Source organism: Dyadobacter sp. CY343 (assembly GCF_021390335.1).
In the GTDB taxonomy this organism is placed as follows: domain Bacteria; phylum Bacteroidota; class Bacteroidia; order Cytophagales; family Spirosomataceae; genus Dyadobacter.
Window position 1 is genome coordinate 692,057 of record NZ_JAJUXK010000001.1, and the last position, 461,373, is coordinate 1,153,429.

Annotated in this window: 401 protein-coding genes, 3 tRNA genes, 1 other RNA gene, 2 pseudogenes and 2 riboswitches (1 of these 409 running past the window's edge); of the genes and pseudogenes, 196 read left to right on the forward strand and 211 right to left on the reverse strand. The window is 46.0% G+C overall.

The window, feature by feature from the left end; genetic code table 11:
• A protein-coding gene (ppk1, locus tag LZG94_RS02770; protein WP_233790431.1) for a polyphosphate kinase 1 crosses the window boundary here: on the forward strand, nucleotides 1-1,740 show its 3' portion. The gene continues 570 nt to the left of window position 1, outside the view; 1,740 of the gene's 2,310 nt are visible here — the last part of the coding sequence; its start codon lies off the left edge, out of view; its stop codon occupies nucleotides 1,738-1,740.
• A gap of 1 nt (nucleotide 1,741) precedes the next feature.
• Here the strand turns inward: ppk1 and LZG94_RS02775 are convergent, their stop codons facing one another.
• The 3 genes from LZG94_RS02775 to LZG94_RS02785 are packed head-to-tail and all read right to left on the reverse strand — an operon-like array spanning nucleotide 1,742 to nucleotide 6,235.
• The gene (locus LZG94_RS02775) at nucleotides 1,742-4,216 is read right to left on the reverse strand and encodes a bifunctional UDP-N-acetylmuramoyl-tripeptide:D-alanyl-D-alanine ligase/alanine racemase (protein WP_233790432.1); all 2,475 of its coding nucleotides are present in this window, start codon (nucleotides 4,214-4,216) and stop codon (nucleotides 1,742-1,744) included.
• 36 nt (nucleotides 4,217-4,252) lie between these two features.
• Nucleotides 4,253-5,374, reverse strand: coding sequence for a magnesium/cobalt transporter CorA (gene corA / locus LZG94_RS02780; protein ID WP_233790433.1), 1,122 nt, complete (start codon nucleotides 5,372-5,374; stop codon nucleotides 4,253-4,255).
• A 6-nt stretch (nucleotides 5,375-5,380) separates the two neighbouring features.
• On the reverse strand, nucleotides 5,381-6,235 hold the full coding sequence (locus tag LZG94_RS02785; RefSeq protein WP_233790434.1) for a universal stress protein: 855 nt from the start codon (nucleotides 6,233-6,235) through the stop codon (nucleotides 5,381-5,383).
• Between the two features lie 432 nt (nucleotides 6,236-6,667).
• Here LZG94_RS02785 and LZG94_RS02790 point away from each other — a divergent pair, with 432 nt between their 5' ends.
• Nucleotides 6,668-8,068: a dicarboxylate/amino acid:cation symporter gene (locus LZG94_RS02790; protein ID WP_233790435.1), complete on the forward strand. Its 1,401-nt coding sequence runs from the start codon at nucleotides 6,668-6,670 to the stop codon at nucleotides 8,066-8,068.
• A gap of 30 nt (nucleotides 8,069-8,098) precedes the next feature.
• Entirely contained in the window at nucleotides 8,099-8,455 is a 357-nt protein-coding gene (locus tag LZG94_RS02795; protein ID WP_233790436.1) for a Spx/MgsR family RNA polymerase-binding regulatory protein, read from the forward strand.
• Here the strand turns inward: LZG94_RS02795 and LZG94_RS02800 are convergent.
• A complete protein-coding gene (locus tag LZG94_RS02800; RefSeq protein ID WP_233790437.1) occupies nucleotides 8,448-9,665 on the reverse strand; it encodes a THUMP-like domain-containing protein in 1,218 nt (405 codons plus the stop codon). The two genes, LZG94_RS02795 and LZG94_RS02800, sit on opposite strands and share 8 nt — an antisense overlap.
• Before the next feature lie 58 nt (nucleotides 9,666-9,723).
• Between LZG94_RS02800 and acs the strand changes: the two genes are divergently transcribed.
• Complete coding sequence (gene acs / locus LZG94_RS02805; RefSeq protein WP_233790438.1) at nucleotides 9,724-11,613, forward strand: acetate--CoA ligase; 1,890 nt, start codon at nucleotides 9,724-9,726, stop codon at nucleotides 11,611-11,613.
• Nucleotides 11,614-11,840: 227 nt separating this feature from the next.
• On the opposite strand, the gene LZG94_RS02810 is transcribed toward acs, so the two are convergent.
• The 7 genes from LZG94_RS02810 to LZG94_RS02840 form a co-directional block, all read right to left on the reverse strand.
• On the reverse strand, nucleotides 11,841-11,999 hold the full coding sequence (locus tag LZG94_RS02810; protein WP_233790439.1) for a FeoB-associated Cys-rich membrane protein: 159 nt from the start codon (nucleotides 11,997-11,999) through the stop codon (nucleotides 11,841-11,843).
• 17 nt (nucleotides 12,000-12,016) lie between these two features.
• Nucleotides 12,017-12,553 carry a YfiT family bacillithiol transferase gene (locus tag LZG94_RS02815; RefSeq protein ID WP_233790440.1) on the reverse strand — a complete coding sequence of 179 codons (537 nt, stop codon included), beginning with the start codon at nucleotides 12,551-12,553 and terminating at the stop codon, nucleotides 12,017-12,019.
• 205 nt (nucleotides 12,554-12,758) lie between these two features.
• Nucleotides 12,759-13,553, reverse strand: a complete 795-nt coding sequence (locus tag LZG94_RS02820) for an inositol monophosphatase family protein (protein WP_233790441.1) — start codon at nucleotides 13,551-13,553, stop codon at nucleotides 12,759-12,761.
• Nucleotides 13,519-14,757: a DUF4105 domain-containing protein gene (locus LZG94_RS02825; protein WP_233790442.1), complete on the reverse strand. Its 1,239-nt coding sequence runs from the start codon at nucleotides 14,755-14,757 to the stop codon at nucleotides 13,519-13,521. The genes LZG94_RS02820 and LZG94_RS02825 overlap by 35 nt, the downstream gene beginning before the upstream one ends.
• Complete coding sequence (gene rsmI, locus LZG94_RS02830) at nucleotides 14,747-15,448, reverse strand: 16S rRNA (cytidine(1402)-2'-O)-methyltransferase (RefSeq protein WP_233790443.1); 702 nt, start codon at nucleotides 15,446-15,448, stop codon at nucleotides 14,747-14,749. Before rsmI ends, LZG94_RS02825 begins: the two co-directional genes overlap by 11 nt.
• Nucleotides 15,445-15,735: a 4a-hydroxytetrahydrobiopterin dehydratase gene (locus LZG94_RS02835; RefSeq protein ID WP_233790444.1), complete on the reverse strand. Its 291-nt coding sequence runs from the start codon at nucleotides 15,733-15,735 to the stop codon at nucleotides 15,445-15,447. The genes rsmI and LZG94_RS02835 overlap by 4 nt, the downstream gene beginning before the upstream one ends.
• 21 nt (nucleotides 15,736-15,756) lie before the next feature.
• Nucleotides 15,757-16,185 (reverse strand): hypothetical protein, encoded by a 429-nt coding sequence (locus tag LZG94_RS02840; RefSeq protein WP_233790445.1) that lies wholly within the window; start codon nucleotides 16,183-16,185, stop codon nucleotides 15,757-15,759.
• Between the two features lie 119 nt (nucleotides 16,186-16,304).
• Here LZG94_RS02840 and LZG94_RS02845 point away from each other — a divergent pair, with 119 nt between their 5' ends.
• From LZG94_RS02845 to LZG94_RS02855, 3 genes are read left to right on the forward strand one after another with little or no spacing between them, the layout of a single operon-like run.
• Nucleotides 16,305-16,733 carry an OsmC family protein gene (locus LZG94_RS02845; protein ID WP_215233634.1) on the forward strand — a complete coding sequence of 143 codons (429 nt, stop codon included), beginning with the start codon at nucleotides 16,305-16,307 and terminating at the stop codon, nucleotides 16,731-16,733.
• A gap of 31 nt (nucleotides 16,734-16,764) precedes the next feature.
• The gene (locus LZG94_RS02850) at nucleotides 16,765-17,586 is read left to right on the forward strand and encodes a thymidylate synthase (RefSeq protein WP_233790446.1); all 822 of its coding nucleotides are present in this window, start codon (nucleotides 16,765-16,767) and stop codon (nucleotides 17,584-17,586) included.
• 10 nt (nucleotides 17,587-17,596) lie between these two features.
• Nucleotides 17,597-18,205 carry a trimeric intracellular cation channel family protein gene (locus LZG94_RS02855; protein WP_233790447.1) on the forward strand — a complete coding sequence of 203 codons (609 nt, stop codon included), beginning with the start codon at nucleotides 17,597-17,599 and terminating at the stop codon, nucleotides 18,203-18,205.
• 11 nt (nucleotides 18,206-18,216) lie between these two features.
• On the opposite strand, the gene LZG94_RS02860 is transcribed toward LZG94_RS02855, so the two are convergent.
• Nucleotides 18,217-19,122, reverse strand: a complete 906-nt coding sequence (locus LZG94_RS02860) for a DUF2911 domain-containing protein (protein ID WP_233790448.1) — start codon at nucleotides 19,120-19,122, stop codon at nucleotides 18,217-18,219.
• Nucleotides 19,123-19,194: 72 nt separating this feature from the next.
• On the opposite strand from LZG94_RS02860, the gene LZG94_RS02865 reads away from it, so the two are divergent.
• Nucleotides 19,195-19,734, forward strand: a complete 540-nt coding sequence (locus tag LZG94_RS02865; protein WP_233790449.1) for an NUDIX hydrolase — start codon at nucleotides 19,195-19,197, stop codon at nucleotides 19,732-19,734.
• Here the strand turns inward: LZG94_RS02865 and LZG94_RS02870 are convergent.
• The 6 genes from LZG94_RS02870 to LZG94_RS02895 all read right to left on the reverse strand — a co-directional run bounded on the left by LZG94_RS02870 (nucleotide 19,721) and on the right by LZG94_RS02895 (nucleotide 26,295).
• A complete protein-coding gene (locus tag LZG94_RS02870; RefSeq protein WP_233790450.1) occupies nucleotides 19,721-21,385 on the reverse strand; it encodes a S8 family peptidase in 1,665 nt (554 codons plus the stop codon). The genes LZG94_RS02865 and LZG94_RS02870 overlap by 14 nt on opposite strands.
• Nucleotides 21,382-22,056, reverse strand: a complete 675-nt coding sequence (locus tag LZG94_RS02875) for a hypothetical protein (RefSeq protein WP_233790451.1) — start codon at nucleotides 22,054-22,056, stop codon at nucleotides 21,382-21,384. Before LZG94_RS02875 ends, LZG94_RS02870 begins: the two co-directional genes overlap by 4 nt.
• A 17-nt stretch (nucleotides 22,057-22,073) precedes the next feature.
• Nucleotides 22,074-23,666: an FMN-binding glutamate synthase family protein gene (locus LZG94_RS02880; protein ID WP_215233627.1), complete on the reverse strand. Its 1,593-nt coding sequence runs from the start codon at nucleotides 23,664-23,666 to the stop codon at nucleotides 22,074-22,076.
• A 10-nt stretch (nucleotides 23,667-23,676) separates the two neighbouring features.
• Nucleotides 23,677-24,918 (reverse strand): 3-phosphoshikimate 1-carboxyvinyltransferase, encoded by a 1,242-nt coding sequence (locus LZG94_RS02885; protein WP_233790452.1) that lies wholly within the window; start codon nucleotides 24,916-24,918, stop codon nucleotides 23,677-23,679.
• A gap of 51 nt (nucleotides 24,919-24,969) precedes the next feature.
• Nucleotides 24,970-25,584, reverse strand: coding sequence for a hypothetical protein (locus LZG94_RS02890; RefSeq protein WP_215233625.1), 615 nt, complete (start codon nucleotides 25,582-25,584; stop codon nucleotides 24,970-24,972).
• Between the two features lie 87 nt (nucleotides 25,585-25,671).
• Complete coding sequence (locus tag LZG94_RS02895; protein WP_215233624.1) at nucleotides 25,672-26,295, reverse strand: DUF502 domain-containing protein; 624 nt, start codon at nucleotides 26,293-26,295, stop codon at nucleotides 25,672-25,674.
• Nucleotides 26,296-26,457: 162 nt separating this feature from the next.
• Between LZG94_RS02895 and LZG94_RS02900 the strand changes: the two genes are divergently transcribed.
• The 10 genes from LZG94_RS02900 (at nucleotide 26,458) to LZG94_RS02945 (ending at nucleotide 37,881) form a co-directional block, all read left to right on the forward strand.
• The gene (locus tag LZG94_RS02900) at nucleotides 26,458-27,537 is read left to right on the forward strand and encodes an Ldh family oxidoreductase (protein ID WP_233790453.1); all 1,080 of its coding nucleotides are present in this window, start codon (nucleotides 26,458-26,460) and stop codon (nucleotides 27,535-27,537) included.
• 65 nt (nucleotides 27,538-27,602) lie between these two features.
• Nucleotides 27,603-28,640: an endolytic transglycosylase MltG gene (gene mltG, locus LZG94_RS02905; protein ID WP_215233622.1), complete on the forward strand. Its 1,038-nt coding sequence runs from the start codon at nucleotides 27,603-27,605 to the stop codon at nucleotides 28,638-28,640.
• Between the two features lies 1 nt (nucleotide 28,641).
• Nucleotides 28,642-29,052 carry a thioesterase family protein gene (locus LZG94_RS02910; protein WP_233790454.1) on the forward strand — a complete coding sequence of 137 codons (411 nt, stop codon included), beginning with the start codon at nucleotides 28,642-28,644 and terminating at the stop codon, nucleotides 29,050-29,052.
• Nucleotides 29,053-29,058: 6 nt separating this feature from the next.
• Entirely contained in the window at nucleotides 29,059-30,006 is a 948-nt protein-coding gene (locus LZG94_RS02915) for a YihY/virulence factor BrkB family protein (protein WP_233790455.1), read from the forward strand.
• Nucleotides 30,007-30,112: 106 nt separating this feature from the next.
• Nucleotides 30,113-31,105, forward strand: a complete 993-nt coding sequence (locus LZG94_RS02920) for a glycosyltransferase (protein ID WP_233790456.1) — start codon at nucleotides 30,113-30,115, stop codon at nucleotides 31,103-31,105.
• Between the two features lie 32 nt (nucleotides 31,106-31,137).
• Nucleotides 31,138-31,764, forward strand: a complete 627-nt coding sequence (locus LZG94_RS02925; protein WP_233790457.1) for an L-threonylcarbamoyladenylate synthase — start codon at nucleotides 31,138-31,140, stop codon at nucleotides 31,762-31,764.
• Nucleotides 31,765-31,866: 102 nt separating this feature from the next.
• Nucleotides 31,867-32,526: a WbqC family protein gene (locus tag LZG94_RS02930; protein ID WP_233790458.1), complete on the forward strand. Its 660-nt coding sequence runs from the start codon at nucleotides 31,867-31,869 to the stop codon at nucleotides 32,524-32,526.
• A gap of 64 nt (nucleotides 32,527-32,590) precedes the next feature.
• Complete coding sequence (locus LZG94_RS02935) at nucleotides 32,591-35,128, forward strand: ATP-dependent Clp protease ATP-binding subunit (protein WP_215233618.1); 2,538 nt, start codon at nucleotides 32,591-32,593, stop codon at nucleotides 35,126-35,128.
• 163 nt (nucleotides 35,129-35,291) lie between these two features.
• Nucleotides 35,292-36,971, forward strand: a complete 1,680-nt coding sequence (locus tag LZG94_RS02940; RefSeq protein WP_233790459.1) for an alpha/beta hydrolase-fold protein — start codon at nucleotides 35,292-35,294, stop codon at nucleotides 36,969-36,971.
• A gap of 25 nt (nucleotides 36,972-36,996) precedes the next feature.
• Complete coding sequence (locus tag LZG94_RS02945; protein ID WP_233790460.1) at nucleotides 36,997-37,881, forward strand: sugar phosphate isomerase/epimerase; 885 nt, start codon at nucleotides 36,997-36,999, stop codon at nucleotides 37,879-37,881.
• Between the two features lie 60 nt (nucleotides 37,882-37,941).
• Here the strand turns inward: LZG94_RS02945 and atpH are convergent, their stop codons facing one another.
• The 5 genes from atpH to LZG94_RS02970 form a co-directional block, all read right to left on the reverse strand.
• The gene (gene atpH / locus LZG94_RS02950) at nucleotides 37,942-38,478 is read right to left on the reverse strand and encodes an ATP synthase F1 subunit delta (RefSeq protein ID WP_233790461.1); all 537 of its coding nucleotides are present in this window, start codon (nucleotides 38,476-38,478) and stop codon (nucleotides 37,942-37,944) included.
• Nucleotides 38,479-38,492: 14 nt separating this feature from the next.
• Nucleotides 38,493-38,987, reverse strand: coding sequence for a F0F1 ATP synthase subunit B (gene atpF / locus LZG94_RS02955; protein WP_229254626.1), 495 nt, complete (start codon nucleotides 38,985-38,987; stop codon nucleotides 38,493-38,495).
• 128 nt (nucleotides 38,988-39,115) lie between these two features.
• A complete protein-coding gene (gene atpE, locus LZG94_RS02960; RefSeq protein ID WP_031525687.1) occupies nucleotides 39,116-39,379 on the reverse strand; it encodes an ATP synthase F0 subunit C in 264 nt (87 codons plus the stop codon).
• A gap of 44 nt (nucleotides 39,380-39,423) precedes the next feature.
• Nucleotides 39,424-40,518 (reverse strand): F0F1 ATP synthase subunit A, encoded by a 1,095-nt coding sequence (atpB, locus tag LZG94_RS02965; protein WP_233790462.1) that lies wholly within the window; start codon nucleotides 40,516-40,518, stop codon nucleotides 39,424-39,426.
• A gap of 407 nt (nucleotides 40,519-40,925) precedes the next feature.
• Nucleotides 40,926-41,174 carry an AtpZ/AtpI family protein gene (locus LZG94_RS02970; protein ID WP_233790463.1) on the reverse strand — a complete coding sequence of 83 codons (249 nt, stop codon included), beginning with the start codon at nucleotides 41,172-41,174 and terminating at the stop codon, nucleotides 40,926-40,928.
• 135 nt (nucleotides 41,175-41,309) lie between these two features.
• Between LZG94_RS02970 and LZG94_RS02975 the strand changes: the two genes are divergently transcribed.
• From LZG94_RS02975 to uvrC, 4 genes are read left to right on the forward strand one after another with little or no spacing between them, the layout of a single operon-like run.
• Nucleotides 41,310-43,508, forward strand: a complete 2,199-nt coding sequence (locus LZG94_RS02975; RefSeq protein WP_233790464.1) for a tetratricopeptide repeat protein — start codon at nucleotides 41,310-41,312, stop codon at nucleotides 43,506-43,508.
• Between the two features lie 50 nt (nucleotides 43,509-43,558).
• Nucleotides 43,559-45,859 carry a transglycosylase domain-containing protein gene (locus LZG94_RS02980; protein ID WP_233790465.1) on the forward strand — a complete coding sequence of 767 codons (2,301 nt, stop codon included), beginning with the start codon at nucleotides 43,559-43,561 and terminating at the stop codon, nucleotides 45,857-45,859.
• A gap of 18 nt (nucleotides 45,860-45,877) precedes the next feature.
• A complete protein-coding gene (locus LZG94_RS02985; RefSeq protein WP_233790466.1) occupies nucleotides 45,878-47,026 on the forward strand; it encodes a glycerate kinase in 1,149 nt (382 codons plus the stop codon).
• Between the two features lie 15 nt (nucleotides 47,027-47,041).
• A complete protein-coding gene (gene uvrC / locus LZG94_RS02990; RefSeq protein ID WP_233790467.1) occupies nucleotides 47,042-48,850 on the forward strand; it encodes an excinuclease ABC subunit UvrC in 1,809 nt (602 codons plus the stop codon).
• Here uvrC and LZG94_RS02995 read toward each other — a convergent pair.
• Nucleotides 48,837-50,081 carry an NAD(P)/FAD-dependent oxidoreductase gene (locus tag LZG94_RS02995; RefSeq protein WP_233790468.1) on the reverse strand — a complete coding sequence of 415 codons (1,245 nt, stop codon included), beginning with the start codon at nucleotides 50,079-50,081 and terminating at the stop codon, nucleotides 48,837-48,839. The genes uvrC and LZG94_RS02995 overlap by 14 nt on opposite strands.
• 94 nt (nucleotides 50,082-50,175) lie before the next feature.
• Here LZG94_RS02995 and LZG94_RS03000 point away from each other — a divergent pair, with 94 nt between their 5' ends.
• The 6 genes from LZG94_RS03000 to LZG94_RS03025 are packed head-to-tail and all read left to right on the forward strand — an operon-like array spanning nucleotide 50,176 to nucleotide 55,612.
• A complete protein-coding gene (locus LZG94_RS03000; RefSeq protein WP_233790469.1) occupies nucleotides 50,176-51,228 on the forward strand; it encodes a saccharopine dehydrogenase family protein in 1,053 nt (350 codons plus the stop codon).
• Between the two features lie 12 nt (nucleotides 51,229-51,240).
• Nucleotides 51,241-52,779, forward strand: a complete 1,539-nt coding sequence (locus tag LZG94_RS03005) for an aldehyde dehydrogenase family protein (protein ID WP_233790470.1) — start codon at nucleotides 51,241-51,243, stop codon at nucleotides 52,777-52,779.
• 54 nt (nucleotides 52,780-52,833) lie between these two features.
• Nucleotides 52,834-53,100 carry a PqqD family protein gene (locus tag LZG94_RS03010; RefSeq protein ID WP_233790471.1) on the forward strand — a complete coding sequence of 89 codons (267 nt, stop codon included), beginning with the start codon at nucleotides 52,834-52,836 and terminating at the stop codon, nucleotides 53,098-53,100.
• A gap of 2 nt (nucleotides 53,101-53,102) precedes the next feature.
• Complete coding sequence (locus LZG94_RS03015; protein WP_233790472.1) at nucleotides 53,103-53,543, forward strand: lasso peptide biosynthesis B2 protein; 441 nt, start codon at nucleotides 53,103-53,105, stop codon at nucleotides 53,541-53,543.
• Nucleotides 53,544-53,561: 18 nt separating this feature from the next.
• On the forward strand, nucleotides 53,562-54,476 hold the full coding sequence (locus tag LZG94_RS03020) for a serine kinase (protein ID WP_233790473.1): 915 nt from the start codon (nucleotides 53,562-53,564) through the stop codon (nucleotides 54,474-54,476).
• Between the two features lie 14 nt (nucleotides 54,477-54,490).
• On the forward strand, nucleotides 54,491-55,612 hold the full coding sequence (locus LZG94_RS03025) for a nucleotidyltransferase family protein (protein ID WP_233790474.1): 1,122 nt from the start codon (nucleotides 54,491-54,493) through the stop codon (nucleotides 55,610-55,612).
• Here the strand turns inward: LZG94_RS03025 and LZG94_RS03030 are convergent.
• The 3 genes from LZG94_RS03030 to rsfS form a co-directional block, all read right to left on the reverse strand.
• Nucleotides 55,593-56,540, reverse strand: a complete 948-nt coding sequence (locus LZG94_RS03030) for an aldose 1-epimerase (RefSeq protein WP_215233601.1) — start codon at nucleotides 56,538-56,540, stop codon at nucleotides 55,593-55,595. The two genes, LZG94_RS03025 and LZG94_RS03030, sit on opposite strands and share 20 nt — an antisense overlap.
• An 89-nt stretch (nucleotides 56,541-56,629) precedes the next feature.
• Entirely contained in the window at nucleotides 56,630-58,699 is a 2,070-nt protein-coding gene (ftsH, locus tag LZG94_RS03035; RefSeq protein ID WP_233790475.1) for an ATP-dependent zinc metalloprotease FtsH, read from the reverse strand.
• Nucleotides 58,700-58,771: 72 nt separating this feature from the next.
• A complete protein-coding gene (rsfS, locus tag LZG94_RS03040; RefSeq protein ID WP_215233599.1) occupies nucleotides 58,772-59,155 on the reverse strand; it encodes a ribosome silencing factor in 384 nt (127 codons plus the stop codon).
• A gap of 85 nt (nucleotides 59,156-59,240) precedes the next feature.
• Between rsfS and LZG94_RS03045 the strand changes: the two genes are divergently transcribed.
• On the forward strand, nucleotides 59,241-59,966 hold the full coding sequence (locus LZG94_RS03045) for a biotin--[acetyl-CoA-carboxylase] ligase (RefSeq protein WP_233790476.1): 726 nt from the start codon (nucleotides 59,241-59,243) through the stop codon (nucleotides 59,964-59,966).
• On the opposite strand, the gene LZG94_RS03050 is transcribed toward LZG94_RS03045, so the two are convergent.
• Together LZG94_RS03050 and LZG94_RS03055 are read right to left on the reverse strand one after the other, a co-directional pair.
• The gene (locus tag LZG94_RS03050) at nucleotides 59,956-60,297 is read right to left on the reverse strand and encodes a transmembrane 220 family protein (RefSeq protein ID WP_233790477.1); all 342 of its coding nucleotides are present in this window, start codon (nucleotides 60,295-60,297) and stop codon (nucleotides 59,956-59,958) included. The genes LZG94_RS03045 and LZG94_RS03050 overlap by 11 nt on opposite strands.
• A 78-nt stretch (nucleotides 60,298-60,375) precedes the next feature.
• A complete protein-coding gene (locus LZG94_RS03055; RefSeq protein ID WP_233790478.1) occupies nucleotides 60,376-61,080 on the reverse strand; it encodes a tetratricopeptide repeat protein in 705 nt (234 codons plus the stop codon).
• Nucleotides 61,081-61,364: 284 nt separating this feature from the next.
• Here LZG94_RS03055 and fsa point away from each other — a divergent pair, with 284 nt between their 5' ends.
• Nucleotides 61,365-62,021, forward strand: a complete 657-nt coding sequence (gene fsa / locus LZG94_RS03060; protein ID WP_149638914.1) for a fructose-6-phosphate aldolase — start codon at nucleotides 61,365-61,367, stop codon at nucleotides 62,019-62,021.
• A 24-nt stretch (nucleotides 62,022-62,045) separates the two neighbouring features.
• Nucleotides 62,046-62,723 (forward strand): cell division ATP-binding protein FtsE, encoded by a 678-nt coding sequence (locus tag LZG94_RS03065; protein WP_215233595.1) that lies wholly within the window; start codon nucleotides 62,046-62,048, stop codon nucleotides 62,721-62,723.
• A 70-nt stretch (nucleotides 62,724-62,793) separates the two neighbouring features.
• Here LZG94_RS03065 and LZG94_RS03070 read toward each other — a convergent pair whose 3' ends face one another.
• Both LZG94_RS03070 and kdsB read right to left on the reverse strand, forming a co-directional pair.
• A complete protein-coding gene (locus LZG94_RS03070) occupies nucleotides 62,794-64,359 on the reverse strand; it encodes a bifunctional response regulator/alkaline phosphatase family protein (RefSeq protein ID WP_233790479.1) in 1,566 nt (521 codons plus the stop codon).
• A gap of 173 nt (nucleotides 64,360-64,532) precedes the next feature.
• Nucleotides 64,533-65,270, reverse strand: a complete 738-nt coding sequence (gene kdsB / locus LZG94_RS03075) for a 3-deoxy-manno-octulosonate cytidylyltransferase (RefSeq protein ID WP_233790480.1) — start codon at nucleotides 65,268-65,270, stop codon at nucleotides 64,533-64,535.
• Nucleotides 65,271-65,324: 54 nt separating this feature from the next.
• Between kdsB and LZG94_RS03080 the strand changes: the two genes are divergently transcribed.
• Genes LZG94_RS03080 through LZG94_RS03095 form a run of 4 tightly spaced genes read left to right on the forward strand, consistent with a single transcriptional unit; the run spans nucleotide 65,325 to nucleotide 68,143 of the window.
• Nucleotides 65,325-66,113 carry a DUF4905 domain-containing protein gene (locus LZG94_RS03080; RefSeq protein WP_233790481.1) on the forward strand — a complete coding sequence of 263 codons (789 nt, stop codon included), beginning with the start codon at nucleotides 65,325-65,327 and terminating at the stop codon, nucleotides 66,111-66,113.
• A gap of 3 nt (nucleotides 66,114-66,116) precedes the next feature.
• Entirely contained in the window at nucleotides 66,117-67,130 is a 1,014-nt protein-coding gene (locus LZG94_RS03085; RefSeq protein ID WP_233790482.1) for a LysM peptidoglycan-binding domain-containing protein, read from the forward strand.
• Between the two features lie 19 nt (nucleotides 67,131-67,149).
• Nucleotides 67,150-67,362 carry a hypothetical protein gene (locus LZG94_RS03090; RefSeq protein WP_215233590.1) on the forward strand — a complete coding sequence of 71 codons (213 nt, stop codon included), beginning with the start codon at nucleotides 67,150-67,152 and terminating at the stop codon, nucleotides 67,360-67,362.
• Entirely contained in the window at nucleotides 67,349-68,143 is a 795-nt protein-coding gene (locus LZG94_RS03095) for a TIGR02757 family protein (protein WP_233790483.1), read from the forward strand. The genes LZG94_RS03090 and LZG94_RS03095 overlap by 14 nt, the downstream gene beginning before the upstream one ends.
• Before the next feature lie 61 nt (nucleotides 68,144-68,204).
• On the opposite strand, the gene LZG94_RS03100 is transcribed toward LZG94_RS03095, so the two are convergent.
• From LZG94_RS03100 to LZG94_RS03120, 5 genes are all read right to left on the reverse strand, one after another.
• Entirely contained in the window at nucleotides 68,205-71,609 is a 3,405-nt protein-coding gene (locus tag LZG94_RS03100; RefSeq protein WP_233790484.1) for a ThuA domain-containing protein, read from the reverse strand.
• Between the two features lie 146 nt (nucleotides 71,610-71,755).
• Complete coding sequence (locus LZG94_RS03105) at nucleotides 71,756-72,808, reverse strand: sugar phosphate isomerase/epimerase (RefSeq protein ID WP_233790485.1); 1,053 nt, start codon at nucleotides 72,806-72,808, stop codon at nucleotides 71,756-71,758.
• An 80-nt stretch (nucleotides 72,809-72,888) separates the two neighbouring features.
• Complete coding sequence (locus LZG94_RS03110) at nucleotides 72,889-73,257, reverse strand: four helix bundle protein (protein WP_233790486.1); 369 nt, start codon at nucleotides 73,255-73,257, stop codon at nucleotides 72,889-72,891.
• 63 nt (nucleotides 73,258-73,320) lie between these two features.
• Nucleotides 73,321-74,466 (reverse strand): Gfo/Idh/MocA family protein, encoded by a 1,146-nt coding sequence (locus LZG94_RS03115; protein WP_233790487.1) that lies wholly within the window; start codon nucleotides 74,464-74,466, stop codon nucleotides 73,321-73,323.
• 69 nt (nucleotides 74,467-74,535) lie between these two features.
• Nucleotides 74,536-75,663 (reverse strand): Gfo/Idh/MocA family protein, encoded by a 1,128-nt coding sequence (locus LZG94_RS03120; RefSeq protein WP_233791113.1) that lies wholly within the window; start codon nucleotides 75,661-75,663, stop codon nucleotides 74,536-74,538.
• A gap of 246 nt (nucleotides 75,664-75,909) precedes the next feature.
• Here LZG94_RS03120 and LZG94_RS03125 point away from each other — a divergent pair, with 246 nt between their 5' ends.
• Complete coding sequence (locus LZG94_RS03125; protein ID WP_233790488.1) at nucleotides 75,910-77,160, forward strand: sugar MFS transporter; 1,251 nt, start codon at nucleotides 75,910-75,912, stop codon at nucleotides 77,158-77,160.
• A gap of 75 nt (nucleotides 77,161-77,235) precedes the next feature.
• Here LZG94_RS03125 and LZG94_RS03130 read toward each other — a convergent pair whose 3' ends face one another.
• Nucleotides 77,236-79,644 (reverse strand): endonuclease MutS2, encoded by a 2,409-nt coding sequence (locus tag LZG94_RS03130; protein WP_233790489.1) that lies wholly within the window; start codon nucleotides 79,642-79,644, stop codon nucleotides 77,236-77,238.
• Between the two features lie 10 nt (nucleotides 79,645-79,654).
• Complete coding sequence (locus tag LZG94_RS03135; protein WP_233790490.1) at nucleotides 79,655-80,173, reverse strand: hypothetical protein; 519 nt, start codon at nucleotides 80,171-80,173, stop codon at nucleotides 79,655-79,657.
• 134 nt (nucleotides 80,174-80,307) lie between these two features.
• Between LZG94_RS03135 and LZG94_RS03140 the strand changes: the two genes are divergently transcribed.
• Nucleotides 80,308-80,610, forward strand: coding sequence for an iron-sulfur cluster assembly accessory protein (locus tag LZG94_RS03140; protein ID WP_233790491.1), 303 nt, complete (start codon nucleotides 80,308-80,310; stop codon nucleotides 80,608-80,610).
• 9 nt (nucleotides 80,611-80,619) lie between these two features.
• On the opposite strand, the gene LZG94_RS03145 is transcribed toward LZG94_RS03140, so the two are convergent.
• The gene (locus LZG94_RS03145; RefSeq protein WP_233790492.1) at nucleotides 80,620-81,192 is read right to left on the reverse strand and encodes an NUMOD4 domain-containing protein; all 573 of its coding nucleotides are present in this window, start codon (nucleotides 81,190-81,192) and stop codon (nucleotides 80,620-80,622) included.
• Between the two features lie 119 nt (nucleotides 81,193-81,311).
• Here LZG94_RS03145 and LZG94_RS03150 point away from each other — a divergent pair, with 119 nt between their 5' ends.
• On the forward strand, nucleotides 81,312-81,671 hold the full coding sequence (locus tag LZG94_RS03150; RefSeq protein WP_233790493.1) for a CoA-binding protein: 360 nt from the start codon (nucleotides 81,312-81,314) through the stop codon (nucleotides 81,669-81,671).
• Between the two features lie 3 nt (nucleotides 81,672-81,674).
• Here LZG94_RS03150 and LZG94_RS03155 read toward each other — a convergent pair whose 3' ends face one another.
• From LZG94_RS03155 to LZG94_RS03175, 5 genes are all read right to left on the reverse strand, one after another.
• Nucleotides 81,675-82,676: a 3-oxoacyl-ACP synthase III family protein gene (locus LZG94_RS03155; RefSeq protein WP_233790494.1), complete on the reverse strand. Its 1,002-nt coding sequence runs from the start codon at nucleotides 82,674-82,676 to the stop codon at nucleotides 81,675-81,677.
• 33 nt (nucleotides 82,677-82,709) lie between these two features.
• Entirely contained in the window at nucleotides 82,710-83,417 is a 708-nt protein-coding gene (gene pssA, locus LZG94_RS03160; RefSeq protein ID WP_215233577.1) for a CDP-diacylglycerol--serine O-phosphatidyltransferase, read from the reverse strand.
• Between the two features lie 21 nt (nucleotides 83,418-83,438).
• Nucleotides 83,439-84,077 (reverse strand): MBL fold metallo-hydrolase, encoded by a 639-nt coding sequence (locus LZG94_RS03165; protein WP_233790495.1) that lies wholly within the window; start codon nucleotides 84,075-84,077, stop codon nucleotides 83,439-83,441.
• A 142-nt stretch (nucleotides 84,078-84,219) separates the two neighbouring features.
• Entirely contained in the window at nucleotides 84,220-84,930 is a 711-nt protein-coding gene (locus LZG94_RS03170) for a hypothetical protein (RefSeq protein WP_233790496.1), read from the reverse strand.
• 86 nt (nucleotides 84,931-85,016) lie between these two features.
• Nucleotides 85,017-85,694 (reverse strand): SAM-dependent methyltransferase, encoded by a 678-nt coding sequence (locus LZG94_RS03175; protein WP_233790497.1) that lies wholly within the window; start codon nucleotides 85,692-85,694, stop codon nucleotides 85,017-85,019.
• Between the two features lie 104 nt (nucleotides 85,695-85,798).
• Here LZG94_RS03175 and LZG94_RS03180 point away from each other — a divergent pair, with 104 nt between their 5' ends.
• Nucleotides 85,799-86,230 carry a hypothetical protein gene (locus tag LZG94_RS03180; RefSeq protein ID WP_215233573.1) on the forward strand — a complete coding sequence of 144 codons (432 nt, stop codon included), beginning with the start codon at nucleotides 85,799-85,801 and terminating at the stop codon, nucleotides 86,228-86,230.
• On the opposite strand, the gene LZG94_RS03185 is transcribed toward LZG94_RS03180, so the two are convergent.
• Nucleotides 86,223-86,999, reverse strand: a complete 777-nt coding sequence (locus LZG94_RS03185; RefSeq protein WP_233790498.1) for an alpha/beta fold hydrolase — start codon at nucleotides 86,997-86,999, stop codon at nucleotides 86,223-86,225. The genes LZG94_RS03180 and LZG94_RS03185 overlap by 8 nt on opposite strands.
• Before the next feature lie 471 nt (nucleotides 87,000-87,470).
• Between LZG94_RS03185 and LZG94_RS03190 the strand changes: the two genes are divergently transcribed.
• Nucleotides 87,471-90,875 carry a TonB-dependent receptor gene (locus LZG94_RS03190; RefSeq protein ID WP_233790499.1) on the forward strand — a complete coding sequence of 1,135 codons (3,405 nt, stop codon included), beginning with the start codon at nucleotides 87,471-87,473 and terminating at the stop codon, nucleotides 90,873-90,875.
• A gap of 81 nt (nucleotides 90,876-90,956) precedes the next feature.
• On the opposite strand, the gene LZG94_RS03195 is transcribed toward LZG94_RS03190, so the two are convergent.
• Nucleotides 90,957-91,865 carry a patatin-like phospholipase family protein gene (locus LZG94_RS03195; protein WP_233790500.1) on the reverse strand — a complete coding sequence of 303 codons (909 nt, stop codon included), beginning with the start codon at nucleotides 91,863-91,865 and terminating at the stop codon, nucleotides 90,957-90,959.
• Between the two features lie 240 nt (nucleotides 91,866-92,105).
• On the opposite strand from LZG94_RS03195, the gene LZG94_RS03200 reads away from it, so the two are divergent.
• Together LZG94_RS03200 and LZG94_RS03205 are read left to right on the forward strand one after the other, a co-directional pair.
• A complete protein-coding gene (locus tag LZG94_RS03200) occupies nucleotides 92,106-93,080 on the forward strand; it encodes a polyprenyl synthetase family protein (protein ID WP_215233569.1) in 975 nt (324 codons plus the stop codon).
• 138 nt (nucleotides 93,081-93,218) lie between these two features.
• Nucleotides 93,219-94,622, forward strand: a complete 1,404-nt coding sequence (locus LZG94_RS03205; protein ID WP_233790501.1) for a leucine-rich repeat domain-containing protein — start codon at nucleotides 93,219-93,221, stop codon at nucleotides 94,620-94,622.
• A 3-nt stretch (nucleotides 94,623-94,625) separates the two neighbouring features.
• On the opposite strand, the gene LZG94_RS03210 is transcribed toward LZG94_RS03205, so the two are convergent.
• The 7 genes from LZG94_RS03210 to LZG94_RS03240 all read right to left on the reverse strand — a co-directional run bounded on the left by LZG94_RS03210 (nucleotide 94,626) and on the right by LZG94_RS03240 (nucleotide 102,020).
• Nucleotides 94,626-96,803 carry a DUF5916 domain-containing protein gene (locus LZG94_RS03210; protein ID WP_233790502.1) on the reverse strand — a complete coding sequence of 726 codons (2,178 nt, stop codon included), beginning with the start codon at nucleotides 96,801-96,803 and terminating at the stop codon, nucleotides 94,626-94,628.
• A 36-nt stretch (nucleotides 96,804-96,839) separates the two neighbouring features.
• Nucleotides 96,840-97,139, reverse strand: coding sequence for a DUF3817 domain-containing protein (locus tag LZG94_RS03215; RefSeq protein ID WP_215233566.1), 300 nt, complete (start codon nucleotides 97,137-97,139; stop codon nucleotides 96,840-96,842).
• A 141-nt stretch (nucleotides 97,140-97,280) separates the two neighbouring features.
• Nucleotides 97,281-99,878: a cytochrome c biogenesis protein CcsA gene (gene ccsA / locus LZG94_RS03220; protein WP_233790503.1), complete on the reverse strand. Its 2,598-nt coding sequence runs from the start codon at nucleotides 99,876-99,878 to the stop codon at nucleotides 97,281-97,283.
• A complete protein-coding gene (locus tag LZG94_RS03225; RefSeq protein WP_215233564.1) occupies nucleotides 99,875-100,309 on the reverse strand; it encodes a cytochrome c maturation protein CcmE in 435 nt (144 codons plus the stop codon). Before LZG94_RS03225 ends, ccsA (LZG94_RS03220) begins: the two co-directional genes overlap by 4 nt.
• A gap of 8 nt (nucleotides 100,310-100,317) precedes the next feature.
• Nucleotides 100,318-100,542 carry a CcmD family protein gene (locus LZG94_RS03230; RefSeq protein WP_233790504.1) on the reverse strand — a complete coding sequence of 75 codons (225 nt, stop codon included), beginning with the start codon at nucleotides 100,540-100,542 and terminating at the stop codon, nucleotides 100,318-100,320.
• 71 nt (nucleotides 100,543-100,613) lie between these two features.
• The gene (ccsA, locus tag LZG94_RS03235) at nucleotides 100,614-101,303 is read right to left on the reverse strand and encodes a cytochrome c biogenesis protein CcsA (protein ID WP_233790505.1); all 690 of its coding nucleotides are present in this window, start codon (nucleotides 101,301-101,303) and stop codon (nucleotides 100,614-100,616) included.
• A gap of 45 nt (nucleotides 101,304-101,348) precedes the next feature.
• Nucleotides 101,349-102,020, reverse strand: a complete 672-nt coding sequence (locus LZG94_RS03240) for a heme exporter protein CcmB (RefSeq protein ID WP_406566165.1) — start codon at nucleotides 102,018-102,020, stop codon at nucleotides 101,349-101,351.
• 221 nt (nucleotides 102,021-102,241) lie between these two features.
• Here LZG94_RS03240 and LZG94_RS03245 point away from each other — a divergent pair, with 221 nt between their 5' ends.
• Both LZG94_RS03245 and feoB read left to right on the forward strand, forming a co-directional pair.
• Complete coding sequence (locus LZG94_RS03245) at nucleotides 102,242-102,469, forward strand: FeoA domain-containing protein (RefSeq protein ID WP_215233560.1); 228 nt, start codon at nucleotides 102,242-102,244, stop codon at nucleotides 102,467-102,469.
• Nucleotides 102,470-102,497: 28 nt separating this feature from the next.
• On the forward strand, nucleotides 102,498-104,633 hold the full coding sequence (gene feoB / locus LZG94_RS03250; protein ID WP_233790506.1) for a ferrous iron transport protein B: 2,136 nt from the start codon (nucleotides 102,498-102,500) through the stop codon (nucleotides 104,631-104,633).
• A gap of 6 nt (nucleotides 104,634-104,639) precedes the next feature.
• On the opposite strand, the gene LZG94_RS03255 is transcribed toward feoB, so the two are convergent.
• Genes LZG94_RS03255 through LZG94_RS03265 form a run of 3 tightly spaced genes read right to left on the reverse strand, consistent with a single transcriptional unit; the run spans nucleotide 104,640 to nucleotide 106,750 of the window.
• Nucleotides 104,640-104,996, reverse strand: coding sequence for a DUF5615 family PIN-like protein (locus LZG94_RS03255; protein ID WP_233790507.1), 357 nt, complete (start codon nucleotides 104,994-104,996; stop codon nucleotides 104,640-104,642).
• The gene (locus tag LZG94_RS03260; protein WP_233790508.1) at nucleotides 104,996-105,223 is read right to left on the reverse strand and encodes a DUF433 domain-containing protein; all 228 of its coding nucleotides are present in this window, start codon (nucleotides 105,221-105,223) and stop codon (nucleotides 104,996-104,998) included. The genes LZG94_RS03255 and LZG94_RS03260 overlap by 1 nt, the downstream gene beginning before the upstream one ends.
• Before the next feature lie 45 nt (nucleotides 105,224-105,268).
• Nucleotides 105,269-106,750: an NAD(P)H-hydrate dehydratase gene (locus LZG94_RS03265; protein WP_233790509.1), complete on the reverse strand. Its 1,482-nt coding sequence runs from the start codon at nucleotides 106,748-106,750 to the stop codon at nucleotides 105,269-105,271.
• 238 nt (nucleotides 106,751-106,988) lie between these two features.
• Here LZG94_RS03265 and rplS point away from each other — a divergent pair, with 238 nt between their 5' ends.
• Complete coding sequence (rplS, locus tag LZG94_RS03270; protein WP_215233555.1) at nucleotides 106,989-107,351, forward strand: 50S ribosomal protein L19; 363 nt, start codon at nucleotides 106,989-106,991, stop codon at nucleotides 107,349-107,351.
• A gap of 109 nt (nucleotides 107,352-107,460) precedes the next feature.
• A complete protein-coding gene (gene dapF / locus LZG94_RS03275) occupies nucleotides 107,461-108,246 on the forward strand; it encodes a diaminopimelate epimerase (protein WP_233790510.1) in 786 nt (261 codons plus the stop codon).
• An 11-nt stretch (nucleotides 108,247-108,257) separates the two neighbouring features.
• On the opposite strand, the gene LZG94_RS03280 is transcribed toward dapF, so the two are convergent.
• Together LZG94_RS03280 and LZG94_RS03285 are read right to left on the reverse strand one after the other, a co-directional pair.
• Nucleotides 108,258-108,557: a rhodanese-like domain-containing protein gene (locus LZG94_RS03280; RefSeq protein WP_233790511.1), complete on the reverse strand. Its 300-nt coding sequence runs from the start codon at nucleotides 108,555-108,557 to the stop codon at nucleotides 108,258-108,260.
• Nucleotides 108,558-108,566: 9 nt separating this feature from the next.
• Nucleotides 108,567-109,700, reverse strand: a pseudogene (locus LZG94_RS03285) (DEAD/DEAH box helicase); the annotation flags it as partial.
• A 165-nt stretch (nucleotides 109,701-109,865) separates the two neighbouring features.
• Between LZG94_RS03285 and LZG94_RS03290 the strand changes: the two are divergent.
• Nucleotides 109,866-110,708 carry a hypothetical protein gene (locus tag LZG94_RS03290; protein WP_233790512.1) on the forward strand — a complete coding sequence of 281 codons (843 nt, stop codon included), beginning with the start codon at nucleotides 109,866-109,868 and terminating at the stop codon, nucleotides 110,706-110,708.
• 6 nt (nucleotides 110,709-110,714) lie between these two features.
• Here LZG94_RS03290 and LZG94_RS03295 read toward each other — a convergent pair whose 3' ends face one another.
• Together LZG94_RS03295 and LZG94_RS03300 are read right to left on the reverse strand one after the other, a co-directional pair.
• On the reverse strand, nucleotides 110,715-112,445 hold the full coding sequence (locus tag LZG94_RS03295) for a M14 family metallopeptidase (RefSeq protein WP_233790513.1): 1,731 nt from the start codon (nucleotides 112,443-112,445) through the stop codon (nucleotides 110,715-110,717).
• A 14-nt stretch (nucleotides 112,446-112,459) separates the two neighbouring features.
• Nucleotides 112,460-113,617 (reverse strand): lipase family protein, encoded by a 1,158-nt coding sequence (locus LZG94_RS03300; RefSeq protein WP_233790514.1) that lies wholly within the window; start codon nucleotides 113,615-113,617, stop codon nucleotides 112,460-112,462.
• A gap of 216 nt (nucleotides 113,618-113,833) precedes the next feature.
• Here LZG94_RS03300 and LZG94_RS03305 point away from each other — a divergent pair, with 216 nt between their 5' ends.
• The gene (locus tag LZG94_RS03305) at nucleotides 113,834-115,099 is read left to right on the forward strand and encodes a sodium:proton antiporter (protein ID WP_215233548.1); all 1,266 of its coding nucleotides are present in this window, start codon (nucleotides 113,834-113,836) and stop codon (nucleotides 115,097-115,099) included.
• On the opposite strand, the gene LZG94_RS03310 is transcribed toward LZG94_RS03305, so the two are convergent.
• The 14 genes from LZG94_RS03310 to LZG94_RS03375 form a co-directional block, all read right to left on the reverse strand.
• Nucleotides 115,089-116,114 carry a hypothetical protein gene (locus LZG94_RS03310; RefSeq protein ID WP_233790515.1) on the reverse strand — a complete coding sequence of 342 codons (1,026 nt, stop codon included), beginning with the start codon at nucleotides 116,112-116,114 and terminating at the stop codon, nucleotides 115,089-115,091. The genes LZG94_RS03305 and LZG94_RS03310 overlap by 11 nt on opposite strands.
• Before the next feature lie 5 nt (nucleotides 116,115-116,119).
• Entirely contained in the window at nucleotides 116,120-118,804 is a 2,685-nt protein-coding gene (locus LZG94_RS03315) for a DUF3352 domain-containing protein (RefSeq protein ID WP_233790516.1), read from the reverse strand.
• Between the two features lie 11 nt (nucleotides 118,805-118,815).
• Nucleotides 118,816-119,559, reverse strand: coding sequence for a glycosyltransferase family 2 protein (locus tag LZG94_RS03320; protein ID WP_215233545.1), 744 nt, complete (start codon nucleotides 119,557-119,559; stop codon nucleotides 118,816-118,818).
• Nucleotides 119,560-119,632: 73 nt separating this feature from the next.
• Nucleotides 119,633-120,754: an acyltransferase gene (locus LZG94_RS03325; protein WP_233790517.1), complete on the reverse strand. Its 1,122-nt coding sequence runs from the start codon at nucleotides 120,752-120,754 to the stop codon at nucleotides 119,633-119,635.
• Nucleotides 120,755-120,756: 2 nt separating this feature from the next.
• On the reverse strand, nucleotides 120,757-122,454 hold the full coding sequence (locus LZG94_RS03330) for a hypothetical protein (protein WP_233790518.1): 1,698 nt from the start codon (nucleotides 122,452-122,454) through the stop codon (nucleotides 120,757-120,759).
• Complete coding sequence (locus LZG94_RS03335; protein WP_233790519.1) at nucleotides 122,451-123,371, reverse strand: transketolase family protein; 921 nt, start codon at nucleotides 123,369-123,371, stop codon at nucleotides 122,451-122,453. The genes LZG94_RS03330 and LZG94_RS03335 overlap by 4 nt, the downstream gene beginning before the upstream one ends.
• Nucleotides 123,372-123,392: 21 nt before the next feature.
• The gene (locus tag LZG94_RS03340) at nucleotides 123,393-123,581 is read right to left on the reverse strand and encodes a hypothetical protein (RefSeq protein ID WP_233790520.1); all 189 of its coding nucleotides are present in this window, start codon (nucleotides 123,579-123,581) and stop codon (nucleotides 123,393-123,395) included.
• Between the two features lie 16 nt (nucleotides 123,582-123,597).
• The gene (locus tag LZG94_RS03345; RefSeq protein WP_233790521.1) at nucleotides 123,598-125,592 is read right to left on the reverse strand and encodes an NAD-dependent epimerase/dehydratase family protein; all 1,995 of its coding nucleotides are present in this window, start codon (nucleotides 125,590-125,592) and stop codon (nucleotides 123,598-123,600) included.
• Nucleotides 125,585-126,412 carry a transketolase gene (locus LZG94_RS03350; RefSeq protein WP_233790522.1) on the reverse strand — a complete coding sequence of 276 codons (828 nt, stop codon included), beginning with the start codon at nucleotides 126,410-126,412 and terminating at the stop codon, nucleotides 125,585-125,587. The genes LZG94_RS03345 and LZG94_RS03350 overlap by 8 nt, the downstream gene beginning before the upstream one ends.
• Before the next feature lie 124 nt (nucleotides 126,413-126,536).
• A complete protein-coding gene (locus LZG94_RS03355; protein WP_233790523.1) occupies nucleotides 126,537-128,399 on the reverse strand; it encodes a glycosyltransferase family 39 protein in 1,863 nt (620 codons plus the stop codon).
• A 103-nt stretch (nucleotides 128,400-128,502) separates the two neighbouring features.
• Nucleotides 128,503-130,539 carry an OmpA family protein gene (locus LZG94_RS03360; RefSeq protein WP_233790524.1) on the reverse strand — a complete coding sequence of 679 codons (2,037 nt, stop codon included), beginning with the start codon at nucleotides 130,537-130,539 and terminating at the stop codon, nucleotides 128,503-128,505.
• 71 nt (nucleotides 130,540-130,610) lie between these two features.
• Nucleotides 130,611-131,921, reverse strand: a complete 1,311-nt coding sequence (locus LZG94_RS03365; RefSeq protein ID WP_233790525.1) for a DUF4038 domain-containing protein — start codon at nucleotides 131,919-131,921, stop codon at nucleotides 130,611-130,613.
• Between the two features lie 24 nt (nucleotides 131,922-131,945).
• Nucleotides 131,946-132,596: a ribulose-phosphate 3-epimerase gene (rpe, locus tag LZG94_RS03370; protein WP_233790526.1), complete on the reverse strand. Its 651-nt coding sequence runs from the start codon at nucleotides 132,594-132,596 to the stop codon at nucleotides 131,946-131,948.
• Nucleotides 132,597-132,650: 54 nt separating this feature from the next.
• Nucleotides 132,651-133,178 carry a Uma2 family endonuclease gene (locus tag LZG94_RS03375; RefSeq protein ID WP_233790527.1) on the reverse strand — a complete coding sequence of 176 codons (528 nt, stop codon included), beginning with the start codon at nucleotides 133,176-133,178 and terminating at the stop codon, nucleotides 132,651-132,653.
• Nucleotides 133,179-133,348: 170 nt separating this feature from the next.
• On the opposite strand from LZG94_RS03375, the gene ligA reads away from it, so the two are divergent.
• The 12 genes from ligA to LZG94_RS03435 all read left to right on the forward strand — a co-directional run bounded on the left by ligA (nucleotide 133,349) and on the right by LZG94_RS03435 (nucleotide 145,526).
• Nucleotides 133,349-135,439, forward strand: a complete 2,091-nt coding sequence (gene ligA / locus LZG94_RS03380) for an NAD-dependent DNA ligase LigA (RefSeq protein ID WP_233790528.1) — start codon at nucleotides 133,349-133,351, stop codon at nucleotides 135,437-135,439.
• Nucleotides 135,440-135,504: 65 nt separating this feature from the next.
• Nucleotides 135,505-136,395, forward strand: coding sequence for a 4-hydroxy-tetrahydrodipicolinate synthase (dapA, locus tag LZG94_RS03385; protein WP_233790529.1), 891 nt, complete (start codon nucleotides 135,505-135,507; stop codon nucleotides 136,393-136,395).
• Nucleotides 136,395-137,453: an aminotransferase class V-fold PLP-dependent enzyme gene (locus LZG94_RS03390; protein ID WP_233790530.1), complete on the forward strand. Its 1,059-nt coding sequence runs from the start codon at nucleotides 136,395-136,397 to the stop codon at nucleotides 137,451-137,453. Before dapA ends, LZG94_RS03390 begins: the two co-directional genes overlap by 1 nt.
• Before the next feature lie 70 nt (nucleotides 137,454-137,523).
• Nucleotides 137,524-138,237: an NrtR DNA-binding winged helix domain-containing protein gene (locus LZG94_RS03395; RefSeq protein ID WP_215233531.1), complete on the forward strand. Its 714-nt coding sequence runs from the start codon at nucleotides 137,524-137,526 to the stop codon at nucleotides 138,235-138,237.
• Nucleotides 138,238-138,284: 47 nt separating this feature from the next.
• Nucleotides 138,285-138,854 carry a MarC family protein gene (locus tag LZG94_RS03400; RefSeq protein WP_215233530.1) on the forward strand — a complete coding sequence of 190 codons (570 nt, stop codon included), beginning with the start codon at nucleotides 138,285-138,287 and terminating at the stop codon, nucleotides 138,852-138,854.
• 47 nt (nucleotides 138,855-138,901) lie between these two features.
• A complete protein-coding gene (locus LZG94_RS03405; RefSeq protein ID WP_233790531.1) occupies nucleotides 138,902-139,366 on the forward strand; it encodes a nucleoside triphosphate pyrophosphohydrolase family protein in 465 nt (154 codons plus the stop codon).
• Between the two features lie 18 nt (nucleotides 139,367-139,384).
• Nucleotides 139,385-140,623, forward strand: coding sequence for a peptidase T (gene pepT, locus LZG94_RS03410; RefSeq protein ID WP_233790532.1), 1,239 nt, complete (start codon nucleotides 139,385-139,387; stop codon nucleotides 140,621-140,623).
• A 113-nt stretch (nucleotides 140,624-140,736) separates the two neighbouring features.
• Nucleotides 140,737-141,369, forward strand: coding sequence for a viroplasmin family protein (locus tag LZG94_RS03415; protein ID WP_215233527.1), 633 nt, complete (start codon nucleotides 140,737-140,739; stop codon nucleotides 141,367-141,369).
• A 4-nt stretch (nucleotides 141,370-141,373) separates the two neighbouring features.
• Nucleotides 141,374-142,096, forward strand: a complete 723-nt coding sequence (locus LZG94_RS03420) for a tRNA1(Val) (adenine(37)-N6)-methyltransferase (protein WP_233790533.1) — start codon at nucleotides 141,374-141,376, stop codon at nucleotides 142,094-142,096.
• A 61-nt stretch (nucleotides 142,097-142,157) separates the two neighbouring features.
• Entirely contained in the window at nucleotides 142,158-143,129 is a 972-nt protein-coding gene (locus tag LZG94_RS03425; RefSeq protein WP_233790534.1) for a glycosyltransferase family 2 protein, read from the forward strand.
• A 51-nt stretch (nucleotides 143,130-143,180) separates the two neighbouring features.
• Complete coding sequence (locus LZG94_RS03430) at nucleotides 143,181-143,792, forward strand: inorganic pyrophosphatase (RefSeq protein WP_255700582.1); 612 nt, start codon at nucleotides 143,181-143,183, stop codon at nucleotides 143,790-143,792.
• A gap of 138 nt (nucleotides 143,793-143,930) precedes the next feature.
• A complete protein-coding gene (locus tag LZG94_RS03435) occupies nucleotides 143,931-145,526 on the forward strand; it encodes a peptide chain release factor 3 (protein WP_233790535.1) in 1,596 nt (531 codons plus the stop codon).
• 129 nt (nucleotides 145,527-145,655) lie between these two features.
• On the opposite strand, the gene LZG94_RS03440 is transcribed toward LZG94_RS03435, so the two are convergent.
• From LZG94_RS03440 to LZG94_RS03455, 4 genes are all read right to left on the reverse strand, one after another.
• A complete protein-coding gene (locus tag LZG94_RS03440; RefSeq protein WP_233790536.1) occupies nucleotides 145,656-146,021 on the reverse strand; it encodes a Spy/CpxP family protein refolding chaperone in 366 nt (121 codons plus the stop codon).
• A 69-nt stretch (nucleotides 146,022-146,090) separates the two neighbouring features.
• Nucleotides 146,091-146,834, reverse strand: coding sequence for a DUF3307 domain-containing protein (locus LZG94_RS03445; RefSeq protein ID WP_233790537.1), 744 nt, complete (start codon nucleotides 146,832-146,834; stop codon nucleotides 146,091-146,093).
• A gap of 6 nt (nucleotides 146,835-146,840) precedes the next feature.
• Entirely contained in the window at nucleotides 146,841-147,473 is a 633-nt protein-coding gene (locus LZG94_RS03450; protein WP_233790538.1) for a SatD family protein, read from the reverse strand.
• An 85-nt stretch (nucleotides 147,474-147,558) separates the two neighbouring features.
• Nucleotides 147,559-147,846, reverse strand: coding sequence for a hypothetical protein (locus tag LZG94_RS03455; protein ID WP_233790539.1), 288 nt, complete (start codon nucleotides 147,844-147,846; stop codon nucleotides 147,559-147,561).
• A gap of 172 nt (nucleotides 147,847-148,018) precedes the next feature.
• Here LZG94_RS03455 and LZG94_RS03460 point away from each other — a divergent pair, with 172 nt between their 5' ends.
• Both LZG94_RS03460 and LZG94_RS03465 read left to right on the forward strand, forming a co-directional pair.
• Complete coding sequence (locus LZG94_RS03460) at nucleotides 148,019-151,048, forward strand: amidohydrolase family protein (RefSeq protein WP_233790540.1); 3,030 nt, start codon at nucleotides 148,019-148,021, stop codon at nucleotides 151,046-151,048.
• A 23-nt stretch (nucleotides 151,049-151,071) separates the two neighbouring features.
• Complete coding sequence (locus tag LZG94_RS03465; protein WP_233790541.1) at nucleotides 151,072-152,385, forward strand: amidohydrolase family protein; 1,314 nt, start codon at nucleotides 151,072-151,074, stop codon at nucleotides 152,383-152,385.
• Between the two features lie 6 nt (nucleotides 152,386-152,391).
• Here LZG94_RS03465 and LZG94_RS03470 read toward each other — a convergent pair whose 3' ends face one another.
• The 9 genes from LZG94_RS03470 to LZG94_RS03510 all read right to left on the reverse strand — a co-directional run bounded on the left by LZG94_RS03470 (nucleotide 152,392) and on the right by LZG94_RS03510 (nucleotide 163,981).
• Complete coding sequence (locus tag LZG94_RS03470) at nucleotides 152,392-152,787, reverse strand: type II toxin-antitoxin system VapC family toxin (RefSeq protein WP_233790542.1); 396 nt, start codon at nucleotides 152,785-152,787, stop codon at nucleotides 152,392-152,394.
• Nucleotides 152,769-152,969 (reverse strand): hypothetical protein, encoded by a 201-nt coding sequence (locus tag LZG94_RS03475; protein ID WP_233790543.1) that lies wholly within the window; start codon nucleotides 152,967-152,969, stop codon nucleotides 152,769-152,771. The genes LZG94_RS03470 and LZG94_RS03475 overlap by 19 nt, the downstream gene beginning before the upstream one ends.
• A gap of 35 nt (nucleotides 152,970-153,004) precedes the next feature.
• Nucleotides 153,005-153,844: a S1 RNA-binding domain-containing protein gene (locus LZG94_RS03480; protein ID WP_233790544.1), complete on the reverse strand. Its 840-nt coding sequence runs from the start codon at nucleotides 153,842-153,844 to the stop codon at nucleotides 153,005-153,007.
• A 49-nt stretch (nucleotides 153,845-153,893) separates the two neighbouring features.
• A complete protein-coding gene (locus tag LZG94_RS03485; RefSeq protein WP_233790545.1) occupies nucleotides 153,894-156,299 on the reverse strand; it encodes an outer membrane beta-barrel family protein in 2,406 nt (801 codons plus the stop codon).
• Between the two features lie 211 nt (nucleotides 156,300-156,510).
• Nucleotides 156,511-157,842 (reverse strand): TolC family protein, encoded by a 1,332-nt coding sequence (locus LZG94_RS03490; protein ID WP_233790546.1) that lies wholly within the window; start codon nucleotides 157,840-157,842, stop codon nucleotides 156,511-156,513.
• Between the two features lie 48 nt (nucleotides 157,843-157,890).
• The gene (locus LZG94_RS03495) at nucleotides 157,891-160,980 is read right to left on the reverse strand and encodes an efflux RND transporter permease subunit (protein WP_233790547.1); all 3,090 of its coding nucleotides are present in this window, start codon (nucleotides 160,978-160,980) and stop codon (nucleotides 157,891-157,893) included.
• A 31-nt stretch (nucleotides 160,981-161,011) separates the two neighbouring features.
• Nucleotides 161,012-162,109: an efflux RND transporter periplasmic adaptor subunit gene (locus tag LZG94_RS03500; protein ID WP_233790548.1), complete on the reverse strand. Its 1,098-nt coding sequence runs from the start codon at nucleotides 162,107-162,109 to the stop codon at nucleotides 161,012-161,014.
• 143 nt (nucleotides 162,110-162,252) lie between these two features.
• Complete coding sequence (locus LZG94_RS03505; protein WP_233790549.1) at nucleotides 162,253-163,503, reverse strand: chorismate-binding protein; 1,251 nt, start codon at nucleotides 163,501-163,503, stop codon at nucleotides 162,253-162,255.
• A 52-nt stretch (nucleotides 163,504-163,555) separates the two neighbouring features.
• Nucleotides 163,556-163,981, reverse strand: coding sequence for a hotdog fold thioesterase (locus LZG94_RS03510; RefSeq protein WP_233790550.1), 426 nt, complete (start codon nucleotides 163,979-163,981; stop codon nucleotides 163,556-163,558).
• Nucleotides 163,982-164,066: 85 nt separating this feature from the next.
• Between LZG94_RS03510 and LZG94_RS03515 the strand changes: the two genes are divergently transcribed.
• From LZG94_RS03515 to LZG94_RS03530, 4 genes are all read left to right on the forward strand, one after another.
• Entirely contained in the window at nucleotides 164,067-164,711 is a 645-nt protein-coding gene (locus LZG94_RS03515) for a histidine phosphatase family protein (protein ID WP_233790552.1), read from the forward strand.
• Nucleotides 164,712-164,815: 104 nt separating this feature from the next.
• On the forward strand, nucleotides 164,816-165,883 hold the full coding sequence (locus LZG94_RS03520) for a sensor histidine kinase (RefSeq protein ID WP_233790554.1): 1,068 nt from the start codon (nucleotides 164,816-164,818) through the stop codon (nucleotides 165,881-165,883).
• A gap of 85 nt (nucleotides 165,884-165,968) precedes the next feature.
• The gene (locus tag LZG94_RS03525) at nucleotides 165,969-166,703 is read left to right on the forward strand and encodes a LytTR family DNA-binding domain-containing protein (protein WP_233790555.1); all 735 of its coding nucleotides are present in this window, start codon (nucleotides 165,969-165,971) and stop codon (nucleotides 166,701-166,703) included.
• A 17-nt stretch (nucleotides 166,704-166,720) separates the two neighbouring features.
• Nucleotides 166,721-167,539 (forward strand): DUF3298 and DUF4163 domain-containing protein, encoded by an 819-nt coding sequence (locus tag LZG94_RS03530; protein ID WP_233790556.1) that lies wholly within the window; start codon nucleotides 166,721-166,723, stop codon nucleotides 167,537-167,539.
• On the opposite strand, the gene radC is transcribed toward LZG94_RS03530, so the two are convergent.
• The 4 genes from radC to LZG94_RS03550 form a co-directional block, all read right to left on the reverse strand.
• Entirely contained in the window at nucleotides 167,540-168,247 is a 708-nt protein-coding gene (gene radC / locus LZG94_RS03535; protein ID WP_233790557.1) for a RadC family protein, read from the reverse strand.
• Nucleotides 168,248-168,305: 58 nt separating this feature from the next.
• Nucleotides 168,306-169,841: a hypothetical protein gene (locus LZG94_RS03540; RefSeq protein WP_233790558.1), complete on the reverse strand. Its 1,536-nt coding sequence runs from the start codon at nucleotides 169,839-169,841 to the stop codon at nucleotides 168,306-168,308.
• 60 nt (nucleotides 169,842-169,901) lie between these two features.
• Entirely contained in the window at nucleotides 169,902-170,648 is a 747-nt protein-coding gene (locus LZG94_RS03545; protein ID WP_215235613.1) for a zinc ribbon domain-containing protein, read from the reverse strand.
• A gap of 98 nt (nucleotides 170,649-170,746) precedes the next feature.
• A complete protein-coding gene (locus LZG94_RS03550; protein ID WP_233790559.1) occupies nucleotides 170,747-171,844 on the reverse strand; it encodes a Nif3-like dinuclear metal center hexameric protein in 1,098 nt (365 codons plus the stop codon).
• Between the two features lie 161 nt (nucleotides 171,845-172,005).
• On the opposite strand from LZG94_RS03550, the gene LZG94_RS03555 reads away from it, so the two are divergent.
• Nucleotides 172,006-172,079, forward strand: a tRNA-Asp gene (locus LZG94_RS03555).
• 108 nt (nucleotides 172,080-172,187) lie between these two features.
• Here the strand turns inward: LZG94_RS03555 and LZG94_RS03560 are convergent.
• Nucleotides 172,188-173,771 (reverse strand): RagB/SusD family nutrient uptake outer membrane protein, encoded by a 1,584-nt coding sequence (locus LZG94_RS03560; protein ID WP_233790560.1) that lies wholly within the window; start codon nucleotides 173,769-173,771, stop codon nucleotides 172,188-172,190.
• A 10-nt stretch (nucleotides 173,772-173,781) separates the two neighbouring features.
• Nucleotides 173,782-176,775 (reverse strand): TonB-dependent receptor, encoded by a 2,994-nt coding sequence (locus LZG94_RS03565; RefSeq protein WP_233790561.1) that lies wholly within the window; start codon nucleotides 176,773-176,775, stop codon nucleotides 173,782-173,784.
• 914 nt (nucleotides 176,776-177,689) lie between these two features.
• On the opposite strand from LZG94_RS03565, the gene LZG94_RS03570 reads away from it, so the two are divergent.
• The 9 genes from LZG94_RS03570 to LZG94_RS03610 all read left to right on the forward strand — a co-directional run bounded on the left by LZG94_RS03570 (nucleotide 177,690) and on the right by LZG94_RS03610 (nucleotide 186,258).
• Nucleotides 177,690-178,160 carry an Lrp/AsnC ligand binding domain-containing protein gene (locus tag LZG94_RS03570; RefSeq protein ID WP_215235617.1) on the forward strand — a complete coding sequence of 157 codons (471 nt, stop codon included), beginning with the start codon at nucleotides 177,690-177,692 and terminating at the stop codon, nucleotides 178,158-178,160.
• Between the two features lie 96 nt (nucleotides 178,161-178,256).
• Nucleotides 178,257-178,610: a PadR family transcriptional regulator gene (locus LZG94_RS03575; RefSeq protein ID WP_233790562.1), complete on the forward strand. Its 354-nt coding sequence runs from the start codon at nucleotides 178,257-178,259 to the stop codon at nucleotides 178,608-178,610.
• A 36-nt stretch (nucleotides 178,611-178,646) separates the two neighbouring features.
• A complete protein-coding gene (locus LZG94_RS03580; RefSeq protein ID WP_233790563.1) occupies nucleotides 178,647-179,669 on the forward strand; it encodes an energy transducer TonB in 1,023 nt (340 codons plus the stop codon).
• Between the two features lie 143 nt (nucleotides 179,670-179,812).
• The gene (locus tag LZG94_RS03585; RefSeq protein ID WP_233790564.1) at nucleotides 179,813-180,337 is read left to right on the forward strand and encodes a PolC-type DNA polymerase III; all 525 of its coding nucleotides are present in this window, start codon (nucleotides 179,813-179,815) and stop codon (nucleotides 180,335-180,337) included.
• Between the two features lie 72 nt (nucleotides 180,338-180,409).
• Nucleotides 180,410-180,586, forward strand: coding sequence for a hypothetical protein (locus tag LZG94_RS03590; protein WP_215235621.1), 177 nt, complete (start codon nucleotides 180,410-180,412; stop codon nucleotides 180,584-180,586).
• A gap of 102 nt (nucleotides 180,587-180,688) precedes the next feature.
• Nucleotides 180,689-180,762: transfer RNA gene (locus LZG94_RS03595), tRNA-Ala, on the forward strand.
• A 723-nt stretch (nucleotides 180,763-181,485) separates the two neighbouring features.
• Entirely contained in the window at nucleotides 181,486-184,671 is a 3,186-nt protein-coding gene (locus LZG94_RS03600; RefSeq protein WP_233790565.1) for a CheR family methyltransferase, read from the forward strand.
• 60 nt (nucleotides 184,672-184,731) lie between these two features.
• Nucleotides 184,732-185,751, forward strand: coding sequence for a chemotaxis protein CheB (locus LZG94_RS03605; RefSeq protein ID WP_233790566.1), 1,020 nt, complete (start codon nucleotides 184,732-184,734; stop codon nucleotides 185,749-185,751).
• A gap of 72 nt (nucleotides 185,752-185,823) precedes the next feature.
• The gene (locus tag LZG94_RS03610) at nucleotides 185,824-186,258 is read left to right on the forward strand and encodes a response regulator (protein WP_233790567.1); all 435 of its coding nucleotides are present in this window, start codon (nucleotides 185,824-185,826) and stop codon (nucleotides 186,256-186,258) included.
• Between the two features lie 405 nt (nucleotides 186,259-186,663).
• Here the strand turns inward: LZG94_RS03610 and LZG94_RS03615 are convergent, their stop codons facing one another.
• The 4 genes from LZG94_RS03615 to LZG94_RS03625 form a co-directional block, all read right to left on the reverse strand.
• Nucleotides 186,664-187,590 carry a methylenetetrahydrofolate reductase gene (locus LZG94_RS03615; protein WP_233790569.1) on the reverse strand — a complete coding sequence of 309 codons (927 nt, stop codon included), beginning with the start codon at nucleotides 187,588-187,590 and terminating at the stop codon, nucleotides 186,664-186,666.
• Nucleotides 187,591-187,775: 185 nt separating this feature from the next.
• Nucleotides 187,776-187,910 (reverse strand): hypothetical protein, encoded by a 135-nt coding sequence (locus tag LZG94_RS26335; RefSeq protein WP_255700583.1) that lies wholly within the window; start codon nucleotides 187,908-187,910, stop codon nucleotides 187,776-187,778.
• A 3-nt stretch (nucleotides 187,911-187,913) separates the two neighbouring features.
• The gene (locus LZG94_RS03620) at nucleotides 187,914-188,783 is read right to left on the reverse strand and encodes a manganese catalase family protein (protein WP_233790570.1); all 870 of its coding nucleotides are present in this window, start codon (nucleotides 188,781-188,783) and stop codon (nucleotides 187,914-187,916) included.
• A gap of 67 nt (nucleotides 188,784-188,850) precedes the next feature.
• Nucleotides 188,851-189,462: a DedA family protein gene (locus tag LZG94_RS03625; protein WP_233790571.1), complete on the reverse strand. Its 612-nt coding sequence runs from the start codon at nucleotides 189,460-189,462 to the stop codon at nucleotides 188,851-188,853.
• A 161-nt stretch (nucleotides 189,463-189,623) separates the two neighbouring features.
• Here LZG94_RS03625 and LZG94_RS03630 point away from each other — a divergent pair, with 161 nt between their 5' ends.
• Together LZG94_RS03630 and LZG94_RS03635 are read left to right on the forward strand one after the other, a co-directional pair.
• Nucleotides 189,624-190,214, forward strand: coding sequence for a hypothetical protein (locus tag LZG94_RS03630; protein WP_233790572.1), 591 nt, complete (start codon nucleotides 189,624-189,626; stop codon nucleotides 190,212-190,214).
• A complete protein-coding gene (locus LZG94_RS03635) occupies nucleotides 190,214-190,900 on the forward strand; it encodes a DUF2490 domain-containing protein (protein WP_233790574.1) in 687 nt (228 codons plus the stop codon). The genes LZG94_RS03630 and LZG94_RS03635 overlap by 1 nt, the downstream gene beginning before the upstream one ends.
• Before the next feature lie 122 nt (nucleotides 190,901-191,022).
• On the opposite strand, the gene LZG94_RS03640 is transcribed toward LZG94_RS03635, so the two are convergent.
• From LZG94_RS03640 to LZG94_RS03650, 3 genes are all read right to left on the reverse strand, one after another.
• Nucleotides 191,023-191,760 carry a hypothetical protein gene (locus LZG94_RS03640; RefSeq protein ID WP_233790576.1) on the reverse strand — a complete coding sequence of 246 codons (738 nt, stop codon included), beginning with the start codon at nucleotides 191,758-191,760 and terminating at the stop codon, nucleotides 191,023-191,025.
• 161 nt (nucleotides 191,761-191,921) lie between these two features.
• Entirely contained in the window at nucleotides 191,922-194,087 is a 2,166-nt protein-coding gene (locus tag LZG94_RS03645) for a TonB-dependent siderophore receptor (protein WP_233790578.1), read from the reverse strand.
• 2 nt (nucleotides 194,088-194,089) lie between these two features.
• On the reverse strand, nucleotides 194,090-194,716 hold the full coding sequence (locus tag LZG94_RS03650; protein ID WP_233790580.1) for a cytochrome c biogenesis protein CcdA: 627 nt from the start codon (nucleotides 194,714-194,716) through the stop codon (nucleotides 194,090-194,092).
• A 126-nt stretch (nucleotides 194,717-194,842) separates the two neighbouring features.
• Nucleotides 194,843-195,100, reverse strand: a riboswitch (cobalamin riboswitch).
• A gap of 68 nt (nucleotides 195,101-195,168) precedes the next feature.
• Nucleotides 195,169-195,433, forward strand: a riboswitch (cobalamin riboswitch).
• 179 nt (nucleotides 195,434-195,612) lie between these two features.
• Here LZG94_RS03650 and LZG94_RS03655 point away from each other — a divergent pair.
• The 18 genes from LZG94_RS03655 (at nucleotide 195,613) to LZG94_RS03740 (ending at nucleotide 216,649) form a co-directional block, all read left to right on the forward strand.
• Nucleotides 195,613-196,929 (forward strand): cobyrinate a,c-diamide synthase, encoded by a 1,317-nt coding sequence (locus LZG94_RS03655; protein WP_233790582.1) that lies wholly within the window; start codon nucleotides 195,613-195,615, stop codon nucleotides 196,927-196,929.
• Nucleotides 196,930-196,944: 15 nt separating this feature from the next.
• Nucleotides 196,945-201,228 (forward strand): cobaltochelatase subunit CobN, encoded by a 4,284-nt coding sequence (locus tag LZG94_RS03660; RefSeq protein ID WP_233790584.1) that lies wholly within the window; start codon nucleotides 196,945-196,947, stop codon nucleotides 201,226-201,228.
• On the forward strand, nucleotides 201,228-203,141 hold the full coding sequence (locus tag LZG94_RS03665) for a magnesium chelatase subunit D family protein (RefSeq protein WP_233790586.1): 1,914 nt from the start codon (nucleotides 201,228-201,230) through the stop codon (nucleotides 203,139-203,141). Before LZG94_RS03660 ends, LZG94_RS03665 begins: the two co-directional genes overlap by 1 nt.
• Nucleotides 203,138-204,652, forward strand: coding sequence for a cobyric acid synthase (locus LZG94_RS03670; RefSeq protein ID WP_233790588.1), 1,515 nt, complete (start codon nucleotides 203,138-203,140; stop codon nucleotides 204,650-204,652). Before LZG94_RS03665 ends, LZG94_RS03670 begins: the two co-directional genes overlap by 4 nt.
• Nucleotides 204,646-205,668 (forward strand): histidinol-phosphate transaminase, encoded by a 1,023-nt coding sequence (locus tag LZG94_RS03675; RefSeq protein ID WP_233790589.1) that lies wholly within the window; start codon nucleotides 204,646-204,648, stop codon nucleotides 205,666-205,668. Before LZG94_RS03670 ends, LZG94_RS03675 begins: the two co-directional genes overlap by 7 nt.
• Nucleotides 205,647-206,597 (forward strand): adenosylcobinamide-phosphate synthase CbiB, encoded by a 951-nt coding sequence (gene cbiB / locus LZG94_RS03680; RefSeq protein WP_233790590.1) that lies wholly within the window; start codon nucleotides 205,647-205,649, stop codon nucleotides 206,595-206,597. Before LZG94_RS03675 ends, cbiB begins: the two co-directional genes overlap by 22 nt.
• Nucleotides 206,597-207,127 carry an AAA family ATPase gene (locus tag LZG94_RS03685; RefSeq protein WP_233790591.1) on the forward strand — a complete coding sequence of 177 codons (531 nt, stop codon included), beginning with the start codon at nucleotides 206,597-206,599 and terminating at the stop codon, nucleotides 207,125-207,127. Before cbiB ends, LZG94_RS03685 begins: the two co-directional genes overlap by 1 nt.
• A complete protein-coding gene (locus tag LZG94_RS03690) occupies nucleotides 207,124-208,293 on the forward strand; it encodes an ABC transporter substrate-binding protein (RefSeq protein ID WP_233790592.1) in 1,170 nt (389 codons plus the stop codon). The genes LZG94_RS03685 and LZG94_RS03690 overlap by 4 nt, the downstream gene beginning before the upstream one ends.
• Nucleotides 208,290-208,868: a cob(I)yrinic acid a,c-diamide adenosyltransferase gene (locus LZG94_RS03695; protein WP_233790593.1), complete on the forward strand. Its 579-nt coding sequence runs from the start codon at nucleotides 208,290-208,292 to the stop codon at nucleotides 208,866-208,868. The genes LZG94_RS03690 and LZG94_RS03695 overlap by 4 nt, the downstream gene beginning before the upstream one ends.
• Nucleotides 208,869-209,372, forward strand: coding sequence for a bifunctional adenosylcobinamide kinase/adenosylcobinamide-phosphate guanylyltransferase (gene cobU, locus LZG94_RS03700; protein ID WP_233790594.1), 504 nt, complete (start codon nucleotides 208,869-208,871; stop codon nucleotides 209,370-209,372).
• Nucleotides 209,373-209,380: 8 nt separating this feature from the next.
• Nucleotides 209,381-210,406 carry a nicotinate-nucleotide--dimethylbenzimidazole phosphoribosyltransferase gene (cobT, locus tag LZG94_RS03705; protein WP_233790595.1) on the forward strand — a complete coding sequence of 342 codons (1,026 nt, stop codon included), beginning with the start codon at nucleotides 209,381-209,383 and terminating at the stop codon, nucleotides 210,404-210,406.
• Nucleotides 210,403-211,185, forward strand: a complete 783-nt coding sequence (locus LZG94_RS03710) for an adenosylcobinamide-GDP ribazoletransferase (protein WP_233790596.1) — start codon at nucleotides 210,403-210,405, stop codon at nucleotides 211,183-211,185. Before cobT ends, LZG94_RS03710 begins: the two co-directional genes overlap by 4 nt.
• Nucleotides 211,170-211,733 (forward strand): alpha-ribazole phosphatase, encoded by a 564-nt coding sequence (gene cobC / locus LZG94_RS03715; RefSeq protein WP_233790597.1) that lies wholly within the window; start codon nucleotides 211,170-211,172, stop codon nucleotides 211,731-211,733. The genes LZG94_RS03710 and cobC overlap by 16 nt, the downstream gene beginning before the upstream one ends.
• A 76-nt stretch (nucleotides 211,734-211,809) precedes the next feature.
• Nucleotides 211,810-213,222: an NADP-dependent phosphogluconate dehydrogenase gene (gene gndA / locus LZG94_RS03720; protein WP_233791114.1), complete on the forward strand. Its 1,413-nt coding sequence runs from the start codon at nucleotides 211,810-211,812 to the stop codon at nucleotides 213,220-213,222.
• Nucleotides 213,223-213,234: 12 nt separating this feature from the next.
• Nucleotides 213,235-214,743 (forward strand): glucose-6-phosphate dehydrogenase, encoded by a 1,509-nt coding sequence (zwf, locus tag LZG94_RS03725; RefSeq protein WP_233790598.1) that lies wholly within the window; start codon nucleotides 213,235-213,237, stop codon nucleotides 214,741-214,743.
• A gap of 3 nt (nucleotides 214,744-214,746) precedes the next feature.
• Entirely contained in the window at nucleotides 214,747-215,472 is a 726-nt protein-coding gene (gene pgl, locus LZG94_RS03730) for a 6-phosphogluconolactonase (RefSeq protein WP_233790599.1), read from the forward strand.
• 161 nt (nucleotides 215,473-215,633) lie between these two features.
• Entirely contained in the window at nucleotides 215,634-215,810 is a 177-nt protein-coding gene (locus tag LZG94_RS03735) for a hypothetical protein (protein WP_233790601.1), read from the forward strand.
• Nucleotides 215,811-215,815: 5 nt separating this feature from the next.
• The gene (locus LZG94_RS03740; RefSeq protein WP_233790602.1) at nucleotides 215,816-216,649 is read left to right on the forward strand and encodes an SPFH domain-containing protein; all 834 of its coding nucleotides are present in this window, start codon (nucleotides 215,816-215,818) and stop codon (nucleotides 216,647-216,649) included.
• Between the two features lie 58 nt (nucleotides 216,650-216,707).
• Here the strand turns inward: LZG94_RS03740 and LZG94_RS03745 are convergent, their stop codons facing one another.
• The 7 genes from LZG94_RS03745 to LZG94_RS03775 all read right to left on the reverse strand — a co-directional run bounded on the left by LZG94_RS03745 (nucleotide 216,708) and on the right by LZG94_RS03775 (nucleotide 222,526).
• Nucleotides 216,708-217,385 carry a hypothetical protein gene (locus tag LZG94_RS03745; RefSeq protein WP_233790603.1) on the reverse strand — a complete coding sequence of 226 codons (678 nt, stop codon included), beginning with the start codon at nucleotides 217,383-217,385 and terminating at the stop codon, nucleotides 216,708-216,710.
• Between the two features lie 9 nt (nucleotides 217,386-217,394).
• A complete protein-coding gene (locus LZG94_RS03750; protein ID WP_215235646.1) occupies nucleotides 217,395-217,775 on the reverse strand; it encodes a GntR family transcriptional regulator in 381 nt (126 codons plus the stop codon).
• 11 nt (nucleotides 217,776-217,786) lie between these two features.
• Complete coding sequence (locus tag LZG94_RS03755) at nucleotides 217,787-218,599, reverse strand: hypothetical protein (RefSeq protein WP_233790604.1); 813 nt, start codon at nucleotides 218,597-218,599, stop codon at nucleotides 217,787-217,789.
• 21 nt (nucleotides 218,600-218,620) lie between these two features.
• The gene (locus LZG94_RS03760; protein WP_233790605.1) at nucleotides 218,621-219,457 is read right to left on the reverse strand and encodes an ATP-binding cassette domain-containing protein; all 837 of its coding nucleotides are present in this window, start codon (nucleotides 219,455-219,457) and stop codon (nucleotides 218,621-218,623) included.
• 114 nt (nucleotides 219,458-219,571) lie between these two features.
• The gene (locus tag LZG94_RS03765) at nucleotides 219,572-220,174 is read right to left on the reverse strand and encodes an NTP transferase domain-containing protein (protein WP_233790606.1); all 603 of its coding nucleotides are present in this window, start codon (nucleotides 220,172-220,174) and stop codon (nucleotides 219,572-219,574) included.
• Nucleotides 220,174-221,376, reverse strand: coding sequence for an XdhC family protein (locus LZG94_RS03770; RefSeq protein WP_233790607.1), 1,203 nt, complete (start codon nucleotides 221,374-221,376; stop codon nucleotides 220,174-220,176). Before LZG94_RS03770 ends, LZG94_RS03765 begins: the two co-directional genes overlap by 1 nt.
• Nucleotides 221,360-222,526, reverse strand: a complete 1,167-nt coding sequence (locus LZG94_RS03775) for a cysteine desulfurase family protein (RefSeq protein WP_233790608.1) — start codon at nucleotides 222,524-222,526, stop codon at nucleotides 221,360-221,362. The genes LZG94_RS03770 and LZG94_RS03775 overlap by 17 nt, the downstream gene beginning before the upstream one ends.
• A 208-nt stretch (nucleotides 222,527-222,734) precedes the next feature.
• On the opposite strand from LZG94_RS03775, the gene LZG94_RS03780 reads away from it, so the two are divergent.
• Nucleotides 222,735-223,370, forward strand: a complete 636-nt coding sequence (locus LZG94_RS03780) for a peroxiredoxin (protein ID WP_233790609.1) — start codon at nucleotides 222,735-222,737, stop codon at nucleotides 223,368-223,370.
• Nucleotides 223,371-223,440: 70 nt separating this feature from the next.
• Here LZG94_RS03780 and LZG94_RS03785 read toward each other — a convergent pair whose 3' ends face one another.
• A complete protein-coding gene (locus LZG94_RS03785) occupies nucleotides 223,441-224,169 on the reverse strand; it encodes a DUF6962 family protein (RefSeq protein WP_233790610.1) in 729 nt (242 codons plus the stop codon).
• A 300-nt stretch (nucleotides 224,170-224,469) separates the two neighbouring features.
• Between LZG94_RS03785 and LZG94_RS03790 the strand changes: the two genes are divergently transcribed.
• Both LZG94_RS03790 and LZG94_RS03795 read left to right on the forward strand, forming a co-directional pair.
• Nucleotides 224,470-226,983 (forward strand): TonB-dependent receptor domain-containing protein, encoded by a 2,514-nt coding sequence (locus LZG94_RS03790; RefSeq protein ID WP_233790611.1) that lies wholly within the window; start codon nucleotides 224,470-224,472, stop codon nucleotides 226,981-226,983.
• Nucleotides 226,984-227,146: 163 nt separating this feature from the next.
• Nucleotides 227,147-227,845, forward strand: a complete 699-nt coding sequence (locus LZG94_RS03795) for an MCP four helix bundle domain-containing protein (RefSeq protein WP_233790612.1) — start codon at nucleotides 227,147-227,149, stop codon at nucleotides 227,843-227,845.
• 53 nt (nucleotides 227,846-227,898) lie between these two features.
• Here the strand turns inward: LZG94_RS03795 and LZG94_RS03800 are convergent, their stop codons facing one another.
• Nucleotides 227,899-228,450: a hypothetical protein gene (locus LZG94_RS03800; protein ID WP_233790613.1), complete on the reverse strand. Its 552-nt coding sequence runs from the start codon at nucleotides 228,448-228,450 to the stop codon at nucleotides 227,899-227,901.
• 238 nt (nucleotides 228,451-228,688) lie between these two features.
• On the opposite strand from LZG94_RS03800, the gene htpG reads away from it, so the two are divergent.
• Entirely contained in the window at nucleotides 228,689-230,527 is a 1,839-nt protein-coding gene (htpG, locus tag LZG94_RS03805) for a molecular chaperone HtpG (protein ID WP_233790614.1), read from the forward strand.
• A gap of 68 nt (nucleotides 230,528-230,595) precedes the next feature.
• Here htpG and LZG94_RS03810 read toward each other — a convergent pair whose 3' ends face one another.
• From LZG94_RS03810 to rho, 3 genes are all read right to left on the reverse strand, one after another.
• Complete coding sequence (locus LZG94_RS03810; RefSeq protein ID WP_233790615.1) at nucleotides 230,596-231,117, reverse strand: hypothetical protein; 522 nt, start codon at nucleotides 231,115-231,117, stop codon at nucleotides 230,596-230,598.
• Complete coding sequence (locus LZG94_RS03815; RefSeq protein ID WP_233790616.1) at nucleotides 231,114-231,458, reverse strand: hypothetical protein; 345 nt, start codon at nucleotides 231,456-231,458, stop codon at nucleotides 231,114-231,116. The genes LZG94_RS03810 and LZG94_RS03815 overlap by 4 nt, the downstream gene beginning before the upstream one ends.
• A 118-nt stretch (nucleotides 231,459-231,576) precedes the next feature.
• A complete protein-coding gene (gene rho / locus LZG94_RS03820; protein WP_233790617.1) occupies nucleotides 231,577-233,412 on the reverse strand; it encodes a transcription termination factor Rho in 1,836 nt (611 codons plus the stop codon).
• Nucleotides 233,413-233,906: 494 nt separating this feature from the next.
• Between rho and LZG94_RS03825 the strand changes: the two genes are divergently transcribed.
• The 3 genes from LZG94_RS03825 to lptC are packed head-to-tail and all read left to right on the forward strand — an operon-like array spanning nucleotide 233,907 to nucleotide 236,500.
• Complete coding sequence (locus tag LZG94_RS03825; RefSeq protein ID WP_233790618.1) at nucleotides 233,907-234,629, forward strand: type III pantothenate kinase; 723 nt, start codon at nucleotides 233,907-233,909, stop codon at nucleotides 234,627-234,629.
• Nucleotides 234,613-235,905, forward strand: a complete 1,293-nt coding sequence (locus LZG94_RS03830) for a hypothetical protein (RefSeq protein ID WP_233790619.1) — start codon at nucleotides 234,613-234,615, stop codon at nucleotides 235,903-235,905. The genes LZG94_RS03825 and LZG94_RS03830 overlap by 17 nt, the downstream gene beginning before the upstream one ends.
• A gap of 10 nt (nucleotides 235,906-235,915) precedes the next feature.
• Nucleotides 235,916-236,500, forward strand: a complete 585-nt coding sequence (lptC, locus tag LZG94_RS03835; protein ID WP_233790620.1) for an LPS export ABC transporter periplasmic protein LptC — start codon at nucleotides 235,916-235,918, stop codon at nucleotides 236,498-236,500.
• Here lptC and LZG94_RS03840 read toward each other — a convergent pair.
• The 11 genes from LZG94_RS03840 to LZG94_RS03890 all read right to left on the reverse strand — a co-directional run bounded on the left by LZG94_RS03840 (nucleotide 236,492) and on the right by LZG94_RS03890 (nucleotide 245,831).
• Nucleotides 236,492-236,911, reverse strand: coding sequence for a cytochrome c (locus LZG94_RS03840; RefSeq protein ID WP_233790621.1), 420 nt, complete (start codon nucleotides 236,909-236,911; stop codon nucleotides 236,492-236,494). The genes lptC and LZG94_RS03840 overlap by 9 nt on opposite strands.
• Entirely contained in the window at nucleotides 236,901-237,491 is a 591-nt protein-coding gene (locus LZG94_RS03845) for an SCO family protein (protein WP_233791115.1), read from the reverse strand. Before LZG94_RS03845 ends, LZG94_RS03840 begins: the two co-directional genes overlap by 11 nt.
• Nucleotides 237,492-237,551: 60 nt before the next feature.
• Complete coding sequence (locus LZG94_RS03850) at nucleotides 237,552-237,989, reverse strand: viral A-type inclusion protein (protein WP_233790622.1); 438 nt, start codon at nucleotides 237,987-237,989, stop codon at nucleotides 237,552-237,554.
• A 43-nt stretch (nucleotides 237,990-238,032) separates the two neighbouring features.
• A complete protein-coding gene (gene recN, locus LZG94_RS03855) occupies nucleotides 238,033-239,688 on the reverse strand; it encodes a DNA repair protein RecN (RefSeq protein ID WP_233790623.1) in 1,656 nt (551 codons plus the stop codon).
• 16 nt (nucleotides 239,689-239,704) lie between these two features.
• The gene (locus LZG94_RS03860; protein WP_233790624.1) at nucleotides 239,705-239,947 is read right to left on the reverse strand and encodes a hypothetical protein; all 243 of its coding nucleotides are present in this window, start codon (nucleotides 239,945-239,947) and stop codon (nucleotides 239,705-239,707) included.
• Nucleotides 239,947-240,873, reverse strand: a complete 927-nt coding sequence (locus LZG94_RS03865; protein ID WP_406566172.1) for a DUF4835 family protein — start codon at nucleotides 240,871-240,873, stop codon at nucleotides 239,947-239,949. The genes LZG94_RS03860 and LZG94_RS03865 overlap by 1 nt, the downstream gene beginning before the upstream one ends.
• Nucleotides 240,858-242,063, reverse strand: coding sequence for a bifunctional phosphopantothenoylcysteine decarboxylase/phosphopantothenate--cysteine ligase CoaBC (gene coaBC / locus LZG94_RS03870; RefSeq protein ID WP_233790625.1), 1,206 nt, complete (start codon nucleotides 242,061-242,063; stop codon nucleotides 240,858-240,860). The genes LZG94_RS03865 and coaBC overlap by 16 nt, the downstream gene beginning before the upstream one ends.
• A 134-nt stretch (nucleotides 242,064-242,197) precedes the next feature.
• On the reverse strand, nucleotides 242,198-242,512 hold the full coding sequence (locus tag LZG94_RS03875) for a DNA-directed RNA polymerase subunit omega (RefSeq protein ID WP_215235671.1): 315 nt from the start codon (nucleotides 242,510-242,512) through the stop codon (nucleotides 242,198-242,200).
• A gap of 46 nt (nucleotides 242,513-242,558) precedes the next feature.
• Nucleotides 242,559-243,485 carry an outer membrane protein assembly factor BamD gene (locus LZG94_RS03880; RefSeq protein WP_215235672.1) on the reverse strand — a complete coding sequence of 309 codons (927 nt, stop codon included), beginning with the start codon at nucleotides 243,483-243,485 and terminating at the stop codon, nucleotides 242,559-242,561.
• 75 nt (nucleotides 243,486-243,560) lie between these two features.
• Complete coding sequence (locus LZG94_RS03885; RefSeq protein ID WP_233790626.1) at nucleotides 243,561-244,181, reverse strand: T9SS type A sorting domain-containing protein; 621 nt, start codon at nucleotides 244,179-244,181, stop codon at nucleotides 243,561-243,563.
• A gap of 174 nt (nucleotides 244,182-244,355) precedes the next feature.
• Nucleotides 244,356-245,831: an OstA-like protein gene (locus LZG94_RS03890; RefSeq protein ID WP_233790627.1), complete on the reverse strand. Its 1,476-nt coding sequence runs from the start codon at nucleotides 245,829-245,831 to the stop codon at nucleotides 244,356-244,358.
• A gap of 278 nt (nucleotides 245,832-246,109) precedes the next feature.
• On the opposite strand from LZG94_RS03890, the gene tilS reads away from it, so the two are divergent.
• The 3 genes from tilS (at nucleotide 246,110) to LZG94_RS03905 (ending at nucleotide 248,782) form a co-directional block, all read left to right on the forward strand.
• The gene (gene tilS / locus LZG94_RS03895) at nucleotides 246,110-247,459 is read left to right on the forward strand and encodes a tRNA lysidine(34) synthetase TilS (RefSeq protein WP_233790628.1); all 1,350 of its coding nucleotides are present in this window, start codon (nucleotides 246,110-246,112) and stop codon (nucleotides 247,457-247,459) included.
• Nucleotides 247,460-247,563: 104 nt separating this feature from the next.
• Nucleotides 247,564-247,648: transfer RNA gene (locus LZG94_RS03900), tRNA-Ser, on the forward strand.
• Between the two features lie 162 nt (nucleotides 247,649-247,810).
• Nucleotides 247,811-248,782: a hypothetical protein gene (locus LZG94_RS03905; protein WP_233790629.1), complete on the forward strand. Its 972-nt coding sequence runs from the start codon at nucleotides 247,811-247,813 to the stop codon at nucleotides 248,780-248,782.
• Between the two features lie 191 nt (nucleotides 248,783-248,973).
• Here LZG94_RS03905 and LZG94_RS03910 read toward each other — a convergent pair whose 3' ends face one another.
• From LZG94_RS03910 to LZG94_RS03940, 7 genes are all read right to left on the reverse strand, one after another.
• Nucleotides 248,974-249,867, reverse strand: a complete 894-nt coding sequence (locus LZG94_RS03910) for a hypothetical protein (RefSeq protein ID WP_233790630.1) — start codon at nucleotides 249,865-249,867, stop codon at nucleotides 248,974-248,976.
• Entirely contained in the window at nucleotides 249,857-251,254 is a 1,398-nt protein-coding gene (locus LZG94_RS03915; protein ID WP_233790631.1) for an AAA family ATPase, read from the reverse strand. The genes LZG94_RS03910 and LZG94_RS03915 overlap by 11 nt, the downstream gene beginning before the upstream one ends.
• An 876-nt stretch (nucleotides 251,255-252,130) precedes the next feature.
• A complete protein-coding gene (locus LZG94_RS03920; RefSeq protein ID WP_233790632.1) occupies nucleotides 252,131-253,063 on the reverse strand; it encodes an abortive infection system antitoxin AbiGi family protein in 933 nt (310 codons plus the stop codon).
• Nucleotides 253,064-253,121: 58 nt separating this feature from the next.
• Nucleotides 253,122-254,537: a P-loop NTPase fold protein gene (locus LZG94_RS03925; RefSeq protein ID WP_233790633.1), complete on the reverse strand. Its 1,416-nt coding sequence runs from the start codon at nucleotides 254,535-254,537 to the stop codon at nucleotides 253,122-253,124.
• Between the two features lie 322 nt (nucleotides 254,538-254,859).
• On the reverse strand, nucleotides 254,860-255,714 hold the full coding sequence (locus LZG94_RS03930; protein ID WP_233790634.1) for a HEPN domain-containing protein: 855 nt from the start codon (nucleotides 255,712-255,714) through the stop codon (nucleotides 254,860-254,862).
• A 353-nt stretch (nucleotides 255,715-256,067) separates the two neighbouring features.
• A complete protein-coding gene (locus LZG94_RS03935) occupies nucleotides 256,068-256,979 on the reverse strand; it encodes an AraC family transcriptional regulator (protein WP_233790635.1) in 912 nt (303 codons plus the stop codon).
• A 52-nt stretch (nucleotides 256,980-257,031) separates the two neighbouring features.
• Nucleotides 257,032-257,844: an SDR family oxidoreductase gene (locus LZG94_RS03940; protein WP_233790636.1), complete on the reverse strand. Its 813-nt coding sequence runs from the start codon at nucleotides 257,842-257,844 to the stop codon at nucleotides 257,032-257,034.
• 343 nt (nucleotides 257,845-258,187) lie between these two features.
• Between LZG94_RS03940 and LZG94_RS03945 the strand changes: the two genes are divergently transcribed.
• From LZG94_RS03945 to LZG94_RS03955, 3 genes are all read left to right on the forward strand, one after another.
• Nucleotides 258,188-259,183: a hypothetical protein gene (locus LZG94_RS03945; protein WP_233790637.1), complete on the forward strand. Its 996-nt coding sequence runs from the start codon at nucleotides 258,188-258,190 to the stop codon at nucleotides 259,181-259,183.
• 318 nt (nucleotides 259,184-259,501) lie between these two features.
• Entirely contained in the window at nucleotides 259,502-259,972 is a 471-nt protein-coding gene (locus LZG94_RS03950; RefSeq protein ID WP_233790638.1) for a hypothetical protein, read from the forward strand.
• A 41-nt stretch (nucleotides 259,973-260,013) separates the two neighbouring features.
• Entirely contained in the window at nucleotides 260,014-260,421 is a 408-nt protein-coding gene (locus LZG94_RS03955) for a DUF5655 domain-containing protein (protein WP_233790639.1), read from the forward strand.
• 65 nt (nucleotides 260,422-260,486) lie between these two features.
• Here LZG94_RS03955 and LZG94_RS03960 read toward each other — a convergent pair whose 3' ends face one another.
• From LZG94_RS03960 to LZG94_RS26450, 7 genes are all read right to left on the reverse strand, one after another.
• A complete protein-coding gene (locus LZG94_RS03960; protein ID WP_233790640.1) occupies nucleotides 260,487-263,387 on the reverse strand; it encodes a tetratricopeptide repeat protein in 2,901 nt (966 codons plus the stop codon).
• A complete protein-coding gene (locus tag LZG94_RS03965) occupies nucleotides 263,384-264,592 on the reverse strand; it encodes a hypothetical protein (protein ID WP_233790641.1) in 1,209 nt (402 codons plus the stop codon). Before LZG94_RS03965 ends, LZG94_RS03960 begins: the two co-directional genes overlap by 4 nt.
• A gap of 84 nt (nucleotides 264,593-264,676) precedes the next feature.
• Nucleotides 264,677-265,960: an OmpA family protein gene (locus LZG94_RS03970; RefSeq protein ID WP_233790642.1), complete on the reverse strand. Its 1,284-nt coding sequence runs from the start codon at nucleotides 265,958-265,960 to the stop codon at nucleotides 264,677-264,679.
• Between the two features lie 46 nt (nucleotides 265,961-266,006).
• Nucleotides 266,007-267,191 carry a hypothetical protein gene (locus LZG94_RS03975; protein WP_233790643.1) on the reverse strand — a complete coding sequence of 395 codons (1,185 nt, stop codon included), beginning with the start codon at nucleotides 267,189-267,191 and terminating at the stop codon, nucleotides 266,007-266,009.
• 25 nt (nucleotides 267,192-267,216) lie between these two features.
• Entirely contained in the window at nucleotides 267,217-268,197 is a 981-nt protein-coding gene (locus LZG94_RS03980) for a hypothetical protein (protein ID WP_233790644.1), read from the reverse strand.
• Nucleotides 268,198-268,239: 42 nt separating this feature from the next.
• Entirely contained in the window at nucleotides 268,240-269,697 is a 1,458-nt protein-coding gene (locus tag LZG94_RS03985; protein ID WP_233790645.1) for a hypothetical protein, read from the reverse strand.
• A complete protein-coding gene (locus tag LZG94_RS26450) occupies nucleotides 269,697-272,126 on the reverse strand; it encodes a T9SS type A sorting domain-containing protein (RefSeq protein ID WP_233790646.1) in 2,430 nt (809 codons plus the stop codon). The genes LZG94_RS03985 and LZG94_RS26450 overlap by 1 nt, the downstream gene beginning before the upstream one ends.
• 822 nt (nucleotides 272,127-272,948) lie before the next feature.
• Between LZG94_RS26450 and LZG94_RS03995 the strand changes: the two genes are divergently transcribed.
• The 4 genes from LZG94_RS03995 to LZG94_RS04010 are packed head-to-tail and all read left to right on the forward strand — an operon-like array spanning nucleotide 272,949 to nucleotide 276,665.
• Complete coding sequence (locus tag LZG94_RS03995; RefSeq protein WP_233790647.1) at nucleotides 272,949-273,323, forward strand: hypothetical protein; 375 nt, start codon at nucleotides 272,949-272,951, stop codon at nucleotides 273,321-273,323.
• 2 nt (nucleotides 273,324-273,325) lie between these two features.
• Nucleotides 273,326-274,147, forward strand: coding sequence for a hypothetical protein (locus LZG94_RS04000; protein WP_233790648.1), 822 nt, complete (start codon nucleotides 273,326-273,328; stop codon nucleotides 274,145-274,147).
• A complete protein-coding gene (locus LZG94_RS04005; RefSeq protein WP_233790649.1) occupies nucleotides 274,144-275,643 on the forward strand; it encodes a serine/threonine-protein kinase in 1,500 nt (499 codons plus the stop codon). The genes LZG94_RS04000 and LZG94_RS04005 overlap by 4 nt, the downstream gene beginning before the upstream one ends.
• Before the next feature lie 2 nt (nucleotides 275,644-275,645).
• Complete coding sequence (locus LZG94_RS04010; RefSeq protein WP_233790650.1) at nucleotides 275,646-276,665, forward strand: WG repeat-containing protein; 1,020 nt, start codon at nucleotides 275,646-275,648, stop codon at nucleotides 276,663-276,665.
• A 17-nt stretch (nucleotides 276,666-276,682) separates the two neighbouring features.
• On the opposite strand, the gene LZG94_RS04015 is transcribed toward LZG94_RS04010, so the two are convergent.
• From LZG94_RS04015 to LZG94_RS04035, 5 genes are read right to left on the reverse strand one after another with little or no spacing between them, the layout of a single operon-like run.
• Entirely contained in the window at nucleotides 276,683-277,480 is a 798-nt protein-coding gene (locus tag LZG94_RS04015) for a caspase family protein (protein ID WP_233790651.1), read from the reverse strand.
• A gap of 16 nt (nucleotides 277,481-277,496) precedes the next feature.
• Nucleotides 277,497-279,089, reverse strand: a complete 1,593-nt coding sequence (locus LZG94_RS04020; protein WP_233790652.1) for a PP2C family serine/threonine-protein phosphatase — start codon at nucleotides 279,087-279,089, stop codon at nucleotides 277,497-277,499.
• 1 nt (nucleotide 279,090) lies between these two features.
• Nucleotides 279,091-279,801 (reverse strand): FHA domain-containing protein, encoded by a 711-nt coding sequence (locus tag LZG94_RS04025; protein WP_233790653.1) that lies wholly within the window; start codon nucleotides 279,799-279,801, stop codon nucleotides 279,091-279,093.
• A gap of 11 nt (nucleotides 279,802-279,812) precedes the next feature.
• Nucleotides 279,813-281,219: an MSCRAMM family adhesin SdrC gene (locus tag LZG94_RS04030; RefSeq protein WP_233790654.1), complete on the reverse strand. Its 1,407-nt coding sequence runs from the start codon at nucleotides 281,217-281,219 to the stop codon at nucleotides 279,813-279,815.
• 15 nt (nucleotides 281,220-281,234) lie between these two features.
• Entirely contained in the window at nucleotides 281,235-282,011 is a 777-nt protein-coding gene (locus LZG94_RS04035; RefSeq protein WP_233790655.1) for an FHA domain-containing protein, read from the reverse strand.
• A gap of 190 nt (nucleotides 282,012-282,201) precedes the next feature.
• Here LZG94_RS04035 and LZG94_RS04040 point away from each other — a divergent pair, with 190 nt between their 5' ends.
• The 15 genes from LZG94_RS04040 to LZG94_RS04110 all read left to right on the forward strand — a co-directional run bounded on the left by LZG94_RS04040 (nucleotide 282,202) and on the right by LZG94_RS04110 (nucleotide 297,503).
• Complete coding sequence (locus LZG94_RS04040) at nucleotides 282,202-282,897, forward strand: hypothetical protein (RefSeq protein ID WP_233790656.1); 696 nt, start codon at nucleotides 282,202-282,204, stop codon at nucleotides 282,895-282,897.
• Nucleotides 282,898-282,954: 57 nt separating this feature from the next.
• On the forward strand, nucleotides 282,955-285,447 hold the full coding sequence (locus tag LZG94_RS04045; protein ID WP_233790657.1) for an ATP-dependent Clp protease ATP-binding subunit: 2,493 nt from the start codon (nucleotides 282,955-282,957) through the stop codon (nucleotides 285,445-285,447).
• A gap of 13 nt (nucleotides 285,448-285,460) precedes the next feature.
• Nucleotides 285,461-286,492 (forward strand): phospholipase effector Tle1 domain-containing protein, encoded by a 1,032-nt coding sequence (locus LZG94_RS04050; protein ID WP_233790658.1) that lies wholly within the window; start codon nucleotides 285,461-285,463, stop codon nucleotides 286,490-286,492.
• Nucleotides 286,493-286,502: 10 nt separating this feature from the next.
• Nucleotides 286,503-286,958, forward strand: a complete 456-nt coding sequence (locus tag LZG94_RS04055) for a hypothetical protein (RefSeq protein WP_233790659.1) — start codon at nucleotides 286,503-286,505, stop codon at nucleotides 286,956-286,958.
• 30 nt (nucleotides 286,959-286,988) lie between these two features.
• Nucleotides 286,989-288,353, forward strand: coding sequence for a DUF5458 family protein (locus LZG94_RS04060; protein ID WP_233790660.1), 1,365 nt, complete (start codon nucleotides 286,989-286,991; stop codon nucleotides 288,351-288,353).
• A gap of 37 nt (nucleotides 288,354-288,390) precedes the next feature.
• On the forward strand, nucleotides 288,391-288,798 hold the full coding sequence (gene tssD / locus LZG94_RS04065; RefSeq protein ID WP_233790661.1) for a type VI secretion system tube protein TssD: 408 nt from the start codon (nucleotides 288,391-288,393) through the stop codon (nucleotides 288,796-288,798).
• Between the two features lie 132 nt (nucleotides 288,799-288,930).
• Nucleotides 288,931-290,751: a type VI secretion system Vgr family protein gene (locus LZG94_RS04070; protein ID WP_233790662.1), complete on the forward strand. Its 1,821-nt coding sequence runs from the start codon at nucleotides 288,931-288,933 to the stop codon at nucleotides 290,749-290,751.
• Nucleotides 290,752-290,763: 12 nt separating this feature from the next.
• Complete coding sequence (locus LZG94_RS04075; RefSeq protein ID WP_233790663.1) at nucleotides 290,764-291,387, forward strand: GPW/gp25 family protein; 624 nt, start codon at nucleotides 290,764-290,766, stop codon at nucleotides 291,385-291,387.
• Nucleotides 291,388-291,395: 8 nt separating this feature from the next.
• Nucleotides 291,396-293,210 carry a type VI secretion system baseplate subunit TssF gene (locus LZG94_RS04080; RefSeq protein ID WP_233790664.1) on the forward strand — a complete coding sequence of 605 codons (1,815 nt, stop codon included), beginning with the start codon at nucleotides 291,396-291,398 and terminating at the stop codon, nucleotides 293,208-293,210.
• A complete protein-coding gene (locus tag LZG94_RS04085) occupies nucleotides 293,211-294,188 on the forward strand; it encodes a hypothetical protein (RefSeq protein WP_233790665.1) in 978 nt (325 codons plus the stop codon).
• Nucleotides 294,189-294,236: 48 nt separating this feature from the next.
• Nucleotides 294,237-295,082, forward strand: coding sequence for a TssN family type VI secretion system protein (locus LZG94_RS04090; protein WP_233790666.1), 846 nt, complete (start codon nucleotides 294,237-294,239; stop codon nucleotides 295,080-295,082).
• Nucleotides 295,083-295,132: 50 nt separating this feature from the next.
• On the forward strand, nucleotides 295,133-296,200 hold the full coding sequence (locus LZG94_RS04095; RefSeq protein WP_233790667.1) for a hypothetical protein: 1,068 nt from the start codon (nucleotides 295,133-295,135) through the stop codon (nucleotides 296,198-296,200).
• A gap of 4 nt (nucleotides 296,201-296,204) precedes the next feature.
• The gene (locus LZG94_RS04100; protein ID WP_233790668.1) at nucleotides 296,205-296,507 is read left to right on the forward strand and encodes a PAAR domain-containing protein; all 303 of its coding nucleotides are present in this window, start codon (nucleotides 296,205-296,207) and stop codon (nucleotides 296,505-296,507) included.
• Nucleotides 296,508-296,528: 21 nt separating this feature from the next.
• On the forward strand, nucleotides 296,529-297,008 hold the full coding sequence (locus LZG94_RS04105) for a hypothetical protein (RefSeq protein WP_233790669.1): 480 nt from the start codon (nucleotides 296,529-296,531) through the stop codon (nucleotides 297,006-297,008).
• A gap of 12 nt (nucleotides 297,009-297,020) precedes the next feature.
• The gene (locus LZG94_RS04110) at nucleotides 297,021-297,503 is read left to right on the forward strand and encodes a hypothetical protein (protein ID WP_233790670.1); all 483 of its coding nucleotides are present in this window, start codon (nucleotides 297,021-297,023) and stop codon (nucleotides 297,501-297,503) included.
• A gap of 10 nt (nucleotides 297,504-297,513) precedes the next feature.
• Here the strand turns inward: LZG94_RS04110 and LZG94_RS04115 are convergent, their stop codons facing one another.
• Entirely contained in the window at nucleotides 297,514-298,299 is a 786-nt protein-coding gene (locus tag LZG94_RS04115; protein WP_233790671.1) for a LuxR C-terminal-related transcriptional regulator, read from the reverse strand.
• Nucleotides 298,300-298,588: 289 nt separating this feature from the next.
• Between LZG94_RS04115 and LZG94_RS04120 the strand changes: the two genes are divergently transcribed.
• Nucleotides 298,589-300,556, forward strand: a complete 1,968-nt coding sequence (locus LZG94_RS04120; protein ID WP_233791116.1) for a 7TM-DISM domain-containing protein — start codon at nucleotides 298,589-298,591, stop codon at nucleotides 300,554-300,556.
• 66 nt (nucleotides 300,557-300,622) lie between these two features.
• Nucleotides 300,623-301,246, forward strand: a complete 624-nt coding sequence (locus tag LZG94_RS04125; RefSeq protein ID WP_233790672.1) for a response regulator transcription factor — start codon at nucleotides 300,623-300,625, stop codon at nucleotides 301,244-301,246.
• Between the two features lie 113 nt (nucleotides 301,247-301,359).
• Here LZG94_RS04125 and LZG94_RS04130 read toward each other — a convergent pair whose 3' ends face one another.
• Both LZG94_RS04130 and LZG94_RS04135 read right to left on the reverse strand, forming a co-directional pair.
• On the reverse strand, nucleotides 301,360-301,914 hold the full coding sequence (locus tag LZG94_RS04130; protein ID WP_233790673.1) for a RagB/SusD family nutrient uptake outer membrane protein: 555 nt from the start codon (nucleotides 301,912-301,914) through the stop codon (nucleotides 301,360-301,362).
• A gap of 163 nt (nucleotides 301,915-302,077) precedes the next feature.
• A complete protein-coding gene (locus LZG94_RS04135) occupies nucleotides 302,078-302,296 on the reverse strand; it encodes a hypothetical protein (RefSeq protein ID WP_233790674.1) in 219 nt (72 codons plus the stop codon).
• A 206-nt stretch (nucleotides 302,297-302,502) separates the two neighbouring features.
• Between LZG94_RS04135 and LZG94_RS04140 the strand changes: the two genes are divergently transcribed.
• From LZG94_RS04140 to LZG94_RS04150, 3 genes are all read left to right on the forward strand, one after another.
• Nucleotides 302,503-303,354 (forward strand): LytTR family DNA-binding domain-containing protein, encoded by an 852-nt coding sequence (locus LZG94_RS04140; RefSeq protein WP_233790675.1) that lies wholly within the window; start codon nucleotides 302,503-302,505, stop codon nucleotides 303,352-303,354.
• Nucleotides 303,351-304,496, forward strand: coding sequence for a sensor histidine kinase (locus tag LZG94_RS04145; protein ID WP_233790676.1), 1,146 nt, complete (start codon nucleotides 303,351-303,353; stop codon nucleotides 304,494-304,496). Before LZG94_RS04140 ends, LZG94_RS04145 begins: the two co-directional genes overlap by 4 nt.
• Before the next feature lie 195 nt (nucleotides 304,497-304,691).
• A complete protein-coding gene (locus tag LZG94_RS04150; RefSeq protein ID WP_233790677.1) occupies nucleotides 304,692-307,079 on the forward strand; it encodes an outer membrane beta-barrel family protein in 2,388 nt (795 codons plus the stop codon).
• 135 nt (nucleotides 307,080-307,214) lie between these two features.
• Here the strand turns inward: LZG94_RS04150 and arsB are convergent, their stop codons facing one another.
• From arsB to LZG94_RS04185, 7 genes are all read right to left on the reverse strand, one after another.
• A complete protein-coding gene (gene arsB / locus LZG94_RS04155; protein WP_233790678.1) occupies nucleotides 307,215-308,264 on the reverse strand; it encodes an ACR3 family arsenite efflux transporter in 1,050 nt (349 codons plus the stop codon).
• Between the two features lie 13 nt (nucleotides 308,265-308,277).
• Nucleotides 308,278-308,775, reverse strand: coding sequence for a GNAT family N-acetyltransferase (locus LZG94_RS04160; RefSeq protein ID WP_233790679.1), 498 nt, complete (start codon nucleotides 308,773-308,775; stop codon nucleotides 308,278-308,280).
• On the reverse strand, nucleotides 308,775-309,188 hold the full coding sequence (locus LZG94_RS04165) for an arsenate reductase ArsC (protein ID WP_233790680.1): 414 nt from the start codon (nucleotides 309,186-309,188) through the stop codon (nucleotides 308,775-308,777). Before LZG94_RS04165 ends, LZG94_RS04160 begins: the two co-directional genes overlap by 1 nt.
• Before the next feature lie 19 nt (nucleotides 309,189-309,207).
• On the reverse strand, nucleotides 309,208-309,783 hold the full coding sequence (locus tag LZG94_RS04170; protein ID WP_233790681.1) for a DUF6428 family protein: 576 nt from the start codon (nucleotides 309,781-309,783) through the stop codon (nucleotides 309,208-309,210).
• A 53-nt stretch (nucleotides 309,784-309,836) separates the two neighbouring features.
• The gene (locus tag LZG94_RS04175) at nucleotides 309,837-310,166 is read right to left on the reverse strand and encodes a helix-turn-helix transcriptional regulator (protein ID WP_233790682.1); all 330 of its coding nucleotides are present in this window, start codon (nucleotides 310,164-310,166) and stop codon (nucleotides 309,837-309,839) included.
• Nucleotides 310,167-310,272: 106 nt separating this feature from the next.
• On the reverse strand, nucleotides 310,273-310,554 hold the full coding sequence (locus LZG94_RS04180) for a Txe/YoeB family addiction module toxin (RefSeq protein ID WP_233790683.1): 282 nt from the start codon (nucleotides 310,552-310,554) through the stop codon (nucleotides 310,273-310,275).
• Nucleotides 310,536-310,796 (reverse strand): type II toxin-antitoxin system Phd/YefM family antitoxin, encoded by a 261-nt coding sequence (locus LZG94_RS04185; RefSeq protein WP_233790684.1) that lies wholly within the window; start codon nucleotides 310,794-310,796, stop codon nucleotides 310,536-310,538. The genes LZG94_RS04180 and LZG94_RS04185 overlap by 19 nt, the downstream gene beginning before the upstream one ends.
• A gap of 306 nt (nucleotides 310,797-311,102) precedes the next feature.
• On the opposite strand from LZG94_RS04185, the gene LZG94_RS04190 reads away from it, so the two are divergent.
• Both LZG94_RS04190 and LZG94_RS04195 read left to right on the forward strand, forming a co-directional pair.
• Entirely contained in the window at nucleotides 311,103-311,369 is a 267-nt protein-coding gene (locus LZG94_RS04190) for a hypothetical protein (protein ID WP_233790685.1), read from the forward strand.
• A 90-nt stretch (nucleotides 311,370-311,459) separates the two neighbouring features.
• Nucleotides 311,460-312,044, forward strand: coding sequence for a DUF4142 domain-containing protein (locus LZG94_RS04195; RefSeq protein WP_233790686.1), 585 nt, complete (start codon nucleotides 311,460-311,462; stop codon nucleotides 312,042-312,044).
• Between the two features lie 58 nt (nucleotides 312,045-312,102).
• Here LZG94_RS04195 and LZG94_RS04200 read toward each other — a convergent pair whose 3' ends face one another.
• Together LZG94_RS04200 and LZG94_RS04205 are read right to left on the reverse strand one after the other, a co-directional pair.
• Nucleotides 312,103-312,942 (reverse strand): oxidoreductase, encoded by an 840-nt coding sequence (locus LZG94_RS04200; RefSeq protein ID WP_233790687.1) that lies wholly within the window; start codon nucleotides 312,940-312,942, stop codon nucleotides 312,103-312,105.
• A gap of 87 nt (nucleotides 312,943-313,029) precedes the next feature.
• The gene (locus tag LZG94_RS04205) at nucleotides 313,030-313,932 is read right to left on the reverse strand and encodes an AraC family transcriptional regulator (RefSeq protein ID WP_233790688.1); all 903 of its coding nucleotides are present in this window, start codon (nucleotides 313,930-313,932) and stop codon (nucleotides 313,030-313,032) included.
• Nucleotides 313,933-314,106: 174 nt separating this feature from the next.
• On the opposite strand from LZG94_RS04205, the gene LZG94_RS04210 reads away from it, so the two are divergent.
• The 3 genes from LZG94_RS04210 to LZG94_RS04220 all read left to right on the forward strand — a co-directional run bounded on the left by LZG94_RS04210 (nucleotide 314,107) and on the right by LZG94_RS04220 (nucleotide 320,108).
• Nucleotides 314,107-317,784: a DUF4347 domain-containing protein gene (locus LZG94_RS04210; RefSeq protein WP_233790689.1), complete on the forward strand. Its 3,678-nt coding sequence runs from the start codon at nucleotides 314,107-314,109 to the stop codon at nucleotides 317,782-317,784.
• A gap of 222 nt (nucleotides 317,785-318,006) precedes the next feature.
• The gene (locus tag LZG94_RS04215) at nucleotides 318,007-319,200 is read left to right on the forward strand and encodes a hypothetical protein (RefSeq protein WP_233790690.1); all 1,194 of its coding nucleotides are present in this window, start codon (nucleotides 318,007-318,009) and stop codon (nucleotides 319,198-319,200) included.
• Between the two features lie 122 nt (nucleotides 319,201-319,322).
• On the forward strand, nucleotides 319,323-320,108 hold the full coding sequence (locus LZG94_RS04220) for a hypothetical protein (RefSeq protein WP_233790691.1): 786 nt from the start codon (nucleotides 319,323-319,325) through the stop codon (nucleotides 320,106-320,108).
• Between the two features lie 3 nt (nucleotides 320,109-320,111).
• Here LZG94_RS04220 and map read toward each other — a convergent pair whose 3' ends face one another.
• Entirely contained in the window at nucleotides 320,112-320,876 is a 765-nt protein-coding gene (map, locus tag LZG94_RS04225; RefSeq protein WP_233790692.1) for a type I methionyl aminopeptidase, read from the reverse strand.
• A gap of 311 nt (nucleotides 320,877-321,187) precedes the next feature.
• Here map and LZG94_RS04230 point away from each other — a divergent pair, with 311 nt between their 5' ends.
• Entirely contained in the window at nucleotides 321,188-323,611 is a 2,424-nt protein-coding gene (locus tag LZG94_RS04230) for a TonB-dependent receptor (protein WP_233790693.1), read from the forward strand.
• 147 nt (nucleotides 323,612-323,758) lie between these two features.
• On the opposite strand, the gene LZG94_RS04235 is transcribed toward LZG94_RS04230, so the two are convergent.
• Nucleotides 323,759-325,846 (reverse strand): hypothetical protein, encoded by a 2,088-nt coding sequence (locus LZG94_RS04235; protein ID WP_233790694.1) that lies wholly within the window; start codon nucleotides 325,844-325,846, stop codon nucleotides 323,759-323,761.
• 277 nt (nucleotides 325,847-326,123) lie between these two features.
• Between LZG94_RS04235 and LZG94_RS04240 the strand changes: the two genes are divergently transcribed.
• Nucleotides 326,124-327,077: a lysophospholipid acyltransferase family protein gene (locus LZG94_RS04240; RefSeq protein ID WP_233790695.1), complete on the forward strand. Its 954-nt coding sequence runs from the start codon at nucleotides 326,124-326,126 to the stop codon at nucleotides 327,075-327,077.
• 89 nt (nucleotides 327,078-327,166) lie between these two features.
• Here the strand turns inward: LZG94_RS04240 and LZG94_RS04245 are convergent, their stop codons facing one another.
• Entirely contained in the window at nucleotides 327,167-328,135 is a 969-nt protein-coding gene (locus tag LZG94_RS04245) for a nucleoside hydrolase (protein WP_233790696.1), read from the reverse strand.
• A 118-nt stretch (nucleotides 328,136-328,253) separates the two neighbouring features.
• Here LZG94_RS04245 and LZG94_RS04250 point away from each other — a divergent pair, with 118 nt between their 5' ends.
• Nucleotides 328,254-328,415: a hypothetical protein gene (locus LZG94_RS04250; protein WP_233790697.1), complete on the forward strand. Its 162-nt coding sequence runs from the start codon at nucleotides 328,254-328,256 to the stop codon at nucleotides 328,413-328,415.
• Between the two features lie 32 nt (nucleotides 328,416-328,447).
• Nucleotides 328,448-328,714: a hypothetical protein gene (locus LZG94_RS04255; RefSeq protein ID WP_233790698.1), complete on the forward strand. Its 267-nt coding sequence runs from the start codon at nucleotides 328,448-328,450 to the stop codon at nucleotides 328,712-328,714.
• 79 nt (nucleotides 328,715-328,793) lie between these two features.
• Here LZG94_RS04255 and LZG94_RS04260 read toward each other — a convergent pair whose 3' ends face one another.
• On the reverse strand, nucleotides 328,794-329,393 hold the full coding sequence (locus LZG94_RS04260) for an SRPBCC domain-containing protein (protein WP_233790699.1): 600 nt from the start codon (nucleotides 329,391-329,393) through the stop codon (nucleotides 328,794-328,796).
• 261 nt (nucleotides 329,394-329,654) lie between these two features.
• Between LZG94_RS04260 and LZG94_RS04265 the strand changes: the two genes are divergently transcribed.
• Nucleotides 329,655-330,743 carry a Gfo/Idh/MocA family protein gene (locus tag LZG94_RS04265; protein WP_233790700.1) on the forward strand — a complete coding sequence of 363 codons (1,089 nt, stop codon included), beginning with the start codon at nucleotides 329,655-329,657 and terminating at the stop codon, nucleotides 330,741-330,743.
• A 37-nt stretch (nucleotides 330,744-330,780) separates the two neighbouring features.
• Here the strand turns inward: LZG94_RS04265 and LZG94_RS04270 are convergent, their stop codons facing one another.
• Entirely contained in the window at nucleotides 330,781-331,173 is a 393-nt protein-coding gene (locus LZG94_RS04270; protein ID WP_233790701.1) for a response regulator, read from the reverse strand.
• 93 nt (nucleotides 331,174-331,266) lie between these two features.
• A complete protein-coding gene (locus LZG94_RS04275) occupies nucleotides 331,267-331,530 on the reverse strand; it encodes a hypothetical protein (RefSeq protein WP_233790702.1) in 264 nt (87 codons plus the stop codon).
• A 189-nt stretch (nucleotides 331,531-331,719) separates the two neighbouring features.
• Between LZG94_RS04275 and LZG94_RS04280 the strand changes: the two genes are divergently transcribed.
• From LZG94_RS04280 to LZG94_RS26455, 3 genes are read left to right on the forward strand one after another with little or no spacing between them, the layout of a single operon-like run.
• Complete coding sequence (locus LZG94_RS04280; RefSeq protein ID WP_233790703.1) at nucleotides 331,720-332,073, forward strand: hypothetical protein; 354 nt, start codon at nucleotides 331,720-331,722, stop codon at nucleotides 332,071-332,073.
• Nucleotides 332,074-332,087: 14 nt separating this feature from the next.
• Nucleotides 332,088-333,365 carry a hypothetical protein gene (locus tag LZG94_RS04285; protein WP_233790704.1) on the forward strand — a complete coding sequence of 426 codons (1,278 nt, stop codon included), beginning with the start codon at nucleotides 332,088-332,090 and terminating at the stop codon, nucleotides 333,363-333,365.
• Nucleotides 333,366-333,420: 55 nt separating this feature from the next.
• Nucleotides 333,421-334,134 (forward strand): T9SS type A sorting domain-containing protein, encoded by a 714-nt coding sequence (locus LZG94_RS26455; protein ID WP_233790705.1) that lies wholly within the window; start codon nucleotides 333,421-333,423, stop codon nucleotides 334,132-334,134.
• Nucleotides 334,135-334,171: 37 nt separating this feature from the next.
• Here LZG94_RS26455 and LZG94_RS04295 read toward each other — a convergent pair whose 3' ends face one another.
• Nucleotides 334,172-335,701 (reverse strand): SulP family inorganic anion transporter, encoded by a 1,530-nt coding sequence (locus tag LZG94_RS04295; RefSeq protein WP_233790706.1) that lies wholly within the window; start codon nucleotides 335,699-335,701, stop codon nucleotides 334,172-334,174.
• Between the two features lie 89 nt (nucleotides 335,702-335,790).
• On the opposite strand from LZG94_RS04295, the gene LZG94_RS04300 reads away from it, so the two are divergent.
• The 3 genes from LZG94_RS04300 to LZG94_RS04310 all read left to right on the forward strand — a co-directional run bounded on the left by LZG94_RS04300 (nucleotide 335,791) and on the right by LZG94_RS04310 (nucleotide 339,556).
• On the forward strand, nucleotides 335,791-337,602 hold the full coding sequence (locus LZG94_RS04300) for a TrkH family potassium uptake protein (protein ID WP_233790707.1): 1,812 nt from the start codon (nucleotides 335,791-335,793) through the stop codon (nucleotides 337,600-337,602).
• Between the two features lie 11 nt (nucleotides 337,603-337,613).
• Entirely contained in the window at nucleotides 337,614-338,291 is a 678-nt protein-coding gene (locus tag LZG94_RS04305) for a TrkA family potassium uptake protein (RefSeq protein ID WP_215235799.1), read from the forward strand.
• 68 nt (nucleotides 338,292-338,359) lie between these two features.
• Entirely contained in the window at nucleotides 338,360-339,556 is a 1,197-nt protein-coding gene (locus tag LZG94_RS04310) for a cytochrome-c peroxidase (RefSeq protein WP_233790708.1), read from the forward strand.
• Between the two features lie 15 nt (nucleotides 339,557-339,571).
• Here LZG94_RS04310 and LZG94_RS04315 read toward each other — a convergent pair whose 3' ends face one another.
• The 5 genes from LZG94_RS04315 to LZG94_RS04335 form a co-directional block, all read right to left on the reverse strand.
• Nucleotides 339,572-340,738 carry a VCBS repeat-containing protein gene (locus LZG94_RS04315; RefSeq protein WP_233790709.1) on the reverse strand — a complete coding sequence of 389 codons (1,167 nt, stop codon included), beginning with the start codon at nucleotides 340,736-340,738 and terminating at the stop codon, nucleotides 339,572-339,574.
• Nucleotides 340,739-340,848: 110 nt separating this feature from the next.
• Complete coding sequence (locus LZG94_RS04320; protein WP_233790710.1) at nucleotides 340,849-342,342, reverse strand: RagB/SusD family nutrient uptake outer membrane protein; 1,494 nt, start codon at nucleotides 342,340-342,342, stop codon at nucleotides 340,849-340,851.
• 33 nt (nucleotides 342,343-342,375) lie between these two features.
• Nucleotides 342,376-345,660, reverse strand: a complete 3,285-nt coding sequence (locus tag LZG94_RS04325) for a TonB-dependent receptor (RefSeq protein WP_233790711.1) — start codon at nucleotides 345,658-345,660, stop codon at nucleotides 342,376-342,378.
• A gap of 244 nt (nucleotides 345,661-345,904) precedes the next feature.
• Nucleotides 345,905-346,942 (reverse strand): FecR family protein, encoded by a 1,038-nt coding sequence (locus LZG94_RS04330; RefSeq protein WP_233790712.1) that lies wholly within the window; start codon nucleotides 346,940-346,942, stop codon nucleotides 345,905-345,907.
• A gap of 114 nt (nucleotides 346,943-347,056) precedes the next feature.
• On the reverse strand, nucleotides 347,057-347,620 hold the full coding sequence (locus LZG94_RS04335; protein ID WP_233790713.1) for an RNA polymerase sigma-70 factor: 564 nt from the start codon (nucleotides 347,618-347,620) through the stop codon (nucleotides 347,057-347,059).
• 168 nt (nucleotides 347,621-347,788) lie between these two features.
• Here LZG94_RS04335 and LZG94_RS04340 point away from each other — a divergent pair, with 168 nt between their 5' ends.
• The 3 genes from LZG94_RS04340 to LZG94_RS04350 all read left to right on the forward strand — a co-directional run bounded on the left by LZG94_RS04340 (nucleotide 347,789) and on the right by LZG94_RS04350 (nucleotide 353,429).
• The gene (locus LZG94_RS04340; protein ID WP_233790714.1) at nucleotides 347,789-350,059 is read left to right on the forward strand and encodes a cation:proton antiporter; all 2,271 of its coding nucleotides are present in this window, start codon (nucleotides 347,789-347,791) and stop codon (nucleotides 350,057-350,059) included.
• A 119-nt stretch (nucleotides 350,060-350,178) separates the two neighbouring features.
• Complete coding sequence (locus LZG94_RS04345) at nucleotides 350,179-351,165, forward strand: carboxypeptidase-like regulatory domain-containing protein (protein WP_233790715.1); 987 nt, start codon at nucleotides 350,179-350,181, stop codon at nucleotides 351,163-351,165.
• A gap of 104 nt (nucleotides 351,166-351,269) precedes the next feature.
• Nucleotides 351,270-353,429 (forward strand): T9SS type A sorting domain-containing protein, encoded by a 2,160-nt coding sequence (locus LZG94_RS04350; RefSeq protein ID WP_233790716.1) that lies wholly within the window; start codon nucleotides 351,270-351,272, stop codon nucleotides 353,427-353,429.
• Between the two features lie 15 nt (nucleotides 353,430-353,444).
• Here the strand turns inward: LZG94_RS04350 and LZG94_RS04355 are convergent, their stop codons facing one another.
• Nucleotides 353,445-353,855 (reverse strand): hypothetical protein, encoded by a 411-nt coding sequence (locus LZG94_RS04355; RefSeq protein WP_233790717.1) that lies wholly within the window; start codon nucleotides 353,853-353,855, stop codon nucleotides 353,445-353,447.
• Between the two features lie 188 nt (nucleotides 353,856-354,043).
• On the opposite strand from LZG94_RS04355, the gene LZG94_RS04360 reads away from it, so the two are divergent.
• On the forward strand, nucleotides 354,044-354,667 hold the full coding sequence (locus LZG94_RS04360; RefSeq protein WP_233790718.1) for a hypothetical protein: 624 nt from the start codon (nucleotides 354,044-354,046) through the stop codon (nucleotides 354,665-354,667).
• A 124-nt stretch (nucleotides 354,668-354,791) separates the two neighbouring features.
• Entirely contained in the window at nucleotides 354,792-355,646 is an 855-nt protein-coding gene (locus tag LZG94_RS04365; RefSeq protein ID WP_233790719.1) for a glycosyltransferase family 2 protein, read from the forward strand.
• A gap of 31 nt (nucleotides 355,647-355,677) precedes the next feature.
• Here the strand turns inward: LZG94_RS04365 and LZG94_RS04370 are convergent, their stop codons facing one another.
• Entirely contained in the window at nucleotides 355,678-356,799 is a 1,122-nt protein-coding gene (locus LZG94_RS04370; protein WP_215235811.1) for an AI-2E family transporter, read from the reverse strand.
• Nucleotides 356,800-356,867: 68 nt separating this feature from the next.
• Between LZG94_RS04370 and LZG94_RS04375 the strand changes: the two genes are divergently transcribed.
• Nucleotides 356,868-357,860: an FAD:protein FMN transferase gene (locus LZG94_RS04375; RefSeq protein ID WP_233790720.1), complete on the forward strand. Its 993-nt coding sequence runs from the start codon at nucleotides 356,868-356,870 to the stop codon at nucleotides 357,858-357,860.
• On the opposite strand, the gene LZG94_RS04380 is transcribed toward LZG94_RS04375, so the two are convergent.
• From LZG94_RS04380 to LZG94_RS04390, 3 genes are read right to left on the reverse strand one after another with little or no spacing between them, the layout of a single operon-like run.
• Entirely contained in the window at nucleotides 357,854-360,049 is a 2,196-nt protein-coding gene (locus tag LZG94_RS04380) for a PepSY domain-containing protein (protein ID WP_233790721.1), read from the reverse strand. The genes LZG94_RS04375 and LZG94_RS04380 overlap by 7 nt on opposite strands.
• Before the next feature lie 15 nt (nucleotides 360,050-360,064).
• Nucleotides 360,065-360,553 carry a DUF2271 domain-containing protein gene (locus LZG94_RS04385; RefSeq protein ID WP_233790722.1) on the reverse strand — a complete coding sequence of 163 codons (489 nt, stop codon included), beginning with the start codon at nucleotides 360,551-360,553 and terminating at the stop codon, nucleotides 360,065-360,067.
• Nucleotides 360,554-360,559: 6 nt separating this feature from the next.
• Complete coding sequence (locus LZG94_RS04390; RefSeq protein ID WP_233790723.1) at nucleotides 360,560-362,029, reverse strand: ankyrin repeat domain-containing protein; 1,470 nt, start codon at nucleotides 362,027-362,029, stop codon at nucleotides 360,560-360,562.
• A gap of 290 nt (nucleotides 362,030-362,319) precedes the next feature.
• On the opposite strand from LZG94_RS04390, the gene LZG94_RS04395 reads away from it, so the two are divergent.
• Complete coding sequence (locus tag LZG94_RS04395; RefSeq protein WP_255700603.1) at nucleotides 362,320-363,981, forward strand: GH39 family glycosyl hydrolase; 1,662 nt, start codon at nucleotides 362,320-362,322, stop codon at nucleotides 363,979-363,981.
• Nucleotides 363,982-364,057: 76 nt separating this feature from the next.
• On the opposite strand, the gene LZG94_RS04400 is transcribed toward LZG94_RS04395, so the two are convergent.
• The 8 genes from LZG94_RS04400 to LZG94_RS04435 all read right to left on the reverse strand — a co-directional run bounded on the left by LZG94_RS04400 (nucleotide 364,058) and on the right by LZG94_RS04435 (nucleotide 374,984).
• Nucleotides 364,058-364,366, reverse strand: coding sequence for a hypothetical protein (locus LZG94_RS04400; protein ID WP_233790724.1), 309 nt, complete (start codon nucleotides 364,364-364,366; stop codon nucleotides 364,058-364,060).
• Nucleotides 364,367-364,490: 124 nt separating this feature from the next.
• Nucleotides 364,491-365,168 (reverse strand): hypothetical protein, encoded by a 678-nt coding sequence (locus tag LZG94_RS04405; protein ID WP_233790725.1) that lies wholly within the window; start codon nucleotides 365,166-365,168, stop codon nucleotides 364,491-364,493.
• 132 nt (nucleotides 365,169-365,300) lie between these two features.
• Entirely contained in the window at nucleotides 365,301-366,140 is an 840-nt protein-coding gene (locus LZG94_RS04410; RefSeq protein WP_233790726.1) for an endonuclease/exonuclease/phosphatase family protein, read from the reverse strand.
• Nucleotides 366,141-366,519: 379 nt separating this feature from the next.
• The gene (locus tag LZG94_RS04415; RefSeq protein WP_233790727.1) at nucleotides 366,520-367,752 is read right to left on the reverse strand and encodes a metallophosphoesterase family protein; all 1,233 of its coding nucleotides are present in this window, start codon (nucleotides 367,750-367,752) and stop codon (nucleotides 366,520-366,522) included.
• Between the two features lie 33 nt (nucleotides 367,753-367,785).
• Nucleotides 367,786-369,522, reverse strand: a complete 1,737-nt coding sequence (locus LZG94_RS04420) for a RagB/SusD family nutrient uptake outer membrane protein (RefSeq protein ID WP_233790728.1) — start codon at nucleotides 369,520-369,522, stop codon at nucleotides 367,786-367,788.
• A 32-nt stretch (nucleotides 369,523-369,554) separates the two neighbouring features.
• Nucleotides 369,555-373,154 (reverse strand): TonB-dependent receptor, encoded by a 3,600-nt coding sequence (locus LZG94_RS04425; RefSeq protein ID WP_233790729.1) that lies wholly within the window; start codon nucleotides 373,152-373,154, stop codon nucleotides 369,555-369,557.
• Between the two features lie 156 nt (nucleotides 373,155-373,310).
• On the reverse strand, nucleotides 373,311-374,327 hold the full coding sequence (locus LZG94_RS04430) for a FecR family protein (protein ID WP_233790730.1): 1,017 nt from the start codon (nucleotides 374,325-374,327) through the stop codon (nucleotides 373,311-373,313).
• Between the two features lie 72 nt (nucleotides 374,328-374,399).
• Nucleotides 374,400-374,984 (reverse strand): RNA polymerase sigma factor, encoded by a 585-nt coding sequence (locus LZG94_RS04435; protein ID WP_233790731.1) that lies wholly within the window; start codon nucleotides 374,982-374,984, stop codon nucleotides 374,400-374,402.
• Between the two features lie 141 nt (nucleotides 374,985-375,125).
• Between LZG94_RS04435 and LZG94_RS04440 the strand changes: the two genes are divergently transcribed.
• The 4 genes from LZG94_RS04440 (at nucleotide 375,126) to LZG94_RS04455 (ending at nucleotide 380,088) form a co-directional block, all read left to right on the forward strand.
• Entirely contained in the window at nucleotides 375,126-375,827 is a 702-nt protein-coding gene (locus tag LZG94_RS04440) for an NrtR DNA-binding winged helix domain-containing protein (protein WP_233790732.1), read from the forward strand.
• A gap of 354 nt (nucleotides 375,828-376,181) precedes the next feature.
• Nucleotides 376,182-377,867 carry a ribulokinase gene (locus tag LZG94_RS04445; protein WP_233790733.1) on the forward strand — a complete coding sequence of 562 codons (1,686 nt, stop codon included), beginning with the start codon at nucleotides 376,182-376,184 and terminating at the stop codon, nucleotides 377,865-377,867.
• Between the two features lie 22 nt (nucleotides 377,868-377,889).
• Nucleotides 377,890-379,380, forward strand: coding sequence for an L-arabinose isomerase (gene araA, locus LZG94_RS04450; protein WP_233790734.1), 1,491 nt, complete (start codon nucleotides 377,890-377,892; stop codon nucleotides 379,378-379,380).
• A 6-nt stretch (nucleotides 379,381-379,386) separates the two neighbouring features.
• A complete protein-coding gene (locus LZG94_RS04455) occupies nucleotides 379,387-380,088 on the forward strand; it encodes an L-ribulose-5-phosphate 4-epimerase (protein ID WP_233790735.1) in 702 nt (233 codons plus the stop codon).
• Here the strand turns inward: LZG94_RS04455 and LZG94_RS04460 are convergent, their stop codons facing one another.
• The 7 genes from LZG94_RS04460 to LZG94_RS04490 form a co-directional block, all read right to left on the reverse strand.
• Entirely contained in the window at nucleotides 380,089-380,235 is a 147-nt protein-coding gene (locus tag LZG94_RS04460; protein WP_233790736.1) for a hypothetical protein, read from the reverse strand.
• A 127-nt stretch (nucleotides 380,236-380,362) separates the two neighbouring features.
• Complete coding sequence (locus LZG94_RS04465) at nucleotides 380,363-380,551, reverse strand: hypothetical protein (protein ID WP_215235826.1); 189 nt, start codon at nucleotides 380,549-380,551, stop codon at nucleotides 380,363-380,365.
• Nucleotides 380,552-380,886: 335 nt separating this feature from the next.
• Nucleotides 380,887-381,276, reverse strand: a complete 390-nt coding sequence (locus LZG94_RS04470; protein WP_233790737.1) for a response regulator — start codon at nucleotides 381,274-381,276, stop codon at nucleotides 380,887-380,889.
• Between the two features lie 13 nt (nucleotides 381,277-381,289).
• Nucleotides 381,290-382,381: an ATP-binding protein gene (locus LZG94_RS04475; RefSeq protein WP_233790738.1), complete on the reverse strand. Its 1,092-nt coding sequence runs from the start codon at nucleotides 382,379-382,381 to the stop codon at nucleotides 381,290-381,292.
• Nucleotides 382,378-384,540, reverse strand: a complete 2,163-nt coding sequence (locus LZG94_RS04480) for a 7TM diverse intracellular signaling domain-containing protein (protein ID WP_233790739.1) — start codon at nucleotides 384,538-384,540, stop codon at nucleotides 382,378-382,380. Before LZG94_RS04480 ends, LZG94_RS04475 begins: the two co-directional genes overlap by 4 nt.
• Before the next feature lies 1 nt (nucleotide 384,541).
• Nucleotides 384,542-385,240, reverse strand: a complete 699-nt coding sequence (locus LZG94_RS04485; protein WP_233790740.1) for a hypothetical protein — start codon at nucleotides 385,238-385,240, stop codon at nucleotides 384,542-384,544.
• A complete protein-coding gene (locus tag LZG94_RS04490) occupies nucleotides 385,240-387,513 on the reverse strand; it encodes an Rv1355c family protein (RefSeq protein ID WP_233790741.1) in 2,274 nt (757 codons plus the stop codon). Before LZG94_RS04490 ends, LZG94_RS04485 begins: the two co-directional genes overlap by 1 nt.
• Before the next feature lie 390 nt (nucleotides 387,514-387,903).
• On the opposite strand from LZG94_RS04490, the gene LZG94_RS04495 reads away from it, so the two are divergent.
• Entirely contained in the window at nucleotides 387,904-388,371 is a 468-nt protein-coding gene (locus tag LZG94_RS04495; protein WP_215235832.1) for a response regulator, read from the forward strand.
• Here LZG94_RS04495 and LZG94_RS04500 read toward each other — a convergent pair.
• A complete protein-coding gene (locus tag LZG94_RS04500; protein ID WP_233790742.1) occupies nucleotides 388,336-388,557 on the reverse strand; it encodes a hypothetical protein in 222 nt (73 codons plus the stop codon). The two genes, LZG94_RS04495 and LZG94_RS04500, sit on opposite strands and share 36 nt — an antisense overlap.
• A gap of 181 nt (nucleotides 388,558-388,738) precedes the next feature.
• Between LZG94_RS04500 and LZG94_RS04505 the strand changes: the two genes are divergently transcribed.
• Both LZG94_RS04505 and LZG94_RS04510 read left to right on the forward strand, forming a co-directional pair.
• Nucleotides 388,739-388,900, forward strand: a complete 162-nt coding sequence (locus LZG94_RS04505) for a hypothetical protein (protein ID WP_233790743.1) — start codon at nucleotides 388,739-388,741, stop codon at nucleotides 388,898-388,900.
• Between the two features lie 54 nt (nucleotides 388,901-388,954).
• Nucleotides 388,955-390,088, forward strand: a complete 1,134-nt coding sequence (locus tag LZG94_RS04510; protein WP_233790744.1) for an alpha/beta hydrolase — start codon at nucleotides 388,955-388,957, stop codon at nucleotides 390,086-390,088.
• Here the strand turns inward: LZG94_RS04510 and LZG94_RS04515 are convergent, their stop codons facing one another.
• Nucleotides 390,089-391,243 (reverse strand): acyltransferase, encoded by a 1,155-nt coding sequence (locus tag LZG94_RS04515; protein ID WP_233790745.1) that lies wholly within the window; start codon nucleotides 391,241-391,243, stop codon nucleotides 390,089-390,091.
• A gap of 173 nt (nucleotides 391,244-391,416) precedes the next feature.
• Here LZG94_RS04515 and LZG94_RS04520 point away from each other — a divergent pair.
• The 4 genes and pseudogenes from LZG94_RS04520 to LZG94_RS04530 form a co-directional block, all read left to right on the forward strand.
• A pseudogene (locus tag LZG94_RS04520) lies at nucleotides 391,417-391,749 on the forward strand (SRPBCC family protein); the annotation flags it as partial.
• Between the two features lie 10 nt (nucleotides 391,750-391,759).
• Nucleotides 391,760-391,828, forward strand: coding sequence for a hypothetical protein (locus tag LZG94_RS26510; protein WP_409013240.1), 69 nt, complete (start codon nucleotides 391,760-391,762; stop codon nucleotides 391,826-391,828).
• A 61-nt stretch (nucleotides 391,829-391,889) separates the two neighbouring features.
• Nucleotides 391,890-392,201: a MerR family transcriptional regulator gene (locus LZG94_RS04525; RefSeq protein WP_233790747.1), complete on the forward strand. Its 312-nt coding sequence runs from the start codon at nucleotides 391,890-391,892 to the stop codon at nucleotides 392,199-392,201.
• Between the two features lie 30 nt (nucleotides 392,202-392,231).
• Complete coding sequence (locus LZG94_RS04530) at nucleotides 392,232-393,458, forward strand: M20/M25/M40 family metallo-hydrolase (protein ID WP_233790748.1); 1,227 nt, start codon at nucleotides 392,232-392,234, stop codon at nucleotides 393,456-393,458.
• Between the two features lie 5 nt (nucleotides 393,459-393,463).
• Here the strand turns inward: LZG94_RS04530 and LZG94_RS04535 are convergent, their stop codons facing one another.
• Nucleotides 393,464-393,973, reverse strand: a complete 510-nt coding sequence (locus LZG94_RS04535) for a metallophosphoesterase (protein ID WP_233790749.1) — start codon at nucleotides 393,971-393,973, stop codon at nucleotides 393,464-393,466.
• 273 nt (nucleotides 393,974-394,246) lie between these two features.
• Between LZG94_RS04535 and LZG94_RS04540 the strand changes: the two genes are divergently transcribed.
• From LZG94_RS04540 to LZG94_RS04560, 5 genes are all read left to right on the forward strand, one after another.
• A complete protein-coding gene (locus LZG94_RS04540) occupies nucleotides 394,247-397,087 on the forward strand; it encodes an outer membrane beta-barrel family protein (protein WP_233790750.1) in 2,841 nt (946 codons plus the stop codon).
• A gap of 23 nt (nucleotides 397,088-397,110) precedes the next feature.
• Entirely contained in the window at nucleotides 397,111-397,851 is a 741-nt protein-coding gene (locus LZG94_RS04545; protein ID WP_233790751.1) for a GLPGLI family protein, read from the forward strand.
• A 197-nt stretch (nucleotides 397,852-398,048) separates the two neighbouring features.
• Nucleotides 398,049-398,936 (forward strand): OmpA family protein, encoded by an 888-nt coding sequence (locus tag LZG94_RS04550; RefSeq protein ID WP_215235841.1) that lies wholly within the window; start codon nucleotides 398,049-398,051, stop codon nucleotides 398,934-398,936.
• Between the two features lie 76 nt (nucleotides 398,937-399,012).
• Nucleotides 399,013-399,966 carry a threonine/serine dehydratase gene (locus LZG94_RS04555; protein WP_233790752.1) on the forward strand — a complete coding sequence of 318 codons (954 nt, stop codon included), beginning with the start codon at nucleotides 399,013-399,015 and terminating at the stop codon, nucleotides 399,964-399,966.
• 135 nt (nucleotides 399,967-400,101) lie between these two features.
• Nucleotides 400,102-400,578, forward strand: coding sequence for a hypothetical protein (locus LZG94_RS04560; RefSeq protein ID WP_215235843.1), 477 nt, complete (start codon nucleotides 400,102-400,104; stop codon nucleotides 400,576-400,578).
• Between the two features lie 60 nt (nucleotides 400,579-400,638).
• Here the strand turns inward: LZG94_RS04560 and LZG94_RS04565 are convergent, their stop codons facing one another.
• Genes LZG94_RS04565 through lpxK form a run of 3 tightly spaced genes read right to left on the reverse strand, consistent with a single transcriptional unit; the run spans nucleotide 400,639 to nucleotide 406,625 of the window.
• Entirely contained in the window at nucleotides 400,639-403,545 is a 2,907-nt protein-coding gene (locus LZG94_RS04565; protein ID WP_233790753.1) for a PD-(D/E)XK nuclease family protein, read from the reverse strand.
• A 21-nt stretch (nucleotides 403,546-403,566) separates the two neighbouring features.
• Nucleotides 403,567-405,558, reverse strand: a complete 1,992-nt coding sequence (locus tag LZG94_RS04570; RefSeq protein WP_233790754.1) for a putative porin — start codon at nucleotides 405,556-405,558, stop codon at nucleotides 403,567-403,569.
• A gap of 8 nt (nucleotides 405,559-405,566) precedes the next feature.
• A complete protein-coding gene (lpxK, locus tag LZG94_RS04575) occupies nucleotides 405,567-406,625 on the reverse strand; it encodes a tetraacyldisaccharide 4'-kinase (protein ID WP_233790755.1) in 1,059 nt (352 codons plus the stop codon).
• A 69-nt stretch (nucleotides 406,626-406,694) separates the two neighbouring features.
• On the opposite strand from lpxK, the gene LZG94_RS04580 reads away from it, so the two are divergent.
• On the forward strand, nucleotides 406,695-407,777 hold the full coding sequence (locus LZG94_RS04580) for an o-succinylbenzoate synthase (RefSeq protein WP_233790756.1): 1,083 nt from the start codon (nucleotides 406,695-406,697) through the stop codon (nucleotides 407,775-407,777).
• A gap of 183 nt (nucleotides 407,778-407,960) precedes the next feature.
• Here the strand turns inward: LZG94_RS04580 and hemF are convergent, their stop codons facing one another.
• Nucleotides 407,961-408,875: an oxygen-dependent coproporphyrinogen oxidase gene (hemF, locus tag LZG94_RS04585; protein WP_233791118.1), complete on the reverse strand. Its 915-nt coding sequence runs from the start codon at nucleotides 408,873-408,875 to the stop codon at nucleotides 407,961-407,963.
• Between the two features lie 110 nt (nucleotides 408,876-408,985).
• Between hemF and LZG94_RS04590 the strand changes: the two genes are divergently transcribed.
• Both LZG94_RS04590 and LZG94_RS04595 read left to right on the forward strand, forming a co-directional pair.
• Nucleotides 408,986-409,264 carry a type II toxin-antitoxin system RelE/ParE family toxin gene (locus LZG94_RS04590; protein ID WP_233790757.1) on the forward strand — a complete coding sequence of 93 codons (279 nt, stop codon included), beginning with the start codon at nucleotides 408,986-408,988 and terminating at the stop codon, nucleotides 409,262-409,264.
• An 11-nt stretch (nucleotides 409,265-409,275) separates the two neighbouring features.
• Nucleotides 409,276-409,611 carry a HigA family addiction module antitoxin gene (locus tag LZG94_RS04595; RefSeq protein ID WP_215235850.1) on the forward strand — a complete coding sequence of 112 codons (336 nt, stop codon included), beginning with the start codon at nucleotides 409,276-409,278 and terminating at the stop codon, nucleotides 409,609-409,611.
• A gap of 76 nt (nucleotides 409,612-409,687) precedes the next feature.
• Here LZG94_RS04595 and LZG94_RS04600 read toward each other — a convergent pair whose 3' ends face one another.
• From LZG94_RS04600 to LZG94_RS04610, 3 genes are all read right to left on the reverse strand, one after another.
• A complete protein-coding gene (locus LZG94_RS04600) occupies nucleotides 409,688-410,122 on the reverse strand; it encodes a PepSY-like domain-containing protein (protein WP_233790758.1) in 435 nt (144 codons plus the stop codon).
• Between the two features lie 103 nt (nucleotides 410,123-410,225).
• Nucleotides 410,226-411,674 carry a TlpA disulfide reductase family protein gene (locus LZG94_RS04605; protein WP_233790759.1) on the reverse strand — a complete coding sequence of 483 codons (1,449 nt, stop codon included), beginning with the start codon at nucleotides 411,672-411,674 and terminating at the stop codon, nucleotides 410,226-410,228.
• A 35-nt stretch (nucleotides 411,675-411,709) separates the two neighbouring features.
• Complete coding sequence (locus LZG94_RS04610; protein WP_233790760.1) at nucleotides 411,710-412,084, reverse strand: BlaI/MecI/CopY family transcriptional regulator; 375 nt, start codon at nucleotides 412,082-412,084, stop codon at nucleotides 411,710-411,712.
• A gap of 173 nt (nucleotides 412,085-412,257) precedes the next feature.
• Here LZG94_RS04610 and LZG94_RS04615 point away from each other — a divergent pair, with 173 nt between their 5' ends.
• The 3 genes from LZG94_RS04615 (at nucleotide 412,258) to LZG94_RS04625 (ending at nucleotide 416,015) form a co-directional block, all read left to right on the forward strand.
• Nucleotides 412,258-414,570, forward strand: coding sequence for a TonB-dependent receptor (locus LZG94_RS04615; protein ID WP_233790761.1), 2,313 nt, complete (start codon nucleotides 412,258-412,260; stop codon nucleotides 414,568-414,570).
• A gap of 290 nt (nucleotides 414,571-414,860) precedes the next feature.
• Nucleotides 414,861-415,232: a transfer-messenger RNA gene (gene ssrA / locus LZG94_RS04620) on the forward strand.
• 279 nt (nucleotides 415,233-415,511) lie between these two features.
• Nucleotides 415,512-416,015, forward strand: a complete 504-nt coding sequence (locus LZG94_RS04625) for a phage integrase SAM-like domain-containing protein (RefSeq protein WP_233790762.1) — start codon at nucleotides 415,512-415,514, stop codon at nucleotides 416,013-416,015.
• 448 nt (nucleotides 416,016-416,463) lie between these two features.
• Here the strand turns inward: LZG94_RS04625 and LZG94_RS04630 are convergent, their stop codons facing one another.
• Nucleotides 416,464-417,636, reverse strand: coding sequence for an MFS transporter (locus tag LZG94_RS04630; protein ID WP_233790763.1), 1,173 nt, complete (start codon nucleotides 417,634-417,636; stop codon nucleotides 416,464-416,466).
• Nucleotides 417,637-417,806: 170 nt separating this feature from the next.
• On the opposite strand from LZG94_RS04630, the gene LZG94_RS04635 reads away from it, so the two are divergent.
• From LZG94_RS04635 to LZG94_RS04655, 5 genes are all read left to right on the forward strand, one after another.
• Nucleotides 417,807-418,388 carry a Crp/Fnr family transcriptional regulator gene (locus LZG94_RS04635; protein WP_233790764.1) on the forward strand — a complete coding sequence of 194 codons (582 nt, stop codon included), beginning with the start codon at nucleotides 417,807-417,809 and terminating at the stop codon, nucleotides 418,386-418,388.
• A gap of 118 nt (nucleotides 418,389-418,506) precedes the next feature.
• On the forward strand, nucleotides 418,507-418,989 hold the full coding sequence (locus tag LZG94_RS04640; protein ID WP_233790765.1) for an NADPH-dependent F420 reductase: 483 nt from the start codon (nucleotides 418,507-418,509) through the stop codon (nucleotides 418,987-418,989).
• Between the two features lie 136 nt (nucleotides 418,990-419,125).
• Nucleotides 419,126-419,959, forward strand: a complete 834-nt coding sequence (gene ygiD / locus LZG94_RS04645) for a 4,5-DOPA dioxygenase extradiol (RefSeq protein WP_233790766.1) — start codon at nucleotides 419,126-419,128, stop codon at nucleotides 419,957-419,959.
• Nucleotides 419,960-420,039: 80 nt separating this feature from the next.
• Nucleotides 420,040-420,624, forward strand: coding sequence for a carboxymuconolactone decarboxylase family protein (locus tag LZG94_RS04650; RefSeq protein WP_233790767.1), 585 nt, complete (start codon nucleotides 420,040-420,042; stop codon nucleotides 420,622-420,624).
• Complete coding sequence (locus LZG94_RS04655) at nucleotides 420,609-421,490, forward strand: NAD(P)-dependent oxidoreductase (protein ID WP_255700586.1); 882 nt, start codon at nucleotides 420,609-420,611, stop codon at nucleotides 421,488-421,490. The genes LZG94_RS04650 and LZG94_RS04655 overlap by 16 nt, the downstream gene beginning before the upstream one ends.
• 3 nt (nucleotides 421,491-421,493) lie before the next feature.
• On the opposite strand, the gene LZG94_RS04660 is transcribed toward LZG94_RS04655, so the two are convergent.
• Entirely contained in the window at nucleotides 421,494-422,240 is a 747-nt protein-coding gene (locus LZG94_RS04660; RefSeq protein ID WP_233790769.1) for a TerC family protein, read from the reverse strand.
• Nucleotides 422,241-422,533: 293 nt separating this feature from the next.
• Between LZG94_RS04660 and LZG94_RS04665 the strand changes: the two genes are divergently transcribed.
• The 6 genes from LZG94_RS04665 to LZG94_RS04690 all read left to right on the forward strand — a co-directional run bounded on the left by LZG94_RS04665 (nucleotide 422,534) and on the right by LZG94_RS04690 (nucleotide 429,511).
• Complete coding sequence (locus LZG94_RS04665; RefSeq protein WP_233790770.1) at nucleotides 422,534-423,697, forward strand: efflux RND transporter periplasmic adaptor subunit; 1,164 nt, start codon at nucleotides 422,534-422,536, stop codon at nucleotides 423,695-423,697.
• A 3-nt stretch (nucleotides 423,698-423,700) separates the two neighbouring features.
• Complete coding sequence (locus LZG94_RS04670; RefSeq protein ID WP_233790771.1) at nucleotides 423,701-426,850, forward strand: efflux RND transporter permease subunit; 3,150 nt, start codon at nucleotides 423,701-423,703, stop codon at nucleotides 426,848-426,850.
• A gap of 20 nt (nucleotides 426,851-426,870) precedes the next feature.
• Complete coding sequence (locus LZG94_RS04675; RefSeq protein WP_255700587.1) at nucleotides 426,871-428,268, forward strand: efflux transporter outer membrane subunit; 1,398 nt, start codon at nucleotides 426,871-426,873, stop codon at nucleotides 428,266-428,268.
• Nucleotides 428,269-428,309: 41 nt separating this feature from the next.
• Complete coding sequence (locus LZG94_RS04680; protein ID WP_233790773.1) at nucleotides 428,310-428,885, forward strand: DUF417 family protein; 576 nt, start codon at nucleotides 428,310-428,312, stop codon at nucleotides 428,883-428,885.
• Nucleotides 428,886-428,973: 88 nt separating this feature from the next.
• Nucleotides 428,974-429,198, forward strand: coding sequence for a hypothetical protein (locus tag LZG94_RS04685; RefSeq protein WP_233790774.1), 225 nt, complete (start codon nucleotides 428,974-428,976; stop codon nucleotides 429,196-429,198).
• Nucleotides 429,199-429,268: 70 nt separating this feature from the next.
• Nucleotides 429,269-429,511, forward strand: a complete 243-nt coding sequence (locus LZG94_RS04690) for a hypothetical protein (protein WP_233790775.1) — start codon at nucleotides 429,269-429,271, stop codon at nucleotides 429,509-429,511.
• Nucleotides 429,512-429,569: 58 nt separating this feature from the next.
• On the opposite strand, the gene LZG94_RS04695 is transcribed toward LZG94_RS04690, so the two are convergent.
• Nucleotides 429,570-429,812 carry a hypothetical protein gene (locus LZG94_RS04695; protein WP_233790776.1) on the reverse strand — a complete coding sequence of 81 codons (243 nt, stop codon included), beginning with the start codon at nucleotides 429,810-429,812 and terminating at the stop codon, nucleotides 429,570-429,572.
• Nucleotides 429,813-430,061: 249 nt separating this feature from the next.
• Here LZG94_RS04695 and LZG94_RS04700 point away from each other — a divergent pair, with 249 nt between their 5' ends.
• The 6 genes from LZG94_RS04700 (at nucleotide 430,062) to LZG94_RS04725 (ending at nucleotide 441,370) form a co-directional block, all read left to right on the forward strand.
• The gene (locus LZG94_RS04700; protein WP_233790777.1) at nucleotides 430,062-430,727 is read left to right on the forward strand and encodes an RNA polymerase sigma-70 factor; all 666 of its coding nucleotides are present in this window, start codon (nucleotides 430,062-430,064) and stop codon (nucleotides 430,725-430,727) included.
• A 38-nt stretch (nucleotides 430,728-430,765) separates the two neighbouring features.
• A complete protein-coding gene (locus tag LZG94_RS04705) occupies nucleotides 430,766-431,758 on the forward strand; it encodes a FecR family protein (RefSeq protein WP_233790778.1) in 993 nt (330 codons plus the stop codon).
• A 5-nt stretch (nucleotides 431,759-431,763) separates the two neighbouring features.
• Nucleotides 431,764-435,171: a TonB-dependent receptor gene (locus LZG94_RS04710; RefSeq protein ID WP_233790779.1), complete on the forward strand. Its 3,408-nt coding sequence runs from the start codon at nucleotides 431,764-431,766 to the stop codon at nucleotides 435,169-435,171.
• A gap of 28 nt (nucleotides 435,172-435,199) precedes the next feature.
• Nucleotides 435,200-436,780, forward strand: coding sequence for a RagB/SusD family nutrient uptake outer membrane protein (locus LZG94_RS04715; protein ID WP_233790780.1), 1,581 nt, complete (start codon nucleotides 435,200-435,202; stop codon nucleotides 436,778-436,780).
• A 41-nt stretch (nucleotides 436,781-436,821) separates the two neighbouring features.
• Entirely contained in the window at nucleotides 436,822-440,637 is a 3,816-nt protein-coding gene (locus tag LZG94_RS04720; RefSeq protein WP_233790781.1) for a PVC-type heme-binding CxxCH protein, read from the forward strand.
• Between the two features lie 520 nt (nucleotides 440,638-441,157).
• Nucleotides 441,158-441,370 carry a hypothetical protein gene (locus LZG94_RS04725; RefSeq protein ID WP_233790782.1) on the forward strand — a complete coding sequence of 71 codons (213 nt, stop codon included), beginning with the start codon at nucleotides 441,158-441,160 and terminating at the stop codon, nucleotides 441,368-441,370.
• Nucleotides 441,371-441,389: 19 nt separating this feature from the next.
• Here the strand turns inward: LZG94_RS04725 and LZG94_RS26515 are convergent, their stop codons facing one another.
• The 3 genes from LZG94_RS26515 to LZG94_RS04735 form a co-directional block, all read right to left on the reverse strand.
• A complete protein-coding gene (locus LZG94_RS26515) occupies nucleotides 441,390-441,827 on the reverse strand; it encodes a PleD family two-component system response regulator (RefSeq protein WP_409013236.1) in 438 nt (145 codons plus the stop codon).
• A gap of 537 nt (nucleotides 441,828-442,364) precedes the next feature.
• The gene (locus LZG94_RS04730) at nucleotides 442,365-443,507 is read right to left on the reverse strand and encodes a DUF4041 domain-containing protein (protein ID WP_233790783.1); all 1,143 of its coding nucleotides are present in this window, start codon (nucleotides 443,505-443,507) and stop codon (nucleotides 442,365-442,367) included.
• A gap of 262 nt (nucleotides 443,508-443,769) precedes the next feature.
• A complete protein-coding gene (locus LZG94_RS04735; protein WP_233791119.1) occupies nucleotides 443,770-444,126 on the reverse strand; it encodes an XRE family transcriptional regulator in 357 nt (118 codons plus the stop codon).
• Between the two features lie 73 nt (nucleotides 444,127-444,199).
• Between LZG94_RS04735 and LZG94_RS04740 the strand changes: the two genes are divergently transcribed.
• On the forward strand, nucleotides 444,200-444,349 hold the full coding sequence (locus LZG94_RS04740; protein WP_233790784.1) for a hypothetical protein: 150 nt from the start codon (nucleotides 444,200-444,202) through the stop codon (nucleotides 444,347-444,349).
• A 9-nt stretch (nucleotides 444,350-444,358) separates the two neighbouring features.
• Here the strand turns inward: LZG94_RS04740 and LZG94_RS04745 are convergent, their stop codons facing one another.
• The 9 genes from LZG94_RS04745 to LZG94_RS04785 all read right to left on the reverse strand — a co-directional run bounded on the left by LZG94_RS04745 (nucleotide 444,359) and on the right by LZG94_RS04785 (nucleotide 461,362).
• Nucleotides 444,359-444,697: a cupin domain-containing protein gene (locus LZG94_RS04745; RefSeq protein ID WP_233790785.1), complete on the reverse strand. Its 339-nt coding sequence runs from the start codon at nucleotides 444,695-444,697 to the stop codon at nucleotides 444,359-444,361.
• Between the two features lie 528 nt (nucleotides 444,698-445,225).
• Nucleotides 445,226-445,618 (reverse strand): hypothetical protein, encoded by a 393-nt coding sequence (locus LZG94_RS04750; RefSeq protein WP_233790786.1) that lies wholly within the window; start codon nucleotides 445,616-445,618, stop codon nucleotides 445,226-445,228.
• Between the two features lie 282 nt (nucleotides 445,619-445,900).
• Nucleotides 445,901-448,207, reverse strand: coding sequence for a hypothetical protein (locus LZG94_RS04755; RefSeq protein WP_233790787.1), 2,307 nt, complete (start codon nucleotides 448,205-448,207; stop codon nucleotides 445,901-445,903).
• 24 nt (nucleotides 448,208-448,231) lie between these two features.
• Complete coding sequence (locus tag LZG94_RS04760) at nucleotides 448,232-451,066, reverse strand: hypothetical protein (RefSeq protein WP_233790788.1); 2,835 nt, start codon at nucleotides 451,064-451,066, stop codon at nucleotides 448,232-448,234.
• A gap of 23 nt (nucleotides 451,067-451,089) precedes the next feature.
• Complete coding sequence (locus tag LZG94_RS04765; protein WP_233790789.1) at nucleotides 451,090-453,714, reverse strand: glycoside hydrolase domain-containing protein; 2,625 nt, start codon at nucleotides 453,712-453,714, stop codon at nucleotides 451,090-451,092.
• 281 nt (nucleotides 453,715-453,995) lie between these two features.
• Nucleotides 453,996-455,741: a RagB/SusD family nutrient uptake outer membrane protein gene (locus tag LZG94_RS04770; RefSeq protein ID WP_233790790.1), complete on the reverse strand. Its 1,746-nt coding sequence runs from the start codon at nucleotides 455,739-455,741 to the stop codon at nucleotides 453,996-453,998.
• A 32-nt stretch (nucleotides 455,742-455,773) separates the two neighbouring features.
• Nucleotides 455,774-459,232 carry a TonB-dependent receptor gene (locus tag LZG94_RS04775; protein ID WP_233790791.1) on the reverse strand — a complete coding sequence of 1,153 codons (3,459 nt, stop codon included), beginning with the start codon at nucleotides 459,230-459,232 and terminating at the stop codon, nucleotides 455,774-455,776.
• A 273-nt stretch (nucleotides 459,233-459,505) separates the two neighbouring features.
• On the reverse strand, nucleotides 459,506-460,699 hold the full coding sequence (locus LZG94_RS04780) for a FecR family protein (RefSeq protein ID WP_233790792.1): 1,194 nt from the start codon (nucleotides 460,697-460,699) through the stop codon (nucleotides 459,506-459,508).
• A gap of 81 nt (nucleotides 460,700-460,780) precedes the next feature.
• Complete coding sequence (locus LZG94_RS04785) at nucleotides 460,781-461,362, reverse strand: RNA polymerase sigma factor (protein ID WP_233790793.1); 582 nt, start codon at nucleotides 461,360-461,362, stop codon at nucleotides 460,781-460,783.
• Nucleotides 461,363-461,373 lie beyond the last annotated feature (11 nt).

Here is a 461,373-nt window from a genome sequence, read left to right on the forward strand (position 1 = left end):
GACTACACGCACGCTTTTCCGGTACTGCTCGCAAAAGTGCTCGTGCTGGGTGTAATCACGCAGGTGAAAGGTACCACCTCGGAGGAAGACAGGAAGCTGTCATTTGTGCAGCTGCCGCTTAACCTACCGCGTTTTTATGTGATCGAGCGCGAAGATGAGCTGCTGTTCCTGCCGATTGAGAATATTGTCAGAAAGTATATCAATAAGCTTTATAGAAATGTGGACATCGTTTCCACGAACCTTTTCCGCATCCTTCGAAACGGTGATTTTACATTGGAAGAAAGCGATGATATTGAAGCAGATTTTATTGATGAAATCAAACAAAAGATAAAAAGCAGGAGATTGGGCCGCGTCGTGCAGGTTTCAGTCGAGCCAGATATTAATCCTGATCTATTGAGCCTGATCAAAAAGCGCTGGGAGATAGATGATTACAACGTTTTTCCGACGCAGGGACTGATCGATTATACCGCATTCTGGAACATTATCAAACACCCGGAATTTAAAGACCAGATTCCGCCTATACACCCGCCGGTACCGCCGCTTGGACTGGACAGGGAGCGTATTCCGGACATTTTCGAAACAATGCGCGAGCGGGATATCCTCCTGCACCACCCGTACAACAACTTTGAGCCCGTTTTGCAATTGCTGGAACAGGCCGCAGAAGATCCCAAAGTTTTGTCGATCAAGCTGACCATTTACCGGCTAGCCAAAAACTCCCGCGTTACGGAAGCACTTTTGCACGCAGCAGAAAACGGAAAGCACGTGGCGGTTTTGTTCGAGGTGAAAGCCCGATTTGACGAAGAGAACAATATTCGCGAAGCACAGCGGCTGCAAAAAGCGGGCTGCTTTGTTATTTACGGAATAGGTTTGTTAAAAACACACACAAAACTGCTCCTGATCGTCCGTAATGAAGGAAACAGGGTATTGCGATACGCGCACCTTTCGAGCGGAAACTACAATGAAGATACGTCGAGACTTTACACGGATACCGGGCTGCTGACTTCCAATGAGGAGTATACCCATGATATCTCCGAGTTTTTCAATGTAATCACAGGACATTCAATTCCGACTGAATACCAAAACCTGATCACAGCGCCGCGTTATATGCGGGCCAAGCTTATTGAGTTGATCCAGCAGGAGGCCGACAATGCAAGAGCGGGACTGAAAAGTGGTATTTGTATTAAAATCAACTCGCTGGAAGACAAAGATACCATTTTAGAGCTCTACAAAGCTTCGGAAGCTGGTGTGCCTATTCGTCTGATCGTGAGGGGAATGTGCTGCCTGCGGCCGAAACGTCAAGGACTTAGCGAGAATATAACGGTGAGATCTCTGGTAGGGGACTTTCTGGAACATTCGCGGATATTTTACTTCCACCAGGACGGTAATCCGCTGGTGTACGGAGGTAGCGCCGACGCGATGGTGCGAAGTTTTGATAGACGCATTGAGTCACTTTTCAAGCTTGTCGACCCGCGTGTGCGCCAGGAGGCGATCCATATTCTGGCATACAGCCTCATGGACAATGTGAATTCTTACGAATTGCAGGAAGATGGTTCTTACATCAAATGCGAGATCGAGGACGGTGTGGAGCCGCTGAATGTGCACAAGGCATTTTACAATGTGACCCTGGACGAAGTACTGCGTACACATTTGTTTGAAACAGAAGACAAGCAGCTCGAAATCAAAGAAGTAGAAGCGGAATTGACTACGCCGGAAGTTCAGGAAGAAACAACCGGGCAGTAAGCTATTCTTTATAAAAAACGCGTTTTACCCGGTCGCCTATTCCCGTCAGGATCTCATAGGGAATAGTGCCGATCTTTTTGGCGAGGTCGATAATGGTTACTTCTTTGGCAAAAATGATCACCTCGTCTCCTTCCGCAGCATTTGCATTGGTCACATCCACCATGGTCATATCCATGCAGATATTACCGATTGTCGGGCAAAGGGTTCCATTTATGAACACCTGCCCGACACCATTTCCAAGCCGCCTGTCGTAGCCGTCGGCATAACCGATTGCAAGGGTTGCGATCGCGGAATCGTGGTCGATCTGGCCTTTCCTGCTATAACCGACGGTTTCGCCCGTGGTAAGGTATTTAATTTGAGATATAACTGTCTTTAATGTGCCCGCAGGCTGCAATGCATTCTGATCCTGTCCGGTCGCTTCTACGCCGTACAATCCAATTCCAAGCCGCACCATATCCAGCTTGAAGTCCTGGAAACGCACAATACCGGCAGAATTGAGGATATGCTTTATCGTTTTATAACCGAGTGCCTCTTCTATTTGCGCAGCACCGCCGGTAAATAAATCATACTGGTGTTTTGAAAACCCATTGTGAACACCATCGTCAGCTCCCACCAAATGCGAGAATATGCTGGCGACCTTGATCGACGAATTCTGCTTCAATTTTCCAATCAGCCAGGGAAGATCATCTGCTACAAATCCCAGCCGGTGCATTCCTGTATCCAGTTTCAGGTGAATGGAAGGAATATAAGTGCCTTTTTCTTTTTTATCAATATAAGAAATCCAGTCTTCCAGCACACGACGGCTATAAATCTCGGGTTCCAGTTTGTATTGTAAAAGCAGATCAAAAGTGGGCGTAGCCGGGCTCATTACCATGATTGGCAGCGTAATGCCATTTTGCCTCAAAACCACTCCTTCATCAGCATAAGCGACTCCCAGGTAGTCCACGCGGTGAAATTGCAGCAGGGAAGCCACCTCTGAACTCCCGCTTCCATACGCGAATGCTTTCACCATCGCCATTATTTTAGTCTCTTTTCCCACCCGCGAACGATAGTAGTTGAGGTTGTGTGAAAGTGCGTCGAGGTTGATTTCAAGCACGGTACCATGTGCCTTTTGCTGCAAGCGGTGCACGATTTTCTCAAACGAAAAAGGCCGCGCACCTTTCACCAGGATAAGACTATCTGATAGCGACTGGAAAGGAAATGTTTTTAGAAATGTATCTGTGTCAGGGAAAAATGCCTGATCTAGGAAGTCAAACAGCTGCGATTGTCCGCTGATATTCGGCCCAATTCCGATCAGTTGCTGAATACCTTTTTCTTTTAATAGTTTTGAAACCGAACCGTAAATCTCGGAAGGGGTTTGTCCGGTTTGTAAAACATCTGAAAGAATAACTGCCTTTTTCTGCCGCTGCTCCTGCTGGCCCAGAAAGTTGAGCGCCATCGAAAGTCCCTGAATATCATTATTATAGGCATCGTCAATCACATAATTATGATTGATACCCTCTTTCAGTTCCAGTCGCATTGAAACCGGCTTCAAATGCCTGATCCGATCCTGGATAATTGTCGCCGGAATGCCGAAATCGAGCATGAAAACGATGCAGTGTGTCAGGTTTTCAAGGGAAGCTTCGTCGCGGAAAGCAGTTTCAAATGTATGTGCGCCAGATTTTCCGTTGAGGGAAATCAGGGTTTTATCTTTCCGGTCCTCAAAAGTAACCCGTATATCTGCCCCCGAGCGTGGACTTCCCCAGCTCACAGTTTGTAAAAACGCATTGACCGGCTTTAATATAAGCCTGATCTCCTCGTCGATATCTGTGTAGTCTTTGCGGTAGAAGAGTTTTTTGACTTTGGTAAAAAGGCGGAGTTTCTCAGTAATCTTCTGCTTCCGGCTCCTGAAACCGTGATCATGGGCAGAGCCGATATTGGTAAAAATGCCGATAGTAGGCTGCATGACGGGTTGCAGATATTCCATTTCGTGTGCCTGCGAAATACCAGCTTCAAAAATACCCAGCGTATTTTCGGCCCCCAGGTTCCATACTGAAAGCGGGACGCCGATCTGCGAATTATAGCTTTTTGGACTCGCTGCAATGCGGTTTCCGGGAGAAAGTAACTGTACCAGCCACTCTTTCACAATCGTTTTCCCGTTACTCCCAGCAATACCAACAACTGGAATATCAAGCTGCCCGCGCTTCTCGGAAACAAGCTTTTGCAATGCCCGGATCGCCGACGGTACCGCCCATACTCTGGCATCTTTCCATGCCGCAATTACCTCTTTAATATGTTCAGGCAAATGCGCTTCTTCTACGACGAATTCGCGCACTCCCATTGCATACAGATCCGGGATGAACTGGTGACCGTCATGCCTTTCGCCTTTTATTGCGAAAAAAATGCTTTGTTCAGGAAACGAAACCTGGCGGCTGTCGGTGAGAATGTAAGCGGCGTTTGTGGAGATGGGTAGTGAAGTATTTCCGGTAAAGCTCATTCCAATGCGGTTTTTCAGGCCACAAAGGTATCAAACCTACATCCATTTTTTAGTCCTGAAATAAAATATCATCCCCACTGTAACCATCGCCATGATCGCCCATACATAATAGTAGCCGTAACGCATTTTCAGCTCGGGCATATATTCGAAGTTCATTCCGTATACACCAACGATGAAGGTAAGCGGCATGAATATCGCTGAAAAGATCGTGAGCGTTTTCATCACGGAGTTCATCCGGTTGCTGATCGTCGATAAATGTACATCCACGAGGCTGGCTACAAGTTCGCGGTAGGAATCTATCGTATCGAGCACCTGCATCACGTGGTCATAAAGGTCGCGGTAGTAGGGAACCACTTCTTTGGCGATCTGCGAATTTTCCTCCCGGATCAGCTGACTGAGCATATCTCGCAGCGGCCAGATCTGCCGCCTGGCTACGGAAAGCTCCCGTTTTAATGCGTACAATTCGTTAAGCGACAAATCATCGGAGCCTGCGATCACACGGTCTTCGGTAACATCCAGATTATCGCCCAGCTTTTCCAGAACCAGGAAATAATTATCGACCACAATATCAAGCAATGCAAAAAGCAGGTAATCCGGCCCATTCCGCCGCGTTTTTCCCACGGAAGCTTCCAACCGCGCGAGTACCGGCGTGAAAATGTCACTATTGCGTTCTTCCTGGAATGAGATCACGTAATTCGTCCCCAAAACAAAACTCACGTGTTCCGCCGATAGGCATACCGGATTTTCGGATTCTACGTGTAACATCTTCAATGTCAGGAACAAATGTCCTGAATCGTAGAATTCTAATTTTGGCTTGTGCTCGGTATTTACCACATCTTCCAGCAGCAGCGGGTGCAGCTGATACAGCTTTCCCAGCTTTTCGATTAGCCCTGTTTCGTGGATTCCGTCCACGTCCAGCCACGTGATTATCGGCTCGCCGGCGGGCGCGGGCGTGCATTCGTTCAGCGATTTCACCGCCTCGTCCCGGATCATTTGCTCGTTATACTGGATCCGCCTGACCTTGGTTTTCAAGGCAATTTCGGGACCGATATAGGTCAATGTACCGGGAGAAGTAAGCAGGTTTCGCCGTTTGTAGCGCTTTGTTTTTTGTATCAAAGGGCGCAGTTCCGGGCCGGGAGCACTTTCTTCTTTATCCAATGCTGATTAAGACTTTAGGTGGAAAACAAGCAGGGGCACGTGGGTATCGATGATCAGTTTCCTGGTCACGCTTGGGTTGATCAGAAATTCTTCAATAAACGAACGTTCGCGCGACGACATGATCAGCAGATCAGCGCCCACTTCGTCGCAATATTCTTCAATACCGTCCAGAACGTGGTTCGACTTCCGGAAAACGATCTGATCGTCGGTGATCGCGAAGTTTCCCTTGATTTCGGCGATATATTGGTTGTCAGACTGGATATTGGGTTGCGTGTCAGACTGTATTTTGAGTAAAGTGAGATTCCCGCCCAAGTGGTTCAGCAATACAAATACCTCTCTCAGAATATCGGTCTCATCATATTCAAACTGAGTTGCATATACCACTTTGCTGAATTTGCCGGGCGTACTTTGCGGCGGAATGACCAGCACCGGGCATTTGGAATGCAGCGCGATCTGGGTCGCAGAACTTCCGATCAGTTTATCCAGAAATCCGCCCGTACCTGTCCTGCCGATCACGATCAGATTAGGGTTGTATTCTTCAATCGCTTCTTCCACAGCCGAATGCACGCTTCCGAGAATCCACAGCGGCCGGACTTTGTACCCTTCTGCCCTCAGTTCGTCCGCATAATCTTCCAGCTTTTTATGAAATTCGTCTTCGAGCTCGGTCGTCATATTCAGAAAGTCCGACCCGCCGATACCCGGCAGAACGCCGCCCGGAGTGAGATTGACGTCTGCAATATACGGTTGGTAAGCGTGCAGTATCAGGAGCTCGGTAACCTCTTTTTCGGAAATTGTTTTTGCCGCCGAGAGTGCGCGTTTCGCATTTTCAGAAAAGTCGATAGGGATAAGTATACGGTTCATTTGGATAAGCGTTGAAGTTAGAAATGCTCGGTCCGAACATATTCATTTTAGACGCTGGATCAAAGGATTTAGCTCATGTTTTCAGAAATTCAGGACCTGAAATGCATATATCTAGCGGATTGTCTGCAAATTTGATGTACTGTTAAAGGGGCGCATTAAAAATTTAGTGCCAAATTGAGTAACGCGTTTGGCTTGCGCTCACCGGGCTTACCAGGACTTCTGTTTTGCATTTATCCCAGCCAATGAGTCAGTAGTAAAACAGTTTTATATTTTATTTTTATAACAAAAATTAATATAAAAAATATGCTAATGGAGGTTCAGGCGAGTTTTTATTCTGCGTTTGGCTACTTATTCCAATATGCATATAGTTGGTCTTAAATTGATTTTTTATAAGTTTACCATTACAAAAGATCTTCCATTTCGATTCTCCATATGAAGAGTAAAATTACAATCATCAACATTGCACTGATCACAATCGCGGCGCTCGCCTCAGTTTTAAGTGCTTATGATATTATTTCCCTCTCTGATAACATTCTGATCACACTGCGGTGGCTCGCGCTCGCCGGGCTGATCGTATTTGCGATAATCAAGAAAAACCTGACCACTTCTATCCTGATCTCCATGCTGGTCGGAACGGAGATCGGTTACGATTTTCCAAAAATGGGTACCGATCTGCATTTCCTGCGGCAGATATTTTTGCAGATGATCAAAACCGTCATCGCGCCACTGCTTTTTGCGACGCTCGTAACAGGTATTGCCGGGCATTCCGACCTGAAACAAGTAGGGAGAATGGGCTGGAAATCACTGCTTTATTTTGAGGTAGTTACCACTTTTGCATTGCTGATCGGCTTGTTTTTTGCCAACTGGTTCAAGCCTGGCGAGGGCATTATTCCACCCGAAAGTTTAAATGCAACCTTGCCGAAAGTAGCCGAGCAAAGCTGGCAGGATATCGTTTTGCATTCATTTCCTGAAAACGTAGCGAAGTCGATCTACCACGGAGAAGTATTGCAGATCGTTGTTTTTAGCGTTCTTTTCGGGATTAGTCTTGCATTGTTACCTGCTGCGAAAAAGGAAAAATTTGTACATGGCGTGGAGTTGCTGGCTGAGGTGATGTTCAAGTTTACCAAGATCATCATGTATTTCGCGCCGATCGGGGTAGGAGCTGCGATTGCGGAAACGGTCGGTCACATGGGGATCGACGTTTTGAGAAACCTTGCATTGCTGCTGGCTACCTTATATTGTGCATTGATCGTATTCATCCTGATCGTTTTTGTTCCGATCGCATTGTTTGCACGGATACCAATTATCAAGTTCGCAAAAACCATTTTCGAGCCCGTTTCCATCGCATTTGCAACTACAAGCTCAGAATCTGCATTGCCCAAAGCGATGGAGAAAATGGAGAAATTTGGTGTGCCGAGGCAGATCGTTTCGTTTGTAATGCCCACCGGGTACAGCTTTAACCTCGACGGTTCCACATTATATCTCGCACTCGCAACGGTTTTCGTAGCGCAGGCAACCGGTACCGAAATGTCGATCGGGCAGCAGCTTACGATGGTGTTGCTATTGATGCTAACCAGCAAAGGAGTAGCAGGTATTCCGCGTGCGACGCTCGTTATTTTACTTGGTGCAATCGCGAATTTCGGAATGCCTGAGTGGCCGGTTTTACTGATTATGGGCATTGATGAATTAATGGATATGGCGCGAACTTCGGTCAATGTTACCGGAAACTGTCTCGCTACTGCGGTTATCGCACGCTGGGAAGGGGAGCTGGACGACGAGAAAATGCATAACTCCGATTTGATACCAGACGAGCCGGCTGCAGCCCAGATTTGATCTATTTAGAATGAAAGAATTAGTAAAATAATGCTGACCCTGTACGGAATACCCAACTGCGATACCATCAAAAAAGCCCGTACGTGGCTGGAAAAGAACAATATAGCTTACACCTTTTACGACTACCGGAAAGAACCGATCAGTACCGACAAAGTCGAAAAGTGGTTTAAGGTTTTTCCCTGGGAAAAAGTGATTAACAAAGCCTCAACTACCTGGAAAGAGCTTTCCGCGGAAGAAAAACTGGCAGTAACAGACGAAAAATCGGCTGCAAAACTGGCGGTAGCCCACACAACGGTCATTAAAAGGCCGGTAGTCGAAGATGCCAGCGGGAAAGCGGTTACACTTGGCTTTTCAGAGAAAATTTACGAGGAGACTTTCCTTAAATAGTGGCTTTCGTCGTCACGATCACAACCTTTGCATTGTCCGAAAGCGTGGTAGCGAACAGGTAATGCTCGCCGCCTTCTTTCAATTTCCACTTTTTTCTTAATTCCTCTGTTTTTGCGGGGAAATTCCGAGTGGTCAAATTTGCTTTATCTCCACCAATATGTTTCGAAATTTCGCGCATATCGGGCTTGCAGATCGCAGTAATTTTAAACGAACGTCCCGGAAAATTTGCTGCCAGACTTTCAGAAGTATACAACTGGCTATTCACCGCGAGCTTGCTCACAGCATACCTTTCACAAATCGTTCTAAATGCGCCTGCCTTTAAAACGGCGGCGTGCGGCTCGTATAAATAATGAATTGGCGCGGAGTAAGTGACACGAGCATTCCTCTCGGTTTCCCGGTCAAAATCAAGCGATTTAAATGCAGCTCCCTGATCATCCAGAATGCGAACTTTAATTGTAAAACCTTCGGATTTGTGATTCTTATCCAATACAAAAAGCAGCTCTTTGCATTCCTGCTCATAACCGATTGTGTAAACTTCTTTCAGGTTTTTCAATTCACGCGAAGCGAGATCAATATCCAGTAACGGAGAGGTTTTTAACAGGATATTGGGCGTATTTTCAAACAGGATTTCCTGATTTGAAACAATATCCGGCGTGCAGTCAGAAAGCAAAACTACTTTTTCCCGCTGCTCATTTCGCCTCGCCGGATCTGCGTAAATCCAGTCGGCGGGGATATTTTCAGCCTTTAATGCAGCAAGAGAATTGGCTGCGTGAACGGTTATTGTTTCTGCTCCGAGTTGCCGAAAGTTATATTCCGCAGTAGCAGCGACGTTTTCCTGCATTTCAAAATAATGCGCAGCCTTGAAATTCCTGCTCATATAAAAGCAATCCACGCCCATTCCACCGGTAATATCTAAGAGCGTTTCGCCAGAAATGAGGCTCGCCTTAAAGCGCGCAGTGGCCTCGGACGAACATTGCTCCACGGAGAGGGCAGGAGGAAAGATCAATTTTTCATTCGCATACCAATCCGGCAACTTTTTGGCTGCTTTTTGCCGGGATATGATCTGCGCCGCTAGTTTCTTGATATCCAATCGCTTGAACTGAGCGGCTTTCAGTATGAGCTGACTTGCATTTTCGTGTTTGTGCTTATTGATAAATGCGATCTCCGAATCGGAGAGGCCGGTTTCTTCCATTTCAATTCTTTTATCCAAACCAAAATTATAACTTGTCGCCCAATATCCTATTTCCCTAAGTTAACCTTTATAAATCATGAGAATTAAGACCTTTGAAGAGTATCAGGTTGCCTACAAGCACAGTGTAGACGATCCCGAAGGTTTCTGGGCGGAAGTAGCCCAACAATTTCAATGGCGTAAACCCTGGAAAAAAGTCCTGAGCTGGGATTTTACACAGGCTAATGTGAAATGGTTTGAAGGTGGTGCCATGAACATCACCGAAAATGCGCTCGACAGACATTTAGAAACGCAAGGAGACCAGATTGCCATGATCTGGGAGCCGAATGATCCCGAAGATGCAGCCGTTTCTATCAGTTATTATGTGCTTTACGACCGCGTTTGCCGGTTTGCCAATGTGCTGAAAAAGCACGGAGTCAAAAAAGGCGACCGGGTTTGTATATATCTCCCGATGGTTCCCGAGCTGACTGTCGCCGTGCTGGCTTGCGCCCGGATCGGAGCGGTTCACTCTGTTGTATTCGGAGGTTTTTCTGCCAAATCTATCGCCGACAGGATCAATGATGCAGCGTGCACGATGGTCATTACATCCGACGGAGCATTGCGGGGGAATAAGGTAATTCCTATGAAAGCGACTGTCGATGAGGCGCTTGTTCAATGCAATACAGTTAAGAATGTAATTGTAATGACCCGCACCCGCACACCGGTTTCTATGCTCAAGGGGCGTGACCTGTGGTGGGAAGAAGAGGTAAAACACGTCGATTCTGTTTGTCCGGCCGAGCCGATGGACGCGGAGGATATGCTGTTTATCCTGTATACCTCGGGATCAACCGGCAAGCCGAAAGGCGTCGTGCATACCTGCGGCGGTTATATGGTGTTTGCTGCTTATACTTTTGCCAATGTATTTCAATATGAAAAAGGCGAGATACATTTCTGTACAGCAGATATTGGTTGGATCACCGGTCATAGCTATATCGTGTACGGCCCACTTTGCTGCGGGGCAACATCCGTCGTTTTTGAAGGAGTTCCCACTTTCCCCGATGCAAGCCGGTTGTGGCAGATTGTTGAAAAACATAGAGTTAATATCCTTTACACTGCGCCTACGGCAATCCGTTCGCTGATGAGCTTTGGCCTGGACTATGTAAACGGATATGATCTTTCTTCTCTTACAAAATTGGGTTCAGTAGGCGAGCCGATCAATGAAGAGGCCTGGCATTGGTATAAAACCAATATCGGCGGCGACCAATGTCCGCTGGTAGATACCTGGTGGCAGACCGAAACGGGAGGTATCATGATATCTCCACTTGCCGGAATTACGCCTGAAAAGCCGACTTATGCCACATTGCCGCTGCCCGGTATTCAGCCCGTGCTGGTCGACGAGTCGGGGAATGAGATTGAGGGAAATGGCGTGAGTGGAAATCTTTGTATCAAATTTCCGTGGCCAGGGATTGTCAGAACAACTTACGGCGACCATGAACGCGCGAGGCAAACTTACTTTTCCGCGTATCCCGGCATGTACTTCACCGGTGACGGTTGCCTGCGTGACGAAGATGGTTACTACCGCATTACGGGCCGCGTCGACGATGTATTGAACGTGTCAGGTCACCGGATCGGGACAGCGGAAGTGGAAAATGCGATCAATATGCATTTGGGTGTGGTAGAATCCGCGGTTGTGGGTTATGCTCATGATATTAAAGGGCAGGGAATTTATGCGTACGTCATCGCGGAAAATGAAGTTGACGATGAGGAAATGTTCCGCAAAGATATTGCCGCAACAGTTGCCCGTATTATCGGACCGATTGCGAAGCCCGATAAAGTGCAGTTTGTGACAGGTTTGCCGAAAACGCGTTCCGGGAAAATCATGAGAAGGATTTTAAGAAAAATATCAGAGGGTGATATGAATAATCTGGGCGATACGTCCACATTGCTCGATCCGGCTGTTGTGGAGGATATTAAAAAGGGTGCGTTGTAATTTTTATCGTGTTATAAAAAATGCATTGTAGTGTTTAAATGCATTATAATGTGTAACAGGAAGCCCCGCCGGGGCTTTTTGTCATTTTGGGCAACCACGTTTTCTAGAAACAGGGAATGCCTCTGGCATGAAGGCCCCAGCGGGGCCTCCTGTTTGTAGAATGAATTTCGGGAATACAAAAAGGCCCCAGCGGGGCCTCCTATTAAATATCAATTTTTGAAATCAATTTACCTTTTTACATTCACCGCCGCCTTGTCGGCCGCGCAGCCACAACCTTTCGCACAACCTCCGGTATTCTTGCTATCAAATGCCTTCCAGGCGCGCCAGGCAATATAGCCGGCGGCTGCAAGAAAGAGCAGTAATATGATGATCTCTTGTGTAAGCATAAATCAAAAACATTGACCTACCTCCAATTGTTCCTTACGGCAAGCTGAAATGCGTGCTGATAATGGTGTTCGCTGTGCCAGGCGTAATTGGCAATCACTTCATCGAGGCGGAAAACCCGGCCTGTTGCAGGATGCGTGTAAGTTCTGGCCAGGTCTTTTTCATCCATTGAATTTAGCAGCAAAACCCAGCGTAAATGCACGTAGCGCATCAATTGAATGGACAAATCGATCTGCGCCGTCTTCGCATCGGGCAGCTCAGCCCACAGTTGCTCTTCGTAAGGTTTGATCACCGGATTATCTTCTGTCAAAGCGAGTCTACAGCGCGTATATGCATTAATGTGACTATCCGCAACATGGTGCACCAACTGGCGAACTGTCCAGCCATCTGGCCGGTAAGGTGTATTCAGCCTATCGTCTTCCCAGCTTCCCAAAAGGTTAATAAACTTGGAAGGCAAAGCACTTATAATCTGAATATTCGACTTCACCTCAGCAGCAGAATAACTTTCCTGCGACTTAAACAAGCCAATAGGATAACGCAATTGATCAATGTCCATAGTGATTTTGTTACTTCGGCTGTCGGCTCTCGGCAGTCGATTTAATATTGTTATGAATTGTATAATTATTTTCAGATTTCCCATCAGCTAATTGCTAACGGCTAATAGCTAACAGCCAAAGGGCATCCTACACTTCCCTTCGACTGCGCTCAGGGTGACAAAAGGGTCTCATCCTCCTTCCTCCCCTTCCTCCCTTTCTCCCTTCCTAAAAATTCTCCTTAATCACCGCCACCAATTCATGGTGTGCGGGGCCGGCGGTAGCAATGATGTCGCCGCTGAAGAGGTAATTGTCCGAACCGTTGAAATCGGTAACCGTTCCGCCTGCTTCCTTGATCATCAAAACGCCGGCTGCCATATCCCAGGAATTGAGGTTGTATTCGTAAAAACCGTCAAATCTGCCTGCTGCTACGTACGCAAGGTCGACTGCGGCTGCGCCCATTCTCCGGATACCATGCGTTTTTTGCATGAGTAGTTCGAGAATGTACATATAGCGTTTTTGTTTTTCAAATTTATAATAGGGAAAGCCGGTCGCAATAAGACTATCCTGCAAAATCGGTACGCTCGACACTTTCATCGGCTTTCCATTGCACCAGGCACCTCCATCTTTCCACGCATAAAACATTTCATCCAGATTAGGCTCGTGGATAACGCCCAGCAGAAGCTCTTTACCTCTTGCTAACCCCACGCTGACGCAGTAGACAGGTATTCCATGAATGAAATTAGTAGTTCCGTCGAGTGGATCAATGATCCAGTTAAGTGCAGTCGGGTCCGGTTCAATGCCGGTTGTACCTTCTTCGGTAATATAGCTGGCTTCGGGTAAAAGGTTGCTTAATCCTGCCACAAGCAGCTTTTCGGCTTCCTTATCTACATAAGAAACCAGATTGTTCAAATCCTTATATTCAATTTTATCCCGTGAAAACAGCGCCGCTTCCTGTTGAATAAAGGTAGAAGCCTGCTTTACGATCTCAATCGTTTTTTGTGTTAGCAATTCCAGATTCATACTCCTTTTCCCCCGACGGGATTTTTGAAAGTGAATTATTAATGTAATATACCCTTACGATCAATATGAGCAGAATAGGGATAACTACATAGTTATGCTTGGTAGCATTACCTGTTGCGCAAAGTAAGAGAAATCCATAAAAAATCAAGAAAAACTGGAACCAGTAAGGTTTCTTCTTTTCAGAAAGCACAAATATCACCGGAAGCCAGAGTGGAAATGCCCAGAGGATATCGTAATTCCAGGTAGTAACGCCGTGGTTGGTCCCAAACCAAAGCACAAGCAATATCCAGCCCGCGAGCCCAACAATGGAGAACAGAATCTTATCCAAAAGAAAGTTGATCTTCTCCTTCCTGATCTGCCAGTAAGTGAATGCAAGTACCAGCACAGCGAGCGTCCAGAAACAAACTGCGGGCGTAAAAAATCCGGGCGGCGGTGTCGGCTGGGCAGTAAAAAGTGGTTGTGTGGTCAATACCAGCGGCTCGGTGCCTTTGGCGGTTTTTACCTTTGCATCCGCAAATGCTTTAGCCATATTATCCGGTAAAAAAGTCGCCTGATCGGCAGTTGCGATCTCGTCCGAAGGCGCGCCTATTGCCAGGTCCATTCCAAAGTCGGCCCAGGGTTTTTGCTTGTAAGCGTACCGATCTATCCACTGCCGGAAACTTAGCTTTTCTTTGGTATAACCATTATAAATCAAACTATCGCCGCAAGCCGCCTGCAATGCGCCCGACATGCGCGTGGAGCAATTGTCGTAAAAGAATTTGTATTGATACTCCCGGTTTTCAGGCAGATAATTGTTTTCCAGAAACTCAAAAAGCTTCTGTTTCTGGCTGTTTGAGAGGTTTAATACCTGCTCAGATATCGAGCGGTTCTCCATTTGCCAATGCGCAGCCTGCAACGAAAATTCTGATACAGAAAGTGAATAGGGAAGCGTGCCACGTAAAAATTTAATATAGAAGTTACCTTCCCCGAAACTGAACGTACCATAATTATAAGCGCGGTCAACGCCGGTAACAGGATCGTAAATCCACAGCACACTATGCCCGAAACCCGAATACAATTCCTGGCCGGGACCAACGGTAACCAGGCTTGCTTTCGCCTCGGGACTCAGCATCGGCAACTGCGCGTTGACGGATGATATTTTTAGCAAAAACACAAATAGGAATATAGCAATACTCCGGAAGCGGCGGGGGATGTTAATCCTCATATTTATCAGTTTTCTTTTTTTCTTCTGCTTTGCCGGCAAGTACGATCACAATCTCGCCTTTTACGGTTTTTGGGGTAAAATAGTCAATTACTTCTTGCAAAGTACCTTTTACATTTTCTTCAAAAATCTTGGTCAGTTCCCTGGAAACGCAAACCTGCCGGTCGGCGCCGAAGTATTCCACAAACTGCTGCAATGCTTTCAGTAACCTGTGCGGGGATTCGTAAAAGATCATCGTCCGCTCTTCACCGACCAAATTTTGCAGGCGTGTTTGTCGACCTTTTTTATGAGGTAAAAATCCTTCGAAAGTAAAACGGTCGCACGGTAAGCCCGAATTCACGAGCGCAGGCACGAATGCAGTGGGACCAGGCAGACATTCAACGTCAACTCCCTGTTTAATACATTCCCGTACCAGCAAAAAACCGGGATCTGAAATCGCAGGCGTTCCTGCGTCTGAAACGAGCGCCATTGTTTCGCCTTTAAGAATGCGATCGACGATCCGCGTTACGGTCTGGTGCTCATTATGAATGTGATAGCTATGCAAAGGTTTGGAAATTCCCAGATGTTTGAGCAGCGAGCCCGATGTGCGGGTGTCCTCGGCGAGCACTGCGTCAACGCTTTTTAAAACATTGATAGCACGTAAAGTGATATCTTCCAGGTTTCCGATGGGAGTGGGTACGATGTAGAGTTTCATTTAAAAATAGCCGGATAATCACTTGCGCAAAGCCGGCCGATCGGTTTATTTTCTTTTTCAAAGATCGTGTCAATAGCTGCTGCCAGTTTTTGGTCTTTTTCGGTGACAATATCCCCTTCGCTGTGCGTATTCAATTCGAAGCTCACTTTGTTGTAAGTGTTGGTCCAAAAAGGGTGGTGGTCCATTTCGTTGACTACCTCCGAAACCTCAGTCATAAATGCAAAAGCTTCCCGGAAATCCTTAAAAGTGAAACTCTTGTTCAGTTTGTTATCTTTCTCTATCCACATAATCCTGTTGGTTTGTTGATCTTAGTTTTTAGTAGCGTGATATTCCACGAACTTGTCGGGCGCATTTCCTTTGATACAGGTAATCGTTTCGATCACATACAGACTATTGCCTTTGAAGTTCCCGGTGCCTTTCATGGATATCCTCCCGCAGCCATCCTCGCCCGTGCCTCTGTCGAAACTGAACTCCATTCCGTTCATTTCCAGCTGCTTGGTGTGGTTAAAAGGCGTGACTTCTTCGAGATTATATTGCTTGTCCGTCACTTTACTTACCTTGATCGTGACAGCCAGCGAATCCTTTTTTGACTTGTTAAAAAACTTGTACCCCTGATAGGTCCCGCTCGGCTCCTTGTCCGCATTGAGCCTTTCAGTTGGCTGTGTATTGTCGTCAGCTTTCTTGCAATTGACGAGCAAAAACAGCGAAAGCAGCATTGCTATGCAGGTTTTTAACATTTCATGGCGCGGTTAATACTTAATCAAACGAATATACGAGGATTATCGTTGTTTTTAAATGATCGGGTTAAACACCCGAATCGCATTTGATAAGTATATTTGCAGCTTTTAAAATTGTTATGAAAATAGAACTAGTCCGCGTTGATGATGCCTTCCATTTCGAAGGTTCGGGTTCATCAGAAGTAAAAGTACATACCGACGGATCTCCCGAAATAGGAGGTAAAAACCAGGGTGTCAGGCCCATGGAACTGCTGCTTATGGGATTAGCCAGTTGCAGCGCGATCGATGTGGTAATGATCCTTAAAAAGCAGAGGCAGGATATTACCGATTTCCGCGTAACCGCCGATGGTGACCGGGAGCAGGAAGAAAATACCGAGCGCAAGCCTTTCCGCAAGATTCATTTGACTTTCAAATTTGCTGGTAATCAATTGGATGAGAAGAAAATAAACCGTGCGATCGGTCTTTCAATGGAAAAATATTGCTCTGCCACCGCACAGCTCGAAGCGCTTGCGACGATCACTTACGACGTGGAAATTGCAAATGTTTAACCCTCATTATTGACTTTAATATCACTGCCAGATGCAACAATACCAGGACCTACTCCGCCATATTCTTGACCACGGAGTCCGCAAGACAGACCGCACCGGAACCGGAACGATCAGCGTTTTCGGCTATCAGATGCGGTTCAATCTGAAAGACGGATTTCCTCTGGTAACCACCAAAAAGGTCCACACCAAGTCGATTATCTACGAGCTGTTGTGGTTCTTGAAAGGGGATACTAATATTAAATACCTGACCGATCACGGCGTTTCGATCTGGAATGAGTGGGCGGATGAAAATGGCGATCTGGGGCCGGTTTATGGAAAGCAATGGAGAAGCTGGGAAGGGGCAGACGGAAAGTCGGTTGACCAGTTGCAGGAGGTTTTGAAACAACTTAAAAATACGCCTGATTCGCGCCGGATCATGGTTTCTGCGTGGAATCCTTCGGAATTATCTAAGATGAAATTGCAGCCTTGTCACGCATTGTTCCAGTTCTACGTGGCGCCTCCGGATACTGAAAAAGGAGAAACGAAAGGTAAATTGTCCTGCCAGCTTTACCAGCGCAGTGCGGACGTTTTTCTGGGCGTACCCTTTAATATCGCGAGTTATGCGTTGCTCACGATGATGATCGCGCAGGAATGTGATCTCGATCTGGGCGATTTTGTGTGGACTGGCGGGGATACCCATATTTACCTCAACCACCTCGAACAAGTGGAGACGCAGTTAAGCCGCGAGCCGCGTGCATTGCCGACAATGGCGATTAATCCTGAGGTGAAAAGTGTACTGGATTTTGAATTTGAAGATTTTGAGCTCCGTGATTATAATCCGTGGCCAGGTATCAAGGCGCCGGTAGCAGTTTAGCATTTCAGAAATGAGTATTCAATACATTCTTGAAATCATCGGGACTTTTGCCTTTGCGATATCCGGCGCACTGGCTGTGAAGGACTTACAAAATCCAGATTGGTTTGCGGCCTTATTTACCGCATTCATTTCCTCGATCGGCGGCGGAACTTTGCGGGATATTCTGCTTGGAAGCTACCCACTTGTCTGGATCAGCGACATTACTATTATCTACGCGATACTGGCCGGTGTGCTCGCTACTTTTATATTCTTTAAATTTCTGCTGAGATTAAGAAAAACGCTATTCCTTTTCGACACTTTCGGGATTGCATTATTCACAATCGTAGGAACTGAGAAAGCGCTACATTTAGGTGTAAAACCTGAAATAGCGGTTATTATGGGCGTTTTCTCAGCTACTATGGGCGGCGTGATCCGGGATGTGATGACGAATGAAATTCCTATCATTTACAGAAAAGAAGTGTACGCAACCGCTTGTCTCGCAGGAGCTTGCAGTTATTTAATATTTAACGACCTGGGCATGGAGCGGAATACCGCATTTATCTCTGCCTCACTCGTGATCATCGTGATCAGGCTTCTCGCTGTAAAATTTGAATGGAGTATACCCCGGTTCTTTCGGTAAAAATCAGCAGGCTACTTCTTCTTCTTTTTGCCTTTTACGCTTGCTGTGGCTGTTTTTGGAGTCACTTTCGGTTGAATCGCCGCGATCGTTTTCTCAATTTCTCCTTTAAAGAAACCTGTAAAAGCCTGATCTGACGCAGTGCCGAGTGTCAATGCTTTCTGAGCTACCGGTAATGCCTCATTATATTTCCCCAGTTTGGCTAATATCGAAGCTTTCAGCCACATATTGTAATACGATTCTTTGAGTCCGATCGCCTTGTCGGCCCAGGAAAGTGCCAGTGGCAGATCTTTTCCTTTTGTAAGCAAATAGCCGGCTGCGCTTTCCAGTGCGGCTGTATCTTCCGGCTTTTCTGCAATTGTTTTATTGAGCGCATTCATAGTCAGTGTTTCTGTGCGAACTGATATCGGCACTGGCACTTTCACCGACGACCAGGACAGAATCATATAACCGGTGCTGTCGGTAACAGGCTCAACATCAATCTTAAAAGCTTCGTTGAACTCACCGGAAGTAGGGGCAACCTGAATGCGGGCTACATCTTCGGATTCCTGGTAAGCCTCCGTTCCCTGTTCATATTTTTTGTTCAAAATCAATGTCCACGCAGCGCCCGACGGAATGGAAAGCAATGCATATTTCCCGGCAGGTACCGTTCTGCCGCCGAAGCTGAATTCCGTACTGGCTTCGAAGGTAGTCGGGCTATTTGCACCTGTACGCCAAAGCTGGTTGTAAGGCGCCAGCGCAGAGCTGTCAGCGAAAACTTTCCGTTTTTTGAGTGTTGGCCGGGAGTATTTGACCGTAAAATCAGTCACACCGATCGTCTGCATAACCTGCGCGCCCTGGCTCGGAGCCGGCGTGCGCTGCCCGATTGCATAAGTAGTCAGCAAAACAGCAAGCGAAACAGTTAGTATATGCTTTTTCATCCGAGTAAGGTGGTTTTGACGTGATATGTTAAACTTGTGGTGAAATTAGAATTAAAAAATCAGATAGCCTAGATGAAACGACACAGCTTGCTTGCACTCCTCGACGCGTACGCACCCGAAAACGGAGAGGAGGAAAATATGTATTTGGACATGATTGAATTTATCAGAAAAAACCCGGATTGTTTCAAAAGAACCCTTTTAGAAGGACATATTACCGCATCTGGTTGGGTTTTATCGGCTGATAAAAAGTCGGTACTGTTGATGCATCACTTCAAACTGAACCGCTGGTTCCAGCCCGGCGGGCATTGTGACGGAGATCCTGACGTGAAAAGTGTTGCGCGTAAAGAAGTGTGGGAGGAAACGGGAGTCAAGGATCTGATTTTAGCCAAAGAAGGAATTTTCGATATTGATATTCATACAATACCTGCCCGGAAAGACATTCCAGAGCATTTACACTATGATGTAAGATTTGCATTTCTATCTGATAAGGATCAGCAGATTGCGGTCAATAGCGAATCTCTTGACGTAAAATGGATCCCGGTTTCGGAAGTAGCGAAGTACAATGATTCCGAATCTATTATGCGAATGGTTAGGAAGACTATTTCTTTATAAACTTTAAAGTACGCTCCTGATTATCAACTTGAATGCTGATGAGATACAAGCCTGCGGGAAGATCGCCGGCAAAGATCGTATGACTTTCGGTCAGTCGCTCATTTTTATCATAGCGGGAAATACCATTGATCCCGAGCAAATTCAGTCGCGCTTGCTTGCCGATTAATGCGGGAGGAATAGTGAGGGTAACATTGGAAGTGACCGGGTTGGGAGCCAATACAATTGCGCTAACGAGCTCTTTCTCAGTGCCGAGCGGAGTGAACTCATCGGCGATGATCTGCTCCGCTTTTACCGCGCTAGGCACGCCATAACCCAGCAAATTATCCGGCGCCGCTGCCTGGTGACCCGATTTTTTGAGCACGTAAATAATCTGCTGGGCTGTCAGGCTCGGGTGCGCCTGCCAGAGTATTGCGGCCAGTCCGGCGATTAATGGAGAAGAAAAGGAAGTACCGTTGCCGCTTGCCGCGGAGCCTGAAACGGTACCGACCACAGTTCCTAGACCAACGGCTGCTAAATCTGGCTTTTGCTGGCCTGCCGCATTGGGCCCGATCGAACTCAGGGCTGCATAGCTGCGGTCATAGTTGGAAGCGCCCACCGTAAGCACAGAATCCACGTCAGCCGGGGCAGTAATGTAGCGCCACGAATTATTGCCTTCGTTACCAGCCGAGTTCACGACGAGCATTCCGGTACGCGTCGCAAAACGGGCCGCACGGCTGATAATGGTCGTTTTTCCGTCCATATCCTCGTAAGTGTAGTTATAGGCGTCACTCGCGAAATCATCATCAAATGAATAGTAGCCCAGCGAAGTATTGATCACATCCGCACCAATACTATCCGCGCGCTCGGCTGCCAAAAGCCACGTAATCTCTTCGTAAGGCGACTCGCCAAAGTCATTTTCGGTGTGATACAATGCATACGAAGCCTTGAATGCCGCGCCGATCATAGTGCCCGGCTGGTAGGCAGCCATCGTGGAAAGCACATTAATTCCGTGAGAACCGGAATTGTAAACATTGGTTTCCCGGTTCAAAAAATCATAGGTATCCAAAATCCTGTTTTCAGTACGGACCTGGTTGAGAAAGCCCAAAGTATTTCCATTCACGAAACCATTGTCCATCACAGCGATCAGCATATTCTCACCCTGAAAGCCTTTTTTATGTAACTCGGGGACCTCCATTAATGCAAGCTGCGCATTCATATTTCCGTAGTTCAGGTCTTCTGCTGCTGCAAACTTTTCATTCGTTTTCGCAACGCGCTGAATACCCGGGGATTTTTCGGAGACGTTAGCAACCGGCAGATTCAGTTCAATACCTTTGTAAAAAGCAAGTTTTTTGATCGCGTCGAGTTGCGTGGCAGAAGCTTCAACCAAAACCCCATTGAACCAGCGGGACGGAAAAATGACCTGGGCGCCGGTTTGTTTTAATGCAGTGATATAGGCAGGATTGACGGGTAAGTCGGTGCTGGTAGCCGGAATATTTTGCCGCATTCTCCTTGCTACTGCTCTTTCAGAAAGGAAATCTGCGGGCTTGTCGACGGAATAGGGCGAGCCGGCTTTGTCTTTAAAAAGCACGAGATACCGGGGGTTGCTTTGCGCAAATGCTGCATTTGAAATAGCAGCTAATATGAAAATGACAGTGAATAAAGATTTGCTCATTGTTTTCCGAATTTTTCAAGAATAAAAACTTCCTTCCAGCCCGATTCAATTACGCCTTTTCCAATGCAGTCGCCTGAGTGACAGTACTGCAAGTTAAGCCGCTCGCGCATTACCAGTCCAACGTTTTCGGCATATATTTCAATATACTTATCTCGCGACAAAAGTGTTGAATCGTCCTGGCGGATAATCGTTACTGTTTTTGGATAGTATTTGCCATTGATCTCCAACGGTCGATCTACATCCCGGGCAGCGCTTTCGGAAACCTTTGAGCTGTTGTAAGTGCTGCAATCCCATTTTAAACCTTCTGTTAGTGGAAAATACATTTTGGCAATAGGTTTGCCATTTTCCTGTTCAAATGCCTGATTAATAGTTGTCCAGGCTGCATTTACAGAATCGGTTTTCCATTCATTTGCTGCATTTCTTGTACTGAAATGAATAGGATAAATGAGTTGACCGTCGGTATTCATGGCGTTGCCCAATAGTCGGTGAACTTGTGAATATGCTTTCTTAGTCGGCTGATTCTCAGAATAAACAGTTTTCTCAACCCTAAACTCAGAATATGCGCCCGCTTCCAATGGAAAGTAGCTCTTTCCGGGCGAATCCGGGCCGGGGGTATGTTGGCAGGAGATGAATAGTAAGAAGGAAAATAGTGTGGTAGTGGTTCTTAGCATGTGTATCTGGTTAAATATCAGGCGACTTTCTCTCCGGGAATATCGCGCCCGCCTAAATGCGGACATTCAAGCAAATCATGAATGCCGGAAAATGGGACGATGGTTTTGAGATATCCATAATTTTCGGCCAGCGTGATCGTCCGGTTGTGATCGCCCATTGAAATATCCACATCATTCATACCAAACTGGCACGGATGTTCATAACCCGACGCGTGTGTAATTTCAATGATCTCCTTGGCGAGCGTAGTCATATAATTCGCAAAACGGACGCTTTTCAATGCCGGATCAATACCCGATTCTAGCCATTTATTATTCGTCGTAATGCCGGTAGGGCAGCGATTAGTATGACAGATCTGCGCCTGAATGCAGCCGATAGACATCATCGCTTCTCTGGCCACATTGATCACATCCGCACCCATGGAAAACGCCATTACAGCCTGTGCAGGTAGTCCCAGCTTGCCGGAAGCGATGAATGTGAGCTTATCGTTCAGGTTTCTTTTCTGGAAAATTTTATAAACAGTACTAAAAGCAAATACCAGCGGAAGCGAAACGTGATCCGCAAATGAGGGCGGCGCCGCTCCGGTACCGCCTTCACCACCATCTATCGCGATAAAATCAGGGCCTTTTCCTGTTTCTACCATCAAGTCGGCCAGCTCCTCCCACATTTCCGTTTTTCCTACCGCGGATTTAATACCGACTGGCAAGCCGGTTGCGGCGGCCATTTCTTCTATAAAATCGATCATTCCACGCACATCCGAAAACGCACTGTGGTAAGGGGGCGAAACAACGTCCACGCCCATCGGTACCTGTCTGATCTCCGCAATCTCTGCACTGATTTTGCTCGCCGGAAGTACGCCGCCTTTACCAGGTTTGGCCCCCTGCGACAATTTCAGTTCGATCATTCTGACAAATGGATTCTGGCTCGTCATTTTCACCAGTTTTTCCATCACAAAATTACCTTCATGATCACGCACCCCGAAATAGGAAGTGCCCATATTGAATACCACGTCGGCGCCGTAACGGTGGTAAGGCGACAGCCCGCCTTCGCCTGTATTATGGTAATTACCGAAACGAAATGAGCCTTTGTTCAATGCTTCGACGGCCCTGGAAGATAGGGAACCGAAACTCATCGCACTCACATTAATGATTGAGCGGGGTCGATAAGGTCTTTTACGGTTATGATATTGCCCGATCACTTTCGCCGCGGGAATCGTATAATGGTGCGGATCGTTTCCGTTTTTGACGTGGTGATTGTGGGTGGAATCGAGTCTTTTGGGCAGCATTGAAGGTTTTACGAGCACATAGCCCGGCGCGTGCATGTCCTGATCAGTACCAAAACCCTGGTAGTTATTTTCTTTTTTGGCAGAAGCATAAATCCACGATCGCTGCCGGCGGTTGAATGGAAGTTCTTCACGGTTGTTGGCAACAATATACTGCCGCAGCTCGGGCCCGATCGTTTCGAGCATATAACGGAAATGCCCTACCAGCGGAAAGTTGTGCTGGATCGTATGTTTTCTCTGCAAAATATCCCTCAGCGCAATCAGGACGATCAATATCAATATATAAGCCCAGATAGGGATCGCGGCCAAAAACGAGAGGGTACTGTCCATGAAAGTGGTTTTAAATTTCTTTTTCTTCCCAGACAGTCACTTTGCTGAGGTCTTTCCAATAGCCCGGATAAGATTTTACAACTACACCCGGTTCTTCAATTCTGATCGGTGCTACCATTCCGGCCGGCGCAAATGCCATTGCCATTCTGTGGTCGTCGTAAGTGTGGATAGAAGGCAATTCAAGCGGTTGGAAATTGCTGATCCTGGAAACTTCGTACAAATGGTCTTTCTCAATCTCCGTCAATTCTGCGCCCAGCTTTTTCAATTCCTGCTGCAATGCGAATACGCGGTCTGTTTCCTTGATCTTTAAACTCTCTATGCCCGTCATGGACAGGCGGATATCTTTCACTGCGCAACAAACAGCTACTGTCTGGGCGAGATCGGGGCAATCGGTGAAATCCCAGCCAATGGATGCAGCTGCGGGTATTTTGGTTAGTAAAACTCCGCGGTCGGTAAATTCGCTCTCTACTCCCAAATGCCTCATAATCTTTACGATAGCACTATCTCCTTGTAAAGAGTTTTGTTTCAATCCCAGCAACTCCACTTCTGCATTTTCAGATAACGCCACGATGCTGTACCAATAGCTCGCGCCCGACCAATCGGACTCGACGGCGTAAGGTTTTGGCTGGTATTTTAATGGGGGAACAGTAATGGTATTGGCTTGCCAGTCGGCTTTGTAATCAATACCAAAATACGCCATCTGATTGAGCGTCATTTCAATATAGGGCCGCGAGCCAACTTCGCCTTCGAGTTGAATAGTCAACCCGCTGGGCAGCTCGGGCGCGATCATTAGCAAAGCTGAAATGTACTGACTGCTCACGTCACCACGCATCACGAGCTTGTGTTCACCTGAGTAGTTAAAACCGTTCAGTTTCAACGGTGGGTAACCTTCCTCTTTCTGATATTCAATATCTGCACCCAAAATCCGCAATGCATCCACCAATATCCCGATCGGCCGCTCGCACATGCGCGGCGTACCTGTCATGATCTTGGTTTGATTGGTCACCGAGTAATAGGCAGTCAAAAACCGCATAGTAGTACCTGCGTCGATCACGTCGGCAACTTCGTCCTTTGAATCCAGTAAACGCATCATGGTTTGTGAATCCCTGGCTTCGGATACATTGTAAAGTTCGCATTGAAATCCGGTCAGTGCATTGATGATCAGCGCGCGGTTGCACTCACTTTTAGATGCTACCAGTTTGATTTCGGCTTTTACAGGCTGTTTCGGTGGGTAAACGACAATCGATTTCACTTTGAAAAGGTCAGATTTTGAATAGGCAACGGGAATGTGCCGATTAATAACTTAATATGTTTCGAGTACTTTCAGCTTGTTACGACCATTGATTTTCAGAGAAGAAAATGTGAGCCTGTAACAGATATAGCCTGCGACGACCATGGAGCCGCCTACTACGAGCGAAGCAGTATCGGTGGTGAAACGTTTACCGTCTACGCCGCGGTTGAAAAAATCGGCACCCACAAAAAGCAGCCCTGCAAGCGGAAGGATAGGGGCCAGCTGAGATATAAAAGGAATGCGGCGCGACACTTTCATCAGGCGAATATCTTTCAATAAAATTTCCTGATAATCCATTCGTCCTACTGCTTCATTCAATATCCCGATCGTAAAGGAAGAGTCTGAAACACTGGCAATGGTTTCGTTGAAACGGATCGTTTCATTATGCATTCTGAACTTGATATTGTCGCCGGGAAAAAAGCGGTAGCGATGAAATCCGCCGATGGTCGGAGAGGCGTCGAGTACGAGGTATTTTTGTCCGGGGTTCGCGATAACCCTGTTCGAACCGCCTTGTTTGATAAACAATTCTTCACTGGAAAGGGCTTTCTGAGCTTCATAATGGTCCTGCGACCAAGCTGTAAGATTCCCAAAAATTAACACAAAAAAGATAAGCAGCAGCTGTCTCATAGCACAAAATGAATGTTTCAAATATAGGGAATCATTCTCTTAAACGGGCAGATCTGTTGCAATGTTGCTGATTTTAGCCAGGTCGGATCAGTCAGCTTCCGCCGTTTCTTCCTTGGGAACTTTAACCGAAACACCACCTGAAACGATCATTTTCATGACGTCGGTAGAAGGCGCATCGACTGGTACTACCAGGGCGGTAGGGACAATGAGGAGCTCGCCGGAAAGTGAATAGGAGAATGGCATATAAACTGCGACGTGATCTGAAATTTTGAGGTGGGTCAGGTCATTTTGTGTGATGAAACCGATCTTTTTAATCTCAGCATCTTTGTAAATGGTGACCAGTACGGGTTGGTTGAATTTCTTTTTGTCACCGACAAATGCAAGTATGAGGTCTTTAATGGAATAGTAGATCAGGCTTACGAGCGGAATGCGGCGCATCAGCTTTTCAGTAAACTTGAAAAAGGACTGCGGAATGATTGTGGAAAACAGAAACCCAAGTAATATGATCCCGGAAAGGATGATCAGCACACCCAGCCCGGGCAGGTAAATGGACTGCTGATCGGAGATCGGAATGTCGATCCGGATAATATTATCGAGATATTCCACGCCACTCCAGATAATCAGCCCGGTGGCGTAAAGCGGCGCAACGAGCACGAGCCCACGTATAAAATAGCTGATGATCCTTTTCAGGATCGAATTCTTAATTTCCATTTAGTTTGAAGCCTTTGCGGCGGAAAAGGTAGGTAGTATGCGGACAGATACGGCGAATGAAATATTGGACGATGCCGATTGAATTTTGATATTTGCACCCCGACAGCAACTTTTAGCTGTAATCTCCGTAAAAATAAAGAGAAGTTCACTCATTTGACGTATATGTATCAGGCCAGTTATTTGAAACATTTTACAGAAGAAGTTTTTCGCGCAATCGGCTGTCCGGCCGAGGAAGCGGAACTGGCTTCGACCGTATTGATCAGCGCAGATCTTCGCGGCGTCGATTCGCACGGAATTGCGCGTTTGGCGGGTTATGTGCGGTTATATGACAATGGAAGGCTGAATCCTACGCCGCAGGTGAAGGTAGTTTATGAAACGCCAAGTACGGCGGTGGTTGACGGAGATCGTGGGCTGGGACTGGTTGTGGCGCCTCAGGCGATGGAAATTGCGATGGAAAAAGCGGAGAAAGTGGGTTCGGGCTGGGTTTCAGTACGTAATTCCAATCACTTCGGTATAGCGGGATACCACGCAATGCTGGCGCTTCAAAGGGATATGATCGGTTGGACGATGACCAATGCGGCCCCGCTGGTCACGCCTACTTTTTCACTGGATAAATTACTGGGAACCAATCCAATAGCAGTGGCGGTACCGGCGAACGAGGAGCCTGCATTTGTAGCAGATTTTGCGTCGACCGCTGTCGCTTACGGGAAGTTTGAGATATTGCAACGCAAAAATTTGCCAGCTCCACTAGGCTGGGCCCAGGATTCGGAAGGAAATCCTACGACGGATTCTAATGCTGTAAAAAGCGGCGGCGGGTTATTGCCGCTGGGTTCGGACAGAGAACATGGAAGTCACAAGGGATATGGTTTGGGTGCTATTGTAGATATATTCTCGGGTGTGCTTTCGGGTGCAAATTTTGGCCCGTGGGTGCCGCCTTTCGCTACGGCAGGGTTTATGTCGGCGCAGGAAGGAGTGGGGTTGGGTACGGGGCATTTCCTCGGCGCAATGCGGGTGGATGGTTTCAGGCCGGCCGAAGACTTTAAGAAAGATATGGATAAATGGATCCGTGCATTCAGAGGCGCGCGGGCGGTGGAAGGAGAAAAAGTATTGATCCCGGGCGATCCTGAGCGGGAAATGGAGGCAGATCGAAGTGTGAATGGAATCCAATTGCTGGAACCTGTTGTTTTGTCGCTGGCCGAGCTGGCGAAAAGGTTCGGGATCCCATTTGAAGCAAATTTATAAACAAAAAGAAAACAGCAGAAGCCGGGCGCCGGGCGCCGACTGCCGAAGCTGACAGACTTATCACTATGTCGCGTAATTTCAAAGTAGGGTTATTCGTAACCATCGCCATTCTGGCCACCACATTTTCATTTTATTTCTGGCAGATATTCAAAACGCCGAATCTGCAAGTTGATAAGCAAACGAGTTTCGTATTGCTGATCCCGGAAGGCGGGACTTATCAATCTGTTTTGGATACGCTGAACAAGCACGATGTGATCAATGACCACATTTCATTCCGTTTCCTGGCAAAATTGCTGGACTATCCGGAGGAAGTGAAACCAGGCCGCTACGTGATCAAGCCCGGTAGCAGCAATTATACGGTAGTCAAAAAACTGAGCTCGGGAAACCAGGATGCGGTGAAGCTCACTTTCAATAATATCAGGCTGAAAGAAGATCTGATCAAACGCATTGGCAGCAGGTTTGAATTTGGAGAAGCCAATTTTCGCAAAGCATTGAACGATCCCGCAGTTTGTAACAAATACGGACTGGATACGCTCACGATCGTGTCTATGTTTTTACCCAATACCTATGAAATATTCTGGACAACGGGTACTGAGAAGTTTTTGGACAGAATGCATAGTGAATACAAGAAATTCTGGACGGATGAAAAGGTGGCGAAAGCAAAGGAAATCGGACTTACACCAGTTCAGGTTTCTATTTTAGCTTCCATTGTCGAAGAGGAGCAAGCCAGGAAAGTGGACGAGCGTCCGCGTGTGGCGGGTCTGTATCTCAACCGTTTAAAGGCTGAAATGCCGTTGCAGGCTGATCCTACTATCAAATTTGCATTGCAGGATTTTGCGATCAAACGGATATTGAATGGTCAGCTGATGATCCAGTCGCCTTACAATACCTATCTCAACACCGGCCTGCCTCCCGGCCCGATCCGCGTAGCCGATTTCAATTCGCTGGATGCAGTCCTGAATTACGATAAGCACGATTATATTTATATGTGTGCAAAAGCGGATTTGTCTGGTTACCACGCATTTGCGACCAATTATGATGACCATCTCAAAAACGCCCGTCTTTACCAGGCTGAATTGAACCGGCTTAAAATCCTGAAATAGCATGTTTGTTTATGAAGTAAAAGGCATTCGCGTCAGGTATGCTGACACGGATCAGATGGGGTATGTGTATTACGGAAATTATGCCCGGTACTACGAGATTGGTCGGGTGGAATCGCTGCGCAGCCTTGATTTTCATTACAAAGCAATGGAAGATGAAGGAGTTATGATGCCTGTTTACGAAAGTCACTTCCGCTATTTAAAACCGGCCCGTTACGACGATCTGCTGAATATCCGCGTTACGATTCAGGATATGCCGGGTGTTCGGGTTCGTTTTTTTTATGAAATTCGAAATCAGGACGATATTTTACTCAACACAGGAGACACGACGCTCGTTTTTCAAAGGCGCGATAACGGGAAGTTGTGTACAGCTCCGGAGAAGCTCAAAGCAAAGCTTCTTGCCTATTTTGAATAAGTAACTATGGAAAATATGCTTGAAAAACTGTTGCGAAACCGCCAAATCAAGCGACTTATTACGTGGTTACAGAAGTCGATGTTATGGAAAGGGACGGTATCACCTTACGAGATTATCCTGAACCTGGTACAGAGCAACCGAAAGTACGATATCGACCAGCGCGCTTCGGCTGTTGCTTATAGTCTCACACTCGCCGCATTTCCGGCCATTATCTTCCTTTTTACCCTAATACCCTACATTCCAATCGAAAATCTGGATCAGCAGATCATGGAACTGTTGCGTGAAAATATGCCGCGCGGAATCTATGAAGATGCTGACCAGACGATCATGGATATTATCAGCAGGCCTCGCAGCGGCGTACTTTCTTTCGGTTTTATTTTCGCGATGATTGCTTCTACCAACGGTATGATGTCGCTGATGCGGTCATTTGATATGGTGTATGAAGACGACGAGATCAGGGGTTTTTTGCTTACACGCGGCATTGCTATCCTGCTTACTTTGCTGCTGATCCTGGTTTTGTGCGTGTCTGTGATTTTGCTGATCGTCGGTGACGCCGTGATGCACCTGCTTTCTGAATGGAATATCGTAATGGACAGCCTGCTACTGACCATGCTGAATGTGACCCGATACCTGGTCAGTTTTGGTTCACTTATGCTCACGATCTCGATTATTTACCGGTTCGCGCCTTCTCACGGCCGTCAAACCGCTTTCTTGAATGTGGGGTCAATTATCGCTTCTGTTCTGATCCTCGCTTCGACTTACGGATTCTCGTTTTATCTCTCCAAATTTAGCTCGTATAACAAATTGTACGGCTCTATTGGTACGATGATCGCATTGATGATCTGGCTGTACCTGCTTGCATTTGTAATTATTTTGGGCTTCGAGATCAACGACAGCATCGCGACTGCGCGAAGGAGGAAAGGGTATTCAAGGCGTTCATCTGCCGTAAAATAACAAACTCCTTCGGTTGTTCGGATACTTACTAGTTTTGTCAGGAAAGGCGCAAATCATCAACAACTTCCGCGCCGTTGTGAGCTAGACAGCACATGTGCGTGTACAAATGAAACAATTGGAACTGCCACTGGTTACGGTAATCCTGACCGTATTTAATCAGGAAAAATATTTAGAGGAGACGCTCAATTCGGTATTCAGCCAGACTTATCCTTCCTTACAGCTTATCGTTATTGATAATGCGAGTTCAGACGATTCTCTCCGCATTATCGATCATTTTCAGGAAAAAGGTCCTGCATTTCAACTCATCAAAAACCATAGAAATGTCGGCTTGTGCCGCGCGTTTAACCAAGGTTTGCGCATTGCGGAAGGGAAATATGTGATTGACCTTTCTGGCGACGATATCATGCTTGCCGACCGTATTGCAAAGCAGGTAAGAGCTTTTGAGGCACTATCGGAGGAATATGCGGTTCTTTTTTCCAATGCTATTTATATTGATAAATCGGGCCACGAGCTGAATTACCATTACCCGGTTAACGAGTGGGGGAGAGCTTTAATGCAGGTACCTTCGGGCGATGTGTACAAAAAAGTGCTTGAAAATTATTTTATCTGCACGCCCACGATGATGATGCGCAGAGAGGCGCTGCATTTGCTTGGAGGTTATGATGAAGATCTGCTTTTTGAGGACTTCGATTTCTGGATCAGGTCGGCAGTTCGGTTTAAGTATCAGTATCAGGATGAAGTTTTAACCAAAAAAAGACTGCTGCCCGCTTCACTTTCCAGCCTGGTTTACCAAAAAAATAGCGGCTTGCTAAACTCCTATTATGCTGTCTGCAACAAAGCTTACGACCTGAACCGCGACCAGCAGGAATTTGATCTGCTGGCGGCACGTATTCGTACATTTATCCGCAAATGTCTGTACGCACAGGATGTTGAATTGGCAATGCGTTTTCGGCGTTTGCTGAATTACATCGAAAACCCGGGGTGGCAGACGGAGGTGATTATATTGTTGTGCAGATTACATCTTCCGGTCAATTTTGCGTACCGATTTTATATTAAAAACTTAAAAAAAGCATTTGGTCAGGAAGGATTTAGCTTTTAGCATTGTTAGTTAATAAAAAGTTACAAGTTCCTATGCCTGCTGAATTCATTAAAATATATCCCCAGAACCCCGACGAGCGTCGAATCAGACAAGTTGTTGATTGTTTGCGCGGGGGAGGATTGGTCATTTATCCAACTGACACGATCTATGGTCTCGGTTGTGATATCTACAATTCAAGAGCGGTTGAAAAGATCGCACGTATAAAAGGGATCAAGCCTCAGAAAAACGACTTTTCATTCATTTGCTATGATCTGAGCCACATTTCGGATTTTGCAAGAGTTGGCAATACAGCTTTCAAAATGATGAAGCGCGTGCTGCCTGGTCCCTATACTTTCATTCTGGAAGCCACCAGTAACGTACCCAAGCTTTTAAATACAAACAAAAAGACGGTCGGTATCCGGGTGCCGGACAATCTTATCCCAAGGCTGATCGTACGGGATCTTGGAAATCCGATTGTGACAACTTCCATCAAAGATGATGACGAAGTGATCGAGTATTCAACTGACCCTGAGCTGATTTACGAGAAATTTCAACATCAGGTCGATATCGTTGTCGACGGCGGTTATGGTGGCAATATCCCTTCGACCATTGTGAAAGCGGATGCAGAGGAGTTCGAGGTAATCCGGGAAGGGTTGGGCGATATCAGTATTTTTTCGTGACCTGAATTGTAAAGATCCAAGCCGGTATTGAAGATTGCCGACTACGGAAAATAATTATTATAAATTTTTTGATAATATCACGAGCCTTTAGCATATTTGATAGTGTCGGAAATATCAGTGAATAGTGCGAAAACAAGTGCAGCGAGGATAGAATTACAGTATTTGCCCTGCCTGGAATACTTTACCTGCATTCTTCAGTACGACCGGATTTTAATTGATATCGAGGAAAGATATGTGAAGCAGACGTTCCGGAACCGGTGCAGTGTGCTTACTGCCAACAAAATCGATGTACTGACGGTCCCGGTGAAAGGATTCGATGCAGTCGCCCCCACAAAAGATATATTGATCGATTATAACCAGGATTGGTTAAGACGCCACCTGGGCTGCCTGAAATCAGCATACGGAAAATCTCCGTTTTACGAGTTTTACATATCTGAATTTACCCACACTTACGAAAAAAAGCCGCGATTTCTGGCGGATTTGAATTATGAATTATTGACAATTTGTCTTAGATTGGTAGGGATCAAAAGGGAGATCAGGTACATTTTGTCAGGTGAACGGGAAGAAGAAAAGGGTGTCGATAACGTTATATCGCTCATAAACAACAAGAAAAGCCAAAATTCTTCGATTTACTATCAGCCACTACCTTATTATCAGACTTTTGGGAATGATTTTGTAGGTAATCTTAGCATAATTGATTTACTCTTTAACATGGGGCCGGAAGCAAAAAGTGTTTTGTTAAGATCCTGTAAATCTCGATAAAGCTATTTGAACAAAGAGAGCTCAAGTAGCGTTAATGACTTTAAACACTTTTTATTGCTACACGATGGAAGCAAAATTTTCGAATAGAGTGAAAGAAGTAATTTCTATGAGCCGGGAAGAAGCCCTCCGCCTTGGCCATGATTACATTGGAGCAGAACACTTATTACTAGGGATGATACGTGAGGGTGACGGTGTAGCGATTGGATTACTTAAAAAACTCGGCGTTTCGTTGGACGATGTACGTCAAACGATCGAGCAGGCAACCAAGGGTGCCGCAACAAACAATGTCAAGAATCTTCAAAATATACCTTTGACAAGGCAATCGGAAAAAGTACTTAAAATCACTTATCTGGAAGCTAAAATTTTCAAAAGTACGCTGATCGGAACTGAACATTTATTGTTGTCGATCCTGCGGGATGAAGATAATGTAGGGACGCAGATCTTACATAAATTTAATGTTAACTACGAAGTCATTAAGGAAATGTTAGAATATCAATCATCTGGATCCAGACCTCATATGGGGCCGGAGACCGAGGACGGAGACGACGAAGCAAGAGGCGGAATGTTTGGAGGCGGCGGATCTTCATCCGGAAAAGAATCAAAAGGTGCAGAGAAATCGCGCACGCCAGTATTGGATAATTTCGGAAGAGATTTGACCAAGATGGCGGAAGTCGGCAAACTAGACCCTATTGTAGGTCGTGAAAAGGAAATCGAGCGCGTTGCGCAAATCCTTAGCCGCCGTAAAAAGAATAACCCGATCCTGATCGGTGAGCCGGGTGTGGGTAAAACTGCTATTGCAGAAGGGCTTGCATTGCGGATCGTTCAGAAAAAAGTATCGCGTGTGCTTTTTGGCAAACGCGTTGTAACGCTTGATCTGGCTTCACTGGTAGCAGGTACAAAATACCGCGGTCAGTTTGAAGAAAGAATGAAAGCGGTGATGAATGAGTTGGAAAAGTCTCCTGACGTGATCCTGTTCATTGATGAGCTGCACACGATTGTCGGCGCAGGTGGCGCTTCCGGTTCGCTGGATGCCTCCAATATGTTCAAGCCGGCATTGTCACGCGGAGAAATCCAGTGTATCGGAGCTACGACATTAGATGAATATCGCCAGTATATTGAAAAAGACGGTGCATTGGCACGTCGTTTCCAAATGGTAATGGTGGATGCGACTTCGATCGAAGAAACGATCCAGATCCTTGAAAACATCAAAGATAAGTACGAAGATCACCACCACGTAAACTATACGCCGGAATCGATCAGTACTGCTGTGAAACTTTCGGAAAGATATATTACGGACCGGTTCCTGCCGGATAAAGCGATTGACGTATTGGATGAAGTGGGCGCAAGAGTTCACATCAGCAATATCACGGTTCCGGAAGATATTCTGGTTCTGGAAGAGCAGATCGAAAATATCAAGCAAGAGAAAAACCGGGTTGTTAAAAGCCAGAAATACGAGGAAGCAGCTCAGCTTAGAGATCGTGAGAAAAAATTGATCGATCAGCTTGACCGCGCGAAACTTGCCTGGGAAGAAGAAACCAAGCAAAAACGCTATACTGTAACTGAGCATAATGTAGCTGAGGTTGTAGCGATGATGACTGGTATTCCGGTCACCAACGTATCGATGGATGAAGGCAAGAAATTGCTGAATATGGCTGAGGAGCTGAAAAGCAAGGTTATCGGACAAGATCCGCCAATCGAAAAGCTTACCAAGGCGATCCAGCGTACTCGTGTGGGATTGAAAGATCCTAAGAAACCGATCGGTTCGTTCATCTTCCTTGGACCAACAGGTGTAGGTAAGACGGAGCTTGCGAAGGTATTGTCAACTTATCTGTTTGATAAAGACGATTCACTGGTTCGTATCGATATGAGCGAGTACATGGAGAAATTCAGCGTATCTCGTCTAGTCGGAGCGCCTCCGGGATATGTGGGTTATGAAGAAGGTGGCCAGCTGACTGAAAAAATCAGAAGAAAACCATATAGCGTCGTTCTTTTGGATGAGATAGAAAAAGCGCACCCGGACGTTTTCAATATCCTGTTACAGGTGTTGGACGATGGGATTCTGACGGACGGACTGGGAAGAAGGGTCGATTTCAGAAATACGATCATTATCATGACTTCCAATATCGGAGCGCGTGATTTGAAAGATTTCGGATCGGGTATCGGTTTCTCTACCAAAGCGAAATCTGAGAATCAGGATGAGATTATGAAAGGGACAATACAAAGCGCCCTTCGTAAGGCATTCTCTCCAGAGTTCCTGAACCGTTTGGATGATGTGATCGTGTTCAACTCGCTGCAACGTGAGGATCTGCACAGGATCATCGATATTTCTCTCGGCAAGTTGTTTAACCGTGTGAAAGGTTTGGGTTATGAAATCGAGTTGACTATCCCGGCGAAAGATTTTCTTTCTGAAAAAGGATACGATCCTCAGTATGGAGCCCGCCCGCTTAACCGCGCGATCCAAAAATACCTCGAAGATCCCGTTGCTGAGGAAATCCTGAAAGGTGATTTGCGTGAAGGTGACGTATTGGTTGCAAACCACGAAGAAAACAGTGAGCAACTCGTAATTACAGTAAGGAAAAAAGAAGAAGAATTGGCGAATTAATTAGCTGATTAGTAGTAAAATAATAGTAATGCAAAAAGGCAGGTCGAAAGATCTGCCTTTTTTGTTGACAAATATTAACACCGGCCTTTCAAAGCATTTGCCGGATTTCTGCGTTCACATGATGAATTCGTTTATATTTAACCAACAAATAATTAAATAGCAGATGAAGATTCATTTTACAAAGGCTGCATTTCTTCTCATTTTCGGGTTAGTAACGACAATCTCCAATCTAAGTGCTCAAAAATATGCAAGTGGGCCGCAGGTGCTATCTTTCTTTTCCGATGCAGACGATACGGATCAGCCTTACGGACTATATCTTCCACCGAATTACGACGAAAATAAAAAGTACCCGTTAGTTGTAATGCTGCACGGTGCGGGTTCTAATCATCGGCTTGCATTGAAGCGGGTTTTTGGCAAAACCAATGAAGAGGGTGAAACGGATGTGGAAGCTTCCCGGTATTTCCAAAAGTGGGATGATGTCGATTTCATCGTTGCATCGGTATATGCCCGCGGAACTGCCGGCTACCAGGGCATTCCCGAGCAGGATGTTTATGATATGCTGGATGATGTTAAAAGGCGCTTTAAGGTTGACGAGAATAAAATTTATCTGACCGGTCTTTCAATGGGTGGAGGCGGAACACTTTGGATCGGGCTGACCCGACCTGATATCTGGGCAGCGATTGCGCCCGTCTGTCCAGCGCCGCCAGCAGGTACTTTTGACCTGGCGACTAATGCTTTGAATTTTCCTATACACTTTTTTCACGGCGATGCAGATCCGGTTGTGCCTGTGGAAGGCACGCGCAAGTGGGTGAGTCATTTGCAGGATATTGGTGTGGAAGTGAGTTATAAAGAGTTTGTGGATGTGAAGCACGATAGCTGGGTAAGTGCGTACGATAATCAATTCATATTCGAATGGTTTGGGCACGCGGAGAGAAATCCCTATCCGGACCGGGTGAGGTTTGTGAGCAAGCTTTACAAGTATAATAAGTCATTTTGGGTGACTTTCGATAAAATCCAGCAGGGTACTTTGGCTGAGATCGATGCGAATCTTGCTAAACCCAATGCCCTGGAAATTACGACCAAAAATTTGGACGCATTCACATTGAACCTGAAAAACCATCCGAAGTTCAAACCAGGAACACTCACTGTGAAGCTCGACGGTGTCAATCTTTCAATAAAAACAGACAGTACAACTTCATTTTCAAAAAACGGCGGAGCTTGGGCAGTCGCGCCTAATGCGGTTGCAACTGCCTCTAGTAAAAGGAAAGGAGCGGAGGGACCTATTCTCGACGCATTTTCCACGCGTCACGTTTATGTATACGGAACTGCTGACAATCCTTCACCGGAGGAACTGACGAAACGGCTGGAAATTGCAAACACGGCAGCGAACTGGTCGCAATACCGCGGAGAGTTTTTGGGCAGGATCATGTTTTTCCCTCGTGTGCTGTCAGATAAGGAAGTCCGGCCCAGTGATCTGGAAAGCAGTAACCTAATACTTTTTGGTACAAAAGAAACGAATTCTTATATAGCCAAATTTGCGGACAAGCTTCCAATGCATTTAAATCCGGCTGACAAGACGCACGGTCTGTTTTACGTTTTTCCAATGAATAAGCATTATGTTGCAGTCAATTCGGGCTTGCCGTGGTGGATTGGGACAGAAGATCAGGGTTATCCGTTTGTGCCGGTGATGCACCGCAAGTTGTCTGAATATAAAGACTTTCTCTTATTTAAAGACAGCGCGAAAAACATTGTGACGGACGGTCACTTTACACCCGAATGGAAGCTTCCCGAAGATGTTAAGACCAAACTCTCAGCCTCAGGTGCTGTGAATTTTAACAAATAGAAACATTACTTTTTATAAATAACCGATGAACTACGACGAAAAGATTTCGAGGAAATCCTTCATGAAGGCCGGCGCAATGCTCCTGGCGACTCCGATGCTTTCCAAAATAAACTGGGAGCAAAAGGCGGCATCCAAAATTGGTTTGCAGCTTTATACGCTCCGCAACGAACTGTCCAAAGACCTGCTGGGAACACTGAAAAAAGTGTCTTCAATTGGTTATAAGGAAGTTGAGCTTTTTGGCTATAACGACGGTAAATTCTTTGGTAAAACGCCAAAGGAATTCAAGAAAATCCTGGGCGACCTTGGTCTGGATCCGGTGAGTGGGCATTATGGTGCCGGTGTTGAGAATACAAAAGCGATCGGTAGTCTGAGCAACAATTGGCAGCAAGCTGTTGACGATGCGGCTGAAATCGGTCAGAAGTATGCAGTATGTGCTTATTTGACGGAAGGTGAGCGCAAAACGATCGATCAATACAAAAGCTATGTAGACCTGTTCAATAAGTCGGGAGAAGTGGCTAAGAAAGCGGGTCTGCAATTCGGCTACCACAACCATGATTTTGAATTCAAGAAAATCGACGGACAGCTTCCTTACGATCTGATTGCTTCTACTGATTCGAACCTGGTGAAGCTGGAACTCGACCTTTACTGGATCGTGAAAGCGGGAATGGATCCTGTTGATCTTTTCAAGAAATACCCGGGCCGTTTCCCACTTTGGCACGTGAAAGACATGGATAAAGGTGACCAATCATTTGCAGAAGTTGGTACCGGCTCTATCGATTTCAAAAAGATATTTGCAGCAAGAAAAACAGCTGGCCTGACACATTTCTTTGTAGAGCAGGATGTAGCCAAGAGACCTCCGCTGGAGGCGATTGAGATCAGTTTTCAGAATGTGACCAAGATGAAAGTATAGGAATAAAAAAAGACCCGGCCGCATAGCAGCCGGGTCTTCCAAATTATGCAGATAAAAATTTCAGTTTGTTAACTGTAATTTAAGTTCATTCAACCTGCTCCTTAAAGATGCGTCAATCTGACGATCTTCAATAGTCAATACATATCCGCCGATAATGGCTGGATTGATCTTCTCGGCAAGTTGTACCGTTCTTCCTGTTGCGGATTTAACGATTTCTTTAAATTGCTGACGCAGTTCCTCAGTAAGCGGCGTAGTAGTCACTACGGTTGCTTTCTGGATTCCCTGGTTCAGGTTATATGCTTTTATAAATTCGTTTGCAATTTCATCCAGGATCGACTCACGGTTCTTTTTGGTGATGATCTTGAAGATCGCATAAGACACCGGGTTAACGCGCGCTTCGAACAGGGCTTTCAGAATACCTGATTTCTTCTCGTGACGAACAACAGGGCTTTTCAATGCAAGCATCAAACCTCTGTTTTTGTCGGCAGTGTCTTTGAACAAAATCATATCCTGGTAAACCGCTTCAAGCACATTCTGCTCTTTCGCGAGTTCAATCAGCGATTTTGCATATCTGGCAGCTACTATACTTACTGACATCGTAAATCAAATGTTTAATTAAGACGTGCAGAAGAAGCAAGTTCCGCGATCAAATTTTCCTGAGCTTCCTTATCTTTCAATTCACGCTGCAATACTTTTTCAGCGATTTCAAGAGAAAGTGTAGCTACTTCTTTTCTAATTTTTGATACTGCCAGCTGCTGTTCGTTACGGATCGCAGCTTGCGCATTTTCTATCATTTTCTGCGCTTCGACGGCCGCTTTATCTTTCGATTCAGCAATCGTACGGTCAGCCGCATCTTTTGCTTCGCGAAGGATCTGATCACGAACTGCATTCGCCTCAGCGATCAGTTTTTCGTTGTCAGATTTCAACTGGATCATTTCAGCTCTGGTTTTTTCAGCCAGGTCCAATGCGCCCTGAATTTCGTTTTCACGGTCTTTAAGTCCTTTGATGATTGGTTTCCAGGCGAATTTGGCAAGGATAAAAACCACCAATAAGAATACTACAAGCATCCAGAATATAAGACCTGGGTTTGGAGTAAGCAATGACATAGAATAATGAGTTTAAGTGTAAGTAGCTCTCTTTTTTCAAAAATCGTGGAAGCCTATTGCTTCCACGAAGAGTTTCATTTTACTTCTCGGCCTAATGCATTTGAAGTAAGGACTAAGTCCAGTGTCGATTAAAGCTTGAACGAGATCAGCAGACAGATAACCGCCGCAAACAACGCTACCGCTTCAATAAGAGCCGCGATGATAAGCATTGCAGTCTGGATAGCACCAGCAGCTTCTGGCTGACGAGCGATACCTTCAACAGCACTTCCACCGATTTTACCGATACCAAGACCAGCACCGATTGCAGCAAGACCAGCACCGATTGCAGCACCGAAAACAGCAAGACCAGCACCGCTCTGCTCAGCAGCTTGAAGCAAAATTTGAAGCAACATAATTGTGTTTGTTTAAAATATAATTGATAAAAAGAGATTCAGAATCAATGTCCGTGGTCAGCATGGCTATGTTCTTCAATAGCGCTGCCGATGTACATGGACGATAAAAGGGTAAAGATAAATGCCTGGATAAATGCGACCATGATCTCGATAAAGTTGAGGAACAAGGCGAAAAGCGAAATAACCGGCGCGATTACGAAACTTTGGAATATAAAGATCAGACCGAAAAGACTTAAAAGGATAATGTGGCCCGCAGTAATGTTGGCAAAAAGCCGCACCATTAATGAGAAAGGCTTCATAAATACACCTACGATCTCAACCGGGATCATAATCAGCAACAATGGAACTGGTACGCCGGTTGGTTTTACAAGGTGCTTATAGTAGTGTCCGTTTGCATTCAGGTGAACGATGATGAAGGTTAAAACCGCTAGCGTCATTGTTACTGCGATATTACCTGTCAGGTTAGCCGATCCCGGAAGCAAGCCCATGATATTGTTGATCAGAATAAAGAAGAACAATGTGAGCAGGTAAGGAAGGTATTTTTCGTATTTCGGACCCACGTTTGGTTTCACAACTTCGTCGCGGATAAAAAGGATGATAACCTCCATCGCGGACTGAAACCCTTTGGGAGCCTTATTCTTGTTGTTTTTATAAAAACTGGCAATGCTTGTGAAAACAAGTATCAGAATAACTGCGCTGATCAGCATTGACGCTACATTCTTGGTAATGGAGAAATCGTAGATCTTGCGGGATTCGTCAACGGGAACAATCTGCTCGGAATCACCGTGAACCAGGTGGTAACCGTTGTATTCGTGGTGCTCGTTGTGGAAGTTAGAAGAAGAAAAAACTTCAAGTCCCCGGTCTGCTGAATAAAGGATAACCGGAAGTGGTATTACTACACCGTGGGTGATTTCCCATTCGTGAGAGTCAGCAATATGGTGCATGATCATGCTGCCGATATCGAACTTCGCTTCTGACTCTTCAAGCTTATGTTCAATTTTATGCTCCTCCTCATTAATGCTTTCAGTCACCTTTTCGTGCTCATGCTGAGTAGGTTCGTCGGCACTTGCCGGAACGCTGAAAAGGCAGGTAGTAGCTACCAGGGCAACTGCAAAAAAACGTTTGATATAGATATACATAAATGCTTGAAATACTATGCTTTGTCAATCGCGGCGCAAGTTACGATACAAACCATATATTTCAAAACATGTATAAAATAAATAGAGTGCAAAAAAGTTGATAACAAATAGGAATGAATCAGTTTGCCCCTGATATAAAAATGCAGCGATGAATACCAAGCTGAGTATGATACGCGCAACGGTGAAGGAAAGGTAAAAAGTGACAAATTTCTCCCGGTTGTTTCGTAATCCTATTTCCATCAGCCGGTGACCTAAAAAAGACAATCCAACAAAGAAGATCAGAATGTACCATATATAGGAGTGAAGAATGGATCCCGGGTAAAAGTATTGAACAAGGAATAATACAATTCCCAAAAAGACTGTCGCTAAAATCGTACGTAACATTTGTAATAATAGGATAGACCGGTTTACGGTTTTGAAAAACTCCGGATCAGCATATAAAGCGAGCCGGCGATAGATGTGAGCGACAGTATAAGGGTCCAAACGGGCACCCCATTTTGCTGGTGATTGTCAAGCCAATACCCTCCATAAGTAAAGAGCAGAATTGTGCCGAGCATCTGAGTGGCCAGCCCGGAATATTTTAAAAACTTGGAAGACTGATTTTTAACCAACAGCTTCCCGTTTTCCTTTCCGTTCCCTGTGCTTTCGCTGTCCATGGTGAAGGTTGATAATATTAAGGTAAAATTGCTCCAAATTTCACAAATGCCATTATCTTCGATACGGTTTTATTTAAAATGCCGTTTTAGTTTTCTAGTAAGAAGAAGAAAAGCACCATCACTAATACCATCCTTGTGATCGAAAGTTTTGCCTCTCATATCAGAAGAATCACACTTTACCTTGCGCTTTCTATCTTGCTGACAGCTTGTTCGCAGTTCAGTACGAGGCCGGGAGCAGTGAATTTTCACAATATTTCTGCCAGATACAATGCGTATTTTATGGCTGAACAGGATATGCTCGAAGCTGAGTTCGCGATGAAAAAGGCATTTAAAGAAGATTATAACCAGCTTCTGCCCATATTGCTGCCGATGGATTCTATCCTGGCGCAACCTGTAAAGCCACAGCTGGATAATGCGATCAGAAAAGCTTCGATCGTCGCAGAAAAGCACCAGAACAGCAAGTGGCTGGATAACAGTTATATTGTTTTGGGCAAATCCAGACTTTATTTGGGACAGTGGGCGGATGGTTTGGAAGCATTGCGATATGTATATGCCAATGGTCGCGATGAGAATGATAAAAATGACGCATTGATCCTGTTAATGCGTGCCTACATTGTCAGGAAGGATTATTCCAATGCATTGGGTGTGGCTGAGCACCTTAGTCAGCAAGCTCTTGACAAGTCTTCCATCCGGGATTTTTATCTGACAAAAGCATATCTCCACCAGCAAAACGGTGAATACCTCACTTCCGTCGCGATTCTGGAAGAGACTTTTCCATTGTTGAAAAAATCCATTGAAACTGCCCGCATTCATTTTGCTGCTGCTCAGATGTATGACAGGCTGGGCCAATATGCATTAGCGAACAAGCATTACCGGAGCGTATCCAAAAACCGGCCTTCCTACGATCTCGGTTTCTATTCGGCTATGAATTCGCTGCAAAACGAAGTGGTGCTGAATCCAAATAAAGATCTGAACTCAATCGGGTTTGATAAAATGCTGCGCGACAGAAAAAACGACGATTTACGGGACAGGATCTATTTCACAATGGGTTTGCTGGCTGAACACAGAAAGCAAATTCCGGAGGCGGTAGGATATCTGCAAAAAGCCGCAGTCGCTTCAAAAGGGAATTTACAGCAAAAAGCATATACTTACCTGCAACTGGCCAGGATCAATTATGAGTCGCTGGAAAACTTCGAAGTCTCAAAAGCATATTACGACAGTGCATTGACAATACTTCCCCGTGAAGCACCGGAATATCTGCTTGTATCAGAAAGAAAACGTGCCCTGGATAGTTTTGTGGCTGAATATACCATTGTTACGACAGAAGACAGCCTGCAAAATCTTGCCAAAATGAACCCGGCCGCGCTGGATAATAAAATTGACGCCATTATTGAGGATCAGGAAAAGCGCAGGCTGGAAGCGGAGGCAAACGAGCGAAAAGCAGCATTGGTAGCGCAGAATGTAAATAATCAAGGTGTTCCAAATCCGCTCGCAAATGGAAACGAACGTCGCTGGGAATTGTATGATCCCGCATTGATCAATCAGGCAAAACTGGATTTCAAGAGAATATGGGGAAACCGACCGCTGGAAGATGACTGGCGCAGAAGCAGCCGGCCTTTGCAGGCCTCATCCGGCAATAATCCGGCAGGCACTGACAGTACAAGTGCGGTAAATACGCTGGTAGCTGACCAAGGTTTGAAAAAAGGTACGCCCGAGTGGAACCAGGCCCACGATCTGCTGAAAAAGAACGTCCCGCTGACAGATGCACAGCTTGCTGAGTCGCAACTGAAAAAGGAAACTGCATTGTACGGTCTGGGTAAAATTTACAGATTTGACCTCAAAGAGTCACAGCGCGCGATCGCGACTTTTAACAGAATGCTGAGCGAATATCCCCAAACGCAGTACAAGGACGAAATATATTATCTTTTGTACCTGAGCTACGAAGAGGAAAACCAGAACAAAGCTTCCTGGAAATCAAAGCTTCTGAGCGAATTCCCCAACTCAACTTATGCCCGGCTGGTCAGCAAATCCGCAGATGCTGCCGGTAACTCAGGCAACCCTATTAAAGAATATGAGGCGGCTTACATGCTTTATTCAAAAGGCGAATATGTGAAAGCGCTGGAAGATATCGAGCGGAATTTACCCGCTTACAAAGGTGGTTCAATGGAGGATAAATTTGCGTTGCTCCGGGTTTTTCTGATCGGTAAAGTAAGAGGCAAAGAGGCTTACGGTCAGGCGATAACGGAATTTATGCGGCTATATCCGGCCAGCGTATATCTGCCTCGGTTAAAGGAAATGCAGGAATTCAATTCCCTGTCTATGGGTAAAAGGTAATTTCCTTAAATCCTATCTTTGTTAAACTTCAATAAATAATCCACATCCTGATGATTGAATTGCAACCCGGAAAGTATCGTCGTACCATCATACGTCTATGGAAGTATGTGGGACTTGGACTCGGTCTGGTTATCCTATATATCGTTGCGGTTAGCTTTAATTTCTTTTGGCTATTCGGGGGAATGCCAGATCTTAAAATTCTTGAAAACCCCAAAAGCGAGCTAGCCTCCGAGCTGATCAGTGAAGACGGAAAATCGCTGGGCAAGTATTTCTTCGAAAACAGGACGCAAATCGATATTTCCCAAATATCCCCCAACCTGATCGATGCACTGGTGGCGACCGAAGACGCACGCTTTGTGAATCACTCGGGGATCGATGCGAGAAGTTTGCTCCGTGTTTTTAAGGGAGTTGTTTCAGGAAATTCAAGTTCGGGAGGTGGAAGTACGCTCACGCAGCAGGTGGCCAAAAACCTTTTTAATACCCGTTCGGAAGAATATGAAGGGTTATTGGGTAAAATACCGGTGGTTCGGATTGTAATAGCTAAAACAAAGGAGTGGGTGCTGGCGGTGATCCTGGAAAGGAAATACACCAAGCAGGAGATCATGCAAATGTACCTGAACACCGTATCCTTTGGTAATAACACTTACGGGATTAAAGTAGCGGCGAAAACGTATTTCGATAAAGAAGCGTGGGACCTGAATGTGACCGAAGCTGCATTACTGGTTGGTATGTTGCAAAACCCGACGCTGTTTAATCCTTTGCGTTTCCCTAATAACGCCACAAACCGCCGGAATACGGTACTGGCGCAAATGATGAAATACGATTACATTCCCGAGGAAGATTTTCTGGTATATAAGGAAAAGCCACTCGGAATGAACTTCACCGTCGATAGTCACAATACCGGTCTGGCGCCTTACTTCCGGGAATCCATGCGGAATTACCTCAAAAGCTGGGTGAAGATCTATAATGAAGAACACGACAAAGATTACGATCTCTATACCAGTGGCTTACGCATTTACACTACCATTGATTCCAGAATGCAGCGCTATCAGGAAGATGCTTTGAAGGAGCACATGAAAGAGCAGCAAAGGCTTTTTGACGCGCACTGGAAAGGCAGAAATCCCTGGACGTTTGACAATGGAAAAGAAATACCTGGATTCCTGACCGCTGCGGCTAAAAAGTCGCCCCATTTCATTTCACTAAAAAGAGACCTAGGAGAAGAAGCGGCGTGGAAAATCATGAAGAAACCTTACAAAATGAAGGTTTTTACGTGGGACGGAGAGAAAGAAATGATGATGAGCCCGATCGATTCGATCGCCTATTACAAACGTTTCCTGCGTGCCGGGATGATGTCCATGGATCCGAGAAACGGTCACGTAAAAGCGTGGGTGGGAGGTATTAATTTCAGATATTTCAAATACGATCACGTAAAACAGGGCTCACGCCAGCCGGGCTCCACATTCAAGCCGTTTGTATATGTGTCGGCATTGGATAAAAGCTTTCTTACTCCATGCGACCACGTAACGGATCAGCCGGTTTATTTTGGCCCGTCTGACGGCGTTCCCGGAGGCTGGTCGCCGAGTAACTCGAATAACAAATACTCTTATCAGTCACTATCCCTGCGACAAGCGCTTGGAAAATCTGTCAACACGGTCAGTGCTTACCTGATGAAAATGGTGCGGCCTAAAACGGTTGTTGAATATGCACACAAGCTTGGTATTACGAGCAATCTGCAAGCGGTACCTTCCCTTTGTCTGGGAATCAGTGACGTGTCGGTTTATGAAATGGTAGGCGCATATTGCGCATTTGCAAACGGAGGACACCGCACAGAACCTATGACCATTCTGCGCATCGAAGACCGTTATGGAAATGTATTGCAGGAGTTTTTCCAGAAGCAAAATCAGGAGATCAGCGCGAATATGGCGTATAATATGCTCTATCTGATGCGTGGTGCCGTGGAAGATCCGGGTGGCACGGCAGGAAGATTGAGACAGTGGGGCGTAACCGACGGCAATGAAATAGCTGCTAAAACCGGAACAACTTCCAATTATTCCGATGGCTGGTTTATGGGTATTACTCAAAATCTGGTTTCCGGAATATGGGTAGGCGGCGAAGATCGGGCTATTCACTTCCGTACTATTGCACTGGGCCAGGGTGGCCGCGTGGCAATGCCGGCCTGGGGGATGTTTATGCAAAAAGTATATGCGGACCAGACCTTGGTTCAATACCGTAAAGGCCCATTTAACAAGCCAGAAAACTACGTGAGGGAATGCGGCAATGTGCCTGCCGGCGACAGTACAGACACTTATGTACCGCCTTCGCGCTCCGACGATGAAGGTGTGTTGTTCTAATTTTTTCCAAATCGCCTTGTGAATATTCTCGTTGCACCCGACAAATTCCGCGGTTCGCTGGAAGCGGACGAAGTTTGTGATGCGATCAGGGAAGGGATTTTGCTTGCATTTCCTGAGGCGAATGTGACAACGGTACCGCTGGCCGATGGTGGCGAGGGTACTGCGCAGATTTTGACAAAACAGGCAGGTGGAGTCTCGATCACCACAAGAGCAACAGACCCGCTCGGCCGGGAAATGGAAGCATCCTACGGTTTGTCTGCGGATCGAAAAGTGGCATTTATAGAAATGGCTGCTGCTTCCGGTTTGAAACTGTTGAAAACATCAGAGCGAAATCCTACATTGACCACTACTTTCGGAACCGGCGAGCTGATTTTAGATGCGTTAGATAAAGGCGTGACAAAGATCATCCTGGGAATTGGCGGCAGCGCCACAACCGACGGAGGTATTGGCGTAGCGGCGGCGCTGGGTTACCGGTTTTTTGATAAAAATAATGCACAACTAGCGCCGATTGGCGAGTCGCTCAGTCTGATAACCCACATTGACACTACCAATGCGGATCCACGACTAAAAGATATTTCTATTGAAGTAGCTTGCGATGTTACCAATCCATTATTTGGTCAAAATGGCGCTGCTTATATTTATGGTCCGCAAAAGGGCGCAACGCCTGAAATGGTAGAAACGCTGGATAATGGACTGAGAAATCTTGCCAGAATGGCTACTGAAACTTTCCACGAAGATTATAGCGAGATTCCGGGCGCAGGTGCAGCTGGCGGGCTTGGGGCTGGTTGTATGTGGTTTTTGAATGCAACCTTAAAAGACGGTGTCAGTATCGTAGTCGAGCAAAGTAATATTACGGAATTGATCAAAAACGCTGATCTGGTCATTACCGGCGAAGGTAAAATCGACGAACAGACGCTAAGCGGAAAGGTCGTAAAAGGGCTTGCCAATCATTGTAAACAATATAATGTTCCGCTTGCGGCTGTCTGCGGAACACTGCAAATTACTTCTGAGCAAGGCAGAGAAGCGGGAATTACTTACGCAGTATCAGTTTTAAACCGGCCAATGGACCTGGAAACCGCGCAAACGGAGGCTTTCGGGTTAGTCCGTGACGCAACTTTTCAACTGGTACGCTTGTTTTTTCAACAGACCCGGTCTGATAATTCCTGAGCATATTTACATTAAATGTCTGAATTCAATTACAAGGAGGAGATTTCAAAAATTCCGATGGATCCCGGAGTTTATCGTTATTTCGACGAAACGGGAGAAGTAATATATGTGGGCAAAGCCAAAAGCCTGCGGAATCGCGTTTCGAGTTATTTCCTCAAAAACAATCAGCACGACAGAAAGACAAGAAGGCTGGTCAGTCAGATCAGGCGGATTGAATATACCATCGTTTTGAGCGAGTGGGACGCGCTTTTGCTGGAAAATCAGCTGATCAAACAATTGCAGCCCAAATTCAATATTCTACTTAAAGACGACAAAACATATCCCTTCATCTGCATTACCGACGAGCCTTTCCCAAGGGTATTTCCAACTCGTAATATGGATCGCGGCAAAGGTACTTTTTACGGCCCTTTCGCCAATCTGAGATCCATGCACACGTTGCTGGATATGTTCAAATCGCTGTATCAGATCAGATCCTGCCAGCTTCCGCTCACCAAGCAGAATATTGAAGCAAGAAAATTTAAAGTTTGTCTGGAATACCATATTGGCAATTGCAAAGGTCCGTGCGAGGGATTGCAAACGGAACCGGAATACAATGCAGAAATAGAGCAGGTACATAATATCCTGAAAGGGAACCTGTCTTCTCCCCAGCAATATTTCAAAGAAAAAATGCTGGCCGCGGCTGAGCAAATGGCCTTTGAAAAGGCGCATTCCTGGAAAACTAAGATTGAGCATCTTTCCAATTTTCAAAGTAAAGCAACAGTAATCAACCCAAGGATCGGCAATATTGATGTACTCACGATCGTGTCGGATGAAGAAGCGGCTTATCTCAATTTTATGAAAATAAAACAGGGATATATGGTCGCGACGCAGACGATTGAGGTGAAGAAAAAGCTAGACGAAACTGACCACGAAATTCTCGCGATGCTGATCATTGAAATGCGCGCTACTTATGGTTCAGAGGCGAAAGAGCTGATTTCCAATATCAAACCAGATCTTGAAATGCGGCTCGAAGTAACTGTTCCGCAAATTGGTGACAAGAAAAAACTGCTGGATATGTCCATGAAAAATGTAATGTATTTCAGAAGGGAAAAGGCGGAGCGCAGAGAAGTAGAAGCTTCCGCGACTTCTTCAAAAAAAGACCGGGTATTGATCAGGTTGAAGTCGGATTTGCAGCTGAAATCACTTCCAAGGCACATTGAATGCTTCGATAACTCCAATATCCAGGGTACCAACCCGGTGGCCGCGATGGTTTGCTTTAAAGAAGGAAAACCGTCGAAAAAGGATTACCGCCATTTTAATATCAAAACTGTGATCGGGCCCAATGACTTCGCCTCCATGAACGAAATTGTGGGCCGGCGATATCTCAGGGTGATCTCCGAGGAGCAGCCGCTACCCGACCTGATCGTGATCGACGGAGGAAAAGGGCAGCTCGGCGCTGCCTGTGATGCATTGAAAAGCCTGGGTATTTACGGACAGATCCCGATAATAGGTATTGCCAAAAGGTTGGAAGAAATCTATTTCCCCGAGGATTCGCTGCCGCTTTATATCGATAAAAAATCAGAATCACTGAAACTGATCCAGCAGATCAGAGATGAAGCCCACCGTTTTGCGATCACATTCCACCGCGATAAACGCAGCAAAGGAAGCCTGGTAAGTGAGCTGGAAGGAGTAGTGGGTGTGGGTAAAGTGACGGCCACCAAGTTGCTGAAACATTTTGGCTCGGTGCGGGGTATTCGTGAAAGTTCACTCGAAACGCTTACCGATCTGGTAGGGCTGGACCGTGCTAAGAAAGTGCGGGCTTACTTCGATGCTATGGCAGAGTAACGCCAATACTTTTACCCGCAATATAACCCGTGGTCCAGGCATTCTGGAAGTTGAACCCGCCTGTAATTCCGTCTACATCCATTACTTCGCCGGCAAAGTACAAACCGGGAACAGAGCGGCTTTGCAATGTATCAGGATCAATATCAGATAATGCAATGCCGCCGCAGGTGACAAACTCCTCCTTAAAAGTCGTTTTACCACTTACCTTAAACTGACTATTCGTAAGTACCTCGGCCAGTTTGTTCAATGCTTTATTGCTTGCATCAACCCATTTCAGGTTCTCAGGAATTTCGACAATATCTGTAAATGCCTTCCAAAGTCTCAGCGGCAGGCCAAATCGTGCATTAGAAGCGATTTGCTGTTTGGGCGTTTTGGTTCGCTCGCCTGTCAGAAATTCCCTCACCTGTTGCTCGTTTAAATCCGGCAGCCAGTTTACTTTGCAGATGAAATTGTAGTCATTTTCAGCCAATTCGCGCGCTCCCCAGGCGGAGAGTTTTAATACCGCCGGCCCGCTCAAACCCCAGTGCGTGATCAACAGCGGCCCGCGCCATTCATATTTGGTGCCCATTATTTTCACCACTGTATCCTGAACTGAAACACCGGCGAGCGGCAGCAGGTAGTTTTCAGGGGTATTAAATGTAAAAAGCGACGGGACCGGCGAAATGATCTGGTGCTGGTGTTTTTCGATCCAGTCGAAACTGCTTAGCCGGGGATAACCGCCGGTAGCGATCAGGAGCCGATCCGTTTCCAAGATTTCATTTTCTCCGATAGTTAATGTAAAACCTCCATTTTCCTTTGGAACAAAAGAGTCCACGGTGGTACTGGTTCGGATCTCGATGTTTAGCAGTTTAGCTGTCCGGAGCATACATTCAATCACAGTATGCGATGAATCGGAGATCGGAAACATTCTGCCGTCGGGCTCTGTTTTCAATTTTACGCCGCGTCTTTCAAACCAGGATACGGTCGCATTTGCGTCAAATCGGGGCAGCAGCTTCCGCATCAATTTTTCGCCCCGTGGGTAATTTTTAATGAAAAAACGCAGATCAGTAGGGTTATTGGTCACATTACAGCGCCCGCCGCCTGAAATGCGGACTTTATTCAAAACTGTCCTGTTTTTTTCCAGAACAACGATTCTGGCTCCTGGAAATGTCTCGGCGGCGGTAATGGCGGCCATAAAGCCGGAAGCGCCGCCTCCGATAATTGCGATGTGCATAGGTATTGATTTGTTCATGCAAAAATGAAATGTAAGTTTTAAAATCTGGTATTTCTTTTCATATCTTTCAAACCCCTTGAAAAAATTTAACTAAAACCAGCAAAAACTATACATGCAAAAAATCCTCGTTATCGGTTTAGGCAAAGTCGGCTCCCTCGTGGGAACGCTTTTAAGCAAAAGATTTACAGTTACGGGCCTGGATAAGGCATCGCCATCTTCCAAGCTACCATTTATAGTACATGCTGGTGATGTAAATGATCCGGCCACACTTGATCAGATGCTGGCTGGGCAAGATGCAGTCGTTTCGTGTATGCCCTATAATCTCAACCTTCCTATTGCCCAAAAAGCCTATCAACACAGCATTCACTATTTCGATCTTACCGAAGATGTAGGTACCACCGCGGCGATCCGCGAGCTTGCCAAGGATAGCAACAATGTATTTGCGCCGCAATGCGGACTTGCGCCGGGGTTTATAGGAATAGTAGGGATGGATCTGGCAAAGCGATTTACCAAACTTCGGGATATTGAGCTCCGGGTAGGCGCATTACCACGTTACCCGAACGGGTTAATGGGCTATTCGTTCACTTGGTCGCCGGCCGGTGTTGTGAATGAATATATTAATGATGCCGAGGTGATCCATAATGGCGTCCGCAAAATGGTTCCGTCGCTGGAAGGCATTGAAATGATCAATATCGAAGGCCAGGAATTTGAAGCATTTATTACTTCGGGCGGACTCGGAACAATGTGCGAGACGCTGGAAGGAAAGCTGGATACGCTCAATTACAAGACGATCCGCTACCCGGGACATTGCAGCCTGATGCGTTTTATGCTATATGAATTGTGTTTGAAAGACAAACGCGAGCTGGTGGAACAGATATTAACCGAGGCTAAACCGCCTGTGCAGCAGGATGTTGTGTACGTGTATGCGGTTGTGGAAGGCTGGAAGGAAAACCGGCTGGAACGCGAGGAGTTTTATAAAGCCTATCATCCTGTTGAGATCGACGGCCTGCATTGGCGCGCTATTTCCTGGACAACTGCTGCTTCTATTGCCTCAGTTGTGGAACTGGTGGCAGACGGGAAGTTGCAGCAAAAGGGTTTTATCAGACAAGAAGACATATTGCTGGCCGACTTCATGAGCACAGAGAATGGTCAGTTTTTTAAATAAAATCTTATTAAAATGACTGATATAAATATCGTATTAAGCAAGCTGGGCATCCAGGATCTTAATAATGGGATCAGTACCGGGCAGAAAAGCTGGATCGGCGACGGGGATGTGATCGAATCTTTTTCACCGGTGAACGGGCGAAAAATCGGTGGAGCTAATCAGGCAGAACGCAGTGACTACGACGCTGTGGTGAACAAAGCAGCCAGCGCATTCAAATCCTGGCGGGAGATACCGGCTCCAAAAAGAGGTGAAATTGTTCGGCAAATGGGCGAAGAGCTCCGGAAATTCAAGTCCGAGCTGGGTACGCTGGTAAGTTATGAAATGGGCAAAAGTTTGCAGGAAGGGCTGGGTGAGGTTCAGGAAATGATCGATATCGCCGATTTTGCAGTGGGGCTGTCGCGCCAGCTTTATGGACTAAGTATGCACAGCGAGCGTCCGCAGCACAGAATGTATGAGCAGTGGCACCCGCTGGGGATTGTCGGGATTATTTCCGCATTCAATTTTCCAGTCGCGGTATGGTCCTGGAATGCGATGCTTGCGTGGGTTTGCGGGGATGTTTGTATCTGGAAACCTTCGGAGAAAACGCCGCTTACCGCGCTGGCTTGTCAGAATATCATAAAGACAGTACTTCAAAATAACGAGATCCCGGAAGGTGTTTCGTGTGTAGTTACCGGCGGACGGGAGGCAGGTGAGTGGCTGGCAACTGACTCGCGCATTGCGCTGGTATCCGCAACAGGCAGCACCCGAATGGGCCGGGCGGTGGGAGAGGCAGTCGCGAAAAGATTGGGACGCAGCTTGCTGGAACTGGGTGGAAACAATGCAATTATCGTTTCTCAGCACGCAGACCTGGCAGTTGCGATTCCAGGTATTGTTTTCGGGGCAGTAGGCACAGCCGGTCAGCGCTGCACTTCTACGCGCAGGGTAATCTTGCACGAAAGTATTTTTGAAGAGGTGAAGGAGAAGTTGGTACGCGCCTATTCGCAGCTGAGAATAGGCAATCCGCTTGACCCGGAAATTCATGTGGGGCCTTTGATTGATATTGATGCTGTGAAGGAATACGAGAAAACCGTTCAAAAGGTGAAAGACGCCGGTGGAAAATTTCTGGTTGAGCCGCGGGTATTGGCGGGCGATGCGTTTTCGTCCGGCTGCTACGTCGCGCCTTGTATTGCTGAGGTTGAAAGTCAGTTTGAAATTGTACAGCACGAGACTTTCGCGCCGATTTTATATTTAATCAAATACAGCTCGCTTGAAGAAGCGATTGAAATCCAGAACAGTGTGCCGCAGGGGCTGTCTTCCGCAATCTTTACGCTGAATATCAGGGAGTCGGAACAATTTCTGTCACAGACTGGCTCCGATTGTGGCATTGCGAATGTTAATATAGGTACGTCGGGTGCGGAGATAGGAGGGGCTTTCGGCGGCGAGAAGGAAACGGGCGGAGGAAGGGAATCGGGTTCAGATGCGTGGAAAGCGTATATGAGAAGACAGACGAACACGATCAATTTCGGAAATACGCTGCCGCTGGCGCAGGGAATAAAGTTTGAGATTGACTGAGTAAAATTTTTAACTTTGTAGAAGCAGCCTATCAATCATTCCAAGCTTCTCTAAATGAAATACCAGTTAACCTCAGATCAGATTTCTTCGAAAGTAGCAGGTGAAACAGTTATTCTGAATCACAAAAAAGGAGCATATTATGGTCTCGATGAAGTAGGTGTAATGATCTGGGATTTGCTTGAAAAAGGCCCGCAGACACTTGAATCACTTTGTGAAGTTGTAGAAAGTGAATATGAAGTGGACGCCGAGACTTGCAAAAGTGACCTGGAAGTTTTGCTTAAAGATCTGATGGCAGAGAAATTGGTGGAAATAGTTAAATAGATGTGACGAACTTGCGCAGGTTTATCGGTAAATGGAGTGATTTGTCCGGCTCAGCTAAGTTGACTTTCATAAAAGCCGCGACCAGTTTGCTTTTAGTAAAGCTTGGGCTTGCATTGTTACCGTTTTCAACGTTTCGCAAGGTTTTTCACTGGTTTACTAGAACGGAATCTGTCGAAGAATTGCCGCAGGCTCAGATAGAGCAGACCGTGTGGGCAGTCGATACTGCTGCAAATTTGCTGCCTTTTGAGCTGCTATGCTTGCCCCGGGCGTTGGCGACGAAGTATTTGCTGAGAAAAGTACCTTCGATGACGCTTGAAATAGGGATTGAAGTGAACCCGGCCAAAACATTTGAAGCACACGCTTGGATAGAGAAGAATGGGAATATTATTATCGGCGATTGGCCCGACAGTGTTTCCTATAAGCGCCTCTGGGTTTGGGAATGATTTAATTGATTGATATACATGCATTATTATAAGGCCTTCGGGCTGAATATCCGATCTGAAATTCCCCTGCCCGAACTTATAACCGGCGACGCTAACGCCCCGGTTGATCTGCACATTAAAGTTGGCGGGATCACACTCCCCACGCTGACAAAAACTCAAATATACCGCCGGGCTACCCGCGCATCTTTCGGGCAAAGCGAAGATAATCTATATCTTTTTTGGGAGGATATTGCAGCTTTCCAGGCCAAAAACGGCAATATATTGATCGTAGATACATTCTCCGACGACGCTAATCTGCTGAGCCTTTTTACGATCAGTGAAGCATTGGGATTTATATTGTTCCAGAGAGGTTTGTTCCTGCTTCATTCCAGCTCGGTAATGGTAGGGGATGAAGCCTGGTGCTTTATGGGCGCTCCCGGGACAGGTAAATCGACAACTGCCGCTGCGTTTATCAAAGCAGGTTGTCAGCTTTTAAGTGATGATCTTACTGCAATTAAAATTGAAGAGAATGGGAAAGTCAACGTTATCCCCGCTTACCCGCAATTAAAAATCTGGAACAAGACTGTTGAAGGTCTTCACTACGAAATGGCGGATTTAAGTCCGGTCAGTGAAGGAGTAAATAAGTTTGCGTATCAGCCCAAATCCGCTTTCCCTGACCAGCCGGTCGCATTGGGTAAGCTTTTCTTTTTACACAAAGCAAAAAACAGGGCTGCCACTGAGCATTTAAGTATTACGGAATTGCCCGGCGAACTGATAAAGCACTTTCCGCTGCCCGTTGAATTGCTGACCGGCGATTATTTAAAGAGACATTTCATGCAGACGATCGTTTGCGCAAAGGTGGCGGAAACGTTAAAGAAACGACGCCCTGAGGGTTTTGGTAACTTGGAAAAATGGGTAGAAGAAAGGCTCGCATTAAGCACTGACGAAAAATGATTTTAACACCCGAGATGAGCTTACTGATAAAGGCATCTTTGGGTGATGCATGTACGCTGCCATTTCCGGTCGAACGAAGAGAATTTGATTGGGTCAAATTACAAAGGCAAGCCAGGTGGAACCAGGTTCGGCCACTACTTTTTGAAAATCTAACAGGGCCTGCTGCAGGCGATCGTGCTGATCGGGTAGTTGCTTATCTGAAAGATTTCAGCGTTGGTCAGGCGGTTACCAATATGGCCTTTTCCAGCATTTCAGTCGACTTATACCAACAACTTACAGATCGCGGTATCTCGGTATTTCTGATGAAAGGCGCATTGTGGGCCTGGATGCTTTATGAAAAACCGAGTTTGAGGGAGTTTGGAGATATTGATTTTTTTGTAGCCAAGCATGATATCAAGAACAGTCTTGCCGTTTTTTCCAAAAATGGCTTCGAACCTGACAGCTACCGGCAATATCTGCTCAATGAAAAGGATACTTCGGAGGAATACCTAAATACCGATTATCAGCTCCCGTTAACTCCCATTGAAGAAAATACATTACAATCGCTTGAAATTCAATGGAATTGCAGCTATCCGAGATATTTATTCAACTTTTCCTGGGACGAGCTAAGTCAGGATATGATGGAATATACCATCATGGGAAAGGCGGTGAAAATACCCAGAATTGAAAACCAGTTTCTTATGATGCTGGTACATCACGCGGGTGTTGAACAGTGGGATAAGTTGAAATATATGGCAGATTTCGTCCGGCTTCTGCAACGTTTCGCCCATTCGATGGACTGGCAATATGTTACCAAAGTCGCCCGCCGGAAAGGTTTCTATAATCTGATGATGGAGTCGCTAGGCGTTGCAGCCGCATTTACGGGGGGGAATTATACAAAGCTCAGTAATCCAGCCGACATTAAAAGCTTCCCTTCCAAAGCTTTCCTGACGGAAATTCTGCAACATTGGGAAGACGAAAGAGCATCCGTAAAAACAAAGTCTCTACGGATACTATCTTACAATATGCGTTATCGGGATGATTTAAAAACGAAGTCAGCCATTCTCGCCGCTCACGTGGGTTACGCCACACATTGGCGACTGATCTGGAATAAATGGGTATGGTACAACCGACAAACTAGTCAAGCTTCAAAGTGATCCTTCCCTCAATCGTGTGACCGGGAGCGAGAATATTCAGTCCGTCACCCGAATTGAAACTGTCTACATTCGCTGTAAGTGGCTCTATTGCAATGCAATCCCGCGCAGGTGGTGTATAAATCACCAGATAGTTGAATTTGCCTTCGCCCGTTTGCTGTGTGATTTTTAATGTAATGTGCTGATTTTCTGAAATCAATTCCGTTGTCGCAGCGGCACCGTCGCTGCTTACCACGAAAGCATTGTCAAATGCTTTTTTGTACAATAGGGTTGGCTTGTCAAGCGCCAGATTCGCTGTACCCGTTGGAATCTGATTATCGTCAAAAGTCACCACTGTATTGGATGGTATATTGATCTTCCAGGCATCTACATCTTCATTTCCAAGCACAAAATAGGGGTGCCAGCCAAACATGACCGGGCAGGGCTGAGTGCCCTGGTTCACGGCGTCGTAGTCGACAGTAAATCGTCCATCCGAATGCAATGCATATTGAACCTGGAATTTTACCTGAAAAGGATAACCGTCAGGCGAGTCGAGTTGGTAGGACAATTTCAGCAATGCATGATCTGAATGCACCGCTTGTTCTTCCAACTGAAAATGCTGCTTTCTAACTAATCCGTGAATCGCATTCTGGTTTCCGGTTTCGTTCTTCTCCAATTGATATTCCTTTCCGAGAAACCGGTATTTTCCTTGTGGAATGCGACTGGCGAACGGAAATAGTAACTCACTGGCGCTTTTGGAATCTTCCCTCAGCATTTCAGGAGTTGGAGGCGTTTTGAGGATGGAGAAAAGGGTTAATTCTTTGCGCAGGGAAAGCTGACGTACTATTGCTCCCAGCTCAGGAACAATCACACACCTGTTGCCCGTAGTGCTTTCCTGAATAACATATTCATCCAGATCACCGAATTGCTGCTTGAAAATTTCGAAAGACATATTATGAAGTTTATGTGTTGCCACGAGGTCAAAAAAATAGCCGGGCGATTTACTGCCCGGCTACTATTTTATATTATTTATTTCGATTTCTAGTCATTTGAAGCGCCTTTTTCAGCTTCTGCCAATTCTTCCTCCTTTTTCTGATCGTCTTTCTCTTTCTCCAAAGTGTGCTTCACAACTTCTTCATGAATAGCAGCTTCTTCATTAGAGCGACGATTGATGTAAGCCTGGTAGCTCGTTTCCTTTTCGTAAGGGCGTTTGCCGATCAGCTTTTCAAGGTCACTCTGGAACAGAATTTCTTTTTCAAGAAGCTCTTTTGCAAGTACTTCCAAAGCTTCCCGTTTCTCGCTCAAAAGGTTTTTAACAAACTGATAGGCTTTGTCAACCAACGTTCTTACCTCTTCATCGATCGCCTGTGAGGTGGCTTCTGAATATGGCTTTGTAAATGCATAATCAGACTGTTTTGAATCATAAAACGAAATATTTCCTATCCTTTCATTCATTCCGTACATCGTAACCATGCTGTAAGCCACTTTCGTAACTCTTTCCAGGTCACTCAATGCGCCGGTTGAAATTTTACCGAACACAACATCTTCGGCAGCTCTTCCGCCAAGTGTCATGCACATTTCGTCAAACAACTGCTCCGTACGATACAGATACTGTTCACGTGGGAGATATTGTGCATAACCTAACGCAGCTACACCTCGCGGAACGATCGACACCTTAACCAACGGATCAGCATGTTCCAGGAACCAGCCTGCTACTGCGTGGCCTGCTTCGTGATAAGCAACAATCTGCTTTTCTTCCGGTGAGATCAATTTATTCTTTTTCTCCAAACCACCGATCACACGGTCCATTGCATCCTGGAAATCCTGCATAGTAACTTCGTCGCGATTTCTACGAGCTGCGATCAATGCAGCCTCATTACAAACGTTCGCAATTTCAGCACCTGCAAAACCAGGGGTTTGGGAAGACAACTTCTGAATATTAACGTCAGTAGCTAGTTTCAAAGGTTTCAAATGCACTTTGAAAATGGCTTCACGACCAATTACATCTGGCTTGTCAACGGATATTTGTCTGTCAAAACGGCCTGGACGAAGCAATGCCGGATCCAGTACGTCGGGGCGGTTGGTTGCAGCTACGATAATGATACCAGAATCGGTAGCAAAACCGTCCATTTCGACCAACAGCGAGTTCAATGTATTCTCACGTTCGTCATTTGAACCTGGCATTGCGCCACGTCCGCGTGAACGACCTACTGCATCAATCTCATCAATAAAGATGATACAAGGCGCTTTTTCCTTTGCTTGTTTGAAAAGGTCACGAACACGCGCCGCACCCACACCAACGAACATTTCCACAAAGTCAGAACCTGACAGAGAGAAGAACGGAACACCAGCTTCACCGGCTACTGCCTTTGCAAGCAAAGTTTTACCAGTTCCCGGAGGTCCTACTAGCAATGCACCTTTTGGTATTTTCGCACCCAGTTTCTTAAACTTATCAGGGCTCTGCAGATATTCTACGATCTCTTTAATCTCTTCTTTTGCTTCATCAAGTCCGGCTACATCATTGAATGTGATCTTAACCTTATTCTCAGCATCAAAAAGTGTAGCGCGTGATCTTCCGATATTGAAAATCTGGCCGCCCGGGCCAACTCCTCCGGACATTCTGCCCAGGATGAAGTACATCACCAATATCATTACAATAAAAAAGCCCCAGGTTCCAAGGAAGCTGGTCCAATCATTACGGGTATCTACCACAAAAGGCACTTTGTCATCATCAGGTACTTTCTCCTGAATCCTGTCAAAATCCTTCTTGAACGTTTCTGCCGACGTTACCTGAAATTGGTAATGCGAAGCAGTTTCGCCGCCGAAGTAGTTATTTTCCTTTGCAACAACCTTGTATTTGTCAGATTTTAAAGCCTCGGGCTTCAAAGTAACCTCCACGGACTTATCGTTCACGATGGTCACCCTTTCAACCTCCTTATCCGCCATCATCTTTTCAAAACGCTTCTGAGTAGTCTCGCGTATGGTCGATGTTCGGTTCAGGTAGGTTATCCCGAGTATAGTGGCTATAAGAGCGGCTATGATCCAGCCCTGATATCCTTTCTGGGGACTTTTAGGACTGAGAGGCCCTCTTTTGTTATCGTTTTCGGACATTCTTTTGTTTCTAATTAAGAGGAAATTTATTAAACAACATTTGCGGCAGGTCGAATGTTCGCCTGCCGCCTTTTATACCACGGAATCTTCCAGGTATGTCACCTCTGCATCTCCCCAAAGTTCTTCCAGATCATAATGCTTACGGCGATCTTTGTTGAATATATGGGCTACAACGTCCACATAATCAATTAAAATCCACTCTCCGTTGGCCTTCCCCTCCTTTTGCCAGGGTTCTGTCTTAGACAGTTTGTAAACCTCGTCTTCGACCGAAGTGGCCAAAGCATCTATCTGTGTATCGGAGTTTCCCGAACAAATAACAAAAAAATCAGTTATTGAATTTTTAACTTTTCGGAGGTCGAGAATTGCAATATCCTGGCCTTTCTTTTCTGTCATTCCTCTTACAACCAGGTCGGAGAGATCTTTTGAAGATAGTTCTTTATTTTTGCGTTCTTTCATGCGTAATGGATTCCTTTCTAAACCCTAAAGTAAAGCAAAAAAATTGTACAACTCGTTACCGGATACCCTAATAATTGGTAAAAAAGTGATCTATCTGCCAACTTGTCATTCTACAAACGACATTGCGGCTGAAATAGTGCATGCCGGGTTATTCAGCGAAGGGACGATTGTCATAACTGACGATCAGCTGTCAGGAAGAGGCCAGAGAGGAACGAAATGGGTTGCCAATCCCGGTGAAAATCTGACGTTTTCTATTATCCTCGCCCCCCGGTTTCTCGAAATAGACGATCAGTTTCTGATCAGTCAGACTATCGCGCTGGGTATTCGATCTTACGTAGCAAGCTATTTAACGGAAACCCAGGTGAAGTGGCCGAATGACATTCAGGTTAACGGAAAAAAGATTTGTGGAATACTAATCGAGAATTCAATCCAGGGTGCAAACCTGAAAAGTTCGATTGTCGGTATTGGCTTGAATATTAATCAGTTAGCTTTCGAAAATAGTTTTGCTACTTCACTTTCAACAGAGATGCAAGAGGCATTTGTTCTTTCGGATGAATTTCAAAAATTGGCCAGACATATTGATGCATACTACCTGCGTCTGAGATCGCGAAAACAGGATAAAGAGCTGCGTAACGAATATTTGAACAATCTTTACGGGTATTCAAACGACGTTAAGTTCTCTTATCAGGACCAGATTTACTCCGGCAGAGTGAGCGCGGTATCAAAACAAGGAACGCTGTCTGTCAGATTATCAACCGGAGAAGAAATCGCGGATCTGGGACTGAAAGAAATAGTCTGGATCAAATCCTAGGAGTACCCCACTTGCCGATCACAACCATTACCACCGAGCAGATCAAAAGCCCAAGCGATTCTCTGGCAAGTTCGATATTCAGGCTCCGCATTTGCGCTTCTCCAAAAAATATACCTTCAAACTCCGGCGGCCATTGAAGTACCGCGCCGACAACATAGCCCGCAGCCAGCAGATAGAACACCCAGCTAGGCCATAGATTGCGGAGGCTCATAAAGCAAGCCAGCGCAGCAAAACTATAAATCCCAATCCAGACACCGGAATCCGGATCATCCAGCTGGAAATAGGCAAAAATGACAAAAATAATACCGAAAAATAAGGTGAAGAGTCTCATTAGATTTAATCGAAATACAAGATCAGAATTTCATTTATAAGCGCAGGTAAATGCATTATTTACCTACCGACAGCGATACTATTGCTGACAAAATTGGGCCAGTGCGGTAGCCGCATCATTATAGCCCAGATTGGAAGCCTGTTTCAGGTTCGTACATCCCAGCTCTTTCTCGCCGTCATACCATTGAGCAAGCCCAAGGCCATAAAAGGCTTTTCCATATTGACCGTCCAGTTTGACAGTCTGACGAAATGCCAATGTCGCTTTTTTGAAATCCTTCTGGCGATAATAGGTGTTGCCGAGATTATACCAGGCTTGTTTGTTATTAACATCCAGTTTCGTAGCCTTCTCAAAATCTGCAATCGCCTCAGCCGGTTTTTCCATAAGCACCAGCACCTGGCCGCGGTTTAAGAAAACATCAGCTGTATCCGGGGCGAGGGCGGCTGCTTTGTTGTAATCGGCAAATGCGGAGTCGAGCTTGTTTTCGTCGGTATATAGCAATGCACGGTTGAAATAGGGACGGTAGGATTGAGGCTCTAATTTGATAGCCTGCCCGAAGTCAAGCAATGCATTCGGGAATTCTTTCAATTCGTAATAGGCAACTGCCCGAAGATTAAAGGCTTCGGCACTGGATGTATTCTTTTCAATCGCAGTGTTGATAAACTCGATCGCCTCCCTGGTTTTACCTTCCTGCATTAATTCTTTCCCTTTTTTGAGGTAAGTATCGGAAGATTGAGAGCACGCGTAAAAGACAAATAAAAAAATTGAAGAAAATAAGCGGGGCATACTGGTTCATTTCTAGATGATTCGCACAAAAGTAGCCCGAAACGCGAAATGAATGTTTTCTTTTTGTCAATAAAATGTCTTTATCTTTGCACCCGGCAAATCGGAACTACCAGCTCCTTCCGAATCCCCCAGGTCCTGACGGAAGCAAGGGTAGGTGGTCGATGCGGTGAGATTCTCGGTTTGCCTTTTTTTATTTCCGCCCCCCTGGTGTTCCCCTTCTTTTTTTTTGCATTTGACCAGCGTTTTCTACTTTTGTGGAATATTCTAACCAATAAATTCCCGTTATGAAATTTTTTATTGACACTGCCAACCTGCATGAAATCCAGGAGGCACAGGCGCTTGGCGTTTTAGATGGCGTTACTACAAACCCATCGTTGATGGCAAAAGAAGGAATTACCGGTAAGGATAATATCATGCGTCACTATAAGGCTATCTGCGATATTGTAGATGGAGACGTAAGTGCAGAAGTAATCTCGATCGATTTGGAAGGAATGATTCGTGAAGGTGAGGAACTTGTTGAGATCGACGATAAGATTGTGGTTAAAATTCCAATGACCAAAGAGGGTGTAAAAGCTCTGAAATATTTTTCAGGAAAAGGTGTGCGTACCAACTGTACATTGATCTTCTCTGCCGGTCAGGCACTACTTGCAGCTAAGGCAGGTGCGACTTACGTTTCACCATTCATTGGCCGTCTGGACGATATCTCAACTGACGGTATTGGATTGATTGAGCAAATACTTACTATATATAGAAATTACGGGTTTGATACACAGGTACTTGCGGCATCCGTTCGTCACCCAATGCACATTATTCAGTGCGCAGAAGTTGGTGCTGATGTAATGACAGGGCCGTTAAGCGCAATGGAAGCATTGTTGAAACACCCGCTGACAGATATTGGTCTTGAGAAGTTTCTTGCTGATTACAAAAAAGGTAATTCTTAAGATTATTGCTACTAAATAGAATCTATGACTGAGTCGTCGGAGCCGATTATCGCACTGGAACAGGCGGATATTTATCAGGGTGACCGTCCTGTTTTAAATGATGTGAATTTCGAAATCAAAAAGGGTGAATTTGTCTACCTGATCGGGCGTACCGGCAGTGGAAAAAGTTCTCTGTTAAAAACGCTTTATGCAGATTTGTGGCTGCATACCGGCTCTGCAAAGGTGGCCGGCTACGAGCTCCATCATATCAAAAGAGCTGATATTCCCTTTCTCAGACGCAAGATTGGTATTGTGTTTCAGGATTTTCAGCTTCTCTCTGATCGTTCGGTTGAAGATAACCTCGCGTTTGTACTTCGTGCAACGGGCTGGGATCAGCAGGCGAAAATTTCGAAGAGAATTGCTGAGGTACTCATGCAGGTTGGGTTAGGAACCGCCCACAAACGGATGCCGCATCAGCTTTCCGGCGGAGAGCAGCAGCGCGTGGTAATAGCCCGTGCAATGCTGAACGAGCCGAAGATCCTCATAGCGGACGAACCTACGGGTAACCTCGACCCCGAAGTTGGCGACCAGATCATTAATGTGTTCCGGACGATCAACAATGCCGGAACAGCAATTTTAATGGCGACCCACAACCACGATTTCATCAAAAGGTTTCCCGCCCGCGTATTGAAATGCGAAAATGGCAGCGTAACGATCAGTTAATCGATTATTTATAAAACAGAAAAAGCGAGTGCAGTGATGCGCTCGCTTTTTCTGTTTTGAAGAACTTGACCTATTTCGAAGTCATATCAATCACAGGAATGATCATCTCTTCCAGCGAAACTCCTCCGTGCTGGAAGGTATCGCGGTAGAGGTTCACATATTGGTTATAGTTATTCGGATAGGCGAAGAAATAATCCTCCTTGGTGAATACGTAAGACGTCGAAACGTGCGGTTTTGGAAGGAAAATCCGCTCAGGCTTGCGGCACACCATCAAGTGGTTATCATCAAAACCCAGGTTTTTTCCATGCTTATAACGCAGATTCGTATTTGTCTCACGGTAGCCAATAATTTTCACAGGTTTTTGCACGCGGATCATACCGTGGTCGGTAGTCAATATCAGCCTGCATTTCTTTTCTGCTACCTTTTTTATAAAATCCAGAAGCGGCGAATGCTGGAACCAGGACTTGGTAATAGACCGGTACGCGGCTTCGTCCGGCGCAAGTTCTTTGATCATCTGAACATCGGTCCTTGCGTGTGAAAGCATATCCACGAAATTGTAGACCACTACATTCAGCTGGTTGTTCAGCATATTACTGAAATTATCGATCAGCGCTTTTCCCTGGTTTGTATTTAATATCTTGTGGTAAGAAAACTTGATATTGAAGTGGTTCATTTCCAGCTGTTTTTGCAGGAAATCCTGTTCGTGGTTGTTCAAACCTTCTTCACCATCCGGCGTGTTTTCATCGCTTACCCACCACTGCGGATGTTTCCGCTCCATTTCGCTAGGCATTAAGCCTGAGAATATCGCATTTCGCGCATAGCCAGTTGTAGTCGGAAGGATCGAGTAATAGGAAGACTCTTCTTCAATATTAAAATACTCCTGCAAGATCGGCTGGATCATTTTCCACTGATCATAACGGAAATTATCTATCAAAAGGAAGAACACCGGATCATCGGAGCCTTTCAGATGCGGGAACACTTTCTGTTTCATCAACTGATGCGACAGGATTGGCTTGTCTGACCTTGGGTCGTTCAACCAGTCTTCATATTCTTCTTCAATAAACTTGCAGAAATTGGCATTCGCCTCACTTTTCTGCATACTGAAAACTTCTGACATTCCCTGATCCTCAGAACTTTCCAGCTCCAATTCCCAGTAAATGAGTTTTTTGTAAATATCAGCCCATTCTTCGTGACCAATGCGGTCTTGGTACTGCATAGCCAGACTTCTGAATTCCTGCTGATAACTCAAAGTCGTTTTTTCAGTCACCAGCCTTTTATTGTCGAGTATCTTTTTAACAGACAATAGAATCTGGTTTGGATTCAAAGGTTTGATCAGGTAATCATCTATTTTAGAGCCAATTGCGTCTTCCATGATGTGCTCTTCCTCACTTTTGGTAATCATCACCACCGGAAGGTTGGGTTGCTGCTGCTTGATCTGCGCCAGCGTTTCCAGGCCCGTCATTCCGGGCATCATTTCATCCAGGAAAACAATGTCAAAACGATCATTTTCAATACGATCCAGTGCGTCGGCACCGCTGTTGACAGGAGTTACATTATAACCCTTGTTCGTAAGGAACATGATATGTGGTTTAAGAAGGTCTATTTCATCGTCGGCCCAGAGAATGTTATATTGCATAAGCTTGTTTTTTCATTGATGGTTAAATGGAAATGCCTGTAAGGGTAACGCGGCATTTTCGAAGTGTGGTATAAAAATACCTGTTTTAACACTTTTTAAGACAATCACACCTTACCCTATACGTTGCCTCAGAAAGCTAAAAAATGCATACCACTTATGTAGATTTGACTTGGCTACAAGAACTTTTTAGTCACCCGGTCAAGGTCGTCGGGGGTGTCCACACCATGTGAATCGTCGGAAGTTATTACTGCTTTAATTGCGTAACCGTTTTCAAGCCAGCGCAGTTGTTCAAGGGCTTCCGCCTTTTCCAATGCAGATACGGGCAGCTTTGTGATTTCCGCCAGAACGTCTGTCCGGTAAGCGTAAATTCCAATATGTTTGTAGAAAGTATGTGTATTAAGCCACTGCTCTTTTTCCGCATTTCTTAAATAAGGAATTGTCTGCCGGCTGAAATACATGACCTCGTTTTTTTTGTTTAAAACTGCTTTTGGCACATTGGGGTTAAAGAGAATATCTTCCTGATCAATGACTTTTACCAGCGTCGCCAACTCCGTTTTCTGATCAAGCACCTGAGCCAGGTGATCGATAGGTTCAGGACTGATAAAAGGTTCATCTCCCTGAATATTAATAACATAGTCGAAAGTTCCTTCTATTTTAAGCAAAGCTTCATAGCATCTGTCAGTGCCGCTCTGGTGGTCTGGAGATGTCATTACTACTAATCCTCCAAAACCTTTTACGTGCTCCTGTATCCGCTCGTCGTCGGTAGCTACCACCACCCGATCAAGTTTTGTAGCTTTCGATGATTGTTCGTAAACTCTCTGGATCATACTTTTACCCCCGATGTCCACAAGCGCCTTTGCCGGAAAACGGGTAGAAGCGTAGCGGGCAGGGATTATTCCTAATATTCGCACGAGGTCGTTGTTTGTTTGGTAACTTTCTATTTTGACCCAAAATAAAGCTAAAAATTGCAAAAACTCTTTTCATATACCTTTTCCCAGCACATCTGGCGAATTATCCCTGACGCAAATCCGGGTAGCGGCCAATGGGCTATTGAGCTGCGTGATACGGAGAAAAAAATTGCGTCAGTCGCTATTCTGGATCTATCAAAAGAAGGGGTGATCTGGCAGGGTATCCCGGAAGGAATGGACTGGTGGGCATCCATGACCGCATTTTCAAACGGTACATTCTTCCTGCATCATTACCGCTATCCCGACCTTCCCGAACCTACCGACTTGTCGGCTTTCTCGGCCCAAACGGGAGAGATCCTGTGGAGCTTGCCAAACTATTTAATGGTGAGAGTAATCGACGATCATACTATCGAAGTTGCTACCAAAACGGCTGTGCTGTTTACTTATAAGCATTGCGATGTCCGCTCGGGCTCAATTTCTGCACAGTCAGAAAGTCAGCCGCAGCAGGAAAATCAAATAATTTTGACGGAGCCTGTTCGTTACAAGAAAGGAAACAGCTTTTTTGATAAGCTGGCTTCTTTTATCAGCAAGGAAACCGGAGGGCACGAACCCATCAGTATTGATTATTTGGAGAAGAGACCCTATATTATCTTTTCTTATTATATTTACCATCAGGATAAAACAGCGCAATATCTTCTGATCGTGACGGATCGGGGGGAATCTGTTCTTCACGAAAAGCTATCTGAAGAACGCGCCGGCATAGGTCGTTCCACCATGCTATTAAAAGCTTCAACGCTGGTTTATCTGAGAAACAACAATGAGTTTTCGAGTTTAACGCTTTCATAATAAATGAAATACATTTTTTGCCTGACTTTGGTGGCAGGTATCTTATCTGGAATGGTCGGTGCCCGGGCAGCGGGATTTAATGCAGTGGATTCGGTGGGTATTGAGAGAGCGGGAGGGAAGATTTTTGTCATACATCAGGTCAATCCGGGGCAGACTATGTTTGCGGTGGTTCGCCAGTATGGTACTACAATCCAGGCGCTTCGTGAAGCCAACCCCGGGATGAGTGATCAGATCCAGTCCGGTCAGACGATTCGTGTTCCCTACACGAAAATGACAAAAAAGGAAGTTAAGAAAGAGGAGCGCGAAGCGAAGAGGGAGGAAAAGAAAGAAGCCCAGGCAGCTGAGGCGAAAGAAACGAAACCTGCCGATCCTGCGCCTGCTACAACCCCAACTCCTGCTACCACTTCCGCACCAACTGCCGGAGCTGCCGTTTCGGTGTCCACAAATGGAAAGCATATCGTTGCACCGGGAGAAACTTTGTACCGCGTCGCAGTCAAATATGGTGTTTTGATGGCCGATTTGCGTAAGTGGAATAATTTGGCAGATGATAATTTGAAGGATGGTCAGGAATTAATCGTAGGTGAAAAAGGTACAGAAAAGCCAGCTCCTGCGGTAACTGCGCCGGTTGCACCAAAAGTTACCACGACCACTGTTGTTAAAGACTCGGTAAAAGCCAAAGCTGTTGTACCTGAGAAAGTTGTGAAGCCCGTTGAAGAGGTAGTGGAAGCGCCGAAAGTTGTAAGAGGTAAGAAAAAATCGGAATCCGGCCTGGCAGAAGTGATCGAAACGGACGAAAGTACCAGCAAGTTTTTGGGGCTTCACCGCACTGCGCCGGTGGGAGCATTGGTAGAAGTTTTGAATGAATATAATCAGGAAAAAATTATCGTAAGAATCATTGGAAGGATTCCTGACACGAGTGTGAATGATGATATTGTGATCAAATTGTCTTCCCGCGCATTCGAAAAGGTTTCCCCCAATAGTAAGCGTTTCCGGGCGGTTGTGAGTTACCTGGAATAATTTTGTTAGTAAGATTGCTATGAAACATTCACCGGAATTTCGTTCTAAAAGAGAAGAAGAGAGAGCTGCACTGAAAAAAACAGCCGGCTACAAGGTTTGGAGTGTGATGTTCACGATACTGTATCCTTTCGTCGCTGTTTTTACCTTCGTATTCTCAGCAATTGTCATGTTTTTTTCGGGTATCTCAAGAGTTGTGGCTTACCTGTTTGGAGGTAGCCATGCCGAGCGCTGATTCTCCCGTTCCTTCCTATATTTTTGATCTGTTGGAGGAAAAAGTGGCGCAGTACAACAAGCCCGACTTCATTCCTTTCGACCCGATCAGCATTCCCCACCGATTTTCAATCAAGCAGGATATTGAGATAATGGGATTCTGGGCAGCTATTCTAGCCTGGGGCCAGCGCAAGACGATTATCAATAAGTGTATTGAACTCGCCTCGCTCATGGACAATGCACCTTATGATTTTGTGAAGAACCATACGGACAATGATTTAAAGCCCTTTCTCAATTTCAAGCACCGGACCTTCAATGCGACGGACACCCTCTATTTCCTGCATTTCTTCCAAAACTATTACAGAAGTCACGATTCGCTGGAATATGCATTCAGCAGCCATTTGTCAAATGATAGTGAGACAATTGAAAACGCATTAATAGGTTTTCATAACCTGTTTAGTGATTCAGAAAATTTCCCCACCCGAACCAAAAAACACATCGCGACGCCAGTCCGCAAATCCTCCTGCAAAAGGTTGAATATGTTCCTGCGCTGGATGGTGCGTAATGATGATAAAGGAGTAGATTTCGGAATCTGGAATAGCATTTCCCCAGCCCAGTTGGTATGTCCCTGCGACGTACATGTAGACCGTGTTTCCCGCCTGCTCGGCCTGATCAAACGCCCCGTCACCGACTGGCAAACCGCCCTCGAACTAACTGCCTCACTTAAATTACTGGATGGTTCAGACCCCGTCAAATACGATTTCGCGCTATTTGGATTAGGTATTGAAGGGTTTGCGAAGTAGCACAAAAAAAGTGCGGACCTCTATCAGAAGCCCGCACTTTGCTTTTTTTTATATTAACTCTTTACATTACCGCATTGTCAAACCGTACAGTTCCGATCGAGAAAAGCGGCTTTTGCCCGGCAGATGGATTTTTGAAGACAAAAAACAGTTTGTGCATTTTTCCGTCAGCAGCAGCTTTGACAGGAATGTTCAATGTTTCGGATTTTTCAACCTTACCCTCGCCGATCTTTGTACCGGCTGGTGAGTCAAGGCGGATTTCTAGCATACCTCCGGCTGTTTGTCCTTCGCGGCCACCCACAGCTACGGCCAGATTTGTGATCTCAGTCAGGTCGATATCGTGGAATGCGATGAAACTTCCGTCTTTCAATCCTAAAACAATCTCTCCGTTTTCTGTTTTGAAGCTGGCTGTACTTCTGGTACTGTCAGCCGTAGCAGCCAAAAGTGTTGCCGGACGCAGTGCGATCGTTTTTGAGCCTGTGAGCGGCCCCACCGTTCCGTTTCCTTTGTCGGTGTAGCTGGCCGTGAAAATATACGATCCGTCTTTCTTTTTGGCCTGCGTTACATAGCTGCTTTTCAGCGGCTTTTTGTCCACTGCCTTATCATTTGCAAGCGACAGAATGTATTTAACCATTTCATCGATTTCCTCCGTTTTGTGCTGAGGATGCCCTGGCATTGCCTGCTCGCCCCAAACGCCGCTGCCGCCTTTCAATACTTTGTCACTGAGCATTTTAAGTGAGTTGCGTTCGCTTGCATATTTCTTGGCTACTTCGCGGTAAGCCGGTCCGATGGATTTTTTATCTACCGAGTGACAAGCTTTGCAATCACTCAGCTCAATGAGCCGTTTTCCAGTTTCGAAACCTGTATTTGCCTGGTGACCCTGCGCAAGCATCGTTTTATCAAAACCTTCCAGGTAGTTGATCGTCAATGTAACTTCCTCTTCCGGTATCTTCTTGTCGTCGATACTTCCGTCTTCCTTATCCGAAACGGAAACTTCATAGTTCACCGGTTTTTCATTCCAGTAAAAAGTCTTGTTTCCTTTAATAGCCAGATCCACCTTCGGAATCGCATTACCAACTCTGACAATTACTTCCGAAGTATTGGAGTTACCTACTTTGTCGGTCACTTTCAGAACAGCAGTATATTCACCAGCTTTCGCGTAGGTGTAACTGGGATTTGGCAATGCGCTCTTTGGCAAACCTTTACCAAACGACCATTCATATTTAATTGCGTCTCCATCGTGATCCATTGATCCTTTTGATGAGAAATTCACTTTCAGAGGAGTGGCGCCTGTGGTATTGGTAGCCGAGGCAGCAGCCACCGGCACGCGGTTACCTGCATTGAATGTGATGTGGGACAAACTCGCCTCGTCATTTTGAGCAAACCAGTTCGGTCCGTATTCCAATGTATAAAGCGACCCGTCATTTGCAAATTGCATATCAATCGGGTGACTGAATTTAGTATTTGGCATAAACCGTTCAATACTCTTCAAATCGCCCTGCTCGTTCATGGTCACGATATTGATATAATCGCGGATCCAATCGTAGGCAAAGAACTTTCCACTATAATAATCCGGGAATTTTGCCTTGCTGGGTTGAAAATCAGCGGCATAATATACCGGCCCTGCCATCGCATTTCGCCCGCCTTTTCCCACAATCGCACCAAACTCAGGAGAATCGGCATAAGGGTAGAAAATAAATGCCGGATTAGCTGGCGGCAGTTCTTGTAAACCAGTGTTGTGCGGCGAGTTATTGATCGGTTTCGCAGCGTCAAATGGTTTTCCCGAAGTACTGTCCGCGAAGTTGAAGTCGATATAAGGTTTATTATCAGCAATAAATAGCGGATAACCGTAATAGCCTGCTTTTCTGGCCTGGTTTACTTCATCGTATCCCCGCGGCCCACGTTTAGGATCGTCAAGTGAAGCATCCGGACCTACATCTCCCCAATACAAATAACCTGTGCGCTGATCCACCGAAATACGGTAAGGATTGCGGGTTCCCATTACATAAATCTCTGGTCTGGCTTTGGGGTTTCCAGCAGCAAAAAGGTTGCCTTCCGGAATATCATATAAGTTTGTTCCGCCTGGCATATTCGCACGACGATCGCCGTAACGCGGCTTGATCCGCAGTACCTTACCTCTCAAAGAGTTCGTGTTGGATGAAGTATGCTGACCGTCAAAACCTTCCCGGCCCGGCCGTTCGTCAATCGGACCAAAACCGTTCGATTGAAAAGGATTCACATCATCGCCGGTCGATAAGTACAGATTTCCTTTCGCATCCCACGCGATTGAGCCGCCGGTGTGGCAGCAATCGGTTCTTTTAACAGGAACCGTCAATAATACTTCCTCGGTGTCCAACAGCAATGTGTCTTTAACGTCATCATATTTAAAGCGGGACAAATGCTGGGCAGTATCCGCAGCCGACGAAAGCGGCGAATAGTACATATAGATCAGTTTATTCGTCTTAAAGTTCGGGTCTATATTCAACCCCATTAATCCATATTCCTGCTTCGTGTATACAGGAACTTCACCAGCTACCTTGATCTTACCTGTTTTCGGATTGTATAGTTTTAATTTGCCTTTACGCTCAGCCAGTAAAACGCGGTGATCGTCCAGAACAACCAGCTCAGTCGGCTCGTCCAGCTTGGTAGCCAATACTTTTTTGCTGAACCTGTTTTCCTCCGGGCGTGCTTTGGAATAATCAAGCTTAGCAGCCATCGCCCATTTCAGGCCACCGATGAAGTGTTTTACAAAAACAGGATCCACATAAGTCGCGTCTTCGTGACCGAAGTTGGTGTAAAATGCCTTCCCGCCGTCATATTCATGGTACCACGACATCGGGTGGTCGTCGCCCATTTTTCCATCTTTATAGGTTTTTTCGTCGATCTTAACGAGCACTTTTACGTTCTTGTTAAAATCTTTGAAATCATAAAATTCATCCTTGATCTTCCATTTTTTTGGAAAGCCTTCCATAGAAGGATGCTGGTCGTTCACTACAAAAGCTTCGCCTTCCTGCACATTCGGATTTCCCGGGTGGCTTGCAAAGTAGGCTCCTGAAAGTTTGTTATACCATGGCCACTCATATTCAGTGTCCGTTGCCGCGTGAACGCCCACATAGCCGCCGCCAGCCTGAATATAACGCTCGAAAGCGTCTTGTTGCTTGTCATTCAGGATATTACCTGTTGTGTTCAGGAAAATGACCGCGCTGTATTTTTGAAGGTTTTTCTCAGAAAATGCCACTGCATTTTCGGTTGTGTCAACAGAAAATCCATTCTCTTTACCCAGCTTCATAATAGCAGCTTTACCGGCAGGAATGGAAGAATGCCGGAATCCGGCGGTTTTAGAAAAAACGAGCACCCGCTTTTCGGGCGTGACAGTTTGCGCGAATGAAGCGAAACCAAGGCAGATAAATGCGGCAATGCCGATTGATCTGATGTGATTTCCCAAGTTTGAATAGAGTTTATCAAGCATTACAGAACAGGTAAACGGTTAATTTTTGGTATTCGAAACAATTAAAAATGATACTTATTAAAACGAAGATCAACTGACTGACGGTATAAAAAAAACCTCCCTTCCATAAGGAAGACAGGTTTTTTTTATACTTGTACGTTCGACAATTACAACCCTAAAACTTTGCGGTTGAAAGCTTCATCAGCTCCCGTTCCTGCAAAGTCATCAAATGCTTTCGTAGTAACCTCTATAATATGGCTTTCGATGAATGGAGCACCTTCGGCCGCGCCTTGTACCGGCGACTTAATGCAACATTCCCATTCCAGAACTGCCCAGCTATCGTAGTTATACTGAGATAGTTTTGAGAAAATTCCTCCAAAATCAACCTGCCCGTCTCCAAGCGAACGGAAGCGACCAGCGCGGTCGGCCCAGCCCGCAAATCCGCTGTAAACGCCTTGCTTTCCGGTAGGATTGAACTCAGCATCTTTTACGTGAAATGCTTTGATACGATCGTGGTACAGATCTATAAATTGCAGATAATCAAGTTGCTGCAATACAAAATGGCTTGGATCGTAGTTGATATTCGCACGCGTGTGACCGTCGAGGTAATCCACGAACATTTCGAAAGTACTACCGTCAAAAACGTCTTCGCCCGGGTGCAGCTCGTAAGCTACATCCACGCCGTTTTCGTCATATACATCCAGAATTGGCTTCCAGCGGGCAGCCAGTTCTTTGAATGCAGTTTCAACCAGTCCTGCAGGGCGCTGCGGCCATGGATACAGGAAAGGCCACGCCAATGCTCCTGAAAAAGTAGCACTCGCTTTCAACCCCAATCTCTGACTTGCCTTGGCAACCAGTTTCAAATGCTCGGTAGCCCATTCAGCACGCGCTTTCGGGTTATTGCGTACTTCCGGAACAGCGAAACCGTCGTACATTTCATCATAAACAGGATGAGAAGCCACTAATTGGCCGATGATATGAGAAGCCAGCTCGGTAATTTCCAAGCCTTTATCTTTCAATTTACCTTTCAGTTCGTCTGCATAAGTCTGCGACTCAGCGCATTGCTTCACATCGATCACCCGCGGATCCCAGGTAGGAAGTTGAAGGCCTTTGTAGCCCAACCCCGCCATGTAATCTGCAATCGTATCCAAAGAGTTGAACGGAGCCTCGTCGCCAAGGAATTGCGCCAGGAAAATCCCGGGCCCTTTGATAGTTTTCATAGTTTCAATTTTGAATGATTGAATTATTGAATGAGCCGCCGTGGAACGGGGAATGAGTGAATGAGTGAATGAGTGAATTTTTAGTTTAATGATTTTCGTGCCTTCGACAAAATTTTTACAATCTCTTCGGCTTCTTGAATCAAAGCTTTAAGTTTTTCAATTGGAAGTAGCCCGGATTCAGATATTATTTCCAGCCAGAATAAAGTTTCATCGGCTTCTTCGATTGTCACACTTATCTTGGCGTAAAACTCTTTTTGACTTCTGGATCGGCAAACTGCACGATAATTTGCTCCAACAGATGAAGAAGACCTCAGGAATTGCCGACCTATTATCCGTGCCTGCTCGTTATGTGGCAAAGCCTCGAATAATTTAATGCTCCGCAAAACAAACTGCTTTGTTCTCTGTCGCATTAAAGACGCAAAATCTTCCTTTGTATTTACCTTTTCCAAGACCTGTGTGTGTGTTACTGAACTGAAAATTATTCACTCATTCACTCATTCACTAATTCAAAATTAAATCGCCACCCACGCCTGCGCGCGATTACTTTCAAGTATCTTCTCGCAAATAAGCAATTCGCGGTACCCATCTGCGAACGTTGGGAATGTTGGATTTTCTGGTTGTTTGCCTTCGGCAATGGCGGCGTACACTTCCTTGAACATTTGCTTCGAAGTGTCCGGGAAGCCTTCGTTGTGGCCGCCTGGAAAAGTGATCGTAGAGCGAACATCTTCATTAACCAGTGAAGGATCACGCAGCAATATTTCATTGCTCTTATCTCTGTTACCGATCCACATTTCATTTGGCGACTCTGAGCACCAGTTGAAAGTCTTTTTAGAACCGGCAATTTCCAGTGTCATGCGGTTTTTACGACCGGCAGAAACCTGGGAAACTGTGATCACCCCTTTATTTCCATTATCAAAACGCAGCAATACGTTCGCGTGATCTTCTGTGGTAATAGGTACATCCGCATAATCTTCCGGCTGCAACATTTTACCCGAATACGTTTCCACCGGTTTCAGCGTCTTTTTACGCGTTTTATGAATGGTATTGAAATCCGCCATGACAGCTACTGTTTTCAGCCCGGTAATGTATTCGAGGATATCCATTAAGTGCGAACCAATATCAGCGATCGCACGGGAATCTCCCGATTTGTCCGGCTCCAAACGCCAGTTATAATCCGTTTCGTAGAAAAGCCAGTCTTGCAGGTAAGAACCGATGAAAGAATAGATCTCACCCAACTCACCTTTTTCGCGCATCGATTTCATCTGGCGCGCCAGCGGATAGTAGCGAAGATTAAAGTGTACTGCATTCACCAGTCCGGTTTTTGCAGCCAGCTCCACCAGTTCTTCCGCTTCTGCCAGGTCTTTTGCTAAGGGTTTTTCGCAAATAACGTGCTTGCCAGCCAGCAAAGCAGCTTTCGACTGAGAGTAATGCAGGAAGTTTGGCGTACAAATGTGAATAGCCTGAATATCATCTTGTTGCAGCAGCTCATCGAAAGTATAAGAGCGGGCAATGCCAAGTGAATCAGCTTTACTTCTCGCTAATTCAGGAGTTACTTCGCAAAGTGCAGCTACTTCAACATTAGGAAGGCGTCTCAACGCTTCAATGTGCGCGGGGCCGATGAAACCTGTGCCGACAACGCCAACTTTAATTTTATTCATAAATGGGAATAGATATTAGGTGAAAAAGGCCGCCGGGGCGGGTTGAATTTGAATTGAGTAACTAGGAGGTCAGAAATTGGTCCACTTCGTGTCCGTCTTGTCCGAGGCAATCACGGCGTCGATGAACTTCATGCCTCTCAAACCGTCCTGAGCAGTAGGGAAATCGTAAACAGGATCTACTTTCCGGCCTTCCCAGGAGGCTCTTACATGAAGTGCGAAATTGCGGTAAAGATTGGCAAATGCCTCGAAGTAACCCTCAGGGTGCCCGGCTGGAATGCGGGTGTGCACCTGTGCAGCTTTTGAAAGATTACCAACTCCTGTACGGATAATGCGCGCTCCGTGGTTGGTCTTGTGAATCAGCGTATTTGGATCCAGCTGCTTCCATTGAAGTCCGCCAGTTTCTCCGTAAACGCGGATGTTCAGGTCGTTTTCTTCCCCGTTGGCAATCTGACTATTTTGAAGGATACCTTTCGCACCATTGTCAAAACGAAGCAAAATGTGCGCGTCATCATCTAACAGGCGACCTTCTACGAAAATCGTCAGATCGGCGCAGATTTGTGTGATTTTGAGGCCTGTAATGTATTCAGCAAGGTTTTCTGCGTGAGTACCAATGTCGCCCAGCCCGCCTGCCGCGCCGGAGCGCTTAGGGTCTGTGCGCCAGGCAGCCTGCTTGTTACCAGTCACTTCCACGAGCGTAGCAAGCCAGCCCTGCGGATATTCAACGATCACTTTGCGGACTTTGCCGATCGCTCCGGAAGCAATCAGTTCGCGCGCTTCTTTCACCATCGGGTAACCCGTGTAATTATGCGTAAGACAGAAAATCAACCCTGTTTTTTCAACCAGAGCCACTATTTCTTCTGCTTCTTCGGTATTTAAAGTGATTGGTTTATCGCAAACGACATGGAAACCGTTTTCAAGGGCAAGTTTGGTAGGAGCGTGGTGAACGTGGTTTGGGGTAACAATCGCTACAAAATCCATCCGCTCGCCTTCCCGCAACTGCTTCTCTTTCGCGATCATCTCCTCAAAGTCATTATAAACGCGGTGCTCCGGTAGGTATAATGCTTTTCCTGTCTCTTTTGACTTCGCCGGATCGGAGCTGAAAGCGCCGCAAACAAGTTCAATTTCTCCATCCATGATCGCTGCACGACGATGAACCCCGCCAATAAATGCGTCCAGGGAACCACCTACCATGCCCATTCTGATCTTTCTTGACATTCCAGTTGGTTTAAAGTTTTGAAAAGATTTTAAAAGTATAAAGAGTAGCATAGATGACTCTTACTTCTTACAAATATAATTTTAACACTTAAAATACACCCCTAAAACGCCATTAAAAGCAGTAGAATCGAATTGAATTTGTTTTTTCTGTGAAATTCCAAGGTTAAAACATTGTGCTGAATCACTTTCAAAATCATCTAATTTAAATAATTAAACCCTTTAAGTCTTATGACTCAAACAGTTAATGCCAACAGGCTTTTCAATGCCAGTTGTCTAGCGATCATTACGACGGCTTTTTCCTTCAGTATCAGGGCGGGTATTCTTCCTCAGCTGGGATCGGAGTTCAACCTTTCTGCCGAGCAGCTGGGTTTTATCAACTCCATGTTCTTCTTTGGTTTCCCTATTTCGATGGTTATAGGCGGGATCGTTTATCACTCGGTGGGTCCTAAAATCATCATGCAGGTAGCAGTTGTGGCGCACACACTCGGTATTCTGCTGACAATCTATGCCGGCGGATACATGGGTTTGCTGATCTCTACATTCTTTATCGGATTTGGTAACGGTTGCACTGAAGCAGCTTGTAACCCGATGATCGCGGATATGTACAGCAGCAACAAGCTGAACAAAATGCTCGGCCGCTTCCACATGTGGTTCCCAGGCGGTATTGTATTGGGAAGTTTGATCTCAAAATTCATGACCGACGGCGGGTTCTCATGGCAGACTCAGATCTGGGTATTGATGCTTCCTACGATCGTTTATGCATTCCTTTTCTTCGGACAGCCTTTCCCAAGACCAAAAGTGGAAGGTGTTACTTCGCTTGCTAAAAACTTCCAGGCGATGCTTACGCCGCTTTATATTTTCATATTCTGCTGCATGGCGCTTACTGCGATCACAGAATTCGGTCCTAACCAGTGGGTGAATGTGGTTTTGAGCAGCAGCGGAGCAGATCCGATGTTGGTATTGGCATTGACTTTCGGGGTAATGACAGTAGGAAGACTTTTCACTGGTCCGGTTGTGGATATGGTGGGTCAAACAGGTATTCTGCTTTTCGGAGCGGTTCTGGCAGCAATAGGTATTTATATGTTTAGCACTGTAACTGGCCCGATCGCTTATTTTGCGGCTGTTATTTTTGGTCTGGGTGTATGTTTCAACTGGCCAACGGTTATCGGTTTCGTAGCACAGCGGGTTCCGTTGAGTGGCGCTTTGGGAATGTCAATCATCGGTGGGGTAGGTATGTTATCCACTTCAATATTCCAGCCGATCATCGGTCGCTGGATCGATTCATCGCACGCTGAATACTCGGCGCAAGGTCTTACCGGCCCTGCATTGGAGCTGGCTTCTGGACAAGCTACACTGGCTACTATGCTCACTTTTCCGATCATTCTGATCGTTGCATTTGCAGTATTGTGGTTCTGGGCTGGAAATCCAAAGCCAGGTGCAGTGGAAGAAATAAAAGTCGCAGAGCAGCCTCAGCTGTAAGATTTTATATTAAAACAGAAAATGGGCAGGTGAGTCAATCACCTGCCCATTTTCTGTTTTAAGCTATTCAAAAATCTATTTCAATTTCACAATCGTCACGCCTGCGCCGCCGCGATCTGAATGTTCATCCTGCATGTCCCGAACCTGGGAATACCCTCTAAGGTGATTTCTGACCAGCGTTCTCAATATCCCGTCGCCTTTTCCGTGGACGATCCTGAGTTCATCATAACCCAGCATAATCGCATTGTCCATAAACTGATCTACCAGCCCCAGTGCTTCTTCGCCCCGCTTGCCGCGCATATCCAGGTTGAAGCTGAAATTGAGCATTCGCTCGTTCAGGTCCACACCTTTTGCAACGGTTTTTACTTTTTTCTCGCCGGTGGCAGCTCTGTAAGTTTTGTTGGAAACCTTTTCAAGGCGGTTCAGTTTCACGGTTGATTTCAGGTCGCCAATCCGTATCTCGATATCTTTTCCTCTTATCGCAAGTACCTCGCCAATAGCAGTTTGTCCCAAAATACGCACGTAGCTTCCCGGAACGATATCGCCGCCTTCCGGCTCATAGATTTCCTCGGCGGGTGCAGTTTCTACCACTTCCTCCAATGCCAAGTTTTTCTTGCCAAAAGTTTCGAGCGTAGTTCTTACGGTTTTCGTTTTTTCCTTTTCTGCCTTGTTCTCCTTGATCTCGCGTATTGTATTTTCAATCAACTGATTAGCATCAGAAATCAGGTTTTTAGCTTTCTGTTTTGCTTCGTTGACGATCTTCTTTTCGTTGTTCTCAAGATTCTCCTTTAATGCGGTATAATCAGAAAGCTGCTTGGCTAGCTTCCTTTCTTTAATACCCACTTCAATATTCTTCTCAGCAAAAACGCGCCGCTCAATATCGAGCTCTTTCAGTAATTTTTCGAAGTTAACCTGCTGCTTACCAAGCTTTTCCTTCGCCCGGTTGACCACCGCCTCAGGCAACCCGATCTTCGATGCAATCTCGAATGCAAACGAGCTGCCCGGCCGGCCGATTTCAAGCTGGTAAAGTGGTTCCAGGTGCTCCCCGTCAAACCGCATTGCGCCATTTACAAGCCCGTCCGTCTTGTCTGCAAGTACTTTCAGGTTCGTATAATGCGTATTGATCACACCATAAGCGCCCGATTTGACTAAATTCTCCAATATAGATTCCGCGATCGCCCCGCCCAGACCCGGCTCGGTTCCTGTCCCGAATTCGTCTATCAGAAACAATGTGCGCCGGTTCGATACCGTCAGAAAGTGGCGCATATTAGTCAGGTGGGAGCTGTACGTACTCAGGTCATTTTCAAGTGATTGCTCGTCGCCGATGTCAATAAAGATATTCTGGAAAAATCCCATGGAAGAACCTTCCTCTACCGGCACCAGCAGCCCGCATTGAAACATATACTGGATCAGCCCGACCGTTTTGAGCGAAACCGATTTACCACCCGCATTCGGCCCGGAAACGATCAGTATCCTTTGTTTTTCGTTCAGTTCGATATTCAGCGGTACAACTTTTTTTCCCTGTTTTTGAAAAGACAAATGCAGCAGCGGGTGCCGCGCATTGCGCCAGTCTATAAACTGACGGTTGGTAAATGGCGGGTTGATCGCATTCATTTCCGCAGCCAGTTTGGCTTTGGCGCGCAGAAAATCCATCAATCCCAAAAATCCATACGCTTTTTGCAGATCGGGTACATAAGGACGGAGCTGACTCGTCAGTTCAAGCAATATCCGGTTGATCTCGCGCCTTTCCTCATATTCCAGTTCACGGATTTCATTATTCGATTCAAAAACGTCAGTTGGTTCGATGAAAACCGTTTGCCCGGTAGCAGATTCATCGTGAATAAAACCTTTCACCTTGCGTTTGTGCTCGGCCGCGACCGGAATGACCATGCGACCATTTCTCACTGTGAGCGAAACGTCGTCGCCGATCCAGCCACTGCTCCGGGCCGATTTCAATATAGTATCCAGCTTTTTGCGAATGCCCGCCTGCTCGGAAATCAGCCGTTTTCTAATTCGCGACAATTCCGAAGAAGCCGAATCGCGAATCTGCCCGCGGTCGTCGATAATGCGTTCAATCGCGTCAGTGATAGCTTTGTCAACACGGATATTTCTGGAATATTCGCCTAGAATAGGGTAGGATTCAGGTTCCTGATTCTCGAAGAATCTGATACACAGCTTGATAGTCTGCAAGGAAGCTTTCAGGTCTGAGAATTCTGCCTGGGTCAGTAGCATTCCTTCAATAGCGGCCCTTTTCAGATAGGGCGTCGCATCAATATAGTTTTGTGAAGGGAAATTTTCACCGATTTCAAGGATCCGCTGCATTTCGGCGGTCTGGCTCACCAGCTTTTCAACCAGCGTAAAATTCTCCGAAAACTTAATTTTTTCAACAAAAGCCTGTCCCAGCGTGCTGATACAAGCTTCTTTTAATCGCTCCCTGAGTTTGTCAAAACCTAGTTTTTGTTCTAATGTATTTGGGTAGAGCATTTGTCTGTACTTAAAAAACCGTCCTGATCTCTTCTTTCAATACCTTCAAAGCATGAGCTGCGGGCTGGACTTCCTTTTCGATCACTTGCGAAAATATCTTTTTGGCCAGTTCAGCAGGGGCAGCTTCGCCAGGTACGTCGGTTGCCGCCTGGTTAATCGCCGCTACGGTTTCATTCATCGCATTCGTGATCTGTTCCCAGGCATTAGTGCTCATATAAAGCTGCTGGGCCACATTGTGATTGTATTCATCCCGAATTTCCTGCAAAAGGATCTGCTGCAATTCCAGTGCGCTCATAGCAGATGGTACCAACCTGAGTAACAAATTGCTGGGCGTAATGCGTTCCAGAAACAGGCACATGCGTTCATAAGCCTGTAACCGCAGCGGCAGTGTGATCTCGATATTCTTTCCCCTGATATCCCATTTCTGCTTTTCAAAAATCTTGTCTGCTACCGTGGTGATCGTCATGTATATTCCGAAGGTGACGATCGCTCCGAGGAGCAGCACGATCAGTATCATTTGGTATTCCATATAAAATTGAGTTTCATGCCAAAACGAAATGCAAAACTAGCGGATTGCCAGAATTAGCTATTATTTATTTGAAATAGCGAATGCAATAGGAGGGAAGTGTGTTAAGATATTTGTCTGAACAAGAATAGCAATTTATGGAAAGTCCTGTCCAACTTACGGAGAACGCCAAGCTGGAAATTATATCTACGCTGGAAGCAAACAAGATCCCGGATACTTATGGGCTGCGCGTCGGGCTCAAAGGCGGTGCGTGCAGCGGTACTTTCTTACTGGGTTTCGATACAGCAACCGATTTTGATCAGACTTATCTGGTCGAAGGGATCAAAGTGATCATAGATAAGCGTCACCTGATGTACGTGATCGGGGTATCTGTTGACTACGAAGAAGGTTTGAACGGCAGCGGTTATACGGTTTCCGCAGCTGATAAAAACGTAGAATAACTTCTGATTTTATTCTTCAATAGTTACATGTTTCCAGTTCTCTCCTGACCGGATCCTGTTCAGCTGCGTGTGTGTGATACCAAACTGTTTTGCGATCATTTTAAGGCGATTATTATCGTTTTTAAGCAACTTTTTAATAATCCGCACCTTACTTTCGGTAAGCTTGTAATTCTTGGTCCGCCTTGGGATTACCCGGTTTATAAAGGCTGGATTTTCACGGTTGTGTTCGATCATTTCAGCCTTTGTCACCCATTTCAGGTTTTCATAGTAATTGTTCTGCTTTTCGAAATCAACGTGAATCACAAAGTTATGGTCGGTATCCGGCCTGTCCAGAAAATATTCCGCTACCAGTTTGTGCACGTACCTGTTGATCGTTTTTCCACCTGCTACCCTGATATTCAGCGATCTATATCCCTGAATCACCGATCCTTTTATAACTACCCCTTCCTTTGGGTTGTTTTGAAAACTTTTTAGTCTGCCATAATTAGATACTTCGTAATGAGGAGCGTTCTCAATCTCGTCGAATTTAATTTTAGCCCACTTTTCGTTCCAGAAACTCCGACTTACATTTAACTCATTCATTTTTATAAAGATATTATTAGGTTAATAGGTTTTGAAACGAAATCAATATTGTTGTGTGTTCTTTTAGCGTGCTGGAATGCATTTTTTCGCGTTCCTGTTTTTCATCAAAACTAAATACCATGAAACGTACGCTGATTATAGGTGCCACTTCCAATCCTTCCCGCTATGCTTATCTGGCTGCTCAAAAACTCAGGAACTACGGTCACCCGATCATTCTCGTAGGCCGGAAAAAAGGGTCTGCGCTGGGCGAAGAAATTCATCAAGAAAAAACAAATTGGGAGGATGTGGATACCGTAACACTTTATATCAACCCCAGCCACCAACCTGAATATTACGATTACATTGTCTCATTAAATCCCAAACGCGTCATTTTCAACCCCGGTACTGAGAACCCTGATTTTAAAAACATCTTGTTGGCTAAAAATATCATACCAATAGAGGGTTGTACGCTGGTAATGCTTTCAATAGGGCAATATTGAGAATTACCACTTAATCAGAGCCGAAGCCCACGTAAACCCGCTTCCGAACGCAGCCAGGCAAAGCAGGTCCCCTTCCTTTAACTTTCCTTCCTCCCAAGCCTCCGACAATGCAATAGGTATGGAAGCGGCTGTTGTATTTCCAAACCTTTGCAGGTTGTTGATCACCTGTGATTCGTTCAGGCCCAGTTGCTGCCTCACATAATCGCTGATCCGGATATTAGCCTGATGTGGCACCAGCAGGTCCAGGTCCGCCGCCGTGTATCCGTTGGCTTGCAGCGCTTCTCCAATTACCTCTACAAACCGCACGATAGCGTGTTTGAATACGGCATTCCCATTCATATATACATTAAATCCACCGTCCTCCAGCAATTCCTTTGTAACAGGGCGGTCGGGCCGGCTGCTGCCGGGATCGCGAACGTAAAGTTCTTCTGCATAACGGCCGTCGGCGTGCAGGTGTGTAGATAATATACAGTGTTGGGGATCGTTCGTTGCGGTAAGGACTGCCGCGCCGGCGCCGTCGCCAAAAATGACTGCTGTGTTTCGTCCGGCGGTACTTTTATCGATCCACGAGGACTGTATTTCCGAACCCACCACGAGCGCGTTTTTATACATACCCGATTTGATAAACTGGTCAGCGATGGAAAGCGCATAGACAAAGCCCGAGCATTGCTGTCTGATATCGATTACCGGTTTTCCATCCATTCCCAGCTCTCGTTGCATTAAAAAGGCAGAGCCCGGGAAAAAATAGTCGGGGGTAATGGTTGCATACACGATCACGTCGATCTCGTTGGCGGTCAGTCCTGCACGGTCGAGAGCCTGGCGGGAGGCTGCTGTGGCCATACTGTAATTGGTATCCTTGCCATATTCAAAATACCGGCGCTCGCGAATGCCCGTTCTTTCCTGGATCCAGGCGTCCGAAGTTTCCATCCACTTGCTAAGATCGTCGTTCGTTACCACGTTTTCAGGGACGTAGTAACCAAGGCCAGTTATGCGCGAGTATGTCATATTTTGTTTAAATTCTTATATCAATTTTAATGATCACACACCACTGCGCTTCCGCACATTTTCAAAAACGGATAGCAGAATGTAGACGATCAGAATTAAGGGTACTGCCAATATTTTTAAAGTCACTAACAGCACGACCGATGTGATGATCAAAACAAATCGTGCCTCATTTCCCTTCCACCCAAAACTTTTGAATTTCAATGCAATAAGCGGCAGCTCCATCACGAGCAAATAGGACATTACCACCGCGAGTATCAGCAGGTTAGTAGTATTGATGATGATATCTTTCCAGAATGCATCTTCCGTGAGCAGTATAACCGGCAGGGAAGCAATAAGCATTGCATTCGCCGGGGTCGGTACGCCAATAAACGAATCACTTTGCCGGGTATCGTTGTTGAATTTCGCAAGCCGGATCGCAGAAAAAATAGCGATTATAAATGCTGGGTAAGCTTTCCAGATGCCCATCAGATCGGGAATGCTCTGCATGAGGAGCTGGTAAAGAATAATGGAGGGGAGTAGTCCGAAAGTGACCATATCCGCGAGTGAGTCAAGGTCTCTTCCTATTGCCGAGCTCACTTTCAGTATTCTTGCAACAAATCCATCAAAAAAATCGAAAATCAATGCTACGCCGATCAGCATGCATGAGATGATCAGGTTATTGTGAAACGCTTCAACCACACCGACGCAGCCGCAGAGGAGGTTTCCGCAAGTGAGCGCATTGGGTATATTTCTCCGGATCATGAGGCGGCGGGTAAGGTATGTTTATCTGAAAAAAGGATTGTTTTTCTTTTCAAAACCCACCGTTGTAGGTTCCATGTGACCGGCGTAAACCGTGTAATCGTCTGGTAGTGTGAATATTTTTGTGCGTATACTTTCTAAAAGTGTGGCATGGTTTCCTCCCGGCAGATCAGTTCTCCCGATACTTAACCTGAACAATACATCGCCGCCGATCACAAAACGCTGCGCATGGTTTACAAATGCAACGTGGCCGGGCGCGTGGCCGGGTACAAAAATGATTTCAAGCGCTGTTTCACCAAACTGAAAAACTTCACCTTCTTTTAAATAAGAATCAATTTCGGGTTCATCGAAGCCGTGAAAACCATAGTTGGAAGCGTAAGTTTTCACGGCTTTCAAAAGCGGCTCGTCGAGCTGATGCAATGCAAATGGTATGTCATATTTCCGTTTCAGCGCCGCAATGCCCAATACATGGTCGATATGTGCGTGGGTATTGATCACATAAACCGGTTTCAATGAATTGGCTTCCACGTAGCTCTCAACAGCAGCCAGCTCGGCTTTATCCGAACAACCCGGATCGATGATCACAGCCTCACCTGTCGCGTCGTGGAGAAGATATGTATTTTCAGAAAACGGGTTAAAAACAAAGCTCTTTACCTGTACCATACTCGTCGGTTTGTCACATATTGATAAGCGGCGAAGTTACAAAAGACTTTGCAAACCCGTTTGCCGCGTTTCTCCAATTGTATGTTGGTAAATACAAAAGCCGCGCTGCATGTGATTGCAGCGCGGCTTTTGACAGCTTTTCCTAGTTAAGGTTTTGTTCCGTAGCTGTAATTCTAATTCTATTATAATAAAGTCTCGTGAGCCCCTCAAATCCTGAATCAGTCCCCACATAAAACCAAAGCTCTCCGCTTGCATTCGTTTTGATCAGAAATGGTTTGTCCGTGTTGTTCCTGTTTACCAAGACATAAGTGGTATCCGAAGTTCCATTTGAAACGTCGCCGAGAACGATCCCGTCGACACCGCCTTGCGATTGTATGCCTTTGTCCAGATTGAATACATAGTTAATACCTTGAAGCCGGGTAATAGGCTCCACCAGTGTTACGCCCGCCTTTACATACACCGCATTTGCAGTTGAGCCGCCTGCTCCAATACTGCCCTCCGGTGCCTTCGTTCCCAGGTCAATATCAAAAACAACTGAATACGTTTCATTAGGCTCAAACCCGGTAACCTTCTTTTTCAAATACATAAACATATCGTCGCTGCGGTTATTGCTCTGCATCATAAATGCATACTGCGAGGTATCGAGACCGAATGGGAGCCGCGTGCGGCCAAAACGAAAGGCAATACTGGCAGTGTCAATTTTCGTATCAAATTCCGCCAGGCCGGGAGCCCAGCCGTCTACACCCGTTTCAAAATTGGAATCGATCGTTGAAATAGCGTCCAGACCTTCGTCGCTGCATCCCCAGAGGGTCAATGCGAATAAAAGTCCTGCGCCTGAGATCCATTTTTTCATATTTTAATTTCGATTGCTGTTGATGTTGAGGAAACGATTGCTTTTCCATGGAGCGGTTTGCATGCGCGATGGTTGGAAGCAACTGGCTAGCCTATTAAAAAAATAGTAGGTCGTTTATGCAGGTCCGGTTTGTTCGATTTCCAGTTTTTAACAGGCATTGTTTTGATAAATTCTTCCGGCCCGGTTACTTCCGCGGCAATACAAAGAAAGGTATCTGGCATGCAAGCTTCCAATATCGCTTCCAGCAACTGGTTGTTTCTGAATGGCGTTTCCATGAAAATCTGCGTCTGCTGGCGCTGCCTGCCTTCCCTTTCCAGCGTCTGGATCATCTTTTTTCGCAAAATTTTGTCAATCGGCAGATATCCGTGAAATGCGAAAGACTGCCCGCTCATGCCCGAGGCCATTAATGCAAGCAAAATAGAAGAGGGGCCCACAAGCGGAACAACATGGAAACCAAGCTGGTGCGCAATATGAACTGCCACTGCGCCCGGGTCGGCCACACCGGGACAGCCTGCTTCTGATATAATACCTGCATTGGTCCTCAAATTTCTGAGCGCACCGGCGGTTTCACTTTCAGGTGTATCTTTGGTCAGCTCGATAAATGTCAGGTTATCTATTACTTTTCCCAATTTGAGGCTGCTGATAAAACGCCGGGCAGTCCGTGTATTTTCGACGAAAAACACATCCAGCTCGCCGATTACCCGCAGGATCTGCGGACTGAGTACCGAGTCCTGCGTGCCTTCCGCCAGAACGGTGGGGATCATAAAAAGTTTTATAGCTGATTCGGTCATAGCGATTTGTAAATGTTGCTTCTTTCCAACCAATCAAACAGTATTCGAATCATTAGAACTATACAAACTTAAATACAATGAGAAGGCTTTTATATATCACCCTGTTCTTATCCGTTCTGATTTCCTGTAAAAAAGACAGTTTCGACTACATGCCTAGCATGGCTGAGATCAACTCTCTTGGCGGAAAATGGTACCTTACCGAAGTTGAAAGAGTGTCGATCGATAATAAGAATGTATGGGAAAAAGTGCCTGCTGCGGCGACAGACACGCTGATGTTCCGCAGCGACGGCGTGATCCTTTACGCAGACGGACTTCCCATGTGTTGCTCCCCCAAATCGCTCCTCATCAATGGCCGCCTCATCGATATCAAACCACAATTTGCATTACCAGCAAACGATTTCTGTGCGAAGGTTAACTGCGCATTCTGCCCGCTCTGGGAACTGACGGTCAATCAAGACGAAATGATCATTTCTTCCTGCAACAATTTCAGAAGGAAATTCGTCAGATAGTTTCGTCGAGAAAATTCATCAGTACCGACACAAAAGCTTTCGGCTGTTCGGCCTGTACCCAGTGCCCCGCATCCTGGATCGTTTCAAGCTTTGCCTGGGGAAACAGTTCTTTAATTCCCGCCATATCTTCATCCTGAATGTAATGCGAATTGGCGCCGCGGATAAATAGTACCGGCGCCTCTACCTGCTTTTCAGACTTTATTTCTGCCCCCACTTTCGGCATATAAGATGTGAGTACCGGCAGGTTAAACCGCCAAGCAAAACCGCCTTCATCTGTTCTGTAAAGGTTTTTCAACAAAAATTGGCGCACCGCCAGAATAGGTTCGTACCGACTCAGAATTTCATCCGCCTCATTCCGCGATTCGATCTGATCAATCGGAATGGCATTCAATCCTTCCAATATTTTAGTGTGGTGAATAGGGTAACCTTTTGGGCCAATATCCACAATAACCAGTTTTTCAAAAGTACCGGGGTAAGTAACTGCATATTCCATCACCGTTTTTCCGCCCATTGAGTGGCCGAGCAGGATCGGGTTTTCGATATGGTGCTCTTTGATAAACCCTTCCAGATCTTTCGCAAGTGTAGGAAAATCAAGCGGCGCTTCGTGCGGAGAGCGCCCGTGGTTTCGCTGGTCTACCAGATACAGCTGATACCCGTGATCTGCGATCGCTTTACTGATCGTGAGCCAGTTGTCCAGAAATCCAAAAACGCCGTGAAGAATCAGCAACGGTTTCCCGCTATCTCCGATCTTTTTATAGTTGAGTTGCATTTGCTCTTTGGGTTCAATAAAAGTGGTGGTACTAGATAGTAACAAAAGAAGGCTACAATTGTTCAGCAGGAAAATTTTTAGAATATTTTTTTCAAATGCCTTTCCTGCCGAGCTTCTTTCGTTCGGCACGCTAAGTATTTAAAATTTAACAAAATCTTAACATAGTGAATTATGGCTTATACGTCCGTACAAGGTAATTCTACATAAAAAGCCCATTTCAGGCTGTGGATAACGATTATCAGACATTCGAAAAGGTTATAAAATTATAATAACCAGCGTTTTGGTAAATGTTTAATTATTGCTTTAATAAAATTCATTATTCCAATAAATCAGGTAGTTACGTATATTAGTATTGCATTTTAGTAGGATTTTGATTTTTGTTTCTCAATCTAAAAAGGTATTATTTTGCAGTTAATGGTGCTTGTCACCAGAAGTGAACCACTAATAGTACAAACCTAATCACCAAAGTTTATGAGAAGGAAAAGTTTACTTTTCAGGGCAGTGTTTACCGCACTGGTTGCTACTTCATTGTTTTTACTCGGAGGGCAACTACAGGCGCAGGTAACTACTTCCGCAATTAACGGGACGATCACGGACTCCAAAGGGGAAGCGCTCCCGGGAGCCACGGTGGTAGCAGTGCACGAACCGTCGGGAACGCAATATGGTACCGTAACCACCGACGCAGGCAGGTACAGTTTTCCATCGGTCCGGATTGGGGGACCTTATAAAGTGACCGTTACTTTTGTAGGCTTCTCGGAGCAAAGCAAATCCAACATTTTTGCTGAACTCGGTACAGCCAGCAATATCAATATCGTACTTACAGAAGGCGGGACCGAGTTACAGGAAGTAGTAGTTACTTCAGGTGCAGGCCAGGTTTTCAATGGGGAAAGAACAGGCGCTGCGACTTCGGTGAACAGCGAGCAGCTGAGAACTTTACCAACCGTATCAAGGAGCATCAGTGATTTCACCCGGTTGACACCTCAGGCAAACGGTAACAGCTTCGGTGGTCGCGACGGTCGTTACAACAACTTCCAGGTTGACGGAGCAAATTTCAATAACGGTTTTGGTTTGAATGATAACCCGCTTCCGGGCGGCGGCGGTCTGTCTTTGGATGCGATTGAAGAGATTCAGGTAAATATCGCACCGTTTGACGTTCGTCAGAGCGGTTTTTCAGGAGCTGGTATCAATGCAGTAACGCGCAGCGGGACAAACAAACTGACAGGTTCTGCTTACGGATTTTACAACAATCAGGATTTACAGGGCAAGAAAGTCGATGGAAGTGAGATTACCAGACCAGACGCGACCAGCCAGACGATCGGTTTGAGATTAGGTGGTGCGTTGGTGAAAAACAAATTGTTTTTCTTCGTGAATGCAGAGCAGATCAAGAAAACAGGCTCAGGTGTAGGTGCAGTGAACTTGTGGAGACCGTCGGAAAATGGTATTGCTGACCAGACACAGAATATCTCGCGTACAACCAGAGCAGATCTGGAAGCAGTTCGCAATCACCTGATCAACCGCTGGGGTTACGATCCGGGCGCTTATGAAGGTTATGCAAATGACAACAGCGAAAAAACGACGAGCATATTGGCCAGGATCGACTGGAACATCAATAACAAGAACAAACTGGCAGTTCGCTATAATCAGGTAGAGAGTTCAGCTCCTTCTTTGGTGAATGCAAACTCAGGTGCTAACCCGCGTACACCTTTCGAAAGTGGTCGTGTGAGCGCGCTTTCAATGGCATTTGCAAATACAATGTATTCAACCAAAAACATTGTACGCTCAATTACAGCTGAATTGAACAGTGAGATCACCCCGAAACTATCGAACCAGTTCCTTGCTACTTACAGCCGCATTCAGGCGACCCGCAGTTCGCCAAGTGCTGAGTTCCCGATGATCGATATCGGTTTTGCAGGCGACAATCTGAGAGACCCGGCTACTACTACTTATCAGAACTACATTACAGCAGGTTACGAGCTGTTTACTTACGGTAACGACGTTTTGAATGACAATTTCAGCTTTATCAATAACCTTACTTACGTAACCGGTAAGCACACATTCACAGGCGGTATCAGTTTTGAAATGCAGAAATTTGGTAACAGATACCTGAGAAACGGTACTTCTTACTACCGCTATGCTTCGGTTGAGGAATTCCTGGCAACAGGTACACCGAATGAGGTTGCACCTTTGCAGTTTGCATTGACTTATCCTTACGAAGGCCAGGATCCTTACGCTCCTGTAAAATACGGTCTGCCTTCGATCTATATTCAGGACAAATTTGACGTAAACGAAAGACTGACCATTACAGCAGGACTTCGCGCTGAAATGCCAGTATTCCTGAATGATCTGACAAGAAACTCGGCAGTTGATACTTTGAGATTATTGGGATTGAATGGTGCTGAGCGTACTTACGACACTGGTTCTTGGCCTAAAACGCGCGTGATGTTATCTCCGCGTGTTGGTTTCAGGTGGGATGCAAAAGGCGATAAGTCACTGATCTTCCGCGGAGGTACAGGTATTTTCGCTGGTCGCGTGCCGTTTGTTTGGCTTACCAATATGCCAACTGGTCTCGGTGTGATCCAGAATGTGGTTGAGCCGGGTAGCTATGCAGCTTCTGCGCCGTGGATCGGGGATATTCGTTTTCAGCCTGAGAAATATTACTGGCTGAACAATACGCCTGCCAGCGCAGCGAATGTATTTATCAAAAACCCAAGAGCTGGTCTGCCAAGTACATTGGCCCTGGTTGACCCTGAATTCAAGATGCCGCAAATTTGGAGATCAAGCTTCGGTGTGGATTACAAAATCCCGGGAACGCCATTCTCTTTGACAGGAGATGTGATCTATACCAAAGATATTCAGGCTGTTTACCAATTTGGTGCAAACAGAAAAGCAGCTACACAGCGCTTGAATTACAGCGGAGACGATCGTGAATTTTACCCAAATACGGCTTCTTACCAATATAACAGCAGAATCGGAGCAAACTCTGTGAGTGTTTTGAGCAATACTTCAAAAGGTTACTCGGTGAATGCTACGATTGGTTTGACGATGGCTGCGCGCCGCGGATTCTACGGATCGGTATTCTACTCGCATACAACTGCAAAAGGAACAACAGACAACAGCGGATCGAATGCAAGTTCGGCCTGGGGTGCTACGCCGAATATCAACAACCCGAATGACCTGAGCCTTTTCAGTTCTGTGGATGCATTGCCGAACCGCGTGATCGGTACATTGTCTTACCGCGTTGAATATGCAAATCACCTGGCTTCTACATTTTCAGTGTTTTACAACGGGTCTAACCTTGGAAACTACGGTAATGTTACCCAGGGCAGATTTTCGTACACCTATAATGGTGACCTGAACGGAGATGCGATCGGTGCGGATATGTTATATGTACCTCGCAGCGCTTCTGAGCTTACTTTTGATAACAATACCGTAGGCGGAGTGACTTTCACAGCCGAGGAGCAGCGGGCAGCTTTTGATAAATATATCGAGAGCAACGAGTTCCTGAAAAGCAAAAGGGGCGGATATGCAGATCGTAACGGTGGTGTAATGCCTTGGCTGAACCGCGTTGATTTCAAATTCTTGCAGGATATCTTCACAAATATTGGTAAAACTAAAAATACCTTGCAGCTGAGTGTGGACGTGATCAATGCTGGTAACCTGCTTAGCTCTAAATGGGGAGTTCGCCAGGAGCTGATCACAGGCGCTAATATGCCATTGCGCCGTAAAAGCGTAGATGCAAATGGTGTACCGGTATTTACCATGAACACGATTCAGATCGATGGAAAAACGGTTCTGCCGACAGACCAGATCTTCCGTAACAATACGACCACTTCCACTACATGGAGCATGTTGGTAGGTGTTAGGTATTTGTTCTAAAACCAGAAATTACAACATAAGAAAGGCCGGGAGCAGCGTTTGTCTCCCGGCCTTTTTGTATTCAGTCCTTTGCTGGAATTTTTATTCAGCTATTTTCTCTTTTTCTAAAAGTACTTCCATACCTGCGCGGTAACCCTCGACGATCAATCTCGATATATCGTCGGAATTGAAATGCTGTAAATCAAGGAACAAGGGGGTTAATGGGCGGATCACAGTCAGTTTCATTTGCTTGCCCCGCAAAATGGACCTGTCCACATAAGATTCGGCCCAGGCGATATTGCTGTTCACGATCTGGTTGACGGTGATATCTCTTACCCTCTCTATCAGCGTGATCAAATTTCTTGAGTTAATATCCTCCGGCTGGTACAATAGGGGAGAATGACAGGCGATGAGCACGATTTCCGTGGCGCCGTCTTCAATTGCTTGCCGCACGGGCGCTACTTCCCGCATTCCGCCGTCGAGAAAAAGCTGCTGCTCAATTTGTACCGCCGGCATTAGCATCGGAATGGACGAACTTGCAAAGACAAAATCAAGGTAATGCCGGTCGCTGGGCGATACATATTTGATCTCCCCGCTATCTATATTCACTGCCCCTACCTTCACTTTCACAGGCGTGTTTTCAAGAAAATCCTTGTTCACGTACTTTCTGATCATATTATGCAGCGGAACAGGATCTACGATTCCGTCAAACCGGCTCATCAGGGTATTCATTCCGAGCATAACCCTGGAACGCAGGGTAGAGATATCCTGGGGCTGTGTGATATTCTTGATCCAGAATTCGAGCAGCTTCCGGCTTGCAAAAGACCAGTTTACAGTATTCTTCTCGCTGAATTGCCTGCCCGCCTCATTGGCCAGAAAAGTAGTATTCAATGCGCCAACCGAGATCCCGTAGATCATATCCGGTTCAAACCCCTTTTCCAATACCGCCTGGATAACGCCCACCTGAAACGCTCCCTTCATAGATCCTCCCCCGAGGACAAGTGCTTTCATTTAGTTAATGAGTGAATGACTGAATGACTGAATGAGTGAATCCCTTCTCCTTTCCTCCTTCCTCCCTTTCCTCCCTTCCCCCAATTCTAAACATTTTCACACTTAAATTGATATAAACAGAAGATTTTATTCCAAATTTGAAGATTAGTGTTCGGGAGTAAATTTGACTTTCAGCCTGTCTGAAATGTCCGTTGAACATCCTTTCAATTTCCAGGGGAACATGGTCCCTTTTTCAAGCATATGACCCTTTCAATAAAGGAAATCCAGCTTCCTATTGCAGACGAAATGAAGGCTTTCGAGCACAAATTCCGTCAATTTATGAAAAGCGATGTAATGCTCCTTGATCAGATTATGAACTATATCGTGAGGCGAAAAGGAAAGCAGCTTCGTCCGATGTTCGTTTTTCTATCTGCCGGAGTCTGCGGCAATATTACCGAATCCACTTACAGGGGCGGGGCGCTGATCGAATTGCTGCATACGGCCACGCTGGTTCATGATGATGTGGTGGACGATTCCAACTACCGCCGCAGTTTTTTTTCTGTCAATGCCTTATGGAAGAACAAAATCGCAGTGCTTGTCGGTGACTACCTGCTTTCGCGGGGATTGCTGCTTTCTGTGGATCACGGAGAATTTGACCTTTTAAAAATCGTTTCTACCGCTGTGCGTGAGCTGAGTGAGGGAGAATTGCTGCAAATAGAAAAGGCCCGGCGGCTCGATATCAACGAAGAAGTTTACTACCAGATCATCCGTCAAAAAACGGCCTCACTGATCGCTTCGTGCTGTGCAGTAGGCGCGAGTTCCGTAGGTGCGAGTGAAGATATTGTGAAGCAAATGCACGCTTTCGGCGAAAAAGTCGGAATGGCATTTCAGATTAAAGACGATTTGTTTGACTACGGCGAGGAGGAAATCGGCAAGCCGCTTGGGATCGATATCAAGGAAAAGAAAATGACCCTGCCGCTTATTTATGCATTGAACAAATCGTCGTGGCTCGAAAAACGGAGCATTATCAATATCATCCGCAACGAAAGTCACAAACCCAGGAAGGTAAAGGAAGTGATCGATTTCGTCAAAAATTCCGGCGGATTGCGTTATGCGCAGGAAGTAATGCAGCGGTATGTAGAAGAAGCCCAGGTCATTTTAAGCCAGTTTGCCGACTCTCCGCATCGCCGGTCGATGGAGCAGTTAGTCCAGTTTACGATCGAGCGTAGTAAGTAGCAATTCCTGGTGATCATCCTCCGGGCATGCTGTTCGTTGAGACACTAAAATTTCTTGCTTTTGCAAAATATATAAGTTAGTATAATAATATAACTAGATATTTAGTTACATTAGCATATTCACTTAATGCAAATTGTTATGAAATTTTTCCTAACCATTATTTTCGTCACTGGTTATTTGCTGGCTGTTGGTCAGCCGGTTATTGTCAGTAGCCATTCTGAGGAAGGCAAGCGATTGCAGAAGAAGCTGGGGCCGGATTTCTTCGTCGAGCTCGGTGTGATTGAGGTACCGCACAGCACAGTCCATAATTTCAGCAAAGCTTGTGCTGATATTATGGCCGCTGAAAAATACAAGGATGTGTACGCCCATGGGAGTGCGGTTGTAAACAAGCAGGGCAAACCGGAATATTTCTTTGTCTCAGTTACAAGTCCGTTCCAATTTAATTCCGTTGACAAAACTAATCGTACTGCGGAATTTGATTCGCTTGCCAATGTGTTGGCAACGCATTTAAGACCGTTTGTGGAAAGCTTCATTTCCAAGCGGACCATCGGGAGAAAAACGGTCGTGACTATGTCTTCAACAGCGAAGATCCAGGCAGTTGCACGAAGCACACGAGATTCAACAATCAGCGCTATCGACGCATTGTCCGAAATGCGGGACACGTTGGGCATCAAATATATTTCCCTGTCCAAAAGCTTACTAAACACTATCCCCGCCGCAATTTACCGCTTTCCAAATGTCGAAGCGCTGCTACTGAGTGACAACGACATTGAGGCGGTAGAGCTGGATTTATCGCGCCTGCCAAAGTTGAAACAGATCGATCTGACGGGAAACATCCTGCGGGATGGCTCTATCCGGTTGTCAAAAAACAAATCGCTTAAAATGCTGATGCTGCAAAAAAATCAGCTTAACGATATTCCTGCCGCAGTTAAACGTTGCAAAGGGCTGGAAATGCTTTGGCTGGGGAGCAACAGTCTTTCAAAGCTGAGCAACAAAAGTTTCCGACGTGCGAAGTCAGTGCTGGATCTTAATTTCTATAAATCCGGCCTCGCGGTTTTACCGAAAGGAATAAAAAAAATGAAGCGGCTGGAAGTCCTTGACCTTTATTATAACAACCTGAAAAGTCTGCCAAAAACGATAACAAAACTGCGGAACCTGACGCATCTTGCAATTGCTCACAATCAAATTGAAGCCTTGCCTGCGGACATCGAAAAGCTTAGCAAAATACATACGCTTTACGCGCATCACAATCATCTGAGCAAGCTTCCCGAGAGCTTCAACAAAATGAAAAACCTCAAACTTCTTGATCTCGGTTACAACTGGTTTGTCCAGTTTCCCGAGCCGCTGACTTCATTTGTGAACTTGCAGGAACTCGATTTATCATCGAATAACTTCCAGGATTTTCCTGAACAATTGTTGCAAATACAGAAGCTTGAAAGGCTTCATCTGCGCGGAAATCCATTCCTCAAACCGGGCTCAGATATCATTTACAGCAAGCAGCTTTCGGTTTTGAAAGACAAGAACATCGAGGTTTTCTATTAAGCCCTACCAATTCCACCAATAGGTGAGTTTTAGCACCACAGCCCGGTTTTTAACACGGAAATTTTCAGGCAGGTAGTTGTCCGTGTAAACGATAAATAAATCGGAAGCGGGCTTGTATCTCCATTGCAGACGCGCATTCAGGTTGATATTATCAGCTTGATTGTTGTATTGCATGAATGTGGTGAAAAACAGTTTGTTGGTAAATGTCACATCAACACGAGGCCCAACGAGCCAGAGCTGCGTCCGATTCCAGGGTTCCGGCAGACGGATATCGTTATAATTTCCTGCCATCGTAATTGCTACGTAAGGTTGCACGCGGTAACCGATCTCCGCGCGCAGGTTGTTCCGGTGCCCGTTTTGATAATAGCCACCAAATATGCCCGATGTCAGGAATGTAAGCCGGTTTTGCGGCCCTGAAACGATATCAAATCCGGTTGCTTTCCAATTGTGAATACCGCCGGTTGGTAACGTGAAGCTGCCCAGGTTAGTCGGGTCAAACGGGCGTAGTAAGCGGATGTTGTAACTTCCACCCCACACAGAAATCGTCGCGCGGTTGATAAAATTGATATTATAGGAAAGCGTAAATTCTTTGTCGCTGACATTAAATTTCTTATCCCAATACACATTGCTGACCAGTTTCGGGCCGTGGCTAATGATTTTGGGGGATTTTATAAAAAACAGATAACCGACATTCGGGCTGATCTTATAGTATCCCATTCGCACTGCATTGGGCACGTAACCTACTTCTGCATTATAATTTGCACCCACATATTCGTGCTGCCACTGCCAGAAAAAGTTGGCCTTGTTGAATTTTAAATCGGCCGCGTGCGTGAAATCGTTACCTGATTTTCCCGGCGTGAACGATTTGAGGACCATTACCTTACCAGTCCAAAGGTTTTTGGCACTTGCGAGGTTAAACTCCGCGCCCACGTTTCTATTGTAGCGATTTGTACCGACATGCTGTTCAGCAGCAAAATTAGTCGCGTCTTTGTTCACAAAAATGAACCTTACATTGGATCTCGCGAGCACCTGGCGCTGCAACGCAAGTACTGCATAGTTGTTATGCGGGGTAAGGGTATCGTTTGAGCCGGTTTGCACGTCGAGGAGCCCCACGCGCCAATTCTTGTTGATCTTTCCACTCACCCGCGCGCCAAACTGAATAGGAACGCCCAAACCAATGCGCCGCGAGAAGAACGGCCGGATACTGGCGTAACCGAAGTTGGCAAATAGGTCGGCGTTTTCGAGAAAGAACTGCCTGCGCTCCGGGAAGAAGAGCTCGAAACGGTCGAGATTAGTTTGCTGCACGTCTACGTCTACCTGTGAAAAATCGGGGTTGACGGTCAAATCGAGGTTCAAGGAAGGTGTAAGGCCGATTTTTACGTCACCGCCTATTGCGGGCTTGTAATTAGGACGTGAGTCGGTTTGGTAATCTTTCGTCAAACGCGTGGCTGCGTAGGGAATAACTGAAATATTAGGTCCCGGATTGGGTGGCGGCGTATCCCAAACCAGCACGCCTGTGTAGGCAAGCGAGGCAGAAGGAAATTGCCGGGGTACCGGCGCCCAGGCCGATTTTTCAGAGATAGTAAGATCCTGCCGGCTGAAATTGATACCCCAGCGCGTGATACCAGGTTTGTACCGAATACTTTTGAAAGGTATTGCAGCTTCCCAAACCCATTTATCATCGTCGTTTTTTACTGCGCTGACCCACTTATTATCCCAGCTGAGGTCCACCGTTCCGCCGTCGCCCTGCTGTCCATCCCAGGGTGCGCCGGCTGCATTGGCACCAAATGAGAATCCGTTGGTACGATCGTCGAATGTATCCATGAACAACAGGAAGTTGTCATTTTTACCAAAAGAAAAATCCCTTTTCAGCGATTCCACCACGATTGAGCCTTTTACGGGCTTGTAGTTGATTACCAGAATGTAGAGATTGTCTTTGTCGTAGCACATCTTCACATCCGTTTGCGCCCTGGAATAGCTGGTATCCATCGGCGTGATCATGAAAAAATTGTTGGCAGTTTCTGCCGACGACCACGCGAGGTCGTCGGCGACACCGTCGACTTTCAGATCGGATACAGCGGAGTGAATGTGGTACTGGTAATTTTCGTTGGGTTTCTGAGCAACGCTTTTGAATACGATTAAACAGAAAAAAAGGCAGGTTAGGTTAGCTTTGGTTAGCACTTTTCAGGTTTAGGATTTAGGAATGTTGGGGGCAAGCTATTCTCTGAACCACTTGGCATCAGCGTAAAATGTCCCGAAGGGAATGATAGATGATAAAAATGATAAAAAGGATTTTTTAAACGACCATTCTCTTTCTATTGCCACCTGGATAAGCAGGATCACGAACATGACAAATAGCACTCCATGCGCCATACCGACCGTTTTTACGGCCTGAGGGAGACCAGCAAAATATTTCAATGGCATAGCAATGCCTAATAGCACTAGATAGGAGATTCCTTCTATAAATGCGATGATCCGCAGTCGGCCCAAAGGCGATTTAATCAGTTCAGTAACCATATATGAGTGGATTATTGAAAATAGTACATTTTCACGTAAAGATACATACAGAAGCTTTTGGGTGCGTTTCTATTTTGCACTCAGGGCATAAAAAAAGGGTTCAGCATATCACTGAACCCTTTTTTTATCATATATCTAATCTCAGGCCGTAACCACTTTCGATTTCGTCTTGGGTGTAGCAGCCGAAGCCGATTCCCTGTTTCTCATTTTAATGAAATCTTTAAACCTCCGGATCGTCGCCATCACAAAGCCGATCACTAGTACGAATGTACCGAGCCAAAGGATATTAATGAGCGGTTTTTCGGTGGCTTTCATGACGATAAAATCACGCTGGGTGGTATTTACGCCGAAAGTAAACTGACCGGTTTGCGGATTGATTTCCTGGAACTGCAAACGCATACCCAGTTCATTGCTGGTCTCGGGCTTGCGGGCTACCATTCTGTCACGGATTACAAACGAAGGTGTGATCACAAATTCTTTGTCTTTATCCAGAATGCGGACGATCGCTTTTACTGCCGCGTCGCCTTGACCTAATGTCACACCTTCCACTTCCTCAGTCCTGACCACGTTATCGAGGATCGCGACATAATCATTTACAAAGAAAGTATCGCGAAGATTGACGGTAAAGTTCTCAGTCTGGCTCCAAACTGGCTCGGCAGTGGGGTTGGTAACCATCGAAACGTAGGTATACAAATCCTTATCAACCTTGCGCTGGATATCCGGCGATGAAACAATGCCGCCCATGCGTGGGTTGATTTGTACGCGGGGGAATAGGGTGAATATCCTGCCGGAAGGCTCGCGGTATTCGATTTCATAGTAGAAGTTTTCAGGGAAAATCTCGATCGTATCGCCCTTCGAATTATATTTCTTGCCGTCGACTTCAATGTCGCGTAATGCAACAGCGTGGAAATCGCCTTCAACGATATCAACCCAACTTTTGGGAATGTAGCCCGGAATGTGGCGCGGCTCTACGCGGACATCGCGCCAGGTGAGCATATAGTCGCCCATTTTTTCTGCCTTATTGAGCCAGAGCGTAATATTTTCCTTGTTTTCCTTATTATCGTTGCTCGTAAATTCTTCACTCCGGGAGATCATTAAACCCGAGTTATTAATCGAAACAACCCTTGTATAGGCAGAAGAAAAGAGGATACCGACAAGCATTAATGCTACACCAATGTGCGTAATCGCGCCGCCGGACAATCCGTAGTTACCTCTGATGATATTGAGCAGAATAGTGCCGTTTGCAACGATCGCGAAAATGGCAGTTGTGAGCAGAACGATATATTGAATGTCTTTAACACCCTTGAAAGTGATTACCGCCGCACTGATCAAAAGTGCGATCAGTAATGGGTTATAGAGCGCCTGCAAATTCCCTTTTCCGGTTCGTTTCCACCAGAAAAACTGTCCGATACCCGTTAATGCGATTATCAGCGAGAAGAACCAGAGCTGGAATTTGTTATAATGCGCGATCTGATCGGCGGGTAATGCCATATTCAGTACCGTACCAAACGCTTCCGCTATCTTGTTGTAAACCGGGATTGAAGTGGTTGCAAGTATTTGAAAACCAGACAAACACAAGAGAGTCGCTCCAATAAATATCCAGAATTCCTGTGAGTAAGTGGAAACTTCTTCTTCGTCACTTGGCAGCGATTTCCAGCGGTAGATTAATAGTCCGATGGACACGATGGTGAATGTGAGCAGATAGATCAGCAGCTGGCCGGATAAACCCAAATCGGTAAAAGAGTGAACCGATGCATTTCCCAATACCCCGCTTCTCGTCATGAATGTGGAATAGAGAATCAGGATAAATGTGGCAATCGTCAGTATGAAAGAAGTTTTCAATGCAGTCGCATTTCTTCTCGCGATGATCATCGTGTGCACAGCCGCCACCAATACGATCCAGGGAACGATAGACGAATTTTCCACGGGATCCCAGTTCCAGTAGCTACCGAAGTTGAGCGTTTCGTAAGCCCAGTAAGCGCCCATTAAAATACCAACTCCTAAAACCAATGCTGAAAAGAGTGCCCAGGGCAATGCCGGGCGCACCCAATCCTGGATTTTCTTGGTCCAGAGTCCGGCAATAGCGAAGGAGAATGGGATCAGTGTAGAAGCAAAGCCGAGGAACAGGGTAGGAGGGTGAATCACCATCCAGTAGTTCTGCAACAACGGATTCAATCCATTTCCGTCTTTGGGAATAAAATTGGGATCCATTTTGTAAACAGGCAGATCCGGCATTACTTCTTTAAGCAGCAGAAATGGCGTAGAGCCGATCTTCACGTCAAGTCCGGGAATCACAACACCCAGGATCATGGAAGTAAGAAATGCCTGTACCAATGCAAAAACGGTCATTACTGGCGCTTCCCACGATCTGTTTGAGAATATCAGAATACAGCCCAAAACTACGTTCCAGAAGATCCAAAGCAGGAAACTACCTTCCTGATCCTGCCAGAAACTGGAAATGGTATAGCCGGTTGGTAGTGAAAGCGAAGAGTTTTTCCAGGCGTAATGGTATTCAAAATAATGGTTACCAATGATCCAGTAAAGCGAGAATACCACACCGACAACCGCCGCAACGTGCACATAGAATATCATACGTGCAAATCGTTTCCACGTCAGCGTTTCTTCAATAGTAGCAGAAGAAGTGCCAGATTTAAAATAAGCGAAAGTTGCAAAGAGCGCACTGACAAATGCGACAATAACCAGCAGGTGACCTGCACTTCCTATTGTACTGTGGATCATGATTTTGCAGCAGTATGTTCAGTGGTTTCCATTTTCCCGTTCTCATATTTGGACGGGCATTTCATTAGGATTTTCTCGGCTGAGAATGTTCCGTCTTTCATTTTTCCAACCACAACCACCTGTTCTGATTTGTCGAAATCCTGCGGTTTTGAGTTTTTATAAACTACCCGCTGCTCTACATTATTATTATCTACCAATGTAAAAACGAAGAGGTTTGGATCTATTTCGGGCTGATATTCCATTTCCAAAATCTGGCCCACTGCATCTTTTTTCAGTTTTCCTACCACGTGAATGCTTTCATCGTCACCATCCTGGGCCATTGTTTTGGCTTTGGTAAAATCGACATAAGTGCTTGCGTCCCCGGCAGTTGAGACAATAATTCCTATTGCGACGGCTATAATGATAAGCCCGAAAATCTGTATCTTTTTCATCGGTTATACTACTTGATATTTAATTCCTTTTCAATTTTCCTAAGCTTAGTATCGATACGCAGCATATTGACTGCTATTCCCGCAAAAACGACCGCAATCACAGCCACCACGACCCAGATCTTACCATCTTCACGCAATTTGTCGGCCATTGGAACCGCTTGTTCCGAAGCTTGCGCAAACAATTGATCAGTAATAAGAAGCAGGGTCAGCAGGAGGGGAAAGATGCGTTTCATGGTAATTCTTGAATTGCTCAAAATCTTAACGAAATTTTGATTTGAAATGTTTATAAAATTTTAAAATAGCCTTAATGCGTAACCGGACGGGCTGAATCCGTAATTTCTTCCCTTACCCGGTTAATGCGTTTCATCCGGATCCGCAGCTCGGCCAGCCACAATCCCAGCAATATGTAACCGATCACGGCCGGATAAAAAACCCGGCGAATACTATTGTCGAAATCATAAGATCCGAAAGTGCTGTTGCCGCCGCTACCAGGGTGCAGCGAATCGGTGAGGCGAGGAAGAATGTAAATGATCGGGATAAATACCGCGAATGCGAAAATGTTGTAAACCGACGAGATCCGGGCCTTGCGCTGCTCGTCTTCAAAAGAGCTTCTCAATAACAGGTAAGCCAGATAAATCAGTATTCCGACCGCGGCGCCGTTCAGTTTCGGATCGTTTGGCCAGGGATCACCCCAGGTGTAATTGGCCCAGATAGAGCCGGTTAGGCAACCAAGGATTCCAAAAAAGATTGCAGATTTAGCCAGTTCACTCGCAATATCATCGTCGTTGATCCGCCCTTTGATCAGATACCGGACTGAAAAAACCATAGACGCAAATAATAGGGTAGTCATTGCCAACCAGAGCGCCACGTGATAGTAGGTATTGCGGATGCTTTCGTTGATGATCGCCAGATGCGGTACCTCGCCCATTAATCCCATCAAGATCACATAGAATATGATTACGATACAAAGGATTTTCCACCAGATCTTTCTCATTTTGAGTCTTTTTACTAAAATTTTAACCCCGCTGACCGCGAAAAATCAACTTCTCCATAAATAAGGAAAAAGCAGGTAGCTGAGCGTTATTACTATGAGATCAATAGATAATAGTGTGGTGATTTCATCCGTGCTGACCGACCAGTCAAGTCCGTCGAGCGCATTTTTTGCCAGCTTGATTGTCATCAAAAGCATGGGCAGGATAAGTGGGAAACTGAGTACGGCCATTAAAGTCGCACTGTTGTCAGCTTTGGAAGCAATGCCTGCTACCAATGTCAATACTGACGCAAATCCAATCGCAGCGAGCAGGATACTGAGCAGGTAAAGACCGATATCCCCGACCGGATTTCCCATTACGAGCGAGTAAATCCCAAATCCAATACCCGACAACGTCAACATAATGAGTGAGTTGTAGATGATCTTGGAAATGATAATTGCCTGCGGACTGCAAAGGCTATAATAGTAGATCAGTCGACCGTAACGTTCCTGCGAAAAGCTTTTTGCAACCGCATTCACTGCCGTGAAGAGAATAATGATCCAGAAAAGGGTATTCCAGACGATTGGAGTGAGCTGGTTTCTGCGGAGACTAAAACTGAGATAAGCCACGAAAACGGTACTGACCACGTACAGCAACATGCCGCTGAGTGCATATTTCTGCCGCCATTCCAGCGTTACTTCTTTCCAGATAAGGGTTTTGATCTCGTTCAAATCTCGCAATCGGGTATCAGCGGGCAGCTTTTTTCAATTAAAATCCTGATAAAAGATTCCCTGTTTCAAACTGCAAAAATACGACATAAAGGCCGAGGGAAATAATAAAACGATCATGATTTTGGGTGATCAGACGCAGAAACGCGGCATATTCCAGCCTGAAATATTTGAATTCCGGGCGGATAGTGCTTAATTTGTGGTTTAAATAAAATGAATCTAAATAAGAATAAATGCAACTGAAAACGGTATCGCAGCTTCGTAAGGGAGAGACAGGAATTATAAAATCCTTTACAGATAGTGCATTGTCGTTGAAGTTGCTGGAAATGGGTTGTCTTCCCGGCTCGGAGGTGCGGCTTGACGCAATTGCTCCGCTGGGCGATCCGATTTGCATTAGTGTGAGTGGTCAGTATAGCTTGTCTCTGCGCCTGAATGAGGCATCCGTGATTGTGTTAGAGTAGATTTACAAGTTGTTTATTAAATTCTCCATTGAAACAAGGAAATATAAAAGTTGCGCTGGTAGGTAACCCGAATGCCGGCAAATCGACATTGTTTAATGCATTAACCGGTTTACGTCAGAAAACAGGCAACTTTCCGGGGGTTACTGTTTCCAAAAAATCCGGGACTTTCCGCATAGCTGCCACTGACGGACTCGCGGACAAAAATGTCATTCTCGTTGATCTTCCCGGACTTTACAGCATTTACCCCAAATCCAAGGACGAGGCGATCGTCATGGATATCCTGGCGAATCCCAAACATCCCGATTTCCCGGACGTGGTGATCGTCGTGATCGACGCGTCGAATCTTCAAAGAAATTTATTGCTCTTCACAGAGATCCGCGACCTGGGGATACCGTCGGTAGTCGCCTTGAATATGCTGGACGTGGCGGAAAGTATGAAGCTGACTGTGAATGCAGTGCAGCTCGCCATGCAATTGCAGGTGCCCGTCGTGAATATCAATGCGCGTACCGGGAAAGGTGTTGATAAGCTGAAAGAGGCAGTTCAGCAAGTTTACCAGAAAGAGGAGCAGCCGGTTCTTGCCAATTTTTATGAGCCGAAGGAAAGCGAAGTGAATCTGATAGGAGAAGTTCGGGAGATATATCAGCTTGACAATGATTATGTCGCGCTTCAATATGTTTGTCAGCACGATAACTTTTCCTTCCTGGAACAACCCGCACGGACGCGGCTCGACAAGCTGATCGAGAAATATGGTTTTGACGAAAATAACTTTCTCGCGACTGAAACAATTGCTCGCTACGAAAAAATCAAACCTATTGTTTCCAAAGCTGTTAAATCACAGGGCCCGACCGAGCAACCTTACTGGACGAGGAAGCTGGATAGTTTCCTGCTACATCCGTTCTGGGGTTATGTGTGCTTTTTAATTGTATTGGTCATCGTTTTTCAGGCCATTTTCGCGTGGGCTACTTATCCGAGTGATATGCTAGACGCGGGGATTGCGCAGGTAATCGAATGGACAAAAGCTGCATTGCCTGAGGGAGTTTTGAATGATCTTATTACCGATGGGATATTGGCTGGTATTGCAGGTATTATCGTGTTTATCCCGCCGATTGCGATACTTTTTGCATTGGTATCCCTGTTGGAGGAATCCGGCTACATGGCGCGGGTAATGGTGATTATGGACAAACTAATGCGCCCATTTGGATTGAACGGAAGAAGTGTTGTTCCGTTGATATCCGGTGCAGCCTGTGCGGTGCCGGCGATTATGACCACACGGAGTATTACGAGCAGATATGAAAGGTTGCTCACAATCCTGGTTACACCTTTAATGAGCTGCTCGGCCCGGCTTCCTATTTACACCATCCTGATCGCGCTTGTCATTCCTTCAACGACCGTTTTTGGTTTCCTTAATTTGCAGGGGCTGGTTTTACTTGGGTTATATGCATTGGGTTTAATAGGCGCGCTGTTTTCGGCCTGGCTGCTTTCTCTTTTTATTCCAAGAAAGGAGACGAGTTATTTTATGCTGGAAATGCCTTCCTATAAATTGCCGCGCTGGGGCCACGTCGCTTTCACGATGTATGATAGTGTAAAATCTTTCGTGATCGAGGCGGGGAAAGTAATTATGGCAATTTCTATTGTCCTCTGGGTACTGGCCAGCTACGGTCCCGGCGATCGGATGGAAGTTGCTGAACAGCAAACCATTGCCAAAATGCAGAACGCGCCTCAGGAGCAGATCGACGCGGCAGTGTCTTCAGCCCGCCGGGAACATTCTTACGCGGGACATTTCGGCCGCTTCATTGAGCCGGCGATCCGGCCTTTGGGATACGACTGGAAAATCGGTATTGCATTGCTGGCATCTTTCGCTGCGCGGGAAGTTTTTGTGGGTACGATGGCAACTATATATAGTATCAGCGGAGATTCGGAAGATGTCCCGACGGTGAAGGAACGGCTGATGCAGGAAAAGAATGCAGAAACAGGCCAGCCCATGTTTACGCCTGCGGTTTGCTTTTCACTCCTGATGTTCTACGTTTTCGCGATGATGTGTATGAGTACGATCGCAGTCGTGCAGCGCGAAACCCACGGTTGGAAATGGCCGTTGATCCAGCTGGCGTACTTAATGGTACTGGCGTACGGGTCTGCTTTTGTGGTTTATCAGTTAATGAGTTGAGCGCATTTAGAAAGTATAAATGACCGGAGCTTCTCCAAGCTCTATGTAAAAAGCTAATTCTATGTTGAGCTTTGCAATTGTTGACAGATTCTTGGCAAAAATTTCGATGAGGTCGTCATTCGATACATTTCCCAAAGTAATCCGGATTAATTTTCGTGGGGTTCTCTTCAAAAAGAATGAGTTTCGAAAATCTTCGTCTTTTGTGATAACTATCAATCCCTGACTGTCTGCAAAACTGCATATCTGCTGATCAGTAGTATGCCATTTCTGCGGAAGCTGGTTTACATGCATCGCATTGTGGCCTTGTGCAACCAGATATTTGACAAGTTTGATCGAAATATGCACGTCGCAGATGAAGTTCATTACGCAGCCTGACTAATCAATCTTCCCGAAACAAGCATTTTGGCGTAGTTCAGACTTGCCAGAATGTCTTCCCTGACCAGTTCGGGGTGATCTTCAAGGATTTCATCTATTGACATTCCCGAACCCAGCATGTCCATAATTACTTCAACCGGCCACCGCATTCCTCTTATAACCGGTTTGCCGTGACATATATTCGGGTCTATTGTGATTCTTTCCAGATGTTGCATAGCTGTGACGTTTATATTCAAAGTTAGAAATTTTTAGGTCATCTGTTACCACCCTAAATTCTCCACAACATCCGATGCGATCAGCGCGGTTTGCCCGTTTCGTTCGGCGGCGCGGTCTCCGGCCAGGCCGTGTTGGTAAACGCCAAGAATAGCGGCGTCGGCGGGTTTGTATTTTTGAGCTAATAAGCTGGTGATAATGCCGGTTAGTACGTCGCCGGTACCGCCGGTTGCCATTCCCGGGTTTCCGGTGGAGTTGAAATGTACTTCGCTATTTGAGAGGATTACCGCAGTATTTGCGCCTTTTAAGCAAATTATCACTTGATATTTTCCCGCAAAATCCCTGGCCAGTTCCAGTCTTTCATATTCATCGCTGCTTTCTCCGGCCAGGCGCTGGAATTCTTTTGGGTGTGGTGTTAAAATGGTATTGGGAGGTAATTTATCAAGCAAATGTCTGTTGCTGGAAAGGATATTCAATGCATCTGCATCGATGATCAGCGGCACTTTGACCTGATCCAACAACTCTTCCAGCAAGGCAATCGTTACAGGCTCCTGCCCGACGCCCGGCCCAACGCCCACGGCTGAATAAGGTTCCAGGTCGGGAAACTGGCTGATATGTTTATCATTTTTGTCGATTGAAACCATTGCTTCCGGCGCTGAGATCTGCACAATATCATAACCGCAAACCGGAGCGTGCATCGTGAGCAACCCTACGCCCGACCGAAGGCAGGCTTTGCCCGATAAAACCGCCGCGCCCATTTTACCAAAACTGCCCGCGAGCAATAATGCGTGACCGAAAGTCCCTTTATGCGAGAATTTGCCACGTGGTTGAATAAGTTTTTCGGCTGAATTTTTATCTGTAAACCAATAGGGTGTAGGCAACTCCTGGATATATTTCCCGCTCAGCCCAATATCCACAACATGCCACTCGCCGGTAAAGCGAACATTTTGAGGTAGTAAAAAAGGTAGTTTCGGAAGTTGAAAAGTCACTGTATGATCTGGCTCGACAATCGGGTCATTTTCCCCATTTGCCTTATCCATATATAAGCCACTCGCAATATCTACCGACACAACCTTGTTTGGCAGCGCATTGATTTTTTGAATAATGCCGGCAAGCAAACTATCAGCCGGCCGAGACAAACCGGATCCCAGCAATGCATCAATACACACTACCTGAGACAAAAGTGTCGGGAATTGATCAGCTGAGCTTATAAATGCGGGATTCAAATGCGTTTTAAGCCGATCAAGGTTTTGCGTAAAATCGTCGGAAGCATTTGGCGTATAATCTGCAACTACAACCTGCACATCGTAACTCAACTGGCTCAGCAGCCGCGCGATAGCCAGTCCGTCGCCACCATTATTTCCTTTTCCGCAGAAAACACAAACCGGGCGCGTATTCACAAACTGGTTACAAAACCAACCCACAAATGCATTGGAAGCCCGTTCCATCAAGTCGAGAGAGGATATTGGTTCATTTTGTATGGTGTATTGGTCGAGCGACCGGATCTGTGCGGAGGTCAATATTTTCATAATTCTGATAGCGTCTGTTTAAGGTTGTGTGTTAAATGTCTGTGCCAACCGGTTGACTTTCACGAATCAGTCCTGCAAACCTCCATGGAATATTTACAATTAATGCTTTTCAAAGCTTTTAGATAAGCGTAAATAATCTTAGCTTTGCACTCGTTTTTCCCTGGGTTGTTTTGAATGAAGGGGCGTCACCCCATCCGCTGAGAACAAGCTATTACTTTAAATCTATAAAGCATTCGTCATGAGTGAACTTATTAAACTCGTAGAAGCTACGATTGAAAATCGTAAATCCGAGTATCCTGATTTTGGATCAGGCGACACAATTAACGTACACGTTAAGATTCGTGAAGGTAACAAAGAGCGTGTACAGCAGTTCCAAGGTACTGTGATGCAACGCCGCAATCTTAACTCAAGTGGTGAAACCTTTACAGTACGTAAAATATCAAACGGCATAGCTGTTGAACGCGTTTTCCCAATTCTTTCACCAAGTATCGCAAAAATCGAATTGATTCGTCGCGGTAAGGTGCGTCGCTCACGTTTGTTCTATCTGCGTGGACGTCAGGGTAAAGCTGCTCGTATCAAAGAGCTTAAAGTAGCGAAGTAATAACTTCTCTAAAAAAATTTAAAACCCTGCAGGTGATTTTTTCTTGCAGGGTTTTGTTTTTAAATAGACTGCCGGTTTTAACCGGCGGAAAAAGCCGCAGAACAGAACTATGAAAATCCCTTTTTACAAATACCAGGGCACCGGAAACGACTTTGTGATGGTGGACGATAGAAACCTACGATTTCCGGTTTCAAAGGAATTCATCGCCTCCATCTGCCACCGCAGGTTTGGGGTAGGCGCCGACGGGTTGATCTTGTTGCAAAATGCCGAAGGATACGATTTCAGAATGGTCTATTTCAATGCAGATGGGGGAGAAGGCAGTATGTGCGGTAACGGCGGCCGCTGCGTTGTCCAGTTTGCAAAAGATCTGGGCTTATTTACTGACACAACCAAATTTATCGCAGTCGACGGGGAGCATAAAGCGAGCGTCGAGGGAGATATTGTCAGGTTGAAAATGTCGGGTGTAAAGGATTTGGAGCGGTACGATGAGTTTGACTTCATGAATACGGGCTCGCCGCATTACGTGACCTATGTGGAAGATGTGACGGAAGTAGACGTCGTGAATATCGGTAGCGAGATCCGCTACGGTTCTGTCTATGGTCCGAAAGGCGGCACCAATGTGAATTTTGCAGAAATAATCGAAGATAATCACCTCAGCGTTAGGACTTACGAACGGGGTGTAGAGGACGAAACGTACAGTTGCGGAACAGGCGTTACCGCCTGCGCATTGTCAGCTCATTTAAGAAAAGGTTGGGAAAGTCCGATCAAAGTAGAAACGATCGGCGGATCGCTGGAAGTAGCGTATTCCAAAAACTCCGAATCCGGGTTCAGCGACATATATTTGATTGGCCCTGCTGTGAAAGTATTTGAAGGAGATTTACCTGCCGGGTCGTAAAACCTGGCAAGTTAATCTCCTAATATACCTCCGTGAACGTGCAGAATGCTTTTCTCAGACCATTCCGGTACCCGGCAATAATCCATGGCAGCTACTTTGCTGCGCACGCCATTCGTGCAAATCACAACTATTGTATTATAGCTATCTAGTAGCGTTCGTTTTTCGCGTATTTCCGCCAGCGGGATATTAATCCCTCCTTCATTAAACTCCTCAAATTCCCAGGGTTCACGCACATCAACGAGTACTGAACCTGATTCTTTTAGTAGTTCCAGTGCTTCTGATAAAGGAATATCGGAGTAACTGCGGCGCATTTATTTCTATAATGCGTAGGGATGATTGCTTTCAACAGGAATGTTTTTGGCGATCAGTTTGTGGATATCACGCAAAAACAGTTTCTCCTCCCGGTCGCAAAACGAAAATGCGATTCCTTTCGCTCCCGCCCGGCCCGTTCTGCCTATTCTATGCACATAAGTTTCTGGTACGTTAGGGATTTCGTAGTTGATCACATGCGTAAGATCGTCTACATCAATTCCTCTCGCGGCAATATCGGTCGCAACCAAAACCCTGGTAGTCTGGCTTTTGAAGTTCTTTAATGCATTCTGACGCGCATTCTGGGACTTATTACCATGAATAGCCTCCGAAGTAACGCCCGCTTTTCTCAGCACTTTTACAACTTTATCAGCACCGTGTTTGGTACGGGTAAAGACAAGCGCAGTCGAGATAGACTGGTCTTTCAAAATGTGCAGAAGCAGATTGTTTTTATCCGATTTATCAACAAAGAATACCGATTGCCTGATCGTATCGGCCGTAGAAGAAACCGGGGTAACCTCCACTTTAACCGGCTGAATAAGGATCGTATTGGCCAGCGCAACAATTGCCGGCGGCATTGTGGCTGAGAAAAATAACGACTGCCTTTGCTGTGGGAGAAGCTTGATCACTTTTTTAACATCGTGAACAAATCCCATGTCGAGCATGCGATCGGCTTCATCCAGTACAAAAAATTCAAGCTGATTTAACTTTATAAAACCCTGAGTAATAAGGTCAAGCAATCGACCAGGCGTAGCTACCAGGATATCAATACCCTTTCGCAATGCATCAGTTTGCGGTTTTTGACCAACACCTCCGAAAACCACGGTGTGTTTCAAGCCGGTATAGCGACCATACGCAGCAAAACTCTCGCCGATCTGGATCGCCAGTTCACGCGTGGGAGTTAATATCAATGCCCGAATTCGCTGTCTTTCCGCATTTCCAACTGGCTTATTATGAAGCAATTGAAGCATTGGTATTGCAAAAGCTGCCGTTTTTCCTGTACCGGTCTGCGCGCAGCCCAGCAAGTCTTTTTGGTCTAAAATAATAGGGATTGCTTTTGCCTGAATGGGGGTAGGGGTGTCGTAGCCTTCTTCTTTGAGAGCCTTTGTAATTGGCTCAATGAGGTTTAATTCCTGAAATGTCATTTGTGTTTTTTAGCGGCCGGGTTGTGACTTGCGGCCAGGATCATACTAATCGGCTTATAGCCGTCGGTATAACAGAACTTCGGGTTTTAACGTTCATTCAAAAAAATCAATCGGTTTTCCCTACTTTGTATAAATTTAGAAAAGAACGAACAACTAATTTCAGCCATGATCAAAAACGCTACATTAACCTTGCTGCTTTCCCTGGGAATTCTTGCCGCCAGCGCCCAGGATGTGATCGTCAAAAAAGACGGCAAGACCGTTGAAGGAAAAGTGACAGAAGTCGGCATTGACAGGATCACTTACAAAATCAGTAACTCTGAAAGCAGTGCCAATTTCGTGATCCTTAAAAGTGAAGTTTCCCGGATTGAATTTGACAACGGGCAGACCGTTTTCATCAGCGACAAGCTCGACCGCGGCCGGAGGAGAGGCCCGAGCCCACAGGAAAAACCCGTCAGCCCGCAGGATTCTGAGCCTTTGGGCGGGAATATGATCAATATATCGCCTTTTAAAGCTTTGGATAGCGGGCCGGGATTTGGCGTGAGCTACGAAGTCTTATTGGACAAAAAGGGTTATTTCGGTTTGTTATTACCGTTAACGATAACGATTCCGGGAACCTACTCCTATATGGATGTAAGCGACACAAACGGTTCATTCATGTTTTACGTGTCGCCCGGACTAAAAATCTATCCTTTTGGCCAAAGAAAAGTGACATACGCGGTTGGGCCCAGCTTGTTTTTCGGAAGAGGCGAAAGGTGGGACAATAGCGGCACTTACGATCCCACTACCGGAACGTATATTAATGGCGGGCGATCCAATACGATGACGAGAATGGGGTTAATTGTAAATAATTACGTGAATTTTCAGGTTACCCCTAAATTCCAGATCGGTTTGAATGGAGGGCTCGGTTCCAGGTTTGTTGACAGGGAAGCGTATTCTTCGAGAATTTCTTATACCAGGGGTTTGCAAATCACGGGCGAATTTAATTTCAGCCTCGGTTTTCGCTTTTGACAAACGCTATTTCATCACTCTGAAAACGGGATAACGCAGATATTCTTTCTCTCTGTACGCCGATTGATCGTAAATAAAGTCGAGCTGAGCATTTGCATCTTTTGCGAATTCCGGCTCGGCTTTTCTTTTTGCATCCAGTTTTGCTTTGAGTTCCGGCGATTTTTTGAGCAACTCCACAGCCAGGTCTTCAAACACATAGCCCGAATAATGTTCCTTCGCCTGCAAAATGGTATCGAAGAAATTCCATTTGAAAAACGAATCCACGGCTTTTGGTTCGAGCGTTTCGATAATGTATCTATTAGTCCATTGATTGACAGGAATATACCAGTCTCCTTTTTTGAAAGTAAGTGACTGATTTTCCTTTCTCAGAGAAACACTTGTGTGCCAGTTATGTCCCTCAAAAGGTGTTTTCGGCGACTCATAATTTTCAATATAATAGGTCTCAACAGCCATTTGAGTATCCCTGTCCAGCTGCTTCATTTCGACTTTATTCAATTTCAGCAATGCAATCACATTGTGCCAGCCTTGTGGGATAATATAAGCCGCTGGTTTGGTCACTTCGTCGAGCGGCACGTAAGTATCGTAAAACGGAATTGTTTTGGTAAAAGGCTTTGTACGGTCGTAGCGCAGTCTTTTTTCGCCGCTTACCTCGCTTGTCACATATTCAGGTTCGTAACCTTTAAACTCTATCTGCGTATTCTTTTCTTTGTTAACCTGCCAGGTAATCGCAAATTTTTCCTGCGTTTTCACCGATTCCTTGGTCTCTTTCCGAAGTTTCAATAGCTGCTCCCGATTCGTAGCCAGGAATTTGATATTTCCGTGCAGATATGCATAAGTTGACTTAACCCGCTGATCATAAGGCTTCAACATGTGAGTTTCTGTCATAACTCCGATTGTGTGAAACAAGGCCGCGTAACCTGTTGAGTACCTCGGCCAATCGGGAAACTGGACGAAACCTTTATCCGGAGTTTGTCCCCACGAATTCACATAAGGCGTCGCTTCATAGCCGGCTTCTTTGAGGTGCTTGTACATATAAGGCAGAAAAACTTCCTCGTTGAACGTTCCCAGCTGGCCACCCAGCTTGTCTTTCTGCGCATAATCCAGCGTCATTACATATTGATAATCAGCTCCGTTGCTCACGTGCGTATCGGCAAAAAGATCAGGATCCAGCTCGTGAAAAATAGCGGCAAAGCTTCGCGCATTCCGGGTATCACTTTTGATGAAATCCCGGTTCAGGTCATAATTTCGGGCATTTCCCCGAAAGCCATATTCTTCCGGCCCGTCCTGATTGGTGCGTGTGGTACTGTTCCGGTTCAATGCGCCGCCGATATTGTAAAATGGAATAATAGCCAGGACTACATTTTCCAGTTCAGGAAATTTGCCCGGATTGGTAGCAATATCTCTGAGCAGCAACATCGACGCGTCGACACCATCCGACTCTCCGGCGTGTATCGCATTGTTGATCAGCAAAATAGCCTTGCCCTGACTTTTTAATTTCCTGATATCAAATTCTTTATTTTTTGAATACAATACCACATGAAGAGGCAGTCCGCTGTCAGTAGGACCTTTTTCAGTGATCTGGATTTGCGGGAAATTTTTAGCCAGCTTTTGATAAAAAGCAATACCCTCCTGATATGTCGGAGTTTGCTTCCCGCCACTTAGCTCAAAGCGGGTTTGATACTGAGCGGTCGCTGGAAAATAGAGAAATAAAGTTAGAGTAAAAGCAAAAAAGCGCATTGATACAGGCTGAGTTAGTATTTGTATTTATCCATCAAATAGAGATAGGGCTCTGTAAGATGGTGAACGAAAATGGTTTTCTTTGAGTCTGGGAATTTCTTATAATACTCAGCGTCAGGCATTAACATAATCGTTGGCCCGATCCTGACATAGTTGCTGGTCTTCGCGTAAACCGGCGGCTGAAATTCAGGGAGTACTTTCTGAACCGACTTCGAAGCGTAATTTCCAAGATACTTCATATAGTTCCGCTGCGCCTTCATGCTCGGATTCCGCATTTTCTTATAGGCGTGTTTCAAAGCAATTCTGGCAATCAGCTTCTGCTTTTTCACCACCGCGTCGATATTCTGAAAAGGATTTGTTTCATTAAAATCGTCCAGCGTTTGCACCGAGAACGGAACTTCGGGGATCCAGTCGGCTGCATTGATAACCGTATAGCCCCAGCCTCCGTCGACCAAATGCTCGTATTCATAGGCATAGTACGTATTGCCCGCCTTCGGAGCCGCGCTGCAATAGGTTTTGAAACGAATATCCTTTGGAAGTTTTCCCTGTTTTTGAAGTGAATATAAATGTGAAGTAAGCAGAAATGCGATCGCGCCGCCCTGGCTGTGGCCCATGATCAGAAATTCACGTGTGCCTGTTTTATAGGAAGAGTCGATTTTCGGAACAATATCCCTGGCCAGAAACGCGGTTCCTGCCAGCCAGCCAATATGTACAGCCGCTTTCGGGTGATCGGCCAGATCGTATTGAAATGTAAAGGAATTGCTCAGTTTCAACTCTCCTTTGGCAGGTACCATCGCGGCGTAAAAGTTTTCAAGCCAGCCCACCGGCTCCTGCGTAGTACCCCGCACATTGATCGCCGCAGTTGTCGCATTCTTCCGCCACAAACCCCACTTATTATCAAGTCCCATCACCGCCGACTGATACACCTGCTGGAACTGTGTCGGTTTGGGCGTAATAAATTTCGGGCGTGTTGTATCCGTTTTAGTCGAATCGTACAGGAGCACGTGCATGTAGAAAAGCTCCTTGTACTCCGCTTTGTCAAAGCCGGGGCGGAGTGCGGGGCTCAATTTTTGCTGGGCCATTGCCGGGCTGAGAAGTAACAGACAAATGACGAGACACATTTGCGATCTGCGCGGGTACCCGGACAAAATCAGTATCAGATGGTTTTTCATGAAGTGCAGTCAGGTCAGATATGCTACCAATTGGCAATCTTAAATGTAGGAAAGAATCGGGTGAAATGGTATTCTCAGCTCATTCAGGTTACACAAAGTGCCCAAATCACATCTTTTTAAAGACATTAGAATACCTTTAGAATCGTGTTCACGAGGATGTTTTGCTTGGAATACCCTTTGCCAATTCGCTATTTTTGACTAGCCTAAAAATATTTCATGGAGTTATATTATTCATTTTCAGTTCTCATCGTTCTCTCAGCAATCTTTTCCTACATCAATGCAAGGTTCCTCAAACTGCCTGCGTCAATTGGTGTAATGGTCATCGCGTTACTCGTTTCAATCGGGCTGATTGCGACTGATAGTATGTTTCCGCGCATATTTCTGCGCATTTCAACCCTCATTGCCAGCGTCGACTTAACCGAAATTTTAATGGGCGCAATGCTGAATTTTCTGCTATTCGCCGGCGCTATCCATATTCACCTGGAAGACCTTCGCGAGCAGCGACTTCCGGTAATCGTATTTTCGACTGTCAGCGTGGCGATTTCCACATTTGTGATCGGATTTCTGATGTTTTATCTGCTGCCTTTTACAGGTATCCAAATTCCTCTGATCCAGTGTCTCGTATTCGGCGCGCTGATTTCTCCCACCGATCCGATCGCGGTTTTGGGGATTTTGAAACAGGCGGGCGTACCCAAATCACTCGAAACAAAAATCGCCGGCGAATCCCTTTTTAATGACGGGATGGCGGTTGTGGTTTTCATTCTAATGCTCGCAATGGCGAGAGGGGAGGAAGTGAACACATCTTTCAGCGGTATTTCCATGTTACTGATCAAAGAAGCGCTCGGCGGGATCGCACTGGGCGTGGTACTTGGATTTATCGGATCTCAAATGATCTATCGAGTCGACGGCTATAATGTGCACGTTTTGATCACACTCGCGATCGTAATGGGCGGGCACCTGGTTGCGCAGGCTATGCACATGTCAGGTCCGCTGGCGATGGTCGCGGCAGGTTTGGTTGTGGGTAATTATGGTAAAAATCTGGGTGGCGTTTCGGATATCGAGCGCGACTATATCGACAAGTTCTGGGAGCTGGTGGATGAGATATTGAATGCTATTCTATTCCTGATCATAGGTTTTGAGCTCCTTCTGATCCCCGATTTGAAACAATATGGTTGGGCAGGTATCATCGCGATTGTAGTCGTGCTGCTTTCCAGGTTTATCTCCATTTATATTCCTGTCAAACTGATCCCGTTCCGGACGAAGTTTGGCAGAAAATCGATCACAATCCTGGTTTGGGGTGGCTTGCGCGGAGGTGTATCCATTGCGTTGGCGCTATCGATCGACAATGAGTTGAACAAGGAAATCCTGCTCGCTATCACCTATTTCGTCGTATTGTTCTCTATTATCGTGCAAGGTTTGACAGTCGGGAAATTGACTGCGAGAATGAGCAATGCAGAAGAGGCAGCTGCGGCTAAGGAGTAGTTGCTACCATTCGGTTAATCTCAGTATTTACTTTGTTGAGCCAGAGAAATTGGCCCTCGCAAGTCCAGTGCGAATCTCCTTTCAAATAAGAATGCCGGCCCATTTGGCGAAAATCAGCCAATACATCAATGGTCGGCATTGTCAGTTCAGGGTGATTATAAATGCGCTCAATCAGTCGGTTGTAAATACCATATTCCGGCTGCAATACAGAAACCTTATTGGGAATTATTGAGAGAAATACATGCTCAAAGCCCAGTGAATCGGCGAATTGGGCAGAAGTGTTGAGGTGGTTGACTATCGAATCAATTTCACTATCCTCCGCTGGCGTAAATGAAGAAGTGATCCCGGAAGTATCGGTATCCATATAAAACACCATATCCTGATCATCATTCACCAGCGTGACTGATTCGTTCACCCGGCGAAAAAGCTTGTATTGCAGATCAGCCTTCCATTCTTTAATAGTCAGGAAAAAATCATTTTGAAACAAAAACGCATCTAGACGATCGCGGGTAAAAGTACCGTTAAAAGCATTGTCCAGCTGCGTCATATAACCCGGCGGATCTACCACGGAAATGAAAGTAGCAGTGTCCGGGATCAGGACCTGGATAGGCGCGACCATTTTTTGGCGGAAATGCCGCTCCACCGATTCGATCAGAAGTATATTTGTCTCGGTAGTATCAAGCTTAATATGCAGATAGTCAGCCCAATGTACCCGCGTGTATTTGTCTGCTACAAAATCGCTAGGGCCTACGCGCTCCTTTTCTGAAAAACTGTCGCCGATAATATATAGGTGGACTTTTTTTGAATGCGGGGTGCGGGCCGGGGGCGTGTAACCTGTGCAAGTATCTTTCGGATCTTTGAATGCCGACAAATTGGCCAGCCTGTAAAGATCACCATATTGATATCCGTCTTTGATCCATTGCCATTCACCCACCTTGGTAAGCAGGTATTGACTTTGGCCAACTGCCCAAATCAGGCATCCAACAACCAATACGACATATTTCAATAGCTTCATTCCTGTCATCGCAACTTTACAGACCAAACCTGAATTTTCTTCTCCGATCTGCTGAATATCAATAATTTATAATAGCCTGGCTGATAAGTGAGGCGCACCGGCATTTCGGAAGGAATCGCTTTGTCGCCCAGTCTCTTGCCGCTCATGTCGAAAACCGTAGTATAGTTGCCCGATTTGATCGTGATAAACCGGTTATCCACCCCAAAGAAATGGTATTGGATTACCGAATTCGGCAAGATATCCTTGATCTCGAACAGATCTTTTCCGTCTTTACTAATGATCGCAATTTTCGAGTTCACAGACCTTACTAATATCCAATCCAGCGAGTTACGGTCCGCTACGATCTTAAACGAAGAGCCTGGCTCCGGCCGCAACAGCTGCCTGCGCGAAGTCACTTTTCCGTCCATATTAATAGTGACTAACTCTCCCGACACACTGGCGCCCACAATCTCAGGTTGCCCGGTCGCCGGGTCCTGCGTCCAGGTAAATGCACTTTCCGACCTTGTCAGAATGTCGACCGGGAAGTTCTGCCGCACACTGCCGTTCTCCCTCAGTACATAAATTTTTCCATTCTTCTGGGTAACGATAAAGCCTTTGTTCCCGATCTGGTTCAATGCGATCACCGGTCCCTGGATATTCTGAAATGCGACCGAACTATTAAGCCTTCTCACCGGCTTGCTGACACTCTCCCAAATAAACAGTTCTTCGGCGGTAGTCTTGATAATGAACCGGTTACTGCCGTCATCCCCACCGTCAATCGCGTACAATGCATTAATATCTGCCGACGAAGGCAGGATCCCTTTGAAAGTAGTTACAACCGTTGAATCATCTTCGTCCAGCGCATAAACTGTCCTGGAAGTAGCAAATATCCGTTGCTGCCTGCCAATGTTCAGGAAATCGACTTTATAGGAGTTCGTCACAATCGGCCCATCCAGTTTCGCGATCACTTCGGTTTTTCCTTCGCGTAAGTTGTTGGTTCTGTGAAGATTATTTTGTTTGTCTGTCAAAAGTATCTCAGAACTTCCATCCACCGGATTTTGCAGCGCAGTCAATTCTGTGTCAAACAGATCCGGCCACTCAATATCGATATTCAGGAAAGTCCGGTTAAGTACTTTGCTGGCGGTCTGGCGTTTTTTGGGTGTAAAAGTGATTTCAGGAAATGCATTATCCCCATTATACCGGCATTGGAAAGTAACCGATTCCATTTTTGAGATCAGATCCGAATATTTCTTAAAACCTTCGTTTCCAGCTCTGGTCTGCGCTTTTCTCAGGTTGACGATCACCGAAAGTTGCGCTTCGCTATTAGTTTTGGTTAAAATACTATCGTATTCCGGCGATTGTTTCCAGGTGATCTGGTTTTCATAATCGACAATATAATTCTGCAAAACCTGTGAGTTGTTACTGATCACCAGATAAGGCGCGATGTAAGTGAAGTAACTTCTCGGAAACCCAGGAAACATCGGTCCATAAAGACCCGAAGGAAGCTCCGGAATGGGTACCGAGTAAATGTCGTAACCCTGGTACTGATCCACGGAAGCATTGCTCTCAGAATTTGACAGCCGCGCCAACTTTTGAAGCACTGGCCTTAATTTGTCATAATTTGAAAATTCAGCCAGCAATATCTTCCCGTCACTGATACTGTTATTCTCTTCGAGTTGACACAAAATGAGCTCAGAACCCAGGTTGTCGATCAGCAGGTTGCTTTCGGCCGAAATGTAATATTTCAACTTGTCCCAGGCCGGCGACTTATGCTTTTTGTGCCACTTTAAAAATTCCTTTTTAAAAGCATCTTTATCAACCACCGCTGAGCGATACAGAAAGGAAGTTTGCTGTGAAATATGCTTGTGGCCAGCAAATGGAACGCCGGGAATATCTTTCAGGATATTGGCCATATAATAGTCAGGCACATCTGCGCCCAGCGATTTCAATGTCAGGTTTCCTTTTTTGGAAAGCTTCGATTCAATATGAAAGTCCTGGTAGCTCGGGAAATTTCGGGCGAATTCTGTGTAGATACCTATCGCATTGTCAGGCGAAACAACCGATTTCCAGGCGTCGTTGCGCAGATAAATGCTGGTACCGAAGTCAGAATCGTCGATACCCGAGAATTTTGACCTTAACCGGAAAGATTGAATGCTCAATGAAGAGGCGCGTATTGCATCCTCGATCAGATCACCATAGTAACTGACGATCAGCAAATTATCTTCCACCAGATAGGAGAACAGTGGCCGTGAATTGCGGTCGACGATATCGGTAATGCGGCGGTTCTGGAAGTTGTGGTGGAGCGCCCGGATATTTGGATTCTGTGGGCTCGATAGCCAGGTTTTTTCCTCCTCAGTTACCGGAATATACATCAATACCCCCCATTCCGTGCTGGTACGCGGGTGATAGGAATAGGAAACTGTTTTTGCTTTGAGAAAATTATGCAGCTTTTTCTTATCGGTAGCGAACAGATTCAGCAGTGAAAGGTTATCACTGGCTACATCTAGCAGCGGCAGGCGCTTAATGTCCATTCCCGCCTCGGTAGCCACATAAGTGGAATCCTGTAAATGCTCACTCGTAATCACCACGACTGCATTGGTAGGAATAAACTTCCACGCAGCCGTAGACCCGCGGGTCCATTTATATAAGAAATATCCTGCTGACGCTATGACGACAATCAACAGGACTATTATAAAGTTCTTTTTTGACACCAGCTTATTTGTTAAGCACGTATCGCCCTAACTTTTTTGTTCAGTTCGAGACGAAAACGCAACAGTTCCTTGAAGCTTCGGATACAAACTTTCCACAAGTTCCATTTCACGATCGAAACGGTTCCGGTTTCCCGGTCTTTGTGCGTAATAGGGATATCAAATAATTCCTGACCCGACTTTTTCGCCATTACCGAAAGAAAAATATTGGGTGCAAAAGGCTCAGGGTTGGGCAACTGGTTCATCAGTTTTTGCAGGAAGCTTCCTTTTATCAGACGGAAAGGGATATTGCTGTCCATAATGAAAGTACCATACACCGTTGATATCGTTCCGCGAAGAAATTTGGTAATAAAAAGGCGCACACCTGCATCGTGACGCACTTCCCGATATCCCAGAATAAACTGCGATTGCTCGCGTTTTTCCCATAACTTCTTAAAATCGTCGGACACGAACTGATCGTCACTGTCGGTCTGAAAAACATATTCAGAGTTCAGTTCCAATGCTTTACGATAACCATTTACCACTGCATTACCGTGTCCGCCGTTTTTCTGGTTGATCACAGTCAGGTTGGAAACTTCTTTTTCCAGTTTATCCAAAAGTACTTTTGTATTGTCTTTGGAACCGTCGTTGATTACAATCAGGGTTGTATTGTCGTTTGGAAAAGTCTTTTTGAGGAAATCTGTCCAATTATAAACTACTTTTTCTATACAATCCTGTTCATTGTATGCGGGCATTACTATACTGAGACGGTATGACATGCAGAATTTTATTTGGTATGGTTGTGCGAAATTAATAAATAAAGCCTGTAACCGGTATACGCCGATTGATTATTTACTTTGCGTACCTGTCCTTCAATGCATTGATCGGCTTTTCAAAAAAATGCCAGGATAAGGACGCTACTGCCACAGTTAAGGCCATGACAACCAGGGCTTCAAAGGCCACTGAACCTTTTAAATCGGGTACATATTGATATATCTTGTTAAATAAACGCACCGTCGGATGCATTGGACCACTATGGAAATGGTTGTAGACGAAATTATGATAGAGGTATAAACCGTAACTGATCTTTCCGAGGTAAATACTCACCGGATTTTCCAGAAAAGCGGCCATTAATCCATTATATCCCATCACCGCCCGTCCTATCAGGAAAAACCCAAAAATGGACGATATTGTTCTGTCAAAAACGACAAACGAAATATTGAAGCGGTTATCGAACGATTTAGACCATACCTGTAACAAAATCCAGGCCAGCAGTGCTAAGACGACGGGCCACGTTTTACTAAAAAGCTTACTAAAAAAATCGTTCTTGTAAACCTGCAGCCACGCCATTAACCCGCCCAATGCAAATGAATCCAGGCAGGCTGGTGTACTCACATACGTCACGATCCAATCGTCAATACCAAATTCCTGGTTTGCATTGAAATAATACAGCCGGAACAGAATGCTCAGTACGCCCATAATTCCCAATACGGGAATGAGCTTGTTTTTCGGGACAAAGAATATCAGGAAAGGGAAAAACAAATAAACCTGCTCTTCCACGGCAAGTGACCACAAATGGTCCATAGAGCCCATCCAGGTCTTGTTGACCGCCATGTAGATATTAGTCCCGTACAAAGCCAGCCAGCCCACCTGCTCACGCACCGGAGGCACATTGAAAATGAATAGCAGCAGGATCACGAGATAGTATACAGGAAATATCCGTATTGTTCTTCTAATGAGGAACTTACTCAAATATTTTCCGAAGCCGCCTGGTACATTTATGTTCTTATCTCTGCTTTTTAACAGAATCCTTGAAATTAGAAATCCACTTAAAACAAAGAATATGGTAACTCCCGTTGCGCCCACAGGCACGGAGTTAATTTCTACAAAAAGATGCTCAACAAGGACCAGCGCAATCGCAATGAAACGGATTCCGTCCAGCTGAATAATATGTCCCGACGAATTTGTACGCATGATTACCAGTTTACCCGCACCTTGTTATCCTTAATTCCGTCAATGGTAACTTTCTGATTTTTAAAAAAAATACCTGTCCGATCACCATCCTGCCGGATTAGTGCAATGTCGTAAGTGCCTTTTTCCAAAGGTTCTGTGAAAGGAATATCGACGTAAAAGCCTCTTGAAAAATAATACTGTTTAAGAAATAATTCCTTGCGGCTCTTGTTTCGGCTGCGGTAGGCAGGGAAAATGTAGAACCGTTTCTTGGAACTCAATAGTATATATACGCCGCTATCCTGCAAACGCTGACTGCTGAAAACGCTGTTTTCAACCGAAAGTTGGTTTGATGATTTTTTAAATGTAGTCTGATCAAAAAGCTCCACCAGGCCACGCGAGCTTCCTGCGTAGGTTTGCCGATCCGCTATTGAAATGAGCGACAGCCACTTATCATAGATTACGGGTGTTTTTTCAATGATATTTGCGGCAAAGGATGTGTCGGCAGGATAGGTCAGCGCTTTGTCCTTGAAAGTCCAGTTAAACTGATCTGTGATCAGCATTTTCCGTAGATTGTAGGCTTCTACCAAATGATAATGGTAGCTGAAAATATTGAAGGTGACCGCCAGAAATACGATTGCCGTAATATAAGGAGACAGGAAACTGCCGCGGATCGGGATCACTACATACAGATAAGCTACGAGCAAAAGGAGCACCGAATAGATCTTGTACCTGCTGGTAATCAGCGTTTCTATGCCAAAACCTGCTCTTGAATAAACAACGATCAGTGCTGTCCCGAGAATAAAAAGCACCGTACCCAGACAAAACAGGTCGGTTACCCGCTCAAATTTATTGGTGTATTTATTCCTGATTATTCTGAATAGGGTAGTAGAAACGATCGAGATCGCGACTAAAAACAGGACAATACCCAGGAAGAAGCAAACCCCGGAATGGTCGAGGACCGGGAAGGATTCCGCAAAGGAACCCAAAAAGGACATATATCCTTTAAAGAGTTGGAAAATCGTGGCCTTCGATTCAGGGTTATACTCTGGCTTTTGGTATGTAAAGAAGTAACCGACAACTGCCGCAATACTCCACGCGAGCCAAAGCGCAAATCTTTTACGATTTCCCGAAAGGAACAGGAGCAAAGCGCCCAGCGGAAGTACCAGCAGTCCATTTCCGCTGGTCAGGATCGTGACAATAGCCAGGCCGAGCGATGCTATGAATGCCGCTGAATTTGGTTTTACACAAAGAAAAAGCGTCCAGAGCGTCAATGTTACGACCCCAAAGTTCTGGATCGCCGACATTCCCCAGAACATATTCTCATGGAATGCGAGCGTCAGCCATAAAAATGGAACGGGTACAAGCGCAAAAAGCGGCTTTTTATTCTTTTTTAGCAGCTCATACCAAAGCGGGATCACAGCAAGCAGCAGTACATTTCCCGCGATCATCAAGTGCCGGTAATTCAATGCACCGAAAATTTTGAAGTCGAGCCAGCTGATCAGCCGGGTGAGTGCGATCCGATGTTCGTTGTGCTGCCGCATTAATGCACGCAATTCACCTTTCCAGTCAGTTGCCTGGCTGAATTCAATGATGAACGCCTTGAAAGTATGGTCGTCCCACTTGGGGATATTGATAGCGTAGTAGTTCCAGACCGTAAAATAAATGAGGACCGGTAACAAAAGGATCAGGCTCAGAATGATCGTTAAAGCCTTTTTTGTCATGCCGGTATCATTAGCTGGCCTAAATGCGCCAAAATGGAATCCGGGTCAAGGCCCGAGATTTTCTGATGATAACTCTGGCTTCCGTAGCGCGCGTTTGGATAACCTTCTGCTTTGAGACTTTTGAAAGCGCGAGGCAGAATACCTTTTTCGAGCAGCTGAACAGACAATTGCTGCGCAAGTCCACCCGTGCTGATATGCTCTTCCGCGACCAGGATAGCCGGTGCATTTTTGATAAGCTCCGCTAGTTCGTCAGTGATATGTAACGGGAAATGCAGTGCAGTTACCACGTTTACTTTGGCCGAAAGTTCTTCGGAAAGTGCAAGTGCGGACAGTACATTGTTAGCAATGGGACCCAATGCGAAAACGGTAATATCCGCATTTTCGGGCTTGTGAATGATCTTGAAAGAACCTGATGCAATGCTGTTTTCGGGAGTAGTCTTTCCGGCACCCAAGCGCAGATAAGCCGGGCGTGCATCTGTCGAGATCTGTCGAACAACTTGCTCTACTTCATCGGAAAACGCAGGTACCCAGACATTTGCATTCTGCTGTCCGCTCAGGCAGGCGATATCTTCAATGGTATGGTGGCTGCTGCCCATGATCCCGTATCCATAACCGCCGCCGTTTCCAACCAGGAAAACTGGTAAGTTGTTGAAGCAAACGTCATTACGAAACTGTTCAAGGCATCGGTACACGATAAATGGAGCAATGCTGTAACAAAAAACCTTATAACCTTTATGCGCAAAACCTGCGGCCACGCCTACCATATTCTGCTCGGCCACGCCGGCATTGATAAAACGTTTGCCGAGTTTCGCCTGTAAGTTTTCCAGTGCATTATAGCCAAGGTCGCCAGTGATAAAAACGATAGAATCGTCTTCCACTGCTAACTGTTCCATGGCATTTGAAAATTCTTTTCTCATTGTTGATGATGAATCAAACTGCTATTTATGAACGACTCTTTCCTGATCGAAAGAATGTATTGGATAATGTATTTTTTCATATTCCTGAATCGCTTTCGCTAGTTCAAGAAACTCCCTTTGCTGATTTTCGGAGTTCTCAAATTTCGCCGCTACCAAGCCATCGATTTTTTGGAATGCCCTCTGGTACTCAGTCGCGTTCCGGATTTCCATAGTACAATTACTGCTTTTACTTCCTCAATTGCTTCACTAATGCACGAATCTCGTCTGCGGTTTTGTATGATTTGGCTCCGCGGCGGATTCTGGTGCGGATGTATTTGGGCCGCTTTTTAGTTTCTTCAAATATCTTGGTAATGTATTCTCCCAAAAACGAAATACCGAGGATCGTTAATCCGCCAAAGAACACAATTAAAACGATGATCGTCGTAACTCCGTGCGGCGTGTCCCGGAAGAAGAAGAATTTGGCTAAAATCTGCCAGATAATTCCTAAAATAGAAAGTCCCGTCAATGCAAATCCGGCATAGCTCATCAATTCAAGCGGGGCGAAACTGAAAGAGAAAATCGCCTTTTTGGCCCACCAGATATTTTTCGTCCAGTTATTGGTCGAAACGCCAAACATCCGCTCCGGTCTCACATAAGGTACTCCTGTCTGCTTGAAACCAACCCAGGCGCGAAGACCTCTTAAAAATTGCTCGGTTTCAGGCAGATCAACCAATTCCTTCACAACTTTCCTGTCGATCATCGAGAAATCGCCAGCGTCGCGGGGGATTGGAATGTAGCTGAGTCCCTGAAATACCTTATAAAATGCCTTATAGAAAAAGTGAATATGCGGCTTCATTTCACGCTGCACCCGCACGCCGTAAACCACATCATTTCCTTCCATCCATTTTTCATAGAATGCAGGAATGATTTCCGGCGGATCCTGTAAATCTCCATCCATCAGCACCACACAGTCGCCCGTCGAGATTTCCATTCCGCTCAAAAAGGCAGACTGCGAACCGAAATTCCGCGAGTGACTTATCCCCACCACATTCGGGTCTTTGTCACAAATTTTATTAATCACTTCTTCCTGATTGTCCGGCGAGCTGTCGTTTACAAAAATAATCTCGTATCGAACTTTCAGGTCGTTAAATGTTTTCACAAGCCGCTCGTACATGAACGGTATCGCCTGTGCATCCTTATAACACGCAATAATGGCAGTAATGACAGGGTTCAATTTTGGGTTCTCAAAAGCGGGGATCACGCTGTATTCATAGCGAATCTCTTCCTGCCACTGACTGTATTTGGAGAGCCCTGTTTCCAGAGAAGTACGCGCCTTCCATCCAAAGTCTTGTTCGAAAGAGTTAGGGTCACCAAACCATTCCGCCAGGTCCCATTTTCTGTTCGACATGCTGCCCCACTGCGGTTCCTGGGCGATCGAAAATGTCGAGCGGGTCGTTTCCACGAGGTCGCCCATCGTGGTTTTTTTGCCAGTAGCAATATTATAGGATCTGCCCGCAGTCTCCTGCTTGATATTCAATGCAGCATCGATAAACGCTTCTACACAATCTTCGATAAAAACGAAATCCCTGCTGATATCGGGCGAAACAAGAGAAGGAAGCTGCTTTTTTCGGGCGTTTTCAATCAGTTTAGGGATCAGCCTGTCCGGCTCTTCCCAATAACCGTAAATTGAATATAATCTCAAATTCAATGTTTTGAGATTAGCTACTTTGGCGTAATATTCAAGTAAATAGGCCGCAGAAACCTTGGAAACGGCATAGTGGCTGTTCGGCTCGACGCGGTCAGTTTCTTTTGGAGCTGTGCAATTAAAACCATATTCAGAACTGCTTCCTGCGTGAATGTAGACCATTTCCGGCGTGCAGTTTTGCAGGATATTTACCGTTCCTATCACATTCGTTTCGTAGGTCAAGTTGACGTTACTTTGCTTGCTGTAAGCGCCGTAAGCCGCCAGATTGAATATGGTTTGCGGTTTATATTTTTCAAAGATCTCCTGAACGGAATTATTCGAAAGGATATCGCAGTGGATGATATTTTCAAACGGAACATCGAGCAATTTCAATCTCCACGCTTTGGTTGCATCATGAGTTAGTGCATAGCAATCCTTTCGGATCTTGAAAATGTCATTAAATAGATTAGCGCCGATAAAGCCGCTGGCCCCGAAAACGAAAATTGGACCTTTTAAACTCTCAATTTTCTCGCGGTAAACCGGTAAATGATCAAGCATTCGTTAATTCATTAAAATAGCGCTCCTTCACTTCGAGGGTTGCCTGCTCATATTGATCCTTATTCATTGGCAAATAGTGCCACTCTAACTTGTTTTCCATGTAGGAAACGCCTTTTCCTTTCACTGTATTTGCAATGATCGCTTTCGGTAAACCGTTTTTGTGCGTTTTCAACTCCTCGATCGCGATACTGATAGAAGCCACATCGTGACCGTCGATTTCAATAGTTTCAAATCCGATCGCATTCCATTTTTCAACAGAAGCCGTTTCTCCCAAAACCTGATCCGTAAATCCGAAACCTTGCAAACCATTTTTATCAATGATCATGATCAGGTTATCAAGCTGGTTTTGAATCGCGTAATGCGCTGCTTCCCAGGTAGTTCCTTCGTTCGTTTCTCCATCAGAAAGCAATGCAAAAGAATAGGTATCGTCTCCGCTCACTTTTGCCGCGTGCGCAATTCCTGTAGCGATAGGCAGACCGTGACCCAGCGAGCCGGTCGCAAATGGGATTCCTTTGTATTGCCGTGGCGCAGGGTGGGCTGGAAGTGTGGTACCGTCGAGATAAAAGGTATCAAGCTCTTCGTCGGTAATTTCTCCCAGGGTATTCAAACAGGCGTATAATGCAGCTGCCGCGTGTCCTTTCGATAAAATGAATGTGTCGTCAGCCGATTTTTGAAGGAAAAGAACTGCGACCATCAGGTCGATGCAGCTGAGTGAGCAGCCGATGTGCCCCGCATTTGCTTTATGGTATAAACCCAGAACTTTCAGGCGAAGCTCCCCGCTTATTTGCCTCGGGTCGTTGAATATGTCTTCTGCGGTCATGCGTGCTGTGTATGTCAATGTAAGAACCTGCTCACAAAATAACGGTCAAATCTTGTGTTTTAAGTGCGCAATATACGAAATCTTATTGGACGGCTTTGTAAAGTGCGGCTATTGAAAGCGCCGGTCAATAGCGCACACCTTTCAGATTTTCGATTTCAACAGGCTCTGCCTGACCGGATCTTTTGATCCAGATACGGTCAACCTGCAACGTGTCAAGCACCTGCACATATTGAGCATCTTTGGGAAGATAAATGTTGGTCAGCTGAGCATCCTGAACGGAAACTGGCAGGAAAGTCTTATCCATCTCACGCATCGCGACTAGTTTTGCAGCAGGGTAATAGATCGTGTCGCCGGGCTGGTAAGTGCTTTTGATCTTCTGAGCCGCAGCATAGTAAGGATTCGGTTCTCTCGGATTTGCAAAATAGCCATATTTAGTCGACCTATCCTGGTAAAATTCCCGTAATCTCAACCCTACAAAACCCAACTGAATAAGCAGAAACACATAGATCAGTACTTTAAACTCAATATCCAGCTTTCGGAAATATTGCAGTAATAAACTCAGCAATATGATCACATAAGGGAAAGAAAACCCAGGGTAGCGCTGGTTGAGACCATAAGTATGTCCTCCCCGGAATGCCATGAAAATCAGGAAAAATGTCGGGATAAGGCCCATTAAATACAACATCCACAATCTCTTACGCTTTTCTGGACTTGCCTGTTTATGAATATCAGGAATAAATGAAAGCGCAAAAATGCTGATTGACAAAATCGTGAATTGTAATTTGTGGTGATTATAGAAAAAGCCGGCCGCGATAATCACAAGAAATGGTAACCTGTGAATCAGCCAGCCTGGTGTATTGATTTTGTGTTTAAATCTGAACCACAGTATTAGCAAAATCCCTACTGCGAGTGCTAATACTACATTCCTTCTTCCGGATAATGCATCGGTAAGTCCATTCGTAAATATCACTAAATCAGTAAAAATAGGCAGCGCCCGTTCAAAAACGTTGGGGAGCGTTGCCGGTAATATCAGTCCGTAGGGATTATTGTAAGGGGCGGTTTCGGCCATTCTTTTATAAAGATCCGCCTGGTCTTTCAGCGTGTACAAGGTGTAATACCCGCCTCCGAAAGTGAGCCACCATGCCAATCCGGAAAGTGACAAAACCGCGGCAATCGCCATTCTGATCCAGCCTTTGATGCTGCGCAGGAAAAACAATGCGTAAGCAGCGTGCGCAATCAGTACGGAAATGGTTAGAAAGTGGGATAGTAGTCCTAGCCCTGCGGACAGAATATAGCCGAGGTAAAGCCAGAAGGTTTTTCGTTTATTATACTTATTCTCAATAATTTGTAAAAAGAAATAAGTAGCGAGCAATGTCAGAAAGAAGGTAAGCGAGTAGTTGCGCGCCTGGTGACTATATGCTACAAAAAACGGCTCAACTGCCACAATACCAGCGGCTATCAAACCAGTATTTACACTGAAAAATCTTTTCCCAAACAGAAAAGTGAGCGCGATGATCATCGTGCTGAAAACCACCGAAAGCGCACGCGCGGAAAAATCAGACAGACCGAAAATGTCCATCCACAAATGCAGGAGAATATAGTAAAAGGGGCTATTGCCGATATCGCTGCGGGTAATTGCGTCGTAATAATCCTGAATACTTTTGGGCGCCCAAAATTCGGCCGGCGTGAATGGGCGCAGTGTCGGTATCTCTTCGTAGGTAAATGATCTGATCACGCCGACAGGCGGCTTGTAATCCAGCTTTGGCGCTTCCCAGAATTCTTTAACCGCCAGCCTTTGTGTGGAATAAACTTCTTTTTGATTTGCCCCTTCGAGCACAATACCCTGGCTGACCACCATTGTACTTTTCTCGTCGAAAAAAATGCTGAACCGATCGAGACGGTAAAATCTTAAAGCGAGACCTGCTACTAAAATGATGGAGAAAATAAGCCAGGGACGCAGATTTTCGCTTTTGGTGTTTTGGGACATTAGATATTAGCTGATGATTTCTGTATTCCGCTTTCAAAAATCAGCGGAAGTAACATATCCAGTTGCCGCGAAAATAAGCAAATTTCCTTTTATAGGATATTTTTTAGATTTTAAGAATCGTAAATTCAACTCTCCGGTTCCGCTGGCGCGTCTGTTCGGTTGAGTTGCTGGCAATAGGTCTGGCTGGCCCCCAGGCCTTTGTCTGAATGCGTTTTGCCGCAATTCCTTTGGATAAAAGGTATTTTTTAACCTGCTCGACACGGTCAGAGGAAAGCTTTACATTTTTCTGAACTTCCCCCTGATTGTCCGTGTGCCCTTCCAGCAGGATTTCCATCGCCGGGTAACTCGTCATCGCTTTTGCGATTTTATCCAGTTCCGTATAGGAAGACTTGACAACCTCGGCGCTGCTTTGTGCGAACATCGTATTGTTCAACCGGATCTGCTGACCGGATTTCAGCGGTACCAGGTACAGGTTTCGCCGTATCGATTTTACCGTCGAGTCTGTGGAAAGATCAATTTCTTCGGAAATAGGAAAGTATCCTTCCGCAGCCGCAGACATTTTGTAAGCATCTTTCAAAGGCAGAACAAATTTATATTCCCCCGTTTCAGGGTCAAAAGAAGCCTTGGCAAACAGGCTGTTATCCTTTTTGAGCTCAGCCGAAACATCCGATCTGATTGGCTTTGTGGTTTCTGCTTCATACACATTTCCCGAAACGATCGCGACGGGCTCGGGCCTGATCTCAGGGTTCAGCCGGATCCTGAAAATATCTTCCTGCCCTTGAATTTTGTCGCTGGCGCTGAAATAGGCATAGTCGCCCACAGCGGGCACATTGAGATAAGCATCCCAAAGCGGCGAGTTGACTGCCGGCCCGAGGTTCTCAGGCTTTGACCAGTTTAGCCAGGTATCGTCCAGTCTTCTTGTCAGAAAAATATCTGCAGACCCGAAGCCGCTGTGACCGTGGGATGAAAAATACAGCGTCTTGTTGTCGAGGGCCAGAAACGGCGTGCCTTCGTCGTCGGCGGTATTCACTGTCGCGCCGATATTCTGCGGCTCCGACCAGGTTTCGTCTTTTTGGAGAAATGAAATATACAGGTCCCTGGAACCCTCGGTATCGGCTCTTTCAAGGGATAAAATCAAGACATTTTCATAAGGGGAAACTGCAATTTCAAGTGAGGTAGCGCCTTCTTTGAATGCGATTTTGGCCAGATTCGAGACCTTGGATTGTTTAGGAAATGACCAGCCTGTTTTTGTTTTAAATGATTTTGAGAAACCAAGATGCATGCTTCCGTCAGGCTGGTATTCATTGAGCAGGTATATCGTTTTCCCATCGGACGAAATACTTACAACTGCATTATCACCCGGCGTATTAATTGGCGGGCCCATATTAACTGCATTCGACCACTGACCTTTATCATTTGAACTAGAAATCCAGACATCCTGCGGTTTAGGAGCACCAATATTTCCTTCAAAGTTACTTCGTGTAAAAAATAGCGTCTTGCCGTCGGGCGAAATGACTGGAGCAACTTCCTGTGCTTTTGTATTAATGGCGCTGCCCATATTTTCTTTCTGGGTTTTCAGGTCCATCTTGGCCGCAAAGCGGATTTTTGCTTCAATAGGCTCGGTACTTTCAGAGATTCCGATTGCGTCAACCTGATTAAACCCCGACACCTTGTCTGGCCGGAGAACGATCTTAACGGCATTGACCTGAATATCCTGTTTTAGAAAAATCTGCAACATTCTGCCCGGAACCGGCTGCTGACCCGCCACAGCCTCTGACACAAGATATTCTTTGCCGGAAGGATCGTAAGCATATACCCTGACAATTGCGCCGGGATTAAAATTTTCGGCGATCGCGATCTGCTTCGCCTGAATAGCTTTTGCAAAACCGACCTTGATCCATTCCTCATTCCGGCTATCTGCTTCGGCCGGTGACCAGGCCGACCGGCTGTTGCCAAAAGCAGGTAGTTTATTAGGTTCCCCCAGGATCTGCTTCGCCCGAAAAGCGTGTCCATAAGCTTCTGGCCGATATTCGGAAGAATAGCCAAGTACCTTACTGGCCCATAGTACTCCCTGGGCAAAACCGGTAGCCGGAAAAATTAATAGCAGGAAAAATGTTAGAATTCTTTTCAATAAAATCATGGGCAAACTATTCCCGGCGGGGGTAATTCAGTATTAAGTAATATTATTAAGAATACCGGTGAATGTCAAACTTACTGTTTGGAGCCGATCAGTAAGATCCAATCCCAGCCCGGTTGAGAGTCCGGCGGCTGAACAACTGCCTGTTGTTTGTTGGTGAATTTACCTCCGTCCCAGCGTTTGCCCGTGCGCGGACTATACCACACGGCGCCAAATTCGGTTCCCTGCAAGTGGTTGAGGTCCAGTCTGACTGGTTTTGACGAAGGCAGGTAAAGCATAGACATTCTTTTGTTCGACAAAGAAACGATCCCGATTTCCGCTTTATCGACCGAATCAGTCAGCAGATCAGGTTTGTCGGGCTGCATATATTCCCAGGGAATTCCTTTCAGGATCTTCACCAGTTCGTGAATATATTCCGCACCATCTTTCCCAATATTCACTTTCCAGGTAGGATTAAAATTCTTGATCGTGCTCATGTGACAAAAACCTGCGGCAGAGCTCATAATCGACTGGTAAGCCTGATTTCGGATCATCACAGATTGGTCGGTCATTTCTCGTGGAAATTCAGAATTCGCGATCAAAAATGGTCTCAATGCAGCCTCAGCTGAGTTTTTCTGCCAGTTAGCCAGCGCCGCATACTCCGACGGAGTCACTGTTGAATCGGGAATAATGAATTTCAGATTAGAATGGTTTGGAGCCTGATCATTGATATTAGTCGGCGAACAGGTATTCAGCGAAGCCAATATCTGTCCTTCCGAAACCGACCTTATTCCCTCTGAAATAGCTGAAAACTGGGCTGCGCTCTGGTATTCTTCCTCGCTTACGATCCAGATGATATTGGAATGTTTCGCAAAAGCCTTTCCTACGTAAGTACCATATTCTTTCCAGGCAGCCTCGTTGTGCGCGTCGAATACTGCATTCCAGCTTTTTCTCGAAACAACCACCCCTACAACCAGATTACGCTCTTTGGCAGCGGCTATAATTTTATCAAAATAGTCAAAATAAGCCTTATTGGGTTTGCTGATATCGTTATTAACAAATGGCGCGACCTTCTGATAGTTTTTCTGGGTGGGGAGCATCGGAAGCAGCTGCACCAGGAAAGTATTGAAAGACTGGGCTTTTCTGATATCCATATAATGTACCGCTTCGGTGTAGCTAAGGCGCCTGAGCAACTGCCAGGCCACATCGGCGACCATCAGAAAGGGTACCCCGTTATTATCAATAATATGTCTTCCGTTCGGACTGATCTTTAATGGAAACTTCGACGCCGCCGTTTGTGTCGGGCGGGTAATGCTTATAAAGCTGAGGCAAATGCATGCAAATGCGCCGAAGGCGAGCAGTGTAAAACGGGCGCGACGGTTCCTTTTTTCTGTTAATAGGTTCAAGTTGAGTGTTTGGAAAGCCTGGGTCTAACTAGCTACTTTCAATTGCTCGATGATCCCTTTCGGGTCAGACGAACTAAATACGAAACTGCCGGCGACGAGGATATCAACCCCTTCACGCACCAGCAGCGGCGCATTATCCAGATTAACGCCGCCATCCACTTCAATCTTGAATGAATAGCCAAATTTTTCGCGCAGGCTATGTAACCTCACGATCTTTTTATAGGTGTTATCAATGAATTTCTGTCCGCCAAAACCCGGGTTTACTGACATGATCAATACGAGAGAAACGTCTCCCAGCACGTCTGTGAGCAATTCAACCGGCGTATGCGGGTTCAATGCAACTCCTGCCGAAAGTCCAAGTTCTTTCAGGTTTTCGATATTCCGGTGCAGGTGGGTACAAGCTTCATAATGCATTGTGATCCCCCAGGCGCCTGCTTTTTTAAATGCCTCAAAATAACGCTCCGGCTTTTCGATCATCAAATGCACATCCAGCGGTTTTTTTGCGTGTTTGTAAATCGCTTCGCAAACAGGTATTCCAAAGGAAATATTTGGAACAAAAACACCGTCCATAATATCTACGTGAATATAATCGGCAACGCTGGCATTCAGGAGTTCAACGTCGCGTTGCAGATTACCGAAGTCGGCGGCTAGTATCGAAGGGGCAATTTCGGCCATGAAAATCTCAAATTATTGAAAAACGATATATGGCGAAATTAGGGAATTACTTGTTTAAAAAGGAAAAACAGACTTTGCTTCAAGAGTCAGGTCCGGGAAAACGGGCGTTTGTACCAGGTGCTCGCCTGTGAAACTGCCGTGAAGCTGATATTGCCCTAAATGCAAGGTATGAACCTCGATAAGCGCTTTTTCTGGAAATACCAGCCAGTATTCCTTCACGCCATACCTTTCATAAATTTCCTTTTTGATAACCATATCCAACTTCCGAGATCCTTTGGATACGATTTCCAATACCATATCAGGCGCGCCGCGAATCCAGTCTTGCATGATCGCCGCCCGCTCGTTTGAAACAAAAAGTATGTCAGGCTGCAATACATTGAATTTATCTTCCAGAATCGTGTCGAGCGGCGCTGTGAAAATTTCTCCGAGCGCGTTCACTTTAACATGTTCAGCTAATTCCAGCAAAAGTTTCATCAGAATCCGCTGGTGGGAAAGTTTCGGGCTAGGAGACATTACTTCCTCTCCGTTGATGATCTGCGTAAGATCGGGATTGTAATAAATGGTCGTTTCCATTGTCTTCATGTTCAGTGCTGTTAACGAAAATACATAAAATCGAAACAATATTCATTTTGCTGTTTGGTAGACTTTTGCATTTAGACGTAACATTGAGCAGGAGGTAACAAGATTTTTTTAAGATTCTCAAAATTTTAAATAAATCTTAAATTTGGCCCGAATCCTTAACGCCATTCCGAATGAATCCCGAACAGCAGATCCAGGAGCTTACCGACAAGCTGAACCACTATAATTACCGCTACTACCAGGATAGCGTGTCCGAAATATCGGATTTCGAGTTCGATCAGCTCTTGAAGGAATTGAAAGCATTGGAAGACGCATATCCCGAATTCAGGCAGGCAGATTCGCCGACCCAGCGGGTGGGAGGTACGATTACGAAATCGTTCAATACCGTCTACCACCGGTATCCCATGCTGTCGCTCGACAATACCTACAATGAGCAGGAGCTGCGGAATTTCGACGACCGCGTCCGCCGCGGACTTGATGGTGAGGAATTTGAATATATCTGCGAGCTGAAATTTGACGGAATATCGCTCAGTTTCACGTACGAGAATGGCGTTCTGGTGAGAGGGGTAACCCGCGGGGACGGGACGCGGGGCGATGAAATCACAACCAATATCAAGACAATCAGGACTTTGCCTTTGCGGGTTAAGTCTGAAAAGTTGCCGCCCGTATTCGAGATCCGTGGCGAGGGTTTTATGCCGCTCAGTTCGTTCCAAAAATTGAATGAGGAAATGGACACGCTCGGTGAAAACCAATATGCGAATCCCAGAAATGCAGCTTCGGGTTCTTTTAAGTTACAGGATTCTGGTGAAACTGCGCGTCGCCAGCTTGACTGCTATATTTATTCTTTTTTAACTGACACCGAATTTTTCAAAAGTCACGAAGAAAGTTTGCTGGCGCTGAAATCGTGGGGGTTCAATGTATCTCCGGGCTGGAAAAAGGTTTCGAACATCGACGATGTGATCGCCTATATTCACGAATGGGAAGAAAAACGGTCCACTTTGCCGCTAGCGACCGACGGTATTGTTATTAAAGTAAATTCATTCGAGCAGCAGCGTGAACTAGGTTTCACTGCGAAAAGTCCTCGCTGGGCTATTTCATTTAAATATAAAGCCGAAAATAAACCGGCTATCCTGCGCATGGTCACTTACCAGGTCGGTCGCACTGGCGCGATTACGCCGGTTGCCAATCTTTGCGACCTGACCGAGCGTGCGCTTCCGTATAAAGATGTAAAAGGTGTGCATTTGTCGGGTACGCGGGTGAAAAGGGCGACGCTGCATAATGCGAACGAACTACTCAGACTTGGCCTCGAACTTGGGGATACCGTTTTTGTTGAAAAGAGCGGAGAAATCATTCCAAAAATCACTGGCGTAGACGTTACCCAGCGCGAATTGTTTCCTACCGAGCCTATTACTTTCCCTACCAAATGCCCCGAATGCGGCTCCGAGTTACAGCGGAATGAGGGAGAAGTCGCATTCTTTTGTCCGAACGATAGTCACTGCCCGCCGCAGCTGAAAGGCCGGATCGAGCATTTTATCCACCGGAAAGCAATGAATATCGAAAGTCTGGGGGAAGGCAAAATAGAAACCCTTTTTGACCTTGGATTAGTAAACACCCCCGCAGACCTGTACGATCTTAATGAAGGGAATTTGCTGGGTATCGAAAAGAGTATCGTGAATGAAGAAACCGGCAAAGTCAAGAAGATCAGTTTCAGGGAAAAAACGGTCGAAAATATTCTAAAAGGCATTGAGCTATCCAAAACTGTCCCGTTTAAAAATGTGCTTTTTGCATTGGGAATCAGGTTTGTAGGCGCGACGGTGGCCGAGAAACTGGCTAATTATTTCAAATCGATAGAGGCGTTGCGCAGCGCAAGTTACGATCAGCTCGTAGCTGTGCCCGAGATTGGCGGCCGGATTGCGATGAGTATTGAATCGTATTTCAGCGTTCCTGAAAATCAGCAGCTGGTGGCGCGATTGCAAGCGGCCGGACTACAAATGGAAAGCGACGAAAAGCCTATTGAAAAGGAAAGTGATGTTTTGGATGGAAAGACATTTGTGATCTCCGGAGTTTTTGAAAATTACGACCGAGACGAACTGAAAGATAAGATAGAGGTAAATGGCGGCAGGATATTGAGTGGCGTTTCGGGCAAACTGAATTATCTGCTGGCAGGCGCCAATATGGGCCCGTCGAAGCTGGAAAAGGCCAGGAAACTAGGCGTGACGATTTTGTCTGAGGAAGAATTTTTGGCAATGATTGATAATAAGTAAGGTAAAATGACTTAGAAAGCTAACTTTGCGTTTTCGATAAGTCAACCAATTATATAGATTTAATAATGCCATTGGACCAACGTTTCAAAGGGGTAGGTGCAGCTTTGATCACTCCTTTTGATCAGCAGAATGAAATAGATTACGCAGGTTTGAAAAGACTGATCGACCTGGTAAGTGAGGGAGGAAGTGACTATCTGGTTGTGCAGGGAACAACAGGAGAGTCACCAACGGTATCTTCGAAGGAAAAGCGTGAGATCCTGGCATTTACGATAAAGAACAACTATAAATCGCTCCCGATCGTCTACGGAATCGGGGGTAATGATACCAAATCCGTCGTGGATTGTATTCGCGACACGGATCTGACAGGCGTGGATGCGATTCTTTCCGTTTGTCCATACTATAATAAACCAACTCAGGACGGCATTATCGCGCATTTCAATGCGATCGCCGATGCTTCGCCGGTACCTGTGCTCCTATATAATGTACCCGGTCGCACCGTGATCAATATGAAGGCGGATACGATCGTGAAACTTTCGGCGCACCCGAATATTATTGGTATTAAAGACGCAGGCGGAAGCATCGAGCAAAGTATGGAGCTGGCTTCCCGAGTGCCGGACGATTTTCTGCTGCTTTCCGGCGATGATAACCTGGTTACCACGATGATCAGCGTCGGCTGGCATGGGGTTATCTCCGTGATTGCCAATGCATTTCCAAAAGAATTCGGTGAGCTGACCTGGCACGCATTGGAAGGAAGGTTTAAGGAAGCAGCTAAATTACAGCTCGCATTTCTTGAATTTGACACCCTGCTTTATATTGAGTCTAACCCGGTGGGTATTAAAAAATGTTTGGAAATTAAGGGAATATGCAGCTCGGACGTTCGTTTGCCTTTATTAAGGGCTTCCCAGGAATTGGGTGAAAAGCTCGAAAAGGCAATGATTCGCGAAGGTTTTATATAATGATTACTTTTTATCCAGGGCCGTCCAAAGTTTATCCTGAGGTCGGTCAATATTTGCAGGAAGCGTTCGAAAGCGGCGTAATAAGTGCCAACCACCGTAGCGCGGCATTCATGGAAATGCTGGCGGAAACGATCAGCAATCTCAAATTGAAACTGGACGTTCCGGCAGATTACGAGGTCTATTTCGTGTCTTCCGCAACGGAATGCTGGGAAATTATCGCCCAGTCGCTTATTTCGGTACCAAGTCTCCATATTTACAATGGGGCATTTGGTGAGAAATGGATGGAATACACCCAGAAGATCACCTCAGGCGCCAGCAGTTTTTATTTCGATCACAATGCATTGCCCGAGTTGCCGTTTGCCAGCAAATTGTCAGGCAGCGAACTGATCTGTCTTACCCACAACGAAACTTCAAACGGTACCGCACTCCCGGCATCTTTTCTGGAATCGCTGCGATCGGAGAGCGACAACTTAATTGCTGTCGATGCAACTTCCTCGATGGCGGGCGTCGAACTTCCGTGGGAATCGGCGGATATCTGGTATGCTTCCGTGCAAAAATGCTTCGGCTTGCCGGCTGGAATGGGCGTCCTGATTCTTTCTCCAAGAGCCGTGGAACGCGCCATTGAACTGGGCGAGCGAAAGCATTATAACAGCCTCCTTTTTATCCGCGAAAATTTCCTCAAAAACCAGACACCCTTTACACCTAATATCTTAGGTATTTACCTGTTGAACAGGATTATGCAGCAGGTTAAGCCTATTGATGAAGTAGCGGAACAAACTGCTTTGAGAAGCCGCGAATGGTATCAGTTTTTAACGAAATACAGATACCCGTTAGTGGTGACAAACGAAGCTGCACGCTCGGAAACGGTGATCGCAGTGGCCGGTACCAGAGAAAAGACCGCGCAGATCAAAGAAGCCGCGAAAAAGGCAGGTATCGTCCTCGGTAACGGTTATGGAACTCAGAAAGATACCAGCTTCCGGATCGCCAATTTTCCCGCTATTTCCAGCCAGGAAATCGCTACGTTGCAGCAATTCCTTGTTTCGGTTGCCGGGAAATAGGCGATGAGTAGTAAAGAGGGAGGTTTGTATTTACTAATAAATTCAACACCAATCCCTGCAATAGTAAGTTGTGCGATTAGATATCTTAAAGCAATACCAGGCGCAAACCAAATGTCTCGTAGCACTGGACTCCATCATTTTTGGATTTGATGGGGAAGAATTAAAATTACTGCTCGTCAAAAGAGGCATTGAGGATGAAGACCGCACCTGGTCTTTAATGGGCGGCTGGGTGCAGCCCGATGAAAGTCTCGAAGGCGCTTCCTCCCGTATTCTATTTGAACTTACCAGCCTGACCGATATTTACCTCGAACAACTTCACACTTTCGGAAGCCCGCAGCGTGACCCGGTGGAGCGGACAGTTTCCGTGGCCTATTTTGCATTGATCAATGTGGAAGATTACGCGCACAAGCTTTCCAAAAGCTATGAAGCGCAGTGGTTTTCGGTTCAGGAACTTCCTAAGCTACTTTTTGACCACAGTTCAATGGTTGAAATGGCGATCGAGCATTTGCGGTACAAAGCCTCCCAGCACCCGATCGGCTTCGAATTGCTACCTGAAAAATTCACAATTCCGCAGTTACAGAAGTTGTACGAAGCGATTTTTGGCACAGAACTCGACAAACGAAATTTCAGCCGGAAGCTGCTTTCTACCAATTTATTGATCAAACTCGATGAAAAACAGAAGGGTTACTCTAAAAAGGGGGCATTCTTTTATAAAATCGATGAGGAGAAATACAAAAAGCAGTTTAATACTTTCCTGAATTTTTTGCCGGGAAGTACCTCCTGAATCCAGCGATTTTAGCAACTTTGCGTTCTGACCTCAATGCGGACCGCATGTTCAATTTCAAAGAAATCGTTTCAGTAACCCTCATTCTCTTCTCGGTAATCGATGTGCTCGGCTCGCTGCCGGTAATTGTCGATTTCAGAAAAAGGCTGGGTAAAATAGAATCTGAGAAAGCGACACTGACCGCCGGTATTATCATGGTGGTCTTTTTGTTTTTGGGGGAAAGATTACTAAGTCTTTTTGGGGTAGATGTAGCTTCTTTCGCGATTGCGGGCGCTATTATCCTTTTTTTACTCGGACTGGAAATGATCCTGGGGAGAAACATTTTCAAGCACGACAACATTTCGGTCGGCGTAGCCTCCATTGTCCCGATCGCATTCCCAATCATCGCCGGCGCAGCCACGATGACCACATTGCTTTCGCTCCGCTCTGCTTATCAAACTGAAAATATACTTGTCGGAATCCTGCTTAACCTGTTTTTTGTGTATCTGGTATTGAAATCATCGAACTGGATCGAAAAGAAACTGGGGCAGGGCGGTACGGATATTCTGAGAAAAATATTTGGAATTATCCTGCTGGCGATCGCGATCAAGCTATTCAAGACGAATCTGGTTTTGTGACGCGACGAGGCAAAAACTGAATATTCAAATCAATACAAAATATAAAAATGCAACAACTGGACAGCCTCAATCAAGTAGCCGAATTTCATAAAACGTTTAAACATCCGATCGTGGCTTCGCCTGCAATACCTTCCGAGGACCGCAGCAGACTGCGCGTTGCATTGCTGGCAGAGGAGCTGAAAGAGCTGGAAGTGGCTATTCTTGAGAAGGATATCGTGGAGGTGGCCGACGCGCTTTGTGATCTGCAATATGTATTGTCAGGGGCAGTTCTGGAATTTGGTTTGGGTGAAAAATTCAGGGAGCTGTTTGACGAAGTGCAGCGCTCGAATATGTCAAAAGCCTGTGAAACGGTGGAGGAAGCAGAGGCGACCGTGGCGCATTATCAGGCAAAAGGTACGGAATGCTATTTCAAGGAAGATAATGGTAAATATCTGGTTTACAGAACTTCTGACGACAAGACGCTGAAAAATATCAACTATTCTCCTGCGGATCTCGCTTCCATTATCGGCTAAGTCAATTCATTTTTTCTTATGAAAACATCAGTGCTCGACAGGTTCCTGCGTTACGTGCAGATCGACACGCAGTCGGATCCCGGCTCGGAAAGTTTCCCGAGTACGGCCAAGCAGCGCGACCTGAGTAATTTGCTAGCTGTGGAGCTGCTGGAAATCGGCATTTCTGATGCGCACGTAGATGAACACGGTTACGTTTACGCCACAATTCCTTCCAATTCAAACAAAACGCAGATTCCTGTGATCTGCTTTTGTTCGCACGTCGATACTTCTCCGGACGTTTCGGGCGCGAATGTGAAGCCGGTGATCCACAGAAAGTGGGACGGAAGTGACATTGCATTGCCCGACGATCACACGCAGGTTTTGCGCATCAGCGAACTCCACGATCTCGACCAGCAAATAGGAAATGATATTATTACCGCAAGCGGGAAAACCTTACTGGGGGCTGACAACAAAGCCGGGGTAGCCGAGATTATGGCCGCCGCTGAATACCTTGTAAATCATCCCGAGATCCGTCACGGAGATATTAAAATACTTTTCACCCCCGATGAAGAAGTAGGTGGCGGCACTGAAAAAGTGGATCTGGCAAAGCTGGGCGCGGATTATGGATATACTGTGGATGGTGAGGCAGTGGGTACTTTGGAAAACGAAACATTCTCTGCCGACAGCGTCAGGATCACGATCAGCGGCGTAAGTACGCACCCGGGTTATGGATTGGGAAAGCTGGAAAATGCGGTAAAAATAGCAGCCGATATTCTCGCAAAACTCCCGAAAGACACGCTATCCCCTGAAACCACTTCCGACAAAGAAGGGTTTATTCATCCCGTTCAAGTGGAGGGTATTCAGGAAAAGGTCACAATCAGCTTCATTATAAGGGATTTCACAACAGCCGGACTTCACGAAAAGGAAGCTTTTTTAAAGGGGATATTGGATGAAGTTTTAAAACAATACCCTAACTCTACTGCTGATTTCAAAGTCCAGGAACAGTACCGGAATATGAAAGAGGTACTCGACAAATACCCTCAGATCATCGAAAATGCAGAAGAAGCAATGCGGCGGGCGGGCCTCGATCCGGTTTGTCGTAGCATCCGCGGCGGCACCGACGGTTCGCGACTATCATTCATGGGCTTACCCTGCCCGAATATCTTCGCCGGTGAACACGCATTTCACTCCAAACTGGAATGGGTATCCGTGCAGGATATGGAAAAGGCGGTGGAAGTGATTGTTAATTTGGCAAGGGTTTGGGAGGAGAAGGCTTAGGGGGAGGAAGGAGGAAGGGAGGAAGGAATTCAATCATTCGATCATTCGATCATCGCACCGGCGACTCGGTCATTCAATCATTCAGTCATTCAATCATTCGATCATTAAAATAAATGTCCAAGAAGACAAAATATTACGTAGTCTGGCAGGGGAGGAAGACTGGGATTTTTACGGATTGGAAGGAATGTGAGGCCCAGATTAAAGGTTTTGAGGATGCGCGTTACAAGTCTTTCGAGTCAGTGGAGGAAGCGGAAAAGGCGATTCAGCGGGATTATTGGGAGTTTGTGACCAAAAAAGATGCAAAACCGGTATTGAAAGAAGCGCCTGCTTCGGTGGGTAAGCCTATTAAAAACAGCATTATTGTTGATGCGGCCTGGAACACGGCGACGGGCGATATGGAATACCAGGGCATTTACTACCAAACCGGTAAACGGATCTTTTTACAAGGACCGTTTCAGGATGGTACTAATAATATCGGCGAGTTCCTGGCGATCGTGCACGCACTCGCTTATCTGCAAAAAAACGAAAGCAGTTTGCCGATTTACAGCGATTCCCGCACTGCGATCAGCTGGATTAAAAAGAAACACGCAAATACAAAACTGGCACTTACTCCAAGAAACAAACCCGTTTTTGAAATGCTGCAACGCGCCGAAAGGTGGCTCGCGAGCAATACTTATCCGAATAAGATATTGAAATGGGAAACAGAATATTGGGGTGAAAATCCGGCAGACTTTGGACGAAAATAAATATATGGGCAAAAATTCACACTTTCAGTTCAAACAATTTACCATTCAGCAGGACCAATGCGCAATGAAGGTCTGCACCGATGCGTGCGTGCTCGGCGCGTGGACCGACGTGGATAATGCCGACCGCATTCTCGATATTGGTACCGGCACAGGCTTATTATCGTTGATGATCGCCCAGCGAAATACCTATGCGGCGATTGATGCCGTCGAAATGGAGGCGGAAGCGTTTTTTCAGGCTGGCGAAAATGTGCATGAAAGTCCATTCCAGGGGCGGATCCAGCTTTATCATGAAGCAGTGCAGGATTTTGAATCGGAGTATCAATATGACCTGATCATCACAAATCCGCCTTTTTTTCAGTCTGACCTGCGCTCGCCGGCTGAGAAGATCAATCAGGCGCATCACGCCGAAACGCTGGATTTTGCCGACTTGCTGGACGCAGTAAGAAAGCTGTTGAAGCCCGAGGGCAGGTTTTCAATTCTTTTGCCGGTTGAAGAAGGTATTCAATTCAAGATAATGGCAAATGAACAGGGCTGGCAGTTGCGGCGCGAAATGACCCTTTTTCACAAACCGGAAAAGAAAGCTTTCAGGTCTCTGATGGAATTTCAGGACCAGGCTTTGCCCGAGCAGGAGGTAACTGAGGAGACTTTGCATATTTACGAAGCCGACGGTGTTACTTACGATGCGAAGTTTAAGGAACTGCTCAAAGACTTTTATTTGAAATTTTGATCGGGAAAAAAGCGAACTTTGCGGCACAATACAATCCGGCCGCGCCATTGCAGAACATTTCATGACCCATTCAGCTATCCAGATATCCGTTGTTATTCCGCTTTATAATGAAGACGAGTCGCTGCCCGAACTTTGCGAATGGATCACGCGGGTGATGAATGAGAATGAATTTACTTACGAAGTTTTATTCATCGACGATGGAAGTAAAGATCGCTCGTGGGAAGTTATTTCAAGATTATCACTTGAAAATCCGCATGTAAGAGGATTTCGGTTTGTCCGTAATTATGGTAAAACTGCCGCTTTGCAAACAGGCTTTCAAGCCGCACGAGGCGACGTGATCATCACGATGGACGCCGATTTGCAGGATAGCCCCGACGAAATTCCCGAATTGTACCGCCTGATCGCGGAAGACAAATACGATCTGATCTCAGGCTGGAAAAAGAAGCGTTTCGACCCGATTACCAAGACTATTCCTACCAAAATATTCAATGCGGCTACGCGCAGTATTTCCGGCGTTTCGCTCCACGATTTCAATTGCGGGCTGAAAGCTTACCGGAAAGAAGTAGTGAAAAACATTACGATCTACGGCGAAATGCACCGGTATATTCCGGTTATCGCCAAATGGAACGGTTTTGCCAAGATCGGAGAGAAGGTAGTGCAGCACCGCGCGCGCAAATACGGACACACGAAATTCGGTTTGGAAAGGTTTATTTTTGGCTTTCTGGATTTGCTTTCGATTGCCTTTGTGAATAAGTTTGGACGTCGGCCGATGCATTTATTCGGTAGTCTGGGAACTCTTATGTTTTTTCTGGGAAGCATTATAGCCTTTTGGCTTCTTGGTAAGAAAATCTATAATATTTATCATTTGCTGCCTTACCGTAACGTTACAGACAACCCACTGTTTTTTCTTGCGCTGGTGGCCATCATGGTCGGTTCTCAGTTATTTCTTGCGGGGTTTTTGGGCGAACTGTTTGTGAAGCAATCTGTTTCGAAAACAGGCGATTACAATATCTCCGAACGTGCCGGGATTTAATTACTCAATTGTTAATTCTTTAAAATATAAAATAAGTTACTAATACAAATAATGATCGCTAACGTACACAAAGCACATCCCTGGCATGGAATTCCAATGGGTGACAACGCACCCGAGCTTGTAACCGCATTTATTGAGATTGTTCCTACCGATACCGTTAAATATGAAATTGATAAAGCGTCGGGCTATCTGATCATCGACCGGCCGCAGAAATATTCCAATATTGTTCCGGCACTCTACGGCTTTATCCCAAAAACATATTGCGCAGATAAAATCGCTGCATTGGCGCGTGAGCGTTCGGGCCGGGATGTGACGGAGGGCGATGGCGATGCACTTGATATTCTGGTACTTTGCGAGAAGATCATTTCGCACGGAGATATCCTTTGCCAGGCCAAGCCGATCGGCGGCATTCGTCTGATCGATGGTGGTGAAGCTGATGATAAAATTATCGCGGTTTTAAAGGGAGATGAGGTTTATGGTGGATTTTCAGATTTGAGCCAGCTGCCGGAAGGTATCGTGGAGCGTTTGAAACATTATTTCCTGACTTACAAAAACCTGCCGGGTGAAAAGGCGCATATCGAAATTACCAATGTTTACGGTAAGGAAGAAGCGCACGAAGTGATCATGACTTCTGTTGAAGATTACAAGCATTCATTCTATTGAGCAACTGATATTCAGCATGAATAGCTGAATGCTGTCATAATTTAGAGCCGTTTCCGATAGGGGCGGCTCTTCTTTTATTCGTATCTTTGCGGAAATTTTGATTCATCAGAATCGCTGAAATCAGTATCTCAATTCTACATGAGTAACATAGAGGAAATAAAAAAACGCCGCACTTTTGCGATCATCAGTCACCCGGATGCCGGGAAAACAACCCTGACGGAAAAGCTGCTTTTGTTCGGAGGCGCAATACAGACTGCGGGGGCGGTGAAGTCCAATAAGATCAAGAAAACGGCTACTTCCGATTTTATGGAGATCGAGAAGCAAAGAGGTATCTCGGTCGCTACCTCCGTAATGACGTTTGAATATAAAGACCTGCTGATCAATATCCTGGATACCCCGGGCCACAAGGATTTTGCAGAAGATACCTACCGGACTTTGACGGCGGTGGATAGTGTTATTCTCGTTGTGGACTGCGTAAAAGGCGTGGAGGAACAAACTGAAAGGCTAATGGAAGTGTGCCGGATGCGTAATACGCCGGTTATTATTTTCATCAATAAATTAGATAGAGAGGGCCAGAATCCATTTGAATTGCTCGATGAACTGGAAAGCAAACTAAGTATCCGCGTTCGTCCGCTTACCTGGCCGATCAATATGGGTGCTAATTTTAAAGGTGTTTACAGCTTGTACGAACAAATGCTGTATTTCTTTAAGATCAACAAAACCAAGATTGAAAGCAATGTAGCGAAGGTAAGTCTGGATGACGAGAGCCTCACGGAGCTGGTTGGAGAAAAGGACGCTGAGCAGCTGACAGAAGATGTTGAGCTGGTGGAAGGCGTTTATGACGTATTTTCGGAAGAAGCTTATCAAAAGGGAGAGCTGGCTCCTGTTTTCTTTGGAAGTGCGATCAATAACTTCGGTATCAAGGAATTGCTGGATACATTCTGTGAAATTTCCCCGATCCCGCAACCCCGCCCGACCGACGTGCGCGAGGTAGCGCCGACAGAACCGAAGTTTACCGGATTTGTATTTAAAATCCACGCAAACCTTGACCCACGCCACCGCGACCGCATTGCATTCCTGCGCATTTGTTCTGGAAAATTTGAAAGAGGAAAATTCTATAAACACGTCAGATTAGGCAAAGACGTACGTTTTTCGAGCCCATTTACATTTATGGCTTCGGATAAAAGTGTAATGGACGAAGGATTCCCCGGCGACGTAGTGGGATTATACGATACCGGCAGCTTTAAGATCGGAGATACACTGACAGAAGGCGAAATCCTGCAATTCTCGGGTATACCAAGCTTTTCTCCTGAGATATTCAAGGAATTGATCAATATGGATCCGATGAAATCCAAGCAATTGGAAAAAGGTATCCAGCAGCTGACCGACGAAGGTGTTGCGCAGTTGTTTACCTTGGATCTTGGTAATAGAAAGATTGTAGGAACGGTAGGGGAGCTTCAATTTGACGTAATTCAATACCGGCTCGAACACGAATACGGCGCAAAATGCCGCTGGGTACCGATGAGTACTTCCCGCGCCTGCTGGCTTACCGCCGACGAAAAACCGGCCATGGACCAGTTTATCAGATTAAAAGGAAACCAGATCGCCTACGACAAAGACCGTAACCCGGTTTTCCTGGCAGATTCTGAATGGATGATCCGCATGAACCGCGAAAACAATCCCGCAATACATTTCCATTTCACTTCGGAGTTTAAGACGGAGATGGCGATGTAGGGAGGAAGGAGGAAAGGGAGGAAGGAGGATGGAATAAGGGAGAAAGGAAATCAGCGTTGATCTTCCTTTCTCCTTTTCTTTTTTATTTTTCCTTCCTCCGTTTCTCCTTCCTCCCTTTCCTCCCCAATTCTAATTCCTAGGCTCCCTCTCACCGCGATTCCCCCTGCGATCTTCCAGCATCGTCTTATACTTCTCTTGCTGCTCGACGGTCAGGATTTTTGCGATTTCGTTGTTGAATGTTTCCATTGATGCGCGCATTTCTGAGCGGTCTCCGTTTGATTTTTCACGCAATTCCTGCATTTTCTGAGCTCTGGCCAGGCTTAAGTTGTAAACTTGCTTTTTCTGGTCTTCTGATAAGTTCAGATTTTCAGTCAGCGTTTTCGTTTGGTTTTCGGCGCGTTGCTCCGCTGTCATATTTCCACCGCCGCCCTGCCGCTGTGCGAAGGCAGTTACTGTGGCGAAAGTCAATAAAAAGACAAACAATATTTTTCTCATGGTCTTAAAGTTTTGATACTCGGGTTAGAGTATGATTTTGGGATTTAGTTTAATTGTCTTTTTGAGATTTCAGTAAAACATCCGCACCATCAGCGCAATAGCGATTGCGCAAGTGTAGCTCATCAGTGTCCCGACCAGTACATATTCTGATTTTTTGCTGATGTAGGCGGGAGAAGTTTCGGGTGCCGGCGCCTTGTCGTTGTACCGGAGAAGCGATTTGGCCGCGATCAGAAATCCGATTGCGGAGAATTGATTAGCCAATACAAACACAAAAATCAGCAGCCTTTCCGACATGCCGATCCAGCGGCCGGCGTTAGCAAGATTGTCGTCAGCTTCCGGCGCCAGCTTGCTCAATTCTTCACGCCACGGGCGGGTGAGGATACCAACCAGAAATGAAACAGGGGAGAGTGACGTCAATGCACCTGCCATTGTCGCTAATGTTTTGGGAGTATCCAGCCACGTTAAGAACTGCTGGAAACCTGGTTCGACAGTATTAGTCAGTAGCAGTGCTGCAATAGCAATAGTGAGAATGTGGGCAATCTGGTCGGTGATAAACCAGGCGAGCGAACCTTTCTTGTCGAATGAAATCTTGACTACATCAATAACCCCGTGAGCAAGTCCCAGGAGCAATGCGGGCATCGGATTATCCCATTGGTGTAGTATAATGTAAGAAACCACAATCACCAGCAGGATATGCCAGTAGAGGTATTTTGATCTGAAAGACTTTTTCTTCTTGTCTGTTACCCAGTTAGTTGGCTGCCAGTAAAAATCGACTAAAACGTGAGCGAGGAGCAGCAGCAGAAATTCAGTCATCAGAAGTTAGCGCTTTGTGTATAGTGATAATTGCCTGGGAAAAGTACTAAGAAAATTTTCAATTGCCCACCATTTAGCAGCTGCAATTCGCTGGCTCGCCGCTGACTGGCTGATCGATAGCTGCTCGGCTATCTGGCTCACTGTTTTTCCTTGCAGCAATGCCGTGATCACCTGGCTTTGTGACATAGTCCAGCCTTCTATCAACGTTTCGAGCAGTCCGAGTGTAGCAGTCAGCGGCTCCGAGGGTACAGGCAGTGCAATTGCAATGCGGGCTTTTTGCAGGCGAATCGTGTCGGCGAGGCGGCCGGATAGCCGGAAAGCTTCTCCGTCGGAAGTACCTGCTCGCTCGGTCAGCATTTCAGTTTTCCCGATCCCTATTGCAATGCGCAGATCTGCATTTGGTGCGTGAGAACGCATGATAGCACGGGCTAAAATAGCCACGTGCGCAGCCTGATCTGCATTTTTGAGTACCCCCTGAAAACTGTCGCCCCGGTAAATTTCAGGTTTCAGCAGCCACTTAAAAGACTGATGGTCCCGTAAAGTTTGTATCAATTCTTGCAGCCACAGTGCAGTGTCTTCTCGCGTAAAGCTGGTCGAATTGACCATATCAGCGGTAAAAACGGCGTGATGCTTTTTCATTTATATAAGCTTTTTACCTTATAATAGGTGAATATAAGGAAAAAACCTTATATAGGGCATATATAAGGTAAAAGCCTTATATATTTCAAGAGTAAAAATTGAAAAGATATGCTCTTTCATCATCGAAAGATCCATTAAAAACCTCTGAACCAGCGCGTTTGTACCAGTATCCTGCATTCCAGGTGTCGCCCTCAACCCGGTGTAAATAGGCATGTAAACGATCGTAATTTCGGGTGCCTTCTGCACTTTGTGCGATATTGTGCGCCGCTTCCCAATCGCCTTTTGCGTCGTACCAGAGTGCCTTTATGAGTTCAGGAAGACCAGCTGGCGGGATTTTCAGTGAAAGGGATTCTTGAAATTGGTCGTAAGTCATAAGTCTGTATTGTTATTAAAGTATTTGAAAAAGTATCACAAAATGTAAAAAAAACAGGCAACATGAAAATTCGCAGCGGCAATTGTAACTTCCGGAGAATATCATGCCTGCCGGGCGTTTTGCTGATTTTCATTGTATATTGTAAAGTTGAATCTGAACCACTAACCGATATATGTTTAAACAATTATCAACCTTATTTTCAGGGCTGGTTATTAGTATTTGCTGTCAGGCGCAGCAGACTTTCCCACAAAATGGCGCGTACGATGAAAGACCAGGCCGCTATGCATTCACTAATGCCAACATCGTCGTCGATCCTAAAACAACTATCGAGAACGGTACTTTACTGATTGAGAACGGACTGATCAGCCAAGTTGGGAAACAGGTGAAACTGCCAGCCGGAACAGTAGTCGTGGACTTGAAAGGCAAATACATTTATCCTTCGCTGATTGACCTGGACTCTGATTACGGCATGCCGGAAGCCAAGCGCGACAGGCCGGCGGGCGGGCGACAAACGCCGCAGCTGGAATCCAATAAAAAGGGTGCATTTGGCTGGAACCAGGCGATACAGGCTGAAAATGACGCCAGTTTGATCTTCACCCCGGATGCTAAAAAAGCCGCTGATCTGCGTAAAATCGGTTTCGGTACCGTGCTTGTGCATTCGCACGACGGGATCGTGAGAGGAAACGGCGCGCTGGTCACGCTAACTGACGAAGCCGCCAACAAAGCACTTCTGAACAGAAAAGCTTCCGCACATTTCTCTTTTAGCAAAGGTACTTCCTCACAAACCTATCCATCGTCCACAATGGGCGTGGTGGCGCTTTTGAGACAAAATTATTACGACGCAGAATGGTATGCCCGCACTCCGAAAGCGAAAGAGGCCAATCTGTCGCTGGACGCATTTAACCAAATCAAAACACTGCCTTCTTTTTTCGAAACAGGTGACAAATACAGTGTGCTGCGGGCTGATAAGGTAGGCGACGAATTTGGAATACAATATATTATCAAAGGGGGAGGCGATGAATATCAGCGTATTAATGAAATCAAAGCGACCAAAGCTACGCTGATATTGCCGCTCCAATTTCCGGAAGCTTATGATGTAGCCGATCCCTGGGACGCAGATGTGATCAGTATGGCGCAGCTGAAACACTGGGAACTGGCGCCTGGAAATGCTTCGCAAGTAGCCAAAGCGCAAATCCCCTTTGCATTTACTTCGGCGGGAATGAAAAACAAGGCTGACTTTTGGAAAAGCATTAAAACCGCAGTGGAATATGGTCTGCCGAAAGAAAAAGCACTGGAAGCGCTCACAACCCTGCCGGCTAGCCTGATCAAAGCGGAAAGCCAGATAGGAAGTTTGAAACCAGGGTTGCTTGCTAATTTTATCATTACCTCGGGTGATCTTTTTGGCAAAGACAATATCATTTATGAAAACTGGATTCAGGGCAAAAAGTTTATTCTGGCACCAATCAATGCACCTGATATTCGCGGTACCTATTCATTATCAATCAATAATCAGCCTGGCGGGAAGCTGGAAATTACAGGCTCACCTGAGAAACCGGAGTATAAAGTGATTGTTCAGGATTCGGTAAAAATCACACCGAAGGCTATTCTTTCAAATGAGTTATTGACACTGGGTTATCAGGCTGACAAAAAATTGCCGGGCATGACCCGCCTCACAGGCTGGCTGACAGGTACTACCTTATCCGGGGAGGGCATTTTGCCGACCGGCGCCGCAGTTCCATGGAATGCGACATTGACCCAGAAATTCCAGCAAACTGCTGCTGCTGATACTAATACCATCATACCAAAAGAAACCGGCCCGATCCTGTATCCTTTTGTAGGTTTCGGGAATGAACAACTGCCCAAACCGGAGACGGTACTGATTAAAAATGCGACCGTTTGGACCAATGAACAGGAAGGTATCCTGCAAAATGCAGACGTAATCGTTCAGAATGGGAAGATTACCAAAGTTGGAAAGTCACTGGCTGGACCTTCGGGAGCTAAGACGATTGACGGTACCGGCAAGCATTTGACCAGCGGTATTATCGACGAGCATTCGCATATTGCCCTTTTTACGATCAATGAAGGCGGGCAAACCAGCTCTGCGGAAGTAAGGATGAGCGACGTGGTAAATCCTGACGATGTGAATATTTACCGCCAGCTTGCAGGTGGAGTAACAGCTTCCCATTTACTGCACGGTTCGGCTAACTCGATCGGCGGGCAAAGTGCGATGATTAAGTTGAAATGGGGGGCAAGCCAATCGGAAATGGTATTGCCGGATGTGAAAACGATCAAATTTGCATTGGGTGAAAACGTGAAGCAATCCAACTGGGGCGATGTGGCGCGCGTTCGTTTCCCGCAGAGCAGAATGGGCGTGGAGCAGGTTTACTTCGATCATTTTCTTCGTGCAAAAGATTATGCGAAAAGCTGGAAAAGTTTCAACTCAACCTCCAAAAAGGTAGCTGCAAATGCGCCGAGAAGAGATATTGAATTGGACGCGCTGGCCGAAATTCTCGATAATCAAAGATTTATCACCTGCCACTCTTACGTACAGTCGGAGATCAATATGCTGATGCATGTGGCTGATTCACTGAAATTTAAGATCAATACATTCACCCATATTCTGGAAGGCTATAAGCTTGCAGACGGAATGGCAAAACGCGGCATAGGGGGTTCTACTTTCGCGGATTGGTGGGCTTATAAAATGGAGGTAAAAGAGGCGATTCCTTATAATGCGGCATTAATGTACCACCAGGGCGTAACCGTCGCGATCAATTCTGATGATGCTGAAATGGCGCGTCGGTTGAATCAGGAAGCCGCAAAAACGGTCGAATACGGCGGTGTTCCGGAAGAGGAAGCCTGGAAAATGGTGACGCTGAATCCTGCCAAATTACTGCACGTTGACAACAGAATGGGCAGTATTAAAGCTGGTAAAGACGCCGATCTGGTACTCTGGAACGCGCATCCGCTGTCTATCTACGCCCGTCCCGAATTCACGATGGTGGAAGGTGCGGTGTATTTTGACAGAAAAAAGGATGAGGAAAAGCAAAAAACCATGCAGCAGGAAAGGGAAAAGCTGATCCAGAAAATGCTGAATGACAAAGCAGAAGGCAAACCTACCCAAAAGCCACAAGCCGCTCAGCCTAAAATGTGGCATTGTGAAGATATAGTGGGTGTGCATACCGAGCACGAAGGACACAGATAATCGCTATGACATTTCCTCAAAAAATGATACACAATCCATTCTCCAAGACATTTCTGTTTCTGATTTCGCTTTTCGCAGCAACGGAAACTTTTGCCCAAAACCCGGCTCCCGCATTGCCTCAGTCGCGCCCCGTGGTGATCACCGGCGCTACGATTCACGTTGGTAACGGACAAGTGATCCAAAACGGCGTAATTGCTTTTGATAAAGGTTTAATTACTTATTTAGGCGCGGCGGGTTCTAATCCTGCGACTGCAAATGCCGAAATGATAGATGCGAAAGGAAAGCATATTTTTCCGGGTATTATTTCGCTGAATACGACGGTAGGTTTGCAGGAAGTTGCTTCCGTGCGGGCCACGCTGGATTTCAATGAGGTAGGAGAGATCAATCCGCACGTTCGCGCGCTGGTGGCTTATAATACTGACTCTGAGGTAATACCAACTTTGCGCGGAAACGGGATCCTGGTTTCCCAGGCCGTTCCACAAGGCGGTGTGATTTCTGGCTCGTCTTCGGTTTTTTATAGCGACGGCTGGAATTGGGAAGATGCGGTTTTGAAAAAAGACGATGGTATCTGGCTCAGCTGGCCGCCGTTTCTGGCAAGCACTTTTAACTATGAAGATTTTTCTGTTTCGGTTAAAAGAAATGAAAAAAGACAGGAAACGATCGATCTCATTAAATCTACTTTCTCTGAGGCCAAAGGCTATATGGAAGTTGCGGAGCCTGCGACTGTAAACTTGCGACTGGCTGCAATGAAGCCACTTTTTGCCGGCACAGCCAATCTTTACATTCGCGCGGATTATGCCAAGGATATTATAGAAGCTGTAAAAACTGCGCGGGAGGCTGGTATTAAAAGGGTAGTGATTGTGGGCGGTGACGAGTCTTTCAAGGTCGCTGCTTTCCTGAAAGAAAACCAGGTCCCGGTGGTTTTGAATCCTACTCACAGACTGCCAGGGCGCGTCGATGAAAATGTGTACCTGCCTTACGAACTGCCTGGTATGCTTCACAAAGCCGGCGTGAAAGTGGCTATTACTTACGCGGACGAATGGTGGCGGACACGGAATCTGGCTTTTATGGCGGGTACTTCGTCAGGATTCAGCGACGTTTCTCCCGAAGATGCACTTCAATTTGTGACTAAAAATGCAGCCGAAATAATCGGTGCGGAAAGAGAGATAGGGACACTGGAAAAAGGCAAGCACGCCTCACTGATCGTTTCTCAGGGAGATATCCTCGATATGCGCGGAAATTCAGTTGAAATGGTATTCGTAAAAGGCGGGAAAGTGAATCTCGACGACAAGCAGAAGCGGCTTTACGAGAAGTATAAAACGAAGTATGGGAAGTAAAAACTTCTAGTCGACGAATTTGCCCGGGTTTTGATAACTCAAATCCGGGACTTTCAAGAAATCTTTGTCGTTGTCGGCTAACAATGTGAGGTTGTTGACTATTGCAGTGGCTGCAATGATGGCATCGGGTAGTTTGAGCCTGTGAGACATTCGGATCTGAACTGTCTTATCGATGACCTCTTGTGAAATCCCTATTACATTCGAATTAACTGCAAAATTGTCGTAAACCTCCTTATCAGAAGGATTGGCTGGATTCCATACACGCAGTTCAATTTCTGAGACAAATGATATATTACATTGATCGTCAAGGATTTGATCCATATATTCCAGGGCCGCAGCTGTGAAATTTCCGTTCAGGTATTTTATAACCGCACTGGTGTCAATTAAATACCTTTCTCCCATTCGTTTCTTAGTGAGATAAGTTGTTGATCAATAGCAGCGGCACTCATAGGAGCCTGGACCTTGGTCCGTAGAGAAGAAATATTAGATCTTTTTTTGAGCACCCGGATCAAATGCATTTCTTCCATATCCATCAAAAGCTTCATCGCTTTCTTATCTGTAATCTCAATTTCGATGGTTTCCATAACGTATCTGTTTTAACCAAAAATACAAAATCGAACTAATCTGCGCTAATCAAATATATCCCATCTTCCGCAATCCGGATCATGCCTTGTTTGTAAAGACCGCCGATCGCTTTTTTGAAGACTTTCTTACTGATTTGCAGTTGTTTATAGATATCCTCCGGCGAACTGCTGTCGGAAAGATTGAGGTAGCCTCCGCCCTTTTGAACCAGCTCCATAATCAGTTTGCCCGATGGTTCGATTGTTTCTGCAACGCTTTTTTGAAGGCTGATATCCAGTCTGTTGTCTTCCCGGATCCTTTTTACAAAACCTTTCAGACTGTCGCCAACTTTCAGTTCCCGAAATACTTCGTTTCCGTAGATCAAACCGCGGTGAAATTGGTTCACGATCGCATTGAAACCCAGATCTGTTTTGTGGAAAATCAGCAGATCCACTTCGTCTCCTTCCTTAACGGTCAGCCTCTCATTATCAAGAAATCGGTCAATTTTTGTTGAAGCCAGCAGCCTTGAACTTTTCTGGTCGAGATAGAGAAATACCACGTGCCACTCACCGATCTCCATGGGCGTGATCTGCTCGCGGAATGGTACAAAAAGGTCTTTTATCAAACCCCAATCCAGAAAAGCACCATATTCCGAAACATCCTTCACTTCCAGGAAGGCAAATTCATTGCGGATAATCTTTGGAGTTTGCGTAGTAGCCACCGGCCGGTCTTCCGAATCGAGGTAAACGAATACCCTGATCTCATCACCCACCTGCATTTCGTCTGTAAGATATTGGTTAGGCAAAAGCACTTCTTCACCTTCTACGTCGCTGAGAAACATGCCGACGCTTGTTACTCTTTCAATAGTGAGGTGATTATATTTTCCGATAAAAAGCATTATGATTGTTCAGTTGTATGTCGCAAAGGTAATGTTTTCAGCGCGACTATCATTCCTCGTCGCCGCCGCCGTCGCCTTGTTTGTCCAAACTCTGCCTTTCTTTCGAGCGGTTGAGCCTGTAAGATACCGTCACCAAAAACTGCCTCGGGCGCCACTGGAATTCGGATCTTGAATAGTAGCCGGCATTCTCGATAATACTCCGGCGCTTGTTGGAATTCAGCAAATCGCGGACGCTGGCTGTAACCGTTCCCCTGCCTTTGAGAATATCTTTGGAAAGCCCAAGATCAATAAAATAGATCGACAAATCCCTTCCCTGAGTAGTACGACGCGGCGCGCGGTAGTTGAACGAAGACTGAAAATCGACTGATTTAAATAAGGTAAGTCGGGAGGAAAAGCGGCTGGTCCAGGAATACGTGTCGCTTTCATACAACTTATCATTATAAAAACCCTGGTTCATCGCCCGGAATACATTCGCATTGGCGGTCAGTTTCCACCAGGGGGCAGGATCGTAGGTAAGGTTGAATTCAAATCCGTAAGAATCCCCGGTTGACAGGTTGATCGGAGTTACTGTTGTAAATCCTGTCGAATCTACCGAAGTAATGTTCTCAACTACGCCCAGCCGGTGGCGGTAATACACACTCGATAGAAGTGTCCCTTTTTCCATATTCAGCAAATGCCCTGCCTCAAACGAATGCGTGAATTCCGGATTCAAAAGGGGGTTACCCGAACGGAAAACCCTCGAATCGCTGAAATTTGAGAATGGGAGCAAATCCCGGAAGTTGGGGCGGCTCAGCCGGTAACTGTAACTCAATTGCAAAGTCTGCGCATCTTGCAACTTGTAGGAAAGGTGCAGGCTAGGGAATAGGTTAAAGTATTTCCTGTGATTGGTTACAGCCGTTTTCTTGAGTTCAGTCAAAATGTCCGTGTATTCACCGCGTAAGCCTGCCTGCACGAAAACCTTCCCGAACTGGCTGCTTGCCATCGCGTAACCTGCATGTATCCTTTCATCATAAGCCAGCATATTGTCGAAATTGGGCAGGATAATCCAGTTCATTTCCTCATTTTGCTGATGTACCGAAAAATCGTTGTCGAGCTGGCGAATGGAGCTTTTCAAACCTACTTCCATTTTTCCGTCTTTGCCGAGGGGGTGAATGTAATCCAACTGCGCCAGGAAATTCCGTTCGTCTTCCGTATTAAATGCCCGCTGCACGATCCGCGTCGCATCATTATCGGAAAATTCATTGTATTTGGCTGCTTCCGTTTCGTCACTCAATATGTATTTAGCATCAAAAGAGAGACTTTGTCCTTTTCGTTCGAAAGTCTTTTTGTAGTTCAAGGCAGCTTCGATATTAGTCCTGGGCTCCGTTTCCCGTTCTTCCCGCACCACAGTGCTGGTGAGGATATTGTTAAAATCAAAATCGCGGTATTGCAGGGTAGATCTGTTGTCATTCTGCGAGTTACGATAGGAGAGGGTCCCGGTGAGGGTGTTGAAATTATTGATAAAATAATCCATTCCCACCATCACACTATTGGAATATCCGGAGCGGGTACGATTGGTATTTGATTCATAAACAAAGCTCGTATCCGCACTGCTGTACTCCTGTCGGGAATTCCCTTTCCCAGGCCCCTCGCGGTACATCAGGCCATAATTGGCGATGAAGTTGACTTTTTTGCGACGATAATTCAGATTAAAAGAGCCGCCGAAATTGGAGGGATAACCCGCAGTTCCCGTGAAAGAACCGTTGAGACCATACCTGATATTTTTCTTCATCACGATATTCAGAATCCCCACTTCACCCTCTGCATCGTAGCGCGACGAAGGATTTGTTATGATCTCGATGCTTTCGATCAGATCGCCTGGTATCTGGCGCAATGCTTCGGCCGGATTCAAGCCAACCATTCCTGATTGTTTACCATCGATCAGGATCCGCACATTCTGGCTCCCTCTTAGTGCCACATTACCTTCCACATCCACCGTCACCGAGGGCATATTATTCAGGATATCAGATGCATTGCTGCCGATATTGCTCAGGTCTTTCCCAACGTTAAAAACGCGTTTGTCCAATTGCAGGTCCATCTGACTTTTTTCGCCACGCACTACCAGTTCTTCCAGGTTCCTTGCGTCGGAAACCATCGCAACTACACCGATATCTACACTTTTGCCAGCTACATTAATATTCGGCACCAGCTTCTCCCGCAATGCAAGAAATGTGATCTTGATGAAGTAATTCCCCGGGTCAGCTGGGATCTTGAAAATCCCGTTTTCGTCGGAAGTACTTCCGCCGATCAAGGTTGAATCTTTAGAACCGTAGAGTGCAACATTCGCAAAAGGAACGGGCCGCTTGTCTGCATCTTCCAGTTTACCGGAAATAGTAAATGCGGCTGGTTCTTCCTGCGCGTATCCGGAGTAGGCGAAGAGCGTTAATAGGAGGAATGAGAGCAATGATTTTTGCATAACGAATGAGTTATCGCGACAGCAAGCAAATGCCGCCACTCAGTAAGTTGAAGGTGGTAAGTAGATTAGATAGGAAAATCGGGTGGAGGTTTAACAGAAAATTTAATCCTGTTGAATTTTACTGTTAAAAAGCTATGCCAGAGAAAGTTAAAAGCCCCGCTATTCAGCTGTTACTGAATGCGGGGGCTTCCTTTGATTTCTTTATTTACAATTACTGCAATGTATTGCTCAGTCTTTTCAGCTCGATTTCTGCGGCTTTCGCTGCATAATTCAGGTTAATCAACCGATATCCGGCGTCTTCAAAACTCCGCTGGGCTTCCCTTACGTCGATGATAGTTGCTTGAATGAGCTCAAACCGTTGTAATGTAAGATCAAGCAGTTGCCTGCTCAACGCGTAATTTTGCTGTTGTGTTGCGAGTTGCTGCAATGAGCTCAGGTAAGTCTGGTACATTTTGACAACACCCGCATTGTAATCTCTCAAAATCACATTCTTCTGGATCTTGGCGGTGGAAGTATTGATTTCCGCAGCCTGTTGCTGTCTTTTAAACGAAGATCCGTTGTAAATGGGAACAGCTAAGGTAATACCGGCATTTGGTCCGAGAGACCGGTTAAGTAAGGTAAAACCGGCGGCGGTCTGGTTGCGGGAGTAGTTGTAGGCAGTGTTTAATCTCACCGAAGGATACCGTAGCGCCGCAGTTTCCCGCACGATCAGCTCGTTAATGCGGATCTGGTGGTCGGCCGCTTTTACGTCGGCATTCAATGCAAGCCGGTCGAGGATCGGTTCAAGTTTAAGATTGAGGTCAACTGTGATCGTATCTCTGATCGTGACTGCGGCTTTTGTATCGAGGGTCAATATGCGCAGTAACTCGGTTTTGGCAACCTGAGCGATCATTTCCTGGTCCCGGAAGGTCTGATTAAGGGTATTAACGTCGATCTGCGCCTGAAAAATATCTGCATTATTGGCCATACCCGCCTCTTTTCTCACCTGCAAAATTTCTAACCTCTTTTCGGAAGCCTGGATGGAAGCGCGTAACGTATTCAGGTAGCTCAACTGGCGAACTACATCATAATAGCTCGTCATTACCAATGCTATTGTATTCTGTATCTGCGAGTTAAGTAGTTCCTGGCTCTGGTATTGCAGCTCAGCCAAACGCTTTTTGGTAGAACGAACCCTTTTCCCATTATACAGCAATATACTCGCCGACACGCTTGCCTGCGTATTGTTACCCGCCGCCGCGCTCCGGTTGATCTCGGTACCGTTGTTCAGTTTCTGATTAACCTCGGTAATTTGTTCGGTATTGGAGGCATTTGCTGCTACCAGGGGCAGGCCGCCGGCTACACCATAATGGTTTAGTACTGTATTTACTTCTACATTGTTTTTTGCAATCTCAATTTCATAACTGTTTTTCAGCGCGGTAGCGATCGCAGCATCGAGTGTAAGCGACAGACTATCAGGTGACTGAAAACAAAATGCGTTGCTTCCGCAAAGCAGGATACCAATCAGAAGATGCGTTTTGTTCTTAAAAATTTTGAGCGGGTTCATGCAAAAACAAATGGATTTTTATAAAAAGGAATAGGAAATAGCCCGGAGCTAGACTGCCAGCTCTTCTGCCATTTTTTCTTCTTCGGTCTTTTTGTGTTTTTTGGGTGAAATGAAAGTGTAAACGGCGGGGATCACGAACAGGGTCAGGATCAGTGAGAACATCAAGCCGCCCACGATCACAACTCCCAGCGGTATCCGGCTCGTAGCGGCAGCCCCAAGGCTCAATGCAATAGGCAAAGCACCGAATGCAGTCGCAAGGCTCGTCATTAAAATAGGCCGCAAACGTTGCGTCGCCGATTCCACCGCAGCCGCCATTCTTTCCATTCCCTGTTCCCGTTTCTGGTTGGCAAACTCCACGATCAGGATCCCGTTTTTGGTAACCAGACCAATCAGCATGATCATCCCGATTTGAGAGAAGATATTGATCGTTAACCCAAACAAATACAAGCTCAGCAACGCACCTGCAAGTGCAAGCGGCACTGTGATCATGATAATGAACGGATCTGTAAAACTTTCAAACTGACCTGCCAGTACCAGATAAACCAGTAACAGCGCCAGACCAAATGCGAAACTGGTATTGGAAGAGCTTTCCTCAAAATCGCGCGACGGTCCCGTTAATGAAGTCTGGAAAGATTCATCCAGCAGCTTGTTACCAATTTTTCTCATTGCCTCCACGCCGTCGCCGATTGTTTTGCCTTCTACCAGAGAAGCCGAAATCGTGGCGCTTTTGTACCTGTTGTAGTGATAAATAGTAGGCGGGCCGCTCTCTTCCTGCATTTTTACAACAGCAGTCAAAGGGATATTTTCTCCGCGGTTATTTCTTACATACAATTTTTCAATATCAGCCGGTCGGTCACGCTCCGATTTTTCAACCTGCCCGATCACCTGGTACTGTTGCCCGTTCATGATAAAATAGGCCAGCCGCCGGCCGCTGAATGCAGATTGGATCGTGGCTGCTACATCGGTTGTGGATAGTCCTAAGTCGCGCGCTTTCAGTCTGTCAATCGTTAATCTGATCTCCGGTTTATTGAATTTCAAATTAACATCCACATTCTGGAAAGTCGGATCCTGTCTTGCTTCTTCGAGAAACTTGGGGAGTACATCGTAAAGTTTCTCAAAATCAAGGTTTTGCAAAACAAACTGGACAGGTAACGAACCTCTTGAACCAATACCCACTGAAATAGTCTGCTCCTGCGTGCCGAATATCCGCGCATCATTGAACCGGCTGAGCTTTTTGTTGATATCCTGCGCAATATCGTTCTGGCTTCTGATCCGCTCGCCGGCCGGAACCAGCCCGATACGGCCGGTAGCACTATTCATCCCTCCGCCTCCGAAACCGGGCGTCGCTGAAAATGTAAATGCTTTTTCAGGAACGGAATCGTTCAGAAAGTTGCCCAGCTCGTCGGAAATCTGCTGCATCTGGTCGAAACTGGTTCCTTCTGGTGCAGAGAGATTGAAACGAATACTGTTCCTGTCTTCCATCGGGGCCAGCTCACTTTGCAGATTGGTATAGCTAAACCAGATAATAACCCCGCAGGCTACTACCAATACCCAGGCTGCCCACCTAACCCGCATAAATGCTTTCAAGCCCCGGTTGTAACCATTTTCCATTCCCTCGAAAAACGGTTCCGTCTTATTGTAAAACCAGCCGTGGCCTGAGTCTTTCCGGTTTAAGAATACGTTGAGAACTGGTGTGATCGTCAGCGAAACGAATGCAGAGATCAAAACAGCCGAAGCGACCACGATTCCAAATTCCCGGAAAAGGCTTCCTACAAAACCTTCCAGGAAGATCACAGGTAAGAAAACGACCGCGAGCGTGAGGGAAGTAGAGATAACCGCAAAGAAAATCTCCCGGCTCCCTTCCAATGCAGCCTGCCGGATCGGCAGCCCGCTTTCCAGTTTCCGGAAAATATTTTCCGTCACAACAATACCATCATCGACCACCAAACCGGTCGCCAGTACGATTCCCAGCAAAGTGAGGATATTGATCGAAAACCCAAAAAGGTACATGACGAAGAACGTCGCGACCAGGGAAATAGGAATATCGATCAGCGGACGAACTGCGACGAGGAAGTTTCGGAAAAAGAAGAGAATTACGATTACCACAAGCCCAAATGCAATGAAAAGCGTTTCTTCCACTTCTTCAATGGACTGCCGCACGAGCCGCGTATTGTCTATTAAAACACTAAATGTAATATCTGATTTATTGGATTTCTGAATCTCCGCGAGCCGCTTGTTGAATTCGTCTGAAATTTGAACATAATTGGCTCCCGGCTGCGGAATTACCGCCAGCCCGACTGCATAAACGCCATTGTATTTCCAGCTTTGTTCTTCATTTTCAGGGCCTAACTCCACTTTCGCCACATTACCCAACCTTACCAATCCGGAACTGTCGTTTTTGATAACCAGATCTGTAAAGTCTTTTTCACTCGTAAGCCGCCCCATTGTGCGGATCGTCAATTCTGTATTGTTACCGTAAATCTTTCCGGCAGGAAGCTCTACGTTTTCAGAAGCCAGCGTGGCAGAAATATCGTTGAAGGAAATATTATATGCGCTCATTTTGTCGGGATTGAGCCAGATGCGCATGGCGTATCGCTTTTGCCCGAAAATATTAATGGCGCTTACTCCATCGATGGTTTGCAAACTCTGCTGCAATACATTTTCTGCATATTCACTGAGTTCGAGAAGACCTTTTGACGGGCTTTGCACGGCCAGCAGCAATATAAAATCACTGTTTGCATCGGCTTTGCTTACGACAGGCGGGGCGTCAATATCCTGCGGCAGGTTACGCTGCGCCTGACTTACCTTGTCGCGCACATCATTTGCGGCACCTTCCAGGTCCGATTCGAGGTTAAATTCGACGGTAATGTTGCTGGAACCGATCTGGCTGGAAGAGCTGATACTTTTAATACCCGGAATACCATTGATACTCTTTTCGAGCGGCTCGGTGATCTGGCTTTCGATGATATCCGCATTTGCGCCGGTGTAGCTCGTTCGCACATTGACGATAGGAGGGTCAATCGCGGGATAGTCGCGTAAGGAAAGGAAATTGTAACCTACTATCCCGAAAAGGATAATCAGCAGGTTCATTACAACCGCAAGAACGGGCCGTTTTAAAGATAATTCCGATATATTCATAACGTTGGTTTCGAATAGTCAATTTGAACCGCTACTTAACTCCAACTTTCAAGTTCCTTACACTTCTCACTTTCACAGGAGCATCGGGACGGGCAAATAATACACCCGAAACAACCACAGAATCACCAACATTTAAGCCGCTGGTAACCTCAACCACATCGGCAAGGCGGTCGCCCGTAACAACAGTCACAAATACCGCTTTCCCATTTTTAACAACCACCGCCTTTTTACCCTGCGCCTCAGGGATAATACTGTTGGTAGGGATCATAATGCTGCTTTTATTCGAATTGGTCTTTAAATATACCTTCGCAAACGAGCCGGGACTGGTATCGCCGGAATTAAGCACGGCGCGCACGGTGATGTTTCTGGTTGTCTGGTTCACCTGTGGTTCAGTAGCGATCACGCGGGCGGTTACGAGCTTTTTGCTGTTCTGATCCAGCAAAACGTCCACGTTCTGGCCTTTGGTAATGTATTTCTGATAAGTTTCGGGAAGGGTAAAATCAATGCGCAGATTCGAAAGCTGCTGCATGGTAGCAATAATGCTATTTGGGGAAACATACGAGCCGGCACTCACTTTCCGGAGCCCGATCACACCTGTAAACGGCGCACGGACGATGGTTTTGTCGATAAGTGCCTGGGTGTAAATCATATCTGCTTTGAAGGTGTTGACCTGATTGGCAGCGAGATCGTAGTCAGCCTGGTTGATACCGTTGATTGCGACCAGTTGTTTTAATCGCTTCTCAGTTGTTTCGGCTAGTTGCAGCTGGATCTTTATTTTGTCGAGCTGGGCCACCAGATCTGCATTGTTGATCCTTGCGATCACCGTGCCTTTCTGAACAACTTTTCCTTCCGGAACATCCAGAAAGGTGAGCAGACCGCTGACTTCGGGCCTCAGTTCGGCAAATTCATTGGCTACGATTGTTCCGTTCACTTCCACTTTATCACTGACAGCTTCTGACTTTGCGATAATCACGTCGACGGTCACCGGCCCACCGCCGCCTTTCTGCTGAAAAGTGTCTTTCTTTTCACCGCAGGAAAGCATTAGGAAAATTGTACCCGAAATTGTTAGTAGAGAGAAGGTATTGACTAGGAAGCGGTCTGAGCGCGCAGACTTTTTGATAGAATTCATAAGTAGGTAAAATCCGGACTTGGTGGTTTAGGGGTTATTCGGATCTATATATGTGCTTTAAGTGCACTTTCAAAATTATATATTAAATCTCAAACGGATTAGACTTTTTTATATTAAGAAAGTTTAATTATTAAAAATATTTTTTATAAACCCCGCTCGATCACTTTCAGGAGCGTGTCACATTTCAGCTCGGTTTCTTCCCATTCTTCACTAGGAATTGAATCTTCTGTGATCCCGGCCCCGGCAAAGAATGTAGCCTTACCGTCTTTGAACCGTACCGTGCGCAGGTTGACATACAAACTGGTGGTTTCGGCGATTTGCGCAGGTCCGATAAACCCGCTGTAAAAGGAGCGATCGTAGCCTTCCACATCTAAAAGGAATTGCAGGCTGGGTTCTTTGGGTACACCGCACACCGCGGAGGTAGGATGCAGCAGTTTTAGCATTACGGAACCAAGTTCAGGGAAATTGGCAGAGTCGGTATCTACCTCAAAATCAGTTCTCAAATGATACAGATTGCCGGCCAAAACTGTTTTTGGCCCCGTTTCTGTGTATTCGCGGAGCCTAATTTTTTTGAAACACTCAACAATATATCGGCTCACCAATGCATGCTCCTCGATCTCTTTTTCGCCCCAGCGGATTTCATATTTAGGTATTAATTCGCCGGGAGCTGTTCTTGCCCGCTGCGTACCAGCCAGCGACATTGTCCTGAAAATACCTTGTGCATCCTGCTCGACAAGCAGCTCAGGACTTGCTCCCAGCCACATTTCATTGAGTTCCGGCAGGTTAACAAGCGATACAAATGCGTGAGGATATAGTTTAGAAAGCTCACAAAATGCTTTTGCTGGCTGGAAATTTTCGGAAAACAGAAGGTCTTTGCTTCTTGATAAGACCACTTTTTTGAACTGCTTCTGGCGAATCGCCGACACTGCAAGTTCAACTGTCCGCTCAAATCGCTGTCTGGAATCGAAATTATCAACTTCTGTAACGAGCGAAGTTGTATTGACTGAGGTCGGAGCTGTCTCGTTTACATCGATTTCTCCCGCCAGTTTCAAAAGTCGTTTTACTTCACTATGCTCTTCTCCGGCGGTATTGATTGCGTCTTTTAGTTGAGTTTCAGAGCCGAAAGTCAGGATAATATCTCCTTCCAGAAAAAGAACATCCTGGTCGTCTTTCCAGTGAAAACTACTTACTATAAATCCCGGGGAAAGTTTTTCAAGTTCAGGCTGACATTTTCTGATTTCCTCGCGAAGAGAAATGAGCAGCTTGATCTCATTGGTATGCGGCAGTCGCCAAAGTGCGGATGGAAAACCCAACTGCCTGGCTGCGGCCCACAATTGCTGGATCTGCAAGCCTTCAAATACGGATAGTGAGGTGCTGGTTTCTACTGAAAGCATTTATTGAGAATAACGATAAATCGTGTTAGGTTGATTGTTATGCAAATTAATGTCAGCGGTTTGCATTCACAATAGCGACTGTGAGCCTGCTGATGCATACGAGCTTGTCTTGCTCATTCGTAATCCGGATATCCCAGATATGCGTTGTTTTACCCAAATGAATTGACCTCACAGTTCCATAAACAAAACCTTCTATGACGGGTCGCAAATGGTTGGCGTTGATTTCCAGACCTACCGCATGTTTCTCATCCGAATCGGGCAGTGTAAGAAAGGAGGCGATGCTGCCCAGCGTTTCGGCAAGTACCACCGAAGCGCCTCCGTGCAGAATGCCGAAAGGCTGGTGTGTCCGCTTATCGACAGGCATTCTGGCCGTTACGAAGTCGGGGCCAACCTCGATAAACTCGATTCCAATATGCCCTGCTATGGTGTTCTCACTAAGCGATTTAAGTTGCTCAATCGTGGCTGTTTTAACAAACATATCTAAAAATTGTATAAATTTGTTAGTGCTTTAAAAGCTCAAAACAAGGTATTTGTAAAAATAATATTCAAATAATCCTATTACGTTGAAAAGAAAATCTATATATATCATTCGCCACGGCGAAACGGATTTCAACCGCAGGGGAGTAGTACAGGGCAGTGGAGTTGATTCCTCGCTTAACGAATGGGGCGAAGCTCAGGCAGCTGCTTTTTTCAATTCTTATCAACATGTACCTTTTGATAAAATATATACCTCTGACTTAAAGCGAACACACCAAACTGTTCGCGGGTTCATCAGGCTTGGCATCCCGCATGAAAGTTACTCGGGCCTCAATGAGATTTCCTGGGGAGCCCGCGAGGGACGGGAGCCTAATACCGGCGATAACAACTATTACAGAGAACTCGTAACTGCCTGGCGCAATGGGCAGACCGAGCTTGCAGCCGAGGAAGGCGAGAGTCCGGTGGAAGTTCGGGCAAGGCAGATCCCGGTGATCGAAACGATCCTGTCACGTCCCCACGAGCGCAATATCCTGATCGCGATGCACGGGCGGGCAATGCGCGTGCTGCTGACGACACTTTTCAAGCAGCCGCTGGTGAATATGGACGATTACGAGCACAGCAACCTTTGTTTGTACAAAGTCAATTACTCCTACGATCTTCAAAAATTCGAGCTGGAAGTTTCCAACGATATTACCCACCTGCTCTCCCTCGAAATTCCGCAAACTTTATAAAAGCCGTTTGTGTAGGTTCGTTTCCATTGATGTATTTATGCGGAAAGGTTAATTCCGTGTAAATACATTTGTAATTTTCGGAACAATCAACGCAGCATTACTTCATGTCCAAAAAACGAATTTATTGGACTCTTCAAATCCTGGGCTGGACATTGCTGATCATGTTCGAGTATGTTCCTTATGTACTTGAATACGGTTTTGAGATCGGCGAATTTTACACAGCGCTGGCCAATATCCTTCTTGGGATCGTTTTAACGCACGTTTACCGGCTGGTTATCCGCAAATGGAACTGGTCTTCGCTGCCGCTTCCAAGGCTTGCGTTGCGCGTGATCGGTTCCGTACTCTTGCTGGGTCTGATTATGGCGATGATCAATCAGCCGATGGACCGGGAAATGCTGGAACATAACCTGCTTAATCAACCACTGGTCTTCTGGAGTTACTATGCAAACTGGTGTAAAAACCTGCTGGCGTGGATATTGTCCTACACCGTTTACCATTATGTAGAGCAGGCGCGCCTTGCGAGCTATGAGAAGATCATGCTGAAAATGTCCATGCGAGAGGCCGAAGCGAAGGTTTTAAGGTCGCAGCTAAACCCGCATTTTACCTTCAATGCACTAAACAGCATTCGCGCACTGGTATTTGAAGATCCTTCAAAAGCACAACTCAGTATCACGCAGCTTTCCAATATATTAAGAAATTCTCTTCTAGCCGACAGACGAAAAACGGTTGATTTGCAGGAAGAGCTGCGGACTGTGGAAGATTATCTTGAACTTGAAAAAGTACGATATGAAGACCGGCTCCGATACAGCATAACTGCCGATCCGCAGGCTATGTACTGGCAGGTACCTCCCATGATGTTGCAAACTTTGGTTGAAAACGGCATTAAGCACGGCGTTTCCAAAGTAATGGGTGGCGGATTTACCGATGTTAAAGCAGAAATTGCCAATGATCTGCTGGTGATCCATATTACTAATTCCGGTAATCTCGGTTCGACCGAATCGGGTGGGGTAGGTTTGAAAAATACGGCGGAGCGGCTTTCGATACTTTATGGAAAAGCGGCGACTTTCAGGATTTATCAGCAGCGCGACAATATCGTATGCTCGGAAATAAAAATACCAATGCTTTCGGAAGGAGTTTTGATGGCGGGGCAGGAATCGGGAGCAAGCAATTGAAAATATTTAAGTCCCCGGACTTCAGTCCGGGGCAATTGATTTCATCGTGTAAAAAAACTTATAACTTTTCCCTAACTGATCTGCCATGAGAACCCTTATTGTTGACGACGAACGTCTTGCCAGGAATGAATTAAAGCGGCTGCTTGAACCTTACTCCAAAATTGAGATCATAGGCGAAGCCGCCAATGCGGAGGAAGCGCTGGTGATGATCGATGAATTGCAGCCAGAACTGCTTTTCCTGGATATTCAAATGCCGGGTAAGAACGGTTTCGAGCTGCTCTCTTCCATTGAGGGGAAAACGCCGGAAGTGATATTCACCACTGCCTACGACGAATATGCGATCAAGGCATTCGAATATAATGCGCTCGATTACCTGCTCAAACCTATTGATAATGAGCGGCTAAAAGAAACTATTCATCGGATCGAAGAAAATCAGGCGCAGCCGGAAGCACCGGCCCAAACGCACGAAAGAGCAGAGAAGGTGTTGGGAGGAAATGATCAGGTTTTTGTCAAAGACGGAGAGAAATGCTGGTTTGTAAAATTGGGTAAAATCCGCCTTTTTGAATCGATGGGCAACTATGTGCGACTGCATTTCGACGACCAAAAGCCGCTGGTACTTAAATCTCTAAACAATCTGGAAGAGCGTCTAGACCCTAACACTTACTTCCGCGCCAACCGGAAGCATATTATCAATCTGGGCTGGATCGAAAAGATCGAACCATGGTTTAGCGGCGGTTTGCTGGTAACATTGCAAGGCGGCGATAAGATCGAAATTTCACGTCGGCAGGCGATCCGGTTCAAAGAACTGATGAGCCTGTAATTCAACTTATTCAATATATGATGCTTATTCGGAAGGGATTATTTTTGATTGCAGGGCTGGTTATCTACGGTTGCACGCAGTCTTCCAAAAATGAACAGGAGGCGGAAACATCCCGGTTGACCAAAGGAAGTATTGAAAAGCAGTCTTTTGGCGGTTGCGATACTGTTGGCTACGGAAATGGAGTCGCAGTGAATGTAGCTGTCTGGAAGTCGCAGGATTCGAGCCGGGCTGGTATTGAGATTAATAAAATTCTCTCTGAAAAGCTGATTAACCGCGTCAACCAGCACGGCGACTCCGCACATATTGCTTCCGACCCAGCTGCATCAAAAAGCCTTCAAGGCGCATTCAACCTGTTTCAGAAAGACTATACCGGTTTCAAAAAGGACTTTCCCGACGCGCCGGGATGCTGGGAAGTAGACCTGAAAGGAGACACGGTGATGGTCACTCCCAAAGTGTTTTTTTATCAGCTAGATCACGTTTACTTCACCGGCGGCGCGCATCCCAATAGCTTCCGTTCCTTCCACGCATTCGACGCGGCGACTGGCGCTGAGGTGGAAATGGAAAAGTATATAGCCGATTCGTCAGCACTTTTGAAACTGGTTGAAACACATTTCCGTAGAACCGAAAAGCTCTCTGCTGAGATTAATCTCGAAACAGCCGGCTACTTTTTGTCAGATCACCGGTTTTTCCTGCCGGCTAACTTTGTTTTCACCCGCGAGGGATTATTTTTTTACTATAATCCCTACGAAATAGCTGCCTACGCACGCGGCGCAGTCAAGTTCACGATCCCTTACGCCGAGCTGAAAAGCATTGTAAAAGAATCGGAAGTATTCTGATCACAGCTCGCCGGAATCTTTGAAACTGTAAAAGCCCGCGTCTGTAAATATCATGTGATCCAATATTGGCATATCCAGCAGTCGCCCCGCGTCCCGGATCTGCAAGGTCAGTATCTTGTCGGCGTGGCTTGGGGTTAGCTGGCCGGAAGGGTGATTGTGAACGAGTATAATGGAACTTGCCAGATTTTCCACGGCAATTTTCAGGATCAGTTTTACGTCCACAGAAGTCCCGGAGACACCGCCTACACTAACCAATACGGTACGTAATAACTCGTTTGCGCGGTTCAGTAACAGTATCCAAAATTCTTCGGTCGGTTTATCGAGCAGGTATTGTCGCATTTCCTCGTACACCGATTCTGGGCCGGTTATCTTCTTTTTCTTCGAAGGCTGGATATCGCTCCTCCGCCGCCCCAGTTCCAGCGCGGCCACTATTGAAATAGCCTTCGCTTTTCCCATTCCCTTGTATTTCAGGAAATCCTTGAAGTCCAGCTTGGCGAGATCATGAATACTGTTACCCGCGCTTGCCATAATTACTTTCGCAAGATCCAGTGCTGACATTTCCGTCGTGCCGGCCCTGATGAGAATAGAGAGTAGTTCCGCATCGGAAACAGCTAATCTGCCCTTCATCATGAACTTCTCGCGTGGCCGGTCTTCTTCTGACCAACTCTTGATTTTTCTCGGATTTTCTGGTTTTGTGTTTTCGGTCATTTTGATTTTGTGACAGCGTCTGCTTTGTTAGACGCAGACTTGTGCAAAAAGTCACAAATTATTCTCCCAAATCCGTAAGTGCAGCTCTCGCTTTATTATCGATACTGTTTTTGTATTCGTGCTTTTTGAAAAGCATTGCCTTTTTAAAGTAACTGGCAGCCTTTTGCTTTTCTTTTTTATCAAGATAAATATATCCCAATTGCAATGCAGATGAGGCGCCGAAACCAGGGCTGGTATTCGCAGAAAGTTGCAGGCAACGCTCAAAATACTGAATTGCAGGTAAAGTCTGCCCGGCTTTATGCATAATCCGGGCTTTTCTGTAATTGAACTCTGCTTTTTCAGCCGGGATTTTAAAAGTGCTTTCTGAGATATTTTGTAAAACTTCCGTCGCTTCTTTTAAATAACCTCCGTCGAAAGCATACCTGGCTTTGTATAATATTTTTTGCTGCTCCCCGATTTTCCCTGCCAAATATTCTTTGCCAATTCGCTCTGCCAGCTGGTCCGCCTCTATGATCGTTTCTCCCGTGCTACCGATCTTTTTCGCAAATGCGGTAGCCTCCGCATCTTTCCCTGCGAGCCAGCGGCACATGAAAAGCTTGAAATTTGTATCCTTGACATAATTAAAGCCACGGTATTCCTTTTGGAAAAACAGGTACTGTGCAGCGGCGCCGTCGTACCGACCTTTTTGAAGTGCTATTTCACCTTTCAGGTATTTCAAAAACGGAAAATCAATGTATGCATCGCCTGCTGGCGCATTGTTCAGATATTGAAGTGCCTCTTCACTTTGGCCTTCTTTCATCAAAACAGTTGTGGCGAAGAAATGGAGGAGCAGATTGTCTGGCTGTTCATTTGGCCACTGACGGATCTTTTTTTGCTGGTCAGGCGTCAGTTTCAGGGTGTAAGCGTGGATCAGCAGGTCGATCAACTCCGCTTCCTGTTTAAAAAACGGTTCTTCTTGCTGTACTGTCCTGAGTTCCCTGATCCCGTTCTGGATATTGCCTCTCAAACCCACAATCTTGGCGACCCACGCGTAATTGTCCGGAATGGAGCCGATCAGAATGTGTAGTAAGCCGAGTGATTTGAGCGTCGGAATAAAGTCAGGAAACTTCTTTCTATTCTCTTCCAGCAACTTATAAGCCTTAATAATTTCCCACGAACCGCTCGCCTGGTCTCCGTATTTTAATTTGGCAAAAGCCCAATGCAGCCGGATTTCCGCAAGCAGGAACCGTTTGTAAGGTGATTGGTCCGACAACTTCCCAACCTGGTCGAGGCGCTTGCTTTCCTGCGCAGACAGATTTTTGTACGCCGCTTTATCTTCCGCGATCAGCAGGTAATGCAGGTCGGCGTAATTATCCAGATACTGAATAAATGCATTGTCCGGGTTTTCCTTCCGCTCGATATCGATCAACTTACGAGCCGCGGGAAGCCGCAGTTTTTGTATTTCAAAATACGCTTTCTGTAACCTCGGCGTGAAGTCTATATCTGCTGTCAGATCATTTTTGGGCGCGGCAAATGCAAGAGAAGTGAACAGGAAGACTGGTATCCAGATGGACAACAGTAAATTTCCGTTTCGCTTTTTAAGAATTTTGAGCATATTAAGGCATAAAAAAAGGTTGCCTTTGTCAGACAACCTTTTCAAATTCATTCAATGATATTAGCGGCGCTGATGAACTGGTTCAACGCTTTCAACGTCTGCCAGAATTCTTCCGCAATGCTCGCAAACGATCAGTTTTTTACGTTCCCGAATATCTGCCTGGCGCTGTGGTGGAACAATGCTGAAACAGCCTCCGCAAGCTCCTCTTGATACGTGAACAACTGCCAGACCGTTCATTGAGTTGTCGCGGATTTTCTGATAAGATTTCAGCAGACGATCCTCGATTTTCTTAATGTGTTTTTCGCGCTCAGCGATCAATCCTTTTTCATCCGCTTCGCTTTCGCTTGTGATGACAGACAGCTCGCCTTTTTTCGCTTTCAAATCTTCATTTCTTTCGTTTAGAACCGATTCGGCGCGATTTGCATCCTCTTCGATCAAACGGATACGGGCTCTGGCTTCGTTAATTTTCTTGTCAGCCAGTTGCATATCAAGCTCCTGTAATTCAACTTCTTTGGTGATTGCATCGTACTCGCGGTTATTGCGGACGTTCATTTGCTGATCCTTATATTTCTTGATCAGCTTTTCACCATCTTTTTGTGCGTTTTTGAAATTGTCAATTTCAGTATTCAAATTCGCAATTTCACTCTTAAATTTTCCCAAACGGGTCTCAAAACCGATGATCTCATCTTCCAGATCTCTTACCTCTTCAGGAAGATCACCGCGTGTTTTAAGTATTTCGTCAAGGCTTGAATCAATTTCCTGCAATTTCAGGAGAGCATCTAATTTTTGAGCGATTGTGTTTTCCATGTATGTCTTTAATGGACTTGTTTCAATGCGTAATAAGTGAAGGCAGTCAGCCGAGGAGCTTCAATAGTGACCGGAGAATATTTTGATTTACACTAATATTAAACAAAATACCGGACCGGATTGGTATTGACCTGCGACAAACAGAGTGCAAAATTACTAAATTTTCCTGACAAATATTTATATAGTAGATTTTTAGTATACACTTCGCTTTCATAATGTCCGATATCACAGATCATGATCTGACCCTCAGCATCAAAAAATTCGTGGTATTTGTAATCGGAAGTTACAAAAACATCTGCGCCGGCTCGAATTGCATCTTTTAATAGGAAGCTTCCAGCTCCTCCGCAAACGGCTACTTTCTTCACTTTTTCTACACTTTCCGTGTGTTTGATCACATTTAAATGCATTTGGCTTTGAAGGTGACGCAGGAATTCATCAGCTGTCATTTCTACTTCCAGTTCTCCCACCGCGCCCGCACCCACTTCCTGATTTTCATTTTCAAGCGTCGTGAGATAATAGGCTACTTCTTCGTAAGGATGCATTTTGCGCAGTACCGACATCATTTTGGATTGCAGGTAAGACGGAAACATCACTTCTGCCCGATGTTCAGCTACTACCTCCTGCGTGCCTCTTTCGCCGATCAACGGGTTAGCTTGCTGGTTAGGCATAAATGATCCCATACCTTCGGTCCGAAAGCTGCAATTTTCATATTGCCCGATCCGGCCTGCTCCCGCCGCAAAAAGTGCATCCAGTATTTCCTGCGTATTGGCGACGGGCGAGAAGAAAGTCAGTTTGGTTAAAATCTGCGATTTGGGAGCTAGCACGCGCACATTATTGAGACCCAGCAATTCTGCGATCTGCCAGTTTACTCCTTGCGGTACGTGATCCAGATTGGTATGCGTCGCATAGATCGCAATATCGTTTTTAATAGCCTTGATTACGGTCCTTTCCACATAATTGCTTCCATTCAGCTTTTTCAAACCCTTGAAAACAATAGGGTGGTGAGCGACGATCAGGTTACAGTTTCTTTCAATCGCCTCTTCTACTACTTCTTCGGTCACGTCAAGCGTCAGCAGCACGCCGGTGACGGGTATATCGGGAGAACCTACAAGTAAACCTGCATTGTCGTACCCTTCCTGGTAGGCGAGTGGAGCTCGATATTCGAGCTCCTGAATTATTTCCTTTATAAAAGTCATTATAAGTCTGGCTACAACTATTTCATTTTCAGAATTTTCCTTTTGCAGGATATTCTTTTCACAAATAAAATAACTAAATTGAAGTCTCAGCTATTGTTATGGTAAATAATAATACTAGTTTTGCACCACGTTTTCAGTAAATGTACTGGGAATTATACCTTGGTTTGGTAGTTCAGTTGGTTAGAATACATGCCTGTCACGCATGGGGTCGCGGGTTCGAGTCCCGTCCAGACCGCGAAAAAGCTCAGAGAAATCTGGGCTTTTTTTGTCTTAACCAATACAAAGAAAAACCGGCCCTTGAATAGGACCGGCTTTGTCAGGACTATATTGCTTAAACAAATTATCAGAACCCAGGATTTTGCTTCATATTCGGGTTTCCTTCCATTTCTCTGGCGGGAATAGGCCAGAGGTAATCTTTCGCTTTAAATGTGCGCGTTTCCACGTTCACCGGTTTTTTGGTCCTAGGGTCAATAGCGCCTTCTACTACACCGTTCATCACCTTCTCCGCGATCTTCCAGCGACGGATGTCAAACAACCTGCTGCCTTCAAATGCCAGCTCAACGCGTCTTTCCCGCTGGTAGAGTTCACGCATTTTGGCTTCGTTGTTGTACACTTTAATATCAACATTCGGCATTTTAGCTCTGTTGCGGATCATATTGATGTATTTGATCACGTCCGGATTGTTCCATTGACCGCTTTCCACCAATGCTTCCACGTACATTAAAAGCAGGTCTCCGTATCTGTAAACCATATAATCCAACGATCCGCGGCCTCTTCCTCTGTCAGCCAGATCAACGTACTTTCTCAGCCAGTAACCGGTTTTGGAAGAATAGTTAGCTGCCAGCCTGTTCGGATTGTTAGGCGAATCGTCCCATGGATTCAGGTCCCCATAAAACGTAGAGCCGGGATAAGCGATCGTCAACTCCATTCTTGGGTCGCGGTTGGATCTGTAATTCGGGCTGGCTTTGTAAATAGCCGCGCTGTCGGGTGAAAGTTCGGCCAGCGTTTTGCCTTGCTTTGTTTCGTAGGTATTCACCAAAGAGCCGGTTGGGTTAAGGCAGGCATTTCCACCAATATAACCCGGCGCACTTCTGTAAAAGGTATCGTCATTTCCACTCTGACGAATGAAGATCCGCTCCTCGTTTACTTGTCCTTCGTAGTTGAAAAGCGCGGCGTAGCTGGGATGGAGCTTATATAAATTCATATCAATCACCTGTTTTGCAGCTTTGGCGGCCTCGGCATATTGCAGGTTGTTGAGCAGTGCTACGGTTTTCATCGTGTAGCAAGCGCCTCTCGTGATCCTTTTGATATCATTCACTGCGTACAGATTAGGCAGATCGACGGAAGCTGCGTCGAGTTCGGCGAGCACAAAGTCTACAACTTCCTGCTTTGTGTTTTTCACCAGATCTGTCTCTGTCGGCAGCACAACGGTGGTCACGATCGGTATCTCTCCATAATAAAGCATGAGATCCAGATGAAACCACGCACGCAACGCCCGCGCTTCGGCGAAGTAGCGCTTTTTCAGAGCCGGCTCGATCAATGCTTTGCCTGCATGTTCCAAAAAGCGGTTCGCGCGCCGGATCGCCGTATAGTTCTCCTGCCAGACAGGCTGGATCGCTGCCCATTCCGTAGCCCGCATTTGCGAATTGGAGTTGCCGAGTGCAATGGTATTTACCTCCCCAAAAAAGTTGGCATACCAAACTGCATTGTCGGTCATTCCCTCAAACGTGATGCGGGTATTGTTCTGGTAGCGAAAGCCGCCGGTTGGTACCTGATCGTACAGGATATTCAGCGCGGTATTAATTTCGCCTTCGGTGTTCCAATAGTTTTCGTCTGTCGTGGCGGTAGGGTGATCTTTTGTTAGAAATTCATCCGCGCAAGAGGTGAGAAAGAATGTACTTATTGCTAGTATAATGATCTTTTTCATGGAATTGAATTTAGAATTTGATGTTCAGCCCTGCTGTGAAAACCTTATTCATCGGATAGTTAGCTTCACTACCGCGCGTTTCCGGATCGAAGTATTTCATCTTGCTCAGTGTGATCGCATTTTGTGCATTTACAAAAATCCGAAGGTTCGTGAGCTTGATCTTTTTCACCAGTTCAGGATTGAAATTGTAGCCCAGCTGGATATATTTCACTCTCAAAAATGCCGCATTTGTGAGCCAGTAATCCGAAGGCAATGCATTATTGCCGGGTGAAGGAGACAATCTCGGAAACATAGCGTTTGGATTTTCAGGAGTCCAGTAGTCGGTTTGGTATTGCTGCGGGGTGCCTCCGTCAAAATTCGAAGTTACGTTCAATACAGTCTGGTAGCGGCCGGTGTAATAGGCCAGGCTCTTTGTGAAACCGGTAACCTGGGTTTCAAGACTGAACCTTTTATATACAAGATTCAAATTGGCGAAGTAGCTTCCTTGAGGATTCGGATTGCCCATAATTTGCTTGTCCTCCTTATCAATATTCCCGTCCCCATTTACATCAATGTATTTGATATCCCCGATTTGCTGTCCCGGCAAAAGTGGAATACCCGAATCAATATCAGCCTGGGTCAGCAACCCTCCAGTCTTGTGCAGATAGTAGCTGTTAATTGGGTAATTTATCTCATTGATATCCAAGCCGCCACTGCCAATGTAGGGTCCGCCACGGAGCGCAATGATCTTATTATTGTAATAGGAGTACCCCGCGCTGGCGCTTAATTCAAAACTGCTGCTTAAAGATTTGGAATAATTCACCATAAACTCCCAGCCGGTATTGGAAACAGAGCCTGCATTGATTGGAAGTGTCCCTACGCCGGAGGAAAGTGAAAGCGGCGGAGTAAGCAAAATATTATCCGTTTGTTTGCTAAACCAGTCTATTGTGATGCCCAGGTTTTCAAACAGCCTGATATCAGTACCGATGTCCAGCATTTTAACAGTTTCCCAGGTGATTTCCGGGTTTCCAATCGAATTCTCTACGCCATTTCCTCCGTTTATCAGACTTTGATAGCGATATAGTTCGTTGACGTTCTCATTTCTCCCATTATTTCCCATCAATCCATACGATGCTCTCAGCTTAAAGCTCGTAAGTCCTTTCACATCTTTCAAAAAGTTTTCGTTGTGAATGTTCCAGCCCAATGCCACAGATGGAAATGTTCCCCATTTATGACCAGGGCCGAACTTGGAAGAACCATCTGTTCTGACTGTACTTTCCAGCAAGTATTTGTTGTCAAATACGTAGTTAAATTTCACAAAATAAGAAGCCAGGTTCGCCTGATCGAAGTTGGAAATGAAATTGGCTTCCCGCGAAAGACCGCCGATTGCATAGACAAAGTGCTTGCCATAAGTCTGAGAAAACTCGAGATTCGACGCCAGATAGTTGTAAGTACTGCGCCCTACACTTGATCCTTTTGAATTTCCGTATGTAAATACCAGGTTGCCGGTATAATAGTCCAGAAAGTTGTAGGAATCGCGGTTATCGATAAAGCCATTTGAATTAACCCTATACAGATACTGACCTCTCAGTTTCAGCTCGGGCGTGATTTGCCAGGTAGGTTGAAAATTAATATTGATCTGATCATCTTTATTCTGCGCAAAGCCCCCTCTTTCCAGCTCGGCCATCGGGTTCATCATTTCACCAAAATTTCCGTAAGCCTGGTAACCGTTATCTGTCAAAGGATATTTAGGGACAATATTCGGGGGTGTTGAATACACCAAATGCAGCGAGTTCCCGAATCTTACCAGCTCAGATCTCCGCCGCGACCGGGTAGCGACCAGATCCAGGAGCATAGAGACATTTTTTGTTAGAGTAACCCCGGTATTAGCCCGGAAGTTAAATCTCTCGAAATCCCGTTTAGGTGTTAATCCATCCTGATAAAGGTAATTACCACTTACCGCAAATCTCGCCAGCTCGTTCCCACCGGAAATACTTACAGAGTGATTATGGATCGCTGCATTTCTGTTCAGCATTAATTTCGACCAGTTTGTGTTCGGATAACTGATCGGGTCGCTGCCTTCGCGGGTTTTCGTGATCGCTTCGTCGCTGTACGGTTCCAGTCCGCCAATATTTGAATAGGCTTCGTTGACCATCTCCATGTACTTCGGCGCGTCGACAAATTTGGGCAGGTAAGTGGCATTCTGAACACCGGCGTAACCGTCATAGGTAACCGATAATTTCCCCGGAATACCTCGCTTGGTGGTCACCAGGATAACTCCGTTTGCCGCCCGCGCGCCGTAAATGGAAGCTGCCGCCGCATCTTTCAAAACCGTAATACTCTCCACGGTAGTCGGATCCACGGAGTTGATATCAAATGGGACTCCGTCCACGAGTACCAGTGGCGAAGAGTTACCGATCGTGGAAATACCGCGGATCAATATATTAGACCGGTCTTCGCCGGCCATCCCGCTACCTTGGGTTACCGTTAGTCCGGTAACACCGCCTTGCAGCGCCTGCGAAAGCTGGGTAATCGGCTTGTTGGCAACCGCAGCTTTTACGTCCACCTTGCCGATCGCATTGGCCAGGTTACGCGCCTTTTGTTCTGAATACCCCGTCACAACCACCTCATTCAGTGCTGTGTTTTTTTCTTTCAGGGAAACGACCATGTTTTTCGAACTCAATACAGGAAGCTCTTTCGGATCGAGACCGACAAAGCTGAAAACGAGTGTATCGCCTACATTTGCCTGGATTTCGTAATTGCCGTTCACGTCGGTTGTGACGCCGCGATCCGTTTTCTTCACCTGTACCGTTACTCCCGGCAATGCTACCGGCGGCTCGCTTCCGTCAAATACCTGTCCCTTCAAAGTGAGGGTGTCGGCGGTAAAAGGAAGTAGATGTGGGTTAATGGAGTTGAAATTGCTTGCGTTTGCTGTGCCGATGAGCAGAAAAAGGGCTGAGCAGAATGCAACGAGGAAAGCGCCCGGCTGCACACCGGGCGGACTGATTAGTCGCTGTTTTTTCATACTTTTGAATAAGGATTAGGCTTGTTTAAGCAGTGAGTTTATTCCTTTTGTGTTTGCTCTAAACTGGTTTACCAGACCAGTGAACGAGCGCATTCTCGGATCGACGGTGTTACCAGCATCGTCGATCTTTTTTGGTAAATGGATCAGGTCATAGGCATTTTGTGAGCGTGAATTGTAGATTAAATTCGATGAATGTGCTACGATGAGTAGGAGGCTCGAACTTAGTACCCATGACGTGAGCAAAAATTTTGCATTCTTTTGCTACTTTTTGTTATTATATCCTCAGCGATATCCGGTTATGGCGTACAAAAAATCGCAGGTTCAGTATAAAGTCTGACCAGCGAAGTAACTGATTTTCAAAAATGAACCAGGAATGAAAGGTGCCTCCGGGGGAGCCAAATGGCAGGACAAGTACGGAGGAGAATTGAAGCTTTGAAGCTGGGAGTTGTTGGTGGTGGCTGTAAAATAAAAACACGCAGGTTTCAAAATGAACCCGCGTGTCAAATTACACTTCATCAACAAACTAAAAACCAAATAAAACTAACACGAAAAAATTCGCTTGTCAAGTTTTTTTTGCTGTAGGAGGGGGATTCGAACCACCCACGGTGCGGTTAGCTACGGTACAAATACTGTTGGTGGTCCACCCCAGTCGACGTTAGTCGGCATTATGCCGCGTTTATCCCTTATTCACCACCCCCGAGACAGGAGGGCATGGCTGCCAATTTCATCACCCTACAATAGTGATTACCAAAAACAAATGGTCGAACTTAAACGGTTCCTTCCTTGATTTGGTTCTGCAAAATTATATTTTCCAGATTTAATTATAAAATATTTTCATTAAAAATTGTCAAAATTTACAATAATCTCATAATTTGGTCAGTAAGATTGCGAAAAATTCAAACTTTCAGACTGAAATGCAGAAATATTCAGATATTGACAGCACCGATTTGCGTATCCTTTCCCTTCTGATAGAGAATGCTGCGTTACCGTACACGGAGATAGGCAAACGCGTTTTTGTCTCCGGGGGGACGGTTCATGTACGCATGAAAAAGTTGGAGCAAATGGGCATTGTGAAGGGTTCACAGCTTGTAATAGATCCCGCAAAACTTGGGTGGGATATCAGTGCATTTCTGGGTATTTATCTCGATAAAAGCTCACTCTACGAGCAGGTCGCCACTGAACTGGAAGGTATTCCGGAGGTGGTCAACATTCATTATACGACGGGTATTTATAGTATTTTTTTAAAAATCGTTTGCCGCGACACCGGGCATTTGCGCGAAATCCTTCATGACAAAATTCAAAAGGTAAATGGGATACAGCGGACAGAGACCTTTATTTCGCTGGAAGAGCGGATCAGCAGGTCAATTCCCCTGACGGAAAGTTAAATTTCGCTTTTCGGTTGACTTCGGAAAAAACTTCTCCTATTTTTGTATTGTATATATAAAAAACTTATATATATTCGCTTAATCAAATTTTAACTCATGGAGAATAACACAACAAGTAACGAATATGTCCGGGGCACCCTCAAAACCATAGTGCTGAATTTGCTGGCCGAACACGATCGGATGTACGGATATGAGATAACCCAGGAGGTAAAAGAGAGAACAGGCGGCGCCATTGCTTTGACGTTCGGCGCGCTTTACCCTGTTTTACATAAATTGGAACAAGAGGGAATGTTGCTAACCGAGTCGGTGGAAGTGGACGGTCGCCTTAGAAAATATTATTCACTGACCAGCCCGGGAAGTGAAGCCGCGCGTAATAAAACCAATGACCTTGAACGTTTTATAGACGCTGTCAGACTCTTACTCGCTCCTAAAAATCTAGCAACGGAATAAATTTGTTACATGGCTGAAATCTAAACAGATGGTTCTATGAAACGCCTTCACGAAGACCGGATCGATTTAATTAAATCATACCTGAAGTCAAGAAAATTAAGTCCGGAGTTGCTCCCGGAGATACTTGATCATTTGGCTTGCGAGGCTGAGGAGCGGCTGTGGGACGGGAAACCGTTCGAGCAGATATATAGCAGCATTGTTGAAACCGCAGATAACGAGGTAGTTCTGAATCTGAATGCGGATCATAAGAACCTGTTAGCCATGGAAAAATCCCTCAATGACATTGTGTTCGAGGGGAGGAACAAATTGTACGGAGCGTATGATCTTCGGAAATCATACGGGCAGACTATTCAAAAATCCGTTTTAATGGGCGTCGCATTGTTTGGAATGATCGTATTTTTCCCAAACCTGTACGCCCGGCTTGTCCCTGATCCGAAGCCCGGTGATATTGCTTATATCGTTGAGGCGAGGCCGATTGATATCACAAGGGAGCTTCCGAAACCAATGCCGGAAAAGCCAGAACCTGCGCCAGAAGCTAAAACATTGCGCTCGCTGCCTCCGGTGGTCATGCAGGATGATGAGGTGGCAATGGAAAACCTGCCCCCTGTATTAAAAGAGCTGGAAAACGCTGCTCCGGCGGCGAAAACGCTGGAAGGAATCGAAGACCTTGAAATCATTGTGCCCCCGGCAGCGGAATTCGGCAATGCGAAAACAGCAGCCGCGGATGTGAAAACGAGAGAAGAAAGTATCTTTTTACACGTTGAGCAAGCGCCCGAGTATATGGGAGGGGTTCAGGCAATGGCGGCTTTTTTACAGAAGAATTTGAAATATCCTGTTGCTGCTGCAAGGGCCGGTATTCAGGGAAGAGTGTTTGTGCAGTTCACTGTGGGATCTGATGGAAATATTGAAGATGTAACTGCGTTGAAGGGAATTGGTTTTGGCTGTGACGAGGAAGCTGTGCGGGTGGTGAAAATGATGCAGAACTGGATGCCAGGCCGCCAGGCGGGAAATCCGGTGCGCGTAAAGTTTACATTGCCAATTGCTTTCCAGATCAACTGACACTGAATGTCATTACGTAAATTGCCTTCCGCTATTGGGAAATCCTCGCTTCGGTGAGGATTTTTTTGTTTTTTTGTTTTGTTAAAATCAAAAATACATTAGAAAAACGGTTGCGTAAAAAAAAGGCAACTTTATAAAGATACATGTACGCAATCGTTGATATTGAAACTACCGGAGGAGGAGGCGCGGCGCGGATTACTGAGATTGCAGTTTTCAGGCACGACGGTCTTAAAATAGTCGATTTTTTTCATTCCCTCATTAATCCTGAGATTTACATCCCACCCTTTATTACGAAGCTGACCGGGATTGATAACGAAATGGTAAAGGATTCGCCCACATTCTACGAAGTTCAGGATGCGGTACGTGCCGTGACCAAAGACGCTTATTTCGTCGCGCACAACGTACGTTTTGATTATGGATTTATAAAAAGGGAATTCGGGGCTTTTGACGAATACTTCCAGCGCGATCTGCTTTGTACTGTGCAGCTTAGCCGCAAAATATTTCCGGGCTTGAAATCGTATTCTCTGGGAAATCTTTGCCAGAGCCTGGAAATAGGTATTGAAAACCGCCACCGTGCGCACGGCGATGCAGAGGCGACGGTGAGATTATTTGAAAAGCTCCTGGTCAATGATAGGCAAAAGCTGATCCCGATTGATTTTTACCAGTAACGGCCTGCTTATTGGTTTGGAATGATTTTTTAAGTTGCTACTTCAAAGTTTTCAACCTAAACAGTACTTTCCATGAAAGCCTACCTGAGTTACCTGATTGTTTTCCTCCTGACATTTTCCCTGACAAGCTGCGAAGTAGTAGGCGGCATTTTCAAGACCGGTATGTGGGCAGGTGTGATAGTTGTAGTGGCGGTCATTGCAGTTGTAATCTGGTTACTTTCCAGAGTATTTGGCGGTGGTCGGCGATGATATGTTAATCCAGCAGCTGGCGATATAAAATTCCTGCCGGGCTTGTTTATCATGATTCTCCGTTTAATCTTTGCACTCGCTGAGCGCCTACTCAGATTGAACGGGGGATTAGCTCAGTTGGCTAGAGCGCTTGCATGGCATGCAAGAGGTCGTCGGTTCGAATCCGATATTCTCCACCTGATTATCAACCACTTACAAATTATTTGTAAGTGGTTTTTTTATTTAGATCGAACATAGGTCGAACGTTTTTAGTCAAGTTCATTGAGTTTTTCTGGGTCCGTTCGCACTTATCTCACCCATTTTTTATGCTTCGACTTCTGCAAAAACATCAAAAGCGAATTATAAATCGACTAACAAAACTCTGTGTTCGATTATGCGGTGGTAATTTCGAAATTCTTCCAAGAGGTGAGGTTCACGCGATTTACTTGGAATAGAAGCTGAATTAAGGCTTTTTAGTATAGCAAACAAAAATGGCACCCACCTTTAAATGCAGGTTAATATCTGAAATAATAATAAAAGGCAGGTCTTTGCTGGTATAAAGATAATCCAATGCCGATTGGCCATCCGTAAAATACATTCGTTGATTAGGGTATCCTAATTCACCAAAACTTCTTCCAATACGAATTTGTCGTCAGGGTCATCTTCTATAATGATAATTGGGCCATCTTTATCCATTTGATAATAAGTTTAGTGTAGATTAAATACCTACTTAAACAGCTTGTCTTTTTAAGTCAATTACACATAAGATTACTTCAAACAGGCAAGTAATTAGTTAACGCCTGGTTGCTTGATTGGGAAAACATTGTGCCACCTATAATAACTTTCTGTACCTTATAGGAATAATTATTTGATGATGTGGCATTTACGCTCAACATCCTGCACCTAACCTTACCATCTTAATGAATTCAATTGAACCAAATCACATTGTTGCCATCGGTGCATCGGCCGGGGGCCTTGATGAGCTGATTTCTTTTTTTGAAAACACACCTCTGGATGGTATTGCCTACGTTGTGGTCCAGCATTTATCCGCTGATTATGAAAGCAGGTTAGCAGAAGTCTTATCCAGGTACAGCAAGCTGACCATGGTACAGGCGGTAGAAGGGACGGGCATTGCATCCAATTATGTATATGTGATCCCGGGAGATAAGTTTATGACCGTTAAAAGGGGACATTTACATTTAAGCGATAAAACCGACGTGCGCGGTCCGCACATGACCATCAATACCTTCTTATCTTCCCTTGCCGCTGACTGCGGCCCAAAGGCGATTGGCGTCATCCTGTCGGGCCTGGGCTCTGATGGCAGCGATGGTGTAAAAGCAATTAAGAAGGCAGGCGGGATGGTGATTGCCAGAAACCCGCAAACCACCGAATTCAACAGCATGCCTTCCAATGCAATCGCCACTGGAATGGTGGACTTTATTGTGGAGCCCGAGGCAATGCCTGGCGCTATCGAAGAATATGTTAAGCGGGAAATTGAACTACTAGCGGCCGGCATCTCTGATGGAGAAAATATGGCTGGTTTGATCGAGATCATAAGCCAGCAGCTTCCACTGGATTTTTCAGACTACAAGCAGTCGACTATTTTGCGCCGGATCAAAAGAAGGGCGGCTTATAACAACTTTGAACGCCTGGAAGCTTACCTGGAATTTGCCAAAGCTTCCCCTGATGAAATTGAAGCGCTTGCCAAAGACTTCCTGATTAGCGTGACTGCTTTTTTTAGGGACACGGAAGCATTTGACGTGCTGGAAAAACGGGTACTGCCTTCTATCATTAAAAGTCTCTCCAATGGCCAGGAAATTCGGATATGGGTTACTGGTTGTGCGACGGGCGAAGAAGCCTACTCAATGGCTATCCTTGTGCGAGAGCTTTTAGGGGAAAAGATCCAGGACCAGCAGGTGAAAATCTTTGCTACCGATATTGATGCTGCTGCCCTGGCGCATGCCAGCAAAGGCATTTACGCTGCTGCCATAGTGTCCAAAATGCCACAATCCTACCTGGAAAAGTACTTTGTGCAGGAAGGGGAAGATTACAAGGTAACTGCTGCTCTACGGAAAATGGTCATTTTTTCCAGGCATGATTTGGTGAAAAATCCGCCCTACTGCAATATGCATCTGATCAGCTGCCGCAACCTGCTGATCTACATGACCCCGACCCTGCAGCAGAAAATTTATCACATGCTCCTTTTCGGGCTTAAACCTGACGGTTACCTGTTTCTGGGGTCCAGTGAGAACCCGTCGCCCATATTAAAAAGCCTGAAAGTCATTGATAAAAATGCAAAGATCTATAAGAAACTGGATGCTATCCCATCCGTAAACTTTGAGACATTTACCCTGCCTGACTATACCTACCATAAGCCGGCCAGCTTAGGGGTTTCTCAACCGGAAACAAATAAGATCCCCGACCGCACCCTGGATGGGGCAATCCATGAAACCATCCTTAACGAAGAGCAGCGCTTGCTTATTTGTGTTGATGAAAACAACAAGGTGCTTAAATCTTATGGTGTCACCGGCAGGTTCCTGGTTCAGAAGATCTTAACATCGGATCTGACCGAGCTTCTGCCTGGCCCTCTCAACATTGCCTTCAAAACAGCCTGCAAAAAAGTCAGCGAAACCCTCAAAAAAGCAGTGATCACAGGGGTGCAGGTCCAGCAAGGACAGGAAACGATTAAAGTAAATCTGTCAGTTAGCCCGATGGTTTATAAAGGCCGGCCTAACGGTTTTTTAGTGATACAGTTCACCCAGGCCGAAGGTTCCGGCCTCCCAGCAGGGGCAATGCAGTTTGACGAGAAGCTGTATCTGGACGATTATACCAATTTTTTGGAGCAAGAAAACAAAGATCTGAAAGAGCAACTGACCGCTGCCAGCGAAAAGCTGTTTGCACTCAACGAGAACATGCAGTCTTTTAATGAAGAGCTGCTTTCGGCTAACGAGGAGATGCAGAGCACCAACGAGGAAATGCAGTCCATTAATGAAGAGCTGCACACGATCAATGCGGACTATCATTTAAAGAACAGGGAGCTATTAGAGCTCAACGATGACCTGAACAATTATTTCAAAAGCAATATCAATGGTCAGCTCTTTGTCAGCTCGGATCTTCGCCTGATGCGGTTTTCGCCTGGGACCGTCCGGCATATTAACTTGCTTGAAAGCGATATTGGGCGTCCTATCAATAATATCTCGACTAATTTCAGGTTTGAAACCCTTTCTGATGACATAACACACGTCCTGGACAACGGTTATCCTATTACCCGGGAAGTACAGTCTAATGATGGAAAATGGTACCAGGTTATGACCATGCCCTATATCCAGCAGCTTGGCAATAAAAGGACGGGGGCTATCATTACTTTCAATGATATTAGCAGCCTGAAAGAGATACAACATCAGCTGGACAAAAAGAATGAAATCCTGACCCGCATCAACGGCGACCTAGACAATTTCGTACATACGGCATCTCATGACCTGCTGGGGCCGCTGAGTAATATAGGCATAAGTATCGGCCTATTAACTGAAATGCGTGCAGACGACCAGGAGCTAAGGCCGATTTTAGACATTTTGGGCAATTCAGTGAAAAAGTTTGGGGCCCTGATCCATGATATTGGCACAGTAGCTAGAATTGAGGACGAAGGCATTTCGACCGAGATGGTAGATATGAATGAAATTTTGGAGAGCATCCTGTGGAGCCTGGGCGATAAGATCAAGCAGAGTGGGGCGGTGATTACAAGTGATCTGAAAGTGGGCCAGATCCTCTTTTCTAAAAAGAACCTGAGAAGCATCTTGTTCAACCTGGTGTCAAACGCGATTAAGTACCGATCAGAGGATACACCTGTTGTCACGATCCAAACTTCGAGTGTAGGCGAATTCACTGCCCTGACAGTCCAGGATAATGGGACTGGCATAGCCGAAGGCGACATTGATAAGATCTTTCATAAGTTCCACAGGCTCCAAACTGATCATGAAGGACAGGGGATCGGGCTTTATCTGGCAAAGAAAATAATCGATGCTGCCGGTGGCAGTATCCGGGTGGAAAGCACTCCGGGTACGGGAAGCAAATTTGTGATCTATTTCCCGTTAGCCGGGCTGCAATAATAGACTGCTAATGAGTGCTACGGTTTACCAAGATCATCCACGCTCTATCACCAAATTACTATGGCAAAAAACAAACCGGCCCCGTCAGGAAAAGTTGTAGTCATCGGCACGTCTGCCGGCGGCCTTAATGCATTGAAAACATTAATCAATCAACTGCAAGAAGATTTTCCAGCGCCGATACTGGTTGTCCAGCATATTTCAGCGGACGCGACGGGCAGCGTTCTTTTGGACCTGCTTAACAAGCAGACTAATATCCACTGTGAGCATGCCGTAAATGGGGAGATCCTTAAAAACGGACATTTGTATCTGGCACCTTCTGATCACCATCTAATGATCAGTGACGACCAGAAGATCCTTGTCACCAAAGGCGCGCAGGAAAACCGCTCGCGTCCAGCGATTGATCCATTGTTCCGCTCGGCTGCTGTTGTATTTGGCAGCAACGTAATTGGGATCTTGTTAACGGGTTATCTGGATGATGGCACAGCCGGGATGATCGCTATCAAGCGGTGCGGCGGTACGTGCATAGTTCAAGATCCGGCAGATGCAGAATATCCTGATATGCCTGCCAATGCCATCAAACAGGTCGATGTTGATTTTTGCTTGCCCCTCATGGAAATGGGCGGTTTATTGTATCAGCTCCTGGCGGTAAAACCAGAAAAAAGGAAGCCTATTCCCCAAGATATAATGATCGAAGCAAAAATTGCCAAACGCGTGTTAAGCGATTTACCGGCTGTTAATTCCCTCGGAGATCAGGTGCCTTTCAATTGCCCGGGTTGTGGCGGTGTGCTATGGAAAGTAGACAAAGGCCCCTTAACGCGTTACCGCTGCCACACAGGCCACGCTTATACTGCGCAAGCCTTAATCGCCGAGCAGACTTTGAAAATTGAAGAGACGATGTGGACAGCCCTTCGCATGTTTGAGGAAAGGAGAAATCTTTTAACCACTTTTGCCAAAGAACAGAGTGGGGCAATCAAAAAATCGGCGCTCGAAAGAGCAGAACTGTCCCAGGTACACATTGACCGGATTAAAGCAATCCTGCTTGCTGATGACAAGGGGACTGCTCAGGATACACCCACTTAACTAACTTAGACGTGCAGTGGGCATACTGATTAGTCGTGTAAATCAGGGTTGTAATCAAACATTAAAACACTTATGAACAAAAAAGGACCTATTGTAATTATAGAAGATGACATGGACGACCAGGATATCCTGTCTGAAATCTTTAAAGAACTGAACTATAAGAATGAGCTGGTTTTCTTTGGAGACGGTGTACAAGCTTTGGAGTACTTGACATATATAGATATTGAACCTTTTCTTGTCCTTTCTGACATAAACATGCCCAAATTAAATGGGATGGAATTATATGAAAAAATTCATAACAACGAAGATTTGAGATTGAAATCCATCCCATATCTTTTCTTTTCTACAAGTGCAGAACAAGAGCATGTAATCAATGCTTATTCAAGGTCTATTCAAGGATTCTTTATCAAGCCAAGTAATTACGATAAATTGAAAAAAATGATAGTCAAAATTGTAGAGTACTGGCAAGAATGTGAATCACCTAACTACATCAAAAATGCTCAATAGCAAATTTTGATATAGTGGAACTTTGAGCGAATCAGTAGGGCGGGATAAAGGAGTATGCCGTCAATGATGTAGTAGCCATGTTTCAGAGTCATCTCCTTGCAAACCTTCTGATTCATTCGCTTCCGGAGCATTATCGGGTACTCGCACGAATCATTAACTTTGGAAGCTAGGATAAACTTGGTTGAGAGTGCCATCAGTGCATATTTTGATCAAAATTAGGTCGAACATAGGTCGAACATTTCCTGTCTAAGGATAATTAAGCAAACTTAAAGAAAATCAATTAACTGACTAATATTCAATATGTTAGACTGTTTTTTATCGAATCCGATATTCTCCACAAACTAATTTTAAGCTTAAAAACCTTTCAGACCGGAAGGTTTTTCTGTTTCTGGTATAAACCCAATGCTAGTATCTGATCAACTCTGTTTGCCAACTTTTTACACTGGTTAAAAGTTGTTCAGAAGCCTCAATCTCTATCTTTCTTGCAGAGACACTCTCAATATTAAAGCCGAACGGGACATTTTTTTGCCGACAGAATTTCGCGATATCCCTTGCAATATCAAGACAGATATGAATGGATTTTTCCAGCATGTTTTCACTTTGGCTGAGCTCTTCGGAAAGATGATCAGGAACATTAATTCCCAGCCAATTTAGAAACTGCAGCGTTTTAGCCGAGCCACAGGGTGTTAATGTGAAAATTATGTACGGTACTTGTAGTCCTCTGATTTCGCACTCGGCTGATAGATCAGTGACGAGTTTCTGCATATATTCCAGGTTATAGACACACTGGGTTATGAAATAGGAGCAGCCCTCGGAAGCTTTTCTCAGCAATCGAATGTGCTCTGCGTTATCGGATGAATGTCTTTCTGCGATTGCTACTCCTCCAAGCATTCCTCCGGTCTGGGCTTCATTCCAAAGGTTATACGCGTCTTTTAAATGCATAACAGCTTTTTCGTCCCGGGAGGGAAGGCCAACAAGGACAAGTGAATCGGCTGCGGATGTTGATGACATGATATTCCGCATTTGCTCTGGATTACGCTTGCCTACGGAACAGTAAACAATCTTGGAGATTCCCGATATGTGAATGTACTGATCGGCGAATGTCCATGCATCCAGTGTTGGTGTGAATGGGAAGGGGCGCTGCTGGGAAGTCCGGGATGTTTCATCCTGCAAATCGTAAATGACAAGTCCGTCGGCACCGAGCGCCATAACCCTGTCACTCTGCACTTTGCCAATTTCTCTGATCCTTTCTTCCGGACTTTCCAGTCTTGGAGGTGTAATGCCGTACAAGATAATTCCAGATTCCCGATTGGCTAGTTTGGTTATAAACATTGCATACAATTTAGTCATGCAATTTAACCCGGGAGGTCGAAAAAACCTTGGAAGTGACTGTTAGGTTCGATTTCGAGGCTAGTTTGGTAGAGGAAAATGTGTGTCTAAATACGTCTGGAATCCTTAGAAACGGGGTACCGGATCGCCCTTTTCCAGACATAGGATAAGGTATTTAAGTGCAATGGTCACTGGCTGAGGTCAGTCGGTTTTGCCATATAAGCGTTCGCATAACGTTGATAACATGCATTAATATCTTTCCAGGCAGAAATACAAAGAGGCGGCAAGTGATCCTGGCCGCCTCTCTGCTGTTCGTCTGACATCAACTAACCTGTGATAATGTCTTTCACTTTATCCAGAAAGTCTGAGTCAGGCTTTACACCTTGCTCAATTTGTCCATGAATCTCCTTGTCTGCCGGCGCCAGCATAGGTTCGCCTCCTGTAGGGACCGCCTTCTCGAACGTAAATATGCCTTTACCGTCGATCGAAGTGCCTTCGGTCCATCGTCCGCTGGCCGTGGTGGCGCCAATGCTTGTGCTGATGAAGCTGTAAGCCACATTCTCATTCTGCAAATTCGCCGGGAAACTGTTCGGAATGGGATGGGTATCTGGTCCAAGCTCTTCCAGTACCGCCATCCATTGGTTCTGGTGCATGGTGTCACGTGCAATCAAAAAGGATAGCATATCCTTCATACCCGCGTCGTCGGTCATTTCATACAGACGCGTGGCCAGTACCCTTCCCGTCGCTTCGGCCATTACATTTGCGTGCATATCGGCTGCGATATTCCCGCTGCCTACCACCCAGGAGCCATTAAATGGGACACCATTAGCATCGCATGCCATTGCGCCCAGGCCGGCAGACAAGATATGTCGCGGGTCGCGTCCGCCCATTACAGCTTCCACCATCGGGTTGCTCATCGCCATTTCGTCTTTCAATGCGCTGGACGAGCCTTCCAGATTCAGGCATACAGCCGTGGCCAGCATTTCAATATGCGCAATTTCTTCGGTCCCTGTTTCCAGAAGCATGTCCCTGTACTTCTTGGGCCCCCGCGAATTCCAGGCTTGAAAAAGATACTGCAGACATACACGCATCTCGCCTTCTATCCCTCCGATAGCTTGCTGAAGAAGTTTTGCAAATTGAGGGTTTGGCTTGTCAACCCTTACATTGTACTGAAGTTTTCCATCGTGATAAAACATTCAAGAAAAATTTAGGTGAGAAATGGCGCGGGCTACATAAAAACTGTACCAGTATCCCTCAGAGTGCTCATTTACCTTTTTTTCTTTTAATTAAATTTCTGACGAGCTGAACCGCGTAGAGCAGGAGCAAGCCGATGATGATGAAATTGAATACCTTTCCCACCATGTCGAAGGCACCCTGATATTTGTTCCCGAAATAAAAAGCGGCGAAAAAGACAAGCGACGACCAGATTAGTGTACCGACAAAGGTGTAAATCAGGAATTTAGCGGGTTTCATCGCTACCAATCCCGCCGGGATGGATATGAAAGTTCTGAAAGTTGGTACCATTCTTCCCCAGAAAACCGCCGCGGTAGCGTGCTTATCAAAGAACCGGAGCGCTTTTTGGTAGGATTTTTCCGAAAGTCCGACCCACATACCCTTTTTGCTGATCCATTTTTCCAAACGATCATGGCCCACTTTATTTCCTACCCAATACCAGAAACCTGCACCCGCCAATGAGCCGATAGTCGCAGAAAGGACCGCCAGAAATGGGTTTAACTCGCCCTGGGCTGCGGTAATACCGCTGATTGACAGGATGATTTCTGACGGCAGCGGAGGGAAAACGTTTTCCAGAAGCATCAGGAGAAAGATTGCGAAGTAACCTGCTTGGTTAATAAATTCTTCGATTAGAGAGGTCATATTTGGAAGCGAAGCGAATTTCAAAAAGGTGCCAGTTTTAAAAATGGTGCCACTAGCGTTTTTGATTATGTATAATTTTATTCTTTTTCAAATTCAGAATTTGAACTATTGCTGCTCGCCTAGCCTTGCATAGTACATATCCATATAACAAGTATGTTCTGGTGAAAAGTAGAAAATCCTATACAAGCCTGATTTCTGCGCTGCTGGTCTGGCTGCTGTGGACACCCTGCATAGGGCAAAAAAAGTATGAACATGAGTTCAGCATTAAGTCGGACGCAGTTCCGCAAGCAGCAGCCGACTTCGTTTCTTCGGTGTTCAAGAAATCAAAAATCCATTGGTACGGGGAAGAAAGTCTTACAGGGAAATCAATAGAGGCGAAACTGAAACATGCGGGCAGGCGGTATAGTATCGAATTCGATGAATCAGGGACTATTCAGGACGTTGAAATATTGTCGGGTATCAATGATATGCAGCCTGATAGTCGGGCGAAATTGAAGGAGAACCTGAATAAGGAGTTTTCGCATTATAAAATCGTGAAAACCCAGCTTCATTGGAAGGGCCCGGTGGACGCATTGAAAGAATCGGTGATTCAAAACATTGCTGCAAAGGGTGTGCTGACCAGATATGAGCTGGTGTTGAAGGGCTCCAAAGGTAAAACGGAAAGTTATTATGAAGTACTGGCCGAAGAAAACGGAACGATCGTGAGTGTCCACCAGATCGTTCAACGCAACACTGATAATCTGATTTTTTGATGTACAGATCTGGTATTACCTCTCTCCTTCTACTGTTTATCTTACCGGTTGCCGTATTTGGTCAGTCCAGTTTCCGCACTGGTACGCTTCCTCAACTTAATGTGAATATCAAACTTGCGGAGGGCTGGAAGCTGAACACAAAGCTGGAAGCCCGGCAGATATTTTTTGAAAAGGAGCCCGGATCAGCCACCAGCCGTCAATTACGGTACGAAAGGACCGATCTGAGCACGGTACTCACCAGGAAGATCTCGGCCGATAACACAATTGGAGCGGGCTATCTGGTCAGGCACGAAGGCAGCGAATTTACCCACCGCCTTATTCAGCAGTTCAGTAATGTTAAAAACTTCGAAGTGATCAGCCTCGCGCACAGGATCGTGACCGATGAAACATTCAGTCCGGACGAACCGGTGGAATTTCGGGCGCGGTACCGTGTGGGGATAGAAATGCCGCTGAACGGCCGGCAGGTCGACCCCAGGGAATTTTATAGTAAAGTTAATAACGAGTATCTCGGGTTGTGGTCAGATGGCGAAGCGGACCTTGAAATCCGTGGGTTACTTGCTTTGGGATACAATGCCACCGACAGTAATAAAATAGAGCTTGGATTTGAATACCGGGTGAATGAGTTCGATAATCCGGCAAAAGCCCAGCAGTTCTGGCTGACAATCGGATGGTTTGTTAGTATTTGAATCCGACCCGCAGAAACGCCGGAAGGAAGTAATCGACAAGAAATTAGCGTAGATATTTCAATAAAATCAGTAAGCCCGGTCGTAGTTTGGCCGGGCTTACTGATTATGCGTCTTTTCTGATTTTAGTCATTTGTGGTTCCTGCGCCACCTCCGGTATTGCTACCTTGTTTGTTCTTCCGTTTCTTCGATTTTTTGGAATCATCCGGGGTTCCTGTTCCTCTTGAATCCTGGCCCACAGTGCTCTGACTGCCAGAGGTTCCCGATGCTCCTGCGCCAGAGGTACCGGTAGTACTGCCAGTTCCGGAGCTGCCGGTGGAGGTTCCTGATTGGCTCTGACCGCCGGTAGTTGATGTACCTGTGCTGCCCGATGTTCCGGTTGTACCCGAAGTTCCGGTAGTTCCTGTCCCCGAGCTGCTAGTGGAGCTACCCGATTGGCTCTGACCGCCGGTAGATGATGAACCTGTACTGCCCGAAGTTCCGGTTCCGGTAGCGCCCGAAGTTCCAGTAGCTCCGGTGGTTCCCTGCACCTGGCTGCCGCCGGTTTGTCCGGTTCCTGAAGTGCTGCTGGAATTTCCTGTCTGGCCCTGACTACCGGTAGTACCCGATGTTCCGGTAGTACCTGATGTTCCGGTAGTACCGGATGTTCCGGTGTTACCTGTTCCCTGGACCTGGCTGCCGCTGGACTGCCCGGTTGTTCCGTTGGTAGATGAACCGCTCTTGTTTTTGTCTGTACCTTGCGTCGAAGTGCCGCCTTGATTTGTTGTCTGGTTCTGCTGCGAACTCGTTCCGGTCGATTGTGCGTAAGATGTGCCCGCTGCAAGTAACAGGAACATTGAAACACTTAGGATTACCTTTTTCATTTTTTCTTTTAGTTTTTGATGTGACGAATATGCTTCAGACCTGAAGCGGCAACGCATTTATAAAAACTGTTCCCGCGAAATCTGTGGATAAAAATCTCATCGCAGATTTATCTTGCTCGCATTCATCATATTGTAGAAAACCTGAGACCCGGTACCTGCTTCTAAAAAGAAAAATTATAACGCACCGAAAATGCTCTTCCCGGCAGGTTATAGCCGCGTTTTTCGTAATAATTCTCATCCGTCAGATTGGCGACTTTCAGGCCTAGTGAATGATGCGCGTTGACTTTAAATGATGCGGCAAAATCCACCACGGCGTAGCATGGATATTCAATTTCCGGATTGATCGGGTCGGTGTAATCAATGTCTTTGCGCTGACCGACCGATCTTCCGGAAAGGCGCAGTTGCAGCCATTTCCGGTTGTCATACTGAATGCCGTAATTGAATGTGTTTTTAGCCACATTCTGAATGTCACGCTCCACCGCAGAAGCATCTGTTCCAACGATCAATTCCTTCGCTTTTAGCAGAGAAGAGCCCGTGAGAAATGCTTTGAATGAATAACGATAATCCTGAAACACACCAAAATCAAACGAAACTTCCGTCTCAATCCCCTGGATCGCCGCGTCCGCTGCATTTACAAATGTTGCTCTCGAAACAATGACCTCGCCATTGCCCTGCGGTTCGTTAACCACATTGATGATCTTAGCAATTCGATTATTTACCTTGGTTGAAAAGTAAGTAAGTCCGGCTGTGAGCCCCGAACTCGGTTTGTTATATTGAAACCCCAAATCCCAGCTCAAACTGCTTTCGTTCTTCAGATCCGGATTTCCGGCTGTGACCGCGATCCTTCCTTTGGCATCCTTAACCTCATTATAACCCGCCACCGAGTAAGCGTCCGTTGTCACGAATGCTCTGCCCGTAGCCACTTTCAGCCGAAGATTTGAAGCAAGCGCATAGGTGATTCCCAGGCTCGGGCTGACAAATGGGGTCGTTTTTTTACCGGCCTGATAAGTCGGTAAAAGCGCTGTTTCTTTTACATTGAATGTAATGTTGTCATAGCGCACACCCGGTTGAAGCGTCCATTTTTTGTAGTTTAAAAGGAGTTGTGCGTAAAAAGCAGACGAAGTGATTGAATAGGCAGGCTGCGTCGGCGCCCGTTCGGTCGTGTCATTGCTCCATCTTCGGCTGCTCGTTTGCGCATTCAGATAGTCGTAACCCAGCATAATCGTATGCTTTCCGATCTTCCACGAATCCTTAATTTGTGCACCGGTCCACTGGTTTTCTCCTTCTGCCGAGCGGAAAGGAGTTACTGGTTTTCCGGCAACATTCAGGGTGAAGTTTCTTGTATTCTCCTGTGCATAAAAGATTTTAACGCTTGGCTCATGATTTCCAATAATGCCGGAAACGGCCACATCAACCGCATTTCTGTCGTTGTTTTTTTTACTCGCCTCTGCACTTCCGGAAGATATTTCACCGGGTGATTCCACGTTTCTTGCAACAAAATTTTCTCCGCTAACATCGATCCGCCAGTTCTTGCTCAGCTGATATCCCAGCCGCGCCCGCCCGGTGTAATAATGCAGGTTTGTAAATGGCCTGCGCTGTCCGTCCGTAACCGTTTCATCGACCTGCTCGACGGGAATATCCGTATAATTTTTCTGTGCATTTTCAAATCCAAGTAAATTCCGCAGCAGATTATTCTTGCCAATTTTATAATCTCTGGCACGCTGAAAAAAAGCGAACGAAACATCATAATCGAGCTTTTTGGTCAGGTTTCCGCCCGCATTAAGCCCGGCCTGCATGGTTGCAAAACTCCCATATTCCACAAATGCATTCCCCTTGGTTGCACCCTGAGATTTGGTGCGGATAATGTTGATCACCCCACCCATCGCCTGGGAACCATACAGCGAAGAGGCCGGACCTTTCAGCACTTCAATGTGCTCAATTCCATTCAAATTGATCTGGGATAAATTGGTAACACCCGCCGGACGGCCATCGATCAGCAGCAATGTGCGCTGATTCAGCCCGGAAAATTGCGGCCGGAATCCGCGGATCCCGATGCCGGAAGACAAGTTTGGATATTGAATCACGTCAACCGCCGCCAGCTTGCGCACAATGTCGGTAATGTCAGTAGCCGGGGTAAGTTTTAAGTCTTCACTGGAAATAATCGCAAGCTGTTGCGCGAGATTTTCCTTCTGCGTTTCAAAGCGCGTTGCGGTGACCACGATGGGGTTGAGCAAATTGGTTTTGCTGGAATCTGTAACTGGATTCTGTGCTTTTGCACATAGCGAAATCGCCAGCAATGCGGCGATATGGTAAGTAAATGTTTTCAATATTAAAATGAATTGGAGAGCGTGATCGCTCCGATGACAATAGAAAAAGCGCCTACGAGATAATTGACGATCCGGAAAAACTGCTCACGTTTGGAGACATACCGGCTGATTGATAAAGCAAAAAAATAGCCATAAGCGGACATGGACAGAATGATTCCCAAACTTTGAATAACGATAATCCAGACAGCAGTGCGCGCGTCACTCGCCGCCAATGTAAGCGCCACCGCGCAAGCCCCGCCCGTCCCGGCCAGCCCATGCACCATCCCCACCCAAAAAGAGCGGCTTACCTGCTGCGGCATATTCGTGTAAATTCGTGCATCCCGTGGCAAGAAATTCCGCCTGATCGCAACAATCCCCAGCCAGATCATCAACGGCCCAACAAGCATTTCCACCTTCCCGGAAACTTCCAGCGAAAGCTGAGATTTAAGTAACAAAACCAAAACCGCAAACAAAATAAGGCTTAGAGAATGCCCCAGCGCCCAATGCATAGACCGCCAGATGAGTTTCCAGCGCCGCGCCGGACCCTGCTTTTCGTCGATGGCCAGCACAGAAACGGCCGCCATATGATCGGGTTCAAAAGAATGCTGGATGCCTAAAAGAAGGGAATCGACAAGTAAGTAATTGACCATAACAATCGAATAAGGTTTCGCCCAAAAGGCACTGAACTTATCCGGATTGAAAACAGGAGCATACAAGAGGAGGGGCAAAGACGCACACGCCCTGCCGACATCCTATCGCCTTTCTTCCCGAAAGCAAAACGGATATTCTCAACTGGCAGGTCTTCTGGCTCGTTCAACTTCTAACGCCTTCCCGGGACAATTTTGAATGAGTGAATGAGTGAATGTCTAATATTCACTCACTCATTCACTCATTCGGTAATTCAAAATTATACCCCAGTGGCATTATGTCAGAAGCTTGTAAATTGAACTTACAGCAGCGGGAACTGCTCCGGAATTACACCGGATTCCCTTTTAATTCCGCCAAAGGCGGACACCAAATGAAGCGGCAAAGCTAGATCTTTTTTAATCTACTTTGTTAACATTTACCATATCTTTGGCCCAATAACGAGTTCTTTACATTCTTTTTTCCAACAGAAATAGGTTTTACAAATCAGTAAATTAATAGGGAATCGTGTGAGAATCACGAGCTGTCGCGCAACTGTAAGTAACGCAAACAACTGCCGTTCAAGAACGTCCACTGGGGAACAATTTTGAATGAGCGAATGAGTGAATGAGTGAATAAAACATTCAGTCATTCACTCATTCACTCATTCAAAATTCAAAACCCCGGGAAGGACGAACGTCAGGTTACAAGCCAGGAGACCTGCCTTTTTCAAAGTTGACGATGCTTTCGCGAGATGAAGCAAGTCGGTCCGGATATCTGTTTTTCGTGGTTTTAACAACGCGAAACTGCAACAGGCGTGCTCCTGCACGACATGCTGGCTTCCTCTTCTGATCGCATCGTGAAAATGATGCAAGGAGCTTTTAACACATTCAAGATCAGTTAAAAGAATGGAAGCAGCCGCATGAAATCGCATTTCCTAATTTCAGCACCATCAACCAATTCGGGTAAAACGACGGTTACCCTGGGATTGCTGCGCGCGCTGAAAAATCGGGGACTATCCGTGCAGCCCTTCAAATGCGGCCCGGACTATATTGACCCGATCCACCACGCACGTGCTTCCGGAAATGTCAGCATCAACCTGGACACATTCATGGCTTCTGAAAGTCATGTTCGGGATCAATATCAGGTGTATTCCGAAGCTGCGGAAGTGTCGGTTACCGAGGGCGTCATGGGTTTGTTTGACGGGGCCGACAAAATGAAGGGAAGCAGCGCGGAAATTGCCGAGCTGCTTGATATTCCCGTAATTCTCGTGATGGACGCTAGGTCCATGGCCTATTCCGTTGCGCCGCTGCTTTATGGATTGAAAAATTTCAGAAAGCAGATCAATGTTGTCGGCGTGATCTTCAATTTCGTAAACACAGCATCGCATTATAGTTTTTTGAAAGATGCCTGCGCAGATGTGGGCATCGAGCCTTTGGGTTATTTGCCAAAAAATGAAAGGCTCCAAATCCCTTCCCGCTATTTGGGACTGCATATCTCAACAGAAACTGATTATGAAGGAATTATCGAAAGTGCAGCACAAGCAATCGAAGCGACAGTTGATGTAAAACGCTTGTTGGAAATCACCGAATATTGGACACCAAAAGCACTTAATAAAACTGATTTTTTACCAAAACAAAACTTACAAATAGCAATCGCCCGCGACGAGGCATTCGCATTTACTTACCACCAAAACATCCAGGTGCTTTCCGCTTTTGGCCAAATCAAATGGTTTAGTCCGCTCCACGATGACGCAATGCCGACGGCCGATTTTCTGTATTTGCCCGGCGGTTATCCCGAGCTTTATGCACAGCAGCTCAGCAATAATCACAGCATGCGCGAAAGCATCAAGGCTTATAGCGAAAACGGCGGACTGACTTACGCTGAATGTGGCGGGTTAATGTATTTGGGTGAAAATTTAACAGCTAACAATGGACAAACATTTGCTATGGCCGCTGCGCTCAAATGCAGCACGACCATGCAAAACACGAAGATGACATTGGGTTACCGCACTGCCATTTGGGAAGATCTGGCATACAAAGGACACGAATTTCATTACTCGGATTTTCACACCAATGAGCTGGAAAAGCTGCCCGTCCAGTTCCTCAATGCAAAAGGCATTGAAACAAACACCCGGCTTTCCAGACACAAAAACACCTTCGCTTCCTATATGCACGTCTATTGGGGCGACAACGGAAACTTCATCAAAAAACTGCTGAAAATAAGAGCTAACAGCTAACAGCTATAAGCTAATATGAAAGAAATCAAACGCCAGCGAATTACCCGCGCCGACGGAAAGTCGATCAACCTCGTGCAGCGCCGGGGACATTTGTCATATTGCTATAATGCGTGCTGCTGCGGGCGGGTGGATAGGGGATATGCGCCCGTTCCGGTGGAACTTTATAAAAGTGAATGGCTGAAACGAAAGCTTCGCAATAAGGTCCACATGACCAAAGGCGGCTGCCTTGGACCGTGCACGCTGGCTAATGTGGTAACGCTGCTGTTCGACGGACATTCAGTCTGGTTTCATTCCATCAACAATGACTGGCAGATCCTGGCCATTTTCGATTACATCGAAAGCATGGTCCAGGCGGATCGCTATCTGGTGCCGCCTGCTGACCTGGCAGAATATGTATTTCAATTTTACACCTGGAAAGGCTCCGAAAATGCAACTTTGGCCGGGATTGTTGCCCAGCCCACAGAAGGCATCGTCTTCCTGACCCACGCTGACACAGACCTGCTGGCCCTCGACCGCACGATTCAGATTTTACCCGAAGATTTTCCCAAAACCATGGGCATGAGCCTGACCGGGATCAGAAGTGAAGAACAAATGGAGCAATTGCTGGAACGTGAACTGGCTGAGGCAAAGATCATTGTCGTCCGCGTTCATGGCAGGCTCAGCACGATTCCAGGGTTCAGTCAGCTCGTTCATCTTGCCAATCAGCGCGGGCAATATCTGATCGTCGTCAGTGGAACCGGCGAATTCAACCCGGAATTTGCCGCCGTATCCACCGTTACGCCCGATGTTTTGCAGGAAACATTGCATTACCTGAATGCAGGTGGTTATGCCAATTTGTATTCGTTATTATGCTATCTGTCAGACCATTTGCTTATCACCGGCTTTGGCGCGGAGCCACCGGCAGCATTGCCCGAGCACGGCGTTTATCATCCCGATCTACCCGAAAATGCGGACATTTCCGACTGGCTGAAATATCACGATCCCGCACGGCCGACGGCAGGATTAACATTCTATCGTGCGCATTGGATCAGTGGCAACACCAGTTTTGTGGACGCCATGATCCGCTCGCTGGAAGATCAGCAGCTCAATGTCCTTCCCGTTTTTACATCATCATTAAAATCCATAGATCCGAACACCGGCAAACCGCAGGCCTTTCAATATTTCGAAAATCCCGTGAAGCTGGATGTGCTGGTGAATACAATATCTTTTGCCATGACGGACGTACAGCCTGCGGGGACGGTCAGCAAACCGCAATCGTCCCTGACAGCGCTGGACGTGCCGATCTTACAAGCCATTACGAGCGGCATGAGCCGCGGCCCCTGGGAAACGTCCTCGCGCGGATTGAATCCATTGGACACCGCGATGAATGTCGCCATTCCCGAATTTGACGGCCGCATTATCACGGTTCCTGTTTCTTTCAAGGAAAAAGGCATCGCAAACAAAGGTTATCAGGCCGTTGATAACCGTGTCGACCGCGTTGCAGGGCTGGCGGCTCGATTTGCAAGATTGAGACATTTGCCCAACAGCAAAAAACGCATTGCCTTTATTTTTACCAATTCAAATACAAAAGCTTCGCAGGTTGGTAATGCAGTCGGGCTCGATGCGCCGGCCTCTTTAATGAATATCCTGAATGCCATGATGGCGGAGGGTTATCAAATTTCGAATCTCCCTGAGTCAGGAACGGCGTTGATCCACGAATTGATCGACCGCTGTTCGTATGATGAAAATTATTTGACGCCGCAGCAGCTTGCGCTGGCGCCGGGCCGTGTTGCAATTGATCAATATCAACATTGGTTTGAAGAACTTCCCGAGCAGGCACGACAGAAAATGGTCAAACAATGGGGGCCGCCGCCGGGCGAAACTTATGTGCATAACATGCACATTGCATTAGCCGGACTGGATCTGGGCAATGCGTTTGTGGCTTTGCAACCGCCACGCGGCTACGGGATGGATCCCGACGCCATTTACCACCAGCCCGACCTGCCACCAACGCACCATTATTATGCATTGTATCGCTGGCTGCGCGATGACTGGCAGGCTGATGCGATCGTGCATGTGGGCAAGCATGGCACATTGGAATGGTTGCCGGGCAAAGGAATTGGATTGTCCGAAAATTGCTTTCCGGATGCATTTCTGGCGGATATGCCGCTGTTTTATCCGTTTATTATCAATGATCCCGGCGAAGGTTCACAGGCCAAAAGACGTGCCCATGCCGTCGTGGTTGATCATTTGATGCCGCCTATGACGTCTGCGGACACCTATGGAGAGCTCGCGCAGCTCACCCAGTTGGTGGACGAATATTATCAGGTTGAAAGTCTGGACCCGGCCAAGTTACCGCTTTTGCAAAGGCAGATCTGGGAACTGATTAAGCAAACCAATCTGGACGCAGACCTTTCGGCGATGCTCAGCCGCGATCATGGCGATCACAAGCACGATTGGGACGATGAAATGACGCCCGAAGGCGTGCCGGTCAGCATTGCCGAAATGGATGGAAAAGATGTAGCACATTTGATCGAAGACATTGACGGCTATTTGTGTGAACTGGGTGCTGCACAGACTAGAAATGGTCTGCATACGCTGGGCGAAATGCCTTTGGATCAATCACTTGTGGATATGGTGCAAGCGCTGACGAGGTTGCCTAATGCCGACGTGCCGGGTTTACAGTCGGAGCTGGCCGCATGCTTTAACATTGACCTCGACTTGGTTTTGGCAAAAAAGGGCGAGCGACTCACGCACGTTTCTCCACAATTACAGGAACTCGCCGGTCGCCCGGTTTTGACGGGCTCAGATGCGCTGGAAACATTTGACGAGCTGTCGCAGCATTTGTTTTCTTTATTAATGAAATACGGATTCCAGGTTGCTTCGATTAACCAGACATTGTTTGAAACATTCAACATTCCCCCCGCAGATCGCAGACTTTCAGGCATTTATCAGATCCTTGAATTTGTTTGTAAACATTTGGTCCCTAATCTCGCCCAGACTGAAAATGAAATCAATAACCTGCTGCATGGACTGAGCGGTGGTTACGTTCCTGCCGGTCCCAGCGGGGCACCAACGCGGGGAATGGCGCATATTTTGCCGACAGGCCGCAATTTCTACACAGTGGATCCAAGGGTTTTGCCTTCCAAAGCCGCGTGGGAAGTGGGCCAGCAACTCGCAAAAGAAGTTCTTGACAGACATTTAAAAGAAACAGATCGCTATCCCGAGCGTGTCGGCATCAGCATATGGGGCACAAGCGCCATGCGGACACAGGGCGACGACGTGGCCGAAGTGCTTGCATTGCTGGGCGTAAGGCCGGTTTGGCAAGCCGAAAGCCGCAGGATCACGGGTGTAGCAATGATCCCGCTTTCTGAATTAGGCCGTCCGCGCATTGATGTGACGATTCGCATTAGTGGCTTTTTTCGGGATGCATTTCCACATTTGATCGAGCTCATGGACGAGGCCGTGCAAATGGTGATCACAGCGGATGAGCCGCTTTCTCAAAACTTTGTAAGAAAGCATTATTTCGACGATCTTCTTGCATTGCAAAAGGACAATAATCTTTCAACCGACGAAGCCGAGGAGCGCGCTGCTTACCGCATTTTTGGCGCAGCGACCGGAAGTTATGGCGCTGGAATTCTGCCACTTATCGATGAAAGGAACTGGGAATCAGATGCTGATTTTGCAAAAGCTTATCTCAACTGGGGAGGTTATGCTTATTCGCGCAGTGCGGCTGGCGTTGATGCCCGGGCGGAATTCAGCACGCAGCTTGCGGGTGTCGAAATCGCCTTGCATAACCAGGATAACCGTGAGCACGACATCTTCGACAGCGACGATTATCTGCAATTTCATGGCGGCATGATCGCAACCATTCGCAACCTGACCGGGAAGCAGCCGCGCCATTATTTCGGTGATTCTCAGGATCCCGCCCGGCCGGTTGTCAGGGATTTGAAAGAAGAAACATTGCGCGTTTTCCGCACCCGCGTCGTGAATCCGAAATGGATTGAAAGCATCAAAAAACACGGTTACAAAGGCGGCCTCGAACTGACGGCAACGGTGGATTATCTTTTCGGTTATGACGCAACAGCCAAAGTTGTGGATGACTGGATGTATGAAAAAGTGGCTGAAAGTTATGCATTGGATGGTTCTATGCAGGATTTTCTAGCCGAAAGCAATCCGTGGGCGCTCCATGCGATCTCGGAACGGTTGCTGGAAGCGGTCCAGCGCGGCATGTGGGCGGAGCCTTCGGGAGCGATTTTGGAAGGGTTAAAAGATTTGTATTTAAAAAGTGAGGCGGAAGTCGAAACGAGAACAGAATAATGCAGCATTATCCATTTACAGCCATTGTCGGGCAGGAAAAGTTGAAGCAGGCATTGCTGCTTTGCGCGGTTAATCCGGGCATTGGCGGCGTGCTCATCAAAGGTGAAAAAGGCACGGCCAAAACAACGGCAGCGCGTGGATTGCAACAAGTTATGCCGCTGCTTAACGAGCTCGAAACAGCGACTTCTGTGCCTTTTGTTGATCTGCCCATCGGTGCTTCCGAGGACCGCGTATTGGGCAGCCTCGATTTGCAGGCCATTCTTTCGGAAAAAAAGAAACAGCTGCTTCCGGGGTTGCTGGCGGCTGCACATGGCGGCATTCTTTACATTGACGAAGTGAATTTATTGCCGGATCATCTCGTCGATATTTTGCTCGATGTGGCTGCTTCCGGAGTTAACACAATTCAACGCGAAGGCCTTTCGGCAAGTCATCCTGCGAAATTCATTTTGATTGGGACCATGAATCCCGAAGAAGGCAACCTGCGTCCTCAGTTTCTGGACCGGTTTGGTTTAATGGTGGAAGTCGGCGGAGACTTTGATGTGCTGTCAAGAATTGAAGTTGTAAAGCGTAGAATGGCTTTTGAAGCAAATCCGCATTCTTTTTGCCAAGATTGGGAAAATGAGCAAAATGCGCTGAAAGTCCGGATAGCAAATGCTCAAAACTTGCTGCTGAATGTTGATATGCCCGACGGACTGCTTTCACTAATTAGCCAATTGTGCATTGAATCGGGCATAGCGAGCTTACGCGCTGACATTGTGATGTACAAAACGGCCATTACAATTGCCGCGTTTGATAATCGCTTGCTTGTCAATACGGCGGACATAACTCAGGCAGCGGCGCTCGTGCTTGCACACCGCAGATCTAAAAGAATGCAATCTCCAAATCCAGGAAGCCAGTCGCCCAATGGTGAAAGTGAATTGCAAAATTCTGATAATCAATCTGCTGATCCCAAGAACAATAATAAACCGAAAGAGGAATCTAATGTCAGCCCTGAAAGTGAGCCGGGCAACGACGAATCGAGCATAGACAAGTCAAATGCTGAGGGCGAATGCGGTGAGGGGAAATGTGCCGACTCTCCGGACGAAAAAATATTTGGAATAAACCTCAATGTAAAGGCGCCAGCGCTGCAAGTAAAACCAGGCGGCAATGTCAATGATTGGCTTGAAGGGCGAAGAAGCAAAGCGTCGGGCACGCCACAAGGATTTAAGATTCGCACGGAAGCGAGTTCTGCTGGAAACAATATCGCTCCAACGGAAACTGTGCTGAACGCCATTATCCGTAATCCGGATAACATTTCAATCAAAAAAGAAGATGTGCATTATGCCATTAAATCTGGTAAAACAGGGCATTTGATCCTGTTTGTAGTGGATGCATCGGGCTCGATGTCAGCGGGAAAGCGGATGGAAGCTGTGAAAGGAAGCGTGCTGAGCTTGTTAAACGACGCTTACCAAAAACGAGATGCTATCGGCGTCATTGCGTTTCGGGGTGTGGAAGCAACTGTGTTATTGTCGCCCACTTCAAGCACGGAAATGGCCGAAGCGGCATTAACAAACCTCCCAACCGGCGGCCGCACGCCGCTCGCCCACGCATTGCAGCTAGCCAGTGACTTATTGCAGCAACACGCAAGAAAATCGGATTCAATGCCTTTGCTCATCCTCCTTAGTGACGGAAAAGCCAATGTCCCGCTTCCGGGCGGTGGCGACGCATGGGCGCAGGCGCTGGAATGCGCAGTCTCGATCAGAATGTCAGGTGTTGAGGCGATGGTGATGGATACGGAAAACGGGTTTTTACGGATGGGCAGGGCGGCGGAATTGGCTGCTGCATTGGGTGCGGAATGCGTGTCGCTGGACACATTGTCTGAGCAGAATTTGACCAAGAAAGTTTCTTCCAAACTCAATCTGCAAGCCAAATGAATGAAATAAGCGCTGAAAATAAAGATAGAAAGCTGCGGCCGATCATGTTTGTCGGGACGGGCTCTGATGTAGGCAAAAGTGTCATAGCAGCAGGATTTTGCAGAATTTTTAAACAAGACGGGTTTAGTCCAGCACCGTTTAAAGCGCAAAATATGTCCTTAAACAGCTATGTAACTGCGGAAGGACTCGAAATGGGACGTGCGCAGGTGGTGCAGGCAGAAGCCTCGGGCATCCCGTGCGAATCGGATATGAATCCGGTGCTTTTGAAGCCCACGAGCGATCAATCTTCTCAGGTGATTTTGAATGGAAAACCGGTGGGCAACCAGTCGGCGCATGCCTATTTTATGGCCAATGATCGCCACGAATTATTCGCTGCCGTGAAAGCCGCATTTGACCGACTTTCGCAAAAATATCACCCAATTGTTCTCGAAGGCGCAGGCAGCATTTCAGAGCTGAACCTGAAACATCGGGACATTACCAATCTCAGAATGGCCGCCCACGCCGGAGCCGCGACTTTCCTGGTCGCTGACATTGATAAAGGAGGTGTTTTTGGAAGCGTTTACGGAACAATCGCGTTGCTTTCAGAGGAGGAGCGCTCGCTGATGCAGGGGATTATCATCAATAAATTTCGGGGAGACAGCCGTCTTTTTGAAGACGGGAAACGCATGCTGGAAGAGCTGACCGGCTTGCCGGTCGTAGGCGTGTTGCCTTACTTCCGGGACATTCACATTGAAGAGGAAGATTCGGTTTCGCTCGAAAAAAAATTCCGTCAGGCAGCAACAGGCAAAGTAAATGTGGCCGTCATTCTGCTCCCCCGACTTTCCAATTTCACTGATTTCGACAGGCTTGAAAGTGACGAGCGGGTTAATTTATTTTACAGCCAGGATCCGGCCGAAATTGAAAAAGCAGACATTATCATCATCCCGGGCAGCAAAAACACGGCCGAGGATATGCTCGCCATTAAGAACAATGGCATTGCCAGCGCCATTCTGAGGTCGCACAAATCTGGCAAAACGGTGGTGGGCATTTGCGGTGGTTATCAGATGCTTGGCGCTGAAATTTCAGACCCGCACGGCGTGGAAGGGAGCATTGCCTCGATCACGGGATTGGGCATTCTCCCGCTGACTACGGAGCTGCAAACCAGAAAAACCACGACGCAATGTTCCTTTTCTTTTTTAAACAATCCGGCCAAAAGCACAGGTTATGAAATTCACATGGGCACGACGAAAATTCATGGCCAGCCATCACCTGTGGCCATTTTTGAAGACGGTCGCCAGGATGGTTTTTTATTGAATGAAAAAACCTGGGGCTGTTACATTCACGGCATGCTCGACAATGATCATGTCATTGATTATTTGCTAAAACCGTATGCCGCCAGCCTTGAAAAACCACGCATTTCCATTCATGATTTTAAAAAAGAACAATATGATAAGCTGGCGAATATGATCCGTGAGCATGTTGATATGAATTTGATTTACAATAGTTTATATAAAGAACCGCGCTTATGCTGACAGGTCACGGAGACGATGCTTACCGATACGAACGCGAAATCATCGCGGATTTCAGCACCAATGTCTGGCATGGCGGAGCAACGGCTGGGTTGAAAGCATATCTGTTTGAAAACATCGATAGGATCGAACGCTATCCGCAGGTTTTAGCCGAAAACCTGACTCGCAAAATAGCTGACTACGATAACTTGCCAGCCAGTAACGTGCTCGTTTGCAACGGAACCACCGAAAGCATTTACCTGATTGCGCAGCTGTTTTCAGACAGCAAAACCACCATTATAACACCCAGCTTTTCCGAGTATGAAGATGCATGTCAGATTTTCAATCACGAGCTGACTTACCTGCCCTGGCAAGAGGCACTGGAAATGCCGCAGCTTCGGTCGGACGTCGTTTTTATTTGCAATCCCAACAATCCTACAGGCAGCTATTTTCCTGATCTGCAATTTTGGATTAAGAGAAGCCCCGGTTGCATTTTCGTCATCGACGAAGCATTTATTGATTTTACAATGGGCATCGAAAGCGCGATAGATCTGGTGAAAAAATACCGCAATGTCATCATCCTTCGCTCGCTTACTAAAACCAATTCGATCCCTGGATTGCGGCTGGGTTATCTGCTGGCGAATGATGAAATCGTCGCGCAGCTGACTGCTATCAAGCAACCCTGGACGGTGAATGTGATGGCGCAGGCTGCGGGGGAGTTTATTTTTGACAACCTTAATGCATTGCAGCTTCCTATGTCAGCAATCTGGAATGCAAAGGAAGATTTTGTCAGACAACTCAAAGGAAATGACGCCCTTGCCGTAGAAGGTAGCACGACGCATTTTTTCCTTTGCAAAACATTGGTCAGGAATGCTGCACAGCTCAAAGATTTCCTCATTCAACATCACGGCATCCTGATCCGCGATGCAGGCAATTTCCGCGGATTAACAAGGCAGCATTTCAGGCTGGCAACGCTGACTCCCGAAAAAAATCAACTCCTCATCGACGCGCTCAAAGCATGGAACAAGCTGCATTACTGATCTTTCCGCTGCTGGCCGGATACGCGCTCGACCTCTGGCTCGGCGATCCCGAAACCTGGCCACACCCGGTAAAAGTCTTCGGAAACCTGATCGCCTGGGGCGAAAAGCGACTAAACAAAGGTTCATTCAGATTCATAAAGGGAGCCATGTTAACGATAATTCTTGTTGGGGCTGTTTTAATTTTTTGTTATTGTATTCGTGCCTTATTTGCGGCCGCCGATGCGGCTCATTCGTGGCTAGAAATTGCATGCAACACAATCCTAATCTGGTACGGCCTGGCCAACAAAACTTTAATCCAGGAAGGCAAAGCCGTATTCCACCAACTCAACAAAAACGGCTTAACCGCCGGCAGAAACCAGCTCTTACGCATAGTTGGCCGCGAAACCTCAAATCTCACAGAAAACCAAATCCGCATCGCAGTCTTGGAAACAATGTCCGAAAACCTGAGTGACGGCGTCGTGGCACCGCTCTTCTATTATATGCTAGGCGGCGTCCCAGCCATGATGGCCTACAAAATGATCAACACACTTGACTCAATGATCGGTTATCGCAGCACCCGTTACGAGCAATTCGGAAAATTTGCAGCCAGGCTGGACGACCTCGCAAACCTGATTCCAGCCCGGTTAACTGCATTATTAATAGTTTTGGTCACATTCAGCGGACGCGGAATGCAGCACATTTTCAAGTTCGGAAACAAGCACAAAAGCCCCAACGCCGGTTACCCGGAAGCTGCACTCGCAGGCATTCTGCATTGTCGTTTTGGCGGCCCGAATGTGTATCACGGCATGTTGGTTCAGAAGCCTTTTATTGGTGAAAATGAACGTGAGATTGAGCCGCAAGAAATTGAATATGTCAGTCGAATTAATCACCTGGTTTGTCTGGCAATGGTGCTGATATGTTGTTTATGGTTTGTGTTAAAATATTCGTAATGCCCTCATTTATAATCACCGGCGGACCAGGATCCGGAAAAAGCACATTGTTGAATGCACTTGAAGCATCGGGATTTCAAACCATTCCGGAAGTTTCCCGCGAGCTGATCCGCGCGGAAATGGGTGCGGGCGGAATGTGTCTGCCCTGGATCGATTTGCCCTGTTTTGCCCGGAAATGTTTGGAGAAAATGCAGGCTGATTTTCTTGCTGATAGCACAACTGAACCAGTCTTTTTTGACCGCGGATTGCCCGATATCATTGCCTATTTAAATGTTGGAAAAATCACCATCGATCCAGCGCTGCTCGAAGTCTGTTCGAATCATCGCTACAACACAAATGTCTTCATCGCGCCGCCGTGGAAGGAAATTTATGTCAACGACGACGAGCGCTGGCAGACTTTCGCGGAAGCCTGCACATTGTACGAAGCCATAAAAGTTGCATACACAACGCTCGGTTATCGGCTGACTGAACTTCCCAAAGTTTCCGCAGCGGAGAGGGCCGATTTTATCATTAAACAAATAGCCGGATGAAATTGAACTTGCAGATTTTGCTCTTCCTGCTCACGATTCTAGCCGGTTGCAGCAGTTCTTCGGCGCTCTATGAAAAAAATGAACTGCGCAGAGAGGGCAATGCGACATTCAAAGAGCGCGTGCAGATCAGGCACGCCAAAGGGTTTGTGATCACTTACCACAAAAATTATAAGGTGCTCAAAATCATCAGTCCTTTTGAAAAACAGGCTGATACGGCCACTTATTTGCTTGTGCCCCGCGGCAATGCGCGGCCGGCAGGTTTTCCCGAAAGCCAGCTGATTGAAATCCCGGTCAGGAGTTTGGTCGCAATGTCTTCCATGCACATTGGCCTCATTGGGTTTCTGGAAGCCGAAGATGTGCTGACGGGATTGGGCAATGTTCAATATGTTTCTTCACAGCGCGTGCTGGACCGGATCAAGGCAGGGAAAATAAAGGAAGTAGGGAAAAATCAGGGGCTTAATGAAGAACTGCTGCTGACTATGCAGCCCGATCTGGTGATGGCGACCGGGAGTCCGGTTTCTAAAATGGATCGGTTCAATGGGCTTAAAGCTGCCAAAATTCCAATCCTGGTTAACTCTGAATGGGTGGAAACGACGCCGCTGGGACGCGCAGAATGGGTGAAGCTGATGGGCGCGCTGCTTAACAAAGAGGATGAGGTAAACAGGCGTTTTGAAAAAATAGAAAAAGACTACAATCGCCTCGCTGCATTAGGCGCCAATGCAACCACAAAACCAAGTGTAATCACGGGCATGAACTCCCGCGATGCGTGGTTTGTACCGAATGGAGACAGTTATGTATGCCGGTTTCTGAAAGATGCGGGGGCAAGTTATTACTGGGAAAAAACCAGGGCGACGGGCAGTCTGCCGCTCAATTTTGAAACTGTATATCCTGTTGCGCTCGATGCTGACTTTTGGTTGAACGTGAGTATTATCAATGTGAAAACCAGACAAGAGTTACTTGCGAAAGACAATCGTTATGCAGATTTCAAAGCATTTAAAACGGGAAAAGTGTACGGTTATCACCAGCGAACAAGCGACCAGGGTGCCAACGATTACTGGGAGTCCGGCGCCGTTAACCCGCAGGATGTGCTGGCCGATCTGATCAAAATCCTGCATCCGGAGGTTCTACCGGATCATCAACTTATTTATTATAAACAACTGAAATGAAAATTTACACCAAAAAAGGAGATAAGGGTACAACCGGATTGTTCGGCGGAAGCCGGGTGGACAAAGATGATGTCCGCGTAGAATGTATGGGCACATTGGATGAGGCCAATTCGACCATTGGTCTGCTGCGCGTCAAGCTCGGTGCGGAACATGAATGGCAGTCCAGCCTGCACAAAGTTCAGAAAGATTTGATGGATATGATGTCACATCTGGCCCGGCCGTCTGATGCCAAAAAGGAGAATAAAAACCCGATGCCGGTGGACGGCGCGGCATTCTGCGAAACGTGGATTGATGAGCTGGAAGCAGGCATGAGCTCGCCTTCGGATTACTTTCTGTTACCCGGTGGAAATGAAGTTTCTGCGCTCTGCCACGTTGCGCGGACGCAAATGCGGCGCGGTGAACGCAGACTGGTTTCGCTCATGAAAACCGACGAAGTCCATGAGGCCATCCCGGCTTACATTAACCGCTTATCGGATCTGTTTTTCACCCTCGCACGCGCTGAAATGGACAAGGCCGGTGTAGCCGAGGAAAAGTGGCAATTGTTTTTGTATAAACGTTTTAAAACGACCGAATAGATGATCATTTACATCAGCGGCGGTGTCAGAAGCGGAAAAAGCCGGTATGCACAGACGCTTGCATTGCAACGCAGCGCAAATCCGGTTTATGTAGCCACCGCCAAAATCTGGGATGATGATTTTGCAAAACGCGTGGAACTGCACCGGAATGAGCGCGGGCCGGAATGGACGCTTTTTGAACAGCAGCGGGAACTGCATTTGCTTTCGCTGGAAAACCGCATCGCCGTGATTGATTGTGTAACGCTTTGGTTAACAAATCTTTGGATGGAGCACGATCAAAGTATGGAGCAGACATTAATCGCATTCAAATCCGAAATTGACGCGCTTTCCGGAATTGATGCAACGCTTATCATTATATCCAATGAAATCGGGATGGGCGTGCATCCGGAGACGGAATTGGGAAGAAAATTTGCAGATCTGCAAGGCTGGGCTAATCAATATGTGGCTGCCCAAGCGGATCAGGCTGTTTTTATGGTTTCCGGGCTGCCTCTTCAACTGAAATAATCATGCAAATGTCACAAACAGATTTTGAAGTTCAGATCCAGCAGAAAATTGATTCCAAAACGAAACCGGCAGGTTCGCTGGGAATGCTGGAACACATTGCTTTCCAGATTGCTAGGGTTCAGCAGACGCTATCTCCCGAACTCATTAAGCCACATATTGTCGTTTTTGCAGGCAGCCACGGTATTGCCAGGGAAGGCGTGAGTGCTTACCCGGCCGAGGTGACGGCACAAATGGTTCTCAATTTCCTGACTGGGGGAGCGGCCATCAACGTCTTTGCAAGGCAACAAGGCATTGAGCTCGTCATCGTAGACGCCGGGGTTGATTTTGTATTTGAGAATGATAAAAAGCTAGTTAATGCAAAAGTCGGCGCGGGAACACGGAGTTTTTTGTCAGCAGAAGCAATGACAGCTGAACAATGTGCTGAATGCTTTGATAAGGGAGCATACATTGTTCAAAACATTCGAAAAACGGGTTGTAATGTCATTGGATTTGGCGAAATGGGCATTGGTAACACTTCCTCTGCCGCTGTAATTATGAGCAAGTTGCTCGGTCTTCCTATTGCAGATTGTGTGGGAAAAGGCACTGGATTGGATGCTATGCAATTGGAAAATAAGCTTTCGGTTTTACAAAATGCTTTAACATTCCATGCCCATGTGGGAAATGACCCTTTACAGGTTTTACAAACATTTGGTGGGTTTGAAATTGCGATGATGTGCGGTGCGATGCTGGAAGCGTACAGACAAAATATGATCGTGCTGGTCGATGGCTTTATCGCTTCCGTCGCATTTTTAGCTGCATTTAAAATGAATGACAAGATCCTCGACAATGCGATTTTCTGCCATCAGTCCGATGAAAAAGGGCAAAAGCTTTTGCTGCAAAAATTGCATGCAAATCCTGTTCTGCAACTCAATATGCGGCTGGGCGAGGGAACGGGATGTGCGGTGGCTTATCCACTAATAATGAGCGCTGTGGCTTTTTTCAATAAAATGGCCAGTTTTGATAGCGCGCAGGTAAGTCAAAAAACCACGTCATGAAGAAACAACTCACCTTGTTTTTTGCTGCATTGCAATTCTACACGCAGATTCCCATTCCTGCTCACATGCAATATGATCCTGACAATCTCAATCCGGCAACCCGGTTTTTGCCGCTCGTGGGCTGGATTGTCGGGGGCGGGGCTGCATTGGTCTGGATGATGTTTGCTTTTGTAGATGTGCAGGTCTCCATTATCTGTTCCATGATCGCTTCCGTGCTCATTACCGGCGCTTTGCACGAAGACGGATTTGCGGATTTCTGCGACGGATTTGGCGGCGGGTGGACGAAAGAGAAAATTTTGCTCATCATGAAAGACAGCCGGATCGGGGCTTATGGCGTGATTGGGTTGATCGGAATGCTGGGACTCAAATTCAGTCTTTTGAACGCGCTTTCCAATTTTCAAAATACTGCAATTATTGGTCTCTATATGATTACAGCACATGCATTTAGCCGGTTTATGTGCGTCATGATCATTTATTTTTTTTCCTATGCGCGCGAAACGGAGAATAGTAAAGCGCCATTTGTCGCCAAAAAAATGCGTGGTTCTACATTTGCGATTGCAGGTTTATTCGGTGTGATGCCGCTGTTGGTTCTTGCTTTTACATTAAAATCAGCTGCGGTTTTAATGGTCATTCCGTTGCTGGCATTGGTGACATTTTTAATGGGGAGTTATTGTAAAAAATGGATTGGCGGTTACACGGGAGACTGTCTCGGCGCCGTGCAGCAGGTTTGTGAAGTGTTGTTCTACTTTTTCCTGTTGATCCTATGGAGATTTATCTGATCAGACACACAAAACCATTGCTCACGCCCGGCCTGATTTACGGACATTTGGAAGTGGAACTCGAAGCGGGATTTGAAACGGAAATAGATAATATCAAGTCGCAGCTTCCAATCCATTTGGACGCCGTTTATTCAAGTCCGGCCACACGTTGCACGCTTCTTGCCAAAGAAATTAACCCAAAGTACCAGATCGATGAGCGCCTGCGCGAGCTGCATTTTGGTGATTGGGAAGGGAAAACGTGGGATACGGTCGATCAGGATAATTTGAAATTGTGGATGGAGGATTTCGTGCATGTCCGCGTGCCGGGAGGAGAAAGTATGCTGGATTTAAAAGGTCGCGTAGAAGACTTTTTTAGAATACTCAACCAACAACCAGAAGAGAGAATTGCAGTAGTTACCCACGGAGGAGTAATCCGGCTACTACTCACATTATTAGCTGATAAACCTCTCCATCAATGCTTTGAAATGAAAGTCGATTATGCATCGGTTTTTAAAATAGATAGGTTGTCAACTGATCGCATTTACAGCTCCAAAGCAAACACGGTTTAAGAAAGACCATTAAAAGCTTATCCCGCAGGCGATTTTCCCTTATTATTGCATTGACTTTATTTTACACGAATTTATGATGTCAGATAACATATTCGATTTTGGAATGATCGGGTTGGGCGTTATGGGCCGCAACTTTTTGCTGAACATGGCTGATAACGGCTTCTCAGTGATCGGTTTTGACAAAGATGCAGCCAAGAATACTGCGCTTGAAGGCTCCGCCACTCCTGGTACCACCGTGAAAGGCGTTTCCGAATTATCCCAAATGATCGGCCTGCTGAAAAGGCCGCGTAATGTCATGATGCTGGTGCCTGCGGGACAGCCTGTTGACGACGTAATTGCCTCGTTATTACCGCTTCTTGAAAAAGGGGACGTAATTATCGACGGGGGTAACTCTCACTACACAGATACCCTCCGCCGGGTAAAGTACCTGCACGAAAAAGAGATTCATTTTATGGGAATCGGGGTTTCGGGCGGTGAAGAAGGAGCCCGTCGCGGCCCTAGTATCATGCCGGGTGGAGATTTGGCTGCTTATGAAAATGTGCGGCCCATGCTGGAAGCAGTCGCTGCGAAAGTGGACGGTACTCCTTGTGTTGCCTATTTGGGAAAAGAAGGCGCCGGGCATTACGTAAAAATGGTCCACAACGGAATCGAATATGCGATCATGCAGTTGATCAGCGAATCTTACGCGATACTGAAAGCGGCAGGTTTGAGCAACCAGCAGCTGCATGAGACTTTTAAGACGTGGAATGAAGGAAAACTGAAATCGTTTCTGGTTGAAATTACAGCCGATATTTTCCTGCAAAAAGACGATAAAACCGACGCGCACCTGGTTGACGTGATTTCTGATAAAGCGGGCTCAAAAGGTACCGGTAAATGGACTTCACAGGATTCTATGGAACTTCCGGTTGCCGTGCCTGTGATCGATACTGCGGTTGCAATGCGCACATTATCAGGTTATAAGGATGAAAGAATCAAAGCTGCTGCGCTTTACAGTACAACTGCTGCCGATGCAGTACCTACGCAGGAACTGATCGATAAGGTTTACGACGGACTTTACTTTGCGACCATATTGAGCTACGCGCAGGGACTGGCTATGTTGTTCCAGGCTTCCAAAGATCTGCAAATGGATATCCCCCTTCCCGAGGTGGTAAGTGTGTGGAGAGGCGGCTGTATAATCCGTGCCTCGCTGCTGCCGGTGTTTGTAAATGCCTATAAGCAAAACCCGGAACTGTCTAATATTTTGCTGAACCAAGAGGTAGCTGAACTCGTTAAATCAGCGGAAGGTAATACGCGTGCATTGATCGCGCACGCTGCCCAGGCTGGTATTCCGGCCGCAGGTTTAATGTCGTCACTTGCCTACTTCGATGCATACAGATCGGAGCGCATGCCGACAAACCTGATACAGGCTCAGCGTGACTATTTTGGCGCACATACTTACCAGCGTATCGATATCCCCGGTACTTTTCATACAGAGTGGGGTCAACAATAAATCAGAAGTTTTATGCAAACCAATAAACGTCCTCCCGCCTCAGTCCTTTTCATATTTGGAGGAAGTGGGGACTTGAATTACAGGAAGTTAACTCCGGCGCTCTATAATTTATTTTTAGATAACTGGATGCCCGACCAGTTCGCGATAGCCGGGATTGGAAGAAGTCCGTACACCAACGAGGCTTACCACGAGCATTTGCTGGACGGGGTTACCAAATTTTCGAGAAGGAAAGGTAAGCAAAACGGTCATTGGACAGAGTTTACCCAGTACGTTTCTTACCTGCAAATGGACGGCGACGATGCTGCCGCTTATCATAAGATAACGGATCTTGTGAAGCAGAAAGAGGAAGAATGGGGCGTACATCCCAACGTGATATTTTACCTCGCGGTAGCTCCCCAGCTTGTTCCTTCGATCGCTCAGAAGCTCGGCGCGCTTAAAATCTGTTCTGATAAAAGTACAACCAGGATCGTAGTTGAAAAGCCTTTTGGTCACGACCTGAAAAGTGCGCATGATCTGAATATTCTGCTTTCCGAAATGTTTGCCGAAGAGCAGATCTTCCGCATTGACCATTACCTGGGCAAAGAAACTGTTCAGAATATCCTGGCGCTGCGTTTTGCAAATGAGATATTCGAGCCGATCTGGAACCGTAATTATATCGACCATATTCAGATCACTGCTGCTGAAAGTGTAGGTCTGGAAGGTAGGGGAGGTTATTTTGAGAATGCGGGTGCATTGCGGGATATGGTTCAAAACCACATTTTGCAAATCCTTTGCATGATCGCGATGGAGCCGCCGGTTTCCTTCGATGCCAACGAAATACGCAATAAGAAAGTGGATGTCCTGAATGCGATCCGCCGGATCACGAAAGAGCAGGTTCATGATTTTGCTGTTCGCGGCCAATATTCAGGCGGCTGGAAAAAAGGTGAAAAAGTGGTGGGTTACCGCCAGGAGCAGGGAGTTGACCCTCAATCGGCGATCGATACCTTCGCTGCTGCTAAATTCTATATTGACAACTGGCGCTGGCAGGGGGTACCATTTTACGTTCGGACCGGCAAATACCTGAACCAGAAAGCAACCCATATTACATTGCAGTTCAAGCCCGCTCCGCATTATGCATTCCCTAAGGAAGCCGCGGAGACCTGGCGCTCAAACCGTTTGACGATCAGTATCCAGCCTAATATGGATATCAGTATCCGTTTTCAGGCGAAACGCCCGGGGCAGACGATGACGCTTGATCCGGTGGATATGACATTTGACTACGATGCAGTTGCCGGCGAACACGCTCCGGAAGCTTACGAAACTTTGCTTTTGGATGTGATGGAAGGCGACGCGACGCTATTTATGCGGAACGACCAGGTGGACGCTGCCTGGAAGGTAATTATGCCGATTCTGGAAACCTGGGAGGCTAGATCACCGCAGGATTTCCCTAATTATGCACCCGATTCCTGGGGACCAGACGAAGCCGATGCATTGATTGCGCGCGACGGTCATACCTGGATTAACCTGCCACCGGCACCCTGATCTATGGAAATACACATTGAAAAAGATGCAAAGCAGTTGAGCGAGAAGCTTGCAGCTTGGCTTGCAGATTATATTCAGGAAGTGGTGGCTAAAAAAGGCCAGTTCACATTTGTTCTTTCCGGCGGAAGTACGCCCAAGCAACTGTATGCGCTGCTAGCCGAATCGCCCTATCGTGAGTCCATTCCCTGGGAAGATATTATTTTCTTCTGGGGCGATGAGCGCGCGGTACCTTTCGAGGATTCGAGGAATAATGCGAAAATGTGTTATGAAGAATTGCTTGACAAAGTGCCTGTTAGTCAGCATAATATCTTTATTATGCGTACCGATATGGATGCTGAATCAGGAGCAGCGGATTACGATTTTATCCTGAAAACACATTTTGAGGGTCTGGATGAAACATTTGACTTTGTACTATTGGGAATGGGCGACGATGGCCACACGCTTTCATTGTTCCCCGGTACCGAGGTAATACATGAAGAAGAGAAATGGGCGACTTCGTTTTTCCTGCCCGAACAGGATATGTACAGAATTACGCTTACTGCCCCTGTTGTAAACCAGTCGGCGTGTGTTGCTTTTCTGGCGGTAGGAAGCGGAAAGGCCGAAACGTTGAAGCATGTACTGGAAGGCGAGCGGAATATCGACCTGTATCCTTCCCAAATTATCCAGCCGCTGCAAGGTCAGTTGCACTGGTTTGTAGATGAAGCTGCGGCTGCGTTATTGACAAAATAAAAAGAAGAATAAAACCTTGATCAAAAGCGTCCTTTTTAAGGGACGCTTTTTTTTGTGTATCAAATTCTCGCCTTTAAAATGTCGGGGAACCATTTGATAAAAATAATCGAGTGTTCTTAGGTGCTGCGATTACATTTATCCCGACAAACCTCAACCAAACTATGCAACACATCCTTAAAGTACTCGCGGCGATCGTTGTGATCACCTATTCGCTTCACTTAGTCAATGCCGAGAATGATCTCCTGGTTTTCAGCGGGCTGGCTGTAATCCTGGCAGCGATTTACTTTCTCTTCCGGGAGCTTGATCTAATTTTTGAACAACTTAAATCTAAACTATAATCAGAATGAGAAGAAACATTTTACTTGGCTTGGGCGGCTTTATTCTTTTGACAATTATCGTCGCAGTTCAACCTTTCAGCTTCGAGAATATCGACGCCGGTAATGTGGGAATCCGCATTAATCTCTATGGAAGTGACAAGGGAGTTGACAATATCACCATGGTAACCGGTCGCGTTTGGTACAATGCGTGGACTACCAAAATCATCGAATTTCCAACTTATACGCAAAGTGTAGACTACGATTCTTTTGTGATCACGACCAAAGATGCCGCGGAATTTAAGGTCGATCCAAAATTGAACTACCACATTAATCCCGAAAAAGTCCCGCAGATCTACCGCCAATACAGGCGACCGTTAGGTGAAATCCAGCAGGGATTTATGAAGAATACCATTTATGATGCGTACCGGATTGTAGCCAATTCATTCACCTCTGATAGTGTAATGTCCAACCGGGAAGTTTTTGAAGACCGCGTTCAAAACGTTTTAACCAAAACATTGGGCAAAGACGGGTTCATTTACGACCAGCTGACTTCCGCCATCACCCCGCCGCCTTCACTCAGACAAATGATCGACGAAAAGAATACTTCGATCCAAGCTAGATTAAAGGCTGAAAATATGGCGAAACAGGCAGAAGCTGAGGCAAAAGTGATCATCGCCCGTGCAGAAGGTCAGGCTAAGGCAACATTAATCAAAGCGAGAGCAGAAGCGGAAGCCAACCAGCTGCGCCAGAAGACATTAACCCCGCTGCTGATCCAGCAGGAATGGGTTTCTAAATGGAATGGCGTGTTGCCGACGACTAATGCAGGCGGAGGTGCGAGTTTGATGCTGGGGATTAAATAATACAAATCAAGTAAGCATCCATTTCCCGCAATCGGTCGGAGAAATGGATGCTGTTATTTTAAAGAACAGATTTGTCAATCAGGCTGCCGGGCAGGTTAATATGCGCCGAGCTGTCCACTTTCATTTTAAAGGAACTGATCACATCCTTTTCTATGCCGAATGTGCTATTCTGTTTCACTTCGACAAATACCTCTCCCAGCTTATTTTTTTCATCAATTTTAGTCCAGGCTGTTCCTTTTTGGCTCAGCTGTAAATTGCGGAATTCATTTCCGGAAAACAGGACTGCACCGTCTGTAATATCAACCGATAACTGATCCGAATCCCAGTTAGCCACTTTGCAAATCACATCTTGCGCTTTAAGCCCGGCCAATTTGGGGGACATAATATAAAATGAGGGAATACCGCGTAATGCATACTCTGCCGGAATGTCATCTTTTGGCCAGTCCCGGTGGTAAGTGAATATAATTGTATCCGATTTCATTTTCCAGCTCAGGTATTTTGCCTCCGGCATAATCCGCAATTCGTGCGTTTTGCCAGGTTGGATCTGCGTCACACCGAATGCATCTCCTTCGAGTTTGATGTGGTTGAAAGCAGGTAACGCTTCTTTCCGGTGCCCGGCGAGCGCGTCATTTTTATCGAGTTTGTCGTATTCTGCCTTTAAAATCAGGTTTGCGCCTATTGTTACGACCAGGATCAGGGCGAGTAAGGCTGTTAATAATATACTGCTTGGTTTCATAGTCGACTGCTATTTGATGACGGGAAAGTGTTCAGCAATGAATTTTTCATATCGCACACCTAGCTCTTCCATACTGATATTGAGAATGTGAAGTGTGCGAAAAACTTCGGGCATTTCGATTTCCAGAAACCGTTCTTTCCGGTAAGCCAAAATTTTGGCCAGCGCATTTTCATCCGCTGAATACCCGATCCCCCTTTTATTATAAATGATCTCTTTGTTTTGAAGAAAATCATAAGTGCGCATGACGGTATTCGGGTTTACTTCCAGCATACCCGCCAGGTCGCGCACGGAAGGGATTCGTTCGCCGGGAGGCCACTTGCCCAGCAGGATCTGCTCGCACAGGTAGTCAGCTATTTGAAGATATATCGCCTGTTTATCTTTAAATTCCATGGAATATTCGGTTAAATTTCCTTTTCACGAAGTCTGAGAAAAGAAGCAATCCAGAGTACAAGAACGATGAACGCAGGGAAGCATTGAAGGAGAATAAAAAGGGTAGGAGGGAAGTCTACCGTGAAGTAGGTCGCCGCCATTGCCGCTCCTTTTCCGCTCACATCCCCGTGTGTCCAGACCTGCCAGTTGGAGATCGGAAAACTGACGACTTTGGCAGGATAATCAGTGAAATAGGAGGCCAGCGAAATGTGGATAATGCCGGTTACCAGGTACAGACCGACCAAGGTCGAAGCTGTTTTCACATAAGATGCTTTTTGAAAAAACAGTGAACCCAGGAAGGCTGCGCCATTTATGATAAAGTAAAAAAGGAATGAATACCTCAGCGGCATTTCGGGTATTGTGTGAAACTTGCGGGAGCCCGTCGGAAGCCGCAGATTGGCATATTCCACTGTACCCACATGCATTTTATAAAACAGCAATGCGAATGGGACAACGAAAATGAGGTTTAAGAATAGTGAGCTAAGAAACTTCTCAGTCGCCGACGCTGGTACCATTATCGCGGCAATTCCAGTGGCAGGCGAGGCGTACTGGCTAAATGCGAAGCTGCTATACAGGCTTGAACCGAAGAGCACGATCATAAAAAGCGCCAGAATATGTAACAGCTCCTTGATATTGCTGTATTCGGTAGAAAGTCCTACCGGCGCCATTAGCAACAGCAGCAAAACAAGCAGGAGTGAGGCGATAAGCAGATAGTTCTTACCTTTTTCGGCAATTTCCAGCTGGACCGTGAGCACAAAACGGTGAAGGTCAAAAGTCTGATTCATCTTGTTAAAAAGTTTGCATGGCTAATAGTTGAATATCTTCTGAATGCGGTCCGGATTTTCCATCACGGCATTGAACAATTGTTCCAGATCTACGCGACTTTCTTCCTTCCCGGAATTCTCGAAAACTGCTTTGTAGCCGCGCATCGATGGTTCTGAGTAAATAACCCGGTCGTCGTAGGCAATGGTGGAAAGCGTACCGAAGCAAAGCCGCTCGGTTACTACGTCCAGGCTGTGTTTCAATAATATCCGGCTGTCTTCGAGAATGATAATGGAATCGATCAGATTGTCGAGGTCGCGGACCTGGTGAGTGGAAATCAGGATCAGTCGGTCTTTGTTCAGGGCGCAGGAAACGAGTTTGCGAAACTGGCTTTTCGAAGGGATATCCAGCCCATTGGTTGGCTCGTCCATGATCAGGACCCGGGTATTGGCGGCTAGTGCAAATGCGATCAGAAACTTTTTCTTCTGGCCAAAAGACATTCCGGTAAGCTTATTGTTTTTCGGCAGGTCCATTTCTGAAATATGCTCGCGAAACTGGTGTTCATCAAACTTTGGATAAAATGGCGCAAGCATCTGAAGGTATTTCTCAATGGTAACCGAAGGCAGATAAATTTCTTCGGGAATGAAGAAAACATCCTGTAAAAATGCCGGAAACCGCTTCCGGGGCTCGAATCCGGCTACTTTGATTGTACCTGCCAGCGGGAAAAGCAAACCCACCATATTGCGCAGCAAGCTGGATTTACCAGCCCCGTTTTTGCCCAGCAGCCCGTAGATGTGCCCCGGCAAAAGCTCCATACTCAGGTCTTCAAAAAGCAATTTTTGTTTACTATAACCAAAAGAAACACGGTCGAGGTGGATCATATTCTAAATTGTTTTAGTGTTCTAGTTAAATAGTACACTGCAAATGTAGACGCGCGGATTTAGAATCCAATATTTCTCGGGATTTTATTTTCTAAAAAAACAAAAATGGTTGAATCAGCTCGTTCTGAGCAGGTTTTGGTAATCTTCCTGCGTGTCGATATCGACAGTTCCGAGTGGAAAGGGGAGAGAGCGAACTTCCGACTTGTGCGCCAGGATCAGCTTTTTAGCGCCCTCGTTACCTTTCAGTTGCAGCAGTTGCTCGAAGTAAGATTTTGAAAAAAATACGGGTGTACCAATGGTATTTCCGTAGGAGGAGGCTACAATCGCGGCATCGAAATTTGCCCCGGCAATGAGATTCTGGAATATTTCAGCAGTAACAAAAGGCTGGTCGCTCACTGCGAGGATACAGCCTGTAATATCCGGGTCAGTATCTTTTAATACGGTAACTCCCAGAACAATCGATGACGCCATTCCTTCCAGCCAATGCGGATTGAAGGTAGTCCGGCAGGGAAGTCCGGCAAGTTCATTTTCGATCAATGCAGCCGAGGAACCGGTCACAACGATCACTTTTTCACCGGCGACTTCCACCGCAGTTTCTACAATATGCCGGATCAGGGTTTTGTTCCGGAATGTCAATAATTGCTTCGGTTCGCCGAGGCGGGAAGAGTTGCCGGCGGCCAGGATAATGATGCCAACGTTTGGTTTGCCGGTTTCCATCAGGTTGTGACGGGTTGTACTGCGCAAAGAAATTCTTCCTTTTCATCCTTACTATATTCGATCGGCTTTACGGCGCGGTTGTGGATCGGTTCTGCCTTTTCCCTCAGCGAGTTACCCGATTTGTCATTTAATACCGCTTTGATCTCAGCCAGCACCGACAATGCAATTTCTTCCGAAGTCTCGGCACCAATATCCATTCCCACCGGCCCGTAAATCCTGGCTTTTTGCGACTCACTTACTTCAATATCGTCTGCCAGAAGATCGTCAAACATTCGTTCAAGCTTCTTTTTCGGGCCTAATGCACCGATGTAGCGATATTGATCTTCAATCAAAAGGCTTTTTAAAAGTGCGAGATCGTAGTTGTAGTTATGCGTCATCAGCAGGAAAAACGTTCTGCTATCTGTTTGCACGTGCTTCAAAACTTCTTCCGCTTTGGAAACAAGTACTTTGGTCACTTTTGGAAAACGTTGTTTCGTCGCGTGACTCCCGCGACCGTCCACGACGGTGATATCCCAGCCCAAAACCGCCGCCATATCTACCAGCGGTATCGTGTCGTTTCCTGCGCCGGCAATTACCAGCGAGGGAGGTGTATTGAAATATTCAATAAAGCCTGTCAGTGGTTGCCTGTCCGTCTCAAAAAGCTTGAAAAATGAATCTCCGATCTGGTAAGCCAGTTTTGATTCGGCCAGCAGCATTTCCGCAGAAAACAGATCCTGTCCATTATTTATCAGGATTTCATCGTCCTGCAAATGCAAAAAACAGGTTCCGGGCTGCTTCCCTGTCCGGGATAGCAATGAAAACAGCGTGATCACCACTGCGTTCTGCCTTTTTACCAAAACCTTTTTCAATAATTCGATCGGGTTATCTGGCTGCGTCACGTTGATTGGTTCAAAAAGAATATGAATGATCCCGTTACAGCCGAGTTGGACGCCAAGCGTGGTGTCGCTTTCGTCGGTGGTATCGTAGGTAACCAGCTTATTTTTTTGCTGGGAAATCGCGAGTAACGCTTTTCGCAAAGCGTCGCCTTCGAGACAGCCGCCGCTGATCGCGCCCGTTAACTGCCCGTCGTCGGTTACCAGCATCCGCGCGCCCGGCCTCCGGTACGACGAACCTTCTACGTGCACTACCGTCGCCAGCGCCATTCTTTTCCCGTCAACAATTGCCTGATGGTATGATCTGATGATTTCAGTTATCTCTTTCACCGCGCTGCGCATTTACAATTTTGGATATTACCCGGGCACTGTGCCTTGCCTGATCTTCCGTCGAAAACCGGCCGAAACTAAAACGAAAAGAGCTGTGGATCAATTCGTCCGGCAGCCCCATTGCTTTCAGTACATAGCTGGGTTCGAGCGTGGCAGAAGTACAAGCCGAGCTTCGGGAAAAAGCAACATCATTACCAGCCTCAAATATCATTTTCTCTCCATCCACACCTTCAAAGGCGATATTGGTCGTATGCGGCAGCCGGAGTTCGCTGATCCCATTGACGCTGATACCGGTCAGTTCCAGGAGTTCGGTTTCAAACTGGTCCCGGATTTTCGCCAGTCGCGCAGATTCAGTTTCCATTTCGTCCTGACATAGTTCGCACGCTTTTCCCAGACCTACAATTCCGGGTACATTCAATGTACCGCTGCGCATATTCCGTTCGTGCCCGCCGCCGTCGATCTGCGCTGCCAGCGATACAGCCGGGTTCTTTTTCCTGACGTATAATGCACCTGCACCTTTTGGTCCGTACATCTTGTGCCCGCTGAATGCGAGCAAATCAATACCATCGTCGTGCACATTGATGGGGATCTTGCCCACCGCCTGAGTCGCGTCGGTCATGAAATATATATGATGGCGTTTCGCGACGGAAGCAATCTCGGATACCGGATGAATGACGCCCGTTTCGTTGTTTGCATACATCGCACAGATTAGTACGGTATTTTCCGTGATCGCACTTTCCAGCGTTTTCAGATCAATGCTTCCGTCGCCGGCAACGGGCAGATAAGTTACGCTGACCAGCTCGCTTTCCACGCGCCGGCAGGTATCCAGTACAGCCTTATGTTCGGTGCAAATGGTAATAATATGCTTTCTCGGCCGCTGGTCGGCTTCCAATATGCCTTTGATCGCCAGGTTGACTGCCTCGGTGGCGCCCGAAGTGAATACGATCTCGGTGGTATGCGCGCCTATTAATGACGCTACCTGTTCGCGCGCTATGTCCACAGCTTCCTCCGCTTCCCAGCCATAAGAATGCGTTCTGCTGGCTGCATTGCCAAACTTTTCGGTGAAATAGGGGAGCATTTCTTCCAGGACCCGCGGGTCCATTGGTGTGGTTGCATTATTATCGAGGTATACAGGCAGCCTGACAGCCATAATTATTTATTGATGAAAGATCGAATATTTCCTATTAACCAAATTAAACAAAAAACCATCCCATTTTACGGGGAGCGGCATCGAACAGTATAAAACCGTTCCAATCTGCTTCGAAACATGTTGCCTGCACTGAAACTATTTGCTTATTTTTGTGTTGAACTCTATAATATCAGTAGATTAAAATACTGTCCACTTAAACTTAAAAACTATGTCACTTCGACTTGGAGATATTGCCCCTGACTTTGAGGCAAATACTACACAGGGACCTCTTAATTTTCACGAATGGTTAGGCGATAGCTGGGGTTTGCTTTTCTCTCACCCGGCAGATTTTACTCCGGTTTGTACAACTGAGCTTGGCAAAACGGCACTTTTACAAGGTGAGTTTCAGAAACGCAATGTGAAAGTGCTGGCAGTAAGTGTAGACGATCTTGATTCTCACAACCGCTGGATCCCGGATATCAATGAAGTAAATGACACGGAAGTTAACTTCCCGATCATTGCTGACGAAGGCCGTAAAGTGGCTCAATTATATGATATGATCCACCCGAATGCGAGTGAAAAATCGACTGTTCGCTCGGTATTTGTGATCGGACCTGATAAAAAAATCAAATTGACATTGACTTATCCTGCATCGACCGGGCGTAATTTCACCGAAATCCTGCGCGTTGTGGATTCGTTGCAGCTTACTGCCAACTATTCAGTAGCGACTCCGGCGGACTGGAAAGATGGGGACGATGTGATCGTGGTACCTGCCGTGAGCACAGAGGATGCAGAGAAGAAATTTACAAAAGGATTGAATATCGTGAAGCCCTATCTGCGGTATACGCCACAGCCGAATAAGTAATCTTATCAGGCTTAATATAAACGAAACGAGGCCGTTGCATTGCAGCGGCCTCGTTTCGTTTTATAAAATATCAGTCTTCCTCTTGTATTATTTTCTCCGGAATTATTTTTTCCTCCCCGTAATATGTCATGTGGCGGGCGCCTTTGTAGTAGTACCAGATCGAGGCAGCCATTGCTATGTGGCTGATGTCGTTATAATTGAACCATGGGCCAAAACTGAATTTGAGTGCGTGCAGGCCAGCGGCAAGCGCGCCCATGAATGTGGCAATGAAGATATTCACGCTGCCGGGATCTTTCTTTTTCCGGTACACATATATTTCAATCAAAAACAACATCAGGAACAACCCGTAGAAGGCGTGGATCTCGACGATCAGGAAGTTGAGGGTTATGAAGGTCAATATAAAGAATACGGTCAGTTCGATATAATTTAACCAGCCCAAAATCAGTCCGTTACGTTTTTGTAAAAGGGGCTTGATGTGCCAGATTGCGGCTCTTTCAAAGAGTGCAACTGCGATCATACTGGCAAACCAGCCTGGAATCTTTCCTTTCTGCCCCGTCAAATACAGGAAGCCGTGGCCCAAAACGCCGCCAATTGCAGTCGCGATCGCCATAAAAAGGAAGAAGTACTGGATCTGCTTGTACATTCTGTGTGCGCGGCCCAGTTTATTGAGATGGATAAATGCATAAATGCAAATAGCAGTCATCGCCAGGCTGGATAATACCGTGGAAGGTTCTAGGATAGTAATGCCGAAAACTTGTATCTGGTGGACTTTACTAAAATCAATTACAACATCATTCATGAATAGAAGAGCGTTTGGTCGCGGATGGAGTGAATGTCATCTGATGAGATTCAATGCCCAAAGTAAACCACAAATGGCTTAAAACGGATAAGAAATCATTACTGTAACAGACTTTACCAAAATTATACCAGTCTTTCCCGGGAATTTGGAACGGACAAACCGGGCAATTCGACGATGAAAACCGCCCGGCTGTCTATTATCACTTTGGATGTGACGGTTATACTTTTCCTTTGTATCAGTAATTATAATTTAAACAGGAAAAATCACTCCGGCTCTCTTTTTATACCGTGTTCTGAAATCATGAAAAAATCTACGCTGTCACTTATCAGAAATGCCTCATTATCGCTGCTCACATTGTTTTTGGTTCAAAATGTAAATGCACAGGTTGCAGCTCCGGCGGGCGGGCCGATTCTGGAAACTGTTCCAAAAGGGAATTCTAAGATATCCGGAATTGTACTGGACTCAGCTGCTGCAAAAGGAGTTGAGTTTGCGAGTATTGCATTATTCAGTGTCGAGGGTAATAAAGCGATCGACGGAACTACGGCGGACGAAACGGGGAGATTCTCGATCACCAAAGTGGCTCCGGGAAACTACAAACTGCTGATCTCATTTATCGGATTTAAGGACAAATCGATTGATAATATCAAAATTGAAAAAGGCAGGGATATTGAGCTGGGTTCGGTTCAGCTTGCTTCCACTGTGCAGAATTTGCAGGAAGTGACCATTACGGGTGAAAAGTCGCTGATCGAAGAGAAGGTGGACAGGCTTGTTTTTAATGCTGAAAAAGATATTACTTCCAAAGGCGGCGACGCGGCTGACCTGTTGCGTAAAGTGCCGATGCTTTCGGTTGACCTGGACGGAAACGTTTCGCTGAGAGGAAGTTCTAATATCCGCGTCCTGATCAATAACAAACCTTCGACGATCATCGCCAGCAATGTGGCGGATGCACTGAAACAGATACCAGCCGATATGATCAAAACGGTGGAAGTGATCACTTCTCCCTCTGCGAAATATGACGCAGAAGGCTCGGGCGGTATTATTAATATTATTACCAAAAAGAACAACCTGCAAGGTTTGACCCTTAATATCGATTCAGGTGTAGGTAACCGCGGAACGAATTTAGGCTTGAATGGAAGTTACCGTAAAGGTAAAATGGGTTTTACGCTGGGTGGATTTGGCCGGGCTTTTTATAATAAGGCTACTTCTTCATTAGATCAAACAACTTTCTCAGAAGGTTCTTCATTTTTAACCAAACAAACTTCCGATGCGAAAGACAGGGGTTTGTTCGGTCAATATTCGTTGGGCTGGGATTATGATCTGGGTAAAAATCAGGCACTGTCGGCTGGTCTGAGATATGGGACACGAAATTTTATCCAGAAGCAAAACCTGAATATTAATCAATTTGAAAACGATGTGCTGGACCTTGGCTCGCAGCGCAAAGTGAACCGCAAGGATCTTTCGGGAACGGTGGATTTCAATATTGACTATATCCGGACTTTCAAGCCGCAGCAGGAGTGGAGCATTTCTACGCTTTACAGCCGGACCGGATTGACGAATAATTTCAATACAGATCTGCTTACAGAATCCAATGCAGTTGCCAGTACGTTAAAAAACGAAAACAAAAACCGTAACTCCGAATTCACGATCCAGACCGATTACCAGACGCCGATCGGTAAAAATCAGCTGATTGAATTTGGTGCAAAGGGGATATTCAGGACAGTTGACAGTGATTTCAGATATCTGACTTCGACTGAATCGGGCGATTTTATATTGAGTCCTGCAAATCCTTCCGGCGTTTTGAATTACACTCAGAATGTTGCGGCGGGTTATGTTTCCTATACTTTGACCACTAAAAACAAATACACTTTCAAAGCAGGTACTCGCTACGAATTCACGGGGATTACAGCGGACCTGGGAGAAGAAGGCGCAGTGAGTATCCCGAATTATGGAAATCTGGTACCAAGTATCAATGTTTCGAAAAGTATTTCAGGCAGCACAACGTTGAAAGCCGCGTACAATCGCAGGATCCAGCGGCCCGGTATTCAGCAGCTTAACCCAAATGTAAACTTGTCTAATCCGCAGAGTATCAGCACTGGTAACCCCGCATTGAGCCCTGAGCTGACGGATAATTTTGAGATCGCGATGAGTACCAATATTAAAAAGACTTACCTGAATATTTCTGCATTCGCCCGCCAGACCAACAATTCGATCACGCAGGTCAGGAATGCGGTGGATACTTTGCAGGGGGCTATTGTGACTACTTTTGACAATATCGGAAAGCAGCGCGCGTATGGTATGAATGTGTTTGCAAATGTTTACCTCACCCCAAAATGGACTGTTAACGGTAGTTTGGATGTCCTGCATAGTTACCTCGAAGGGCAGACTACCAGCCTGGAAGGAACTTCGGTAACAGCCAGTAACTCTGGGTTTAATTATGGTGGCCGGTTGATGTCACAGGTTACACTTCGCCAGGGTTGGGGCGTGCAGGCTTTTGGTTTCTACCGCGGAAAGGAAATCCAGCTGCAAGGAACCCGGACAGGCTTTTACATGTATTCACTGGGCTTTAAAAAAGATCTGCCGAACAAGAAGGGAAGTATTGGATTTGCCGCGGAGAATTTCATGACAAAAGGGGTAAGATTCACTTCTGACCTCACTTCTCCACAGTTTAATCAGGTTTCGCAAACGCAGCTCTATAACAGGAATTTCAAGATCACATTCAACTATGCGATCGGAAAAATGAGTTTTGATGCGCCGAAGAAAAGGACTAAATCTGTTAACAACACGGATGTAATAGGCGGAGGAGAGCAGAAGTAAGATTCATAGACCTTTAAAGGAAACCGATGCAACCTCAGCGTCGGTTTTCTTGTTTTGCTTGGAGTGGGATATTAAACTGTATCTTTGTTACGTTAATTTGAAAAGATATTATAGCATTATTGCTATATTGATTTCGGTTGACGAAGTGTATAAACCTCATGAGATGAAATGGACTTTTGTAATTCAGAGAAAGTTTAGGGCTGCGGCTTTGCTTGGTGGTATTATGTTGGTTGTGATCCTGGGAACGGTACTTTTGCAGCGGAATGCACAGGGGATCGACCAATCGTCGGCTTCGATCTATAACGACCGGCTGATCCCGGCAACTACGATCCTTTACATTACTGAAAATTTGTACAGTAAGCGGCTGACTCTTGAAAATCACCTGTTTACGAGCGAAGGAACCAGCGAACTTCCGGTTGCTGAGCAGCTGAAATCGTATGATAAGAGCATTGATTCGCTGATCCGCGTTTTTGAAAAAACCTACCTGGTAGCCGAGGAAGAAAAAAGCCTGACTGCATTTAAGGAGCAGAATAGCAGATATGTGCATTTGGAGCAGGAAATACTAAACCAGTGCGCGGCGGGCAACGTGGAAGGAGGGAAGCGGGTATTTGCACAAAATGGCGCGTTGAAGTTCAAGGAAGCGGTAGCTAGCCTGAACGCGCTGACGAATATTCAGTCGGACGTGGGCAAGGATTTGATGAAGGAATCGAAAAGTAATATGGCCAGTTTCGGTGTGATCACCTCGCTGCAAATCGGACTTGCAGTGATTATAGGGTTAATGATCCTGGTTTTGATTTACGACTCTAAGATTATCGAGAAGCCGGCATTAAAAGATAAAAGCCAATATTTTAACCTGAACTGATAAGCAACAAAAAAGGCCAGCATTTGCTGGCCTTTCGCTTTATATCTTATTTCTTATTGACCAACTTTCCGGCCTTTCAAGGTTTCTCTTGAATTTTTAACCTGCTTCAAAAGGTCTTTCTTCACAAACAGCCGGGCTCCGTTTCCACTCTGCAAATCGAAAGTACGCTCCTTGTAATCGAATTTATTGTTAGGAAGCACATCCAAAAAGTAGTTCTGACCGCTGAGGTTGAACTTCATACCTTTTGTATCCTGCTGTGTATCGTCCCACGAAACACTTATCGAGCCCGAATCCGAACCAAGTGAAACTCCGGGAGTAAATGGTAATACATTGATTGTCTGAATGCTTTTTCCATTACTCATTGTAATCTGCCCTTCCGGATTTACTTTGATATCATTCGGATCGGAAACTTCTCTTCTGATATTGATCGCTTTATCATTGAAAAACTGCACTTTTTCGAGCGGAATACTTGCCGCTTCCAGATCGCGCCGCAAATCCTCTGTGAAAACTGTGTAATTGGACAGAGGTACCGAATTCATGGTGGTACAAGCCGAAATTGTGCAAAGGAAAAATGCTCCCGCAAATGCTTTTTTAATGAGATTCATGTTTGAAATTGGTGTTCGTGTGGAACGGTTTTGAGATTCTAGCTGGGTTGTTTACCAATCGCAATATTAAGAAAAAAGCCACTCACATACCAACCGGATAGTTAAAGGCTTTTATCGGTACGCAAACTGACAATGTGTCAGCCAGCGCGTATTTTGATTGTATTTGGAACGCATATTTCAGCCGGGTATTGCAACAGCCGAAAACAATTCTAAAAATATAAAACCAAAAAAACAGACTATGGAATCAGTGATTCAGGAAAAAGGGAATCTTAGCATCCACACCGAGAATATCTTTCCGATTATCAAAAAATTCCTTTATTCGGACCACGAAATCTTTTTAAGAGAATTAGTTTCAAATGCAGTTGACGCATCTCAGAAAATCAAGAAACTGGCATCTTACGGCGAGTTTAATGGTGAACTGGGCGAACTGAAAGTGGTGGTGAAGCTGGATAAGGAAGCAAAAACGATCACGATCAGCGACAACGGTATCGGTATGACGGCCGATGAGATCAAGAAATACATCAACCAGATCGCGTTTTCCGGTGCGACTGAATTTGTTGAAAAGTATAAAGACAAAGGCGAGGACGGAAAAGGTGACAAAGGTATTATCGGTCACTTTGGTCTTGGTTTTTACTCGGCGTATATGGTTGCGGAAAATGTAGAGATCATCACGAAATCTTATAGGGAAGGTTCTGAGGCAGTACGCTGGCAGTGTGACGGTTCAACGGAATTTGAACTTTCTCCGGCTGAAAAAGAAAGCCGCGGATCAGATATTATCCTGCATGTGGCCGCAGATTCAGAAGAATTCCTGGACGAGCACAGGTTGCGCGGAATACTTGAAAAATATGGCAAGTTCCTGCCGATCGCAATTGAATTTGAAGAGAAAACGATCAACAATCCGAACCCTGTCTGGACTAAAAATCCTGCGGACCTGACAGACGAAGATTACCTTGCATTCTATAAAGAACTTTATCCTTACAGCGAAGATCCGCTTTTCTGGATCCATTTGAATGTAGATTATCCGTTCAATCTGACGGGTGTATTGTATTTCCCTAAACTGAAAAACGATTTTCAGGGACAGCGCGAAAAGATCCAGCTTTACAGCCGCCAGGTATTTATTACCGACGAAGTGAAGGATATTGTTCCCGATTTTCTTCAATTGATGCACGGTGTGATTGACTCGCCGGACATTCCTTTAAACGTTTCGAGAAGCTATTTGCAGGCGGACGGAAATGTGAAGAAGATCAATGGATACATTACGCGCAAAGTGGCTGATAAGCTTTCGGAAATATTTAAAAACGACCGCGAAGGTTTCGAGAAGAAGTTTGATGACATTGGTTTGTTCGTAAAATACGGGATCATCAGCGACGATAAGTTTTACGAGAAGGCGAAAGATTTCTGTTTGCTGAAAAATACAGATGGTAAATTCTTCACTTTTGAAGAATACCGGACACACGTCGGCGAAAATCAGACAGACAAAAACGATACCCAGATCTGGCTCTATACCACTGATGAGAAAAAGCAGGATGCATTCATTCAATCTGCCAAAAAGCGCAGCTACGATGTATTGGAGCTGTCCAGCATGATCGACTCGCATTTTATCAATGCATTAGAACAAAAGCTTGAAAAGATCAATGTGAAGCGCGTAGATGCGGACACGCTCGACAAGCTGGTTGAAAAGGATGTGCAGCTTGAAAGCATTCTGTCAGCTGACGATCAGGAAAAAGCGAAGAAGATTTTTGAAGAAGTGGCAGGCAGCAAAAGTGCAAATGTACTGGTTGAGCCAATGCCGGTTGATGAATTGCCGGTGGTTATCACTTTCCCTGAATTTATGCGTCGGATGACGGATATGCAGGCATCTTCGGGTCAGCGCTCGATGTTTGGTGATATGCCTTTGATGTACACTGTTTCGCTCAATTCAAATCACCCGGTAATCGGTCGCATTTTGTCGACGGAGGATGAAACGGCTCAAAAATCACTTGCGAAACAGGTTTATGATCTGGCATTATTGTCTCAGGGACTATTGTCTGGAAGCGACCTGACGCAGTTTATTCAGCGTACGGTTACCACTTTGTAATCGTTTTAATAGAGAGCCAAAATGCAGAAAACCCGCCTTCGAGCGGGTTTTCTGTTTTATTAAGAATACTAATAAACCTTTCCTGAGGCTAGCTTATCTTTAAACAGTTCCAGTTCATCCCACTTTTGGTCTCTGGCCAGTTCGGCTTGTTTTGGCCAGGAAGACGGATCCTGGATTTGAAATCTTGGGCCAGCTTTTTTTAAAATTCCTACCATTCTGATCACGGAAGTTTCGGACAGCTGCTCGTAGGTGTGAATTCCTTCCTTATTAAAAAGCTCCTCGATTTTCGGGCCTATTCCGTCAATGCGTTTCAGATCGTCGGGCGCGTGATCGGGGCTGGTGACAGGATAAACCGTTTTGGAAGCATTCGTTGCGATTGGTTGGTGGTTATTGTTTTCCATTGAAGTTCGAAATTCGGTCAATTCATATTTTTTTTCTTCCAGCAATATACGCATTCTGCTAATCCGCCTTTTCACGATCGTTTTTGCCAACCACCACCCAAGTATCGCGGAGAGAAACAGCAGTAAAGCTATTTCTCCGACAGCAATTGCCAGGCTCTGAGATTCTATCGGAAAAGACAGCTGGTTCATTGTCTCGATTTTGAAAAAGCCAGTTCACGACTGATCTGATTAAGCTTATATTTCAATTCCCGCGTTTTCCTCGTTTCATAACTGCGTGCTGTGAAAAAGCCTAAAACGAACGTGACGAGCAGCAGAACGAAATACTGGATCAGCAAATTAATGTTTATCTGAAATTCGCTGACGCTTATCTTCGGGCCTGTCAGATAATTGTACGAATATAATCTTTCAGAAAAAATGCCGGTAGCAGGCAGCTGATCACAAAGCTGCTTGATCTGGCATATGTGCCAGTATATAGCGCCCAAAATCCAGACAGCCAGACAAGTCCACCAAAGCGGTTTGCTTTTCAACATATATGCATGGGTTAGCTATATGAATTGGAAATATTCTAAAAGTAGCTTTCGGGAGGGGAATTTGCAAAATAGGCGAACATGAAAAAGGGTCTGAGTGTTGACCCAGACCCTTTCTTATTTATCGGTTCATCGAGATCAGGAACTCTTCGTTGTTCCGTGTCCCTTTCATATGTTCGAGCAGGAAATCCATTGATTCCATCGCATTCATATCGGCCATGTGCTTTCTTAGTATCCACACTTTTTTCAGTGTTTCTTTGTCGATCAGCAGATCTTCGCGGCGTGTACCGGAAGCGACAACATCAATAGCCGGGAACACGCGCTTGTTGGAAAGCTTGCGATCCAGTTGCAATTCCATGTTACCGGTTCCTTTGAACTCTTCAAATATAACTTCGTCCATTTTAGAACCCGTATCGATCAATGCAGTAGCGATAATGGTCAGTGAACCGCCGTTTTCGATATTTCTGGCAGCACCAAAGAAACGTTTTGGTTTGTGCAATGCATTCGCATCCACACCACCTGAAAGGATCTTACCGGATGAAGGTACCACTGTATTGTAAGCACGCGCCAAACGTGTAATTGAATCGAGCAAAATCACAACATCGTGACCACATTCAACCATTCTTTTGGCTTTCTCCAAAATAATGCTGGCGACTTTCACGTGACGGTCAGCCTGCTCATCAAATGTAGAAGCAATTACTTCCGCACGTACACTACGCTGCATATCGGTAACTTCCTCAGGACGTTCGTCGATCAGCAGGATCAGCAAAAATACCTCAGGGTGGTTACGTGTGATCGCATTTGCGATTTCTTTCAACAAAACCGTCTTACCGGTTTTAGGTTGCGCTACGATCATACCACGTTGTCCTTTTCCAATCGGAGCGAAAAGATCAAGAATACGGGTTGAATACTGGTCTGGTCGGGAGCTCAGTCTCAGGCATTCGTCTGGGAATAGGGGAGTTAGGTATTCAAAAGGAATACGATCCCTGATTTCTTCCGTCGTTTTGCCATTTACAGTTTCAACCCGCAGCAATGCAAAATATTTCTCGCCTTCTTTCGGAGGACGAATCTGACCTTTCACGGTATCACCCGTTTTAAGACCAAAAAGCTTGATTTGTGAAGGAGAAACGTAGATATCGTCAGGACTGGCGAGGTAATTGTAATCAGCAGAGCGTAAAAAGCCGTAGCCTCCATCCTGCATAATTTCCAATACACCTTCATTAGTGATCAGCCCGTCGAATTCTCTTACGTAATTATTATAGTTCCGTTTGATTTTTGTAGACGGATCTTCACGTTGCGGTTGTGGCGCAGATTGTGGCTGGCGCTCGGCATTTTCATTATTCTGGCGTGCCGGTTTTTCTTCTCTTGGAGGTGAAACTACATCCTGAATATCGGTAACAGTTGTTTCTTCCGTATTTTCAGGAGCCGGAGCTGGCTCGTTTTGAGCCTGTGCAACCACTTCTTCCCGACCAAGATCATTCAGTGTATCATTATCTGAATCGTCTTCGTCGTTTATATCTGTATTACTGGTTTTTGGTCTTTCATCGAATAACCGCGGGCTTTCACTTTTCTCCGGGGTATTGAACAGGGGAGTTTGCGAGCTGCGCGCGGAGTTATCTTTTTTACCCTTTCCTGAACGTCCATTGCCCGCTTTCACGGCAACCGGAACAGGTTCAGCTGGTCTGCGCGCCCTTCTTTTCTTTGGTTCGTCGCCATCTTCCGAGGAAGTTTCGTCCGAACCCGAATCCGTCGAAGTGGCTTCAACAGAAGTGACCCTTTCCTGGGCAGCCTCTGAAAATGCAGGTTCTGCAACTTGCGCAGGCCTTTCCTGTGTATTCAGGATCCGGTTAATTAGTTCTTTTTTAGAGAGTTTAGTATGGTCAGGTACGCCCAGGCTACCTGCTATTTCTTTAAGCTCGGAGAGGAGCTTAATGTTTAATTCATCAATTGTAGGCATAAAAAAGGAAGTAAAGTGACACTTTACCGGTGGGATAATAAGTTGTGAATGTGTTTGGATTAAATTCGGGGATAGGCCGAAGTCATGTGATGGTCATTGATATTCGAATAAATATATATTGTAGAAGCCCTGGAAAGTGACTTTACTAATTGAAAGCTTTGATGGATCAATCGTGAAAATTTGCAACTTGATAATACAGAAGTATTGACAATAATAAATCGGCAAGATTTGTAAACCTAGGTAACGCAGGGAATGGTGGTTACCGATAGATGGATTCTGGATTTAAAAGTCGATACTGACTTAGATGGACGAAGGTGCAAAATTTTTGGTATCAATGCAAATAATTAGCAATAAAAACATTTTAAATTTGGTATTGATCAGATAATCAGCTATTTAGATATAAATATATACAAAGAAATTCGCCCAATTTGCATGCCTATTTCATTTTAGGATATTTGCAGCTAGTTATTAACGACCCTCATTTAAGTTTTAATATGAATATTGTCATCGACTCCGGGAACACTTATTCTAAGGCTGGCTGGTTTGAAAATGAAAAACTGTTACGCTATACGACAGGTTTGAGTTTCGATGAACTGATCCGGACGATCCGCGAAGAGCAGCCTGAGCATATTCTGTTTTCATCTGTAAGTTACACGGAAGCAGAATTTACAGAAGCGCTTCAAATGCCTGTTCGCGTGCACAGCCTGTCGCCACAAACCCCTCTTCCCATTTCAAAACACTACGATACGCCTGAAACGCTTGGAGCAGACAGGATCGCAGCGTGTGCAGGGGCCAATTTTTTGTTTCCTGATGAAGATATTCTGGTGATAGATATGGGTACTTGCATTACCTATGACCTGATCGATAGCAGTGCTGCGTTTCAGGGCGGATTAATTTCTCCCGGTGTAAGAATGCGATTCAAAGCAATGCATTCGTTCACTAAAAGACTTCCTATGATCGATCCCGAAACAGGCCCGGAGTTAATTGGTAAAAGTACCAAAACTGCAATGCTTAGCGGAGTCATGAACGGCACTCTTGCAGAAATTGAAGGAATTATTCAACGGTACCGACACAAATTCCCCGAATTGCGCGTAGTAATATGTGGTGGGGATATTACTTTTTTTGAAAGTAGCTTGAAACCACCCATCTTTGCGGTGCCGGAATTGGTTTTAATAGGCTTGAACAGAATTTTAACATATAATGTCTCATTACAGTAAAGTTTTATTACTTACACTTACAATTACACTGGGATGGAGTTGTGACGGCCTTTTGGCGCAACGTCTTGGTAATTCGCCTTATTCCTCGCTCGGTATGGGTGAATTTTACGGCGAAGCATACTCCGATAATTCAGGAATGGGACAGTCGGGAGTCAGTACTGCGAGCGGGTTTCAGATCAACAACCTTAACCCAGCGCTTTGGGTACGAAACCGATTTACTACACTGGATATCGGTCTGATCGGACAATATAAAAACATCACTTCTGGTCAACAATCTCAGCGGAATGCCGGCGGAAACCTGGGGTATGTTTCTCTCTCTTTTCCGGTAAGTTCAAGGTGGGTGATCGGGGCGAATCTGAAACCGTACAGCTTTATCGATTATGAAAATCAATCGTCGCGCCCGGTTATTGGAACAGCTGCAAATGCAAGATATATCACGTCGGGAAAGGGGGGAATCAACAAGGCGTCTATCACAAATTCTGTGCAGGTTCACAAATATCTGAGCCTTGGGCTTGAAACAAGCTATTTCTTTGGTAACGTGCGCAGGGCTTCGGAAGTTACCGTGGAGAATGTGCCGGGTACCACTATTGTTAGTGAAGAAATGGTTAGTCTGAATCAAAGAACCACTTATTCTGATATCGCTTTCCGTGCAGGTGCGGCAGGTCGCATTCCGCTTAGAAAGGATAATAAATTGAACCTGAATCTGGGCGGTGCTTACAGTTTCAGTACCAGGCTGAATGCTGCCAGTACCACTTCATTTGACCTGACGCAGAGCTCATTTCCTATCACGACGGATACCCTTGAAAATAATCTTAACGGCGGGCTGACAATTCCTGAACAGTTCCAGGTAGGCGCCAGTCTTGAGTGGCCTTTCAAACTGATCTTATCGGCTGATTACAGCCGCCAGAATTGGTCGGGTTACCGCAATTTTAGCAACTCGTCTGAAGGTCTGACAGATGTGAACCGGATTCACTTAGGCGCCGAGTATTTGCCCAAGTTTACTTCACTCAAATACTTTGACCTTGTCAGATATCGCGTTGGTTTCAGCTACGGAAATACACCTTACGTAGTAGGTGGGACTAATGTAAATGATGCTAATATCAGTCTCGGATTTACGTTCCCGATGGGACGGGGTTATCAGAACTTCCTTTCTGTTGCGTTAATTGCAGGGCAGCGGGGAAGCTCAGGATCTGGGCAGATCAAAGAACAATATGGTCGCGTGGTGCTCGGGATAACTTTACTAGAAAGATGGTTTATTAAACAAAAACTAGACTAGTTCCTTACGAATGAGGGTTTTAATACTAGCACTGTATATTTTAAAAGGAGATAAAATTTTATCTCCTTTTTGTATTGTAGCCCTGCTGGCGATCCTTTTATCATCTTGCGAGGATAAGAAAAATAAGGTAGGCGCCTTGTACACAGGCCCGGTAGAGGTAGTTAACGATGTGCAGGTTAAATACAGCGAGCAGGGGAAAATGAAGGTATTGATGAAAACGCCAAGATCGCTGCGATTTCAAAACGAAACACAGATTTTTCCCGACACCGTAAACATCAGTTTCTTCGATTCGCTGAGTACAATCGTAACAAGGTTAAGGTCCGACTCAGGAAGGTACGACAAGAGTTCGGACATTTATATTGTGAAAGGAAATGTCAAGGTGGTAATGTCCGAATCCAATCAGATCATGTACACTTCTGAGCTTAATTGGAGCCCACGGACCAGGAAGATTTTTACTGATAAACCTGTTGCTATCCGCAAAGTAGGCAGCCCGGAAGTTACTAACGGAGTCGGACTGGATGCCGAGCAAGATTTTACAAGTATCAAGTTCAGAAAAGGTACGGGCGTTTACAAATTGAACCCGTCTTCACAATAGCGGAGCACAATTCTGCAAAGATTTCTGAATCGATTCAATGGAGGTGTAGGTACTGTCTTTTCCCCATTTTATCGTTACATAAGTCACAAGTTCAGCTAGCTCAATATCCGTAAGCTTTGGATTTCCGGGCATCGGTCGGCTGAATTTCTTTCCTTTGACCATAATCGTATCATTCATTCCATTCCGGATAATACAGGGAAAGAGCTCTTTTTTGCCGAGCGAGGCAGCACCTCGTAAGGGCGGATACAAATTGGAAAGACCTTCTCCACCAGGCTGGTGGCAATTCGCACAGTTGGTAGTATAAAGCTGAAAGCCTTCTGCAAAATATTGCTCCGTTTTAAGTTCGTCTTTAGTACTACATGAAGCAAGGGAAATATGAAGCGCCAGTAATGCAAGCTTGTTACTTTTCATACTCTTTCAGCAGCTTCGCAATATCTTTCATGAGCTTTTCTGTTCCTTCTTCGGTGGTTCCGTCGTACATACCCCTCACATGCTTTTCTTTGTCTACCAGAATAAATGCGCCGCTGTGTAAAAATCCTCCGGCAGCTGCACTATCTTCCTGAACAACAGCCATATATTTTTTCTGACCGATATCGTAGATCTTCTCTTTTTCTCCTGTCAGAAACTGCCACTGATTCCCTTCCACACCCAGATCTTTCGCATATTTATCTAGTACCTGCGGTGTATCATGCTCAGGGTCAATAGAATGGGAGAGAATCATGAACTCCGGGTTTCCTTTATATTGATTGTAAATTTTAGTCATTTGCCGCTTCATAACCGGGCAAATAGTAGGGCAGGTGGTAAAGAAAAAATCAGTCACGTAAATTTTATTCTCGACTATTTTCTCGGTTACAGTTTCTCCGTTTTGATTCACAAAGGAGAAAGGCGGAATGGTGTGGTAAATGGTATCGACTACTTCTTTGCCATTCACAGTCTTGGTAACCCAGTCACGTTCGCCCATGATAGGCAACTTGTTGTCACTACAACTCATAAGCGCGAGGAGCGCGGATAATGTCAGGAACGGAGTAATGTATTTTCTGAAATGCATAAGTTATTCTAAGAATTTTTTCGCTTCCTGCAAAGACCTCAAAGTCAGTTGTTTAACTTGTAAGATCTCATCTTTTTCTGCTTCAAAATAAAGTACTGCCTGCTCGGATTGCAGCTTTTTGGCAGAATCACCTTTGTATCCGTGCATCCAGTCCATCATCGACTTGTCGGACTCATTCAGTTTGTTATTTATATCTATCGCCTTGATCCGTTGTTCGGCCAGGGAGTTGCTGCTCAAACCGATATTGTCAAGACTGTCGATCTCTTTTATTTTCGTCGATAGCATTGCTTTCAAAGTCATAATGCTATCCATTTTCGGCATGATCTCGTCGTGTATCGCCAGCACTTCCGTTTCCAGATCGGTAACCTTGTCTTCTCCCGCTTTTTTTTTACAACCTAAAAAGACTGTGGCCAAAATTGCTGTTAGTAAGATTTGTTTCATGATTCGGGAGTTGTTGTTTACGTTTAGAAATAATATTTAAAGATCAGCCTTTCAGGATCAGTTCTCTCGCATTGAGTAATACCGCCTCGGAAGGATTGTGGCCGCCAATCATCTGGGCTACCTCCTGCACACGCTCGTCAATGGTCAATTTTTTGATCTTACTCACGGTTTTGTCCGCCGAATGATCTTTATATACAAAATAATGCGCGTTGCCGCTGCTGGCAATCTGATGCAAATGCGTGATAGCGATGATCTGGTGGTTCTTGGCCATATTTTGCATCATCTTACCCATTTGTTTGGCAATCTCGCCGGAAACGCCGGTGTCGATCTCGTCAAAGATAATAGTAGGAAGCATGCGTTTGTCGGCCAATATGTATTTTATTACCATCATCAACCGCGAAAATTCCCCCCCAGATGCAACCAGGCGCAGTTCCTGGGGCGTAATGCCCTTATTACCACTGAAAAGGAATGCGACCGCATTTGTCCCGTTGGGGGAGGGGGCAGTATCGGAAAATTGAATGGACAAGGATGCATTCGGGATACCCAGCTCAACCAATCGTTCCAGAATCAGTTTCTCGATCGGCTCGGCTACCTTCTTCCGACTTTCAGCCAGTATCTCACTGCTTTTAAGCATTTCCTGCTTTGTCCGGATCATCTCGTTTTCAGCAGCCAGCAAATCGTCGTCCAGGTTCAGGACTACATTTAGTTTCTCCTGAAGTTGATTTTCGATAGCGAGCAGTTCGTCAACGGAAGTTGCCTGATGCTTTTTTAATAAACCATAAATCAGGTCCAGCCGCTCCTGAACTTCCAGGCTCCTGCCCGCATCAACATCCACTGAATTGTTAACCTGATCAATTTCGTCAGCAAGATCTCTGAGCTCGATCAATGCACTTTGGGCCCGCTGCCGCAACGCTTCATATCCACCCACAAGTCGCGCAGCCTGCGAAAGTGCGGCTGTGGTATTTTTGAGAAGATCCAGTACCGATGTTTCGGGATTATCCAGGTAAGTGTAAGCAAGTTGCAGGCGCTCTTTGATTTCTACTGCATTCTCAAGAATCGTAAGTTCTTCTTCCAATTTTTCCTGCTCACCCTGGCGAAGGTCTGCCGTATTCAATTCCTGGAATAAAAACTGATCGTAATCGAACTCTTTGCGAAGCTGGGCTGCCTTTTTTTGAAGTTCATCAAATCGAGTAGCTGCCTGGCGAAAAGCCTGATAATGTTGTGAATATGTTTTAAGGATAGCTGCGTTTTTGGCAAACGAATCAATTACTTCCAATTGAAAATTATTGTTACCCAATAAGATCGAATCGTGCTGCGAGTGAATGTCGAGCAGCTGGCTGCCAATCTTTTTTAATGTATCAAGATTGACAGGTGTATCATTGATAAATGCGCGCGACTTACCTGAGACTGCAATTTCTCTTCTGATAATGCATTCATCGGCGAAATCCAGATTTTCATCTTCAAAGTTCGGACGTAAGTCATAGCCAGCCAGATTAAAGCTCCCTTCTATTACGCATTTTTCGCCGGAATCGTACAACGATTTCACATCCGCGCGGTTTCCCAGCAACAGGCCAATCGCACCAAGCATAATGGATTTTCCCGCTCCGGTCTCCCCGGTAATAATGTTGAGACCAGGATCAGGCGACATTTCCAGTTGCTTGATCAATGCGTAATTCTTGATAAGTAAATTAGAAAGCATGTGATTTGGAGAGCGGTCAGGTTTTAATTAGCGAAGCGGAGTTTGCGTCATAGACGATCTCATATAATTCAGTGAATGCAAGCGTATGTTCGTGCCTGCGAGGATCTTGAATAACCAGTTCGCTGGTTGTAAACGAAATCAAAACGCCAAAATACGTTTTGCCATTATTCAGTACGCCATGGATTTCGTGTTTCAATAATCCTGTCAGTTCCTGATCGGACAGCCGGGACGATGCGATGCGGGTCAGTCTTTTGCTCATTATAAAGAAAGGCGCTGGTACAGCTGCGTCTTGGTTGGATCCAGGCTCACAAGCAACGTATATGCCTTAGCGCGTTCATCAGGCTGGGCTTCAATTAGTATTTTAAAAAGCTCCTCAGACTTGGCATCGAAAAATGAATTGATCACGACGCTAGCGGGCCTTAGCTGATTTACTTCCTTCAAAGTGGTCAGAAATTCCAGCACTTTCGCCCTCGTCTCGACTGGGTTTTCAGTTGCTACGTCCAACCCTTGCCGGTAGTATTTATACATTCCTTCCCTAAAAGGAGTGAATTGCTGACTCATGAGATTTTCAATCAACCAATACCGGTTCCGGGATTCACCGCCCGAGTCCCAGCCCCGTTTGTTTGGAGATGAATTTCTGGCCTGGTTAACGAGATTAAAAGCCCGCTGCACGTACGGAGACCCGCCCATTTTACTGAAAGAGTCATAATCGAATATCAGCGCTACATTCGCATAAAAGGCGAGAATATAAGGTAGCTCCTCGGTGTAGCTGTTTTCGTTAAAATATAATTGGGTATTAGGTAAATAAGTAAAAGTGAAGTTCTTATCTACATATGTGAACAGTACCGATTCATAATTTGAGTTGTAAACCGGCCTCGAAACAACCAGCTGTGCATTACCCTCGTAGCTGCCCTGCGCCAGCGATCTGGTTAGATTGACATTCAGCTTACACTTAATTTTCTCTTCTTTCGCAAACTGGTCATTCGTCCATCGGGTATTGTTCAAAAACTCATTCATGTAGTTTTGAAGCTGGTTCATGGACTGCGGGTCAGTTTTCTGCTGCGCCACAAGCTGCTCATAATTCAAATTGACAGTAAATTGCAGCTCCTGCGCGAAAATGCTACCAGCATTTAAGGTCAATAAGAGAATAAAAATTGCGGCAAGTTTTTTCATACCTTTTTCCATTGATCAATCACAATTTCCAGAATATCCTGCGCGACTTCTTCTTTTGATTTTAATTCGAAGAGCCGCTTATTTCCTTTCCTGTCAATAACGGTTATTTTGTTCGTATCGTGCGCGAACCCTGCACCGGCATCATTAAGTGAGTTCAATATAATGTAATCGAGGTTTTTGCGGTTAAGCTTGTCCAGCGCATGGGCTACCTCATTTTCAGTTTCTAGCGCAAAGCCGATCAATAGTTGTCCGTCCCGTTTCTGTTGTCCCAAGGTGCCCGCGATATCGGCCGTTTTAATCAGTTCAAGCGCCATTTCTGAACCTTGTTTCTTAATTTTTTGATCGGCCACAAACTTAGGTGTATAATCGGCCACGGCGGCCGCGAAAATGACCACATCCTGCTCGTTAAAGTGCGCAGTAGTAGCGTCAAGCATTTGCTGCGCAGTCCCGACCTGTATTCTCCGGATCGCCGGTGGGATACTTTTGATGTTAGTCGGGCCGCTTACCAATGTTACCTGAGCACCAGCCGCAGCAAATGCAGCAGCGATGGCATAACCCATTTTTCCAGACGAATGATTACTGATAAAACGCACGGGATCAAGCGGTTCTACGGTTGGCCCGGCTGTTACCAGCACTCTCTTGGTAAATGCAAGAGGCTGCCTGGCAAAATGATCTTTAAGCCGGGAAACGATCGTTTCGGGTTCCGCCATTCTTCCATCACCGGTCAAACCGCTTGCCAGCTCCCCATATTCCGGCTGAATAAAAAAGTTACCGAACGATTGCAGTGAAGCTATATTCCGGGTGGTGGAAGGGTGATGAAACATATCCAGGTCCATTGCCGGAGCAAAGAATATCGGGCAGCGTGCAGATAGATATATGGCTGTTAGCAGGTCGTCGCAGTTGCCTGTTGCGCATTTCGCAAGCGTCTTTGCCGTCGCCGGTGCAATTACGATAGCATCGGCCGCAAGTGCCAGGTCAACGTGGTTATTCCATTCGCCCTCTCCACTTGTGAAGGTTGTGTAAACGGGATTTTTGGAAAGTACTGATAAAGTGAGAGGCGTAATAAATTCGGTGGCTGCCTGCGTCATTACAACCTGTACTGTCGCGCCGGCTTTGATTAATAGCCTTACCAACAATGCAGACTTGTATGAAGCGATACTTCCGGTAACTCCGATGAGGATATTCTTGCCTTTCAGATTCAACGCTTGTGGATTTATAGCTGGCTGAAATAGTTTGTTTCGAATGCAAAGTAAGAAGAAGTTCCTCCAAATCTTATGTATACAAATGAAAAACCAGCCACAATGTAAATTGAGGCTGGTTTTTCATTTGTTCTAATTTATTCTTCGTCGCTTGTAGTCCGGAATGCGTGGTAAGTTTTACCTTCGATAAATTCATCGATTGAAATGCTTCCTGCTTTTGGCATACGCTCGTAGAATTTAGAAATTTCGATTTGTTCTCTGTTTTCGAACACTTCTTCCAGATTGTCAACACCAGAAGCAAATTCAGCAAGCTTGTTGTTAAGCTCTTCTTTCATTTTGCTTGAAATCTGGCGTGCTCTCTTTGAGATAACCGATACAGATTCATATAGATTTCCGGTAACGTCCGCTATTTTATCGGTATCCCGGGTAATGATCGATGGATTAGTTGCCATGATTGTCTTATATAGTTTGAAAAATTTTAAAACACTATAATGTGGATTACTGACCTTTCGGTTCCGCAATCGCAGGGGTAGTTACTTTTGTAGGCTGGTTCTCAGGATCTGGTTTCGCCTCTTTCAATTTCTGTCTTTCCAATTCCAGTTTCGCAATTTCTTCTATCTGCTTCTGGCTGTTATCAAACATTCTTTCCGCATCGCGGCTAAATTTTCCCGTCGGATATTTGTCGACCAGTTCCTGATAAAACTTCACAACATCCTGGTGTCTCTCTTTCTGCTTGTCGATAAAGCTATTGGTAGCCAGGTTGTATTGCGATTCCACTTTCAGGAAGGCAAGTTCTTCGTTATACTGAGAGTCCGGGAAATCCTTTTTAAAGTTTTCGATCGAGATCACCGCAGATTTCAGTGACATCAGATTGAAATCACTGATCTTGTGGTAAAGCTTAGCCCGCTCGTAAGCTTTCTTTTCCAACTTAGATCTCAATTCCAAGATATACTTTGTACACTCGTCACGGAACGGACTTTCAGGATAGGTATTGATGAAATCCTGCATAGCCGAAATAGCGGTATGCGTACTCGTTTGGTCTAAATTATATGGGGAAGAGTCTTTATACAGCGAAAACGCATGCATATAATATGCTTCTTGCGCATAATCACTCCGCGCATAGGTGTCGTAAAATTTCTTGAACAGAAACTGGCTCGTGTTGTACTGACTTTGCTGGTACTGCGTGTAAGCGTAATAGAATTGCGCAAGTTCCGATTCTGTACTGCCTTTTAACAAAGGGATAAGTTCCTCAAACAGAATGCCGGCCTTGTAAAAATCTCCCTTTTTGTAATAGGCCATCGCAGCATCATACTTCTGCTGATCCGTGCCTGTTTTCTGTAATCGGGAGAACTTGCTACACGAAGTAGTACAAAGAAGGATTGCAATAAAAAGCAAGAAATAGCTTGCTGGACTGTTTTTTCGCATATTGGCTGCAAAGGTAATAAAAAAAGCTACACCATCCATAACGAATGCGTAGCTGATCTAGTGTTAATTAGAAGCCTATTGCTGATGGCGAACGAGCATTTTTTTAGTTGCTACTTTCTGACCGTCAATCGATAGCTGGTAAAAATAAAGACCGGTTGGCATGTCCTTCGTATTGACACGCAACTTCTTATCGTTTTTATTCAGCGTCAGTTCGCTCATTCTGGAACCAAGCACATTATAAAATATCAGCTTAGCCTCCCTAACCGAAGGGGCGATCGTAAAATCTAGCTCCGCATATTCACTGGCAGGGTTAGGATATATATTCGATACCGAAATCCTGTCACTAACATAAAGTTGCTCTTCTACTTTCAGATGAGCTTCCACAGCCACTGATTTCCTTTCTCCTGACCTTTCCACAACTTCGGCAGCAAGATTGGAATTGCTATCAGCATTGTTGGGGTTAGAGAACAAAAATGAGGTGTAGAATTTATTAAGCGCTTTTGGATTTTGTAAGGATAACGGTTTATAACTAAGCCCGGAAGGCATTACCGAAAACTTGATTTGCTCTGAACTGGCTGGCTTCTTCTTTCCGACTATGTTCAGCCGGCTGCCTCCCGATGCAGATTGTGCTTCTACGCTGTCCAGAGACAGAATAGTTGCGATGAGTATGTTCAAAAAGAGTACATATTTTTTCATAGCTTCAATTAATACTTTTGACTAATGTTCAATAGTTTAGTTAAAAAGTACACTACAAAAATATAGAGAAATAATTGGATCCTCAACATATATTGTGCGAACGGCTAACTTTATTTTTCAAAGGTAAAAAACCATGCCGGTTAGACAGAATTTCTTACCTGAACATTAAATTATTTATAATTCGGCCCAAATCGTTTTCTCCCGCGTTGGTTTCTCTGAAATGCGCCAGTTAAATCCCTCCAGTTGCCGCTCCGGCTGCTTGATTTTCATGGGTGGGATCAGCTTTCCGTCCGGTTTCCCCACAAAGGAAATTTTCTCTACGCGGTTTTCTTTGAACAGCAGGTTCATACGTCCGCATTCGACTCGGTTCAGACCAATATTCTTCTGTTTATCGTCAACAGCATAGTATGCGCTTTCGCCATTTCCTTCAACCAGAACCTGTTTTAACTGATTTTTGGCACCGAAATAAGCATTGATAATTCTCCCTTTGACTTGATTGAACTGTCTTACCAATGTGTCTTCCGTAATCACAAATGCCTTCCCTTTTAAAAGCATCCTGTTGATCTCATTGTTGACCAGAAACGCTGTAATGGTGTCTGCCTCCATCTGATAATGCTGATCGCTCCACAAGATCGGCTGTCGGAAAAATCGGATCACAGAATCCGCAGTATTATAATTTATCGAGTCGCATTTACCCTGAAAGTCAGACTTGTAAATAAACACGTTTTTATGTCCGATCAGCTTCCGGGTCGAGTCCCTCGCATTTTCAAAAGAATAAAGCGTATCAGCCCGAATGTACAATGTGTCCTCTGAAACTACATTTCTTACGTATGCGTGACCATATATTTTCGAGTATCCTCTTGATTTCCAATAATATCCTTCGTCACCATTCAAAACAGTCTTATCTTTTTTCGCAACAATCACCACATTGCCTTTTCCCTGCCCGTCATTACTTTTTCCATCGACGATCAGCGAGTCTGCGGTTAGTGTATACGTTTCATTATCAACCGTTGTTCTTTTGTGAAAACTGGATTGCGTCGTCTCTGTATTATATTGCCCCTTCGTCCCGACAACCGTACCATCTTTATTCACAATTTTGGTAGGCCCATTGAAATAGGACCACTTGGTTATCGAATTGTAAAGCAGCGTATCTGTGGTGAGTGTATATTTTTTATTAACAAGCTTGACATTTCTGTAATAGGTGAATTCTTTCGTCGCTGTATTGTAAAATCCCTCTTTACTTGTCAGCACATTTTCCTCGTCCACTGTTCGGCCCGGCTGCTTATAATAAGCAATTCCGTTTCCCATTTCGTATTCAATTTTTCGGGTCGTCAATGTTCTTTTGCTGTCTTTTAAAACAGTTTTTCGTCCACTGACAATTGCAAGTCTGGTGTTTCCGTAATAATAAAGCGTATCACCAGTCACCGTCACGGTATCTCCTTGCACGATCCTCACATTTCCAAAAGCCTCGATTACGTTCGTGTTGATATTCTGAATTGCCAGATTACTATACAAAAATGCGCCCTTGTGTTTAAAAACCCCATTGATAACCCGCCGCGACTCAATACCGTTTGCATTGAGAATTTCAAGTTCATCAGACTTTAAAATCTCTACCAGATCTTCACTGGAAGTATTATTATTTTGGGCCAATGTGCTGATGCACAGTATACAATGTAAAAAAATCAGTAAGGCAAAGAACGTCAGATGATTAATATTCCCTTTGATATTGATGACGCGTGAAAGTTTAAAAGAGTTGCAGCCTGACTTGTAATTATTTTTATCCATGTTCTTTTCTTTCTTTTACCTTTGAAACCAGCACCGGCAAAATAGTTGCTTGCGTGCAAAGGCCAGGTATTTTTGAGCCTGCCAAAAAGATGATCCGGCTCTGATATGCCAAAACTACATCAAATACATCTTAGAGGTTCTTTGTGAATTCTTTTTTAACTTTTATTAACCAACAAGCTTGGGAGCTGAATCAGAAAAGATCACTGCTGACTGTGAGTGGGGGAGTGGATTCTATTGTTTTGGCGCATTTATTTCATGTACAGGGATATAAGGCCGGTATTGCGCATTGTAACTTCAAATTGCGAGGCGAAGAATCTGATGCAGACGAACAATTTGTGCGCGAAATCGCAGCGTTGTACGGGTTTGAATTTTTCGTTACAGAATTTGATACAAAAACGTTAGCCGAGGAAAAAGGTATTTCTACTCAAATGATTGCGAGGGAGTTACGTTATAAATGGTTTGAGGAAATCCGGAAGGATAATCAATATGACTGGATAGTGACTGCCCACCATACCAACGATTCACTCGAAACAACACTATTGAATCTGGCACGAGGTACTGGCTTGCCAGGACTCAAAGGGATTGCGCCGCAGGTAAATGCGATCATTCGGCCGCTACTTCAAACGGCGAGGGAAGAAATCCTCACATATGCTCGTGAAAATAGTTTGCCGTGGCGAGAGGACAGGTCCAACTCGTCACTGGATTACAAGCGCAACCGTATTCGCCACGAGATTATACCTGTACTACAACAGCTCAATCCCTCCGTTGAGACTACGTTTATCAACACATCTGAGCGATTGCAGGCTGCCGAAAATCTGCTGGAAGAACTTCTCGAAACATGGAAGCGCAGTGCAGTATATCAAGAAAATGGCCTGATTTATATTGATAAAGGGAATTTACTCACTTCGACGGAGCCAGCGTTCAGGTTGTGGTCTGTTTTGCAGGAGTATAAATTTAGTTATGCGCAAGTCAAGCCGATCCTTACTGCCTTAAATGGAACCGTTGGAAAGACATTCAGTTCTGCGTCATACGAATTGTTGCTGGACAGAAATCATCTGATACTCCGGCGGCGGACTGAACAGGTTTCTGAAGATGAGATAACAGTCGGGGGGCCAGGATCGACTATTCCAGTAGGGAACTCATCATTGCTCTTTGAAGAAATATCGCAAAATCGAATAAACGACCTTGGTAAAGATAAGTCACTAGCCTTCATTGATTTGGAGAAAGTGCAGTGGCCGCTGACAATCCGCAAATGGAAAACAGGTGACACCTTTTTCCCATTTGGAATGGGGGGGAAGAGGAAAAAGCTGAGTGACCTGTTTGGCGACCTCAAAATGGACCGTTTTCAAAAAGGAGAAATGCAGGTTCTTGTAAATGGAAACGGCGAGATTATTTGGGTGATAGGTATTCGCTCAGATGAACGTTACAGCGTATCAAATGCGACTCCCAAAGTTTTGAAAGTGGCCCTGATAAACAAATTGAGCACATTATAGGAATATCGCCACAACAAAAAGTTAAACAAATTTCAACTTACATATTGCACATACAAGTTTTGTTTTTACCTTTGCACCACAATCAGGCATCGACCACGATATCTAGAGAGATGGCAGAGTGGTCGAATGCGACGGTCTTGAAAACCGTTGACTGTTACAGGTCCGGGGGTTCGAATCCCTCTCTCTCTGCAAAAGGTGTCTGATTAACAAAAACCCCGCTTTAAGCGGGGTTTTTTGATTTCTAGGCTATACTAAAATATTGAGCTCATTTTTTTCTTTGGCACTTTATGAGCTGGACGCATACTTGCCAAATCCCCCATTTGCAGCTATCTTGTTCTTTTGAAAACGCAAATGGCCTACCACATCACCCTCTTCTCTCCCGACACCTACCAGACATTCACGGAAACCGAGCGATCGATTTCCGGATTTCCTGAATCGCAAAAAACGCAGGCAAATGCCATCAAAAAAGGTGACAAGCTCATTGCTTATGTGACCAAATTATCCCGCTGGGTTGGTATCCTGGAAGTTACGGGCGACTACTTTATCAGCAACACGCCGGTTTACAGCTCAGATGATATTTACACACTGGGGTTCCCGGTGAAAGAAATCGTATGGCTTCCGCTCGATCAGGCGCTTCCGGTAAATGATGAAGAATGTTGGGCCGCCCTTTCTTTTACTAAAAACCTACCCGAAAAGAGCACCGCATGGACCAATATGGTGCGGGGAAACTTGCGCCGTTTTGAAGAGGAGGACGGGAATTGGATCGAATTCTATTTAAAAAGACAACTTTCAGCTCCCAAGCGTTTTCCGCTCAGTGAAAGTGATAATCGGAAGCTGGTCACATTGACCGTCAAAACGCAGGAAAGTAAGGAAATCGAAGTGTCGGTACCGACGAAGGAAGAGCAGGAATTTTCTCCGAAGTCTGAAAAAGAGGATGTTCGCGAGTCGATCCGGGTTCAGGCAATGCTATCCAGAATTGGCGAAAGAATGAAGTTGAAAATCTGGCTGCCGAAAAGTGACAGGCAAAGAGTCCTGGCAGTTTGGAAACCTGAAACGGACTCACTCCTTACCACGCTGCCATTGAATTATGATACCATCACGCTTCGAACCATTGAAAATATCGATGTGCTCTGGATCAAAGGCCGGTCGATCGTTCGTGCTTTTGAAGTGGAACATACGACTTCCATTTATTCCGGCATCCTCCGAATGGCCGATCTGATGGCCCTGCAACCCAATCTCGACATCAGTGCCCACATCGTAGCCCCAGCCGAGCGGCGCGAAAGGTACTGCAAGAAATCTCCCGGCCGGTTTTTGCGCTTTTAGAAAAAGGGCCTTTGAATGCACTGCCCCAAAAGTTAGACCTCGCTTGGATAGCTTTCGCCGACCTCACACCATAATAGGGCAATAATCTTGATTTTTTTCATAGTTGTATACTTTTTGGGACTGCTTTAGGGAAGAGAAATGATGTAGGGCAAATTGGGGTGGAGGGAATTTTTAACGGGAAAATGTTAATCTTAGCTGACCGACGTTGGGGATTCTAAATTGAAGCGCTTATATATAGTATCAAAAAGTTCATATTTTGTCAAGGTGCTCATTTCCAGAGCGATGAATAGGGTTTTTTCAAAACTAGAATCCTTGAATTGTTGCGTATTCTTTACACTATTGACATATCTAAAGAATGTATTGGCAAAATCATGGCCGTGTATAGAATTCCTGACGTCCCCTTGATAATTTTCAAGCATTTTCCTGACTTCCTTTATAACATATTCTGAGCGATTGCTAATTGCATTTTTGTGACAGAATCGCTCAACATAATCTTTTAAATCAAATGTTATGATTCCACCTCGACTTGCAGAAAATGCATTATCAATTTTCAATAACGCAGTTGGTTTAAAATCGGCGTCAATTTCACGTAGACACCTAAGAAAAAAAAGTGGTGGAAGAACTTTCGCCAGCTCCTCAATGACCTGGTTTGCCTCCAAGGGAAAATTACTAAACCCAATTTTTAGGATCTTTCCAATAATCTCTTCATTGAATACATATGCTTCTATACAGGAGTAATCCGATCTTAGCAAAAACTGATTATACGTCCCTCCGGAAATAAAATCATCAAAATCTTTATCGATAATACAAAGAATATTTTGACTAGAAGTGGCACTCGTAAGTTGGGAGGCGAACGAAATTAATTTATTTCTATTAGATCCTAACAATGGATCTTTGCTCATCAACTCTGAAAAATCTATTGATGAATCAATCTCATAAACGTTACACTCTATTGAGTAAACGCCCACAAAGAGATCAATAATACTCTTGTCCATCGGGCCTTCAACATAAATATCTTTTATTGTCGGCTCTAAGGAATACAATGTTAAAATTTCCTCAACAGTCCTTTTTAAATTACTTGGCATCTAAGGAAACTTTTCTATTTGTTAATTTTAAAACACGTTTACTATTGGAAGTTAATAACTCTACTGAATGTGTAGCTATTATAAACTGTACCGGGCTATTTCTGCTAAAACTTAACAGCGTTTTTAGAAGTGTTCTTTGCCATTTAATGTTCAATGAAATTTCGGGTTCATCGATAATAAAAATTGTTGCATCGTCAGTTGCGGTAATTGTGTTTATGAATAACAATAATAACTGCTTTTCACCAGATGATAAGAAATTGGGGGGAAGATCATCTCCGTTTACATACTTCAAAGAAAATCCAGAGTTTAAATTAAATGAGATAATTTTGTTTGAAAAATATGAATTCACACTATTGACAAATGTATTAATAATATTTTTTATACTCTCGAGAGCACCTAATTTTGCATTTGATCCCTCTATAAATGGGTCGAGTATATTATTGATAAAATTTATTGTCTCATAATCATCAACAGATTCAATTGAATCAAATATCTTTTTGTAGTCAAACGAGCTAATTAGTCCGAAATCCGAATATTCTTGACTCCTTTTAGCCAGGCTGTCGATCGTTTGAATCAAATATTCTTTTGATTTACTCGACTTGTTTTGAGTTGAATTACTTACACTGGTTATCAAATCAGTATAAATGGACTGATTACTAGTTTCTCCAATATTTGAGTAATATATCGTTTTATCCCTTATCCATTGAGTCAATGTTGCAAGTGACGCCTCAATATTGACAATTTCCTGATCTTTTTCTCTTCTCAGTTTGTCACGAATGGCTTTATTAGCAACTCTACTAATCTCATAGTGATCTATTATTTTAAAATCAAAACTCTCGCCGGAGTAACTATCAAAATATGAACCAGAATTAGACATTGATTTTCGATCATCTGAAAGAAAATATAGTGACAAGTTTAAGGATTTAATTAAATCCAAAATCTTGTTAAGTTGTCTTGATTTTTTTTCGTCATCTCTTACCTTTACATTGCAATCAGCATCTGTGGTAACATGAACTTCCAGATTTTTCTCACCAACTTTTGCATAATAAAAATATGACCCAGATATTATATTATTAGGCCTATAAGCACCTATTTCTACGTGATCGGATAGCCGAACAACAATTCTGTTAAATTTTGTTTTAGCTAAAAAGGTTCTATGACCAGAGTCATTTTTTTCAGAAAGTAAATTAAATATCAGTCGCAAAATTGTAGTCTTACCAGAACCATTGTCTCCATATAGTATCATCAATTTATCTAGTGAACTATGACTTTCGTCCTCGGGCAGCAAATATGTAAAGTATCCAAAAAGATTTTCAATACATATGTACTTGATATAAAGAAGATTCTTGTGAAGTGTTAGTTCTGAATCAGTTATTGTTTCATTCATGCTTCATTTGTTTATTATAGTTGTGAAAGGTGAATTCGTAAACTTAAATATCAGACCGGTTGAATTCTATTTGAGATATCCAAAAACAGATAGAATTCTACAATTTAACCCTCGATTTTAGACTATGCGTCTGATTTTTACCCCAAACGAAAGATAATATGCGTGCAATATACTCCTAAAAAGGTTTCCATGAGCGCTGATGCAAGCTGGAAAGTTTTTTTATGGATTGTGTTACTATTAAAGCTTCTATTTGGACTCAAACTACTTGCTCAACGAAATACTTATTCAACAATCTTTCCCGAAACCTCCCGATACAGATTCGGCACTTTATTAGGACGAAAGCCAAGTAATGTTCTGGAATGCTTGGTTGGAATATGAGGATCAGTAGAGAACCGTCGTTGGAGGCAAGCTCAGCAATTCAAAATCTGCTTTGTTGCTCGAGTGACGGCGTAGTGCTGTTGCAATCGAATTTGGATATATTCGTCCAAAGAAATCCATTCGTTTTGTTAGTTACCTTGCTGTTACGCCAATTTCCTTGAAAGAAGAGATTGCGATTAAAAATTCCAGAACGGGCTTCGCAAATACGGAGGCTGCTTTCCGTCGCCATAATCGGCCGACTTGCCGAGATTGAAATCACGATATTTGTTAAGCAGCTCTTCGGGACTTGGCTTCATAGTTCATGTGTCCCCAGCTATGCGTCTCCTGTCCGATAAAAAGAATCTTTTTCTCCCTCACGCAATATTCGTCAAAAACATGCATCAGCAATGGTGCAGAGACATTGTCTTTCCAGATTTGAGAGTAGATAGATCGAGTGTATGTTTGGTAGAGTTCGAGGAGTTGAATGTTGAGAGTTTCGGCGGTCATGATAGAGGGTGTTTACATATCCTTCACAAGTCGTTCATATGAGGTCACCTTCGAGTAAAGCAACATTAGTTCAGATTCGGGAATGTCTTGATAGACAGTCTTCAAATGCTGCTGAATTTCAGGGATTTCGCTTTCATGACCGACGATGATGTGCGTGATGTCTGAATACTGAAATTGCACATTTTCATAGGGTGGCGCTTCTTGCATTGCTCTTTCAGCATTCGTCCACGAAGATCTGTAGAAATCAGAATAGTTCGAAGCGGTTCGCCAGACGTAACTTGAAATAATATGTGCATTGCCTGGGACAAATCGCCATTCTTTTTCATCCTGAAAGTTGTTTTCAATTACGTAGTCAGGATGCGGGATTGACTTATGAGCAACAGGTTTTACATATAGATAGTCTATTGGAAACTGATTACCTAAGTTGTCCCGAATAACATAATCTTCTCCCATTTTCACGGGGGGAAAGTATGTATGTCTGACATAGTATCGATTGGTCATCCCACCACCCTTGGGCACTTCATCTTCATTTGTCTGCTTTTCCTTAGTTTGAATAAATGCAGAAAAAATCCGACGAGCGAGGTTGCTTCCAAACACCAAATAGAGCAAAGGATTCATGTCATTTCTTTTGCCCCATTCTTTTGTGAGACCAATCGCGTAGCCAATCTTTTTGCTTTTTTCGCGACCAAAATTCTCGTACTTGTATTCGAAGCCGTAGGTTTCAAGGTGATCACGAATTGAGGAAAGAGGTATGTCGCAAAAGCTCACCATTGGAATCCATAAATAATCTACTCTCGGATAAGTATTTGAAGACACTTCGCCAAAAGTTGGAGTAATTACTGATTCGTAAGGCAAGTTCGTTCCTCCTGCCATTTCCTTGGGATGAAGCTCACGATTGTATTTCACCCTAAATCCTTCCGATAATATGCCTTTTAGAGCTGGCATTCCACCCTTAGTATAGTGAAATAGTGATGTTGCACTGAGAGCCATAGCTTGGAAGTTATCAGGTTACAATAGGATCTGTCAGATCTATTCTTGTTAAAAGATGTTCAATTGAAATATTTCTTTCTCCATGATTCCTATCAAGCGAAGTGATCATATCTGCAAAGTCATTATTGCCTTCCGAATTGTCCAACTTCGATTTGACTGCCAGGAACTCGACCTTTTCATTCACATCACGTTTAACCAGCTTTTGGCCAAATGGCTTAAAGGCGTAAATGTTATACATGTTCATCAACTCGGCTTGCATGTACAAAATACCATGACGATTGTAATCATCCAGATTACCAACTCCGAAAATCTGTGAAAATCGGTCTGATAAATCTTGAAGCGACATTTCTTTCGTTTTTATTTTATGATAGCAAGTGCTATCCAGAGCTTTAAGATATACCAAAAAGAGAAAGATGTTCGGAAAAAGATATGTCCCGTATGAGAAGCTCTTGAGTGACATTCTGGCGTGGGCGAATATTTTTTCTTGCTGTCGCAAGGTTGGCTTGCCTTTACCAAATAGAGCGGTCGCCAGCGATAAGAAACTCTCTCTATCTTCACGAGCACGGCTATATTGAAGCCTTTGATCTGATTTAAAAAATTGATCAAAGGCAAAGTATTGGAAAAGATAATTGACAAATTGCTCAGTCTGAGGCTCAGGAATTGAGTATTCCAGGTCGATAAATCGCCTGAGGTATTCGTCAGCATTCAATTGTTCGCTACCATATACACCTCGTATTGCATGTCCAAGTTGTTCTTTATCAATGGCGAGCACAAACACAATCCCGCGAACTGCAAAGAAATGTTTCATGTGTTCCAAAACCTCGACAGCATAACTTGGTCGGCAGCGATCTAGCTCGTCAATGAAAAAGATCAAAGGCTTATCGTCCACTCCCTTATTTACAAACGCTTCAAGATCTTTCCTGAAATCACCCAATTCCTTCTTCCGATTTACATAAGCTTCAACCTCTTTTTCCAATATATCGGCCGCCGCCTTTGAAGCATTTTCTAATCCGTCAAGCAGCGTCTGCTGATCAATGTACCTGCTCGCGACTGCCTTAATAACTGCTGGCGCAAGATTTTTCGTCAAAACTGCGCCTTTTTTCATCAAAGACTTAAATTGCAATGTCTTATTGTCTCTGACAAGTGTTTTAAGCTCTGCCATGATCGCAACTAGTGGATTGCTTTCAAAATCATTTTCCCAGGCATTGAAATATAATGTCTCGAAGCCTGTGTTTTGAAGTTCCTGGCGCCACATCTTCACAAATGTAGTTTTGCCCGTTCCCCATTCGCTATTTATTGCTAATACAAATCCAGTTCCGAATCCACCGACGACACCGGTTAAAACGTCAGAGTATTTTTTTCTGTCAAGCTTGCAAGCGGAGAAAGGATTGTCAACTGGAATTTCTAGATCATTGTGCCTAATATACATAGTGGTTGGGTCTACAGAATGAATGTTAAGATGTGATTTAACAAGAACAAATGGTGGTTATAAAACCGCTAAATAGATTAATGCTACTCACAATTGTTAAATGTGAGTGTGCAAATGAGGGTGAAGTTGAGGGTATAAATGAGGGAATAACCGAGATTATAGATCTCAGCGACTAAAAAATGAAAAGAACGAGAAATAGATAATGCTGAGGTCTTTACCCGGCAAGCTCTACAAGCTTATCGACATGATCGACAGGGAGCAATGGAGCATGATAGGGGGTCTTTAAGTAGCAGCCAAAGCGCACAAAGGTTCTTTCATTGGATCAGCTGTCAGTAAACCCCGCAATCCGCTCTCTACAAATCCGTTCCGTCAAATCTTTCAACAATGCAACCCGACTACCAAGGTATTCCAATTCCTCTTTTTCAATCTTGTAATTCTTATTGTAACGCGCATCGATGTACGCTTTTTTGAGAAGGATAAATAATCGCTCTTCTTCGGCTGTCGTTTTTGGAAAAACTGTCGCGAAGTTGGTATTCAATTTTTCGACCTGATTTCCTAGAATCTCAATGTCGTGGATTCTCGGCTTATAGTCGGTAAAAACTAGCAGAACGGCAGCGTAGAATCTTTCAGTGGCCTGGTGAAGTAAAAAAGCTGCTTCTTTATACCAAGTCTTTTCGATTTGGATGTAAGCAGTCTCCAAAAATCGGCAAGCACTTTCAAACCAATGCTCAAATTCCTCCGTTGATTTTTCTACTCGTTGCGCAGCATTGAGATTTTTAGGCTCAGATAAGGTGAATTTTCCCGAATCATAAAGCAAAATTCCTTCCTTTAAAATATCTACAAAAAAATAGTAGTTCCGCTCGATCTTGTCGTTGACAAAACCAATGCTGTGGTAGATGATGCTAGTTCTGGTGATCGCCTCATTGGCCATCAATTCCTTGTCCAGCTGCCGCGATTTCTTAACTTGCTTCGCGGAATTCTTGTCTTTGGTGACGATCAGAATGTCGAAATCGCTCACATATTCGTACTTCTCCTGGTAGTCTTCGACCCAATCGCCCCGCGCATAGCTGCCGAAGAGGATGATCATTTCGGCTGGAACTTTGTCGAGGATTATTTGGGTGAGGGCTTTTAGTTGGTCTTGTTTGGTTTGCGGGAGGTGGGAGAGGGTGGTTTTCATAGGGTGTGGTTTGCTAGTGCGGCAATTTAATGCTTTTTCGATTTTTTCTGCTATCAACGGATTTGCCTTGTGGAGAAAGTAACAGTGCTGCCGCCGATCATTTTGGTGTCTTGTAGAATGTCAGGGCTGTAAGGAGCTGGCGCATTCGCTCAAAATGATCCATGATCTGGCGCTTTATCATTCGGATGTTCCGTTTGATACGGCTGAAAAGTCGGCGCTTTTTGATCTGAAGGTGCTTTGGGAAGGCTTCGAGAAGATGGGCGCGAAAGTTTAGGAATTGGAGGACTGTTGGCGACAGTCCTTTTTTGTTTTTATGCTGATCCACAATGGAATGCGGTGCTGGCAGGAAGCAGCTAATTCATATTTCTAAACGCAGCCGGCGTTTTTCCGGTCTTCTGCTTAAAAAGCTTATTGAAATACTGGGGATATTCGAAGCCCAGGCCGTAGGCGATCTCGCCGACTGAGCAGCTGCTGCTTAAAAGGATATTTTTGGCTTCCTCGATCAGGTGATAGTGGATATGGTCCTGTGCGTTTTTGCCGGTTTCTTTTTTTAGGAGGTCACTCAGATAATTGGGCGATAAATTTACCTGTTCCGCAAGGTATCTGACCGTCGGCAGGCCGCGTTCACTGAGGTCGCCCGGCCCGAAATATTCGTTCAGCAGCTTCTCGACCTGCACAATGACTGCGTTATTGGAGGTTTTTCTGGTGATAAATTGTCTGCCGTAGAATCGGGAGCAGTAGTTTAACAGCATTTCAATGCCCGATACGAGGATGGACTGGCTGTGCACATCAATATTTTCGTGCAGTTCAGCTTCAATTTTCTGAACGCAGTCCGCCAAAATCTGCTTTTCCTTTTCAGACAAATGCAGCGCTTCCGAGACTTCATAGGAGAAAAAGCTGTAACTCTTCATTTTGTCACCCAGCGGCGTGCCCCGGATCAGATCGGGATGAAAGCCCAGGCCCCAACCCAATGGCTGCGGTGATCCCTCGATATCGTCGTCCATTTCCAGTGTCTGATTGGGTGCCAGACAGATCAAACTTCCATTTGTAAAATCGACGAGCTTCCGCCCGTATTTCACGTGATTCCGGTTGTAAGTCTTGTAAATCAGCGTGTAGAAATCCGTCGAAATTTTGGTATTCCCAATGTCCGCCTCGCGAACCTTGCTGAAATCGATGATAGCCACGAGCGGGTGGTGCACAGGCTGGTCCAGCCCGAAAAATTTGAACAATTCCTCGACGTTGTGCAGGTGAATATTTGTGCTCATAAAAACAAATATAGCCTCATTGTGCTGACAATGAGGCATAATAATCTTAAAATTATAAACCGAACAGAGACTTAATGACGCTGGTAAAAGTAGCATCGTCGGCCTGCTGGCGCTGCGCGATAATGGCTTTGGCGTCTTCGCCGGCCGCGTAACGTAATCGATCTGTGCCGTCTGTCGCAGCTTCGTAAATCACATCGGCCACAACGCTGGCAGGAGAGGCTTGCCCAAACATCGCCTGCGTGGCTGCCAGCAGTTTGCCGACGATCGGCTGGTATTCCGTCATGCTTTCATCATTGCTGAAATCCAGCGATCGACCAGTGAAATCAGTAGCAATCGCACCCGGTTCTACGATTTTGACTTGTCCGCCAAACTCCTGCACCTCGTAGCGCAGCGATTCGGAAATCCCTTCGACCGCGAATTTCGTACCATGATACAAAGTCCCAAGCGGAAAGCTCATCTTACCACCAATCGACGAAACATTGATAATGATACCGCTTCTGTTGCTGCGGAAATGCGGCAGCAAAGCTTTCGTCACATCCAGCAAACCGATCACATTCGTATCAAACTGACGGATGATCTGCTCTCTCGAAAAAGATTCAAGCACGCCATAAGCGCCGTAGCCGGCATTATTTAATAAAACATCAATCTGCCCGAACCTAGCAATGCCTTCTTTTACTGCATGATCAATGGAGGAAGGATCGAGCACATCCAGTTTGGCAACCAATATATTTTCCAATTCCCCTAATTCAGTTTCGGTTTCCGGATTGCGCATGGTAGCGACAACGTTCCAGCCTTTGGCGTGAAATAATTTAGCAGTTTCTTTACCAATACCGCTGCTTGCTCCTGTAATTAAAATGGTTTTCATGATCTCTGATTGTTAAAATGATGCATCAAAGGTCGGGGTGAAAACGGGGCTGGTATGAATACGAATTCAGGGTTGTTGTATACTTTTTACGGTTTTTTGGTCGCGCCGTCACGCATCAAATATCGGCGATCCGCTGACGCAATCCCAAGCAGAGTTTTGGCATCTCGTCGAATGTCAGGCCTGTTGGCGACAGTCTTTTTTTGTTATTTGGTGGCCTAAACCGATTATTTCCGTTCGATAAGTTATTAAAACTGGAAAGCAAAAAAAGAGTCGGGGATCTCATTGCCTGCAATTCTCTTCCTATCTTACATTTTATACTCCCAACCTCTATTTTAATCTTGAAATGAAAAAACTGTTACCAGCATTTCTGGTGTCCCTTTTCTGCGGACACGCTCACTTCCTTTGTGGACAGGCATTTAACAGGTTCTACAAGATCAGGCCCACAACGACATTAGTTCATGTGCTTTACGAACCTTGCGAAAAGGATGTGACTACCGTGACGCAAAGGAAAGTAATGGGTGAGGACGGAAATGAAACGACTGTAATTATTTCCGAAACTGTTAGAAAGAAGTATTCGGAGTTAAAAACCAAGATCGTATATGCCCCGGCCGTTAATTATCAGGGAAGAAAGAGTGGGGGTTATACTCGGGCCAATCTTATTCAAAATGCAAAGGGTGACTCTATCGAGGTGGAATTCTGGTCTATGGATAACAAGGGTACGCAGGGGTCTTTTAGTATAGCTGCTCCGGGCTTTTATACAACGAAAAATGGCAAAGGAGCAACCCCGATCGATCCGTCAGAGAGTGGGAAATATTATTATGTGTTTGAAAAGCGAAAAGATTTGACATCTGCTCCACTATACGTAGAAAGATTTTCGTATCGACAATTTGAGTTTGGGGCTGCGACAATGCCTCTAAAGTATCGTTTTGCTAGAACCAAAACAATGGATAACGGGCGAAAGGTTGACGTTCCTGCCGACGTGACAACGGAAGTCAATGTCGGTTTTTACACGGGTGTCAAATGGGGGAATTCGTCATTTTACAGCGATACGAAGCGCAGCGGAGAGCATCTGGCATTTATGGCATCAATTTTCACCGGCCCGATCAAAATCTCACTTGCTGCTGATACGCTTGATAATACTATTAAGAAGAACTCCAATCAGCTTGGCTGGCAATTCGGTCTCGGCGGCTGGCTGGGCATTAAAAAAATAGAACTGGGCTTTTTCGGCGGCGTCGACTTTCCATTGTCAAAGGAAGGTAGGAAGTGGGATTATGCTTACAAGCCCTGGATTGGATTTGGTATAGGATATAAATTGGGTATTCTGAAATTGGACAACTAAAATTCGACTCTCTAAAATTTCTTCCTGATCAAAACCTAATCTTGCGGTCGATGCACGTCAAGCATCAAATGTCAGGACTGCGGGGAGTTGGCACATTCGCTTAAAATGGTCCAGGATCTGGCGCTATATCACTCGGATATTCCGTTTTATTACGGCCGAAAAGTCGGCGCTTTTTGATGTGAAGGTGCTTTGGGAAGGTTTCGAGGAGATGGGGGCGAAAGTTTAGGAATTGGAGGACTGTTGGCGACAGTCCTTTTTTGTTTTTTAGATATATTGGTGGCAAAAGTGACTTATATAGCGAATCATTGAAAAGCCTACATGCAAATTTTTACAACAAATCAAACCGCCCTCACTCCCCTCCACGAAGTCCCGTTCAAACTTGAAAAGGACATTCAAAACCTTTTCGAAAAGAATCTGGAAGTGCTCACTTCGCTTAAACTGATCAGGTCGGAGTTCACAATCAAACAATTCCGCATTGATACCCTGGCCTTCGATCCTGAAAGTAAGTCGTTTGTGATCATCGAATATAAGCGCAGCCAAAATTACAGTGTTGTGGATCAGGGCGTTTCGTATCTCAATCTGATGCTGGATTATCGGGCCGACTTTATAGTGGAATACAACGAAGCGTATGGCGAAAGTCTTAAAAGAACCGACATAGATTGGTCACAGAGCCGGATTATATTCGTTTCCCCCTCATTCACGGACTTTCAAAAACAGTCGACCAATTTCAAAGATCTGGTATTGAGCTTTGGGAGATCAAGCAGTTTGAGAATGGCCTGCTTACCATAGATCAGATCAAAAAATCGAGGTCCGCTCCGAGCATTAAGCAAATGCAAAAGGGTGACGATTCGGAAATCGGCAAGCTTGCCAAAGAAATCAAACCGTACTCGGAAGAAGATCATTTGTCGGGTAAAAGCGACGAGACGGTTGAACTGTATGAGACCTTTAAGAATGCGATTCTTAACTTGGGAGCGGACATTGAGATCAAACCCCAAAGGATGGTGATCGGGTTTACGGTGAAAGGAAAAGTTTTTGCTGACGTGCTTGTGTTAAAAACGAGTCTGAAGTTTTGGATTAATCTAAAAATTGGAGAATTGGATGATCCTAAACATTTGTCCAGAGATGTTTCGAACATCGGGCACTGGGGTAATGGGGATTATGAGATAAGAGTGAATGATACTGGCAATCTTGAATATATTATGAGTTTGGTAAAGCAGCCACTGGCCGTAAATATCTGACCGGTGATTGTGATAAGTTAGTCCGAGATTTCTCCTCAATGCCGAGGAATATAACGCAGGAAATTTCACCTCAAAACATGCCTACTCACCAACTCCTTAAACCCTACCGAATTCGCAAACGCTTTGTCAATATCTTCCAACATCCTATCCTTCCTCAAAAATGCTTTCGTGATCAGGCCGGTCGTGAACGATTTCTCAAACCATCTCAGCGCTTCGTCATTTTTTTTCTGCTGCACCATTGCGCAGCCAATTAAATAGTAAGCTGTGCCTCTCAGCTCATCGCGATTGCTGATTCGCGACAGGATTTCAACCGCTTCGCCGGGCTGGTTTATCTTGATATATGCTGTGCCGAAATTGACGAGAGAAGCTGGCGTTTTGGCAGATGAATCTGATTCGAATGAAGCTTGGTAATCGGAAATTGCCTCGAGGTATTTTTTTAGCATAACCAGATTGTCAGCTCTTTTCAGCATTGCAATTGAGCGGCAGCAACTGTTGGCAGTATCAATTTTGATCGCTTCCGAAAATGCGACTATTGCGTCTGCATAACGTTCATCTTTTTCCAGCGTAATACCCAGTTGAATATTATAAGCGGGATTTTTTGGATCCAGTGCAGTTGCGCGGCGGAAGTCGCTGATCGCTTTTTTTAGATTACCTTGTAACCTGTTCGCTTCCCCTCTGTTAAAATAGATTTCCGCTAATTGATCCGTTTTGTTGATCGCCCGATCGTACTCTTCAATCGCTTTTTCTATCTTATTTAATGCAAGATTGGTCAGGCCAAGCTTATTATATGCAACGGCGTATAAGCTGTCGGACATTCCGGCTCCTATCTTCTTTTCATTAACTTTAATAAATTCATAAGCGGTAGCAGCTTTTTCATATTGTCTCAGCTCGAAAAACGCATTTCCCTCACCAATGCGGGCTTCATAAAGCACTGGGGATATTTGATAGGCACGGTTGTAGTCAACGGATGCCTTTGCGTATTCTTCCATCGCAAACCAGAGTTTCGCCCTTCCCAAAAAGGCCTCTGCGAATTCCGCATGATGAAATAATGCCTTATCGTATGCTGTCAACGCTGCTGCCGAGTCGCGCATACCGAGGTGACCGCTTGCTTTATGGTACCAGAAGTCTGCAACTGTTGGTTTGACGTGAATGGCACTATCGTAATTGGCAATAGCCTCCGTGAATTCTCCCTTCCGCAAGGATTTGGTTCCCTGGTGAAAAAACGAAAGTGCGATCGCGGTAATTTTTTCGTCTCGTTCAGGCGTTATTTTCAGTCTTCTCACCTGCGCAAAATCTTTTCCTGCCCGCTCAATTTCGGAACGTTCAATATGAGATAATCCCCGAAAGTAGTACGAGTCGCTGGCAAGTGTATCGCGTTCCAGCGCCGCTGAAAAATCGGCGGTAGCTTTTGAGAATTCATTGGAGTTAAAGAACAGCAAGCCGCGTTGATGATAGTGGCTGGCATTTTGCGGGGCTATCTGGATAGCGCGCTGATAATCCTCCAATGCGCCAGACACGTTCCGGGTCAGTACGCGGAGCTGCGCACGCTTGATGAGCATTTCATCTGCGGTGTTGTCTATGTTCAGATAGCTTGTGAAATCCGCTGCGGCTTTGGGATAATCTTTAATTGCCGTATACAATTCAGCCCGGGCGCGCAGGGCTGCCAGATTTGCATAGTCCAGCTCAATAGCCTTGCTCAGATCCTTGAATGCCTTGTCTTCTTCCTTTACCATCACATACGCGATCCCCCTTCCCAGATAATGGTCAGAATTGTCTTTCTCTTTTTTCAGGATCCGTGAGTAATCTTTAATCACTTCATCATACATTCCGGAGTTGAATTTTTCGTCCAGCTCAGTTTTAAGGCTCGACTTCTGATTCAGCATTTTAATGGTTTCAGCCAGTTGCACCGAATCAGGCAACAGATCGAATGCTTCTTGCAAGTGGCCGATAGCCTCGGAGTAGTTCCTTTTTTTCTGTGCAATAGATGCCTTTGCCAGATATTGCCCTACAAGTTCAGCCTTGGTTTGCCGGGCTTTTTCAAATGCACGTTTTACCTGATAAATCTTTCTTCTTGGAAGCAGATCCTCGTAATTATTTAGTTTTTCGGCTTCTGTATACGCTTCCAGTGCTTTGTCAAAATCTCCTTCCTTAAACGCATTGTCACCGTCGGTCAGCCACTTGTTATAAATTTCCAGCGCCCTGCGTTCGGCTTCCCGCTCTTTCTGCCGGGCAATGTCCGTTTCGCTTGGCTGGGAAACCGACTGTTCACTGACAGTTGCTGTTGAGTCCGCGATGAATTCAACGTTATTGAGGTTCGCATTCAGTGAATCCTTTTCGGTATAAAAAGCAATTTGTGAAATATAGGTAATCCATTTTTTACCCTTTTTCTCCGCTCTCACTTCCGCAACACGTTTCACAGGCTGATAGGGAACATTGATCTGGTTATGCTTCCCTTTGAAATGAGAAGTGAAAAATACCTTCACATAATAGTAGTTTGATTTTTTAAGATCAGAAACCTGAAAGTCAGTTAGTTCAATTGTCCTTTCAATGCTTTTAGGGTAGAATAATTCGAAGTTGTTGAGATACTTATCTACAGGCAAATCGGCGCTGTTCCCGGCGGAAGTGAACTCCGGGTTGAGATCATTCTCAATAATCACTTTTTCATCATAAAAAACCTTATTGGGAGATTCGCCGTAGCTGTCAGCCGTGATGGATTTTCTTTCAAATGCACCCAAATCTTCAAACGTGATCGTATTCAGTAGGTCACTGAGTCCTTTTTCAATCTTCCGCTGAGCCAGTAATTTCACTTCATTATTATCACGCTGATTAAGCGTGTCCTGCAAGTCAGCCGCCAGCAGGGGAGGAGGGGCAAGAATGCAAATTATGATAGTAAGGGAATATATATTTCGCACGATCCGGGCATTTTTAGATTGCGTATTGAAATTAAGCGCACTGAAATTTTTCATGGATTGGCACTGATTCCGATGTTTCCGAGCAGGATTTCCCAATTAGTTGTTTGCTGACCTTCTACCGCTTTGTGGTAACTCCTGAGTTTCACCTTTACATTTTTTTTCGTGACATCGCTGTACACGATATCTTTTCCATTCGAGCCTAAACCGCTAAATGTTTGCGTGCCTGTAATAGTGCCATAATAGCTGCCATCACTTTCAAGCGCCAGATCTTTAATATAGTTAACCTCGTTCCAGGCTATTCTTGTGGCACTGTAAGGCAACAATTTGAGCCTGGTGAGATAATCATTGACACGATAGCATCTTTTTCCTTCGCGGTTGGAAGATGTAACTTCAATCGTCGCTTCCGGCAGGAAGAGCTTCGTAGCCTGCTCAATTGCTTCGTCTTTTTTGTCGGGATCAATGCTTTTGTCACTGATCACATTAAGGTACTGCACGAATTCATCCACTTTTTTTATACCCTTTACACTATACGCAGTAATCTCCTCTGCGGAAAGGCCAGGCTTTTCAGCTTCGGCAACCACTGGCTTGTTTATTGTTTCTATTGGAGCAGTCTGAACCGTGTCAATTTTTGTTGAAGTACTGTCAACTGCTTTTGATTCAACTACGGGTTCTGACCACTGCACTGCTTCCTGCTCTTTTTTTGTTTCAATAACCTCTTTGACGTCAACTGCCTGCGTCGTCGAATCTGTACTATCTGTCACTTTACCGGGGCTCAGGATTGCCTGAGCTACAAGCGGAGCAGCCAGTTCGAGAATGCCTGCAGACTCGGACGGGGATTTTACAAATTCGTGAATTCCATTTTTATAAATAATCAATGCAAGATCTTTTCTATTGATAGAACCGGAAGCGTCGGAGACGGTCGTAAAATTGATCACATGTTCACTCTTGTAGCTAATGTTGCATTCAACAATACGGACGGGCTCAGCGACAATCAGCAGGTCGTAAGCCGGGCCGGACGAGGTGTAGAACTGCTCTATCTGCTGCGTCGATTCGGTCGGGTCGTTGCTGAGGCCGGATATTAGCAAAAAGTTGCCTTTTGCATTAAATGCGAGAATTACATTTGCCCTGGGCACAGTTCTCGTTACGAAACGATCGCCTCTGCTTTCCCCGATCTTCAAAGATTTTTCGGTCGAGGAAGCTAATTTGTACGGGAAATTGCTGCCATTGACCCAGTACAAAGTTTCCTGTGCCCGAGCCATTTGTTGGATAAACAATAAGAATATTGCGAAATAAAAGAGCCTCATTTATAAAGATTTTGCTGTAAAACGGAATGGTTGTCTGTGCTATCTCAGGATATTAAGTTCTACGCGCCGGTTAAGCGCCTTAGTTTTTTCCTCGCTGTTGGAAGATGTCGGTTGTTCGCCTCCTTTCGCCTGCCAGTGCACTTGTTTTCTGCCAGCGCCCCGATTGATGAGGTAGTTGGAAGTAACCTTTGACCGGTACTCCGAAAGTATCAGGTTCCTATGGCGATCGCCGATATTATCCGTGTGGCCAACGATCTCAATCCTGTATTCCGGGTTTTGCAGCAACCAGGTCGCCAGTGAATCGAGCGTTTGCCTGGACGACGGCCGGAGCTCGTAGCTGCTTCGATCAAAGTAAATAATGCGCTGACCAGAAGGATCAATTGTTATGTTTTCAGTACGGGCAGGCTGCTCTGGTACAGATTGTATTGTCGCTGACTGACTGGGTTGCTGGTTTTCGAGTAAATTGATTTTAACAAGCAAAAGCCCGTTTGCGGGTGGCAGATTTATTGAAACAGGCTTACTTCCTGACGAGCCGGGAGTAACGCGGATCCGGTGGGCTTCTCCTGATTTAACGTTGGAATAGCCCAGCGAAAGATCGACCATTTTGGGAGTCAGTTTCTTGCCTTTATCTACAAATAATTCAGTTCGATAATCGTCCTTCACATCGACAGGCTCAATGGAAAATGCCAGAATTGAGGTTTGTTTGCTCAGTGCGATTTCATAAACAGAGCTGCTATTATCGAGCCGTTCAATGATCAGGTTTCCATTGTAAGGCTGGTAACCGGCGGCAGTTGCCACAAGCCCGATAATATCCTCGCGGGTAAATTCAATCGGGTCTTTCTGAGAGCGGAGACCGGTGTCTGTAGGAAAGCAGGATTTGGTGCCCGTTTTGGTATAATACAAACAAACTTCCCCTTTCACCGCAGTCTTGGTTTCAATATCCACAAGCTTGAATAGTCGCGTCACTTTCTTTTGGGTATTAGAAGATTCGGAATTATTCAAGACCAGATCCTGCTGCTCTGATTGAAAATAGGGGCGATCGTTGGTCTGCTTGTCCACAGGGAACAAGCCAAGCTCAAAATAATAGGTGCCTTCTGTACCGGTGACAGGCATTGATATCGTCCGAAATCCTGTCTTTTCAATGATCAACGAGGTCGGATTGCACGGGACCTGTAAAGAAAAAATGCCCTGATCATTACTCTTTCCGACCGCCTGTTTCCTGCTATCAGTTTTGACCGTAAAATTTGCGCCGATCGGCTGACCGGAAGCTGCGTTGATCACTTTTCCTTTAAATGTAAAGCATTGACCCCACGAATCTGACATTCGAATTAACAAGAAAACCAATATCAGTACCTTCCTGTGCATCAGGCTATTCACTTACATTGATAGAAATATTTCCCATCAGTACCTCAAATCTATCCTGCCTTACACCATCCACTGTTTTCTCATAAGGTTGCAGTTTAATTTTCTGACGTTTTTGAGTCACATCCTGAAAATTATTGGTCGAGAATGTCTGTGAATATTCCGCAATACCCCAAAAATTACCCTGATCGTCCGGTTCAAATTCCTGTACAAAATTGATCTCGGCATAAGTTATATTCACTTTGGAATAATTCAGGCGGCTTAATCTCGTCAGGTACTCAGCAACGTTCCTCTTGGTTTTGTTATTAGGATTGTTGACGGCGGATACTTCCACAGTAGCGTCCTTCACGAACATCCTTACTGCCTTTTGAATCGCCATATCCTTCTCACTCCTACTTCTGCGCGCATCCACAATGCTGTTGAGAAGACTAGCCAGTTCCAGCATCTTGTCTTCCGACTTTGCCATATAAGTCTTCTGCTCATCGGTGGTCAGCCTTTTCTTTTCCCTTTCAGTCTCCTTTTCTATTTCCGTTTCGCTCTTCTTTTCTGGAACGGGAACAACTGCTACCGGCGCAGTTTCCGGCGCAGACGGTGTTGAGACGGGCGGCTTTGCAGGAGCTGCTGCAACCGGCTCGCTCTTTTTTTCCTGAATCCTGGATTTGTTGAAATCCTTCTTCATTACAGATAAATTATCAGCTACTTCCGGCAGGTCTCGCAGCATTTCGTGCGTCCCATTGCGGCGAATCACTGCAAACAGGTTATCCTTATTGATAGAAGCAGAGCGACCGTCAAGCGTAAGATAATTGACAACATCTTCCAACTCATTGCTGATATTACAGGCGATCACTTCCCGTGGCGAAGCTTTGAACAAAATATCGCTCACGGGCTTAGTCGCGGTTGCAGATGAATAAAATTCCTGAATTTCAATCTGGGCTTTGGCTGGGTCTTTTGATATGTTTTTCTCCGTTAAATAGTCTCCTGACTTATTAAAGAAGATTACAAACTTATCCCTGAGACCAACATAATGGCTGCCGTTTTCAAGGACTGTACTGATTTTTTCATCGTCCGCAGATTCTATTTTCCCTTTTACTTTGGTCCCTGTGGCGAAATAGATACTTTCTTCTCCCTGCGCCTGCGCGAGCGAGAAGGCGGCGGAAAAAAGAAATAGGATGAGTATGTTGATTTGTTTCATAACGAGTCCGGTTGACGCTTGTCAGCTATTTTTTCATTTTGAATCGCCAGACCTGATATTTCGAAGCCTTTGCGCCGCGATCTGAACTGAAATAGATAAAGTCGTCGACAGACCAGTAGGGGGCAAAGTCACTGGATTTGTTCAACGTATATTGCCGTAGGTTCTCGCCGTTGGTATCTATCACGTAAATGTCCGAGTCCTGCTTGTTTTTTTTGGTCAGCTGAAAAATGATGTTCTTACCGTCGGGGCTCCAGTTTGGATTCGTAGCATAACCCAGGTTCACGTCGGTGATCTGTCTCGGCGAATCACCTTCGGTGGACATAATCCAAATTGTCCCGGTTTCCTTGGATTTACTTTTATCAAGGTCATATTTGACGAAGGCGATATTTTTGCTATCAGAAGAGAACTTTGGAAAACTGCCTTCCCCGATCATCTTCAATTCCTTGGTTTTTAAATCCTTGATCCAGATCTGGTTTTTCTTCACAGATACTCCGCCGGCAGGCTTATTAGTCCTTTGATTGATCATCGCGTACGTTTTCGGCGTAGCTCCCCGCTCAAAAATGATTAGGTTCCCGTCGGAGGACCAGGAAGGATTGTATTCATCCTCGTCATCGGTATTGGTTACCTGCGTGATCGCTTTCCCTTTTGAAGCGTCGATGTAATAGATATCGAAGTTCGTTTTGTCGAATGTTTGAAAAACAATCCGGTTGTTGGCGCTGCAATAGGCGGGATTCAAATGCAAATTTTTTCCTGCCGTTTTTTGAATGATCGCTTTCGTCAATACCTTCTCCTTCATATAGATATTGTAGGAAGCATCCTCCTCCCTGGACGCGAAAACCAGATTTTCACCCAAATCGCCCCCATTAGGATAAAGGGACGGTTTGTCCGAATCGGTGATTTGTGTCAGCGTTTCGAAGCTTTCGCCGTCGGAAGTTTTCTCATACATTTTGGGCGAACAGGCCGAAAAAATGAAAGCGTGCAGCGCACAAAAAATGATTTTTTTCATAGAACTGAGATATAGGATGGTACTGATTGGTGCATTCGTTTTTTAAAGCATTTTGATTTCTATGCTTTTTAAAATGATCCCGTCATTGATGGAGGTCGATTTAAAATAGGCGCCTACATTCCAGATTTTGGATTCTTTGGCAGGATCGGTCCTGGCGAATTTGTCGAAATTAATGGGGTCAGTGCCTTTCAGATATTTAAGCGGCTGCCCATTGAGTGAATACACTTTTCCTTCCTGCGTGCTCTTGAAAGAAAGTGTCACTTCACTCTGCTGAAATTCCAGGACAGGCTGCCTTACTCCCGTCATATACTTCTGCATTATTCCGGCTTTCACAGCATTGACTTCGAAGGTTTTTGTGGCGGTGTTTACTTTCAGAAAGGAATAATTGTTATTATCAATAAACTCCCAGATGATCCCGAACTCTGTCATCGGTTTCTCAGTCGCGAGATCGAAAATGGCAACGATCTCAAAACTCTTATTACTGAAATCATAGTTAACCGGCATCTGAAAAGTGCCAAATTCTCCTTTTTCTCCTACGGTCCTGATCTGGAAGCTAGCCGGATCTTTTTTAAGGGTGGTCGAAAAAAAGCTTTTGTTCGTAAACTTCCATGCGTTACCCGGCTCGCATGTAAAGTCCTGAAAATAAACCTCGTGCACCATTCCACCTTCTGTATAATGCAATGCTTTGCTGACTGGGCAATTGTTGATCAAGTCTACTTCTGATTTCAGCTTGCCGTTTTCATATTGCAGCTGTTTGACAGCCTCTTCGCGGTTGGTCCGGGGGTTAAATGCACCCTTGATCAGACCAATTTTGTTTCCGTTTTTGTCCAGGATATAGTCACTGAAAGCCTTTTTTCTGCCGGCATTATCAAATTCTGTTTCGCCGGTTACATCTCCGCTTGCGTTGTATTTGACTTCTTTGGTAATTCTTTTTTTGCTGTAAGTGCGCGCGATATAAGACCCATTCTCCTCATAAAATTTGCACAGACCGTCAAAGTCTGTATTCCTTTCTTCATAGGTGTTTTCATATTTACTGAACTGCCCTTCAAACTTGGGTTTGTCGCCATTCACATAAAAATCTTTTACCGGACCCTTTGGAATATTGGTTGTCCGGTCAAATTTCGCCTGTCGGTAGAAGTAAGCATTTTCCTTATTGCTGGTTTGGGCAAATCTTCTATTGAAATAGACTGTTCTAACCGCTTCCGGATCAAATGCAGCATTTTTTGCTGCAACAACTGGCTTACTGAATGCGGGTTTAGCTATTGCGGGAGCGGCAGGGGGCGCTTCTGATTTTGCAACATCGTTTGCCGGCTTAGCAACTACTTCCTCCCGCTTTTTTTCTGGTTTAGCCGGTTTATCAGCAGTAGTCTCAAAAAATGGAAAAGTATTGACACGTTTCGCCGGACTTGCAACAGAAACAAGCGCAGGTTGCCTGTTCTGCGCGTAGCCAGCATGCAGTTTTAATAAGATTAGCAACAGAAAACAGAGTAGTCGTTTCATTATTGCTTGACAAATTTTTTGTTAATAACCTTGTTCCCCTGCCTGATTTCAAGGAAATACACACCCGGTGGCAGGTCGTCCAGCGGATAATTTTCAATTGATTTTAGCTGCCGGTCTCTTCGAAGTAATTGTCCTGCTGTATTTCTCAGTTCAATGGTCGCCGGAATAGCATTGTGCATCACCTGCTCAATGATCAGCGTTTTGAAAGCCGGGTTCGGGTATACTTTCCATTCCTTCTCTCCCACAGGGTTGACGGATGTAATTGCATCAACCGTATATGCCAGCGACTTTTTTACACCACAGCCATTGCGATTGGCCCTCACAAAGTAGCTTCCCTGATCGGCTCCCATTAATATACGGGACGTTGCGCCCGGTACAGCCTGGTAATTATTGACGGTGTCTTCCGGCGATGTTGGAAGATCCCGCCTGTAAAACCACTGATAGGCACCGTCTACGCTTTCAGTTGCTTCAAGCGTATTTCGGTCGAGTACGATAATGCTTGTACGCGAAGGTTTTATAGACACTGTTTTAACAGGAGAGGTCGCCTTGCAACCGTCGATCGCTACTGTGACGGTAAAATCAGCTTCGATCTGATCCGCGAGCGTGTTGCCGATATACTTTACATTTTTCCCCGTCGTGAGTAAACTACCCAGCTTTCCAGGCTCCGACTTTACGACTTTACCATCCTGCGACCAGGTATAGCCCAGCCGAGAGGTTAAATTTGCCTGTGAAGGCCGCGCTTCCAGCTCGATCGATTTGTCTTCGCAGAAAGGAGTGATGCTTTCCGGAAATATGGTGGCAGAAAAAGACGGAAGTAGTTCGGTACGAGCGGTTTGGGCTGATTTGGCAGTGCAGGTACCGAATTGCGCAGTGGCATAATAGGCGCCGGTTTCAGTAGGGAAGTACCGGTTTCCCGTATTATTCCCTGGCGCCTCACTTTCTTTTTCCCGATACCATTTGATGGTCGCAGTACTCAGGTTCGACTCGGCTCGCAATTCGACCGGAACATTGTTCTCACCGGAACAAAGCAGGATAGGATCGCTGTTCCCTGTTTTGGTAAGGCGGACCACCAGAGTATCTACGCGCGGACTTACCGTCTGAGTCGCCTTGCATGCGCCCCGCTGAAAAGTAACAGAATAGGTGCCGGAATTATAGACAACGAATTTCGATGGATCACTGCCCGCATTTCCATTGCCGGTCCACATATAGGAGATCCCTGCGCTGCTGTCAGCCACCGCAGAAAGCGTCAGGCCCGCGGTCCTGTCGCAAATGACAGCGGGATTGGGTGTAATGGTAGGGTTTGCTATGGCCTGGTCAGACTTAATCGTCACTTCCTGAGACCTTTTCTGTTTGCAACCAGAATTTTTCGCTACGATTTCCACGGTGTACCTGAAAGTTCCGGCTTGGGCAGGAAGTGTTAGTGTAGGTGAATTTGCGCCAATATCTTTACCGCTCTGTTTCCACGAGTAATCATACAACGCGTCATTGTCCGCTTTTGCTGATAGGGTCACTGGCGAATCTGTACAATATGCAAGAGGCGAATCAGCAATATTTGGGTCAAAATTGTTGTCAGCGATTTCGACATTTTTGGAAGTCGTACAGCCTCCTTTTATAAGAAGAACTTTATATTTGCCTCCTTGAGTCACGGTTATTTTCTGACTGGTTAAGCCAAGATCTATTCCATCACGTGTCCAACTATACGTCAGGTTGCTGGGCATTGCCGTTAGTTCGAGAGAAGGCTGCTCGGGTGCACCGCAGATTGCTGTCTTGTTATCTGGTGTTGAGATTTTAGCGTCGGCAATTGGCGCTTCAAAACTGACACTGATAGGCGCAGAAGTCTTTGGAGGACACTGAACTGAAGTGGGTGCAACAGTGACAGTATAACTTCCTGTTTCCGTTGCCTCGATGGACGATCCGGTTCCTGCCGTAGCAGTTCCCAGGTTCCAGGTATAAGAGAAATCACCACCTGGGGTCGCTGATAATGTAACTGTTTCTCCCTGACATTTGGTTATGGGCCCCGATTCATTGATGGTAGGGATGAAGTCGAAAATTTCAATTTTAATGCTCCTGGTAACGCTAGGGCAGACGTTTTCACCATTCAATTGTTTCTGAACGATAACGCTATATTCCCTATTCTCTGGATTGGTAATTGTAGGGCCGCCCTCCGGCCATGTCAACGTGGCGGTCGGTGGGCTGTTGATGCTTAGCGTGATCGGTTCAGAGTTGCAGAGAGGTAACGATTTATTCGCAGCGAGAACCAGTGTTTCTGGCAAGGGTGCTGCAACTGAAACATTCGACGAATAATTACCAGTAGAGGTCCTAAGCTCAATAAAGATTGATCCTTCCTCGATATCAGGAACGTCATACTGGAAGGTTGGATTTGAAGAATAACTAAAATTGTCGTCTGATTTAATTGCGGTTACTGGCACTCCATCAATTCTTAGGACAGTATCTATAAACCCATCACCGGATGTGGCGATTCCAATAGAAGATGTATTACACACAACATCGTTAGTCGCTCCAGTGACATGGAAGTATGGCGTTGAGCTGATATGGAAGGGCAAAATCATTTCTGTTATTGTTCCCTGACCAGGATTCATATCGCTCGCTATTATTTGTAAATTTCCGGTTAGATTTTCGCGATAGTAGGTGCTTGTCACATTGAATACCGCTCTAAACTGAACAACTTTTCCAGAATTGTCTGTACAAACGACGCCATCGCCATTCGGGGTTTCTGCCCAAGCCTGTGGGAAAACAATGGTTGAAGCGTCTTTAGAGAATACGGCCTCCTGTGAATAAGTCAACGAGCTAAAATTAGCGTCGAAGCTACTGTTAAAGCTAATCGTAGCTGTTGTTCTCGATGTGATAGTCAGAGATACATTCGAAATTACATACCTGTTTGCGCCGCATGTAGTATTTTTAGCACCTTCAAAACTCATTCCTAGCCCCTCGACATGATAGTAACCTGCTGAGAAGGCATCGCAAAAATCAAGCGAGGTCAGCGTCACCAAGATCAAAAGTATCTTTTTTAAGGATATAGTCTGATGTACGCAAGTGGAAGCGTAAACTCGCATTTCTATCAGATATAGGTAAACTTTTAACAGATACATTCTAATTTCGTTAACAATTAAATACAAGATTACCCAAAATCATAACCGCAAAAAATACGTCAATTGACGTATTTTTTGCGGTTATGGAATTAGCGTATTTGCAATGGATTGGAGAAAAATCCTTTGTTCAATACGCTGCTAATGAAGTTTATTAATGCTTTTGTACGCCGCCATAGGGCGATGGGATCGGCTGTTTTCGGACTGCTGTTCGCGCTGTTTGGGTGTGAGTCTTACAAGGAAGTTGACTTTCAGGCAGAGCGCTGCAAACAGGTTCCCGGGGGCAGCATTAAAGCAACAAAGAAGGGGCACATGCGATTTGATTTTGAGATAGAAAGCGCTTTTACGAACGTGGAAACTGAATCATTCCGGACTGTCTGGACGGTCAGGGGAGTTACTTACGCTGCAAAAAGACTATCCTATCAGTTTGAGGATACGGGCGAACAGAAGATTACCGTGATCCTTACCAACAGGTGTTTTATGCAGACGATTAAAGAAACCACAATTATTGTTGAATAAGTATGGGAAGAACACTTTACTGGCTATGCTTTCTGTTGTTTTCTTCTATTGCAGCTCTCGCACAGCCGCGGGTCAGTAATGTGCGCTTTGACCTGAATAATAAGTCTAAAGTCATCGAGATTAAATATGACATTGATAATGTGCGGGAAGGTGATTCTGTTTATGTCAATGCTAACGTGGCCAGGCGTGGAGCGATCGTCCCCCGAAATATCAGCGGCGATATTGGAAAGAATATTAAATCCGGCAAAAATAAGAAGGTGACCTGGGATGTGTTCGCCGATAGCCTGAAAGTTAACGACGATATGGTGATCCGGGTAATTGTACTGCCAGGTGCATTGCCGCTCATAGCAGCTACGGATACTGTGAAACCTAAACCTGCGGTCGTGAAAAGGAGCAAAGGTGGTGGAGTCAATGGGCTGGCGCTTGCCACATTGTGCGGCGGGATTGTGGTGGGCGGAGGAATGTATTATCTGAGTACCGTACAGAAAAAATTAAGCGCCGATAGTTACGAATTTTACAGAAAGAACAACTGGAATCACAAAAGCGATCTCACGTTCACCGGCGACGAAGCGTATTTAAGAGAATTGTCGAAAGCGTCGTACGAGCAAGCGCAGGCAGATTTAAAGAAAGCCAGGCGACAGCAGAAAGTGGCAAATGCATTCCTTTTTGGAGGCGTAGCTATTGTGATTGCCGATGCCATTTTTACCATTCCGATGCTTGCAAAACGCAAAAACAGCAAGGTCGGACTCTATCTGGATTTAGATGCCCGGGGCGTAGCTTCTGCCGGGATTCAGGTCAGGCTTCAAAAGAATAAAATACCATGACAGCGGAAGACTTTTATTTACGCTTTGATTTCAATCCTTCTATTTCCGGGAGTCTCCTGGGGAGAGGCGGGTTTAGTAGTGTCTACAAAGTCTATGATAAAGTAAGGAAACGATATGTGGCCATCAAAAGAAGTGAAGTAGGTGTCTTCGCGAAATTTGACCTTGAACGCGAGGTAAAGCTGGCCAACGAAATCGAGCATCATCCCAATATCATCCGGTATGAGAATGTGGAACGTATCAGCGACCGGGCAGGCGTATATGATTATGCGATCCTTAAATATTACGTAGATGGAAACCTTGATAATGTGATCAGTAACCATACACTCAGTGACAAGGAGCGCAAACAGATCCTGACCGGCATTTTAAAAGGACTGGCGCATTTACACAAAGTACCGATCATCCACCGAGACCTGAAAGCGGCAAATGTACTGATGGACCGTGACTACGAAGGCAACTGGGTGCCGGTAATCGCCGATTTCGGACTTAGCAGAATGGTGGATGCGGATATGAGCTACGTACTCAATAACTCACAGATTGCGATCACTCCCAATTATGCTTCTCCGGAACAATACACCGAAAATGATGCATTAAGGCCAAATACCGATCTGTGGGCTTTCGGTGTAATGACTTACAAGATGATGGTGGGCAGGCTGCCTTTCAGGATTGACGGAGAGAATTCGGAAAAGGATACCTCGAACAGGATCAGGACGATGGTATTGGGAGGAAAGCTGCCCAACGATATCGCGAATATTCAGGAGCCTTATAAATCAATTATTCAAAAATGCCTGGTTGTAAATCCCGAAAAACGCGTGAAAAGGGCCGAAGAGCTGCTTATGCTGCTGGAAGAAAGGGAAGAAGTAAAACCGGCGGCACCATTTGTTCAAACCGCACCCAATACAGGTTTTGACGGAAAAACGCAGATCAAAGGGAAGGAGATCAAAGCGGCATTCGACCCGCCTACGCAAGTGAAAAGGCCGGAGCCGGAAGAAGTGATTTCGGAACCCCGCAAACCAAAGTCTAATAAAATAGGAAAGGCGCTACTTTGGACCGGACTGGTCCTGCTTCTGATCGGTAGCTTTTATGCCGTAATAACTTATTTTTCTAAACCTTCCGCTATTACGGAAGAAGGTCACAATACTGTTGCGATCGACACGTTGCCCCCCGCCCCAAAGCTAGAACCAGCTCCAAAGCAGGTAGCCGAAACTAAAGTTGCTGCTGCCGCCGTGATAACTTCGAAACCCAGAAAAAGTAAAGTCGCAGATTCCGGCACGATTATGGTTTTTACAAAGTACCACGACCTGCGGGTATATATTGATGGTGTTCCTCAGAATAAAATTGCACCTGCCGGGCAAACGAGCAGTTTCAAACTCCCGGTCGGGCAGGGGATTATTTTTAAGGTGGAATACATTGAATTTGGTATAACACCAAATGCCGAACCTTTGACCGTGCGTGCCGGACAGGTTTTCGAACGTAGCTATACAGAGAAACTGAATTAACCATGTTTGCTTCTTCCAGGATTTTTGGCTCCGTCTTCTCAATATTTTTACTACTCACCACAGCATCTCACCTGTTAGGTCAAACCAGCAGGACGATCACAAAAGCAGACGAAAATAAGATTAAACAGGAGGCAAGAAAACTGATCGGTAATCTGGAATTCGAATATGATTTCTTCCTTACGGAAACCGCTTTGCAAAGAAGGAGCAGGCTGGCCGCACTGATCACGCCTGGCGCCGGGCGCATTTTTTTCAACGATAAAGTAATTGTTGAAAATGATTTTTATGACGCTGATATTAAGGATCTGGAAAAAAGTGCGCGAGACAAGCCGGTTGAGGATTATTTCAATGAGTTGTCCGATAAATTTGGCGCGCACGACAATGGGGATGATCCCAACCAGGGCAAACAGGTCAAGATCAATCTAACAAAAGTTTCGAGAGTCCAGGCGGTGTCCGACGCTGACTCGATGTATATCAAAGTAGCCTTTGAAGTAACCTATGACGGAAAAGCCAGAAACGGATATGCGTTTAAACCCGTAGATCGCGTTGCTGAATTAAGACTGGAAAGGGAGGGCAGGAACTGGCGCCCTTATATTTCCTCAATTCGCTTTTTAGACTCTGCAACCGGCATTGAAAACAGGACCAGAAATGTGGGCATTGTTGAGCAGATTCTCGGCGTCGACATCAAGTTTGCGGACGTGATTAATACGCCCGATATTAAAAATGTGAGCCGCAGCCCCGTTCTTTTAAAGGCGTTCAACGACAATGACTTGTGGGGTCTCTTAATTGATGAGGATAATGATAAGAGAGTCCTCGTGCAGCCGATATTTTGTGAGATCAATGAGTTTATTGATAACCGTTCATTAGTTTGCCAGGACGGGAAATGGGGCTGTATTGATAAGTCGGGCAGGATCGTCATCGACTGCATTTACGACCTGCCATTTTCGTTCGTAAAAGGCAAAGCCCAGGTTCAGCTAGGCGGACGGGCTATGACGATTGATACGAATGGGAAAGTGTCTAAATGAGCATAACAACTGGCTACTTACAAAATAGCAATTGGTAATTCCTTCGGAAATTTGCCGTACATAGTAGGAATTTGCTCAGGTAGTTCCGGGCTATTTTTTCTGGAATATGCGCGCACCTTCAAACTAACATACTTGTAAAGTTCAAGTGCACTGATCTGCTTATCCTCATTGACATCCGCCTCTCCGTTCAATGCTTTGAGCAAATAGAATGTAAAAACTCCCTGGCCTAACTTCACGTATTCCGCAGAAAGCTGATTGGCAAGTGATGATAAAAAAACGATCACATTTGCATTGGATGCCTGATGAATACCCTCACTTGCGGGAAAATTCTGGATCTCAATGGTACCCGATTTACAAGCGTCCGCGATGCAGAGTTTCAGCTCGGATCTCGATTCCCGGAAACGCTGTTTTACTTCTTTATGAGTCAGCACAGGCTTATATCCACTGCTTTCGTAAGGGAGAAACACACCTGAGTTACCATGTCCGGAGAAGTAAAAGATGACACGATCTTCCGGTAAGGCCTTACTGAATATTTCCATTGCAGCAAGCATGTTGCCCTTCGTCGCCATTTCATCGGTCAGTAGAATGACATTCTCACGGGGCACAAGTTCGTTCGTTGCTTTGGTTAGATAATTATAAAATAATTGCGCGTCGCGGCTGGCGTAACGCAGGTCGCCGTTGCTAGGCTGGAATTTTTGATAATTTGAGATCCCCACGACTACCGCATAGGTTGTAGCCGCATAGCTCGCATGAAAGCAGCATACAAGCATGTGCAGCAAGGCGGAGATTGCAACCGTTTTTCTTTTTAAATACATTGAAAACCTGTGGATATCAGTTAGGGATAACCTCGGAGCTGACCTGGTCTGTCAGCTTCTCTTTCATATCTTTGACAGAAAGATTTACTTTTCTTCCCGTCGCATTTTCGATCTTGTTTTTCTGACCATCTTTATAATAAATGGTTTCACTGGTCCCAATATCCACGCTATCTACATTGTCGATACGTATATCAGGATTGGATAAAAACAGATAACCCTTTTTATTGCCGGGGAAATTGTAGTAATGCAGGACGTTTGGTACGCTGAGTAGCTGGTTGTAATCGATCTTCGTTTTTTTCTTTTTTTCCGGCTCCCAGGCGTAGTATATTCCCTTGTCTATCAGTAATATGAATTTGTGAGATTCGGATTTGGCGAGGAGTTTGTCGTAAACGATACCCGGATCATTCGCAGCTGGTTCAGCCGGTTTTTTCGGTAGCTGTTCAATCTGGGTTTCGGTCTTCTTTTCCTCTGTGGCTGACTCAATTTTTGGGGTAGCCGCGACTTCCGGAATTTTGGCTTCCGGCCGGATCTGCGATGCAGGTTGAGGCACATTGTTCCGCTGGTAAAGCATTCCGGCGGCAGTAGCGATAATGCCTATAAAAACCCCGATAACATAAGGCAGTGGTTTGAATTTCTTTCTTGGAGGTTTGGGAGCTGCGGGATGTCGGAACAATGGCGGCGGATCAGGAGCCGACCGCAGGCTAGGTACTTGTGGACGTGAAAATTCGGTAGGAGCGTCCAGCTCGTAACTTCCTTGCGGATTTACACTGCGGACAGGCTGCGCAACGGGTAAGGCTGGTGCAGCTGCAACAGGCGGTAAGTCAACCACATAGGCTGGCGGGACAGTCCCTGTAACCGCATTGACCCTGACCAGATAAGCTGAAAAATTATCCCTTGTCCTGCCTACACATTCCAGGCGTATATTTTCAAGCTTTTCTGCATCTGAAATCTGATTATCGTCGCCATCGCGTAAATGGTATGCGAGCAATTCATCATGGATATGTTCGAGGACACCATCGGTACACAGGAAAAAATAGTCGCCGGGAGCCACATCGTTGATGATTTTGACATCCGGCGTATCCATTCGGTCGGCCGAGATTACTTTGGTAATTACATTCCGTTGGGAATGGGTTTCTGCTTCCGTGGCGGTAATATGTCCTTCCCTTACCAGATCATTAACAAGCTTGTGGTCCTCACTGACCCTGATCACCTGGCTATTCCGGATTTGATAAATGCGGCTGTCTCCTAAATGTGCGATCGTTGCTCCGGCTTCATTGAAATGCAGGAGTGTCAGCGTGGTCGCCATTCCGCTTGTTTCCTTGTCCTCCGATTCCTTCCTTGTAAAATTGTCCACAGTAAAACGAAGCGCTTTGTTGATGTAAGCATCATCGGCAACTTCTGCGCGGTTTTGTTCAAAATATGAACTGATAGACGCACAAGCCAGCGCGCTTGCCACTTCTCCCTTGTGCTGTCCGCCCACTCCATCGCAAACCAGGAAAAGGAGGGTATTGTTGCTGACGCCGTTTAATGGAGGATAAATATGGTCCTCATTATTAGCACGTTGCCCCACCTCCGTAAATCCGACCGGCTGATAGATATCTACTTTCATTTTAATGCTTGATAATTACTGTGGGACTATATTCGGAATCTTTCACAAGCCGCGTCGCATCATCGGCACTAGCAACAGTTCTGATCGTTTTAACGACCATTTTCGTCTGACCAAGCTGAATGGTATCGCCATCGTTCAGGTACACCACGTCATTCGGCAAAAGTCCTTTCTGAAATGCATTGACATACGTACCGTTTGTGCTCATATTCTCGGGTACGCCGCTACTCATTTTACGATCGGAAACCAGGTAATCATAGCCGCCCGAGCGCACCGGTTTCACTTCCAGGATGCAATGGTTACGGCTCATAAAAACGTCTTGAGTGATAATCATAATATCGCAGGGCGACGCATTGTTGTGCCTGCCAATGATCTGCCGGCCTATTTTCAGGGGATATGTTTGCAAAGGAGCATTTTCATCGTGTACCACCAGCCAGCCAACTTCATTACCCCCTGGGACATTGGTCGGACTGACGGGAATCTGTGTATTGACCTGCGTGGGATTTACAACCGGCCTGGGGTTAGTAATCGGTGCCGCATTGTTCTGCCTGGGCGGAGGTAATACCGCAGCCGGCGGGGCGACAGGTGAAGGTGGTGGCGCATTCGGATTGACAACTACCGGGTTCGGATAACCGCAGTTGCCGCACTTGACGATCAGGCTGCTGGTATTACTGATCGTTAAACGGGTATTACATTTTTTGCAGGTAATTTCCATGCTGTCAATCGTTATCCGATGAAATCCTCTGCCGAATCGGCATTATTATTGAAATACTGATCTTCGTAAGGATCAGAATAAGCGTGCAGATCGGTACTGTCCTGCTGATCAGCGGATGCGTCGGCAAGTTCTCCATCCTTTTCACTATCAAGATCTGCATCGAAATCAGGCGTGTCATTATTTGCGCCGTAGAGGTCATCTGATGCATCCGGCTGCGCATAAACGGTCATGGGTTGCAGCGGATCCATTGTGACAGATTCGGTTTGCCGGCTATCTGCATTATATAAAAAACTGGTCTCTACCTGGCCATCATTGTCCATATCCATCGCTACGAACGGTGATTCGCCATCGCGGCGCAATGAAACCACATCTACCAGCTTATCATCGTCCAGATCGATTCCAACGACGTAAGTCCAGTTATCGAGCAGAATAGTGACCGGTACTTCTCCCGGATCAGCGGCCTGTCCTGCTACATTTCCAAATACACTTTCCAGTTCCATTTCCGGGATATGGCGTACATCTGAAAGCGCAAAAGAGGTTTTCTCCAAAACTACACTTATAACCTGTCCGTTCGCTTCCATGCTGTAACGTGTATCCAGCAATTTGTCCCCATCTGTGTCCATCATTACAATGGGCGCCGTGCCTTTCGTATATGCGATCAATACTTCCGCAATACCATCCTCATCTTTATCAATACCTGTCCAAGTAATCTCTCCGCGCTCCGCCACCACCACGTGCTTGTCCGCAACAGGATCAGGCTCGGGTACGATAGGATCTATGATCGGTTGAGTTGCATTCAGCCAGGTTTGTTTCTGTTCATCAGCTAGACCATTCCATTCACTTTCACGGAAAGTGCCGTAGTAGGTATTATTCCAAACAAACAGGCCGCCGGGACCTACCTCCGCCCTTGCGGTATTGAATGCGGCTTCGAAGGGCATATCATCGGTAACATCGGTTGCAACGGCGAGCTCCTCCGGTATCGTGAACAATGCGTGCGAAACCTGGGAGGCCGAACCGCCGGTAGCGGTGGGAGGTTGCTGGGCTGGTTTAAAAACCGGAATATCCGGTTTTTCCTCAATAACTGGCTCCGCGATGTTAAGATTGCTGTCCGTTTCAATAACGGGCGCGTCCGGGACAGGCGTTACCGGGCTTATGGTCGTGGTGGAATCCCGGACAGCAGGTGTTTCGGGAGAGTCCATTCCGGCGATGACAATCGTCCCCAGCCCGAGGAACAGAATACTGCCGGTCGCCAATGCTATTTTTTCTTCTTTACTGAGTGTTTTGACATTGGGGGTTACCGCAGCAGGGGGAATCGGCGGAACTGCTTCCGGATTTGGGAGCGTTGTTTCCTGCGAGGCGTGCATTTCCTTCGCGCGGTCGGCAAACAGCTGGGTTTTCTCAAAGTCAATAGGGTTCATAATGTCCGAATATAGTTAGTCGTTTATCAGGGCCTTTTTACAATTTCTGCAATTCTTAATCTGGACAAGGACCGGGAACGGATCGGTAAGCTTGGTCCGGCAATGCGGGCAGCGGTAATGAATGTCGTATTGCTCCGTGATTCTGGTAATATTCAAGTCGCGTTTTTCCTGTGCGTACTGCTTCGACTTTTGAAAAGACCAGCCCGCGATCAGCATGGAGATAACCGAGCCGATGATCGAAATATACCTGAGCTCGGGGGGAACGAAAGCCGCAGAACCGGCGCACAGCGCGGCAAATGGAATTCCCAGGGACTGATAGCGTGCGTTCAGTGACTCATTACGTTGTATTTCTTCGAGCTGGCTCCGCCTTGAAATGTACTCGTCATAAACCCTTTTCAGACGCTGTTCCTCACTTTCTTCGACGGGCTTGAAGGTATCCTGAAAACTTACAGCCTTTTTCTTGTCACGTTCCGGCAGCAAATCCTTGATGGGAAGTAATTCCTTTATCGAGAACAGTTTCTCTTTCGTGTTTGGAGCATTTGTGATCTGCTTCCATACCAGCGGCGTGCTGCCGAAAACGACCTCATTTTTCGGCGTGATTTCTTTGCTCAGGATACGCTGCCCATCTACGAAGGTTCCGTTTCTCGAACCCAGGTCCTGAATTTCCCAGGTATTCGTTAAAGGCTCCTTAAGTGTCAATACTGCATGGTCTCCGCTCACGTCCTGACCTGGCAGGACGATCGTGTTGCCCTGTCTACGCCCCACCGTCACCCGCTTTGGTTGATCACTCATATACAATCACTTAGCCGCAATATATTCATTGGATATTGCAAATATGAGATATATACCATTTCGATAAAATACGTCATTTGACGTATTTTATTCGGTGTTTTTGGTGTGTAACATTGTGGGGAAGTTTGAAGAATATACAGCAACTGGGTAGATGCACTTCCTGTTCATGGGTCTGAGATAAGCGAGAGTTATGAGTGAAAAAAAAATATTGCGGGCAGTGGCAAATGGAATTTATTGTGAAACTGCTGACACGCTCCGCGTTCCTTATTTTCTCATTAGAGCGAATGTAGAATTAGTGATGCATATCTATCCTTTGGGGCTAATATTTTTGAAACACTTTTTAAATGGAAGAGGTGAAAATCTCAGAATTCCAACCGAGGGAGTCATTGAAAATGATATAGGGGTAAAAACTAATGTTAGAGACAAACTCTGTTTATATATAGATCACGGACTCAGATTCGATATCTCCAATGATCAAACATTGTATGCAGATTCAACATATCAAATGGCGCTTGGCTCCGTAAATTTTCAATGGAAAATAGCAGACACCTACTATGGAAGCCTGCATGGTATTCACAAAAATGTTTACATCATTGATTTATGGTTTGTGAACCGATACAGGTGGCATGAAAAGGCGGCCAGACTTTCGCAGTGTATGCACCGAGCTTATGCTGATTCGTCAGGACAAGAATTTATAATGTATGGCAGGCGTGCATTTTACGAGCTGACAATATCTCACGACGGCATCGAAAAAAAATTGGCCTATCTGGAAGAAAATACTTCTTTTCTTAGAGAATTAAGGCTTAAAAATCAACCAGCCGAACACACTGCAACGGACGTTATTATTCGCTATCCGGAATCAAGGAAGTACTTTACAATTTACTGAGATAGCAAGAGTTTTTTTTAAGCTAATTTTTTTATTCAAAATTCAGGCTGCGAATTTATGTTCCCCATTTTTTCAGAGACACTCAAAAGGGCAATAAAAATAGCGCAATCAATCGCCAGGGAAAATCAGCATGCTGCATTTTCTCCGGGGCATTTGCTGAAAGGCTTGTTGCATAATGATGTCGGCTTGGCCAGTTTGCTGGCAACCTGGGAAGTGGATGTGCATTACCTCAGGGATTGGGCCGACATTCGCATTGAAAAATACCCGAAATCCGCACGCATAGAAGGTGAGCCACGCGGCGACGCGCAGGTGCAGGCGGCTTTTGAAGTTGCAGATATTATTAGAATGAAGCTGGGCGAGGAAGAGGTTTCGCATTTGGCAGTTTTAATTGCAATTGCCAGGCCGGGCGTGGCTTTTCAAAAAGATCAGCTCAAATCATTTCCAGTTTCTGAAACGACATTACTTGAAAATGCATTAGCTGAAACAAGCGTTCAAATTGCAGTCAATCCGTTCGCTCCGACAGGCGGAGGCAAAACGTCTCATTCTGCCGGTGGCAGCACAGCCTCACAGGCGCTTTTAAAATTTTGTGTTGATAAAACTGCGATCGCCCGTGAAGGCAAGCTCGATCCGATCATTGGCCGGGACAAAGAAACCCGAATGACGGTTGAGATTCTGGGCCGGCGCACCAAGCCGAACGTAATTATAGTAGGGGAGCCGGGTGTGGGCAAGACGGCTTTGGTAGAAGGCCTGGCGCAGTTAATTGTTGCGGAACAAGTGCCCGGACATTTGCAGAACGCAACCCTGTTTCAGCTCGATATGGGTGCGCTCATCGCAGGCGCATCGTATAAAGGAGAAATTGAAGACCGGCTCAAAAATATCATTGCCGAGATTAAACAATATGACCGCGCCCTCCTCTTTATTGATGAAATCCACTTCCTGATGGACCCGAAAAGCGGCGCGATGGGGCTGGCCAATTTGCTGAAACCGGAACTCGCAAGAGGCGAGCTGACCGTGATCGGGGCGACCACGCTCGACGAGTTCAGAAAGTTTATGGAGCCCGACGAAGCGTTTGCACGCCGGTTTGAACTGGTGAAAGTGGAAGAACCCAATGAAGTTACCGCAACCCGTATGATCGGGAAAGTGGTTTCGCTTTTTGAAAACCACCACCAGATTAAAGTTGCCGACGGGACTGTCGCCGAAACGGTTAGGCTAGCCAGAAGATATATCAAAGACCGTCGACTGCCAGATGCAGCTATTGATCTGATCGACAGGACAATGGCGGCAATGAAGCTGATGACGGAGACGTCGCAGCGAGAGATTGAATTCCTTCGAAACGAGTTAAACGCACTCCTAGACATACACGCAAGCGGCGATCCGATGCTATTCAGACAGGAGCTGTTGTGGTTTGAAAGCCAGCTCAAAGACCGGCTGAGCCCTGTCTTGCTCGGGCAGCTGGAAGAACAGCCGGAAACTGCTCAAATGGAGCTGCCGGAAAGCATAGCAGATTACCTGACCGAACTGCTTGTTCAGCTCGAAACTTTGAGCGGGCAGACGAAGGAGTCGGTAGAAAAAAGTGACGTAGCGGCCGTCGTAGCACATAAAACAGGTATTCCGCTTGGTAAGATACAGTCGAAGGAGCGGGAGAAATTGATGCAGCTTGATGATCATTTAAAAAAGCGGGTTGTGGGGCAGGATCATGCGATCAAGGTGATTTCTGATGCTATTCTTGAAAATCGTTCCGGACTAAGCAGGGCCGGGCAACCGATCGGGTCGTTTTTCTTCTCGGGTCCCACCGGAACAGGTAAGACCGAGCTAGCCAAAACAATGGCTGACTTCCTTTTCAATGACGAAAAAGCGCTGATCCGGTTTGATATGTCGGAGTTTAAGGAAGAGCATTCCGCAGCGGTTTTGTACGGCGCGCCTCCGGGATATGTGGGATATGAAGAAGGCGGATTACTGGTTACGAAGATCAAGGAGCAGCCTTTTGCAATCGTTTTGTTCGATGAAATTGAAAAAGCACACCCTTCGGTATTCGACCTCTTTTTGCAAATTCTCGATGAGGGAACATTGCATGACAGGCTGGGCAGGGAAGGAGATTTTTCAAACGCGATCATCCTTTTTACCTCCAACATTGGCGCAGACTGGATCGTAGAGCAATTTGGTCAGGGCAAAATCCCGGCCTCTAATGATCTGTTAGATTTGATGACCCGCCATTTTCGTCCCGAGTTTTTGGGTAGATTAACCGAAATCATCCCATTCAGCCCGATCACGGAACAGGCAGTCATCGACATTTTCAAAATCCAGGTAAAACCTTTACTGGCACTCCTGGAAAAACAAGGTATCACCTTGCACCTAGACGAGGAGGCCGTCAAAGCACTGGCACTGGAAGGCTTCACCCCCAAATACGGCGCCCGCCCGATCCGGGGCGTAATCCGCAACAGGTTGAGACGGCCGCTTTCAAGGATGATCGTTTCGGGGGAGATCGGGAAGGGTTCGGAGGTGAGATTGAAGGTGGGGGAAAGTGGGGAGTTTGATTGGGAGACATTTTAAACTATTTATAAAAATGACGGTGGTTAAATCGGCAAATACGTCAATTAGGCATCTTTTATTAGCGGTTGACGGAACAAATTCAGCAGAATGGCGGGATAAACATGGTCAGAATAGCCATGTTCTCCGCTTTTATAACGATTTTGGTGGATGGAGACGGAAGTATAAAGATGGCCCTGGCACATTTGGCACTGACACATATGTTCTTATTCAAGAAGGATTATCGTGGATTATTCAAGAAATGAATAACCTTATTCGTACTGGAATATCGCAGGAAAACATCAAACTTAATTTGGTCGGCCACAGTAGAGGAGGCTTTGTAGTAATGAAAATTGCAGAGTATTTAAGGAGCCACACATTAACGTTCGATCGCCGCAACTACCAGAATAGAAGTTATGAAGAAGTTTCAATCAATAAAAGTAAGCACCAGTTAGACAAGGAGACCAACTTAAGATATCCGGTAAGAATAAATTTTATGGGCTTATACGACCCTGTGGATAGCGCAGGTGGCTTAGATTGTGATTTAACCACACCCTATGTGGATCACGTGGTGAACGTTGTTCGAGATAATCCTGGTAAGTTGTCAGAGGTATTTGGATCCATCCATAAAGTTTCAAGACCTCTTATGTTTAACTCTTTAATTTTGAAATCTGGTGAGTTATTCAGGTTTGATACATCTCATGGAGGAATAGGAGGCGATCCAGGATTTTTCGTAAATCCTTACGCTAACCCAATTTCGAATGATCATTATTGCAATGCAATGCCGTTAATTTTATCAGATGAGGAACTAAAAGTACTGGCTGGTTTCACTGATTTTACTTTATCCGAAGAACACAAATACAATCGGATGATCCAGATAAAAAGGTTTTGGAATGAATCAAGGATGGCGGATCAAGTAATTCGAAATGCGGCGACTAGCGCCGGGCCGAGCATCCCTTTGTGTAGCATTAATCAGTTTGTGCCCTGGCAGGCCAAAGATAATGAGTATGGGAACCGACTCCGGCGAGTCATGGATCTCAACTATAACCCAATGAAAGTCTACGTCTAAAATTAACAAAATGGCAACGGAAAAACCCCAACTTGGCGGTGTCATCATCGATGAAGGCACAAATGCAGCAATTAAATTGCTTCACGACAATCGAACAGCGATTATCAATAAATTCACAATCGACTCTGAAAGTCAAAAACCTGTCGAAGGGATTCAGAAATTACAGGATGCTTTTGATCACTTTCAACCCAAACTTCAGGTTACTCATACTACCGAGCTAGGCGAAGAGGTTGGCGAGACTCTGCACTTCTCAAATGTGAGTGCGTTTACGGTGAAAGGGATGATTGAGCAAAGCACGTTTTTACAAGATTTGAAGAGTAAGGAAGATGATTATCAGACGATCGTCAAGCGACTAGCCACAAATAAAGTTTTTCAAAAATTGCTAGCTGACCCTGTTGGCAAGGCGGCATTCATAGAAGCACTCGAGGCCATTGTAGCGGAGCTTGACAACGCTGACGACGAATAGGATTCCATTAATTTCAAACAAATTATTACTATGGTACAAGATGAACAAGCCCCCCTATCCACAGAGAAGGAACTTGTGAAGGAGAAGGCGTTGCCACGTTCCCTCAGCCAAACCATTCCGTTGCTATCGAAATTTGGCGGTTTTGACTTTATCAAAACTATTGTAGACGGGACCGACAACATGGACCCGACTAAGAAGGCTCGAAAGGCTATGTTTTTGGAAGAGGAGGAGAACAAATCGGATCGGAAGAAGCTAAAGAAGCGCTTGCAGAATATTCTTGACTTAGTGACCAGCTATGAAAACCCTGCAGATATGATAGCGGACGCGGAGGGCAAAGCAGCATCCGCTAGTCAGACGCTTAAGAGTAACTTACTCTCTTGTCTTGATCAAACTGCTGAGTTGGAAGCATCTTATCGATCGCTAGCTTTGTTTTTTGAAAATACAGCGGAAGAAAAGGTAAAAAACCTTACGCTGTTTGATGCTGGTAATGACATGACTAGTGATAGCGACAATTTCAGTAATCAATCTGGAATCTTTGCGCAGGTACAAAAAGAACTTCGTGACAATTACGATCGATTTGACCTGGAAAAGAATTATTCATTGATGATCATACCAGGCTGGCTTAAGAAGAACACTACTGTTGATAAGTGGGCAGAACTTGCGCATAAAAATAGGGTAATGCTTTTAACGGACTACCGTCATCTAGAAAGTGCAGAAAGTGTAGAAAAAGCGTTTGACAAGGATAAGTTAACCGGTTCTGACCCACATAAAGCCAATGTTATGATGCCTTGCAACTGGATTGTGGGACGAGAATCCTATACTGAGATCGGGGAAACTGAGCATTTGTATGTGTCTCCATCAATGGCACTAGCTGGACTTCTCTGGTCAGGAAACATAGCTCAGCCCGCTGCTGGCCTTTCGCATGGAAAGCTTAAAATGGCAAGTGGTACACGGTTCATGATGAGGAAGAATGAGGTGGCCGAATTGGAAAACAGAGGGCTCATCCCGCTAATCTACGAATGGGGTAAGGTTATACCACAATCATCAAGAACCCTCTTTGATGGAGATAATGTAGGCTTGCAGACGTATAGTGTAGTACGTGTGTTTGATTGGATCGGAAAAGTGATGCAGGATTTTTTAAATCGCCGTACTTTCGAGAACGTCGATAATCAAATGCTGCAAGATATCCAGCAACAAATTTCACGCTTCTTGAGTAAGATACAGGGACCGGGCAAGATCATTGAAGATTACAGAAAGTTACAGGTAACGCGTGATCCTGTCAATCCTACCCACATTGCAATAAATGTTGAATTGAGACCATTTTTCCCTGCCAAGGTATTTAATATTAGCCTAACAGGCACCAAAGGAAATTGGGATTCAGATGTAAAAGAATAAAAGTCAGTGTTAAACCAATAACTAAACAATTGTCAAAATGGCGCATAAATCAACTCTTGAGATTGATCAAAAGAAGTATGAGGTATTACATTGCTCATATTCCTTCCATCAACAAGTAAATCCTCTCACTAATGAGACGACATCTGAGATATTTGGAGGCAATATCGATGTCACTGTAGCTACTCGGAAGGGCGATAAGGCGGGAGACAACGCGAAGATTATCGAATTAATGCTTTTACCGCATCATGATTCCATAAAAGGCAATCTTGAATTCTTTGATCAAAAGGGGCAATCTGTTAGAAAAATAGAATTTACAGATTCTGCGGTGGTGAATTTCAGTGAAACTTTCAGTTTAGGGGGTGACAACGCGGGAACCCAATCTTTTACAATTGCGGCGCGTTATCTTAATGTAGACGGGCAAAAACTGATATTGAAACGGGATTAAAATTGTGTATCAAGGGCTCTTGGGAAGTCTTGAGAGCCCTTCTGTAATATTTTGTTATTGGTAATTGCAAATGATAGTGGCGGCATTTACACCCGAGTAGACAGGGAATATCTATATTGAAAATCTTCGCTCATGCCCTCAACCACCCAGCTCCTAGCCTCCGTCGAAGTCACCATCAAAAGTTTGGTCATCAAACGGATCAGCAGCATTTCCATTAACCAGCCGTTTGATAATCACCATAGTTTTGAGGTCAGCATTTCTCCGGATATGCTGCCTGAAAAGTCTTTGAAGGTTGATATTAAAAAGCTGGCGGAGCAAATGGTTGGAGAAGAGGTTGTTATTATCCTCAAACAAGGCGAAAAGCAGAAGGATGGAAGTATCAGCGAGAAGCAGAAATTGAATTTTAAGGGTTTTGTGTCCTCTGTCCGGTTGAGTAAAGGCACGAGTTCTTCCAATACCATTATTATTTCCGGGTTGAGTCCGACGGCACTTCTGAGTGCCGGACGGACAACCCGGTCTTTTACGGAGAAGAACCTAGATGCTATTGTCAATAAGGTGCTGAGTCCTTTTGGCAGTATGTCAAAGAAAATCGGTGCGACTTATGGTACTGCTATTCCATTTGTAACGCAATACGAAGAGGATAACTTTCACTTTCTGCAACGGCTGGCTGAGGATTATGGTGAATGGATGTTATACGATGGAGAAAATTTTATTTTCGGCAAAAATAAAAAGGGGCCAGACGGGGAGGTTGCGTTGAAACATGGAGAGAATATCTTCGATATGCAATACAGTTTACGCGCTACACCCTTGAATCTGAAAGGATTTTATTACGACTATTTTACAGATAAAACCTACCAAGCCCCTTCTTCCAAGGAAAGCGTAGCGGGGCTGGGCTCCTATGCGCAAATAGGGTTGGAAAAGTCGCAAAAGCTGTTTCAAGACGAACTGATCGAGATAGGATATCAGAATTTTCAGGACACCGCCCCGTTGGCAAAAGTGGTAAGGCTTAAAAAAAGTGAACAAGCCAATAAGTTAGCTGTGCTGACAGGACGCACGCCCGAAATGCAGATCAAGCTGGGGGGGACAGTGAAGGTGACTGATACTTTTATCAATGCTGAAAACAAATCGGAAGTAATTGATTACGGGGTTTTTGTGGTCACCAAGCTTAGCCACTACCTGGATACCAGAGGGGTGTATCAATGCAATTTTGAGGCGCTGCCCAATAATACCGATTTTGCTCCGGTGGATTATCGCATTATCCAACCCAATGCCGAGCCGCAGGCAGCCGTGGTCATGCAAGTAGATGACGAAAAAAGCATGGGCCGCGTGAAAGTTCAGTTTCCCTGGCAAAAAGACGATAATGAAAAGACGCCCTGGATCAGGGTGGTGAACTCGATGGCCGGGAAAGAGCAGGGTGTATATTTTATCCCCGAAGTCGGAGAGGTGGTTTTTGTTGATTTTGAGTTCGGCAACCCGGATATTCCGTTTGTCACCGGCAGCATGTACCACGGGCAGGTTTTGCCTGGGAAAGATTTATTTAATGCGGAGAATAATATCAAAGGGATCATCACAAGATCTGGTAACCACATTATCATCGACGATACTGAAGGAAAAGAGAAAATACACATTTACAATAAAGACAGTAAAAACGAGATCGAGCTTTCGCTGGAAGGCGATAAGAGTATCCGGATAAAAAGTCAGGGCACTATTTTCATTGAGGCAGAAAAAGGCATTGAAATGAAAGCCCCGAAAATAAAAATAGAAGCCAGCGAAGAACTCAATGTGAAAGCCGGTAAAACCCAGATCAAGAGCGACCAGGGTACTGAGATTAGCGCAGGTTCGAGCATGGATATCAAGGCGTCAGTTTCCGGTACGTTCAAGGCTTCGGCTAGCCTGGATCTGGACGGCGGCGGCGCGGCCAGTTTGAAGGGTGGGGTGGTAAAAATCAATTAATGTTGTTTCAAAATGGCTGAAGACTTTTACCCCGTACCTCCCTCTTTCGGCGCGCTGATGAAAAGGCAGGGTACCGAGAGAAGCTTTGTAGAAACGGTCAAACTTCTGGGGTCCTATGATGAGGTGGTCAGGAGATTCGGCGACGGGAAAAATCTGGAAGAATACCAGGTGATGAAGAAACTGATGAAAGCAGTCAAATGCGACAGTTTTCGCGAGCTTCGCCAGCAGATGTTGTTTCGTGAATTCGTGGAATATCTGATTGAAGATACGCTGATCCAGAAGATCAATGTCAGTGAATCCATCCATCAGAATATCGCATTATATCTAGCAACCGAACCTAAAAAATATTACTTCGATCAGCAATATGGATGCATTGTACACCACTATGATTTCCGGCAACTCAGCGATACGCCAAGTAAAGACCAGCTCCGGCGGACGGTTTCGGAGTATCTGCAAAAATTTGAAAAGAGGATCAGCGTCAATAATATAAATGTCGACATCAACGATGTACAGGAGGTCATGGAGGGAGGTACGCCCCGGATCTGCCGGTATATCACGATTACCATTAGCAGTACGCTCGTACAAACGCTCGAAAAGCTGGACGATATGAAGTTCAGGCTTGTAAGATATTCCTGAAAAGTGGTATGTATACCGATCCGAAGAGATATAAAACGCGTGAAAATATCCGGAACGAAATGGTCCGGGAAATTGCGCGTTTGTGGCAATATGATGAAAGTGAACTGGCTGTCGAGGGGTTTGATCCTTTGGTAGGCATGTTGCTTGGCGCATTTGCAACCGGTATCGAAGGTGTTTACCACGAACTCGATAATGCCGCCGGTCGCATTGTGTCCAGGTTGGCAAGCTTGCTTACTCCCGAGGTATTAACGGGCCCGCAGCCTGCGCATGCGGTGATGAAGGTAGGAATCGTCGATCCCGTATTTGAGGTCACGCCGGACCATACTTTTAATTGCAGTGTGATGGGCAAAGAGATTTTCTTCAATCCCGCCGGACATTATGAGCTGTATAAAGCAAAGCTCAATACGCTGATCATCCAGAGCCGGATCAGGGAAATGGGCAGCTCGCCAAAGGAAAATTTCATGAATGAATCCCTGCCGCTGGATGAAGCCTGGGTGGGGATCAGCCTGGATGAAGATGTATCCGAATTTCATAACCTGCCCCTCTTTTTCGACTGGCGGAATGATCCCAACCGGTTTCTGAACCTCGACCGGTTGTCCGGATTAAGGATATTTTCGGGAACGGACGAATTGAAGGTAACACCCGGGCTGGTCAGCAGCAAGTCTGACAATCTGATGGGCGCGGATGCTTATGCGGTGGAGACACACGAGCGGATGGTTGCACGCTATTACCGAAACAATTTTTTCAGTATCAACAGTGAGAATGTATCTGATGAGCATGTCAAGCTTGTAAAAATCAAGTATCCGGGTGAGATCGCGAAGCTGCTGAGTCCGGAGGATTTGGCAAAATACTTCCTGACGGATCTTTTTTGGGTCAAAATCAAATTTCCCGGCAGCATTACACCGGAAGCAGTTTCACGCATCGTGATTGATCTGAATGCAGTTCCGGTCATGAACCGCCGTTTGATCTCGCAGGCTTATGAATTGAAGCCTTTGTTTAATGTTTTTCCGGTCCGCGTAGAGCAAGGGGAGCAGTTTCTTGGTATCCGGGAAGTGGAATCGCCTTCCGGGGCAATGCTCACGAATGTGCAGCAATTCAATAGGGATCATGCTAACCAATATCTGCTCAGGCAAAGAGGTGTTTCGCGGTTCGACGAGCGGGATGCTACCGATATGCTTGCCTACATGGTAGACTTGCTGCGGGACGAAAGTGCAGTATTCAAAGCCATTGGGCAAAGTGAGATCGATACAGATGTGGAAGAGATACGGAAAAGACTGGAACGGATCACGAATGTGCTGATCAAGGATAATATTCCAAACTGGTTCCTGTCTACCAAAACTGCCGAGAAAAGTGGCAGGATTACGCTGCGATACTGGTCGACCAGGGCAGAAGAGGCGAACAATATAGCTTTCGGGATGAAGCTGAACCGCGACCGGGCAAATGTTGCGTTTACGGATGACCAGGTATTGCTCACGACTTCGCTGGGTGGAACGCGGGCATTGCAGGGCGACGATTTTTTGCCGGTGTTCAAAAAGGCAATATTGAGCAGGGGCAGGCTGGTTACTTCTGAGGATTATAAGGCGGCCTGCTTTGCCGAATTAGGTGACAAGATTAAAAGGGTAGAAGTGAAAAAAGGCTTTTCGTTGGGCAGTTATCCTTTTGAAGGTTTGCAGCCGGCGCTGGAAATAGCCATAACACCAAATATCGAAAAGCCGCTGACGCCGGAACAATGGGACGAGCGGACTAAAAGGTTAAGCGTCATTTTTGAAGAGCAATCGTCCGGAATCCTGCCGATTAGTATTACGATTAACGGGGTCAGATAAATGGGTTTGCAAACAGGTGATCTCGCGGAGTTGCTCGATCAAATGCCGGTAAAGCGTTTGAGGGCCGAACATATTCTTGGAGAACTGATCGAAGCGGGGCTTTGCAAAAGGGAGGATCTGGTGGTGGCGCCGGGAAGGTCCTCGGCCTATTTTTTCGAGCGGGATGTCAGCCGGATCGATGAGATTTTAAATCCTTACTCGGGGAATTTGTGGTTTAAGGCAAATATTCCGCGCGATGGTTTTTACGATACGCTTCCGGAAAGACTATTTCACCGGCCGATAGGACGTCTGAAAAACAGTGATGAATGGAGCGATATTCGGGAAGAGGAAGTAAAGCAGGAGACGGAGGCAAGACTGTTTTTCTCTCCGTTCGACAGTTTATTAAACCATCAGCTAATTCAGATCGCGCAATTTGAGAAAAATGCGCTGGCAGGCGACGATACGCGCTTTCAAAAAGAATCCCTGCAAATATTCTGGCCGGAAGCGATCGCATTGGAGTTGACCGAAGAGCAGAAAGTGAATCTGTTTCATTTGACGGTTATTGCGCATCAGGTAGCCGGTAATTTGCTGCACATGCAGGCGTGCTTTAATAAAATAATGGCCGACCGCGTGGCGCTGTATTATGAGCATACCCGCTACGAAGAGCCTATTCGAAATGAATTTCCTGCTATGGGAGAAATGGTAATGGGGGTAGATGCACTGCTGGTTGAAGAGAATTTTGTGAAGTGGAAAAGACTGCGGATCCAGGTCGGACCATTGTCATACGAGCAAATGAGCAAGTATTTCCCGGGATCGAAAGGCGAGCGTCTGATTCATTTTTTATGCGGTATGCTGGTTCCGGTTGAAATGGATTGGGTGATTGACCTGGTTCCCAAAGTGGAAAGCAGCGAAGAAGGCAGCACAGGCGATACATCGGTTTCTTTCACAATGGATGAAGCGGATCAATATCCGGTACTGGGATTTACGACGGTGCTCTGATCGGTCAGCAGATCATCGATGCACATATTAATCAATAGAAATTTAAATATGAATCTGGCAGTAAATGTGATATATCTTCTGGCGGGCAGTTTCCTGGTGGCAGTTGTCGCGACAGTACTTCTCTTTTTGCTGAAAATCCAGCATGTCCGCCCGATTCGGCTGGCACTGGGTATTCTTGCATTCGTGCTCCTTTTCGGCGGAGTAGGGTTGGTGTCCGCCTTTTCGTCACTGATTACCGGTTATATCATATTAGGTCTGTTTGCATTGATCCTGGGAAGTTTATCAGTGGGCTGGGGCAGCAGGATATTCCCCTGGTTCAAGCCTGGTAGTTTACAGTCAGGCTTTTTGACTACTTGCATCTGGGCAGCCTGGGCAATATTCGGATTTGCGGTCGTATATGGACTCCGATCTGAAAAAGCAGCTGTTTTTCTGCCTGTGCTGATGGCCGGTATTTTACCATTTCTTGTCCCTTACCTATGCTGGATATCCTACCAATATTGGCTGAGCATTCCGCAACTGCGCTATCGCAGGTGGTATTACGACGGCCAGCGCGTATTGCCTTTACTGGAACCGATCAATGTGATCCAGGTCAATATTCATTTTACAAAAATCCCTGATGAAGCGGAGCCAAATTTTGAAGGGTATTTGGTGGAATTTCCGGGAGATGTGGATCTGGGGACGCTGTATCAGTATTTTATTTATTCACACAACAACAGGCACAGAGACTACAAGAAAAGCCCGATTGCATACATCGATAAAGGCCGGCCGCTGGGTTGGGTGATGTTCAAACAAGGTCCGGGCAATGAGCGTATTTACCTGGATGCCGGCAAAAGTCTGAGGCAGAATAGCGTTCGTGACCATGATACCATTTTAGCACAAAGTTATTCCGACTAAAAATGATCTTACCTGAAATAAAGCACCCTTTCATTAATTGGAGGGACGGAATGAAAATCACACAAAAGCACTTTGTGGACCATGATTTTGCGATTAAAGATGCCGCCCGGGACATTGCTGCTATTCAGATCAATAGCTATAATTACGGGCTGCTCGCCGCAAACGACGGGATCACTTCAAGTTTTACTTCGCCAGTTTTTACAGGCGATACGATTCAGGTAACTACTTGCCGGGGAATTACGCCCGGTGGAGTTCGTATTGAGTGGACAGCTTCCAAAGACCATCCTGCATTGACCTTATCACTGCTGGATTACAAAATGAAGCTGGGTACGGCCGGTGTATTTTACATTGTAATCAAAGCAAATCCTTTTCAAACCGTTGAAATCGGTGATTATGAAACTGCCGGTCTGGGGCGCCGCCCATTTGTCGCCGTAAAACCCGGGCTGGACTTGTTGTCCGTTCACGATATGCTTTCGGACGCTTACAGTTTTCCGATCTGCCGGATCCGTTTTGAAAGCCAGCGGTTCTCGATTGACCACGAATACATTCCACCTTCTGTGCATATTCACGGCGAAAGCCTGCTTTGGTATTACGAAAGTTGCGGGACATTGTTAAATAATGTGCAGCAGCTGGCCATGCAGATCGTCAGGAAAATAGGCGGGATGCAAAACCGCAGCAGCATTGCCGGCGATATTCACCGCATTATGGAAAAGCTTCTTATTTTCTGCGCTACTTCAATAGATAATTTCAGACTGATCGTCAAAGAATTGCCGCCTGTTTATATGGCCGAAGCATTTATGAAAATGGCAAGAATGCTGCGCGTTTCTTTTGATTGTCTTCCTGAATCGAATTCCTCTATCCTTTTTAATTATTTCCATAACAACATCGCCGGCACTACCAATATTTTTAAAACGCAGATTTCAGCTTCATCCAAATCGCTGGTTGATTCGATGATTGACAATGTGCTGGTCAATGAATACAATCATAATGACAGCACATTGTTGTTTGACAGCATTGTCCGTTTCCTCGATTTTATGGAATTCTTTTGTCAGAAATTGCTTCCGCTCAATTATGCTGATAACCAGGGCGGGTGGGATATATACGGTAAAAACAGATAACGCAATGGGAAAGCCAGCTGCAAGATTAGGGGATATGCATACCTGCCCAATGGTAACACCCGGGTTGCCGCCAATCCCGCACGTAGGCGGGCCGATCATAGGGCCGGGCGTGCCGACCGTGTTGATCGGGGGCCAGCCCGCCGCACACATGGGCGATATGTGCACTTGCGTTGGCCCGCCGGACACGACAATTATCGGCTCGGCGACGGTCCTGATCGGCGGAGCGCCCGCAGTACGGCTGGGGGATCAAACTGCCCATGGGGGCGTTATTGTAGCAGGCTGCCCGACCGTTTTGATCGGAGGCTAGTTTTGAAAAACCATCGGAACCATGAGTAAAAAGCAAATTTTTATCATTGCGACAGCAAGCCTGCTCACGCTGATCGTTCTGGTATTTTATTTAACCGGACGCAAAAACAGCAAAGAGGATAATGCACTCGAACTGTCAGTCGCGGAGGAAGAAATCCTAATTGCTGATATGCACGAGCTGGATAGTGTCTTTCGCGAATTCGAAAAATCAGGGGTGAAAGGCAATGTAAATACTGCTGTACAAATGAATATTTCCTGGGAAAAAAGCAGGGAAAGATTTTTGACAAAACACCGGGACAATCCGGTATCATCGCAGATAGCAAACCTGGTACTGGCAAATTACCGCAGCCGCATTGAAATGATGAAAAAAACACAATCAGCCCAATCCGCGGCGTCAGTCAATGCTGAGAAAATAAAGGAAGCGATCGCGGTGGAACAGGCCAAAAATGATGCCTTAAAAACCGATAATCTTTTACTCAAGGGAGCACTATATAAATTGTAACACCGAGGCACAATGGAAGCTGAAAATATTGCTTTTAGAAAAAAGAGGATACTGTCTTTTGCGAAAATATATACCGGATTTAGTTTCTTGTGTATACTGATTGCCTATTGGTCTTTTCACAAAATCCCGGATGTATATCGTCAGGACCGGACATTGACTACTTCCTATCTCAGCGGATTTTTAAAGAAGTCGGCGGAAGTGCAGGAATTATCTATGCAGATCCGGAATACACCCGACGTAAAACAATCTTCCATAGTAGCCTATTACGAGTGGGTGGGTCAGTTGAAAGAGAATTATCCCAGAAAAGTGTTCGTAAACGTGCTCGATAGCTATCTGAAACAAACCGACGAATTTCTGAACAAAACCGACGAAGACAGTGTACTTATAGCTCTGGGAAAAAGTTACCGGCTTTTAAAAAGTCAAAACGCGCAACTTACGGCTGATAATATGGATCTGAATTCGCAGCTTTCGGAAAAGAAACTGCTGAACAAGTAAATTTTTCGGATCATATGACCTGATAAGCCGTGAGGAAATTTAGCAATTCCATCGTGTCAGCCATATCCAGTTTCCTCAGCATATTTTGCCGGTGCGTATTTACCGTGTGTACACTTATGAAAAGTGCTTTCGCAATTTCTTCGCTGGTGAGCTTTTTGCCGGTTAACCTGGCAATTTGAAGTTCTCTTTCGCTCAATTTCTCCAATTGACGGCAGCTGTTATCAGTATTGTTAATTTCAAAAATTAAATTCTGGGTTGCGTCAGTAAGTCGTAAATGCTGGCGATTGTCACGTTTCAGGTTTGTTATATTTGAAATCAGCGCGAGCATAAAAGTGATGTTCCCATCCGGATCCCTTTTAAGCGAAACCCCTTCATGCAGCACCCTGTTGATTTTTCCATCTTCCCCCACGACCTGCAGATCAATAAATGATTTGAAAGATTTCATCGCTTCGTCAGTAAGTGGTCGCACGTAATTTGTGGTGATCTCTGACATTTGCCTAAAACCTTCGAGATCCGCCGGCAGCATTTTTGAAAGAAAAAAACCAACGCCGCCTTCCAGAAAATACTTTTTATCCCACCCACAGATCGGCACGGTGTCTCCGATGCAGCATAAATAGGTCATTCTTCTAAGGTCAATAATGGCCAGCGAAGAGTTTCGGAGCGACAAAGTTTCAATTAAAAGGGGACTATCCTGAAGAAATTCTTTAACCTCTGCTATTTCCGATTCGATAAAGTCAGACTTCCAGATTCTCCTGAATTCAGCGAGTGCAAAAATTGATTTGTTGTTGGTCAGCATAGAGGAGTTTGTAATTAGCAGCACAAAATACTGAATAATCAGTATTGCTGCGCAGGTTCTCAAGATAGATATTTGAATTGGTTTCGGTGCAATACCGGAAATCCTACAAATCTCAACGGACTTCTTTCTTTACCTAGAACAACTTATTTGTTTTTCGAAATTATTCTAAGATATCAGTAGTTCAAATTTACTGCTTGGAACTTTCTATGTGGCTGATTTGGAATCGATTGTATTAAATGTGTAAATTCTAAGACTTTATATACCTCCTCTAGCTTAACGACTATTGAATGTGAAAAAACCTCTACTTGAAACATTCTCCTGTCATACTGCTCCAAAAATATTGTGCCTGATCACCGGATCCTTCTGGTCAAATCACAGGCCTAAACGAGTAGGGTTAATCTCTTTTTTAGTATTAGCATTAGTATGTTTATCAAAAAGCGATTTACATGCAACCCCGCTTAAGATTCCTCACATTTATCAATTTTCCGATCCTGAACGTACCCACGATCTCTACGAAATTCAGCAGTTACCCGGCACTTCCTGGCTGAAAGTTAACTCTCCTAACTTTGGGAAACAGGGTGGTTATGGCTGGGTAAAATTTCCTTTTCGCAGCGTATCAGATCAGACTTTATGGATTGAAGTACAAAGCCATTTTATCGACTCGCTGACTATATTCATTTCAGAAAATACATCTGCTGGAAGGAAAATGATAAGTACCATGTCAGGATTTGATCATCAGCCCGTCAAGCATAGATATTTTCTTTTTCCCGTCACACTTAAGAAAAATAGAAGCTATGATATTTTCCTGAAAGGGTTGGTACATGCGCCGGATGTATTGAAGATTCCGGTCGCGGTATGGAAACCCAGGTCATTTTTGGAATACAGCAGGGTAGACAATTGGGGGTGGGCATTGTTTGTCGGTACGATGGTAATGGCAATCATACTGAGCCTGCTCAATTTCGGAATGAAGCATTCCAATGTAACCTATCTTTACTTTGCAGGATATGTCGGTTTTATCAACGCATATGCATTGCTAAATGATGGTTGGGGATTCTTTCTGCCCTCTTTCTTAGATTATCTTGATGAAAATACACTACTCGGACACTGGATCAATATTGGCATCGGATGCTTCATGCTATTCAGTGGTAAGTTTCTGAGCATACAGGAATCGCGACGGAAGTGGCTTGCAAAGTTCAATCCTTTATTCATTACCCTTGCAGTGGAAGGGGCCATACTCATAGTCCATTTGGGGGAGTGGACAGATAATCATTATATATTTTTCATCGGTTATAATGCAGGGCTGATTCTTGCCTTTGCGTACTTTCTGTGTTGGTTGCTGTTTATAAAAGATGCGGTTGAGCGAGGGTTTAAACCGGTTTGGCTGCATATCGCAAGTGTTTTTGTATTAATATCCTTCTTCTGCCTGAATACCATATTTGTAAACAGCGGTCTTCTGAAGGAAGCAATTCCTGATATGCTTTTGCTCAGGTACGCGATTGCTATTGACATTGTTGTTATCCTGGTCAGTTGGGTTTACAGACAAAGAGTGGTTGAGCAACATAACGTAGTGCTGGAACTGCAGTGCGTTAGCCAACAAAGGACAATGGAAGAGGCCATATTACGGCAACAGGTCGAGGAACTAAAAGCGATGAATTATGAACGGGAAATGCAGATGCAAAGGGTTCGGCTGGCAAGAGATCTGCACGACGGAATTGGTTCTGAACTCACGCACATTATTAACAGGCTTGACATTCTTGCGTTCAAATCCAATCAGCAGCAGCCGCTTCTTTCACTTGGGGATTTCACGCGCGCCACAAATCAAAACCTTCGCGATACGCTTTGGATATTAAATCAACCCCACATTACCGGGCAACAATGGTACGAACGGACGCTTTCCTGGCTGAACAAAGTCTGGGAGGACAGGGAAACTCCCCATTTACACACTGACTTCAATTATTCCGAGGTATTCACACTTGGGCCGACAGTTGCCAACACGATCTTCCGCATCACGCAGGAAGCAGTTAATAACGCACTGAAATATGCCGATGCCCAGCAGGTTGTCTTTTCATTATCAGTTCAAAATGCGATGGTTGTCCTTACTATTTCCGATGACGGCAGAGGCTTTAATCCTGAGCAGGTACTGCGCGGCTACGGACTTGCCAATATGCAGACAAGGACGGAGGAGTTGGGCGGTAACTTCTCGCTGATCTCTGATAATCAGGGTACTATCATTAGAGTTGAGTTGCCTGTATTGTAAGTAAATACGTCATTTGACGTATTTACTTACAAGTTCGCATGCCCGTTCTTTGTTAAAAAATCCCACATGGCAATCACCGTAGGTATAGTTGAAGATAATCCCGACCTGGCTGCGATCCTCGCAGAAAAATTATCGCTAAGTGATGACCTCGATGTCACGTTGCAAGCCCGTAACGGGAAGGATTTATTGGAAAAGCTCAGCATGCAAGCCTTGCCTGATGTGCTTTTAATGGATATTGAAATGGACGAAATGGATGGCGTAAAAGCCACCCGGGAAGTAAAGCGAATATATCCTGGGATCAGGATCATTATGCAGACCGTTTTCGATGACGATCAAAGGCTTTTTGAAGCAATTACCGCAGGCGCATCCGGCTACCTGCTCAAAGACGAAAAGCCCGCACGCCTGATCAATGCCATTACAGAAGTGCTGGAAGGAGGCTCCCCGCTTTCTCCGACAATGGCCACCAAAGCCCTGGACATGCTTCGCGGCAAAAATGATGTGAATTTACGCGAGGTAAGTTCCCTAACACCCAGAGAAGTCGAAGTGCTGGATTGCCTGCAAAAAGGCTGGCGCGTGAAGCAAATCGCCGAGAAATTATTTATCTCCGAAAAAACAGTGCGCAAGCACCTGGAACATATTTACGAAAAGCTGCAAGTGCACGACAGCAGACAGCTGATTCTTAAGAGATAATCTGTACTTTTTATTCTGAAAGTACGGCCGCACATTTGTAATCGGCATACGTTTCTGCATTCCCACGCTTTCCTGCTGTGTCTGATCATACAGACTAAGGCTGAGGAAAATTTTCAGTATCCTTCATTCTGCTGGATATTCTGATTTTGATTGAGCTCTTCTTCGGGGATAGGGGCGATGCGAAAAGGATGGGAGAAGGGAATGTTTACCCGAACCTGCCCGTCTTTCTTGATGATGTCACTTTTCAGTCGGTTTGGATCGTGGAAGCGATCTCCCTCAAATGCGAGTTCTTTTCGTCGCTCAAGAATAATATCGTCTAAAAGTCGTTGTCCGGATGAACTGTATTTATGGTTCGGATCCCGTTCTTCTACCAACCTGTTTAAATAATGTAGCGCCTTGTCTTCCTGATGAAGCCGAAAAGCTGCTTCTGCAATTAAGGAGATTTCGGATAATCGGATTACTTTTTTGTCGTCATAATCGCCAGTAATGCGACTGTACTTGTTGACGACAAATGCAGGATTTTCGGCTGCTTCTCTTTTTTGAGGAATGATGAGTTTTCCGGGAACGTCAGTTTGCGTATACAGTTCAATCAACGATGCGACGGCAAGCGCATCACCGTAACCTGTTTGATGATACAAATAGCCCAGCTCATTGGTTGTAGTCCTCACGTAAATGTTTTTGAATAAAAACCTCGAAGTTCGTTGTGCTGTTGAGATTGGTTTCGGGATTGTACGGGAGCTTTTGATCCCGTACCCAAGTGAGCACATTAGATCCTCTCAGATATACGCTGGAGTTCTGCAAACCTGTAACCGTCAGTAATTTTTTAGGTATCTAATAAGCCAAAGCCACATTGCGGAGCCGTAAATAATCGCCACGATAAAGGAAGCGGCTCGATACTGCATTGGAAGCATTCGCCCCACCGTAAACAAACTTTGGCACGTCAGTAACATCTCCCGGCTTCTGCCATCTCTCCAGTTGTGCTGCCACCACATTGAAGTTGGCATGGTATCCATCACTTTGCGTGAAATTCGCCCATGTATCCCTTACCATATAACCGTAGGTGCAATAGAACTGAAAATCCAGACTGAGGCCTTTATAGCGAAAAGCAGATCCGAGCTGCTGAAGCAACAGTAATTATTAATATTTTTAATATTAATGCTCATATTTGTTGGCCAGAAATAATCATCGCATAGATTATTGTCTGGCCTTTTTGCATTCTTTGATTCTGCACAACGTTTCGAAAAATATAGCTCTTGATGAATTCAAATACAACAAGAAAAATCAGTTGTTTGATCATTGATGACGAAGAACCTGCTCATGAAGTGCTCAAATTCCTGATTGCAAAAATTCCCTGGCTGGTTTGTGTAGGGAGCTGTTACAATGCGGTCGAGGCGCTGGAATTTATTCCCGACAGCAAGCCGGATATCCTTTTCCTGGACGTCAATATGCCCGAACTGACGGGCCTGGATTTGTTGAGTATTGTGAAGGCGCCCAATTCGCATGTGATCATGACCACTGCTTATCCTCAGTATGCAGTGGATGGATTTACCTTTGATGTTACCGCTTTTCTATTGAAACCCATCGGCTTCGATCGTTTTCTGAAAGCTGTTAGCAAAGTACGACGTCTGATTACCGGTAATAATTTGCCCGAAGAAAAGACGCTTGCAACAGCCGGAGATGAAATGTCCGGATCACAGCCGGTGCAGGCCGATCAGACCGCGGCAGCTAAGCCCACAATACAGCCGATCAACGATTGGCGGGACGAAAATGCAGTCCAGGAAGAGTATATGTGGATCCGGGCTGACAGGAAAATGTATTGCGTCTGGTTCAAAGACATTTATTTTATCGAAGGGCTCAAAGATTACGTGAAAGTCCACTATTCCAACGGCGTGCTGGTTACGCTGGCTTCCATGGCCACGATGATGAACCGCCTGCCCTCACCTCCATTTGTTAGGACACACCGGTCCTACATTGTCAACCGGAACAGCATTAAGGTGATCGAGGGGAATATGATTACGATGCTGAATGGAATGAAAGTCTCGATTGCCGTATCGCCGACAAGGGATGAGGTTTTCAGGCAGTTGACGGAAAAAACGCAGCGTGAATGAACAGCATTAATCAGGATAAGTCATTTTTCTACAGTCTATTTTTCCCTCGCTCGACCAGGCTGAGGGTTTTTTACCATATCAGCTTTTGGATTCTGTTTATTTTGCTGCACAACGCTTACGCTATTCCAACTTTGGCGTCGAAAGCAGGTGATCCGAGAGTTAGCCTGGCCAGCTTTCTGTATTTCTTCAAGATGATTCCCGAGTATTATGTGTGCGTAGGGCTTTACAGTTTTCTGAGTAAGCATCTTAAAGGGTTATTCCTTGGATTTACTTTACTGGTCATCGTTATTGTAATCACACATTTTTTTTCCCTTTTTATCTTTCTCCTGATAGATAATCTCTTGGGTTTGCAACACATGCCTGTCAGGTTTCAGTTAGTAGCAGGTTTGTATATGGATCCTTTCGATCCGCGAAGTCTTAATTCCTGGCTTGTATTTCTATATGACATATCTGAAATAGAGTTGCTGTTATTGCCTGCTGCATTCAAGGTTGCCAAATATGCCGTGAAAGAGAGTACACTACGACAGAAGCTCCAGAATGAAGCTTTGAGTATGGAGTTAAGGGTTTTGAAGACCCAGATAAACCCCCATTTTGTGTTCAACGTCTTGAATGCTGCCTATGCAAAAATCCTTCCCATTTCGGAGGAGGCAGGAGCGTATTTGCAAAAAGCATCCGAGATAATGCGTTTTGCATTGTATGAAACCAACGATGAATTTATCAAACTAGAAAAGGAGATTTCCTATCTGAGCCAATATGTTGAACTGGAGTCCATCCGGAGTAACAAGCGGTGCAAGATCACCTTCCGGCAGGAGGGCGACATTAGTGAGAAGCACATGATCCCAACCCTCCTGCTGATAACGCTCGTTGAAAATGCTTTCAAACATGGTGTTCATGCGACCCGGCACAACTCGCATGTGGACATACGGATATCGGTTGACAGCGATTCGCTCGAATTTGAGATCGCCAACAGTGTTCCCAATCAGCCTGCGATGAGGGACAGGCGCTCCGAAAAGACAGGCGGGATCGGGTTAGTCAATCTGGAAAAGCGGATGAAAATTTACTATCCTGGCAAACATCAGCTGATCATAACCGAGCAGGACGGTGAGTTTAAAGTGCTGATCAGATTGCCATTGAACGGATAATCTTGTACGGGCAGTAACGTCAGTTTCGCTACCTATTTTCTCGACGAAAACGGTTTTCCTATCGACGAAACCGGATGTATTCTTCTGTCTGATTTTTCGCCTGATTGGTATAAGAAAATTTCAAATCGCTAACTATTGAGTCTCTTTTGTGTTCACGCATAAGCGCAAATGATGATATCATAAAATTTTGTTGGCATGAAAACGAACTTATCCTTATTGATCATTTTGATTTGTGCTGCTTCAACGGCAATGTCTCAGTCCCGGATCAAGGGCAAAATTGTAGAGAAAGGGGATCAGGGAGCTGCGTATGCAACAATCGCGTTAATAGCCGCAGGTGATTCAAGTGTGGTGAAAGGGGCGGTTTCTGATGAAGCGGGTATTTTCGAGATCGATAACGTCGCTAATGGGAATTATCTGGTCAATGTGCAATATGTAGGTTATAAAAAGAAATGGTCGCCGCCGGTTGTGTTAAGTGATTCCATCAACAGCGTGGACCTTGGGAATCTGGTGCTGGAAGAAAACGTCGAAAGTCTTGCCGAAGTTACCGTCACAGGTCAGCGGAGCCTGGTGGAGCAAAAGGGTGACCGGATGATCCTGAATGTTGAAAAGAGTGTGATCGCCAAGGGAAATAAAGTAACTGATTTACTCAAATATGCGCCGCTCGTTCGTGTGACCAATGAAGGCATTAAGGTGGGTAACAAGGGAAGCGTTCTGATTCTGGTTGACGGCCGCCAGACAGGGCAGGGCGCACTGGCCAGTTTTCTGCAAAATTTTTCGGCAGAAGATATTCTCAAAATAGAAGTGCTGACCAATCCTCCCGCCAAATATGACGCCAGCTTCGGGGCCGTAATTGACATTATCACTAAAAAAAGCCTGGAAGTAGGACTCAACGGCAGGATTGCCGTGAACTATTCGCAGGGCGAGTACGGCAGGTTTACACCCGACGGCTCCCTCAATTTCAGGACACGCAAATGGAACCTGTTTACCAGCGCCAGCGGAGCGATCAGCGATTATTACAATGATCAGTTTCTCGAACGTCAGTTCCCGGGCAGCTCTTTGGGAAATAAGGTCAATAGCCTCGATCAGAACAAGAGCATTTCTTCTTTCAACGGAATTGATTTTACACCGAACTCAAAACATGCACTGGGATTGCGCCTGAACGGCTCATGGTCAGGCAAGGACGGTGAAAACAAAACCAAAACCAGTTTCAGGGGCCCGTTGTCGGTGGTTGATTCGTTGTTACAGGTAACCAATAGAAGTAATGATAACGGACAAACTTATGATGTAAATTTTTACTATACCGGAAAACTCGATAGCACTGGTAAAGAGCTTTCAGTCAATGTAACCCAAAGCTTTTTCAACAAATCATCGGTTCAAAACCTGACCTACCAGCGCCAGAATCCGGGAGAGATGCCAATTGGAGTACCTTCAAGAGTACGTATCACCAATCCAAACGATCAGAAAAGCTTCATCGCCCAAACTGATCTGAATATTCCTTTCAAAAAAGGGAAATGGGGCGCAGGGCTCAAATATATCTCGATAGGGAATGATAACGAGTTGCGTCAGGAAAATTATGACGAAGGCTTGTATGTACTGGATACTGCTTTCAGCAATGCAGGGGTTTACCGGGAAAACACTTATGCAGGCTACGCAAATTACAGCAATGCGTTAGGGAACGATTGGTCGCTGCAAGCCGGGTTACGACTGGAACACACCAGCCAGGAATTGACGAGTGCCGGTTTGAGCAGAGCGTACACCGGATTATTCCCCAGCATGAACCTGAGCAAAGGTTTCAAGAACGAATCGAATTTCAGTATCTCATACAGCAGGAAAATAGCCCGGCCGAGCTTGTATAGCCTTGTGCCATTTCGTACGGTTGTTGATCCTTACTCGATCGTGGAAGGTAACCCGTTGCTGAAACCTTCCTTTGCCAACACCGCCGATGTCTATTATACGTTCGGTAATATTTCGCTGTTTGCCAACTACACCCATACCAAAAATATGATCTCGGATGTACTGTTTGCCGACCCGGAGACCAAAATCTACATTCAGACAATGGGTAACCTGAGCAGTGTCAATGATGCGTATGCAGGGATTAGCTGGGGGCAGGATATTACCAAATGGTGGAAAACGAATACCACATTCACTGTCTCAGGGACCCAGACGAAATCGCGCATCGCCGACGTGCCGGGTGTGAAATTAAACGGTTATGGTGTTGTTGTGAACAGTACCAACATTTTCAACCTGGCAAGGGGCTACAAGGCCGAACTATTTTTGAATTACAATTCTCCCAACCGTTACACGATTTGGAAGACCCGGTCCCTGTATTGGGCTTCATTGAGCGTCAATAAGGAAATATCTAAATCTCTCAACATCCGCGTTGCCTTTGAAGATATTTTCCGCACGCAGGTTAATCGGATCCATGTTGCTTATGGGCCGGTGGATATCCGTAGCAGGCTATACTCGGATACGCAACGTGTACGGGTGTCCGTTTCCTACAATTTCGGAAAGAAAACCGTGAAAGGGTCGAAATATAGGAGCCTTGGCAATGAGGCTGAGAAAAACCGCATGGGAGGCAGATAGGGGGCCAGATTTTTCCTCCCTTATGAATTCGAAAAAATTATGGGCCAGAAAATTTAATATGCTCAGGATCATGTAATACTTGACAAACTGGAAAGTCAAAACAGTAAGGAACAGTTGAGAGAGGCGTATATTGATTTATGAATCAAAGCTTTTGCGTTGCCTTAATGCAAAATTGACCATCAGGATCAATACCGGCACCTCGATCAAAGGTCCGATTACGGCTGCAAATGCTGCTCCGGAATCTATGCCAAACACAGCAATAGCAACTGCAATACCGAGTTCAAAATTGTTTCCTGCCGCAGTGAATGCAAGTGATGTCGATTTTGAATAATCCGCACCCGCCCGTTTGGAAAGATAGAATGCAGAAAAAAACATGATCGCAAAATAGAGCGTGAGCGGTATCGCAATACGCAACACATCGAAAGGAATCGTTACGATCAACTGACCTTTTAGACTAAACATTACCACTATCGTAAACAGCAAAGCGAGCAGGGTTATGGGGCTGAGCGCCGGAAGGAATTTCTTTTCGTACCAATCTTTACCAAATAGTCGGGTGAAAACAATTCGCGAGATAATTCCAGCCAGGAACGGAATACCCAGATAGATAAATACACTGTGCGCAACTTGGCCGATGGTAATATCTACATCAAATCCTCGGAGTCCGAACAGTGGCGGCAACAGTGTTACAAAAACATAGGCATACACCGAGTAAAAAAGTACCTGAAAAATACTATTGAACGCAACCAACCCGGCCGCGTACACCCGGTCACCGCCCGCCAGATCATTCCACACGATCACCATCGCAATGCACCGTGCAATGCCGATCATGATCAATCCGGTCATATATTCCGGTTTGTCGGGAAGGAAAATCACCGCCAATCCAAACATAAGCAGCGGCCCCACTATCCAATTTTGTAGCAGTGACAAGCCAAGGATGCGGCCGTTTTTGAATACTTGCGGAAGCTCCGAATAGCGCACTTTTGCAAGCGGCGGGTACATCATTAAGATCAAACCAATGGCGAGCGGCACATTGACACTTTGTGCACCTGTCGAACCGGAATTGAACTGATTGATAAAATCGGGTGCGCCCGGGAAAAAATACCCGATGGACACACCCAAAAGCATTGCCAGGAATATCCACAGCGTTAAATATCGATCGAGAAACGAAAGGCGCTTTTCTTGCATGAGATGTTTATTATTAGTCATTCCCGACTATCGGGCTGCGACGTTCCAGGAACACAACGTCGCGCCAAACTCCCTGATGCTTACCCAGTTTCTCCCGGTAACCGACCTGTCGGAAGCCCTGCCGTTCGTGTAAGGTAATACTTGCTTTGTTTTCAGGGAAAGTCTGCGCCTGCAAGGTCCAGAAACCAAGCTTTTCACTTAGAGGGATAAGTGCCGACAAAAGTGCCTGCCCGACGCCGCGCCCGTGGTGTTGAGGGTGAACGTAAACGCTCGTTTCGGCGACCCCACCATATACACAGCGGCTTGAAACGGCTGACAGCATTGCCCAGCCAATCACCTGCCCGTTATCTTCGGCCACGAGCTGCGGGTCTGCGAGAAATTTACCTTTTAATGCTTCCGTATCCGGTGCTTGCGTTTCATAAGTTGCATTGCCTGTATCTATTCCCAGCTGATAAATCTCCTTGACTGCCGGCCAGTCCGAGGCGATTAGGGTGCGGATCGTGCAGGCCATCAGGAAGGCATTTTTTGATTTATAAAATCTTTGCTATACTCCTTAATCTCGTCCCTCACCCGGCGGAACGATGTTTCCAGGTCTTCGCCGGCAGTGTGACCAGGATCGGAAAAGCTACGGTGGATCAGCTCACCTGCTGACGGAAAGTAGGGGCATTGCTCGCGTGCATTATCGCAAACGGTGATCACGTAGTCAAAAGCGATGCCGGTATATTCGTCGGCGTGGTTTGATGTATGATGCGAAATATCGATACCGTCTTCGGCCATCACCTGGACTGCTACCGGGTTTACGCCTTTGGGATCAACACCAGCACTGTATACTTCCGCGCGGTCACCGGCAAAATGTTGCAAATAAGCCTGGGCCAATTGGCTGCGGGCAGAGTTGCCCGTGCATAAAACGAGAATTTTCTTCATATTAGTAATTGATTAATGATTAGCAGCAGCCGGAACCGGGTTTACATGCAGCGCCCTCAGCTGCCACCAATTCCAATTCTTCTTTTTCGGGAGCAGGGCTGCAACATGCCGCATCAGCTGCGGTCGTTCCGCAAGCCTGGCCACGCGTCAGCGCCTTGCATTGTGTGAAATCAGGAACCAGGCGCACGGTGAGGCTGTCGCTTTCAACCAAAAAATCACCCGGGTATAATTGGCGCGTGTCGAACCTGGAATTGCCAAATTCAATTTTTACAATTGCATTCGGATTGAGTGGCAATGATTTCTCAACCAGGTTTACAATTTTCAGCGCCTTGTTCACCTGCATCGAGCGATCAGCTTCTTTTACCGGCGGCTCCCAAAGCTGCACGATCACTTCCGTCCAGCTGTTCATCACGCCTCCGCAATCCACCGAAACGATCGGCGCCTGCTTAATTTCGGTAATGTGAAAAGAACGGTCGACAAGCTTGCCCGCTTCGTATTCAAATTGCAGATGCAGATCCGGATTTTGTTCAAGCTTGCTTTTAAATGCCTGCCAGCTCATCGGTTCCCCGCCTATTGGATTGAATTGATTTGTCATAGGGCTAATAATTAAATGTAATATTGCGATTGATTTACTCAAAAAAATACTGATCAGTTACAGCATTTTACACCTTCGAAGGATTCCAGTATCGCGCCAAATGCCTGCCGGGCTTCTTCCCAAACGGGCGGATTGATACAGTAGCAAACGCGCGGCGGATTAATTTCACCCTGAATGATCCCGATCCGTTTCAGCTCCTTCAAATGCTGGGATACGGTTGCCTGGGCCAGTTCCAGCTCATCCACCAGATCCCCACAAACACAAGCTTTGCGGGCGATCAATAGCTGCAAAATGGCTACGCGCGCCGGGTGAGCAAATGCTTTTGCAAGATCTGCGATCCGGTTCTGCTGCTCGGTAAATATTTCCGTCTTCGTAAGTCCCATGCTGCAAACATAATTGAAAAATATTATTCAATCGCAATATTGCGATATAAATAGTTTGTGACCACAGAAAGCACCACAAAAGATGGCATTTTTAAGAGCGATGCTCTCACTTATCGTCATAATGCCCTTTTGCTGCAATCACAAATACTGTTACCGTCGTTTCAATGATTTGGTAGACGAGACGATGTTTTTTATCAATCCGCCTTGACCACAATCCGGAAAGCGTATTTTTGAGCTGTTCAGGTTTACCGATACCATGATAAGGATCTTTACCTAGCTCCTCAAAAATACGCTCGATGCGTTTGACGATTGCCTTGCCGCCAGATTTGTGTAGAAATGAAAGGTCTTTCTTAGCTCTGTCGGAGAAGGTTACAGAATATCTGCCCATATGTTTTTGAGATCGCGAATGGAAGTCACTCTTCCAGCCTTCACGTCCTCAATGCCTTCTTTAATGGCATTCAACACTTGCGGGTCAGAAAAAAAGACATCAGTTTCAGTACTTTCATCAATTGGCGTGAGTAAAACTGATTTTTTATTCTTTCCCCGGTGAATGATCACCCGCTCTCTTTCGGCCAAGTCCAGATAATCTTTTTGCTTGCCCCGGAACTCCCTAGCTGATATAATTCTCATGGGTGTACGATTTTGTGTACACAAATATAGTGGATTTTGTATTTGGTTTCTAAGTGTTCTTAATCCACCGCAGGAAAATTCCATTTGCTACATTCCAATTTTCGTATTACGTTTACCTCGCTCAATTTAGTGTAAAGGCCAGATCTCCATTTGTGAGGTCAGGAGGATTATTACTGACTACGTATATCGGTTAACGGTGTCGTGGCTGCCGTAATGGATTCAAACCTCCATTGCCTATACACTAGGTTGAGCAACGGTAAGCGCGGCACCGTTTATTGTTGCGCCTCATCAGCTACCGATTTTTTTATGCACACATTTCAAAACAACGAGTCCGATCCGCAGGCTCTCGACCGCCTCCACCTCGCCTACGGGCGCAAAGTTCACGAGCTTCTTTCATCGAGCGACGCTGCCACATGGATCGAAGACCTTTGGGACATGTACACCGGCTTCACACTATTTGCGCAGGAGTGCGGGACAGATCCGAAAGGCCACAACCGGTTCGTGAATTTCAAGGAACTGGTGTTCTTCTTTCAGGATGTGGGAAAAATGAGGGAATGTAAGGGGGTGGAGTAAGTAGTGGTATGCTTTTTGATGATCAAATGGAACTTGTGTTTGAAAGGTCAGGCACATTGAAATTTATCACCACTTAAACAGATCATTAAAATGAAAATCGCATCAACATTTCTGACACTCGCAACCGTAGCCATGTTATGGAGCTGTGGGTCTAAATCGACCGAAACGACCGACACTACTGACTTCGCAGACAGTACCAACGAAGCAGTAACGGATAATGCAGCCTCCGACTCAGCATCAGCTGTTGCCGAAGATGACGCAGAGTTTGCAGTAGAAGCCGCCAATGGCGGAATGGCAGAAGTCGCATTAAGCAAAATTGCCCAAGAAAAAGCGACTGACCCGAAAGTGAAAGAATTTGCAAAACAAATGATTACAGATCATACGAAAGCAAATGATGAACTGAAAACGCTGGCGACAAGCAAAAATATTACGCTTCCTGCTGCTCCAAATGAGGAAAAACAAAAAGCGGCATCAGACCTTGGCGCTAAAAGCGGAAGTGATTTTGACAAGGCTTACATAGCGCAAATGAAAAAAGACCACGATGAAACGGTGAAGCTTTTTGAAGATGCGCAAAAGGAAGTGAAAGACGCAGAGATGAAAGCTTTCATCGACAAAACTTTACCTGTGCTTAAAGCGCACGCTGAGCACGTGAAAAGTCTTGATAAGACGAAATAATCTTTCGGTTAGCATTTTGGAGCTGGCGGATACAACGTGTCCGCCAGCTTTTTTGTTTTCATGCAAAAGCGGTTTCCACAGAAAGCGTTTTCCAGGTCGCTATCTCATCCTGAAAAGCTTTAATCTTTGCCTCTGCAATGTCATTCGCATCCTGACCCAGCAGGAAATGAACCGGCGGGTTTTCAGCGTCAGCGATTGCAATGATCGCGGTAACACCTTTTACGGGATCGCCCGGCTGGTTTCCTTCGAGCTGCTCGTGGTACGCTTCCGAATCGCGGATCAGCTGGTAGTCGTTGATCCTTGTTTCGGGTAATCTCAATGAGCCGGATTTCAGGAAGTTGGTGCGGAAATAGCCAGGTTCCACAAGCGTGACTTTAATCCCGAACGGTGTCACTTCGGCCGCTAGCGATTCAGACAAACCTTCCACGGCAAATTTGGTAGCGCAGTAAATGCCCCAGCCAGGGAAATTTCCACTGATACCCGCGATGGATGAAATGTTAAGGATATGTCCGGATCCCTGTTTACGAAGTTGCGGCAAAACGTGACGTATAATATTCAGAGTTCCAAATACATTTACATCAAAATTGCTGCGGGATTCGGCGTCGGTCAATTCTTCAATCCCGCCGAGCTGGCCGTAACCTGCGTTGTTGGCAACTACATCAATGCGGCCGAAGCGCGAAACTGCCGTGTCGATCGCTTTGGAAACAGCGGCTTCGTCTGTGATATCAAGTGCCAGCGGGAGAAAACTTTCCGATTCAGTGCCAGCTGCATCCTGCAATTCGGCCAGGCTCCGTGAGGTAGCCACTACTTTGTGGCCAAGTTGTGATAACTGATTTACTAATTCTAAGCCGAAGCCTTTCGATGCTCCGGTGATAAACCATACTTTTTGATTGTCCATCTTTTCGATTCGTTTGTTTGACGAATACAAAAGTAGAGAAGCGGACAGGGGAGGTGTTTACGAAAATCAATGCGTTACTTACCAAATTCAAACAATGCGAAAAGTAGAGGGCGTAAGGCCGGTTCGTTTTTTGAAGAAGTAAGTAAAGTGGGCCGGCTCGTCGAAACCCAGGCTGTACCCGATCTCCGCAATGTTCCAGTCCGAATGCATTAGTAATGCTTTGGCCTCGCTGGCCAGCCGGTCGGCAATGTGATCGGTGGTAGTTTTGCCGGTAGTGTCGCGAACGCAGCGGTTAAGGTGGTTGACGTGCACGGCCAGCTGCGAGGCAAAATCACTGGCAGACCGCAGGCTGAACCTACGCGAAGGCGTTTCAATAGGAAACTGCCTTTCCAGCAATTCGATAAATATGTTGGTGAGCCGCGAACGCGCATCGGTATGTTTGTGAAGCGTTTCAGCCGGGCTCATTTTCAGGGCATAATGGATCAGCTCAAATACGTAATTTCTTACCAGGTCATATTTAAGGGGATAGTCGGAATTAATCTCGGTCAGCATCTTCTCGTAAATACTGCTTACTTCCTTGTCCTGCTGCTCACTAAGCGGATACGAAGGCGTGGCGCCGGGCTTGAAAACGGGCAGGTCGCCGGGACCGTTGTCGAAACGTCCCTGGAAAAATGCTTCCCTGAAAATGCAGAAAAAACCGGATGTATCGTCCGAAAGCGGCTCCCAGGTGTAGGGTACCTGCGGGTTGAAGAAAACGAGTGTGGGTCCTTTGATCTCGATGCTCTTGTCGGCATAATGATACACATTATGACCGCGGATCAGGGTTACTTTATAAAAATCCCTGCGGCTGTAAGGTTTTTCACCACAATCCGGCGCCATCCAGTCTTCCAGACGAAAAACGTTGGCTTGCCCGATGTCGGCTTTCAGCGATGAAGGCACATCCTGGAAATGAAATCGGTAAAAATCTTCGAGGCTTTCTGATTTCTGCATGCGGTAAATTTACCAAATTCAAACTGTAATAACTGAGTCCGACAATAATTAGTGTTTTATAAGGGTAGGAAGCTTCATAATTGGTTCTTAGTATTTAATCAATTAATCCTATACCCTTATATGACCAAACGGACGTTTACTTTATCTCTTTGTTTAATTTCCTTCCTCACTTTTTTGACGTTTACCTATCAGAAAATTCGCAGCAAGACCACCGCAGACCTTGTGATTATCGATGAATCGCTTCAAGATTACCGCACACTGGCAGCTGGCCTCGCTCCCGGCTCGCAGGTGATCTACGTTGCCAATAGTCCGGAAGGTTTTAAAGAACTCGAACAACAACTGGCCACGCACGGAAAAGCCGAGCGCGTGCACATTATGACCCACGGTACGGAAGGTAATTTTGTTCTCGGGCAAACCCAGCTCAATGGTGCCAATATCCGCGAGCACGAACGCTTCTGGCAAAGCCTTGGGAACGTACTCGTAGCTGGCAAATCCAGCCTGCTGCTTTACAGCTGCCAACTTACTGCCAGCCGCGACGGAGCCGGTTTCGTGCAGCGCCTGCACGAAATGCTTGGTGTGCCCGTGGCCGCTTCCAACGATCAGACCGGCTCAGAACGCCGTGGTGGTGACTGGGATCTGGAATATGTTGCTGGGAAAATAATTAAAAAGCACATATTGAAGCTCCTGGACTTTAAGGGGCTGCTTGTACCCACCTTCACACAGCTGACTGGCGGTTCAAGCCCTTTCAATGCTATGACAATCTCTACTGACAATCAGCTGATCTACGGGGACTTTGACGCTGATGGGGATATTGATATTCATTTATACCCCGGGGGGACTGTTAACCAATTCTGGCAAAACAATGGCAGCGGATCATTCGCGAGGGTGACCGGTTCTGCGGATCCCTTTGAGAATATCAACGAAAACGCGGTCTTTTATTCCGCTTCGAATGCATTTGTGGCAGACTGGGACAATGACGGCGACGATGATATCTACGTTCCGAGGCGCAACGGCAATACAGAGAAAAACTTTTTCTACCGCAACGACAATGGCAAATATGTGTTGCTGAGTGGCGCTTCCAGCCCGTTCAATCAAATCACTGTCAGCGGAGACAACCAGCTGATATTCGGTGATTTTGATGTTGACGGCGATATCGATTTGCATAGCTACCCAGGTAGCCAACTTGATAATGAGTTTTGGCAAAATAACGGCAGCGGCGCGTTCAGCAAGGTGACCGGCACGCAAAATCCGTTCGATGGCCTGCCCGGAAAGGCGGCCTTTTCCAGTGCGCAGTATGCTTATACGGCAGACTGGGACAATGATGGGGATGTTGATATTTTTATGAGTCAGGTTGGCGGTGCTTCGGTGAGAGAGTACTATCGCAATGATAACGGTGTATATTCAATACAGACCGGTGGGGCCAATCCGTTTAATGGGATGGTAATAGCCAGTGACAACCAGATTATTTTCGGCGACTTTGATGCAGACGGTGATATCGACCTGCATACTTCCGATGGCTCGGAAACGCTTGTTTTTCACAGGAACAATGGTAGCGGCGTTTTTACAAAGGTTACAGGTTCCGGAAACCCTTTCAATAATCTACCTCACTCCGGCGCTTTTTACAATAATTCGCTAAGATCTTTCGTAGCCGACTGGGACAATGATGGTGATGTGGATGTGTTTACTACCAACTACAACGGCGCAAACCAAAAATATTTTTTCCGTCAAAACGACGCACCGCCGCGGATAACGGCTACCAGCCCGGCCAACACCGCAACAGGGATTTCCGTGAGCAGCAACATTTCGTTTACATTTAGCCAGGCAGTTACCGGTGCAGCAGGCAAGTACATACAGATCCGCCGGTTGTTTGACGATGCCGTCTTTGCCACCATTGAAGCGAACAGTGCACAGGTGACCGGCAGTGGCTCAAATACCATTACCATTGATCCGACAACTGACCTGGAGGGCGGCAGGGCCTACTATGTTATAATTGACAAAGCCGCATTTGTCGACATCGAAGGTCGTATTCTCGAGGGTGTGGGTAATGGCGCTACCTGGCTGAGATTTACTACTGGTATACCTACCGTTGCGCCTACAGTCACCACGGCTTCCGCGGGGGAAATTTCACTCACTACTGCAAGTGTAGGTGGTGAAGTGACGGCCGATGGCGGCGCGGCCGTAACGGAGCGTGGTATTGTGTGGAGCACTTCAAATGCGCCTACTACGGCGTCCAATAAAGTGGCGATCGGTTCCGGGACAGGTAGTTTTAGTACCACCGTGACCGGGCTTCCGGCGGGTACGCGGGTTTACTTGCGTGCATATGCCATCAATTCCCAGGGAACTTCCTATGGTAGTGAGATAGATTTTTACACGCAAACGAGTGTAACCTCCGTTACCCGGCTTTCCTCTAATCCGTCCAATGATGGTGTTGTAACCTACCAGGTTGAGTTTGCACAAAGCGTTACCATGGAAGACGCATCCGCCTTTACCCTGGTGACCAGCGGCGTTTCGGGGGCATCAGTTTCCGGGGTTTCGGGTTCTGGTACAACTTACACTGTTTCCGTCAATACCGGAAGCGGTAATGGAACAGTGAAACTGGAAGTTACCGGCCTCACGAGCACAACACCGAATCTAAATGCGGCATTCACGGCGGCAAGTGCCTATACGATCTACAAAGTTTCGAATGCAGGCGATTATTATAGAAGCGCCGCTATTATCGGCACCTGGACCACTCCGGCTGACTGGCAGTCTTCTCAGGACAACAGCTTCTGGATTGCCGCAACATCTTCGCCGGGTGCCAGCGCGGCAGGTACGCTCATTTCCAGCGAGCAGATTGTACAGATTCCAAATGCAACAGACCTGGACATTAACAATCTGACGGTTAATGGTATACTATACTCAGGGGACGCGCAACTGCAAATTAATGGCAGCTTTATCAATAATGGCGTGATCATGGGGAATGCAACTTTTACCGGTACTGCATTTACAAATTCAGGAACCGTGGCACCGGGCGAGTCGGCAGGGACACTTAATTTCACAAGCGGCCTGAGTAATGAAGGTAGCTTACTGATGGAGATCGGCGGCACAACTGCCGGAACGGATTATGATCAGATCCAGACGGATGTTTTCACAGCGGGAGGCAGTATATCGGTATCATTCATCAATGGTTTCAAGCCTGCGCTTGGCGATGCGTTTGTACTGGTCGATGCAGCTAGCATTACGGGTACTTTCACAACACTGAACCTGCCGGATATCGCGCCACGTGTATGGGAGACAACTTATGAAAACAGCGAATTCAGAATCAGGGCAGTGAATGACCCCATGCCGGTTACCCTCATCAATTTCACAGCTTCAAAGAACGAATCGGCGGTTGATCTTGTCTGGAATACTTCCAGCGAGGTGAACAACAGCCATTTTGAGATTCAGCGCAGTGCAGAAGGGAAGGTTTGGGAGAACATCGGCACCGTCGCCAGACTTGACGATAACCTGGCAATCCGCCGCTACCGGTTCACTGATGCTATGCCGCTGCTATCCGAAAACTTCTACCGCCTCCGCATGGTAGATAACGACGGTACTTTCGCATTCAGTGAGATCGAGCACGTGCGCTTTGCCGACAACAAAACGCAGATCAGGAGCTACCCAAACCCGGTTACGGACAAGATTTTTCTGGATGCCGCAAATATTGAAAGCATCACGTCGGTGGAGATCTATTCCGCTTCCGGAGCCCTGCATTATTCGGGTACATATACCCGCGCGGGTATTGATGTGAAAACATTTCCCGCTGGCATTTTTATAGTAAGAACGACAAGTTCGAATCGCGAAGTGTCGACTTCCCATTTCGCCAAATACTGATAAAACTTCTTTTTCATTTTTAGTAATCCCAGCGTAGATATCTTATCTGCGCTGGGATTACTATGTATTTACCAATCTCATTTTAATACTTTTTAATACTTCTTTACATACGTTAAAAGTTCGGGTGGTTTCGCACATATACCTTTGTTGTCATCAAAGTGTAAGTGCACTTCGATTAAATTATTTACACAATATTTTAAAATGAACACTCAACTTTTAAAAATGAAAACGCAACTTTTGAAATCAGTAAGTGCATGTCTTATTGTAAGTACAGTATTATTTTCGACTTCTTGTAAAGAAGATCAAATTCTACAAGAGAGTCAGGTAGAACAAAATATCGGGGACGATAGTAATGCAAAGCTTCTGGGTACAAAACTGGATAAATTTGTATTCGCACAAAAAATCGAAGATTATCTTTATAATGTTGGATTCGGCTATTCAATTTATGTAGAGGGAGAAGAAATATTTAAAGGAAATGGAGGTGAAGGTTTTGCAAGAAAAGGTTTCGAAGTCGGCGGAGCTAAACCGCACGGGGCTTCCGTAAGGCAAGAAACGCTTGCAGCTACACAGTTCGTAACAGCGCTCGCAGTACTTAAAACTTTAAGGAAATACAATATCTCAGTCAAAGCGAAGGTGTGGCCTTACTTACCAAAAGGCTGGGTTCCCAGCCAAAAGTTTAAATCGCTGAGCTTCGAACAGTTGCTCGCTCACAAAACAGGATTAAGCAATGTTTTCGCGCCGAATAAGATCAAATTAGTTGTGGAGGGTACAATTGATAATGCCCCTCTTATTGGGAATGCTGATATTAATTATAGTCTGCTCGGCATTATAACTCCATTTGTTGAAGCGGTTGAATTGAGCAAAAAGGGAAATGCAACCAGATTGAATCTGCTTAATAAGGTCCCGATGGCGTTTAATACCTATGCAAATGCGTTTGGGGAAATTGTTCTGGCCAATGTGTTCGTACCAGCAGGACTTCCTTACGCCAATAGAGTTTCCTGGAGTGCCTGGAATGAGAGCGGTCCGATAAATGCATCTCTTGCAACGCAGGGATATCCCGCACTAAAAGGCGATGCTCCCGGACTTGATAAGGCTGAGGTTGTTGCACATGCAGGGGCAACGGGATTATATCTGAGTGCGTCCGAATTTGCAAAAATTCAGTCAGCAGCTTCTCAATTCAAGATAGTTAGTTCTGACGATTTGAAACTAATGAAAGATAGCCTTTTAGGCTTTACCGGAAAAATTAATGGTGGAGTAGGGACTTACTATTACAAAACTGATTCAGGACTCAATTGCGAAACAATGATCATGGATTTTGGAAAAGTTCAGGTTTGTATATTGGCCAATTCAACACAGAATGATTTTGTTCAAAACCCTGCTGCTATTGCCAAGTTATTTGATCAATCATTACATTAAGTAAACTCAAAATTAATAAGATCGAAACCACTGGATTAATACATGCAATTGCATTGCCAGTTGGTTTCGATATTAAATGAACACACAAATTAATTCAACAATCATTTAATCAATTCAACACAATGAAAAAGAACATGACATTAATCGGGTTATCAAAATATGCAGGATTGGCTTGTATCGTATTGTTAAGTGCTTGCAATAATGATCACGAACCGGACGCAGAAATTCCGGGAACTTACACGGTAGTGACGGGCAGCGGGGACATTAATGCAAAGCTCGCCGAATTCAGGACTTTACTTGGCGATCCGCTGAATACTACGCCCAATCAGCCCGCGGTTGGCAGGCGCGAAATCAACTGGGACGGTGTTCCTGACAATCTTACAAATACGGATACATTTCCGGGAGATTTTTTCAACAGCACAGATCCCGGGGCTCCTGCCGGCAGAAAACGGGGCGCCGTTTTATCAACTCCCGGACAGGGTTTGCGTGTGAGCAACAACGATTTTACCGATGTTCTTACAGGGGATGCCAATCATTTTAACGCTTTCAGTCCGGCACGTACGTTCGCGGCGGTTGGAAGCAACAAAATGGATGTTACCTTCAAAGTTCCTGGAACAGCGACCGACGCTTCTGTGAAGGGTTTCGGGGTTATATTTTCAGACGTTAACCTGGAAAATTATACCACAGTTGAATTTTACGACGGAGATAAAAGTCTGGGCCAGTTTAAAGCTCCGGTGAAAACGGACGAAAACGGATTTTCTTTCCTCGGTGTAGCCTTCACAGACGCCAAAGTAACAAGAGTGAGAATCACTTCCGGCACCGCAGCGATCGGGAAGGCTACCTATAATGCGCCTAACGATCAGGTGATTATGGACGATTTCTTTTACAGCGAGCCGCTGGCGCAATAGGAGTTACCTGAATATCTCATTCATTTCCGTTAATATCAACGGCGCCTTATCAGTCACAACAATTGTATGTTCGTGCTGAGCCATAAAGCCACCTTTATTTCCCACCATCGTCCAGCCATCGTTGAGTTCGGTTGCGAAGGATGAGGTTGTGGAAATAAAGGTTTCAATGGCTACAACCGAATTCTTCTTAAACCGTCTCTGATCAGATTTATTTTTATAGTTCAACAGTTCGTTGGGCTGCTCGTGAAGAGCTCTGCCGATACCGTGGCCTGCCAGATTTCTGATCACTTTGAAGCCGCGTTTCTTAGCCTCCGATTCCATTAAATGACCAATATCCGCTATTCTTACACCGCCTCTGATACTATTGATCGTCTTGATCAGAATCTCTTTCGATGCATTCACAAGCTTCTGGTGCTGATTAATATCCTGTCCGAGCACGAAAGAGCCTCCGTTATCTGCCCAAAATCCATCCAGCTCGGCTGAAACATCGACGTTAATTAAATCTCCTTCTTTTAGTATCCTTTTAGCCGAAGGTACACCGTGGCAAAATTCGTTGTTGACACTAATGCACGTCCATCCCGGAAAACCATAAGTGGAGTGGGGGGCTGATTTCGCTCCGAATTCAGCCAGTATTTTTGCTCCGAATTCATCAAGTTCTTTGGTCGTCATTCCAGGCTGAGCGTGCTGTATCATTTTCTTCAAAGTATATGCTACCGCCTCACTCGCTTTTTGCATTCCTGACAAATCTGACTCTTTCGTAATTGACATATATTCCCGTTGTTTATTGAAATGCTGCACCGTAATATACTGGTACCAGTTAGCGAACACCAGATATAGCTCTTTGGTTTTGCAAAATACAAAGGTTCCTTTTTTGATTACAACTAATTTTATGTCCTGACAGTCTTCCAGCATCTGCCGACTCCTGTACGGGCTCTGAAAACCGAATTGAAATACTGTCGATCCGCAGGCAGTAGGTTTAGGCCGCATTTAAATCTCTCTTAATTTTTTAAATAGTTAGGAAGTGTTCTCTTGGCAAAATACATTTGCGCATCAATTTGTATTCTGTCTAAATAAGTTTAATGAAACCGCTTCTATCTATCTGTATTTGCCTCCTTTTATCAGCCCAATGCTTTGCGCAGACGGGAAAACTGAAAGGAATTGTAGTTGACAACGCCAAAAGCGGCCTTCCGGGTGTCAATGTAATGATCAAAAATACCAGCGCAGGGTCCCAGACCAACGAATCGGGTTACTTCGAAATATCCAATATCAACGACGGTGAATTCGTATTGTCCATTTCTTCGGTGGGGTTTAAGACCAAAGAAGTGCGCTTCACGATTGCTCAGAACGAAGTGGATCTGCAAACGATCACCCTGTATGCGGGCGACGAGATCTTGCGGGAAGTGGTGATCGAAGGCGAGCGGGAGAATAAATTTTCCAGAAGTAAAACAGCTTATGTTTCCAAACTGCCGCTGCGCGATTCCGAAAATACGCAGGTTTACAGCACGATTACCAACTATCTGCTAAAATCCCAGATCATCACCAACTTCGATGATGCATTGAAAAATGCAACCGGAGTGGAAAACCTGTGGACTTCTACCGGCCGCGGCGGCGACGGCGCCGGCTACTTTTCACTGCGCGGATTCGCAATTCAGCCCAAGCTGGTGAATGGACTGCCTGGTTTGACCAATGGTACGATCAATCCTGCCAATATCGAGCGGATCGAAGTATTGAAAGGACCGTCCGCGACATTGTTTGGTAATGCTGTAAGTTCTTATGGCGGACTGATTAATGTGGTTACCAAAAAGCCTTACGTCGGAACCGGCGGCGAGCTTTCTTACACAACCGGTTCTTTTGGATTGAATCAGATTACAGGAGATTTCAATACTGCTTTAAATAAAGAGAAAAACCTGTATTTCCGGTTGAATACCTCTTACGCCACCGAGCGCAGCTTTCAGGATGCGGGTTTTAGAAAGTCGTTTTTCGTAGCGCCTTCGCTTTCTTATAAAGTGAACAATAACCTGTCATTTTCTTTCTATGGCGAGATTACGCAGGCCGAGCAAACCAATCCGATGTTCCTGTTCCTGAACAGAAGTGCGCCCACGGATGCCAGAAACATCAAAGACCTTAATTACAACAACAAGCTTTCGTTTACCAGCAATGACCTGACATTGCAAAACCCTACCCAGAATTACCGCGTAGAAATGGACTACAAATTGTCGGATACGTGGGAATCGCAGACACTGATCTCAAAAAGCGCCACTTCGACGAAAGGGTACTATTCCTATCTGTTTGATTACGGGATATTAGGAAACGATACTTATTCGAGGTTTTTGAACAAACAAAATGAATATACCGGTACTTCTGATATTCAACAGAATTTCATCGGTGATTTCAGGCTGGGTTCGTTGAGAAACCGCGTGGTGATCGGGCTGGATTATTTTTCAGCTATTTCAACCAGCAATGGAACAGGTTACGCATTTTACGGAAATGTAACGCCTGAGGGTGGGGCAAATGGGGATAATCCTTTTACGCCTGATGAGGTTGAAACTACGGCTTACCCGCTTTCTACCTCGGCTGTCGATGCCGTTTTGGCGACTCAACCTGTTTCTAATGCAAAGTCGAAATTCAATATTTACAGCGCTTATGCTTCGGACGTTTTGAATTTAACCAATAACCTGTCCGTTATGCTCGGCCTTCGCCTGGACCATTTTGATAATGTCGGTGACGTGGCAACTGCTGCCGACGACTATAACCAAACCACTTTGTCGCCTAAATTCGGGATCTTATACCAGCCGGTTATCGACAAGGTTTCGATTTTTGCCAACTATCAGAACGGTTTTACAAATGTAGCGCCGGCACTTGTAGGGAATCCGGAAGACGGCCCGCAAACGATCAAAACTTTCAGGCCGGAGCAGGCGAACCAGATCGAGTTTGGTATCAAAACGAATATCATCAAAAACAGGCTGAATGCGACGATCAGCTATTACGATATCCGCGTCAAAGATCAGGTTATCTCAGACCCAGCGTCCCCTTTTAACAAAATCCAGGGAGGTGAAATTTACAGTAAAGGTTTTGAGATTGAATTGAATGCAAATCCAGCCAACGGGTTGAATATCAGAGCAGGATATAGCAACAACGATAGCAAGACAACCAGGTCGGACAATACCGAAATTTTAAATAGACGTCCACTCGACGCCGGCTCAAAACATACTTACAATGCTTGGGCAAACTACGAAGTTCCAGCCGGGAAATTACAGGGATTCGGGATCGGCGCAGGCTTTAATGGTGCAAGTGAGAGGTTTGCAATCAACTACGCATCTACCGGCAACTTCATGCTCCCCGCCTACACAGTAGCCAATGCATCCCTCTTTTACCAGGCCGAGAATTACCGCATTGGTGTAAAGCTGAACAATGCATTTAACAAAGAATACTACAAAGGCTGGTCAACGATCGCCCCACAAACGCCGCGGGCATTGATTGCGAACATTACTTACAGTTTTTAAGCAGTCAATAGAGCTTGCGTTAAAGGTCAGTGGATTTGTTTCCTCTGGCCTTTTTTGTGATGAAGCAAGTGGAAGCGTGAAGATTTTAAATAGGAGATTTGAAGGAGAAAAAAGTAGGGCAGCTACTCAGAAAACAGGATAGCCGGATCATTTCAGGTAAAACGTCTGACTGAAAGCACCGTTTGCCGCGCTGTCCCAGGCTTCCACGCGCATCCATTTCCTGCCTTTCAGCCTGGGACGAAACTGCAATTGCTGCTCACCGAATGCGCGGGTATTGGTCAGGTCCATTCGTTCGCGGTACACTTTTTCGCCGTCGCCGGATATTACCTCCACAAAGTTCATCGGAAAAGTCCAGCTCAGTTTCAGGCGCAGATCAGCTGTACCGTCTGCATTCAATGCGAGCGAGTCGCCGGACAATTTTCCGTTTACTTTCAGTTCATGCATTAATACCTCGCCGGTAGTCGCAAAGAATTTGCCGCGCTGCATCGCGTCTACCACCGGCTGCCAGCCTTCATTGAATTTGGGAAGCTGGTCGAGCATCAGGTAGTTCACATTCATGTGCGCATACATTTCATTCTCCTGCGTAACCGTGAAGAGGTCGGCCTCGGCGATCACCGTTTTCTTTTCCCCCCAGTTATTCATATCGTCCAGCAGGTCCAGCACGCGGTTTCCAAGTCGGGGCTGCGACAGGTCGGCGGGCATTGCTTTCCAGGCTGCTCCCATAAACCGATCGGATTTAAAAAAGGGTTCGTGGTTATAAATGTCCGGGGTATTCACCGATCCTTTGGTGCGCGCATGAGCTGTCCACGCCAATCCCCGCTCGTCCTGCAACAGTTTCAGCATTTCATTTTTATCCCCGATGTGATATACCTTGCCAAAACCCGGCTTATCCTCCACATAAGGCGTTTCCTTTTTCCGCGACATGATCCAGTAGACTGGTTTGGGGAAGATCTGCATCCAGTGCCCGCCGAAGAACTCGTTGGGTTCTTCTCCAGGCATCAGCAGAAATTCATGATCAGAAAGCCGCTCGCATTGTTCAAAAAGTGCTTTCAGCTCCCTCAGCCGAAGTGAATCCGGGCCTTTTGGGTGGGCGGTATAATGAAACTCTCCCAAATGGACCATATCAACACCCAGCCGCTTGAATACTTCCACAAACTCTGGCTTTTCAGGAACGGGCTTGCCGGCCAGTACCATATTCATAATGAACTCGTTATGGAAATGGCTCGACATAGTTTTGAATCCCGGCAGCTTGACATACTTGTCCGCATTTGTGAATTTTTTGACAGCGTCAATAGCCTCTTTGCCACCGGCATTATCCAAAAGGCAGAAGAAATTCAGCCGCTGCTCCGTTCCCGGCGGGGCATTAAACCACGGCACAAAGCGCCGGTCACCTTCCAGTTCCTGACGGATCCCGATCCCGTAACCGTCCAGCATTTTGCGGTAACCCTTTCCGTGCCAGATGAATTTGAGGTTAAAGGCTTCGTCGAGTGGATAAAAGTACTGGTGCGGCGCAGGGAAAACCGCCAGTGTTCCGCCGGTAGTCTGGGCAGCAATAGTCCTGTATTTCAAAGCAAGATTTTTGGCAGAATCACCATACTGTACCGGAGTTGATTCGATCTGGTCTGCTGTATTTGTCCAGGATAAGTTTTTCCACTTTTCCGTCCGGCTTATCAGCCCCGCATCGTACACGATCGCGGCCGCTTCTGCTTTCGTGGACATCACAGCAGCAATGTTGAAAAGCGGGCTGCCGTTGTAGAAAGTTACTTCCAGCACTCCGGAAAACCGGTCGGCCGAGAGGCTGCCGATCGTTACTACCGTGCGGCTGCCCACACTTTTGACAGCGATATTTGTCTTTTTTAGTTTAACAGGATAGGTTTCAAAGGGGCGGGAGGGGACTTTGTCAAAGAAGATATTCCACCCATTCTGAGAGAGCAGGTCGCGCTTGCCGACTGTCAGCAAAAAAGCGGCATCCAGATCTTCCGACACAGTTTTGGGGTCTGATTTTGTGCCTAATGCAATGCGTTTAAACAATGGATTAGCGGGCGACATATCGAACTGCACATTTGCAAACTTCCCGTCACCGGCCGGCCATGAAACTTCCACCAGTTCTTTCTGGCTCGTGACGGTAGCCTCATTTTTCCGGTTAAACTGGTCGGTATTCAATTTCACCTGCGCCCGCGCCTGCACGGATCCCGCAAGCAGGATAGTGATCAGAAATAAAGTTCTGCGTATCATAAATCGTCTCGACAGTTCCGACATGAAATTTTTCTGGCATAAGTTCAAACCCGGTGACTTTTACCCGGTTGCGGACCCGACAACCGCTGGAATTGTCTCAAATGGCCGTTTTTTGGATGGAATGTCGGATATTTGCCGCGTCAGATTTGTCATTTGAGAGTTCATTAAGTCGTCTTATCCAGTGCGATTTGAAAATTTTCGGACTTTTTTTGTAGGGCGGGAGGGATTACGGTTGTCTTCCTGTTAAGTAGTCAGATAGCCATTTAAATTAAAAGATATGAAAGATCGTGCTGAACATTTTCCGGGAGAGGGACGAGATCGGGAGATTTCGGAATCCCGGCAACAAATGTCATCGGTCCCGAAAATGAGTATCGGATTGAATTTCCTGCTGATAATCTGCCGCGCTGCTTCTTTTGCCATCTATTTCACGACAAGATTTGTGCTCCGGTACCGGCGTGAGATACTCGAAGAAAATTTTAAAAATGCATTCCCCGATAAGTCAAAGGCCGAAAGAAAGGCGCTCATTAAAGTATATTACAAGCATTTGGGCGACCTGGTTGTCGAGCCGGTCCTTTTCTCGATCGTGAATGCGAATGTGAAAAAGAGGTTGGCCACCTATCAAAACAAGGAACTGCTAAGCAAGTTATATGGTGAAAACAAGCACGTAATTCTGTTAGCCTCCCACCATGGAAACTGGGAATATCTGATCAACCTGCCGCGGGAGGTCGACTTCAAAGTTTATACTGCCTACACAGCTATTTCTAATGCACACATAGACAGTTGGGTTCACAACATGCGCTCGAAAATGGGGGTGGAAGTGATCGTGAAAAAGAACTTTTACAAAACCGCTTTGTCCGCATTGAGGTCCCCGGATCAGCCTGCGCTCTTTGTCGTGATCGCCGACCAGCGACCAGCGCCCGGAAGCACCAAACACAGCGTGAAGTTTTTACACCAGACTACCAGCGTGCAGATTGGCGCTGAGCGGCTTGCATTGGCTTCCAATGCGGTGGTACTTTACCTCCAATGCGAGAAAGTCGCGCGGTTCCATTACCAGTATACCTTTCATCTCATCACCGAAAATCCCGCAGCCGGAGAGCCGCTCAGCATTACAAAAGCCTATTACGAGAAGATCGAGCAGGATATTCAAGCCGACCCCGGTTACTGGCTGTGGACCCACAAAAGGTGGAAACCTGTCGCGTCGCTATCAAAAGCGGACCCCGTCGTCGCCTGATCAACATGATTGAAACCGGCCCTCCTGAGTGCGTTGATCTTAACTCCTTTCCTGCCAGCGCATAGATCACCTCAGTATTATTGGGAAAATTATTTGCCTAGCATTAGCTCGTCTATTCGCGCGCGTATTTTTTCTGCCGGCTGATTAATCGTTAAATATCCCTGCTTCCGGTTAACGGGAACCACCCACTTGTTGCTTCCGTCGGGCGCTACTTCGCAATGTCCGTCTTTTTTTACTGAGAAATAGGGTTGTGCGCCTTCAATCGCTTCCAATATTGCGATCTGGTCCCAGCTGGCCCGGCCTTTAAACTCATTATACAGCGAATAGGCTTTGTAAACCGGACTCTCCAGATCACAGCTTTCCTTAAAAGTGGCGCCGCCGGTGACGATCTGACTGCCGACTTCCCAGCCCGCAAATGTTACCGGAAATGTCCATTTAGCGAGACACTCAATCGTTGACCGTGGATCCGGCCGGTAGAAATTTGCTTCTTTACCCTCCGGAAATTGTCCGCCCATACAAGACCAGCTTTTCACCTTTTTTCGTACCAGATCCAGGCCATTCAACGGACTAATCGTGTCCGGTGCAGAGTCCAATAATCTCGCCAGGCTCGTGAGATGCCCGATCGTAATGATCACTACGCTGGCATCTGGCGCATTGGCCAGTAATTTCCGGTAAAGTACTGTGCCATCCCCGGCTTCTGCGTTGGAAGTCAAACGGTTAGGGAACTGGGCGGCTATTTGTTTAGTATACCTGGAAAACACCCGCAGCGAATCTTTCTGGCTCACACCGATCGGAATATCTTTTCTTCCAAACCACACATTGATCGCATCGGTACAAGGCGCGCTGAATTGATCATCGCTGGTAACGATAATCCCCAGTATCCGCGCTTTTTGCTGTCGCTCATACGCATGCAGCATCGCCAAAGCGCCCACATCATCCACATCCGAATCCATATCCGTGTCCAGTATCACAGAGACGGGGGGTCGGTTTGCAGGTACTTTAATAGGCTTTTTGGGTAATACAAAAAATAAGAGGAAGATTAGGAAGAGTCGGATCATGGGTGATTGTTATGACGTATGCATTTCGCTTGCCTTTCTTCAAACCTACCAATTTTCGGTTAACACTTGACACGTAACGTGTCGATTATTACCTTTATAAAATACACCACTATCATCGATGGATAAAAGACAACTGATATTTGAACTCAGAATGGAAATTGCAGCAGTCAGACAAGCACTCAGGGATTCGGAAGATGCCGGTTTAACGGAGGTGCAGATTGACGGACTACTTGAAAGGCTGAGTTACCTGTTGGAAATTGTGCGAAAATTGGAAGAATAGGGGAAGTGGAAGTTTTAGAAAACAGATCAACAATGAATACAGCGGAAAAAACTAACGTGGATGAGCTTCTCAAAAGGGCCGATCAGTTGATCAATGCAGGAAAGGAATTCCTGGTGAGTGAGGGAAAAGTGCTTGAATTGAGTGACTGGCTGACAATCGCTCAATATGCAGATAAATATGGTGTTACGACACAGGTCATTTCTAAATGGATCGAGCGGGGTGTGATCGGTGAGGATGATTACGTAGACGTCGGTAAGTTTGGTAAGAAACTCGTCAGAGATACAGCATACAGATCCTGATCCTGTTGTACAAAAATCGCCTGCGCTGAAAGTAACTAGCGCAGGCGATTTCATAATATCATAGGTTAAAATCAATATATCAACCGCCCCCAACTTTCGCTTGCTCGGGCAGTCCGTCGTAGCCGCCTGACTGGTCCGCGGCTTCTGCTTCAATTTGGTGCGCATTTTCTGCTTGGTTCGCATTTTCTGAAGTACTGGTTTCACTTTCAGCTTCCTGCGATTTGGCCGATTCTGTATTGTCTCCATTGGAGGAGAGGTAACTGGCCAGATCATTCAGTCCTTTTTCCCAGCCTTCCTGATGTGGAGATAGGAACTCCGGACCCGAAAATCCTTCTTGTACTACCCGCAGCCTGCTTCCTTCACCTTCCGTAGTGAATGCAATATGCAAGGTATAACCGCTTTCCGAACCTTCATCATTCATATTCCAAACCCACGTATAAACAAGTTTTTCGCCGGGTACCACTTCGCTGTATGTGCCGGTTATCTCCAAATCCGCATCTCCCACGTAATATTCCACGGCCCCGCCTTCACGCAGCTCATTCTTCACGCCGGTGATCGTTTCTCCCATTGGCTTCCACCATTTTTTCAAGTGCTCAGCTTCGGTCCACGCAGCGAAAAGTGTCGCTACATCGACATCAAAGCCACGCTCTATTTCAAGCACATTACTGTTCTGATCCATTTCCATTTTTCAATTTTTAGTTTGTTGATTACGCTCACCGCGTTATGCGTCGCATTGTCATAATAACTATGCCGCGGAAAGGTTGTTTTCTTGCGGGTCAAAAAGCGACCTCACATTTGTAGCGAATAAGAAGGTCCGTTTTAAAGTAAATATGCATTGTCGCCGAGTTTAGTATTAATTAGCTGAGGCGATTCGAAAAGCGTTTTCAGTTGCTTGCTGATAAACTTTGATATTACTATTTTTAAAATATTCAAACAGACTATGATACTAGAACGGCGTGAATTCCTTTCCTCACTGACCCTGGCCGGCGCGGCTACTTTGTTCCCGGGCATTTCCCTGCTGGCGGCAACTTCTCCCAAAAAAGAAAAACTGGGTGTCGCGCTTGTGGGACTAGGCTATTATAGCACCGACCTGCTGGCTCCCGCTCTGCAACTTACCGAGAAATGCTACCTCGCAGGAATTGTGACCGGAACACCGGCAAAGGCGGAAACGTGGAAAACCAAGTACAATATTCCTGAGAAGAATATTTACACCTATGAGAACTTTGATAAGATCGCGGACAATCCCGACATCGATATTGTGTACGTGGTATTGCCGCCTTCTATGCACCGTGAGTTTGTAGTGCGCGCAGCGAAAGCCGGTAAGCACGTGTTTTGCGAAAAACCGATGGCACCTTCCGTCGCCGACTGTGAGGCGATGATCGCAGCATGCAAAAGCAATAAGGTAAAGCTGGCAATAGGCTACCGCTGCCAGCACGATCCGAATATTCAGGCTTACATGAAAGTAGCGAAAGAGCAGAAATTCGGGAAAGTGAAAATGGTGAACAGCGCAGCCGGGTATGTGGACAACCGGACAACGCATTGGAAGCAAAATAAAAAACTGGGCGGAGGCGTAATGGGGGATATGGGCGTGTATGCATTGCAGGGAGCGCGGCTCGCAACCGGTGAGGAGCCGATTAGCGTGATTGCGCAGGCGTCAACCACCCGGCCGGAAATTTACAAGGAAGTAGAGGAAACGATGATGTTTATGCTGGATTTCCCTAGTGGTGCACGCGCGGCTTGCCAGACTAGTTTTGGTACTAATATGAACCACCTTCAAGTCAATTACGAAAAAGGCTGGCTGAAAATGGAGCCGCATTCGGGTTATAATGGGAATAAGGGTAGCATGTCTGACGGTACGGTGATCAACTTCCCGATTAAAAGTCAGCAGGCGAAGCAAATGGATGAAGATGCGCTGGCAATTCTAAACAATACCGACCTGATCGCGCCGGGAGAAGAAGGTTTGCGGGATATCAGGGTAGTGGAGGCGATTTATAAATCTGTTGCTTCCGGTAAAAGTGTTAAGATCTAGTTTATCATTAAAAAGGAGCGTCCAAAGTGCGCTCCTTTTAATCAGCTTCGGTCAGGTGCCGGATCTCATCCACGAGATTAGGTACTGAAAATGTCTTTTCTATAAACTTATCTACACCCAGATTAGAAAGCCTCGATTGCCATTCCTGGGGGATAGAAGTGGAATAAACCACGATACAAGGGTGGTCAAATTCTTTCAGTTTCTGTAATTCCTGTAAACAGCGGTCGCCAGCAATCCTTGGCAGGCTAAGATCTATAAAAACATAGCCGGGAGTAGAAGCCGCGGGTTTACTGAAATAATTGATTGCAGACTCACAATCAGAAAAGAACAGACAGTCAACGGACCTACCCAAGTCGTCGAGTGCCATCTTGAATATTTCATGATCATCCGTATCATCGTCGATCATTACAAAAAGTCTCTTGTTACTCATATAGTGTTGTTTCTATCTTTTATGTAAACTGGGGCAATCAAAAACAGGTACCTCGTCAGCACCTGTTTTTGATTTTGAATATTGATTCGGTGATCAATATTCATCCAGATTTTCTTCCTGATCGTGCCCCTGCAATTTGACGATCTTGTTGTAAAGTCCCAATAACAGGAAAGGAGCCGGCCATTGTCCTACAAATAGGGCATTGTGTTTATGTCCCATAATTTTAAGTCCAAGAGAAACACCTATTGCTCCCACTGCTGCCCACAGAAATAGGTCAGACGGTAATTTAGAAGTTTGTTCTTCAATTGCTTTTGCAACTTTCCCCTCGCCGTGTCCGGCATTCGCTAAATCTTTCATAGTAGTTGTTGATGATTAATGTTTGGACGCTTACTAAAAAAGCGTACCACGAATGCATAAGGCTAGATGGGGAGTGATAGTAAAATAAATTTTAAAAAAAATGTGACCATCTGAAGAGTCGGACGTCTAAAGGGTTCTATCGCTTCGATTACGGGGCGAACACAACATCCGTAAATCATCCGGAAACTCATGAAACAACTTATCGCTTTCGCACTGATCCTGTTCCTTGCTGGCTGCAAGAAAGACAAGATCGATCCTCATCAGGCTATTCTGGGGAAATGGGAGGAGTTTTATGTCGGGAATGGCGAGTACCAGCCACCTATCGATCCTCCCACCGGTTACATAGAATTTATGGAGGATAGTGTATTGTTAACTCACAATTATAGTCCAAAGAGCACAATGAAACATAAGTATTGGATTGACTCATTCCTTCATATTGGATCAGCTTATTTTAGCTATGAGTTTCAGGCTGACACATTAAAACTGAATATAGAATATGCGACATCAATATTAAGTGTTTCAAAGTACAAGCGAATTCGCTAAAACAAATGCACACTATGAAAAATCAGTTACTCTCTGCCATGATTTTGGCATTACCGATGCTGGCCAAAGCGCAGCAGTCGAAACCGGTACCAACCGTTTTGACAGACAAAGATGGCATTATCCAGGCGATGGAATTCTCGGATAATGCACCAAGCCCTACTGATCAGGAATTTATGAGGCAGTATTTAAAGATCACCGCCGACGATCGTTTTGAAAAAGCAAACGACAAGGAGCGAAGCCCTGGAAATACCGACGACCACTTCGACCAATTTTATAAAGGCATAAAAGTGGATGGGGCAGGATATAACTTTCACTACAAAAAGGGAAAGCTATTTTACGCACACGGTCATTTTGTTAAAATTGGAAACCTGGACATAGTACCATCGATTAATTCGGAAAGAGCGAAAGAACTGTTTGCAGCTTACAAGCAAATACCTGCCAGCGAAATCTCTGGCTTCACTTCGGAGCTGCTGGTGAAGGAAATCGCGTCGGCAGACAGTACTGCTTATCTGGTATTCGAAATTTACCTGCGCAGCAACGCTCCAGTGAATGATGAAATTGGGTATGTAAATGCCAAAACGGGAGAAGTGTTAGCGACAGAGCCTATTTTTTCGCATAGCTCACCACACGTTAAAGGCATTCAGCCGAAGACAATTCAAACGACCACCCCCGACCTGAAACGTGCATTAACTCCTGCAAATGGCAACTTTGCTACCCGGTACAGCGGGGCCAGAACGGGGAGCACGGACAAAGACGGGCTTAAATACCGCCTTTTGGATGAAACCAGGGGCGCTGTTATACATACCTGGAACATGCAGGGAAGTTTTGATTTTGACGCCAGTGTTGAACTGCTAGATAACGATAATATATGGACTGCGGCAGAACATGCTGCCAATGAAAATGACATGGGGCTCGACATTCATTGGGCATTGCAAAAGATCTATGATCGACTAAATACCGTACATGCCGTCAATAGTTTTAACGATCCAGTTGCTGGCGCGGGGTTTCCAATCAATGCGTATATCCGATACGGTAATACTGACATCGCAAGAAACAATGCGGGGTGGGCGGCAGCTGTAAAATCCTTAGTCTTCGGTGACGGCGCTACCGTTTACCGGCCAATGGCAAGTGTCGATGTTGTTGCACATGAATACGGGCATGGTATTACCGATTTTCAGATCGGATGGGGGAACTCGGGAGATCAAGGAGCTTTCAATGAAGGGTTGAGCGACATCTGGGGAGCCATAATGCAGCATAGAATCACTGGGGGCAACATTTGGCAGCGGCCCTGATCACCTTTGTCCGAATGCCACTTACACGATTGCAAATCTGCCAGCTGGCTCTACCGTGGCGTGGGTAAGCAGCAATGCCGCCGGGGTTACCATCAGCAATGGAGGCGCTGCCGCGCGTGTCGGGAATTTTCATGGAAATGTTACCCTGACGGCGACAGTCTCGGGAGGCTGCGGAAAGCTGGTGCTGACAAAAGCCATCAGTGTCGGCAAGCCTGTCGCAACAAATATTGCCATCAATGCACCAGACAAGTGTGCAGGTACGAGCCAGCTCGTGGTAGCGACTATGAAAGGCAATCCTACGAATATGAAGTGGTCTGTCACCAGCGGAAATGCCCCGAATGCTTCTCTAAGTGATTTTGCAAATGGCAGTGCCTCTTTTTTTAGCATTACACCAGACTGTTACGGATTGACACTTAGTATGACCAATACCTGCGGGGCTGCCACGACCGGAACGACCATTTGTATAGACAATTGCTTTGCCGGGAGTAAAGTATATCCCAACCCTGCCAAAGACCTGGTGACGATCGAATTCGAGCATGCCGAAAGTCTTCACGCGTTACCCGAGCAGATCCACTTGTATTCCGGGCATTCGACCGTGCCGGTGAGGTCGGTATCTATCAGGGAAGTTTTTGAGAACAGGGGCTTTCAGGACGGTGATAAGATAGCGTTTCGTGTAAGTGACCTGCCCAGAGGTATCTATTATGTGCACATTATTCCGGGCAAGAACTCGGGGCAGAAGCCGGAGCAGATCAGGATTGTTCTGGAATAAAATAGTTGATAACCAGCCAGATTCTTTATCTGGCCGTTTAAATCGCAACCGGATATGTAGGATCGTCAATAATATTTACCTCAATAACATCACCCGCATTGCGGAGCAGCCGGCGGCAATCGGGGCTGAGGTGTTTTAAAAGGACTTTTTTACCAGCTTTCTGGTATCTGCCGGTGATCTTGTTCAATGCATCAATACCCGACATATCTGCAACGCGGCTTTCGGAAAAATCGATGATCACTTCCTGTGGATCTATTGCTACATCAAACTTTTCGCTGAATGCAGCCACGGAACCAAAGAAAAGCGGTCCGTAAATCTTGTAGGTTTTGACGCCGTTTGCATCCACAGACTTGTGCGCGCGGATCCTTTTCGCGCTTTCCCAGGCGAACACAAGTGCCGAAATAATCACGCCGATCAGTACAGCCAGCGCAAGGTTATGCAGGTAAATCGTAATCGCAGCGACCAGTATCCCTACGAATACATCCTGTTTGGGCATTTTATTGATGATCCTGAAACTGATCCATTCGAACGTACCAATCGCCACCATGATCATTACTCCCGTCAATGCGGCCATCGGGACCAGCTCGATCACCGGCGCGGCGACAAGGATAATTGTCAGGATCGTTAATGCAGCGATGATACCGGACAACCTGGCGCGGGCCCCGGCCGAAAGGTTGACCAGCGTTTGGGCGATCATCGGGCAGCCGCCCATTCCGTAGAAAAAACCGTTCAGAATGTTCGCACTTCCCTGGGCAATGCATTCCCGGTTCCCATTCCCGCGCGTGCCAGTGATCTCGTCAACAAGATTGAGTGTCAATAGTCCCTCCGTTAGTCCCACGCCGCCCATGATCAGTGCGTAGGGAAAGATAATTTGCAGGGTAGCAAGGTTCAAAGGTACCTGCGGAATGTGGAATGGAGGAAACCCGCCGCCGACCGACGCAATATCCCGTACTGTTTTGGTATCAATATTAAAACCCCAGACGACTGCAAAAACGACCAGGATCGCGACGAGTGAAGGCGGGATCGCTTTGGTGAATTTTGGCAACAATACGATGATCGCCACCGTGAGCAGCACCAGTGCGGCCATAATGAGCAGCGGGGTGCCGGTAAGCCAAGTTGTTTCTCCGTTCACTACCGTTTTAAATTGTTCCAGCTGCGACATGAAAATGACGACAGCGAGCCCGTTCACGAAACCATACATCACGGGCTGCGGCACGAGCCGGACAAATTTGCCCAGTTTAAAAACCCCTACCAATATCTGCATAACCCCGGCAAGCGCCACAGCCGCGAAAACATACTCAATACCATGCGACTGCATTAATGCGATCAGCACGATCACCGTGGCACCTGCGCCGCCGGAGATCAGCCCGGGCCGGCCTCCGAAAATAGCAGTGACCAAACCCATGATAAATGCAGCATACAAACCCACCAACGGCGGCAAACCGGCCAGAATCGCGAAAGAAAGCGACTCGGGCATCATGGTCATCGCGACCGTGAGGCCGGCGAGAATTTCAGTTTTATAATCTATCTTTTGCGTAAAATCAAAAAAATTCAAGTAACCTTTCATTACAGGACTATCATGGATTCGGGCGGAATGTATTTTCCGAATTCAAAGGAAGCCGGAATAGTGGCGATGACAAAACATTCATCGTATTATTGCGCAGAAACAACCGTCACAAACTAGCTTCCCGCAATGGAATGGATGAAAAAGTAAGGTATCTGCGTAAATTGCTGGACTATATCCTGCTGGGAATGAGCTTGCTATGTTGCATTGTGATCATTTTTCACCTGGGTTACAATACCAATACGGATATCGAGCGGCAAACCAACCGCATTCTCGAATGGTGTTTTCTCTTTTTTGCACTCGCGCTTTGTGTAAAAACCGTCACCGCATTTAAAAGCAAATCGTCGGTCATAGCCCGGGTCGGGGAGGCGATCCTGTTCCTCTATTTTGTGGGAGTGATCGTGGCCGACAGCTACTATTTTGCAGGAAAGGATGGTACCGAGCTCGTGAAACCAGAATGGATGTTCCTGGGTATTTTCGCCATTTTTATAATAGAGATCTCAAAACAAACGCTCTTTTTCGACCAGTTCTATTTCAACCCCACGCTGCTTTTTGTTCTTAGTTTCCTGCTTCTGATCCTGATCGGCACGGCGCTTTTACTTTTACCTAAATCCACTCACAACCAGCAGCTCAATTTCGTGGATGCGCTCTTTCTCGCCACGAGCGCGGTTTGCATTACGGGCTTGTCGGTTGTTGATATTGCGTCTGAGTTCACGCGGTTCGGTCAAATGATCATGCTCATCCTGGTGCAGATCGGCGGGCTGGGGATTATGACATTTACAGGCTTTTTCGGCTACTTTTTTTCAGGAGGTTTTTCGTATAAAAACCAGCTGATGTTTACCGAACTGATTGGCGAAAACAAGGTCAGTTCCGTTATTTCAACACTATATAAGATCATTTTAGTAACCTTTTTCTTTGAGATCGTGGGCGGCGTGCTCATTTACCTGAGCCTCGATCCCGATACTTTTGAAAGCAGCGCGGAGCAACTTTATTTCACCGTTTTCCACGCAGTTAATGCTTTTTGTAATGCAGGTTTTTCCACGGTGCCCAATGGACTGCACAATGAGGCCCTCCGTTTCAACTATGAATTGCAGCTTTCTGTGATCATGCTTTATGTAATGGGCGGGCTGGGGTTTGGTATTATTTTTAATTCCTATGAATTCATCAGGCGATGGGGTCTGAATATCTACCACAAAGTCAGGTTCGGGCGGCATTTTTCGCACCGGGCGGGCGTGATCGCATTCAATTCGAAGTTAATCGCCTACACTACTTTCTTCCTGATACTTTTCGGACTGATCGTCGTTTTTATCCTGGAATTCAACCACACGCTTTTGCAGCATGAAAGTTACTTTGGGAAATTTGTGACTGCATTATTTATAGGTACCAGTCCACGCTCGTCAGGTTTTAATACCGTAATGATGAGTGAACTGGCTTTTCCGACAGTTATGCTGATCCTTCTATTAATGTGGATCGGAGCAGCGCCGGGCTCGACGGGCGGTGGAATTAAAGTGACCACTTTTGCCGTAGCGACGCTCAATATCCTCAGTCTGGCAAGGGGTAAGGACAGGATTGAGGTTTTCGGTAGAAAAGTCTCTGACAATTCCGTTTCCCGGGCGCTGGGTATCATTTCGCTTTCGCTCATTTTTCTGGGTCTGGCCATATTCATGCTCTCTATTACTGACCCGGACAAAAACCTGCTTTCGCTCGCATTTGAGACATTTTCCGCTTACAGTACTACTGGCCTCAGTCTGGGCGTTACGCCTGAGCTGAGCAACGCGGGCCGGTTGGTGATCATTTTGACTATGTTTGTCGGCAGGGTAGGGTCGCTCACCCTGCTCGTCGCATTCGTGCGGAAAGCGAAGCCGAAAAATTACCAGCTGCCAGAAGAACAAATGAATTTTTAAAACCGAACACAATGAAATACATCATATTAGGACTGGGAAGTTTTGGTAAATCCCTCGCGACCCGGCTCACGGAACTGGGCCACGAAACGATCGGCGTCGATAACAATATGCAGAAAGTGGAGCAGCTGAAAGACCGGATCACGCACACGGTGTGCATGGACTGTACCGATAAAAGTGCAGTAAGCTCGCTCCCGTTGCGCGACGCGGATTCGGTGATCGTCGCGATCGGGGAAAATGAAGGTTCGTCCCTGCTGGCGACTGCATTATTGAAACAGTTGGGTGTAAAAAAGATCATCGGCCGGGTAGTTTCCGATCTGCAAAAAACGGTACTGGAAGCGATGGACATTGAAGAATACATCCTGCCAGAAGAAGAATCCGCAGAAAGGCTCGCCATGCGGCTCGACAATTCGGGTATCGTCGATTCTTTCAAGGTTTCGGACAAATACAGCATTATTGAAACCAAAGTACCTGCCCGCTACATTGGCAAAACACTTGCCGAAGCCGACCTCACAAACCAGTATAATGTGATCGTACTCACGGTATTAACACTCTCAAAAGGTTCTGAAAACGGTTTGGCAAGAATATTCAAAAGAGCTTCCGGCATTGCCACGCCAAATACGGTCATGCGCGAGAATGAAGTGCTGGTATTGTTTGGTGAATTGAAGGATATTGAAAAACTGATGCACTGAAATGGTTAAAAACTGCCCACCCGGGTCTTAGAAATATATATTCAGGATTTTGGTTCCCGGCGGTTGGTATGGTTGGTCTTTTTAAATTTTCTAAGTTTTCTCTGCTGCTGTTCATAGCGCTGGCTTTGTTGGGTTGGGCGTGCGGCAGTAATCAGGAATCTTCAAAACCAAAGCGTAAGCCGAAAATTGAATCCCTCGCCGACCTTGGCGCATTGCCAAAATATGTAACTGATCCGCCCGGAAATCCAACCAGTCCTGAGAAAGTGAAGCTCGGTCGCCTCCTGTTTTTTGATCCTATTTTATCCGGAAGTAAAGACGTAGCCTGCGCCACCTGCCACCAGCCAGAGTTCAGCTATGCCGAGTTCCTCGAAACTTCAATAGGAGTGGGTGGAATGGGAAGAGGATCAAAACGCTTTTTCCTCGACCCGAACGATATTCCTTTCGTCAAAAGAAATTCACAAAGTATCCTGAACGTCGCATTCAACGGCATTCGAAATGGAGAACCCTATCATCCCGATTCGGCGGCAATGTTCTGGGACTTGCGAACCAGAGGTCTGGAAGAGCAGGCACTTTTTCCGATACGTACATTTGAAGAAATGCGCGGGCACGGTTACGAAGAGGATAAGGTGGTGGATGATATCGTGAAAAGGATCAAGGCGATCCCCGAATACCGCAACCTGTTCGCAGCCGCATTCGGCGGGCAAAGTGATCCTGTCAATGCAGGTAACCTGGCCAAAGCGATCGCGTCGTACGAAAGAACGCTCATCGCCAATAATTCCCGCTTCGACCAGTATATGCGGGGTGACAGCAGCGCGCTGACCACGGGAGAAAAAGAAGGACTGAATTTATTTCTGAAAGCCGGCTGCGCCAAATGCCATTCCGGTCCGATGTTCTCGGATTTCAAGCTGCATACCCTCGGCGTACCCGACACACCCAACCGGCCCGAAACCGACGCGGGCGGCGACAATAACTACGGATTTCGCACACCTACCTTGCGTAACCTGCGCTACACAAGTCCTTACATGCACAGCGGGGCATTCAAAACGCTGGATCAGGTTATGCTTTTTTACGAAGACCTCACCGGCGGAAAGATCGAAAACCCGAAAGTGGAAATGTACCAGATGGATTCGCTTGTGAGCCAGATCAATGTGAAATTCAAGGATATTGACCGCATCGTAGAGTTCCTCAATTCCCTCAACGACGAATCTTTTGACAAAAGTATCCCCGAAAAAGTACCCAGCGGGCTGCCTGTTTCGGGGATGTGACAGAAACTGAATATTTCAGTTTCCCCTATTGAAAAATACCGCCAGCCCGTCTTTTCCGGCCACGATGATATCTTTTCTGCCGCTTCCGGTCAAGTCGGCGATATCAAAATAAACGCCTATTCCCTTGCCTACGCCATAAGGTCCGTGTGAAATGATCTGCTTCACAAATGCCTCGCCATTCCATTTGTAATAATACAAACCTACCAGGTCCTTTTCGCCCGGATCACCGCCATTATGAGCGCGATACCGTTTTCCGGTCATCAGTTCCTTCACGCCGTCGCCGTCCAGATCCACCCACGCCATCGAGTGAAATTGCGAAGTATAGGGATCAATGCTATGTTTTGCCCAACTGATCTTGCCGGCAGCATCTTTCTTTTGCTCATACCAATGCAGCCCGTAACTATGCGCCTGGCCCACGATCACGTCATTTTTTCCATCGCCATTTACATCAGCCACAACAATAGGCACACTCGCGTCGCCAAAATTGAAATCGTTGTGCGCGATCCATTTGTCTTTCATTACATTCTTGGGCGCTTCCAGCCAGCCGGTACTGATGATAATATCGCCCCGTCCGTCGCCATTGATATCCCCGAAACCAAGTCCGTGGTCCTGTTTGTCGGCGATCTGAACTTTGGTGAATTTGCCGGTACCTTTTCCGCTCTGGTCTCTTTCCAGTTTGTAAAATTTCAGGGGCTGATTGGGGTTGTTCGGCACAATTTCAAGCTGGCCGTCATTGTCAATATCCCACGCCTGTCCGGTTTCAACATTTCCGGTTTCGTCGATCAAATGGTCGGTCCACGGTTTGTCATTTCCCGGATTCTCGCGCCACAGCAGCGATTTGTTGAACCAGCCGCCGGTCACAATATCCATTTTTCCATCGCCGTTCACGTCCATCGGTACGGTCAGAAATTCGTCCCAATATTCGCCGTGCCGTTTTACATCGCCCAGGTAAGCCCGGTCGAAAAACTCAGGGCCTTTATACCAATATGAACCCGAAACGATATCCAGCTTACCGTCATTATTGACGTCGAAAACCGCTACCGATTCAAAGCTTTCCGACGCGATCATTTTCTTTTCAAAGCGGAGCGGCGTCTGACCTTTCACGTCCTGCGCCTGACTCTGATTGGCTCCAAAAGCGCTGGCAACGAGCAGAAAGCAACAGGTGTTTTTTAATAAATGCATAGTAATTGGGCTAGGTGATAATGGAATGATTTCAGTTGATAAATTAAGCGGCAGGAACCAGTTGGTCCCCGCCGCCGGGTTCAGGGTTTAGGAAATAAGTCGCCCGACTATTAATAGCCCGGGTTTTGTTGCAGATCGGGGTTTACTTGTATTTCAAGAAAAGGAATAGGGAAAAGCAATTTGTTCTGATCGAGATTGTAAGTCGCCGCGGTCAGGTAATAGTAAGCCGGGTTTGCTTTCAGTTTCGCGCCGTAAGCATTCATCACTGCAATCGCATTCCCCGTTCTTACCAGATCGATCCAGCGTTTGTTCTCGAAAGCCAGCTCTACGCGGCGCTCTTTCAGGATCGCAGCCCGCAATGCAGCCTGGTCTTTCGCAGGCGAATCCGCGAGTCCCGCTCGCTTGCGCACCTGGTTGAGATAACCCGCTGCATCGGCAGTTTTACCCTGTTCGTTGGCTGATTCGGCCTGCATCAGCAGCACTTCTGCATATCGGTACACCGGGAAATTCTGGTTGGTCTGACCATAAATCGAATGCGGGTACTGGTATTTTTTGATATAAGGCAAATTCACATAACTGGTATCCGAAACCTGCGACGGGCCGGTGATAAAACCGATCGACGCATTGAAACGCTTGTCTTTCGTGCGGTCCTCGTAAGTCGCCAGCAGGTCTTCCGTCGGTGTGTTCCAGCCGGAGCCGGGAGCGGTTTGCGAGCCCGTCGGGCCTTTGGTGAACTGTGCGTGATTGACTGTCAGCGGAATGAAATAGTACGGGAAATAGCTATGCAAACCCAGTGTGGTACCTTCCAGATACTGCGCTTCAAAGACAGATTCCGCATTGTTTTTATTGTTCGGATCAAAAACGGAAGCATAATCTGCCAGCAGTGAATATCCTGTCACTTTTGCTGACGCAGCTTCCGCCGCAGCCCAGTTTTTTTGATTAAGGTAAACATCAGCTAAAAGCGTAAATGCCGCTCCGGAAGTAGCTCTGCCCGGTTCCTGCGTTGCTTTGTTGGGTAAAAGTTCGCTGGCCTGGGTCGCATCCGAAATGATCTGTGCGTAGATCTGCTCTGCCGACGCGCGCGGCAGGGAGGCAGTACCCAGGTCGGAAGCCGGTTCCAGGTGCAGCGGAACGCCGCCGTAATATCTGACCAGATCAAAATAGGCCAATGCACGCAGGAAAAGGACCTGCCCTTTAAAATTAGCCAAAACTGCTGGGGCCAGACCTGAATCGTCGATCAGTGCGAGCACCTGGTTAGCCCTAGCGATCATGTCGAAATTGGAATAATACTTGGCCGCTGTGATCGAGTTTTCCGAACCGTTCACAAACTCATCGATCTCTTCCGGAATAGGGGAGCGGTAATCGATATTGTAAAAGAAATGGGTATTGTCCGACCGCATTTCGCCCATCGCCCAGCCCGATTCATTATTATAAAGTGCCTGCAAAGGCGCATAAGTACCGTCGACAGCCTGTTTGAAATCTGATTCAGATTCGAAAAAGTTGGATGGTACTACTGCATTCTGAGGTTCTATATTTAAAAAATCGCTGCACGAGCCGAGTACCACGGATATGACAAATATTGCTGATAGGGTCTTTGATTTCATGACCTTCGTATTTTAATGATGATGTCCAAAAATTTAAAAACCAACGTTGAAGCCAAGTGAATAGGTGCGGGGCACAGGGTAAGAGCCGCCGTCGATCCCTAAACCTGTCGTGCTCTGACTGAGGCTCACCTGCGGGTTGGCGCCCGGGTATTTGGTGAAAATGTGCGCTTGCTGGATGCTCGCATAAGCCCGGAGTCTCTTGATCGCGGCGTTGCTTTTAAGCGGGATCGTGTAACCCAGCGTAATGTTATTGATCGAAATGTGGCTCGCATCATACATCATCTGGCTTCCCCACCAGTCGCGTTCCAGGTAAGTGGTACCTGCTTCCAGGCTTCCATACCGGCCGCTGCCCGGGTTTTCAGGCGATCTCCATCTGTCTTTCACATTCGCCAATACATTGAATACCCCGTCGAGGTTGGTCAGTGTCTGTTCCGCACCGCGTACCACATCATTTCCATAAGTACCTGATAGCGTGAGCGAGAAGTCGAAGTTTTTGTAGGACACATTATTCGTCATACCAAAAATGAAATCCGGGTGCGGGTTACCAATGATTGTCGCGTCGTCTACGGTAATGATCCCGTCGCCATTCACGTCCCTGAACTTGGCGGTACCTACCTGCGAAGTGCTGTGTTTGGGCGAGCTGTCGTATTCCTGCTGGTTTTTGTAAACACCCTCGTGCTGCATCCCATAAAGCATTCCGATCGGGTAGCCAACGCGCGTCACGTGGTCGCCACCAATAAGCCCGCTGCCCGAACCTGTGATGAGCTCGTTGGTTTTCGTACCCATTGAAGTCACCTTGTTGCGGTCAAATGAGATATTAAAATCGGTCGTCCATCTCAGTGCGCTGTTCTGCACATTCACAGTATTCAAAGAAAATTCATGTCCCCAGAAACGCAGCTCGCCGATATTCGTCTGGATATTTCCAAAGCCGGAAGCCCGCGGAACACGCACATTGAAAAGCAGGTCGCTCGTGTTTTTGCGGTAATAGTTATAGGTAAAATTGATACGGTCTTTGAACAAATTCAGGTCGAGGCCGATATTGAACTGCTCGTTGCTTTCCCAGCCAATACCCTGATCTGCCAGGTTATCCACGCGGCGACCGCCTGCAACCGTTTTCCCGAATACATAATTTGCAGTAGAGATCGTCGGAATATGGGTATAGTTACCAATATTGAAGTTACCCGCCACACCCCAGCTCGCGCGGAGTTTCAGGAAAGAAATGGTTTGAATATCAGACATAAAAGTCTCTTCACTCAAAATCCAGCCCGCAGAAACGGAAGGGAAGTTACCCCAGCGGTTGCGCGTCCCGAAGCGGGAAGAACCGTCGCGGCGGATAGAAGCCGAGAGCAGATATTTACCTTTATAATTGTAATTAACCCGAGCCAGATAAGAAAGCAGGCTCCATTCCTGAATGCTGCTGTTGGCGGTGACAGTACCCGCTGCGGCGAGCGTTTTCACCTTATCATCGGGATAATTATTTCCGTTGATCGCACTCGCATCCTGCCGGAACCGCTGCGCCGTGAATCCTCCGATCGCGTCGAAGTTGTGCTCGCCGAAGTTCTTCTGGAACGTCAGGATATTTTCATTTACCCACGATAAGTATTTGGATTGATTAAGGCTGGAAAACGGCACTTTGTACAACCCGGTACCTCTTGCGCCGGTAGTTAGTCCATTGAATGCAAAACTTCGTCCGTCGCCTTTGTCGATATTGGCCGAGGTTTTAAAAGAAAGCGCTTTTGTGATCTGGTATTCCGCAAAAAGATTGGCTAGAATGCGCGTTTCGCTGTTGTCGACCACGCGATCTGTCAGCGTCCTCGCATAGTTTGGAGTCGGGAACATACCCGGCGAAGTGGCAGTAAGCGTAAGTGATCCGTCCGGATTTCTCAGTGGCGCCAGTGGCGAAGTTTGCAGCGTTTCGTTCACAATACTACCCACGCCGTCGACGCCCGTATTGGAATCGGTGGTATACGTCGGTGCGATGTTAATACCGATATTCAGCTTTTCGTGCGGGCGGAAATTGGTATTCACACGCAGCGAATATCTTTTATAACCCGAACCCAATATGACTCCATCCTGCTGTAAAAAGCCGGCTGTGGCAGTAGTACTGAAATTCTCTGTTCCTGTGCTCAGGCTCAGGCTGTGGTCCTGCATCAGTGCCGTGCGCGTGATCGCGTCGTACCAGTCTGTACCTTCGCCATATTGTTGTGGGTTTTGAAAAACGGGATCAACGGGCAAGCCTCTTTCCTCCGCCATTTCTTTCCGCCAGGTCGCAAATTCCTGCGCATTCATCATATCCGGCCGGCCGCGTTGCGGTACTTGCTGGGCGCCGATATAAGTACTGTAATCAATGCGCGTTTTTCCGGGAACTGCTTTTTTTGTTTCAATCAAAACCACCCCATTCGCCGCTCTGGAACCATATAATGCAGTCGCTGATGCATCTTTCAATACACTGATCGACTCAATTTCATTCGGGTTGATATTCGCAATGCCGCCCACGATCGGGTTACCATCCACTACATAAAGCGGGTCAGCACCGGCTGTGATCGAAGCCGCGCCGCGTATCCTGATCGCCATTCCGGCGCCGGGTGTACCGGTCGTTTGTGAGATCTGCACACCGGCAAGTTTACCTTGTAGTTTTTGGGAAAACTGCGAAACCGGCAGGTCGGCGAAGTCTTTGCCGCTCACTGTCGAAACCGAGCTCGAAAGCTGGCGCGTGGATTGTTTTCCATAACCAACGACCACAAGTTCGTCCAGCGATTTTTCATCTTCTATCAATGCGATATCAATCGTCGATTGCGTGCCCACCGCCACTTCCTGACTGATATAACCCACAAAAGAAAAGATCAGACTTGCATTATCATCGGCCACCACCACCGAAAAAGCACCGTCGGCGTCGCTGCTGGTACCCTGCTGCGTGCCCTTTACCACAATGCTCACGCCGGGCAGCGGCGCACCTTTTGAATCGGATACTTTACCTGAAACCTTTCTCTCGGTAGACTTTATTTCCTCCGGCTGTGCAGGTGCAGGCGCAGTTTCTGCGGGCTGGTTTTGCAGCATGATCTGCCCCCCTACAATCTTGTAATTGATATTAAGTGGTTTTAAAGTCAGGTTCAGCACTTCGGAAAGGCGCAGGTTCACTGCATTTACACTCACCTTCCTGCTGGCACCAATGGTATTGGAACTGTACACAAATCTCACATTGGCCTGTTGTTCAATGCGCGCGAGTACCTTGCTTACCTGCGTGTTTTCCAGCTGGATCGTGACCGAGCGATCCAGTAAATCCTGTGAATGCCCGCTGTGCGAGTAGGCAAGGGTCATTGTCAAAAAAGCTAGAACAGACTGTAAGAAGCTGATCCTCATAATATGAATCAATAGAGGATGGAGACGTATTCGGTTTTTCATTACTTTTACATGTTTTGTTTAGGACTGTGAAAAGGTTGAACAAAGCCCCACTCGCTCCTTTGACGTCTTCCAAATGCCGGGGAGAGAGGGGAAATCTTAGAGAGTCGAAAGTGCTGGTAACACGTTCGGCTCTTTTTTTTATTTAGTAAAAATCTGCTGCTTACCTGGGCGGCGGGCAACCGTTTCCGCTGATCAGAATCCGTGTGCCGCGCACTTCATACGTTGCATTCACCGCAGCACACAGCAGGTCCAGTTTGGTAAATAATGGTTCCTGGGTAATGTCGGCTGTAAAAAGGCAATAGCGCATTGCATCGTTGTCAAGGATAATCTCCACACCGAAAGATTTTTCCAGTTTTTCAATCACATCAATAAAATGAGTGTCCTGGAATACAAATGACTCCGGCGCAGCAACTCCCTTCGCGCTGCTGGTAACAGGCTGGGGATTAGCCACAAGGCCGGTCTCAAATGCATGCGTTTCGTGCGAATACTTCACGCGCTGGTTGGCAGTGAGTATCACCCCGTCTTTGATCTTGCTATTGGCTTCGTCAGGCCCGTTAGATTTTTTGGAAACCGATACTTTCCCGGTCACAACCGACACTTCAATCGCGCTGTTGTTATTACTTCCTTCTACCCAAAAGCTGGTCCCGAGTACCTTGGTCACGACTTCGCCGGTATGTACAAAAAATGGCCTTTCAGCATCGTGGGATACATTGAAGAACGCTTTTCCCATTAAATACACTTCTCTTTTGGAGCCGGCGAGTTCGGCAGGGTAGGAGATTTTTGTTCCGGGTGAAAGCAGCAGTACCGAGCCGTCGGGCAGGGTGATATTTTCAGGACTGGCGTTTCGGTTTAAATAGGTTACCAGGTTATCCGGCTGGTTGCTGGCAGTGGCGGTTACCGGGTCAGATTCTTTGAGGAAAACCTTAAACGAAGCAAATCCGATTCCCAGAACAAGCACAGCCGCCGCTGCCCACTTCCAGAGCTGGAAGGTGCGAACAGGCGTTTCGGGCTCTATTTCCTGATTGGCCAGGATCGCATTCCAGATCCTTTCTTCGATCGCCGCATTTTCCTGGGTACTACGCTGAGGTACTTCTTCGTCCAGCGTTGCAAACCATTGCTCCACGAGCGATCTTTCCTGGTCGGTACAGTTTCCTGCGCGGTAGCGATCAAGTAATTGGTAGAAGTTTTTTTTGCTCATAGAGAGTGGAATGGGGGCCTTTCTAGTAAGACTGAAAAATGACGATACACCGCAAATCGTATAAACTTTTCCTTGAAAGTTTATACGTATTCTCGCTTACCGACCAGTTTTTCTTTAAAAGGTGATATTGATAAAAATCAGGAGCGCAGTGATACCGTTACGCAAAATCTCCCTGAGCTTGCGCAAAGCCTGGGTAATATGATACTCAACGGTGCGGGATGGAAGTTGCAGCTTATCGGCGATTTCGGAAGCCGATTTCCCTTCGATACGGTTGAGCAGAAAGATATCGCGCGTTTTTTCAGGCAGCTGGCCCATTGCTTCCCTGAATGTCGTTTCCAGCTCGTCCAGGAAAAGCGGGTAATCGGGCGCGGTGGTATCGGAAGCGGAGGTGAGGTCGGAGAATATGCGTTCTTTATAATGGTCGATGATCCGGTTCCGGACGGAAACGAAGAGGTAACTTCTCAGATTGGAGATCAACAGCTGGTCGCGTTTTTCCCAGATATTGACGAAAAGAGCCTGCACAATTTCTTCAGCCACGTCTTTATCGTGGGTTTTGGCAACGGCAAAGTCATACAGCTCGCGCCAGTGTTCCCGGTAAATACCCTCGAACTCTTTTCTGTTGATCGGAAAGGCGGAACCGGCACGCGCATCTTCTGGAATATATTTCAACCGTTTCATTGCCTATTTAAACACATCGATGTGGGTGCGGAACCAGCGCTTCGAAAACTGCACGTTTTGCATTTCCATACAACCATAAAGCTTTGAAATGATGGATTGCTACCGTTCGTTCTCCATTTTATTCAGATTTCCTTTTGTATTTTGCGAAAATTCACTCCCCGTATACTTATGAAGAATTTGCGCAGCATACTATTCTATACCGTCACGCTGGCCATCTTTTCGGGCTTGCTTTACTGGTTTATGATAGAAGGGCAAAAGCTCGAAAGTCCGGAAGTAGCAATCAGCAATCCCGTCCCGACCACCTCTTCTTTCGAGCAGTTCCAGGGAACACTTTCGCACGATCTCACCAGTCCGCTTGCGATCCTGCTATTGCAGATCATCACGATTATTCTGGTAGCGCGGGTCTTTGGCTGGTTTTGTAAAAAAATTGGTCAGCCTACTGTGATCGGGGAAACTGCCGCAGGGCTATTCCTCGGTCCGTCGCTGGTAGGTACGTTCTTTCCTGAGTTTTCAGCCTTCCTTTTTCCAAAAGCATCGCTCAGTAACCTGCAATTTCTGAGCCAGATCGGCCTGATCCTGTTTATGTTCATCATCGGCATGGAACTGGATCTTAAAGTCTTGAAAACCAAGGCAAAGGAAGCGATCGTGATCAGCCACGCCAGTATCGTATTGCCTTTTGCACTCGGTGTCGGGCTGGCGCTTATGTTGTATCAGGAATTTGCACCGGCAGGGATCAGCTTTCTTTCTTTTTCGCTTTTTACCGGTATTGCACTGAGTGTCACCGCATTCCCGGTACTTGCGCGGATCGTGCAGGAAAGAGGATTGTCGAAAACCCGGCTGGGTATGATGGTGATCACCTGCGCCGCTACCGACGATATTACTGCCTGGTGTATTCTGGCTGCGGTGATCGCGATCGTGAAGGCAGGCTCGTTTGTGAGCTCTCTGTACACCATTTTGCTGGCAATCGCTTACGTACTGGTGATGCTGAATGTGGTCAAACCGTTCCTGAAAAGGCTGGGCGATCATTACGATTATAAAGAAGGGTTGACCAAGCCAGTGGTCGCGATATTTTTCGTGGTACTGCTGGCTTCGGCTTATAGTACCGAGGTAATCGGCATTCACGCGTTGTTCGGCGCATTTATGGCGGGGGTGATCATGCCTTCAAACCATAAATTCAGGAATATATTCATTGAAAAAGTAGAAGACGTTTCGATGGTATTGCTGCTGCCGTTATTCTTCGTATTCACCGGTTTGCGCACGCAGGTAGGCTTGCTGAACGATCCCTATTTGTGGAAAGTTACCGGGATCATTATGCTTGCCGCTGTGGCTGGTAAGTTTATCGGCAGTGCAGTGGCGGCGCGTTTTGTGAAGCAAAGCTGGCGCGACAGTCTGATCATCGGCTCACTGATGAATACGCGCGGATTAATGGAGCTGGTGGTATTGAATATCGGCTATGATATCGGCGTGCTTTCTCCCCAGATTTTCACGATGATGGTGATCATGGCGCTCCTCACCACCTGCATGACAGGCCCTGCACTGGATCTGATCGACCGGTTTATGCCCGAGAAAAGTACTTTGATGGAAGCCGCGGGCGCAGTTGGTAATAAATTCGCGGTCGTGATCGCATTCGCCAGTCCGCTGAGTGGCCGCAAAATGCTTAAACTGGCCAGCCAGCTGAGCTCGCGCCAGGAAACGAAAAACCTGACTGCATTGCACCTTTCGCCCAGCAGCTACCTCAGTCAGGTCGATTCCCAGGAATATGAAACCGATACTTTCAGGCCGATAACCGAGGAGGCGGAAAATTTGGAAGTGCCCGTTACCACGCTATTCAAACCATCACAGGATATTGAACACGATATCATCGAGTATGCGAATACGGGCGGTTATGACCTGTTAATGATGGGTATTGGTCACGGAGCGTTTGAAGGTACTTTTTTGGGTAAATTGCTGGGTATCACGAATAAGATCATCAGCCCGGTCCGCCTGTTTGATACCATTACCGGTAAGGAAAAGCTGTTCCATGCCGATATTTTCGATGAACGCACGAGCCACGTGATCAAGTCGGTGAAAGTGCCGGTTGCTTTATTGATCGATAAAAACCTCAGTAGAACCGAGCGCATATTCGTTCCCATATTCTCTTCGGCCGACCGGTTTCTGCTCGATTTTGCCGCCAGGATGATCGGTCAACACGGAACCACTGTCACGATTATGGATCCGACAGGATTGCTGGATCAGGAAACGGAGATCAGGGAAGCTGTCGGGCACATGCAGAGCGACTTCCCGGATCGCATTGAGCTACACAATGAGAATGCACTTGAAAAGGAATTTCTGGGAAAACAGGACCTGATGCTGATCAGCTACCAGAGCTGGAAACTGGCTGTGCGGTCTCACAGCGTGTGGCTCTCGCATTCTCCTTCCGTGCTGGTAATTCGCGCGTAAGTGCGGAATTGGCGTGATTAATGGTGTTTGTCGCCTCAAAAATGACGTCTGTCGACGGGACTTTAATCTCGGAAACTGCCGATTTAACTTTGCGGGCATTATTAACTATTAGTCACGAAATGAAATTCAAGCAACTATTCTGGGCGGTGCTGCTACTGGCAGGCTGCACCACTACTGACCCGGACGTGGGGCCGGATGGAGAACAAGGCTGGCCCGACCAGCCCGAATTGCCGGTGATCGGCGGATCGGAAACTTTCTCGATCGGCGGAGATGAATATGAGGTCAATGTGATGGGCGATAAGCAGCCCCGTTCTCCGAAATTTCCAGCACTTCAAGTGAAAAAGGGTTTTCTGCGCGGTTACGTTGCCGACCTAGCCGGCAAGCCGATCCAAGGTGCGTATATAGGTGCACGTGTTACGCTGATTGGAGGGTCATATTCCGGCGCTTCTGCCGAGTCGGACGAAAATGGTTACTACGAGATCAACCTGCCGATTGGCGCGGTACATTACTACGCAACCGGCTACACGATCGACTATGGCGGCACCCGCGCCGTGGTTGGACTTACGCCCGCTGACGACAATACTTCCGGCTTTGCTTCGGAGACCGGAATGGTGAAGAATTTTGTGTTGCAATCGTTTGGGGTAGGTAACAAGGATGAGGTATTGCAGCAGCCTGGAAACCCTTCCAATTATTACGGCGGGGCGATCAGTCTGGATTACCAGGTGGACTGGGATGATAATGTGCCTAACTACCTGCCGGCCGACGGGGAAATTGAAATCGAGCTGATCCCTGAGGGAAAAGGTTTTTATGGAGAGACAAAATCATTTAAAGTCTATAAAAAGATCGGTTACGCCCGTGCGATTATTTTGAATATCCCGATTGGGAGATACACCATGAAAGCGAAGTTGCGCGGTGGAGAAGAGCTGCGAATGACGGCCAGTGGTATGTATGCAAATTCCTATCCGAAACTGGGACTCAAACCGGAGACTGCGATCGGATCGGCAAGCGTTTTGTTTACACCTTCCTGGCAGGTAACGCCGGCAATGGTGACCCCGCACCGCGGTAACTGGCAGGCGGTGGTGGTCAGGCTGGAACGGGTCGAGTAGTCATCTGAAAATCAAGCAGGATCACAGGCAACATGCGGATGTAAAGCTGTGTCTGGTACAGTAACCGGACATAGTTTTCATTCAATTCACTAAATCGATCGGCTATGAAATTCAACGTTTACCTAATCATCACATTTCTTTTCTTTTCTGCCGGCGTCAGCTTTGGCCAAAAGGGTCTTCAATTGGTGGTAGATTCCGTCACGCACGAATATAAGGTCGTGGAAACCCCGCTTAAATCTTCCAACTTACGTACTGCGGCTCAGGATATCACCGTCACGGTCACGCCGCATGGAGCCAGGCCTGAAAGTATGATCGATATTCACATGGAGATCGGCCCGGCGACCAACATCGACGAGATAAGTTCTATTTATTTAACTATTATACCCGATTGCGGCGATGGTTGTATGCAGAACGGATTTGCGCACATCTGGCTCTCGCCCAGGGCTATTAATAAAACTGCCAGAACGGTGGATCTGGTAATGGGCGGCATGCAGGCGGGTAAGGATTATCGCCTCATGACAGCAGTATTTGGTGTTGACGGAAGTGCTTGCGGCGGCGATGGGTGGATTATTAACCCTTTCAGGACGGGCAGTGCAGTGAAACGGCAGGAAAAAATGCTGCTTGTGATCAATGAAGAATGGAGAAGCACTGCCGCAATTCAGGAGAAGCTGGATCAATATATTGCTGACGTGAAAGTTACCCGGCCAAATCTTTCGGTTGAAAAGTTTCATATGGAGAGTAATAGTTTCGACAAAAACAGGCTCTTTGAATACATCCGGCAACATCATCTCACGGACAATATCACGTATCTGTTTTTTATCGGTGCTAATGCGGCTACCACGTCTACCCGCCATTTGCTCAATGATGAAGGAAATATTGAGATGACCTTTTCTTCAAGCACTTTTTCCCGCTATACACACCCGCTCTACAAGACCTACACTTACGATGCCGAACACGATGAGATGCGCACGTACAGGTACCTTAATACCTGCTTGTACCCGCCGCAGGAAGTCAGGGAAGCTGTTTTTGAGCAGACTAACCCGCTGATATCGATGGGTATGATTATCCCGGCTCCCAACCTTACGTCACAGGAGAAGATCAGTTACGTGACAGATTATTTTACAAAGCTGCACCGATTCCGAAAAAAGGAGATATCATTTGACCGGAAAGTCCTGATCACCGACGGTTTTGTAGATGAGCAGAATGTAGTGGCTATGGCGCAGGCAAACGGAAGGTGGAGTTCGGCAAGTACGGTCGCTTTTGGGCGGGAAAAAGATCCGAACTATTCCGGCGACGACGAGATATGGAAGGCAGATTACCTGAATAAGCTGGGTACGCAGTCCTATGAGATTATGAGCCTCAATGTGCATGGTTCGCCCGATTATCAGTCTTTTGGTATTTACAAAGAGGATATTAATAACCTTCCTGCGCTGAATACGCAGGTAATCAGTCTGAGCTCCTGCAATCTTGGCAGTTACGGCTGGGGTGATTACCTGGGGGGCGAATATCTGGGGAAAGGTAACGTCCTGAACGTGAATTGTTATTCGGATCTGCTGCTGCTGATTACGACGAATGGCGCCAGCGCGCTGGAATATGAGTACCGGAACAACGGCGCATTTACCCTGATGTCGCAGGGATATGCATTCAGTGATGCGTACCGGTATGCTGCCGGATATGTTGAGAGCCAGGTTTTACTGGGCGATCCGCTGGCAACATTGCGCGATTCGGATCCGCTGCCCGTTGTTTTGAAAGATTTTAATGTGACTGCCGAGGGAAGAACCGCTCAGGTTTCGTGGACAACTACTTCTGAAACAAAAAGTGCGCATTTTGAAGTGCAGCGGAGTAAAAATGGCAGCGACTGGAAGCAGATCGGCAAAATGGATTCGCAGGGTGAAAGTGCGGCGGAGCATTTTTACAGCTTCACAGACAGCCAACCCTATTCGGGACAAAATTTATACAGACTGAAAATGGTTGACCTGGACGGGACATTTGCCTATTCGGAGATACGTAACCTGCGATTTGAAGGCGGGAAGGAAGCTGTTTATCCGAACCCGGTTTCGGACAATATCTATTTTGATGCGGAAATGCGTGGGCAGATCAAATCTGTGACAGTTGCTGATATTGCAGGAAAGATAGTGATGCAGGTCACCAGCGTTTCTAACCAGGGCATTTCTGTAAAATCATTTGGTACAGGACTTTACCTGCTGCGGATTTCTAAAATGGACGGAAGTACAGAGGTAAAAAAGGTGCTGGTAAACAGATAGATGCACTTATTGCCCTTATTCCCTGACGTATTTCGATTTGTTTTCAGGGGAGCAAATACTCAGGGTCATCTCGTTGGGTTGCAGATCGACATTCCAGGTAGGGCAGTCGGCGCAAATGCTGAGGAAGGGTTCAATGGCTGGCTCACTTTTGAGTTGAATCGTGAAGTGGTCGCCATTGATCCGGAGATAGCTCGGTCCGCAAAACCGCCGTTTTCCTTCCGAATTGACTACTTCACCGTATTTGCTGAAATAGATATAAATAGAATCGGCGATCTTATCCTGTGTGACGATCTTGCCTCCCTGCAAATGTTCCGTGGAAACCAGTTTCCATTTTCCCACGAGTCCCTGGGGAGCTACTTCAATTTCATCTTTTTTACATGCAAGCAGGCACGTGAGTATTAACAGGAAGGATAAAGCGAGTTTCATAGTCAGATCAGTTTTATCCTCAGACACATGTGGGCTGGAATAAGTTGGTTATCGGGTAGAAAGAATTTTAGTAAAAGTATTTTGAGTTGAACTATTGAAACTAATTAGTGCGACTTCTTACGAATGAAAACTTTGAAAGATTTTATATAATTCTTATCATTACCGACAGTTACATGCCTCTGTCAATAATGAAACATTCTTTACTCTCAACGTTATTAATTGTACTACTGTGCTTTCCTGAACCTGCCTCCGCACAAAAAGCGGGACTTCCTTATAACAGGTTTACCGGCGAGATCACGCAAACCAAAGTTGTCCAGACCGGACAATCGAAAGCAAAAACCTGTCAGGCATTAAGGTCCTGGATCTTCAAAACCTACCCTAACTATCGGGAGATCATGAAGGTTGACGATCCCGGTACCGGCAAGATTGTTTATCAGGATAAAGAACCGATCGTTTCCGAGAAGTTCAAATCATTCAGCTACCGCGTTTCGATCGATGTGAAAGACGGGCTTTACAGCTGTACCATCGATCAGGTGCGGACATTAGGCCCCGGTTCGACGGAATTCACGTCTGCGGATATGGATTTTCCCACAATAGGGATTTTCAAAAAGGACCTGGATGATGTTGAACGCGACATTTCTTATACTACAAACAAGCGCGAGCTGGCGAAACTTTATAAAGAGCGCCGCACGCTGAAATCGTTTTTGCTGGACTACCACAAGTCGCACCAGACTATGCTTGCGCAGTTCAATATGATCCAGAACGGACTTCGGTTAGCGGTAAACGGCATTGGGCCGCTGGCGGCAAAGTGATGTATCCTGGCGCAATGCGTAAATCGCCTTCATTTTGATCTTGCAAAAAAAACCGAAAATGAATACCTTCGGATGTACCCTGGCACCTGCCTTTGGGTGTTTCTGCTGATTTAAAAGCTGCCAAATGTTTTCTTTCAAGTCCTTCTTTTCGCAACTGTTTGGTTCAAACGGAGATAAACGCGTTGCTGATAATTCCCATTATTTGTCACTTTGCTGTATTGTAAAAGATGAAAACGATTATCTCGCGGAGTGGCTGGATTACCATCAGAAAATAGGCGTGACGCACTTTTTCATTTACGATAATGGAAGTAAGGTTCCTATTGAAGAGACAATCAAATCGCTGAAAATCAATGACATTGTGACGGTAACCAGAATCCCCGGCAGAAACAAGCACGTAAAAGCATATCAGCATTGCCTCGATCATTACGGGAACAGCTCGCAGTGGATAGGATTTATTGATACCGACGAATTTATAGTGCCGAAAACCGGTGATCCCAATTTTACCAAACTGCTGAATAAATATGAATCTTATGGTGGGCTGGGAATTAGCTGGCTGATTTTCGGCTCGAACGGGCACCAGTCAAAACCTTCCGCGGGTCAGCTCGTGAGTTTTACAAAACGGTCGGAAACTGATTTTTTAGCGAATAAACACATTAAGAGCGTTGTACAGCCGCGGTTTGTGAAGTCGGCATACAAATCGCATTGTTTCAAATATAAACCGGGTTATTACTGTGTAAATGAGCACGGTGTGAAGATTGAAGACTCTTTCGCCGAGCCGAGTATTGATACCGTGCAACTCAATCATTACTATTGCCGGTCACTGGGTGAATATCAGGAAAAGATAAAACGGGGGATCAGCGACACAAAAAGGGAGCGGAAACTGGACGAATTTTACTACCACGACGGAGAATCGAACAAAGTGGAGGATCGAACGATAATCGACATTCTAGCCCGGACTCAGGCCAGAACATCAGAGTAACTTCAGCTTTTCTTTATTCTTAATACTTCATTTAAATATCCTTAGCCGGGATTTTCCACCTTTTCATGATGATCTTGGCTGAATATCGTTTGAGGTGATATTGCTCTGGTTCTCCGATTAAAAAGCCGAATGCTTTCATCGAAGGCACCGCGTCGAAAACTACCTTTAACACAGCCGTAATCGGGATAGCGAGGATCAGACCCGCCAGACCAAAGAGCATTCCGCCTAATAGCAAGCCAACAAGCGCCATCAACGGATTGATACTTACTTTACCTCCTACGATATTTGGAGTGAGGAAATTGCCTTCCAGGAACTGCACCACCTGAAACCATGCCACTACGCCCAATGCATACCACGCGCTGTCTTTGGTAGCCAGTGCAAAAAGCGCGGGCAATACCGACCCGATCGCAATCCCGATGTAGGGCAATAACATAAGCAGAGAGGCGAGAATACCGAAAAACCATGCATAAGGTATACCAAGAACCAGCAGTCCGACCGTATTGAGGATCGCGACAATTCCCATTACGGTTACGAGGCCCACAAGGTAGCTTTGAACTACATAATAGATCTTGTCGAGTACCTGGCTCACCAGCTCTTTCGAAGCGGAAGCGAACGCGTGAAAGAAAAATTCACGGAAGAAATCGCGGTAGTAAAGCAGAAAGAATGTGAATAGCGGCACGATGATCACACCAGCCAGAATTCCGCCGACAGAGCCAAATGCAGTACTGATGATCATGCCTGCATTACCGACCACCTTGTTGGAAAACGCGGTGATCTGTTTAGTGATTTCGCCTTCTTCAACCCCAAAACGAACAGTCACCCATTTCTGGATCGTTTCCAGAATGTGTACGAAACGAACCTGAATATCACTTCCGTTGGCACCGATAACAATTACCTGATGAATAATAAACCACACCAGAAACCCGATCAGGATAATAGCGATGATCACGGAAAGCAAGGAGGCGGTGACGCGGTTGATCTTGTACTTTTCAAAAAACCGGGTAACGGGAAATAGGGAAATCGCGAGCAGAATAGAGAACATGAGCGGTACTACTACACTTTGCATGGCATAAAGCAAGGCGATAATCAGCACGAGGCTCAGCAGAGAAGCCGCCAGATTGATGCTGCGGCTGTTTTCAGAAAGTCTTATCATAAATTCGAGATGGTTATCATGATATACAGTATTAATTTGGTGCCAGGGTATATTTGCCCTTTAATGCTATGAAAAGATTACTGACTATCGCCGCCCTTCTGATCACGCTCACTGCCCACGCACAGGCTTTGCGCAAGCGTACTACCATGCTCATGGGCGGAAGGTTTGATATTACAATTGTCGCCAAAGATTCACTCACCGCAGAAAACGGCATTGATACTGTGATTGCGGAGATTACCCGCATCGAGAACCTGATTTCCGACTGGATACCTTCTTCGCAGGTTTCGCAGGTGAATGCCCATGCAGGAATACGCCCGGTGCGGGTAGATAAGGAGGTTTTTGAGCTGACCGAACGGGCGATCGCTCTTTCCCGACTGACTGGCGGCGCTTTCGATATCAGCTTTGCGGCGATGGACAGAATATGGAATTTCGACGGTTCGATGACCAAAATGCCAACCAAAGCCGCTATTCAAAAATCAGTCGAAAAGGTGGGATATAAGAACATCATCCTTAACCGCGAGCATTCTACTATTTTCCTGAAACTGAAAGGCATGAAGATCGGCTTCGGCGCATTAGGAGAAGGTTATGCGACGGACAAATGCCGGGATATGATGCTCGCAAAGGGTATTAACGCAGGTATTGTGAACGGTTCGGGGGATATGAGCGCCTGGGGGAAACAGCCCGACGAAAGCGACTGGGTGATCGGGATCAACGATCCGAAGCAGTCGGGCGAACTTTTCGCGATCGTGCCGCTGCGGGAAGGTGCAGTGGTGACGTCGGGTAGTTACGAAAAGTTTGTGGTATTGAATGGAAAACGCTACTCGCATATTATAAATCCGGCCACGGGCTACCCTGCTACCGGGCTCACAAGCGTCACCGTGTTTGGCCCCAGCGCAGAGCAGGCAAACGGGTTCAGTACGTCGATCATGGTTTTGGGTAAAAAGGCAGGCTTGGAAATGCTGGCAAAGTTTCCGGAGTTCAGCTGTTTGCTCATAACCGACGAAGGTAAAGTAGTGACTTCGCCAAATTTTGATATATCCAGATACAAAACGGATCAGTAGCAGTCCATCAATATCTGGCTGCGCGACTGGTAATAGCTTACACTTTTCCCCAGCCGGTCCTGGCATATTTGTTCCAAGAGTTCGATCACATTCGTTTGCATGGAAAGCGAGCCGCAAAGCATAATCACCCCTTCTTTATTCAAAACCTCCGCTACCAGCAGCTCGTCGCGGCTGAGCAGGTCTTTCACATATTGCTTTTCGCCTTCGCGCGAATAGGCGATTTGCAGACTGCGCAGCTTCTGATCGGCCACATTTTTATCAATGCAATTTTTATATAAACCAAAAGAAGCGCGGTCGCGGAAGCCGCAATACAGGTAAGTATCTGCATTCGGTTTCTGCTGGTCTATCATTCCAAGAAACGGCGCAATACCCGTTCCGTTGGAGATCATGATCACGGAAGTAGCCCTTTGCGGGAAATGAAAATGTGGGTTACTCACAATGCGCGCATTGAGCAAACTTCCGGTACCGAGGCGATACAGATATTCGGAGCCAAGTCCCTGCTCGTGCAGCTTTACACTCAGCTGGATATCTTTTCCGATCTTACCGATTGAATATAGCCGCTCGCGGTGATCGTTGGCAGGATAAATAGCGAGCAGGTCGCCGGAAGTGAAGTTAGTGCGGCGCTTGGGTTTCAGTTTTATTAAAAATGATTCTCCCGGTTTCCCGATCTCTGTTTTTTCGGTTACTGTCAAAGATTGCAAAGGATCTTGTCGCGTAACCACTGACCCGCTATCAACGGTGAGCGGAATCCCAGCGTGCTGCGACCAGGTAGTGGCCCACTGCCCAAATTCCTCCGGCGATTTATCATTGATCGTATGGATTTCCAATAAAGGCACCGCCCATTTCTGTTTGGCAAAAAGGTTATCTGCCTCAAAAGCGAACTTGCAAAAATCGGGATAACCGTGCGACCCGAAACCGACCACGGAATAGTGAACCGAATTAGGCTGCGGATATTTTTCCAGCACTTTGGCAAACTGCGCAGCATTGGTAGGAGGGTTACCCAGCCCGTAAGTCGCCGACATCACGATGATGTGCGAAGCTTTCGGGAAAACGGTGTAGTTATTCAGTTCAGTTACAAAAGCTGCTTTCCCACTGCCGATCAATTGCTTGTGGATCGCATTTGCATAACCGAACGTACTCCCGTTTTCGGAACCCACCAGAATGATATATTCACTTTCGGCTGCACTATATTTATTCCTGACACGGCCGGCGCGGCGTTTCAATGTGATCGCGAATCCGGAGTAGATGAAAAAGAGGATATTGGCTGATGCAATTGCGATTATGATCGCCCACACAGAGTTGGTCCGCCCGGTGTGTAAATCTAAGCTGAGTTCAGTGAGTATAGTTGCGGAAGGATATTTAACAGTGGTCAGAATGTCGCCAGTGATCTGATTTACAGTAAGTTCTTGGTCTTTCAGTTTGAGTGTGTAATAATCTTCGGGATCTTCGGAAAAAGGAAATTCAATTGTCTGGACTTCTGAAAGCTTGGTTTTCCTGAAAATGTCAAAGTCTGCCGCATTTTTTACGGGCTTTTCGCGGATCGCGTCGAAGTCGATTTCGGAGGAGATCCGGGTCGTTTCAATAAGTCCGAAACGGGCGAGGGAAAGGTAAGTTCCGCTTAACGCAAGGATAAAGATCGGGACCAGCGACAGCCGGCCGAGCACGACGTGGTAGTATTGCGCAAAGTTTTCTTTAACGATTTTAGTGAAAAACCGTTTGAACCCGCGCTGCCGCTGCACGATTAACATCGTTCCTGAAACTGTGATTAGCAAGAGTAAAAATGCGGTGAGTCCTACAAAAAAGCGTCCCGCTTCATGCAAAAAAAGGGAACGGTGCAGGGCCGTAACCCATTCGAAAAATTCACTTTTTGGCTCGGGAACACCCAGGATTTTGCCTGTTGCGGGATCAATGTAGGCAAGCAGTTTTTTACCATCATTACCACTTCCCTGCACCTGCACAAACTCATTTGCATCAACCGAAAGCGAGCTGATCCCGGGATATTGCTTTCTGAGCAGGGGAAGGGTAGTGGAGAGATTTGTTTCACTAAAATGCTCGGAACGATAGGATTGCAGTTTTTCAGATATGGGTTGAAAAGCCAGCAGGATACCGGTTACAGAAGCGAGTGTCAGCAAAAGAAAAGAAGATACAGCCAGGGCTAAGTGGCTGTATCTCCATATCGAAATGGTCATAAATTACTCGGGACATTAATTGGGGCTGAAACGAACATAGCGGATGTAGCCGGTACCTTCGTTTTTGGCGGAAAGGGATTCCGTTGTCAGCGGAATTTCCAGGTCTTTTACATGGTAAGCTTTATCTTCTACCGCGCTTTCAAACCGCAGTTTATAGCCGGCGTTGATCTTGGAAGCTTCAATTTCGATCACATTCACGCTGCGGTCGCCACCGGTCACCGAAGCGCCGGTGATCGCGCTGATATTCCCGGGTTTTTTAGACTGGAACTTGTGCCACTCTTTCATGCTGTTGTACCACTTTTTATCAGGACCAAGCACGTAAAGCGTCTTTTCGTATGCACCTTTCGCATTCATCAGCGAGATTACGATATAGGCGCCTTCGCCCATGTAGTTCGTCATCTGGATCATGCATTTATATTTATTCGTGCCTTGCGCCGTTGCAGCGTTGGGGCGGGCAAATGTGAGCGCGAGGAAAAGCAGGGTTATTTTAAATAAACTGGACATGAAAAGTTATTTCAGGAAATTGACTGTGACATTGTTTTTAGAAAGTGACTCATTTTCGCCGGCCAGATCGAAAGCCGTTTCCTGGAAGTTGGTCACAATATCCTTTTTGGCACCGATCGAGATCAGGTATTTCAGCATTTCATCGTCTTTGGAAACCATCGCCGCTTTGTGCAGTGCCGTAATACCTTCGCTATTTTTCGCATTCACGTCAATCTGCAAGCCTTCCAGACGTTTTACCAATGCCATATCATTCTTGGCTACTGCGCTGTGATATAGGGTGTTGCCATTTTTTGAAGGCGCAGCTACTTTGAAACCTTTGTCTTGAAGTACTTTCAATTTGGCATCAAAATCAGTGGCTGTGCGGAGATTATAAGATTGCGCCAGATAGAAGCCCAGGTTTTCGCCTGATTTATCCGTTGTGTTAATGTCTGCACCTTTCGAGATCAGGTAAGCGATCACCTCTGGTGAGTTACCGCGTACTGCCATCGCTAATGCACTGGTTCCCTTTGCATTACCAACGTTAATATCCTTTACTTTCGGAAGCAGCAAAGCCAGCACAGCGGTATCGCGATTGGCCGCAGCTGCATTCATAAGTACCGTATTTCCGTTCTCGTCAGCCTTGTTTACGTCAACTCCTTTGCTCAGAAAGTACTTCACGATCTCCTCCTGCTTCGGTTTGCGAACGATCGAATGCAATGCATTTTCGCCGTTTTTGCCGATCACCGTTGGTTTCAGTTTCAAGCTTTCCAGGTATTGGTATACTTCAATCGTATTCGCCGTGCCGCGACCTCCCTGCGCCGCCATCAGGAATGCATTCGGGTTGGCAGTAACCCCTTTTTCCAGCAAGGCTTTTAGTACGTCTATCTTTCCCGCACGGGCTGCGTAGCTGAATGCATTGTTGCCGGCGGCATCGGTGCTTTTCAGGTCAAGTCCTTTGGAAATGAAATAATTGGTAAGTGCGAAATCCTTATCATTCGCGATCCCGATCAGTAATGCATTCGCGCCGTCGTGATTCAGGTCTTTTTTCAAATCCGCGCCAGCGGCGAGCAGGATATCGTATACTTTGGTATTCTGCTGACTGCCAGCCGCAAAGTTGATCGGGGTAGCGCCGTGGCCATCGACAAAATTCCCTTTCGATCCTTTCGCAACCAGCGATTCCATCAACTCCACATTACCACGCATCGCAGCCCAGTGCAGGTAAATGCGGCCGTCGTGGGTTAATTTATCAACGGTATTACCCGGTTGTGTAAGCAGAAACTCGATCGTCGCGTTCGGCGCGCCTGAATTGATCGCCATCACAACGGGGTCAAACATATTGTTATTGAATTGGGAAGGATTGCTGCCTTTTTCAATTTCTGCTTTTACAGCATTCACATCAGGGGAAGTTTTCCAGAAAGATTGTTCCAAAAGCGTGTTTTGCTGAGCCTGTGCAGCGAACGCAAATAGGGTGCAAAAAGCGATAACAAGTTTTTTCATATAAAGAGAATGGATTGAAAGCTGATTACCTCTGCCTCTATGCCGCGGAGGTAGGTCGTTCAAAGTTAATGATAACTAGTCTAAATAATGGCCAAAACTGCTTTTTGATTCCGCTTCACGTCAATTCGTCCGTTTTTTTCGAGGGTTGGCGTCATTGGGAAGGGAGGGAGGAAGGGAGGAAGGAGGAAGGTAGGATGGGGGATGGAGCTTCTTTACTGGTTTATTGGACATTCTTATTTTACATATTGATGGAAAAGCTCTTTCGGAGGTTGTTTTTGGGGGCGGTCTGCATGCTTTCGGGTGTTGGCTTTCATGCATTTGGGCAGGGTAGTGCTGGTACGCCGGCACGGATAGAGGTGAATTTTGATAAAACCGTAGGGCCAATGAAACCGGTTTGGGCGTGGTTTGGCTATGATGAGCCGAACTATACCTATATGAAAGATGGTAAAAAGTTACTGACCGAAATCGCAGAACTGAGCCCGGTGCCGGTTTACGTACGGGCGCATTGCCTGCTTTGCACAGGCGACGGTACCGCTGCATTAAAATGGGGTTCGACGAATGCATACACCGAGGATGAAAACGGGAAGCCGGTTTATAACTGGGCTATTGTCGACAGTATTTTTGACACTTACGTGAAACGCGGAATGAAGCCGCTCGCGCAGATTGGTTTTATGCCAAAAGCACTTTCCACCAATCCCGAGCCTTACCAGCACGACTGGAAGCCGGGCGATCCCTACAACAAGATCATGACCGGCTGGGCATATCCGCCGAAGGATTACCAGAAATGGGCCGATCTGGTTTACAATTGGGTAAAGCACAGTGTGAAACGCTACGGACAAAAAGAAGTGGAAAGCTGGTATTGGGAAGTTTGGAATGAGCCAAACGGCTACTGGAAAGGCACGATGGAGGAGTTTTTTAAACTATACGACTATTCAGCCGATGCAGTTAAACGCGCATTGCCGACTGCACGGATCGGTGGGCTGAACATTGCAGGCACTTCGTCGCCGGGAGGTAAAAAGTGGCTGGAAGCTTTTCTGCTGCATTGTGCAGAGGGCACTAACTATGCGACTGGCAAAAAAGGCGCGCCGCTGGACGCCGTACTTTTTCACGCCAAAGGTTCGCCCAAACTGATCAATGGCGTAGTGAGAATGAATATGAGCCCGCAGCTGCGGGATATTCAGACCGGGTTTAAATCTGTGCTCGCTTATCCTCAGTTCAAAAACCTGCCGCTTATCGTAGGCGAATCGGATCCCGAAGGCTGCGCCGCTTGCGGTATGGCTACCAATCCGTCCAATGCATATCGGAACGGCACCATGTATTCCAGTTACACAGCCGCCACTTTCGCCCGGAAATACGCGTTGGCAGATCAACATGGTGTCAACTTTCTCGGCGCAGTTTCCTGGTCATTTGAATTTGAAAATCAGCCTTGGTTTTACGGTTTCCGCGACCTCGCGACCAATGGAGTCGATAAACCGGTTTTGAATGTATTCAGGATGTTTGGTAAAATGAGTGGGAATAGGGTGGAAGTGAAAAGCGACCGAATGTACCCGCTGCAAATGGTACTTGATTCCAGCATCCGCGGGCAGCAAACGGAAATAGGCGCACTAGCCTCAAAAGAGAGTAAAAAAGCTGCTATCATGCTCTGGAACTACCACGATGATGATTTGCAGGGAGCTGCTGAGCCGGTGGAACTGACACTCAATGGTATCAACTCAAAAGAAATAAAAATCACGGAATACCGGATCGACCGGGAACATAGTAATTCGTACGAAGCCTGGAAAAAAATGGGCTCTCCGCAGAATCCTGACAAAGGGCAGATAGCTGCGCTGGAAAAGGCCGGCCAACTGGAAAAGATGAGCCGCGAGCCGCTTGTAGAGCATAAACAGGGAAAAACAGTGGTGAAAGTTGCCCTGCCGCGTCAAGCTGTTTCCCTGATTACCCTGGAATGGTAACATAAAAAATAGGCCACTTTTGGTGGCCTATTCTGAGGTTCGTAGAGTTGTCTGTGTCTGTGGATCGATGGATCCTTTAATCATTATTAAATTGAAGAACCCACATGCAGTTGTCTGGCCAGGGTGCATCGACCGTCCCGCAGTTTACCAGCTCATCGTCCACGACGGCGTAACTCATTAAACTGCCGCCGGAATTTTCGATCTCCGTTTTGGCGCGATTGTACAATTGATTGAGAGTTTCGGAAGGTACAGGCTCAGCCCATTCGCTTGCAGCATTTTTCCAGGCATAATCGCCGACATGCTCGCCGTATCTGTTTATCAGATAATGCTTGAAACTCTCGCCACTTAATGAAATGACCGGATGTTTTTCGTTTTCCCGTTTCATATTTTCAAGGTTTACTGAAAAGAATATTACTTGGCATAATGTATCCGTTGGCTACTAAAAACATACCAAACCTTTTAAGTTGGGATTCAAATTAATTCTACGAAATTTTTGCACAAATTGGGAGTTATCTGGTTCCGGTGATTTCCTGCTTTTTTGCTTTCAGAAGAAGATAATTCCGGTGTTTAAAAAGTGAAGCGTCAAGTTTTTCCAGCAAACCCATATTTTTAAAGGCATACCAGTTGATTTTCAGCAAGTAAAGGCTTACGTAGGATTGTGGATTTGTGCGGATAAATTCGGCAGTTCTTGCCAGTAGGTCTTCCCTTTCTCTGGTTTGGCACGCAATCCAGTATTGGGCGCTGTCGGGCAAGTTCTTTCTGCGCATCCGCGCTTCCTGTACTACAAATGCATTCGCACGCGCATCGGAAGGTTTCTGAATGCTATCATTGAACTGTCGCCATTCGAGATTGCTGCGCGAATGGGTTACCACCGACCGTGCCACATTGCCAGTATCCAGCAGGATCTGCGTGCCCGATTCGAAGAAGAATGTGAGTGAACCTTTGAGTTTGGATACTTGCAGCTGATAGAGGTCCGGCAGCAAATGTGCGTCCATTTTCAGGTGCGTCGTGTCAAAACCGAGCTGAATGGAATGCACAATCGCAGCAAAGCCTTTTTCCCGTGTCAGCAAAATCGCTTTCCTGTCATCCAATACCCGCGGGGAAACGATGCTGATCTTTACATTTTGTGCAAATGAAGCAAAAGAAACGAGCGCAAGAAAAGTGAGAAAGAAGGAGATTTTCGTCATCTAATTGAGACAGTCACATCAGGCAATGTTCGCTGACCGGAGTTCGCAGGTTCCGAATTTAACGAAAATAAGTTGGGCGTAGTGTTTTGCTACGCCCAACTTATTCAAATGTATTCTGTGTTTCTGCAAAAGCTATTTAATAAGTGCCTTGATTACAACTGGCTGGTGATCAGACGGATAGCGTTGTTCCTTCGCATCGGTTAATACCCCGTATTTCAAGACATCAATATCCTTGCTTACGAAAATATAGTCAATGCGCTTGTCCATTTTTGCGTCGAACTGGAAGCTGTTAAAAGTACCCTCTGGTCCGTAAGGCGGCTGTTTGGTCACTTCGTGGGTATCGTTCAAAATTCCCTCGATCGCTTTCATTTGCTCAGTTTCTGGCGTAGAATTAAAGTCCCCCGTCAGGAATGTAGTCGCTTTTCCGGCGATCTCGTTGATTTTCTTTACCATCAATTTACCCGACTCTTTCCGGGCTTCTACGCCCTGGTGATCAAAATGTACGTTGAAGAAGAAAAACTCCTTTTTAGAGGCCAGGTCCTGGAACTTACCCCACGAACAGATCCGGTTGCAGCAGGTTGCATCCCAGCCTTTGCCCGGCTTGTCAGGTGTTTCACTCAGCCAGAAATCACCCGATTTCAGCAATTTGAAACGGTCTTTCCGATAAAAAATCGACGAATGCTCGCCACCTTCCTTCCCGTCGTCGCGCCCTTTTCCAATAAATGCAAACTCAGGGAGCTCAGCCACATCTTTGATCTGACCAATCAATGCTTCCTGCACGCCGAAGATGTCGAATTCATGAAAACGGATCAGGCCTTTTACATTTTCCTTACGATTCGGCCAGGCATTTACGCCATCGTTGGCGGTATTGTAGCGGAGGTTGTAGGAGGCCACATTAATCGTATTTTTTTGCGCAAAAGAAAGCGTCGATAAGGTCAGAAGAAGCAGAGAAAGGAAAGCGTTTTTTTTCATTGGTTATTTATGTTAGTTAAAAGTTTGTTTGTGGAAACACAGGAGGCCCCGCCGGGGCCGCATAATTTGTACCCTTAATCTTCCTATAAACAGGAGGCCCCGCTGGGGCCGCAACTTGCCCCAGCGGGGCCTCCTGTTTATAGGAAAAAAGGTAATTCATTTTTGTTGGCCCCAGCGGGGCCTCCTGTTTATAGGAAAAAAGGTAATTCATTTTTGTTGGCCCCAGCGGGGCCTCCTGTTTATAGAAAAAGGTAATTCATTTTTTGTTGGCCCCAGCGGGGCCTCCTGTTTGTAAAAAACGACGTTGTTATGAATCTCTTCGATTGTTTCAATCTTTCCGATTCGGACGAATCTGGCCGCGGAAAACCTCCGTCTTACATTATTTACCTTTCCTCGGGATCAATAACTTGCCAACTACCTCGCCGTCGTCGCGGATCATTTTCAGGTCTAGCTGCTTGCGGGTCGCATGCAATTTGATCAATGTTCGCTTGCCTTCCAAAGGTCCGCCGCCGATTACGATCGGGTAGTTGTGGTCTGCGTCGGGCTCATGCGTCATGTATCGGTGCGTATGGCCCGAGATCTGCAAGTCGATTTTAGCCTTGTTCAAAACCGGACCAAATACCTTCCGGCAATGCAGCGTTCCGTGCCAGTCGCCCGAGTGATAGGGGGAAATATGGATCAGTACCACGCGGAATTCGGCTTTCTTGAATTCCGGCGATTCGACTTCTCTTTCCAGCCACGTTTTCTGCGTTTCCCGGTAGCGGTCAAAGGCGATCAGCCCGCCGTAATCCACTGCGTCGTCGGCTTTGTCCTCACCAGAGTCCAGCACCACAAACCGGACTGGCCCGCGCGTGAATGCATAGTAATACTTGTTTTCAGGATAAGCATAATAGGAAGGAATGTGGCGCGAAAAGCTGCCGCGGCATTCGTGGTTGCCTTGCGTGAGGATAAACGGAAATTCAGTAGCGAAAATATCCACGCAGGGTTTGATCAAATGGTCGACCATCTGGCTTTCTTCCGTAACCCAATCGAAACAATCCCCATTGAAAACCACAAAGTCGTAATCACGCGTATTGCCCGTATAGGCATGACGGTAAAGCAGTTGCGGGATAATCTGCGGCCGGTCGTGGATATCGTTGAAAACAACCATTTTAAATTCATCCTCATTGGCAGCAGGTGTCTTAAACCCGTAAAGCGGACTGGAAATACTTTCGCCAAATTCAACGCGGGAACCTTTGTAGCCGGTAATCTCGGTCGAAACGAGCTTGTATTTGTGGTCGGTACCAGGCTTTAAACCTTTGAGCGTGATCTTGTTGATCCGGTTGTTGGCCTCGACCAAACCATTCGTATAACCCACTTCGCGCATGCTCGTGTAAGTACCCGCGCCGTATTCAACCCAGCTGAAACAGTTTTTGTGCGTGATCCACATAATCGTCACTTCGTCGGTCCCCAGATTTTGGAGATAGGGACCGGCTACGAAGTGATTTTTTTCTTCCGCCGCGGCTTCTGAGATAGCAGCAGTTCCGGCGGCTTGTGAGGCAGTGAGCGGTAGCAGGCTCAGCGCCCCGATCTGGGACATTTTTTCAAGAAAAGACCTTCTGTCTGAAAGCATAAATGCAAGGGTTAGGAATAGGATTGTATTGTTTTACTCCCAGTTGGGGTTTTGCGTCAGGTTGGTATTCAGCAGGCGCTCTTGTCTTGGGATTGGGTAAAGGTAATCTTTCGTCTCGTCGAATTTCTTGTTGATATGTCCATTCACGACGATGTTACCGCCTTTATTTCCATTTTCCAGCAAAATCTCGCTGCCCAGTTTCAGCAGCTGCGCACCCGGTACCGTCGGTTTTGTTCCTTCATAAATCACGAGATCCACCTTTCCGTTTTTGTCAAGATCGTAGTTGCCTGGGCCGGGGAAATACATGCCTTTGAACTGTCTTGTCAGCAGCTGGCCTTCTTTCCAGCGAATGATATCGTCCCAGCGCAGGAAATTTTCCATCACCATTTCAATCCTTCTTTCGCGGCGGATTTCGAGCAGCACGCCCGCATTCTTGCCAGTCAGGTTGGTGTACATTTGTGCCTGATAAGAATCCGGTTTCGTATTCGCATTCAGCATATTGATGTTCGGCATACCTACGCGTTCGCGGGTCAGTTTGGTCGATATTTCAAGATCTTCCTGCGTCAGGGTACCTTTTTCAGCTTTGGCTTCGGCGTAATTCAGCAATACTTCGGCGTACCTGAAAATCGGCATATCCGTAATATCCTTATTGAAAGTATCCCATTTCGGCTCGGAGACAAATTTGATGAGCTGGTATCCTGTAACCGTCGCGCCAAACTCCGGCACCAGCGGGGTAGTTTCTCCGATACGGGTATATCCCGGCGTGCGGATCGTCTGCGAAAGGCGCGGGTCACGGTTTTGAACTTCTTCGTAAAACTGCATCGTTTCGTAACCCTTCACATTCGTAAAAGGTGTCCCGTCTTTCATCAAATAGCTATTCACCAGCTTTTTCTCCAATCCCGGCTTTCCATAGGAAGCGGTCATGGTGTAGTAGTTGAGGTTATGATAAACCTGCAATTCATCACTGAAATCCCTGGCCAGAATTACTTCATCCGCAATCGCATTATCGGAAGAGAAAAGTCTCAGATAAGCCGTTTCGGGCGTGGCTTTGTAAATCGTGTAGCCGCTGTTTTTGATCAGCTCTTCGGAAGCTGCAATGCTGGCGTCCAGGAATTTTTCAGAATCGGGCAACTTAAACTCTGTGTGGTATTTGCGGAAAGTGCCTTCATAAAGTCCCACACGAGACTTTAATGCGAGTACAGTCCATTTTGTGACCGAGTTGACCTGACGAGCATTATTCGCGCTAAGTGCCTGCGCCGCGTAGTCCAGGTCAGCCATTACCGAGTCCATCACCAATGTTCGTGGGTCGCGTGCTTTGGTGAGCAGGTCTTCATCCTCCACTTCAATCGTGCTGGAATACCAGGGTACATCGCCGAAACGCTTTACCATTTGGAAATAAAAATATGCCCTGAAAAACCGCGCAACGCCATTATAACGGGCGACTGCGTTCTTGTCGGGACATTTATTAGAATTGGCCAGGAAATAATTGATATTCCGCAAACTGCCCCACGACCAGCCTCCGCCGCTTGTAGGTACGATGCGGGTTCCCTGTAATTCGTCGCGTAAACTGTTTTTTACAACATTGTCAACATCCTCATTATAAACATCTTCCGCGCCGGGAAGCATATTGTAAAATGAGTTGGTATAAAGCAGCAGGTCATTTTCGGTATTAAAAAAAGTTTCAGGGGAAATGGCGTCCAGCGGCAGCCTGTTCAGATCGCACGAGGCTAGTCCGATGCCCAGAAACAATATGGTAAGTAGCTTTTTCATAAGAGTATTTAAAATTTTGTTGGACAACCGGATCAGAAATTAATGCTCAAACCAGCGGAGTAGGTCTTGGAAAGGGGATAGGTCCTTCCGTTTGTACCGTCGCCGTCGAATTGTTCCGGGTCGATGTATTTGCTTCTCAGCGGCGTGTAAGTCAGCAGGTTTTCTCCACTGATATAGATCCGCGCGTTCGGGATGCGGAGTTTGGTGGTCAGTTTAGGAGGAATTGTATAGCCTATCACCACGTTTTTCAATCTCAGATAACCCACATTCTGAATGTACCGGTCGTTTCTTGCATTCAGGTCGCCGCCGCCATTCAGTGCCGTGTAGCCACGCAGGATCGGGAAGTATGCATCCTGGTTTTCAGGAGTCCACACATCTTCCTGGAAATCTTTCGGAATGAATGAATAATAAGGTCTCGAATAAGGTCCCCAGAATTTGTCCGCATTCGCGCCGGGGTACCAGTTCTTGCGAAGAATACCTTGCGCCAGGGCTGAAATGTCAAATCCTGACCACGATGCACCCAGGTTAAGTCCGTAACGGAACCTCGGGCTGGTGTTTCCGATCACTTTCAAATCGCCGTGATCAGCCAGGGTATTGGCTCCTTCCGAGATTTTCCCGTCGCCGTTCACATCGATGAATTTAAGATCACCTGCCTGCAATTTGCTCCATTCACCCGGCGCGCTCAAACGCTGCTTGTTGACGAGTGTCTGATCCACTGGATAAGCCTGCGCCTCGTCGTTTGTTTTGAAATATCCGTCAATTGAATACCCCCACATTTCTCCGATCGTCTGACCTTCGTAGCGGCTGGAAAGGATCTTATTCGGGTTGTCAAATTTCGTAATCTTCGCTTTGTAGTCTGATAAAATGAACGACGCATTGTAGGAAAGCACTTTTCCAGCCACTTTAAACTGATCTCGCCAGCTGAGCGCCAATTCGAATCCGCGCGTTTCAAGGTCACCTGCATTCTGTGTCGGAACAGTAGCTCCGTACACTGATGGAAGAACCTGGCCGGGGATCAGCATATCTGTTGTTCTGCGGATGTAGGCGTCAAATACAAGGTTCAGCCTGCTTTTGAAGAAATCTGCGTCCAGACCAATATTGGAAGTGGTCGCTTTTTCCCAAGTCAGATTAGATGAGATCGGGTTTGGGTTATTGACATAATTGAGTTTTTGTCCGTTCGTCATCCAGGAAGAAAGCGCAGTCGGCATTGTAGAAATATAAGGATAGTAGCTCGCCGAGTTATTATTTGCCGGCAGCTGGTTGCCTAATGTTCCGTAAGATGCCCTGATTTTCAGGTTATTGACAGCGCCTTTGATCGGGTCAAAGAAATTTTCCTCACTGATTCTCCAACCTGCTGAAACCGAAGGAAAGAAACCGAAACGGCGACCTTCACCAAAGCGCGAAGTACCATCGTAGCGACCATTCACTTCAAGCAGGTATTTGCCCATATAATCATAGTTGGCCCGGAAAAAAGCGCCGAATAGTGAATACTGGTAAGAATCTCCGTCAGTCAGCTGCTCGCCGGTACCGAGGTTCAGGTCATTCAGACTTTCAGAAAGCAGGTTTTTTCTGGCACCAAAAAGCCGCTGATGCTTTTTGTTTTCATAGTTCATACCCAAAGTACCGGCGATATAATGCTTGCCCAGTGTTTTGTTATAAGAAGTATACACATTGGTCACATTCATCGGGTCGAACCAGAATGTCTTTTTCAACTGGTCGGTATTGTAGTTAGGTACCGGTGTTAATATGCCGGGCTGTACCGAATATTGCGCGACAGCAGAACGGTACCAGTCGTCGGCGATGTAAAACGAATAGGAATGGTTGGCTACCAGGTTCCAGTTCTTGGTGAAATCCATCGTGATCGTATTGATCGTGGTCAGCTCGTGGACTTTCTTTTCACCGCCGGCAACACCTTTCAGGAAATTGGCAAACAACCCGTCGCCGATCGAATAGTTGTTTTTCAATGTATTATAAGTAGCAGTACCGTCCGGGTTACGGGGTGCATAAGCCGGCATTGCGTGCACGGTAATCGCGACGAAGTTTGCATTTGCGCCGCCTTCCAGTCCGGGATATTTGTATCTGGAATCAAAATACTGGGTATTGTTACTGATTTTCAACCAGGGGGTCAGCTGCGCATTCACTTTCGTACGCAATGTGTAGGAGTTGAATTTATCGGTATTGATCCGCATGATCCCTTCCTTTTGAAAAGCCGAACCTGACAGGAAATAATTGATCTTGTCCGTTCCTCCCGAAACATTGAGATTATGCTGGCTCGTAGGCTGGGTCATATCGAAGATCGTATCCCACCAGTTATAGTTTCCGTAGTAGTTGTAAATGTCTTTTCCGTTGACATTCTTTACTACTGTCCATGGGCGGGCAGGATTTTCAGTTTTGTCGTATCTTCTGGCTTCCAGTTCAGCATAATCTTCTTCTGAATACCGCGTGTACGTATTGCCCGTCGCGCGTTTGAAAGCCTCGTCGTTCAGCATCGTATGCTCGTACCCGTTCGTCATAAAGTCGGTGCTGACAGTGGGAGTGGACCAGCCGAAGTTATTGCTGTAACCAACGCTCGTTTTGCCGCTCTTTGCCGTTTTTGTAGTAACCAAAATTACCCCAAAAGCACCGCGCGCACCGTAAATAGCCGAAGCAGCCGCGTCTTTCAACACCGAAACCGATTCTACGTCGCCCGGGTTAATGCGGTTGATATCCCCCGGAATACCGTCGATCAGTACCAGCGGGCCGCCACCGTTAATCGAAGTTTCTCCGCGCACGTTCAAGCTGCCGCCCGAGCCTGGCTGACCGGTACTGAATGTAATGTTCAGGTTAGGGACCATACCCTGCAATATTTGCGACATATTGTTCAAAGGTCTGTTTTCAAGATCTTTGGAACTGATCGTACTCACAGCGCCGGTCAGGTTAACCCTTTTTTGCGTACCATAACCAACTACAACTACTTCCGAAAGTGCCTTATTATCTGTATCCAGCGAGATATTGATCTCTGAGCGGCTCCCTACAACCACTTCCTGGGAAATATAGCCGACGAAACTGAAAACCAGTACCGCTTGCGGGTTCGGAACTACCATTGTGAATTTTCCATCACTGTCGGTTGTGGTACCCTGCGCACTTCCCTTCAAAACCACACTCACGCCCGGTAGCGTACCCTGCCCGTCATTCGAGCTTACAGTGCCGGTGATTGTAATATCGACCGGGTTGACATAATTATAAAGTTTCTCTTCCATATTATTGATGAAAGATTCTTCCTTATTCACCTTGGTCTTCGCCAGCACGATCTGCTCGTTGATCACCTTGTAATCGATCCCCCTCGGGGTCAGCAGCTGGTCAAGTACTTTCGAGAGTTTTTCGTTTTTTACATTAATACTAACCTGCTCCCTCACAGATACTCTGCTGCTGTACACAAAACGCGTATTTACTTTCTGCTGAATCTGGTTTAATGCCTCTTTGAGCGAAACATTTTTCAGGTTCAGTGTCATATCCTTGCTCAGAACAGATTGAGCGGAAGTCTCCTTCGCATAGCTGCCCCCGGCGAGCAGGGTAACGATAATCCATTGAAGCAGTCCAATGCGCATGATTTTTCGCCAGTTGACCGGCTTGTTACGTACTGATTTTTGCATAATTTTGATTGTCTGATGGTTAGGCACTGTTGGATAAATTCTTCTTTTTGATCGGTGGTACGATCAAAAAGGCTTTGTTTTGGAACCGGGGGTGGTGGTACACCTCCGGTTTTTTCATGGTGGTACTGAGTGGATGTTCATAGCTGACAGATTGGATTATTCACAGGGCGCGCCGCTGATCGTGATCGTATCGCCGGACAAGGAATAACTGGCCTCCAAAGTGGTACAGAGCATTTCAAGAATGCTGTTCAGAGGATGTGATTCAAAGTTGGCGGTGACGCTGCACTGGGCGATGCCCGGGTTGGAAAATGAAATATTGACATCGAACCGTTTTTCAAGCTGCTCGATCACTTTGATCATCGGAGTTTCTTCAAAAACAATGGTTACCGGTTCATAAATGGGCTTTCTGGCTTGCGGAACGATTACACGGGCGGTCAGTTTTCGTGAACCCGTTTCAAACAAAGCCTGTTCTTTGGGCTTCAATATCACCTGCTGCGCCGCGCCGACCTTATCCCGGGCGGATACTTCCACACTGCCTGTGACCACATCCACCTGAAACATTTTTTTGCTGACGGGCGCTTTTACATTAAAGCTCGTACCCAATACCCGGATCGCCAGCTCGCCGCTTTCGATCAGGAACGGGCGGGCAGGATCTTTCTGAATATCAAAAAAACCTTCCCCTGAAAAATGGACAGCCCGCTGGTTTGTATCAAATGCTTTCGGATAAATAATAACTGCATCCGGATGCATTGCCACAGAACTGTGATCGGGAAGCTGGTGGATCACGATCCGCGGCGCCTCGTTTCTGAAAGTGATCAGTTCAACAGATTTGTTCTGGATTTGCTGCGCAGCAATTTTATGTTCTTTTGCCTGATTTTTGACATTATAAAAAAAGTAAATGCCCGCAGCGAGCAGTACCGAGGCCGCAATGCTAGTCAGCCAGCGCCAGCTGTACGAAAGCGCCGGTTTCTCTTCCTCAAAATCCAGTTGATTCTTTATTTCAGAAAATGTATTGTCCCTGATCTCTGCCACATCCGCGTCGGGCAGCTGGTCAAGAAATGCAGATTCCCCTTGCAGCGATTCGTACCACGCTTCCACCTGCACCTTTTCTTCTTCGGTGCATTGGTCCAGCAAATATTTTTGAAGCAGCGAAGGGGGGATCTGAGGGGTCATCTTCCTAGTAATGGTTATATCAGGAAGTCGCGCGCCGGAGCAGCGACCCTTAGCCGGTCGCTAAATTTATTTTCAGAAAATCAGGGAAAGTATTAAAGCGTAAATCATGTGCTCTTTCAAATGCGCTTTCAGTACGCGCAAAGCTTTGGTAATATGTTGTTCAACAGTCTTTTCCGAGATAGAAAGCTGTTCTGCGATATTTTTATTGGCAAACCCCTGGCGGCTCAGGATGAACACTTCCTGGCATTTGGGCGGCAGCAAATGCAATCCCGACTGGTAACGCAGTTCCAGATCGGAGACCAATGCAGACTGGTCGGCGGTTTCCTCGTGGCCGGGCTGGTGGATAGTCCACTGGTCGTAATGGCGGCGGCGGGTAAGTTCTTTCCGGTAAAACGAAATGACCTGCCTTTTGGCGATCGTGAACAGCAGTGACTTGCAGCAGTCAGCGTACATGCGGTCGCGCTGTTGCCAAAGGTTCACAAAAAGCTCCTGAATGATCTCCTGCGCCGCAAATTGATCGTGAACTTTACTGTAAGCATAATTAAAAAGCGACTTGAAATAGCGATTGTAAAGCGCTTCAAATGCCAGCTCATCGTGCTGCTCACGGATCAGCGTTAGGATATTTTCATCGGAACAGTTGTCGTATATGTAGTTCATAATGAAGATGGCCTGTGAAATCTGACTTTAACGTGGTCGGGAAGGTTTACAAAATTCGCAATTAAATTTGTTCAGGGGTCTTTGTCCAGATTAAGTATTCTCTTTCTTTTTTTTACTTTCTTAATATAAAATTAACATCACTTGAAAAACTACCCACAGGCTGCACGCATTCTCGTGGCGATCGACTGCATCATTTTTGGTTTCGATGGCAAGGAAATCAAGCTATTGCTGATCAAAAGGAATTTTGAGCCGGAGAAGGGAAAATGGTCGCTGATGGGCGGTTTTGTGAATGAGGACGAGGATCTTTCCGACGGTGCTGCCAGGATACTTTATAACCTGACCGGGCTGAAAAACATTTATGTGGAGCAACTGGAAACCTTCGGTAAAGCGCGGCGCGATCCCGGCGAGCGGACTGTCTCGGTGGTTTTTTCTGCACTCATCAAAATTGACGCGCACGATTCTGAAGCTGTCCGAAGCCACAATGCATCGTGGATTTCCCTGGACGCGCGGCCGAAGCTGATATTCGACCATGAAGAAATGGTTGTGCGTGCTATCGAGCACTTGAAATACAATGCAGCACTTCACCCGATCGGCTTCGAGCTGCTGCCGGAGCGTTTTACCATCCCGCAACTTCAAAAACTCTACGAGGCGATTTACAATATCCCCATCGACCGGCGCAATTTCAGCAGGAAGCTGCTTTCAACCGGTTTGCTGATCGATACGGGCGATAAGAATAATAATGGCGCAACGAAAAAGGCGACGCTCTACAAGCTGGACACCGAGAAGTATAAAGCCAATTTCCATTCCTTCTGGAATTTTATGCCCGATTCGATGAAGCAATGAGCCGCCGTGGAACGGGAATGAATTAGTGAATGAGTGAATGAGTGAATTAGTGAATGAGTGAATGAGTGAATGATGGATGGATGAATGAGCCGACGTGGAATGGCGAATGAGTGAATGATTTTTAATGATCTAATCAATGAATAACTCAGGCGATATTTGTTCTCGACTTCGATCACTACCGAAACCCCAGGGGTACCATTAATTCACTCATTCACTCATTCACTCATTCACTCATTCAAAATTCACTCATTAATAAATTGTGTCAATCCTACACGAGAAACAAATTTAATTATATTTGTTAGCCGATAAATTTAATAAAATCCTTGGTCGGCGAAATATCCTAAACCTGTCAATATGAAGCAAGATTATGTAATTGGAATTGATTTCGGGACCGACTCGGTGCGGGCATTGGTGGTGAATGCGCACACCGGCGAACAGGCCGGTACCGCTGTGCAGGAATATGAGCGCTGGAAGCAGGGAAAGTATTGCGACGCCTCGCAATCCCAGTTTCGCCAGCACCCGCTCGACTATCTTGAAAGTATGGAAAGGGCGGTGATCCAGGCGCTGGACAATGCACCTTCCGAAGCCAGGAATCTGGTTCGCGGGATTTCGGTAGATACCACAGGTTCCACACCGGTAGCGGTTGACAAAAATGGTACGCCCCTCGCGCTGCTGCCTGAAATGTCCGAAGATCCGAACGGAATGTTCATTTTATGGAAGGACCATACCGCCAATGCAGAAGCTGAGGAGATCAACCGCCTCGCCGATTCCTGGCCTGAAAACTATATCCGGTTCGTAGGCGGTATCTATTCTTCTGAATGGTTTTGGGCAAAAATACTGCATACCCTGCGCGCGGATCCTGAAGTGCTCGAAAAAGCATTTTCCTGGGTCGAGCATTGCGACTGGGTTTCGGCTGAACTGACGGGAGACACCGACCCTTTAAAACTAAAAAGATCACGCTGCGCCGCGGGACACAAGGCGCTCTGGCACCAGGATTTTGACGGGTTGCCTTCCAATGATTTCTTGAAAAAACTCGATCCGCTGCTCGACGGTCTGCGCGACCGTTTGTTCGATACTACCGAAACGTCAGACAAACCAATGGGCAGAATCTCGGGTAAATGGGCCCAGAAGTTCGGTATTCCGGTGGACACTGTCATTGGAGTAGGTGCTTTCGACGCGCACATGGGCGCGGTGGGTGCATTGATCGAACCCTATTCGCTGTGTAAAGTGATCGGGACTTCAACCTGCGATATGCTCATCGCGCCGAATGAGGAAGTCGGTCACCTGCTGATCAAAGGAATTTGCGGGCAGGTCGACGGGTCCATCATTCCGGGAATGCTTGGTATGGAGGCGGGACAATCGGCTTTCGGAGATATTTATGCCTGGTTCGGAAAGCTCGTTGTGGAGCCGGTACGGACATTGCTTGGCGAAGAAGCTGCAAAAGAAATAGCAGCCAAACTAATACCCCACCTGGCAGAACAAGCTGGAAAATTGCCTGTAAAAGAGACAGATATCATCGCGGTAGACTGGCTTAACGGCCGGCGTACACCCGACGCTAAACATACATTGAAAGGTGGAATTCTGGGCCTTAACCTCGCGAGTGACAGTCCGAAAATATTCAAAGCGCTGGTGGAATCAACCGCATTCGGATCTAAAAGCATTGTCGAGCGTTTCCGGAGCGAAGGAGTTCCTATCAACGAAGTGATCGCGATTGGCGGTGTAGCGAAAAAGTCGGCATTTGTAATGCAAACACTGGCCGACGTACTGAATATGCCTATTAAAGTAGCTGCGTCCGAGCAGGCTTGTGCATTGGGGGCGGCCATGTTTGCAGCGGTCGCGTCGGGCATTTACGCTACATTACCCGAGGCGCAGCAGGCGATGAACTCAGGCTTTGATGCAGTATATCAGCCGCGCCAAAAAGAGGCGCAGATTTACGAGCAGCTTTACCAGAAATACCTTATTTCCGGTGCATTCCTAGAAAATGAATTTCTCAAAAAATCAGAACCAGCTGCTGTCATTCCAGTTGCTGATACTTATTAAAACATTCTTTTAATTAATCCCGATGCTTGATTTAAAACAGTTTGAGATCTGGTTTATCACCGGAAGCCAGCATTTATACGGAGAAGAAACGCTGCGCCAGGTCGATGAGCATTCACTTGCTATTGCCGGTTCGCTGGACAGTTCTTCCCAAATACCTGTCCGGGTGGTTTTTAGGCCGGTCGTAAAGTCTTCGGAAGAGATTTTTCAGATTATCCAGGAAGCGAATAGCAAACCGAATTGCATTGGGATAGTGGCGTGGATGCACACTTTTTCTCCTGCAAAAATGTGGATCAGAGGCTTGCAGATCCTGCAAAAACCTCTGCTGCATTTGCACACCCAGTTCAATCGCGATATCCCGTGGGCCAACATTGATATGGATTTTATGAACCTCAACCAGTCTGCCCACGGAGACAGGGAATTTGGTTTTATGATGACCAGAATGCGGCTCAACCGAAAAGTGGTAGTAGGGCATTGGCAGCAGGAGCAGGTGCAGGAACCAATCGGCCAATGGGCGAGGGTAGCCGCGGCGCGTCACGATTTGCAGGGAGCGAAATTTGTCAGGTTCGGTGATAATATGCGCCAGGTGGCAGTTACCGACGGAGATAAGGTAGCCGCAGAAATGACATTTGGATTTTCGGTCAATACCCACGCGGTAGGCGACCTGGTTCAGGTGATCGACCAGATTTCGGACTCTGATGTAGACAGGCTGGTGGAAGAATATGGCGCAGCCTATGAACTCGCAGAAACGCTGAGAAACGGGGCTGGAAGGCATTCGTCGCTCCGTGATGCCGCCCGTATCGAGCTTGGAATGAAGTACTTTTTGCAGGATGGAAATTTTAAGGGATATACCAATACGTTTGAAGATCTGCACGGCATGAAGCAATTGCCAGGGATCGGCTCGCAGCGGATGATGGCGGCGGGTTACGGGTACGCAGGCGAGGGCGACTGGAAAACGTCGGCGATGGTGCGCGCACTAAAAGTAATGGCCAGCGGACTGGAAGGCGGTAATTCGTTCATGGAAGATTATACCTATCATTTTGACCCACAAAACAGCCTGGTGCTGGGCTCGCATATGCTCGAAATATGCCCGAGCATTGCAGCCGGAAAACCATCCTGTGAAATCCACGCATTGGGAATAGGGGGCAAAGAAGACCCTGTCCGCCTGGTATTTGACGCGCCGGCCGGGCCAGCATTGAACGTGTCTCTGGTGGATCTGGGCAATCGTTTCAGGATCATTGTGAATGAAGTCGACGCAGTGGCGGTAACTGAAAAACTGCCGAAACTGCCTGTGGCCAGGGCATTATGGAAGCCCCAGCCTGATATGCAGACAGGTTGTGCAGCCTGGATCTACGCCGGAGGTGCGCACCATACCGTTTACAGTCAAAACCTGACAGTGGACCATATCGAAACTTTCGCTGAAATGGCGGGTGTGGAGCTGGTTGTGATTGATAAAAATACAACGCTGAGACAATTGAAAAATGAGTTGCGGTGGAGTGAGGGATTTTATAAGTAACTGATTATGTCAAAATATAAATACCTGAAAGAGCAGGTTTACGAGGCCAATATGGAGATTCCGAAGGAAGAACTGGCGATCGTTACATTCGGTAACGTAAGCGGGATCGACCGGACTGCGGGCGCAGTGGCGATCAAGCCGAGCGGTATTCCTTATCACCGGCTCCAGCCGGAGGATATCGTAGTAGTGGATCTCGATAATGTGGTGATTGAAGGTTCCATGCGGCCGTCCTCGGATACCAAAACGCATACTTTGCTTTATAAAAGCTTTCCTTCCATCGGCGGGGTTTGTCACACGCATTCTACTTATGCAGTGGCGTGGGCGCAGGCGATCCGGCCGATTCCCAACCTGGGTACCACCCACGCGGACCATCTGACGGCGGCTATACCCGTTACCGAAGTAATGTCGGATGAAATGATAGAGGGAAATTACGAGCTCGAAACGGGCAATCAGATCCTGGATCTTTTCGCAGCACAGGGACTGAGCTATGAAGAAGTGGAAATGGTGCTGGTCGCCTGCCACGGACCGTTTACCTGGGGTAAAGATCCGGCAAAGGCTATTTATAACTCGGTTGTCCTGGAAGAAATCGCCAGAATGGCTTATCTGACCTTACAGATAAATCCCTCGGCAAACACCATCAAGCAAAGCCTGATCGACAAGCATTATTTTAGAAAACATGGGAAAAATGCCTATTACGGGCAGGAGTAGCTATTTTTTATCCACCCGCTGACTGGCAATCTTCCGCATCTGCCGTAAAGCTTCTTGCCTGGAAATCCCTTTGTCATTGGATTTGGCCTCTTCGATCGCCTCTTTCGTGAACCGGCCTTTTATCATATTATACAGGGCAAAAAACATAGTGGATCCGCTGATTATTATTTGAATATCTGATAATCAAACTTACCAAACAATCGCCTATAAAAAAACTGCCGGATGTAGATACATCCGGCAGCGGTATTTTCTAAACGTTGAGTATGAATTGATCTTAACCAATTGCTTCCTTACGCAGCTTGCTGCCCGGATTAAATTCATCTTTGATCCAGCGAACAAAGTTGTTGGAATTGGTCTTGTAAATTTCTATTGATAAAGGTTTAATACCGCTGAACTCCACTTCTCTCACGTATTCAGCATGCAACTTTAAAATTTCTGAAAGGGTCTTGCTGTCAGTTTTCATTGAAAATCGGTGAATGTTTAGGTTTACAAAGATTGTTCAGAGGGTTGCAACAAACATGTTCCCAAGTACCGGATGCTTTTTACGAAATGTAAAAATTTATATTTTAAATTTTTTTAATTACATAAACGAGTGTTTGTATCCGCGAGTTTATTTAAAAAAAGTTTCCTAAAATTGGAATATTGTTACAAAATAGGACAGATTGTGTAAATCTGGGAGGAGAGGCGAAAGTTTGTTCTCGTGCACAGCCGGGTCGGGAGTTGTGAGAAAGTATCAGTAAAATTATGCCTGATCAGCAAGTTTGGGAAGGGAGACGCAGGGGAGGGTATTGGGAGAAATCAAAGCGATAATCTGTTTTTTAAAAAGCTAACTTCGAGGGGTTTTGGGAGCAGGTCGATGATATGCGGGCTGGCTTTTGCCTTTTCGATATCGCGTGTGTCGATGGTCGAGGAGAGCATGAATATCTTGACTTTTTCTCTCAGAAAACCGGGCAGATTTGCATATTCCTCCACAAACTCGAATCCGTTCATATCCGGCATTTGCAGGTCGAGTAAAATGATCGTTTCAGGAAGTACAGAACCCTCGGTGAGCAGGTGTTTTAGCGCTTCCCGCGCCGAATTGAAGGTTTTGACAGTATCGGTTATCCCGCTCTTGATGAGCAACTTTTCGTAAATGAATAGATCGAAGGCGCTGTCGTCTATCAAACAGAAGTTTAGAAGAGGCTTCATGGGCGACCGTAGTTTATTTTCTTATTGAGGGAATATTGATTTCAAAAACGCTGCCCTCACCAATCTTGGAGCTGACACTGATCCGGCCTTCCAATTTGGAAATTGCTTCATGCACAATATACAATCCAATTCCGGACCCGCTATTAGTGGCGCCGGCGCGGTAAAACATCCGGAAGATCTTATCCTGATCCGATTCCTTAATACCCAAACCGTTATCGGCCACGGTGATCCTGGCTTCGGTAGGAGTGGACCGTACCGTTAAGTGCACGTAGGGATCGGGCTTGGATTTGTCCTGAAATTTGATCGCATTATTGATCAGGTTATTAAAAATGATCCTGAGCTTCATCACATCAGACTGGAAATTGCCTGACTGATCAATATCCGTGGTCATTTTCAGGTTACCGTATTCGGGCAGGTACTGAATGGTGGCTTGTACTTCCGTTACCAGTTCGTCAAAACTAATATCTGTAACCACCGGCACGCCGCGCGCGTTTTTATAATAATCAATGATATTGATAATGAAAGTATCCAGTTTTTTGACCGATTGGCGGATTAATTCCAGGTACTCGTTCTGCGACTGAACATCTTCTTCCAGCAAAGCCAGGTTCACAATGCCCAGAACCGACATAAGCGGTGCCCGAAGATCGTGGGAGGCGCTGTACACAAATTTGTCCAGCTCTTCATTTGCCTTTTGCAGTTCGCTGTTGCGCTGTTTCAGGTCTTCCCGGGTTTTGTATATCTCGTATGCATTTGAAATCGCAGTTTCAACATACTTATAATCCCAGGGTTTGTCGATAAACCTGAAAACCTCTCCTTTATTGATTGCATCGATCGCCGCGCCGATATCCGTGTGGCCGGTGATCAGGATACGGATAGGTTTCGGGAATTTTAATCTGATCTTTTCAAAAAATTGAACGCCCGACATCACCGGCATACGCTGGTCGGCCAGGATAATACAAAAATCTTTTTTCTCCAATATCTCTTCTGCCTCGACGACAGACGCCGTGATCGTGATGTCGTATTGCTTTCTGAAAGAAGCCTTGAACGAATGCAGGTTATGCTCCTCGTCGTCGATATAAAGAATAGTTATTGGTTTTTCATTCATCGAAAATCAGGAATAGGGCTTACTTTTCTTTTAACTGGAAGCGTAATTAAAAATTCTGTTCCCTCGCCTACCTCGGTATTAACCTGGATAGAACCACTATGGACTTCTATGATCTTGAAGACGATCGAGAGGCCAAGGCCCGTTCCGTCGCCCACCTGTTTGGTCGTAAAAAAGGGCTCGAATATCTTGTTTTTAATTTCCGGCGTCATTCCAGGCCCATTATCGCGTATGGAAATTGAAATGTTGTCAGGGTCGCTTAGCCACGTTTTTACCCATATTGTTGGGGTCTTGTCTTCCTGCCTGTCTTTGAGCAAAGCATAGATTGAATTAGTCAGTATATTCATAAATACCTGATTTAGCTTGCCTGCGTAACATTCGATACTTGGCAGATTGCCCAGATCTTTAACCAGCTGAATCGCATTGCCCATCTGATAATTCAGGATGATTAAAGTCGATTCTATGCCTTCGTTGATATTGACGATATTCAGGTCCAGCTCGTCGATGCGCGAAAAGATCTTTAGTCCCTTTACGATTTCGACAGTTCTGTTCGCCCCATCTTCCATACCCTTTAAAAGCGTGTCGAGCTCAGTTTTAATGTAGTCCAGCTCAAGTTCTGATTTCAATTGCTCAATTTCGCTCATTTTAATTTGCAAATCCTCAAGAGACACCACGTTTTGAATATTTTCGTACGAATCGAGGATTTCAAGTACATCGTCAATATCCCTTCTCAGGGGCTTGATATTGGAGCTTACAAAATTGATCGGGTTATTAATTTCATGCGCAATCCCGGCGGTAAGCTGACCTAATGAAGCCATTTTCTCGGAATCGATGAGCTGCGTCTGCGCGTCTTTGAGGCGGGTTAATGCCATATTCAGGTCCTGGTTGGCGAACTGAAGTTCGGCTGTACGCTCGTTCACGCTTTTTTCAAGGAATACATTCTGTTCCATGATGATCTTTTCGTTTTCCATCGAGATCCGGAGCGCCTGTGCCTGCGACTCTTCTCTTTCTTTCTTGAAAATATTGATCTTGTCTGCAAGTGCTATCGATAGTAATACAACTTCCATAATGGAACCGAACTGCATGGTGTAAGTCGTAAATACATTATAAGGCAGCACGTTTACATTGCGTAGAATAAAAAGGAAAAGGCCGAGCAGAAATATAGACCAGCCCAAAAGGAAAAGCTTGGCCGGGCGGTAATTTTCTCTGGATAACTTAATACTGATTACAAGACAGCAAAGCGCCCCGAAAGCGCCTGTAAAATCCACCACCCTGAAACTCAAAAGCTGGAATCCCGTCATATTCAGCACCGTGGATATAGAATACAGCACCACGATAATCGGCATAATGATCGTGGCACGGGGCCAGTTCTCTTTTAACTGCAGGAAATGCTTAAGGAAGTACATCACCGACACGCCCGCGACGCCGGAGAAGTAAATCGCTGCTACGGAATTGAAAGCGGGTGCATTTGGCCAGAGATATTTGAATGCATATCCCGAAAGTGTGGTTTGGGCCAATCCGATAGAAAGCACGTAAAGCACGTAAAAGAGGTAACTTCTGTCTCTCGTGGAAAAGTAAATAAATACGTTGTAAAGCACCATTACCACGATAATTCCGCAGAAAATGCCGTTGATGGTCTCGCCGATCTGGGCGGTTTCAAAGAATACCTCGCGGTCGCGCACAAGCAGCGGCAGCACGACCTGATTTGACCCTATTACTCTAAGATAGTAAGAATGCTCCTCGTTGGGACCCAAACCGAGCCGGAAAACGAGGTTCTGGTGTTTGATGAGCCGATCGCTGAAACGGTCGGTATTCGTGTAGGCTTCGGAGCGGACTTCGCTCTCGCTGATCTCAAAAAGCTCGCAGGAATGGATCGAAGGCTGGGCGAGTTCCAGGTACAGCATTTCCGCTGCCGAACTGTTTTTGATTGAAAACCTTACCCAGAAAGTGGATTGACTTAATCCGAGATTGGGAACCTCATCTTTGCTTTTGGCAAATCGCTGCACCTTGCGGACCTCGTCGAGGGTTAGTGAGCCCGATGTATCTTCATAAATTTCGAGGTATTTTCCAATGATCAGCGAGCCGTTTTTATAGTCCGCAGTTTCAGCGGAACTCTCTCCGGCGAATACGATCAATAAAAGTACAAGTAGCAGTCTCACCATATTATACCTTTATTTTAATATTCAGATCATAATGTAACGCGATCTCACCTTTCGGGCCCTGCTCAACTGCAAATTGAACGGGGTTATTCCTTAAACGTTTAATATGCTTCAATTCTTCTTCATGTGCAAGAGGCAATTGTTCCAGGTCCGTCACAACAATCGCAGTAGCTATCAGGCCTTCTTTAGGGTAATAGAACGTACCATTATTTCCCAATGTCCGGATCACCTCGAAACCAAGCCTGAGACACTGTCGCAATGTGGGCGGCGAACATAATGCAAGCAGCCTTGTAATATCAAGCCCGGTAGTAAGCGCAATACCAACCCGACCCAGAAAAACGCTTCCTATCCCGAATCCTGCAACTTCCTTGCTATTGAAAGCGCCGCAAAGCTCCGCAATTTTCTCATCCTTCAGCTCGTCTACGTAGCTGTAAATGCGCGTATCCTTTTTCGCAATAGCGTATTCCATCGGCATTTTGCGTGTTTCCTGCCGAACCTGAAGCCTGGCGCCGCCGTAGATTTTTCCGCCATCTTCCGACTCCACAATGATCACAAATGTATTTTCATCTTCCAGCCAATCGCGATTGGCGGAAGTTACCTGCTTAACCCCGTAAGCTTCTAAAACTTTTCTGTGCTCATCAATATATCTGAGGCAGGTTTCACTGTCTTCGGTAGATTTAAATGCTCGTATTTTAGCTACCATCAAATTTCGTCATTTACAATAAACAATATTTTATCTAGTGCCAGGCGATTCGTTTTAGTAGCTATCGTTGCAGACTTTTGTATTCTCAGAAGAAAAACCGGGCCTGATTCGATCGGCAGTTTCAGGGTGTTGTAAAAATGATTCGCTAAACGTTGAATTTTGTTCATATCTGTATTGTCGAGTCCGTCACCGTTTTTCATTCGCTCAAAAAGAACCGCCGGTGAATAAAGAATCTCTGCCGCTAGTCCGAGCTTTAAAGCCCGCAGCCAGATATCCTGAACTATTCTTCCCGAATCAAATGCTTCCTGTCCCGGTGATGTGACAGAAATAGCGGCAATGCACGGGGAAGTGGCGATCGTGCGACCGATCAGTCCGGCCACCAGATTGCCACCGTCAATATCTTTCAAGATCCCCGCAATCTTTTTGTCTTTTACGATCGAAAGCGCTGTTAATAAGCCAGGATCGGAGGTATAAGTGCTTAGCGGAATGCTGTTTTCACTTTCTGCATTTGCCTCCTCGTTCGTTTTGACAACCCTCCCGAAAAAGTCCGCATGCCCCTCATGATGCAGCAAAGTCACCAGGTCACAAGCACCGACAACTTCTGCGAGCTTGCGAATATGGTCCGAATCCTGGATAAAGTCAATCCGTCCGTGTATTATTCCGTGAGCGGCTTGTCCGAGGTAGTCCAGGTCAGTGTCTGTCAGTTGCAGCGATTCTCCCGCTGATCTGTCCGTCGCACGGATATGTATAAATGGCGAAAGCGAAGAGGCAATATCTACTGGTTCCCGGTTGCTAAATTCGATCGTCGCCACGAGGTCCGGCTTGTTATCTGCCGGAAAAATATGGCTTGTTGCGTGATATCCCAACTCAGCACTTTTGATCACCACATTCTGAAATGCAGCGCCAAGTGCAAAATGCGCTAAAATGTCCTTATAATATAAGAATGGCAGTGAGCCTGCTTTGTCATGAAAAAGGTACAGCCGGCCATTTCGGTGAATCCATTTCCATGGTTGTACATCACCGTAGGAAGGGGCATGAGATGCGGCTTCCACGATTAGTTTAATATGTTCCGGGTCGGGATAGATTTCGGGAGGACTGGCGGAAAGCGAATCCACTGCTACAATCGCAGCTGCCAGATCAAAAGGTTTCTCATTATGGATACTGACAGACTCAGCCGGGCTTACGGGAGTGTTACCCACCAGTTGTTCCAGATCCACATAATACCTGCCTGATTCTGTGAACTGATCTAGCAGGATCCTCCTTGAAACGTCGGCTACTACGCCGCCGCCGAGGGTTACTGCGCTGGCCAGCTGCGGCCAGGTGCTGATCGACTGCCCGACTTCCAGCAGCGACGCCCTGCCTCTGAGAGAAGCTTTCGACACATCAATAATCCGCATCACAAGTCCGACCCTGTCCGCAGGGGAAATATTTTGCAGCCTTTCTTTGGGAATATCACTTAGCAGGCCGTGCAGTATCGGCCGGTCATTGTGGAGATCAAACCTTTCCACATCGAGTAAACCCCTGTCACTGGTTTCCATTACAACCGGGATACCAAGTGGCCGGGCTGCTTCACGGCATTTTATCTTGATTTCAATATCATCACATTCGTCGATCAGCAGGTCCAGCTTACCGTCTCTGGTCAAAAAATCATTCAGATTATGGGTAGTGATTCCCTCGGTGTAGCATTCAATGTGAAGGAACGGATCGAGCTCTGCGATCTCCCGGGCGGTGATCACACTTTTATTGAGTCCGCAGTTGTGAATTCCAGTTCTGATCCTGTTGAGGTTACTCAATTCGAGCGTATCAAAATCGGCCAGCCGCAAGGAGCCGAACGATCTTTCGGTGGCGAGGGTCAATGCGACGGAGTGACCAACGGATAGCCCGATTATGCCAATCCGGCGTTTTGATAGGGAGTTTTGTTCCTGCAACGTGATTTTGTGCCGGTTGCGGGCGGTGCGGAGTTCAATGAAATCGGCCTCATCCAGCAAGTGCAGGAGGCGGTTCGACCAGGGATAATATACCCAGCAGCCTTCGAGGTCGGCGTCTTTTTCGGCTGTCCACCCGGCGTACCTTTCGTCGAGTTGTTGGTCGGATAAGCGTTGCCTGGGATTTCTGACCTTGATCAGCTCTTTCGACTGAGATTCGAACAAATTCAAAATGAGCGCATTGCGATATTCGCCTGTCAACAAATCAAATTTCTGCCGGTCAGCATATTGTTCTTTGGGAATGAATACCGGGCGGTAAATTGTGTTTAGGATCGTCTCAGCGTACATGTTGTAATTTTCGGAGGGCGCCTCTGAGAAAAGTCATTTTCCTTGTTTTAAGTTTTACAAAAATGTTCTTGATCTTAGTGTGCGCCATTGATTTTCCAACCCTACCAGTAAAAAAGTGTATTGGCAATAGTCGGTTAAACATTTACAAATTGCTGAAATTATTTTTGTAAAACTACCGCCAACGCACCGCTGCTGAAAATATTTGAAGAATGGTTACAAAAATATTTGATGAATAATGCCGTAAACCAGTTGGTCTCAGCATGTTTACAATTGTCTGCCGAGGTTACGTACCCGGATTTGGATTCAAGAATGTAGAATTATCTTTATATTATCATCGAGCTTACGATATTTGCAGTTACAACCAAGCCACCTCAAAGTTTAAATTTCATAATGGAAACTAAAGGGAAGATTAGCGTACTCTATGTGGACGACGAGATCAATAACCTCAACTCGTTCAAAGCAGCTTTCAGAAGAGACTTTAATATACTTATAGCCACATCCGGCCGGGAGGGTTTGGAGTTGTTGAAACACAACATTGTGCATGTGATCATCACCGATCAACGCATGCCTGAAATGACGGGGGTAGATTTCCTGATCGAAGTACTGAAAGAATACACTGATCCGGTCAGGATCCTGCTCACTGGGTACACTGATATCTCTGCTGTGATAGATGCGGTCAACAAGGGACATATCTACTATTACCTCAATAAACCTTGGGACGAGCAGCAGCTACGTATTATCATTAAGAATGCATACGAGATATTTCACCTGCGGGAAGAAAACAAAGAGCTGATCGAAAAGCTGCTCGATGTAAACGGCCAGTTAGAATTTCTTTTGAGACAAAATCTTCTTTCCTAGCCGCAGCAGGCGCGGGCGGTCTTCACTCCTTGGTAAAAGCAGCGTTTTGAAGTTGGTCACAGCGGGCACCATACCTTTAAGCAGGTAAGTAAGCACCGAAAATGCCGAAGTGACAAGAATCGCGAAAAATAGGATCGCCGTAAAGAGCAGATTCCCTATTGCTTTAAAAAATATGATAATGTCCATCTCCTGATAAGTTAGCGTGTTGATTCTATTCGATATAAAATCGTACCAGCACCTTATACTTCACTTCAAAATCAGCTTCTTCTGGCTTCGCTCCCTCAGCTGGTATCCTTTTTTAAGGGTAAATAATGTGCTTGGGAAATCCATCCAAAGCCGCATTTCACCTGCTAAATCATATTCAATCATGAAAAAAATTGTCGCAATAGGCGTGATATCCGGAGTTGTCTTATTTGTTTACCTGAATTCCCTGGCCAGGCAAATGGACGGAAAGCTTAGAAAGGAAAAAAAGGACGGAGAAATTGCTGAAAAAAACGAAACAGAAGGGTATTTTTACCACCAATCCTAGAGAGATCGGGAAACCGGCTCTACAAAACAAAGACGGTAAAGCGTTCTGAGGCCAATGCTGAGAAAAATATACTTCTGGAGTGCCTTTACCACACTCGTCTGGCTGTGTACCAACTGCGGCGGACCGTCGATGGTGCGTCCGCTGCCGGAGCCGGGAGGGGAGGATACCACCGGTATCGATACCTCTGTCGTGACCGATCCTGATACACTGATCGTAGATACGCTCCCGATCGTTAACCGGGATTCTGCCTTTGCATTCTCAAACCGTTTTGGGACAATCAATATTTTCACGGAGGCTGACCTGGTAAAAAAGTCCGGCGTTTATTATAAAGCGAACGATTTTATAGGCAGGCCGGTCACGCTGGATTACAGCTTTATTTCTGCGGCGAAAGATACCATGCAGCACAGGCCTTTTGTATTGATGGTACATGAAGGTGCGTTCCTATTTGGGACACTGGACAATGAAATGGGTAAAGCAACCTGGCTCGCCCGGAAGGGTTATGCGGCGGCTTCTATCAATTATCGTTTGGGCTTTAATGGCGGGAGCGAGCAAAACGCCTGTGGCGGTAACAATAGGGAAGTTGTGCAGGCTGTGTACCGCGCTGTGCAGGATACCTACGCGGCCCTCCATTATTTTGCCGGAAAAGCCGACGAGCTCAATATTGATCCGGCGCAGATGATACTGGCAGGCAGCAGTGCAGGCGCAATTACCATATCTGCATTGCTATATATGCGTGAAGCTGATTTTGAAGCATTGCTTCCCGGGATAGTAAAAACCCTCGGGCCACTGGACCCGAATCCGAAAGGCGCGCCTTACAGGGTACGCGCTTTGCTGTCGTACATGGGTTACGGTATTTTTAAAAGCAGCTATATTAATGCGGCAAATGCTAAGCCGACTGTATTTTTTCAAAGAACAGGGGATAATGTGCTGCCTTACCAGAAGGGGACTTTCCTTTCCTGCCCATTCTATCTCAGCTCCGAAGGCGCCAAGCCCGTTTCGGACCAGCTCAGACGATTGAAAGTTGCGTTTGAACTGAACTACCAGCCTGAAAAAGGCCACCACCTTAGCTACACCGAAGAATACGTGACGAACCGCTACGCGCAATTCATGAAGCGGCTCTGGGCTGGCAACCGCCACCAGGTCGTGAATGAAAACTTCAAAACGGTGGAGGATATCGAGATCAAATGATCAGGCCCGGGCTTCCTGCGCCTTTACACGTTTCTTTTTAATATCCATTAACGGGAAAAGTGATTTGAGAAAATTAGAAAATCTCAGCTCTAAATAATGATAAGATAATTGCGAAAGCGTGAGCGTGACTGAAAGCGACAAGAATAGCATAGCTGTGCCCGATCCAAAAATAGGGTAACCGAGTTTGGCAAAGAATATAGGGATAATTACCAAAACCGGCATGTGGATCAGGTAAATGGAAAACGACATATCGCCTGTCCGTACCAGCCAGGCGGGGAAATGCAACCGGGTGCCGGATTCATGGAATATGATCGCTAAGAACAATGCAAATGCACCGAAACCCCACTGGAATGGACCCAATCCTCCAAAGAACCCCGACAAGTATTGCCAGATCACTAGCAGCACTACCGCAGAAGTAAGCCCTTTTCTTGAAAACAGTGAAGTGAAAAATGCGTGCGTGACCGGATGAATGTAAAGAAGCCCGATGATTACGCCGTAGACAAAATTCCATATAATCGGGTTAGTGATCATATTCAGGTACCCTGAACCAAAGTCGGGAGACTGATCCGGTTTAAGGGTGAAATAGCCTGTGGCAACCGGAATTAAGACGAGCGTGATTAGAATTAGCAAAAAGAAAACCGGCCACCGGTATCTTGCAAAAAACAGCGAGACAGCGATAAGCAAATAGAAATAGATCTCGTAGTTCAGACTCCACCCAACAGAAAGTGTGGCATTACCGTAAAATGGCGCGTCGGTGTGGGTGAGCGGGATGAATAGCAGGCTCATTATCAGGTCTTTCATGAATCTGCTATCTGCCGAAAATCCGTGGTGGATATAGTAAAACCAGAGCGTCATAATCGCGTAGGTCGGCCAGATACGGATAAACCTTTTCACCATAAACTGGTAAATCGCCAGCGGCGACGACGGCATATTGCGGGTAATGTAAACCATAATAAACCCGCTGATCACAAAGAACAAAGCCACGCCAGCCGGGCCTGAACTGAACAGAAAGTCGACTTCCTGTTTGAAAGGCTCGCCTTTTGAGAAAACGTCTTTGGAGTGGTAAACCGTGACAATGAGCGCTGCGATAGCCCTGAGTATCTGAATGCTGTCAATCTTGGAATCGTTCCGGGGCAGTGTTGGCGCTTCGATCATATTTGAATGGAAGTTATCATTTTCAGTTCCTGCCGGCTTGCGCGTATATTGTGCGCCAAAAATGGATTAATTTCTTTTGAAACGCAGACATTTTGTTTAGAAAAATAAACGCAGGCCCGTGCACGGCATAATTTTTAACCTGCGAAGTTAACTAAGCCTATAATTTCGGATACATGAACGAACAACTGATCGTTAAGCAGGAAATACTGATTGAAGCGCCCGTTTCCAAAGTTTGGGAAGTGCTCATCGCCCCAAAATACATCAGGCAATGGGACGATCTGCCGCACGATTTTGGCGACTACTACCTGGAAGTCGGCCGGGTGATTGAATGGACCGGTTCTACGCGCCTTACAATAACAGAATGCGAACCGCACGAAAAACTGGTTATGAAACTCTATGCATTCAAATGGGAACTGCCCCCGGCATCCTACGATATCGCGTACACTTACCAGCTTTCTGTTGAAGACAGCGGAACACGGCTGTCACTGCAAATCGGAGATTTTTCCGCATTGGCAGATGGTAAGAACTACTACGACAGCTCGCTCGAATTTGCAGGCGCAGCACTGGAAAAGATCAAAAGTTTAGCCCAAAACAGGATGTAATGGTAGAGCGGTAATTATCTTTGTAGGACTCGCTTCAGAAGACCATGGAACCAAAGGCAAAGCTTTATTACGACATCAATGAGGTAGCGGAACTGCTTAAAGTGGAGGCGCCGACGCTGCGTTTCTGGGAAAAGAAATTTCCCCAGCTGGACCCCAAAAGGGACGCCAGGAACAGACGAAGGTATACCGAAAGGGATATTGAGATCATCAAAAAAATCATGCACCAGCGCGACAAGCAGGGCCGCACGATCAAAGGTACCCGTGAGCAGCTGCGGAGAAAAGAAGAATCTGAGTTGATGATCCAGCGATTAATGCGTGTACGGAAGTTTCTGGTCGAGCTGAAAGACAACTTGTAGCTTTCAATTTATTCCTTTTAAAGATATTAAATGAAACACCTATTTTGTCTGGCATTGAGTGCTCTTATCTTATTCGGAGCCGCAGCGCAGACTTTCGAAACGGCGTCACTTCGCCGGCATATTACCTTCCTGGCTTCGGACGATCTGGAAGGCAGGGGTACTGCCAGCCTGGGCGAGATCCGGGCGGCCAATTATATAGCAGATCATTTCAAAAGTTTGGGGTTGAAACCTGCGGGGACCGGCGACAGCTATTTCCAGCCTTTCGATGTTTCTTTTGCTATTGAGGGTAAAGCACATTTGATGACGGGCCGGAATGTGGTGGCATTACTCGATAATGGTGCCCCTAAAACCATCGTGGTGGGCGCGCATTACGATCACCTCGGAAAAGGTTTTCAGGGAAGCTCGCTTTCGCCCGACAGCAAAAATATGATCCATAACGGTGCAGATGATAATGCCTCGGGGACGACGGGAGTGATGGAACTGGCGAAGTACTTTGCCGAAAACAATGTTAAAGAAAAGCATAACTATCTTTTTATAGCTTTTTCAGGCGAAGAGTTGGGGCTGATCGGTTCGAAACATTTTACCGAAAAACCCACTATTCCGCTTGCTTCTGTATCCGCGATGATCAATATGGATATGATCGGGCGGCTGGATGAAGCGAAAGGTATTATCGTTTCGGGGTGGGGGACCAGCCCGGTTTGGGGAAAGCTGATCCCGGGTCTTGCAAAAAAACAGAATTTGAGTTACACCGTGGATTCTTCCGGTGTCGGCGCTTCTGACCATACTTCCTTTTATCTCAAAAATATCCCGGTCGTGCAGTTCTTCACGGGCGCGCACGGCGACTATCATAAGATTTCGGACGATCCTGACAAGATCAACTACGAAGGAGAAGCCAGGATACTGTCGCTCATCGCCGGCCTGCTTACTAAGCTTGACAGTGAAACCGGTGAACCCGAGTTCGTAGCTGCCGGCAACCCGCACGCAGGGGCGACGACCAGCAATTTCAAGGTAACACTTGGCGTAATGCCGGATTATAGTTATTCCGGAAAAGGGCTGAAAATAGACGCAGTATCAAAAGCTCGGCCGGCTGAAAAAGCGGGGATATTACCTGGCGATGTGATTATGAAACTGGCTGGCGAGGAAATCGGCACTATTTATGATTACATGGAAATCCTGAGCAAACACGAAAAAGGCCAGCAGGTAGATGCGGAGTTTATACGCGGCAAAGAAACCAAAAAGGTGAAAATTACTTTTTAAAAACCTCAGTTAATAGCTCCGCGTTTCCCGAGTTCAATCGCTTCCATCTGGCTGATCAGCCCGTCGTGCATATTGAAGCGCAAGACGGTGCGGATCTTGTGAAAACCTTCTTTTCCCGCTGCTCCTGGGTTAATGTAAAGCATATTGTTCAGCTTCGGGTCGCGGATTACCCTCAGAATATGGGAGTGGCCGCAAATGAAAATGTCGGGCAGAGTCGATTTCAGTGTCGGCATGACGATCGGGTTATACCTCGGGGGCGCGCCGCCAATGTGCGTGATCCAGATCCGGAATCCTTCCAGTTCGAAATGCTGGTGCTCAGTGGTACGAATCTGAATTTCAGTATTGTCGATATTCCCGAATACCATCCTGGTCGGCTTGAACGCTTCCAGCTTTTCAATAATCTCCACCGAGCCAATATCCCCCGCGTGCCACACTTCGTCACAATTGGAGAAATGATTGAAAATCCTTTCATCCAGATAACCGTGTGTGTCCGATAGCAAGCCGATACGCTTCATTTTTCCTGTTTAATACTGAATAGAATTGCAAATATGGCCATTGAAAATCCTTCCCGGAATGTTTTGTGAAATTTTTGTTAAGTTAAAGTAACTTATATATAAATATTTTACAGATATTGTACAGCAAAACTTAATTAAAGTTAAATTTATCTCATTTCTGTATAAATTTTCACCAAAACTAAATTTGTAGTTGTAAAGTGTTTCTCCTTTGTATATTATTGTAAAAATGTAATTCGTCAGTTACAAACCTTCTTACCAAACCTTAGCCACGCCTTGAAAAAAATCTTACTCCTGGCCATTCTATGTCTCACATTGTCGGTTGCGCACGCGCAGACTTCGGGACGATTTACATTGAAAGGAAGCACGGTCGATACTGCCGGTGTCCCGCTTCCGGAATCAACGGTGATGCTGCTTACACCCAAAGATTCGACGCTTGTCAACTTCGCGCGGACAGCCAAGGATGGGACTTTCGAATTCAAAAATGTGAAGCGGGCCAACTACCTCATCAAGATCACTTACGTGGGGTATCTTCCTTACCAGGAAGCTGTTAAACCGAAAGACGATGATGTTACGGATCTGGGAAAGATCAAAATGACATTTATGGACCAGGTACTGTATGATGTGGTGATCAAGGCATTTCGCGCGCCGCTGAGTATTCGCGGCGATACGATTGAATATGACCCAAAAGCATTTAAGGTACAGCCAGGCGCGTCGGTCGAGGACCTGATCCGGCGGCTCCCAGGCTTGCAGGTAGACCAGGACGGGACGATCAAGGCGCAGGGAGAAACGGTCAAACGTGTAACGGTAGACGGTAAGCGCTTTTTTGGAGACGATACCAAGGCTGCAACGAAAAATTTACCAGCCGAGGCGATTTCCAAAGTGCAGGTATTTAATGAAAAAACGGAACAATCCAGGATAACCGGTGTAGACGATGGTAAACACGAGAAAACGCTGAACCTGCAATTAAAGGATAGTCACAAAAAAGGCGGTTTCGGAAAAGCTACACTTGCCGCGGGTACCGATAAACGTTTGGAGGGAAAGATCAATTACAACCGGTTTAATGAGAAAAATCAGTTCTCGGTGATCGGTCTTGGAAACAATACCAACCAGGGCGGCATGTCGTGGGACGATTACCAGGATTTCAAAGGAAGCCAGTCTTTCAACTGGGGCGACGACGGGGATTTCGGGTTTGGCGGCGGAGTCAGATATATCTCGTTTGGTGGTGATGATGATGAAAGTTTGACGATCCAGGCGGGTAGGGGAGCGCAGAACCGGGGTTTCAACAAGAACTGGGCAGGCGGCGCAAATTATAATTTTGACACAAAGAAAACCAAGTTCAACACCAGCTACTATTATAACCAAACCACGCAGGATCTGGATGCCACCGCGCGGCAGACGAACTTCCTCACCAATTCAGCATTTACGAAGGTGGATACCAACGGAAGGTTGAACTTCAATGAGAACCACAGAGGAAGTTTGCGGTTTGAAAAAACGATCGATTCGCTGAATACGCTGATCGTGTTGTCCAATATGCGCATTGGGAGTGGTACTGCCGACTATTTCAGCCACCAGGAATTTTTCCGCGGGGCGCAGGATACCACCCAGCTTTCCAATACCAGCGACCAGCGCAATTTTTCTGATTTCAATTCTTTTGCTCTGGGCAATACTGCTATTTTCCGTCACAAGTTCAAGAAAAAGGGAAGGAACTTCGCTGCGAGTTTAGCGTACAATGTCAATAATTCCGAAGGTACGATCGATCAGAAATCGACCAACCGGTTTTTCAGAACTTCGGAAACGACTCCGGATAGCATATTGAATATCAATCAAACCAACTATACAAAGAGTTTGCGGAACCAGATCAAGGGGAGTGTACTGTTTATAGAGCCTTTTGCGAAGAAGTTCGTTGTGGAGACATTCTATAATTATAGCCTGAAAAGTGACGATGTCGACCGGGATGTATTTGATATCAATGAGAGCGGGCCGGTCAGGAACACGAATCTGAGCCGCTATTACCGCAATATCTCAACTTATAACCGCCTCGGAACTTCGGTCAGGTATTCGCATAATGGGTTAAATATAGCAGCGGGAGTCGGCGCACAGCAGATTCACCTGGACGGTAAGTTTTCAGTGGATCAGAACGACGCAGTCCGTACCAATATCGACAGGAAGTTCTTCAATTTCGTGCCAAACGTTTCCCTGAATTTTGACCTGAAACAAAACAGATATCTGTACGGTGGCTATAATGTGTCCGTTCAGGAGCCTAATATCCGTGACCTGCAACCGATCGTCGATAACAGTAACCCGCTGTATATCCGGGTAGGTAATCCGAATCTGGTACCAACTGTGAACCACTCTGTGAATCTGGGCTACAACTATTTCAATCCGGGCAGCTTTATACAAATGTTCTTCGGGGCTTATTATAACTACTATGACAATCAGGTGATTTATAGTCAGCGGGTATCTGAAAATCTGGTTACTACCACGATGGCGGAAAATATCAGTGGCGGTAAAAACTTCAATTTGTACGGTAATTATGGTTTTCCAATCGTAAAAACAAAGAGCAATTTCAACATCAATGCTTCGTATAACCGGGGCAACAACCTGACGAATATCAACGGCGAGCTGAACGAGACGAAAAACAACGGTTACAACTGGGGCGCGCGACTGGATTTCACACCGAGCGACAAGTTTACGGTTTACACCAATGCAAACTGGAATATCACGGATACCAAATATTCGATCAGCTCGGGGCAAAACCAGAAGATCATCAATACCAATTATGGAGCTGAAATGAATGTTAAGCTGCCTAAGGATATTTACTTCAACAGCCGCTTTTCATATAATTCTTACGTAAACAACCGTTTCGGTTTTGACCAGAAAATGCCGATCCTGAACGTGTCAGTATTTAAAACCATGCTGAAAAGCAAAAAAGGGGAGATCAGACTATCAGCATTTGACCTTTTCAACAAAAACCGCGGGATATCGCAGTCGGCTTATCAGAACTTTGTTTCACAGGAGCAGGTACGCACATTGGCGAGATACTTTATGCTGAGCTTTACCTACAATATGCGCGGGGTAGCGCATTCGGTTCGCCGGAAAGGTTTTGGATATTAATCAACAATCAATTATTAGGAGTTATGAAAAAATTATTTGCCCTGTTCCTGGTGATCGCCGGCTTGCCCGCATTGGCCCAGTCAGACGGCTTGGTTGTTACCTACGAACGGACATTCTTCTGGTCGAAAGTGTATGAAAAGCTGACATTCTTATCGGAAGAAGAAAAGAGCAGGATGAAAAATTCCTGGGGCGTAAACGATGAAGGCTGGAAGAGCAAAGGTCAACTTGTTGCAAGCCCGGGTCAAAGTAAATATGTGGAACTGGAAGAGGAAGCCGACGGCGGTTACCGGGGCCGTAAGAGTGAATACCTTGTTTTCCGCGATTTCGATAAAGCTAGGAAAATGGAGCTGGAAGAGTTTGCCGGAAAAATGCTGCTCATAGAGGACACATTGATTGCGCCAAAATGGAAAGTAATGAACAAGATCAAGGAAATTGGCGGGTATATGTGTATGATGGCAGTTTCGGAGGATTCTATAAAAGGTCAGAAAATTGAAGCCTGGTTTGCCAACGATCTGGCTTACGGCAGCGGCCCGGAACGCTACTACGGCTTGCCGGGAATGATCCTGGAAGTGGACGTAAACGACGGCGAAATGCTGCTAACTGCCATTAAAGTTGAGAAAAAACCGGTGGCCGAACTGCTTGCATTGCCGAAGAAGATCAAAGGCAAAAAGATCACGACGACGGAGTACGAAAAGATGATGACGACCCACTTCCGCGACAGCATCAAATCACGCCGGAACCCGTACTGGGCTGTGAGGTATTAGAGTGAGATTAGAATTGTTAATATTTGCTAAGGAGCTTCCAAAAAGGGGAAATTGTAAATCACAATTTCCCCTTTTTACGTACCTTTGCGCTTTGAAAACGCATCCCAGGGTTTTCTGGCTCGATATTTTTGTTGTCAGTGTAGTTGTACCATGTTTTACTTAACAGTGTTTAATTTTTTTAACAACCCTTGTTCCCTATGAAAAATACGCTTTTAGCAGTTGCTATGCTCTTCGTACTTGGCTCATGCGCCAGTAAGAAAAAGCTACTTACAGCGCAGAAACAGGCTAATGAAATTCAGATTCAATTAGACAAAGCGAGAGCTGACCTGAATGATTGTGACAGCAGAACTGCTGGTTTGAATAATGATTTAAAGGCTAAAAATGACGAGTTGACCAGCAAAAATGCCAAATTGAAAGAGCTGGAAGAACAAGTTGAATTCTTGAAAAAGAACAATAATAACCTGCTTGACCGTATGTCTGATCTTTCTGTGATCAGCAAGGAAGGTTCTGAAAGCATTAAGAAATCGCTTGCTATGATGGATGCACAAGGAACTCAGATCAGAGACCTGAATTCAAGCATTCAAAAGAAAGATTCTTTGAACATGGCGCTGGTACTTAACCTGAAACGTTCACTGGCTGACGTAAGTGACGAAGATGTTCAGATCGAAGTGAAGAAAGGCGTAGTTTACGTTTCTCTATCGGACAAAATGCTTTTCCGCTCAGGAAGTTCTGTGATCAATACTCAGGCTGAGAGCGTGTTGAGCAAAGTAGCCAAGATCCTGAACGACTACAAAGAAATCGAGATCCTGATCGAAGGTCACACGGATAATGTACCTATCGCGACAGATAAAGTGTCTGATAACTGGGATTTGAGCGTTTTGCGCGCTACTTCGGTTGCTCGTACACTTCAAAAGAAATACGGTGTTGAGCCGGTTCGTATGATTGCAGGTGGCCGTGGCGAATATTTACCCAAAGTGGCAAACGATTCTGCTCCTAACCGCAGCCTGAACCGTCGTACCGAGATCATCATTACTCCTAAGTTGGATCAATTCTTTAATCTTTACACACCTAACGCGGGTAAATAAGATTATTGCAGATATTCAGGAGCCCGCAGGATTAGTCCCGCGGGCTTTTTTTATTCATCCCAATCCCGATTATCCAATGTCAGAAACTGTACCTACCAGAGAAACCATTGAAGCGGCGCACCAACTGGTGGCTCCCTGGATCCATCGCACGCCGGTCATGACCTCGCAGTTCTTTAACCGGCTTTGTGGTGCGGAGCTTTTTTTCAAATGCGAGAATTTGCAAAAGATAGGCGCATTCAAAGCGCGGGGCGGACTGAATGCGATCTTATCCCTGTCGCCTAAGCAACTGGAAAACGGGGTTACCACGCATTCTTCCGGTAACCACGCGCAGGCGATCGCATTTGCAGCGGCCAAAGTTGGCGCCAAAGCTTATATTGTAATGCCTGAAAATTCTTCGCTGGTCAAGATCAGGGCGGTGGAGGAATATGGTGCGGAAATCACGTTTTGCGTCAATACACCGGAAGCCCGGCAGGAAACGGTGGATCAGATCACTGAAAAAACGGGCGCTACATTTATTCATCCTTTCAATAATTATGAAGTGATCGCAGGGCAGGCAACTGCCGCCAAAGAGCTGATCGAGGACGTGAAAGTGCATCTTGATGTGATCGTGGCGCCGGTAGGAGGAGGAGGATTGCTGAGTGGTACCGCACTTTCGGCGCGCTACTTTTCGCCGGAAACGGAAGTGTACGCAGGCGAGCCGGAAGGAGCGGCCGATGCAGTATTGTCTTTCAGGAGTGATAAAATTGAAAAAGCACCTTACGTGAAGACGATCGCCGACGGGTTGCTGACCTACCTTGGAGACAAGACGTTTCCGATCATTAAGGAACACGTGACGGACGTTCTGCTCGTGTCGGACGAAGAGATTATCGCCGCAATGCGCTATCTCTGGGAAAGGATGAAAATCGTTGTCGAGCCTTCGGGAGCAGTTTCGCTTGCGGCTATTATCAGGAACAAAGAAGCCTTTACAGGGAAGAAGATCGGCGTGATACTGACCGGTGGGAATGTCGATTTAGGGAAACTGCCATTCTGATAATCAGTAGAATCGAAGAAAAGCGGAATTTTCATAAAGAATAGTATGCGGATCGGGCTTAAACACCGTTATAGAGAAAATAATTATATTTATCGAACCAACAAACTGGTAACTATTTACACCAAACATTGAAGTATGAAAAAGCTGATTTTTTGTTGCCTGGTCGTTTTAATGGGCGCTTGCAAAGACAAAAAGGAGAATGTGGAGCCGGAGACCGATTTCGCTCCTGATTTTGCCGGAGTCTATGCTACAACAACAGTAATACCGCCGTCAAGGACCGATTTTAACTGGGTTGTTACTCAAAATGCAAAGAACCAGCTGAATATCGTTTTCACAAAAGACACTGAGGTTTCAGCTGCCGGAAGTACGATATCATTGCTGCAAACCTACAAGCTGATCAATGTAAAGACGACCAGCAAAGATATGATCGAGCTGGACGAAACTGTGGATGTGGAGCAAAGCAATGGAAAGCAGCTCAGACAGAAAGTTCAGGGAACAGGTACAAGAGTGATCAATAAGGACGGAATTCCGCAGATCAATATTACCTTGAAACTGACTGACGCGAGTACCAACAATGCAATCGAAGAGTACCTCGAATTCAAGAAGAAATAAGTTAAGAAAAGAAATACTATCAAAAGGGGCGGCTGACATATCAACCGCCCCTTTTGCTTTTTATCTTCCGCAAATGCCCGTGAAATCGCAATACGTGCAGATCGTCAGATCGTCCGTTTTGCGGAAAGGAATATCGGGATCGAGCATTACATTCAATATATCAGCCAATATCTCCTCCGACTTCCGGATAAAATCTCCCGGTGCCAATTCATCCGTCAGTTCCATGGGGTTTGAGACCTGGCTTTTGGGATCGCGGAATGAATAAAAGCCTGATTTCACCGCAAAATCGCCGAAATTGTACGTGGTATCTCCCAGCTTCAATCCGTTTTCATCGAGCATTTTCCGGTACATCAGGTATTCGTACATCCACAGCTGGCGTACATAGCCCATTTTTCGATCCGGGTCTGTCTTTAAAACTTCTTCCCGGCGTTCTGGGTCTGCGAGTTTTTGCTTTCCCGCTACCTCTACGCTACCCGTTTTGTAATCCATCACAAATAGCTTCCGATCCTGCTCGTCGAGTTCGATACGATCTATTTTTCCGCCAAGGCGCACGGGCGTGTAAGTTCCCTGCAAAACGAGCTCGATCTTCGTACTGATCTTTTGTTCTGCCGCCAGTATTTTCCGGCGCGGCCTGAGCTGCATCTGATGTTTGAGAAACACCAGGATCTGCTGCTCGCCGATCTGATAATAGATCCTGTTCAGGCCGAGGTCAGTCACATATCCTCTGAAAAGCCGGTCAAACTCTTCTTTGAGCGCGGTCTTGATCTGTTCCTCGGAAGGGTCGATATTACTCAGGAAAAATTCGAGATCCAGACGTTCCAGCGCGGCGTGGAGCCACGTCCCGATCTTATCCATTCCCAGCTCTTCTTCCACTTCTTCCTTCTCTTTTACCCCCACAATATGTTTGAGATAAAACTGCATCGGACAACGGATGAATTCATTTAAATGTGTTGGATAAATGCCTTTATTCGCCAGATACCCACGAATTGCCAAAAGCAAAGCTTCATCTTTCCTTACAGATTCTTCAAGTTCCTGCTGTTGTTGTCCGTCAAAAACGACCCGCTTATGCTCGATACTGATCTTCGGATTGTATTTAGCGAGCTCAAATTCAAGTTGCTGGATAAACCTGCTTTTCTCGCCACCTCCGGGCGCATTACTTGTACTCGTGTAAAGCAAATGCACCTCGCTCGCGCGTTGCAACAAACGGTAAAAATGGTACGACATCACCGCTTCCTGGTGCAAATGCGTCGGTAACCCCACCGTCTGCGCCGCGTCGAAAGGGATCAGTGAATTCTGCCTTTTTGCCTGGGGTAATGTGCCTTCATTGAGCGATAGAATGATAATGCGTTCAAAATCCAGCGCCCGCGTTTCCAGCATTCCCATGATCTGCAAATTGCTAACCGGCTCTCCGCTGAAAGGAATGCGCGTTTGCCGGATCAGTTCAAACATAAATGAACGCAGCGTCCGAAGCGTGATCAGCTCGGTTTTTTCGTCAATAGTTTGTTCAAATTGTTTGAGCAGGGTATAAAAAAGGTAGAGATACTCCGTTTCCAGCGCGTTTTTGTAATCTTTATAAACATCACGCAGCAACTCGATCAGCTGGTAAAAGGTCTGCAAAACCTGATTTGGCTTGTTCTTTTCCCAACGCGTGAATAGTACCCGGAAAAGCGGATGATTTTCTCCCAGCATCAGCAGCTGCTCCGAGTCGAGAAAAACCTGGTTACCGTTCGTGATCTCGTATAATGTCTTTTGAATGATTGTCTGGCCGCTGTCAGAAGGTTTCAAAGCAACATATTCATAATGCCGGATAAACGGGTGGTTCAGGACCTTATCAATCGACTTATGCCCAAATTTTGGGATCCTGATCATTTTGCCGGCCTTGCTTTTAAACTCAACTACATTCTGTTGCAGGTCGAAAATGCTGTCGATTAATGTATATAACAGCGAATTCCGCATGGAAAGGCCCATTGTCACATTGAGGTCGAGCACATTTTCGTCGAGTGAATAGAGCATGGGCATCAGCAAGTTCTCGTCTGCAAGCACAATTGCAGTCGGGACCTGCGCAGCTTCGGGGGATGCTCTTATAATCTGGTAAAGCTGCCCTGCTACTTTTGTCTGCAAAGTCGCGTTAGGTACGCCGTACACCGTAATGTGTTTGGAGCTCGAAAGCAGATCGTCGCTGATCCAGTTCCACGGGCCGAATGCGCCGCTTTTCTGGTAGTCCCGCAAACTTTTACCCGCTTCCACATTTTTGTTCTCGGACATATAATACCGGTCGCTGTCCCAGAAAACTTCTGCTTTTTCTGCTTTAACCAGCGTAGTAACAATCACCCGCTCCGACTCGGTGAATGCATTAAAACCTGCGAAATAAATCCGCTCGTAGTCAGCCCGTTGCAGTAAAAGCTCCTCAACATCTTCCGCCAACTGCCGGTACGCCATGCCGCGGTACGCTTTTCCTTTCTGTTCCAGCTTTTCGCGAAACAGTCTGTACAGAGTTTTTATATTTTGAAAAAGAGAAAAATACTGCTTATGCCCGCCTTCACTTTGCAGCGACCTGCCTTCGGGTAAGTTTTGCTGCCACCTTTCAATCGCCTGGGCTTCTGATAAATAGTCGAATAAATAGTCCGTTTTTACGAGGTACTGATCAATTTTATCAAGATCATTCAGCAAAACAGCCGCCCAGCCCATAAACCGCTCAAACTGCACCTCGGGATCGATATCGCGGAAGGTTTCATACAGATCAAAAAGCAAATGAACCGGATCCTCGATTTCCAGCGTACACATACTTTCCACAAAATCGTCGACCGCGATCACAGACGGGCTCATCATCGGTTCAGTGGTTTCGATCGCCAGCTCCTGCATTAGAAAAAACGCTGCCCGCCGCGTCGGTACAACGATCTGAACCCTTTCCAGCGAAGAATGATTGGCTAATATTCGTTTTGCAACGGAATTGAGAAAGGACTGCATAAGATATTGGATAAGAGCGGCTTAGTCGAAAAGCGGCCAGTTGATCCCGAAAGAAAATGCGCGGGCCAGACCGAGGTATTCGGGTGTTACAAAATATCCTTCCGGGAAAAGGTTAAAATTGCCTCCCTGGTTGAGATATGCCATTTTGAAAAACAAACGAACCCTTTTAATGCGGACATTCGCAAAAACGTCCACCACAACATTCTGATCGAGCCGGTCGGTATTCTGTAAGTGAAACTGTTGTGTAACAGGCATATAAGCATCTGCCAGATAGGAAGAACGATATCGCGCCGACAGTCCCAGCTGAATGAAAAGCACTTTGGCATACACAAAATCAAATGTAGCCTCGCCGCTCGCAAAAACCGTCGGTACGCGCAGTACGTCCTTATTATCGTTCAAAGTGAGGTAACTCATTGCCGTGAAATTCCAGCGGTTGAGGTGAATACCTGAGTTGAAACCTACCCGCAGCAGTCGGAAACCGGCATTGAGCTGGCGCGGCGCGGCGGACGTGTCGTAGTAAATGAAATCGTTGATCTGGTGAATCTGTATTTCGGGCACGAACTGGATTTTCTTGGTTTTGAGCGGAAGCGACGCATAGATCGTCTGCACTTTTGTAGGGTCAAAGTTATTTCGCCACTCAAAATGGTTACTCAAATACCGCTCTACCAGCAGGTCAGGCGCGGTTTGAATACTCTGAAAACCTGCCTTTCCCCACTTCGTATTGAGCTCACCTTTAAGCCGGTACTCCACATTTTTGGCCAGGTTAAGATCCGCTTCGGCGGTAAGGTAGTTAGCAGAATCTTTCAAATAGTAACCAGCCCAGGCGCCGATGATATTGTCAAATCTTAAACCGGTTCGGTAAGAAGTGTAAATGTCACCCACATCGTTGCCGAGCTGGCTCGCGCCCCGCATTCCGTAAAACCGCTGGCGAATGTAAGCACGGTAGTTGAAGCCCGAATAATATCCTTTGATACCCACCTTGTTGTCCAGGAGTTTGTAGTAAATATCCTGTCGCGTCTGGGTTGAATCGAATCTGAAGCGGGGATAAATGCCTCTTTGCAGTCCGCGTTCCAGGTCCAGGTCTGTGAACCGGTTGATCGTACTTTGGAAATCGGCCTGCTGAAAAAGCTGGAATCCGTTTGCGAGCCTGTATTGCTGGTACAAATGGAACACGTGCCGCCGTTCCCAGGAGTTGGCATCGTCGCTGATCTTGGCAGCCCCGTCGTAGGAATATTTCTGCTTAACCCCCTCAATTTCATTGGGAATGATACCGCCCTGCTCGCGCACTTTCTGGTTCATGTGCCGGTAATGCGCCAGGATCAGGTATTTTTTGTTTTTGGAAAAAAAGCTGGTGTGTAAAAGCAAAGTCCAGTTTTGGCCCAGCAATGCTTCCGAATTGATCGTATTGGCAAAACCATATTGCTTATTGGAGGTAAACCGCTGGCCGCGAATCCCGAAATTGAAGCGGGAATGCACATTTTGCGTGTAAACGAAGGTACCCATCGAAGTTTTGCGTCCCCCCGAAAGAAAGTCCAGCTCGGTATGCTGGGAGCGGGTATCGATGTATTTAACTTCTTCCTGCTTGATCGCGTAAGCGTCGTACGCACGAAAGCCCAGTTGCTGCCCAATATCTTCTCGGGGCTGATAAAGTAAGTTTCTGGTTGCAGTAACTGCATTACCCAGGTCCGCCAGCTTGCCCCAGGCTTTGTCCATCGGAAGCCACCTGTGGAAATTCGTCAAACCGGTATCTACCCGGTAACGCACCGAGTCGCGGTTGTTGAGGATATCATTTTCAAAGTAATGCAGGGTGGTGTGCGGGCCGTAGACATTCTTGGTACTATCGTCCAGGATCTGACCGCCACCCTGTGCTCCGCCGCCGCCGGTCCGTGACCCGGTGCCTCCGCCTCCGCCAGGCATTTGCATACCTCCGGGCATCCTTACCTGGGCGTTTGCCAGTGGTGCAAATAAAAAACATGTTAAGATCCACAGTGTGGCGTAAAAAACAATTCTCATAGAGGAAACTATCGTGCTGCGGTATTTTGAAGTGCCTCAATGCGCGAACCGAACCAGGCATTGAAACGGTCGGTATCGCTGCCAAAATGGACTGTTACGGGAATATAAGCAAATCGGTCAATATGTCCGGACTGCGCTACAAACGGCTTCAATTTGACCATATCCTTTTCAGTTGTTAATACAAAAGTACCGTTTTTTAAGTACTTAATCAGTTCTTCCACGTCTGCCGCCTTGTAATTATAGTGATCAGGGAAAAGCATCTGATCTAAAACGTGAAAGTGGGTGTCAACATATCTGATGAAGGGGCGTGGATCTGCAATTCCGGCGGCTATTTTAACATTCTTTAACTTCACAGGCGAGCCAGCGTAAGTCAAAGGTTCGGCATAATCGGTTTTTGAGAAAAATACCGGTACGTTTTCGGAGGTATATTGATTGATCTGCTCCGTGATCTGTTTTCGTGTCAGCGCGTCGGGCTCGTGCGGACATTTCGTTACAATTACTGCATCGGCCCGCTTGGCACCGTTCCGGTTTTCCCGCAATCTGCCGGCAGGAAAGGGGAGGTCTTTGTAGAATGGCCGATTGAAATCATTCAGTAAAATATTAATATCCCGCCGGATCGCCCGGTGTTGAAACGCGTCGTCGAGCAGGATGATCCCGGCTTCGGGTCTTATTTCAGCCAGCCGGGCCGCACCCGCAGCGCGATCTTCACTTACCACAACGGTAACCGGCTTGTTTTTGAATTTATTATAGAATTGTAACGGTTCGTCCCCGATGGTTTCGGCAGTGGAATTATCGTCGGCCAGCAAAAAACCTTTCGTTTTCCGACCATACCCACGACTTAAAATTGCAATACGGTTCCGGGCAGAAAGCAGGTTCGCGAGGTACTCAGTTACAGGTGTTTTGCCCGTTCCGCCCACCGTAATATTGCCAATAGAAACAACGATCTGTGACGCTTTTCGAGAAGAAAATGAGCCGCGATCGTAAAGCTGGTTTCGCAGGTCCGTAACCAACCCATATACGCGCGAGAACGGGCTCAATGCTGTTTTTAACCACGGACGATCTTTCATATAGGCTGCATAATTACATATTTTTTGTCTAATATTGTGCCCCTTTTAAATACCTGACACCACGTTCCCATGCCGTTAAAAATTGTGTACAAACCCTGTACGCTTCATTTTCGTAAAGAAGCGGGTACCTCGCGGGGGATACTTACACAAAAAACTTCCTGGATACTGCAAGTTACAGATTCAGAGCAGCCTGGGTTGACCGGTTATGGTGAATGCGGCCCGCTTCCGGGTCTCAGTGTCGACGATCTGCCCGACTTCGAAACGCAGCTTATTGATGTCTGCGAACTTTTCAACAGCCTCGACCTCGACGTTTTTCCATTTAATCTAGGCATTATCCTCGACCAGGTAGTGCCGCAGCATTTGCCTTCCATTCGGTTTGGCGTAGAAAGCGCTTTACTTGATATCATGAAAGGAGGCAAGCGTAAACCTTTCAAAAATGACTTTTCTGAGGGTAAAACGGGCGTGCTGATGAATGGGCTGATCTGGATGGGATCGTTCGACGATATGTTCGCGCAGGTAGAAGAGAAACTTTCGCAGGGTTTTACAACACTAAAAATGAAGGTAGGGGCGATCGATTTTGACAAGGAATGCCGCATTCTCGAATCAGTTCGCAGGCGCTATAATAAAGACCAGATCACACTGCGCGTCGATGCAAACGGTGCTTTTAAGCCGGAAGATGTGGAGCAAAAATTAGCAGCACTTTCAGCTTTTGACCTGCATTCTATCGAACAGCCGATTAAAGCTGGCCAGCATACATTAATGGCCACATTATGCCAAAATTCACCGGTCCCCGTCGCACTCGATGAAGAGCTGATAGGGGTATTTGATTACCGTGAAAAGTTTGCGCTGCTTAAAAAACTGAATCCGCCGTTTATCATTCTCAAACCTACATTACTTGGCGGTTTCCGGCACACGAGCGAGTGGATCGAGATCGCGAACCGTTTGCAAATCGGTTGGTGGATCACCTCCGCCCTTGAATCCAATATCGGACTTAACGCAATTGCGCAATACACAGCTGCCTTCAACAACCCGCTCCCACAAGGTTTAGGCACCGGCCAGTTGTATGTAAATAACTTCGAATCGCCGCTGGAAGTGCGCGAGGGATATCTGTATTATAATGTGGAGAAGGGCTGGGAATTGCCGGCGTTATAATTGGATTACCCCCAACCCCCTGGGAGGGGGCTATTGATAACCATGGGCTTTTCGACTTGGATACCCCCAAACCCCCTGGGAGGGGGCTTTCAAAAAAGGACGAATTTTACTTTTAGCCCCTTTCAGGGGGTTGGGGTGAACCTTTAAGCCCCCTGAAAGGGGGTTGGGGGGTAAGGCTCAACGTCAAACCCAATCAATCCCTTTCTTCAAATAACTCAGCGTTTCTGCCTCAGCCGAGCCACTTTCCGGCGTAAAGTTATATTCCCAGTTGGCCTGTGGTGGCAAGCTCATCAATATCGATTCCGTGCGTCCGTTGGTTTCAAGACCAAACTTGGTACCGCGGTCCCAGACCAGATTAAACTCCACATAACGGCCGCGGCGGAGGTATTGCCACTGTTTTTGTTGTTCGGTAAATGGATCGTTCCGGTGCTTTTTCATTAAAGATGTATACACCGGTGCAAACGTTTCTCCTACTTCTTTTACAAATGCGAAAAGTGCTTCTTTCGAAAGATTTTGCCCTTTTCCTTCCTCATTTGGTTTGAGATAATCAAAGAAAATACCACCAATTCCCCGCGTTTCTGACCTGTGCGGGATATAAAAATAATCGTCCGCCCAGTTTTTGAATTCGGGATAAAATGACGGGTGATGCTTGTCGCAGGCGCTTTTAATGCTTTGGTGAAAATGCCGTGCATCTGCTTCCACTACATAATGTGGCGTAAGATCAATGCCGCCGCCAAACCAGCACGTACCGTTGCTCAACTCAAAATAGCGCACATTCATGTGAATGATCGGGACGTTGGGATTATGCGGGTGCATCACGATAGAAACGCCGGTGGCGGTAAAGTGGTAATCGTCGCCGGGATGCAGGTCCATTTGCTGTCGCAACCGGGGATGTACCTCGCCTTTAACACTCGAAAAATTAACGCCGCCCTTCTCGATCACATTGCCATTTTGAATCAGCCGCGTTCTGCCTCCGCCTCCGGAATGGTGTTCCCACAAATCCTCCTGAAACTTCGCAGCACCGTCGGTGGTCTCCAATGCATTGCAAATACCATCCTGTAACTCCCTAAAAAACGTCTCTATCTCTTCAACTTTCATCATATACTTACAATATCAATGCACAAAAGTAACAGAAAACTAAACTGCCTGACAGTAATGTGTGAGAAGGATAGGGTTGACACGCGTTACGTAACGTGTTACATTTGCGAATGATCAGAAGCATTGTCAGCAAACCTCTCAGACTGTTCTATCAGAAAGGGGACAGTTCGAAATTGCCGGCGTCCCAATTGAGTAAAATTGGGCTGATTTTGACATTGCTCGATGCTGCCAACATTGCGGAGGATATGGATTTTCCAGGATCGGGGCTGCACAAGCTTTCGGGCGAACTAAAAGAATTCTGGTCTGTTAAGGTCAATGCTAACTATCGTATTATTTTCCGGTTTGAAGGAAAAGACGTAACTGATGTGGATTATCTGGACTATCATTAAATAGGGGAAGTATGAGTGAGAATAACGTAAAAGGGCCTATGAAGATGCCGGTGCATCCCGGCCAGGTACTCAAAGATCTTTATCTTGAACCATTGGAATTAACAATAACAGATGCTGCGAAAGGTTTGGGTGTGACTCGTAAAACGCTTTCACAACTGGTTAACGGACATCACGCAGTAACGCCTGATATGGCACTGCGCCTTGCAGAAGCATTCAATACTACGCCGCAATTGTGGCTAAACATGCAGCAAAATTATGATTTAAGACAGGCAGAAAATAAGGAGAAAAATTACAGCATCACGCATTTCTGGACTGCTGCAAAGTCTGGCAGCGCTCGTAGCGTCTAGCGGCAAGTGTTTAAGGTCTAAAACAAAAAAAGCGGAGCTATCTCCGCTTTTTGCATTTGTGCTATTTCAATCACGATCAATCATCAATCCTTAAAAATGTTCCGCTCAGGTTGAATACCAGCTCTTTGCGATTGGAAAGTTTTACTTCCTGGGTTGTTTTGCTCTTTTCCCATTCAGTGATTACTTCGTCGGGATAATTGTCCTGCACGTATTCAAGCACTTTCAGCGGCACTACGCTGTCAGGGATTCGTTCGTTACCCGGCGCGTCGACGCTGTAACATTCGCCCTGCCGGTCAAATTCCAGTTCGACCTGGTTATCCAAAATCACATCGTAGCTCGTCAGCAGATCGTCGCGGTCGCGTACTACGCGGGCAATACCGGCATCGGGGAAATGGGCTTCGATGAATTCAGTAGCTTGTGCAGGCAGATTGGTTTCGTTTACCACTTTTTCATTGTCACAGCCAGTAACCGCCAGTAAGATCAGTACAAAGTAAATCGGGAGTGCTTTCATGATTCTTGTCAATTAAATAAAACATTGCTTTCTCTCCCGACAACTCAAAAACATCATACCCCCACGCGCCCCATTCTTTTCCTGAATTTTTTATCATATTGTCTTATAAAAGCCTTTCAATTTCCGAAACAAGTTTATCGTCAGAAGGTCTTGGTGCGTTAGAATCGACGATCTTTCCCGATTTGTCAATCAGGAAATAGCGTGGAATGCTGGAAATCCGATATTGCTTTTTCAGGTCTGATTTGGAAGGCTGGATCAGTATGAAATTGTCGGGTGTATCGATACCATCTTTTTTTGAAGCCTTTTTCCAGGCGGCATTATTTTCGTCCATGGAAATATTTATAAATACCACATCTTTTCCTTCAAATCTCTTTTTGAGCGACTTCGCTGCCGGCGCTTCTGCCCGACAAGGCCCGCACCAGCTTGCCCAGAAATCTACATAAACGACTTTATTACGATGATTTTTAATTAATTCTTTCCAGGAAATATTTTCACCGCCAGCATTCACCAGATAGCCCGTCGCCGACTTTTTTGTTTCCAGAAAATCATACATTTCTTTAATATATTCTTTTAATAAAGGATCCTCCACGTCAGTTTGAAAACGTTTTGCGAGTGCCGGATTGGGTTTAGTTTCATTGAACATTCCACCCAGCTTGATCAGGTTATATAAAAGGTAATCACGCGTCTTTCCGTTGAATGTATTGCTGTAAATAGCATAAGCTTTTTCCGGCCCGACTTTGTCAGGATCGGCTACGTAATATTTGGCAAAAACCTGCGTGAGATAAGGGAATTCTGGATCAGAAAAACAGCTGTCACAGCTCATCAGAGGCAATAATTCGTCGTGCAATGCCTTATTATCTGACAGGTACGCACTTACTTGAGAAGGTGATTTTTTATTAAAAGCAAACTGCGAAATCTTGTGTTGATAATAGAGGTTTTTTTCTAATATCTTCTTCTGCTGAATGCTGAAATCGTTTTTAGACGCATACTTTTCCAGGAACTGTACATTGTCTTCATATTCACTTCTCAATACGGAATCTCTGGATTTAAAGTCCAGCTTCGCGAACCTCCGGTATCTCGCCAGGTCTGTAAGATCAAATTCACTAAGTCTCTTCTGTTTAGCCGCATACTTTTTCAATTCCTTGAATGCATTTAGTTCATAAGTCCGTTTAGCATTGCCGGCTATTTCAAAGTTAGAGATCATTGAATCTTTCGTAATCCGATACTTTTCGCCGGGAATCAGATAAATATAATTCTTTGCTTTCCAGTGAAAATCTTTCAACAGGATAGGGCTGGATGAAATAATAGTCTCTTTAAAAACAGAATCTGCTTTCAATTTTTCCGGTGTATCCATGATACTAAGATTGAATAAGTGATCGGTATAGCCGAAAAAATATTGATCACCTCGTTTCGCATGAATTTCCAGGGCAATAACACTATCCCTTTGGATCAAGGGAGGCGCCGGTTCAGCTGGTTTCTTTTTGTCTTCTTTGTCAGCATTTTGTGAACAGGAAAACGATAGCAGGAAAAAAAGGAGTAGCAACTTTTTCATCGTACAGGAATTTAATAGGGTTGGAACCAGATTAATTATTCGCCTTTCTTCTTCGAAATTTCTGCATCAATAATTCTTCTTAATTCTTCCAAATCTCTGGCAGTGAGATTAGTATCCCTCGCAAAAAAAGTACCAAATTGTGCAGCCGAGTTATTGAAAAAATTGCGGATCAATCCATTCAAGTGCGACGAAAAATATTCCGTCTTGGCTACCAGCGCATAATATTGCCGCGAGTTTCCGTATAGGTTATAAGCGACGAACCCCTTTTCCTGCATTCTTTTAAGCAGCGTAATCACGGTCGTGGAAGCTGGTTTGGGATCCGGCAGCGCTTCGATCAGATCCTTCAAAAACACGTTTTCATGCTGCCAGATCTGTTCCATAATTTGCTCTTCGGCTTTACTCAGGCTCATTTTGCTCTACATTTGTAATGTGTACTCTACAAATGTAGATCAATATAAGTTTTTAACAAATAATAATTTGAATAATAATATTGAAAATGTTGAGATAGTTTAACTCTCAAACAGGACAGTTAGTAACCGGACAGAAACTACTTTTGCACTTATATCTTTTGATCCGTTCCGTAATGCTCAGATTTTTACCAATACTCTTATTCATTTTTACGTCAAGTTTTGCGCAAACCTATACTTCCACGATTCGCGGCACCGTGCGCGATGCAGATACCGGCTCGCCGCTGGTAGGAGCGACCGTGCAATTGGTGCAAGGGCAAACCGGCACCATCACCGGCCCTGACGGCAATTTTCGTTTCGATAAACTCGACGTGGGCCGCTACCAGCTCACAGTCACGTATGTGGGTTATGAAACGATCAGCATTCCTGAAATTTTGCTGGAATCGGGAAAGGAAAACGTTGTTCAGGTCAGGCTTAGCCCGTCGGGCAGACAGTTGCAAGAAGCGACGGTTTCGGCAGCGCGGCCGGTTGCATTCAATAGTGTGCAGCCGATCACGATGGAGCAAACCTTCCGGTACTCGGCAACTTACATGGACCCGGCGCGCGTCGCTACTTCATTTCCCGGCGTGGCGGCGGCCAATGATCAGGCTAATGGCCTGGTGATCCGTGGTAACTCGCCCAATAGTATGCAATGGCGGCTCGAAGGCGTGGAGATCGTTAATCCAAACCATTTGTCCAATGCAGGTACATTCAGCGACCGGCCCACTTCAACCGGCGGCGGCGTGAATATCCTCAGTACCCAGCTGCTGGCGACTTCCAGTTTTCTATCCGGCCCGTTTCCAGCGCAATACGGGAATGTAACTGGTGGCGTGCTCGATATGAACCTGCGAAAAGGGAACGACGAGCAGACAGAATTTACGGCCCAGGCCAGCGTGCTGGGCTTTGATATCGCTGCGGAAGGCCCCTTTTCGAAAAACTCAAAAGCGTCTTATCTCGTCAACTATCGCTATTCGTTTACGGGTTTGCTTGGCGCGCTGGGGGTTAGTTTTGGCGGAGAGGTCATCAATTTTCAGGATCTTTCATTTAATCTTAATTTCCCAACAGCAAAAGGAGGGAAGTTCACGGTTTTCGGAATGGGCGGGTTGAGCGACAATACGTACACACCCGACAAGGATACCACAACCTGGGAGTTCGATAAGGAAGGTCAGAATATCATTTACAAAGGTTCAATGGGCGCTGCCGGCCTCACTTTCGATCAGCCGATCGGGAGCCGGGCTTCGATTCGTACGGTAGTAGCAGGTTCCGGGCTGTATTCGACCAGAAAAGCATTTTTGGTTGATCCAAAAACACTTTTAAATAGCGACGTGCTGGGCGATGAGCAGATTTCTGCATCGAAAATCTCATTCAATACCACCTTCAATTATCGTTTGAATGTAAAGCAACGCTTCAAAGCCGGCTTGTTTTTGACTTCCCAGCAGTTTGAAACGCCCCGCAATTATTTCAATGAATCCGTAAATGCCTGGACGGTGCAGCCATTTGTGAATTGGTCGTACCAGGTTGCGCCGTCGGTCACTACCGAAATCGGCCTGCATGCGATGATCAGTAAGTTGAAGGAAGAAGACGCAAAAGGAAGCCTATTGCTTGAACCGAGAGCTGCTATAAAATGGCAGGTTTCTGATAATCAGCAGCTCAGCCTTTCTTACGGTCTGCACAGCCAGCTGCAATCGCCCAATGTTTATACGGCCACGTATGGGATGACGACGATGAGGCAGAATATGCATTTGACGCCAACGCGATCGCATCATATCGCGCTAGGGTATCAGCAGACTTTCAATAAAAGCAACAGTCTGAAACTGGAAGCTTATATGCAAAACCAGTTTGATGTGCCTGTGGGAGGCGATGAAAGCACTAAATATTCAGCGATCAATCTGATTGAGGAAAGGCCGGCGGTACGTTTTGAAAATGTTGGGACAGGACTTACTTACGGTTTGGAAGCCAGCTTTCAGAAGTTCCTGACAAATGACTTTTATATGCTCGTTTCAGGCTCGATTTACGATGCTACCTACGAGGATATGAACGGCATTCGCAGGGCAAGCCGCTTTGGAGGCCGCCACACATTCAGTTTCACAGCGGGCAAGGAGCTGAAATCGGGTAATGCGAATATCTGGGGTATTAATGCCAAAATTCTCTGGATAGGAGGCTTCCGCGACAGGCCGGTCGACGAGGAATATTCGCGGACACTTAAAACCACTTTATACAGCAACTCGGGCCTGTATTCTGTTAAATTGAAAGATTACTTCCGCCCGGACCTGAGAGTATACTGGAAAAAAAGCAAAGCAAAATACAGCCGCACACTGGCACTGGACTTGCAAAATGTTTCCGGAACCAAAAACGAAGCCTACCGCTATTTCGACGTCCGCCAGGACAAGGTAGTAACCCAAAATCAGCTGGGCCTGATTCCGGTACTGAGTTATCGGTGGGAGTTTTAGATAATGAGAGAATTTCGAATGATTGAATGATTGAATGATTGAATGAGCGGGCGCCGCTGCACTGAATTAGTGAATGAGTGATTTAGTGAATGAGTGAATATTTTCTTTGCTACGAGCGCTGATTGTCAATTGTTTAAAATAAATCTGCTTTGTTATGCGAACTTTCGTGAGTTAATATGTGTAAATAGCAATGCAATTGAAGTTTTATAATGCAGTTTGCTGCGAGCTAAATTCTGATAATGCAATGGCCAAAGCTAAAAGCTAACTGCTAATAGCCAACAGCTAAAAATGGGGGTGACTGGAATTGACAGCGGGTTGGAAGTCTGTGTGTAAGCATGTCGGGAGTTGAGATTATCTCCCGTCAAAAATGATCTCAAACAATAAATGGCGAATCTACTTACGCCATGGCTGCTTAATCCGGAGGATTAAACAAATGCCATCATCTCTCCAACCTACGTGCTGATGGTTGGGCTCCGGGGTGTCGCAAATCAGCGCTGGTTGGAATAGTGATACGGAAATCCAACGAGACACCAGTATCTAAGGCTTTGATGCGGGTCCGCCGTGCACCTTGTCGAGCTCGAAAACCTAATCACGGATAAGCATGTAGAAGGCGCAGGGTTTCCCTGTTCTGGACCAGGGTTCGACTCCCTGCATCTCCACCAGTACCAATTACAAAAAGTATCAAAAGCCTGCAAATCAATGATTTGTGGGCTTTTTCTTTGTTGATGCTAGCTCAAAACGTTCAATAATTCTCAATTAAATGGTGAGCGTTTCGGTGAGCAAATTTTTCCACTGAAAAGTGCTCACCAGAATTACCTTAACGCATTGATTAATAAGAGGTTCAAGGCATGTACATCTTGATTTTAAATAGCTGCAATTTCATTTTTATCAATCTTAAATTGCTAAGTTATGCTAACAAAAGCTTCACGCTGCTCTTCTATTTGAAAAAACGCAGCAATTACTTAAAAGGGAAACTCCCAATCTACATGCGAGTTACGGTAGATGGAAAACGTGTGGAAATCGCTACAAAGCGAGAATGCGAACCTGCAAAGTGGAATTCGTCTGCCGGAAGGGTATCGGGCAATAAGGAAGAGGTAAGAAGTACAAATTCATATTTGGATGTGCTCCAATCCAAAGTTTATGAGCTTCATAGAAAACTTATTGCATCGGAAATTACTATAACCGCAGAATTGTTTAAAAATAAGTTAGTTAATAATGATGAGCAAAAGAAAATGATCCTGGAAATTTTTGAGAAGCATAATCGTGATATGGCTTGTTTGGTAGGTTCCGAATACTCAAAGGTGACTTTGGTTAGATATAAAACTTCACTGGAACATACTCGAAATTTCATAAAATGGAAATACAATTTGAGTGATTTAAGCATTCAAAGCCTGGATTACGACTTCATTGCACAGTATGAATTTTGGCTTAAAAGCCAAAAGTAAGGCAGTCCGCCGTCGGGTATTCCCAAGCTTTTAATCCTGATTTGTATTCTTTGTGATGAACTTGTAATGTAACTTCATCTTGTCCTCTCCCACATTGACGGCATTTGTAATCATCAATTCGATTACGCTTTGCCTAAAACTTTTCCATTGACGTTTTCTGTAAGAAGACATCTTAAATCAACAACGTTTTAATGGAGTGAGTCAAAAGATTAAACCTGATTCTCGGTGCTTCTGATACAAGTCGGCTTTAAAAATGAATCAGATGTTAGAATGTAAACAATTTATGACCAAGCATTTAAATGGCACGAAATCCTCGCTTACAACTGAACCTCAATTAAAGGTAATGTATCTTGTATAAGATTGTCCAGTTCAGATGCTGTTATTGTATTTGGGTTCATTCCTAATGTTGTATAATCCGGATTTGCATCGCCGTGATGCCATTCGAAAATTAACCTAGCGCCTTTTTTGCAAAAATGGAAATGATCATACCAGGAATTGCTAAAATGATTGCAAAATATGTCAAGCTCATGGGAGAATAACTTCCGGGCAATACACCTGCTGCGGAAGTTGCGATCATAATAGATAAATTAAACGCAGAAGATTGAACCGAAGTGGCAACGTCTTTTCCACTTTCTACCTGCCTGCTTACGGCTGCCTGCAGTAAGGTCACTAATGGACCAAAAGAAATTCCCCATAAAAAGAAAGCAACATGAGCCACTATTGTCTTTCTACCAAATAGCAATAGAACAAGCATAGAAATAATTACGAGTGCAAACATCGCTGTGGTAAGCAGCCTCAGATGTTTGTCGGTGTATTTTATGGCAAGCAATACTGAAATCAAAGACCCTGATCCAAAAAGTAGTAAGGCACTTTCTATTCCACCTAACAATTCAATTTCATCAACAAGCTTGGTAATATACACATATACACCATAGTGGGCCATTACGCCAAGAAGGGTGAGCAGCAGGACGGTCAATACCGACGGAATTTTGAACAGGGAAAAAGGCGATGAACTTCTCGTAAGTTTTTCGCCGGGAGTAGATGGTAATGCAACAGCACATGTCACAGCAATGGCGATAATCATTATCCCAAGTGCGATAAATGCTGCCCGCCACCCGTATCGGTTGCCAATAAATGTTATAGACGGCATTCCTGCACTAATACCCAAGGTATTTCCAGCCATAATCACGGCAATCGCTTTTCCATGATGCTCATGGTTGACCAGGCGCATCCCGTAGGCCGCTATCATGGGCCACATCACGCCGGCACAAATACCGCCTATGATCCTTAGGATAATGATGATAGTATAATTGGCTAAAATGCCGACCATGATATTGGAAGCAGCAAATCCGGCGAGCAAAATCAATATCAGGACTTTGCGGTTAAATTTCAGGGTTACCGAAACAAGGGGGATGGCAAAGATAGCAGACGCAATTGCGTAGTAGCCTACCAGATTACCTCCTTGTAGCTCACTGATATTTAAATCGGAATTTATCTGCGGCATCACACCGGATGGCATTAACTCAGAAAGAATCCCGACAAATGTTACAGACGACATCAAAATCATGATCAGCCAGGGAAACGCATTTGTACTTCCGGCTATCGTTTGTTGATTGCTCAATGTAGATTCTTTTTGTAGTTATTTAAAATTATGGTTTTTACGTCATTCTTTCTGGCATATTCAGATTCTGATAATTACTGATATTGTTGGTGCATTAATGAGGAGAATTTAGATCTATAAAGATTATATCCTTGCATATTAACTAATTGTTTGTCCGAATCTGATAGCTTATGTATGAGGTGTTTTTCAGCAAATTCAACGAGAAGGTACAACTGAGCGAATCAGAAGAATATGCCGTGAAACAATTTCTGACGCCGAAAAAACTGCGGAAGCGTCAATACCTGCTACAGGAAGGAGATATCTGCAAGACTGTAGCATTTATAGAAAAGGGAGCCATGCGCAGTTACATTGTGGATTCTAATGGACAAGAGCACATTTTTTCGTTTGCGCTGGAAGGTTGGGCGATCGGCGATCTATCCAGTTTTTTGACGGAGCAGATCTCAACGCAGAATATAGATGCCCTGGAAAACTGCGAGCTAGTTTTGATCAGTAAGTATGCACATGATCAGATGCTAATTTCGGTGCCCAAGTACGCAACATTTTTCAGGATCTTGATGACCGAGGCCTACATTGCACTCCAGAAAAGAACGCTGAGCATTATCAGTATGTCTCTGGATGATCGATATAAATCTTTTATTGACCAATATCCTGACATTGTCCAGCGCGTCCCCCAGCATATGATTGCCTCTCACATGGGACTTTCCCCCGAAACATTGAGTAGGATCCGCAGCAGGATCGGCAAAAGTCAATAGCTTCCCTTTGGTTTCCCCTGATGGTTTATCTTGACCAAAATCAATAGAATTTCTTGATCAGACTCATCGTCCCATGCAGGCTCATTGAGGTAATTTTGTGTATCAAAAATGAGACAAAATGAACACGAAACAGACCATTGCGATCATAGGTGCCACCGGGAATGTGGGCACCTTCATTTCTAAAAGCCTGTCAAAGGGTAACTATCGCTTATTGCTGCTAGGTAACCAGCCAGATAAACTGGAAGCTTTATATGAGGAGATAAGAAACGCGAGTCCTGAGGCTGATATCGAAATTTACGGGTGTCCGACAGAGGCATCCTGGGAGGCCGACATCATTATCCTGACCGTTCCTTATGGCTCTCAACAGGAAATTGCGGAGAAAATCCGGGAAGTTGCCAATCAGAAAATGGTCATAAGCATTGCTAACCCGCTAAACGAACCATATGACAGGTTGGCGACCGTCTCTGGTACGAGTGCCGCAGAAGAGCTGCAAAAATTGCTGCCTAATTCGAAAGTTGTTAAAGCCTTCAATATCGTATTTCCGGCTGCCTTTGCCAAGCCTATCCTTGTAGGCAAGAAGGCTGATTCATTCATTTCCTGAAATGATCAAGAGGATTTGCAAACTGTGGGTGAGCTTGTCGAAACTGCTGGTTTAAACCCATCACCAGGCAGAAATATCATCAGCGATGATCAAAAGAAAGCAATTCATAAAAACTGCCTTTACAGGCGCAATTGGTATGACAACATTAACAGCATTCAAACATTTTACAAATGAGCTTCCAGACCAGCAGCGACCAATACCGGTCCTGTTTATAGGCCACGGCTCACCGATGAACGGCATTGAAGACACTGCGTTTAGCAGAAGGTGGGCACAAATGGCCAAAGAAATCCCTACGCCAGCTGCCGTGCTGGTGGTATCGGCGCACTGGTTTACTAATGGCACCAAGATCACAGCAATGGATTTTCCTGAAACAATCCATGATTTTGGAGGATTTCCGCCGGCACTTTTTGCCGTACAATATCCTGCGCCGGGCAATCCAGCATTAGCCAAAGAAACTGCGGGAATCATTCGTTCCGCAAAAGTGGAGCTTAATCATGACTGGGGACTTGACCACGGGACCTGGACGGTGGTAAGACATATGTATCCGGAAGCTAAAATTCCAGTGCTTCAACTGAGCATTGATTATACCAAAGGGCCTCAATTCCATTATGATCTGGCACGGGAACTAATGGCGCTACGAAAAAAGGGAGTTCTAATCATTGGCAGCGGAAATATGGTGCACAATTTGAGAATGGTAGCCTGGGACAAGCTTAGCGTGCAGGGTTATGGATATGACTGGGCGTTGCAAATCAATGAGCAGTTCAAAGCCCTGATCCAGGAAAATGATCATAAGCCTCTGATCAATTACAGTCAGTTGGGAAGGGAGGCCGCATTGGCCATACCAACACCGGAGCATTACCTTCCTCTGATGTATACATTGGGCTTAAAGGCGGGTAAGGAACCTGTTTCCTTTTTCAACGACCAGGCCGTTGGCGGTTCACTAACAATGACGTCTGTAAAAATTGGCTAATAGCTTGATAAACAACGAGAAATCGGGGGGGTATACTTTTATTAATAACTTTTGATCCTTACTTAAAAGAAAATTATATCATGGAAAAACATAATAGTGTTAATACCAGGCTTAGCTCGAAGGTAGACATTCAATATCCTGAATTTACAAAATTGCCAGAGCTAGTAAGGCAAAAGTTTGAGGGATTGCCTACGAAAGTGAATTTCTTCCGGATGCTTGGTTATAGCCCTGGTGCGTTCGTGGAAGTGATCGATCTAACCAATGCCATTTTTAAGAATCTGACCATATCAGATTACCATAAGGAATTGCTTGTTTTGCTGGTTGGTGCCCGTACAGGCTGTGACTACGAGTGGGAGCAGCACGTTTCCATTGCACAGGCAGCGGGTGTAAGTGAGGATCAATTTATTGCTATTGCTGCAAACCGGATTGATGCCGGCGAGGTATTTAAAGAGCGTGAACGCGTGCTGCTGCATTTTGGGAACTGCATAATCGAACAAGGCAAAGCGCCTGGCGTTATTTTCAACCATACGCTTGAACACTTTTCAGTGGAAGAGTTGTCGGATGCCATGATTGTCATTGGTTTTTACCGGATGTTATCGGGCTATATTCAAACTTTTAACCTTCCAGCTGATCCGCAAGAGGATGGAAATTGGGTAAAAGCATAAAGAAGATTAATAATCAACTAAAAGAGAAAGTCATGAAGAAGAAAATTGGATTTATAGGTTTAGGCACGATGGGCTTTCCTATGGCTGTTAATTTGAAAAAAGCAGGTTTTGAAGTCATCGGTTATGATGCTTTCAGAGGAGTTTATCAAAAAGCTGAATCTGCCGGAATTACAATGGTTGGAACCTTGAATGAGGTTGCCCAACAGGCAGATGAAGCGATCATTTCGATGGTTCGTGACTACGATCAGAATGTAGCCGTTATTTTTGGTGAGGCTGGATTGTTGACTGCACATACCAAAGGTAAAACCATCATTGTCATGAGTACGCTTGATCCCGATTCCATGAACGAATTGGGAAAGAAAGTGGAAGAAGAAAGTGAGCTGCAATTAATCAGTGCAGCAGTAAGTGGTGGCGCTTCGGGCGCAGAAGCTGGGACATTGTCTATTATGACATCTGGCCCGGCAGAAATCGTGAAATCTTTCCAGTACTACTTTGATGCGATCGGGTCTAAAACATTCTATTACGGTGACAAACCAGGTAACAGCCAGGTGGCTAAATTGGTCAATAACATGATCCTGGGCATTAACATGAATGCGGTTGCCGAGGGGCTTAAACTGGGTAACCATTACAATTTACCCCAGACAGAAATTCTGAATTTGCTGAAAGTAAGCACAGGCGATAGCTGGGTGGTCCGTAATTGGGATGACGTTTCGCAGTGGACGGCAGATACAGCTCTGGCTGTACTGCTAAAAGACCTGAAATCAACTTTTGGAGAAGGGTTAAAACATACTATTGCTCTACCATTCAATGCATTGTCATCGACACAGTTGTTTGATGCTATGGGAAAAGAAAAACCTCAAGCTTAATCATCATTTTAGTTTATTCTCGCTTTCTTCATAATGTTCGTGTGTAGCAACAGGTGTTCCGGTTTTATTCATTTTCATCTGGAAAACATCTACCAAAAATGAGAATGCCATCGAGAAGTAAATGTATCCTTTTGGTATTTCAATCCCGAAGCCTTCGGTAACCAGTGAGAACCCAATCAACAAGAGAAACGAAAGTGCAAGCATTTTAAATGCTGGATGCTTGTTTACAAAATTACTGATCGGTTCTGCCGCTACCAGCATGATGATTACTGTGACAATAACGGCAACATACATCACCCATACTTCTTTGACCATTCCAATGGCAGTAATAATGGAATCAACGGAAAAAACCATATCCATAATCAGGATTTGGATAATGACCTCGCGGAAAGAAGATACTTTAATAGCCTTGGTCTGGTCCCCGGATTCTCCTTCCATTTTATGGTAAATTTCGGTCGAGCTTTTGTAGAGCAGGAATAAACCTCCCGCCAGCAATACAAGGTCCTTTCCGGAAAATCCATTGCCAAAAATTGTAAACAGGTCCTGATCGAGTTTCAGGATAAAAGAAATAAGCAGCAGTAGAACCAGCCTTAAAACACCTGCAAGGATTAAACCATATTGCCGGGCCTTCTTCTGCTGATCTTGGGGAAGCCGTGCGGCTATAATGGAAATAAAAATGACATTATCAATCCCTAGAACGGCTTCCAGGGCCAGAAGGGTAACCAGCGAAATAATGATCTCAAAATCCATAATTGTAAACGATTTAATCAGGCATGATTATTAAAGAAATACAATCTATCTGGTTTTATACCGTCGGGATATATTAAGATTTTAATTTATTTTGGCTTGTATTGAAGTATGTATTTTTTATATACATTGGAAAAACATTCACTTAAATCTATGAATGGTTATGAACAATCTTCAATCCGTTTCCGTGCAGCAGACTCCTCAATTCGTCGCTGCAATTAATTGGGACTAGCTGAATTTATAAAGCCTGCGATCACCCTTGCGTGATCAATTTTTCACCTTTCCCCATTACTGGTATGCACAAAAAGGTACAGCGCTCACTGACAGTTTTGTCGTTAACATCTTTTCTTCTTTTCTCCTGTCAGGAAAAAAAGAAGGAAAATGGAAATGCTACGGAACAAATTAAGGACTATCCCGTTCTGACCATTGCACAAAGGTCGATCACACTAAACAGTGAATTCCCGGCAACCATCGAAGGGCAGCAGGATATTGAGATCCGTCCGAAAATAGATGGATTTATAGAAAAGATTTTCGTGGATGAAGGTGCTACCGTGAAAAACGGGCAAGCGCTGTTTAAAATCAATGCCCCTCAGTATGAGCAGGAAGTACGGACTGCACAGGCGAATATTAAAATCGCAGAAGCAGACGTCAATGCCGCGCAAATGGGTGTCAATAAGGTGAAGCCATTGGTCGAAAAGAACATTATCAGTAAATATGAGCTTGAATCTGCGCAGTTTACCTTGCAAGCAAAACAAGCGGCGCTCGCACAGGCTTTCGCTGCGCTTTCCAATGCGCGCACTAATTTGGGCTACACCACCATTGCAAGCCCTGCAAATGGCATTGTTGGCTTAATTCCTTATAAAATTGGCAGCCTTGTTAATAGTAATACACCCGAACCATTAACCACAGTTTCAAACATTGGGAACATTTACGCCTATTTCTCGATCAATGAAAAACAGGTTTTGGCATTCTCCAAAAACACGAAAGGCAATACAACGAAAGCCCGGATCGCGACAATGCCATCTGTCTCCCTGGTTTTAGCCAATGGAACCGTTTTTTCTGAAAAAGGCCGGATAACTACGACCAGCGGTTCTATTAATACAGAGACAGGCTCTATTAGGGTGCGGGCAACTTTTCCAAATCCCGGAAGCATTATACGCAGCGGAAGCAGTGCGACTGTCCGCATTCCTTCCCGGCTTGATTCGGCCATTGTCATTCCGCAAAAGTCGACCTACGAAATACAGGGGAAAAAGTTTGTCTACCGTGTTTCGGCAGACGGCATCGTTAAGAGTGCGGAAGTTGGCGTGCTGGACAATAATGATGGGCAGTTCTTTGTTGCCCAAACCGGCCTTGCCGTAGGGGACAAGATTATCCTGGAAGGGGTAGCGTCGTTAAGGGAAGGGGCAAAGGTTATATCCAGACCAGTAAAAGCGGACAGTGTTTACGCCAAAAACTTGTAGGTTATGTTCAATCGATTCATTGATCAGCCCGTACTGTCGACAGTCATTTCCGTACTTATTGTCATCCTTGGTGTGTTGGGGCTAATTTCCCTGCCTATTGCGCAATATCCTGAGATCGCTCCGCCTACTGTCGTTGTCTCCACCTCATATCAGGGTGCCAATGCGGATGTGGTGCTTAATAGCGTGATTGTGCCATTGGAAGAACAGATCAACGGCGTGGAGGACATGACTTACATGACATCTTCGGCTGGGAATGATGGCACAGCGCGGATTACAATCAACTTTAAGCTAGGCACAAACCCCGACCTTGCATCTGTAAATGTGCAGAATCGCGTCGCGCGGGCAACTGCGCTCTTGCCGCAGGAAGTCACGCGCTCCGGTGTAACGACGGCCAAAAGCCAAAGCAGTAACCTTGTGATTTTTTCCTTATACAGCGAGAATCCCGCCTATGATCAGACATTTTTGCAAAACTATGCGGAGATAAACCTGGTGCCCTTAATCAAGCGGGTATCAGGGGTTGGGGAGGCGAATGCGTTCGGACGTATGGATTATTCCATGCGGATCTGGTTGAAACCGGATGTGATGGCAACTTATGGCCTTGTCCCTTCGGATGTCAGCACTGCACTGGCAGAGCAAAATATAGAGGCTGCCCCCGGTCAGTTCGGTGAACAGGGCTTGCAATCCTTTCAGTACGTGATCAAGTATTCGGGCCGGCTCAAAGATGCAGGCGAGTTTGAAGACGTGGTCATCAAGGCCACGCCAAATGGTCAGGTATTACGGCTCAAAGACATTGCCCGCGTTGAGCTGGGCGCGATGAGCTATGCCAGCAGTACGACAACCAATGGCAACCCCTCGGTAGGTGTGTCCATAAGCCAAACAGCAGGCTCCAATGCCAAGGAAGTGATTGAAGGAAGTTTGCAGGTATTGGATAACGCCGCCAAATCGTTCCCTTCCGGTATCAAGTACGTCACGCTGATCAATGCAAACGATTTTCTCGATGCATCTATTGAAAAAGTAATCCATACGCTCATTGAAGCATTCATTCTGGTGTTTTTAGTGGTTTTTATTTTCCTGCAAGATTTTCGATCTACGCTTATTCCCGCTATTGCTGTTCCGGTGGCTATTCTAGGCACTTTTTTCTTTCTGCTGCTTTTTGGGTTCACGATTAACCTTTTGACATTGTTTGCATTGGTTCTGGCCATTGGGATTGTCGTTGATGATGCCATAGTCGTGGTGGAAGCCGTTCATGCTAAACTGGACGAGGGATACACATCCGCGCTCAAAGCCACAAAAGACGCCATGAGTGAAATTTCGGGAGCCATCATCTCAATCACCCTTGTGATGGCGGCGGTATTTCTGCCGGTAAGTTTTATCGAAGGCTCATCCGGGGTGTTTTACAAACAATTTGGCTTGACGCTCGCCATTGCGATTATGCTCTCTGCTGTCAATGCACTCACCCTCAGTCCAGCATTGTGCGCTATATTTTTAAAACCGCATAAAGTGGATGCAAGTCATAAAAAGAACATTTTACAACGTTTTTATGGCTGGTTCAACCGCACATTTGACAAAACAATCCAGCACTACAAGCATGCCGTTTCATTCCTGATTGCAAAAAAGTGGGCTGCGGGATTGATCATTGCCGTGTTTGCCGGCCTGTTTTATTATCTGATGCAGACCACGCCTTCTGCATTTGTACCCAATGAAGATACGGGTTCAATCATGGCCGATATTGCATTACCGCCTTCGGCATCCACGGAAAGAACAGAGGCTATTATGAAGCAGGTCGAGGCCATTGCGCGTTCGATCCCGGAAGTACAGAATATCTTAAAGATTACAGGTAGAGGCATGATCAGCGGAGTTGGAAGCAACTATGGGATGGTTGTAATGCGGTTGAAACCCTGGGCCGAGCGGGGAGGGGAAGGTCAGGATGTGCAGGCTTTGATCGGAAAGTTGTTTGCAAAAACGGGCGGGATCAGGGATGCCAAGATCATCTTTTTTGCACCTCCGACCATTTCAGGGTTTGGCTCATCGGGCGGGTTTGAGTTTCAGTTGCAGGACAAAAGTGGAAGTGACATTGCCCTATTCTCCAAGATCGGCAATGACTTTCTGGCCGCATTAAGCAAGCGGCCTGAAATCCAGTACGCGTCCACTGCATTCAATGTGAATTTTCCGCAATACCAGATCGATGTGAATGTGGCCAAGGCGAAAGTGGCTGGCATCACTGTCAATGACATCATGAGCACGATGCAGGGCTACTATGGCGGCGTGTATGCATCTAATTTCAATCAGTTTGGAAAACAATTCCGGGTCATGTACCAGGCCGAAGCTGCTTCGCGGGCTAATCCCGAAGGGCTCAGCAACATTTATGTCCGCAATGCAAACGGCCAGATGGCGCCTATTACGGGCTTTATCACCATGAAGAGAGTGTATGGCCCTCAGTCAATTTCCAGGTTCAATTTATTCACTTCTATCGGTGTTACCGGTTCGCCTAATCCTGGGTTCAGCTCAGGCGATGCCATTGCCGCTATCCAGCAAGTGGCCGCCGACGTACTTCCACAAGGATATGGATATGAGTTTTCAGGGATGACCAGGGAAGAGATTTCTGCTGGCGGGCAGACCGTTTTCGTTTTCATGCTGGTTATCGTTTTTGTCTATTTGCTGCTTAGCGCACAGTATGGAAGCTATATATTGCCTTTCGCGGTGCTTCTTTCCCTTCCGATCGGATTGGCAGGCACATTCCTATTCGCCAGCTTATTTGGTATCACCAATAATATTTATCTGCAAATCACACTGGTCATGCTGATAGGGCTTTTGGCAAAAAATGCAATTCTTATTGTCGAATTCGCAGTAGAACGGAGACGGCATGGGATGTCGCTGGTGGAAGCAGCTGTCGAAGGTGCACAGGCACGGTTGCGTCCGATCCTGATGACCTCTTTTGCTTTTATTCTGGGTTTGGTTCCACTCATGCTTTCAACCGGCGCAGGTGCAATTGGAAACCGGTCCATTGGTACTGGTGCCGTAGGAGGAATGCTGATAGGAACGCTCATTGGGGTTTTTGTGATACCGGTGCTTTATATCGTATTCCAGTCTTTACAAGAAATGATCAGCGGTCCGCCCAAGCCAATTACAGAACAAGTTCAGGATGATCATTGAAGCGTTTTAATAGCAAGATTATGTATAAAAAACATTTAAAGCGACTAGTTCTGTTTTGTCTGCTGGGTTTGCTGCTTTGCTGTTGTAACATGGTCAGACCCTACCAGAAACCGCTAACAGCACCTGATAACCTTTACCGAGATGTGGTCACGTCCGACACAAGCGGGCTCGGCCAGCTTCCCTGGAACCGGCTCTTTACCGATACGACTTTGCAAAGCCTGATAAGTCAGGGAATTAAAAACAACCTGAACCTGCAAATTGCTTATACGCGTATTGAGCAGTCCAGGGCCTACTATGAGCAGAGTAGAGCGGCATTTTTTCCAACCGTTATCGGAGATCTTGGCGTGACGCGTTCTAAGCTTTCGGAGGCCCAGGGCTTTGGTATTAGAAACAGTGCAACCCAGTATCAGCTGGGATTATCTTCTGGCTGGGAGGCGGACATTTGGGGGAAACTACGAAGCACAAAACGCGCTAACCTAGCACTTCTATTGCAATCGGAAGCAGGTGCGAAAGCTGTACAAACAAGCCTGGTGGCCGATATTGCCAACTATTATTATGCACTGCTAGCCTTGGATCAGCAGCTAGCCATTACAAGGCAGACTGTGTCCAATTGGGATACGACGGTGCAGACCATGCGTGAACTGAAAATAGCAGCTGTTGTTACCGAGGCGGCTGTGGTGCAAAGTGAAGCGCAGCGTTATGTAGCGGAAGTGACAATTCCTGACCTGATCCAGAGTACAAGGGAAACAGAAAACGCGCTAAGTATTCTGCTTGCGGTTCCAGCCACGTCCGTCAGACGCGGCACGCTTCGGGATCAGGATACCCTTGATGTTTTGCAAACGGGTGTTCCCGCGCTGCTGCTGGCAAATCGCCCGGATGTGCAACAGGCAGAACTTAATTTGAGATATTATTTTGAGTTGACTAATGTGGCCAGGACTTACTTTTACCCGGCATTAACAATCTCCGGCTCGGTGGGTTATTCGGCTCTGCAACTGGAAAACTTTCTTAAACCAATCTCCCTTGCGGCCAGCATTGGTGCAGGGCTGACCCAGCCGATATTCAACAGAAGGGCCAACATCACCCGCCTGGAAGTTGCCAAGGCCCAGCAGAAGGAGGCGCTGCTCAATTTTCAGAATGTCCTGCTTACAGCCGGCCAACAAGTGTCGGATGCTATGTCGCTACACAACACTGCCCTTGATAAAATTGCGATTCGCAGCTATCAGTTGGAAGCATTGCAGAAATCGGTAAGCTATTCAGGCGAGCTGCTCCAAAACGGTTTTGCCAATTACAACGAGGTCATTACGGCCCGACAAAGTTTGTTGCAGGCGGAGCTTGGAAGCATTAATGACCAATTGCAACGATTGCAATCAGTGGTTAACTTATACAGGTCGTTGGGAGGGGGTTGGGCTAGTCCCTGATCTTGTTTGGTAAATGGCTCTATAATCTTAAAATTAAAACAATGATAAATAAACTATTATCCTATGCGGCCGGGTTACAAGCCACCGGTATTAATGCTGCCCGATGGGGTATTGTGATTGTAATGTTATGGATTGGCGGTTTGAAAGCTTTTCAATATGAAGCTGCCGGCATCGTGCCGTTTGTAGCCAATAGTCCATTTATGAACTTCTTTTATAAATACGATGCGCCAGAATATAAGCAGCATATGAATAAGGAAGGTGAATTAAAGCCCGAAAATGTCGCATGGCATCAAGCCAACCATACTTATATTTTTTCTTATGGGTTGGGCACAGTAATCATTCTGATTGGCTTTTTGGTAGCGCTGTATCCGGTATTTCCCGCAGTCTCGGCATTTGGAAGTTTTCTTGTTATCATCATGTCAATTGTCACATTGTCATTTCTGATTACCACACCTGAAACCTGGGTGCCATCACTTGGTGACGCCGAGTATGGGTTCCCTTATCTGAGTGCAGCAGGGCGACTTGTGATCAAAGATATCATCATGCTTGGCGCAGGGATTGCTACGATGGCCCAGGCCGCCAGAAAGTATTTGACCGCACAGCAAACGAGCGGATAGTAAGGCAGTTTTATCATGTAATGTTGTTCTTCAATATAAATCAACTAAACTAGATAATGTAATGAACAAGTTGCTCAACCTAGTAGTTATGACAGCATTTATTGTCTCTGCCTGCAACACTTCTGAACAGTCGGATCAAGGAAAGGATAGCACGCTCATCAGCCTTTCACCTAAAACGATGAAACAGATAGCAGTGGTAGATGAACGTTATCAGTCTTATAATGTGGAAACAGTGGAGGTAGCAGGCGGGCAGTTCTGGAAACCTTATCACTTGATGGACAGCTTGCCTGACCTGGCTGCGGGCAGAAAGTGACTCGGGGATCAACCAGGATTATGCATTCCGGACACCCACACTACGTAACCTGCGCTTTACCGCTCCTTACATGCACAGTGGCAAGTTTACTACTCTGGATCAGGTGTTGTTATTTTATGAGGATGTGGCAGGAGGCAAGATCCTGAACCCGAATGTGAAAGCTGGCAGCATTGATTCAATCGCCACACACATGGACGTAAATTTTAAAGATATTTCAAGGATTGTCGAATTTTTGAACACGCTCAACGATGATTCCTTTGACAAAACAATCCCTGCAACTGTACCGAGTGGTTTACCTGTGGTAGGTCTTTGAACTTGAAGTTTTTTCGTCCTTGGGGTTTGATGGGACCCGTATGAAGGTCAAGATCAAATCATTTTGAATTTGTGTATTTAGCAGCGGTTACGGGTTGGAGCCACTTGACCCTTCCGCTAGCATGATTAGGCGTTACCGCCATTTGAACAAGGCCTTTTTCCGGTGAAGCACCGTGCCAGTGCGGCGTGTCAGGCGGACATCTCACTGCGTCACCTTTTCGAAGAACATGAATCGGCTTACCTTTTTCCTGGTAATAGCCCACACCATTTGTGTGTGCGGATTTGCCTTCTATGAAGGTCATATCTAAATCACTTTGTATTGGTATACAACAGTTGTTGTCGGTTGTAGCCACTTGACCCTACAATCCAGTAACCTGCTTTGCTAGCTGAATCACGTTGCCGAATAGAAATGTTTGACGTCGTCGGTGCGACAGTAAAACAAGGAATAGAATTATACCGAACTTATTTTTTATTATTTCGAGTATAGGGATTAGCAGTCCAATCTTGTCTATGTAAAGTACCGGAAGTTTCGGGCGGTTCAACATAGAGAGATGTCAAATGTTTATCTGAATAGTTTAGAAAATCCATTACTGGCGTGGGACGCTCATGAACCTGGACCGTCACAAACGGCAACTGTCGTAACCGACGATGAGCGGATATTGCGCATTACTTTTCAGGAAGATCCTAAAAAAGGCTGCGATTTGCTGTTCCGGCGGTACTATATAAACCTGTGCAATCAAGCCGTCCGTTTTGTGCATTCCAAAGAGATTGCTGAGGATATTGTTTCCGAGGTCTTTACAGATTTTTGGCAGAAAGGGATCTACGAACAGATCACGACTTCTTACCGTGCATATTTATATAAATCAATCAGGCACAGGTCGTACAATTATCTCAAATGGCAGCTGAACAAGACCGTCCCACTAGACTCCGAAGGGTTTTCCATTGTTTCCGAAACGCTTAGCCCCGACGACATTCTTCAGTATAGCGAGCTTCACCACCAGGTAGAGCTGATCGTTCAGAAATTACCACCGCAATGCCGCCGCGCATATATCCTGAAAAGGGTGGAGGGGAAAAAATACGATGAAATAGCGACTGAGCTCGGAATCAGTGCAAAAGCAGTAGAAGCGCTTGTGAGCAGAGGTCTTGCACGACTCCGAAGCGGACTCAGGGAAAACAGGTTTTTAGAAGTGCTTATTTTCTTCTGTATGCCATTTTGATCATCAAACAAAACAATCCTAATTGAAATTATAAGTCCATGGAAAATCCGGTGACAAAGCGTTTGCTATTTGATTTTTTCTCCGATAAGACAACCGTCATACAGCGAACGTTAATCGAGGAATGGTTGAGCACGGCAGAAAATCAGGAGCTGTATTACAAGTATCTGGATGAATGGGAAAGCGAGAACCCGGTGTTTCGTCCCGATTTGGACAATGCACTGCACGCATATCAATCTCAGCTGGACGGGGCCAATGTATTCAGTGTTGAAACAGAATCTGATACTCGTCAGTTACCGGTTTGGAGTTTAAGAATTTGGCCTCGTTTTGTTGTCGCTGCAAGTGTTTTGATAGCTGCATGCTGGTTTTTTCAAAAAGATTTGATGTACGAAACTTTACAGTCGCCAGCTGGGAAAACGAGTAAATATATGCTTTCAGATGGCACTCAGGTCATTTTGAATGCGAATTCTACACTCAGGGTATCGCGTTTTGGCTTTGCTGAAGCATCCAGGGAAGTTGAGTTGGAGGGCGAAGCAGACTTTGACGTGACACATACCACCGACAATAAACGCTTCATCGTAAAAATGGGCGATAGCTATAAGATCGAAGTGCTGGGGACCAAGTTTGTTGCCTATTCCAGAGCCGCAAGGAAACGTGTACTGCTAAGTCAGGGGAAGGTAAAGCTTCAACTGCCGGCTGGTAAACAGGTTTATATGAAACCTGGCAACTTGTTCACCTCTACCTCTACCGACACCTTCGATATCAGTGTTCCTGCCAAGCCGCAGCAGTACACCGCCTGGAAAGATCAGCTTTTTTACTTCGATGATACACCCATGCTGGAAGTGACCCGGCAGATGAAGGAGCGGTTCGATATTGATGTGCGTATAGCAGATTCCGTTCTGTTGGAAAGGCATATCGGGGGCATATACCGCGCCGAAAATCCCGACGATCTGCTCGAAATACTCACAGAATTATTGGAATTGGAAGTCGTTCAAAATCAGAATATAACTGAATTGCATACCCAAAATAAATAATCATCATGGTACAATCATTACGTCTCCGAGCAGCTCTACTCATTTTGTCTTTGCTGATACAGCACACTAGCATGTCGCAAAGTATCGCCTATGTCAGCCAGTCTGGAAGCGAGAAGCGACCTGAAAGTCAGTCGAATATCAATGCGATGTTGAAAGATGTGCTTGTGGATCTGGGCCGGAAATACAAGGTCAGTATCGTGTTCGAAGAGTCGACCGTCCAGGGGATTTTCGTGGCTCCTGTTACAACAACGGGCAGCAAGCTTGAATATCAGCTTGAAACGATATTAAGACCTTACGGGCTGGTCTATCGTAAGGCGAGCAAGGGAACGTACGTCATTATGAAAAAACAAGCCGGGAAGTCAACGCAAGTTGGTTTGGTTCAATCTCTTGATATTCCGTTAATGGACAATGCGACAGCGAGCACCGCACCTGGGGCTGCAAAAACAGAAACGCAGGTGGCCGACGGAAAGATCACCGGCAAGGTTTCCGACGAAAAGGGAATCGGGCTGCCTGGGGTAAGTGTGGTAATTAAAGGAACAACCAGGGGAACGACGACCGATACTGAGGGGAATTTCAGTATTGAGTACAAAGATGATAACAAAACGCTTGTTTTTTCTTTCGTCGGGTACGCTACTCAAGAAGTGACGGCGGGCAGTTCAGATACCATTAATATCAAGCTGACGAACGATGATAATCCGCTGAATGAGATTGTAGTTGTGGGTTATTCTACCATGAAGAAAGAGTCACTCACGGGTGCGGTCGCAGCGATTAAAGGGAAAGATCTTATCAAACGTACCACTTCCAACATACAACAATCTTTGCAGGGACAAATTCCGGGACTAACGGTACTGGACCAGGGCGCGGGACCCGGTAAATCCAATATGGTGCTGCGAATCAGGGGTATTACTACGCTCGGAGCCAACGAACCGCTGGTGATCGTCGACGGGATAGAGCAGAGGCTGAGCGATATCAACCCGCTCGATATTGAATCGGTTTCGGTATTGAAAGATGCGTCTTCTACCGCTATTTACGGTTCCCGCGCTGCGAATGGCGTTATTTTGCTTACGACCAAAAGAGCCGCTTCTGGGAAAATTTCCGTTTCCTATAACGGATACTACGCTTTGCAAAAATCAAATAACAACCCTGTGCACATGGGCCTGGAAGATTATCTCAGGCTGCAACAAACCGCCTGGACCAACTCCACCGGAGCACCCGGTATTTTTACAGATTCATATATCAATGAGTATCTGACAGCTACCGACCGCCTGAAATATCCGCTGCCCAATGTCTGGTACGACGAAGTGCTGCGGACTGCACCGCAAATGAACCATTCGCTGTCGGTGAGCGGAGGCAGTGAAAATATCAAGGCGCTCCTGAGTGTGCGTTACCAGAACCAACAGGGCATTTTGATAGCCAATTCGGATTCGAAAATCAGTGAAGTAAGGCTCAATACCGATTATAAGCTCTCTTCGCGCCTGAAATTCAGTACAGATGTGAATTACAGATCTAATTATATACTCTCGCCCATTAACGAGAATGATGTTTTTAACAAAATGCTGCAAACCTCACAATGGACCGTTCCGCGTTATCCCGATGGGACTTACGGGATCAGTTCAGACGGTTACAATCCCTTATTATCTGTTGAAAAGGCAGGAACGGCGAAGATGGTCGACGAATATGTGCTGGGTAATTTTAAAGGCGAGTTGCAGATCTTGAAGGGGCTGACATTCACGTCGCAGATCGGGGCGAGGATCAACCTGATCTCTGAAAAAAACTACTCCAATAAATACGAAGTACGCGACTACTACAATCCTTCCATTATCAGAAAAAATGTGCCGATAAACAATTTGACAGAGGCAAGGAATGATGTGCGGGAGTATACATTCAACAATCTGCTGAACTATTCGACTACCATCGGCCAGCACGCCATTCAGGCGCTTGCAGGTTACTCGCAGATAGCAAACCGGGGACGTACACTGAGTGCTTTTCGTCAGGGATTTTATAGCAATGATGTGCAGTCAATAGGCTCGGGTACGAATGACGCTACCAAGAACAATGGTGGGGTGGAGTACGCCTGGGGCCTGAGATCTTATTTCGGTAGGGTTAATTACACTTTTAAAGACAAATATTTATTCGAAGCCAATGGCCGGTATGACGGATCTTCCCGGTTTCTGGAAAATAACAGATATAGTTTTTTTCCTTCTGTTTCAGCCGGCTGGCGGATTTCGGAAGAAAAGTTCTGGGGCGGTCTCAGCAATTATGTAAGCGAATTGAAGTTGAGGGGTTCGTGGGGAAAAACAGGAAATCAGGCCGTGGATCTGTATAGCGGTTTAGCGACATTGAGCTCGGGTGTTTACTCATTTTCGGGCTTACCTGCGCAGACTTTCCAGCAGACGAGGATTGCCAACGAAAATTTGACATGGGAAACTACCACGCAATCCAATGTGGGACTGGATGCCAGTTTCCTGAATAACCGGTTTACGTTAAGTATGGACTATTATGCCAAAACCACCGATGGGATTCTGCTGACCCTGCCTGTGCCGGGTACGCTGGGCCTGCTTCCTGCGCCGCAAAATGCCGGGCAGGTCAATAACAAAGGCTGGGAATTCGCTGTGACGACCAGAAACAAGTTTGGTGACTTTGGTATTGATGCCAATTTTAATTTTAACATAAATAATAACAGTGTCGGAAACCTGGCTGGTACCGGGCCGTACATCACAGGCGGCAACGAAACCCGCTACATTACCTCGGAAGGTTATGCGATCAATTCTTTCTGGGGATACAAAACCGACGGGCTGTTCCAAACTGAGGAAGAAATCCTGAACTATCCGACCATGAGAACCGGGATCATGCCCGGGGACGTCAAATTTGTTGACCTGAATAATGACGGCAAAATCACTCCCTCGGATATGACCTACCTGGGGCAGAGCTTTCCGAAATATACATTCGGCTCCAATCTCAACTTCTCTTACAAAGCATTTTCACTCAATACGTTGTGGCAGGGTTCTGCCGGTTCCAAGACACGCGTTGGTGGGGCGATCATCGAAATGGGCATTTGGGGCGGGTTTACGCATGAACTGATAGCAGGGAACTACTGGACTCCTGAAAACAGGAACGCCCGCTTTTCCCGGCCGCTCAAATACGACCTCAGGAATTTTGTAATGTCCGACAGGGACCTGATGAATGGTTCTTATCTGCGCCTCAAAAACATTCAGCTCATGTATCAGTTACCAACTGACCTGATCCGCAAAGTTGGAATCAAAATGGCGAGTGTGTACATCGCAACTACCAACCTGCTCACCTTTTCCGAGCTGAACGAGTGGAATGTAGATCCGGAAACAGCCCCGGGCGGCCGTACAGAACGCTATCCGCAAACCGCCGTATCCACTTTGGGAGTCAATATTCAGTTTTAAAAATTGCACCTGCTTAAAATAGAATCCGATGAAAAATTATAAAGTCATAGCATTAATTTTTGCTGGTGCAGCGCTCTTGCCGGGCTGTAATCCCGATCTGCTGAACACCATTCCCAACGACCGTGTTTCGTCTGAAATATATTGGAAAACTGAAAATGACGCAGTGCTGGCTTCCAATGCAGTGTACACTTACCTTGAAACCGCCGCGAACTTCACCAATTGGGACGCTATGTCGGACATCGGGCACGTAACGCTTGGCTGGCGGGAGGAGTCGCTGATAGAAAAAGGGAGTTACGACGCGACGTATGGCAAGATCCTGAACGAATGGAATGATGCGTACAAAGGTATCCAGGCGGCCAATGCATTTCTGAGCAATGTGGACAAGATTCCGGTGACCGACCAGGCCAGGATAGACCGGTTGAAAGGGGAGGTGAGAACGCTCCGGGCCTACTTTTATTCAAAACTGGCGATACTTTATGGCGATGTTCCGCTTGTGACGTCAATCATTACCGTGGAGGAAAGCCGGGAACTTACCCGAACACCGGTGGCACAGGTCTGGGATTTTATTTCCAAAGAATACACCGAATCCGCCACCTTGCTGCCTGTGAGCCAGGCCGACAAAGGCCGCGTAACGAAAGGAGCTGCGTTGGCGCTGAATGCACGTGCTTTGCTCTATGCCGGCAGATTCAAGGAAGCCGCCGTGGCGGCGAAGCAAGTGATGGATCTCAACGCTTATAGTCTTTACCCTTCGTATGAGAATCTTTTCACCTATGCTGCGGAAAATAACTCAGAAGTCATCTTTGATAAACAGTCGATTAAGGACATTCAATCCAATAATATTTTCAGCCTCACCACACCCAATAGCGTTTTTCCGCAGGTGAACAGTTTTGTGCCCACCAAGCTGGCTGTGGATGCATACCAAATGAGTAATGGAAAGGCGATAACCGATCCTTCAAGCGGCTTTGACCCCAAGAAACCCTACGACAAAAGGGACCCGCGCCTGAAATATTCCATTTATGTACTGGGGTCTGAGCTGCCTAATGGAAAAATCTACGATTCAAGGCCCGAAAGCGGAACCGGCGATGCGATCGGAAATTCTGAAAATTCGACGAGTACGGGCTTTAATACCCGGAAATACCTCAACAAAGAAGATATTGCGCAGCCCAATAATGGTGGTATCAATCTTATTCTAATGCGCTATGCAGAGGTTTTGCTGATTTACGCAGAAGCCAAGATCGAAGCAAATGAGCTGGATCAAAGTGTATTGGATGCGATCAATAAAGTACGTAGCCGCCCGGATGTGAACATGCCGCCTGTTGCCAAATTAGGATCGCAGGATGAGATGCGTAAAATGGTGCGAAACGAGCGCCAGGTCGAACTGGCATTTGAAGGACTGCGCTATTTTGATATCCGCAGATGGCGGATCGCAGAACAGGTAGTCCCAGGGATTCTTTACGGTATGACCTATACCAATGCTGCCGGCGAGCTGAAAACGATCTCCATTCCGGCATTTGTCAAGATATTCAATAAGGAACGCGATTACCTGTGGCCGATACCACAGCGCGAGAAGGAGCTGAATCCTAATTTGACCCAAAACCCAAATTGGTAAGCTTGTAATCCTTTATCTATTTCCACATTCCCACTTATATAATGATGTCTAAATCCCTGCCATTTTTAGCGCTTTTCCTGCTATTGAACCTTGGTCTCATATTCCGGGATACGAAGGAAACGGTTGTTACTATTCCAAATGCAGAAGTGCAGCTTCACATTGTCCAGGATACTACCGTCGGAACGATCAGTATTTTTCGCGGAAAAGAATCCAAACCAATCCTGGTACAAAATGCCCGGCCTAATTTCCGTCCCTATCTTCATCCCATTGTCGCACCGGACGGAAAAGGGGTGCTCACAGAATACAGCCCAGGACACCACAAGCATCAGACCGGAATTTACTGGGGTTATACGCGTGTGAACGGAAGGGATTATTTTCACCATCCGGACGGAGATTACTGGAAAAGAGTTTCGGCCACAGTTTCGGAAAGTAAAGGTGATGTGGTTAAATGGCAGACGGTGTACAATCTCCTGGACTCGGCAGGAGTTGCGGTTTTGACCGAAACACAAAACTGGTCAATGCGCCAGAAGGACGGTAAGTACCTGCTCGACCTGGAATGGAATGGAGAGGCACAGACCGACGTGACCATTGGCAAATATGATTACGGCGGGCTCTTCGTGCGGATGCCCTGGAAAAAAGGAATAAAAGGGGAAGTGATAAACGCCGCCCGCCAGCGCAATGAAAGAGCCGAAGGGCAGGCAGCTATGTGGGTGGATATTGCTATGCAGGTGGAAGGACGCGACAACCTGGCGCATATCGCCATTTTCGACCATCCCGAAAATAAAGGCTATCCGCAAACCTGGCGGGTTGACGGCCAGTTGGGTGCCGGGCCAGCGCGCGCCAGAAAGGCCGACTGGCATATTAAGAAAGGAGATACGGAGATCATCAAACACGAGCTAGTTGTTTATACCGGCGAGCTGAATGATGTAGAACTGAATAAAACATTCGGAGAATTTATTGGTAATAACGGCACCTACAACACAGCAGCACTTTGGGCAATCGCACAAAAAGAGGGGAGAGAGGCTAAATTTCTGAGTGCCCAGGAAGCTGTTGCGGCAATGACGATCAAAGAGGGTTACAAAGTGAATGCGTGGGCTTCTGAGCCGATGATGACGCAGCCGATGGCATTTTGCTGGGACGATCGCGGCCGGATGTGGATTGCCGAAAACCGGGATTATGAGTCGAGGGGAAAAGGGTTCTCCAATGCAGGCGACAGCCGGATACTCATTCTGGAAGATACCGACCATGATGGCGTAGCGGATAGCCGTAAAGTTTTCATGGAAGGCATTGCATTTCCCTCCGCTATTGCCGTGGGCTTCGACGGCGTGTTCATAGGGGCTCCGCCGAACCTGCTTTTTGTTCCTGATAAAAACAAGGACGATAAAGCCGATGTGGAGGATATCGAAGTGCGGCTTACAGGCTGGGGCATCCGCGACCGGCACGAAACGATCAACAGTTTTCACTGGGGGCCTGATGGCTGGCTGTATGGTTTGCAGGGTTTTGCCACGCCGTCTAAGGTAGGTAAACCTGTGGGGAAGGGAAAGCTTTACAAGCACAAAGACCCGTTTCCGGAGGAGATCCTGAAAGATGGGGTAGATATCAACGGCGGAGTGTGGCGCTATCATCCTACGAAGGATAAGTTTGAGGTGGTAGCACACGGATTCAGTAACCCCTGGGGTATTGATTATGATGCAAAAGGACAACTTTTTATGACAGCCTGCGTCATACCCCACCTCTGGCACGTGGTCCCGGGCGGCATTTACCACCGTCAGGGCGGGCAGCATTTCAATCCCTATGTATATAACGATATTAAAACGATAGCCGAACACAGCCACCGCTCTGCACACGGGGGAGCAAGAGTGTATCTTTCAGATGCATTCCCTCAAACGGAAAGAGGAAAGATTTTCATGGCCAATATTCATGAACACGGGATCTTATCAGACATTTTAGAAAGTAAAGGTTCCGGTTTTGTAGGGAAACATGGAGATGATTTCATGATGGCCAACAATGCACAATGGGTAGGGTTTAGTATGGAAATAGGGCCGGAAGGCGGAATGTATGTACTGGACTGGCACGACGCCGACATTTGTGGATCAGACGTATTGAACTCCGAAACCGGAAGGATATTCAGGATTATGCCCAAAACGTCGCAGGCTGAAAACTGGGAGGGGCGTTATAGTGACCTTGATAAGTTTAGTGATACGCAACTGGCAGATCTGCAAACAAGCAAAAGTGAGTGGCACGCACGCAGGGCCCGCCTTATTTTGCAGAACAGAGCCGGAAAAAGGAAAATTGCAGAAGAGTCGCTTAACCGGTTGTCTGATATTTACGCATCCAATCTGAATGCCGACTACCGGCTCCGCGCCATGTGGGCATTGCAGGTTTCCAACGCGCTTCCGGAAAAAGCACTTTTATCCGCACTTTCTGACAAGGATGAGTACATCCGTGCATGGGCGATTCAGTTTTTATGTGAAAACGAAACAGCCTCATCCATCGCGATTGCCCAATTTGTAAAGATGGCCAAAGAGGATCCGTCTGCTCCTGTAAGGTTATATCTGGCTTCCGCTATGCAGCGCATTAAACCCGAATCACGCTGGAAAATCGCTGAGATGTTGGTTGGTCACGCACAGGATATGAATGATCACAACCTGCCGAAAATGATCTGGTACGGATTGGAGCCGCTGGTGAAAGCTGATCCTGCGAAGGCGCTTGCGTTATCAGAGAAAAGCAAAATACCGATGGTAACCAACTTCATTGCCCGCCGCATCATGGATGCCGACGCAGCAGAAATACTATTAACTGCTATTGGCAAAGCCTCAGCCAATCAGGTCGACTTGCTGAAAGGTATGCAGGATGGTCTCGAAGGCCGCACCGACGTGAAAACGCCGGCCAACTGGAAATCCGTTTACGCAAAGTTGAAACAAGGTCCGGGTAACGTGGCTGCATTGGCCACTGAGCTCGCCCAGCATTTTGGTGATACGGAAGCGGCGAAAACATATTTGGTAACACTGAAAAATACAGGCGCGCCTGCGGCGCAAAGACAAAAAGCGCTCCAATATCTCGCTTCGAGGCAGCGGCCTGAACTCGTTAAAGAGTTGCCCGCATTGCTGGCCACGCCCGCTTTGCGCTTCGATGCCATCCGGTCGATCGCTAATTATGACCAGGAACCTTTAGGGAAATTATTGCTTGAAAAATATCCCGGCTTCGACCAGCGGGAAAAAGCCGAAGCCATTCAAACCCTGTCGTCACGGCCGAAATACGGCTGGTTACTTACCCAGGCGATCGCTAAGAAGACAATTGCGAAAAATGAAGTGCCGACCTATGTTGCACGTCAGCTGCGCAGGGTAGTAGGAAGCGGTTTTGTAGAAGTGTGGGGACCTATTGATCACGTGGCATTCGATGAAAAGGCTTACAGCAAATATCGGAAGCTGCTTACCGATCAGGCTGTATCAGCGGCTAGTCCGGTCAGGGGAAAGCAGATATTCATTAATACCTGTGGGCCGTGTCATAAAATGTTTGGCGAAGGGGGCATTATCGGCCCTGATCTGACCGGCTCAAACCGGGGGAACGTGGACTATTTGCTGGGCAACATTCTGGATCCAAGCGGAGAAATCCAGGACGACTATAAAATGGTAGTGGTGACCACCCGGGACGGAAGAACCTACGTTGGCAATATTGCCAAGGAAACAGAGCGTCAGCTTACCCTACGCATTGTGGGACAGGATGCAGTGATCGTCAATAAGTCAGACATTCAGACGAGAGAAACAACTCCAACATCCATGATGCCTTCGGGCCTTTTGGAAGCCCTATCCGATAAAGAAATTACAGAGTTGGTGGCGTTTTTGCGGACAAAATAACAGGATGAAATTCCGGCCAAAAAAGAGAGTGCCTTATGTTGTTCATACCGCACAATATTAGCCTGGACTAACAGATATGGTTGTGGAGTAGCGCATGCGGGCCTTGTGTGTAGCATTTGGAAGGGGACTATGCGCTCTTACATTACAAAGGTAAGCCAAGGCAGTTGGCAAAAGGTGGTGAAGATCGAAGGTTTATCTGAAACAAACAGTCATCCGGTCTGAATGGCATGGTAGAAAATCGATGTACCGCAATCCCGTTACTGTATTCGGGGCAATCATGTCGGCTGCTGTACTGCTGTGCGTAAGGCCCCACCTGACCGAACAGGATATTCATGATGCAATAGTTGGAAACATCTTCCGCTGTGGTACTTAACTTGCGGATTCGCTAGACAATCGACGCTGCCGCTTTGTCTGCCCACTAATTAGAAATGCCATACGACCACAGATATCACTTGGTCGCAGGCCGTAAAGGCAACTACCGAATAGACAAATTGCTTGTCGAATTAAGCTCAACCCCGTAATGAGTGCTGATTTTCAGTTATACGGGGGTGAGCAGCAGGGGCAGCCAAAATCACTGTCCGAAGGCTGGCTTCACTGGTCCAATTGCCCGGGTCGCCATATTGCGCCCGGTTACATCAACGGCCATATTCATAATCGCAAACACGTTTCCGGCACTGTCCAGAAGTGGCTTGTAAGTAAAGTCAAAGTAGTAGGTATCCAGCTTTCCGCTTGATGAAAGTTTGGCCGGCGTGCTATAAAAAATTGCCTTGTAATTCCCGCCTGGTAGGTGTCATTGAGGATGTCCAGAAAGGGCTGCCCTTCCAGTTCCGGGACTGCGCTGGCCAGCGTTTTGCCAATAACTGAGCGGTCCTTTCCCCAGTAGCCCAGCATGGTTTACCATCAATTCTGGGCTTTATATAATAGTCTAGCGCACCTAATTTTCTAGCAAAGTCAATCACATCTGGATTTCCAGATGTCGAAAGCATAACTATTGGTAAGGAAGCTAAGCGAGGAATGATTCGCAGATTCGATAGAGTTTCCAAGCCGTTCATCTTAGGCATGTTCATGTCTAAGATGATAAGACATCTATCTAGTACTGTTTGCGACTGCAGAACCGTGAGAAGTTCCTGCCCATTCTCCGATTCCATGATTTCAATGCTTGGATCTATGGCTTTGATTGCCTCTATCATTGTGGTACATGAAATCAAATTACTCTCTACTTCAACTATAGGGGTTAATACTTGGACAGCTCGTCAACAATCCTCTCTACCGCTTCCGTAGGAAATTGTTACTCTTCAAATTTTATGCTTGATTATCCGGCTGCGTAATTCTAGCAGGATAAAAGAAGAATTGCCGGTTTCACTTGATATAAATCCTTTCGGAAAGTATCTTTGTAAGGTTATTGCAGCTTGATTAATACTTGGTGAGCGATTCGGTGAGCAGAATTTTTGACATTTTACAAGTGATTGATATTTAGGAAGATCTGAGGGAGGTTCGACTCCCTGCATCTTCACAAAATGCCGCTTCGGATTCCCGGAGCGGCATTTTTGCATATAGAAACTGTTTACAGAATACCTGCCCATATATTTTTGAGATCGCGAATGGAAGTCACTCTTCCAGCCTTCACGTCCTCAATGCCCTCTTTAATGGCATTAAACACTTGCGGGTCCGAAAAAAAGACATCAGTTTCAGTACTTTCATCAATTGGCGTGAGTAAAACTGACTTTTTATTCTTTCCCCGGTGAATAATCACCCGTTCTTTTTCTGCAAGATCCAGATAATCCTTCTGCTTCCCCCGAAATTCCCGGGCTGATATGATTCTCATCGGTGTACGAATTTGTGTACACGAAGGTAGGGCAATCGCCTAATTCGCGAATACGATCAATTGGTTCAAGTCTGCGAGTCATGCCGATTTTAAAGACATTCTCACCGAAAGATCCAATGTTGGATATGATGTATACATGCCCTCGCTTCGTTTGCTGAGCCATTGAAAGTGCACGTTCTTTCTTTTCCCTTGCCAATGCTAATTCAATTTCCAACATCGCCACCTTATCATTCAATTTATCATATTCCACGCCTGTGACCAGGCCCATTTCTTTACGCGCTTTTTCAAGTGCTTTTAGGAAGGCAGCTTCTTGACGTTCGGCCTCCCGCTGTGCTTGCTCGAATTCTCTGCGCGCTTTTTCTTCCTCTCGTAATTCATCCTGAATTGGCCGCATGTTTTCTTTTTCTTGCTGCTTCTTCGCTTGATATTCGTATTCAAGAATTAACTCTTGTTCTTTAAGGTTTAAATATTCTAGTGTTAGCGAAATTTTGAAACCTTCACCCAATTTGTTTATATCATGATAGGATTTAGAAAGTCTTTCCTTCATTTGAATGATATTGTTCCATTTCACTTTCGAAATGAATGCTGTACTTTCTCCATTGAAAGCTCGGAGCATTAGTTTTTTGAATCGGTTAACTATTACTTTTCCTTTGGAGGCGCTCCCTTCTACTGTCCAGTCAGCCGAACAAATCGCGGCACGGTCATATTTTATTAAATCCTTTTGCTTCTCAATAATATTTTTTTGAGTCTCCCGATACTCATCCGATTTTTCAAAATCATATGTCGGCTCATATAATCCATACTCAATTAAATCCAGTTTCGACTCAAATAGAGCAATCTCTTTTTTAAGAGATGTGAATGTATCTAGACCTGCTCCATAACCGTGACTTAGTTCACTCCGCTTTTTTTCTAGCTTACTTATTTCAAGGTGTTTTTGCCGAGCTTCTAGGTCGACATCTATAATCGGCCGATAATATTCGAGCTGTTCTTTTAAAGACTGTATTTCGGAAAGTTCTTTTTTCTTAAAGAAATCTAGGAGACCCATATGTATTGGGATGAGAGGGTTTGAAGAAGTCTAATATAAATAATCAAATCAAAAAAATAATCCAAAATAAATGGTCAAATCAGAAACCAGGTCTCGCCGCAGAGCGGCTTCCTGTTTGTAGAAAATGGGTTTCCAATTTACAGCAAAGGCCCCAGCGGGGCCTCCTAATAAATCGCCAAATTACAGGAGGCCCCGCTGGGGCCAAACAAATTATGTTCGATGTCTTTTCTACAAACAGGGAGCTCCTCCGGAGCGTTGTTGTTCAGCTATTCATTTCCCCCCAATCAACCGCTCCAACCGCCTCATCCTTCTCCTTCAACATCCGCTCATACAAAGCAATCTTCTCCTCGTGAAGTTGCATTAGTTTGTCAATTGGGTGGTAAATAGGATTATGAAAGACACCGTTAGCTACTGACGAATCGTGAAAGGTATTTGATATAATATTCACAGCCTGCTCCTCATCAAAATTCCGAATCGCCTCAGCTGGAATCTTCAAAATAGCCGCCACTTGCTCCAAAATATCCGAATCGATCTTTTCCTTCTGTTCAAGTAGAGAGTTTTTTTGCTGGTTCCAGTCTTCCCCGAGCTCAAACGCCAGCGCGTTTTGCTTCACGGACATCATTTCTCTGAAACGCTTCCTTTTTCTAAAATGACCGAGATAGAAGTACTAGTCAACCAGACTTTACATGCCTATGAATGTGATCGAATCAAATGTTAACTGGCAAGTTGGACATCTGATCGACTGGAATATCAAGCATACCGTGTACCACTGCGGACAGATTGGCATTCTGAGTCGGATAGTTGAGAAACGTTTCGATTTTGGGCTGCGATTGGCCCGGTAAGCTGGTCAACTATGGATTCACCGTTTCGAGCTGAGAATGTTCTATTGTAATATTCACTGAACGCTCTCCCTTCGGCCGGGTCCGGTGGACGATGTTTTTGGGAATTGTGAAAAGTTGACCAGGAAGTAATTCGATGGTTTCTGTTTCAAGATCAATCAATAAGATACCTTCAACTGTCATAAACGTTTCGTCCGAATTGGGATGATAATGCCAGTGATAACTTTCGGTCATTACACTTAGCCTGACAACATGGTCGTTCAATTCAGCTACCGTGAAATTTGCGTATCTGTCTGTTATTGATCGGGTAATTTCGTTAATATCGATTGGGGTAAGTGGAGTTGTTTTCATTAATGGTTTTTTGGAAAGGATTAAGTTTAGCAAAGAGGTACAAAACCCGCGCCTCAGCCAAGAACATAGCGTATGTCAACTACAAATAAACCCAAATAGTGTTTTCATGCGAACTGCATTTAAAATACTTTGCCAGGAGGATGTATCTTGGTAAATGCTATCCGCGAGATAATAAGGGACAAATAGAAACCACGATGATAAATTTCCGAGCAGCTACCATTGCTTTCAAACCCGACACTAGGTTTCTGATTTTTACGAACGATAAAAACCGTATATGATAAAGCCAACCAGTATTAATTCCGTGATCCATACAGTGCGCGTGTTTGAATGAGAGATTCGTCGAATCAGCCAGTGCCCCCCAAGGCATACAGCCATAATGAGTAGCCCAAGAACAATTTCAAGCGGATAGTCTCGCTTTTGGTCCGGTGTTCCATTAACCACATAAAACAGTCCGTGCAAAATTTCGTAAAGGCCCAATAATGCTCCCAGCATCAGTGGAGTAATCCAGGTTAGTAATTTTCTCAATTCTCATTCTTGTAACGGACACCCAATTTCCCAAATGTGCCCAAACGGATCTTTGAGCTTTCCAATTTTCCAATCTTCTTCAACCGTGACTGGACATATTTGGGTAGCTCCGGCCTTCAATGCATTAACGAATATTGTGTCGGGATCCGACGTTGTCAAAATCATGCGAACTGGCGATCCTCCTATTGTTGCGGGACTAAGATTGTTAAATTCCGGCTCCTCATCCCCAATCCAGAAATCTGCATTGCCTATTCCAATTCTCGCATTTGTTCTACCGACATTGGTATACTTTTCCAATATAGTTGCACCAAATGCCGCTTCGTAGAAAGCGGCTGCGCCCAACGCATCGGTGACTACCAGGAACGGAGTAATGTTCAGTTTTATATGCGCGCTCATAATTGAATTCAAAGATTTATTTCAAATAATCACAAACTTGGTACCGACAGATTTTTTAGCAAGAGGAACGTCGAAATAGCCAAAAGTGATATTTTGCTCCTTTTACTTCCTTCCAATGTCCAATTGGAAAAGCCGGGGCTGAAACTTTAATGTTCCGGCCCCGGATTTTTAGTTGAAGTATTTTGGCCAAAGTTAGAATATCTAAGCGCGGCAATATGGTTCGCGTATATATAGCAGCGTGTATAACACGTTTACAGTTGTCAGGCGACGATGCGGGACATCTCAATCCATTTTCAGATAATTTAAATCCCTTCTGAGAGTACGGTAAAGTTTTCTGTTCGCACCATCAAGGTTCGTTTTATACAGCTGCCAGCTATCATCAGTGAGCTCTTCCAGATGAAATTGATGGGCGGGATCCGCAAGTTCTTTTTTGAGCCAACGCGGAAACGCATTCGCAGCGCGGGCGTTTTCCCAGGTTCTGATAGCCTTAAAAATAGCGTCCTTTTGTGGGCAGCTTTCGACTTCTTTCTGGTCAAGTTTAAGGCTGTAAGTAGAGCCGATCCCTACCGAAATTGCTTGAATGTGCTCATATTCAGCGACGGTGGATTTTGCATTGACCGGGAAGTTTGCACCCATTCCGACTGGAAAAAAGTTGGCATAAGTTACGTCTCTCAGGTCTTTGCCCTGGCTGGTGGCACTGCCCCATTCCCTGGTTTCAACATCGTAAAGATTTTTTCCGCCACCCACATTCCAGATGCTCTGATAATGCCACGAGCCTTCTGACAAGGTAGATCCCGTGAAGCGAATATAGGGTACTCCAAGTTCGTTGGCCCTGTCAAACATTTTACGAAAAAACCGCTTGACGGAATAATAACCGTGGCCATTATTGAACAAAAACTCCTGACCGTCAAAATCATAGTATGCCAGTCCATTGATCTTGCATACGTCGGCATAGTATTCGGCTATTTTGTCCTGCAATTGCATGTTGGGAATGAGCCCGTCGTAGCCATAGTTGATCGTCACCTGCAATTTGTAAATGGTATCACCGGCTGCGTGACTGGATTCGGTGGTTTTCCAGTAGCCTCGTTTCACATTGAGCAGCCGGAACGGTGCTTTATCAGAAACCCCCATATAATAAATCAGCTCTTTGCCGATCTTGATCATATTTAGGTTCTTTGCATGACCTTCCCAGCTGGCTACTTCATCAAGATATTTGGGATCATTGACAACAATGATCGTATCGCCGGGTGCGATACTTTTGACAAGCAATCGTTTTTGCTGGTAACATAAACTATCGCTGGGAACCGGGCTGGCGTCTTTGGTACCCGGTGCCAATGCGGTCGTGATGGGCGTTCGGCCGATGATCAATCCGGATTTTGCAGCCATTTCGGCAAATTCTTTGTGCGACTTATCACCAGCCGCCATTTTTAACGATTTCTTTTCAAAGTCTTTTCCGTCCAGATATCCCTCATTACCACGGTCGGGCCTGACAAAACCCTGATCATATAAGCTGATTGCTTTAAAGCCTAAACGATGGGTATAAGGTACAATGCTATCATATACCCCACCGACGGTCAGTGCGTCCGGCACAAATGCGGCCGGATCTTTTACCCATTTTCCGTTGATCTTTGGATAAGGCAGGCCTTCCGATAGCACAATGTTTTGAACCACGTCCAGCAACGCTGTACTGTCCGGACTTCCCCAAAATCCAACCGAAGATCCGTGATAATCTACCCCGGGCAATGGCTGCACTTCCTGATGGTTCGGTTTGTTAACCGCCATATTTGGAATCAGCGAAAAGTAAACCTCCCGCTTTGGTGCCCGGTCCCTCGAACTGTACGCAATGGAAATTCTACCCTGAGTATCGATCTGGGCTGCATTGCCGTATAAAATCCGGTAATAAGGTTCTTTATGCGCATAAAAGGCAACGTCATTGATACCATCACCACCAATCGGAAAAATCTGACCTTCGTGCAGGTGTGAAGGCAGCGGAAAGCGCTTTTTATCAGGACTATGGATGATATATTGGAAAGGCGCCGCGTCGGCTATGGTTTCGGAAGTGCCGCCGAGGGTGTTATCGTTCAGCGCCAGCATGCCAATCGCATAATTGACTGCATCGCTGGTATCCCGTGCTACCCCGATTATTTCGCCAAAAAGATTGGTAATATTGGTATGATAGGCACCCCACTGAATATTATCGATACCATTTCGGTGACCAAGCGATTGCAAAGTCAGTTTGAAATACTTTTTGTTAACAACCAATGCAACAGTAGCGACTGAACCGTTGGGATATTGCAGCACGAAAGTCCGTTTGGTCTTATTATAAATCGCTTTCGTCGGCTGGTAATATTTCCCTTTTTTGCTATCGTAAAGAGAAAGCAATGGCGAGGGTTTGTCAGCCGGACTAAATTCCCGTTGGGAGCCCTTTCCGGTCACATTCTTCATACTCGTAATCCAGCCCTTATTGTTGATATGGATTTTAAAATAGTCGGTAGTAAAGTCATGCTGGGCATGACAGTACGGAGCAACTATTAACATTAATGCATTTAAAATAAGGGTTTTAAGGATCGGAAATTGCATGTCAATCATGTAATGTAAATAAAAGTTAACGCATTAAGGTGTCAGCAAAAACCATTTCTGGCTTTTGGCGGGGATCGACACTTTTAAAGTCATTTTGGTACCGTTCAATGCCATTTTTCTGGCCGCCCCGTCATTTTCCGAAATACTAACCTGCTTTTGCAGTCCCGTATAATAGAGGTCTACGTCAATTTCCCTGGTGATAGCCTCGTCGAGTGGGTTGTAAACCATAAGCAAACCCTTTTCTTTTCCAAGCGGATCCACGTGCATGATCGCGTCATAATCTCTGCCGTCGGGCCTGCGGATATGGATAATGTCCGAGTCGAGTACTCTTCTGTGTTTTTTGTAAAAATCCACCCACTTTTTTACCATGGCTTTTGTTTGAGGGGCATCATACAATTGCGGGCCGCGGTAACAAGCCTGCACGCCTGCGCCAAACAAATTGGCTAGTCGTTGTTCGTAATGCGGCAGGTGTTCTTTGAGGGGTTCAATGGTTGCAGCCGCGCCCCCGCCGTGGTATTGGACCAATGGAACAAACATCCAGCCCATCGACGGCGTTTTTTCCCAGGTACCGTCATAAATATTCTGCCGCTCTATGATTTCCTGGAATTCGCGTGGTAGTGACCAGTTGGTTTCACGGTAACCCATAGCGCCTTTGGTACTGCCGTTCAAATAATACCAGTCGGGAACGTTCAGATAAATTCCCTTGCTGCGGCACCAGCGGTAAAACTTCTGAATTTCACCGAACTGTTTCCAGCGCGAATCTTCCAGCCCGCGGTGGCCGGGGTGCTTGGTGGAGGCACATACATCGCCGGGATAAGAGCCGTCATGTTCGAGCAGATCGTGCCCGGTAGTTTCGTAAAAATTGTATAGCTTTTTGAAATAATCCTTCCCCCATTCACTTTCCAGGCAGGGAGAATTTCCGAATGCAGGTTTCTTTCCAGCTGGCATTACCACATCATCTTCTTTACTAATAGCCCGGCTCGCCAGCAGAGAATAGCCACCGAGCGCAATACCTTTCGATTTGGCATAATCCTTCAACTCCTTCATGCGCTGCAAATTTTCAGGCGAAGTATTCTCAATGTCAAACCCGCTGCCAAATGTCATGATCACCATTTCAAAACCTACCTCGGCGCATTGATCGATGGCAGCTTTCACCGGCTGATCTTTTGCGCTGCTTACGTGCATGATTACCGGATTTTCGGTCACCCAGGGCGATATCGTGCGGTACATTTTCCTTTCGCTCAGGCCTCTGCGTTCCCGGTCGTAGCTATCATAGATCAGCTCCCAGAGCCGCATGCTTTCAAATGAAGCTCCCCCGGCAAGCTCCTGGCCCATGCCCGTTTTAGGCATGCATACCAGCAGGGAGGGGGTTTGCAGCAGGTAGTTCACCTGGGTCGTATAAGTCGAATCTACCTTCCATTCCACGCACGCATTTTGTGCGGCATTGGGCGACATAGAGCCGAATGCAAAATCGCTTTCTGCAAAGATGGGCGGCATTTCCCAGCGCTGCTTGTGTTCCACGGCACTTTCCGCCTCGGTCACCGCCAGGTGCTCGCTTTTAATATTATTGACAATAAATTCTGCTTTACCTTGATTCTCCACACTCACCCATTTGCTGATCATGGGCAGTCCGTCATATAACTCGTAGTGTACCGTCACTTTCAGGTTTTTGAGAAAATCGAAATCGGTATCCGATCCTTTATTTTCACCCAGTAAAAGCAACTGTTCTATCTTGCCTCTTCCCACCGCCCCGTCTGCACCATTGCCTTTCACTTTACCTCCCCGCGGATCGGTTTTTCCCAGCCGGATACGCGTCGGCGGGCTGCCCACCGGCAATTCAGCCAGCATTTGATACGTCTTACCATCCTCAGACACGGAGCAAACCATCTTTTTTTCGGCCAGCTGTATTTTCAGGAAATAAGATTTGCCGGTATCAAAGCCTTCAAAGTCCTGGCTTTTACCATCGTGATAGACACGGAATCGCTTGCTTGCCGGCGAGAGATGGAATTTGAAAGATTTGTCACCCTCAAACTGCAATGCAACGCCCGGACCGTACCCGCTGCTTTCATCGGTCCCCGAATTGAGCTTGCAAATGATCACTTTGGTTTGCTCGGGCAATGCGCGTTCTCCAAAAACAACCGCATGGGCCGGCGCGAGGATTTCCCCTGCTTTCCCTTCATTATTGAATGCATTGGCCAAGGTGTGGGAAGAAACAATGTTCCAATCCGGCGATAATGTTATGAAATCATCTTTGAGCAAAACTTCCCGTTTCGAATCCTGCGCTTTCAGGTTTTTAAAATTCCGGATCAGCTCCTGGTCGGCTTTGTATGTGAATGCTATTTCTATCCCTTTGGGCGGCCAGGGCAATTGCTGGGACGACCATTCCGTGCGGCGGTTCCATTCGAAACGTTCTTTGATCGGTGAAGATGTGTACGACATCAATTTCAGGCTATTCGGGTCTGCTTTCATGCCGGGGATCCATTCGGGCAGCAGGTAATTCCCGATCGGCTGGCCGGTAAGTCCGCCCACATTGATCTCATGCCCGTTCACCCAGAGCACAGCTTCCGGCGATACTGCTCTCACCAGCGCTTCGTTGGTAACCAGATTGTCCAGCCCGATCGTTGCACCATTTGGATTCATGGTGAATGTTCTGGAAATCAGTCCATTACTCAAAACCATGTAACCCTCCTGAGTTTTATAAACAGCTGATTTCTGCGCATTACCGGTAATGAGCCAGTCGGTTTTGCTCCGCAATCTTTGCTTGTCATAAACAGGCAGGTTACCTATCTCAATTCGCTGTGCTTGTGCACCGACGAGATGACACGTGATGATGATAAATGCCGCAATAGCAAGGATATTTTTTTTCATTTTATCGATTCGAGATAGCTCTGTCATTTATTTTCTTTTACTACAATCATAAACCCTTTTCCTCCCGGCACATTGACGGAACTCAGCGATTGCAGAGGTTGCTCGTCCTGGAAATCTTTTACAAATGGCATCGAGATCGTGCATTTGGAAGCATCGTAACCCAGCGCATTCCAGTCGATTAAAACCGATGTACTTTGCGCTTCTTTGTTCCAATTGGCAATAGCGATGACACTTTCATTTTTGCCCTTGAAAATAGAGCTAATAACGTGCTCATTATTAGTCTTAACCGGACAATTTTTGTCCCAGTAACCGAGCAGTTCTTTGTCTTTAAAGTTGTGTTCATTCCAAAATTTCCATAGCTCGTCAGGCACATTGCCGGTCCAGCCAGAGCGGTTGGTAATGCCGTAAACCATTCCACGCCACGGGTTACCTCCACCTTCCAGCATTTGTCCCGGCAACCCAAACGGAATGCCTGATACTTCCACCAGCCAATGATCCGGTGCGCGGTTGTAATCTCTTGCTTCTCCGATCCAGACCAGATCAAGGTACGGAAGCAGGTCCATATAGAGGTTCAGGCAGCTTGCAAATCCAGCCCAGTTATTGAAATGGTTCCAGCTATGCAGGTCTATTCTGCCTTCGGGGCGGTTCTGGTCAATGACTTTCCGGGCCCGCTGCAATGTGAAGCGATCCAGTGCGGCATCGTCGATATAGATACCATCGATCTTTAAGTTTTTTACCATCCAGTCAAGCCCGGCGATGTAGAAATTATTGAGCCTGCTATTGGGCGTGGTGATCACAGACAGATCAATCGATCCCTTGAATTTGCCTTCGCTCACCGGGTTATACCATGCCGGAACATACTTTTCTCTCAGGTTCCTGACCAGCCATTCATTTGGGCCTTTTGGATGTAATGCCTCCGTCCGGCTTGCATTGCCTGGTCCTGGGAATAGTACTTCCCCGTCCAGGCTGTAAAAAACCTGAAACTCCGGGATGTTCTTGGTAAGCTCCCGGGTTGTATAATACAGTTTAAGCCGCTTTTTCTGGTTGTGGGCTTTGTCCACCAGTGTTTTGAGTTCAGCTGTATTTTCGTCTAAATAAGGATAATTGATGAAAGGGTAAATGTCTTCTGCGTGGTGGATATTGATGATATTAGCTCCTGCTTTTTCGGCTTTGTCCACCTTGCTGATCGCATTCGTGCCTCCTCCATGAAAGTAGCGGTCGCCATATTTTTTTTCATTGCTAATAGATTTGAATGGTGTGATCAGAAGCTCAAAATCATAATTCAGTACGCTTCCTGCGGCCATTTCCCGGCTGCCGGAATAGGCGCTCACCAGGATGGAATTGCCTTTTTCCTCCACATTTACGCCACCCTTATTCTCATTTCCCCACGAGGGAGGAAGACGCAGCGGTTCGAATTTGTAATAAATGTTAACCAGCGGCAGCTTATAGTTTTCAGCTTTCCATTTCAAACGCAGCCCGCCATTTACCGCGCCCAGCCAAAGTGCATCCTGATTTTTGGTTGTATCCCACTGCCATTTCCAGGAATCGGGCCGCAGGCCACCCTCGCGGTTCAGGCCCATCATGTAGGTTGATTTATCTTTGGACACCGGCACTTCGAGACGGATATCTTTGATTTTTAAATGCTTCAACGCTTTCAAAGAGACTTTATAATCCACAAACCCATCGTAGTTCAGGCTACCAGAACACATCAGCTCGCATTCAGCCGATGTGTTCTTTACCTGCCAGTTGATATGGCCTTGCTTTTCCTCGATAAATTTCACAGCTCCTGGCGTCAGCCTGATAATCTCGCCATTTGCTTTTTCCACTAGAAAACGAAATGCGCCGCCCGTAATAGGTGCACCTTTTTCAGAGATACCCTGATTTGAACTCGTAAAAAAACTATTGATTTCCGCAGGTAGTCCGTCGTTGCCGATCACAAAAGATCTTCCCAGGATATTCAGGGTTTTGTCTTTTCGGGTCACGGGCTGGTAACCTTTTGTGATTTCCTCATTGATACCGACGGTACTATTCAGCCAGTTCATGCGGGACAAACCTTTTCCCTCGTTGTAGCCGTGGTTTTCAACAGCATTGCCGTCAACCGTGAGCTGTATTTTTACAAATTGCTTTTTACCATCGACTGATACCGTCGCGGTACCATCATAAATTCCTTTTACCACACCGGTAAGATCCGCCCCAACCCACAATGCCTGCACTTTACCATTCGGAATATTGATCTTTTTAGAAAAAGGCTTGCCTAAATAATCCACTCCGCCAGCATTAAAGCAACTTACCTGCTTTGAAGGGATCATTTTCCCATCCTTGCTTTTCAGATCTGAAAATTTAATTTCCAGGTTTTGAATGTCGCCGCTGCCAGCCCACACGCCGACCTGGTACACAAAGTATTCACCGGGGTGCGCCGCCAGTTCAAAAGTGGTTTTGGTAAAATCTCTTTTTAACCAGGAAATTTTCAACGAATCGTTCCACCGGATCGGGTTTTCCCTGGTTTCAGCAAAAACATAATGTGACTGCTTTGCCAGCTTTTCGTACTGCTTTCTGGCACTTTCAACAGAGATGTATTGCTCGCCGGTGCCTTGCCCGGTTACGGCCGCCGACAAAAACAGCAGCATACTTAAAAGAATGTATTTCATTAAGGGTTTAGGATTGAATGATATGCTACGAACTGCATGCACGTGCATTATTTCAACTTGGGTTCATGTCACGCTGAGGTTTATTTGCAGCGCAAAAAGCTATTTATTGTCAACCTGAGCGCAGTCGAAGGTCGTTATTAGCTCGGCACTATGCCTTTTGCAGTGTGCTTGTTGCACTTCGACTGCGCTCAGTGCGACAATAAATAGCTATTTTATTAATTAAAGCATCACCTCAATAAGAACAGGGCCAATAAAAACAGCCCTGTTCTCAATAAAACTAACTATTGCAATGGGTCAAATGTGCCTCCCCAGCTTTTATTCTGCTCGATTTTGCTGCTGCGATCCAGCGTTGATTTTGGAATACCAAAAAAGGAATACTTTTCTTCATCCAGCATCACAATCGGTCGGTAATCCCTGACTTCTGTTATCGTAAATTTATTGGCGATGGTATTGATATCAACGAGACCTTTTGGACGATCGGCTGCCGTACCATTCCACTCAACTCTTAATCCATGGAAATATTTATCCTTGAAACTGTTGAATGTGGAAGTGTAAACCCGCCATCTGCGTAGGTCCCAGAAGCGCTGTCCCTCGAAAGCAAACTCGACCAAACGCTCATCCATGATCGCTTTTCTGATCTCGGGAAGTGTTATTGCGTTGATACCATAATTCGCTTTTGCTCCCGGCTCTATCCCGGCGCGGTTGCGGATTTTATGCATCGCAGCCAGTGCTTCATCGGCTTTTCCAATCTCGTTTGCAGCCTCCGCCATGTTCATGAGCACTTCTGCATACCGGATCTCGATCCAGTCAACCTGCCCGTCTTCGACAGTGGTTCGGGTAATGTTGCGGTCCAGCATTTTGGCGGGGTAAAAACTTGAATGCGAATAAAGGTTTTCACTATTGTCCGCCCTGGCTTCTTTTCCATTAATCCCGGTAGCCGCATTGCCATCCGCGTCATAATAATAGGTCCACATATTTTCCTTTCCAAACATTTCTGCCAGATAAGGTTCAGCGCCATTGTAAGCAATGGAAGCATAAAAACGCTTATCTCTGTCTTTAAACAAGGTTTTGTAATCCATCGTAGCCGGATTGTATTTCGATCCGTCTTTCATCGGATACGCATTGACCAGTTCCAGAGACGGAATATTATCACCTACTGCGCCGCGGGAGTAAAGTAACGGGCGCATTCCTGCCTGGGAATATCCGTTGGCAAAGCCGGGATACTGGAATCTTTTGACCATGATCACTTCTTTGTTCATCTCGTCCGTCCACAGGTCTTTATAATTGGCGTAAAGTCCTTTTCCATTTGCATCCAGAAACGTGAGCGCATCTTTGCTTGCCTGATAGGCCGCTGTCCAGCGTGCTACATCATTCGCGCGGTTGAACTGCGGGCTGGCCCAATACAGCAGAACGCGTCCTTTGAAAGACATTGCAGCACCTTTATCAATCCGCCCGATCGTGCTGAGCGGTTCTACCAGCGGGATTGATTCGTCCAGATCCTTAAGTATTTGTGCAATGCACTCAGAGGTTTTGCTTCTGGCAACAAAAATGGCGTCCTTATTAGCCGGTGATTCAGGCTTTAAAATCAGTTCAACCCCTCCATAAGCTTTAACCATTCTGAAATAAGCGAATGCACGCCAGAAAAGCGCCTCGCCTTTCAACGACTTTTTGATGTTTTCATCAAAGGTTGCATTATCTACCTGAGCAAGGAAAATGTTGATTTTCCGGATGTTTTCGTAGGGGAAATCATTGTAAGTGTCCGCCGTAAGGGTGCCTTTCAGATAATCACTGAGTCCTGCTGCATTCTCTCCGTTGATCACCATGGTTTCATCCGTAAGTCGCCCAACTGAAAACGAGGATGGCATAAAGTTGGCGTACATGTCATTCACATAAGCCTCAGCCACTTTGGGATTGGTGAGAACATCCTCGCTGCTGAGTGCTGCAAGGTTGTTTTTGTCCAAAGGATCGCAGCCGGCCAGCATCATCAGGGAAAACAGGCTCGACAAGATTATATATGCTTTTTTCATATCTGTATTTCGATAAAAGATTGGCAAACTGATTAAAAGGAAAGGTTTACGCCCATGGTATAAGTCTTCATCGTCGGATATGAATTCATATTGCCGACACTTGGGTCATGAAAATCATATTTTGAAAGCGTAAGCAGGTTGGCCCCGGACAAGTAAAAGCTAACCGCTCCCATGCCGATCTTTTTAGTCAAAGTTTTGGGCAATGAGTAGTTAAGGTTTATGTTCTGAAAGCGCAGGAAACTGCCGTTCTTCAACCAGAAAGTGGATGGTAAATGGTCATTGGACGCGTCCCAGGTAACAGGCTGCGGATAGGCCGCATTCACATTTTCAGGCGACCAGGAGTCAAGCCAGAATGAAGGTGGTCTTGCGCCGTCGAAAAACCTTCTGCTATATCCATCGTCATATAGCTTGGAACCGCCGGTAACACCCTGCACAAATACATCGATTCCGATGCCTTTCCAGCTGGCTCTAAGGTTTAGTCCAAATGTGTAGGGGTTAAGAGCATGTTTGCCTTTCAGGACTTGCCTGTCATAGTCATCGATCTTACCATCGGGAACTCCCTGTGCACCATTGACATCCTCAAAATTGATGATCCCCAAAACCGCCGGCTTTCCATAAATTGTATAGCCGGATGGTAAGGCGTCCAACTGTTCGCTTGTCCGGATGATGCCAGAGGATACGAGCATTCTGATATAGTCCGTCGGGCGTCCGTTCGGGTTATCTACGTCCTGCGCATTCTGAGCGACGTCCCGCACTTTTACTTTATTATTAGAATAAGAGAAGCTCCCTTTAACCCCGTACGTTACATCACCCGCGTTGCCATTGTAGCCCAGCTCGATTTCGTAGCCGTGACCATCGACAATACCATAGTTTTCCGGTGGCATACTTCCTCCAAAAGAGTTAGGCAGCGAGGCAATACGGGTATCGAGGATATCGTAATTATGTCTTTTGAAATACTCCCCTGAAAGTGAAAAACGGTCAAATATCTGTGCATCAAAACCTACATTAAGCTCACTGGTTTTCTCCCAGGTAAGTTTTTCGTTCACAATCCCATTGTAACCTACGCGCGGCTGCGGCGTGGTCCCAAATAGATAGTCTCCGCTCACGCCATAAGATTCGCTCCATTTCCAGCCGCCGACAGCATCATTACCTGCCAAGCCCCAGGAGCCGCGCAGTTTCAGGAATTCAATATGTTTTACTTTGAAAAAATTCTCCTTAGACAATACCCAACCAGCCGAGACAGAAGGAAATAAGCCCCAGCGGTACTCAGGTCCAAAAAGCATTGAACCATCGCGGCGAGCGGTTACATTCAGGAAATATTTGTCGTCATAACTGTATATGACCCTGCCAATGTAGGATGCCCGGCCGGTTTCCGATTCTGTGCCGTCTACATAGGAGTCGGCTCTGGCCGAGGATGTTGCCCAGAACTGGTCGTTTTGTACGAGCGGGAAATTTTCTCTTACACCGTAGAAATAATCATATTTGCCTTCGCTCTGCTCATAAACGGCGATTGCATCTATGTTATGTTTACCAAACTGTTTGGTATAATTGGCACTGAAATTCAACTGATAATTGTTGGTTGCTTCCTGGGTTCTTACCAGCCGCTCTTTATTGGGATATGAGGATTTTATGCTGCCGGTAATCTCGTCCGTGAAAATGGCGCCATTCGTTCCCTTTTTCACTACATCATACAGAGTTGTTTTAAGCTCGTGAAGCTTCATAGTCCTGGACTCATAATTCGGGCTGAATTTACCCGACACAGACAACCCTTGAACAAACGGAACATTGTAGGTTAACCCTAAAACCATCGCAATGTTGCGTTCTGTGCGCGTCACTGAGCCGCCTTCTTCAACAAAAGCAAGTGGATTGCCTATCCACCCCGGATTGATGAATTTGCCGTCTGATGTTTTTGGCCCCGTGTTAGGCAGGTAATAAAGCAGCCTGCCCCACAAACTACCAAAAGTCGGATTTGTGTCAAAACCGTCCAGGTCTTCCTGCATAGCAAACCGCGTTTTTTTACCCTCGTTGTAGGCTACATTAAAGGTACCCGTCAGGTTCTTGGTAAGATTGACGTCAACATTGGAGCGGAAATTATACTTCTTAAAATCTGCATTTTTGATGAACGCCGACTGGTCGAAGTAGGAGCCAGCTACAAAATACTTCACCTTATCACTTCCCCCACTGGCAGAAAGGGAATGCCTTTGTAGTACAGGATCTATGTAAGCCTGTTTATACCAGCCCCGTCCCGGATCATTATTTTCAAAGAAGGCAACTTCTTCGGCATCATACGAAGGTGCAAGGCCCCTGCTCGTCCGTGCGTAATTATTCAGCCTGACCATATCACGGGCATCCACATAACTTGGTATTTTGGATGGATTGTCAAAACTGTACGAATAATTATAGTTGAGCTGAAACTTACCCGACGTTCCTCTTTTCGTAGTGACAAGCACTACTCCATTCGCAGCTCTCGCACCGTATATTGCCCCGGACGCCGCATCTTTCAGCACAGTAATATTTTCCACTTCGGAATAATCCAGGGCGTCAAACATTCTTTTGTCCATGATTACACCGTCAATCACATAGAGGGGATCGTTTCCCGTACTTTTCCAGGTGTTAACAGACCGGATCCGGATAGGCGGCGCATACCCCGGCGCACCAGATGCCTGGCTTACATACACCCCGCTTAATCTTCCCGCCAGCGAGCTCGACAGGTTGGGTACCGGGTTGTTTTTAACGTCATCGGATTTCATAGTCGCAATAGCTCCGGTCACGGAAGTTTTCTTCTGCGTACCGTAACCCACCACTACTACTTCTTCAAGGGCTTTGTCATCTTCTGCCAGGCTGACCTCAAAAACGGTCCTTGTCCCCACAGCAATTTCCTGGGACACATATCCCACGTAACTGAAAACCAATCTTGCATTCTGATCAGGCACATCCAGCTGAAATTTTCCGTTTTCATCCGAGGTTGTCCCCAATTGTGCGCCTTTCAGCAGGATGCTAACGCCCGGAAGGCCTTCGCCAGCTACGTTCGTAATCGTGCCCCGTACGGCAATGTCCTTTTGCTGAGCACGGTTCAGCTTATCAACGAGCATTCCCTGCATTCTTTTTTCCATATCCTGATGTGCGCCGGGATAGGTACCTTCTGTGGGCGACGAGAGATCCGGTGATAAGCTGGATTGTGGCGCAGTCAGCTTTTCCTCTTTTTTCTTGACCACAATGGTTTTATCCAAGACGGTATAAGTAAGCGGCTGACCTTTCAATACTTCATCCATGATCTCCTGAACTGAGCCGCTTTGAAGGGACGCAGTTACGTTCTTAGCCCTTTTAACGACTTTATTATCATAAAAAAACTTGTAACCGCTCTGTTGTTCAATCCGGTTAAACACGTTTGAAAGCGTCGCGTCTTTGACAGAAAGAACTATTTTCTGCGAGACGCCGTCGGCTGATACATGAACACAAGCGATTGCTATCAAAAGCGCTATCAGTTTCATTATCAAAATCGATTTAATAAAGTAACGGAGGTTAATACACGTCACTTTCCTGTGTAAAATAATTTGCATATTTTTGTTTGGGTTTGGATTGTTAAGATTGTTTTTCCATCAAAAAAGGGCAGTTCTTTCCTGGTCCGCTTTGCGGCTGGGAGCATTCCGGACATCAGCCGTTTCAGGTCAGATCTGAGACGGTTTTTTTATTCCCGGAACTTCGGTGTCAGTTTATCGTTTTTATTTATCCATAATCGGCGAGTTTAGGTTTAAATCAGAGGGTTAGTTAGTCACTACAATTTTCTTATTTTCTATCCGGAAGTGCACATCACCCAGTTCGAGTATCTGCAGCACCTTTGATAAATTGGTATTCCGTTCGATTTGACCTACAAACTCATATTCTTTTATGGGTCCTTCATAAACTACCTCCATGTCATACCAGCGAGAAAGTTGCCTCATCAACTCCGGCAAGCCTACGTTGTTGAAGCGGAAATATCCTTCTTTCCATGCGATTACGGTTTTGGTATCCACCTGTTTGACTTTAAATGACCCAGCAGCTATGTCAGCGCTCTTTCTCAGATCTCTGGCTAACAAAGCTTGTTCTCCCGGTCTCAGCAATACTCCCTGATTTTCTTTCCCTGCTAATTCCAGTTTGATACTGCCTTCCACCAAAGTCGTTTGAATAATGGCTTCATCGGCATAACTGTTCACATTAAAGCGGGTACCGAGCACCTCCACAACCTGGTTGCCCGCTTTCACTTTAAATGGAACGCGCTTTGATTTTTTTTTCACCTTGGCCACTTCAAAATATGCTTCGCCAGCAATCTCGACCACTCGTTCCGTTGTCGGGAAAACAGTGGGAAAATGGATAGATGAAGCCGCATTAAGCCACACCCGCGTCCCGTCGGGCAGCTTTACCTGATATTGCCCAGCCTTTGGAGTGGAAATGGTATTGTAGGTCACCGTTTGTGCACGGCTGCCCGCTTCCTGCATATCAAATTCATAAACAATTTCCCCCTGCTTTGTTTTGATCACCGCAGTTTGTCCCTGCTGCGCCAGCTTACCATTGCCAGCTTCATGCAACATAATATTTTGACCGTTTGCCAATGTAAGCTTCGCTCTGTTATCCCCCGGAGCCGCATCCTGAACGATGGCAACAGTTTTAATCTTCGGCTCATTTTTTTGTCTAAGGAAAATATTCACGCCGATTGTACTAATGATCGCAATGGAAGCGGCGACTGCAAGCCATTTGAGCAGTGGTTTCACCGTGCTGTTATTTGATGCTTTCTCATCCTTATTTACCGGAAGGGATTCCCAAACCTGATCTAGGTTCTTTTCAATTTCATTGGTAGTAATGGTTGAGTTGGAGGATTTTGCGTGAGCGATATACCAGCTTTCCAGCAGCGCCATTTCCTCCTCGGTCAATGTTCCGTCCTTATACTTTTGAAATAGCTCCTTTGCCAGAGATTCGTCCATGATACATGTTTTCTGCTAATGTATATAAGACGGGCTGCGCGGGTGGAAGTAGTAGGCTCGCGCAAAAAAAAGCTGTTTTTTTTAAAGGTCTTTCGAAATATACATCAGCACGAAAGCCAAATCCAGCTTCTGCCTGAGAATATGAAGGGCATTACTAACCTGTTTTTTGACAGTCTTGTCTGATATATGAAGCTCCTGAGCAATTTCCTTGTAAGAAAGGTCTGTATTTCTGCTCATCTCAAACACCTCACGCATTTTGGGAGGTAGCAGGGAAACTTCCTGCTCAATGAGTACGGTGAGTTCTTTTTCTCTAACCTGCTGGTCGGTAATACATTCACCCTGTTCAATGAATGCAGCCAGGGAACTGATGTATTTCTGCTCCACTTTTTTGTGGGAGATGAGATCGAAAATGCGATTTCGGAGCGCCTTATATAAATACGATGAAAAGGAAGTATGCGGCTTAATTTCCTTTCTGTTAAGCCAGAGTGTAGTGAAAAGCTCCTGTAAAATATCTTTGGCTTCTTCCTGATCCCCCAGCATTCTGTGAGCATGCAAAAAGAGCACACCCTTATAGCGACGATAGATTTCGGCAAACGCCTGGTCATCGTCATTCGCTATCAGTTCAGCTAATTCCAGATCACTACTTAGGTAATAAGAAGCCATATCATAAGAAA

Coding starts and splice junctions, on each gene's coding strand:
- LZG94_RS02775 (WP_233790432.1), bottom strand. CDS start 4,216: ATGAGCTTTACCGGAAATACTTCACTACCCATCTCCACAAACGCCGCT.
- LZG94_RS02785 (WP_233790434.1), bottom strand. CDS start 6,235: ATGAACCGTATACTTATCCCTATCGACTTTTCTGAAAATGCGAAACGC.
- LZG94_RS02790 (WP_233790435.1), top strand. CDS start 6,668: ATGAAGAGTAAAATTACAATCATCAACATTGCACTGATCACAATCGCG.
- LZG94_RS02795 (WP_233790436.1), top strand. CDS start 8,099: ATGCTGACCCTGTACGGAATACCCAACTGCGATACCATCAAAAAAGCC.
- acs (WP_233790438.1), top strand. CDS start 9,724: ATGAGAATTAAGACCTTTGAAGAGTATCAGGTTGCCTACAAGCACAGT.
- LZG94_RS02810 (WP_233790439.1), bottom strand. CDS start 11,999: ATGCTTACACAAGAGATCATCATATTACTGCTCTTTCTTGCAGCCGCC.
- LZG94_RS02815 (WP_233790440.1), bottom strand. CDS start 12,553: ATGGACATTGATCAATTGCGTTATCCTATTGGCTTGTTTAAGTCGCAG.
- LZG94_RS02820 (WP_233790441.1), bottom strand. CDS start 13,553: ATGAATCTGGAATTGCTAACACAAAAAACGATTGAGATCGTAAAGCAG.
- LZG94_RS02825 (WP_233790442.1), bottom strand. CDS start 14,757: ATGAGGATTAACATCCCCCGCCGCTTCCGGAGTATTGCTATATTCCTA.
- rsmI (WP_233790443.1), bottom strand. CDS start 15,448: ATGAAACTCTACATCGTACCCACTCCCATCGGAAACCTGGAAGATATC.
- LZG94_RS02835 (WP_233790444.1), bottom strand. CDS start 15,735: ATGTGGATAGAGAAAGATAACAAACTGAACAAGAGTTTCACTTTTAAG.
- LZG94_RS02840 (WP_233790445.1), bottom strand. CDS start 16,185: ATGTTAAAAACCTGCATAGCAATGCTGCTTTCGCTGTTTTTGCTCGTC.
- LZG94_RS02845 (WP_215233634.1), top strand. CDS start 16,305: ATGAAAATAGAACTAGTCCGCGTTGATGATGCCTTCCATTTCGAAGGT.
- LZG94_RS02850 (WP_233790446.1), top strand. CDS start 16,765: ATGCAACAATACCAGGACCTACTCCGCCATATTCTTGACCACGGAGTC.
- LZG94_RS02855 (WP_233790447.1), top strand. CDS start 17,597: ATGAGTATTCAATACATTCTTGAAATCATCGGGACTTTTGCCTTTGCG.
- LZG94_RS02860 (WP_233790448.1), bottom strand. CDS start 19,122: ATGAAAAAGCATATACTAACTGTTTCGCTTGCTGTTTTGCTGACTACT.
- LZG94_RS02865 (WP_233790449.1), top strand. CDS start 19,195: ATGAAACGACACAGCTTGCTTGCACTCCTCGACGCGTACGCACCCGAA.
- LZG94_RS02870 (WP_233790450.1), bottom strand. CDS start 21,385: ATGAGCAAATCTTTATTCACTGTCATTTTCATATTAGCTGCTATTTCA.
- LZG94_RS02875 (WP_233790451.1), bottom strand. CDS start 22,056: ATGCTAAGAACCACTACCACACTATTTTCCTTCTTACTATTCATCTCC.
- LZG94_RS02880 (WP_215233627.1), bottom strand. CDS start 23,666: ATGGACAGTACCCTCTCGTTTTTGGCCGCGATCCCTATCTGGGCTTAT.
- LZG94_RS02890 (WP_215233625.1), bottom strand. CDS start 25,584: ATGAGACAGCTGCTGCTTATCTTTTTTGTGTTAATTTTTGGGAATCTT.
- LZG94_RS02895 (WP_215233624.1), bottom strand. CDS start 26,295: ATGGAAATTAAGAATTCGATCCTGAAAAGGATCATCAGCTATTTTATA.
- LZG94_RS02900 (WP_233790453.1), top strand. CDS start 26,458: ATGTATCAGGCCAGTTATTTGAAACATTTTACAGAAGAAGTTTTTCGC.
- mltG (WP_215233622.1), top strand. CDS start 27,603: ATGTCGCGTAATTTCAAAGTAGGGTTATTCGTAACCATCGCCATTCTG.
- LZG94_RS02910 (WP_233790454.1), top strand. CDS start 28,642: ATGTTTGTTTATGAAGTAAAAGGCATTCGCGTCAGGTATGCTGACACG.
- LZG94_RS02915 (WP_233790455.1), top strand. CDS start 29,059: ATGGAAAATATGCTTGAAAAACTGTTGCGAAACCGCCAAATCAAGCGA.
- LZG94_RS02920 (WP_233790456.1), top strand. CDS start 30,113: ATGAAACAATTGGAACTGCCACTGGTTACGGTAATCCTGACCGTATTT.
- LZG94_RS02925 (WP_233790457.1), top strand. CDS start 31,138: ATGCCTGCTGAATTCATTAAAATATATCCCCAGAACCCCGACGAGCGT.
- LZG94_RS02935 (WP_215233618.1), top strand. CDS start 32,591: ATGGAAGCAAAATTTTCGAATAGAGTGAAAGAAGTAATTTCTATGAGC.
- LZG94_RS02940 (WP_233790459.1), top strand. CDS start 35,292: ATGAAGATTCATTTTACAAAGGCTGCATTTCTTCTCATTTTCGGGTTA.
- LZG94_RS02945 (WP_233790460.1), top strand. CDS start 36,997: ATGAACTACGACGAAAAGATTTCGAGGAAATCCTTCATGAAGGCCGGC.
- atpH (WP_233790461.1), bottom strand. CDS start 38,478: ATGTCAGTAAGTATAGTAGCTGCCAGATATGCAAAATCGCTGATTGAA.
- atpF (WP_229254626.1), bottom strand. CDS start 38,987: ATGTCATTGCTTACTCCAAACCCAGGTCTTATATTCTGGATGCTTGTA.
- atpE (WP_031525687.1), bottom strand. CDS start 39,379: ATGTTGCTTCAAATTTTGCTTCAAGCTGCTGAGCAGAGCGGTGCTGGT.
- atpB (WP_233790462.1), bottom strand. CDS start 40,518: ATGTATATCTATATCAAACGTTTTTTTGCAGTTGCCCTGGTAGCTACT.
- LZG94_RS02970 (WP_233790463.1), bottom strand. CDS start 41,174: ATGGACAGCGAAAGCACAGGGAACGGAAAGGAAAACGGGAAGCTGTTG.
- LZG94_RS02980 (WP_233790465.1), top strand. CDS start 43,559: ATGATTGAATTGCAACCCGGAAAGTATCGTCGTACCATCATACGTCTA.
- uvrC (WP_233790467.1), top strand. CDS start 47,042: ATGTCTGAATTCAATTACAAGGAGGAGATTTCAAAAATTCCGATGGAT.
- LZG94_RS02995 (WP_233790468.1), bottom strand. CDS start 50,081: ATGAACAAATCAATACCTATGCACATCGCAATTATCGGAGGCGGCGCT.
- LZG94_RS03000 (WP_233790469.1), top strand. CDS start 50,176: ATGCAAAAAATCCTCGTTATCGGTTTAGGCAAAGTCGGCTCCCTCGTG.
- LZG94_RS03005 (WP_233790470.1), top strand. CDS start 51,241: ATGACTGATATAAATATCGTATTAAGCAAGCTGGGCATCCAGGATCTT.
- LZG94_RS03010 (WP_233790471.1), top strand. CDS start 52,834: ATGAAATACCAGTTAACCTCAGATCAGATTTCTTCGAAAGTAGCAGGT.
- LZG94_RS03020 (WP_233790473.1), top strand. CDS start 53,562: ATGCATTATTATAAGGCCTTCGGGCTGAATATCCGATCTGAAATTCCC.
- LZG94_RS03025 (WP_233790474.1), top strand. CDS start 54,491: ATGAGCTTACTGATAAAGGCATCTTTGGGTGATGCATGTACGCTGCCA.
- LZG94_RS03030 (WP_215233601.1), bottom strand. CDS start 56,540: ATGTCTTTCGAAATTTTCAAGCAGCAATTCGGTGATCTGGATGAATAT.
- ftsH (WP_233790475.1), bottom strand. CDS start 58,699: ATGTCCGAAAACGATAACAAAAGAGGGCCTCTCAGTCCTAAAAGTCCC.
- rsfS (WP_215233599.1), bottom strand. CDS start 59,155: ATGAAAGAACGCAAAAATAAAGAACTATCTTCAAAAGATCTCTCCGAC.
- LZG94_RS03050 (WP_233790477.1), bottom strand. CDS start 60,297: ATGAGACTCTTCACCTTATTTTTCGGTATTATTTTTGTCATTTTTGCC.
- LZG94_RS03055 (WP_233790478.1), bottom strand. CDS start 61,080: ATGCCCCGCTTATTTTCTTCAATTTTTTTATTTGTCTTTTACGCGTGC.
- fsa (WP_149638914.1), top strand. CDS start 61,365: ATGAAATTTTTTATTGACACTGCCAACCTGCATGAAATCCAGGAGGCA.
- LZG94_RS03065 (WP_215233595.1), top strand. CDS start 62,046: ATGACTGAGTCGTCGGAGCCGATTATCGCACTGGAACAGGCGGATATT.
- LZG94_RS03070 (WP_233790479.1), bottom strand. CDS start 64,359: ATGCAATATAACATTCTCTGGGCCGACGATGAAATAGACCTTCTTAAA.
- LZG94_RS03085 (WP_233790482.1), top strand. CDS start 66,117: ATGAAATACATTTTTTGCCTGACTTTGGTGGCAGGTATCTTATCTGGA.
- LZG94_RS03090 (WP_215233590.1), top strand. CDS start 67,150: ATGAAACATTCACCGGAATTTCGTTCTAAAAGAGAAGAAGAGAGAGCT.
- LZG94_RS03095 (WP_233790483.1), top strand. CDS start 67,349: ATGCCGAGCGCTGATTCTCCCGTTCCTTCCTATATTTTTGATCTGTTG.
- LZG94_RS03100 (WP_233790484.1), bottom strand. CDS start 71,609: ATGCTTGATAAACTCTATTCAAACTTGGGAAATCACATCAGATCAATC.
- LZG94_RS03105 (WP_233790485.1), bottom strand. CDS start 72,808: ATGAAAACTATCAAAGGGCCCGGGATTTTCCTGGCGCAATTCCTTGGC.
- LZG94_RS03115 (WP_233790487.1), bottom strand. CDS start 74,466: ATGAATAAAATTAAAGTTGGCGTTGTCGGCACAGGTTTCATCGGCCCC.
- LZG94_RS03120 (WP_233791113.1), bottom strand. CDS start 75,663: ATGGGCATGGTAGGTGGTTCCCTGGACGCATTTATTGGCGGGGTTCAT.
- LZG94_RS03125 (WP_233790488.1), top strand. CDS start 75,910: ATGACTCAAACAGTTAATGCCAACAGGCTTTTCAATGCCAGTTGTCTA.
- LZG94_RS03130 (WP_233790489.1), bottom strand. CDS start 79,644: ATGCTCTACCCAAATACATTAGAACAAAAACTAGGTTTTGACAAACTC.
- LZG94_RS03135 (WP_233790490.1), bottom strand. CDS start 80,173: ATGGAATACCAAATGATACTGATCGTGCTGCTCCTCGGAGCGATCGTC.
- LZG94_RS03140 (WP_233790491.1), top strand. CDS start 80,308: ATGGAAAGTCCTGTCCAACTTACGGAGAACGCCAAGCTGGAAATTATA.
- LZG94_RS03145 (WP_233790492.1), bottom strand. CDS start 81,192: ATGAATGAGTTAAATGTAAGTCGGAGTTTCTGGAACGAAAAGTGGGCT.
- LZG94_RS03150 (WP_233790493.1), top strand. CDS start 81,312: ATGAAACGTACGCTGATTATAGGTGCCACTTCCAATCCTTCCCGCTAT.
- LZG94_RS03155 (WP_233790494.1), bottom strand. CDS start 82,676: ATGACATACTCGCGCATAACTGGCCTTGGTTACTACGTCCCTGAAAAC.
- pssA (WP_215233577.1), bottom strand. CDS start 83,417: ATGATCCGGAGAAATATACCCAATGCGCTCACTTGCGGAAACCTCCTC.
- LZG94_RS03165 (WP_233790495.1), bottom strand. CDS start 84,077: ATGGTACAGGTAAAGAGCTTTGTTTTTAACCCGTTTTCTGAAAATACA.
- LZG94_RS03170 (WP_233790496.1), bottom strand. CDS start 84,930: ATGAAAAAATGGATCTCAGGCGCAGGACTTTTATTCGCATTGACCCTC.
- LZG94_RS03175 (WP_233790497.1), bottom strand. CDS start 85,694: ATGATCCCCACCGTTCTGGCGGAAGGCACGCAGGACTCGGTACTCAGT.
- LZG94_RS03180 (WP_215233573.1), top strand. CDS start 85,799: ATGAGAAGGCTTTTATATATCACCCTGTTCTTATCCGTTCTGATTTCC.
- LZG94_RS03185 (WP_233790498.1), bottom strand. CDS start 86,999: ATGCAACTCAACTATAAAAAGATCGGAGATAGCGGGAAACCGTTGCTG.
- LZG94_RS03190 (WP_233790499.1), top strand. CDS start 87,471: ATGAGAAGGAAAAGTTTACTTTTCAGGGCAGTGTTTACCGCACTGGTT.
- LZG94_RS03195 (WP_233790500.1), bottom strand. CDS start 91,865: ATGAAAGCACTTGTCCTCGGGGGAGGATCTATGAAGGGAGCGTTTCAG.
- LZG94_RS03200 (WP_215233569.1), top strand. CDS start 92,106: ATGACCCTTTCAATAAAGGAAATCCAGCTTCCTATTGCAGACGAAATG.
- LZG94_RS03205 (WP_233790501.1), top strand. CDS start 93,219: ATGAAATTTTTCCTAACCATTATTTTCGTCACTGGTTATTTGCTGGCT.
- LZG94_RS03215 (WP_215233566.1), bottom strand. CDS start 97,139: ATGGTTACTGAACTGATTAAATCGCCTTTGGGCCGACTGCGGATCATC.
- ccsA (WP_233790503.1), bottom strand. CDS start 99,878: ATGATCCACAGTACAATAGGAAGTGCAGGTCACCTGCTGGTTATTGTC.
- LZG94_RS03225 (WP_215233564.1), bottom strand. CDS start 100,309: ATGAAAAAGATACAGATTTTCGGGCTTATCATTATAGCCGTCGCAATA.
- LZG94_RS03230 (WP_233790504.1), bottom strand. CDS start 100,542: ATGAAACGCATCTTTCCCCTCCTGCTGACCCTGCTTCTTATTACTGAT.
- ccsA (WP_233790505.1), bottom strand. CDS start 101,303: ATGAGAAAGATCTGGTGGAAAATCCTTTGTATCGTAATCATATTCTAT.
- LZG94_RS03245 (WP_215233560.1), top strand. CDS start 102,242: ATGCAACTGAAAACGGTATCGCAGCTTCGTAAGGGAGAGACAGGAATT.
- LZG94_RS03255 (WP_233790507.1), bottom strand. CDS start 104,996: ATGAACTTCATCTGCGACGTGCATATTTCGATCAAACTTGTCAAATAT.
- LZG94_RS03260 (WP_233790508.1), bottom strand. CDS start 105,223: ATGCAACATCTGGAAAGAATCACAATAGACCCGAATATATGTCACGGC.
- LZG94_RS03265 (WP_233790509.1), bottom strand. CDS start 106,750: ATGAAAATATTGACCTCCGCACAGATCCGGTCGCTCGACCAATACACC.
- rplS (WP_215233555.1), top strand. CDS start 106,989: ATGAGTGAACTTATTAAACTCGTAGAAGCTACGATTGAAAATCGTAAA.
- dapF (WP_233790510.1), top strand. CDS start 107,461: ATGAAAATCCCTTTTTACAAATACCAGGGCACCGGAAACGACTTTGTG.
- LZG94_RS03280 (WP_233790511.1), bottom strand. CDS start 108,557: ATGCGCCGCAGTTACTCCGATATTCCTTTATCAGAAGCACTGGAACTA.
- LZG94_RS03290 (WP_233790512.1), top strand. CDS start 109,866: ATGATCAAAAACGCTACATTAACCTTGCTGCTTTCCCTGGGAATTCTT.
- LZG94_RS03295 (WP_233790513.1), bottom strand. CDS start 112,445: ATGCGCTTTTTTGCTTTTACTCTAACTTTATTTCTCTATTTTCCAGCG.
- LZG94_RS03300 (WP_233790514.1), bottom strand. CDS start 113,617: ATGAAAAACCATCTGATACTGATTTTGTCCGGGTACCCGCGCAGATCG.
- LZG94_RS03305 (WP_215233548.1), top strand. CDS start 113,834: ATGGAGTTATATTATTCATTTTCAGTTCTCATCGTTCTCTCAGCAATC.
- LZG94_RS03310 (WP_233790515.1), bottom strand. CDS start 116,114: ATGAAGCTATTGAAATATGTCGTATTGGTTGTTGGATGCCTGATTTGG.
- LZG94_RS03320 (WP_215233545.1), bottom strand. CDS start 119,559: ATGTCATACCGTCTCAGTATAGTAATGCCCGCATACAATGAACAGGAT.
- LZG94_RS03325 (WP_233790517.1), bottom strand. CDS start 120,754: ATGCGTACAAATTCGTCGGGACATATTATTCAGCTGGACGGAATCCGT.
- LZG94_RS03330 (WP_233790518.1), bottom strand. CDS start 122,454: ATGACAAAAAAGGCTTTAACGATCATTCTGAGCCTGATCCTTTTGTTA.
- LZG94_RS03335 (WP_233790519.1), bottom strand. CDS start 123,371: ATGAGAAAAGAATTTTCAAATGCCATGGAACAGTTAGCAGTGGAAGAC.
- LZG94_RS03340 (WP_233790520.1), bottom strand. CDS start 123,581: ATGGAAATCCGGAACGCGACTGAGTACCAGAGGGCATTCCAAAAAATC.
- LZG94_RS03345 (WP_233790521.1), bottom strand. CDS start 125,592: ATGCTTGATCATTTACCGGTTTACCGCGAGAAAATTGAGAGTTTAAAA.
- LZG94_RS03350 (WP_233790522.1), bottom strand. CDS start 126,412: ATGACCGCAGAAGACATATTCAACGACCCGAGGCAAATAAGCGGGGAG.
- LZG94_RS03355 (WP_233790523.1), bottom strand. CDS start 128,399: ATGTCCCAAAACACCAAAAGCGAAAATCTGCGTCCCTGGCTTATTTTC.
- LZG94_RS03360 (WP_233790524.1), bottom strand. CDS start 130,539: ATGATTTTATTGAAAAGAATTCTAACATTTTTCCTGCTATTAATTTTT.
- rpe (WP_233790526.1), bottom strand. CDS start 132,596: ATGGCCGAAATTGCCCCTTCGATACTAGCCGCCGACTTCGGTAATCTG.
- LZG94_RS03375 (WP_233790527.1), bottom strand. CDS start 133,178: ATGAAGACAATGGAAACGACCATTTATTACAATCCCGATCTTACGCAG.
- ligA (WP_233790528.1), top strand. CDS start 133,349: ATGAATCCCGAACAGCAGATCCAGGAGCTTACCGACAAGCTGAACCAC.
- dapA (WP_233790529.1), top strand. CDS start 135,505: ATGCCATTGGACCAACGTTTCAAAGGGGTAGGTGCAGCTTTGATCACT.
- LZG94_RS03390 (WP_233790530.1), top strand. CDS start 136,395: ATGATTACTTTTTATCCAGGGCCGTCCAAAGTTTATCCTGAGGTCGGT.
- LZG94_RS03400 (WP_215233530.1), top strand. CDS start 138,285: ATGTTCAATTTCAAAGAAATCGTTTCAGTAACCCTCATTCTCTTCTCG.
- LZG94_RS03405 (WP_233790531.1), top strand. CDS start 138,902: ATGCAACAACTGGACAGCCTCAATCAAGTAGCCGAATTTCATAAAACG.
- pepT (WP_233790532.1), top strand. CDS start 139,385: ATGAAAACATCAGTGCTCGACAGGTTCCTGCGTTACGTGCAGATCGAC.
- LZG94_RS03415 (WP_215233527.1), top strand. CDS start 140,737: ATGTCCAAGAAGACAAAATATTACGTAGTCTGGCAGGGGAGGAAGACT.
- LZG94_RS03420 (WP_233790533.1), top strand. CDS start 141,374: ATGGGCAAAAATTCACACTTTCAGTTCAAACAATTTACCATTCAGCAG.
- LZG94_RS03425 (WP_233790534.1), top strand. CDS start 142,158: ATGACCCATTCAGCTATCCAGATATCCGTTGTTATTCCGCTTTATAAT.
- LZG94_RS03430 (WP_255700582.1), top strand. CDS start 143,181: ATGATCGCTAACGTACACAAAGCACATCCCTGGCATGGAATTCCAATG.
- LZG94_RS03435 (WP_233790535.1), top strand. CDS start 143,931: ATGAGTAACATAGAGGAAATAAAAAAACGCCGCACTTTTGCGATCATC.
- LZG94_RS03440 (WP_233790536.1), bottom strand. CDS start 146,021: ATGAGAAAAATATTGTTTGTCTTTTTATTGACTTTCGCCACAGTAACT.
- LZG94_RS03445 (WP_233790537.1), bottom strand. CDS start 146,834: ATGACTGAATTTCTGCTGCTGCTCCTCGCTCACGTTTTAGTCGATTTT.
- LZG94_RS03450 (WP_233790538.1), bottom strand. CDS start 147,473: ATGAAAAAGCATCACGCCGTTTTTACCGCTGATATGGTCAATTCGACC.
- LZG94_RS03455 (WP_233790539.1), bottom strand. CDS start 147,846: ATGACTTACGACCAATTTCAAGAATCCCTTTCACTGAAAATCCCGCCA.
- LZG94_RS03460 (WP_233790540.1), top strand. CDS start 148,019: ATGTTTAAACAATTATCAACCTTATTTTCAGGGCTGGTTATTAGTATT.
- LZG94_RS03465 (WP_233790541.1), top strand. CDS start 151,072: ATGATACACAATCCATTCTCCAAGACATTTCTGTTTCTGATTTCGCTT.
- LZG94_RS03470 (WP_233790542.1), bottom strand. CDS start 152,787: ATGGGAGAAAGGTATTTAATTGACACCAGTGCGGTTATAAAATACCTG.
- LZG94_RS03475 (WP_233790543.1), bottom strand. CDS start 152,969: ATGGAAACCATCGAAATTGAGATTACAGATAAGAAAGCGATGAAGCTT.
- LZG94_RS03480 (WP_233790544.1), bottom strand. CDS start 153,844: ATGCTTTTTATCGGAAAATATAATCACCTCACTATTGAAAGAGTAACA.
- LZG94_RS03485 (WP_233790545.1), bottom strand. CDS start 156,299: ATGCAAAAATCATTGCTCTCATTCCTCCTATTAACGCTCTTCGCCTAC.
- LZG94_RS03490 (WP_233790546.1), bottom strand. CDS start 157,842: ATGAACCCGCTCAAAATTTTTAAGAACAAAACGCATCTTCTGATTGGT.
- LZG94_RS03495 (WP_233790547.1), bottom strand. CDS start 160,980: ATGAATATATCGGAATTATCTTTAAAACGGCCCGTTCTTGCGGTTGTA.
- LZG94_RS03500 (WP_233790548.1), bottom strand. CDS start 162,109: ATGAATTCTATCAAAAAGTCTGCGCGCTCAGACCGCTTCCTAGTCAAT.
- LZG94_RS03505 (WP_233790549.1), bottom strand. CDS start 163,503: ATGCTTTCAGTAGAAACCAGCACCTCACTATCCGTATTTGAAGGCTTG.
- LZG94_RS03510 (WP_233790550.1), bottom strand. CDS start 163,981: ATGTTTGTTAAAACAGCCACGATTGAGCAACTTAAATCGCTTAGTGAG.
- LZG94_RS03520 (WP_233790554.1), top strand. CDS start 164,816: ATGTCCAAAAAACGAATTTATTGGACTCTTCAAATCCTGGGCTGGACA.
- LZG94_RS03525 (WP_233790555.1), top strand. CDS start 165,969: ATGAGAACCCTTATTGTTGACGACGAACGTCTTGCCAGGAATGAATTA.
- LZG94_RS03530 (WP_233790556.1), top strand. CDS start 166,721: ATGATGCTTATTCGGAAGGGATTATTTTTGATTGCAGGGCTGGTTATC.
- radC (WP_233790557.1), bottom strand. CDS start 168,247: ATGACCGAAAACACAAAACCAGAAAATCCGAGAAAAATCAAGAGTTGG.
- LZG94_RS03540 (WP_233790558.1), bottom strand. CDS start 169,841: ATGCTCAAAATTCTTAAAAAGCGAAACGGAAATTTACTGTTGTCCATC.
- LZG94_RS03545 (WP_215235613.1), bottom strand. CDS start 170,648: ATGGAAAACACAATCGCTCAAAAATTAGATGCTCTCCTGAAATTGCAG.
- LZG94_RS03550 (WP_233790559.1), bottom strand. CDS start 171,844: ATGACTTTTATAAAGGAAATAATTCAGGAGCTCGAATATCGAGCTCCA.
- LZG94_RS03560 (WP_233790560.1), bottom strand. CDS start 173,771: ATGAAAAAGATCATTATACTAGCAATAAGTACATTCTTTCTCACCTCT.
- LZG94_RS03565 (WP_233790561.1), bottom strand. CDS start 176,775: ATGAAAAAACAGCGACTAATCAGTCCGCCCGGTGTGCAGCCGGGCGCT.
- LZG94_RS03570 (WP_215235617.1), top strand. CDS start 177,690: ATGCAGAAATATTCAGATATTGACAGCACCGATTTGCGTATCCTTTCC.
- LZG94_RS03575 (WP_233790562.1), top strand. CDS start 178,257: ATGGAGAATAACACAACAAGTAACGAATATGTCCGGGGCACCCTCAAA.
- LZG94_RS03580 (WP_233790563.1), top strand. CDS start 178,647: ATGAAACGCCTTCACGAAGACCGGATCGATTTAATTAAATCATACCTG.
- LZG94_RS03585 (WP_233790564.1), top strand. CDS start 179,813: ATGTACGCAATCGTTGATATTGAAACTACCGGAGGAGGAGGCGCGGCG.
- LZG94_RS03590 (WP_215235621.1), top strand. CDS start 180,410: ATGAAAGCCTACCTGAGTTACCTGATTGTTTTCCTCCTGACATTTTCC.
- LZG94_RS03600 (WP_233790565.1), top strand. CDS start 181,486: ATGAATTCAATTGAACCAAATCACATTGTTGCCATCGGTGCATCGGCC.
- LZG94_RS03605 (WP_233790566.1), top strand. CDS start 184,732: ATGGCAAAAAACAAACCGGCCCCGTCAGGAAAAGTTGTAGTCATCGGC.
- LZG94_RS03610 (WP_233790567.1), top strand. CDS start 185,824: ATGAACAAAAAAGGACCTATTGTAATTATAGAAGATGACATGGACGAC.
- LZG94_RS03615 (WP_233790569.1), bottom strand. CDS start 187,590: ATGTTTATAACCAAACTAGCCAATCGGGAATCTGGAATTATCTTGTAC.
- LZG94_RS26335 (WP_255700583.1), bottom strand. CDS start 187,910: ATGTCAGACGAACAGCAGAGAGGCGGCCAGGATCACTTGCCGCCTCTT.
- LZG94_RS03620 (WP_233790570.1), bottom strand. CDS start 188,783: ATGTTTTATCACGATGGAAAACTTCAGTACAATGTAAGGGTTGACAAG.
- LZG94_RS03625 (WP_233790571.1), bottom strand. CDS start 189,462: ATGACCTCTCTAATCGAAGAATTTATTAACCAAGCAGGTTACTTCGCA.
- LZG94_RS03635 (WP_233790574.1), top strand. CDS start 190,214: ATGTACAGATCTGGTATTACCTCTCTCCTTCTACTGTTTATCTTACCG.
- LZG94_RS03640 (WP_233790576.1), bottom strand. CDS start 191,760: ATGAAAAAGGTAATCCTAAGTGTTTCAATGTTCCTGTTACTTGCAGCG.
- LZG94_RS03650 (WP_233790580.1), bottom strand. CDS start 194,716: ATGGTCAATTACTTACTTGTCGATTCCCTTCTTTTAGGCATCCAGCAT.
- LZG94_RS03655 (WP_233790582.1), top strand. CDS start 195,613: ATGAAATCGCATTTCCTAATTTCAGCACCATCAACCAATTCGGGTAAA.
- LZG94_RS03660 (WP_233790584.1), top strand. CDS start 196,945: ATGAAAGAAATCAAACGCCAGCGAATTACCCGCGCCGACGGAAAGTCG.
- LZG94_RS03665 (WP_233790586.1), top strand. CDS start 201,228: ATGCAGCATTATCCATTTACAGCCATTGTCGGGCAGGAAAAGTTGAAG.
- LZG94_RS03670 (WP_233790588.1), top strand. CDS start 203,138: ATGAATGAAATAAGCGCTGAAAATAAAGATAGAAAGCTGCGGCCGATC.
- LZG94_RS03675 (WP_233790589.1), top strand. CDS start 204,646: ATGCTGACAGGTCACGGAGACGATGCTTACCGATACGAACGCGAAATC.
- cbiB (WP_233790590.1), top strand. CDS start 205,647: ATGGAACAAGCTGCATTACTGATCTTTCCGCTGCTGGCCGGATACGCG.
- LZG94_RS03685 (WP_233790591.1), top strand. CDS start 206,597: ATGCCCTCATTTATAATCACCGGCGGACCAGGATCCGGAAAAAGCACA.
- LZG94_RS03690 (WP_233790592.1), top strand. CDS start 207,124: ATGAAATTGAACTTGCAGATTTTGCTCTTCCTGCTCACGATTCTAGCC.
- LZG94_RS03695 (WP_233790593.1), top strand. CDS start 208,290: ATGAAAATTTACACCAAAAAAGGAGATAAGGGTACAACCGGATTGTTC.
- cobU (WP_233790594.1), top strand. CDS start 208,869: ATGATCATTTACATCAGCGGCGGTGTCAGAAGCGGAAAAAGCCGGTAT.
- cobT (WP_233790595.1), top strand. CDS start 209,381: ATGTCACAAACAGATTTTGAAGTTCAGATCCAGCAGAAAATTGATTCC.
- LZG94_RS03710 (WP_233790596.1), top strand. CDS start 210,403: ATGAAGAAACAACTCACCTTGTTTTTTGCTGCATTGCAATTCTACACG.
- cobC (WP_233790597.1), top strand. CDS start 211,170: ATGGAGATTTATCTGATCAGACACACAAAACCATTGCTCACGCCCGGC.
- gndA (WP_233791114.1), top strand. CDS start 211,810: ATGTCAGATAACATATTCGATTTTGGAATGATCGGGTTGGGCGTTATG.
- zwf (WP_233790598.1), top strand. CDS start 213,235: ATGCAAACCAATAAACGTCCTCCCGCCTCAGTCCTTTTCATATTTGGA.
- pgl (WP_233790599.1), top strand. CDS start 214,747: ATGGAAATACACATTGAAAAAGATGCAAAGCAGTTGAGCGAGAAGCTT.
- LZG94_RS03735 (WP_233790601.1), top strand. CDS start 215,634: ATGCAACACATCCTTAAAGTACTCGCGGCGATCGTTGTGATCACCTAT.
- LZG94_RS03740 (WP_233790602.1), top strand. CDS start 215,816: ATGAGAAGAAACATTTTACTTGGCTTGGGCGGCTTTATTCTTTTGACA.
- LZG94_RS03745 (WP_233790603.1), bottom strand. CDS start 217,385: ATGAAACCAAGCAGTATATTATTAACAGCCTTACTCGCCCTGATCCTG.
- LZG94_RS03750 (WP_215235646.1), bottom strand. CDS start 217,775: ATGGAATTTAAAGATAAACAGGCGATATATCTTCAAATAGCTGACTAC.
- LZG94_RS03755 (WP_233790604.1), bottom strand. CDS start 218,599: ATGAATCAGACTTTTGACCTTCACCGTTTTGTGCTCACGGTCCAGCTG.
- LZG94_RS03760 (WP_233790605.1), bottom strand. CDS start 219,457: ATGATCCACCTCGACCGTGTTTCTTTTGGTTATAGTAAACAAAAATTG.
- LZG94_RS03765 (WP_233790606.1), bottom strand. CDS start 220,174: ATGGAAACCGGCAAACCAAACGTTGGCATCATTATCCTGGCCGCCGGC.
- LZG94_RS03775 (WP_233790608.1), bottom strand. CDS start 222,526: ATGGCTGTCAGGCTGCCTGTATACCTCGATAATAATGCAACCACACCA.
- LZG94_RS03780 (WP_233790609.1), top strand. CDS start 222,735: ATGTCACTTCGACTTGGAGATATTGCCCCTGACTTTGAGGCAAATACT.
- LZG94_RS03785 (WP_233790610.1), bottom strand. CDS start 224,169: ATGAATGATGTTGTAATTGATTTTAGTAAAGTCCACCAGATACAAGTT.
- LZG94_RS03790 (WP_233790611.1), top strand. CDS start 224,470: ATGAAAAAATCTACGCTGTCACTTATCAGAAATGCCTCATTATCGCTG.
- LZG94_RS03795 (WP_233790612.1), top strand. CDS start 227,147: ATGAAATGGACTTTTGTAATTCAGAGAAAGTTTAGGGCTGCGGCTTTG.
- LZG94_RS03800 (WP_233790613.1), bottom strand. CDS start 228,450: ATGAATCTCATTAAAAAAGCATTTGCGGGAGCATTTTTCCTTTGCACA.
- htpG (WP_233790614.1), top strand. CDS start 228,689: ATGGAATCAGTGATTCAGGAAAAAGGGAATCTTAGCATCCACACCGAG.
- LZG94_RS03810 (WP_233790615.1), bottom strand. CDS start 231,117: ATGAACCAGCTGTCTTTTCCGATAGAATCTCAGAGCCTGGCAATTGCT.
- LZG94_RS03815 (WP_233790616.1), bottom strand. CDS start 231,458: ATGTTGAAAAGCAAACCGCTTTGGTGGACTTGTCTGGCTGTCTGGATT.
- rho (WP_233790617.1), bottom strand. CDS start 233,412: ATGCCTACAATTGATGAATTAAACATTAAGCTCCTCTCCGAGCTTAAA.
- LZG94_RS03825 (WP_233790618.1), top strand. CDS start 233,907: ATGAATATTGTCATCGACTCCGGGAACACTTATTCTAAGGCTGGCTGG.
- LZG94_RS03830 (WP_233790619.1), top strand. CDS start 234,613: ATGTCTCATTACAGTAAAGTTTTATTACTTACACTTACAATTACACTG.
- lptC (WP_233790620.1), top strand. CDS start 235,916: ATGAGGGTTTTAATACTAGCACTGTATATTTTAAAAGGAGATAAAATT.
- LZG94_RS03840 (WP_233790621.1), bottom strand. CDS start 236,911: ATGAAAAGTAACAAGCTTGCATTACTGGCGCTTCATATTTCCCTTGCT.
- LZG94_RS03845 (WP_233791115.1), bottom strand. CDS start 237,491: ATGAGTTGTAGTGACAACAAGTTGCCTATCATGGGCGAACGTGACTGG.
- LZG94_RS03850 (WP_233790622.1), bottom strand. CDS start 237,989: ATGAAACAAATCTTACTAACAGCAATTTTGGCCACAGTCTTTTTAGGT.
- recN (WP_233790623.1), bottom strand. CDS start 239,688: ATGCTTTCTAATTTACTTATCAAGAATTACGCATTGATCAAGCAACTG.
- LZG94_RS03860 (WP_233790624.1), bottom strand. CDS start 239,947: ATGAGCAAAAGACTGACCCGCATCGCATCGTCCCGGCTGTCCGATCAG.
- LZG94_RS03865 (WP_406566172.1), bottom strand. CDS start 240,873: ATGGAAAAAGGTATGAAAAAACTTGCCGCAATTTTTATTCTCTTATTG.
- LZG94_RS03875 (WP_215235671.1), bottom strand. CDS start 242,512: ATGGCAACTAATCCATCGATCATTACCCGGGATACCGATAAAATAGCG.
- LZG94_RS03880 (WP_215235672.1), bottom strand. CDS start 243,485: ATGCGAAAAAACAGTCCAGCAAGCTATTTCTTGCTTTTTATTGCAATC.
- LZG94_RS03885 (WP_233790626.1), bottom strand. CDS start 244,181: ATGAAAAAATATGTACTCTTTTTGAACATACTCATCGCAACTATTCTG.
- LZG94_RS03905 (WP_233790629.1), top strand. CDS start 247,811: ATGGCCTACCACATCACCCTCTTCTCTCCCGACACCTACCAGACATTC.
- LZG94_RS03910 (WP_233790630.1), bottom strand. CDS start 249,867: ATGCCAAGTAATTTAAAAAGGACTGTTGAGGAAATTTTAACATTGTAT.
- LZG94_RS03915 (WP_233790631.1), bottom strand. CDS start 251,254: ATGAATGAAACAATAACTGATTCAGAACTAACACTTCACAAGAATCTT.
- LZG94_RS03920 (WP_233790632.1), bottom strand. CDS start 253,063: ATGCCAGCTCTAAAAGGCATATTATCGGAAGGATTTAGGGTGAAATAC.
- LZG94_RS03925 (WP_233790633.1), bottom strand. CDS start 254,537: ATGTATATTAGGCACAATGATCTAGAAATTCCAGTTGACAATCCTTTC.
- LZG94_RS03930 (WP_233790634.1), bottom strand. CDS start 255,714: ATGAAAACCACCCTCTCCCACCTCCCGCAAACCAAACAAGACCAACTA.
- LZG94_RS03935 (WP_233790635.1), bottom strand. CDS start 256,979: ATGAGCACAAATATTCACCTGCACAACGTCGAGGAATTGTTCAAATTT.
- LZG94_RS03940 (WP_233790636.1), bottom strand. CDS start 257,844: ATGAAAACCATTTTAATTACAGGAGCAAGCAGCGGTATTGGTAAAGAA.
- LZG94_RS03945 (WP_233790637.1), top strand. CDS start 258,188: ATGAAAAAACTGTTACCAGCATTTCTGGTGTCCCTTTTCTGCGGACAC.
- LZG94_RS03950 (WP_233790638.1), top strand. CDS start 259,502: ATGCAAATTTTTACAACAAATCAAACCGCCCTCACTCCCCTCCACGAA.
- LZG94_RS03955 (WP_233790639.1), top strand. CDS start 260,014: ATGCAAAAGGGTGACGATTCGGAAATCGGCAAGCTTGCCAAAGAAATC.
- LZG94_RS03960 (WP_233790640.1), bottom strand. CDS start 263,387: ATGAAAAATTTCAGTGCGCTTAATTTCAATACGCAATCTAAAAATGCC.
- LZG94_RS03965 (WP_233790641.1), bottom strand. CDS start 264,592: ATGGCTCGGGCACAGGAAACTTTGTACTGGGTCAATGGCAGCAATTTC.
- LZG94_RS03970 (WP_233790642.1), bottom strand. CDS start 265,960: ATGTCAGATTCGTGGGGTCAATGCTTTACATTTAAAGGAAAAGTGATC.
- LZG94_RS03975 (WP_233790643.1), bottom strand. CDS start 267,191: ATGAAACAAATCAACATACTCATCCTATTTCTTTTTTCCGCCGCCTTC.
- LZG94_RS03980 (WP_233790644.1), bottom strand. CDS start 268,197: ATGAAAAAAATCATTTTTTGTGCGCTGCACGCTTTCATTTTTTCGGCC.
- LZG94_RS03985 (WP_233790645.1), bottom strand. CDS start 269,697: ATGAAACGACTACTCTGTTTTCTGTTGCTAATCTTATTAAAACTGCAT.
- LZG94_RS03995 (WP_233790647.1), top strand. CDS start 272,949: ATGAAGTTTATTAATGCTTTTGTACGCCGCCATAGGGCGATGGGATCG.
- LZG94_RS04000 (WP_233790648.1), top strand. CDS start 273,326: ATGGGAAGAACACTTTACTGGCTATGCTTTCTGTTGTTTTCTTCTATT.
- LZG94_RS04005 (WP_233790649.1), top strand. CDS start 274,144: ATGACAGCGGAAGACTTTTATTTACGCTTTGATTTCAATCCTTCTATT.
- LZG94_RS04010 (WP_233790650.1), top strand. CDS start 275,646: ATGTTTGCTTCTTCCAGGATTTTTGGCTCCGTCTTCTCAATATTTTTA.
- LZG94_RS04015 (WP_233790651.1), bottom strand. CDS start 277,480: ATGTATTTAAAAAGAAAAACGGTTGCAATCTCCGCCTTGCTGCACATG.
- LZG94_RS04020 (WP_233790652.1), bottom strand. CDS start 279,089: ATGAAAGTAGATATCTATCAGCCGGTCGGATTTACGGAGGTGGGGCAA.
- LZG94_RS04025 (WP_233790653.1), bottom strand. CDS start 279,801: ATGGAAATTACCTGCAAAAAATGTAATACCCGTTTAACGATCAGTAAT.
- LZG94_RS04030 (WP_233790654.1), bottom strand. CDS start 281,219: ATGAACCCTATTGACTTTGAGAAAACCCAGCTGTTTGCCGACCGCGCG.
- LZG94_RS04035 (WP_233790655.1), bottom strand. CDS start 282,011: ATGAGTGATCAACCAAAGCGGGTGACGGTGGGGCGTAGACAGGGCAAC.
- LZG94_RS04040 (WP_233790656.1), top strand. CDS start 282,202: ATGAGTGAAAAAAAAATATTGCGGGCAGTGGCAAATGGAATTTATTGT.
- LZG94_RS04045 (WP_233790657.1), top strand. CDS start 282,955: ATGTTCCCCATTTTTTCAGAGACACTCAAAAGGGCAATAAAAATAGCG.
- LZG94_RS04050 (WP_233790658.1), top strand. CDS start 285,461: ATGACGGTGGTTAAATCGGCAAATACGTCAATTAGGCATCTTTTATTA.
- LZG94_RS04055 (WP_233790659.1), top strand. CDS start 286,503: ATGGCAACGGAAAAACCCCAACTTGGCGGTGTCATCATCGATGAAGGC.
- LZG94_RS04060 (WP_233790660.1), top strand. CDS start 286,989: ATGGTACAAGATGAACAAGCCCCCCTATCCACAGAGAAGGAACTTGTG.
- tssD (WP_233790661.1), top strand. CDS start 288,391: ATGGCGCATAAATCAACTCTTGAGATTGATCAAAAGAAGTATGAGGTA.
- LZG94_RS04070 (WP_233790662.1), top strand. CDS start 288,931: ATGCCCTCAACCACCCAGCTCCTAGCCTCCGTCGAAGTCACCATCAAA.
- LZG94_RS04075 (WP_233790663.1), top strand. CDS start 290,764: ATGGCTGAAGACTTTTACCCCGTACCTCCCTCTTTCGGCGCGCTGATG.
- LZG94_RS04080 (WP_233790664.1), top strand. CDS start 291,396: ATGTATACCGATCCGAAGAGATATAAAACGCGTGAAAATATCCGGAAC.
- LZG94_RS04085 (WP_233790665.1), top strand. CDS start 293,211: ATGGGTTTGCAAACAGGTGATCTCGCGGAGTTGCTCGATCAAATGCCG.
- LZG94_RS04090 (WP_233790666.1), top strand. CDS start 294,237: ATGAATCTGGCAGTAAATGTGATATATCTTCTGGCGGGCAGTTTCCTG.
- LZG94_RS04095 (WP_233790667.1), top strand. CDS start 295,133: ATGAAAATCACACAAAAGCACTTTGTGGACCATGATTTTGCGATTAAA.
- LZG94_RS04100 (WP_233790668.1), top strand. CDS start 296,205: ATGGGAAAGCCAGCTGCAAGATTAGGGGATATGCATACCTGCCCAATG.
- LZG94_RS04105 (WP_233790669.1), top strand. CDS start 296,529: ATGAGTAAAAAGCAAATTTTTATCATTGCGACAGCAAGCCTGCTCACG.
- LZG94_RS04110 (WP_233790670.1), top strand. CDS start 297,021: ATGGAAGCTGAAAATATTGCTTTTAGAAAAAAGAGGATACTGTCTTTT.
- LZG94_RS04115 (WP_233790671.1), bottom strand. CDS start 298,299: ATGCTGACCAACAACAAATCAATTTTTGCACTCGCTGAATTCAGGAGA.
- LZG94_RS04125 (WP_233790672.1), top strand. CDS start 300,623: ATGGCAATCACCGTAGGTATAGTTGAAGATAATCCCGACCTGGCTGCG.
- LZG94_RS04135 (WP_233790674.1), bottom strand. CDS start 302,296: ATGGTAAGGGATACATGGGCGAATTTCACGCAAAGTGATGGATACCAT.
- LZG94_RS04140 (WP_233790675.1), top strand. CDS start 302,503: ATGAATTCAAATACAACAAGAAAAATCAGTTGTTTGATCATTGATGAC.
- LZG94_RS04145 (WP_233790676.1), top strand. CDS start 303,351: ATGAACAGCATTAATCAGGATAAGTCATTTTTCTACAGTCTATTTTTC.
- LZG94_RS04150 (WP_233790677.1), top strand. CDS start 304,692: ATGAAAACGAACTTATCCTTATTGATCATTTTGATTTGTGCTGCTTCA.
- arsB (WP_233790678.1), bottom strand. CDS start 308,264: ATGCAAGAAAAGCGCCTTTCGTTTCTCGATCGATATTTAACGCTGTGG.
- LZG94_RS04160 (WP_233790679.1), bottom strand. CDS start 308,775: ATGGCCTGCACGATCCGCACCCTAATCGCCTCGGACTGGCCGGCAGTC.
- LZG94_RS04165 (WP_233790680.1), bottom strand. CDS start 309,188: ATGAAGAAAATTCTCGTTTTATGCACGGGCAACTCTGCCCGCAGCCAA.
- LZG94_RS04170 (WP_233790681.1), bottom strand. CDS start 309,783: ATGACAAATCAATTCAATCCAATAGGCGGGGAACCGATGAGCTGGCAG.
- LZG94_RS04175 (WP_233790682.1), bottom strand. CDS start 310,166: ATGGGACTTACGAAGACGGAAATATTTACCGAGCAGCAGAACCGGATC.
- LZG94_RS04180 (WP_233790683.1), bottom strand. CDS start 310,554: ATGGGCAGATATTCTGTAACCTTCTCCGACAGAGCTAAGAAAGACCTT.
- LZG94_RS04185 (WP_233790684.1), bottom strand. CDS start 310,796: ATGAGAATTATATCAGCTAGGGAGTTCCGGGGCAAGCAAAAAGATTAT.
- LZG94_RS04190 (WP_233790685.1), top strand. CDS start 311,103: ATGCACACATTTCAAAACAACGAGTCCGATCCGCAGGCTCTCGACCGC.
- LZG94_RS04195 (WP_233790686.1), top strand. CDS start 311,460: ATGAAAATCGCATCAACATTTCTGACACTCGCAACCGTAGCCATGTTA.
- LZG94_RS04200 (WP_233790687.1), bottom strand. CDS start 312,942: ATGGACAATCAAAAAGTATGGTTTATCACCGGAGCATCGAAAGGCTTC.
- LZG94_RS04205 (WP_233790688.1), bottom strand. CDS start 313,932: ATGCAGAAATCAGAAAGCCTCGAAGATTTTTACCGATTTCATTTCCAG.
- LZG94_RS04215 (WP_233790690.1), top strand. CDS start 318,007: ATGAAAACGCAACTTTTGAAATCAGTAAGTGCATGTCTTATTGTAAGT.
- LZG94_RS04220 (WP_233790691.1), top strand. CDS start 319,323: ATGAAAAAGAACATGACATTAATCGGGTTATCAAAATATGCAGGATTG.
- map (WP_233790692.1), bottom strand. CDS start 320,876: ATGTCAATTACGAAAGAGTCAGATTTGTCAGGAATGCAAAAAGCGAGT.
- LZG94_RS04230 (WP_233790693.1), top strand. CDS start 321,188: ATGAAACCGCTTCTATCTATCTGTATTTGCCTCCTTTTATCAGCCCAA.
- LZG94_RS04235 (WP_233790694.1), bottom strand. CDS start 325,846: ATGATACGCAGAACTTTATTTCTGATCACTATCCTGCTTGCGGGATCC.
- LZG94_RS04240 (WP_233790695.1), top strand. CDS start 326,124: ATGAAAGATCGTGCTGAACATTTTCCGGGAGAGGGACGAGATCGGGAG.
- LZG94_RS04245 (WP_233790696.1), bottom strand. CDS start 328,135: ATGATCCGACTCTTCCTAATCTTCCTCTTATTTTTTGTATTACCCAAA.
- LZG94_RS04250 (WP_233790697.1), top strand. CDS start 328,254: ATGGATAAAAGACAACTGATATTTGAACTCAGAATGGAAATTGCAGCA.
- LZG94_RS04255 (WP_233790698.1), top strand. CDS start 328,448: ATGAATACAGCGGAAAAAACTAACGTGGATGAGCTTCTCAAAAGGGCC.
- LZG94_RS04260 (WP_233790699.1), bottom strand. CDS start 329,393: ATGGATCAGAACAGTAATGTGCTTGAAATAGAGCGTGGCTTTGATGTC.
- LZG94_RS04265 (WP_233790700.1), top strand. CDS start 329,655: ATGATACTAGAACGGCGTGAATTCCTTTCCTCACTGACCCTGGCCGGC.
- LZG94_RS04270 (WP_233790701.1), bottom strand. CDS start 331,173: ATGAGTAACAAGAGACTTTTTGTAATGATCGACGATGATACGGATGAT.
- LZG94_RS04275 (WP_233790702.1), bottom strand. CDS start 331,530: ATGAAAGATTTAGCGAATGCCGGACACGGCGAGGGGAAAGTTGCAAAA.
- LZG94_RS04280 (WP_233790703.1), top strand. CDS start 331,720: ATGAAACAACTTATCGCTTTCGCACTGATCCTGTTCCTTGCTGGCTGC.
- LZG94_RS04285 (WP_233790704.1), top strand. CDS start 332,088: ATGAAAAATCAGTTACTCTCTGCCATGATTTTGGCATTACCGATGCTG.
- LZG94_RS04295 (WP_233790706.1), bottom strand. CDS start 335,701: ATGAAAGGTTACTTGAATTTTTTTGATTTTACGCAAAAGATAGATTAT.
- LZG94_RS04305 (WP_215235799.1), top strand. CDS start 337,614: ATGAAATACATCATATTAGGACTGGGAAGTTTTGGTAAATCCCTCGCG.
- LZG94_RS04310 (WP_233790708.1), top strand. CDS start 338,360: ATGGTTGGTCTTTTTAAATTTTCTAAGTTTTCTCTGCTGCTGTTCATA.
- LZG94_RS04315 (WP_233790709.1), bottom strand. CDS start 340,738: ATGCATTTATTAAAAAACACCTGTTGCTTTCTGCTCGTTGCCAGCGCT.
- LZG94_RS04320 (WP_233790710.1), bottom strand. CDS start 342,342: ATGAAATCAAAGACCCTATCAGCAATATTTGTCATATCCGTGGTACTC.
- LZG94_RS04325 (WP_233790711.1), bottom strand. CDS start 345,660: ATGACCCTTGCCTACTCGCACAGCGGGCATTCACAGGATTTACTGGAT.
- LZG94_RS04330 (WP_233790712.1), bottom strand. CDS start 346,942: ATGAGCAAAAAAAACTTCTACCAATTACTTGATCGCTACCGCGCAGGA.
- LZG94_RS04335 (WP_233790713.1), bottom strand. CDS start 347,620: ATGAAACGGTTGAAATATATTCCAGAAGATGCGCGTGCCGGTTCCGCC.
- LZG94_RS04340 (WP_233790714.1), top strand. CDS start 347,789: ATGAAGAATTTGCGCAGCATACTATTCTATACCGTCACGCTGGCCATC.
- LZG94_RS04345 (WP_233790715.1), top strand. CDS start 350,179: ATGAAATTCAAGCAACTATTCTGGGCGGTGCTGCTACTGGCAGGCTGC.
- LZG94_RS04350 (WP_233790716.1), top strand. CDS start 351,270: ATGAAATTCAACGTTTACCTAATCATCACATTTCTTTTCTTTTCTGCC.
- LZG94_RS04355 (WP_233790717.1), bottom strand. CDS start 353,855: ATGAAACTCGCTTTATCCTTCCTGTTAATACTCACGTGCCTGCTTGCA.
- LZG94_RS04360 (WP_233790718.1), top strand. CDS start 354,044: ATGAAACATTCTTTACTCTCAACGTTATTAATTGTACTACTGTGCTTT.
- LZG94_RS04365 (WP_233790719.1), top strand. CDS start 354,792: ATGTTTTCTTTCAAGTCCTTCTTTTCGCAACTGTTTGGTTCAAACGGA.
- LZG94_RS04370 (WP_215235811.1), bottom strand. CDS start 356,799: ATGATAAGACTTTCTGAAAACAGCCGCAGCATCAATCTGGCGGCTTCT.
- LZG94_RS04375 (WP_233790720.1), top strand. CDS start 356,868: ATGAAAAGATTACTGACTATCGCCGCCCTTCTGATCACGCTCACTGCC.
- LZG94_RS04380 (WP_233790721.1), bottom strand. CDS start 360,049: ATGACCATTTCGATATGGAGATACAGCCACTTAGCCCTGGCTGTATCT.
- LZG94_RS04385 (WP_233790722.1), bottom strand. CDS start 360,553: ATGTCCAGTTTATTTAAAATAACCCTGCTTTTCCTCGCGCTCACATTT.
- LZG94_RS04390 (WP_233790723.1), bottom strand. CDS start 362,029: ATGAAAAAACTTGTTATCGCTTTTTGCACCCTATTTGCGTTCGCTGCA.
- LZG94_RS04395 (WP_255700603.1), top strand. CDS start 362,320: ATGCTTTCGGGTGTTGGCTTTCATGCATTTGGGCAGGGTAGTGCTGGT.
- LZG94_RS04400 (WP_233790724.1), bottom strand. CDS start 364,366: ATGAAACGGGAAAACGAAAAACATCCGGTCATTTCATTAAGTGGCGAG.
- LZG94_RS04405 (WP_233790725.1), bottom strand. CDS start 365,168: ATGACGAAAATCTCCTTCTTTCTCACTTTTCTTGCGCTCGTTTCTTTT.
- LZG94_RS04410 (WP_233790726.1), bottom strand. CDS start 366,140: ATGAAAAAAAACGCTTTCCTTTCTCTGCTTCTTCTGACCTTATCGACG.
- LZG94_RS04415 (WP_233790727.1), bottom strand. CDS start 367,752: ATGCTTTCAGACAGAAGGTCTTTTCTTGAAAAAATGTCCCAGATCGGG.
- LZG94_RS04420 (WP_233790728.1), bottom strand. CDS start 369,522: ATGAAAAAGCTACTTACCATATTGTTTCTGGGCATCGGACTAGCCTCG.
- LZG94_RS04425 (WP_233790729.1), bottom strand. CDS start 373,154: ATGCAAAAATCAGTACGTAACAAGCCGGTCAACTGGCGAAAAATCATG.
- LZG94_RS04430 (WP_233790730.1), bottom strand. CDS start 374,327: ATGACCCCTCAGATCCCCCCTTCGCTGCTTCAAAAATATTTGCTGGAC.
- LZG94_RS04435 (WP_233790731.1), bottom strand. CDS start 374,984: ATGAACTACATATACGACAACTGTTCCGATGAAAATATCCTAACGCTG.
- LZG94_RS04445 (WP_233790733.1), top strand. CDS start 376,182: ATGAAGCAAGATTATGTAATTGGAATTGATTTCGGGACCGACTCGGTG.
- araA (WP_233790734.1), top strand. CDS start 377,890: ATGCTTGATTTAAAACAGTTTGAGATCTGGTTTATCACCGGAAGCCAG.
- LZG94_RS04455 (WP_233790735.1), top strand. CDS start 379,387: ATGTCAAAATATAAATACCTGAAAGAGCAGGTTTACGAGGCCAATATG.
- LZG94_RS04460 (WP_233790736.1), bottom strand. CDS start 380,235: ATGTTTTTTGCCCTGTATAATATGATAAAAGGCCGGTTCACGAAAGAG.
- LZG94_RS04465 (WP_215235826.1), bottom strand. CDS start 380,551: ATGAAAACTGACAGCAAGACCCTTTCAGAAATTTTAAAGTTGCATGCT.
- LZG94_RS04470 (WP_233790737.1), bottom strand. CDS start 381,276: ATGAAGCCTCTTCTAAACTTCTGTTTGATAGACGACAGCGCCTTCGAT.
- LZG94_RS04475 (WP_233790738.1), bottom strand. CDS start 382,381: ATGAATGAAAAACCAATAACTATTCTTTATATCGACGACGAGGAGCAT.
- LZG94_RS04480 (WP_233790739.1), bottom strand. CDS start 384,540: ATGGTGAGACTGCTACTTGTACTTTTATTGATCGTATTCGCCGGAGAG.
- LZG94_RS04485 (WP_233790740.1), bottom strand. CDS start 385,240: ATGGTAGCTAAAATACGAGCATTTAAATCTACCGAAGACAGTGAAACC.
- LZG94_RS04490 (WP_233790741.1), bottom strand. CDS start 387,513: ATGTACGCTGAGACGATCCTAAACACAATTTACCGCCCGGTATTCATT.
- LZG94_RS04495 (WP_215235832.1), top strand. CDS start 387,904: ATGGAAACTAAAGGGAAGATTAGCGTACTCTATGTGGACGACGAGATC.
- LZG94_RS04500 (WP_233790742.1), bottom strand. CDS start 388,557: ATGGACATTATCATATTTTTTAAAGCAATAGGGAATCTGCTCTTTACG.
- LZG94_RS04505 (WP_233790743.1), top strand. CDS start 388,739: ATGAAAAAAATTGTCGCAATAGGCGTGATATCCGGAGTTGTCTTATTT.
- LZG94_RS04510 (WP_233790744.1), top strand. CDS start 388,955: ATGCTGAGAAAAATATACTTCTGGAGTGCCTTTACCACACTCGTCTGG.
- LZG94_RS04515 (WP_233790745.1), bottom strand. CDS start 391,243: ATGATCGAAGCGCCAACACTGCCCCGGAACGATTCCAAGATTGACAGC.
- LZG94_RS04525 (WP_233790747.1), top strand. CDS start 391,890: ATGGAACCAAAGGCAAAGCTTTATTACGACATCAATGAGGTAGCGGAA.
- LZG94_RS04530 (WP_233790748.1), top strand. CDS start 392,232: ATGAAACACCTATTTTGTCTGGCATTGAGTGCTCTTATCTTATTCGGA.
- LZG94_RS04535 (WP_233790749.1), bottom strand. CDS start 393,973: ATGAAGCGTATCGGCTTGCTATCGGACACACACGGTTATCTGGATGAA.
- LZG94_RS04545 (WP_233790751.1), top strand. CDS start 397,111: ATGAAAAAATTATTTGCCCTGTTCCTGGTGATCGCCGGCTTGCCCGCA.
- LZG94_RS04550 (WP_215235841.1), top strand. CDS start 398,049: ATGAAAAATACGCTTTTAGCAGTTGCTATGCTCTTCGTACTTGGCTCA.
- LZG94_RS04555 (WP_233790752.1), top strand. CDS start 399,013: ATGTCAGAAACTGTACCTACCAGAGAAACCATTGAAGCGGCGCACCAA.
- LZG94_RS04560 (WP_215235843.1), top strand. CDS start 400,102: ATGAAAAAGCTGATTTTTTGTTGCCTGGTCGTTTTAATGGGCGCTTGC.
- LZG94_RS04565 (WP_233790753.1), bottom strand. CDS start 403,545: ATGCAGTCCTTTCTCAATTCCGTTGCAAAACGAATATTAGCCAATCAT.
- LZG94_RS04570 (WP_233790754.1), bottom strand. CDS start 405,558: ATGAGAATTGTTTTTTACGCCACACTGTGGATCTTAACATGTTTTTTA.
- lpxK (WP_233790755.1), bottom strand. CDS start 406,625: ATGAAAGATCGTCCGTGGTTAAAAACAGCATTGAGCCCGTTCTCGCGC.
- LZG94_RS04580 (WP_233790756.1), top strand. CDS start 406,695: ATGCCGTTAAAAATTGTGTACAAACCCTGTACGCTTCATTTTCGTAAA.
- hemF (WP_233791118.1), bottom strand. CDS start 408,875: ATGAAAGTTGAAGAGATAGAGACGTTTTTTAGGGAGTTACAGGATGGT.
- LZG94_RS04590 (WP_233790757.1), top strand. CDS start 408,986: ATGATCAGAAGCATTGTCAGCAAACCTCTCAGACTGTTCTATCAGAAA.
- LZG94_RS04595 (WP_215235850.1), top strand. CDS start 409,276: ATGAGTGAGAATAACGTAAAAGGGCCTATGAAGATGCCGGTGCATCCC.
- LZG94_RS04600 (WP_233790758.1), bottom strand. CDS start 410,122: ATGAAAGCACTCCCGATTTACTTTGTACTGATCTTACTGGCGGTTACT.
- LZG94_RS04605 (WP_233790759.1), bottom strand. CDS start 411,674: ATGAAAAAGTTGCTACTCCTTTTTTTCCTGCTATCGTTTTCCTGTTCA.
- LZG94_RS04610 (WP_233790760.1), bottom strand. CDS start 412,084: ATGAGCCTGAGTAAAGCCGAAGAGCAAATTATGGAACAGATCTGGCAG.
- LZG94_RS04615 (WP_233790761.1), top strand. CDS start 412,258: ATGCTCAGATTTTTACCAATACTCTTATTCATTTTTACGTCAAGTTTT.
- LZG94_RS04635 (WP_233790764.1), top strand. CDS start 417,807: ATGTATGAGGTGTTTTTCAGCAAATTCAACGAGAAGGTACAACTGAGC.
- LZG94_RS04640 (WP_233790765.1), top strand. CDS start 418,507: ATGAACACGAAACAGACCATTGCGATCATAGGTGCCACCGGGAATGTG.
- ygiD (WP_233790766.1), top strand. CDS start 419,126: ATGACAACATTAACAGCATTCAAACATTTTACAAATGAGCTTCCAGAC.
- LZG94_RS04650 (WP_233790767.1), top strand. CDS start 420,040: ATGGAAAAACATAATAGTGTTAATACCAGGCTTAGCTCGAAGGTAGAC.
- LZG94_RS04660 (WP_233790769.1), bottom strand. CDS start 422,240: ATGGATTTTGAGATCATTATTTCGCTGGTTACCCTTCTGGCCCTGGAA.
- LZG94_RS04665 (WP_233790770.1), top strand. CDS start 422,534: ATGCACAAAAAGGTACAGCGCTCACTGACAGTTTTGTCGTTAACATCT.
- LZG94_RS04670 (WP_233790771.1), top strand. CDS start 423,701: ATGTTCAATCGATTCATTGATCAGCCCGTACTGTCGACAGTCATTTCC.
- LZG94_RS04675 (WP_255700587.1), top strand. CDS start 426,871: ATGTATAAAAAACATTTAAAGCGACTAGTTCTGTTTTGTCTGCTGGGT.
- LZG94_RS04680 (WP_233790773.1), top strand. CDS start 428,310: ATGATAAATAAACTATTATCCTATGCGGCCGGGTTACAAGCCACCGGT.
- LZG94_RS04685 (WP_233790774.1), top strand. CDS start 428,974: ATGACAGCATTTATTGTCTCTGCCTGCAACACTTCTGAACAGTCGGAT.
- LZG94_RS04690 (WP_233790775.1), top strand. CDS start 429,269: ATGCACAGTGGCAAGTTTACTACTCTGGATCAGGTGTTGTTATTTTAT.
- LZG94_RS04695 (WP_233790776.1), bottom strand. CDS start 429,812: ATGACCTTCATAGAAGGCAAATCCGCACACACAAATGGTGTGGGCTAT.
- LZG94_RS04700 (WP_233790777.1), top strand. CDS start 430,062: ATGTCAAATGTTTATCTGAATAGTTTAGAAAATCCATTACTGGCGTGG.
- LZG94_RS04705 (WP_233790778.1), top strand. CDS start 430,766: ATGGAAAATCCGGTGACAAAGCGTTTGCTATTTGATTTTTTCTCCGAT.
- LZG94_RS04710 (WP_233790779.1), top strand. CDS start 431,764: ATGGTACAATCATTACGTCTCCGAGCAGCTCTACTCATTTTGTCTTTG.
- LZG94_RS04715 (WP_233790780.1), top strand. CDS start 435,200: ATGAAAAATTATAAAGTCATAGCATTAATTTTTGCTGGTGCAGCGCTC.
- LZG94_RS04720 (WP_233790781.1), top strand. CDS start 436,822: ATGATGTCTAAATCCCTGCCATTTTTAGCGCTTTTCCTGCTATTGAAC.
- LZG94_RS04725 (WP_233790782.1), top strand. CDS start 441,158: ATGAGTGCTGATTTTCAGTTATACGGGGGTGAGCAGCAGGGGCAGCCA.
- LZG94_RS26515 (WP_409013236.1), bottom strand. CDS start 441,827: ATGATAGAGGCAATCAAAGCCATAGATCCAAGCATTGAAATCATGGAA.
- LZG94_RS04730 (WP_233790783.1), bottom strand. CDS start 443,507: ATGGGTCTCCTAGATTTCTTTAAGAAAAAAGAACTTTCCGAAATACAG.
- LZG94_RS04735 (WP_233791119.1), bottom strand. CDS start 444,126: ATGTCCGTGAAGCAAAACGCGCTGGCGTTTGAGCTCGGGGAAGACTGG.
- LZG94_RS04740 (WP_233790784.1), top strand. CDS start 444,200: ATGAATGTGATCGAATCAAATGTTAACTGGCAAGTTGGACATCTGATC.
- LZG94_RS04745 (WP_233790785.1), bottom strand. CDS start 444,697: ATGAAAACAACTCCACTTACCCCAATCGATATTAACGAAATTACCCGA.
- LZG94_RS04750 (WP_233790786.1), bottom strand. CDS start 445,618: ATGAGCGCGCATATAAAACTGAACATTACTCCGTTCCTGGTAGTCACC.
- LZG94_RS04755 (WP_233790787.1), bottom strand. CDS start 448,207: ATGATTGACATGCAATTTCCGATCCTTAAAACCCTTATTTTAAATGCA.
- LZG94_RS04760 (WP_233790788.1), bottom strand. CDS start 451,066: ATGAAAAAAAATATCCTTGCTATTGCGGCATTTATCATCATCACGTGT.
- LZG94_RS04765 (WP_233790789.1), bottom strand. CDS start 453,714: ATGAAATACATTCTTTTAAGTATGCTGCTGTTTTTGTCGGCGGCCGTA.
- LZG94_RS04770 (WP_233790790.1), bottom strand. CDS start 455,741: ATGAAAAAAGCATATATAATCTTGTCGAGCCTGTTTTCCCTGATGATG.
- LZG94_RS04775 (WP_233790791.1), bottom strand. CDS start 459,232: ATGAAACTGATAGCGCTTTTGATAGCAATCGCTTGTGTTCATGTATCA.
- LZG94_RS04780 (WP_233790792.1), bottom strand. CDS start 460,699: ATGGACGAATCTCTGGCAAAGGAGCTATTTCAAAAGTATAAGGACGGA.
- LZG94_RS04785 (WP_233790793.1), bottom strand. CDS start 461,362: ATGGCTTCTTATTACCTAAGTAGTGATCTGGAATTAGCTGAACTGATA.